At 33.4% G+C, this 461,373-nt stretch carries 403 protein-coding genes, 4 tRNA genes and 1 pseudogene (2 of these 408 only partly in view); 193 read left to right on the forward strand and 215 right to left on the reverse strand.

What is annotated here, in order from left to right; genetic code table 11:
• On the forward strand, positions 1–464 hold the 3' portion of the coding sequence (locus HGK31_RS01050) for a lycopene cyclase domain-containing protein (protein WP_104734746.1). The gene continues 217 nt to the left of window position 1, outside the view; 464 of the gene's 681 nt are visible here — the last part of the coding sequence; its start codon lies off the left edge, out of view; the stop codon is at positions 462–464.
• 48 nt (positions 465–512) lie between these two features.
• On the opposite strand, the gene clpX is transcribed toward HGK31_RS01050, so the two are convergent.
• From clpX to HGK31_RS01080, 6 genes are all read right to left on the reverse strand, one after another.
• A complete protein-coding gene (clpX, locus tag HGK31_RS01055; protein WP_104734747.1) occupies positions 513–1,745 on the reverse strand; it encodes an ATP-dependent Clp protease ATP-binding subunit ClpX in 1,233 nt (410 codons plus the stop codon).
• Between the two features lie 29 nt (positions 1,746–1,774).
• Positions 1,775–2,449, reverse strand: coding sequence for an ATP-dependent Clp endopeptidase proteolytic subunit ClpP (gene clpP, locus HGK31_RS01060; protein WP_104734748.1), 675 nt, complete (start codon positions 2,447–2,449; stop codon positions 1,775–1,777).
• A gap of 138 nt (positions 2,450–2,587) precedes the next feature.
• A complete protein-coding gene (tig, locus tag HGK31_RS01065; protein ID WP_191858137.1) occupies positions 2,588–3,916 on the reverse strand; it encodes a trigger factor in 1,329 nt (442 codons plus the stop codon).
• A gap of 76 nt (positions 3,917–3,992) precedes the next feature.
• Positions 3,993–4,343, reverse strand: coding sequence for a phage holin family protein (locus tag HGK31_RS01070; protein WP_104734750.1), 351 nt, complete (start codon positions 4,341–4,343; stop codon positions 3,993–3,995).
• Positions 4,344–4,382: 39 nt separating this feature from the next.
• Positions 4,383–5,147, reverse strand: coding sequence for an alpha/beta fold hydrolase (locus HGK31_RS01075; protein WP_191858138.1), 765 nt, complete (start codon positions 5,145–5,147; stop codon positions 4,383–4,385).
• Entirely contained in the window at positions 5,147–5,860 is a 714-nt protein-coding gene (locus HGK31_RS01080; RefSeq protein ID WP_191858139.1) for a pyridoxine 5'-phosphate synthase, read from the reverse strand. The genes HGK31_RS01075 and HGK31_RS01080 overlap by 1 nt, the downstream gene beginning before the upstream one ends.
• Before the next feature lie 92 nt (positions 5,861–5,952).
• Between HGK31_RS01080 and HGK31_RS01085 the strand changes: the two genes are divergently transcribed.
• The 8 genes from HGK31_RS01085 to murI all read left to right on the forward strand — a co-directional run bounded on the left by HGK31_RS01085 (position 5,953) and on the right by murI (position 14,206).
• Positions 5,953–6,612 (forward strand): CBS domain-containing protein, encoded by a 660-nt coding sequence (locus HGK31_RS01085; RefSeq protein WP_104734753.1) that lies wholly within the window; start codon positions 5,953–5,955, stop codon positions 6,610–6,612.
• Between the two features lies 1 nt (position 6,613).
• Positions 6,614–7,498, forward strand: a complete 885-nt coding sequence (locus tag HGK31_RS01090; protein ID WP_191858140.1) for an NAD kinase — start codon at positions 6,614–6,616, stop codon at positions 7,496–7,498.
• A gap of 99 nt (positions 7,499–7,597) precedes the next feature.
• Positions 7,598–8,290 (forward strand): type IX secretion system protein PorG, encoded by a 693-nt coding sequence (gene porG, locus HGK31_RS01095; protein WP_104734755.1) that lies wholly within the window; start codon positions 7,598–7,600, stop codon positions 8,288–8,290.
• A complete protein-coding gene (locus tag HGK31_RS01100; RefSeq protein ID WP_191858141.1) occupies positions 8,291–9,031 on the forward strand; it encodes an isoprenyl transferase in 741 nt (246 codons plus the stop codon). It abuts the gene before it with no gap.
• Positions 8,964–11,645 carry an outer membrane protein assembly factor BamA gene (gene bamA, locus HGK31_RS01105; protein WP_191858142.1) on the forward strand — a complete coding sequence of 894 codons (2,682 nt, stop codon included), beginning with the start codon at positions 8,964–8,966 and terminating at the stop codon, positions 11,643–11,645. Before HGK31_RS01100 ends, bamA begins: the two co-directional genes overlap by 68 nt.
• A gap of 160 nt (positions 11,646–11,805) precedes the next feature.
• A complete protein-coding gene (locus HGK31_RS01110) occupies positions 11,806–12,825 on the forward strand; it encodes an OmpH family outer membrane protein (protein ID WP_233450937.1) in 1,020 nt (339 codons plus the stop codon).
• A gap of 31 nt (positions 12,826–12,856) precedes the next feature.
• Entirely contained in the window at positions 12,857–13,366 is a 510-nt protein-coding gene (locus HGK31_RS01115; protein WP_191858143.1) for an OmpH family outer membrane protein, read from the forward strand.
• 60 nt (positions 13,367–13,426) lie between these two features.
• Complete coding sequence (gene murI / locus HGK31_RS01120; RefSeq protein WP_191858144.1) at positions 13,427–14,206, forward strand: glutamate racemase; 780 nt, start codon at positions 13,427–13,429, stop codon at positions 14,204–14,206.
• Here the strand turns inward: murI and HGK31_RS01125 are convergent.
• From HGK31_RS01125 to HGK31_RS01145, 5 genes are all read right to left on the reverse strand, one after another.
• The gene (locus HGK31_RS01125) at positions 14,203–14,700 is read right to left on the reverse strand and encodes a DUF6265 family protein (protein ID WP_191858145.1); all 498 of its coding nucleotides are present in this window, start codon (positions 14,698–14,700) and stop codon (positions 14,203–14,205) included. The two genes, murI and HGK31_RS01125, sit on opposite strands and share 4 nt — an antisense overlap.
• Positions 14,697–15,221, reverse strand: a complete 525-nt coding sequence (locus HGK31_RS01130; RefSeq protein ID WP_191858146.1) for a gamma carbonic anhydrase family protein — start codon at positions 15,219–15,221, stop codon at positions 14,697–14,699. The genes HGK31_RS01125 and HGK31_RS01130 overlap by 4 nt, the downstream gene beginning before the upstream one ends.
• 72 nt (positions 15,222–15,293) lie before the next feature.
• Complete coding sequence (locus tag HGK31_RS01135) at positions 15,294–16,028, reverse strand: LytR/AlgR family response regulator transcription factor (protein WP_191858147.1); 735 nt, start codon at positions 16,026–16,028, stop codon at positions 15,294–15,296.
• Between the two features lie 2 nt (positions 16,029–16,030).
• Positions 16,031–18,196, reverse strand: a complete 2,166-nt coding sequence (locus HGK31_RS01140) for a tetratricopeptide repeat protein (protein ID WP_191858148.1) — start codon at positions 18,194–18,196, stop codon at positions 16,031–16,033.
• Positions 18,197–18,422: 226 nt separating this feature from the next.
• A complete protein-coding gene (locus HGK31_RS01145; RefSeq protein WP_191858149.1) occupies positions 18,423–19,424 on the reverse strand; it encodes a PorP/SprF family type IX secretion system membrane protein in 1,002 nt (333 codons plus the stop codon).
• A gap of 246 nt (positions 19,425–19,670) precedes the next feature.
• On the opposite strand from HGK31_RS01145, the gene HGK31_RS01150 reads away from it, so the two are divergent.
• The 4 genes from HGK31_RS01150 (at position 19,671) to HGK31_RS01165 (ending at position 22,125) form a co-directional block, all read left to right on the forward strand.
• Positions 19,671–20,573: a NifU family protein gene (locus HGK31_RS01150; protein ID WP_191858150.1), complete on the forward strand. Its 903-nt coding sequence runs from the start codon at positions 19,671–19,673 to the stop codon at positions 20,571–20,573.
• A gap of 63 nt (positions 20,574–20,636) precedes the next feature.
• Positions 20,637–20,837, forward strand: a complete 201-nt coding sequence (locus tag HGK31_RS01155) for a dodecin family protein (protein WP_104734763.1) — start codon at positions 20,637–20,639, stop codon at positions 20,835–20,837.
• Between the two features lie 43 nt (positions 20,838–20,880).
• Entirely contained in the window at positions 20,881–21,252 is a 372-nt protein-coding gene (locus HGK31_RS01160) for a DUF1304 domain-containing protein (RefSeq protein ID WP_191858151.1), read from the forward strand.
• 51 nt (positions 21,253–21,303) lie between these two features.
• Positions 21,304–22,125: a mechanosensitive ion channel family protein gene (locus tag HGK31_RS01165; protein ID WP_104734765.1), complete on the forward strand. Its 822-nt coding sequence runs from the start codon at positions 21,304–21,306 to the stop codon at positions 22,123–22,125.
• Here the strand turns inward: HGK31_RS01165 and tsaB are convergent, their stop codons facing one another.
• The 27 genes from tsaB to HGK31_RS01300 form a co-directional block, all read right to left on the reverse strand.
• Positions 22,126–22,800 (reverse strand): tRNA (adenosine(37)-N6)-threonylcarbamoyltransferase complex dimerization subunit type 1 TsaB, encoded by a 675-nt coding sequence (gene tsaB / locus HGK31_RS01170; protein WP_191858152.1) that lies wholly within the window; start codon positions 22,798–22,800, stop codon positions 22,126–22,128.
• A gap of 4 nt (positions 22,801–22,804) precedes the next feature.
• Positions 22,805–24,190, reverse strand: a complete 1,386-nt coding sequence (locus HGK31_RS01175) for a TolC family protein (RefSeq protein ID WP_233450939.1) — start codon at positions 24,188–24,190, stop codon at positions 22,805–22,807.
• Complete coding sequence (locus HGK31_RS01180; RefSeq protein WP_104734768.1) at positions 24,183–25,292, reverse strand: efflux RND transporter periplasmic adaptor subunit; 1,110 nt, start codon at positions 25,290–25,292, stop codon at positions 24,183–24,185. The genes HGK31_RS01175 and HGK31_RS01180 overlap by 8 nt, the downstream gene beginning before the upstream one ends.
• A gap of 19 nt (positions 25,293–25,311) precedes the next feature.
• Complete coding sequence (locus tag HGK31_RS01185; RefSeq protein WP_104734769.1) at positions 25,312–26,556, reverse strand: ABC transporter permease; 1,245 nt, start codon at positions 26,554–26,556, stop codon at positions 25,312–25,314.
• 1 nt (position 26,557) lies between these two features.
• Positions 26,558–27,787, reverse strand: a complete 1,230-nt coding sequence (locus HGK31_RS01190) for an ABC transporter permease (RefSeq protein WP_104734770.1) — start codon at positions 27,785–27,787, stop codon at positions 26,558–26,560.
• Positions 27,780–28,481, reverse strand: coding sequence for an ABC transporter ATP-binding protein (locus tag HGK31_RS01195; RefSeq protein WP_104734771.1), 702 nt, complete (start codon positions 28,479–28,481; stop codon positions 27,780–27,782). Before HGK31_RS01195 ends, HGK31_RS01190 begins: the two co-directional genes overlap by 8 nt.
• 79 nt (positions 28,482–28,560) lie before the next feature.
• Entirely contained in the window at positions 28,561–28,788 is a 228-nt protein-coding gene (locus HGK31_RS01200) for a hypothetical protein (protein ID WP_191858154.1), read from the reverse strand.
• A 1-nt stretch (position 28,789) separates the two neighbouring features.
• Positions 28,790–29,314, reverse strand: coding sequence for a DUF420 domain-containing protein (locus tag HGK31_RS01205; RefSeq protein ID WP_104734773.1), 525 nt, complete (start codon positions 29,312–29,314; stop codon positions 28,790–28,792).
• The gene (locus HGK31_RS01210) at positions 29,314–30,060 is read right to left on the reverse strand and encodes an SCO family protein (RefSeq protein WP_191858155.1); all 747 of its coding nucleotides are present in this window, start codon (positions 30,058–30,060) and stop codon (positions 29,314–29,316) included. The genes HGK31_RS01205 and HGK31_RS01210 overlap by 1 nt, the downstream gene beginning before the upstream one ends.
• Positions 30,053–30,760, reverse strand: a complete 708-nt coding sequence (locus tag HGK31_RS01215) for a hypothetical protein (RefSeq protein ID WP_191858156.1) — start codon at positions 30,758–30,760, stop codon at positions 30,053–30,055. The genes HGK31_RS01210 and HGK31_RS01215 overlap by 8 nt, the downstream gene beginning before the upstream one ends.
• Positions 30,761–30,821: 61 nt before the next feature.
• A complete protein-coding gene (locus HGK31_RS01220; protein WP_104734776.1) occupies positions 30,822–31,202 on the reverse strand; it encodes a cytochrome C oxidase subunit IV family protein in 381 nt (126 codons plus the stop codon).
• Positions 31,203–31,223: 21 nt separating this feature from the next.
• Positions 31,224–32,204, reverse strand: coding sequence for a cytochrome c oxidase subunit 3 (locus tag HGK31_RS01225; protein ID WP_104734777.1), 981 nt, complete (start codon positions 32,202–32,204; stop codon positions 31,224–31,226).
• 137 nt (positions 32,205–32,341) lie between these two features.
• The gene (locus HGK31_RS01230; protein ID WP_191858157.1) at positions 32,342–32,923 is read right to left on the reverse strand and encodes a cytochrome c oxidase subunit 3; all 582 of its coding nucleotides are present in this window, start codon (positions 32,921–32,923) and stop codon (positions 32,342–32,344) included.
• Positions 32,924–32,925: 2 nt separating this feature from the next.
• On the reverse strand, positions 32,926–33,819 hold the full coding sequence (gene cyoE, locus HGK31_RS01235; protein WP_191858158.1) for a heme o synthase: 894 nt from the start codon (positions 33,817–33,819) through the stop codon (positions 32,926–32,928).
• 130 nt (positions 33,820–33,949) lie between these two features.
• On the reverse strand, positions 33,950–36,055 hold the full coding sequence (locus HGK31_RS01240) for a gliding motility protein RemB (RefSeq protein WP_191858159.1): 2,106 nt from the start codon (positions 36,053–36,055) through the stop codon (positions 33,950–33,952).
• A gap of 105 nt (positions 36,056–36,160) precedes the next feature.
• A complete protein-coding gene (locus HGK31_RS01245; RefSeq protein WP_191858160.1) occupies positions 36,161–36,955 on the reverse strand; it encodes an energy transducer TonB in 795 nt (264 codons plus the stop codon).
• Positions 36,956–37,071: 116 nt separating this feature from the next.
• Positions 37,072–37,791 carry an energy transducer TonB gene (locus HGK31_RS01250; RefSeq protein WP_191858161.1) on the reverse strand — a complete coding sequence of 240 codons (720 nt, stop codon included), beginning with the start codon at positions 37,789–37,791 and terminating at the stop codon, positions 37,072–37,074.
• Between the two features lie 58 nt (positions 37,792–37,849).
• Complete coding sequence (locus HGK31_RS14640) at positions 37,850–38,233, reverse strand: VanZ family protein (protein WP_191858162.1); 384 nt, start codon at positions 38,231–38,233, stop codon at positions 37,850–37,852.
• Positions 38,226–38,606 carry a glycine cleavage system protein GcvH gene (gcvH, locus tag HGK31_RS01260; protein ID WP_104734784.1) on the reverse strand — a complete coding sequence of 127 codons (381 nt, stop codon included), beginning with the start codon at positions 38,604–38,606 and terminating at the stop codon, positions 38,226–38,228. Before gcvH ends, HGK31_RS14640 begins: the two co-directional genes overlap by 8 nt.
• A gap of 58 nt (positions 38,607–38,664) precedes the next feature.
• Positions 38,665–45,858, reverse strand: coding sequence for a T9SS outer membrane translocon Sov/SprA (sov, locus tag HGK31_RS01265; RefSeq protein WP_191858163.1), 7,194 nt, complete (start codon positions 45,856–45,858; stop codon positions 38,665–38,667).
• A gap of 6 nt (positions 45,859–45,864) precedes the next feature.
• Entirely contained in the window at positions 45,865–46,446 is a 582-nt protein-coding gene (ruvA, locus tag HGK31_RS01270; protein WP_104734785.1) for a Holliday junction branch migration protein RuvA, read from the reverse strand.
• A 57-nt stretch (positions 46,447–46,503) separates the two neighbouring features.
• Complete coding sequence (locus tag HGK31_RS01275) at positions 46,504–48,807, reverse strand: NADP-dependent malic enzyme (protein ID WP_191858164.1); 2,304 nt, start codon at positions 48,805–48,807, stop codon at positions 46,504–46,506.
• A 120-nt stretch (positions 48,808–48,927) separates the two neighbouring features.
• Positions 48,928–49,824 carry a carbohydrate kinase family protein gene (locus tag HGK31_RS01280; RefSeq protein ID WP_191858165.1) on the reverse strand — a complete coding sequence of 299 codons (897 nt, stop codon included), beginning with the start codon at positions 49,822–49,824 and terminating at the stop codon, positions 48,928–48,930.
• A gap of 1 nt (position 49,825) precedes the next feature.
• Positions 49,826–50,908 (reverse strand): glycoside hydrolase family protein, encoded by a 1,083-nt coding sequence (locus HGK31_RS01285; RefSeq protein ID WP_191858166.1) that lies wholly within the window; start codon positions 50,906–50,908, stop codon positions 49,826–49,828.
• 33 nt (positions 50,909–50,941) lie between these two features.
• The gene (locus HGK31_RS01290; protein WP_233450942.1) at positions 50,942–52,405 is read right to left on the reverse strand and encodes an MFS transporter; all 1,464 of its coding nucleotides are present in this window, start codon (positions 52,403–52,405) and stop codon (positions 50,942–50,944) included.
• Positions 52,402–52,770, reverse strand: coding sequence for a glutaredoxin family protein (locus tag HGK31_RS01295; protein WP_191858167.1), 369 nt, complete (start codon positions 52,768–52,770; stop codon positions 52,402–52,404). Before HGK31_RS01295 ends, HGK31_RS01290 begins: the two co-directional genes overlap by 4 nt.
• A gap of 122 nt (positions 52,771–52,892) precedes the next feature.
• Positions 52,893–55,511, reverse strand: coding sequence for a TonB-dependent receptor (locus HGK31_RS01300; protein ID WP_191858168.1), 2,619 nt, complete (start codon positions 55,509–55,511; stop codon positions 52,893–52,895).
• A gap of 158 nt (positions 55,512–55,669) precedes the next feature.
• On the opposite strand from HGK31_RS01300, the gene HGK31_RS01305 reads away from it, so the two are divergent.
• Both HGK31_RS01305 and HGK31_RS01310 read left to right on the forward strand, forming a co-directional pair.
• Positions 55,670–56,695 carry a LacI family DNA-binding transcriptional regulator gene (locus HGK31_RS01305; RefSeq protein WP_191858169.1) on the forward strand — a complete coding sequence of 342 codons (1,026 nt, stop codon included), beginning with the start codon at positions 55,670–55,672 and terminating at the stop codon, positions 56,693–56,695.
• Between the two features lie 311 nt (positions 56,696–57,006).
• Positions 57,007–58,875 carry a BamA/TamA family outer membrane protein gene (locus HGK31_RS01310; protein WP_191858170.1) on the forward strand — a complete coding sequence of 623 codons (1,869 nt, stop codon included), beginning with the start codon at positions 57,007–57,009 and terminating at the stop codon, positions 58,873–58,875.
• A 1-nt stretch (position 58,876) separates the two neighbouring features.
• Here the strand turns inward: HGK31_RS01310 and queG are convergent, their stop codons facing one another.
• The 11 genes and pseudogenes from queG to HGK31_RS01365 all read right to left on the reverse strand — a co-directional run bounded on the left by queG (position 58,877) and on the right by HGK31_RS01365 (position 73,737).
• The gene (queG, locus tag HGK31_RS01315) at positions 58,877–59,809 is read right to left on the reverse strand and encodes a tRNA epoxyqueuosine(34) reductase QueG (RefSeq protein ID WP_191858171.1); all 933 of its coding nucleotides are present in this window, start codon (positions 59,807–59,809) and stop codon (positions 58,877–58,879) included.
• On the reverse strand, positions 59,806–61,149 hold the full coding sequence (locus tag HGK31_RS01320) for a cytochrome P450 (RefSeq protein ID WP_191858172.1): 1,344 nt from the start codon (positions 61,147–61,149) through the stop codon (positions 59,806–59,808). The genes queG and HGK31_RS01320 overlap by 4 nt, the downstream gene beginning before the upstream one ends.
• Positions 61,149–62,171, reverse strand: coding sequence for a Holliday junction branch migration DNA helicase RuvB (ruvB, locus tag HGK31_RS01325; protein ID WP_191858173.1), 1,023 nt, complete (start codon positions 62,169–62,171; stop codon positions 61,149–61,151). The genes HGK31_RS01320 and ruvB overlap by 1 nt, the downstream gene beginning before the upstream one ends.
• Before the next feature lie 68 nt (positions 62,172–62,239).
• Complete coding sequence (locus HGK31_RS01330) at positions 62,240–64,030, reverse strand: cytochrome c oxidase subunit I (RefSeq protein WP_104734791.1); 1,791 nt, start codon at positions 64,028–64,030, stop codon at positions 62,240–62,242.
• 33 nt (positions 64,031–64,063) lie between these two features.
• The gene (locus tag HGK31_RS01335) at positions 64,064–65,131 is read right to left on the reverse strand and encodes a cytochrome c oxidase subunit II (protein ID WP_104734792.1); all 1,068 of its coding nucleotides are present in this window, start codon (positions 65,129–65,131) and stop codon (positions 64,064–64,066) included.
• A 26-nt stretch (positions 65,132–65,157) separates the two neighbouring features.
• Positions 65,158–66,546 carry a quinol:cytochrome C oxidoreductase gene (locus HGK31_RS01340; RefSeq protein WP_191858174.1) on the reverse strand — a complete coding sequence of 463 codons (1,389 nt, stop codon included), beginning with the start codon at positions 66,544–66,546 and terminating at the stop codon, positions 65,158–65,160.
• Between the two features lie 24 nt (positions 66,547–66,570).
• Positions 66,571–67,038, reverse strand: coding sequence for a c-type cytochrome (locus HGK31_RS01345; protein WP_233451000.1), 468 nt, complete (start codon positions 67,036–67,038; stop codon positions 66,571–66,573).
• Between the two features lie 91 nt (positions 67,039–67,129).
• Entirely contained in the window at positions 67,130–67,666 is a 537-nt protein-coding gene (locus HGK31_RS01350) for a DUF3341 domain-containing protein (RefSeq protein WP_191858175.1), read from the reverse strand.
• Positions 67,667–67,705: 39 nt separating this feature from the next.
• Positions 67,706–69,127: pseudogene (gene nrfD, locus HGK31_RS01355) on the reverse strand (NrfD/PsrC family molybdoenzyme membrane anchor subunit); the annotation flags it as partial.
• Between the two features lie 32 nt (positions 69,128–69,159).
• Positions 69,160–72,372, reverse strand: coding sequence for a TAT-variant-translocated molybdopterin oxidoreductase (locus HGK31_RS01360; protein ID WP_191858177.1), 3,213 nt, complete (start codon positions 72,370–72,372; stop codon positions 69,160–69,162).
• 72 nt (positions 72,373–72,444) lie between these two features.
• Positions 72,445–73,737, reverse strand: coding sequence for a c-type cytochrome (locus tag HGK31_RS01365; protein ID WP_191858881.1), 1,293 nt, complete (start codon positions 73,735–73,737; stop codon positions 72,445–72,447).
• 214 nt (positions 73,738–73,951) lie between these two features.
• Here HGK31_RS01365 and HGK31_RS01370 point away from each other — a divergent pair, with 214 nt between their 5' ends.
• On the forward strand, positions 73,952–74,350 hold the full coding sequence (locus HGK31_RS01370; RefSeq protein WP_104734798.1) for an SPOR domain-containing protein: 399 nt from the start codon (positions 73,952–73,954) through the stop codon (positions 74,348–74,350).
• A gap of 49 nt (positions 74,351–74,399) precedes the next feature.
• Here the strand turns inward: HGK31_RS01370 and infB are convergent, their stop codons facing one another.
• From infB to rimP, 3 genes are read right to left on the reverse strand one after another with little or no spacing between them, the layout of a single operon-like run.
• Positions 74,400–77,123 carry a translation initiation factor IF-2 gene (gene infB, locus HGK31_RS01375; protein ID WP_191858178.1) on the reverse strand — a complete coding sequence of 908 codons (2,724 nt, stop codon included), beginning with the start codon at positions 77,121–77,123 and terminating at the stop codon, positions 74,400–74,402.
• A 32-nt stretch (positions 77,124–77,155) separates the two neighbouring features.
• Positions 77,156–78,388, reverse strand: coding sequence for a transcription termination factor NusA (gene nusA / locus HGK31_RS01380; protein WP_104734800.1), 1,233 nt, complete (start codon positions 78,386–78,388; stop codon positions 77,156–77,158).
• Between the two features lie 11 nt (positions 78,389–78,399).
• On the reverse strand, positions 78,400–78,861 hold the full coding sequence (rimP, locus tag HGK31_RS01385; RefSeq protein ID WP_191858179.1) for a ribosome assembly cofactor RimP: 462 nt from the start codon (positions 78,859–78,861) through the stop codon (positions 78,400–78,402).
• A 159-nt stretch (positions 78,862–79,020) separates the two neighbouring features.
• Here rimP and HGK31_RS01390 point away from each other — a divergent pair, with 159 nt between their 5' ends.
• On the forward strand, positions 79,021–79,845 hold the full coding sequence (locus HGK31_RS01390; RefSeq protein ID WP_191858180.1) for a universal stress protein: 825 nt from the start codon (positions 79,021–79,023) through the stop codon (positions 79,843–79,845).
• 62 nt (positions 79,846–79,907) lie between these two features.
• Here HGK31_RS01390 and HGK31_RS01395 read toward each other — a convergent pair.
• Positions 79,908–79,980 (reverse strand) — tRNA-Gln (locus HGK31_RS01395).
• Positions 79,981–80,132: 152 nt separating this feature from the next.
• On the opposite strand from HGK31_RS01395, the gene HGK31_RS01400 reads away from it, so the two are divergent.
• Together HGK31_RS01400 and HGK31_RS01405 are read left to right on the forward strand one after the other, a co-directional pair.
• Positions 80,133–83,480 carry a glycosyltransferase family 117 protein gene (locus tag HGK31_RS01400; RefSeq protein ID WP_191858181.1) on the forward strand — a complete coding sequence of 1,116 codons (3,348 nt, stop codon included), beginning with the start codon at positions 80,133–80,135 and terminating at the stop codon, positions 83,478–83,480.
• 10 nt (positions 83,481–83,490) lie between these two features.
• Positions 83,491–84,144, forward strand: coding sequence for a polysaccharide deacetylase family protein (locus tag HGK31_RS01405; protein ID WP_191858182.1), 654 nt, complete (start codon positions 83,491–83,493; stop codon positions 84,142–84,144).
• Here HGK31_RS01405 and HGK31_RS01410 read toward each other — a convergent pair.
• The 5 genes from HGK31_RS01410 to HGK31_RS01430 form a co-directional block, all read right to left on the reverse strand.
• On the reverse strand, positions 84,141–84,437 hold the full coding sequence (locus HGK31_RS01410) for a thioredoxin family protein (protein ID WP_103051734.1): 297 nt from the start codon (positions 84,435–84,437) through the stop codon (positions 84,141–84,143). The genes HGK31_RS01405 and HGK31_RS01410 overlap by 4 nt on opposite strands.
• Before the next feature lie 53 nt (positions 84,438–84,490).
• Positions 84,491–85,726, reverse strand: a complete 1,236-nt coding sequence (locus tag HGK31_RS01415) for a metallophosphoesterase (RefSeq protein WP_191858183.1) — start codon at positions 85,724–85,726, stop codon at positions 84,491–84,493.
• A gap of 65 nt (positions 85,727–85,791) precedes the next feature.
• The gene (locus tag HGK31_RS01420) at positions 85,792–88,269 is read right to left on the reverse strand and encodes a beta-mannosidase (RefSeq protein ID WP_191858184.1); all 2,478 of its coding nucleotides are present in this window, start codon (positions 88,267–88,269) and stop codon (positions 85,792–85,794) included.
• On the reverse strand, positions 88,266–88,964 hold the full coding sequence (locus HGK31_RS01425) for a copper homeostasis protein CutC (RefSeq protein WP_191858185.1): 699 nt from the start codon (positions 88,962–88,964) through the stop codon (positions 88,266–88,268). The genes HGK31_RS01420 and HGK31_RS01425 overlap by 4 nt, the downstream gene beginning before the upstream one ends.
• 82 nt (positions 88,965–89,046) lie before the next feature.
• Positions 89,047–91,326, reverse strand: coding sequence for a glycoside hydrolase family 20 protein (locus HGK31_RS01430; protein ID WP_191858186.1), 2,280 nt, complete (start codon positions 91,324–91,326; stop codon positions 89,047–89,049).
• Positions 91,327–91,368: 42 nt separating this feature from the next.
• On the opposite strand from HGK31_RS01430, the gene HGK31_RS01435 reads away from it, so the two are divergent.
• The 3 genes from HGK31_RS01435 (at position 91,369) to HGK31_RS01445 (ending at position 95,811) form a co-directional block, all read left to right on the forward strand.
• On the forward strand, positions 91,369–94,305 hold the full coding sequence (locus HGK31_RS01435) for a GH92 family glycosyl hydrolase (protein ID WP_191858187.1): 2,937 nt from the start codon (positions 91,369–91,371) through the stop codon (positions 94,303–94,305).
• Positions 94,306–94,387: 82 nt separating this feature from the next.
• Entirely contained in the window at positions 94,388–94,774 is a 387-nt protein-coding gene (locus tag HGK31_RS01440; protein ID WP_191858188.1) for a hypothetical protein, read from the forward strand.
• Positions 94,775–94,797: 23 nt separating this feature from the next.
• On the forward strand, positions 94,798–95,811 hold the full coding sequence (locus HGK31_RS01445) for an isoaspartyl peptidase/L-asparaginase family protein (protein ID WP_191858189.1): 1,014 nt from the start codon (positions 94,798–94,800) through the stop codon (positions 95,809–95,811).
• Here HGK31_RS01445 and HGK31_RS01450 read toward each other — a convergent pair.
• Positions 95,808–97,244, reverse strand: coding sequence for an aldehyde dehydrogenase family protein (locus tag HGK31_RS01450; RefSeq protein ID WP_317169711.1), 1,437 nt, complete (start codon positions 97,242–97,244; stop codon positions 95,808–95,810). The two genes, HGK31_RS01445 and HGK31_RS01450, sit on opposite strands and share 4 nt — an antisense overlap.
• The gene (gene cphA / locus HGK31_RS01455; RefSeq protein WP_191858190.1) at positions 97,225–99,864 is read right to left on the reverse strand and encodes a cyanophycin synthetase; all 2,640 of its coding nucleotides are present in this window, start codon (positions 99,862–99,864) and stop codon (positions 97,225–97,227) included. Before cphA ends, HGK31_RS01450 begins: the two co-directional genes overlap by 20 nt.
• A gap of 102 nt (positions 99,865–99,966) precedes the next feature.
• On the opposite strand from cphA, the gene HGK31_RS01460 reads away from it, so the two are divergent.
• Positions 99,967–100,827, forward strand: coding sequence for a cyanophycinase (locus HGK31_RS01460; protein ID WP_191858191.1), 861 nt, complete (start codon positions 99,967–99,969; stop codon positions 100,825–100,827).
• Here the strand turns inward: HGK31_RS01460 and HGK31_RS01465 are convergent.
• A complete protein-coding gene (locus HGK31_RS01465) occupies positions 100,824–101,756 on the reverse strand; it encodes an isoaspartyl peptidase/L-asparaginase family protein (RefSeq protein WP_191858192.1) in 933 nt (310 codons plus the stop codon). The genes HGK31_RS01460 and HGK31_RS01465 overlap by 4 nt on opposite strands.
• 100 nt (positions 101,757–101,856) lie before the next feature.
• On the opposite strand from HGK31_RS01465, the gene polA reads away from it, so the two are divergent.
• Together polA and HGK31_RS01475 are read left to right on the forward strand one after the other, a co-directional pair.
• Positions 101,857–104,724 (forward strand): DNA polymerase I, encoded by a 2,868-nt coding sequence (polA, locus tag HGK31_RS01470; RefSeq protein ID WP_191858193.1) that lies wholly within the window; start codon positions 101,857–101,859, stop codon positions 104,722–104,724.
• Positions 104,725–104,727: 3 nt separating this feature from the next.
• On the forward strand, positions 104,728–106,110 hold the full coding sequence (locus HGK31_RS01475; protein ID WP_191858194.1) for an alanine/glycine:cation symporter family protein: 1,383 nt from the start codon (positions 104,728–104,730) through the stop codon (positions 106,108–106,110).
• A gap of 15 nt (positions 106,111–106,125) precedes the next feature.
• Here HGK31_RS01475 and HGK31_RS01480 read toward each other — a convergent pair whose 3' ends face one another.
• Together HGK31_RS01480 and HGK31_RS01485 are read right to left on the reverse strand one after the other, a co-directional pair.
• Positions 106,126–108,291: a DUF3857 domain-containing protein gene (locus HGK31_RS01480; RefSeq protein ID WP_191858195.1), complete on the reverse strand. Its 2,166-nt coding sequence runs from the start codon at positions 108,289–108,291 to the stop codon at positions 106,126–106,128.
• A 3-nt stretch (positions 108,292–108,294) separates the two neighbouring features.
• Positions 108,295–110,217, reverse strand: coding sequence for a transglutaminase-like domain-containing protein (locus tag HGK31_RS01485; RefSeq protein ID WP_191858196.1), 1,923 nt, complete (start codon positions 110,215–110,217; stop codon positions 108,295–108,297).
• A gap of 196 nt (positions 110,218–110,413) precedes the next feature.
• Between HGK31_RS01485 and acs the strand changes: the two genes are divergently transcribed.
• The 4 genes from acs to HGK31_RS01505 all read left to right on the forward strand — a co-directional run bounded on the left by acs (position 110,414) and on the right by HGK31_RS01505 (position 116,577).
• The gene (acs, locus tag HGK31_RS01490) at positions 110,414–112,321 is read left to right on the forward strand and encodes an acetate--CoA ligase (RefSeq protein WP_191858197.1); all 1,908 of its coding nucleotides are present in this window, start codon (positions 110,414–110,416) and stop codon (positions 112,319–112,321) included.
• A 56-nt stretch (positions 112,322–112,377) separates the two neighbouring features.
• Entirely contained in the window at positions 112,378–114,102 is a 1,725-nt protein-coding gene (locus HGK31_RS01495) for a serine hydrolase (RefSeq protein WP_191858198.1), read from the forward strand.
• Positions 114,103–114,167: 65 nt separating this feature from the next.
• Positions 114,168–115,877: an FG-GAP-like repeat-containing protein gene (locus HGK31_RS01500; RefSeq protein ID WP_191858199.1), complete on the forward strand. Its 1,710-nt coding sequence runs from the start codon at positions 114,168–114,170 to the stop codon at positions 115,875–115,877.
• Between the two features lie 157 nt (positions 115,878–116,034).
• Positions 116,035–116,577 (forward strand): hypothetical protein, encoded by a 543-nt coding sequence (locus HGK31_RS01505; RefSeq protein ID WP_191858200.1) that lies wholly within the window; start codon positions 116,035–116,037, stop codon positions 116,575–116,577.
• 27 nt (positions 116,578–116,604) lie between these two features.
• On the opposite strand, the gene HGK31_RS01510 is transcribed toward HGK31_RS01505, so the two are convergent.
• Together HGK31_RS01510 and HGK31_RS01515 are read right to left on the reverse strand one after the other, a co-directional pair.
• A complete protein-coding gene (locus tag HGK31_RS01510; RefSeq protein WP_191858201.1) occupies positions 116,605–117,693 on the reverse strand; it encodes a ligand-binding sensor domain-containing protein in 1,089 nt (362 codons plus the stop codon).
• A gap of 223 nt (positions 117,694–117,916) precedes the next feature.
• Positions 117,917–118,477: a type 1 glutamine amidotransferase domain-containing protein gene (locus HGK31_RS01515; protein ID WP_191858202.1), complete on the reverse strand. Its 561-nt coding sequence runs from the start codon at positions 118,475–118,477 to the stop codon at positions 117,917–117,919.
• Between the two features lie 230 nt (positions 118,478–118,707).
• Between HGK31_RS01515 and HGK31_RS01520 the strand changes: the two genes are divergently transcribed.
• The 12 genes from HGK31_RS01520 (at position 118,708) to HGK31_RS01575 (ending at position 130,957) form a co-directional block, all read left to right on the forward strand.
• Positions 118,708–118,878 (forward strand): hypothetical protein, encoded by a 171-nt coding sequence (locus HGK31_RS01520; RefSeq protein WP_162919937.1) that lies wholly within the window; start codon positions 118,708–118,710, stop codon positions 118,876–118,878.
• 193 nt (positions 118,879–119,071) lie between these two features.
• Positions 119,072–119,527, forward strand: coding sequence for a 50S ribosomal protein L13 (gene rplM / locus HGK31_RS01525; RefSeq protein WP_104734816.1), 456 nt, complete (start codon positions 119,072–119,074; stop codon positions 119,525–119,527).
• Positions 119,527–119,913, forward strand: a complete 387-nt coding sequence (gene rpsI, locus HGK31_RS01530; protein ID WP_104734817.1) for a 30S ribosomal protein S9 — start codon at positions 119,527–119,529, stop codon at positions 119,911–119,913. Before rplM ends, rpsI begins: the two co-directional genes overlap by 1 nt.
• A gap of 192 nt (positions 119,914–120,105) precedes the next feature.
• Positions 120,106–120,882 (forward strand): 30S ribosomal protein S2, encoded by a 777-nt coding sequence (rpsB, locus tag HGK31_RS01535; protein ID WP_104734818.1) that lies wholly within the window; start codon positions 120,106–120,108, stop codon positions 120,880–120,882.
• A gap of 85 nt (positions 120,883–120,967) precedes the next feature.
• Positions 120,968–121,939, forward strand: a complete 972-nt coding sequence (gene tsf / locus HGK31_RS01540; RefSeq protein ID WP_104734819.1) for a translation elongation factor Ts — start codon at positions 120,968–120,970, stop codon at positions 121,937–121,939.
• Positions 121,940–122,066: 127 nt separating this feature from the next.
• Positions 122,067–122,774: a UMP kinase gene (pyrH, locus tag HGK31_RS01545; protein WP_104735812.1), complete on the forward strand. Its 708-nt coding sequence runs from the start codon at positions 122,067–122,069 to the stop codon at positions 122,772–122,774.
• A 49-nt stretch (positions 122,775–122,823) separates the two neighbouring features.
• Positions 122,824–123,381: a ribosome recycling factor gene (gene frr / locus HGK31_RS01550; RefSeq protein ID WP_104734822.1), complete on the forward strand. Its 558-nt coding sequence runs from the start codon at positions 122,824–122,826 to the stop codon at positions 123,379–123,381.
• A gap of 54 nt (positions 123,382–123,435) precedes the next feature.
• A complete protein-coding gene (locus HGK31_RS01555; RefSeq protein WP_223115294.1) occupies positions 123,436–124,719 on the forward strand; it encodes a hypothetical protein in 1,284 nt (427 codons plus the stop codon).
• Between the two features lie 58 nt (positions 124,720–124,777).
• Entirely contained in the window at positions 124,778–127,192 is a 2,415-nt protein-coding gene (locus tag HGK31_RS01560) for an efflux RND transporter permease subunit (protein ID WP_191858203.1), read from the forward strand.
• 171 nt (positions 127,193–127,363) lie between these two features.
• The gene (asnS, locus tag HGK31_RS01565; protein WP_191858204.1) at positions 127,364–128,800 is read left to right on the forward strand and encodes an asparagine--tRNA ligase; all 1,437 of its coding nucleotides are present in this window, start codon (positions 127,364–127,366) and stop codon (positions 128,798–128,800) included.
• Between the two features lie 91 nt (positions 128,801–128,891).
• Positions 128,892–130,352: an RNA polymerase factor sigma-54 gene (gene rpoN / locus HGK31_RS01570; protein ID WP_191858205.1), complete on the forward strand. Its 1,461-nt coding sequence runs from the start codon at positions 128,892–128,894 to the stop codon at positions 130,350–130,352.
• Complete coding sequence (locus tag HGK31_RS01575; protein WP_233450944.1) at positions 130,349–130,957, forward strand: hypothetical protein; 609 nt, start codon at positions 130,349–130,351, stop codon at positions 130,955–130,957. The genes rpoN and HGK31_RS01575 overlap by 4 nt, the downstream gene beginning before the upstream one ends.
• Here HGK31_RS01575 and HGK31_RS01580 read toward each other — a convergent pair.
• The 8 genes from HGK31_RS01580 to HGK31_RS01615 all read right to left on the reverse strand — a co-directional run bounded on the left by HGK31_RS01580 (position 130,952) and on the right by HGK31_RS01615 (position 136,160).
• Complete coding sequence (locus HGK31_RS01580; RefSeq protein WP_191858206.1) at positions 130,952–131,650, reverse strand: porin family protein; 699 nt, start codon at positions 131,648–131,650, stop codon at positions 130,952–130,954. The two genes, HGK31_RS01575 and HGK31_RS01580, sit on opposite strands and share 6 nt — an antisense overlap.
• Before the next feature lie 86 nt (positions 131,651–131,736).
• Positions 131,737–132,216 (reverse strand): ExbD/TolR family protein, encoded by a 480-nt coding sequence (locus tag HGK31_RS01585; protein ID WP_104734826.1) that lies wholly within the window; start codon positions 132,214–132,216, stop codon positions 131,737–131,739.
• Between the two features lie 16 nt (positions 132,217–132,232).
• Positions 132,233–132,868: an ExbD/TolR family protein gene (locus HGK31_RS01590; protein ID WP_104734827.1), complete on the reverse strand. Its 636-nt coding sequence runs from the start codon at positions 132,866–132,868 to the stop codon at positions 132,233–132,235.
• A 2-nt stretch (positions 132,869–132,870) separates the two neighbouring features.
• Positions 132,871–133,323 (reverse strand): hypothetical protein, encoded by a 453-nt coding sequence (locus HGK31_RS01595; protein ID WP_104734828.1) that lies wholly within the window; start codon positions 133,321–133,323, stop codon positions 132,871–132,873.
• A gap of 26 nt (positions 133,324–133,349) precedes the next feature.
• Positions 133,350–134,123 (reverse strand): MotA/TolQ/ExbB proton channel family protein, encoded by a 774-nt coding sequence (locus HGK31_RS01600; protein WP_104734829.1) that lies wholly within the window; start codon positions 134,121–134,123, stop codon positions 133,350–133,352.
• Between the two features lie 75 nt (positions 134,124–134,198).
• A tRNA-Ser gene (locus tag HGK31_RS01605) sits at positions 134,199–134,286 on the reverse strand.
• 71 nt (positions 134,287–134,357) lie between these two features.
• On the reverse strand, positions 134,358–135,389 hold the full coding sequence (locus tag HGK31_RS01610; RefSeq protein WP_191858207.1) for an asparaginase: 1,032 nt from the start codon (positions 135,387–135,389) through the stop codon (positions 134,358–134,360).
• A 3-nt stretch (positions 135,390–135,392) separates the two neighbouring features.
• Entirely contained in the window at positions 135,393–136,160 is a 768-nt protein-coding gene (locus HGK31_RS01615; protein WP_191858208.1) for a TatD family hydrolase, read from the reverse strand.
• Between the two features lie 54 nt (positions 136,161–136,214).
• Between HGK31_RS01615 and HGK31_RS01620 the strand changes: the two genes are divergently transcribed.
• On the forward strand, positions 136,215–136,655 hold the full coding sequence (locus HGK31_RS01620; protein ID WP_191858209.1) for a retropepsin-like aspartic protease: 441 nt from the start codon (positions 136,215–136,217) through the stop codon (positions 136,653–136,655).
• Between the two features lie 66 nt (positions 136,656–136,721).
• Entirely contained in the window at positions 136,722–137,354 is a 633-nt protein-coding gene (locus tag HGK31_RS01625) for a response regulator (RefSeq protein WP_104734832.1), read from the forward strand.
• Positions 137,355–138,051: 697 nt separating this feature from the next.
• On the opposite strand, the gene odhB is transcribed toward HGK31_RS01625, so the two are convergent.
• Together odhB and HGK31_RS01635 are read right to left on the reverse strand one after the other, a co-directional pair.
• Complete coding sequence (gene odhB / locus HGK31_RS01630; RefSeq protein WP_191858210.1) at positions 138,052–139,308, reverse strand: 2-oxoglutarate dehydrogenase complex dihydrolipoyllysine-residue succinyltransferase; 1,257 nt, start codon at positions 139,306–139,308, stop codon at positions 138,052–138,054.
• A 29-nt stretch (positions 139,309–139,337) separates the two neighbouring features.
• Positions 139,338–142,094, reverse strand: coding sequence for a 2-oxoglutarate dehydrogenase E1 component (locus tag HGK31_RS01635; protein ID WP_191858211.1), 2,757 nt, complete (start codon positions 142,092–142,094; stop codon positions 139,338–139,340).
• A 116-nt stretch (positions 142,095–142,210) separates the two neighbouring features.
• Here HGK31_RS01635 and HGK31_RS01640 point away from each other — a divergent pair, with 116 nt between their 5' ends.
• Positions 142,211–142,753, forward strand: coding sequence for an alpha-ketoglutarate decarboxylase (locus tag HGK31_RS01640; RefSeq protein ID WP_191858212.1), 543 nt, complete (start codon positions 142,211–142,213; stop codon positions 142,751–142,753).
• Here the strand turns inward: HGK31_RS01640 and HGK31_RS01645 are convergent.
• Together HGK31_RS01645 and HGK31_RS01650 are read right to left on the reverse strand one after the other, a co-directional pair.
• A complete protein-coding gene (locus HGK31_RS01645; protein WP_394368038.1) occupies positions 142,750–143,100 on the reverse strand; it encodes a hypothetical protein in 351 nt (116 codons plus the stop codon). The genes HGK31_RS01640 and HGK31_RS01645 overlap by 4 nt on opposite strands.
• Complete coding sequence (locus HGK31_RS01650; protein ID WP_191858885.1) at positions 143,097–144,071, reverse strand: polyprenyl synthetase family protein; 975 nt, start codon at positions 144,069–144,071, stop codon at positions 143,097–143,099. Before HGK31_RS01650 ends, HGK31_RS01645 begins: the two co-directional genes overlap by 4 nt.
• Before the next feature lie 125 nt (positions 144,072–144,196).
• On the opposite strand from HGK31_RS01650, the gene HGK31_RS01655 reads away from it, so the two are divergent.
• The 7 genes from HGK31_RS01655 to HGK31_RS01685 all read left to right on the forward strand — a co-directional run bounded on the left by HGK31_RS01655 (position 144,197) and on the right by HGK31_RS01685 (position 154,829).
• On the forward strand, positions 144,197–144,805 hold the full coding sequence (locus tag HGK31_RS01655; protein ID WP_191858214.1) for a TetR/AcrR family transcriptional regulator: 609 nt from the start codon (positions 144,197–144,199) through the stop codon (positions 144,803–144,805).
• A 13-nt stretch (positions 144,806–144,818) separates the two neighbouring features.
• A complete protein-coding gene (locus tag HGK31_RS01660) occupies positions 144,819–146,162 on the forward strand; it encodes a TolC family protein (protein WP_191858215.1) in 1,344 nt (447 codons plus the stop codon).
• Positions 146,163–146,180: 18 nt separating this feature from the next.
• The gene (locus tag HGK31_RS01665; protein ID WP_191858216.1) at positions 146,181–147,365 is read left to right on the forward strand and encodes an efflux RND transporter periplasmic adaptor subunit; all 1,185 of its coding nucleotides are present in this window, start codon (positions 146,181–146,183) and stop codon (positions 147,363–147,365) included.
• 29 nt (positions 147,366–147,394) lie between these two features.
• Positions 147,395–150,901: an efflux RND transporter permease subunit gene (locus HGK31_RS01670; protein ID WP_191858217.1), complete on the forward strand. Its 3,507-nt coding sequence runs from the start codon at positions 147,395–147,397 to the stop codon at positions 150,899–150,901.
• A gap of 98 nt (positions 150,902–150,999) precedes the next feature.
• Positions 151,000–152,754: an aspartate--tRNA ligase gene (gene aspS / locus HGK31_RS01675; protein WP_104734841.1), complete on the forward strand. Its 1,755-nt coding sequence runs from the start codon at positions 151,000–151,002 to the stop codon at positions 152,752–152,754.
• 60 nt (positions 152,755–152,814) lie between these two features.
• A complete protein-coding gene (locus HGK31_RS01680; RefSeq protein WP_104734842.1) occupies positions 152,815–154,593 on the forward strand; it encodes a chloride channel protein in 1,779 nt (592 codons plus the stop codon).
• A gap of 2 nt (positions 154,594–154,595) precedes the next feature.
• Positions 154,596–154,829: a hypothetical protein gene (locus HGK31_RS01685; RefSeq protein ID WP_104734843.1), complete on the forward strand. Its 234-nt coding sequence runs from the start codon at positions 154,596–154,598 to the stop codon at positions 154,827–154,829.
• Here HGK31_RS01685 and HGK31_RS01690 read toward each other — a convergent pair.
• Positions 154,826–155,275 carry a nucleoside deaminase gene (locus HGK31_RS01690; protein ID WP_191858218.1) on the reverse strand — a complete coding sequence of 150 codons (450 nt, stop codon included), beginning with the start codon at positions 155,273–155,275 and terminating at the stop codon, positions 154,826–154,828. The two genes, HGK31_RS01685 and HGK31_RS01690, sit on opposite strands and share 4 nt — an antisense overlap.
• Before the next feature lie 68 nt (positions 155,276–155,343).
• Complete coding sequence (locus HGK31_RS01695; protein WP_191858219.1) at positions 155,344–158,004, reverse strand: T9SS-dependent M36 family metallopeptidase; 2,661 nt, start codon at positions 158,002–158,004, stop codon at positions 155,344–155,346.
• A 142-nt stretch (positions 158,005–158,146) separates the two neighbouring features.
• Between HGK31_RS01695 and HGK31_RS01700 the strand changes: the two genes are divergently transcribed.
• On the forward strand, positions 158,147–159,907 hold the full coding sequence (locus tag HGK31_RS01700; protein WP_191858220.1) for a 1-deoxy-D-xylulose-5-phosphate synthase: 1,761 nt from the start codon (positions 158,147–158,149) through the stop codon (positions 159,905–159,907).
• Between the two features lie 5 nt (positions 159,908–159,912).
• On the opposite strand, the gene HGK31_RS14705 is transcribed toward HGK31_RS01700, so the two are convergent.
• Together HGK31_RS14705 and HGK31_RS01705 are read right to left on the reverse strand one after the other, a co-directional pair.
• Complete coding sequence (locus HGK31_RS14705; protein ID WP_262496518.1) at positions 159,913–160,038, reverse strand: hypothetical protein; 126 nt, start codon at positions 160,036–160,038, stop codon at positions 159,913–159,915.
• A 98-nt stretch (positions 160,039–160,136) separates the two neighbouring features.
• On the reverse strand, positions 160,137–161,483 hold the full coding sequence (locus HGK31_RS01705) for a deoxyguanosinetriphosphate triphosphohydrolase (RefSeq protein ID WP_191858886.1): 1,347 nt from the start codon (positions 161,481–161,483) through the stop codon (positions 160,137–160,139).
• A 183-nt stretch (positions 161,484–161,666) separates the two neighbouring features.
• Here HGK31_RS01705 and HGK31_RS01710 point away from each other — a divergent pair, with 183 nt between their 5' ends.
• Positions 161,667–164,477, forward strand: a complete 2,811-nt coding sequence (locus tag HGK31_RS01710; RefSeq protein WP_191858221.1) for a TonB-dependent receptor — start codon at positions 161,667–161,669, stop codon at positions 164,475–164,477.
• A 46-nt stretch (positions 164,478–164,523) separates the two neighbouring features.
• Complete coding sequence (locus HGK31_RS01715; protein ID WP_191858222.1) at positions 164,524–165,705, forward strand: multidrug transporter; 1,182 nt, start codon at positions 164,524–164,526, stop codon at positions 165,703–165,705.
• A gap of 75 nt (positions 165,706–165,780) precedes the next feature.
• Here HGK31_RS01715 and HGK31_RS01720 read toward each other — a convergent pair whose 3' ends face one another.
• Entirely contained in the window at positions 165,781–166,137 is a 357-nt protein-coding gene (locus HGK31_RS01720) for a toxin-antitoxin system YwqK family antitoxin (RefSeq protein ID WP_191858223.1), read from the reverse strand.
• Positions 166,138–166,522: 385 nt separating this feature from the next.
• On the opposite strand from HGK31_RS01720, the gene HGK31_RS01725 reads away from it, so the two are divergent.
• On the forward strand, positions 166,523–167,713 hold the full coding sequence (locus HGK31_RS01725) for a porin (RefSeq protein ID WP_191858224.1): 1,191 nt from the start codon (positions 166,523–166,525) through the stop codon (positions 167,711–167,713).
• Between the two features lie 74 nt (positions 167,714–167,787).
• On the forward strand, positions 167,788–170,091 hold the full coding sequence (locus tag HGK31_RS01730) for an inorganic phosphate transporter (RefSeq protein ID WP_191858225.1): 2,304 nt from the start codon (positions 167,788–167,790) through the stop codon (positions 170,089–170,091).
• A 79-nt stretch (positions 170,092–170,170) separates the two neighbouring features.
• Here HGK31_RS01730 and HGK31_RS01735 read toward each other — a convergent pair whose 3' ends face one another.
• Entirely contained in the window at positions 170,171–172,642 is a 2,472-nt protein-coding gene (locus HGK31_RS01735) for a ribonucleoside-diphosphate reductase subunit alpha (RefSeq protein ID WP_191858226.1), read from the reverse strand.
• A 178-nt stretch (positions 172,643–172,820) separates the two neighbouring features.
• Positions 172,821–173,801 (reverse strand): ribonucleotide-diphosphate reductase subunit beta, encoded by a 981-nt coding sequence (locus HGK31_RS01740; RefSeq protein ID WP_191858227.1) that lies wholly within the window; start codon positions 173,799–173,801, stop codon positions 172,821–172,823.
• Between the two features lie 593 nt (positions 173,802–174,394).
• On the opposite strand from HGK31_RS01740, the gene HGK31_RS01745 reads away from it, so the two are divergent.
• Together HGK31_RS01745 and HGK31_RS01750 are read left to right on the forward strand one after the other, a co-directional pair.
• The gene (locus HGK31_RS01745; protein WP_191858228.1) at positions 174,395–175,129 is read left to right on the forward strand and encodes a LytR/AlgR family response regulator transcription factor; all 735 of its coding nucleotides are present in this window, start codon (positions 174,395–174,397) and stop codon (positions 175,127–175,129) included.
• A 3-nt stretch (positions 175,130–175,132) separates the two neighbouring features.
• Positions 175,133–177,100 carry a tetratricopeptide repeat-containing sensor histidine kinase gene (locus tag HGK31_RS01750; protein WP_191858229.1) on the forward strand — a complete coding sequence of 656 codons (1,968 nt, stop codon included), beginning with the start codon at positions 175,133–175,135 and terminating at the stop codon, positions 177,098–177,100.
• 2 nt (positions 177,101–177,102) lie between these two features.
• Here the strand turns inward: HGK31_RS01750 and HGK31_RS01755 are convergent, their stop codons facing one another.
• Entirely contained in the window at positions 177,103–177,669 is a 567-nt protein-coding gene (locus HGK31_RS01755) for a DUF3109 family protein (protein ID WP_104734856.1), read from the reverse strand.
• A gap of 89 nt (positions 177,670–177,758) precedes the next feature.
• Here HGK31_RS01755 and HGK31_RS01760 point away from each other — a divergent pair, with 89 nt between their 5' ends.
• From HGK31_RS01760 to HGK31_RS01770, 3 genes are read left to right on the forward strand one after another with little or no spacing between them, the layout of a single operon-like run.
• Positions 177,759–178,340 (forward strand): MarC family protein, encoded by a 582-nt coding sequence (locus HGK31_RS01760; RefSeq protein WP_104734857.1) that lies wholly within the window; start codon positions 177,759–177,761, stop codon positions 178,338–178,340.
• 2 nt (positions 178,341–178,342) lie between these two features.
• Positions 178,343–178,546, forward strand: coding sequence for a hypothetical protein (locus HGK31_RS01765; protein WP_191858230.1), 204 nt, complete (start codon positions 178,343–178,345; stop codon positions 178,544–178,546).
• The gene (locus tag HGK31_RS01770) at positions 178,546–179,148 is read left to right on the forward strand and encodes an FAD-dependent oxidoreductase (RefSeq protein WP_191858887.1); all 603 of its coding nucleotides are present in this window, start codon (positions 178,546–178,548) and stop codon (positions 179,146–179,148) included. The genes HGK31_RS01765 and HGK31_RS01770 overlap by 1 nt, the downstream gene beginning before the upstream one ends.
• A 1-nt stretch (position 179,149) precedes the next feature.
• On the opposite strand, the gene HGK31_RS01775 is transcribed toward HGK31_RS01770, so the two are convergent.
• The 3 genes from HGK31_RS01775 to HGK31_RS01785 form a co-directional block, all read right to left on the reverse strand.
• Entirely contained in the window at positions 179,150–180,739 is a 1,590-nt protein-coding gene (locus HGK31_RS01775; protein WP_104734859.1) for a S41 family peptidase, read from the reverse strand.
• Positions 180,736–181,170, reverse strand: a complete 435-nt coding sequence (locus HGK31_RS01780; RefSeq protein ID WP_104734860.1) for a deoxycytidylate deaminase — start codon at positions 181,168–181,170, stop codon at positions 180,736–180,738. Before HGK31_RS01780 ends, HGK31_RS01775 begins: the two co-directional genes overlap by 4 nt.
• A gap of 96 nt (positions 181,171–181,266) precedes the next feature.
• Entirely contained in the window at positions 181,267–181,857 is a 591-nt protein-coding gene (locus HGK31_RS01785) for a HupE/UreJ family protein (protein WP_104734861.1), read from the reverse strand.
• A 70-nt stretch (positions 181,858–181,927) separates the two neighbouring features.
• Between HGK31_RS01785 and HGK31_RS01790 the strand changes: the two genes are divergently transcribed.
• Positions 181,928–182,503, forward strand: coding sequence for a hypothetical protein (locus HGK31_RS01790; RefSeq protein WP_191858231.1), 576 nt, complete (start codon positions 181,928–181,930; stop codon positions 182,501–182,503).
• 37 nt (positions 182,504–182,540) lie between these two features.
• Here HGK31_RS01790 and HGK31_RS01795 read toward each other — a convergent pair.
• Positions 182,541–182,622, reverse strand: a tRNA-Leu gene (locus tag HGK31_RS01795).
• 144 nt (positions 182,623–182,766) lie between these two features.
• Here HGK31_RS01795 and HGK31_RS01800 point away from each other — a divergent pair.
• The 3 genes from HGK31_RS01800 to pth all read left to right on the forward strand — a co-directional run bounded on the left by HGK31_RS01800 (position 182,767) and on the right by pth (position 185,105).
• A complete protein-coding gene (locus tag HGK31_RS01800) occupies positions 182,767–183,708 on the forward strand; it encodes a ribose-phosphate pyrophosphokinase (RefSeq protein WP_104734869.1) in 942 nt (313 codons plus the stop codon).
• Between the two features lie 23 nt (positions 183,709–183,731).
• Positions 183,732–184,394, forward strand: coding sequence for a 50S ribosomal protein L25/general stress protein Ctc (locus HGK31_RS01805; protein ID WP_104734870.1), 663 nt, complete (start codon positions 183,732–183,734; stop codon positions 184,392–184,394).
• Positions 184,395–184,469: 75 nt separating this feature from the next.
• Positions 184,470–185,105: an aminoacyl-tRNA hydrolase gene (gene pth / locus HGK31_RS01810; RefSeq protein ID WP_191858232.1), complete on the forward strand. Its 636-nt coding sequence runs from the start codon at positions 184,470–184,472 to the stop codon at positions 185,103–185,105.
• A gap of 50 nt (positions 185,106–185,155) precedes the next feature.
• Here the strand turns inward: pth and HGK31_RS01815 are convergent, their stop codons facing one another.
• Complete coding sequence (locus HGK31_RS01815) at positions 185,156–187,894, reverse strand: T9SS type A sorting domain-containing protein (protein ID WP_191858233.1); 2,739 nt, start codon at positions 187,892–187,894, stop codon at positions 185,156–185,158.
• A gap of 208 nt (positions 187,895–188,102) precedes the next feature.
• Here HGK31_RS01815 and HGK31_RS01820 point away from each other — a divergent pair, with 208 nt between their 5' ends.
• From HGK31_RS01820 to HGK31_RS01900, 18 genes are all read left to right on the forward strand, one after another.
• A complete protein-coding gene (locus HGK31_RS01820) occupies positions 188,103–190,016 on the forward strand; it encodes a M43 family zinc metalloprotease (protein WP_191858234.1) in 1,914 nt (637 codons plus the stop codon).
• A gap of 83 nt (positions 190,017–190,099) precedes the next feature.
• Positions 190,100–191,035 (forward strand): bifunctional riboflavin kinase/FAD synthetase, encoded by a 936-nt coding sequence (locus tag HGK31_RS01825; protein ID WP_191858235.1) that lies wholly within the window; start codon positions 190,100–190,102, stop codon positions 191,033–191,035.
• A complete protein-coding gene (locus tag HGK31_RS01830; protein WP_191858236.1) occupies positions 191,025–192,344 on the forward strand; it encodes an HTTM domain-containing protein in 1,320 nt (439 codons plus the stop codon). Before HGK31_RS01825 ends, HGK31_RS01830 begins: the two co-directional genes overlap by 11 nt.
• A gap of 45 nt (positions 192,345–192,389) precedes the next feature.
• The gene (gene serS, locus HGK31_RS01835) at positions 192,390–193,661 is read left to right on the forward strand and encodes a serine--tRNA ligase (protein WP_191858237.1); all 1,272 of its coding nucleotides are present in this window, start codon (positions 192,390–192,392) and stop codon (positions 193,659–193,661) included.
• 147 nt (positions 193,662–193,808) lie between these two features.
• Positions 193,809–193,937, forward strand: coding sequence for a hypothetical protein (locus HGK31_RS14710; RefSeq protein WP_262496519.1), 129 nt, complete (start codon positions 193,809–193,811; stop codon positions 193,935–193,937).
• Positions 193,938–194,113: 176 nt separating this feature from the next.
• Positions 194,114–195,883 carry a tetratricopeptide repeat protein gene (locus HGK31_RS01840; RefSeq protein ID WP_191858238.1) on the forward strand — a complete coding sequence of 590 codons (1,770 nt, stop codon included), beginning with the start codon at positions 194,114–194,116 and terminating at the stop codon, positions 195,881–195,883.
• Positions 195,884–196,018: 135 nt separating this feature from the next.
• On the forward strand, positions 196,019–196,348 hold the full coding sequence (locus tag HGK31_RS01845; RefSeq protein WP_104734878.1) for a DUF4286 family protein: 330 nt from the start codon (positions 196,019–196,021) through the stop codon (positions 196,346–196,348).
• Between the two features lie 2 nt (positions 196,349–196,350).
• Positions 196,351–197,121 (forward strand): 16S rRNA (adenine(1518)-N(6)/adenine(1519)-N(6))-dimethyltransferase RsmA, encoded by a 771-nt coding sequence (gene rsmA / locus HGK31_RS01850; protein ID WP_191858239.1) that lies wholly within the window; start codon positions 196,351–196,353, stop codon positions 197,119–197,121.
• Positions 197,122–197,147: 26 nt separating this feature from the next.
• Positions 197,148–198,497, forward strand: coding sequence for a magnesium transporter (gene mgtE, locus HGK31_RS01855; RefSeq protein ID WP_191858888.1), 1,350 nt, complete (start codon positions 197,148–197,150; stop codon positions 198,495–198,497).
• Positions 198,498–198,525: 28 nt separating this feature from the next.
• Entirely contained in the window at positions 198,526–198,891 is a 366-nt protein-coding gene (locus HGK31_RS01860) for a cupin domain-containing protein (RefSeq protein ID WP_191858240.1), read from the forward strand.
• A gap of 2 nt (positions 198,892–198,893) precedes the next feature.
• Positions 198,894–199,634, forward strand: a complete 741-nt coding sequence (locus HGK31_RS01865; protein ID WP_191858918.1) for a hypothetical protein — start codon at positions 198,894–198,896, stop codon at positions 199,632–199,634.
• A 1-nt stretch (position 199,635) separates the two neighbouring features.
• Complete coding sequence (locus HGK31_RS01870; protein WP_191858241.1) at positions 199,636–200,352, forward strand: DUF6090 family protein; 717 nt, start codon at positions 199,636–199,638, stop codon at positions 200,350–200,352.
• A 46-nt stretch (positions 200,353–200,398) separates the two neighbouring features.
• Entirely contained in the window at positions 200,399–201,343 is a 945-nt protein-coding gene (locus HGK31_RS01875) for a 2-hydroxyacid dehydrogenase (protein ID WP_191858242.1), read from the forward strand.
• A gap of 9 nt (positions 201,344–201,352) precedes the next feature.
• Positions 201,353–201,763 carry a response regulator transcription factor gene (locus HGK31_RS01880; protein ID WP_104734882.1) on the forward strand — a complete coding sequence of 137 codons (411 nt, stop codon included), beginning with the start codon at positions 201,353–201,355 and terminating at the stop codon, positions 201,761–201,763.
• Between the two features lie 106 nt (positions 201,764–201,869).
• Positions 201,870–202,241, forward strand: coding sequence for a VOC family protein (locus HGK31_RS01885; protein WP_191858243.1), 372 nt, complete (start codon positions 201,870–201,872; stop codon positions 202,239–202,241).
• Between the two features lie 20 nt (positions 202,242–202,261).
• Positions 202,262–202,771, forward strand: a complete 510-nt coding sequence (locus tag HGK31_RS01890; protein ID WP_191858244.1) for a DUF4199 domain-containing protein — start codon at positions 202,262–202,264, stop codon at positions 202,769–202,771.
• Between the two features lie 4 nt (positions 202,772–202,775).
• Positions 202,776–203,234 (forward strand): DUF1801 domain-containing protein, encoded by a 459-nt coding sequence (locus HGK31_RS01895; protein WP_191858245.1) that lies wholly within the window; start codon positions 202,776–202,778, stop codon positions 203,232–203,234.
• Positions 203,235–203,237: 3 nt separating this feature from the next.
• The gene (locus tag HGK31_RS01900) at positions 203,238–203,624 is read left to right on the forward strand and encodes a VOC family protein (protein ID WP_191858246.1); all 387 of its coding nucleotides are present in this window, start codon (positions 203,238–203,240) and stop codon (positions 203,622–203,624) included.
• 3 nt (positions 203,625–203,627) lie between these two features.
• On the opposite strand, the gene HGK31_RS01905 is transcribed toward HGK31_RS01900, so the two are convergent.
• Genes HGK31_RS01905 through HGK31_RS01920 form a run of 4 tightly spaced genes read right to left on the reverse strand, consistent with a single transcriptional unit; the run spans position 203,628 to position 208,233 of the window.
• Positions 203,628–204,659 carry a carboxypeptidase-like regulatory domain-containing protein gene (locus tag HGK31_RS01905; protein WP_191858247.1) on the reverse strand — a complete coding sequence of 344 codons (1,032 nt, stop codon included), beginning with the start codon at positions 204,657–204,659 and terminating at the stop codon, positions 203,628–203,630.
• Positions 204,649–206,478, reverse strand: coding sequence for a GNAT family N-acyltransferase (locus tag HGK31_RS01910; RefSeq protein WP_191858248.1), 1,830 nt, complete (start codon positions 206,476–206,478; stop codon positions 204,649–204,651). The genes HGK31_RS01905 and HGK31_RS01910 overlap by 11 nt, the downstream gene beginning before the upstream one ends.
• 23 nt (positions 206,479–206,501) lie before the next feature.
• Positions 206,502–207,752 carry an aspartate kinase gene (locus HGK31_RS01915; protein ID WP_191858249.1) on the reverse strand — a complete coding sequence of 417 codons (1,251 nt, stop codon included), beginning with the start codon at positions 207,750–207,752 and terminating at the stop codon, positions 206,502–206,504.
• A gap of 1 nt (position 207,753) precedes the next feature.
• On the reverse strand, positions 207,754–208,233 hold the full coding sequence (locus HGK31_RS01920) for a GNAT family N-acetyltransferase (protein WP_104734889.1): 480 nt from the start codon (positions 208,231–208,233) through the stop codon (positions 207,754–207,756).
• Between the two features lie 111 nt (positions 208,234–208,344).
• On the opposite strand from HGK31_RS01920, the gene fbp reads away from it, so the two are divergent.
• On the forward strand, positions 208,345–209,352 hold the full coding sequence (fbp, locus tag HGK31_RS01925) for a class 1 fructose-bisphosphatase (RefSeq protein WP_191858250.1): 1,008 nt from the start codon (positions 208,345–208,347) through the stop codon (positions 209,350–209,352).
• Positions 209,353–209,401: 49 nt separating this feature from the next.
• On the opposite strand, the gene HGK31_RS01930 is transcribed toward fbp, so the two are convergent.
• Entirely contained in the window at positions 209,402–209,833 is a 432-nt protein-coding gene (locus HGK31_RS01930; protein WP_104734891.1) for a fructose 1,6-bisphosphatase, read from the reverse strand.
• Positions 209,834–210,019: 186 nt separating this feature from the next.
• Here HGK31_RS01930 and mfd point away from each other — a divergent pair, with 186 nt between their 5' ends.
• Together mfd and HGK31_RS01940 are read left to right on the forward strand one after the other, a co-directional pair.
• Positions 210,020–213,370, forward strand: a complete 3,351-nt coding sequence (gene mfd / locus HGK31_RS01935; protein ID WP_191858251.1) for a transcription-repair coupling factor — start codon at positions 210,020–210,022, stop codon at positions 213,368–213,370.
• Between the two features lie 45 nt (positions 213,371–213,415).
• Entirely contained in the window at positions 213,416–214,720 is a 1,305-nt protein-coding gene (locus HGK31_RS01940; protein WP_191858252.1) for a TlpA family protein disulfide reductase, read from the forward strand.
• On the opposite strand, the gene HGK31_RS01945 is transcribed toward HGK31_RS01940, so the two are convergent.
• From HGK31_RS01945 to HGK31_RS01955, 3 genes are all read right to left on the reverse strand, one after another.
• Positions 214,717–215,076, reverse strand: coding sequence for a YraN family protein (locus tag HGK31_RS01945; protein WP_191858253.1), 360 nt, complete (start codon positions 215,074–215,076; stop codon positions 214,717–214,719). The genes HGK31_RS01940 and HGK31_RS01945 overlap by 4 nt on opposite strands.
• A 104-nt stretch (positions 215,077–215,180) precedes the next feature.
• Positions 215,181–215,795 carry a hypothetical protein gene (locus HGK31_RS01950; protein WP_191858254.1) on the reverse strand — a complete coding sequence of 205 codons (615 nt, stop codon included), beginning with the start codon at positions 215,793–215,795 and terminating at the stop codon, positions 215,181–215,183.
• A gap of 147 nt (positions 215,796–215,942) precedes the next feature.
• Positions 215,943–216,959 carry a S66 peptidase family protein gene (locus HGK31_RS01955; RefSeq protein ID WP_191858255.1) on the reverse strand — a complete coding sequence of 339 codons (1,017 nt, stop codon included), beginning with the start codon at positions 216,957–216,959 and terminating at the stop codon, positions 215,943–215,945.
• A 165-nt stretch (positions 216,960–217,124) separates the two neighbouring features.
• Here HGK31_RS01955 and metG point away from each other — a divergent pair, with 165 nt between their 5' ends.
• The 10 genes from metG (at position 217,125) to HGK31_RS02005 (ending at position 226,492) form a co-directional block, all read left to right on the forward strand.
• Positions 217,125–219,194: a methionine--tRNA ligase gene (gene metG, locus HGK31_RS01960; protein ID WP_191858256.1), complete on the forward strand. Its 2,070-nt coding sequence runs from the start codon at positions 217,125–217,127 to the stop codon at positions 219,192–219,194.
• A gap of 82 nt (positions 219,195–219,276) precedes the next feature.
• Complete coding sequence (locus HGK31_RS01965) at positions 219,277–219,747, forward strand: lipocalin family protein (protein WP_104734898.1); 471 nt, start codon at positions 219,277–219,279, stop codon at positions 219,745–219,747.
• 4 nt (positions 219,748–219,751) lie between these two features.
• Entirely contained in the window at positions 219,752–220,456 is a 705-nt protein-coding gene (locus HGK31_RS01970) for an OmpA family protein (protein ID WP_191858257.1), read from the forward strand.
• Between the two features lie 80 nt (positions 220,457–220,536).
• Entirely contained in the window at positions 220,537–222,663 is a 2,127-nt protein-coding gene (locus HGK31_RS01975; RefSeq protein ID WP_191858258.1) for a Tex family protein, read from the forward strand.
• 35 nt (positions 222,664–222,698) lie between these two features.
• Positions 222,699–223,535 carry a hypothetical protein gene (locus HGK31_RS01980; protein ID WP_104734901.1) on the forward strand — a complete coding sequence of 279 codons (837 nt, stop codon included), beginning with the start codon at positions 222,699–222,701 and terminating at the stop codon, positions 223,533–223,535.
• 54 nt (positions 223,536–223,589) lie between these two features.
• Positions 223,590–224,108: a ferritin gene (locus tag HGK31_RS01985; RefSeq protein ID WP_191858259.1), complete on the forward strand. Its 519-nt coding sequence runs from the start codon at positions 223,590–223,592 to the stop codon at positions 224,106–224,108.
• 73 nt (positions 224,109–224,181) lie between these two features.
• Positions 224,182–224,358, forward strand: a complete 177-nt coding sequence (locus HGK31_RS01990; RefSeq protein WP_162919940.1) for a hypothetical protein — start codon at positions 224,182–224,184, stop codon at positions 224,356–224,358.
• Between the two features lie 79 nt (positions 224,359–224,437).
• Entirely contained in the window at positions 224,438–225,685 is a 1,248-nt protein-coding gene (gene sqr / locus HGK31_RS01995; RefSeq protein ID WP_191858260.1) for a type III sulfide quinone reductase, selenoprotein subtype, read from the forward strand.
• Positions 225,686–225,698: 13 nt separating this feature from the next.
• Entirely contained in the window at positions 225,699–226,007 is a 309-nt protein-coding gene (locus HGK31_RS02000) for a TusE/DsrC/DsvC family sulfur relay protein (protein WP_191858261.1), read from the forward strand.
• An 11-nt stretch (positions 226,008–226,018) separates the two neighbouring features.
• The gene (locus HGK31_RS02005; protein ID WP_104734905.1) at positions 226,019–226,492 is read left to right on the forward strand and encodes a DsrE/DsrF/DrsH-like family protein; all 474 of its coding nucleotides are present in this window, start codon (positions 226,019–226,021) and stop codon (positions 226,490–226,492) included.
• A gap of 34 nt (positions 226,493–226,526) precedes the next feature.
• On the opposite strand, the gene HGK31_RS02010 is transcribed toward HGK31_RS02005, so the two are convergent.
• Positions 226,527–229,112, reverse strand: coding sequence for a phosphoenolpyruvate carboxylase (locus HGK31_RS02010; RefSeq protein WP_191858262.1), 2,586 nt, complete (start codon positions 229,110–229,112; stop codon positions 226,527–226,529).
• Positions 229,113–229,254: 142 nt separating this feature from the next.
• Entirely contained in the window at positions 229,255–229,587 is a 333-nt protein-coding gene (locus HGK31_RS02015) for a single-stranded DNA-binding protein (RefSeq protein WP_191858263.1), read from the reverse strand.
• A gap of 186 nt (positions 229,588–229,773) precedes the next feature.
• Here HGK31_RS02015 and HGK31_RS02020 point away from each other — a divergent pair, with 186 nt between their 5' ends.
• Together HGK31_RS02020 and HGK31_RS02025 are read left to right on the forward strand one after the other, a co-directional pair.
• Positions 229,774–230,919: a serine hydrolase domain-containing protein gene (locus HGK31_RS02020; protein WP_191858264.1), complete on the forward strand. Its 1,146-nt coding sequence runs from the start codon at positions 229,774–229,776 to the stop codon at positions 230,917–230,919.
• 7 nt (positions 230,920–230,926) lie between these two features.
• The gene (locus HGK31_RS02025; protein ID WP_104734909.1) at positions 230,927–231,277 is read left to right on the forward strand and encodes a hypothetical protein; all 351 of its coding nucleotides are present in this window, start codon (positions 230,927–230,929) and stop codon (positions 231,275–231,277) included.
• Here HGK31_RS02025 and HGK31_RS02030 read toward each other — a convergent pair whose 3' ends face one another.
• Entirely contained in the window at positions 231,278–231,745 is a 468-nt protein-coding gene (locus tag HGK31_RS02030) for a CBS domain-containing protein (RefSeq protein ID WP_104734910.1), read from the reverse strand. It abuts the gene before it with no gap.
• A gap of 123 nt (positions 231,746–231,868) precedes the next feature.
• Here HGK31_RS02030 and HGK31_RS02035 point away from each other — a divergent pair, with 123 nt between their 5' ends.
• Together HGK31_RS02035 and HGK31_RS02040 are read left to right on the forward strand one after the other, a co-directional pair.
• A complete protein-coding gene (locus HGK31_RS02035; RefSeq protein ID WP_191858265.1) occupies positions 231,869–234,169 on the forward strand; it encodes a M28 family peptidase in 2,301 nt (766 codons plus the stop codon).
• A 69-nt stretch (positions 234,170–234,238) separates the two neighbouring features.
• Positions 234,239–234,937: a tetratricopeptide repeat protein gene (locus tag HGK31_RS02040; RefSeq protein WP_191858266.1), complete on the forward strand. Its 699-nt coding sequence runs from the start codon at positions 234,239–234,241 to the stop codon at positions 234,935–234,937.
• Positions 234,938–234,988: 51 nt separating this feature from the next.
• Here HGK31_RS02040 and HGK31_RS02045 read toward each other — a convergent pair whose 3' ends face one another.
• The 3 genes from HGK31_RS02045 to HGK31_RS02055 all read right to left on the reverse strand — a co-directional run bounded on the left by HGK31_RS02045 (position 234,989) and on the right by HGK31_RS02055 (position 241,301).
• Positions 234,989–237,088, reverse strand: a complete 2,100-nt coding sequence (locus HGK31_RS02045) for a M13 family metallopeptidase (RefSeq protein WP_191858267.1) — start codon at positions 237,086–237,088, stop codon at positions 234,989–234,991.
• Positions 237,089–237,231: 143 nt separating this feature from the next.
• Positions 237,232–240,648, reverse strand: coding sequence for a T9SS type A sorting domain-containing protein (locus tag HGK31_RS02050; protein WP_191858268.1), 3,417 nt, complete (start codon positions 240,646–240,648; stop codon positions 237,232–237,234).
• Between the two features lie 140 nt (positions 240,649–240,788).
• Entirely contained in the window at positions 240,789–241,301 is a 513-nt protein-coding gene (locus HGK31_RS02055; RefSeq protein ID WP_191858269.1) for a hypothetical protein, read from the reverse strand.
• Between the two features lie 157 nt (positions 241,302–241,458).
• On the opposite strand from HGK31_RS02055, the gene HGK31_RS02060 reads away from it, so the two are divergent.
• Together HGK31_RS02060 and HGK31_RS02065 are read left to right on the forward strand one after the other, a co-directional pair.
• Positions 241,459–242,418 carry an NAD-dependent epimerase/dehydratase family protein gene (locus HGK31_RS02060; protein ID WP_191858270.1) on the forward strand — a complete coding sequence of 320 codons (960 nt, stop codon included), beginning with the start codon at positions 241,459–241,461 and terminating at the stop codon, positions 242,416–242,418.
• A 97-nt stretch (positions 242,419–242,515) separates the two neighbouring features.
• A complete protein-coding gene (locus tag HGK31_RS02065) occupies positions 242,516–243,115 on the forward strand; it encodes a hypothetical protein (RefSeq protein ID WP_191858271.1) in 600 nt (199 codons plus the stop codon).
• A 35-nt stretch (positions 243,116–243,150) separates the two neighbouring features.
• Here the strand turns inward: HGK31_RS02065 and HGK31_RS02070 are convergent, their stop codons facing one another.
• Positions 243,151–244,401: an NAD(P)/FAD-dependent oxidoreductase gene (locus HGK31_RS02070; protein WP_191858272.1), complete on the reverse strand. Its 1,251-nt coding sequence runs from the start codon at positions 244,399–244,401 to the stop codon at positions 243,151–243,153.
• 95 nt (positions 244,402–244,496) lie between these two features.
• Here HGK31_RS02070 and HGK31_RS02075 point away from each other — a divergent pair, with 95 nt between their 5' ends.
• The 38 genes from HGK31_RS02075 to HGK31_RS02260 all read left to right on the forward strand — a co-directional run bounded on the left by HGK31_RS02075 (position 244,497) and on the right by HGK31_RS02260 (position 280,172).
• Complete coding sequence (locus tag HGK31_RS02075) at positions 244,497–246,017, forward strand: HAL/PAL/TAL family ammonia-lyase (RefSeq protein ID WP_104734919.1); 1,521 nt, start codon at positions 244,497–244,499, stop codon at positions 246,015–246,017.
• Positions 246,018–246,037: 20 nt separating this feature from the next.
• Positions 246,038–247,165: a WG repeat-containing protein gene (locus HGK31_RS02080; RefSeq protein WP_191858273.1), complete on the forward strand. Its 1,128-nt coding sequence runs from the start codon at positions 246,038–246,040 to the stop codon at positions 247,163–247,165.
• A 24-nt stretch (positions 247,166–247,189) separates the two neighbouring features.
• On the forward strand, positions 247,190–247,921 hold the full coding sequence (gene fabG, locus HGK31_RS02085) for a 3-oxoacyl-ACP reductase FabG (protein WP_104734921.1): 732 nt from the start codon (positions 247,190–247,192) through the stop codon (positions 247,919–247,921).
• A gap of 10 nt (positions 247,922–247,931) precedes the next feature.
• Positions 247,932–249,146 carry a beta-ketoacyl-[acyl-carrier-protein] synthase family protein gene (locus HGK31_RS02090; protein ID WP_191858274.1) on the forward strand — a complete coding sequence of 405 codons (1,215 nt, stop codon included), beginning with the start codon at positions 247,932–247,934 and terminating at the stop codon, positions 249,144–249,146.
• Positions 249,147–249,156: 10 nt separating this feature from the next.
• Entirely contained in the window at positions 249,157–249,399 is a 243-nt protein-coding gene (locus HGK31_RS02095) for an acyl carrier protein (RefSeq protein WP_104734923.1), read from the forward strand.
• An 18-nt stretch (positions 249,400–249,417) separates the two neighbouring features.
• The gene (locus HGK31_RS02100; RefSeq protein WP_191858275.1) at positions 249,418–250,302 is read left to right on the forward strand and encodes an LpxL/LpxP family acyltransferase; all 885 of its coding nucleotides are present in this window, start codon (positions 249,418–249,420) and stop codon (positions 250,300–250,302) included.
• A complete protein-coding gene (locus HGK31_RS02105) occupies positions 250,303–251,223 on the forward strand; it encodes a dialkylrecorsinol condensing enzyme DarA (protein ID WP_191858276.1) in 921 nt (306 codons plus the stop codon). It abuts the gene before it with no gap.
• A 13-nt stretch (positions 251,224–251,236) separates the two neighbouring features.
• Entirely contained in the window at positions 251,237–252,370 is a 1,134-nt protein-coding gene (locus HGK31_RS02110) for a beta-ketoacyl-ACP synthase III (RefSeq protein ID WP_191858277.1), read from the forward strand.
• A 1-nt stretch (position 252,371) separates the two neighbouring features.
• Complete coding sequence (locus HGK31_RS02115; protein WP_104734927.1) at positions 252,372–252,806, forward strand: hypothetical protein; 435 nt, start codon at positions 252,372–252,374, stop codon at positions 252,804–252,806.
• Complete coding sequence (locus HGK31_RS02120; RefSeq protein WP_191858278.1) at positions 252,803–253,255, forward strand: ABC transporter permease; 453 nt, start codon at positions 252,803–252,805, stop codon at positions 253,253–253,255. The genes HGK31_RS02115 and HGK31_RS02120 overlap by 4 nt, the downstream gene beginning before the upstream one ends.
• A 9-nt stretch (positions 253,256–253,264) precedes the next feature.
• Positions 253,265–253,672 carry a hypothetical protein gene (locus HGK31_RS02125; RefSeq protein ID WP_104734929.1) on the forward strand — a complete coding sequence of 136 codons (408 nt, stop codon included), beginning with the start codon at positions 253,265–253,267 and terminating at the stop codon, positions 253,670–253,672.
• Positions 253,662–254,657 carry a BtrH N-terminal domain-containing protein gene (locus HGK31_RS02130; RefSeq protein WP_191858279.1) on the forward strand — a complete coding sequence of 332 codons (996 nt, stop codon included), beginning with the start codon at positions 253,662–253,664 and terminating at the stop codon, positions 254,655–254,657. The genes HGK31_RS02125 and HGK31_RS02130 overlap by 11 nt, the downstream gene beginning before the upstream one ends.
• A gap of 1 nt (position 254,658) precedes the next feature.
• The gene (locus HGK31_RS02135) at positions 254,659–255,402 is read left to right on the forward strand and encodes an ABC transporter ATP-binding protein (protein ID WP_104734931.1); all 744 of its coding nucleotides are present in this window, start codon (positions 254,659–254,661) and stop codon (positions 255,400–255,402) included.
• A complete protein-coding gene (locus tag HGK31_RS02140) occupies positions 255,395–256,660 on the forward strand; it encodes an ABC transporter permease (protein WP_191858280.1) in 1,266 nt (421 codons plus the stop codon). Before HGK31_RS02135 ends, HGK31_RS02140 begins: the two co-directional genes overlap by 8 nt.
• On the forward strand, positions 256,638–257,090 hold the full coding sequence (locus HGK31_RS02145) for an acyl-CoA thioesterase (RefSeq protein ID WP_104734933.1): 453 nt from the start codon (positions 256,638–256,640) through the stop codon (positions 257,088–257,090). The genes HGK31_RS02140 and HGK31_RS02145 overlap by 23 nt, the downstream gene beginning before the upstream one ends.
• On the forward strand, positions 257,083–258,228 hold the full coding sequence (locus HGK31_RS02150; protein WP_191858281.1) for a beta-ketoacyl-[acyl-carrier-protein] synthase family protein: 1,146 nt from the start codon (positions 257,083–257,085) through the stop codon (positions 258,226–258,228). Before HGK31_RS02145 ends, HGK31_RS02150 begins: the two co-directional genes overlap by 8 nt.
• A gap of 4 nt (positions 258,229–258,232) precedes the next feature.
• The gene (locus tag HGK31_RS02155) at positions 258,233–259,303 is read left to right on the forward strand and encodes a methyltransferase (protein ID WP_191858282.1); all 1,071 of its coding nucleotides are present in this window, start codon (positions 258,233–258,235) and stop codon (positions 259,301–259,303) included.
• On the forward strand, positions 259,296–259,919 hold the full coding sequence (locus HGK31_RS02160; RefSeq protein WP_191858283.1) for a 3-oxoacyl-ACP synthase: 624 nt from the start codon (positions 259,296–259,298) through the stop codon (positions 259,917–259,919). The genes HGK31_RS02155 and HGK31_RS02160 overlap by 8 nt, the downstream gene beginning before the upstream one ends.
• Position 259,920: 1 nt before the next feature.
• A complete protein-coding gene (locus HGK31_RS02165; RefSeq protein WP_104734937.1) occupies positions 259,921–260,178 on the forward strand; it encodes a phosphopantetheine-binding protein in 258 nt (85 codons plus the stop codon).
• Positions 260,179–260,187: 9 nt separating this feature from the next.
• Positions 260,188–261,390: a beta-ketoacyl-[acyl-carrier-protein] synthase family protein gene (locus HGK31_RS02170; RefSeq protein WP_191858284.1), complete on the forward strand. Its 1,203-nt coding sequence runs from the start codon at positions 260,188–260,190 to the stop codon at positions 261,388–261,390.
• 2 nt (positions 261,391–261,392) lie between these two features.
• Positions 261,393–262,457 (forward strand): beta-ketoacyl synthase N-terminal-like domain-containing protein, encoded by a 1,065-nt coding sequence (locus HGK31_RS02175; protein ID WP_191858285.1) that lies wholly within the window; start codon positions 261,393–261,395, stop codon positions 262,455–262,457.
• Complete coding sequence (locus HGK31_RS02180) at positions 262,451–263,227, forward strand: polysaccharide deacetylase family protein (protein WP_191858286.1); 777 nt, start codon at positions 262,451–262,453, stop codon at positions 263,225–263,227. Before HGK31_RS02175 ends, HGK31_RS02180 begins: the two co-directional genes overlap by 7 nt.
• Positions 263,228–263,282: 55 nt before the next feature.
• Positions 263,283–263,840, forward strand: coding sequence for an outer membrane lipoprotein carrier protein LolA (locus tag HGK31_RS02185; RefSeq protein WP_233450945.1), 558 nt, complete (start codon positions 263,283–263,285; stop codon positions 263,838–263,840).
• Positions 263,818–264,429, forward strand: a complete 612-nt coding sequence (locus HGK31_RS02190) for a hypothetical protein (protein WP_191858288.1) — start codon at positions 263,818–263,820, stop codon at positions 264,427–264,429. The genes HGK31_RS02185 and HGK31_RS02190 overlap by 23 nt, the downstream gene beginning before the upstream one ends.
• A 2-nt stretch (positions 264,430–264,431) precedes the next feature.
• Positions 264,432–264,989: an outer membrane beta-barrel protein gene (locus HGK31_RS02195; RefSeq protein WP_191858289.1), complete on the forward strand. Its 558-nt coding sequence runs from the start codon at positions 264,432–264,434 to the stop codon at positions 264,987–264,989.
• 7 nt (positions 264,990–264,996) lie between these two features.
• Entirely contained in the window at positions 264,997–265,635 is a 639-nt protein-coding gene (locus tag HGK31_RS02200; RefSeq protein WP_191858290.1) for a porin family protein, read from the forward strand.
• A complete protein-coding gene (locus HGK31_RS02205; RefSeq protein WP_104734944.1) occupies positions 265,635–266,003 on the forward strand; it encodes a hotdog family protein in 369 nt (122 codons plus the stop codon). Before HGK31_RS02200 ends, HGK31_RS02205 begins: the two co-directional genes overlap by 1 nt.
• 5 nt (positions 266,004–266,008) lie before the next feature.
• Entirely contained in the window at positions 266,009–266,503 is a 495-nt protein-coding gene (locus HGK31_RS02210) for a hypothetical protein (RefSeq protein WP_191858291.1), read from the forward strand.
• 5 nt (positions 266,504–266,508) lie between these two features.
• Positions 266,509–266,982 carry a hypothetical protein gene (locus HGK31_RS02215; RefSeq protein ID WP_191858292.1) on the forward strand — a complete coding sequence of 158 codons (474 nt, stop codon included), beginning with the start codon at positions 266,509–266,511 and terminating at the stop codon, positions 266,980–266,982.
• A 100-nt stretch (positions 266,983–267,082) separates the two neighbouring features.
• Entirely contained in the window at positions 267,083–268,279 is a 1,197-nt protein-coding gene (locus HGK31_RS02220) for a DUF2062 domain-containing protein (RefSeq protein WP_191858293.1), read from the forward strand.
• Positions 268,272–271,964, forward strand: coding sequence for a 1-acyl-sn-glycerol-3-phosphate acyltransferase (locus HGK31_RS02225; protein ID WP_191858294.1), 3,693 nt, complete (start codon positions 268,272–268,274; stop codon positions 271,962–271,964). The genes HGK31_RS02220 and HGK31_RS02225 overlap by 8 nt, the downstream gene beginning before the upstream one ends.
• On the forward strand, positions 271,965–273,524 hold the full coding sequence (locus HGK31_RS02230; RefSeq protein ID WP_191858295.1) for a phytoene desaturase family protein: 1,560 nt from the start codon (positions 271,965–271,967) through the stop codon (positions 273,522–273,524).
• Positions 273,511–274,383 (forward strand): cupin-like domain-containing protein, encoded by an 873-nt coding sequence (locus tag HGK31_RS02235; protein WP_191858296.1) that lies wholly within the window; start codon positions 273,511–273,513, stop codon positions 274,381–274,383. Before HGK31_RS02230 ends, HGK31_RS02235 begins: the two co-directional genes overlap by 14 nt.
• Before the next feature lie 4 nt (positions 274,384–274,387).
• Positions 274,388–276,058, forward strand: a complete 1,671-nt coding sequence (locus tag HGK31_RS02240; protein ID WP_191858297.1) for a C45 family autoproteolytic acyltransferase/hydolase — start codon at positions 274,388–274,390, stop codon at positions 276,056–276,058.
• Positions 276,055–277,350 (forward strand): phenylacetate--CoA ligase family protein, encoded by a 1,296-nt coding sequence (locus tag HGK31_RS02245; protein ID WP_191858298.1) that lies wholly within the window; start codon positions 276,055–276,057, stop codon positions 277,348–277,350. The genes HGK31_RS02240 and HGK31_RS02245 overlap by 4 nt, the downstream gene beginning before the upstream one ends.
• Positions 277,351–277,437: 87 nt before the next feature.
• Positions 277,438–278,367: an NHL repeat-containing protein gene (locus HGK31_RS02250; protein WP_191858299.1), complete on the forward strand. Its 930-nt coding sequence runs from the start codon at positions 277,438–277,440 to the stop codon at positions 278,365–278,367.
• Between the two features lie 163 nt (positions 278,368–278,530).
• The gene (locus HGK31_RS02255) at positions 278,531–279,646 is read left to right on the forward strand and encodes a DUF2914 domain-containing protein (protein ID WP_191858300.1); all 1,116 of its coding nucleotides are present in this window, start codon (positions 278,531–278,533) and stop codon (positions 279,644–279,646) included.
• Positions 279,647–279,677: 31 nt separating this feature from the next.
• Positions 279,678–280,172, forward strand: a complete 495-nt coding sequence (locus HGK31_RS02260) for a DinB family protein (protein WP_191858301.1) — start codon at positions 279,678–279,680, stop codon at positions 280,170–280,172.
• On the opposite strand, the gene HGK31_RS02265 is transcribed toward HGK31_RS02260, so the two are convergent.
• From HGK31_RS02265 to HGK31_RS02295, 7 genes are all read right to left on the reverse strand, one after another.
• Positions 280,173–280,712 (reverse strand): YceI family protein, encoded by a 540-nt coding sequence (locus HGK31_RS02265; RefSeq protein WP_191858302.1) that lies wholly within the window; start codon positions 280,710–280,712, stop codon positions 280,173–280,175.
• Between the two features lie 13 nt (positions 280,713–280,725).
• Positions 280,726–281,091, reverse strand: coding sequence for a hypothetical protein (locus HGK31_RS02270; RefSeq protein ID WP_104734957.1), 366 nt, complete (start codon positions 281,089–281,091; stop codon positions 280,726–280,728).
• Between the two features lie 9 nt (positions 281,092–281,100).
• A complete protein-coding gene (locus HGK31_RS02275) occupies positions 281,101–281,949 on the reverse strand; it encodes a DUF5777 family beta-barrel protein (RefSeq protein WP_223115297.1) in 849 nt (282 codons plus the stop codon).
• A gap of 33 nt (positions 281,950–281,982) precedes the next feature.
• Positions 281,983–282,576, reverse strand: coding sequence for a T9SS type A sorting domain-containing protein (locus tag HGK31_RS02280; protein WP_191858304.1), 594 nt, complete (start codon positions 282,574–282,576; stop codon positions 281,983–281,985).
• 15 nt (positions 282,577–282,591) lie between these two features.
• Entirely contained in the window at positions 282,592–282,972 is a 381-nt protein-coding gene (locus tag HGK31_RS02285; protein ID WP_191858305.1) for an OB-fold protein, read from the reverse strand.
• A gap of 106 nt (positions 282,973–283,078) precedes the next feature.
• Positions 283,079–283,552 (reverse strand): hypothetical protein, encoded by a 474-nt coding sequence (locus tag HGK31_RS02290; RefSeq protein ID WP_230401592.1) that lies wholly within the window; start codon positions 283,550–283,552, stop codon positions 283,079–283,081.
• A 36-nt stretch (positions 283,553–283,588) separates the two neighbouring features.
• Positions 283,589–284,659, reverse strand: coding sequence for a hypothetical protein (locus HGK31_RS02295; RefSeq protein ID WP_191858306.1), 1,071 nt, complete (start codon positions 284,657–284,659; stop codon positions 283,589–283,591).
• 96 nt (positions 284,660–284,755) lie between these two features.
• Here HGK31_RS02295 and HGK31_RS02300 point away from each other — a divergent pair, with 96 nt between their 5' ends.
• From HGK31_RS02300 to HGK31_RS02310, 3 genes are read left to right on the forward strand one after another with little or no spacing between them, the layout of a single operon-like run.
• The gene (locus HGK31_RS02300; RefSeq protein WP_191858307.1) at positions 284,756–285,280 is read left to right on the forward strand and encodes an RNA polymerase sigma factor; all 525 of its coding nucleotides are present in this window, start codon (positions 284,756–284,758) and stop codon (positions 285,278–285,280) included.
• Between the two features lie 49 nt (positions 285,281–285,329).
• Positions 285,330–286,241 carry a FecR family protein gene (locus tag HGK31_RS02305; RefSeq protein ID WP_191858308.1) on the forward strand — a complete coding sequence of 304 codons (912 nt, stop codon included), beginning with the start codon at positions 285,330–285,332 and terminating at the stop codon, positions 286,239–286,241.
• On the forward strand, positions 286,225–288,729 hold the full coding sequence (locus HGK31_RS02310; protein WP_191858309.1) for a TonB-dependent receptor: 2,505 nt from the start codon (positions 286,225–286,227) through the stop codon (positions 288,727–288,729). The genes HGK31_RS02305 and HGK31_RS02310 overlap by 17 nt, the downstream gene beginning before the upstream one ends.
• On the opposite strand, the gene HGK31_RS02315 is transcribed toward HGK31_RS02310, so the two are convergent.
• The 11 genes from HGK31_RS02315 to HGK31_RS02360 form a co-directional block, all read right to left on the reverse strand.
• Positions 288,719–289,729 (reverse strand): LacI family DNA-binding transcriptional regulator, encoded by a 1,011-nt coding sequence (locus HGK31_RS02315; protein WP_191858310.1) that lies wholly within the window; start codon positions 289,727–289,729, stop codon positions 288,719–288,721. The genes HGK31_RS02310 and HGK31_RS02315 overlap by 11 nt on opposite strands.
• Before the next feature lie 65 nt (positions 289,730–289,794).
• A complete protein-coding gene (locus HGK31_RS02320) occupies positions 289,795–291,417 on the reverse strand; it encodes a T9SS type A sorting domain-containing protein (protein ID WP_191858311.1) in 1,623 nt (540 codons plus the stop codon).
• Positions 291,418–291,740: 323 nt separating this feature from the next.
• Positions 291,741–292,655, reverse strand: a complete 915-nt coding sequence (locus HGK31_RS14650; protein ID WP_233450946.1) for a glycoside hydrolase family 17 protein — start codon at positions 292,653–292,655, stop codon at positions 291,741–291,743.
• A 15-nt stretch (positions 292,656–292,670) separates the two neighbouring features.
• A complete protein-coding gene (locus tag HGK31_RS14655; protein ID WP_233450947.1) occupies positions 292,671–294,236 on the reverse strand; it encodes an MFS transporter in 1,566 nt (521 codons plus the stop codon).
• 8 nt (positions 294,237–294,244) lie between these two features.
• On the reverse strand, positions 294,245–295,762 hold the full coding sequence (locus HGK31_RS02330) for a glycoside hydrolase family 30 protein (RefSeq protein WP_191858312.1): 1,518 nt from the start codon (positions 295,760–295,762) through the stop codon (positions 294,245–294,247).
• Between the two features lie 26 nt (positions 295,763–295,788).
• Positions 295,789–297,087, reverse strand: coding sequence for a glycosyl hydrolase family 17 protein (locus HGK31_RS02335; protein ID WP_191858313.1), 1,299 nt, complete (start codon positions 297,085–297,087; stop codon positions 295,789–295,791).
• A gap of 10 nt (positions 297,088–297,097) precedes the next feature.
• Positions 297,098–300,556 carry a hypothetical protein gene (locus tag HGK31_RS02340; RefSeq protein WP_191858889.1) on the reverse strand — a complete coding sequence of 1,153 codons (3,459 nt, stop codon included), beginning with the start codon at positions 300,554–300,556 and terminating at the stop codon, positions 297,098–297,100.
• 176 nt (positions 300,557–300,732) lie between these two features.
• The gene (locus HGK31_RS02345; protein ID WP_233450949.1) at positions 300,733–301,530 is read right to left on the reverse strand and encodes a glycoside hydrolase family 16 protein; all 798 of its coding nucleotides are present in this window, start codon (positions 301,528–301,530) and stop codon (positions 300,733–300,735) included.
• A 38-nt stretch (positions 301,531–301,568) separates the two neighbouring features.
• Entirely contained in the window at positions 301,569–303,518 is a 1,950-nt protein-coding gene (locus HGK31_RS02350; RefSeq protein WP_191858314.1) for an Ig-like domain-containing protein, read from the reverse strand.
• Between the two features lie 9 nt (positions 303,519–303,527).
• Entirely contained in the window at positions 303,528–306,674 is a 3,147-nt protein-coding gene (locus HGK31_RS02355) for a glycoside hydrolase family 2 TIM barrel-domain containing protein (protein ID WP_191858315.1), read from the reverse strand.
• Between the two features lie 293 nt (positions 306,675–306,967).
• Positions 306,968–309,775, reverse strand: coding sequence for a helix-turn-helix and ligand-binding sensor domain-containing protein (locus HGK31_RS02360; RefSeq protein WP_191858316.1), 2,808 nt, complete (start codon positions 309,773–309,775; stop codon positions 306,968–306,970).
• Between the two features lie 641 nt (positions 309,776–310,416).
• Here HGK31_RS02360 and HGK31_RS02365 point away from each other — a divergent pair.
• The 7 genes from HGK31_RS02365 (at position 310,417) to HGK31_RS02395 (ending at position 317,575) form a co-directional block, all read left to right on the forward strand.
• Complete coding sequence (locus tag HGK31_RS02365; RefSeq protein ID WP_191858317.1) at positions 310,417–312,222, forward strand: tetratricopeptide repeat protein; 1,806 nt, start codon at positions 310,417–310,419, stop codon at positions 312,220–312,222.
• Positions 312,223–312,306: 84 nt separating this feature from the next.
• Positions 312,307–312,471 carry a hypothetical protein gene (locus HGK31_RS02370; RefSeq protein ID WP_191858919.1) on the forward strand — a complete coding sequence of 55 codons (165 nt, stop codon included), beginning with the start codon at positions 312,307–312,309 and terminating at the stop codon, positions 312,469–312,471.
• On the forward strand, positions 312,468–313,946 hold the full coding sequence (locus tag HGK31_RS02375) for a serine hydrolase domain-containing protein (RefSeq protein ID WP_191858318.1): 1,479 nt from the start codon (positions 312,468–312,470) through the stop codon (positions 313,944–313,946). The genes HGK31_RS02370 and HGK31_RS02375 overlap by 4 nt, the downstream gene beginning before the upstream one ends.
• A gap of 288 nt (positions 313,947–314,234) precedes the next feature.
• Complete coding sequence (locus HGK31_RS02380) at positions 314,235–314,852, forward strand: hypothetical protein (protein ID WP_191858319.1); 618 nt, start codon at positions 314,235–314,237, stop codon at positions 314,850–314,852.
• A gap of 111 nt (positions 314,853–314,963) precedes the next feature.
• The gene (locus HGK31_RS02385; RefSeq protein ID WP_191858320.1) at positions 314,964–315,659 is read left to right on the forward strand and encodes a DUF6624 domain-containing protein; all 696 of its coding nucleotides are present in this window, start codon (positions 314,964–314,966) and stop codon (positions 315,657–315,659) included.
• A 69-nt stretch (positions 315,660–315,728) separates the two neighbouring features.
• On the forward strand, positions 315,729–316,691 hold the full coding sequence (locus HGK31_RS02390; RefSeq protein ID WP_191858321.1) for an NAD(P)-dependent alcohol dehydrogenase: 963 nt from the start codon (positions 315,729–315,731) through the stop codon (positions 316,689–316,691).
• Positions 316,692–316,717: 26 nt separating this feature from the next.
• The gene (locus HGK31_RS02395) at positions 316,718–317,575 is read left to right on the forward strand and encodes an alpha/beta fold hydrolase (RefSeq protein WP_191858322.1); all 858 of its coding nucleotides are present in this window, start codon (positions 316,718–316,720) and stop codon (positions 317,573–317,575) included.
• 98 nt (positions 317,576–317,673) lie between these two features.
• Here the strand turns inward: HGK31_RS02395 and HGK31_RS02400 are convergent.
• Together HGK31_RS02400 and rseP are read right to left on the reverse strand one after the other, a co-directional pair.
• Positions 317,674–317,747, reverse strand: a tRNA-Asn gene (locus HGK31_RS02400).
• An 82-nt stretch (positions 317,748–317,829) separates the two neighbouring features.
• Entirely contained in the window at positions 317,830–319,152 is a 1,323-nt protein-coding gene (gene rseP / locus HGK31_RS02405; RefSeq protein ID WP_191858323.1) for an RIP metalloprotease RseP, read from the reverse strand.
• A 167-nt stretch (positions 319,153–319,319) separates the two neighbouring features.
• Here rseP and HGK31_RS02410 point away from each other — a divergent pair, with 167 nt between their 5' ends.
• The 3 genes from HGK31_RS02410 to feoB all read left to right on the forward strand — a co-directional run bounded on the left by HGK31_RS02410 (position 319,320) and on the right by feoB (position 322,389).
• Positions 319,320–319,991 (forward strand): SCO family protein, encoded by a 672-nt coding sequence (locus tag HGK31_RS02410; protein WP_191858324.1) that lies wholly within the window; start codon positions 319,320–319,322, stop codon positions 319,989–319,991.
• 78 nt (positions 319,992–320,069) lie between these two features.
• Entirely contained in the window at positions 320,070–320,297 is a 228-nt protein-coding gene (locus HGK31_RS02415; protein WP_394338526.1) for a FeoA family protein, read from the forward strand.
• Positions 320,290–322,389 carry a ferrous iron transport protein B gene (gene feoB, locus HGK31_RS02420; RefSeq protein WP_191858325.1) on the forward strand — a complete coding sequence of 700 codons (2,100 nt, stop codon included), beginning with the start codon at positions 320,290–320,292 and terminating at the stop codon, positions 322,387–322,389. The genes HGK31_RS02415 and feoB overlap by 8 nt, the downstream gene beginning before the upstream one ends.
• A gap of 344 nt (positions 322,390–322,733) precedes the next feature.
• On the opposite strand, the gene HGK31_RS02425 is transcribed toward feoB, so the two are convergent.
• Positions 322,734–323,150, reverse strand: coding sequence for a hypothetical protein (locus tag HGK31_RS02425; protein ID WP_191858326.1), 417 nt, complete (start codon positions 323,148–323,150; stop codon positions 322,734–322,736).
• A 127-nt stretch (positions 323,151–323,277) separates the two neighbouring features.
• Here HGK31_RS02425 and HGK31_RS02430 point away from each other — a divergent pair, with 127 nt between their 5' ends.
• From HGK31_RS02430 to HGK31_RS02455, 6 genes are all read left to right on the forward strand, one after another.
• Positions 323,278–323,934 (forward strand): metal-dependent transcriptional regulator, encoded by a 657-nt coding sequence (locus HGK31_RS02430; protein ID WP_104734996.1) that lies wholly within the window; start codon positions 323,278–323,280, stop codon positions 323,932–323,934.
• Positions 323,921–324,733, forward strand: coding sequence for a transporter (locus HGK31_RS02435; RefSeq protein WP_233450950.1), 813 nt, complete (start codon positions 323,921–323,923; stop codon positions 324,731–324,733). Before HGK31_RS02430 ends, HGK31_RS02435 begins: the two co-directional genes overlap by 14 nt.
• The gene (locus HGK31_RS02440; RefSeq protein WP_191858328.1) at positions 324,733–325,644 is read left to right on the forward strand and encodes a metal ABC transporter solute-binding protein, Zn/Mn family; all 912 of its coding nucleotides are present in this window, start codon (positions 324,733–324,735) and stop codon (positions 325,642–325,644) included. The genes HGK31_RS02435 and HGK31_RS02440 overlap by 1 nt, the downstream gene beginning before the upstream one ends.
• The gene (locus HGK31_RS02445; protein WP_191858329.1) at positions 325,644–326,381 is read left to right on the forward strand and encodes a metal ABC transporter ATP-binding protein; all 738 of its coding nucleotides are present in this window, start codon (positions 325,644–325,646) and stop codon (positions 326,379–326,381) included. The genes HGK31_RS02440 and HGK31_RS02445 overlap by 1 nt, the downstream gene beginning before the upstream one ends.
• Before the next feature lie 81 nt (positions 326,382–326,462).
• Positions 326,463–327,590 carry a metal ABC transporter permease gene (locus HGK31_RS02450; protein WP_104735000.1) on the forward strand — a complete coding sequence of 376 codons (1,128 nt, stop codon included), beginning with the start codon at positions 326,463–326,465 and terminating at the stop codon, positions 327,588–327,590.
• Positions 327,583–328,743, forward strand: a complete 1,161-nt coding sequence (locus tag HGK31_RS02455; RefSeq protein WP_191858330.1) for a metal ABC transporter permease — start codon at positions 327,583–327,585, stop codon at positions 328,741–328,743. Before HGK31_RS02450 ends, HGK31_RS02455 begins: the two co-directional genes overlap by 8 nt.
• A gap of 1 nt (position 328,744) precedes the next feature.
• Here HGK31_RS02455 and HGK31_RS02460 read toward each other — a convergent pair whose 3' ends face one another.
• The 3 genes from HGK31_RS02460 to HGK31_RS02470 are packed head-to-tail and all read right to left on the reverse strand — an operon-like array spanning position 328,745 to position 330,299.
• The gene (locus HGK31_RS02460) at positions 328,745–329,167 is read right to left on the reverse strand and encodes a hypothetical protein (protein ID WP_191858331.1); all 423 of its coding nucleotides are present in this window, start codon (positions 329,165–329,167) and stop codon (positions 328,745–328,747) included.
• Positions 329,168–329,212: 45 nt separating this feature from the next.
• The gene (locus tag HGK31_RS02465) at positions 329,213–329,536 is read right to left on the reverse strand and encodes a TraR/DksA family transcriptional regulator (RefSeq protein WP_191858332.1); all 324 of its coding nucleotides are present in this window, start codon (positions 329,534–329,536) and stop codon (positions 329,213–329,215) included.
• Position 329,537: 1 nt separating this feature from the next.
• Positions 329,538–330,299, reverse strand: a complete 762-nt coding sequence (locus HGK31_RS02470; RefSeq protein ID WP_191858333.1) for a TerB family tellurite resistance protein — start codon at positions 330,297–330,299, stop codon at positions 329,538–329,540.
• A gap of 119 nt (positions 330,300–330,418) precedes the next feature.
• Here HGK31_RS02470 and HGK31_RS02475 point away from each other — a divergent pair, with 119 nt between their 5' ends.
• The 4 genes from HGK31_RS02475 to HGK31_RS02490 all read left to right on the forward strand — a co-directional run bounded on the left by HGK31_RS02475 (position 330,419) and on the right by HGK31_RS02490 (position 333,379).
• Entirely contained in the window at positions 330,419–330,829 is a 411-nt protein-coding gene (locus tag HGK31_RS02475; protein WP_191858334.1) for a BrxA/BrxB family bacilliredoxin, read from the forward strand.
• A 93-nt stretch (positions 330,830–330,922) separates the two neighbouring features.
• Positions 330,923–331,660, forward strand: coding sequence for a lysophospholipid acyltransferase family protein (locus HGK31_RS02480; protein ID WP_191858335.1), 738 nt, complete (start codon positions 330,923–330,925; stop codon positions 331,658–331,660).
• A gap of 11 nt (positions 331,661–331,671) precedes the next feature.
• Positions 331,672–332,655, forward strand: coding sequence for an acyl-ACP desaturase (locus tag HGK31_RS02485; protein ID WP_191858336.1), 984 nt, complete (start codon positions 331,672–331,674; stop codon positions 332,653–332,655).
• A gap of 67 nt (positions 332,656–332,722) precedes the next feature.
• Positions 332,723–333,379, forward strand: coding sequence for an HD domain-containing protein (locus tag HGK31_RS02490; protein WP_191858337.1), 657 nt, complete (start codon positions 332,723–332,725; stop codon positions 333,377–333,379).
• Positions 333,380–333,533: 154 nt separating this feature from the next.
• On the opposite strand, the gene HGK31_RS02495 is transcribed toward HGK31_RS02490, so the two are convergent.
• From HGK31_RS02495 to HGK31_RS02530, 8 genes are all read right to left on the reverse strand, one after another.
• Positions 333,534–334,607: a PA0069 family radical SAM protein gene (locus HGK31_RS02495; RefSeq protein WP_191858338.1), complete on the reverse strand. Its 1,074-nt coding sequence runs from the start codon at positions 334,605–334,607 to the stop codon at positions 333,534–333,536.
• Positions 334,608–334,822: 215 nt separating this feature from the next.
• On the reverse strand, positions 334,823–335,605 hold the full coding sequence (locus HGK31_RS02500) for an enoyl-CoA hydratase/isomerase family protein (RefSeq protein WP_191858339.1): 783 nt from the start codon (positions 335,603–335,605) through the stop codon (positions 334,823–334,825).
• 51 nt (positions 335,606–335,656) lie between these two features.
• The gene (locus HGK31_RS02505) at positions 335,657–337,114 is read right to left on the reverse strand and encodes a sensor histidine kinase (protein WP_191858340.1); all 1,458 of its coding nucleotides are present in this window, start codon (positions 337,112–337,114) and stop codon (positions 335,657–335,659) included.
• Positions 337,115–337,161: 47 nt separating this feature from the next.
• Positions 337,162–337,710 carry a CopD family protein gene (locus HGK31_RS02510; protein WP_191858341.1) on the reverse strand — a complete coding sequence of 183 codons (549 nt, stop codon included), beginning with the start codon at positions 337,708–337,710 and terminating at the stop codon, positions 337,162–337,164.
• Positions 337,710–340,811 carry a WD40/YVTN/BNR-like repeat-containing protein gene (locus HGK31_RS02515; protein ID WP_191858342.1) on the reverse strand — a complete coding sequence of 1,034 codons (3,102 nt, stop codon included), beginning with the start codon at positions 340,809–340,811 and terminating at the stop codon, positions 337,710–337,712. The genes HGK31_RS02510 and HGK31_RS02515 overlap by 1 nt, the downstream gene beginning before the upstream one ends.
• Before the next feature lie 50 nt (positions 340,812–340,861).
• A complete protein-coding gene (locus tag HGK31_RS02520) occupies positions 340,862–342,214 on the reverse strand; it encodes an MATE family efflux transporter (RefSeq protein ID WP_191858343.1) in 1,353 nt (450 codons plus the stop codon).
• Complete coding sequence (gene hemH, locus HGK31_RS02525; RefSeq protein WP_191858344.1) at positions 342,211–343,248, reverse strand: ferrochelatase; 1,038 nt, start codon at positions 343,246–343,248, stop codon at positions 342,211–342,213. Before hemH ends, HGK31_RS02520 begins: the two co-directional genes overlap by 4 nt.
• A 20-nt stretch (positions 343,249–343,268) precedes the next feature.
• Positions 343,269–344,165 (reverse strand): AraC family transcriptional regulator, encoded by an 897-nt coding sequence (locus HGK31_RS02530; protein ID WP_191858345.1) that lies wholly within the window; start codon positions 344,163–344,165, stop codon positions 343,269–343,271.
• 193 nt (positions 344,166–344,358) lie between these two features.
• Here HGK31_RS02530 and hemA point away from each other — a divergent pair, with 193 nt between their 5' ends.
• From hemA to HGK31_RS02570, 8 genes are read left to right on the forward strand one after another with little or no spacing between them, the layout of a single operon-like run.
• A complete protein-coding gene (hemA, locus tag HGK31_RS02535) occupies positions 344,359–345,621 on the forward strand; it encodes a glutamyl-tRNA reductase (RefSeq protein WP_191858346.1) in 1,263 nt (420 codons plus the stop codon).
• The gene (hemC, locus tag HGK31_RS02540) at positions 345,614–347,191 is read left to right on the forward strand and encodes a hydroxymethylbilane synthase (protein ID WP_191858347.1); all 1,578 of its coding nucleotides are present in this window, start codon (positions 345,614–345,616) and stop codon (positions 347,189–347,191) included. Before hemA ends, hemC begins: the two co-directional genes overlap by 8 nt.
• A 33-nt stretch (positions 347,192–347,224) precedes the next feature.
• Positions 347,225–348,250: a uroporphyrinogen decarboxylase gene (hemE, locus tag HGK31_RS02545; protein WP_191858348.1), complete on the forward strand. Its 1,026-nt coding sequence runs from the start codon at positions 347,225–347,227 to the stop codon at positions 348,248–348,250.
• A gap of 3 nt (positions 348,251–348,253) precedes the next feature.
• A complete protein-coding gene (hemF, locus tag HGK31_RS02550) occupies positions 348,254–349,156 on the forward strand; it encodes an oxygen-dependent coproporphyrinogen oxidase (protein ID WP_191858349.1) in 903 nt (300 codons plus the stop codon).
• Positions 349,147–350,157 carry a DUF4421 domain-containing protein gene (locus tag HGK31_RS02555; protein ID WP_191858350.1) on the forward strand — a complete coding sequence of 337 codons (1,011 nt, stop codon included), beginning with the start codon at positions 349,147–349,149 and terminating at the stop codon, positions 350,155–350,157. The genes hemF and HGK31_RS02555 overlap by 10 nt, the downstream gene beginning before the upstream one ends.
• Before the next feature lie 2 nt (positions 350,158–350,159).
• Positions 350,160–351,149 (forward strand): porphobilinogen synthase, encoded by a 990-nt coding sequence (gene hemB / locus HGK31_RS02560; RefSeq protein ID WP_191858351.1) that lies wholly within the window; start codon positions 350,160–350,162, stop codon positions 351,147–351,149.
• A 26-nt stretch (positions 351,150–351,175) separates the two neighbouring features.
• Entirely contained in the window at positions 351,176–352,261 is a 1,086-nt protein-coding gene (locus HGK31_RS02565; RefSeq protein ID WP_191858352.1) for a CNNM domain-containing protein, read from the forward strand.
• Complete coding sequence (locus tag HGK31_RS02570) at positions 352,261–352,734, forward strand: methylated-DNA--[protein]-cysteine S-methyltransferase (protein WP_191858353.1); 474 nt, start codon at positions 352,261–352,263, stop codon at positions 352,732–352,734. Before HGK31_RS02565 ends, HGK31_RS02570 begins: the two co-directional genes overlap by 1 nt.
• Here HGK31_RS02570 and HGK31_RS02575 read toward each other — a convergent pair.
• Positions 352,731–353,165, reverse strand: a complete 435-nt coding sequence (locus tag HGK31_RS02575) for a cupin domain-containing protein (RefSeq protein WP_191858354.1) — start codon at positions 353,163–353,165, stop codon at positions 352,731–352,733. The genes HGK31_RS02570 and HGK31_RS02575 overlap by 4 nt on opposite strands.
• Positions 353,166–353,246: 81 nt before the next feature.
• Here HGK31_RS02575 and HGK31_RS02580 point away from each other — a divergent pair, with 81 nt between their 5' ends.
• From HGK31_RS02580 to HGK31_RS02590, 3 genes are read left to right on the forward strand one after another with little or no spacing between them, the layout of a single operon-like run.
• The gene (locus HGK31_RS02580; protein ID WP_191858355.1) at positions 353,247–353,846 is read left to right on the forward strand and encodes a TetR/AcrR family transcriptional regulator; all 600 of its coding nucleotides are present in this window, start codon (positions 353,247–353,249) and stop codon (positions 353,844–353,846) included.
• A 37-nt stretch (positions 353,847–353,883) separates the two neighbouring features.
• Positions 353,884–355,044: a serine hydrolase domain-containing protein gene (locus tag HGK31_RS02585; RefSeq protein WP_191858356.1), complete on the forward strand. Its 1,161-nt coding sequence runs from the start codon at positions 353,884–353,886 to the stop codon at positions 355,042–355,044.
• Positions 355,045–355,049: 5 nt separating this feature from the next.
• Complete coding sequence (locus tag HGK31_RS02590) at positions 355,050–355,763, forward strand: 3'-5' exonuclease (RefSeq protein WP_191858357.1); 714 nt, start codon at positions 355,050–355,052, stop codon at positions 355,761–355,763.
• Positions 355,764–355,801: 38 nt separating this feature from the next.
• Here the strand turns inward: HGK31_RS02590 and HGK31_RS02595 are convergent, their stop codons facing one another.
• Positions 355,802–359,695: a M14 family zinc carboxypeptidase gene (locus tag HGK31_RS02595; protein WP_191858358.1), complete on the reverse strand. Its 3,894-nt coding sequence runs from the start codon at positions 359,693–359,695 to the stop codon at positions 355,802–355,804.
• A gap of 149 nt (positions 359,696–359,844) precedes the next feature.
• On the reverse strand, positions 359,845–364,608 hold the full coding sequence (locus tag HGK31_RS14660) for a reprolysin-like metallopeptidase (protein WP_233450951.1): 4,764 nt from the start codon (positions 364,606–364,608) through the stop codon (positions 359,845–359,847).
• 169 nt (positions 364,609–364,777) lie between these two features.
• Here HGK31_RS14660 and HGK31_RS02610 point away from each other — a divergent pair, with 169 nt between their 5' ends.
• The 3 genes from HGK31_RS02610 to HGK31_RS02620 all read left to right on the forward strand — a co-directional run bounded on the left by HGK31_RS02610 (position 364,778) and on the right by HGK31_RS02620 (position 368,146).
• The gene (locus HGK31_RS02610) at positions 364,778–366,463 is read left to right on the forward strand and encodes an ABC transporter ATP-binding protein (protein WP_191858359.1); all 1,686 of its coding nucleotides are present in this window, start codon (positions 364,778–364,780) and stop codon (positions 366,461–366,463) included.
• Between the two features lie 391 nt (positions 366,464–366,854).
• Positions 366,855–367,505 carry a peptidase associated/transthyretin-like domain-containing protein gene (locus HGK31_RS02615; RefSeq protein ID WP_191858360.1) on the forward strand — a complete coding sequence of 217 codons (651 nt, stop codon included), beginning with the start codon at positions 366,855–366,857 and terminating at the stop codon, positions 367,503–367,505.
• 2 nt (positions 367,506–367,507) lie between these two features.
• A complete protein-coding gene (locus tag HGK31_RS02620) occupies positions 367,508–368,146 on the forward strand; it encodes a TonB-dependent receptor (RefSeq protein WP_191858361.1) in 639 nt (212 codons plus the stop codon).
• A 4-nt stretch (positions 368,147–368,150) separates the two neighbouring features.
• Here HGK31_RS02620 and HGK31_RS02625 read toward each other — a convergent pair whose 3' ends face one another.
• The 8 genes from HGK31_RS02625 to trhO all read right to left on the reverse strand — a co-directional run bounded on the left by HGK31_RS02625 (position 368,151) and on the right by trhO (position 376,483).
• Positions 368,151–368,804 (reverse strand): CoA transferase subunit B, encoded by a 654-nt coding sequence (locus HGK31_RS02625; protein WP_191858362.1) that lies wholly within the window; start codon positions 368,802–368,804, stop codon positions 368,151–368,153.
• A gap of 55 nt (positions 368,805–368,859) precedes the next feature.
• Positions 368,860–369,561, reverse strand: a complete 702-nt coding sequence (locus HGK31_RS02630; RefSeq protein WP_191858363.1) for a CoA transferase subunit A — start codon at positions 369,559–369,561, stop codon at positions 368,860–368,862.
• Positions 369,562–369,639: 78 nt separating this feature from the next.
• Complete coding sequence (locus HGK31_RS02635; RefSeq protein ID WP_191858364.1) at positions 369,640–369,888, reverse strand: hypothetical protein; 249 nt, start codon at positions 369,886–369,888, stop codon at positions 369,640–369,642.
• A gap of 424 nt (positions 369,889–370,312) precedes the next feature.
• Positions 370,313–372,637: a penicillin-binding protein 1A gene (locus HGK31_RS02640; protein ID WP_191858365.1), complete on the reverse strand. Its 2,325-nt coding sequence runs from the start codon at positions 372,635–372,637 to the stop codon at positions 370,313–370,315.
• Between the two features lie 5 nt (positions 372,638–372,642).
• On the reverse strand, positions 372,643–373,134 hold the full coding sequence (locus tag HGK31_RS02645; RefSeq protein WP_104735039.1) for a gliding motility lipoprotein GldH: 492 nt from the start codon (positions 373,132–373,134) through the stop codon (positions 372,643–372,645).
• Positions 373,124–374,302, reverse strand: coding sequence for a PSP1 domain-containing protein (locus HGK31_RS02650; protein WP_104735040.1), 1,179 nt, complete (start codon positions 374,300–374,302; stop codon positions 373,124–373,126). Before HGK31_RS02650 ends, HGK31_RS02645 begins: the two co-directional genes overlap by 11 nt.
• Positions 374,303–374,407: 105 nt before the next feature.
• Positions 374,408–375,313, reverse strand: coding sequence for a radical SAM protein (locus HGK31_RS02655; protein ID WP_233450956.1), 906 nt, complete (start codon positions 375,311–375,313; stop codon positions 374,408–374,410).
• 99 nt (positions 375,314–375,412) lie between these two features.
• On the reverse strand, positions 375,413–376,483 hold the full coding sequence (trhO, locus tag HGK31_RS02660; RefSeq protein ID WP_191858367.1) for an oxygen-dependent tRNA uridine(34) hydroxylase TrhO: 1,071 nt from the start codon (positions 376,481–376,483) through the stop codon (positions 375,413–375,415).
• Positions 376,484–376,941: 458 nt separating this feature from the next.
• Here trhO and recA point away from each other — a divergent pair, with 458 nt between their 5' ends.
• The 4 genes from recA (at position 376,942) to HGK31_RS02680 (ending at position 380,852) form a co-directional block, all read left to right on the forward strand.
• Positions 376,942–377,946 carry a recombinase RecA gene (gene recA, locus HGK31_RS02665; protein ID WP_191858368.1) on the forward strand — a complete coding sequence of 335 codons (1,005 nt, stop codon included), beginning with the start codon at positions 376,942–376,944 and terminating at the stop codon, positions 377,944–377,946.
• 104 nt (positions 377,947–378,050) lie between these two features.
• Positions 378,051–378,458, forward strand: coding sequence for a hypothetical protein (locus HGK31_RS02670; protein WP_191858369.1), 408 nt, complete (start codon positions 378,051–378,053; stop codon positions 378,456–378,458).
• A gap of 28 nt (positions 378,459–378,486) precedes the next feature.
• On the forward strand, positions 378,487–379,029 hold the full coding sequence (locus HGK31_RS02675) for an RNA polymerase sigma factor (RefSeq protein WP_104735045.1): 543 nt from the start codon (positions 378,487–378,489) through the stop codon (positions 379,027–379,029).
• Positions 379,030–379,031: 2 nt separating this feature from the next.
• Complete coding sequence (locus HGK31_RS02680; RefSeq protein WP_191858370.1) at positions 379,032–380,852, forward strand: hypothetical protein; 1,821 nt, start codon at positions 379,032–379,034, stop codon at positions 380,850–380,852.
• A 91-nt stretch (positions 380,853–380,943) separates the two neighbouring features.
• On the opposite strand, the gene HGK31_RS02685 is transcribed toward HGK31_RS02680, so the two are convergent.
• Complete coding sequence (locus tag HGK31_RS02685; protein WP_191858371.1) at positions 380,944–381,681, reverse strand: lysophospholipid acyltransferase family protein; 738 nt, start codon at positions 381,679–381,681, stop codon at positions 380,944–380,946.
• 100 nt (positions 381,682–381,781) lie between these two features.
• On the opposite strand from HGK31_RS02685, the gene trpS reads away from it, so the two are divergent.
• A complete protein-coding gene (gene trpS / locus HGK31_RS02690; RefSeq protein WP_191858372.1) occupies positions 381,782–382,750 on the forward strand; it encodes a tryptophan--tRNA ligase in 969 nt (322 codons plus the stop codon).
• Here the strand turns inward: trpS and dprA are convergent.
• Entirely contained in the window at positions 382,747–383,850 is a 1,104-nt protein-coding gene (dprA, locus tag HGK31_RS02695; RefSeq protein WP_191858373.1) for a DNA-processing protein DprA, read from the reverse strand. The genes trpS and dprA overlap by 4 nt on opposite strands.
• Positions 383,851–383,954: 104 nt before the next feature.
• Between dprA and HGK31_RS02700 the strand changes: the two genes are divergently transcribed.
• The gene (locus tag HGK31_RS02700) at positions 383,955–384,893 is read left to right on the forward strand and encodes an HU domain-containing protein (protein WP_191858374.1); all 939 of its coding nucleotides are present in this window, start codon (positions 383,955–383,957) and stop codon (positions 384,891–384,893) included.
• A gap of 84 nt (positions 384,894–384,977) precedes the next feature.
• Positions 384,978–385,487, forward strand: coding sequence for an acyl-CoA thioesterase (locus HGK31_RS02705; RefSeq protein ID WP_191858375.1), 510 nt, complete (start codon positions 384,978–384,980; stop codon positions 385,485–385,487).
• A 29-nt stretch (positions 385,488–385,516) separates the two neighbouring features.
• On the opposite strand, the gene HGK31_RS02710 is transcribed toward HGK31_RS02705, so the two are convergent.
• The 24 genes from HGK31_RS02710 to HGK31_RS02825 all read right to left on the reverse strand — a co-directional run bounded on the left by HGK31_RS02710 (position 385,517) and on the right by HGK31_RS02825 (position 406,319).
• Complete coding sequence (locus HGK31_RS02710; RefSeq protein WP_233450957.1) at positions 385,517–386,698, reverse strand: murein hydrolase activator EnvC family protein; 1,182 nt, start codon at positions 386,696–386,698, stop codon at positions 385,517–385,519.
• A gap of 47 nt (positions 386,699–386,745) precedes the next feature.
• Positions 386,746–387,525, reverse strand: coding sequence for a DUF4292 domain-containing protein (locus HGK31_RS02715; RefSeq protein ID WP_104735052.1), 780 nt, complete (start codon positions 387,523–387,525; stop codon positions 386,746–386,748).
• Positions 387,526–387,527: 2 nt separating this feature from the next.
• The gene (locus tag HGK31_RS02720) at positions 387,528–388,889 is read right to left on the reverse strand and encodes a tetratricopeptide repeat protein (RefSeq protein ID WP_191858377.1); all 1,362 of its coding nucleotides are present in this window, start codon (positions 388,887–388,889) and stop codon (positions 387,528–387,530) included.
• 41 nt (positions 388,890–388,930) lie between these two features.
• Complete coding sequence (locus HGK31_RS02725) at positions 388,931–389,947, reverse strand: sugar phosphate nucleotidyltransferase (RefSeq protein ID WP_191858378.1); 1,017 nt, start codon at positions 389,945–389,947, stop codon at positions 388,931–388,933.
• 70 nt (positions 389,948–390,017) lie between these two features.
• Positions 390,018–390,332 carry a GIY-YIG nuclease family protein gene (locus HGK31_RS02730; protein ID WP_233450959.1) on the reverse strand — a complete coding sequence of 105 codons (315 nt, stop codon included), beginning with the start codon at positions 390,330–390,332 and terminating at the stop codon, positions 390,018–390,020.
• A 35-nt stretch (positions 390,333–390,367) separates the two neighbouring features.
• A complete protein-coding gene (gene dut, locus HGK31_RS02735) occupies positions 390,368–390,802 on the reverse strand; it encodes a dUTP diphosphatase (RefSeq protein ID WP_191858379.1) in 435 nt (144 codons plus the stop codon).
• Positions 390,780–391,550: a DUF6090 family protein gene (locus tag HGK31_RS02740; RefSeq protein ID WP_191858380.1), complete on the reverse strand. Its 771-nt coding sequence runs from the start codon at positions 391,548–391,550 to the stop codon at positions 390,780–390,782. The genes dut and HGK31_RS02740 overlap by 23 nt, the downstream gene beginning before the upstream one ends.
• Positions 391,551–391,553: 3 nt before the next feature.
• Positions 391,554–393,014: an oligosaccharide flippase family protein gene (locus tag HGK31_RS02745; protein ID WP_191858381.1), complete on the reverse strand. Its 1,461-nt coding sequence runs from the start codon at positions 393,012–393,014 to the stop codon at positions 391,554–391,556.
• Positions 393,015–393,071: 57 nt separating this feature from the next.
• Entirely contained in the window at positions 393,072–393,578 is a 507-nt protein-coding gene (locus tag HGK31_RS02750; protein WP_191858382.1) for a hypothetical protein, read from the reverse strand.
• Positions 393,579–393,757: 179 nt separating this feature from the next.
• A complete protein-coding gene (gene atpG / locus HGK31_RS02755; protein WP_104735059.1) occupies positions 393,758–394,618 on the reverse strand; it encodes an ATP synthase F1 subunit gamma in 861 nt (286 codons plus the stop codon).
• A 48-nt stretch (positions 394,619–394,666) separates the two neighbouring features.
• A complete protein-coding gene (gene atpA / locus HGK31_RS02760; protein ID WP_191858383.1) occupies positions 394,667–396,247 on the reverse strand; it encodes a F0F1 ATP synthase subunit alpha in 1,581 nt (526 codons plus the stop codon).
• Positions 396,248–396,312: 65 nt separating this feature from the next.
• The gene (locus HGK31_RS02765) at positions 396,313–396,816 is read right to left on the reverse strand and encodes a hypothetical protein (protein ID WP_191858384.1); all 504 of its coding nucleotides are present in this window, start codon (positions 396,814–396,816) and stop codon (positions 396,313–396,315) included.
• 1 nt (position 396,817) lies between these two features.
• Positions 396,818–397,354, reverse strand: a complete 537-nt coding sequence (gene atpH, locus HGK31_RS02770; RefSeq protein WP_191858385.1) for an ATP synthase F1 subunit delta — start codon at positions 397,352–397,354, stop codon at positions 396,818–396,820.
• A 6-nt stretch (positions 397,355–397,360) separates the two neighbouring features.
• Positions 397,361–397,861 carry a F0F1 ATP synthase subunit B gene (locus tag HGK31_RS02775; protein WP_191858386.1) on the reverse strand — a complete coding sequence of 167 codons (501 nt, stop codon included), beginning with the start codon at positions 397,859–397,861 and terminating at the stop codon, positions 397,361–397,363.
• Between the two features lie 84 nt (positions 397,862–397,945).
• A complete protein-coding gene (gene atpE, locus HGK31_RS02780; protein ID WP_104735064.1) occupies positions 397,946–398,140 on the reverse strand; it encodes an ATP synthase F0 subunit C in 195 nt (64 codons plus the stop codon).
• Positions 398,141–398,185: 45 nt separating this feature from the next.
• Positions 398,186–399,268 carry a F0F1 ATP synthase subunit A gene (gene atpB, locus HGK31_RS02785; RefSeq protein WP_191858387.1) on the reverse strand — a complete coding sequence of 361 codons (1,083 nt, stop codon included), beginning with the start codon at positions 399,266–399,268 and terminating at the stop codon, positions 398,186–398,188.
• A gap of 105 nt (positions 399,269–399,373) precedes the next feature.
• Entirely contained in the window at positions 399,374–399,760 is a 387-nt protein-coding gene (locus HGK31_RS02790) for a DUF6168 family protein (RefSeq protein ID WP_104735066.1), read from the reverse strand.
• Complete coding sequence (locus tag HGK31_RS14715) at positions 399,760–400,005, reverse strand: AtpZ/AtpI family protein (RefSeq protein WP_317169716.1); 246 nt, start codon at positions 400,003–400,005, stop codon at positions 399,760–399,762. The genes HGK31_RS02790 and HGK31_RS14715 overlap by 1 nt, the downstream gene beginning before the upstream one ends.
• The gene (locus tag HGK31_RS02800; RefSeq protein WP_104735067.1) at positions 399,950–400,384 is read right to left on the reverse strand and encodes a bactofilin family protein; all 435 of its coding nucleotides are present in this window, start codon (positions 400,382–400,384) and stop codon (positions 399,950–399,952) included. Before HGK31_RS02800 ends, HGK31_RS14715 begins: the two co-directional genes overlap by 56 nt.
• A 19-nt stretch (positions 400,385–400,403) precedes the next feature.
• On the reverse strand, positions 400,404–402,962 hold the full coding sequence (gene porW, locus HGK31_RS02805) for a type IX secretion system periplasmic lipoprotein PorW/SprE (RefSeq protein ID WP_191858388.1): 2,559 nt from the start codon (positions 402,960–402,962) through the stop codon (positions 400,404–400,406).
• Positions 402,963–403,064: 102 nt separating this feature from the next.
• Complete coding sequence (locus HGK31_RS02810) at positions 403,065–403,772, reverse strand: ABC transporter ATP-binding protein (protein ID WP_191858389.1); 708 nt, start codon at positions 403,770–403,772, stop codon at positions 403,065–403,067.
• 8 nt (positions 403,773–403,780) lie between these two features.
• Positions 403,781–405,253, reverse strand: coding sequence for a DUF5687 family protein (locus tag HGK31_RS02815; RefSeq protein WP_191858390.1), 1,473 nt, complete (start codon positions 405,251–405,253; stop codon positions 403,781–403,783).
• A gap of 45 nt (positions 405,254–405,298) precedes the next feature.
• Positions 405,299–405,982 carry a hypothetical protein gene (locus HGK31_RS02820; RefSeq protein ID WP_191858391.1) on the reverse strand — a complete coding sequence of 228 codons (684 nt, stop codon included), beginning with the start codon at positions 405,980–405,982 and terminating at the stop codon, positions 405,299–405,301.
• Position 405,983: 1 nt separating this feature from the next.
• A complete protein-coding gene (locus HGK31_RS02825; protein ID WP_104735071.1) occupies positions 405,984–406,319 on the reverse strand; it encodes a PadR family transcriptional regulator in 336 nt (111 codons plus the stop codon).
• 107 nt (positions 406,320–406,426) lie between these two features.
• Here HGK31_RS02825 and HGK31_RS02830 point away from each other — a divergent pair, with 107 nt between their 5' ends.
• On the forward strand, positions 406,427–407,485 hold the full coding sequence (locus tag HGK31_RS02830) for a ferredoxin--NADP reductase (RefSeq protein WP_191858392.1): 1,059 nt from the start codon (positions 406,427–406,429) through the stop codon (positions 407,483–407,485).
• A 49-nt stretch (positions 407,486–407,534) separates the two neighbouring features.
• On the opposite strand, the gene HGK31_RS02835 is transcribed toward HGK31_RS02830, so the two are convergent.
• Genes HGK31_RS02835 through HGK31_RS02845 form a run of 3 tightly spaced genes read right to left on the reverse strand, consistent with a single transcriptional unit; the run spans position 407,535 to position 409,788 of the window.
• Positions 407,535–408,089 carry a hypothetical protein gene (locus HGK31_RS02835; protein WP_191858393.1) on the reverse strand — a complete coding sequence of 185 codons (555 nt, stop codon included), beginning with the start codon at positions 408,087–408,089 and terminating at the stop codon, positions 407,535–407,537.
• A 31-nt stretch (positions 408,090–408,120) separates the two neighbouring features.
• Positions 408,121–409,143 (reverse strand): glycosyltransferase family 9 protein, encoded by a 1,023-nt coding sequence (locus HGK31_RS02840; RefSeq protein ID WP_233450961.1) that lies wholly within the window; start codon positions 409,141–409,143, stop codon positions 408,121–408,123.
• Between the two features lie 36 nt (positions 409,144–409,179).
• Complete coding sequence (locus tag HGK31_RS02845; RefSeq protein ID WP_191858394.1) at positions 409,180–409,788, reverse strand: DUF4254 domain-containing protein; 609 nt, start codon at positions 409,786–409,788, stop codon at positions 409,180–409,182.
• Between the two features lie 74 nt (positions 409,789–409,862).
• On the opposite strand from HGK31_RS02845, the gene upp reads away from it, so the two are divergent.
• Positions 409,863–410,522, forward strand: a complete 660-nt coding sequence (upp, locus tag HGK31_RS02850; RefSeq protein WP_191858395.1) for a uracil phosphoribosyltransferase — start codon at positions 409,863–409,865, stop codon at positions 410,520–410,522.
• On the opposite strand, the gene HGK31_RS02855 is transcribed toward upp, so the two are convergent.
• Entirely contained in the window at positions 410,511–411,434 is a 924-nt protein-coding gene (locus HGK31_RS02855; protein ID WP_191858396.1) for a DUF6427 family protein, read from the reverse strand. The genes upp and HGK31_RS02855 overlap by 12 nt on opposite strands.
• A gap of 165 nt (positions 411,435–411,599) precedes the next feature.
• Between HGK31_RS02855 and HGK31_RS02860 the strand changes: the two genes are divergently transcribed.
• On the forward strand, positions 411,600–411,827 hold the full coding sequence (locus tag HGK31_RS02860; protein ID WP_104735077.1) for a DUF6341 family protein: 228 nt from the start codon (positions 411,600–411,602) through the stop codon (positions 411,825–411,827).
• On the opposite strand, the gene purD is transcribed toward HGK31_RS02860, so the two are convergent.
• Positions 411,822–413,093 carry a phosphoribosylamine--glycine ligase gene (gene purD, locus HGK31_RS02865; protein ID WP_191858397.1) on the reverse strand — a complete coding sequence of 424 codons (1,272 nt, stop codon included), beginning with the start codon at positions 413,091–413,093 and terminating at the stop codon, positions 411,822–411,824. The two genes, HGK31_RS02860 and purD, sit on opposite strands and share 6 nt — an antisense overlap.
• 55 nt (positions 413,094–413,148) lie before the next feature.
• Between purD and HGK31_RS02870 the strand changes: the two genes are divergently transcribed.
• Complete coding sequence (locus HGK31_RS02870) at positions 413,149–414,483, forward strand: AMP-binding protein (RefSeq protein ID WP_191858398.1); 1,335 nt, start codon at positions 413,149–413,151, stop codon at positions 414,481–414,483.
• Between the two features lie 3 nt (positions 414,484–414,486).
• Positions 414,487–415,647, forward strand: coding sequence for a glycosyltransferase family 4 protein (locus HGK31_RS02875; RefSeq protein WP_191858399.1), 1,161 nt, complete (start codon positions 414,487–414,489; stop codon positions 415,645–415,647).
• Here the strand turns inward: HGK31_RS02875 and HGK31_RS02880 are convergent.
• The 28 genes from HGK31_RS02880 to HGK31_RS03015 all read right to left on the reverse strand — a co-directional run bounded on the left by HGK31_RS02880 (position 415,644) and on the right by HGK31_RS03015 (position 445,764).
• Positions 415,644–417,002 carry an undecaprenyl-phosphate glucose phosphotransferase gene (locus HGK31_RS02880; protein ID WP_191858400.1) on the reverse strand — a complete coding sequence of 453 codons (1,359 nt, stop codon included), beginning with the start codon at positions 417,000–417,002 and terminating at the stop codon, positions 415,644–415,646. The two genes, HGK31_RS02875 and HGK31_RS02880, sit on opposite strands and share 4 nt — an antisense overlap.
• Complete coding sequence (locus HGK31_RS02885; protein ID WP_191858401.1) at positions 417,003–417,989, reverse strand: UDP-glucuronic acid decarboxylase family protein; 987 nt, start codon at positions 417,987–417,989, stop codon at positions 417,003–417,005.
• 9 nt (positions 417,990–417,998) lie between these two features.
• Complete coding sequence (locus tag HGK31_RS02890) at positions 417,999–419,300, reverse strand: UDP-glucose dehydrogenase family protein (RefSeq protein ID WP_191858402.1); 1,302 nt, start codon at positions 419,298–419,300, stop codon at positions 417,999–418,001.
• Between the two features lie 2 nt (positions 419,301–419,302).
• Positions 419,303–420,421: a glycosyltransferase gene (locus HGK31_RS02895; protein WP_191858403.1), complete on the reverse strand. Its 1,119-nt coding sequence runs from the start codon at positions 420,419–420,421 to the stop codon at positions 419,303–419,305.
• Between the two features lie 137 nt (positions 420,422–420,558).
• A complete protein-coding gene (locus HGK31_RS02900) occupies positions 420,559–421,470 on the reverse strand; it encodes a sulfotransferase family protein (RefSeq protein WP_191858404.1) in 912 nt (303 codons plus the stop codon).
• A 20-nt stretch (positions 421,471–421,490) separates the two neighbouring features.
• Entirely contained in the window at positions 421,491–422,780 is a 1,290-nt protein-coding gene (locus tag HGK31_RS02905; RefSeq protein ID WP_191858405.1) for an O-antigen ligase family protein, read from the reverse strand.
• The gene (locus tag HGK31_RS02910) at positions 422,752–423,822 is read right to left on the reverse strand and encodes a hypothetical protein (RefSeq protein WP_191858406.1); all 1,071 of its coding nucleotides are present in this window, start codon (positions 423,820–423,822) and stop codon (positions 422,752–422,754) included. Before HGK31_RS02910 ends, HGK31_RS02905 begins: the two co-directional genes overlap by 29 nt.
• A gap of 152 nt (positions 423,823–423,974) precedes the next feature.
• Positions 423,975–425,261, reverse strand: coding sequence for an MATE family efflux transporter (locus HGK31_RS02915; protein ID WP_191858407.1), 1,287 nt, complete (start codon positions 425,259–425,261; stop codon positions 423,975–423,977).
• Between the two features lie 11 nt (positions 425,262–425,272).
• The gene (locus HGK31_RS02920; RefSeq protein WP_191858408.1) at positions 425,273–427,120 is read right to left on the reverse strand and encodes a CotH family protein; all 1,848 of its coding nucleotides are present in this window, start codon (positions 427,118–427,120) and stop codon (positions 425,273–425,275) included.
• Positions 427,121–427,126: 6 nt separating this feature from the next.
• On the reverse strand, positions 427,127–427,804 hold the full coding sequence (locus HGK31_RS02925; protein WP_191858409.1) for a DUF4956 domain-containing protein: 678 nt from the start codon (positions 427,802–427,804) through the stop codon (positions 427,127–427,129).
• Positions 427,805–427,824: 20 nt separating this feature from the next.
• On the reverse strand, positions 427,825–428,580 hold the full coding sequence (locus HGK31_RS02930) for a VTC domain-containing protein (protein WP_191858410.1): 756 nt from the start codon (positions 428,578–428,580) through the stop codon (positions 427,825–427,827).
• Between the two features lie 3 nt (positions 428,581–428,583).
• Positions 428,584–431,109, reverse strand: coding sequence for a hypothetical protein (locus HGK31_RS02935; RefSeq protein WP_191858411.1), 2,526 nt, complete (start codon positions 431,107–431,109; stop codon positions 428,584–428,586).
• Positions 431,110–431,136: 27 nt separating this feature from the next.
• Entirely contained in the window at positions 431,137–432,003 is an 867-nt protein-coding gene (locus tag HGK31_RS02940) for a metallophosphoesterase family protein (RefSeq protein ID WP_191858412.1), read from the reverse strand.
• Positions 432,000–432,599: an inorganic diphosphatase gene (locus HGK31_RS02945; RefSeq protein ID WP_191858413.1), complete on the reverse strand. Its 600-nt coding sequence runs from the start codon at positions 432,597–432,599 to the stop codon at positions 432,000–432,002. The genes HGK31_RS02940 and HGK31_RS02945 overlap by 4 nt, the downstream gene beginning before the upstream one ends.
• A gap of 25 nt (positions 432,600–432,624) precedes the next feature.
• Positions 432,625–433,155, reverse strand: coding sequence for a hypothetical protein (locus tag HGK31_RS02950; protein ID WP_191858414.1), 531 nt, complete (start codon positions 433,153–433,155; stop codon positions 432,625–432,627).
• Between the two features lie 17 nt (positions 433,156–433,172).
• Positions 433,173–434,426: a sulfate adenylyltransferase subunit CysN gene (cysN, locus tag HGK31_RS02955; protein WP_191858415.1), complete on the reverse strand. Its 1,254-nt coding sequence runs from the start codon at positions 434,424–434,426 to the stop codon at positions 433,173–433,175.
• 81 nt (positions 434,427–434,507) lie between these two features.
• Positions 434,508–435,413: a sulfate adenylyltransferase subunit CysD gene (gene cysD / locus HGK31_RS02960; protein WP_191858416.1), complete on the reverse strand. Its 906-nt coding sequence runs from the start codon at positions 435,411–435,413 to the stop codon at positions 434,508–434,510.
• On the reverse strand, positions 435,406–436,008 hold the full coding sequence (gene cysC, locus HGK31_RS02965) for an adenylyl-sulfate kinase (protein ID WP_191858417.1): 603 nt from the start codon (positions 436,006–436,008) through the stop codon (positions 435,406–435,408). The genes cysD and cysC overlap by 8 nt, the downstream gene beginning before the upstream one ends.
• A 5-nt stretch (positions 436,009–436,013) precedes the next feature.
• Positions 436,014–436,463, reverse strand: coding sequence for a DUF2061 domain-containing protein (locus tag HGK31_RS02970; protein ID WP_191858418.1), 450 nt, complete (start codon positions 436,461–436,463; stop codon positions 436,014–436,016).
• 6 nt (positions 436,464–436,469) lie between these two features.
• A complete protein-coding gene (gene cysQ / locus HGK31_RS02975) occupies positions 436,470–437,264 on the reverse strand; it encodes a 3'(2'),5'-bisphosphate nucleotidase CysQ (RefSeq protein WP_191858419.1) in 795 nt (264 codons plus the stop codon).
• Positions 437,257–438,114, reverse strand: coding sequence for a dTDP-4-dehydrorhamnose reductase (gene rfbD / locus HGK31_RS02980; protein ID WP_191858420.1), 858 nt, complete (start codon positions 438,112–438,114; stop codon positions 437,257–437,259). Before rfbD ends, cysQ begins: the two co-directional genes overlap by 8 nt.
• A gap of 32 nt (positions 438,115–438,146) precedes the next feature.
• On the reverse strand, positions 438,147–438,692 hold the full coding sequence (gene rfbC / locus HGK31_RS02985) for a dTDP-4-dehydrorhamnose 3,5-epimerase (RefSeq protein WP_191858421.1): 546 nt from the start codon (positions 438,690–438,692) through the stop codon (positions 438,147–438,149).
• Positions 438,689–439,555: a glucose-1-phosphate thymidylyltransferase RfbA gene (gene rfbA / locus HGK31_RS02990; protein WP_191858422.1), complete on the reverse strand. Its 867-nt coding sequence runs from the start codon at positions 439,553–439,555 to the stop codon at positions 438,689–438,691. The genes rfbC and rfbA overlap by 4 nt, the downstream gene beginning before the upstream one ends.
• On the reverse strand, positions 439,555–440,610 hold the full coding sequence (gene rfbB, locus HGK31_RS02995) for a dTDP-glucose 4,6-dehydratase (protein WP_191858423.1): 1,056 nt from the start codon (positions 440,608–440,610) through the stop codon (positions 439,555–439,557). The genes rfbA and rfbB overlap by 1 nt, the downstream gene beginning before the upstream one ends.
• Positions 440,600–441,664 carry a GumC domain-containing protein gene (locus tag HGK31_RS03000; RefSeq protein WP_191858424.1) on the reverse strand — a complete coding sequence of 355 codons (1,065 nt, stop codon included), beginning with the start codon at positions 441,662–441,664 and terminating at the stop codon, positions 440,600–440,602. The genes rfbB and HGK31_RS03000 overlap by 11 nt, the downstream gene beginning before the upstream one ends.
• An 8-nt stretch (positions 441,665–441,672) precedes the next feature.
• A complete protein-coding gene (locus HGK31_RS03005) occupies positions 441,673–443,364 on the reverse strand; it encodes a DUF6909 family protein (RefSeq protein WP_191858425.1) in 1,692 nt (563 codons plus the stop codon).
• 28 nt (positions 443,365–443,392) lie between these two features.
• Positions 443,393–444,895, reverse strand: a complete 1,503-nt coding sequence (locus HGK31_RS03010) for a GH3 family domain-containing protein (RefSeq protein ID WP_191858426.1) — start codon at positions 444,893–444,895, stop codon at positions 443,393–443,395.
• Positions 444,895–445,764 carry a M23 family metallopeptidase gene (locus HGK31_RS03015; protein WP_191858427.1) on the reverse strand — a complete coding sequence of 290 codons (870 nt, stop codon included), beginning with the start codon at positions 445,762–445,764 and terminating at the stop codon, positions 444,895–444,897. The genes HGK31_RS03010 and HGK31_RS03015 overlap by 1 nt, the downstream gene beginning before the upstream one ends.
• A 117-nt stretch (positions 445,765–445,881) precedes the next feature.
• On the opposite strand from HGK31_RS03015, the gene tatA reads away from it, so the two are divergent.
• A complete protein-coding gene (gene tatA / locus HGK31_RS03020) occupies positions 445,882–446,058 on the forward strand; it encodes a twin-arginine translocase TatA/TatE family subunit (protein ID WP_104735106.1) in 177 nt (58 codons plus the stop codon).
• Positions 446,059–446,128: 70 nt separating this feature from the next.
• Here tatA and HGK31_RS03025 read toward each other — a convergent pair whose 3' ends face one another.
• The 3 genes from HGK31_RS03025 to HGK31_RS03035 all read right to left on the reverse strand — a co-directional run bounded on the left by HGK31_RS03025 (position 446,129) and on the right by HGK31_RS03035 (position 449,996).
• Positions 446,129–447,106: a DUF4837 family protein gene (locus tag HGK31_RS03025; protein ID WP_191858428.1), complete on the reverse strand. Its 978-nt coding sequence runs from the start codon at positions 447,104–447,106 to the stop codon at positions 446,129–446,131.
• Between the two features lie 21 nt (positions 447,107–447,127).
• Entirely contained in the window at positions 447,128–448,708 is a 1,581-nt protein-coding gene (locus HGK31_RS03030) for a lytic transglycosylase domain-containing protein (RefSeq protein ID WP_191858429.1), read from the reverse strand.
• Between the two features lie 100 nt (positions 448,709–448,808).
• Positions 448,809–449,996, reverse strand: a complete 1,188-nt coding sequence (locus HGK31_RS03035; protein ID WP_191858430.1) for a phosphoglycerate kinase — start codon at positions 449,994–449,996, stop codon at positions 448,809–448,811.
• A gap of 75 nt (positions 449,997–450,071) precedes the next feature.
• Between HGK31_RS03035 and HGK31_RS03040 the strand changes: the two genes are divergently transcribed.
• Positions 450,072–451,226, forward strand: coding sequence for a DNA polymerase III subunit (locus tag HGK31_RS03040; RefSeq protein ID WP_191858431.1), 1,155 nt, complete (start codon positions 450,072–450,074; stop codon positions 451,224–451,226).
• A 36-nt stretch (positions 451,227–451,262) separates the two neighbouring features.
• Here the strand turns inward: HGK31_RS03040 and HGK31_RS03045 are convergent, their stop codons facing one another.
• The 5 genes from HGK31_RS03045 to HGK31_RS03065 form a co-directional block, all read right to left on the reverse strand.
• Entirely contained in the window at positions 451,263–451,778 is a 516-nt protein-coding gene (locus HGK31_RS03045) for an OmpH family outer membrane protein (RefSeq protein ID WP_191858432.1), read from the reverse strand.
• A gap of 232 nt (positions 451,779–452,010) precedes the next feature.
• Entirely contained in the window at positions 452,011–452,856 is an 846-nt protein-coding gene (locus tag HGK31_RS03050) for a class I SAM-dependent methyltransferase (RefSeq protein WP_191858433.1), read from the reverse strand.
• 25 nt (positions 452,857–452,881) lie between these two features.
• Complete coding sequence (gene mnmG, locus HGK31_RS03055; RefSeq protein WP_191858434.1) at positions 452,882–454,753, reverse strand: tRNA uridine-5-carboxymethylaminomethyl(34) synthesis enzyme MnmG; 1,872 nt, start codon at positions 454,751–454,753, stop codon at positions 452,882–452,884.
• Between the two features lie 122 nt (positions 454,754–454,875).
• Complete coding sequence (gene ybeY / locus HGK31_RS03060) at positions 454,876–455,295, reverse strand: rRNA maturation RNase YbeY (RefSeq protein ID WP_104735114.1); 420 nt, start codon at positions 455,293–455,295, stop codon at positions 454,876–454,878.
• Complete coding sequence (locus HGK31_RS03065; RefSeq protein ID WP_191858435.1) at positions 455,282–458,722, reverse strand: DUF4175 family protein; 3,441 nt, start codon at positions 458,720–458,722, stop codon at positions 455,282–455,284. Before HGK31_RS03065 ends, ybeY begins: the two co-directional genes overlap by 14 nt.
• 157 nt (positions 458,723–458,879) lie before the next feature.
• On the opposite strand from HGK31_RS03065, the gene HGK31_RS03070 reads away from it, so the two are divergent.
• Together HGK31_RS03070 and gltX are read left to right on the forward strand one after the other, a co-directional pair.
• The gene (locus HGK31_RS03070; protein WP_191858436.1) at positions 458,880–459,923 is read left to right on the forward strand and encodes an alkane 1-monooxygenase; all 1,044 of its coding nucleotides are present in this window, start codon (positions 458,880–458,882) and stop codon (positions 459,921–459,923) included.
• 50 nt (positions 459,924–459,973) lie between these two features.
• Positions 459,974–461,373, forward strand: the 5' portion of a protein-coding gene (gene gltX, locus HGK31_RS03075; protein ID WP_191858437.1) for a glutamate--tRNA ligase. The gene runs 121 nt beyond the window's last position; 1,400 of the gene's 1,521 nt are visible here — the first part of the coding sequence; it begins with the start codon at positions 459,974–459,976; its stop codon lies beyond the right edge, outside the window.

Below are 461,373 nucleotides of genomic sequence, written 5' to 3' on the forward strand. Positions count from 1 at the left end.
ATTTACCATTAGAAGAGGTCCTGTTTTTTATATGTATTCCCTATTGCTGTGTGTTTACCTATTTTACATTTCAATATTTATTTAAGAAAAATCTGTTTGACAAAACTTTTCCAATTATAAATTATAGCTTGATAATAGTATTATTTATTGCAGCTATATTAAATTATAATAAACTTTATACTTCAATAACTTTTTTTAGTACCAGTGCTTATTTAAGCTACTTGGCATTTAGAAAAATAAATTTATCTTATTACTATTTAAGCTATTTATGTATTCTACCTTTCTTCCTTTTGAGCAATGGTATTTTAACAGGTAGTTTTCTTGTTGATCCGATTGTTTGGTATAATGACACTGAAAATTTAGGTATCAGATTGTTCAACATCCCAATTGAAGATAGTATATATGGGTTACTCTTGATTTTTATGAATATTCAATTGTTTGATTATTTCAATTCCAAAGCATAAAAAAAACCACTTTTACAAGTGGCTTTCAATATCTTATTTTCTAATTTCTTATGAGACTGCTTTCAATTTCTTGAGGGTTGTCTTGGTAATCTTATCTTCAGCATACGCTTTAGTAACCTTCAGTTCTTTATCATCACTTCCTGGCATTTCAAACATGGCATCAGTTAAAATCTCTTCACATAAAGAACGTAATCCACGAGCACCCAATTTATACTCTATAGCTTTTTCAACAATAAAATCTAATGCACCATCAGTAATACTAAATTCAATATCATCCATTTCAAACAACTTTTTGTATTGTTTAATAATGGCATTTTTAGGTTCAGTTAGAATAGCTCTTAAGGTTTGTGCATCTAGAGGATCCATGTAGGTTAGTACAGGTAAACGACCAATAATTTCAGGTATTAATCCAAAATCCTTTAAATCTTTAGGAATAATGTACTGCAATAAATTATCTTGATCTACGCGTTCATCAGACATAGAAGCACTATAACCAACCGCTTGCATGTTTAAACGCTTCGATATTACTTTTTCAATTCCATCAAAAGCACCACCTGCTATGAATAAAATATTCTCCGTGTTAACCTCTATAAATTTTTGATCTGGATGCTTACGACCTCCTTTTGGCGGTACATTCACTGTTGTTCCTTCTAATAACTTTAATAAAGCTTGCTGAACACCTTCACCTGAAACATCTCTTGTTATGGAAGGATTATCACTCTTTCTAGCAATTTTATCAATCTCATCAATAAACACAATACCTTTTTCAGCTTTTTCTAAATTATAATCAGCGGCTTGTAATAATCGTGTTAAGATACTCTCTACATCTTCGCCTACATAACCAGCTTCAGTCAAAACCGTAGCATCAACAATGGCTAGTGGCACATTAAGCATTTTTGCAACTGTTTTTGCCATCAAGGTTTTTCCTGTTCCTGTTTGGCCAACCATTATGATATTACTTTTTTGAATTTCAATATCATCATCCGTTGGCGGTTGCAATAACCTTTTGTAGTGATTGTAAACTGCAACAGACATTACCTTTTTTGTAGCTTCTTGCCCTATAATGTATTCATCTAGAAAACTCTTTATTTTTTGAGGTTTACGCAACATTAATTCGGCAGACAAATCACTGTTATCGCTTTGCTTTGATTCTTCTAAAACAATACCATGAGCTTGCTCAATACACCTATCACAAATATGCGCATCTAATCCGGCAATCAATAAATTGGTTTCTGGCTTTTTACGACCACAAAATGAACATTCTAAATCTTCCTTTGCCATAAATCTAATTTCTGTGTTTTATGTAACGATTAACTACGCACTAATATTTCGTCAATCATGCCATATTCTTTCGCTTTATCAGCTTTCATCCAATAATCACGATCACTATCAGCATATACTTTGTCGTAATCCTGACCTGAATGCTTACTTATTATTTTATACAATTCTTCTTTTAAAATAAGGATTTCTCTTGCAGTAATTTCAATATCACTAGCTTGACCTTGAGCACCGCCAAGTGGTTGGTGTATCATAACACGCGAGTGCGTTAACCCACTACGCTTCCCTTTTTCCCCTGCACAGAGCAACACAGCTCCCATTGATGCTGCCATACCAGTACATATCGTTGCAACATCTGGCTTAATGAATTGCATGGTGTCATAAATACCTAACCCAGCATAAACGCTTCCGCCTGGTGAGTTTATATAAATTTGAATGTCCTTTGTCGAGTCTGTACTCTCTAAAAACAATAATTGAGCTTGAATAATATTAGCCACTTGATCGTTAATTCCTGTACCAAGAAAAATAATACGATCCATCATTAAACGTGAAAACACATCAAAAATAGCAATGTTCATTTGACGTTCTTCAATGATATTTGGAGTTAGATTTGTCGGGTACATACTGCTAATAATCTTATTATAATATGTGCTACTAATCCCTTGATCTTTTATTGCGAATTTTTCGAATTCTTTTGCGTAATCCATAGTTATTTTTAAATTTTTATGTAAAAAATTAGGCGCTGAATTTTTGTGTTTCAGCGCCTAAATATAAGGATTTATTCTTTAAAAGCTTGTTAAGGTTTACACAAGTCTAACCTTGCTTTTTATAGAATATATTGATTATTACTTATCACCATAAACCTCTTTAACAAAATCGTCATAAGTGATTTCTTTAGTTTTTATCTTGGCCTTTTCCTTGTAAAGTGCCAAAAGTCTTTGACTAATAATTTGTTCCGACATACGTCGTGCTTCTTCTTGATTAGATAACACACGTGCTGCAATATCTTCTAGTTCTTTATCTGAAGGATTCATTTGACCAAATTGTGCCATTTGAGCTTTAATCATGTTTTTTGCATGATCTTTAATGTCATCCATGGTTACCCTGATATCATTATCAGTAATTAATTTACCTTCAATTAACTGATAACGTAAACTCTTTTCAGATTTCTCATATTCTTCTTTTGCCTGCTCTTCAGTCAACTCATTTTCACCAGCTGTTTGCATCCATTTTTGTAAGAATGTAGTTGGTAAATCAAATTTGGTGTTTGCCACTAAATATTCAGTAACGTCGTTCAATAACTTCTGATCCGATTGTTGGGTAAATTGCTTTTCAGCATCTTCTTTAATCTTATCTTTTAATTCAGTTACTGATGTCACTTTACCTTTACCAAACAATTTATCAAATAATTCTTGGTCTAAATCGGCTAACTCACGCGTATTAATTTCGGTGATTTCAAAAGTTACTGGAATATCTAACCCGTGAACATCATCGTGTGACAACTTTAAAGCATGCATAAGTTCATGCTCATCAGCATAAAGACCTTTTGTTTTTAATTCAATGACATCACCTACTTTAGAACCAACAAATTTCTTTTCAGTGGTTTTACCTTTAAATTTATCTAAAGTTAATGTAACTGTATTTTCAATTTCGCGTTCTTCGTTCTTGTAAACTCCAGTTATTTCACTATCCTTTGAAACTTCAGTTTGAGAAATTAACTTCCCATATTGTTTTTGGATATTCTCAACTTGATCATTGATCATTTTATCACCAGCAACAATATTATAATGTGTGAATGCCTTTTTAGGCTCCAAATTCACCTCAAATTCAGGTGACAAACCTAATTCAAATTCAAATGACAATTTATCAGCATCCCAATCCAAATCGTCTTGAGGTTTTGGTAAAGGATTACCTAAAACGTCTAACTTTTCTTCAGTTAAATATTTGTTCAATGCATCCTGAAGTAATTTATTTACTTCATCAACCAATACAGCTTTTCCGTATTGCTTTTTAACCATTCCCATTGGCACATGTCCTTTTCTAAAACCAGGAATGTTAGCTGTTTTACGATAATCTGATAAGATTTTTTCAACTTTGTCGCTATAATCTTCTTTTGCAATATCTACTTTTACTACAGCATTTAAAGCATCAATGTTTTCTCTTGTAATATTCATTTTCTAACTATAAAAATTGGAGTGCAAAACTACTACTTTTTTTACACTCCAACAAAGTATTTTAACGTATTGTATTTCAGTCTGTTTTCTCGTCTCCCAAAACCGAATAAAATATAGATTGTAAGATGGTTAAAAGGATACTAAATAATAAAGCTGTCCAGAAACTACTCACCGTAAAACCACTTATTAAATTATCGGCTAGAAGTATAATACATGCGTTTATTACAAATAGAAATAGACCCAGTGTTAAAATGGTGGCAGGCAATGTAAACAATACTAATAATGGTTTTACAAAAATATTGAGCAGTCCTAAAACTGCCGCAACAATAATAGCTGTTGTGTAACCATCAACAGAAACACCAGATAGTAATTTTGACAACAAAACAACGGCCAAAGCCGTGAGCAATACCTTAAGAATAATTCTCATATTTTGAATTTTTTAATTTCTAAAAAGATACGAATTATTTTAATTCAGAAATGATACAACAGCATCATAAAAATCTTCAGGGTTTTCAGCATGTAACCAATGACCAGCATTTGCAATCGTTACAATTTTTGAATTTGTAAAATGGTTTTTAATAATTGTTTCGTCTTGGTGACCAATATACTCTGATTTATCACCTCGCAAAAACAAAGTATTTCCCTCAAATCTAGCGTGCATTGGCAGAGATTCACCTACTTCTGCTACATGTTCCTTTAGCACATCTAGGTTCATGCGTAATGCTAATTGACCTTTTTCTTTCCAATATAAATTTTTCAGCAAAAACTGTCTTGTTCCAAAGTCTGAAACGTATTGTGCTAATTGTTTATCGGCCTCACCTCTACTCTTCAATTCTGCAAAATCAAAACTACTCAACCCATTAAGAATCGTATCATGATGAATGGGATAATAACGTGGTGAAATATCTGCAACTAGTAGCTTGTTTACCATTTCAGGGTATTGAGTTGCAAACAACATAGCTGTTTTCCCTCCCATGCTATGCCCTAAAAGCACGATATCATCTAGATCATTAGTCTCTAAATAATGTTTTAAATCGTTTACCATATCTTCATAGCTAAAGTTATCATCATGAAAACTTCTACCATGATTGCGTTGGTCAACTAAATGTACCTCATAGCCTATTTCGCTAAATTGTTGTCCAAGGGTTTTCCAATTATCTCCCATTCCTAAAAAACCATGAAGTATGATAAATGGCTTGCCTTCTCCCAAAACATTGGCGTATAATTCCATTACTTTAACTTTCTTAAATACATTTGAATTACATTTTCTGCTCCTAAATACAAACTTTCAGCAATTAACGCATGACCAATAGATACTTCTAACAGATTAGGAATATTTTGCTTGAAGAATTCAATATTATCTAAAGATAAATCGTGACCAGCGTTTACGCCAATATCTAAACTATCAGCCAAAATAGCGCATTCAGTATAAGGTTGAATTGCTTGTTTATTACCTAAACTATACTGGTGCGCGAAGGCTTCGGTATAAAGCTCTATTCTATCAGTTCCCGTTTCTTTGGCGCCTTCAATTTGTTTTAAAACAGGATCAACAAATATTGAAGTTCTTATACCATTGCTTTTAAACTCCTGAATGGTCTCTTGTAGAAAACTTTTATTTGTAATAGTATCCCAGCCTGCATTACTTGTAATCGCATCAACAGCATCTGGCACCAATGTGACTTGTGTTGGCTTTATTTCTAAAACCATTTTCACAAATTTCTCAATTGGATTCCCTTCTATATTATATTCAGTATAAACTTCAGATTTCAAATCGAAAGCGTCTTGATATCGAATATGCCTCTCATCTGGTCTTGGATGAATAGTGACACCTTCAGCACCAAACCTTTGAACATCTTGAGCAAACCTAACAACATTTGGTTCGTTTCCTCCTCTGGAATTTCTTAATGTAGCTATCTTGTTTATGTTTACACTTAATTTTGTCATTATCTTATTTTTTGAAATACAAAAATACAAACTCATTAAGGCTTAATGTAGTATTTTTTAATTAATTTGCATGTTCATTAATTCATTCAAAAATGAATCTTTCAGATTACATTATTAACGACATAAAACCATTAAAAAACACTGATAAGGTTGGAGACATGCAAGGACTATTCAACCAGTTAACTTATTCACATATTCCAATAAAAAATGAATATGACGCGTATGTTGGCTGTATGTCAGAAACTGATGCTCATTGTTTTGATAATGACAAATCCATTAGCGAATATGCACATGCTATTGAGGGCTTTTTTGTAAGAGAAAACACCAATTGGTTAGATGTTTTAGAAGCTTTTGCAATGAATTCCACCAATATTATGCCTGTTTTGAGTCCGAAAAACATCTATTTAGGTTATTATGAACTAAACGATATTATTGGACTTTTTAATGAAACACCCTTTTTTGCTGAAGCTGGAGGTATTCTAATTGTTGAAAAAGGCTTGGTTGATTATTCCTTTAGTGAAGCATGTCAAATAGTAGAGTCAAATGATGGCAAACTTCTAGGTGCTTTTATTTCAAAAATTGAAAATGACATGGTACAAATCACTTTAAAAATAGGCAACACTGGGCTGAATGATATTATGCAAACCTTCAGACGGTATAGTTATAATGTGGTTTCTGGGCATGAAGAAGACAGCTATATACAAAGTCTTAAGGAACGATCAGAATATTTAAATAAATATTTAAACATGTAATATGAAAATAGCTGTTTTTGGTCAATCTTTTCAAAAAAGCAATGAAGAATCGCTTCATATTCTATTAGATTGTTTAAAAGACAAAAATATTACGGTTCATATTGAACGTCAGTTTTTTAATACAGCTAAAAATTTATTCAATAATCTTTTAGATTCAAATAATCACAACACATTTGATATACTAGATTCTAGTTTTGACTTACTCATAAGTATTGGCGGTGACGGTACAATCTTACGAGCCATTACTTTCGTGAAAGATTTAAATATCCCAATAATTGGAATAAACACGGGTCGCCTTGGGTTTTTAGCAACTATCCAAAATGAAGATATACCATCGGCTATTAGAGCTATTCTTGACAAAAAATATAAAATATCCGAGCGTAATCTCTTGACAATCTCAACCAATCCTGAATATGACGACTTCAAGATTCTTGATTTTGCTCTAAACGAAATTGCCGTCAGTCGTAAGAATACGACCTCTATGATTACCGTTGAAACGCGATTAAATGGCGAATATCTCACTTCCTACTGGAGTGACGGTTTAATAATATCAACACCTACAGGATCAACTGGGTATTCATTAAGTTGTGGTGGTCCAGTTATTACTCCTGACACCAATAGTTTTGTAATCACACCTATTGCACCACATAATTTAAGTGCTAGACCATTAGTCATTACAGACTCAACCGAGATTCAGTTGAAGGTTAGCGGTAGAGAAGATAATTTTCTGGTTTCATTAGACTCAAGAATTGCAACACTTTCAAACGATACAATTGTAACTATCAAAAAAGCACCCTTTAAAATTAAAATGGTTGAGTTGCTTGACGAAAGCTTTTTGGACACCCTTAGAAAAAAACTACTTTGGGGAGAAGACAAACGCAATTAAACAATAAAATCCTCTAAAAACAGTTTAAATCAAATACAATTTGAATCAAATTGTTATAGGCTAATCATATTTATTATATTTGCAAACTTTTGAACATTTATGAGGTATTTAACCGCAATAGTATTATTCTTTATCAGCAGCCAACTTTGTCAATCTCAAACACATGAAATTGGATTATTTGTTGGTGCCAGTAATTTTATTGGTGATGTTGGATCAACAAAATACATTGCTCCAAACAAACCAGCTTTTGGTGGTATCTATAAATGGAATAGGAGTCCACGTCACTCATTTAGGTTTTCTTTAATTTACAGCGAATTAGAGGGAAAGGATTCAAAATCTGATGACCCTAGGCGTGTACAACGTAATTACGAATTTACTAATCAAATTATCGAGGCATCTGTAGGATTGGAATTCACATTTTTTGATTTTGATTTACACACAGGTAAAAACGTGGCAACACCTTATTTGTACACAGGAGTTACGGTAGCTTATCATGATAATTATTATTTTAATTCACAAGGAAACTTAACTTCAGAAAATACATCTAGTTATGCCTATGGTATTCCAATGGTCGTTGGTTTTAAAATGAATATTTTTGATAGCATCATCATAGCTGCCGAGATTGGTGCACGCTATACTTTTTCTGATGAATTAGACGGTAGTGTACCAGACTCTAAAAACATACAAGACGTTTATAGTTTTGGCAATATAAACAACAATGATTGGTACATGTTTACTGGCATTACCTTAACTTATACTTTTGGAAAAAAACCTTGCTTTTGCATTTTTTAAATGAACTTAAAAGAATCCATTAATACTAAATCATTACCTAAACACATAGCTATCATAATGGATGGCAATGGTCGTTGGGCTAAACAAAAAGGTCTTTTAAGAACGGTTGGACATGAAAATGGCACGAAATCGGTAAGAGAAACGGTTGAAGCTTGTGCTGAATTAGGTATTGAAAATTTAACCCTATATGCTTTTTCAACCGAAAATTGGAACAGGCCTAAAATTGAGGTTCAAACGCTTATGAAGCTTCTAGTCTCTTCATTAAAAAAAGAAATCAAAACTTTAGAGGAAAATGACATCAAACTTACCGCTATTGGTTGCCTGAATGAACTTCCAAAAAAAGCTCACAGAGAATTACAAGAGGTCATTGAAAAAACAAAAGACAACAAGCGCATGTGTTTGACGCTAGCTTTAAGCTATGGGTCAAGAGAAGAAATATTAAATACCGTTAAAAAAATAAGTGCTAAAGTTAAAAATAATATAATTTCGCTAGAAAAAATTGATGAATCGGTTATAAATGAGCATCTTTACACGCGAAATTTACCAGACGTAGATTTATTGATACGCACCAGTGGTGAGCAACGAATTAGTAATTTTCTATTATGGCAAATAGCTTATGCTGAATTTTATTTTACACCTGTTCTTTGGCCAGATTTTACCAAGCAGTGTTTATATGAGGCCATTATTGAATATCAAAAAAGAGAAAGACGATTTGGGAAAACAAGTGAACAACTTAATTAAGCTAACTTCATTGAGAACATATATAGGTTTTATAATTACATTCACATTTTTACTAGCTAATTTCAGTGCACTAGCCCAAGATGGCTTAAATACTAGCACAGGTAAAATGTATACGTTAGGTGATATTTCTGTTTCAGGAAACACCCATTTTAGCCCTCAAACCATTGTAACGTATTCAGGATTAAGAAAAGGGCAAGAAATATTAATACCCGGTGATAAAATAAGTGAAGCCATAAAGAAATTATGGAAATCCAACTTATTTAGTGATATCAATATTTATTTAGTAAAAACTGAAGGAGAAACGGCATATCTTGAAATAAGGCTATTTGATTTACCTGAATTGAACGAACTCAAAATTAATGGTATTAAAAAAGGAAAGAAAGATGATTTGATTGAGGAAAACAATCTTCAAACAGGTGTTAAAGTAACTGAAAACCTTCTGACAACTACCAAAAATTATCTCACTCATAAATACCAAAAGGAAGGCTATTTAAACACTAAAGTTTACATAAACACTATTGAAATTAAGGATTCTACCAATAGACCTCAAGTAAATATGGTGCTGAATATTGATAAAGGCAAAAAAGTTAAGATTAGGGATATTGAATTTATTGGGAACACCGTTTTTAAGGAGTCTAAATTGAGAAAGGCTATGAAAAACACTAAACAAAAAAGTGTTTTGGGTCATCCATTTAAAAGATCTAAATATATTCAAGAAGATTATAAGGAAGATCTGGTTAGTTTAGTTGATAAGTATAAGGAAAACGGTTATCGTGATGCTCGCGTAATTTCAGATACTATTATTCACGAAGACAAGAAAAATATTACCTTGAAAATTGAAGTTGAAGAAGGTGAGCAGTATCGCTTTGGAAATATTGATTTTATTGGCAATACAGTATATTCTGACCAAACTTTGAGAAATGTATTACGTATTAACAAAGGTGATATATATAATGGTGTTGAATTAGAAAAACGTATTGCAGATAATTCAAGACCTGATGCTCAAGACATAACTAATCTCTATCAAAATTCAGGGTATCTTTTTTCAACTATCAACCCTGTAGAAGTTAATACCGAAGGCAATGTTATTGATATGGAAATCCGTATCACTGAAGGTAAACCTGTTTATTTTAACAATATTTCTATTACTGGAAATGATGTCACAAATGACAAAGTAATATATAGAGAATTACACACTCGTCCAGGTCAACTATACAGTAAAGAAAATGTAGTACGAACAGTTAGGGAGTTGAGTCAGCTTGGCTATTTTGATGCAGAACAAATAGGGACAAATTTTCAAAACCCGAACCCAAATGAGGGAACTATTGATTTAGAATATGCACTTGTTGAAACAGGTTCAAGCCAGATAGAATTACAAGGTGGCTATGGTGGTGGTGGTTTTATAGGAACACTTGGTTTGTCTTTTAATAATTTTTCATTAAAGAATATCTTTAATTTAGATTCATACAAACCTGTACCTAGAGGTGATGGTCAAAAACTATCATTACGATTACAAATAAGTCGTTTTTTCCGTACTTATAGCTTTTCATTTACTGAGCCATGGATGGGTGGGAAAAAACCAGTTCAGTTTTCAACGTCCATATCACATTCACAACAATTCTTATATGATCCTACTACAGGTAATGCTGACAAAGACAAACGCTTCAACATTACTGGCGTTACTGTTGGTTTGGCTAAAAGGTTAACTATTCCAGATGACTTTTTCACACTGTCACAGGCTATAAGTTTCCAACACTACAACCTAAAAAATTATAATACTGGATTATTTACTTTTGGTGATGGTTATTCAAACAACCTATCCTATACATTAGGCTTGAGTAGAAATAATACTTACAATGATCCTATTTTTCCAATGGGAGGATCCAATTTTAGTATTACAACTAAATTGTCATTGCCTTATTCTTTATTTAATGGTGTAGATTATGAAGAATTAGCAGAAGAAAGAGAAGATTTACAAGAAATACAAAACGACCCTAACAACTCTATTATAATAAGAAATCAGGCCGCAGAAGGTATTGCAGAAATTGACCAAGAGCGTTTTAAATGGTTAGAATTTTATAAAATAAAAATGAAGGGTGACTGGTACACTAGATTAGTTGATAAATTGATTTTTAAATCAACAGTTGAATTTGGTTTTCTAGGCGCTTATAACCAAGATAGAGGTGTAATTCCTTTTGAAAGATTCTTTTTAGGTGGTGATGGTCTTGGTAATTTTAGTTTAGATGGTAGAGAGGCAATTGCGCTACGTGGTTATCCAAACCAATCATTGCAGCCTGTTGACGAAAATGGATTAATAACCAATGATGGTGGCTCCATATACAATAAATTTTCAATGGAACTTCGTTATCCTATAAGCTTAAAACAGCAAGCAAAGATTTTTGTTCTTGGTTTTGTTGAAGGTGGTGTATCATATAATGACTTTAAAGATTATAATCCATTTGCATTGTATAGATCGTCTGGTGCTGGCTTACGAATATTCATGCCTGCTTTCGGATTATTGGGTATTGATTTTGGTTATGGTTTTGATCCATTACCTGGTCAATCTAAAGCAAATGGATGGGAAACACATTTTATAATTGGTCAGCAATTTTAATTTTGGCACGATATTTTCTATTGACAGTTTAGTTATTTAAAACTTGAATTAATTTTTTTAAAATTAAATTTCCTTAATTTTGGAAAGATAAATTCAGAATGATTAGAATAATAATAAAAGTCTGTCGTTTTAGAATTTATAAGCCAACAAATTATAAAATATGAAACAGATGAAATTAAAAGTTCTTTTTTTAGTGACAGCAATGTTCATGTTGAGCCTTTCTTCGTTTGCACAACGCGGTGTTAGAATAGGTTACATTGACACTGAATATATACTTGAAAATGTTCCTGAATATCAAGAAGCAACTTTACAATTGGAAAATAAAGTTCAAAAGTGGAAAAGCGAAATAGAAACACAGTTAAGTAGTATTGAACAAAAACGCAAAGATTTAAGTAACGAAAAAGCCCTTTTAACAAAAGAGCTTATTGAAGAACGTGAGGAAGATATCGCTTTTGAAGAAAAAGAAATATTGGATTATCAACAAAAACGATTTGGACCCAATGGTGATTTAATGATTCAAAAGAAACAATTAATCCAACCCATTCAAGACCAAATTTTTGCAGCCGTTCAAGATATAGCAGATAAGCAGAAATACGATTTTGTTTTTGACAAATCGGCTGATGTAGTCATGCTCTATTCAGCGAAACGTTTTGACTTTAGCGAACAGGTTATTAGAAGTATAACTAGAAGCGCCAAAAGAAAGCAAGCTGGTTCAAAAGCTGAACGTAAAGCAGCCGAAGAAGAAGATGTTGTGATTGAAGTCAATGAAGAACTAGAAGCTAAACAAGCCGCTGATGATGAACGTAAGCAAGCAGTTTTAGATGAGCGCGAAGCTAGAAAACAAGCAGCTCAAAAAAGAAGAGATAGTATTATTGAAGCACGTAATGCTGCTAGAGAGGCAAAATTAAGAGAACGAAACCAAGAAACGGTTGATGACATTCAGAGTGAAAGTGAAAATGTAAGTGATGGTGAAGCATCTGCAGATGAGGAAACAAAAACACCTGAACAAATAGCTGAAGAAAGAAGACAAGCTAAAATTGCTGATAGAGAACGTAGAAAACAAGAACTTGAAGCACGTAAACAACAAATTTTAGAAGAAAGACAACGAGCAAAGGAAGAAAGAGAAAATCAAAATAATAACACGCAAGAGACCGACGACGATGGCGGTGATGACAATTAATAATTTATAACACACATTAATACTTTTAAAAATGAAACAATTTAAAACCCTTTTATTTGCAGCAGCACTATTTATTGGAGCGACAAGTTTTACACAAGCTCAAAGTAAAGTTGCGCATATTAATACCCAAGATTTAATTCAAGCCATGCCAGAAATGGCTGCAGCACAAGCTGAAATGGAAAAACTTGGAAAAACTTACGAGGCTGATATCAAAGCCATGGCTACTGAATATCAAAATAAAATGAAGCAGTATGAGGCCGAAGCATCATCAAAAACAGATGAAGAAAACCAAAAACGTTTAGTTGAAGTTCAAACGATGCAACAAAACATACAACAGTATCAAGGTACTGCTCAACAACAAATGCAAGAAAAAGAATTGGCTTTATTAAAACCAATTACCGAAAAAGCTAAAGCTGCTATATTAAAAGTAGCTAGAGCTCAAGGATTTCAATATGTTTTAGACTCTACTCAAGGTGGTGGTGTTATCATGGCAGATGGTAAAAACCTATTGGACGACGTTAAAAAAGAAATGGGTATTTAATCTCAAAAAATAAAATTTGAAAAGCCACTTAATAGAGTGGCTTTTTTTATTTTTGATATTATGAGCAGTAAACCTATAGGCATATTCGACTCTGGTGTTGGAGGAACCTCCATTTGGAAAGAACTTAAAGCGCTTTTACCTTCAGAGAACACCATTTATCTAGCTGATAGTAAAAATGCTCCTTATGGTAACAAATCAAAAAAAGCTATACTCGACTTAAGTATTAAAAACACCGATTTCCTTATAGAAAAGGGTTGCAAAATTATTGTAGTTGCTTGTAATACAGCAACAACAAATGCCATAAAGGATTTACGAGAAAAATATGATGTCCCTTTTATAGGTATAGAACCAGCCATTAAACCTGCTGCACTTAAAACACAAACTAAAGCTATTGGTATTTTGGCTACAAAAGGCACCTTGACCAGCGAGTTATTTCATAAAACCACAGATTTATACAGTAATGGAATAAGAGTTGTTGAACAGGAAGGCGAAGGCATTGTTCCACTCATTGAATCAGGGAAAATCCATTCAGACGAAATGCACGCTTTATTACAGCTTTACATCAAACCCATGATAGAAGCCAATATTGATTACTTGGTTCTAGGATGTACACATTATCCATACCTGATACCTCAGCTACTCAACATACTACCCAGCAATGTAAATATTATTGATTCAGGTGAAGCTGTTGCTAAACAAACAAAAACTGTTCTTGGTCAGCACAATTTGTTGAACTCTAATGCCCAAAAGCCAAAGCATCTTTTTTATAGCAACTTGGAAACAGAAATATTGGCTTCATTAATTGGAAAGGATAAAGACATTCATTATTTAGACTTTTAATCTGATCTTTTAAATAGAAAATCCACCTTGCGCTTTTGTCCATTGACTGAACCTTCTATCCATGCATGAATAGAATCCTGGGTTGGATTTGAATAGGTAATACGCGTTGGGAAATCATGTTCTGAATTTTCAAAAGTGAAAATACCTTTTTTTGAATCACGCATTTTAAACGTTACGGGTTGATCATTATTCTGCTGATAGGCAATTACTGTGAAATACACATCGTCTCCGTTTTGTTTTAGCGTAACTTTTTCTGCAAAAACAGTATCTGTTCCAATTAAGGTAAAACTGTGGCCTAAAAGGGTACTATCGTTTTCTTGAGTCCAATTTTCAAATGATTGCTCGAGTTCAGTAACATTTTCCCAATTACCCTTAAGCCATTTTAACTGTTCTATTTTGGCATATTTACTAACTGCTATTTCAATTGATTTATCGTCTTTCTTACATGCTAAGATTAAGAGTAAAACAAATACTAATAATATTATATTTTTCATAGGTTATCTTCTTTAAACCAGCTAGAATACTTCACATAATTGTTAGCAATTCTATCTATTTCACCTGAAATTAAAGCTTCGCTCACATCTTTAACTTTTTTGGCTGGAACCCCAGCATATATACTTCCTGCTTTTACATGCGTGTTTTGTGTTACTACAGCTCCTGCAGCAATAATGCTATTGCTTTCCACAATGCAATCATCCATCACTATACTTCCCATACCTATTAAAACATTATCATGAATGGTACAACCATGTACTATGGCATTGTGCCCTATAGAAACATTGTTTCCTATGGTAGTTGGTGATTTTTGATAAGTAGCATGAATAACTGCTCCATCTTGAACGTTAACTTTATTACCCATCTTGATAAAATGCACATCACCTCTAACAACCGCATTAAACCAGATACTGCATGCGTTACCCATACTGACATCGCCAACAATGGTCGCATTTTCTGCTATATAACAATCGCTAGGTATTTCAGGGTTTTTTCCGTTTACAGATTTTATAATAGGCATATTGTTATTTCTTTAATTTGTAAATTTCTTAAAATAAAACAGCTAGAATTTTTTTAAATAATAAAATATAAGCTACTTAAAATACGATAATAAATCTGACTTTTTGGAAGCAGAAACCATAATTTGTTTACCATTGCTTAAAACAACGCTACCTCCTTTTCCTTTCACATACTTAACTACCTCATTGACATTAACTAAATACGATTTGTGAACGCGGGCAAAGCCACCATCATTCAAAGCTTCTTCAAAATACTTCAGGGTTTTACTTACTAATTTTTTTTTGTTATTGTTTAAGTAAATTTCAGTGTAGTTATCATCGGCCTTACAAAATAAAATATCTGCTGTATTAATAACTTCAAATCCATCTTGTTGCGGAATAGTAATTTTACCATTTACAGCATTCGTTTTAGGTACCAGTACTTCTTCATGCAGTGCATTTTCCTTTGTTTTTATTTCCGTGACATAATCTACTGCCTTAATTAACTCTTCAATTGAAATAGGCTTCATTAAGTAATACGAAGCATGCGCATTTAGTGCATCAATGGCGTAATGATTGTATGCTGTTACAAAAATAGTTTCAAAATCAATGTCACCTACTTTCTCTAACAAATCAAAGGCATTGCCAAATGGCATTTCAACATCCAGAAAAACTAAATCTAATTCATTGTTTCGAATGAGTATTATAGCTTCATCAATATTTTCAGCCTCACCCAACACATTCACATTTGGACAATACTTATTGAGATAATTCTTTAAAATATCTCGGCTAGTTTTTTCGTCTTCGACTATTATAGCGTTTAGTTTCATAATTAATCTTTTTTTAGTGTTACAACCACTTTGGTTCCGGCATCTTCAGCTTCTTGATAATTTGTAATAGATACATCAACCTTATCTTGATACATATCATTTAAAATGGCAACACGCTTTTTAATATTGCTCATTCCTTTTGAATTGTGTTTCTTTTGATTTTCAGTTTTTAAATATCTTGAGCGTTCACGACCTATACCGTCATCTGCAATAGTAATAGTGATTTCAGAATCATTCTTTTTTTGAATATCAATATACAAATACCCTTTTTCTGATTTATAACGCAACCCATGCCACACGGCATTTTCAATATAGGGTTGCAATAACATAGGCGGAATTTGGTAGGCAGAAATAGTTATTTCTGGATCAATAGTTATAGAATACTCAAATTTATCCTTAAACCTAAAATGCTCTAATTGCGTGTATAATTCCAATAATTCTATTTCCTTTTCAAGTGGAATAAAATCCTCTTCACTGTTTTCTAAAACTGTTCGCATTAAATAAGAAAAATCAGATAAATATTTATTGGCTGTTCGTTCATCACTACTTGCAATAAAACTGTTTACTGAATTTAAAGCATTAAATATAAAATGAGGGTTCATCTGACTTCTCAAGGATTTTAATGCTAGGAGATTGTTAGCCAAACGTTGCTGCTTGATATATTTATACATAAAGTATGCCGTTACGAGTAGTAATACCAATCCACCTATAAGCGAATATATCCATAATTGCTGTCGCTTATTTCGTTCAGAAGTTAATTGATATTTACTTTCAGACAGTTCTCTATCGGTTTCTAATCCTGTTATTCGGTTTTGTTTATTTGCAATCTCACGACTAAATCTTGCAGCCTGGATAATTTCCTGTTCTTTCTTCACATAAAGTGACTCTACCAATTCTGTATATTCCTTATAAGTTTCTAACGCCTTATTATAATCTCCTGAACTACTATATACTTCTGATAATTTCCTTTTGGCATCCTTTTCTACTACCAAATCATTTTTGGTTTTGGCTTCTTCAATACTCTTGTCCAAATAAGTTATGGCACTTTCATAATCCTTTTTTAAATAATAAGCATTACCAATTTTATAATTTTGTTTTTGAACAGTCAAAGGACTTTCATTGTCAATAACAGAATCTGATTCAATATTCTTGATGTTTTCTATCGCTTCTTTTCTTAACTGAATTTCGTCATTAAAGTTTCTTTTTGAGCTTTTAAAATCGGCAACTTTAACCTTCTCTTCTAAGGCTCGTTTTTCATTTTCTTTTGAAGCAAGATTTAATGAACTGTTAAAGTAATCTTCTGCCGATTCTAACTCACCTTTAGCTCCATAAGTTTGAGCTATTTTAGAATTTAAATCTGTTATTTTTGGTTTTATTGAATGGATTTTGGCAATTGAAAGACCTTCCTTATAATTGCTTAAAGCCTTTGTGAAATTTTTTATACTAAAGTGAGTATCACCTAAACCTTCATACAAAACTATTTGTTGCCAGTTAGACAAATCCTGTATATTGATTGCATTATAAACCTCTATACTTTCCTGATAATTCTTGTTATGCCAATAGGCCCTTCCCAATTTCAGCCTTACTTCATTGGCATTGACACTTTGTAAACTAATTTGGTAATTGGTAACAGCCAAATCATATTGTTTCCATTGCAGATATATATCACCTAGTACTTCATATACCTCGGCATTATTCCTTACTGATTTACTTTGAGCTAAAGCATCGGTTACAAACTGAATGCTTTTTTCAAAATCCGATTTTATATACAAAGATGCTGAATCAATCAGCGAATTAAATGCGGCTTCTTTCCGACGGGAATTGATAGGTTTGTTTGCACTATTTGGATTAGCCTGAACCTCAATTTTTATACGTTCCTGATTCTCGATGGTGTAATAAACCGTTTCAAAGTCTTTGTGCTTCACAACAAGTTCATCACCTTTTTTTACCTGAATTCTAAAATCACCTGCTAGATTGGTCGTCGTATATGCGCCACCGTTCACTTCTATATTCACGTTTGGTATAGGCTCCAATAGTTCGCTATCATAAACAGAACCTCTAACGGTAAACATAGAGTTATCATCAGATTTTTCAAATTGTTTTTCTTGTGCGCTAACCCAATTTGAAAATACCAATACAAATAATATGATGTTAAAAAATGATTTCATTTTTTCGAATTACATTATATAAACATACATACTTTAAATGGTATAACGAAATCACATATTGCCTTTCATAGGCTATTTTTTAAAGAAAAAGCTATGTTCACTCATTCAGAAGTGACAGTTGCTAATTGATTGATGCTGTAGGCTCATTTTTAGTTTATAAAAATGAATTTTGAACATAAAAAAACCTTTCCGTCTGGAAAGGCTATTTATTAATTCTATACTTATGTTAATTAACTGCAGGACAGTTACAGTGGTAACGTTCTTTTCTACAGTTAAAGTTAAATCCTAAAGTAATTTGATGAAAGCCACCATTATTAAAAACAATAGAGTTGGCTTGATAGGCATAAGTGTATGCAAACATGAATTGGTCAAAATTAATACCTACTAAAGGAGAAATTAATTGCAATTTCTGACTACTTACACTGCCATTGTCAAAATATTCAGCACCATCAAAACTTCTTCTGTAAGAAAGTCCAGCCCAAAGTTTTCCAAAATCCATTTCTTTATAAACTTTAGCATTAATGTCTATTGAAGACTCTTTGGTTGCGTCTCTATATTGGTACATTATTGATGGTTCGTAGCTCCACTCACTTCCAAATTTTCCAAATACATAACCAGCTGAAAGCATATAGCGTCTCAAATTACTGGTGATTTCCAGATCATTGTTTATACCTTCATTCTTAAGTATATTTTTAACCGTTGCATGTGCATAGAAGTTGTATAAGTGATATGAAAAACCGAAGTCAATATTAAAGTTTGTAGAACTCTGCTCAATACCTGAAATTAATCTATCTGGTAATTCGTTCAAGAACTCTGTTTCATCTAATTTATATTGAATAGCACCAACACTTAAACCAAACGATAACATGTTTAAGTCTATTTCATTTCTAGAAAATAGGATATGATGTGCATAAGTAATGTATCCACCTGTTTGGGAATGATAACCATTCTTATCAGTATAAAACATTGCTCCAATACCTGAATTCGATTCCCCTATTCTTCCATTGGCACTTATAGTCAACAACTTTGGTGCATTCTCGTGTCCAAACCATTGTTGACGACCAGTCATTCTGATTTTAGCACAATTTGCTGCTCCTGCCATTGATGGGTGAATTAGGTAATAATTATCGGTTAGATAATCTGTATATATTGGAAGCCCTTCTTGTGCGTTTACAAATTGTGTAAAAAAGGCAACAATTGCTATTAAATAAAACCTTTTAATTCTCATAGTATTTCTTTCAAGGTAGATTGGCATAAGATTATGGCATTTCCCTTATATAAACTCAATTTTTTAATTTAAATTATAAATTAAGGTACCAAATATATAAAATTACTTTTTATCCAAAGCATTAGAATAGTTAAAGCCTTTTAATATTCTGAAATTACAAAACGAGCTTTCATTAAAAAGTAACAAAACTCAAATATATGGATATCTCAAGTTATCTTTTAGTATTTTTGCAAAAAACAAAATAGCATGAACACATTTAAGGTTTCCATTAAAGAAACTTCAAACGATACTATCATTAAATTTGAGCTTAATAAGTTCATTACTAATCATCAAAGCTTTGAGTATAACAACATTGATGAGGCTCAGAAATCACCATTGGTACAACAGCTTTTTTACTTACCTTTTGTAAAGAAAGTATATGTGACTAGCCACTTTATAGCCATTGAACGCTATAATATTGTTGAATGGAAAGATGTACAGGAAGAAGTTGCTACCCAAATTGAGGACTACCTTAATTCTGGTGGTGTGGTTGTAGATGACTCCAACACTAGTAAAAAAGTTCCTATTACGGTATATGCTGAAAGCACCCCTAATCCTGCTGTGCTAAAGTTTGTAGCTAATAAAAAATTAGTTACTGCCACCTATGAATTCACCTCAATTGAAGAGGCTAAACATTCTCCTTTAGCAACAGAATTATTCCATTTCCCTTTTGTGAAAAGTATTTTTATTGAGGATAATTACGTTTCGGTTACAAAATATGATATCGCTGAATGGGAAACAGTTACTATGGAAGTGCGCGAGTTTATTAAAAGCTTTATTGAAAACGGAAAAACAGTGATTGACGAAAATGCGCCTGTAGCATTGCAGAATACGCCTGAACAATTAGACCAATCATTTGAAGCACTTGATGATACTTCTAAAGAAATAGTCAACATTATTGAAGAATATATTAAGCCTGCTGTAGCCAGTGATGGTGGAAATATAAAATTTGAATCTTATAGCCCTGATAAAAAGCTTGTAAAAGTTATATTGCAAGGAGCTTGTAGTGGTTGTCCTTCATCTACTTTTACTTTAAAAAATGGCATTGAAAATATGCTTAAAGAAATGCTAAACGGCAAAGTAGAAACTGTTGAAGCAATTAATGGATAAGTAGTAATTCTCAATATTTTTTTATATATTATAGCTATTGTTTAATTATAAAAAAATAAGAATATGGCAGTATTGAAAGTTATTGAAATTTTATCAAATTCAGATAAAAGTTGGGAAGATGCCACCAGAAAGGCTGTTAAAGAAGCATCGCAAACTATAAATAACATAAAATCAGTTTACGTTAAAGAGCAAAGTGCCATTGTTGATGGTGACAACGTAACTGAATTCAGGGTTAATCTGAAAATTACTTTTGAGGTTAAATAATTTTTAAAAATAGAGCACTCAAGTTGAGTGCTTTTTTTGTTCAATGGATGTTATAATCAATATACTAGTTGGCTTTGTAGCATTAGAACATTTCTATTTCATGTATCTGGAAATGTTTTTATGGTCTAAACCAAAAGGCATTAAAGCATTTGGCTTAAAGTCAAAAATCTTTGCAGAAGAGACTAAAGTTCTAGCAGCTAATCAAGGTTTATATAATGGATTTTTAGCTGCAGGGTTATTATATTCATTACTCATAGAAAACAATAACATGATGGCATTCCTTCTGGTTTGCATCATTATTGCTGGCATATACGGAGCCTATTCAACTCAAAAGCGAAAACTTTTTTATATTCAATCACTTCCAGCAATTATTACTTTGGTCTTAATTTATTTAAAATCACAAAATTATCTTTAAAGTATTTTCTCTTTATTAAATTTGTATCGCTATTAATTTAAACAAACAAACATGGAAAACTTCAATTTAGAAAAATGGACTGAAACTGGTATGGAATTCATTACCGTTTATGGTTTAAAAATCATTGGTGCCATAGTCATATGGATTATTGGTTCTTGGATTATCAAAAAAATAATTGGTGCGTCAAGAAAAATAATGACTAAAAGCAATTATGATGAGAGTCTTCAAAAGTTCTTACTCAACTTATTAACTTGGGGCCTGAAAATTTTACTGGTTATAACGCTTTTAGGTACACTAGGCGTGCCTACCACATCATTCGCGGCTGTTATTGCTGCTGCAGGTTTAGCCGTGGGTCTAGCACTACAGGGTTCATTGGGTAATTTTGCTGGTGGTGTGCTTCTTATGATTTTCAAACCAATAAAAATTGGTGATTTAATTGAAGCTCAAGGTGAAATTGGTGTTGTAAAAGAAATTGAAATTTTCACTACAAAACTCACGGGCTTATCAAACAAAGAAATCATAATTCCCAATGGTGCGCTCTCAAATGGAAATATTGTAAACTATACAACTGAAGGTACTCGTCGTGTAGATTTGGTCTTTGGAGTTGGTTATGATTCAGATATAAAGAAAACCAAAGAAGTGTTGATGAATGTTCTTACATCTCATCCAAAAGTACTTCAAGATCCAGCGCCAGCTGTAACTGTTATGGAACTAGCCGATAGCTCTATAAATTTTGCGACTAGGCCTTGGTGTAAAACGGAAGATTATTGGACCGTTTATTTTGACGTTACAGAACAAACCAAAGAAGCTCTTGATGCCGCAGGTATTGAAATACCTTATCCACATCAAGTTGAAATACATAAAGGAGAATAATTATTTTGATTTTGGCTTTAAAGCCACAAAATCTTTTAAATAATATGGTTCAAAATAGGCGACATCCTCGATGTCGCTTTTTTTATACTTATGGTAAGCCAATGCTCCCATTTCGTTGGCAGAAGGCAGTTTGTTTTCAATAAAAACAGCATTACTATGTGAAAGTATCGTTTTAGTTTTTGCAACAGCATTACCTATAAAATGTACTAACCCATTTTGTAGAAAAATCTCATAGGAATTTTCTATTAATATTTCTGCTTCAATATCCCTTACAGAATTATGCTTGACATCAAACACTTCAGCATATACTTCCATACGTCTAGCATCTAACATGGAAACTATAAATCCCTCTGAAGCCTCAACTTGATGAGCCAAAGATTCTAGTGTAGATACACTAATTAAGGGAATTCCAAGAGCATAACAGAGTCCTTTGGCAGCTGAAACACCTATGCGTAAACCTGTGTAAGAACCAGGCCCTTTACTAACGGCAATTGCATTGAGTTGCGATTTTTTAATAGCATTCTCAAGCAATAATTCTTCTATAAAAACATGCAATCGTTCGGCATGAGAATAGCCTTTGTTATAATCCTCTTTTAAAGCAAAAGTCTCTCCATCTTTTGAAAGAGAGACCGAACAATTGGTTGTTGCTGTTTCTATGCTTAATATTATTGACACCTAATTAATCTGTTAAAGGTTTTCCAAGATAGAAATCTAATACTTTAGTTGTAAAAACAAAATTATATTTAGCGTTAATAAGGTTGGCTTCTGCATTTACTAACCTATTTCTAACCTGTTCAAATTCAAAAGAGTTCATAACTCCCAAATTATAACTTTCTTGAGCATTTTTAAATGATTCACTTTGAGCATCTAATGACACCTGCGAAGCTTCAAATTGTTTAAATGCAGCTTTCGCATCAGCATATGCCTGCTCAATAGTTGATTGTAAATCTTGTTTGGCTTGATCTAATGAAAATTCTATTCTTTTTTTATTAATTTTAGCTCTACTTACATTAGCTTTAGTTTGCAACCTATTAAAAATAGGGACATCTAATCTAAATCCTAAATTATAACCCAAATTATTCTCTAACTGGACCCAAAAACCATTTGGAATTATTTCAAAATCAGTAGGATTTGATGGATCAGGAAATACGACTCTTAAATCTTCCTGTCCTTGAAAATGCTGGTAAGATGTTCCAAGCCCTGCACCAAAACTCAAATTAGGGTAGTACGCACTTTTTGCAATGTCAATTGCTAATTCCGAATTTTCAATATCTAGTTCAGCTTTACGAATCTCTGGTCTATTTTGAACAGCATAATCATAAATCTCAGTTGAACTCTTACGCTCCACTAACACTTCAGGGAGTCCCAATTCAATTCCTTCAACATCAAATCCTTCATATGGTATCTGCAACAATTGAGTTAAGCCTAATAATGCTAAATCTAAACTGTTCTCAACATTAGTTAATCGCTCTTTATCACTAGCCAATTGAGCCTCAACTTCATAGAGATCAGCTCTAGGTCTTACGCCTGAATCTACCAATTCAGATAATTGTTGAACTTGCTTTTCAGATATAAGAATTTGCTCTTCTGCAACTTTCAAGTTCTCTTTATTAAGCAATATGTTTAAATAAGAGTTTACAACGTTAACTGATATATTATCCTTTAAAATATCTAATTGCAACTGACTTGACTCAATACCAAGTTGAGCCTGTTTATAGATACTAGTATTTCTAAAGCCATTAAATAACGTCACGCCTGTATTCAACCCAAAGCTATTCCCTCTAGAATCTCTCGAAACTCTGTTTCCATCTTGACCAATAAATGATCCAAAATTCCAATTTTGAGATGCATTAGCATTTAAATTAGGCAAAAAATTACCTTTCGCAGTTATTAAATCCTGGTCTGCAGTTTCAGTATCAAGCTCTGTCTGTTTGATACTAATGTTATTCTCTAGTGCATAATTTATACACTCCTCCAAAGTCCATACTCTTTTTTCTTGCGCTATACTTACTATTGAAAATAAGCAAGCAAATATGAATATAACACTTACTTTTTTATTAATCATCTTCATTATCTTTTGATGCTTTATTCCAAACTTTAATTTTATCACCTTCGCTAATGCCTTCCTTTATTTCCACGTTTATTCCATCAGAAATTCCGAGTTCTACATATTTTTCTTCATAAGAACCATCTTCTTTCTGAACTTCTACATATGGCTTTTCAGAAATTCTATTGAATTGTAATAAGGATTCTTTAACGACTAAAATACTGTCCTTGCTTTCCAATTCAATTTCGGCATTTGCACTGTAACCTGCTCTAATTTTAGTTGATTGCTCAACTTGCACATCAGCCTTGATAGTAAATTGAACCGCTCCGTTTTCTTCAATACCTTTAGGAGCTACAAATGTTAATGTAGCCGGAAACTCCTTTTGGTTTATAGCTCCCAGTACTACAATAATTTCCTTACCTTCTTCTATTTTACCAACTTCGGCCTCATCAACTTTTCCTTCAAAAATCATTTTACTCATATCTGCAACAGAGGCGATAGTTGTACCCTCATTAAAGTTGTTACTCTCAATAACTTGATCACCTTCTCTAACTGGAATTTCTAAAATAGTTCCCGAAATTTGAGCTACAATATTCGTATTAGCAGCACTTCCACCTGACAATGAACCTTGTTTTATAATCTGAAAATCGTTTTGTGCTTGTCTTAATGATTCATTGGCTTGATTTAAAGACAACTCACTGTTTTCAAAATCTTGTTTTGATATGACTCCTTTTTCAAATAGTGCTTTGTTTCTATCATAAAGTGTTTTTGCATTATCATAGGACAATTTAGCGGTATTAATACGGCTGCGTGCACTTACTAAATTCTGCTCATTAGGAACCACACGAATTTTAGCTATAAGGTCTCCTTTTTTTACGATATCACCTTCTTCAACCATGATTTCGTCAACAATTCCAGAAATTTGAGGTTTTAATTCAATTTCTTCTTCTGGATTTAATTTACCAGTAGCGACTACCTTGGTATTTATAGACGTATAGAATGGTTCTTCTACTTTGAACTCTTCAATTTCTTTAGAGTTTGAGTCTTTGAAATATTTAATTACCCATACAAATAGTAATAACAATACTATTCCAACAATGATTTTTAAAGTTTTATTCATTTTATTATGATTGATTGTTTTATTCTTCTCTTAATGCTTCTATAGGTTTTATACTGGTTGCTTTAAAAGCTGGTATTAAACCAATTAATGTTCCTAATATGACTAATATGATTACTGCAATAAACACAACGGCAATAGATACCGATGCATTTACTATAGTTGCGTCATCCCCTTGACCAAAAGCTGAATCCAATGCAATTAAGATCCAACCGCCACTAATTATTCCAAAAAATCCCGCTATTAATGTTAAGGTTACGGCTTCAACAACTATTTGACGCTTTATTTCAAAAGGGGTTGCTCCCAATGCTCGCCTAACTCCTATTTCTTTTGTCCGCTCTTTTACCGTGATTAATAAAATATTTCCAATAGCAAAGACACCTGCAATAAGTGTTGCTATTCCAACAAACCATGTTAAAAACTGCATGCCAGTTAAAAAGCCTGTCATTTTTGCAAATTCACTTCCTAAATTAAAGCTACCAAACGCACGTTTATCTTGTGGATGTATTCTATTAAGGTTTTTAAGCATAAGCTTTGCATCTTCCTCAATTTGCTTAATATCGTATTCTGGCTTTCCAGTTATCATCATCCAGCCAATGCGATCGCCTTGATTATAAATTTGCTGAAATGTAGTAAATGGAATATGGATTTCAGTTCGTGGTCCCATATTCATGTTTGAGTCTTCAAACATCCCAACCACCATAAAATTCATGCCATTTATTTGAATGAATTCACCAATAGCTTCTTCATCTTTTTCGAATACTTGTTTATAAATACTTTCAGAAATTACGGCAACTTTGCGGTTTGTATCAATATCATTTTGATTAATAAAACGGCCATGCTGCAACTTCACTTTTTGAACCTTATCTAATAGCGGATAATCTCCATTGATTCCAAATGTGCCCGACAATTCTCTTCTTACTACTAATGCTTGATTTTGATTTCGCGGTATTACAAACTCAATTCCTTGAATATTTTCTTCAATTTTTTTGGCATCGGTAAGAGATAATCTCACTTGCTTACCTTCTTGAAAACCCTTGAATGGTTTACTCGTACTTTGACCCCAAATAAACACACTATTTGTTGCAAAACTTCCAAATAGTCTATTAAATGAATTTTCCAAACCACGTGCTGAACCTAATAATGCGATTAACAACAATATTCCCCACCAGACACCAACCATAGTTAATATGGAACGTAATTTGTTCTTGCTAAGACTGTCTGATACTTCTTGCCAAGTATCTCTTTCAAATAAAAATTTAAACATATTAATCGTCTCTTAATGCAACTATTGGTTTTATACGTGATGCTTTTTTAGCTGGTAAATATCCAGCTATTCCTCCTGCTAAAACTAGGGTAATCGTTGCTCCAATAATTAATGTTGTACTTACGCCAGGATCCTTAATGAAGTAAGTTTCCAACATAGGTTCTGCCAATTTTAATACACCAACACCCATAAGCAACCCAACATACCCAGCTATTGCCGTAATTAAAATAGATTCAATTAATATAATGGATACTATGGATCTTGGTGAAGCTCCTAATGCCTTTCGAATTCCGAGTTCTTTAGTTCTATCTTTTACGATGAATATCATAATATTACTGATTCCAACAATTCCTGCTATTAACGTTCCAAATCCAATAACTAAAATGATAATTCCTAAAGCAAATGTCATTTGACCAACAGCTTTAGTTCCTTCAGCCATGTTTCGAACTCTAATGGCTCGTTGATCATTATCTGCTACATCAAATCGTTCCTTTAGTTTTTTATTAATTAAATTCCCAAATGCAAGTGCTTGATCAAAATCCATTTCAGGATTATAGGTTAAGTTTATTTGATCAATATAATCGTTGTTTCCATAAATACGTTGAGCCGTTGAAACTGGCATATAAATGAGCCTTTCTTCATTATCACCACCATCATCAGTAAAAATGCCTACAATTTTAAACTGAATACCATTCATGTTTAAATATTTACCCAATGCAGTTGTTTTTAGAAATAAATCTTCTTCAACCAAACGACCAATTACCACTACTTTAGTTTCATTATCGATATCCAACTGGTTGATATATCGACCTTCTTTCATCATGGTTTTCTCTAAATATTGATGGTCTGGATGAACAGCTCGTACTGAATAATTATCTTTTTCGTTTCTAAATGAAGCGGTAACGTTTCTATATATACGTGATGTAATGTACTGAACATCATCACCAAAATCTTCCTTTAAATATTCATAATCTTCATTCTTAAACTGAATACGTCTTCCTGCCTGTAATCCTTTATGTGCTTTGGTAGTATTACCAGAATTAATAAATATGGAATTATTAGCATCATCAACAAAAGCTTCAGCAAATGTGTTTTGCAATCCGTTAGCCAAACCAAATAAGATAGCAAATAATAAAATAGCAAAAGCAACCGTAAAGCCAGATAATAAACTACGGGTCCTGTTTTTATTAATACTTTGAAATATTTCGCGCCAAAGGTCTATATCAAACATACTGCTCTGCTCTTACTTGATCTACTTTTACATCTTCCATAATGACACCATCTTTTAAACGTACAATACGTTTACACATATTAGCTATATCTTCTTCATGAGTTACAATTAAAAGTGTCTTACCTTCATCATTTAATTGCTGAAGAAAGGCCATAATATCATATGAAGTTTTAGTATCTAAAGCACCTGTAGGCTCATCAGCTAACAGTAATTTTGGGTTAGCAGCTAATGCTCTTGCAATGGCTACACGTTGTTTTTGACCACCGGATAATTCACTTGGATGGTGCTCTGCCCAATCACGAAGTCCTACCTTTTCTAAATGAAACAAAGACTTTTCTTGACGTTCTTTACGCTTTAAACCCTGGTAATACAGCGGTAAAGCCACATTTTCTTGAGCTGTTTTAAAATTGATAAGGTTAAAAGATTGGAAAATAAATCCTAAAAATTTATTCCTATAAATAGCTGCTTTCTTTTCGGTAAGGTTTTTAATTGGAACACCATCTAATATATACTCACCTTCATCAGCTTCGTCAAGCATACCTATGATATTTAACAAAGTAGATTTTCCAGATCCCGACGAACCCATAATGGCTACCATTTCGCCTTCTTTTACTGAAAGGTCTATTCCTTTTAAAACGTGCAAACTTCTATCGCCTATTGGATAAGACTTGTGTAGTTTATTGATGGTTAGCATAATTTACTTTTGTTTTTTTCTTGTAATTAATAGTTAGACTACTTAACCCTGAAAATGTTACAACAAAAGTAAATATTAATTAAGCCTTGCTTTTTTTTGCCTTGTTAAACTTTTTATAAATTAGGAAACCTATAGCTCCTACCAGGATGTATGGTATGGCCATAAGATATATAATACCATCATTAATTCCCTTGGCAGTTTCTTGACCTTCCTCACTTTCTAAAACTGCACGACACATAGCACATTGTGCTTCTACTGGAAGACTAGCCAAAACTAGTAAAAATAATATGATAAGTTGTTTTTTCACTTTAGTAGTAGGGTGAAATCATTATATAAACCACAACGCCTGAAATAGCTACAAACAACCACAAAGGAAATGTTATTCTAGCAATTTTTTTATGTCGTTCAAAATCATTAGTAATAGCTCTAACATAAGTAATTAAAACAAAAGGAATAATTATGATTGACATTAAAATGTGTGTAATTAATATGGCAAAATATAAATACTTCATAGCGCCTTCTCCACCATATTTTGTTGAATCACTGGTCATGTGATATAAGACATACATCACCAAAAAACATACAGAAAGAATAATAGCAAACTTCATTAAACGTTCATGAAGAAGGCGTTTCCCATTTGTTATTGCTAAAAACCCTAGCACTAAAACCAAAGCTGTTATAGCGTTTATTGTTGCATAAATTGGCGGTAAAAAAACTGGTAATTCTATATCCAACTTAACACCAAACAATGCCGCCACTACCAATGGTATTACTATGGATAAGATTACAATCCATTTATTATATTTTTTTGTATTTATTGTTGTGTTTGCCATTACTCTTTTAACAATTTTGCAATATCTTCTTTTAACATACTTATTTCTTCTTTCATGCCCTCATCATCAACTTTTTCAGCCTCACTAATAATACCTGAATAGAAAATTTTCGGGTTTCCAAAATCGTCTTTTCTGGATCGTATGTAGCCTTCTTTATCAATTAACGCAAAGTTCCCTGAATGTTCAAAACCAGCTTCAACGCTATCATCTTTTCCTACGTAAATATTGAAACCAACATTGGCTAACTCATAAATCTTATCTTCTTCACCTGTCATTAAGTTCCAATTTGGATTTGTAATTCCATATTTAATGGCATAGGCTTTTAAAACCTCTGGCGTATCAATTTCTGGAGTAATCGTGAATGAAGCGACACCAAAATTATCAAACTGGGTAAATTCATTTTGAATTTCAACCAAATTTCTATTCATCCTAGGGCATATTGTTGGACAAGTTGTAAAGAAAAATTCCACAACATATACTTTACCCAAATAATCTTGATTTGATATGGTATCTCCATCTTGATTCACAAAATTGAATTCGGGTACTTTTTTTGGTGAACCGTTAATTTCTAAATAAGCTAAATCACTTTTTGTAGCTCTTTCTTCTTCAGTTTTAATATTTAACCTATCATTTTCAACAGTGTTATTATACTTTAATCTATCAATAATTTTTGGAACAAAAATTATCCCAAAAACCAAGATGATAAATCCAACACCTACATAGGAATAGTTTGCTTTTTTACTCATCAGTATTGTTTAAATCATTGGCTCTTCTAGATGTTGAATCGAAATTTCCTTTTCTTTTTTGACGGTATTCCGTAAAAAGAACTCTCAAATCTTCAGCACTCATCTTGTTTTTTATGACAGCAACCTCAATACAGTCATAAGAATTCAAGCCATAAATTTCTTTCTTTTTTGCTTTCTCATTGTCAGATCTATCATCCAATCGTCCTCGTTGGTTTAAGTCGGTATCTATAATATACACATGGTCTGACGATAGGTTTTTATCTAATTCTTCACTAGATTTTAAACCTTTAAAAGTACTTAATATCTCATACTCATTGGCAGTAACAAAATGCCAAAAGCGTAAATCTTCATAGGTTGCTATCTCTCTGTACAGTTTTTCAGCCTCTTCTTTGGCGTCTTCAGTAACCAAAACAACTATTTGAAACTTTTTAAAGCCTTTAAATTTGTCATAAACCAATTCTTTTAAATTAGAACCAGCAATAACTTTGTCCAAGGGTTTATTACCAAAAAATGCCAATACGGTAATATGATCTTCTAAACCTATATTGTCTTCATTTACAGGAAGCTCAACAACCCCTTCTTTAACGATGTCAAGTGTATTATAATTTTCTTTTGAAAGCGATAGAATTAAAACAAACATGACGGGGAGAAAGAATAAAATTCCCAAAATCACATTTCGTTTTATTAGCTTTTTTTCCATAGTGCAAAAATAAAAAAAGGCGGTTTAAAAACCGCCTTTATATATTTATATTTCATTGTTATTAGAAATCTCTTTTTACAAATCCTGAAGAATAAACACCTTCAATATAACCACCTTCTTGCAATAAGATAAAAATCAAATAACAGATTAAGAAAACCGCAGTCCATACCACCATACGTCTTAATGCTTTAGTTTCGTCGCGCATGTGCATGAAATCCCAAGTGATGTAGTAAGCTTTAACAATAGTAAGGATTATAAATATCCAGTTTAATAATTTCATACCTAAAACTTTGGCCATTAAAGCTTCTGGTTTATAGATACCTAATACAACTTCAACAGCTGTAACAATTGTTAATAGAATCAATACTCCCCAAATTTTTTGGGTATTAGACTTAAATTTTATTAACCCTCTTAAAATTTCTAATTTGTGTGCGTGTGCCATTTTAATTTTTTTTATCTGAAATTAAACTAGGTAGAAGAATGTAAATACAAATACCCAAACTAAATCTACAAAGTGCCAATACAGACCAACTTTTTCAACCATTTCGTAACTTCTACGTTTTTCATACGTGCCTAATATCACATTGAAAAAGATAATAATATTAATTACAACTCCAGAAAATACGTGAAAACCGTGAAACCCAGTAATGAAGAAAAAGAAATCAGCAAACAATGGAGAACCATACTCGTTAACTTTAAGATTAGCACCTTCAACAACAGCTATACCGTTTTCTTTTACTTGTTTTAGAGATTCAGCTCTTGAAAGTACAGTTTTCTCACCGTGCTCATTAATCATTTGAGTTCTGACTAATACATTTTCATGAGATTCCAAACCATGCATCACTTCATCCATAGTATACGTTGGTAAAGTTCCCTCATCAACAAACCACAAACCATTCTTACGTTCGTGAGCCGTTCTATCTCTATGTCCAGCAACCACAAAATCACCTAAAGCGACACGTTTGCCTTCAGTATCTACAAATTGTAGAATGTTACCACCTTTTGTTTGGATAGCACCATAATCACCTTTAATAAAAGTAGCCCATTCCCAAGCTTGAGAACCAACGAATATTAAACCACCAATTATAGTTAAGAACATATACCAAGTTACTTTGGTCTTTTGCATTTTATGACCTGCATCTACAGCCAATACCATAGTTACCGATGACATAATAAGAACAAAGGTCATAAAAGCCACATATATCATTGGCAATTCCTGACCATGTAAGAAAGGTACGTGAGTAAAAACCTCATCGGCTATAGGCCATGATTCGATAAATTTAAATCTTGAAAACCCGTAGGCTGCTAAAAACCCTGAAAACGTCAAGGCATCCGATACGATAAAAAACCACATCATCATTTTACCGTAACTTGCTTTTAGAGGCTGATTTCCGCCTCCCCAAGTTTTACCTTCTGTTCCAGTATTTACAACTGTAGTACTCATATTTAAGGTTTAGTTTATAAAAGTTGCACAAAAATAATCATTTTATTTTTCTAAAGAAACATCCTGCTATAAATTATACTGACTCTAAACAAATATCAGCTAGGATGACACTTCAGACCATTAAAATGAACTATAATCTATTTGAAAAAATATAAAAAGAAAAAGAGATATACCCATAGTAAATCCACAAAGTGCCAAAAGGTTGCTGCCAGTTCAAAACCAAGCATATTTGTAGCATCATACTTTTGTTTAAAATGATTATAAATTACCACCATCAAGCAAATTAAACCAACAACTACATGCAAAATATGCATAATGGCTATTAAATACACATAAGACATAGTAACGTTACTTGTAGGACCAGTAAAATTATAACCTAAATTTATAATTTCTTGAAAGCCTCTAAACTGATTGTAAATAAAAAACAACCCCAAAATAAAGGTTGCAACCAACCATATGGATGTAGTTTGATGTTGACCACTTTGTAAACTGCGCTTTGCCAACAATAAGGTTAAACTACTAATAACAATAACAATGGTACTTATTACAAAGGCATCAGGTATTTTAAAATCTGTTAACCAATCGGGTCTAGAACTACTCACCACAAAAGCACTGGTCCAGCCAGCAAACGACATAATTAGGGAAATGATACCAAACCAGAGCATCATTTTTTTAGCCCTGTTATTTTTTTCTTCTTGAGTTCCTTGGGTTAAATCCATGGTTATCTTATAAATTTATCTAGTACGTAAACTATTTGTAAAAGTGTAATATATGATACGCTAGCTAACATGAGTTGTTTAGCCGCTTTTTCTGTCATTTTTTTATAAAGCTGTATGGCATAATAAACCATTCCCATTCCTAAAACAGCCACAATAATGGCTGATATTGGTGTTAAATACAGACGCCCTGTAAACCCAAATGCTGGAATTAAAGACACCAACAACGTCCAAATAGAGTACATTAATGTTTGAAGAGCTGTTGCTTTATCTTGTTTTCCTGTAGGCAGCATAAAAAACCCACCTTTTTTATAGTCTTCATACAAAAACCAGCCAATCGCCCAAAAATGTGGGAATTGCCAAAAAAACTGAATAGCAAATAAGGTTCCTGGCTCAATACCAAAATCATCGGTAGCTGCAACCCAGCCCAACATAAAAGGTATGGCACCTGGTATTGCTCCAACAAAAACAGACAACGGTGTTTTTGTCTTTAAAGGGGTATAAACACAGGTATATAAAAATATAGAAATAGCCCCAAACATGGCTGTTTGCGGATTAATAATGTATAAAATAACAATACCCAGTATGGTAAAAATTGTAGCGATGGTAAAAGCCACATTTACTGACATTCGTCCTGCAGCCACTGGCCTATTTTTGGTGCGATCCATTAAGGCATCTAAATCTCTTTCTATAATTTGGTTGAACGCATTGGAAGCGCCTACCATAAAATAACCACCAAATGCCAGTAAAATTAGTGTTTGAAAATTGACAACCTCTGCTCCTAACAAATAACCAGCCAAAGACGAAAACACCACACTTAATGCCAAGCGCATTTTGGTAATTTCTTTAAAATCTGAAATTATTGATGGTTTAACTGTTGACGTTATTGGCTTACTCAAAGTAAAGGATTGCTTTTTCGCTTATTTATTGCGGTGCAAAGATACTTTGAAAAGTTAAATTAGCAATTAAATAGCGTTAAAAACATCCCTGACAAATTAGTTCTAACTACTAGAATACAATAAAAGAATATTACAAATCAAAATACCAGTTAAACAAGTCGGTTCTTATCCCTAAATTAAACCAAACCGTGTTACTCTTTATAGCTGTATTGGTAACGGTATTGGGATTAAAGTCTCTAAACGTTACATCAGCAAATATTTTAAGATTGGTTGCTGGATTAATTAAATAACCTACTTGCAAATTGGTAAAAAACGTTGTTGTTTTATTGCCTTGACCTAACTCAATACCGTTGTCACTTGGTCTATCGTTATAATTGCGATATATATCACCACCGTAACTAAAATTGTCATCAACCGTATTGAAATCCAGACCACGTTCCCCAACTATCATTTTGGCATTGGCAAACCAACGCTTGTAATGATAACGACCAATAAGTACAAACTCGCTAAAATTTGCTCCCCATAAATGCGCCATGGATTGGTTGTTGTGTCCATAATTCAATACAATTGTATTATGTGAATAGGTATATGGTCTGACGCGGTTGTATTCAGCTTGCAACATTAAGTTTTTAACCTTAAACGCATTAAAATATTTCAGACCTAATTGATAACCATACTTATTTTTCCAACTTTTATTACCTCCTGTCATATCATCCAATGAAAATTCATCTAAAATGAATTGCCCATAACTGTAAATATTATTGGTAAATTTATATTTAGCTGATAATCCCATCACCGCATTTCCTGCATCCTGTCCGGTTTGGAACTCAATAGCGCGATAAAATATAATAGGATTTAAATAACTCACATCAAAACCACGATTATCAGATTTAGCCCAAATAACCGATTCAAACATACCAATGTTCAAACGTTTGGTAGCATTCCAACTCAAAAAATGGGTAGCCATGTACTTGCTTAAATAAGCACCTTCTGGATCAGTTGCTTCTGGTCTAGAATCTTTTAACCACATCCAAGTACTGGTGTATTTTATTTTCCAAAATTTAGTATTCAGTTTTAAAAATGGGTATGGACTTGCGACATCACTTGTAAATAAGGAGCGATACCCGTCACCAATAAAGTTTTTACTTTGCCCAAATTGTACATTAAAAAATTTGATAGGAGAATAGGACAAATAAGCTTCAGCTACAGGATAATCATAGGCATCTTTTTTAAATTCTTTAGCTATACCACGACCAGGAATAATGGCAATTTCATCAGCTGCCCTAATGGATTCAGCATATTGATTGAAATATTGTGGAAAACGACCTTGACTTTCAAATACTGAAGTATAAAACGTTAGCTTTTTACCCAAGCCACCTTGAAACATGATACCACGTGTATTATTAAAGGTGCTATTAAATTCTGCTTCGGTATCTTTCCCTACTTCAAAATCAAAAATAGGATCAACTGTAAACCAATAATCTTTTCCTTGAACTCTAACAAAGCGTTCATTCCATAATTTTCTGCCAGCAAATGATGATTTTTCTTTGGCTAATTTTTCTTGTTCGGCTTCAAAGTCATAATAGTTCGCTACGTCTTCATACATGTAGGGTTTTGATCCTGTATGACTATTAGTACCTACTAAATTGATATTCCTATCAAACTGCGCATAATAACTGTGGGTAAATGGGATATTTAATGTACTTGAAAACTCTCTATTTGAAAAGGGTTGCAGTCCTTTGTTTACACTATCATATTCCGATTTAGCAGCATTCTCGAGCTCCGCCAATTCTTCATCTTCGGATAAATCTTTTGTAGTCACAGATTGATCAACTAACGGAATTCTAATACCCATTGAATATTGCTTGAATGTGGCATTACCATTGTAAGTTGCTGGCTGTATTTTTGGAAAATCTTCAAACACACGTCTCGCTTCATCTTTCAACTCACTATACATGGCGTCAACATATATCACACGAAATTCTCCTTTGGCATCAACTTCAAATAGGATAACAACTTCGCCGTTATAATTATCTTCAGTTACCTTATCTGGGACTTTAAATTCATTGAAGATTTTAGTGTAGACCTGTTTATCAAAACATGCTTGAAGTGAATCGACTGAGGTGCTTTCACATTCAGGAAAAACAGGTGGTTTTTCAAAAAATAAATCGTCTTGAGAATACAGATTATATTGTATGGCACAAAGCACTATTACCAGAAATGGTTTCCAATTCATTGATACAATTTTTATGAAAGGAGAAAGATACTATTTTTTTAATAATGTCATAAAAAATACCGCTATCAAAACTTATTAATAGCGGTATGTTACAAAAAACTGTGTCTAATTTTGAATAGTAAATGAAATTGGTAAGGTATATAAAACATCAACTGTTTTATTACCATGTTGACCAGGTGTCATTCTCGGTAATTTATTGACTACTCTATTGGCTTCTTCTCCCAGCTTATTGTGAGTTGCTTGGGTTTGTAAAATCTCTACATGGCCTTGTTTATTGATTTTAAAATTAACATAAATTTTCTGTTTTCCTTTTAACCCCAATCTTGGACCTAAATCTGTATCAAATTTCTTTTGAATAAACTTTGATAGTTTATTGGACATACATTCACGTCTCTCTTGATTGGATGTTGCTTTTTCACAGCCAGGAAAAATAGGTGCTTTTTCAACCAAAACAATATTCATTGGTTCATCTGGCTTCTTTAAAACTTCAATTTTCTCCGACGTAATCGTTTTGTCAGTAGTAGGCAACTCCTCCTTAAAAATATCATCAGCTGTTTCTTTAACATCATCATTATTATCAGCTACTTCAATTTGATTAGAAAATTTAGTTGGTGTTTTAGGCGTTTTGATAATTTCTTTCACAGGCTCTTTGTAGATTTCATATTTATCCATAGAGAATTCTGATGGGACATCATCAACAAACGCCATGTCTGAAACTTTAGTTTCCGTTTTTAGGAATTTCATTTCTAAAAGGCCGTAAGCAAAAAGCAAACACAGAATTAAGCCAATTTGAAAGTAGAGCGTTGAGTTTTTTTGTAAATTTACCTCGTGCTTTTGCGATTTTCTCACGGTTTTCTCATTTTGCCGAATGAGTTCGTGGTTTTTCTTTGAAAAATTCATAATACTATAGTTTAAATTGTTAATATTATGATAAAATCACAATAAGCATACCAAAAAAGAAATCCCGTTACAAAATATGTAACGGGATTTTAATTTATTTTAAGAACTACTTAAATTTAATCTTGTACTTGGAACTTAATTGGTAAATAATATGGCACTCTTACAGCCTTACCACGTTGTTTACCAGGTTTCATTTTTGGTAGTAAACCTATCACGCGTCTAGCTTCTTTTTCCAAACTTGGATGCGGTGCTCTAACTTGTACATCAACAATATCACCTGTTTTATCTATCTTAAAGAAAACACGTATTTGCTGTATACCTGATAAGCCTAACTCTTGAGCTAACTCTGTATTGAATTTCTTTCTGATGAAATCATTCATCTTTTTATTCATACAGGCTTTTTTTGCATCATTATTACCACTTTCACAACCTGGAAATACAGGAACATTTTCAATGACTGCAAAAGGTACCTCAACATCTTCTTCAACTTCTTCAACTTCAACTTCTTCAACTTCGACAATTTCTTCTTCTTGACTAGTCTCTGTTGATTCAATAACCGTTTCCTCAACTTCTTCTTCATCTTCAACTACCTCAATAACTTCAGGAGCAGCTGGTGGTGGAGGAGGTGGTGGTGGCGTAGTAATCTGTTCAGTAATTGGAACTTCTTCATCAAGTTCTTCATCTAAATTCAATTGTCCAATATCAATATCTGATTTGTCATATGTTTTGTAGTTTATTGCATAATTAGTTAAAAACAACATTAATGCTAAACCAATAGCAAAAAACAGCGAACTGTTTCTACCAACATTTGATTCTGGATTTTTTTTAGGCTCCATAATTTTAATTTATTACTGTTTGCTAAAATAACCAATTTAATGGCAAATAAGCAAACGATTAATATTTTTTAACGTCAGTTTTTTTGACGAAGACTATTATCATACTCATAAACAATACACCTAGTATATTTGCTAGCATATCAGCCTCATCATAAAACCGTGAGATGGTCAGTACTTTTTGTAGTACCTCAACAATTGTACCAAATACTGCACAAGAGATGCCTACAAGCAGTAACGTTTTGATTTTTGAGAACTCAAATTGGTGCTTTATAGCATAATACCACAATAGAGTAAGTAAACCATATGCTGTAAAATGAAAGATTTTATCTCCATAAGAAGGCACAATAGAGTCTAAACCTCCAAAATCTACTGTTATTAAGCTAACAATTAGTAATGATACGGTATAGAAAACAGCAATTTGTACGCTTCTTTTTTTAAGCACCTACTAGCTCTTTGTATTCATCAGAAGACATAAGACCGTCCACTTGAGATACATCCGAACATTTAACCTTTATCATCCAACCATTGCCGTAAGGATCAGTATTTACTGTTTCAGGCTCATCTTCTAAAGCCTCATTAAACTCAATAATCTCACCAGCAACAGGTAGAAATAAATCAGATACTGTTTTGACAGCTTCAACGGTTCCAAAAACCTCATCAGCTTCCAAAGTTTCATCAACTGTTTCAACTTCAACGTAAACAATATCTCCTAATTCACTTTGTGCAAAATCAGTAATGCCAACCGTAGCTACATCACCTTCCAACTTTACCCATTCATGATCTTTAGTATACTTTAATTCGGATGGTATATTCATGGTAATTTAATTTTTTACAAATGTATTTATTCAGATTTTAAAATCAAACAATTAGTTTTTAATTACCAAAATTATATCTCAATGTAATTCCAGAACGGATTGTAGTTTGTGGAAAGGCCGTTGAAATGGCATATTCTGAAAATGCATAGTCAAAATAGAAAATACCTGTTAGGTTTTTACTGAATGCATAATCAGCTGAAAATTTGGCTGACCAAATAGTTTGTCCAGAGGTTATTTGATTATTGTCTAAATCAAGATATCTAATTATGGTTTTATTATCACGGACAGACACATCTGCTTTCATGTTTAAATCACTTACAATTATTCGTTTAGGCCCAGCAAGTTTAGATCTAATTCTAACATCCTTAATTCTATATCCCAATCCCACTATATATTCATTTCCTTGAATTTCAGTCATCAAATTATTATCAAAACTTAAGGATAATAATCGGTCTTTTTTCATTTCTGCTAAAATTTTAATGGAGTTTTTCATCTCCATATCAATACGGAATAGCGGTGTAAACATCTCCGATAAATTGATATTACTGTATATGGTTTCATTTTTAAAATTACCACTTTGATCAACTTCGGTTGGGTTATCAGGATCATAATCCAAATTTGAACGGAATTGATTAATGGTATAATTTGAACGGTATCCATGAATTATTGAAAAACGCTTAAACCTATCTTTAAACCATTTTAAATTCATAAGCCCTGTGTACTTGATATCCCAGTTAGGAATAGGTACATCTCTAAAAGCACTTAATGAGACTTTTCCAGCATCTTGACCCGAATAAGCTGATAAGAATGAGGGTAGTAATACTGCTTGACTGTTTTTACCAAATCCAACAGGGTATCCTTCTGCATCTACAGGGAATGAGGTAGTTCCGTAAAATTGTTCTGCCAACCTATTGGCCACCTGGATTCTATTATTTCTAAAATCATTAAAGGTTTGTGATTCCCTCTCATCACTTGCGCTAAAAGCAGTCTTAATTAAAAGTGTTGATATGTTGAAATTTCCGAAGGAGTTAGGTGTTAATGATTCATACTCCAATTCATCACCTAAATCATTCACACGATAATTTTCAGTATAATTTTCAGCATAAATTCTGTTCCCAACTAAATCTATTTTAAGGTCATTAAATGGCTCAACACTAGCTGTGTAATCAAATTGACGTGTTTTGTTTACGCGATACTGATCATTAAAATCTGGATAAAGCGTTAGCCATCCTCTTCTAGCTGCCATTTCTCTTACATCATTTTGACTACCAAAAGTGAATCCAGCAGTTGGCTTTAAGGTCCCAATAAAACCAGGCGTTTGTAAATATCCTGGAATGTATGTACCGTTGGTTTCGGCATAGTTAAAAGTCATTCTTTTAACGCTCGTTAAAATACCAATTCCTGTATTCAATAATTTAGTGCCACCACTATTGGAAACTTTTTTAGGTGGTTTTTTAGAATCATCACCATCTTTTGATGGTGGTGATGCCGTTTTACTATCTCTACTTATTGGTCTTGAAGTACCACTCCTCCTCACAGGCTTTTTCTTTAAACCTATATAGTTGTAGAATTTATTCATATTAAGCGTGGTGTTCAACGTATGCTGATTAGCATTTGAAATAGTATTACCTAAATCATACGTCTGACCATCTACTTCCAAATCACCAAATAGGTCTGATCCCTTCTGCCATTGAAACTCTCCACTATATGAGTAAGTTGCATCAATAAATGCAAAGGTTGGTATTTTATTAATAGGGATCTCATAATTAACGCCTAATTGTTGGTATTGCGTATTAGGGTCTCCAAAATCAAAGAATCCATCCCAAACATCTAATTCTGGATCTTGTTCTCCATTTAGGATATCATTTTTAAAGTAATTTCTAACAATATTCACATTGGATGCTGTAAAATTCAAACTCAACGAATTAGTTAAGTTGTAATTAATAGTATAACCAAAATCAAAGGTATAGTTTCTTCTGTATAACTCTTCAAGACCAATGTTACCACCCGTTAAATCGACTTCCCTAAATTTTTGTTTATTAAACTGCCTGTTGATATTTGTATTTACAACAAAACTTGCTGGAAGTGGATTAAAATTAAAATCTTTTAATAGTTTCCAATACTTTCCTGTGAACAGAGAATCATTTTTCTTGAATGGCTCAATAACCAATGGATTGAAATTATAGGCATAATTTACACCTGTTCTTACATTTTTATCAACTGAACTCTCTATTTCAAAGTCTCTATGTTCAACTTTATTGTATGAATAATTGAATGTGAAATTTTCAACATCATAGAATCGTGGCGTAGCTTCACCGGTCCTGATTTTACGAACACCAATAAAGTTTATACTCTTACGTTTGGTATAATTCTCGTTGACATTTAAAATAGAATCATTGTTACTATTGTTGTCCAATTGGGTTTGTAATTCAATGTCCCTATAAAATTCATCATACTTTGGTGTGATTTTTTCTTCACTAACTCCATAATTAAAAGGAATTTCAACTCCCCATTTTTCAGGAAGTAATTGTCCAATGTTCACATTGGTAACAACATCATATTGCACAACATCTTCAATACTTCTTTCTAAAGGTCCTTGTTCTATGGTTCCAAAGCCAGAAGTGCTTTGCCTACCAGTAGCACTTACGCTAGCAAAATCAGCTATATTAGAGTCCATACTCAATATTGCAGCCCAACCACCTTTGCTTTCCATATCAGATAAACGTAACTCATTAAACCAAAGCACACCACATTTATCTATATCAGATCGGTTTTTTACCCCTACCATCAATGTTCTTATATCTCCAAAATTTGGATTTCCTACAATTGCCACACGATGGTAAAAATCACCACTACCTAGTCCTGTTGGCAACGGATCGTACTCTAAAACCTCACCTGTTACTTCCTCACTTATTACATCGTAAAAAGTTGGATCTGGGCTACTAATATTTCCGGAAGCTATTGATTTTGCCTTAATCTCTTGAAGAACTTTTAACGGTAAATTTATTTGATTTTCTTCAGGCCATAAGGCTTCGCGAGACAATCCTCTAGACACTTTTAAAGGTACTTCAATCTGATAATAGTTTTGAGTCAAATCATTACCCATCCTAATAAAACCAACTAAATCATCATCATCTAAACCTGGAACATTACCTGGTTCAGCATGCATAAACATTCTAATGCGCTTATACTGTCGCATATCCACGTTGATATTTTTAAAAACAGCCCGACCATCATGTGATTCTAAATCACAAACATCTACCAATAACGATTGCTCATTTTGTCTAATAACAGTGTTATTATTAAACAACTCTTCTGGATCAACACCAGGAGGTGATTGGTAACTACCATCATTCTTCAAAGTACTAATCACACCTACAGAAAATTCCGTATTATCTAAAGAAGGGTCTCCTTCATCCTCGTCCAATGTTTGTGTATAACGTCTCCATTCGCTTCTCACTAAATCTAGTGTACCAAATCTCATAACCGTTTTTTCGGAGAATTCTTTAAGATACATACGTGCAAAACGAATAGACCTTAAATCTGTTATCCCTCCAATTGCATCAGAAAATTCGGTTACAGGAATTCTAAATTGATACCAAATTGGTGTAACCGTTTGTCCATTGGGAAGACTTCGTATTTGCGTATTTTTAATATCAACAATGTACGGGTTATCGATGTTTAAGGTAGAAGGTGTTAGTTCAACTTCATATTCAAAATAACTATCAATCGTGTTCATGGTATTATCACGATTAACGTCTTCTACATCAGGTTGGGCATTGGCTCCACGATCGGTATCAGAAAATGTGTCTGGTGAATTTCCTTGAACGCCGTTATATCGCTTATAACGATCAAATATGTCACCATCAGCATTTAAAAAATAGGTGTAATTATCATTTGCTGGATCGTTCAAAGATGAATATGTTGGGAACTTTATACGTTCATCAGCATCATCATAACCATCATAACCTACATCTTGATTCGTACGTTCTTCACCCGTTGTATCAAACGCATAAATTAGTGATTGGTTTTGCGGATAAACAGTTCCCCAAGAAGGTGATTCAGGTAGAACACCAATTACGTTACCATCAGCTGGTAGTCCATTTTCATATAGCTTACGTCCATCTTTTATAATATCTTCAGATATATTACCTAAATTAAATACTAATTTACCACCAGTGTTACCTGGGTTGTCTTGATAAGGATCTTGTAACCAGAATTCAATATACTCTACGTTTGCCTGCTCAAAATCTGTTGAAGTTAACTGCCTAGTTATACCTGCCCAGCTATCTTCAGGATTGGTTAAGGTATTTGTACTGATGTCAACATCTGTAGTTTGGAAATTATAAGGCCCTCTTTCTTCAGGATAAAACGCTAAATCTAAAGTATTTAATATGGTAGTCTGACCTTGTGCTATGTCTTGTTGCGGAAATAACTCATTGATAAAAACACGACTCGTGAACAAATCTGAAATATCATCATCGGATATGCCATCTGGTGCTCTGTTACTATAAAATATTGGATCAATAAAATACCAGTTTAATAATGCTCGGTTAAAACCTTGTTCAATACCATTTTGGTCATCATCATTGTTATTAATTCCTTTTGGTCTACTGGATAAGAACCAAGATTGCGGAGATTTTAAATCGATATTATTTTGGGTTCCTTCAAAATCATCTACATAGGATGTTGCTTCACCTTGAAAATCTGTTCCTTTAGGTGAGCCAGGTGCTAGATAAGCAAACTCGCCTCTTAATGACACATTTGAAGGAACATCTGTATCAATGTTTGGTAATTTATTAACCATTCGTGTCAGGAATGGGACTTCAGTCGAATAATTTCCGTTAAAGCCAAAAATATGGTTGTTAATAGGTTCTTGGGCATAATTGGCTTTTTGCGTAATTGGCCTCTCATTTAAATGCAACCAGGTACCACCAATAACAAAATTCTCATTGAATTTATGTTCAACATTTACGCCTGTAAAACGTTTTGTCTGTTGACCAAATACCGCATTATTCTCTGTTGAAACTTGAATTGGCGTGTTGGAAGCCTTTAATGCTTCATCTAAAATTTGAACTGTTCCTTGCTGATAATTAACTGTGTAGTCAATTCCCTCAACCAAGGTACGTCCACCTGCAGTTACAGTAACTGAACCTCTGGGCACATTAAATGCACCTATTGGAATTCCGTCTCCACCTGATGATTTATAGCGTCCTTTTAACTTAAATTTATTCTTATCGGCCTCTTCTAAAGCTGCTGTTTTGGTTTCTTTATATAAAATATCATAGACATACTTCGCTTGATTATCGTTATAGGTAGCCGTATTGTTGTAATCCTCTCCACCTAAAGACAGCGTGTTGAATAAATACTCACCAAAAGGCTCAACCTTTGTGAATACAATTTTTCCATTTTGAGGTAAAACGGTTATTCCTGGAACAAAATCAAAAAAACCATCACCATTGGTTTGCGGATCGTTGTTAAAGTTTAATCTATCAAAATTAAAAAGTCTTAATAGTGTTGTTTCCTGAATTGGTTCACCATTAAATGGTGGAAATGGCGTACCATCTACTGGAGTGATAAAATTTAACGGCGAAGCTTCGTTATAAAAAATGTTCAATTTAAAATCCTCTTGACTTAATTGGTAAGCTCCAGTGTCATAGATGTTTTTCATCATCAAATCCCAAATTGGTTGCTGAACATTTGTGACTGGACTTTTCAATAACTTTAAAACCAAACTGTTGTTTGTAACAGTCGTTATACTGCCAGAATTATCAACACCTGTTGGATCAACACCTCCGTTAGCAAATTCACCAACTTGAAAAACTTGACCACCAACTGTATATTGAAATGCAACAGCTATAACTTCATCATTTAATAATCGCTGATTTAATGAAATATAACCTAACTGCGTATTTACTGTATATTCCTGTCCTTCAATTAATTTTCTGGCATTCTCCAATTTAGCATAATCAGAGCCTTCATTTACTCTGTTTGATAAACTACCAAATCCTTGTTGTGCGGTGGCAATATCTCTAATCAAATCATTTAACACAGAACCAGACCCGATAGCTGTTGGATCATAATCGTTATTTCCGTTATCAGGAAATGCATTAGGCCCAGCATTTAAAAACCCTGGTGGTATAGGTTGTAAGTAAATATCATTGTCCACTGGATCTGGGTTTGACTCCCCTAAATCTTGAATTGCTACAACATTCCTTACATTTTCTGTTCTGTTTGTTCTATTGGTTACCCAAACCTCAATTCTTGTAATTTGAACATTGGTGTTTATAAAAGGGTAATTGGCTAATGCCTCATCATAATTATCTCTAAAGTAGTGTGCCAAAAAGAAGTGACGGTTTTCATCATAATCTCTAGCAAAAAAATCAAATTCTTCTAGTGTTCCTCCACCTTGCGCCACAACGGTTCTTCTGTCCGAACGTTGTTCAGAAAAAACACCTGTGATGGTAGTTCTACCAAATTGAAGCTGGGTTTTTACACCAAATAAACTTTGTGCACCCGTAATCAAGGAGCTATTGAGTGGCATACTCACATTACCTACTTCAATTTTTTGAATAATATCATCTTCTGTTGGTGTATATTCTAACTTTATAAGATTTTGAAAATCAAAAGTTGATTCGGTGTCATAGTTGGCTGTTACTTGTAAGCGTGTTCCAACTTTCCCTAATAAACTTAAACTAATACGTTGATCAAAATCAAAAGTAAAACTACTTCTATTCCTAGGAGAAAAAGCTGGATTATCCTGTTTGGTGTATAAAATACCCAAATCTATTTCCACAGAACCTTGTGGTATTATTTCAATAGTATTACTTCCAAATATGGTTTCAAAGAAACCGGAATTGATATAGAATTCTGGCAATAAATTTTTCTGTTCTTCTTCGGATCCTTCTTTCTTACCGTCGAATGCATCAATTTGCTGCTTATAATAGGATTGAATGTTTTCTTTTATAACAAGATCTTCATACTCTTCTCGTGTAAGGATAATAGGGTAATTAATATTAAAACTTCCAACCGTTTCTGTGTAGATATATCTATCTGTTATCGGATCATAGGTGTATTTAGATTCAATACTATTGGGATTGGGCATCTGCATATTTCCCAAATTAAACCCTGTGGCGGTTGAGTCCTGCTCTACAGGCTCTTGTGACCACGCCATCACTGAATACAAAAAAGCGACAGCAATAAAAATATAATATTTACTTGATGTGTATAAACTCGAGTTGGTAGTATTCAAAATCAATTATAAATTTTTAAGCGCTTGCTTTATAATAGTTTCAACGTTAGCATTTGGTTCCTGTGATAGAATTTTGTCTATCACACGTTCAGATTGTTTTTTTGAAAAGCCTAAAACTTCTAAAGCAGATAACGCTTCATCTTTATTTGTATTGCTTTCTAGGGCAGAATTTTCATCAATATCATAGACTTTCAAAATTTTATCTTTCAAATCCAAAATTACTCGTTGAGCGGTTTTGGCTCCAATTCCTTTTATAGATTGAATTAATGCTACATCTCCAACGGCTATTCCTTCCCTTATTTGTTTGGGTGTTAATGATGACAGCATCGTACGAGCTGTGCTAGCACCAATACCACTAACTGATATTAAAAGCCTGAATATTTCTCTTTCTGAAGTTGTTGTAAAACCAAACAACGTATGAGAATCTTCTTTCACCTGTAAATGCGTGAAAAGTTTTAAGTTTTCTTGATCTGGAATTTGCGAAAAGGTATGTAATGAGATGTTTAAATTATAGCCAACTCCACCACAGTCAATAACAACGTTCGTTGGTTTTTTCTCGACAAGTTTACCTTGAATATGTGAAATCATTAAATAGGAATCTATTAACTCTCAAATGTAATAAAATTATTTACAAAACAAAGTTGTTTAATGTCCTATTCCTGCTTTTAATTCAAGCTCTTTTTTTTCTTTTTGTTGTGCATCAATTACGGCAATGGCAGTCATATTTACAATTTCATCTACACTGGCATCCAACTGTAAAATGTGAATAGGTTTTCGCATACCCATCATTATAGGACCAATGGAATCTGCCTTATTTAATTCTTTGAGCAATTTGTAAGTGATATTGGCTGATTCTAAATTTGGAAAAATAAGTGTATTTACTTTTTTACCTGCTAATTTTGAAAAAGGAAAAATATCCTGTAACATTTCACTATTCAATGCGAAATCTGTTTGTAATTCCCCATCAACCAACAGATTTGGATGTCTTTTATGTAAGTAAGTTACAGCCTCACCAACTTTAGTAGCAGTTTGATTTTTAGACGATCCAAAATTAGAATATGATATCATCGCCATAACAGGTTCCATACCAAACATTTTTACCACACCTGCAGTCATCTGAGCTATTTTTGTTAGATCGCTTGCAGTTGGATTAATATTTATAGAAGTGTCACTCAAAAACATAGGACCACGTTGTGTCATCATCACATTGGTTGTTGCTACACGCGTTGATCCTGGCGCTAGTCCTATTAATTCTAACATGGGTTTTACCACAGATGGATAGCTTCTTGAATAACCAGAAATCATAGCATCTGCATCACCTTCATTAACCATCATAGCTGCGAAATAATTACGTTCACGCATAATTTTTTCTGCAGAATATAAGGTCACTCCTTTTCGCTTACGTTGTTCCCAATAAACTTTAGCATATTTATTTTTCCTTACTTCTTCTTCGTCAGATTTAGGATCTATTATTGGCACATCAGCATCAAATTCAATTTCTTCTTTTAGTTTTTCAATGGCGTCGCGTCTTCCAAGTAGAATTGGAAAAGCAATGCCTTCGTCATAAGCAATTTGTGCAGCCTTTAAAACATCCAACTGATCAGCTTCTGCAAATACTACGCGTTTAGGATTGGTTTTAGCACGGTTGAGTAGTAATCGCACTATTTTATTATCAGAACCTGATCGCTCTAGCAATTCATCCTCATATTTTTGCCAATCCGTTATGGGTTGTTGGGCAACACCACTTTCCATAGCAGCTTTGGCAACCGCTGGTGGAACTTGTGCAATTAAACGTGGGTCAAAAGGTTTAGGAATGATATAATCTCTACCAAATGTCAGACGTGTTTCGCCATAAGCAATATTCACTTGTTCAGGCACTGGGTCTTTCGCTAACTCTGCCAGCGCCATTACAGCCGCCATCTTCATTTCCTCATTAATTTTAGTGGCACGAACATCTAACGCACCTCTAAAAATAAAAGGGAAGCCAAGAACATTATTTACTTGGTTAGGATGATCACTTCTCCCAGTAGCCATAATAATATCATCGCGTGTATCTATCGCTAAATCATATGCGATTTCTGGATCAGGATTGGACATGGCGAAGACAATTGGGTTTGCAGCCATGGATTTAAGCATGTCTGGCGAAACAATATTTGAAGTAGATAAACCAATAAACACATCAGCGTCTTTCATGGCCTCATCTAAAGTGTCAATTTTTCTGTGAGTCGCAAACTCTGCTTTTTCTTTTGTTAGATTCTCTCTATCCTGTCTTATTACTCCTTTACTATCCAACATTACCATGTTTTCGCGAACAGCACCACACGCTTGATACAATCGTGAACATGATATAGCAGCAGCTCCGGCACCACTTATTACAATTCTTACATCTTCAATCTTTTTATTTGCCAACTCCAGGGCATTTAGTAACGCTGCAGCAGAAATTATTGCTGTACCATGTTGGTCATCATGCATAACAGGAATATCCAACTCTTCTTTTAAACGTCGTTCAATTTCGAATGCTTCAGGAGCTTTGATATCCTCAAGGTTTATGCCTCCAAATGTTGGTGCGATATTTTTAACCGTAGCTATAAATTCTTCAATGTTTTCAGTGTCAACTTCAATATCAAAAACATCAATATCTGCAAATATTTTAAACAGCAATCCCTTACCTTCCATAACAGGTTTAGAAGCTTCTGGACCAATATTACCTAATCCTAAAACTGCTGTTCCATTTGAAATTACTGCTACTAAATTTCCTTTGGTAGTATATTTATAAACGTTGTTTATATCCTTGGCTATTTCTAAACAAGGTTCAGCTACACCTGGTGAATAAGCTAGCGACAAATCTCGCTGACTCGCATATTTTTTAGTTGGAACTACTTTTATCTTTCCTGGTGTTGGCTTTGCATGATAAACCAAGGCCTCACGTCTTCTACTTTGCTTGCTCATAAAATTCAAAGTTTATAAGCCACAAAGGTAGTATATTTAACGGTGATAGGATAAAATATAGAGGTTCAAAATTGAATTTTTGAAACCAGAATTTAATATAATTATTTTTTAAATTTTAAACTATTCTGTTTTGGAACTTATAAATTTTTTTACGGATTCATTTGTAATAGATGGATTTGCTCCTTCACTTTGCGCTACCATTGCTCCAAGGGCACAGGCATGATCAATTGCTTTTTGAGGGGATTCATTCTTTTTGAGAGAATTAATTAGAGTTGCAAGGAATGAATCTCCTGAACCAACAGTATCAACCACGTTTACTTTATAGCCATTATTATAATAGAAGTTATCATTATAATATAGCACTGCTCCCTTTTCTCCAAGTGTCACACATATACTTGGTGTTTGAGTATGATTTGATAACCTTTTGATACTTTCTTCCATAGAAGTTGAATCTAAACCCAAATAACCAATGATTTCGGCAAGCTCTTCATCATTTAATTTAATAAAATCTGCCTTACTCATTAATTCATTCAGTAAATCTTGAGTATAATGTGGTGATCTTAAGTTAATATCAAAAACTTTAAAATTAGCATGTTCCAGAAGCCTTGTCAAAGTTAATCTAGACATATTACTACGTGCCGCTAGGCTTCCAAAAATAAATATATCTGAATTCGCAACTAAATCTTTACAATCTTTGTTATACTCAATGTAATCCCAAGCACTTGGGAACATAATTTCATAAGATGCGGAACCGGTTTCACCTAAACTAACTTTAACAATTCCTGTCCTCCAATCTGAAGCCAATTGTACATTAGAAAAATCTAGTTCATTTTCTTTGAAAATTTTTAGGAGATTTGCACCTAAAGTATCCTTGCCTACTTTACTTATCATAGACACGTCATTCCCAAACGATTTTAACCTAATTGCAACATTAAGAGGTGCTCCTCCAACCTTTTTATATGTTGAAAACACATCCCAAAGCACTTCGCCAAAACAGACTACTTTTAATTTTTTCATATTAATCAGTCTTTTTAGAAAACTCAACCCTAAAGGGGTCTAAATATATATAGAAAGTCTCTGGAAATGTCAATCTTAAATCTGGTTCTGCATTTTCAGTATATGGAGCAATACATAATAATCGGTTATTTTTAAAATCCTCTTTTAATACAGTCAAACCAAATAAATTCTCATTTTTTAGAATTTTAGAACCCAAAGAAACCCACGGACCCTCAACATTTTGAGATTTATATGCCCTAACTTCTTTTGATACTTCATTGGCAGGTTGACTTTCAAACAATCGGTTGCAGCTCGAAATTATGAGATAATACAAATCTTTATTTTTATCATATAAAATTTTAGGAACTTCCAATTGTGTAAAATCATCAGCATCTGGAACCAAAATTGGGGGATGTAATTTTTTTATTTTAAAGACATCATCATTTTCTGCTAGTATTGCTCTAGCTAAAGCTCCTCTTCTCGGATTTGTTTTTGCTCCCCAAAATAGATTTAACTCACCTTTTTTATCTGAAAATGTAAACGGATCCCTCCATGACATAATAGGCCCATTCTCTTCTCCCAAATCACTCCCCAAATTATCTATTCTATCTAAATAATATCCTTTATCAACAATTTCATCCCAATCTTTTGATGGAGAAGAAATGGTTTTTATAGTATTTTTTTGTACAGAATGACCATCATTTGATATCGCTAATGCAATGCTTTGATGATAATTTCTAATAGAATCAATATTTTCAATACCAGTAAAAGTCACAAGTTTTCTTCCATCTGAAAGCGGCATTACACTTCCGCTCCAAATAGTTTTAAAATTGAGTTTACTTACTTCATCTGTACTTAAAAAACAACCTTCATCCTTCCAAGAGTTGCCATTGTCTTTGGATGAAAAATGTCTAATATGAAACGGGTTATTGTTCCGTTCATATGGGTCTAACTCTGAACCATCAGATAAAAAACGTGGCACAGCTAAACAATACAAATGAAGAGTTTCATTCTCACAATAAGACCATGCATCCCATAAGTATAAATAAGGATGTTTAATTCCATTTATAAACAACGTTCCGTAGGCTTTTGGAATTCTATTCATTGAGACTATCATTTTAATAAAATGAATATTAAATTATTTCTGATTATCAAATTCTAAACTATCATTAGGCTTTCCTTTTAAACGAAGAGCCAATAAACCGGCTATAACAAATAAAAACCCTGCACATAAAATTGCATTAATGGCATCGTTCCCGAGTACATTCTTTACTATTGGTCCAAATGTTAAAGTTTGAATACCCATTGGAATGACAATCATCATGTTGACTATCCCCATGTAAACCCCCCTTCGTTTTTCAGGAATAACTTTTGACACCATAGCATATGGAATACCCATCATAGCTGCCCATCCAATACCTAATAAAATCATTGGTACTAATAAAGCATATTGGTTACTTATATAAGGCATGCTAATCATTGCTATACCAGTCAAAAATAAGCTCCCAACATAAACGAGCTTATTGCTAAATCTTAAAGCAATTGGAACCAGTATTAATGCAACTATCATGGTGACAAAATTATAGGTGCCATTCATTAATCCAGTTTGAGCTAACGCTTGTTCCGATAACAACTGTATGTTTTGAGCAAACTTTGTATCTGCAATGCTAATCTCCGATCCAGTTTTGCAAGCTTCAATTATAGAATCAAATCTTTTTGTATCCTCATTGCTAATTCCAAACATACTTGATCTTAACATTGGTGTGATAAATTGCCAATAAATAAATAATGCATACCATTGAAATAAGTAAATACCTGCTAATTTCTTCATTAGTTTAGGCATCTCTCCTATAGCCTGGTATATTTCAACAAATGGCTCAATTAATCGATGCAAAAAGGAAGCATTTTTATTACGTGCTTTAATATAATTTAACTCTTCCTCTGATGGTGGTATCTCTGGTGTTTTTAAAACCGACCATAAAATAGTTCCTATAGAGGCTATTGCTCCTAAAAAAAATGAATAATACACCCATTTGGGAATAGCTGTAATTATTTCTGTCTCATTACTGCAAAGTGAAGCACCTTCAATTGCTGGAACACTAAACCAGTCCTGAAATAAAAACAAAGAAAAATTTGCTAGTGTTATACCTGCACCAACAAATAAACTTTGCATTTGAAAACCATATGTTAACTGTTCATCTGGTAATTTATCTCCTACAAATGCCCTGTAAGGTTCCATGGCAGTATTATTGGCTGCATCCAAGACCCAAAGCAATCCAACTGCAAACCATAGTTCAGAACTAAAAGGGAACATAAACAAGCATAAACTAGCAACTATAGCTCCGATAAGAAAAAATGGTTTTCTTCTTCCAAAACGTGGTGACCATGTTTTATCAGATATAGCACCAATAATTGGTTGTATTAATAAACCTGTAACTGGACCTGCTAAATTAAGCAAAGGCAATTCTTCGTGATGCGCACCTAAAAAGGAAAAAATTGGATTTACAGCTGTTTGCTGTAAACCAAAACTGAATTGAATGCCAAAAAAACCAACATTCATATTCCATATTTGCCAAAAACTTAATTTAGGTTTCGTAATCATGACTTTTCCAATAATTTATTTAGAAACTCTTCAAACTTTTCATTATTTATAAATATACTACCTACTTTATCAACTACTGGAAGAGTCAAATTGGAAAGTGAAATATTAGCGGCTTTTAATTTGGCAATCATTTCCTTTTGTTTAGCAAGATTTAGATCAATATCATAATATTGAAATTCAATATTATTCTTTTTTAAAAATATTTTTGTTTCTAAACAATAATGGCAGGTATCACTTCCATAAATTATAAGTTTTTCAGAAACTACCAGATTATTTATATCATCTGTTTTAATTCCTTGGCTAAATGCTGAAAAATTATTCAATAGAGCAAGAATTACAGTAATAAAAAACACATTTTTTTTCATGAAACTAAATTTAATAAGAAAAGAGCCGGTATTTAATGTGTTAACACCAACTCCTTTCACACACTTAAAAAAGGTTATATCAATTTTAAAAACCAACCCATTTTAAATCCTAAAGACTAATTCTAAAATCTATATTGTAGTGCTAATGACATTGATCTACCGGGCAATGGTCTTGCTCTAACATAATTATCCTGACCTTCAGTAATACTACCTTCTTCAACTTCGGTAACACCAATTGAATCAAAAATATTGTTAGCTGATAGGTTAACAAATAAATCTTTCGTAATTCCTACGTTTACAAATCCATTTACTATCATAAAACCAGGCATTACCAATTCATTTGTATCTTGTGCATATGCCTTTGTTTGTCCAATAAAACTTAATCCTACAGCATTCTGTTTAGTTGTACCAAAATTATAAGATGGTATGATATTGTAAATTAAGTCTGGTTGTCTTCTTGGCGTATTTCCCTTATTGTCCCCAGAGTTTACTTCAGCATCAGTATACGTTATTGCACCTCTTAAATTAAAATTATTAAATCTATAATATCCTTCTAGTTCAACACCAATAGATTTATAATCATTCTCAATAATGCTATTTGAAGTAGCTTCAAAACCTCCTTCTTCTCTAGTTTTGGCATAGAATGCAGTTGCATAGATTGCACCGTTTGCAAAACCTCGCTTATATCCTAATTCTGCTTGATCTATAAAATCTAATGCATTAATTCTATCTCCATCAAGATAATCTAAACCTGAAAACAAAATTCTATCTGCCTTTGCTGATGCACCACTTGAGTATCTACCAAAAACAGATTGGTTATCCTGTATCTTGAAATTTAATCCTAACGAGTAAGAAACATAATCATAGTCATAATCAACAGCGGTTGGGTTAGCAGTATCAACAGCCGAAACATCTTGTTCTGGCACAGAAATAAAACCGTCGTTATTAATATCGAACTCCGTTTGAACTGTACCAGCAAATGAACCATCAACACGTCCTTTATCATATCTCACACTACCATCAATTGTAAATTTTTCACTAGCTTCTATTGTTACGTTTGCATATGGTGCAGAAACATTATATTGAGTGTCATAATTTCTTGTACAACAGTTACCCCAAAATGGTACTCCGTAAGCATATAATCCATTATCACTTAAAGGATTACTAGCTGAATCAAATACATTAATCAATCTAGCATTGTCATCATTTACCTCTTGTAGGTAAGAATTCCATAACCATGACATAGAAATATCTTGAATTGCCTTAAAATATCCTAATGTAACATCAACATTACCAAACGATTTAGACAATTTAAAATCATTCATAAAATTGTTAAAATTATTCAGTTCAACATCAAACATGTGAATTCTAGCCACTAAACTATTATCTGCCACTGATGTTCCATCAGTAAACGATAAAGTTGACCCTGTCCCAAAAGATTCAGCAATAGTTGATGCCGAAGCAACTTCTGCAGGAAATGGTGAAACAAATGCTCCTTTATTTGATGAATACCTTCCATTATTTCTAACTTTCCAGTTATTTCCTAAATCAAATGAAGCTTCAAAGCCAACCGAAGTAGAGATTGGATTCATTCCATCGGCAACATTTGATCGTCTCAATTGACCATCACCGCCTAAACCTACATTTTGCGTTAAATTAGATGTATGTAAAGATCCAGTTGTTGCATCAAAATTTGGAGCATCTCCCCAATCTGGATCACTATTAGTACCTGTCACCTTCATTGGCATTGGTAAATAAGCAACAGCTTTATCATTCAAATACTTACCATATACTCTAACATAACCATTCTTGAAATCTTTAGTGAAGTTCAGCTTAAATTGACCTCCATTATTAGCTGTAAAACCTGTTTCACGTACACCTTCACCAACTCTGTAAAATCCTCCCATATGGAAATACAAATCTTCTCCTATCCTTGATCCATAATCAAAATCTGTTCTGAAAGAATTATAATCTAAACCAAAGCTAGTTGCAATTGATCCTCCTTCTACTCTACCTGTTTTACTAATAATATTTATTATTCCTCCAGGTGCGTTGGATGATAATGTTGAAGCAGATCCACCTCTAATTGCTTCAATACGTGCAACATTAGCATCAAATCTTGTAAAGATATCTGACGTCGCAAACGCTATATCTCCATATAATAAAACGGGGAGACCATCTTCTTGCAATTGAACATATTTAGATCCCCCTGAAGAAATGGGCACACCACGAACCGCTATATTAGCATTACCTTCACCACCTGATGATTCTGATCGAATACCAGGTAATGTTCTAAAAATTTCTGCAGTTGTTCTCGGAGCAGATTCAACAATTGTTTTAGGCTTCATTGTTGTTATTGAAACACTTGATTCAATTTTTGACCTAGGATTTACAACTCCAGTTATAATAACCTCATCTAATGATTCAGTATCCTCATTCATCACAATATCTAGTGTGACATCACTACCAGTGACCTCAACATTACTATCTACACTAGCGTAGCCTAAAAAACTAGCTTGTATAATGTATGTACCATCTTCCACATTTTCAATGACAAAATTACCGTCTATGTCTGAAACTGCACCTTGCGTCGTTCCAGAGATAATTACATTTACACCAGGAAGCGTCTCTCCATTAGTATCGCTTACTGTTCCTGAAATATTAACTTGCCCCATTACAAATGATGTAGTTAATACCAAGATTCCTAAAAATAACTTTTTGAGCTTTGTTAGTTTTTTCATTTTGGTTTTTATTGAATTAGTGATTTTTCATTTATTTACCTACTAAATTATTAGTTAAGAGTATTAAATTATGATAAATTCACAACTAAAACGTTTTCGTTTTTACCGAAAACGTTTTCGATAAACTTTAATTAATTATATTTACTTTTTATTTAACTATGAAGCCAGCTACCTTAAAAGAAATAGCTACAACTCTGGGTTTATCTATTTCAACTGTTTCAAAAGCTCTTAAAGATTATCCTGATGTCAGTAAAAAAACTAAAAAACTAGTAAAAGAGTTAGCTGAAACTTTAAATTATCGACCTAATGCTTCTGCAGTCAATTTAAGGACAAAAGAATCCAAAACAATTGGACTTGTTATACCTGAAGTTGTTCATCATTTTTTTTCAAGTGTTATAAAGGGAATAATTAGTGAAGCAGAAGACAAAGGGTATCTGGTTATTATATTACAATCAAATGAATCATTTGAATTAGAAAAAAAACAAATTGAGTTATTGATTAACAAGCAAGTTGATGGAATCTTGATATCATTAGCTAATGGAACATATGATTTCTCACATTTAAAGGCTGTTATGAATCAAGGTATCACCTTAGTAATGTTTGACAAAATCGCTAAAATTGTAGACTGTTCAAAAGTAATTATTGATGATCAAATGGCTGCTTTTGATGCGACTCAACACCTCATTGATACTGGATGCAAAAGAATTGCTCATTTTAGAGGGCCCTTAACACCTCAAAATTCCATCGATAGATTTTTAGGTTATAAAAAAGCTTTACTACACAATCAAATTCCCTATGACCCATCGTTAGTTTATATATTGGATGCCATGAGTTTTGAAGAAGGCCAACATTTTACTAAAGAGCTATTAAAGGATCATGATGATATTGATGGAATATTTATAAATACTGATTTGGTTGCCATTGGATCAATCACTGAATTAAATAAAAGAAACATAAAAATACCTGAACAAATTTCAATAATTGGATTTAGCAATTGGTTTATGTCTTCTGTGATCTCTCCAACGCTTTCAACAGTCAATCAGCCTGGTCACTTAATGGGGAAAAAATCTTTCAAGTTACTTTACAAAGAAATAAAGAAAAGAAAAGAAGGCAAGAAAATTAAATTCAAAAATGTTGAATTAAAAACTGATATTATCTTAAGGGATTCAACAAAAAAAATATAATCTATTTTTATAAAACCTCAATTTTACGATGCGACACAGATAGTTTAGTTGTATCTAAACGCTTCTCAAAATTAATTCTCATGTATTGCATGTCTCTATTCCGATTATTATTCAACCATTTTTATAATCGTGCTGCTTCATATTTTAAAAATTCTACTTTGCTTGCTCATAAAAATATTATAATGAAAGCAAAGGCAATAAATAACTAACTTTACTAAATGGCCAAAATACTATGACTTGTAATAATAATAGTTAAATTTGGTTTTAACAATTAGTTACTTCATTCATATCAAATTACTCACAAGTAATCTATGAGTTTTATTAGAATTTTTTATGTGGTGGTGTTTTTTATAAGTGGGACACTCATCCATGCTCAAAACAAACCTGAAGAGAAAGATTCTACGAACATCTATAATAAAATTGAGGAGTTTTCGGAAAAAGGAAAGGTTACTAAAACGCTACATGGCTTTTTGTTCAGGTCTCAAAAAGAAAATGACAAACCTGTTACAGACCTGCCTAAACGTCCTAACCAAAAAAAATATAATAATAAGATTATCCGAAATATAAATATCATTACGTTTGACCCGTTTGGTAAAAAACTTTCTGACACAACACAAACAGTAGATAACTGGTTAGAACGTACTGGTAATTTCTTACATGTTAAAACAAAGGACTGGACAATTAAAAACTTGCTTTTATTTAAAGAAAATCAAGTATTGGACTCACTACTCTTGACTGAATCCGAGCGTTTAATCAGAACAAATAATTATGTCCGTGAAGCTTTGATTACTCCTGAATTGGTTTCTAATGATTCAGTAGATGTCACCGTAATGGTTTTAGATTCTTGGAGTTTAATACCAAATGCTTCAATTTCCACCTCAAAAAACACCTTGAAATTAAAAGAAAGAAATTTGCTGGGGTTTGGTCATAATTATAAAATAAATTACACAACTCGGTTTGAAGATGGTGAAAAGGCCTACGACATAGCCTATAATATTCCAAATTTTAAAAACACCTATATTAACACATCAATAAATTATTATCAAGATCTAGATAAAAATTATAGAAAGAGTATAGACATAAACAGACCTTTTTATTCACCATTAACCAAATGGGCTGGTGGTGTAACTTTTAGCGAACAATATTCCCAAATTTTCCTGCCAAATTCTATGGATAGTTTGTCCATACAAGATTTAAAATTCTATTCACAAGATGTTTGGTTAGGATATTCCTATAAAATATTTAAAGGATCTAGTGTAAAAGAACGTACAACCAATCTAGTAACTTCTTTAAGATATATTAATACAGACTACAAAGAAAGGCCAGATATAGCCTATGATAGTATACGCTATTTTTCAAGTGAATCTTTTCCCATTGCTAGTATAGGTCTATCATCTAGACAATATATTCAAGATGAATATCTTCTAAACTATGGTATTATTGAAGATGTGCCAGTAGGAACCATATATTCCCTTACGGGTGGATATGAATATAAAAACAAGAGATATAGAACTTATTTAGGTGCCCGAGTTTCAATGGGTAATTATACCAAATTGGGATATTTAAGTTTTAATTTAGAATATGGCACATACATAAGAGGAAAAACCAGAGAACAAACCACTTATGTTTTAGAAGGCTATTATTTTTCAGATTTGGTCTCTTTGGGAGATAAATGGAAATTAAGGCAGTTTATTAAACCTCAAATCATTATTGGCAGTAAGCGCTTGGGAACTGTGGCTGATAGAATTTCTTTAAATGAAAACAAATCTTTTCAAGGTTTGTATGCTAGTGCGTATGAACGTAATAATGCTAGTGGTTTACCAGATTTTGATTCCTCATTATACGGGACTGAAAAATTTGTTATATCGCTACAAACTCAAGTTTACTCTCCATGGAACCTACTTGGATTTCGGTTGAACCCTTATATCAATATTACTTCTGGACTTATTGGTGACGAAAACAATCGTTTTTATGAAAATAAACTTTACAATGCCTTCAGTCTTGGTTTTTTAATTAGAAACGATTATTTAGTATTTAATTCCTTTCAAATATCCTTTACATATTATCCAAGTATTCCAAATGAAGGCAGTAACATTTTTAAGACTAATACTTTGGAAACAGATGATTTAGGGTTTCCTAATTTTGAATTGGGGAAACCGCGTCCTGTGCTATTTAATTAAATCAAATATTGTTTTTAATAAAATTGATGTTTCGTTTCAATCCAGAATATTTGGTACGTTTAACTGGTGATTTTTTAAAGACTTTTTTAAAGGTATCCTCTGTAATTTCATCCCAATCTTTTTTGGTCATATCTAAAAGTTCTGGGTGCGGATTGAATAATGGTTCGCTATGTGATTTTGAAAAGCGGTTCCAAGGACATACATCTTGACACACATCACAACCAAACATCCAATTATCCATGTGACCTTTAAAGGCTGTTGGAATATTATCTTTTAATTCAATGGTTAAGTAAGAAATACATTTACTCCCATCTACCACATAGGGTTGTATAATGGCTTCTGTTGGACAAGCATCAATGCAAGCAGTACAAGTACCACAATGGTCAGTTACAGGCATATCATATTCTAGCTCTAAATCAACAATCAATTCCGCAATAAAATAAAAAGACCCTACTTGTTGGGTTAACAAATTACTGTGTTTACCAATCCAACCTAATCCAGATTTTGCTGCCCAAGCTTTGTCTAAAACTGGCGCAGAGTCTACAAATGCTCTTCCATGAACTTCACCTATTTCGTTTTGAACAAATTGCAACAGTGACTTTAATTTGTCCTTGATGACAAAATGATAATCTGTTCCATAAGCGTATTTGGACAACTTATAACTGTTTTCATTTTGTATTTCAGAAGGAAAGTAATTAAGTAATAGAGAAATCACACTTTTTGAACCTTCTACAAGTTTTGTTGGATCAAGGCGTTTATCAAAATGATTTTCCATGTATTGCATCTCACCATGCCTATTATTATTCAACCATTTTTCTAATCGTGGTGCTTCATCTTCTAAAAATTCTGCTTTGCTTATGCCACAGGACAAAAAACCGAGACGCTTGGCTTCCGTTTTAATTATATGACTATATGTAGATTTACTTTGATTCAACTTTTTAAAATTTCAAATTTTACAAAAGCATTTTTAGGTTTTAGGGTAATCAACGGATTAATTTCAATATTATCTTTTACAGGTTTAATTGAAAATTTTAACAATATCTCTGAAATGGTCAAAATCATTTCAAACATGGCAAAATTATTACCAATACATTTTCGTGGACCTGAACCAAAAGGAAAATACTGTGACGAATAATTTTTAGCGTTTTCAGGTGCGAAACGTTCTGGAACGAAACTATCTGGAAATTCCCACAAAGCTTTATGCCTGTGAATTTCATAGATGGAAAACAATAAATTATTTCCTTTATCAAAATGATATCCATTACATGAATCACTTTCAATATTGACCCTGTCTATAAAATAGGCAGGTGGATACAATCGTAAGGACTCTTCAACTACTTGCTTTGCTAATTGTGATTGTATGATAGCAGCCATGATATCATTATTGTTGTTTTTTAAAATTGACTGATATTGACTAAGTATATTCTCCTGCCATTCAGTATGTTGAGCCAATAATTGTATTGTAAAACTCAATGCATTAGCTGTTGTTTCATGTCCTGCAACAAATAGCACCAAAATCTCATCTATTAATTGGTTCATGCTCATTTCGGTACCATCTTCATACCGTGCTTCAAGGAGCATATCCAATAAATCATCAAATCTTGTTTGAGATTCTTTTCTTCTGATTATGATGTTTTTTAGAATATCCCTAGATTCATTTGAACGCTTTAGATGTCTATCAATAATACCAAAGGATTCAAAATACCATTTTAAATATGGTTGCCGAAGCTCTTTTACCAACATAAGTTGATTTTCTTCGGTTACATGTTGTAGGGTTTTGATTTCGGAATCTGATGCTGCATTACTAAACAAAGCTCTAACAACCACTTTAAATGCTAAATCACTGAAAAGTGGTAGAACATCCGTTTTGACATCAGTTTTAATTTCAACCAAAGATTCAACAATGGTTTGCTTAACAGTTGCCATCAGGCTTTCTAAATTAGATTTATGAAAGGCTGGTTGAATTAGTTTGCGTTGCTTACGCCAATAAGTCCCTTCAGAAGTTAGCAAACCATTACCTAAATATTTGGCAAGGTCTTCGGTTTGAATAGCTGACTTTTTATAGTTCTTCCAGTTTTTTTGTAAAACATATTCAGCTAAGACTGCATCTCTGGAAAAGATAGCATGTTTACCAAAACCTACATTTAGCTTAAAAATATCACCATAGCGCTCAAAGTTTTTGTGATGAAAAGGTAATGGATTGTTTAATATTTTAATGGCTTGCCTTAAAAAGGTAAAAGTTGAAACTTCTGGTATCTTTTTAATAGGTGTCATTAAAACAAGCCTCCTTGTGTAGGTCCTTTTATTTTCCCTAAATGTTTGTAAGCTTGTTCAGTCACTTCTCGTCCTCTAGGTGTTCGCATGATAAACCCTTGTTGAATAAGGAACGGCTCATAAACTTCTTCAATGGTTTCGGCACTTTCGCTTACTGCAGTGGCCAAGGTTGTAATACCTACTGGTCCACCTTTAAACTTATCGATAATGGTTGACAATATTTTATTGTCCATTTCATCCAATCCATGAGCATCTACATGAAGTGCTTCTAAAGCAAACTTTGAGATTTTAATATCAATATTACCATCACCTTTTATTTGGGCAAAATCACGAACACGACGTAATAATGCGTTTGCAATTCTTGGTGTACCACGACTACGACCTGCAATTTCAACAGCCGCTTCCATGGTGATTGGAACATTTAAGATGCTTGCACTTCGTTGAACGATTGTAGTTAACAACTCGGTGTTATAATATTGTAATCTACTTTGAATACCGAAACGTGCTCGCATAGGAGCCGTAAGTAATCCAGAACGTGTTGTGGCTCCAACTAGCGTGAATGGATTTAAATTGATTTGTACGGTTCTTGCATTAGGTCCTGACTCAATCATGATATCAATTTTATAGTCTTCCATTGCCGAATACAGATATTCTTCAACTATGGGACTCAATCGATGGATCTCATCAATAAAAAGCACATCACGATCTTCGAGGTTGGTTAACAAACCTGCCAAATCACCTGGCTTATCTAAAACAGGGCCTGAAGTTACTTTGATACCAACGTTCAATTCACTCGCAAGAATATGTGCCAAAGTAGTTTTACCTAATCCAGGAGGACCGTGAAACAAGGTATGATCCAACGCTTCTTCCCTTCCATTGGCTGCTTGAACAAAAATTTGAAGATTTTCCAACACCTGATCTTGACCAGTGAAGTCATCAAAGGATAAAGGTCTCAATTTTTTTTCTACATCCAGTTCTTCTGGTGAAAAGTGCTCGTTTGTTGGATCTAGGTTCTCGTTCATAGAACACAAATATAAACAAAAAGCCTTTCTAAATTAGAAAGGCTTTGTTTGTATTGTAAACTATTTGATTAGTGATGTAACTCTTCCTCGCCTTCTTTTAAAGGTACGTTTTGAGGAACAAAATCTACATCGTGACCTGGCTTATTATAATCATAAGACCAACGGTAAACATGAGGAATTTCACCTTCCCAGTTCCCATGGATATGCTTGATTGGTGCCGTCCACTCTAATGTAGTTGATCTCCAAGGATTCTGAACTGTTTTCTTACCAAAGAAAATACTACTAAAGAAATTATATAAATACACCAACTGAAATACACCTCCAACTAAAGCAAAGATGGTAATAATCACGTTCACATCAGCTAAATCATCAAACAATGGAAAGTTAGAGTTTGTATAATAACGTCTTGGTAAACCGGCCATTCCAATAAAGTGCATAGGGAAGAAAACGCCATAGGCACAAACAGCTGTTACCCAAAAATGGATATACCCTAGATTCTTATTAAGCATACGTCCAAACATTTTTGGGAACCAATGATATATTCCTGCAAACATACCGTATAATGCTGATATACCCATTACCAAGTGGAAGTGAGCCACTACAAAATAAGTATCATGTACATTAATATCTAAAGCACTATCACCTAAAATAATACCTGTTAGACCTCCTGTAATAAATGTTGAAACAAAACCAATTGAGAATAGCATAGCTGGGTTCATCTGGAGATTACCTTTCCATATGGTTGTTATCCAGTTAAAAGCTTTTACCGCTGATGGTATAGCAATTAATAAGGTTGTAAATGTAAATACTGAACCAAGGAATGGATTCATACCTGAAATAAACATGTGGTGACCCCAAACGATGGTTGATAAAAATGCAATTGCTAAAATTGACATAATCATCGCACGATATCCAAAAATTGGTTTTCTAGAACTAGAAGCCATAATTTCAGAAACTAATCCCATTGCAGGTAGGATTACAATATATACTTCAGGGTGTCCTAAAAACCAGAACAAATGTTCAAATAAAACTGGAGAACCTCCTTGATAATGTAATACTTCGCCTTGAATAAATATATCAGAAAGGAAAAACGATGTTCCAAAGCTTCTATCCATGATTAATAACAACGCAGCAGATAATAATACTGGAAACGATACCACACCTATAATGGCTGTCACGAAAAATGCCCAGATTGTTAAAGGTAGTCGTGTCATGGACATACCTTTTGTACGTAAGTTTATAACCGTAACAATATAGTTTAGCGATCCTAATAATGATGATGCAATGAAAATAGCCATTGACACTAGCCATAGCGTCATACCCATTCCAGATCCACCTTGAGCCATTGGTAATGCAGAGAGCGGAGGATAAATTGTCCAACCTGCAGCTGCTGGTCCAGCCTCAACGAAAAGCGAGATAACCATAACCACACTAGACAGGAAGAATAACCAATAAGATACCATGTTCAAGAATCCTGATGCCATATCACGTGCACCAATTTGTAACGGAATTAATAAGTTACTGAACGTTCCACTCAATCCAGCTGTTAGTACAAAGAATACCATAATGGTACCATGTATTGTTACTAAAGCCAAATAAATATCCGCATCCATAACACCATCTGGTGCCCATTTTCCTAATAATGCCTCAAATAATACATTTGGCTCTTCTGGCCATGCAATTTGCATTCGAAACATTAAAGACATTAATACACCTATAACACCCATAATAGTACCTGTAATAAGATACTGCTTGGCAATCATTTTATGATCCTGACTAAAAATATATTTAGTCACAAATGTTTCTTTATGATGATGTCCGTGATCGTCGTGTGCGTGAGTATCTGCGTGTGTTGACATAATCTTCTATATACTTTTTAAAACCGTTTTTTATTACTTAATTAAAGAATCTTTGAATTCTTTTTGTTCAGCTATCCAAGCGTCATATTCTTCTTGAGTCTCAACAATTATTTTCATTTGCATATTGTAATGCGATTTACCACAAATCTTATTACACAATAATAAATAATCAAATTCGTAACGTTCTAACGCTTCTTCGCCTTTAGCTACTAGCTCTTTACTTTTTTCAGTACGAATACGATTAATGTTTGCAACCTTATCAATCATTTGTTGCGTTTGTCTCATTTCGGCTGTAGTTACTGTAGGAGTAAAACCAAATTGAGTGATCATACCTGGTACACAGTTCATTTGAGCTCTAAAGTGAGGCATATACGCTGAATGCAAAACGTCTTGTGATCGCATTTTAAACAATACTGGTCTGCCAACAGGCAAATGTAACTCTGTTGTGATTACATCATCTTGTGCATTAGGGTCAGATTCATCCAATCCTAAAATGTTAGCATTATCAAGATTTATAAGACGTACATTAGCCTTACCTAGTGTATTGTCGTTACCTGCATAACGTGCCTTCCAGTTAAATTGTTGGGCATATAATTCAATAACTAGTGGATCATCATCTTCATTAACATTCATTATGGTATTCCATGTGAATAAACCGTAAATGATTAATCCTGCTAAAACAATTACTGGGATAATAGTCCAAATAGCTTCTAAAGTGTTATTGTCTGCAAAATACAAAGCTTTTTTGCCCTCTTCACCTCTATATTTGAAGGCAAAATAATGTAGTAAGTATTGTGTTATAGTTTGCACAATAAAAATTAGTATCATGGATATAACCATCAGGTTATCTAAACCTGGACCATGTTCAGATGCAGAATTGGACATTAATGGTAAATCACCCCATTTAACAAAACAGACAATTGTTATAGCATAAATGAAGATTAAGAAACCTATCATTAAGTAACCATTGATTCTGTTGTCATTATCATCTGCTACTTGACTATTTGATGCGCCTACTTGAGCTAAATCAAATATCTTTACCATTTGCCAAATTGCAATAGCGATAAAAAGTACTATTATAATTGATAAAAAAGCTGTCATTGTCTTTTCTCTACTTTAATTTAATATTAATAATGAAAGTGTTCACTTTCTTTAATAAATGGATTTCCTTTAGCCAATAATGGTGCTTTAGTTAATGCAGTAAACACAACGAACATAAACAAGCCGGCAAACAACATTATTGAACTTAATTCAGGAATACCAATATACCATCTATCACCAACAGTTGCAGGCATAATCATATTGAATACATCAATGTAGTGACCGCATAAAATAACGATACCAGCCATTACAACAAACCAAGGAATACGCTTATAATCACTGTTCATAAGCACTAATAATGGGAACACAAAGTTCATAACCACCATACCTAGGAATGGTAGTTTATAATCAGCAAAACGTGTTACAAAATAGGTAACCTCTTCTGGTATGTTTGAGTACCAAATAAGCATGAATTGTGAGAACCATAAATACGTCCAAAATATACTAATTGCAAACATGAATTTTGCTAAATCATGTAAGTGACTGTCATTTACAAATGGTAGCAAGTCTTTAGATTTTAAATACATGGTTATTAACGCTATTACAGTAATACCACTTACAAACATACTTGCAAAAACATACCATCCAAACAAGGTGCTAAACCAGTGTGGGTCAACACTCATAATCCAATCCCAAGACATCATAGATTCAGTGTAGATATAGAATACTAAAAATCCAGCTGCAATTCTAAATGACTTTTTGAAATTTCTGTTGTCATTGATATCAGCATTATCTTGAGCAATAGAAAATTTACGAGCAAAATGTCTGTATAAACTCCATCCTGCTATAAAGATTAGACCTCTGATTATAAACCATGGTAAATTTAAAAAACTTGATTTACCTTGTATTAACTTGTCATGTTCTACAACTTCTGGATCCATCCAGATAAAAATATTATAATGACCAATAACTCCAGAAGCTACTGCAATACCCAATACAATTAAAGCACCAGGCAATACATAAGCTGTTATACCTTCCATAACTCGAAACAATACAGGTGACCAACCCGCTTGAGAAGCAAATTGAATAGCATAGAAAGCTAGAACACCTAAAGCAATCATAAAGAAAAAGAATGCAGCAACATACAATGCAGACCAAGGTCTGTTTGCAATTTGGTGTTGCACATGCTCAACATGTTCCGCATGTTCATCAGCCGCATGATGTTCAACATCTGCTAATGCATCATGAGTATTGTCTTGGTGCGTATTATCAGAATGATCTGTATCTCCTGCAACTACATGAGCTTTAGTTTCTGCTTCATGCCCACCACCATGATGTGAAGCTTCTTCAGCTAGCATGGTTTCAACCTCTTCAAAAGATTTATGAGATGTCATGAAACCATACACAACACCCAACGCTCCAATTAGCATTAGTGCGATAGAAACGGTCTTTAATTTTTTTGAGAATGTGTACATATCTATATATAAACTTTATCTATCTTATTTTTCTAATTTAGCTTTAAGGTCCAAGACATATGCCGTTACTTGCCAACGTTCCTCTTCGTTAAGTTGGTTTGCATAAGAACCCATGGCATTTTTGCCATAATAAATAGTGTGGTAAATACTTCCTGCATTAATGGCTCTTCCTGCGTCGTCATAACTAGGAATACCTAGTATTTTTTCACGCTTTACTAAATTACCCTGACCGTCACCTTTGTTTCCGTGACAGATACCACAGTAAATATCATACAGTTCTTTACCTTTAGCCATATCAACTTGCGTAGAATCTAAAGGATTTGTCAAAGTTTCTTTGGCTAAATTGTACCCTTCAGTAGTATTCTCTATTTCAAAAGGCGTATAACCTCTTGGAATTGTTCCTTCAACAGGTAATTGTGCTTCCCATCCACTTCTAAAAGCGCCTGACTCGGCGTAAGTCTCATAAGGTACAGGTTCATACATGTTAGGCATGAATTGATAGTTAGGTCTTGTATCTTTTTTACAGGATACAACAACTACTAATACTAATGCTATAACTGATATTTTTATTAAGCCTTTCATATTAATGTGCTTCATCTTTATCAACTAAATTAACTTCAACAGCTCCAGTTTCTTTTAATAAAATTGCTAATTCTGCTTCATTACCATGAATAGCAATTTCCATCAAGAAGTGGTCATCCGTTGTTCTTGGATCTGGGTTTTCGGCTTTTTTAAATGGCCACATTCTACTTCTTAAATAAAATGTGATAACCATTAAATGCGCTGCAAAAAACACCGTTAACTCAAACATAATTGGAACAAAAGCAGGCATGTTCTCTATATAACTAAAACTTGGCTTACCACCGATGTTTTGTGGCCAGTCTTCGATCATAATGAAATTCATCATAACAATAGCGACTGTTAAACCAATACATCCATAAATAAATGAAGCAATAGCTATACGTGTTGGTTCCAAGCCCATAGCTTTGTCTAGTCCGTGAACTGGAAATGGTGTATATATTTCTTCAATGTGATATCTTTCTGACTTAACCTTTTTAACGGCTGACATCAATACATCATCATCAGTATAAATAGCGTGAATTACTTTTGAAGCTTCCATATGCTACTTTTAATTTTTTGATTCTTTATTATTCTCTCCAGATGTTCTTACATCTGAACCTGTTCCAACTAAACTATCGCCACGCTCTCTTATTTTCTTGTAACGCTCACCTGATGATTTCAAGATAGTTTTTACTTCTGCTTGTGCAATTACAGGGAAAGTTCTTGCATATAATAAAAACAATACAAAGAAGAAACCAATAGTTCCTATAAAAATTCCTATATCAACAAATGTTGGTGAGAACATTGTCCAAGATGATGGTAAATAATCTCTATGTAATGATGTAACGATAATTACAAAACGCTCGAACCACATTCCTATGTTCACCACAATTGAAATAAAGAATGAGAACATAATACTTGTACGTAATTTTTTAAACCACATAAACTGTGGCGAGAATACGTTGCAAGTCATCATAGCCCAATATGCCCACCAGTAAGGACCTGTTGCTCTATTTAAGAATGCATATTGCTCATATTCTACGCCAGAATACCATGCAATAAATAACTCTGTAATATAAGCTACACCTACTATAGAACCTGTAATCATGATTACAATGTTCATTAATTCAATATGTTGAACCGTAATATAATCTTCAAGGCTACATACTTTTCTCATAATAATAAGTAACGTATTTACCATGGCGAATCCAGAGAAAATCGCACCTGCAACAAAGTAAGGTGGGAAAATTGTAGTATGCCAACCTGGTATTACCGAAGTTGCGAAGTCAAACGATACAATGGTGTGTACCGAAAGTACTAGTGGTGTTGCTAAACCAGCAAGTACCAATGATACCTCTTCAAAACGTTGCCAATCTTTAGCACGACCAGACCATCCAAAACTTAATAATGAATAAATTTTCTTTTGGAAAGGTTTTACAGCTCTATCACGAATCATGGCAAAATCAGGTAATAAACCAGTCCACCAAAACACTAATGATACCGATAAATATGTAGAAATCGCAAATACATCCCAAAGTAATGGTGAGTTAAAGTTAACCCAAAGCGATCCAAATTGGTTTGGAATTGGTAATACCCAATACCCTAACCATGGACGACCCATGTGAATAATTGGGAATAAACCAGCTTGAACTACCGAGAAAATTGTCATCGCCTCTGCAGAACGGTTAATGGCCATCCTCCACTTTTGACGGAACAATAACAGTACCGCAGAAATAAGTGTACCTGCGTGACCAATACCAACCCACCAAACGAAGTTAGTAATATCCCAAGCCCAACCTACGGTTTTATTTAAACCCCAAGTTCCAATACCTGTTGAAATTGTATAAATAATACAGCCAATTCCCCAAAGGAATGCTACAAGACTTATAGAAAATACAATCCACCAAGATTTATTTGCTTTACCTTCAACAGGAGCTGCGACATCCACTGATACATCGTGGTATGATTTTTCGCCTGTAACTAAAGGTCTTCTAATAGGTGCTTCGTAATGAGACGCCATAATCTATTATAATTGTTTCTTAATTAATTTTTTTATGCTTCAGTTGTATTTCTCACTTTAGTATGATACTGAACGTTTGGTTTAGTACCTACACTTTCCAACAAGTGATACATACGGTCATCTTCTTTAAGTTTTGCAACTTTACTCTCTTTGTCGTTGATATCTCCAAATACCATGGCACCACTACTACAAGCTGCTGAACATGCTGTTTGGAACTCACCATCCTTAATTTCACGTCCATCACGTTTCGCATCAAGAATTGTCTTTTGTGTCATTTGAATACACATAGAACATTTTTCCATAACACCACGAGAACGAACTGTCACATCTGGATTTAAAACCATACGTCCTAAATCATCATTCATATGGTAATCAAACTCATCATTTTGAGCGTACAAGAACCAGTTGAAACGACGTACTTTATACGGACAGTTGTTTGCACAATAACGTGTACCTACACAACGGTTATATGCCATATGATTTTGCCCTTGACGTCCATGTGATGTTGCCGCAACTGGACAAACCGTTTCACATGGTGCATGATTACAATGTTGACACATTACAGGCTGGAAAGCAACTTGTGGGTTATCAGAAGGATTTTCCATTTCTCCTAAAGCAGTAGTCATGGCTAGCCCTTTTGTTTCGTCCTTTTTAGTATTATCACCATCAAAGGTTTCTTCAGATGAATAATATCTATCAATACGTAACCAGTGCATATCGCGACTACGACGTACTTCTTCCTTACCAACTACAGGCACATTGTTTTCAGCGTGACATGCAATTACACATGCACCACAACCTGTACAAGCGTTCAAGTCTATAGATAAGTTAAAATGGTGACCAATTGAACGATCAAATTCATCCCATAAATCAACATCTGGAGAAGTTACTGGAGTTTCTTTGTGATTTAACGAAACCACAGGAATAGCGTTCCAGTGTTCCTTATCCTTTGTATTGAAAATCTCTAGAGTTGTTTCTTTTATAATATCACCACGACCCATTAACGTATTATGCAACTGCACACAAGCAAACTCATGCATACCTGCAGCAGGCGAAACACTAACGCTTTGAACGTTATTAAAATCGTGATATAATGTATAGGCATTAACGCCTGTTTTCATTTCTTCTTTTAAACCTGCCGTACGTCCATATCCAAAAGATAAACCAACAGAACCTTTAGCTTGACCAGGTTGAATAAGTACAGGCACGTTTTTTAATGTTTTACCATTAACTGTAACATCAGCATAGCTACCATCTAAAGCTCCTGTTGCTACATGAATATTTTCAAGGCCTATTCTTTCAGCATCAGCTCTAGAAACGGTCAAATAGTTATCCCAAGATACTCTTGAAATTGGATCTGGAAATTCTTGTAACCATGGGTTATTGGCTTGTTGTCCATCTCCCATCCCAGTTTTAGAATATAACACCAATTCCATATCGCTAGGCGCAGTTGCACCAGCAAGAGAATTAGCAGCACTTCTTACAGAAACAGCTGAAGAAGCGGTATTTGATTCAGTTGAAACACTCGAATTATTATCTTCTTCTTTGTCCTTTATTCCAACACCTTCGGCTACGTCATCAATAATACCTCCGACCCAAGTTTTATCTTTTGTTGTCTCACCTTCTAAAACATCTAAATCGTCATATTCGGCTGTATTACTAACAAAGAAACCATCGTGAAGTGCTTTATTGAAAGAACCTCCTCTCAAAATATCTTCATTCCAGATTAATTTTATATAATCATGGTAAGATTTACTCGTATTATTAGTCCATTTCATTAAACCTTCTTGAAATTGTCTGGTATCAAACAATGGACGAATAGCAGGCTGCATTAAACTGTAATGACCTGATTTCATTTCAACATCACCCCAAGATTCTAAATAATGTGGCGCAGCAGCAATATATTGACATTTTGATGATGTTTCATCAGCTTTCATGGAGAAAGCAATTGATAATTCTGCTTTTTCTAATCCAGCAGCAAATTCATCAGCATTAGGCAATGTATATAATGGATTTACTCCACTCATAATAACTGCCCCAACCTTACCTGCATTCATATCAGTTATAAGTTGTGCTACTGCTTTGTCATTTCCTTGTCTCGTTTTTATTGAAGCTTCACTATTGAAAGCTGCACTATTTAAGTACTCATTAATTTCCAAAACAACTGCTTGTGCATTGACGTCTTGGATACCTGTAACAACAACAGCTTTCTTTCCTGCTTTTTTCAATTCAGATGCTGCCTTACTTACCGCTTGTGCAATATGTTCAGGCAAGTTAACTGAAACTGATTCTCCAACAACTTCACTATACAATTTAGCTAACGCCAATTTTTGTTGTGTTGGTGTCATAGGCACACGCTTGTCAGCATTGGCACCTGTTAAAGACATATTAGATTCAAACTGAATATGGCGAGACATTTTACCATGATCTGGCACTCTGTTTTTCGCATAACCCGAATCAAATCCGCCACCTTGCCAATCACCTAAAAAGTCAGCACCAACAGAAACAATAGTCATGGCCTTTGAAAAATCATAATCAGCTAGACCTCTTTTATTATATCGCTGTTGAAAAGCTTCTAAAGCAGCCGACTCGGATATAGCATCATAAATCACATGATTTACATTTCCGTATTCTTCTTTAAAATCAGCTATTAAATTTCTAGTTGATGGGCTTGCATAAGTTTGCGTTAGCAACACAATTTGTTTACCAGAAGCTTTTAGACTGTTTAATTTTTGAGTTGTTTGAGCATCAAAATCACTCCATGAAATAGGCTCGCCTTCTTTTAATGGACCTTGAACTCTTAAACTATCGTACAAACCTAAAACCGAAGCATTTACCCTAGCATTTGCACTACCGTTAGTAGCTGCCATGGTATTATTTTCAATTTTGATTGGACGACCTTCTCTTGTTTTAACTAAAACACTTGCAAAATCAAATCCGTCAGCTATAGTTGTAGCATAATAGTTGGCAACACCAGGAATAATCTCCTCTGGTTGCACTACATACGGAATTGACTTAATAACTGGCCCTTCGCAGGCAGCCAAAGAAGCTGCAGCTGTACTAAAACCAACATATTTTAAGAAATCACGACGTGTTGTTTTAGAGCTTTCCAAAGAGTCTTTGTTACCTAAAAACTCATCCGTAGGAATCTCTTGAACAAATTCGTTTTGTTTTAGCGTCTCAACAACAGAGCTATTCTCGTTTAGCTCTTCAACACTTTTCCAGTATTTCTTGTTTGATGACATATTTATTACTAGTTATTAGTTGTTAGTTAATGGTTGTTAGATTTCCCTTCCACCATAACTACTTTTTCTTTATTAATAATGACACTTACCACATTCCAAACCACCCATTTGAGCAGCTGTCAATTGGTCTACTCCATATTTTTTAGATAATTCAGCATGAATTTTATCGTAGTATGCGTTGTCTTTTACATTTACATTTGTCTCTCTATGACAGTTGATACACCATCCCATAGTAAGTGGTGCATGCTGATACATGATTTCCATTTCTTCAACAGGACCATGACAAGTTTGACATTCTATACCAGCAACAGAAACGTGCTGCGAGTGATTGAAATAAGCAAAATCAGGTAAATTGTGAATTCTCACCCATTTAACTGGTTGCGTTTCACCTGTATACTTTTGCTCGGCATCATCCCATCCAACAGCTGCATAAAGCTTTTTGATTTCACCGTCATAAAATTCTTTACTATACTCTTCTGTAGCCGTTTCAGGTGCTACTTCGTAAATAGATTTATGACAATTCATACAAACATTCAAAGAAGGAATTCCTGAATGTTTACTTACTCGCGCTGATGAGTGACAATATTTACAATCAATACCATTATCGCCAGCATGAATTTTGTGTGAATAATGGATAGGTTGAACCGGTTGGTAACCTTGATCAATACCAATCTGCATGAAATAGCCATAGGCAAAATAACCACTTGCTAATAATAGGAAAATGGCTGTTACCAAAACTAAAAACTGATTTTGAGCAAAAGCCTTCCATATTGGCGTACCTTTTGTTTCAGATACATCAACACCTTTAGCTTCAGCAAAACGGTTAAGTGTTTGTCTAACCAAAATAAGCGCCATAGCCAACAAAGCAAATAATACCGCTAATGCACCTAGTATTAATTGGTTTGAAATACCACCTTCTTGACTTCCACCACCTTCTTGTCCTCCTGTTACTTGCGCAACTACTGGTTCTGGAACATCTTCAGCTGTGTAAGCAAGAATATGACTAATATCTTCATCTGTTAATTGCGGCATAGCAGTCATTGCTGCTCCACCATACTCATCATAGATTTTATTGGCATAAGCATCTCCAGACTTTATAACAGCAGAACTGTTTCTAATCCATGCTGCTAACCATTCTCTATCCAATCCTTGCTCCTCTGAAAGTCTTTGCTCTACTTTTCGTAGCGCAGGTCCTGTCATCTTCTTGTCTAATTTATGACAAGCAGCACAGTTTGCATTAAATAAAGATTTCCCTTTTGCCGGATCGCCTTCTTGAGCAGAAAGTGAGGTAGAAAACGCTAATAAAATAATTAAACTTAAACGGAGAATGTTCTTGCCTAATTTTCGGTGATTCACCTGTTTCATATTATTGGTTGAATTAACTTCTAAACTTTGGTATGATTTTTTCATTTAATAAAAGAAAAAAATACAATAATAAAATCTCATGCAAAAGTAACATTTAAAGTCGATTTGAGAAATGTTACAGAAGTGTTAATTGGTAATTTAGAGAAATTCTAAATAATAAAATACCCGAAGTTTTAGTTATTATCATTTACATTTGCATTAAATACCATTGAAAATGAAATTATTGACAGATATATTCAAAATAACTCTAGTTTTTAGTTTGGCTTTATTGACCACTAATTCTTTTGCACAACAAGGTGGTGTTACCATCAACCAAGATCAAGATTTAGTTAAATTATTAGCTTTAAAAAAGGACATGAACCTTTACGATAATGATTCTGACCGCTATAAAATTCAAATATATTCCGGCAACCGTCAAGATGCGGAAAAGGCTAAATCAAAAATCAGATTAAAAATGCCTGAATTACTTGCTACTTTAGAATTTGAAACACCAAATTACAAAGTTTGGGTTGGAAATTATCGAAGCAGATTGGAGGCGGACAGAAGTTTAGTTAAAGTTCAAAAAGAATTTCAAAACGCTTTTGTTTTTAAGCCTAAAAAAGAGAGAGATTAAAACAAAAAAAGCGACCAATTGGTCGCTTTTTTTTATAATTCTATTAAACTTATTTTAGTTTTTTCTTAACCTCAACTTCTTGGAATGCTTCAATAATATCACCTTCTTTAATGTCGTTATAATTCTTAATTTGCATACCGCAATCGTAGCCTTTAGACACTTCTTTAACGTCGTCTTTAAAGCGTTTTAACGAAGCTAATTCTCCAGTGTAAACCACTACACCATCACGAATTAATCTTACACCAGAATTTCTGTATATTTTACCACTAGTTACCATACATCCAGCAATACTACCAATTTTAGAAACCTTAAAGATTTCTCTAATTTCAGCAGTACCTGTAATTTCTTCTTTTAACTCTGGAGACAACATACCTTCCATAGCGTCTTTAAGATCATTGATTGCATCATAAATAATTGAATACATTCTGATATCAATTTCTTCTTTATCTGCAATCTGACGCGCATTACCCATTGGCCTTACATTAAATCCAATAATCACTGCGTCTGAAGCTGAAGCTAATAACACATCACTCTCCGTAATTGGACCAACACCTTTATGAATGATATTGACCTGAATTTCTTCAGTTGATAATTTTTGGAACGAATCCGTCAAGGCTTCAACCGAACCATCAACATCACCTTTTAATATGATATTTAATTCTTGGAAATCGCCTAATGCAATACGACGGCCTATTTCATCTAATGTAATATGGCGCTGCGTTCTAACCGATTGTTCACGTTGCAATTGTGTACGTTTGGTTGCAATTTGTTTAGCTTCACGCTCATCTTCAAATACATTAAATTTATCACCTGCTTGAGGTGCTCCATCTAAACCAAGTATTGATACTGGTGTTGATGGTCCAGCAGCTATTACTTCATTACCACGCTCATCATGCATAGCTTTTACTTTACCGCTGTTTTTACCTGCCAATACATAATCACCAACTTTCAGCGTTCCAGCTTGAACCAAAATCGTTGAAACATAACCTCTTCCTTTATCTAAAAAGGCTTCAACTACGGTACCTTGAGCTGCTTTATCTGGATTTGCCTGAAGTTCTAATAACTCAGCTTCAAGCAATACTTTCTCTAGTAATTCTTTAACACCATCTCCCGTTTTTGCAGAAATATCGTGGGACTGGATTTTTCCACCCCAATCTTCAACCAAGAGATTCATATTTGCTAAACCTTCTTTAATCTTATCCGGATTTGCTGTAGGTCTATCTATTTTATTTATTGCAAAAACAATTGGGACACTTGCTGCTTGAGCATGTGAAATTGCTTCTTTAGTTTGCGGCATGATATCATCATCTGCAGCAATAACAATAATTGCTATATCAGTAACTTGAGCACCACGAGCACGCATGGCCGTAAAAGCTTCGTGACCTGGTGTATCAAGAAATGCTATTTTTTGACCGTTCTCAAGTTCCACACCATAGGCTCCTATGTGCTGTGTGATTCCACCTGACTCGCCAGCGATTACATTTTCTTCACGAATGTAATCTAGTAATGAGGTTTTACCATGATCTACGTGACCCATAACTGTAACTATTGGTGCACGAGGTTGTAAATCTTCTGGTTTATCCTCAACTTCTTCAAATGACTCTTCTATATCAGCCGTTACAAACTCAACTTCATAACCAAATTCTTCAGCTACGATTGTTAACGTTTCAGCATCTAATCGCTGATTCATCGTAACCATCATTCCTAATGACATACAAGCTGAAATAATTTCGGTAACAGAAACATTCATCATAGTTGCTACTTCACTAGCTGTTACAAATTCAGTAACCTTAAGCACCTTACTTTCAGCTGCTTCTGCTTGCAAATCCTTTTCAGTTTGTTCTCTATGCTGTTCACGTTTTTCACGACGATACTTTGCTCCTTTACCTTTGCTAGACTTACCTTGAAGTTTTTCTAGTGTTTCACGTACTTGTTTTTGTACTTCTTCTTCACTTGGCTCTTCTTTAACAACATTACGTCTTCCTTTGCCCTTACCCTTAAAGCGATCATTACCACCACCTCTATTGTTATTATTTCCAGCAGCTCCTGGTGCTCCAGCTTTGCTTATACGACGACGTTTTTTTCTGGTAGAACTTGAATCTTTTGAGTCAGATTTTTTGTCTTCTTTTTTCTTTTTTGGTTTGTTAAACTGCGTTAGATCAATTTTGTCACCAGCAATTTTTGGCCCAGAAAGTTTTTGGTATTGTGTTTCTACCTTTTCTTCTGGTGCATCTTCTGACGCTTCAACTTCTTTAGCTTTTTTAGGCGTGGCTTCTTTAGGCTTGCTAGCTACTTTTTCCTTTTTAGGCTCAACAGTTTTTGGAGATTCTTTTTCCGGCTTGACCTCCTCAACTTTAGCTTCTTCAACTTCTTTGGTTTTTGCAGGCTTCTTTTTGTCGGCCTCCAGATCAATCTTACCAACTTGTTTAGGTCCAGAAAGTGTTGATTTTGCTTTAACTACCTCTTGTTCTTTTTCTTTTTGCGCAGCTTCTCTTTTGGCTTTAGCTTGTTCTTTTTCCTCTAACTCACGCTCACGTTGAATCCTTAAAGCTTCTTTTTCCTTCTGTTTCGCCTCGCTTACTTCCTGTGACTTTGCTTTTTTGTTAGCATCCGTTTCAAATTCATCTTGCAGAAGGTTGTGTACCTCTTCAGATATTTTTGTAGTTGGACGCTTCTCTATTTCAATGCCTTTGGAGTCTAAATACTCCACAGCTCGATCTAGAGAGATGTTAAGTTCACGTAATACTTTATTTAATCTAATTGTTTCAGCCATAAATCGCCTTTAATATAACCTAAAAAATATATTTAATCTTCAAATTCTTCTTTAAGAATTCTGATGACGTCTAAAATTGTTTCTTCTTCTAAATCGGTACGCTTTACCAAATCATCTACTTCCTGCTCTAAAATACTTTTAGCCGTATCTAATCCAGCTTTACTGAATTCATCAATAATCCATGCATCAATTTCATCAGTGAACTCACGTAATTCAACATCTTCCTCTGCACCTTCTCTAAACACATCTATTTCATAACCTGTTAGCTGACCAGCCAAACGGATATTGTGACCACCGCGACCAATAGCTTTGCTCACCTCTTCTGGTTTTAAAATAGCTTCAGCTCGTTTGTTTTCCTCATCTATTTTAATTGACGTAACTCTTGCAGGACTTAATGCTCTAGTAATGAACAACTGTAAATTATTGGTGTAATTTATAACGTCAATATTTTCATTTCCAAGCTCACGGACAATACCATGAATTCTTGAACCTTTCATGCCTACACAAGCACCTACTGGATCTATTCTATCATCATAAGAATCTACAGCAACTTTTGCTTTTTCACCAGGAATTCTCACTACTTTTTTAACAGTAATCAATCCATCAAATACTTCAGGAATTTCCTGCTCAAACAGCTTCTCTAAAAATTCAGGTGCTGTTCTTGACATGATTATAGCTGGCTTATTGCCTTTTAGTTCAACGCTTTCAATAATACCACGTACATTATCTCCTTTTCTAAAGAAATCTGATGGAATTTGTTTTTCTTTAGGAAGAATGATTTCATTTCCTTCATCATCTAACAATATAACAGCTCTGTGACGTATGTGATGTACTTCTGCCGTATAAATATCACCTACTAAATCTTTAAATTGCTTATAGATATTAGTATTATCATGTTCATGGATTTTAGAAATCAAATTCTGTCTTAATGCCAAGATAGAACGACGACCTAAATCAATTAACTTTACTTCTTCTGATACATCTTCACCAACCTCAAAATCGGGCTCAATTTTTCTTGCTTCAGATAAAGATATCTCCTGATTAGGTTCTTCTACTTCGCCATCAGCAACAACCACACGGTTTCTCCAAATTTCTAAATCACCCTTATCTGGATTGATAATGATGTCAAAATTATCATCATCACCAAATTTCTTTTTTAGTGCATTTCTAAAAACATCTTCTAAAATCGCCATCAACGTAACACGATCTATTAATTTATCGTCCTTAAATTCTGAAAAAGACTCAATTAACGCAAGATTTTCCATATCTCTTTTAATTAAAATTTTATCATAACTTTTGCTTCTACTATATCTCCATAGGCTATTTCAGCCTGTTTTTGAACAGTCACTTTACCTTTGCCAACTGGTTTTGGTTCACGCGCCTTCCATTTCAAGGTAATACCATCATCATTAGCATTCTCTAGTGTACCTTCAACTTTACCATCGTTTGTCAAAACTTCAAGATTTCTACCAATATTTTTGACGTATTGTCTTTGATTTACTAATGGTGCCGCTGCTCCAGCTGAAGCAACTTCTAAAGAAAAATCCTGTTCTTCTCTATCCAAATTGTGCTCAATAGCTCTACTAACAAAAACGCAATCATCAACAGTAACACCACGGTCACCATCAATAATTACTTTTATACTATTGTCGTTAGAAATGGTAAAATCAATCAGAAACAAATCTTCCCGTTCACTTAAGCCATCGACCAATAATTTCTCTACAGTTTCTCTAAACATTTTTTGGTATAAAAAGAGGGGACTTTCCGTCCCCTCATTTATTCTTTTTTCTTTCAACGGTGCAAATATACAATAATTAAATTGAATTGCATAATGATAGGAATATCATTTTTTTTCTTAAATTTAGTGACTACTAAAACAATTCTGAAAATTTCATTTATGAAAAAAATACTCGTTCCAACTGATTTCTCAAAGCAAGCCGAAAACGCACTACAAGTTGCTGCTCAATTAGCCAAAAAACACGATAGCGAAATTTACCTTTTACATATGCTTGAACTACCGCTTCATCAGGTAGATGCTTTAAGCCAACATAGTGAATTACCTGAAGCCATGTTCTTTATGAAACTAGCTCATAAAAAGTTTGAGCAAACTATGAGCCAAGACTACCTAAAGGATGTTGTAGTTCATGAGACTGTAGATTTCAATCAAACTTTTACAGGCATAAAAAACACATGTATAGAGCATAATATCGACCTCATTATCATGGGCTCGCATGGAGCTAGTGGTTTTAAAGAAATGTTTATAGGTTCAAACACTGAAAAGGTTGTAAGAACTGCCGAAGTCCCTGTTTTAGTAATTAAAAATGAACATGAAGAATTCAAGATTGACAATTTTGTTTTTGCATCTGATTTTAAAAATGATAACAAAGAAACATATAAACAAGCAACCGAATTGGCTAAAGCTTTTGATGCCAAAATTCATTTACTTTTTGTAAACACGGCTAACAACTTTATTACCACAGCAACGGCAAAAGCTCGTATTTTAGATTTTATTGAAGGTTACGATTTTGAAAATTATTCAATTTCTATTTACAATGATGAATCTGTTGAGAAAGGCATCATGAATTTCTCCCATATCATTGGTGCAGATTTAATTGGTATTAGTACCCATGGCAGACAAGGCATTGCCCATTTCTTCAATGGTAGTATTAGTGAAGATTTGGTAAATCATGCGAAACGACCTGTGATAACTTTTAAAATATAACTATTCCAAACTAATCAAATAAAAAAATCCTAATCAAATGATTAGGATTTTTTACTTACTTGTTGGCCTACTAGGGCTCGAACCTAGACTCTTCTGGACCAAAACCAGACGTGTTGCCAGTTACACCATAGGCCATTGTGCAATTGAGGATGCAAATTTAAAACAAAGTTTTGTTTGCGCAAACATTTTTTAAATAAAATAACCTTTCAAAACTTAACGTTTCCTTAAAAGTATTTTTGATTTGATATTTATTGTTAAATTCGCCTAATCTTTCAAACTTCAATTACATGGCACATATCAGCTTTAGAAAATGGAACACTTTGTTATCTTGGTTTTCATTTTTAGTTGCTTTAATCACTTATAGTCTAACGGTAGAACCCACTGTAAGTTTTTGGGATGCTGGCGAATACATTTTAACCTCTTCAAAACTACAAGTTGGGCATCCACCTGGAGCACCTTTGTTCCAAATGTTCGGTGCATTTTTCTCAACTTTCACATTTGGCAATAATGAATTAATAGGCTATATGATGAATATGATGAGTGCCGTTTCAAGTGCATTCACGATTTTATTTATGTTTTGGACAATTTCATTATTGTTAAGAAAATTAATTGGAAATGAAGACACGCTATCAAAAACTAATAAGATTGCCATTTTAGGGAGTTCTTTAGTTGGGAGTTTGGCATTTGCTTTTACAGATTCTTTTTGGTTTAATGCTGTTGAAACAGAAGTGTACGCCATGGCAACCTTAATTATGTCTGTTTTATTCTATCTGGCATTGCGTTGGGAACGTGAAATGGATACACCACGAGGCAATCGTTGGTTGATATTAATTGCTTTTGTTATAGGTCTTTCATTTGGGGTGCATTTTATGGGATTATTAACCATTCCGGCGATTGGGCTTATTTATTATTTTAAAAATTATAAAGAAGTTACTATCAAAGGTTTTATTGTTGCCAATGTAGTTTCAGTTGCTATTCTTCTTTTTATCTTTAAATTATTAGCACCAAACATATTGAGGTACTTCAGTGCTATGGAAATTTTCTTCGTGAATTCTATTGGCTTACCTTTTAACTCGGGATCAATAATAGCAGGTATTCTTTTGGTTGCTTTAATTTATTTTGGTTTAAAATACACAAAAGATAAAGGCTATAAACACTTAAACACTGCTATTCTTTGCGTAACTTTTGTAGTGGTTGGATTCTCTTCTTGGATGATGTTACCAATTCGCGCCAATGCCAACGTGGTTATTAATGAAAATGACCCTTCGGATGCTCGCGAGCTTTTGGCATACTATAACTTGGAACAATATCCTGAAACCCATTTGTTTTATGGTCCACAATTTACAGATCAATATTCTGGTCTTGATGAAAACGAGCCTTATATAGATGACAAGCCGAATTATGAAAAGGATGAAAAAACAGGTAAATACGTTATTATAAATGACTGGGAAAAAGCCAGACAAAATTATAATGCCGATCATGCTTCTATATTACCAAGAATGTGGAGCGGTGAAAATGCAGAAAATTACATGATTTTTACAGGCTATTTAGATTTTAAATTAAAGCCTGAATACCAAATGGAAAACGAATTGCGTGCAGCAGTTTCAAATTTTAAAAATGATGTGGCCAATAGCATGGTTGATTATGAAGATTATCACGCATTTTTAAAACAGTTTAGCCAGTATATAGATGTTGAAAAACCATCTTTAGGCAGTAATGTTGCCTATATGTTGGAATACCAATTAGGTTATATGTATTGGCGTTATTTTATGTGGAATTTTGTTGGAAGACAAGATGATATTCAAGGAAAGTATGACAACCATGGAAACTGGATAAGTGGTATTGGCTTTATTGATGAATGGCATTTGGATTTATCTCAAAAAGATCTCCCAGGCGACGTAAAAAATAACAAAGCTAGAAACACCTACTTTTTCTTACCATTTATACTGGGTCTTATTGGGCTATTCTTTCTGTTCAATAAAGACAAAAAGCTGTTTTGGGTTATGCTAGTCTTCTTTCTGTTTACAGGTCTAGCCATACAAGTTTATACCAACGTTCGACCGTTTGAACCTCGTGAGCGGGATTATTCGGTAGTTGGTTCGTTTTATGTATTTGCGCTCTGGATTGGATTTGGAGTTTATGCGATAATTGATGGTTTGAAATCAAAATTCCAGTCAAAATTATTAGCACCAATAGTAGTCATTGTTTGTTTAATATTAGTACCTGGTGTTTTAGTTGCCAATAATTGGGATGATCATGATCGCTCTGGCAAATATACTGCCAATGCCATGGCAAAAAAATATCTGGATTCATGTGGTGAAAATGGTATTTTATTCTCAATTGGTGACAATGACACTTTTGCACTCTGGTACGCCCAAGAAATTGAAGGTTATAGAACAGATGTTCGTGTAGTTAATACCAGCTTATTTCAAACCGATTGGTATATAGACCAAATGAAGCGAAAAGCTTATGAAAGTGATCCCGTTCCATCATCCTTAACCCATGATCAATATCGTTATGGTACACGTGACTATATCATGAAAAAGCTTTTTATCTATGATTCTAAAGGACGTCCTCAAAGATTGTTGAATACGGACACTCTAATGATAGATGATTTTCTAAATTTTGTAACCAGTGACAATCCTAAAACAAAATTTAAGTACGTTTTACAACAGCAGGGTGAAGATCCAAGTTACTATCCTTCGCAGTTAGTTAATTCAAATTACTTCCCAGTTGAAAATATTCGTATTCCAGTTAACAAGAAAAATGCTATTGAATCTGGAATTGTAAAAGAAAAAGATTCTGCCGAAATAGTGGATTATATAGATATTAAAATAACTGATGGTGCACTCTATAAAAACAGGCTTTTAATGCTTGATATTGTTGCCAATAATAACTGGGAGCGACCTATTTACTTTACAGGTGGTGCCTTTGGAAATGATGACTATATTTGGATGAAAGACTACCTACAGTTAGATGGTATGGCTTATAAACTAGTTCCTATTAAAACACCTGTTGATAAAGCAAATCCGTTTGATATGGGACGTGTTGATAGTGACTTAATGTATGAAAAAGTTGTGAATTGGGATTGGGGAAATAGTGGAAATCCTGATATATACCATGATATTGAAACTAGGCGAAATTCCATTACCTATCGTGGCAATCTAGCTAGGTTAATTGAACAATTAATCAATGAAGAAAAGCTAGAAAAAGCTGAAGAAATAGCTGATATAGCTATGGAAAATATGCCAGTTGATTATTTTGGTTATTATACATTATTAGAACCTTATATTGGTGCTTATTATGAAACAGGTGCAACTGAAAAGGCTCAAAAGTTATTCAAGGAAGTTGCCAATAAATATCAAGAAAACTTAACCTATTACAGTAAGTTAGATGCTGAACAACAAAGAAGAGTTTTTGAAGAAATTTACACTGATATTGAACGCTATAAAAGTATTGTTGATGTGGTTATTGAATACGACGAAGATTTTGGCGCTCAAGAAGCCAAGACTTTTTCAAACTTTTTGAATTTATTCAAGCACTTTTATGAAGACGCACCAACAGAAGAAGAAATAACGCCATTGGATTTGGATTTAATCAATGAGGACAGTAGTGTCATTGAACCTGAAGAATAAATTAAAAACAATGGGAATCATCCCTGTTAAAACACCTTTGGTAATTAAAAAAATGCTCCCAGACTATATTTGGGAGCTTCAAGAAACGGATAAGGTGCTCTATCTAACTTTTGACGACGGCCCAACACCACAAATAACTAATTGGACACTTAAAACACTAAATAAGTATAACGCAAAAGCAACATTTTTTTGCATAGGTAATAACATAAAAAAGCATACTAATATCTTTCATAATATTCTTGATAATGGTCATGCTATAGGTAATCATTCTAACACTCATTTAAAAGGCTGGCTAATAAAAAAAACTGATTATATTTCTGATATTGAAGCTTGTCAAAATAGTATTGATACTGAACTAGAAAAACGAGAATATTGCGGTTCAAAATTGTTTAGACCACCTTATGGTCAAATAAAACCCAAACAAGGCAAAGCTCTCTTAGATCTTGACTATAAAATAATTATGTGGAATGTTTTGTCGTTTGATTGGGATAAAAATGTAAAACCTGAAACCTGTTTAAATAACGTGATAAGCAAAGCTCAATCCGGTAGCATCATAGTATTCCATGATAGCCTAAAAGCATCAAGAAACTTGATGTTTACACTTCCAAAAGTTTTGAAATATTTTAGTGAAAAAGGATATTCGTTTAAAGCTTTAAATGTCTAAACATACTCTTGAATAATGCCTATTAAGGTATTAGCATCTTGTTCGCCGCTATGGCGCCATTTCATTTCGCCATTTTTGTAGATAATTAATGTTGGTAAGCCTTTGACGCGCAATGCTTCAGCTAGTTCTTTATTTTTATCAACATCAATTTTAATGACTTTGGCTTTATCTCCAAGTGCAGCAGCAACGTCTCTCAAAACTGCGTGCATAGCGGTGGATTGCTCATTCCATTCTGTAAAAAAGTCTAACAGCACAGGAATATTTACATCTATAAGTTCCCCAAATTTTGACATACGTTAAAGTTTTTAGTCAAATCTTATATTACAAATATAATATTTTCAGTTGATTATACGTTATTCACACCTTTTTTAAGCTCGATAACCGTTATTTCGGGCCATATTCCAACACGTCCAGGAAAGGCATGATAACCAAAACCTCTATTCACATTTATAAATCTACCAAATTCATTATACAATCCAGCCCATTGTTTATAAACATATTGTGACGGACTCCATCTAAAAAATCCCGGTATTTCAATCCCCATTTGTAAACCATGAGTATGACCACTTAAAGTCAAATGATAATTAAAATCATCCTGTTTAACTCGGTATTCCCAATGCGATGGATCATGTGTCATTAATATTTTAAAATCTTCTTTATTAACTTGAGATGATGCTTTATCCAAATCACCCGCTTGATTAAATCCTTTTCCCCAATTCTCTACTCCAATTAAAGCTAATTTCTGACCATTTTTTTCTATATAGCGGTGTTCATCAAGCAATAAATCAAATCCTATTTTAGGATGAATATCTTTTACTGCTTGAAAATTTTTAAGTTTATCTTCTGGCTTTTCCCATTGTACATAATCACCATAGTCGTGATTACCTAAAATGGAATATTTTCCATAAGGTGCTTTTAACCGTTTAAAAACATCTATCCAATCATCCATTTCAGTTGCCATATTATTTACAATATCGCCTGTGAATAACATAAGATCGGATTGCTGTTCATTTATCAAGGCAACACCATATTCAATCTTTTCTTTGTTGGTAAAACTTCCTGAATGAATATCAGAAATTTGAGTAATTGTAAACCCGTCAAAAGCTTCAGGTAAATCTTCAAAAAACACCTGATATTTCAAAACTTTGTAGTTGTAACGACCTTGCCAAATTCCATATAAAAACGAGGCAAATGGAATGGCAGCAATACCTAATGCTATTTTTGAAATAAAAGCTCTTCTGCTGGTAAACATTTCAGTTTCTCCAGACGATGCAATTGAAAAAAGTTTTCTTATTACTCTGAAAACATCCTCCCCAAACATAATGAGTAGTAGCACCAACTTTGGAATTAGGAAAGTCAACAACAAACCTGCTGCTAACTGAAAACCAACCGTTTGACCAGCGCTTCTTGGTGTAGAAAAAATGGTGTAGAGAAAATTGGCATATATCGCAACAGAAACTAAAATCCAAGCCCACTTAATTAATCGGTTTCTTGTTAAAGTTTTAATGACTTGAAAAGCATATAACTCCACAAATAAAAATATTACTGTAAATATTATAATAGTTATTATCCAACGCGACATAAATCTCTTTTTCTTAAGGCTTTACAAATATACTGGCAATTAAAGCGAAGTATTTTAATACTCTGTTAATTTTTTATTCCGTTTAGAGTTTTCATTTTTAAAGATACTATGCTGCTTGCTTGTGTATAAAACTCAACGGTTTTAACTTCGTTTGGCAACAAATCAAAGTAGTTGTCGGAAAAATGGCCTTTGTCATTACAAAATAAGAATACATCTTTTTGAAGGGTTTCACTTGATAGTTCTATTTTAAAGCCATCTGCGCTTTTTGTGATTTTTTGTTGAATGGATTCAGGTTTGAGTTTTAGGTCTTTTGGTTTCGAAAAATAATGTAACCATATTTGATCTGTACTTTCAATCTTTAAGATAGTCGCCTCTTTATCAAAATTCAAAGCTGTCAAATCCAAGCTGAATATCTGCTTACTTCGATTAGATGGTACAATTTCCTTTATCTGCTTATGCATGATGCTTTTGCCGTCAAAATCCATCAGTCTAACTGTCAAATTAATTGAAATATTGTCCAAAGCGTCATTTACAGCAACTGTTTTCAGCATATCATTTTCTACTTCTGAAGAAATCAATACATTTTCAAAACTCCGTTTGGCTTTATAATGCAATGCTTTCCAGTTGCCAAAGAAATCAATACTGGACCAGGAAACCGCCGGCCAACAATCGTTCAATTGCCAAAATAGTGTTCCCATGTTATAAGGTTTTGCTCTGCGTTGTGCTTCAATGCCTTTGGTAATGCCGTAAGCTTGTAATAGTTGGCTTATATAAACATAATCTTCAGCATGAGTTGGTACTGGAAAATCACGTTCCATATAGTCGTTGATAATTTGAAACCCTCTAGCATGCTTTTGGTGATTTTTAAAGACTTGTGAACTAATATCTAAACTATCCTTTTTATTAATATAATTAATGACTTCATAACTCGGAAAGGATTGAAACCCAAACTCGCTCATAAATCGTGGCACATGTGTTTCTAAATGTTCAAACGGATAGCCGTCATGCCAAATCCACCAATCGTGCGCATCGCCTTCAAACTCATATTTTGGATTGCCTCTTCCATATTTTGGCGAGGATTCCCAATAATCAATGTTTGAATATTGTTTAACCGTATTAGGCAAAATAGAATCAAAAACCTTTAAATAATTTTCCCAAATTTCATTTTTTTCGACTTCACTTCTATCGGCTTGCCAACCCCAACGATGCCAACCTTCAGAGTTTTCATTATTGCCACACCATAACGCCATAGACGCATGATTTCTCAAGCGTTTCACATTATCAACAGCTTCTTGCTCTACATTTTCTAAAAACGCTTTATCGCCTGGATACATAGCACAGGCAAACATGAAATCTTGCCAAACGAGAATCCCTTTTTCATCGCATAAGTCATAGAACACATCATTTTCATAAATGCCGCCACCCCAAACACGAAGCATATTCATATTGGCCGAAACCACATCGTTTAAAAGCTTTTCATAATGATCATCTGTGACTTGATTTTGAAAACTGTTTTGTGGAATGTAATTGGCACCTTTTGCATAAACAGGAACATCATTGACCTTAAAGTAAAAGGATTCGCCAACACTATCTTTTTCAGTAACGAGCTCAATAGTTCGTAATCCTATTTTTTTAGATATACTATCCAAAACCGTTTCCCCATCTGTCACCACAACTTTAATATCGTACAAATAGGGTTCGCCCAAATTATGTGGCCACCAGCGTTTGGGGTTTTCGATTATTATAGGCAGAAGTACTTTCTTGCTATCATATTTTATTACTTCAGAAACTGAATAATTTAATGAATCATTCACATAAACTACGTAATCCAAATTTTTATCCGATTTAATATTTTCACTGACATCAATAGCTAAACCTGCTTTTTGCTCATCTAAAGTTAATTGCTTGACATAAAATTCTTCAATCTTAAAATCATCCCAAGCTTTAAGTTTAACAGGTCGCCAAATTCCGCTAGTATTGAGTTTTGGTCCCCAATCCCAACCGTATTGAAACTGTGCTTTACGGGTAAAAATACGATTGCCCTCTGGTAAGCTATAATTAAGTTTTGCTTTGGCTTGCGCTTCATATTTTGAGGTGTTTTCGAACAGAATGCGTAGTTCGTTTTCAGCTTTTAACAGCGGTTTGACATTCACTGCAAACTCACGAAATGCATTATTTGTTTTCAGAACTAAACTATCATTTAAAAACACCGAAGCATACGTATCCAAACCATCAAAATGGAGTTCGATATGTTTTCGCTTTAATGTTTTAGCATCAACTTGAAAGTTTGTTTTATACTCCCAATCGGTTTCAGAAACACCTTGTACTTCTGATTCATTATTAGCTATAAAAGGGTCTTCAATCAACCCATTCTCCATCAAATCAGAAAACACACTTCCCGGAACGTTTGCTGGCAACCACGTATCAGAATCCACTTGTTTAAATTGCCAACCATTATGTAATTCAATAGCTATAGGTGTTTCATGTTTTGATTGACAAGACAAACAAAGCACTAGAACGAAGATAAAAACGCTATGTCTCATTGAATCGATTTTAAAATATCTTGAATGTTTTTAACATCAGAAATTGTTTGAGGGGTATTTCCAAAAAAAACGGATGCATCATTATTTATAATTTTGGAAGCTGATGCATGAATTTCCTTAAAACCTGCCTTTTTGAACGCATTAGCATTTTGAGCATTTATGCCACTGCCAACTAAAATTTTGATTCTGCTTTCAGCTTGATGGTTTAATTCTTTCAATAGCTCAATACCTTCAATGGCTTTGGGTTGCTGACCGGAAGTTAGTACACGATCTATACCTAAATTTATTAATGCTTCTAATGCTTCTTTAGGATTTGGCACACAATCGAATGCGCGATGAAAGGTAAATTGCATAGGCTTTGACAAGGTTACAAGTTGTTGCGTTCTTTGGATATCAATAGAATTGTCTTCATTTAAAACACCAGACACAATGCCTTGAACACCCAAGTCCTTGCAAATTTGAATATCACGCTTTATAACTTCAAATTCTGCATCAGAATAACAAAAATGTCCACTACGAGGACGAATCAATACAAACACAGGAATTGATAAATCCTCAATAACCTGCTTTATCAAGCCGAAACTTGGTGTGACACCTCCAACTGACAATTCACTACAGAGTTCAATACGATGTGCTCCAGCTTCTTGAGCATTTACGGCAGATTGGTAGGAATTAGCACAGATTTCTAGTTTCATAATATTTCCCTCGAAAGAGGGAATCTCTTTAATTAATATTATAGTCTCTAAATAGATTCCTGCCTTCGCAGGAATGACAAACTCAATTCACAATTATTTCATCAATAAACGTCCAAGCTTTATTACCTGATCCTTGGTTTCCTTCTGGAATGATTCCGTAGCTTGGGATTTTAATATGAATGTACCTCGAAGTCTCCTGGGTTGGAACTGGAGCATTGATGTTTACTATTAAATCTTTCATGTTTTCTTCATTAACAATTACAATTAATACTGATTTATCCAAATTGATTTCTAATTCTCCTGGAGCATAAATCCATTGACCTTGTCCGTTATAAAACCGTGTTTCAATAGAGTTAATTTCCATTTCTTCACCTAAATCAATAGTTATCTCAACTTCATCACCCCAAAACCCTAACCATTCTTTATCTCCATATCGCGAATCGCTTCCAGAAATACCATTAATCAAACCTTGAGCGCCACTCCCTGAATAGACTTTGCTGGACTCTGGAGTTATGGTTATGGTTTTACCAACTGCTTTATGATAATTGAAAGTTTCAGTAAATATAGATCCCAATTGATTTTCTTCATTAAAAACAGCTGCTTTTATGACCATGTCCTTGTTGAAAGGTATAGGTTTTTCATATACTTGTGATTGTAAATTTGGCTGGGATTCATCGGTTGTATACCGAATGGTTTTATCCTTGGTAAGCGTTTTCAACGTATAAAATGACAATCCGTTTTCAGTAATCAATTCGCCTTCAACCTCATACAAATGATTGGCATAATTGACATCTAATGCATCTAAACGCTTGTTAAAGGTTTCAACACGAGATACAAAATTATCATAGTTTTTGTTTTCCGGTAAGCTCCAACCCACTTCACTCATCGCCAAAATTCTAGGAAATATCATATACTCTACGTGTTCAGCATTCGGGATATATTCCGTCCATAAATTACCTTGGACACCCAAAACATATTGAGCTTCATCGTGATTTAATTCCTTCGGGATTGGATTAAAGCTATACACCTTCTCTAAAGGCAAATAACCGCCAATAGCTAAAGGCTCATTAGGATTTGTAGATTGGTAATAATCAAAATAACAATGTGACGTTGGAGTCATAATCACATTATGGTGTTGTTTAGCTGCCTCAACAGCTCCTTTGGTGCCACGCCAGGACATGACCGTAGCATTTGGAGCCAAACCACCTTCCAGAATTTCGTCCCAACCAATGATTTGTCTGCCTTTAGAATTTAAATGTTTTTCAATACGTTGAATAAAATAGCTTTGTAATTCATGTTCGTCCTTTAAGCCTTCTTCTTTAATTCTTTTTTGACAAACTTGACAGTTTTTCCAATGTGTTTTTGGCGCTTCGTCACCACCTATATGAATGAATTTACTTGGGAATAATTCTACAACCTCATCTAAAACACCTTTCAAAAACGTGAAAGTATTCTCCTTTCCTGCACAGAAAATGTCATCAAAAACACCCCAAGTTTGTGCAACTTTTATGGAATCTCCACTACAACCCAATTCTGGATAAGCCGCAATAGCTGCTTGCGCATGCCCAGGCATTTCAATTTCTGGAATCACGGTTATGTGCTGTTTCAGTGCGTAAGCCACAACCTCTTTTATTTCTTCTTGAGTGTAGTATCCGCCATAACGCTTTCCATCATAAGTTGTTGGTTGATTTGAAAAATGACCTATCAAAGTTTGTTCGCGAAAAGCTGCTATTTCCTGTAGCTTTGGGTATTTTTTAATCTCTATGCGCCATCCTTGGTCATCGGTTAAATGCCAATGAAATGTATTCATTTTTAACATCGCCAACGCATCAATATATTTTTTTATGAAATCTACCGAAACCATATGTCTTGCCACATCTAAATGCATCCCACGATATTGAAAACGTGGTTCATCCTCAATGGTCATGCATTGAATCGCAACTTCTTCTTCCTTAAAAGAACCATTTTCAAAAGCCGACGGAAGCAACTGCCTTAAAGATTGCACAGCATAAAAAGCACCTTGATCTGTTTTCGCTTTGATTGTTATATTTTTTGGAAGAATCTCTAGCACATATGCTTCTTCCGTTAAAGTATCATCTTTTATAAATGATATTGTATTGTTCTCCGTTAGTTTAATTTGACTGCCATTTTCAATGTATGCTTTCAAAAAATTAGCTGATACTTTAAAGGCATCATCAAACTGAACGCCTGTCGCATTATTCAACAGAAAATATCCTTGAGTAACAGATTGGTTTTTTGGTGTTGGAATGATTTGTGGTTCAATAACATTGTGTGAATTTTGGCTACAACTACAAACCAGTATCACAAAAACAATAAAAACGGTGATTTTCTTGATAGGCATTTTAGTATATTAGAGGCTTTAAATTTAGCAATCCTATTTTAAATGAAACTCCCTATTCCTTTCTTTTTTGCTTTAGTAATCCTATTTACTGCCTGCAAGGAAAACAAAGACATTAAACCCACTAAAAAAGACAAATCGCTCATCTCTTATGTGAATCCGTTTATTGGTACTGGCGGTCACGGACACACCTATCCTGGAGCAACCATGCCGTTTGGCATGATGCAATTAAGTCCAGATACACGATTGGATGGTTGGGATGGCTGTTCGGGCTACCATTATTCTGATAGTTATATTTACGGGTTTTCGCATACCCATTTAAGCGGTACAGGTGTTTCTGATTATGGCGATATTTTGTTGATGCCTACCAATGAAATAAACTTCAACAATGGTGCTGATACTTCGACAAGCTCAGCACAAGCTCGAAAAGGCTATCGTGCTCATTTTAGCCATGATAATGAAGTGGCTGAACCAGGTTATTACAAAGTGCGTTTAGATTCTACCAATATTGACGTAGAATTAACCGTTTCAAAACGCAGTGGAATACATAAATACCAATTTCCAACTTCAGAAAATCAAATTGTGATTTTGGATTTAGAACATCGGGATGAATTGCTCGATTTTAAAATAGACCAAAAAGACAAGTATGTAATTACTGGTTATAGACACTCAAAAGCATGGGCTACAAATCAAAAGCTTTTCTATCATATTGAACTTTCACATATTGCTGTTAGTATCGATTATAATGGCAAAAATTCTATAGCAGCGATTAGAATAGGAAACCCAAAAAACGAACCCGTCTATATTAAAATAGGCATTTCAGCAGTTGATATTGAAGGAGCAAAAAAGAATTTAGAGGAAGAAATAGGTGATAAAACCTTTGATCAAGTTAAACAAGAGGCTCAAGACGCTTGGGAATCTCAATTAGAAAAAATAGTTATTGAAAGTGATAACAACGATTATAAAACCAACTTTTACACCTCATTGTATCACAGCATGCTTGCACCTAATTTGTACCAAGATGTTGACGGTCGCTATCGCGGCATGGATTTAAACATCCACCAAACAAACGATTTTGATTATTACACCGTATTCTCACTTTGGGATACCTATCGTGCGGCACATCCGCTTTACACCATAATTGAAGAAGACCGAACCAACGATTTCATCAATACGTTTTTAGCCAAATATGACGAAGGCGGTATCATGCCTATTTGGGATTTAAGTGCCAATTATACTGGCTGTATGATTGGGTATCACGCGGTTCCAGTAATTGCCGATGCGTATTTAAAAGGTATTCGTGATTATGATGCCGAAAAAGCTTTTGAAGCCATGAAACATTCGGCAACTCGTGATCATTTAGGCTTAAAGTCGTATAAAGAATTTGGTTTCATTCCAGTTGAAGAAGAAAGCGAATCTGTTTCAAAAACTTTGGAATATGCTTACGACGATTGGACTATTGCACAAATGGCAAAGGCCATGAACAAAACCGATGACTATAAAACCTATACCGAACGCGCCCAATATTATAAAAATGTATTTGACCCTGAAAGCCAATTCATGCGTGGTCGTTTTCGCAATACGTGGTTTGCACCTTTTGATCCTTATGAAGTCAATTTCAATTATACAGAAGCCAATTCTTGGCAATACAGTTATTATGTGCCACAGGATGTTTCTGGGTTTATAAATCTGTTAGGCGGAAAAGATAAATTGGAAGCCCATTTAGATAAATTATTCACTGCCGAAGCGGAAACTTCAGGACGTGACCAAGCTGATATTACAGGATTGATTGGTCAATATGCTCATGGCAACGAACCAAGTCATCACATGGCTTATCTCTATAATTTCGTAAATAAACCATTTAAAACCCAAGAAAAAGTCCATCAGATTTTAACCGAGTTGTATACGAACGAACCTGATGGTATTTCTGGCAATGAAGATTGCGGCCAAATGAGTGCTTGGTATGTGTTTTCATCAATTGGATTTTATCCTGTTACGCCTGCGAGCAATCTATACATTATTGGCACACCTTTGTTTGATAAAGTAACCATTAATCTAGAAAATGGTAAGCATTTTACTATTCAAGCTAAAAACCTTTCTAATGAGAACATTTATATTGAATCAGTCGTACTTAATGGAACACCATTAAACCATTCCTATATTTCTCACGAAGATATTATGAAAGGCGGCGATTTGGTTTTTAATATGAGTAGCCAACCTACAGAATGGGCAACCTTAGAAAGTCAAGAGCCGACGACACAAATTTCTGATAATTTGATTGTTCCTGTACCTTTTATTGCAAAAGGCGATGTGGCCTTCAAAGGTGAAACTCAAGTTGTTTTAGAAAATGTAGATAAAGATGCTCAAATTCTTTACAAATTAAATGATGCTGAATTTAAGGTTTATGAAAACGCATTCATTATTTCAGAACCATCAACCTTGGAAGTTTATTCTAAAAAAGGTGATGCAGAAAGTGCACGAATCACAACTAAATTCTATAAAATAGATCCTAACATCTCCATAAAATTAGAAACGGAATATGCTAACCAATATAATGGTGGTGGACAAAATGCTTTGATTGATGGTATTTATGGCACTCAAGATTTTAGAACAGGCACTTGGCAAGGGTATTTTGATGAAGATGTGATCGCAACTGTTGATTTAGGAAGTATAAAAGCTATTAATGAAATTTCTGTGAATTTCCTTCAAGATCAAAAATCTTGGATATTTCTACCAACACAAGTTGAAGTTTTAATATCTAATGATGGCAATGAATTCAAATCCATTTTCACAAAAAATTACGATGCTCCTGAACCTTTAGAAGGTTCACAAATTGAAACCCTAAATTCTAACTTGAAATCTAAAAAAGCAAGATTTATTAAAGTTATCGCCAAAAAATTAGGCAAACTCCCTGAATGGCATTTAGGCTATGAACATGATGGTAGAAGTTGGCTGTTTGTTGATGAAATTACAATTAAATAGATTTTAAAACCTTTAGTTTAAGTGATTATTCTAAATTTAAAATCCTTTTAGTTAATTTTATAAAAAATCAAAACACGTTGAAATGGGAATGATTCATTATTATAATATGGAGGATGGCGAACTTTTTGTGTTTGACGAATTTTTAATCTGTCAAATTGCAGAAGGAGTAAATGTAACCCCTGAACATTCCGAAATTTTAAATCAAGTTATAAAAAAACACTTTCAAGGAAAGGATTTGGTTTATATATCCAACCGTGTCAATTCGTATTCCGTTGATCCACTTACCTATGTAGAAACGGAACGTATTCCCAGCCTCGTAGCCATTGCCATGGTTCCTGATGATGATATTATGAAAAAAAATGCTGAATACGAACGTAATTTTTACGATAAACCATATGAAATATTCAATAATTTGAGTGAAGCAATTGAATGGTCTCACAGAATGATCAACGATCATGTATTAAATTAAATCCTATTATTTGTTTTAGTTCTATGAAAAGAAGAATCTTTATAAAAAATGCAGCGTTAACAGGAGCAGGAGTTGCTGTTGGAAGTTCCTTATTAAGTTGTGCTGATAGCGAAACCAAAGAAAACAAAGAATTAGAAATTGCGTCCACAACCAATTCAAAAGCATCTTTACCACTCGTTATCGCAACTTGGCATGTTATTGATGCCACAGCTAAAGCTATGGAAGTTTTAGAAGCTGATGGAACAGCACTTGATGCTGTTGAACAAGGTTGTCGGGTTGAAGAGGCCAACGAAAAAGGACAATCAGTAGGGAAAGGTGGACTGCCAGACCGTGAAGGTAATGTGACATTAGACGCTTGTATTATGGACAAGCATGGTAATTGTGGATCTGTAGTTTATTTACAAAATATAACCCATGCTGTTTCGGTAGCTCGCAAAGTCATGGAAGATACGCCTCACGTGATGCTAGCCGGAAAAGGCGCAGAACAATTTGCATTGGAGCAAGGCTTTAAAAAAGAAAATCTCTTGACTGAAGCTTCAAAAAAAGCATGGTCAGCGTGGAAAATAGAATCCGAATATAAACCCATAATTAACATAGAAAATCATGACACCATTGGTATGTTGGCCATTGACAAAAATGGTGATATTTCTGGTGCTTGTACCACTAGTGGATTAGCTTATAAAATGGCTGGTCGGGTTGGTGATTCTCCAATAATTGGTTCTGGGTTATTTGTGGATAACGAAATTGGTGGATGTGTTGCTACAGGCTTGGGCGAAGAAGTTGTAAAAACCGTTGGTAGCTTTTTAGTGGTAGAATTGATGCGTCAAGGTAAACCCCCTCAACAAGCTTGTGAAGAAGCTATAAGTAGGATTGTGAATAAACCCAATAGTGACTACAAAAACTTTCAGGTTGGCTACATTGCGGTTAATAAAAAAGGTGAAACAGGTAGTTATTCTATACATCAATGGTTTAGCATGACTAAATTTCAAGATGGCGTGAATGAACAAATTCAATCAGACTTTTTCAATAAAGCTTAAAACCATTTAATCGTTAAGTCAACTATTTTTTGTTTCCAATTAGTATAAGGTGGCTTCAACAAATCTACTGCACCTAAAGTATGTTGTTTTAGTAATGATCGCTGATTGGTAAATTCTAAAAACCCAAAATAACCATGTGATTTTCCAATACCACTATTGTTGGAGCCTCCAAAAGGTAAATTGTGATTTAAGTATTGTAATAAATTGTGATTAATGCAGGTACTTCCCGCACGTGTATTATTCAAAATAAAATTGATATTCGTTTTATTCTTACTGTAAATGTATAATGCCAGTGGCTTTTCTTTTGAATTGATATATTCTACAGCCTCTTCAAGGGTTTTATAAGTCTTTATTGGTAAAATCGGACCAAAAATCTCTTCTTGCATCAATTGGCTTTCATTATCTAAATCACTGATTAATGTTGGTTCAATATAATTGTCACTCTGATTGGTTTCTCCTCCTGATTCTATTGTTGAATTCCTGTTCTTTGAGTCCTCTAAACTGTCAATTAAACGTCTGAAATGCTTACTATTGACAATTCGACTATAAGCGTCAGAAGAATCTGGTTGTTCAGTAAAAAATGTGTCAATCTGTTTTTTAAAACTCATTATAAATTTTGATTTAATACCCTCGTCAATCAAAACATAATCAGGTGCTATACAGGTTTGACCTGCATTCATAAACTTACCAAAAATAATTTTACTGACTGCTTTTTCAATATTCGCTGAATCATCTATAATAGTTGGTGACTTGCCTCCCAATTCCAAAGTAACAGACGCTAAATGTTTGGATGCTGCTTTCATGACAATTTTACCTACTGCTGGAGAACCTGTGAAGAAAATATGATTAAATGGTAATTCCAATAAAGCTTGGGACGTTTCTACTTCACCTTCAACTAACGCTATTTCGTTTTCATCAAACAAATCAGATACTATTCTAGCCATCAAACTAGAAGTATTTTGTGTCATTTCAGAAGGCTTTAATATTACAGTATTACCACCCGCAATCGCTGAAATTAAGGGTCCAAATGTTAGATTAATGGGGTAGTTCCAAGGCGATATGATTAAACACACTCCTTTAGGTTCATTAATAATATATGAACTACTACCCAACATGGCTAGTGGAGTGCCCACCTGCTCCCTTTTCAACCAAGATTTTAACTGACTACAAACATACTTTATTTCATCAATTACAGGGTAAATTTCTGTTAAATCGACTTCAAGCTGTGGTTTTTTAAAATCTTTATAAAGCGCATCTCGTATATCTTGTTTATAGGTATGTTCTAGAGCATGTTTTAATTTTTTGAGCTTTTTTATGCGCGTTTTATAACTTGTTTTTCCAATGTTAAATTGGTTCGCTCTTTGTTTATCAAATAAAATCGCAAACTTATTTTCAGAATAGCTCATTAAATCATTAGGCCATAAATGGCTCACCTTTTAAATCTTGTTCCTTAAATTTCTTCACTAATTCTAAAGCGTCAGGAATAACATCACTACATAAAATAATTAAAGATCCTTTTTGCGCATTTTTTACTGCATGAGTAATTGCTTCCCTTTCCGAAGGAATAATCGTAGTCTTCTTATTAGGGTCTTTCATTTGAATGCCATCATTTAAAAGTTTAATGAGTTCTTCTTCCGTACGCCCTCGCAATCTTTTGTCTTGTCTTATTATAATTTCATCAAACATTTCTGCTGCAATGCTACCCACCTGATTAGTGTCCTCATCACGTCTATCACCAACACCTGCAATTATACCAACCTTAACAGTAGCTTCCAATTCATCAGTAAACTTTTTAAGAGCCATCATACCAGCCGGATTATGCGCATAATCTAAAAGGATGGTAAAGTCTTTAAATTCAAATAGGTTTAAGCGTCCAGGTGTTTGTGAAGCTGATGGTATAAACGTCTCCAAAGCGGCTTTCATGTCCTCAATACTAATGCCCTGAACATGAGCTCCCAATACTGCTGCTAAAACGTTTTGAATCATAAATTTCGCTTTACCACCGTAAGTCAATGGGATATGCTCCGCTTTCATAATACGCATTTTCCATTCACCTCTGCAAATGGTAACATAACCATTTTCATAAACTGCCGTAATACCGTTTAACCGCTGTAGCGCTTTTATTCTAGGATTGTTTTCGTCCATTGAAAATAAAGCAACATGACATTCTACAGAACGACGCATATCGTAAACCAAATCATCATCGGCATTTAAAATAGCATACCCACTTGGCAGCACTGTTTCTGGAATGACACCTTTTACTTTAGCTAATTGCTCTATGGTATGAATACCTTTTAAGCCTAAATGGTCTGCAGCCACATTGGTTACAATACCTACATCACATTTTTTAAATCCTAAACCAGCACGAAGTAATCCGCCTCTGGCACATTCCAATACCGCAAAATTAACGGTTGGGTCTTTTAGTACAAATTCAGCACTTGCTGGACCAGTACAATCACCTGTCATTAGTAAACGGTTTTGTATGTACACACCATCACTGGTTGTATAGCCAACACGATAGCCTTTCATTTTAGCTATATGAGCCATCAAACGTGAGGTTGTAGTCTTTCCATTGGTTCCCGTAATAGCCACGATAGGAATACGGCCAGTATCTCCTTTTTGCGGGAATAATTTATCAATAACAGGAGCCGCAACATTACGAGGTAAGCCTGAAGTTGGCGCCAAATGCATTCTAAATCCTGGACCTGCATTAACCTCTAAAACGGCTCCACCTGTTTCCGATAGCGGTTTTGAAATATCTGTTGTCATGATATCAATGCCACAAATATCCAAATCAATGATTTTAGAAATACGTTCAGCCATACTCACATTAGCAGGATGTACAATATCTGTAACATCTTCAGCAGTGCCTCCTGTACTTAAATTAGCTGTGTCTTTTAAAATTAAACGTTCCCCTTCTGCAATTACAGATTCTAAAGTATAGCCTGCATCTTTTATTATGGTTTTGGTCAATTCGTTAACTGTAATTTGAGTGAGCACATTTTCGTGTCCATAACCACGTCGTGGATCTTTATTGACCTCATCTATTAACTCTTGAACAGTAGATTTACCATTACCTATAACATGAGCAGGAGTACGCTTAGCGGCAGCTACCATTTTATTATTGATAACTAAAACTCTATAATCTTCGCCAGTTATAAATTTCTCAACGATTATAGCACCACTTCTGGAACTTTCCTTGGCTTGATGGAACGCTTCAAGTGCTTCATCATAATTTTGAATATTAACCGTTATACCACGACCGTGATTACCGTCAATTGGTTTTATCACTAAAGGAAAGCCAACATAATCACAAGCCTCTTCCAGACTGCGTTCACGTCTAATGATATCACCACGTGGCACTTCAACTTCGGCTTGTTCTAACAAATATTTTGTATCTTCTTTATCACAAGCCAATTCTACACCAATACTACTAGTTTCACTAGTTACTGTTGCTTGAATGCGTTTTTGATTGGCTCCATAACCCAATTGGCATAATGAATATTTATTCAATCGAATCCATGGAATACCACGTGCTTCAGCCTCTTCAACAATAGAACCTGTACTTGGACCCAACCGATCATTCTCACGTAATTCACGCATTTTTTGAATGTCATCTGCCATATCATAGTCTTCGCCTTCAATTAATGCCTCACAAATTCTAACAGCAGCTTTTGCCGCATAACGCCCAACAGACTCCTCCATATAAGCAAAAACCACACTATACACACCTTCTTCGCCATACCCACGTGTACGACCAAAACCAACGTCCATACCTGCCAAAGTTTGTATTTCTAAAGCAATATGCTCAATTATATGACCCATCCAGGTACCTTCTTCTACACGTTGAAAAAATCCTCCAGGCTCACCAACAGAGCACCTGTGCTCATACATAGTTGGAAACATGGCCTTTAATCGGTCATAAAAACCATCAATCTTATTAGACGGTCGTTCTTCCATCTCTTCAAGATCAAGAACCATTACTATTAATTTATGACGACGTACTGACCAATAATTTGGTCCTCTCATAGCATTTATTTCTCGTATAATCATGTGGTTTGGCTTTGTTAATTTTTTAGTGAAAGATTATAAATATATACATTTTTCTAATAAAAAATTAGTTTATTTTTGCTCAATAATTTTGAATGTGATTAGATGAAGTCAATAAAGGGTACACTTATTCCAATTGGAGGAAATGAAGACAAAGGATATAGTGATGATGATTATAACAAGGTTGATTATATTGAAGAAGGCATCTTATCTCATGTGGTACGTGAAGCTGGAGGCCTTAACGCTAATATAGTTGTTATACCTACTGCTTCTAGCATTCCCGTTGAAGTCGGTGAAAGTTATATCGAAGCTTTTAAAACACTTGGTTGCGAAAACGTAACTGTTTTAGATATTAGAAATCAAAAAGATGCTGAAAAGCCTGAAGCCATTTCATTAATAAAAGTAGCAAACTGCATTATGTTCTCTGGTGGCGATCAATCTAAAATAGCCAAAAAAATAGGTGGTACAACCATTCATAACATTCTACTAGATCGTTTTAAAAACGAAAAAGGGTTTGTTATTGCTGGAACTAGTGCTGGTGCCATGGCTATGGCAAAAGAAATGATTACTGGTGGAAGTGCTTCTGAAGCCTTTGTAAAAGGTGCAGTAAGAATGAGTAACGGACTTGGCTTAATTCCGCAATTAACTATAGATACGCATTTTATTCGAAGAGGTCGTTTTGGACGCTTGGCCGAAGCTGTTGCGAAGCATCCTAAATTGATTGGAATTGGATTAGCCGAAGACACAGGTTTAATTATAAAAAACAATGTTGTTCGTGTCATTGGCTCAGGCATGGTTATCGTTTTTGATCCAAGAAAGTTAAAACACAATAACGAAAAGATCTTGAAAGAGGGCACACCTATGTCTCTGACTAATTTAAAAACACATGTTTTGGCAAATGGTGACCGATTTAATATTAAGAAGAAAAAAGTTAAGGTCTTACCTGTAGCAGAACCTTTTATTTAATTTTTATAAATAGATACCGTTTCTATTCCAATTGAAGACTTTGAAGCACGATACATACCTTCCGTATTAAATGGCATAGCGATATTGCCTTGAGAATCGACAGCTATTAAGCCACCATCTCCTCTTATTTCAAGAATACGCTTATTAATGACTTCATTTGAAGCGTCTTTAAGTGACATGTTTTTATGTTCCATTAAACAAGACACATCATAAGCAACCACTCCACGAATAAAAAACTCACCACTACCTGTACAAGAAATAGCACAAGTTTTGTTATTCGCATAATTTCCTGCACCTATCATTGGTGAATCACCAACACGTCCCCATTTTTTATTGGTCATGCCTCCAGTAGATGTTGCAGCAGCAATATTTCCGTTTTGATCGCAAGCTACTGCTCCAACCGTTCCAAATTTCGAATCTTTTTTAGTTGAATGATCTAATTGAAAACTATCTGTATCTTTAATTTCTAACCATTGTTTATGGCGAAAATCATCATAAAAATAGTTAGCATCTTCAATATGGTAATTCAATCCTTCAGCAAAACGCATAGCACCTTCACCAGCTAAAAAAACATGTTCACTTTTTTCCATAACATCACGTGCCAAACTCACTGGGTTTTTAATACCTGTAATTAAACTAACAGCACCAGCATTCAATGTTTTACCATCCATAATACTGGCATCCATTTCATGGGTTTCTTCAGCAGTAAATACACTACCTTTTCCTGCATTAAAAAGATGAGAATCTTCTAAAGATTTAACGGCTACCTCTACAGCATCAACAGCTGTTCCGCCATTTTCCAATAAATAATAACCAGCATCTAATGCATCTTTTAATGCATCTTTATATTTCGCTTCTAATTCAGGAGTCATCATGCCTTTTACTAGAGTTCCTGCTCCACCATGTATGGCTATAGAAAATGTTTTCATTTATCTTTTTTTAGTGCTGTGAAATTACAAATTGCATTTCAATTGCCGCTCAATTACGCTTAACTTTTTGTAGCTTTGAGTTTCTTTCAAAAACTATCACATGTCTGAACAAAAACGTCTTTTTTTAGTCGATGCTTATGCTTTGATTTTTCGTGGCTATTATGCTTTTATTAAAAACCCAAGAATTAATTCTAAAGGTGAAGACACATCAGCCATAATGGGTTTTATGAATTCACTTTTAGATGTCATAAAACGGGAACGCCCTGACCATTTAGCTGTGTGTTTTGATAAAGGTGGCAGTGTTGACCGTGTTGAAATGTTTGAAGCTTACAAGGCTAATCGTGATGAAACACCTGAAGGCATTAGAACCGCAATACCACATATATGTAATATTTTGGAAGCCATGCATATTCCTATTATGGTTAAAGAAGGATACGAGGCTGATGATGTTATAGGAACCCTTTCACGACAAGCAGAAAAAGAAGGTTACAAAACCTATATGGTGACTCCTGATAAAGATTTTGCACAATTGGTTACTGAAAACATTTTTATGTACAGACCTGTTTTTGGTGGTGGTTATGAGACTTGGGGTATTCCTGAAGTCCAGAAAAAATTTGAAGTAACAGACCCCTTGCAAGTCATTGATTTTTTAGGGATGATGGGTGATTCCAGCGATAATATTCCTGGACTTCCTGGAGTTGGTGAGAAAACAGCTAAAAAATTTATAGCACAATTTGGTAGCATGGAGGGCCTTTTAGCCAATACTGACCAGCTTAAAGGTAAAATGAAGGAAAAAGTTGAAGCAAATGGGGAATTAGGCTTACTTTCAAAAAAACTAGCAACTATAATGTTAGATGTTCCAGTAACCTTCAATGCCAAAGATTTTGAATTAGACCATCCTGATATAGAAAAAGTAAAAACTATTTTTCAAGAATTAGAATTTAGAAGACTTACTGAGAATTTCTTAAAAACATTTGCTGCTGAAACAACCGAAACTACTACTTCGGATACTTCTGCTACGCTCAATGCAGACTCCAGCGAGAAGTCTGAAAAACCCAAACCAGAAAAAACATCGACAGCTGGCTCTGGTCAGTTTTCACTCTTTGGTAATGATGGAACTACAACAGAAACTAAAAGTATTTCCGATTATACTCGTAAAACTGTGGAAACGACGTCACATTTTTATCAAAGTGTCGCTTCAGGCATGGCAACTAAATTATTTGTTAAAAACCTACTGAATCAAGCTTCGGTGTGCTTTGACACCGAAACTACTGGATTAAATCCGTTAACTGCTGAATTAGTTGGTATAGCTTTTTCTTGGGAAGTTGGCAAAGGTTTTTATCTGCCTTTTCCAGAAGATAAAACCGAGGCACAAGAGCTTATAGAATTATTACGTCCGTTTTTTGAAAGTGAAAAAATTGAAAAAATTGGTCAGAATTTAAAATACGACATCAAGGTATTGGCCAAATATAATATTGAAGTAAAAGGCAAGCTCTTTGATACCATGTTGGCACATTATCTTATAAATCCAGATATGCGCCATAATATGGATGTCCTAGCTGAAACCTATTTAAATTATACGCCTATTTCCATTGAAACATTAATTGGAAAGAAAGGGAAAAACCAGCTATCTATGAGGGAAGTGCCTTTAGATAAACAAACTGAATATGCCGTTGAAGATGCTGATATTACACTTCAACTTAAAGAGCATTTTCAGAACGAATTAGGTGAAGCAAACACACAAAAATTATTTGATGAGATTGAGATTCCACTGTTACGTGTTTTGGCTTCAATGGAATTGGAAGGTATAAATCTTGACACCAATTTTTTAAACAGCTTGTCTGACCAACTCAACAAAGACATTGCAGATTTGGAACAAAAAATATATGCCGAAGCTGGTGAAGAATTTAATATTGCTTCTCCTAAACAATTAGGTATTGTTCTCTTTGAAAAAATGAAGTTGGTTGATAAACCCAAAAAAACCAAAACAGGACAGTATGCTACTTCTGAAGACATTTTGAGCTATCTGGCGAAAGATCATGACATCATAAAGAATATTTTAGAGTATCGTGGCTTATCAAAATTAAAAAGCACCTACGTTGATGCCTTACCGCTTCAAGTTGAGCCCTCAACAGGTCACGTACATACTGATTATATGCAAACTGTCGCAGCTACTGGACGATTGAGTAGCAACAATCCAAATTTACAGAATATTCCAATCCGTACCGAACGCGGTCGTCAAGTACGAAAAGCATTTATTCCAAGAAACGACGAGTACACGTTACTTGCTGCTGATTATTCACAAATAGAACTGCGTATTATTGCCGCCTTAAGTGAAGAAGAAACTATGATTGAAGCTTTTAAAAATGGTGAAGATATTCATGCTTCAACCGCTTCAAAAGTATTTAATGTACCATTATCTGAAGTCACACGTGAGCAACGTAGTAATGCCAAAACAGTAAATTTTGGTATTATTTATGGAGTTTCTGCTTTTGGCTTAAGTAATCAAACCGATTTATCGCGAAGTGAGTCTAAAGAACTCATTGATACCTATTATGAAACCTATCCAAAACTTAAAAGCTACATTGGTAAACAAGTTGATTTTGCTAGAGATAATGGTTATGTGCAAACGGTTTTAGGCAGACGACGATATTTAAAAGATATTAATTCTCGAAATGCTGTAGTTCGTGGTGCTGCAGAGCGAAACGCAGTTAATGCACCTATTCAAGGTAGTGCCGCCGATATTATTAAAATTGCCATGATTAATATCCACGAAAAATTGGAAGCTGGAGACTATAAAACCAAAATGCTTTTGCAGGTTCATGATGAATTGGTTTTTGATGTTTATAAACCTGAACTAGAAACCATGAAATTACTCATTAAAACCGAAATGGAAAATGCCTTTAAGTTGGAAGTACCTTTAGATGTTGATCTAGACATTGGTGATAATTGGTTGGAGGCGCATTAATTCATGGATACGCTTAACCAACTTATCGAGAATTTTGCGTCAGCAGTTTGGGGCTTACCACTGTTGGTGTTATTGGTTGGTGGCGGTCTTTACTTATTACTATTATCCAGGTTTTTACCTTTTCGGTATTTGGGTCACGCCATTCAGGTATTACGAGGTAAATATGATGATCCTAATGACCCAGGACAAATTTCACACTTTCAAGCCTTAACAACTGCTTTATCGGCAACTGTAGGCATGGGAAATATTGCTGGAGTAGCAGTTGCCATTGCTATTGGAGGACCAGGAGCTGTATTCTGGATGTGGATAAGTGCCGTAATTGGCATGTCAACAAAGTTTTTTACTGCAACGTTGGCTATTATGTATCGTGGAAAAGATAGTGCAGGTGAGATTCAAGGAGGACCCATGTATTTCATTATGGAAGGATTGGGAAAATCATGGAAGCCATTGGCGATCATGTTCAGTTTTTGTGGTTTGGTCGGTGCACTTCCCGTGTTTAATGTTAATCAACTAACACAAGCCATTAATGATATTTTATTGATCCCAAATGGTATTGAGGTTGGGTTTGGTTCTAATTTGATAATAGGCATTTTATTAGTAATTGTTACATCTATTGTGATTCTTGGTGGCTTAAACAGAATTAGTAAAACAGCAGCTAAACTGGTTCCTAGTATGGTATTACTGTATTTTATTTTGGTGCTTATTATTCTGGGCATTCACATAGATCAAGTACCTAAATATTTAAGCTTAATTTTTACAGATGCTTTCAGCGCCAGTTTTTATAAAGGAGATACCTTTTTAGGTGGTGTGGTTGGCGGACTTATTTTATTGGGAATTAGAAGAGGTGCTTTTTCAAATGAGGCAGGAATAGGTACCGCTCCAATGGCTCATGGTGCTGCAAAAACCAACGAACCTATAAGAGAAGGTTTAGTAGCGATGCTTGGTCCCGCTATAGATACACTTGTGGTGTGTACTATGACAGCTTTGGCTATTTTGGTCACTGGTGTTTGGCAATCATCAGATGCCAATGGCGTGAGTTTAACAGCAGCAGCATTTAGTAATACTATGCCATTAATGGGTAAATATTTACTACTAGTTTGTATTGCAGTTTTTAGCGTGTCATCGTTATTTTCGTATTCTTACTATGGAACAAAATGTATGTCTTTTTTGTTTGGTGCTGACAAAAAGCATTACTATAATTACATTTACATTGTAAGTATTATACTTGGAGCAACAACTTCTTTAAGCATGATGATTAATCTTATTGATGGTTTTTTTGCGCTTATGGCGATCCCTACCATGACAGCTACACTTATTATGGCACCAAGAGTAATAAAAGAAATAAAAGCTTATAAAAAGCGTGTTTTTGCCAATAAAATCCACTAAAAAAACATCAAGTCCTTAACTCTTTTTTAGAAGAATCTTTTCATTTGTAAATTGATGTGCTTCATCTAGGAAATTAATCATTAATTGCCAATCAGATTTTGAAACATAATTGTGCTTGTACTCTTTAGAAGTTTTAATTGTCAGGGTATTACCATCCAAACTTGCAGAACTCACAAATGAACCTGTTTTATTGTCAATTGATTTATTCAGTTTATCTAAACCAGCAATAGTATAACCTTCAGGAACAGTAAGATTAATACTGTATTGATAACTTCTTGGGTAGCCCATATAAATATTTTCATCGCGCTCCTTGTTTTCATCTAAAATATCTATTTGACCTCCTATAAACTTGCCAATTTCAATAATGTAATTAGGCCCTGCTTTCTTTATTAAGTCTCCTGTTGATATAAAAGCTTCAGTATAAGAGAGAGGATCTTCAAAGGTATATCGACCAGTTTCATTAATACTGTAAGTATAGTCTTCAATGTTTGTCAAATTATACTCTGTTTTGGCTGAATTCACAAAGGTCTCTTTTTGCTTTTCACGTAGTTTTTCAATGACAGCGTTTAATTCGTTTCTATATTTTTCTTGTTTTGATTTTCTAAGTAGTTTAATAAAAGATTCTGTTTCATATTTTTGATAATCTTCATCAACATAATCTTTAAAAATTAACCTATCAAATTGTTGGTCTTCTTTTTCATGCCCTGTATAACTAACGACACTTTTTACAGAAAACCCATTAAAATCATCTGTTAAGCTAATGGCTATATTTTTGTTTGTTTTGTTAACTTGGTAGTTGCTAACTGGAACAGCAGTACGCTCTATTTGATCATAATCCCATCTTTTTACGGGTGAAAGCAAATAAGCTTCAGCTCCTTCTAGCGTAGGGTCAAATGTGTTGACTGTTGTATGTGGACCAAAAGGTTTTACGTAAACTGGAGGGTTGGTTTGGGTTTTTATTAAAGTATTTAAGTTTTTATAGATTAATAAATCATCCAATGAACCATCATAGCGTTTTTTTCCTACCAGTAAATCACATTTTATTTTGTTGTCTTTTAGTATGGCTATGTAGTGCTTTAAAAAAGTATTGTCACTGTTAAACATGGTTGCATCATTACCATAAACACCAAAAGGATAATCTAAAATCCCAGCATCTTTTATAATATAAGCTTCAATAAAGCGTGTTAAATAATGATGCCTCATAAAATAATAAATGGCAATAGCCTTTTCAGAATCAGAAGCAAATTCTTTATTCTTTAAAAAACGTTCTTCATATTTTAAATCGCCATAAGGGTAAATATCATCATACTGATTCAAGACTTCTTCTTTAGAAACCGAAGTTTTTATTATTTCCTCCTTGTCAGATAAAAAGGCATCTGCGCGTTTTTCAAATTTACCCGACCTTGCAAAAAAGACTTGGAATTTATAACAGGGTAATTCTACTAAAGGAAAAAACCATCGCTCATTTTTATGCTTTTCTATGTCGCTTTCAGTAAGCTCATAACGTCTTAAGTTTTTCTTATCTGTTTCAATTTTTTTTAATTCTGGAGCACCATTAAACGATTTGAAATTTATGAAAAAGTCATTTTCTGTTTCAAAAAATAACTTATAATCCATAATTGGATATTCCTCACTTAATGTGCGTTCTACTGGATTAAACCCAAAGGCATATGTTGACTTAAAAGGTTCAATACTATAAGAATAATAGTCAATTATATCACCAACTTCTAAATTAGGGATTGCTACTTTAGTCTCCCCATCCACTTCAACAGCTTCTTTATTAATGTCAATAATGCTTTCGGAACCATCTGGCTTGATAACTTTTACTCCAATGATATTGTTGCCTCGTGTTCCCAAAGAGACGCCTTTAGAGACTCTGAAGCGTTTTTGGTAAGAAAATTCAGAAAATTCTTCTACTGCTGCTTTATCTAAAAGCTTGATACGTTTTCTTATGGACGATTTATAGTTAACTTTCTTACCAAACTTATGAAAATCGTAGTTTTCGTTTTTGTAGATAATTACAGCGGATTCGTTTTGCCATTTTTCAGGTACGTTAACGACTGTTTTATACGTGTCGTTTTCACCCCAAAAAAAATCTCTGGCTTCTTGCTCATCTTTAGATTGCGCTATGATGATTGTTGAGAAAAAGAGGGTAAGCAGGAGGGATAATCGTAATTTCATGCGTTAGGATTTAGTTAGTATGATTTGTTCGTTGTATAGTGCTTTTAAGTTTTTAATGAAAACATTCCATGTTTCAAAATCTGATGTTTTTACAATGGCATTTTTAATTTTAAAATCTTTCTTGTAAATGATACTGTTGCCTTGCTTGGTAAAGGTTACTGAAAGATCAAAATTTTCACTGGATGCATTGATGTTTTTTGGTAACTCGGAAACTGTATATCCTTCAGGTAAGTCCAATGTGGTTGTGGAGATAAGGTGTTTTTTATAATCTAGAATGTAGTCTGTTTTGCGTTCATCAAAATAGTAACCTGATAATTCCTTTTCAAAATCAAGGTCAATGTATGCTGTGCCATCAAAAGATGATATGGCGTTTTTAATGGTAATAAAATAATCCAGATTTACAGGAATTTCTCTATTGCTTAAATCAGAAGTTATTACATCTACCACGCCAATATTAGAATTTCCTTTATTCAAATACCAAACTAAAAAATCTTCTTTTTTATCTGTTTTTAGCTGATTTAAATATTGTAAAAGACTAGATCTACTTTCTCCTTCAAATTTTTTACTTACAGATCCAAAAATAACATCATCTACTATTTTTAATTTATAATCATAAGTTTCTATGTTCTCACTTGCATCTGAAACGGGAACAGTATTTAAAATATAACTGTCACCATTTTCAATTAATACTTGCTTCCCTTGAATACGGTCTGCAAACTCACCATATGCATTGAATTTTTCGGTGCCATCCAGATAAACAGGTTTATTGTCTTTCATTAAGGTACAAATCATATGATTATCTACTGACAGATTAGGTGTAGAATAATCATATGCAATTCGTTTGGTACCAATCCAAGTTAATCTTGCATCAAAGCCTGCTTCTAGAAGCATTTGCTTTGTAAGGTTTGCCATGCCCTTACAATCGCCATACCGTTTTTTGAATACATTTGAAGCTTCGTCTGGTTTAAAACCTGCAATACCATCTTCAAATGCTATATACCTTATATTATCTTGAACCCAATAGTATATATTCTTAATTTTTTCTTCGTCAGTTTTAGCATCTTTTGTAAGTTCTTCAACTTTAGCCTTAATTACCGTATTATTATTTTCAAGACTATTTACTAGTGATTTATACCAATTGTATAAATCTTGTGTTGACTCAAAAATTTTATATTGTTCTCCTCCATAGGAATATGATTTTGCTAGCACCAAAATATGAGGATATATATAGGATGGGCCTGGTGCACTTTCATCTTTATACATTCCTGCTACATTCTCTAATGTGTAAGAATAAATTTTTGAATTATTTTTGGTGTTTGGTTCAACGGTTTTTTTAATATCATAACCGTCAAAATTCATTTCCTTTAATTCCAAATCGAGCCAATCAGGGATCTCAACAATTATCTGCTTCTCAAGAGCAGGAAAATCATCATTAAAATATAAACTTGTAAAGTATTTTATGTCCTTATATTTCTTGACCGTTTCAGTTGCATACTTGTAGCCTTTAAGAGGAAAATCTAAATTAACATACTTTACACGCGCATCATTATGAAATAAATCTCTACTCTTTATAGCTTCATCATTGACTGGATAGTCAGCATCGCGATTGGTTTTATATTTAACAGTAAAAGATTCAATTTCAGATTCACCATCATAAAAACAATAGGCTTGAATGTCTGCACGTGAATCCAAATTAATTAAATTTTTATTGATTTTCTCGAACACCGTTACTTTTTGATCACTTTTATTGAAGTCAAAAGTAATGTGGTAGCTTTCTTTTTCTACCGCTACATTGTCCTCTTGAAAAGATTCCTTGATAGTATTGGCTTGTGCAATTTCATTTTGAGTAGGCTCTGTGTTTTTTTGTGCATTAAGTTGTAAAACTAGTAAAAAACTGAAGAGAAAGGTTAGTGAATATTTAAACATCAAAAAAGGATTATGTTGCTAATATAAAAATTTGAACTTTATAGTAAGGAAAATTTAAGAATCGATATGTTGTAAAAATATGAATTTTTGAAATTTTATGTGACTATTTGAAATTTCCTCATAACAAATCTTTAATTTTAAGCAGACAATGATTTATATCTTATGAGTTAAACAACTATTACATATTTACTACGGCATGAGTAACTATCACATAAAACATTTAGAAGAATATTTTCAAGTTTACCGTAAATCGGTTAGGGAACCAGAAAACTTTTGGGAAGAAGTTGCCGAAGAGCATTTCCTATGGCGAAAAAAGTGGGATAAGGTCTTAAGTTGGGATTTTTCAAAACCGGAAGTTACCTGGTTTGAAGGTGCCAAACTAAACATTACCGAAAATTGTTTAGACAGGCACTTGGCAACCCGAGGAGATAAAACTGCTATACTGTTTGAGCCCAACAACCCTGACGAGCCAGCGGAGTATATTACCTATCGCGACTTATACGAGCGCGTTAATCAATTTGCCAATGTGCTAAAGGATAAAGGCGTTACAAAAGGTGATAGGGTTTGTATCTATGTTCCCATGATTCCGGAATTGGCTATTGCGCTTTTGGCCTGTGCCAGAATTGGTGCCATTCATTCAGTGGTGTTTGCCGGGTTTTCGTCTAAAGCTTTGTCAACACGCATTAACGATTGCGATTGTAAAGTGGTTATCACTGCCGACGGCTCGTATCGTGGTGCCAAAACCATTGACTTAAAAGGTATTGTTGACGAAGCACTCGAAGATTGCCCTGATGTGGAAACCGTTTTGGTTGCCAAGCGTATACATTCCGATATCAACATGAAGGAAGGCCGTGATGAATGGTTACAACCGTTATTGGATAAGGCATCAAAAGAAGGTAAAGCCGAAGTCATGGATGCCGAAGATCCACTGTTCATTCTATATACTTCAGGCTCTACGGGAAAACCCAAAGGCATGGTGCATACTACGGCTGGTTATATGGTATATACCGCTTATACTTTTAAAAATGTGTTTCAATATCGGGAGCATGATGTGTATTGGTGTACAGCCGACATTGGTTGGATAACGGGTCACAGTTATATTGTGTATGGTCCCCTTGCCAATGGCGCCACAACCGTGATGTTTGAAGGTGTACCAAGCTACCCGGATTTTGGGCGTTTTTGGGAGATTGTTCAAAAACATAAAGTCAATCAGTTTTATACAGCGCCAACAGCCATTAGAGCCTTGGCAAAACAAGGAGCTGAATTAGTTGAAAAATACGATTTGTCTTCCCTTAAGGTTTTAGGTTCGGTTGGTGAACCTATTAACGAGGAAGCCTGGCATTGGTACAACGATGTGGTAGGCAAAAACAAAAGCCCTATTGTAGATACCTGGTGGCAAACCGAAACAGGAGGCATTATGATAACACCCATTCCGTTTGTAACCCCCACCAAGCCAACTTTTGCAACTTTACCTTTTATAGGTATTCAACCTGCGTTGATGGACGAATCGGGCACGGAGTTAAAAGGCAATCAGGTAGAAGGGCGCTTGTGTATAAAATATCCTTGGCCAAGTATGGCGCGAACCATTTGGGGTAATCACGAACGATATAGGGATACCTATTTTTCGGCATATGAAAATAAGTATTTTACTGGAGATGGTGCCCTGCGTGATGAAGTAGGCTACTACCGTATTACAGGCCGTGTGGATGATGTGATTATTGTATCCGGACATAATTTAGGTACTGCACCTATTGAAGACGCCATAAACGAACATCAGGCAGTAGCCGAGAGCGCCATTGTTGGTTTTCCGCACGATGTTAAGGGCAGCGCACTTTACGGATATGTTACACTAAAGGATTTTGGAGAAGCTAGAAATCAGGATAATCTTCGAAAAGAAATCAACCAATTAATTTCCGATAGGATAGGACCTATTGCCAAACTTGATAAAATTCAGTTTACCGAAGGACTGCCCAAAACACGTAGTGGTAAAATTATGCGGCGTATCTTGCGTAAGATAGCCGAGAACAACACCAGTGATTTGGGTGATATCAGTACCCTTTTGAATCCGGAGGTTGTACAAAGTATTATTGATAACAAGTTGTAATTGTAACAAGTCGTATGACTTGGCGTCTTATGGCTATAACGCTAACACACACCATCATGAAAAATCTATTTGTCAGTATCTGTCTTATTATGACCGTTTTTATCGGTCATGCACAAGAGACAACCATAACAACGGAAGTCAAAGAGAATATCCAAGCGCGTGTTGAGTCGGGTGAAAATGTGGGTATTTCAGTAGCTTTTGTAAATGGTGATAGAGTTGATTTCTACAATTATGGAACTACTGATTTAAAACAGAATGTTCAGGTAGATGAACATTCGGTATATGAAATAGGTTCTATTTCCAAAGTTTTCACCTGTATTATGCTGGCTGATGAAGTGTTGAAAGGCCGTATGAAACTATCGGATCCCATTGCAAACTATTTACCAAAGACGGTTACGGTTCCAATACGCAATGGCAGGGAAATTACGCTTTTGGATTTAGCAACCCATACTTCGGCATTGCCTAGAATGCCTGATAATTTCAACCCTAAAGATCCTAGAAATCCGTATGTAGATTATACACCGGAACTTATCTATGAATTCATGTCATCCTATGAATTAACCAGAGATATCGGTTCGGAATATGAATACTCCAATTATGCCATGGGCTTATTGGGACATATTCTGGAATTGCATACAGGCAAAAGTTACGAGGAATTGTTAATCGAAAAAATAGCCCATCCTTGTAACATGATTAGTACCCGATTGGTATTAACTGATAGTATGAAAAACCATTTGGCTAAACCTCATGCACAAGGTGTTGAGGTTTCCAATTGGGATTTAACAGGCTTGGCTGGTGCTGGTGGTATCCGTTCTACAACAGCGGATATGGTCAGATTTTTACAAGCCAATATGGGTGTATCGCACCCTGCTATTTTTGAAGCCATGCAATTAAGTCAGCAAGTAGCTTATGAAAATGAAGCCAACCAATTTAAAATAGGCCTGGGCTGGCACTATGCCCAAAATGGCGATGATACCATTATTTGGCACAATGGCGCGACAGCTGGTTATAAATCGTTTACAGGTTTTATAGAAGGCACCCAAAAAGGAGTCGTCGTATTAGGTAATGCAGATACGGATATTGGTCGAATTGGAATGAAATTGTTGGGTGACCCAAGACCATTAGAAGTGCCAAAACCTTCGATTGCCACAATCGTTAATAAAGAAATTGATGCCAATGGTATCGAGTCGGCTATAAAACTATACAAGCAATTGCAGGTAGAACAATCAGATGCCTATAAGTTTGATGAAAACCAATTGAATACTCTGGCCTATCAATATCTTGGTGAAGACAATAATAAGGTAGCACTAGAGCTTTTTAAGTTGAATGTGGCTTCGTTTCCTGATGCTTCCAATCCTTATGATTCTCTAGGAGAAGCTTATTTAAAAGTGGGAGATACTACACAGGCTATTACCAATTACAAGAAATCCTTGGAATTAAATCCTGCAAATGATAATGCCAAAAACGTACTAATTGAACTTGGTGTAGATAAATCAAAATTAACAAAGGATGTGGATGTATCTGAAGAAATGCTTGAAACCTATTGTGGTCAATATGAATTGCAGCCTGGTTTTATAATTACAGTAACACGAATCGAAAAGCAATTATTGGCCCAAGCTACAGGTCAACCACAGTTTGAATTGTTTGCATCAGACTACAACAAATTTTACTTAAAAGTTGTGGAGGCACAAGTTACATTTCATGCCAATGATAAAGGAAAGATAGATAGCTTAACCTTGCATCAAAATGGTCAGAATATGCCTGCAAAACGAATTGAGTAGTTTTTTAATTACCTAAAAGTAAACATAATTATTAGTATTTTTGTGATTAATTAAGAGTTATAAAAATGAATCGTGTTTACTACATACTTATTTCATCATTATTTATTGCACAAACTTTTGGTCAGGTAAGTTTTTCTGATCAAGCCAATGCATTAGGTTTAAATCTCACTTGTGGAACTACTTATTTAGGGAATGGCGTGACATTTTATGACTTTGATAATGATGGTTGGGATGACATCACTTTAAACACAGAATTTGGTGAAGAAATTCGTTTTTTCAAAAACATCAATGGCGTTTTCACTGAAATATTTCCTAATATCCCATATTTTGATTATCAAACAAAACAAGTAAACTGGGTTGATATTGATAATGATGGTGATAAAGATTTATTTGTCACCAGTGACTATGAAGGTAATAGATTGTTTGAGAACATAGGCGATCTTAACTTTCAAGATATAACAGTTGCAGCTGGAATTGATCCCGAAAACATGTTCTCATATGGTGCATCTTGGGGAGACTATAATAATGATGGGTATTTAGATGTGTTTATTTCAAATAGAACAGCGCTTCATAACAACATCCTTTACAGCAACGATGGTGATGGAACATTTACCGACGTTAGTTTAGAAGCTGGTATTTCTACTTCAGGTCATGGTTCCTTTTGCAGTGCATTTTTAGACATTAATAATGATGGGTATCAAGATATATACATATCAAATGATAGACCCTTAAACCCAAATATATTGTATAAAAATAATGGTGATGGCACTTTTACAGATATCAGCATTTCATCTGGAACCGACGTCACTATTGATGCTATGACTGTTACGGTTGGTGACTTTAATAATGATAGTTGGTTTGATATTTATATTACCAACGGACCTATAGGAAATGTTCTTTTTAAAAACAATGGAAATGAAACCTTTACAGATGTTGCAGTTTCTTCCGGGACAGTCTTTAATAGTGTAAGTTGGGGAGCATCGTTTTTTGATGCAGATAACGATATGGATCAAGACCTTTATGTTTGTGGTGAGTTTGATGCTACAGAAACCAATTTTTTAAAAGCTGCATTTTATTTAAATAATGATGATGAAACATTTACTCTAAACAATGAAAGTTTCCCAGGTGATGAAAGAGCAGCATATAGTTCTGCAGTGGGCGATTCAGACAATGATGGTTACCCTGAACTTATTGTAACAAATAGTTTTGATCAAGATTTGTTCTTTTGGAAAAACAATACGCCTCACACGAATAATTGGTTAAAACTTAAATTGGAGGGAACTGTTAGTAACAGAGATGGTATTGGATCAACGATTGAAATTTCAATAAATGGTGAAAAACAATATGCTTATACACATTGTGGTGAAGGTTATTTATCTCAAAATTCGGGTACTAAATTGTTTGGGCTTGGCACAAATACAGTAGTAGATTATGTTAAAGTTACTTGGTTAAGTGGCACAGTAGATGTATTAACAAATGTATCGGCTAATCAACAAATTGATTTAGTTGAGGGCAGTAATCCTGAATTGTCTGTTGAAGAAAGTAGTCTAGATAACTTCGTTATTTACCCAAATCCAGTTGGCAACAAATTATTTATTAGAACAACAATGACGGATTATGATATAAATATTTATGATGTTGTTGGTAAATTATATCTGTCATATAGCGATTTTAAATCAAATCAAATTGATGTTTCTTTATTGGATTCAGGAATGTATTTCATTCAATTCATTAATGGAAATCAAAAAATCACGAAAAAGTTTTCTAAACGTTAACGCCTTGAATATTTTTTTCTCATTCCTTCTAAAAACCTTAATGATTAAGTATTTGCATTTGTGTTAATGACACTTATTGATTGCGGTTTATTTTAATAAATTACAGAAAATTCTTTAAGCTGGTACAAATTTTGTTGTGCATTTAAAAACCCAGCCCGTGAAAAAATTATCCTGTATTTTAATGTTAGCAATGTTCATAGCATGCATTCCAACCCAAATAGCGCCAACAATTGAAACGGATAAAGTTCAACTCGCTAAAAAGTTCAAAAGAGACCTTCCAAAAAGCCATGCTTTCATTTTTGAAGACCCTAAAAAAGCAAATGAGTTCTATAATTTCATAAACATGAAATATAATCGTGAACATCAAGATGTAGAATACAATGTCCCTATAAAAATCAATGGCAACACCTATTTTTTATCATTCCATGAGCGGGAAAAAACAACAAAAACAATTAACCTAATTCCTGTTTTAGTTGATGCAAAAAGAGAATCAAATGGCAATTCAACCATTTTTGATAACTACCACACCTCAAGAGCTGGCTGTTGGTTTATTCTGTTAACTGTGTATGATAATGATTTCAATGATTGCTTAAACCCGAATTATCCTAATCAATCAGAAATTCTTGAGCATCTTCGAGAAATTAAAAAAGAATATTTAACAACTTATAACTATATGGAGTCTTATTTAGATAACAATTAAATAAAACATTTTCATTAGTAAACGACTTTAGTTCCAAGGTCCATTTTTGGTAATACTCGCAAATCTATTATTGTTAAACCGAAAAAGCCCTCCCCAACCGCCAAACCAAAAACGCTCTTTTGAGTCTTTTAACATAGATAATATACCGTTGGTTAGCAATCCTTCATCTTTATAATAATTTGCAAAGGTATCTCCATCATATTTGTAAATACCAAAATTTTCAATAGCTATCCAAATATTACCATCAGGGTCTTCATAAATATCACTAACCTCATGACCTTCTATATTATCTTTTGATGTGAAATTTTTTAAACCTTCTCCATTATAAACACTTAAACCGCCATACATGGTGCCAATCCAAATGTTCCCTTTACTATCTTCAATAATTTCACTTATGGTATTGTCAGATAAGCCTTCCCTTTTAGTTATGTGGATGAAACTTTCTCCATCATATTTGGTTATACCAAAACCATCAGTTCCAAACCATAAATCTCCCTTTCTGTCTTCCATAATACTGGTTATCCTATCATAGGAATAATAGGTAGTTGTATCTTGTATTTTAGCTTTAGGTGTATTAAAATCTTTGAATTCCTTGCCGTCAAATTGGCTTACACCACTATTTGTACCTATCCAAAAAGTATCATTTTGGTCTATAAGAATACTCCAAATTTCATTTTCCAAAAGACCATCATCTTGAGTATAGTTAACAAATGTTTCACCATCATATTTTGTTAAACCTTTATAGGTCCCAAACCAAACGTTTCCTTTTTTATCTTCAACAATAGCGGTTATTCTTCCTCCTCCTAATCCATCTGACTCATCAAAGTATTTAAGTGTTTTACCGTCAAAACACATCAAACCATACACGTTAGTGCCAAACCATAAATTACCTTTCGAATCTTCAAAAATCCTACGTAAATGCTGACACAGTTGACCTTCAATAAAAAACAAAGAATCTGTTTCATTAGTTTGTAAAAAGGGATTAAAGCTTGTAACGTTTTCAGCTTTTGTTTCAATTGTAGTTTCATTTGGGGTATCTATTTTTTTTTGTCCATTACAAGAAAAATTAAAAACACATAAAAGCCATAAAATTAATATCCAAACACAATATTTCATATGATCCGTTTATTCAAAAATAACATAGTATTCATGTATTCAATATTTATAAATGAAAAAAAAGTGTCAAAAGTTTGTAAAATCCCATTAGAACCAACATAAAAGATTATTCTAAAATCCACATGAGGTTCTAAATTATAGGAGGTATATTACTTATGTATGAACAACAATAAAAAAAGAGGTTTCTGATGAAACCTCTTTTTTTTCTTATCACGCTTATAAACTATGCCATCTGCATATCATGCTTACCTTCGTAAACCTCTTCAACTAATTTATCATTGAATGCTGGTAAATCTTTAGGTGAACGACTGGTAACCAATCCTTCATCTACAACAACTTCTTCATCTACCCAATTGGCACCTGCATTAACAATATCTGTCTTAATTGAGTTGTATGATGTAACTTTTCTTCCTTTTAAAACATCCGCTTCAGCCAACAACCATGGTGCATGACAAATTGCAGCTACAGGTTTTTTATTTTCAAAGAATGATTTTACAAAACTAATTGCTTTGTCGTTTCTTCTTAATAAATCTGGGTTTATAACACCACCAGGTAGCATTAAAGCGTTATAGTCACTTTGAGATACCTCATCCAATGTTTTGTCAACTTTATATGAGTTACTCCAGTTACCATCTGCCCATCCTTTTATTTCTCCAGATTCTAGAGACACAATGTGTACATCGGCTCCAGCTTCTTCTAATGCTTTTTTAGGTTCTTTTAATTCACTTTCTTCAAATCCATTGGTTGCTAAAATTGCAACGATCTTTCTATTTAAGTTTTCCATTTGTAAATATTTTTAATTTGTTAATAATTTCTTCACCAATTAATATAACTACGAAGACAAGCTAAACCAAATGCTTAAAGCAGTTTAACCCAATATTAACGGTTATTGTTAAAGATTCTTAAGAGTACATTTTTCAAATGTTGAATACGTTAAAAATCAATTCGTATAAGTCAATATTTGGAATTAAAATCTTATATATTATTTAACCGAATTTTAAAATCCATAAAGTCATGATAATTACAAAAATATTAGGTCTCACCAGCGCACTTACAAAAAGCAAAAAAGCCAAACTTGGTATTTTGGCGATTGAAATGGGGTTATTGATTTATGCTATTAGATCAAAAAAGTTGGAAAGGAAAGAGCAGGAATTAATAAATAAAACTAAAGATATAGTTTCGTAACTACTACAACATGCTTATTTACAACAACTTCATCTTTTCTCGAGGCAACTTTTAATGTCGGTCTTTACTTAATTGATTTACAATATTCTCTATTACAATAAATTCATCTACACTATTTGGTAATCAAATATATAATCGTAAATTTGCAAACTCTTTTTAAGAGAGGAATGTTTAATAAGAAAAAATAGAAAGTGTGGACACATTAAGCTACAAAACGATTTCAGCAAACAAAGCTACTGTAAATAAAGAGTGGGTTTTGGTTGATGCTGAAGGTCAGACATTAGGTCGTATGGCTTCTAAAGTTGCAAAACTTTTAAGAGGAAAGCATAAGCCTAACTTCACACCTCATGTTGATTGTGGTGATAACGTTATTGTTATCAATGCAGAAAAAATCAACTTAACTGGAAACAAATGGACAGATAAATCCTATATCCGTCACACAGGTTACCCAGGTGGTCAAAGAAGTTTAACTGCTAGCGAATTGTTTGGAAAAGATCCAGCAAGATTAGTAGAAAAATCAGTAAAAGGAATGTTACCTAAAAACAAATTAGGTGCCGATTTATTCCGTAACCTTAACGTTGTTGTTGGTTCAGAACATGCTCATGAAGCACAAAAACCAAAAACAATCAATTTAAACGAATTTAATTAATGGAAGTAATTCACAAAATTGGCCGTAGAAAGACGGCTGTTGCTCGTGTGTATGTTGCCAAAGGAAAAGGTAACATTACGGTGAACAAAAAAGACATGGCGGAATATTTTCCGACTGCAACTTTGCAGTATAAGGTAAATCAACCTTTAGCTATGACTAACAATGATGGCAGCTTTGATATTACAGTAAATGTATATGGAGGTGGCATTACAGGTCAAGCTGAAGCTATCCGTTTAGCATTATCTCGTGCTATGTGCGAACTTGATGCAGAAAACAGATTAATTTTAAAACCAGAAGGTTTATTAACTAGAGACCCAAGAATGGTTGAACGTAAGAAATTCGGTCAGAAGAAAGCTCGTAAGAAATTTCAATTCTCTAAACGTTAATTTTTCCAACTGGATTGGGAAATGCTCACAAGCTTTCTCAATCTGGTTAAAACAAAACACAATTTTTAACCTAGTTATTGTTGTCCATGACCAAATGGTCAGGATTTAGTTTAGCATCTAAATGATTAAGGCGATTTAAATTAAAGACCACTTAATCATTGCTAATTCAACAGAACGTAAACTATTACAAACATGGCAGTAGAAGTAAAAGAACTACTAGAAGCAGGTGTACACTTCGGACACCTTACACGTAAGTGGGATCCAAATATGGCTCCTTACGTATATATGGAACGTAACGGCATCCATATTATTAACCTTTACAAAACAGCAGCTAAAATGGAAGAAGCTGGGGCAGCATTAAGTAAAATTGCAGCTTCAGGTCGTAAAATTTTATTTGTTGCAACTAAAAAACAAGCAAAAGATATCGTTGCAGAGAAATCTGGCGCTATCAACATGCCTTACATTACTGAAAGATGGCCAGGTGGTATGTTAACTAACTTTGTTACTATTAGAAAAGCTGTTAAGAAAATGGCTGCAATTGATAGAATGAAGAAAGATGGGACATTTAATTCTTTATCTAAAAAAGAACGTTTACAAGTAGATCGTCAACGTGCTAAATTAGAAAAGAATTTAGGTTCTATTTCAGACATGACCCGTTTACCAGGTGCTTTATTTGTTGTTGACATTAAGCGCGAGCACATTGCGATTAAAGAAGCTCAAAAATTAAACATTCCAATCTTTGCTATGGTTGACACAAACTCTGATCCACGTCAGGTTGATTATGTTATTCCTGCAAATGATGATGCTTCTAAATCAATAGATAAAGTATTATCATACGTTACAGGTTCAATCGCTGAAGGTTTATCTGAACGTAAAGCTGAAAAAGATGGTGCTAAAACAGAAAAAAAGGCGCCTAAAGCAAAAGCTTCTGCTAAAAAAGCAGCAGTAGCAACAGAAGAGGAAGAATAAAATAAATAAACAAAACTATTAAAGTCGTTTAATACCTTTCTTCCAAAGAAATAACATTAAACGACTTTTTTAAATTAAAAAAATTATGGAAGCTATAAAAATAACAGCAGCAGAAGTAAATAAATTAAGACAAGCTACAGGTGCCGGAATGATGGACTGTAAAAAAGCTTTAGTTGAAGCTGAAGGTGATTTCGATAAAGCTATTGAAGTACTTCGTAAAAAAGGTCAAAAAGTAGCAGAGAAAAGAGCCGACAGAGATTCATCTGAAGGTGCTGCAATTGCTAAAATTAATGATGCTAACACTGCTGGTGTGGCTATCGTTTTAGGTTGTGAAACAGATTTCGTTGGTAAAAACGAAAACTTCGTAGCATTAGCAAACGAATTGGCTGAAGCTGCAATTAACTACAATTCTAAAGAAGAATTTTTAGCCGCAGATTTCGGCGGTATGACTGTTGCTGAAAAATTAACTGAACAAACTGGTGTTATTGGTGAAAAACTAGATATCACAGCTTTTGAAAAATTAGAAGCACCTTATGTTGGTTCTTACGTTCACATTAATAAAATTGCTGCTTTAGTAGGTTTATCAAGTGAAGTTGATAATGCTGAAACGCTTGTTAAAGATGTGGCTATGCAAGTAGCTTCAATGGGAGCAACTACATTATCATACAAAGATTTTGATCCTGCATACATTGCATCAGAAACTGAAGCTAGAATTGCAGTTATTGAAAAAGAAAATATTGAATTAGGTCGTTTAGGAAAAACACTTAAAAATGTACCAGAATATATTTCTATGGCACAGTTAACACCTGAAGTAATTGCAAAAGCTGAAGAAGCTGCAAAAGCGGAATTAAAAGCTGAAGGTAAGCCAGAACAAATCTGGGATCGCATTCTTCCTGGTAAAATGGAGCGTTACATTTCTGATAACACAACATTAGACCAAGAACAATGTCTATTAGACCAAAAGTTTATTAAAGACGAAAAGAAAACCGTTGCACAATATGTAGAATCTTATGGTGATGTTGAAATCACTGGATTTAAGCGTGTAACAGTAGGATAATATATTATCATATATTTTACAAAAGCCTCTCAAAATATTGAGGGGCTTTTTTATGTCAATCCAACAAAAAATTCTCAATCCAAAAACAAAAAAATTATGTAGTTTTGCTAAACGCTCAAAAACAACCATGAAATACAAAAGAATACTCTTAAAATTATCCGGTGAGGCTTTAATGGGTACGCGCCAATACGGTATAGACCCGGAACGTTTATCAGAATATGCTAATGATATCAAATCTATCATTAATGAAGGCGTAGAAGTAGCCATAGTAATTGGTGGTGGAAATATTTTTAGAGGTGTTGCTGGAGCAAGTAATGGCATGGATCGTGTTCAAGGTGATCACATGGGTATGTTGGCTACGGTTATCAATGGTTTGGCATTACAAAGTGCGCTTGAGAATGCTGGCGTACCAACCCGTTTACAAACAGCGATTAAAATTAATGAAGTCGCTGAACCGTTTATTCGTAGAAAAGCCATGCGGCATTTAGAAAAAGGACGTGTGGTTATTTTTGGTGGCGGCACGGGTAATCCTTATTTTACAACTGATTCAGCTGCTGTGTTACGCGCTATTGAGATTGAAGCCGATGTCATTTTAAAAGGTACACGTGTAGATGGTATTTACACATCCGACCCTGAAAAAGATGCCAACGCCATAAAATTTGACCATATTACTTTTGATGATGTTTTACGCAAAGGTTTAAAAGTTATGGATACAACGGCTTTTACATTAAGTCAGGAAAACGAGTTGCCAATAATCGTTTTTGATATGAATAAAAAAGGTAACTTGTTAAAGGTTGTTTCGGGTGAAAAAATTGGAACCAAAGTAAATTTATAATATTTGGCGTGTTTTTTGAATAGATCATTTTAAACTTAATTTTTTAGCGATGAACGAAGACATACAATTTATACTAGACACAGCAAAGGAAGCAATGGATGCTGCTATAAAGCATTTAGAAAAGCAATTAGTAAACATTCGTGCTGGCAAAGCAAGTCCTGCTATGTTAGGTAGCGTAATGGTAGATTACTATGGTTCTCAAACACCATTAAACCAAGTTGCCAACGTAAATACCCCAGATGGTAGAACCATTACAGTGCAGCCATGGGAAAAAGCGATGCTTCAAGAAATTGAGCGTGGCATTATGCATGCTAATTTAGGCTTTAATCCTATGAATAATGGTGATTCCATTATTATAAACGTTCCACCTTTGACTGAAGAACGTAGAACTAATTTAGCCAAGCAGGCAAAAGCAGAAGCAGAGGACGCCAAAGTAGGTGTCAGAAATGCTAGAAAAGATGCTAATAACGATATAAAAAAATTGGATGACGCTTCAGAGGATCTTCAAAAAAATGCTGAAATAGATGTCCAAAATATGACTGACAAGTATATTTCCAAGATTGATCAAATTTTTGAAAACAAGGAAAAGGAAATTATGACAGTTTAAAAACTTTAAAAGCGACACTTAAAGTCGCTTTTTTTAATCCTAATACCTTGCCTGTTGTTCATTTTAAAATATCTTTTATCTGTCGCTTTCATATGGCTTTTCTTTTTTACGGAAATCCAAGCGCAGTCTGTTGTAAAAGACACAACTGAAACACAGCAAGACTCCCTAAAAAAAAGAGACTTAATCAAACAATTGGGTAACGGATTTTTTCCAACCAAATACTTCGATATTGATTTAAGGTATCTTATAAAGTTTAATCAATATGAAGGATTAAGAACTGGTGTTGGTGGTGTAACTAATGATGCTTTTTCAGAAAAATATCGCATTAACGGTTATCTGGTTTATGGCTTTAGAGACCACCGATTTAAATATGGAATTGGTGGAGGCATCAGGTTAATTCCAAACACGAATACTTGGTTAAATTTCTCTTACATAGATGACTTGCAGGAAACTGGGAGTTCAAAATTTATTACTGACAAACGCTTTTTTCAATTTTTCGAACCAAGATTATTGAACATCGATTTATTTTATAAATACATTGCAAAAAACATCTCACTGGAACATCAAATCTCACCGCGTTTAGTTACTGAAACACAACTAGGTGTTAGTAATGTTAACCCAACATACAACTATATTTATGAGGTAGATGGTAAATCCTATTCAGAATTTAACTTAAGTACAGCAGTCATATCGCTACAATGGAGTCCATTTAGCCGTTATGAATTGGTTGACAAGAGGATAAAAGAAGTTAAGATTGGTTTCCCAAAATTCACGCTACAATACACTCAAAGTGTAAAAGGCGTCTTTGAAAGTGATTTTAATTTTGCTAAAATAGATTTTAGAACCATCTATGAGATTAATTATAAAAAAGATAATTTTTCTAGATTTATTTTGTCAGCTGGAATTGCAAGAGGTAATACTCCCCTCTCTCATTTATATCATGCTTATCCCAACAATATCAACAAGGAAACTATTTTGCAACGTTTTTCAGTGGCTGGTATTGACAGTTTTGAAACCATGTACTTTAATGAATTTTTCTCTGATAGATTTACAACCCTGCAATTCAGGCATTATTTCAGCCCCTTTAATATTGCTACCAGATTTAAGCCACAATTAGTGCTAATTTCTAGGTTTGCTATTGGAAACATGAGTAATATTAATAGGCATCAAGGAATTACTTTTGATACGCTTGACAAAGGCTATACCGAATCAGGTTTTGAGATTAATAAGCTTCTTTTCGGATTTGGTTTGAGTGGCACTTATAGATATGGTGCTTATCACTTACCTAAAACAGAAGATAATATTGCTATAAAATTCACATTTAACGTGACATTATAAGCTATTATTTAAGGTAATACATAGGAATTTTCTACCTTTGCAACTCGTTAATTAATGCATGTTTAAACTATTTACAAAAAGTTTTTGGGACGTTGTTGCCAGACTGATTTTACGTAATAAAATTGGTATTCTAGCAGGTATTTTGGTAGCCACTATTTTTTTTGCTTATCAGTGGGAAAACATGCGCTTTACTTATACAGAAGCCAATTTACTACCCGATGACCACGAAGTAAATATTGTTTACAAGGACTTTTTAGACATATTTGGTGAGGAAGGAAACCTTATTGTACTTGGTGTCAAAGATTCAACTCTTTTTACTGTTGAAAATTTAAATGCTTGGAACAATCTTTCGGATGCTTTTAAAAATTTTGACGAAGTTGAAACTGTTGTATCGCTAAAAGACCTACAAAAACTCGTCAAGAATGTTGATGAGGAGCGCTTTGATTTAGAACCTTTTATAAAAGATTCTATTACATCTGCTTCTGAATTAGAGATTCTTCAAGAGGATTTATTTGAAAAGTATCCTTTCTATGACAATTTCCTATTCAATAAGGAAACTAAAACCATTCGTACAGCTATTTACATGAAGAAGGATATTGTAAATACACCTGTTAGAAAGGATTTTGTATTCAATAGCCTAATTCCAAAAATCGCATCTTTTGAACAAGAAACAAGACTTGATGTTCGGGTTTCAGGAATGCCTTATGTTCGCACATTAAACGCTCAAAATATTGTTGATGAAATTGGCAAATTTATTGCAGCTGCACTTGGCGTTACTTCACTGATATTTTTCTTCTTTTTTAGATCATTCAGAGCCACTTTAATCTCCATGATTGTAGTTTGTTTAGGTGTTATGTGGACGTTTGGAATTCTTGGTCTGCTTAATTATGAAATTACGGTGCTTACGGCTTTAATTCCGCCATTGATAATTGTAATTGGTATTCCCAATTGTATTTTTCTTATCAATAAATACCAACATGAGGTCAAATTACATGGTAACAAAGTAAAATCATTACAACGTGTCATAACCAAAATCGGGAATGCAACTTTAATGACCAATGTAACAACAGCATCAGGTTTTGCCACTTTTATTTTAACTGAAAGCACCTTACTTAAGGAATTTGGTATTGTAGCTTCTTTAAGCATACTTGCCATTTTCATATTGTGTTTACTGATTATTCCTATAATCTATACCTTTTTACCTTTTCCAAAAGATCGTCATTTGGAACATTTAAACAAGCGATGGATAGGTGGTTTTGTCGATTGGATGGAACGTATGGTAAAGCAAAGGCGTATTACTATTTATATTACTTCAATCATACTTTTAATTTTAAGTATGATTGGTATGAACCAAATAAAAATTTCAGGTAGTTTAATTGAAGATATGTCAAAAACTTCTGAATTTTTTAGTGACATACGTTTTTTTGAAGAAGAGTTCAATGGCATTATGCCCATGGAAATTCTGGTTGATACCAAACGCAAAAAAGGAGTTATTAAACTAGCTACCTTAAAACGTATGAATGAGCTAGAAGAACTCATAATTGAAACACCTGAATTATCAAGACCTATTTCTATTGTTAGTCTTGTAAAGTATTCCAAACAAGCTTACACCAATGGTAATCCAAAATATTATCAGCTTCCAACTAGTCAAGAAAATCTGTTCATTTCATCTTACATAAAAAACTCATCATCAGATGTTAGTTTACTCAAAAATTTTGTAGATAGTACTGGTCAATATGCACGCATCACTACATTTATGAAAGATGTTGGAACGGATAAAATGGAACGTATAGAAGAAGACATTCAAAATAAAATTGACAAAGTCTTTCCTGCAGAGAAATACAACGTAACCATCACTGGAAAAGCCTTGGTTTTTCAAAAGGGAACAAAATACTTGGTTAAAAATTTAGCGATTTCGTTATCATTAGCCATAGTGCTTATTTCATTATTTATGGCATACATGTTTAGGTCATTTAGAATGATTGTTGTTTCCTTAATACCTAACCTATTACCTTTAGTAATAACAGCTGGTCTTATGGGATTTATAGGTGTTCCTATAAAACCATCTACCATTTTAGTGTTTAGTATTGCTTTTGGTATTTCAGTTGATGATACTATTCACTTTTTAGCAAAATACAGGCAAGAATTGCAAGCAAACCACTGGAAGATACGTAAATCTGTTTATGCTGCTCTTCGTGAAACAGGCGTCAGTATGTTTTACACATCCATCGTATTGTTCTTTGGGTTTTCAGTATTCACCATCTCCAGTTTTGGAGGCACTGTAGCATTGGGAGCTCTTGTTTCAGCAACCTTATTATTTGCTATGCTATCAAATTTACTGTTATTGCCTTCACTCCTATTATCACTTGAAAGAAGTATTGCCAACAAAGAAGTTTTAAAGGAACCTTCAATAAATATAATTCCAGAAGAAGACGATGATGAACCTAAAAATGATGCAACAAATACAGCCTAATATTTTAGATTTCTGAATTTGATTTTTGACACATGAAAAGGTTATCTTTGCATTCAAAATTTTTTATAGATGAAACCGACGTGACAAAATAATCTTTTGACATTCAACCCAATGATTATTTTGGTCATCAAAGATTACATGTGACCATTAAAAACAAATAAAAATTAACACATGAAAACGCATACCGTAGCAGAATTATTGAATAAGGATATTAATGCCTTACATGAAGTAGAAATAAAAGGATGGGTACGTACCTTCCGTGCCAACAGATTTATAGCCTTAAATGATGGCTCAACATTGAATAATATTCAATGTGTTGTTGATTTTGAAAATCTTGATGAATCGCTATTAAAACGCATTACTACAGGTGCTGCTGTCCATGTTTTTGGCGAATTGACTGAAAGCCAAGGGAAAGGTCAAAAAGTTGAAATTCAAGTTTCAAAGATTTCTGTTTTGGGGGATTCTGACCCTGAAACCTACCCAATTCAACCTAAAAAGCATTCGTTTGAATTTTTAAGAGAAAATGCTCATTTGCGTACACGAACGAACACGTTTAGTGCTGTTATGCGTTTGAGATCATCACTGTCATTTGCTATTCACAAGTATTTTAATGAAAATGGATTCTACTATATGCACACACCTATTATTACTGGTAGTGATGCTGAAGGAGCCGGAGAAATGTTTCGTGTGAGTGCTTTAGATGCTAAAAACCCGCCTTTAAATGAAGAAGGTGAAGTTGATTATAAAGAAGATTTTTTTGGCAAGGAAACAAACTTAACCGTTTCTGGTCAGTTAGAAGCTGAAACATATGCTATGTCACTTGGCAAAGTTTATACATTTGGCCCTACGTTTAGAGCTGAAAATTCTAATACATCACGTCATTTAGCAGAATTTTGGATGATAGAACCAGAAGTTGCCTTTATGGATTTGGATGGCAACATGGATTTGGCTGAAGATTTTATGAAGTATGTTTTAAAGTATGTTTTAGAACATAATTTTGAAGATTTAGAGTTTTTAAATAACCGCCTTTTGGATGAGGAAAAAACTAAACCTCAAGCTGAACGTTCTGATATGAACCTTATTGAAAAAATAAAGTTTGTAGTAGAAAATAACTTTAAGCGTGTAAGTTATACGGAAGCTATTGATATTCTCAAGAATAGCAAACCAAATAAGAAAAAGAAATTCAAGTATCTAATAAATGAATGGGGTGCCGATTTGCAAAGTGAGCACGAACGTTTTCTAGTAGAAAAACACTTTAAATGTCCCGTTATATTATTTGACTATCCAGCAAATATCAAAGCATTCTATATGCGATTAAACGAAGACGGAAAAACTGTACGTGCTATGGATATCTTATTCCCTGGTATTGGTGAAATGGTTGGTGGTTCACAACGTGAAGAGCGTTTAGATGTACTAAAAGATAAGATGAAAGCTTTAGATATTGATGAAAAAGAATTATGGTGGTATTTAGATTTAAGAAAATACGGAACCGCTGTACATTCAGGGTTTGGACTTGGGTTTGAACGATTAGTTATGTTTGCAACTGGAATGGGTAATATTCGTGATGTGATTCCTTACCCGCGAACACCTCAAAATGCCGAGTTTTAAAAAATAATTTAGATAATTATTGAAAACAATCTACGTTAAATAATAAATGTAGATTGTTTTTTTTATTTTTATAAAAACCCAAAATCAAAAAATGCTCAAACAGTATTTACAATTTAAATTATCGCAAAAATTATCGCCTCAACAAATCCAGTTGATGAAGCTAATACAACTGCCTACACAAGCTTTTGAACAACGATTAAAACAGGAATTAGAAGAAAATCCTGCGCTAGAAGGCGGTAAAGAATCTTCAGAGGATGATTTTGACGACACATTTGATAATAGTGCTGATGATTATGATGAAAGTGAATCTATTAATTCTGAAGATATTAATGTTGATGAGTATTTAAGTGATGATGAGATACCAGATTACCGAACACAAGCCAATAATTATAGTGCTGATGATGACGAAAAAAGTATGCCTTATGCTGCTGGCACATCGTTTACACAACATTTAATAAACCAGTTAAACACCTTCAGGTTGGATGACGAAGAACGTGATATTGCCGAATTTTTAGTTGGAAGCGTTGATGAGAGCGGTTATATTCGTCGTGATTTAAGTGACATTATGGATGATTTAGCATTCACTCAAAATGTTTATACTAATGAAGACAAGATAAAGTCCGTTTTAAAAATAGTCCACCAATTGGATCCTGCTGGTGTTGGGGCACGGAACTTACAGGAATGTTTAAGTATTCAATTACATAGAAAAGAAAAAACGGCTGACTCCGAATTAGCAATTAACATCATTGATAACGCCTTTGAACAGTTTACCAAAAAGCATTATAAAAAATTGTTGCAAAAATTTGACATCACTGAAGACCAATTAAAAGGTGCGATAGGTGTTATTGAACATTTAAACCCAAAACCCGGTGGCTCTTATGCTGGAAACAATAGAATTGTTGAACATGTTGTTCCTGATTTTGCTATTAAAATTGTTGATGGCGAATTAGAGCTAACACTAAATGGCCGAAATGCACCAGAGTTACATGTCTCGCGAGAATATAGCAATATGCTTAAAGGTTATAAGGATAGTAAGGACAAATCAAAATCTCAAAAAGATGCCGTTCAATTTATCAAGCAAAAACTAGATGCTGCCAAGTGGTTTATAGAAGCTATTAAACAACGTCAACAGACATTATTTGTCACTATGAGTGCTATTATGCACTACCAAAAGGAATATTTTTTAACAGGCGATGAGCGCAAACTACGCCCAATGATTTTAAAGGATATAGCTGATGAAATTGATATGGATGTATCTACGGTATCACGAGTTGCAAACAGTAAGTACGTGGACACACCTTATGGCACAAAACTCATTAAAGAGTTCTTTTCAGAATCCATGACCAATGACCAAGGTGAAGAAGTTTCAACTAGAGAAATCAAAAAAATTCTTGAAACAGTTATTGAAAATGAAAACAAGAAAAAACCAATGACTGATGAGGCTTTAGCCAAAATACTAAAAGAGAAAGGTTACCCCATTGCAAGACGTACAGTAGCAAAATACAGAGAGCAACTTGACATACCTGTGGCTCGATTACGCAAGAAAATATGATGAATGCTATTTTAAAAAGTATCTCATTTATTTTTCATCCTATATTGATGCCTATGTTAGGTGTCTTGTTTTATTTTTCTAAATCCCCTAGATATATTCCTATTGAAATTATTCAAGCAAAAATAATTTCACTTTTTATTCTAACTGTTTTGCTTCCTATTCTGTTATACTTTTTATTAAAAACCATGGGCAAAACCTCAACCATATATCTTGAGTCCACTCAAGAACGCATTACCCCATTGATACTTAATAGCATTATTATCTTGCTCATTTTGATGCGTGTTTTACCAAGTAGTGAAATTATTGAACTGTATTACTTTTTTATCGGAATTTTAATAACCACATTGAGCTGTTTGATTTTAGCTTTCTTAAAATTTAAGGCTAGTTTACACATGGCTGGAATAGCTGGAATTTTTATGTTTTATGTAGCTTTAAGTATCCATTTCAGTATAAATATAAATGGCACATTAGCATTAATGGCTATTTTGATTGGTGCCATAGCAACCTCCAGATTGCATATGAAAGCTCACAGCTACAAAGAACTTGTTGTAGGCTTTTTTATGGGTTTTATCCCACAGTTGATTCTGGTGAATTATTGGTTATAAAATATAGAATATGAGCCCTACTTTTATAGCGTTCATATCAACAGAAACATCATTTACAGAAATATTATCGAAAATTGGATTAAGACCATAATAAAAATAAATATTCCAAGTATTATATCCAGTACTTACCGTTAATCCATATTGAAAATCATTAAACGATTTTATATTCCCCTCTCTTATGGTTCCTAAATCACCTTTAAACTTTGAAGAGCTATATACTACATATCCAATATTTAATCCTGTATAAATTCGCCAAAATTTATAATCATCACTTGTAGAAGTTCGCCATCTTACTTGAAGTGGCATTTCAACCATGTACATTGTAAACTTGTTTTTGGTGTAGTCTATATCACTTTTGTCCAAAACTATGTAATCATAACCAGCACCATCTTCCTGTATAAGGAAATTATGGTTAAATGAGTTTGAAGATAAGCCCAACCCTAATCCTAAAGCCCAATTGCGCCTTTTATTTATAGGAAAATCCCTAATAAACCCTAAATGAAATCCGCTAGAAAAACCACTTTGTGAAACCATATCGGGTTTATTGCCTAGTAAATTATAAGTTACTGCTATATAAAATTGATCTTCTCTATACTTACTATCCGTCTCCTTTTTAATAGAATCCGTTTCTACTTGAGCGTAACAATTAGTATAGCCAATAAAAGCAATTATTACCAATAATATATTTTTCATATGGGTGTTTAAAACGTTGTTCAAAATAATAAAAAATGGCGTACAGATTTCTCTGTACGCCATAAATTATAAAATTAAGACTCTAATTATTTTAAATCTCTCAAGGCATCTCCCTTTCGAGTTTTATAATTTATTTTTAAAGCGTTTACCTTTCTTAATTCCTGTTTAATATCAGAAACAAGTCCCATGTTAGTTTCTTTATCAACACTCAAAACTGTAGTTAAGTAAGGTATTTCTTCTTCACGCTTACTGTCGCGTTCAGCAGCAATAAAAGCAGCAATTTCAGATACGTCAGCAAACTTATCATTTAGTTGCAGTCTGGCAACTGTACCCATATCCTTGTAAGAACTACTTGGTTTACCAGCATATATGTACATTAATAAGTTTCTTTTAGCAAGCTTTTCAACCTGATCTGCAGCTGGTAACGTGTTTTCTATTTTTAACGTGTTTTGACGCATTACCGTTGCTACCATAAAGAAGAATAACAACATAAATACAATATCAGGTAATGATGCTGTAGATATAGCTGGTAAATCGCCTCCTTTTTTCTTTTTAAATTTAGACATAAATTTTACTGTTTATCTAATTTGATTTTTTTGGTTCGGCTTCTGAAAACTTTTGCGGAATCAATAATTTAATTGCCTCAATCTTATCCTTTAAACTAGCTTTATCAGCTGCTGATGTTTTTGGATCAGAATACATTTTATCAGCTTCAACATAACTCATGTTTAGGGATGGGTAGGCCAATTCAAACTCTCTATTACGCAATTCATTATATGCCGCAATTATTTCATTCTGCACAGCAATATAAGTTTCATAGCTTGTTGCTCTATCATTTTGCAATGATATAATGGCTTTTTCAAAATTATCAGAAGATTGAGGGTTTTTCTTTCCTTTACATTTTGCACAGGCATCTTCACCCTTGCCACCTCCATTATCTAAAAAGGCTACTGCTTTTTTACGCAGATCTTTAAGTTTTATCAATTCCCCATCATTACCATTAGCTTTCAACAATAAATCGTTGTTACGGTTAACAGTTAACTGAAATATATTTCGTTCCTTAATAATTGGTGGTTCTGTTTCCTCTATTGGTGGTAACTTTCTGTTCAATCCTGAATCTATTTCGATTGTAGTTGTTACTAGAAAGAAAATCAATAGTAAGAAAGCAATGTCAGCCATTGAACCTGCATTAACTTCTGGTGCTGATCTTTTAGCCATAATTATTTATTTATTACTTTTTTCATTCCGGAAAGCAACATTGTAGCCGCTGCTGCCAATATTAGTATATAGAAGGCAACTAACCCAGCACCTACCATATGTGATTCACTTTCTGTAGCTTCTACGCCATTATAGAAATATTCATTTGTATCGCCACCTGAAACAGCATAAGCTATAACGAGAACAGCTGCAAAAATCCCTACACCTATAAGTGTGTTTTTTAAAGTTGCTGTATTAGTAAATAGATTTTTTAGCACAAAAATCAATACAAATACAATTGTAAGAGCCATGATTATATAGGCTACAATAGCCATAGGTTCAACAATTGCAGTATCACCACTCATTGCGGCAGCTTTAATAGCTTCATCGCCTTCATTGATTATCCTAACTAAAAAGATAATCCCTGCTAGCGCTAAAATAGCTGCTATTATTTTTAAAATTTTATGTAAACCCATAATTTTTGTATAGTTGTGATTAATTATTACTTCTTATTTCTAATCAATAAATCCATCAATGTGATAGATGCATCTTCCATATCATTAACAATACTGTCAATTTTAGCAATGATATAGTTATAGAAAATTTGAAGAATAATTGCAACGATTAGACCAAATACCGTTGTTAAAAGAGCTACTTTAATACCTCCTGCAACAAGTGATGGTTGCATATCACCAGCAGCTTCAATCTTATCAAAAGCTTGAATCATACCAATTACCGTACCCATGAACCCTAACATTGGTGCTAAAGCGATGAATAAAGAAATCCATGATACATTCTTTTCTAATTGTCCCATTTGAACACCACCATAAGCGATAACTGCTTTTTCAGCAGCCTCAATACCTTCATCTGTTCTATCTAAACCTTGATAGAATATAGAAGCTACAGGTCCTTTAGTATTTCTACAAACTTCTTTGGCTGCATCAACACCACCTGATTGTAATGCATCTTCAACATCTTGAGTCAATTTTTTTGTATTTGTTGTAGAAAGGTTTAAAAAGATAATTCTCTCAATAGCTATGGCTAAACCAAGAATTAAACATAATAATACAATTCCCATAAACCCTGGACCACCTTCAATAAAACGCTTTTTTAATTCTTGATGAAATCCTAATGTTTCTTCAGCAGCTTCTTCAGTAGCTTCTTCTTGGATTGTGTTAACAACTGCCGTTGCACTTGTAGCTGCATTTGTAGTTGCATTTACTGTTCCGATTGCCATAAAACACATAATGGCTAGGATAGAAAATAATCTTTTCATTGTTCTTGTTCTTAATTTTATTAGTTAAAGTGTTAAAGATATAAAAAAAATGTAATTAAAAAATTAAAATTACAGCAGAGAGGAAGGGATTCGAACCCTCGATACGCTTTTGGCGTATACACACTTTCCAGGCGTGCGCCTTCGACCACTCGGCCACCTCTCTGTAATTGTTTCTTATTACAGTGTGCCAAATAACAAAAAAACTAGCAAAAGGGAAAATTTTGAAAGTTAATTTTATGCCATTTCTCCTCTTAAAGAGGTTTCAAATACTGTTTTGAAGGTTTTATTAGAAATTTTCTCTCCAATCAAGTACATTAATTTGGTTATTGCGGCTTCAGTCGTGATATCTTTACCAGATATTACACCTAAATTTTTTAGTTGTGAACTGGTTTCATATTGTCCCATAGCAACACTCCCACCGGAACATTGCGTCACATTGATTACATGAATACCTTTTTTGAGAGTTTTGGAGATTAAATCTATAAACCAATCCTCTGTTGTGGCGTTTCCTGCTCCATAGGTTTCCAAAACAACACCTTTTAGATTAGGTGTTTCTAATATGCTTGTTAGAACTATTTCAGAGATTCCCGGGAATAATTTTATGAGCGCAATATTATTATCTAATGTTTTATGTACGACTAATTTCTTCCTTGCATTTGGCGCAAACAAAGCTTCTTTATTTATTTTGATATGAACACCTGATTCAGCTAAATGCGGATAATTTAATGATTCAAAAGCTTCAAAATGTTCAGCATTTATTTTTGTCGTACGGTTTCCTCGATATAATTTATATTCAAAATACAAACCCACTTCCCTTATTAACGGCTTATTACGCAACTGCAATGAAGCCATTTGTATGGAGGTAATTAAATTTTCTTTGGCATCTGTCCTAAGGTCACCAATAGGAAGTTGTGACCCAGTAAGTATGACTGGTTTTGCCAAATTTTCCAACATAAAACTCAAAGCAGATGCCGAATAACTCATGGTATCACTTCCATGTAAAACAACAAAGCCATCAAATTGGTCATAATGTTTTTCAATTATTTCTGCTATTTGAACCCAATATTTAGGATTCATATTTGAAGAATCAATAGGATTTTCAAAAGACACCGTTGAAATATTACAACTTAAAAGTTTAAGTTCTGGTATTTGCTTCAATAAATTATTAAAATCGAAAGACTTCAAGGCTCCAGTATTAGCATTTTTTATCATACCAATAGTTCCGCCAGTATAAATTAAAAGTATGTTTGGTTGCAACTTGTTCATTATTTATACTTTAAATATTTCATACGAGTTTTGAGTAGTAATTTCAGCAATTCTTTCTTTAGGTATATTATACAGTTCAGACAATTTATCTAACACTTTTACTATATAACTACTTTCATTACGTTTTCCTCTGTATGGTTTGGGAGCCAAATAAGGGGAATCGGTTTCCAAAACTATATTATTTAAATCTATTTCATTTATAAATTGGTCTATTTTGCCATTTTTAAAAGTAACTACACCTCCAATACCTAACTTCATGTTAAAGGAAATAGCTCTTTGAGCTTGTTCTTTTGTTCCGGTAAAGCAATGAAAAATTCCAAATAAATCATCTGACTTTTCAGATTCAAGAACTTCAAAAATCTCATCGAATGCTTCTCTGCAATGAATAACTATTGGTAATTTATACTTTTTAGCTAATTGAATTTGTCGTTTAAAAGCCTTCTTTTGAATTTCTAATGTGCTTTTATCCCAATACAGGTCAATGCCTATTTCACCAACTGCATAAAAAGGTCTCGTAGCTAGCATATCCTCAACATGGGCTAACTCCACAATATAATTCTCCTTTACTGATGTTGGATGCAAGCCCATCATTAAAAAAATATTTTCAGGATAATCTTTTTCCAACTGTAACATGGCAGAAGTATATTGTGAATCAATAGCTGGAATAAAAAACCGCGTAACACCTGCATTAATAGCTCTTTGAATCATGTCGTCTCTTTCTGAATCAAATGCTTCGCTATATAAATGAGTATGTGTATCCGTTATTATCATTTAGCAAAAATATATCTTTTTACATTATTACCTTTGCAATAAAACAGATAGTTTATGGAAAGCCTCAAAGAGTTTCTTACAGAAAAAGGGTATGCAAAAATTAAATTAAAGCTCACTAAAACAAATCATTTTGAAATAAAAGCCACCATTAATGGCGTCAAAGGATTGTTTATTTTAGACACAGGTGCTTCAAGTTCATGTGTTGGTTTTGATGCTATTGAAACTTTTAAACTAAAAGCAAAAGACTCTGAAGTAAAAGCGGCAGGTGCTGGTGCTACAGGTATGTTGACACAAATTTCGAAAAAGAACCATGTAAAAATTGGGAAATGGAAAAAAAATAAAATAGCATTGATTCTCTTTAATATGACTCATGTTAATACTGCGTTAATTGCACATAACGCTCAACCAGTTGACGGCATTATTGGAGCTGATATATTGAAAAAATCAAAAGCCATTATTGATTATGAAAAGAAATATTTATACTTAAAATTGTAGTACAAATCCTATGATTTAAGTATATTGTGAACTCTACTTTATTATTAGTTTAACTAAAAATATTCCATGAACACCTCCATAATAATCGCCGATGACCATCCTTTAATGTTAAGGGGTTTGAGCGATTTTTTAACTTCAAAAGGCTATAACATAATTGGTAGTGCTACCAATGGCAATGAAGCTTACAATTTAATTGTAAAACAAAAACCAGATTTAGCAATCTTGGATATTAGGATGCCTTTTAGAACTGGTTTGGAAGTTGCTGAAGAATGTTTTAAAAATAACCTCGAGACAAAAATTATTTTAATAACTTTTGATAAAGGAGAAGAACTTTATGATAAGGCAAAAGAATTAAACATTTACGGATACATTCTAAAAGAGTTTGCTATAGAAGAGATTGAAATGTGTATTAGCCATGTAATTGAAGGGCAGCCTTATTTTAGTGAAGAAATTGCTTCGTACCTAAAATCTTCTGTTCCATCTGCAAAACCTGGTGAGATACAAAAGTTAACCAAGTCTGAAGTTAAAATTTTAAAGCTCATATCAGAAAACAAAACGAGTCAGCAAATAGCTGAAATACTTGATATTTCATTTAGAACAGTTACAACTCACAGAAGCAATATTGTTCATAAACTCAATCTGGAAAATAGACCATCTTCATTATTTTTATGGGCTAGCAAAAATAAAAGCCTGCTATAAAAATACGTACAAGTACGTATTTTTTAATAGAGTCATATCCCTTATCTTTACAATGCTATTAATTGATTCTTAAAGGGAGAATTACAGAAGGCTTTTTTTGTTCATTCGGAAAAGCCTTCTTTTTTTGGAATTATTTAAGCAGAAAAAATACGTATAAGTACGTATTTTTTAATAGAAATATATCACTTACCTTTACAATGCTATTAATTGATTCTTATAGGGAGAATTATAGAAGGCTTTTTCGTTTATTCAAGAAAGCCTTCTTTTTTTTGGAAGTATTCAAGCAGAAAAAAATACGTATAAGTACGTATTTTTTACACCAATAATCCACCTTACCTTTACCGTGCTATTAATTAGTTCTTAGGGAGAATTATTTTGAAACTCTGTGTTAGTAAAATAACATGGAGTTTTTTTATTCAATTTCAAATGGAAATAAAAATACGTACAAGTACGTATTTTTTAAAAGAAGTTTACCTGCTATCTTTACTTAAATAAAAAAGTCCCCAAATCTATAAACCGTATTCTAATGGAAAATGACACTGGCACAAACAAATACTTTATTATTGGTATCATTTTATTAGTATCAATAGTTATTTCAATAAATATTCTTGTTATATTTTTTAGTTAGTTAATTTCATATCAAGAAAAAAGCGCAACCTTTAAAGGTTGCGCTTTTCAATTTAAGTAATTCATTTCTCTAAAGCTCCAATGCTTTCTTAATATTATTATCCATTAATAACTCTTCAGGATTTTCCAATGCTTCTTTCACAGCCACCAAAAATCCAACAGATTCCTTACCATCAATAATTCTATGATCATAAGAAAGAGCCACGAACATTATTGGCCTAATTTCAACTTTACCATCAACAGCTACTGGTCGTTCTACGATATTATGCATACCCAATATACCACTTTGAGGTGGATTTATAATAGGTGTTGACAACATACTTCCAAAAACACCACCGTTTGATATTGTAAAAGTTCCTCCAGTCATTTCATCTACAGTTATTTGGCCATCTCTAGCACGAATTGCCAGGCGTTTTACTTCAGCTTCAACTCCTCTAAATGATAAATTTTCTGCATTTCTTATAACTGGCACCATTAATCCTTTTGGTCCTGATACGGCTATTGAAATATCAACAAAATCATAACTAATCATTTCCTTTCCATCTATCATGGAATTAACAGCTGGGTACATTTTTAACGCACGTACAACTGCCAACGTAAAGAAAGACATAAAGCCTAGACCAACACCATGCTTCTCTTTAAAGGTTTCTTTGTATTCTTTTCGCAATTCAAAAATAGGTGACATATCTACCTCATTAAAGGTTGTCAACATGGCTGTTGTGTTTTTCGCTTCTACCAAACGTTCAGCTACTTTTCTACGCAACATAGACATTTTACTTCTAGACGATGATCTATTACCACCTGTTGGCGTTCCCATTGAGGGTGTTGCTTTAACGGCATCTTCTTTTGTTATACGACCATCTTTACCAGTTCCATTAACCTCACTTGCTTTCATATCTTTTTCAGCAAGAATCTTTTTTGCAGCTGGACTAGCTACACCTGATGCATAGGTGTCTTTTGCTGGATTAGCTGCTTTTGCTCCAGTATCTTTTGTTTCTTTTTGATCTTTTGCCAAGTCTTTCTCAACATCATCTTGATTTCCACCTTCATCGCCACCTTTATATGTAGTACTCGCATCTGCTGATGGTTCTGCACTAGTATCTATTAAACAAACAACTGCGCCTACAGCAACAGCGTCTCCTTCCTCTGCTTTCAGTGTTATTGTTCCACTTGCCTCTGCTGGTAACTCTAAAGTAGCTTTATCACTATCCACCTCTGCAATAGCTTGATCTTTTTCTACATAATCACCATCTTCTACTAACCAAGTTGCTATTTCTACTTCTGTGATAGACTCTCCCGGTGACGGAACTTTCATTTCTAAAATCATTGTGTTACCTATTTTAGTTTTTTATTTTTTTAATATTGATTGTTTTTAGATTTATCAAATACAAAATCTATAACTTCTTGATGACGTTTTTTTGATCGCACAGAACTTCCAGCTGCAGGAGCCCCATAAGGTCTTCGTGTTGCTGCTCTGAAAGATTTTGCTTCATCCAAATGCATCAACATGTGACTGTAGGCTCCCATGTTTCTTGGTTCTTCTTGTGCCCAAACCACATCGTCAGCGTTCTTATATTTTTTTAAAACTGCTTTTATATCGTCTGTTGGCAAAGGAAATAATTGCTCTATTCTTACCAATGCTACATCCTTACGTTCTAATTTTTCTCGTTCTTCCAATAAATCATAATAAAATTTACCTGTCACAAAAACCAAGGATTTAATCCTATCTGCTTTTGCACTAGCATCATCAATTAACATTTGAAAACTACCGTTAGCAAATTCATCAACGGTCGAGACGACAAGTGGATGACGCAACAAACTTTTTGGCGTGAAAACTATTAAAGGTTTTCTAAAGTTAGCTTTAACTTGCTTTCGCAATAAGTGATACATATTGGCTGGTGTTGTGCAATCTGCTACAAACATATTGTCTTTGGCGCACAGCTGTAAATAACGTTCCATACGAGCCGATGAGTGCTCTGCTCCTTGACCTTCATACCCATGTGGCAATAACATGACTAAACCATTTTGTAACTTCCATTTGTCTTCAGCTGCTGAAATGTATTGATCTAGCATGATTTGAGCACCATTACTAAAGTCTCCAAATTGAGCTTCCCAAATAGTTAATGTTTTAGGACTTGCCATAGCATAACCATAATCAAAACCTACCACTCCATATTCTGAAAGCAGTGAATTATAAATGAAAAATCTACCTTGACTATCACTTATTTGATTTAGCAAAACCACCTCTTCTTCACTATCTTCAACTTTAACTACTGCATGGCGATGAGAAAATGTCCCACGTTCAACATCTTGACCCGAAATACGGACATCATAACCTTCTTCTAAAAGGGTTCCATAAGCTAAATGTTCAGCCATAGCCCAATCCAATTTATCCTCATCGAACATGGTTTTTCTAGACTCAACCAGTCTGGAAATTTTACGGATGAATTTTTTATCGCTAGGTAAAGTTGAAATTACATCGGTGATTTTAGACAAGCCTTCCTTTGAATACGTTGTATCAACCGGCTTCATCATTTTGTCTTCCTCAACAGTAGTATAGTTCACCCATTCATTTTCCATAAATGGTGTGATAACTGTTTTGTCTTCTTTACGGGAATCTTCTAATTTCTCTTCTAATGACGCTTTATAATCTTCTTCTAACTTCTTCACAAAAGCATCATCAACAATACCTTCAGCCTTTAGCTTTTCAGCATAAATATCTCTTGGGTTTTTATGTTTCGCTATAGCTTTATAAAGTAAAGGTTGCGTAAAACGAGGTTCATCACCTTCATTATGACCATACTTTCTGTAACCCAATAAATCAATAAACACATCACGTTTAAATGTCATTCTAAAATCTAATGCGAATAACATAGCATGAACTACAGCTTCAGCATCATCAGCATTAACATGTAGAACAGGTGAAAGAGTAACTTTACCAACATCAGTACAATAAGTACTTGATCGAGCATCCAAATAATTAGTTGTAAAACCAATTTGGTTATTAACTACTATATGTATGGTTCCGTTGGTTTTATAGCCTTCCAATTGAGCCATTTGAACCACTTCATAAACTAACCCTTGTCCTGCAATAGCTGCATCACCATGTACCACAATTGGTAATACTTGAGATGGATTTTCAGGGTATTTATCATCTTGTTTTGCTCGAGTGATCCCTTCTACTACAGCTCCAACAGTTTCCAAATGCGAAGGGTTTGGTGCTATATTTAAATTTATTTTTTTTCCTGAATCTGTTGTACGATCACTTGTCCATCCCAAATGATATTTTACATCACCATCAAATACTTCCTGCTCATAATCTTTACCATCAAACTCGCTAAAAATATCTTTAGCTGATTTCCCAAAAATATTAGTAAGTGTACTTAAACGACCTCTATGAGCCATTCCCATGACAAATTCCTTAACATCATATTCTGAAGCTTTTTCAATAAGCGTATCCAATGCTGGAATTAGAGATTCCCCTCCTTCTAATGAAAATCGTTTTTGACCCACATATTTAGTATGCAAAAAAGTTTCAAACGAAACAGCTTCATTTAGTTTTTTAAGGATGTGTCTTTTTTCATCAGCAGAAAATTTTGGCTGATTATCATTTATGTTTAGCTTATTTTGAATCCACTGAATTTCTTCAGGTTTTCTAATATACATGTATTCAATTCCAATGGAGTCACAGTAAATATTTTCAAGGTGATTTACAATTTGCCTTAACGTTTGTGATCCAATTCCTAATATTTCGCCAGCACTAAAAACCGAATCCATATCAGCTTGAGACAGCCCGAAATTCTCAATTTCAAGTGTGGGAGCATATTTTCTTCTAGCTCTAACAGGATTTGTTTTGGTAAATAAATGCCCACGTGTTCTATATCCATCAATAAGTTTCACTACTTGAAACTCCTTTTGAACATGCTCTGGCACTTGGGTTGAAACACCTTCAACAATCTCGCCGTTCATTCCATAATTTTCACTCCCAAAATCGTAACCTTGAAAGAAAGCTCTCCAACTAGGCTCAATGGAATCTGGGTTTTCTAAATATTGTTCGTATAAATCAGCAAAATAGGCTGTATGTGCGGCGTTTAAAAAGGAATATTTATCCATAAATGACTTAAAACTGAATCTTGTCGATAAAATTTATACAAAAGTACAACTTTTAGTAAAATTAGATATGGTTTTATTATTTTTATAACATGATTATTGCTTCAAAAAAAATGAAAATGAAAAAAGATCACACTAGATTGCATAAGGTATTATTATTTCTACTTCTTTTATGCTGTTTTCAAACAACAGTTTTATCTCAAAATCAAAAAAGTGATTTTTGGAATCATGTAGCAATTGGTGGAGGTTTGGGCTTAAGTTTTGGTGACGGTTTTTTTAGTGGTACAATAGCTCCCAGCGCTATTTATAGGTTTAGCCCTCAAGTTGCTGCAGGATTGGGTTTGAATTACACTTATAACGAAAGTAAAAACTTTTACAGATCATCTATTATTGGGGGAAGCATTATTGGGCTTTTCAATCCCATAAGAGAAGTTCAATTGTCAGCAGAATTTGAACAATTAAATGTCAATAGAAATTATGATAAATCCACTCCCTTTATAGACGAAGATTATTGGTATCCTGCTTTATTTCTAGGTGCTGGATATAGTATTTTTAGCGAATCTGTATCAGCAACTATTGGTATTCGATTTGATGTACTATATGACAGGGATCAAAGTATTTATGCAAATTCTTGGGCTCCATTTATACGCTTCTATTTCTAATAATTATTGCGGTACCAAACCTTTTGCCATTCCCTTTGAAGAATTAAAAAAGTGATGTGCTCTGACAATTCAACCATGTCATGACTATCAAGTTGTTTAACTTTTTTTTCTGGAACGTCAATTATGTATAATAAATTTAAATATTCCATAAATTTTTCTTGAATCAATTTATAGATAGTTTCATGCAGAATCAACTTTAAACTGGTTGGCAAAACAGTTTCATCAAACTCCAACTGAATATTGGCCAGACCAAAATCTTTATTTAACTGATTTATAAGTTTACCATAAAGATTTAAGTCGTTTGCTTCCTGAATCAATTCATCATATGAAATGGGTAAATTCACTATACTTTACGATTCATTAATTCGCTCCCGAAATTTTTTAATATCTCTTTTTTATTATCAGAAACCTCTAAATTATCTAAAACATCCATAGCTTTTTTGGTATAATTAACAATGGCTTGTTTAGTGGCTTCATTAGCTCCCGAATCAATAAAAATTTGCTTTATGGAATTTATTTTATCCGTTTGATCTGAAGGACATAAGCTATATAAATGCACCAATTGTAATTTATCGTTTTCATTAGACAGCTCTAAGGCTTTTAGAAACAGATATGTTTTTTTGTTTTCAATAATATCTCCTCCAACTTGTTTCCCAAAAGTTTTTGGATCTCCAAAAGCATCCAAAAAATCATCTTGAAGCTGAAAAGCTATCCCCAAGTTTTTACCAAACTCATAAATACTATTCTGGTCTTCAACACTAGCTTGAGCAACGATTGCTCCCATTTTCATAGCAGCACCAACCAATACGGCCGTTTTATATTCTATCATTTTTAGGTACTCATGAATTTCAACATAATCTTGCGTTTCAAAATCCACATCATATTGTTGTCCTTCACAAACTTCCAAAGCGGTTTTACTAAATAATTGAGCTAATGCGTGGAATGTTTTAGTATCATAATTTTCAAACAACTGATAAGCCATAATAAGCATGGCATCACCTGATAATATTCCCGTATTAATATCCCATTTTTCGTGAACCGTCTCTTGACCTCTTCTTAACGGTGCGTCATCCATAATATCATCATGTATTAATGAGAAATTATGAAATACCTCGATACTTAAAGCAGCATCTAACGCTTTTTTATAATCGCAATCAAAGATTTCTGTTGTTAGAAGTGTTAAGACTGGTCTTAAACGCTTTCCTCCCAATTCTAAAATATAATTGATAGGCTTATATAACCTTTCAGGCTCTCGGTGTTTTATAAACTTCTGAAGATAGTCCACAAAAGCCTCTTGATAAAATGGAATATTCTGCATCATGCAAAAATAATGCAATTGTAGTCATAAACACAACTAGTTTATCCTAATGTTAAGAAATTATTAAAACTTGGGAAACTTTTATTGTTTTTAAAGTTTCCTTGCTTACTTTTGCATCCTGAATTATGAGAGAAAAGATTTTAACACACTCGGCAGAATTGTTTTTGACCTATGGTTTTAAAAGTGTAACCATGGATGATATTGCCAATAATTTGGGGATTTCAAAAAAAACGATTTATCAACATTTTGATAATAAGACCAAGCTGGTAGAAGCTACAACTTTGCACATGTTTGATGTTATATCGCATGGTATTGATTGTATTTGCGAGCTTAAAAAGAACCCTATTGAAGAACTTTACGATATAAAGAACTTTGTGATGGAGCATTTAAAAAATGAGAAATCATCACCTCAATATCAATTACAAAAGTATTACCCTAAAATTTTCTCAACATTAAAGTCTAAACAATTTGAAGTTATGCAAACATGTGTAACTGCAAATCTAGAGCGAGGTGTTAAAGACGGACTTTATAGAAACAATATACACATTGACTTTATAGCTAGATTATATTTTAATGGCATGGTATCGCTTAAGGATCAGGACTTATTCCCCTTAACACATTTTTCAATGAATGTATTGTTGGAAAATTATTTAGAATATCATTTACGTGGTATTTGTACAGATAAGGGTAACCAAATATTAAATAAAATTATCAATCAAACCAAAAATCAATAACTGTACTAAAACAATGAAATATACATTAATCATACTATTCAGTTTCTTTTTATCTAGGTTAAGCTTTGCTCAAGAAAGCAGCTATAGTTTTAGTTTATCTGGAGCCATAGATTTTGCTTTAGAAAACAATAGAAATGCTAAAAACGCTGTTCGTGATATTGAGATAGCCAAAAAAGAAAAATGGGAAACAACAGCTACAGGCTTACCACAAATAAATGGTAATATTGACTACCAAAACTGGATAAAACAACAAGTCTCCTTAATTCCTGGAGAAATTGCAGGTGGTGAGCCTGGCACTTTTGTCCCTGTTGTATTTGGCACACAGCAAAGCATGAATGTTGGCGCCACTTTAAATCAATTGCTTTTTGATGGCTCTTACCTAGTTGGCCTGCAAGCAGCAAAGGTTTATTTACTCATTTCAGAAAATTCAAAAATCAAAACAGACCTTGAAGTGCGTAATGCCGTAATCAATTCATATGGTAACATTTTGTTAGCTGAAGAAAGCTTAAAAATTGTAAACAATAACATTGCTGTTCTAGAAAAAAACCTTGAAGAAACGACTAAAATTTACGAGAACGGTCTTGAGGAAGAAGAAAGCGTAGAGCAACTTCAAATTACCTTATCCAATTTAAAAAACTATTTGAACAACAACATCCGCTTAAAAGATTTGGCTTATAAAATGTTCAACATTACGCTTGGTTTAGATGTTAATACAGATATTGTTTTGACCGATGACCTTGAAACACTCACACTTCAAAATATTTCGTTAGATATTTTAAGTGCTGACTCAAATGTTGAGAACACTATAGATTATAGAATTGCTGCCAATTACATGGAAACGCAAGAACTACTCTTAAAATTAGAAAAAAGCACCTTTTTACCACGACTGAATGCATTTGTATCTGCAGGCTACAATGGCTTTAATGATGAGTTCACTTTTACTAACAATAATCAACAATGGTATGGTCAGGCATTATTTGGTGTTGGTATGTCTATACCAATATTCAGTTCAGGAATGCGTAGTGCCGCAACACAGCGTGCAAAAATAAATGTTGAAAAAGCTAAAGAAGAACTTACTGAAACCGAACAGCAGTTACAATTTCAAATTGCCAATGCCAAAAGCGCCTATCAATTTGCCATTGATGAATACGCTAATAAGAAAGACAACCTAAATCTTGCTGAACGCATAGAATCAAAAAACGAAACTAAATTCTTTGAAGGCATTGCTTCTAGTTTTGATTTAAGACAAGCGCAGACACAATTATATACAGCCCAACAAGAGTATTTACAATCTATGCTTAATGTTATTGCAACAAAAGCAGAACTAGAAACCATTTTAAACACTGTTAATTATTAAGCTATTAATTAGACTATCATGAAAAATATATTATCAATCGCCATTCTAACTCTTATCATAACCTCCTGTGGTAGCGATAAGAAAAATTCACTCGAAAGTGTGATAAGCTCCAACAATCTTGAGCTCATGCGTAAAAAAAGAGCTGAAATAATTGAGCAACAACAAACAATAAACGACCAATTAACAACATTAGATCAGGCGATTTCAAAAGTAGATACCGTTAAAAAAATCCCACTGATAACTACATTTAAAACTAAAAACCAAGCCTTTAATCATTACTTTGAAATACAAGGAAATGTCACAACAAAAGATCTTTTGGTTATCACACCAGAATATAATGGCATCCTAACACGTATTTATGTTAAAGAAGGTGAAAAAGTAAAAAAAGGGCAAACCCTTGCCAAAATTGATGATGGTGGATTAAGCCAACAATTAGCCCAGTTGCAAATTCAAGCTGAATTAGCCAAAACAACCTATGAAAGACAAAAACGCCTTTGGGATCAAAATATAGGAAGTGAAATTCAGTTTTTACAGGCAAAATCCAATTATGAGGCACAAGCAAAAGCCGTTAATCAATTGGAGCAACAAATTGCTAAAACAGTTGTAAGAGCCCCTTTTTCAGGAACAATAGATGATGTTATCACAGAACAAGGTAGTGTCGTAGCTGCAGGACAATCGCAACTTTTTCGTTTGGTAAATCTTGATAACATGTACATTGAAACAGAGGTTCCTGAACGTTATATTGAAGACGTAACTAAAGGAAAACATGTTGTGGTTGAGTTTCCAGTATTAAATAAAACCATTGAAACAGAAATTCGTCAGGCAAGTGATTTCATTAATCCTGCCAATAGAACCTTTAAAGTTGAAGTTGCTATTCCTAATTCAGAAAAAAATATTAAACCAAACTTAACAGCAAGACTCAAAATAAACGATTATACGAGTAAAGACGCTATTTTAATCCCACAAAGTGTGATTTCTGAAAATGCTGAAGGCGAACAATATGTTTATACCGTAGCAGATAAGAACAGTGATAATGAAGGCATAGCAAAAAAAACCATTATTACAACTGGCAAAACGCAAGGCGATGTTATTGAGGTTCTTTCTGGAATAAAAGATAACACCGAAGTTATAAAGGAAGGTGCACGTAGTGTAAAAGACAGTCAAACCGTTAAGGTTATTGATTACAAGAAAGATGCGCAATAAACTAACTTATTAGCCAAAAGATTTAAAACATGACCGAAAGACAGAAAAAAGTCGATAAAGAATTTGGACTATCATCATGGGCCATTAATAATAAAACCACAATTTATGTCCTGATTTTAGTGTTCTTTTATTTAGGGTTATCAGCATTTTTTGAAATGCCAAGAGAAAATTTCCCAGAAGTAAACGAAACTAAAATATATGTTAGTACCATTTATCCTGGCAATACAGCCGAGGATATTGAAAAGCTTATTACAGATCCGTTAGAAGACGAGTTAAAAACCGTTAGTAATGTTGTTGAGATAACCTCTACGTCTCAAGAGGATTATTCTATGGTTGTTATAGAATTTGATGAAGGTATTTCAGTTGAAGATGCCAAGCTAAAAGTGAAAGATGAAGTAGAATCAAAAACCACTGGAGAAGATTGGCCAACTTTTAATGGTGCTAAAGTAGAACCTGATGTTTTTGATTTGAGTATGTCTGAAGAAATGCCCATACTCAATATAAATATTTCTGGAGATTACCCTGTTGAGAAACTCAAAGAATACGGTGAATATCTTCAAGATGAAATTGAAGATTTACTAGAAATTAAAGAAGTAGCCATTCGTGGTGCTCAAGAAAAAGAAGTTGAAGTAGCTGTTGATATTTACAAAATGATGGCTGCCCAAGTTTCTTTTGACGATGTTATAAATGCCATCAAAGGCGGTAATGTAACTATGTCTGCTGGAAATATAAAAGCAAGCGGGCAAAGAAGAACGATAAGAATTCTTGGAGAAATTGAAAACCCTGATGAACTAGAAAATTTTGTTGTAAAATCAGAACGAGACAATCCAATTTACCTTAAAGATATTGCAACGGTTAGTTTTCATGAAGAAGATAAAACCACGTTTGCTAGGGAATATGGTGAGCCTGTTGTTATGCTTGATGTAAAGAAGCGTGCTGGAAAAAACATGGTGGCTGCGGCTGAACAGATTCAAGAGATTGTAAAAATTGCTAAAACAGATGTTTTTCCTCCTGATCTAGAAGTAACAATTGCCAACGACCAATCATCCGTAACAATTGGCCAAGTTGATGACTTGGTTAACAACATTATTTTTGGTGTTATTCTGGTAGTAACGGTTTTAATGTTCTTTTTAGGTTTCAAAAATGCCATTTTCGTAGGATTTGCAATACCTATGTCTATGTTCATGTCACTCATGATTTTAAATATGTTTGGCATTACCCTAAATACGATGGTGTTGTTTGGATTAATTATGGGACTTGGTATGTTAGTTGACAACGGTATTGTTGTTGTAGAAAACGTTTATCGTTTAATGGACGAAGAAGGCATGAGTCGTATTGAAGCTGCTAAAAAAGGTATTGGCGAAATAGCTTTTCCAATTATCATTTCAACAGCAACAACAGTTGCAGCCTTTATCCCTCTTGGGTTATGGCCAGGAATTATGGGTGAATTTATGATGATTTTACCTCAAACATTATCTATTGTTTTAGGTTCTTCTCTTTTTGTTGCCATATTTTTTAATTCAGTGTTGGTGTCTCAATTCATGAAAATCGAAGATAAAAACATGCCTTTAAAACGAATTGTCACTCTCACTTCAGTTATGGCTTTACTAGGCTTACTGGTTTATTTCGTGGCAGGCGAATATAGAGCATTAGGAACACTTATGGTCTTTACGGCCATAATGTTATGGGTTTATCGCTTATTCTTACGAAAGTGGGCTAATAATTTTCAAACTAAAACATTAGTCAAGCTAGAGCGTTTTTACGAAAGAACGTTGCGCTGGGCACTATCAGGTTGGAAACCCTATGCGTTGAGTTTTGGTACGTTCTTATTATTAATAGTAGCTTTTATGGCTTTTGGCGCTTCCCTTTCTACACAACGTACCAAAGTAGAGTTTTTTCCAGATAATATCCCTAATCAAATCATAGTTTACATCGAATATCCTGAAGGAACTGCTATTGAAAAAACCAATGCCATCACAAAAGAAATTGAAAAACGTGTATATAACGTATTGGATGACTCACAGTATAAAGATGGTAATTACAATTTTATGGTTGAAAGCGCTGTTTCGCAAGTTGGTGAAGGTGCCGGAAATCCTCAAACAGATGGTGGTTCGGCAGCTGAAATGCCTCATAAAGCTAAAATAACAGCTTCCATGCGAGAGTTTAAATACCGCCAAGGTGAAGACAGTGAGGTTTTACGTCAAAAAGTTCAAAAAGCTTTAGTTGGCATTTATCCTGGCGTTTTGATTTCTGTTGAAAAAGATGCAGCTGGACCACCTGCTGGATCGCCTATTAATATTGAAATAGAAGGTAAAGATTACGATGAATTAATCAATACTGCTGAACAAATGCGCGAGTTTATTAATAGTAAAAATGTTGCAGGTGTTGATGAACTTAAAATAGATGTGAATAAAGACAAACCCGTTATGCGTGTTGTTGTTGACCGTGAAAAAGCGGGTGAATTAGGTATTAGTGCATCGCAGGTTGGACAACAACTTCGAAATTCTATTTTTGGTTCAAAAGCTGGTATTTACAAAGAAGATGGTGATGATTATGATATCTATGTGAGGTTTAATGAAGAAAATCGCTATAATAAAAGTGCCCTTTTTAATCAAAAAATAACCTTTAGAGATATGGCTTCAGGGCAAATCAAGGAAATTCCTGTTTCAGCTGTAGCTACCTACGAGAACACATCTGGTTTTAGTGCCATAAAACATAAAGACACTAAACGTGTCGTAACCGTTTATTCAGCTTTAGCTCCTGGTTATACAGATGCTGGTGCAGTAGTAAATCAAATACGAAACGAAATGAAAAGTTTTGAGGGTTTACCACAAAACATTAAAATAGATTATACTGGTCAAATTGAAGAACAAAATAAGCAAATGGCTTTTTTAATGGGAGCTTTCTTTACAGGTTTAGGCCTTATATTCTTTATTTTAATCTTCCAGTTTAACTCCATATCAAAACCTGCCATAATCATGTTAGCTATATTTTTGAGTTTAATAGGTGTTTTTGGCGGCATTGTCATAACAGGAAGTGCCTTCGTAATAATGATGACCATGGTTGGCATCATTTCTCTGGCTGGTGTTGTGGTTAACAATGGAGTTGTTTTATTGGATTATGCTCAATTATTGATTGATCGTAAAAAAGTAAAACTTAATTTAAGTGACAATGATTACTTGGAGACAGAAGATTTATTTGAATCTATCGTAAAAGCTGGAAAAGCACGTTTACGTCCTGTTTTACTTACAGCCATTACAACAATTTTAGGTTTAATACCATTGGCTGTTGGCTTTAACATTAACTTCTTTACGCTTTTCAAAGACTTTGACCCTAATATTTATATTGGTGGTGATAACGTGGTTTTTTGGGGTCCTTTAGCTTGGACCGTAATCTATGGACTATTTGTAGCGACATTTTTAACCCTTATCATAGTGCCAGTTTTATTTTTCTTAATAATGAAGCTTAAAATGTGGATTAGAAAAAAACGTATGGGATCTATACAACCTGAAAGCGAATCCTTATCCCTTGAATAAAGATTGATTAATAGCTAAATGAGCCCTAACAAATGTTAGGGCTTTTTTAATTTGATAATCATTTAACTTCATTAAATTTGCAACTCTAAATTTAGATTATGTATAGAAGTCATAATTGTGGTGAATTAAGAGCATCACATATCAACGAAGAAGTAACGTTAGCAGGTTGGGTACAAAAATCTCGTGACAAAGGATTTATTGTTTGGGTCGATTTACGTGATAGGTATGGTATTACTCAATTGGTTTTTGATGAAGAGCGTACGTCTAAAGATATGATGAAAAAAGCTCAAAATCTAGGTCGGGAATTTGTTATTCAAGTAAAAGGAACAGTCATTGAACGTGCCTCGAAAAACCCGAACATCCCAACGGGTGACATAGAATTATTGGTTTCAGAATTAAACATTTTAAACGAAGCTAAATTGCCACCGTTCACTATTGAAGACAAAACCGATGGCGGTGAAGACATCCGAATGAAATACCGCTATTTAGATATTCGACGTAATCCTGTTAAAAACAGTTTGATATTTAGACATAAAGTTACACAGGAAGTTAGAAATTATTTATCAAAACAAGGCTTTATTGAAGTTGAAACACCTTATTTAATAAAATCTACGCCTGAAGGTGCTCGCGATTTTGTAGTTCCAAGTAGAATGAATGAAGGTCAGTTTTATGCGCTACCACAATCACCTCAAACGTTTAAACAATTGCTAATGGTTGGTGGCATGGATAAGTATTTTCAAATTGTAAAGTGCTTTAGAGATGAAGATTTACGTGCAGATAGACAGCCTGAGTTTACACAGATAGATTGTGAAATGGCATTCATAGAGCAAGAGGATATTTTAAATGCTTTTGAAGGTTTAACAAGACATCTTCTTAAAGAAATAAATGGTGTTGATATTGAAAAGTTCCCTCGAATGCTCTATGACGATGCGATGCGATTGTATGGTAATGATAAACCAGATATCCGCTTTGGAATGGAATTTGGCGAGTTAAATCAAGTTGCACAACATAAAGATTTTAATGTATTCAATTCAGCTGAATTGGTTGTTGGAATTGCTGTTCCTGGTGGAAATTCTTATACTAGAAAAGAAATTGATAAGCTTATTGATTGGGTAAAACGTCCTCAAGTTGGTGCATTAGGCATGGTTTATTGCAGGTATAATGAGGATGGTTCATTCAAATCATCAGTTGATAAATTTTATGACCAAGATGATTTAGCTAAATGGGCAGAAGCTACTAAAGCGAAACCAGGCGATCTAATTTGTGTATTATCAGGTGAGACAAACAAAGTAAGAGCTCAATTAAGTGCTTTACGTATGGAATTAGCTGAACGTCTAGGCTTAAGAAAGCCTAACGAATTTGCACCACTTTGGGTTATGGATTTTCCATTATTAGAATGGGATGAAGAAACCGAGCGTTATCATGCCATGCATCACCCGTTCACTTCACCTAAACCCGGACAGATAGAACTATTAAAAACCAATCCAGGCGAAGTAAAAGCTAATGCATACGATTTAGTTTTAAATGGCAATGAAATTGGTGGTGGTTCTATAAGAATTCATGACAAAGAAACACAAGCTTTAATGTTTGATTATTTAGGATTTACCGAAGAAGAAGCTAAAGCACAATTTGGTTTTTTAATGGATGCTTTTCAATATGGAGCACCTCCTCATGGTGGTCTAGCATTTGGACTAGACCGACTAGTTGCCATTTTAGGTGGTCAAGAAACGATTCGAGATTTTATTGCATTTCCTAAAAATAATGCTGGGCGTGATGTCATGATTGATGCGCCTGCGCCTATTGACGAGGAGCAACTTCAAGAATTGAGTTTAAAATTGAATTTGAAATCATAAAAATTAAATCCTGCTAAATGCAGGATTTTTTAGTAGTTTTAATTTGTTCAATTAAAGTAAATGACCATTAGGCAATTTATAAAACGAGTTCATATCTGGAGGTATAAATATATATCTCAAAAGAATTTTGTTATTTTATTAAGTATGCTAATTGGTTTATTAGCAGGCCTCGTATCAGTAACTATAAAAAATATAACTTTTGGGATTGAATGGTTGCTGGAGAAAGTTGTTATTTGGTCTCAAAATAGCATCTATTTTATCCTACCAGTAATTGGTATCTGGCTGGTGTATTTGTTCATGAAATATATTGCTAAAAAACCTGTTGAGCATGCCATTCCCAGTATTCTGTTTTCACTTTCTAAAAAGAATGGGCTTATTAAACCTAGTAAAATTTATTTACCATTAATTACTGCACCGCTAACAGTTGGTTTTGGTGGTTCGGTGGGTTTGTTAGGACCAGCCATTGCATCTGCTTCTGCCATAAGCTCCAATATTGGTCAATTATTCCATATTGATCGAAAAACGCGTACGCTTCTTATTGGTTGTGCTGCTGCAGGAGCTATTGCCTCTATATTTAAGTCGCCAATTGCAGCTATTATTTTTGCCATTGAAGTTTTTAGCCTAGATCTTACATTTGCTTCGTTATTACCATTATTAATCGCTTCTGTTTCATCAGTATTAACTTCTTACTTTTTTCTAGGGGATGGTGTTTTATTTAATTATAACGTATCTGATAAATTCGCGTTAAAAGACACACTTTTTTATATTGTATTAGGGATAGGAACTGGAATTGCATCTATCTATTTTTCCAAAATTTACTTTGCTACTTATTCCTTTTTTAACCGCTTTAAAACTAATGGTCAAAAACTTATAGTTGGTGGTCTTGCCATAGGAGCCATGTTGTACTTTATTCCTCCATTATACGGTGAAGGTTTTGGTTTTATTAATGATCTATTAGATGGAAATCATCTTCATGCTTTAGGAAAAACCCCTTTTGATAAGTATCTCGATAATATTTGGGTGGTAATTGCCTTACTTATAGGCATTACCATATTCAAGGCTGTTGCCATGACAACCACTTTTGCGGCTGGTGGTTCAGGAGGTATTATTATACCAACAATGGTTATGGGAAGTGCGCTTGGTAATGTTGTTGCAAAAATCATCAATAATATAGGTCTGAACTTTCATGTATCGGAAAGTAATTTCACACTCATTGGTATGGCTGGACTTATATCCGGTGTTTTACATGCACCTTTAACAGCTATATTTTTAATTGCAGAAATTACAGGTGGTTATGAGTTATTCGTACCATTAATGATAACGGTTTCTATGTCATTCATCATTACTCGAAATACCATTGAACATACGATTTACACAAAAGAATTAGCCGAGAAAGGTGCATTACTGACGCATGATAAAGATCAAAGTGTATTAACTATAATGACTTTAGATAGTGTTATTGAACAAAATTTTATTGAATTACATCCTGACATGTCATTAGGTGACATGCTGCATAGAGGTGTTTCAAAATCAAACAGAAACTTATTTCCAGTAGTTGATGAGGAAAAACGGTTAGTTGGTATATTGCTTTTAGACGATATAAGAAATATTATGTTTGACCAATCACTATATAGTTCAACTTCAGTTGAAACTTTCATGCAAATACCACCTGGTTTTATTGATTATGACAAAGACAACATGAAAAAGGTCATGCAAAAATTTCAAGATTTGGGTGTATGGAATTTGCCAGTCATTAAAAATGGTAAGTATTTAGGGTTTGTTTCCAAATCAAAATTACTTACGGCCTACAGGCGTGAACTCATTAATTATACAACCTGATTATGAAGTATTTGATTTTTTTGTTATTTATTTTATCTGTTGGAGCGATTACTACAGGGCTTATTGCAGATTTAGAATATTCTGAAAAGTTAGTAGGATATGGTGTTGCTGGATTATTTTTTATAGTATTCCCATTATTTTCTTGGCATCGATGGAAAAACAAAGATGTTAAAGATTACTTACTGACTAAAGAAAATTTGGATAAAATGCGAGAAAGAGAAAAAAGAAATAATTAGTTCAGATTACGTTTCTCAATAAAAAAACGTTTCAACAGTATAGATGCTTCATCTGCCATAACCCCTCCTTCTATTTTTGTTTTAGGGTGTAGCTTGGTTTGCAATTTGATACATCCACGTTCTTCATCTCGAGCACCAAAAACAATCCTAGAAATTTGACTCCAATACAATGCACCAGCACACATTTGGCATGGCTCTAAAGTAACATAAAGTGTACAATCATGTAAATACTTTCCGCCTAAAAAATTGGCTGCAGCTGTGATGGCTTGCATCTCGGCATGAGCTGTGACATCATTTAATAATTCAGTTAAATTATGTCCTCTAGCAATAATTCTATCCTTAATAACAACAACTGCTCCAACTGGAATTTCACCTTTTTCAAAGGCTATTTGGGCTTCCTGTAATGCCTTCTTCATAAAATAATTGTCGTCAAATAAAACTTCCATAGTATTACAAAAATAAAAAAAGGCAACCATCATTGACGGTTGCCTTAAAATATTTTATTTTTTAAAGATTAATTTTTAATAATCTTACTGTTGGAGTTAATGAACTCGCCTTTAATATTTAGAACGTAAATTCCTGATTGGAATAAGTTCATGTTTATTTCAACTTCTCCAAACAAATCAACTTGTTTAGAGTAAACCTGTCTTCCATTGATATCGGTTAATGTCAAGACAACTTTACCAAAGTTTTTATTTGTTTTAATGAATACATTGTTATTTGTTGGATTAGGATAAATCAAGTAATCATTTTCATTAAATTCATCTACACTTAAGCTAGTACAGTTAGCTAAAGTTGGGAATGTATCTGGTGGAAGTGTAAAATCTTCAACTTGATCAGTTCGGCTAAAAGCAGCTCCTTGAGAAGCATTAAGACCTAACCCTCTTGCAGCAAAAACCTCCCAAATCATACATTGGTCTTCGCCTCCAGTAAGTGCCATGTCAGCAGCTAGAATAGCGTCTCTACCATCAACAAAACCTGGACTGCATGGTTGTAACTTCAAACCATCCATCACTACTTGCATAACTCTATTATTTCCGCCTGTGCCATTATAATAGTCTTCATCAAAACCATATTTTTGAACATAAGCGTAGGCTAAATCATATAATACTGTAGCCCAAATAAATCCGATACCGTGTGGTTGCGATACAGCAGCAGTATTGTTAGTATCAGCGTATGTAAATCCATTAACAGCAAAATTGGTACTGTATTTGGCATTTCTAATTCCAATTCCGTCTATAGATTGACCAGCTGAATATGTTACAATCCCTCGTCCTGTATCAAAATCTTCATCAGCTGTCATTGTTAACATTAGTGAGAACCAATCTGACCATCCTTCTCCCATTTGAGTAGGATTTGTAAGACAATTAGCAGCAGCGGCTCCACCAGTTAACCTATTAGAAATTCCATGCCCATACTCATGACCAACAATTCCGTTATCTAAACTACCATCTCTTTCATATGGACCTGCATCTTGCAACGAAGCATTAATAGTTTCACCGTTTTCCAAAGCGGCAATAATGGCTTCTCCATCAGCTTGATTGACACTAATGGCTGGAATTGATACATTTGCACCTACGGCTCCTCCTCCCATGGAAATAAATTCAGGATCGGCTACATTATTAACAATTATTACAGCAACAGCTCCAGCATTTTCAGCAGCTAATGTTTTAAAACCAAACTCACAAACACCTCTACGAATCACAGCTATTTTTCCAATTAATGAAGCTACATTAGTAATCGTGTTACAAGCATCATTAGGATCAGCAGATTGCATTCCTCCTATATTATTGTCTATTACTAAAGCTAAATCTGCCGTTATAGGCGTAGAAGTCAGCGTTCCTCCATATTGAGCAGGAAGACCAGGGTAATCTCCAGCCAAAGAGCCTGTATTTATTGAAAGTGGATCACCTGGAGGGCCTGATGCCGACCATAAAAACATGGTCATTCCTGGGTTTGAGCCATCAGCTGGTGTACCAAATGTCGCATTGTTTAATCCAGCACCATCTTGTCCATCAGCAAAGACAAAATCATTACCTAAACCTTGTCCTGAATAGTTGGTTTGTTGGAAATTTCCACTAGCTTCATCAAATCCATATTGATACCATACATCATGCATGATATTATTCATATAGAACAAGTTTGTGATTGAAACATCTTCATAAAGTGCAGGCGCTTGATCTATATTAAGTGGGAAATCAAAATTTAAAGAAGCTGTTCCGTCAGGTGAATAACCAACATTATTGTTGGCATCTCTATCTTCCATTGCCCATACATTATTACCTCTGGTAATCGTATGTTCCGCACCAACATTACCATCTGTATCATGCCATCCAAAAGGAGAAGCATTGGCATCAGCTGGTTCACTTAATAATGTTCTTCCTCCATGAATAGGGCTTTCGGTTGGAATGGCATAAACATTATATTGAGACCCATCCACAAGAAGTGAATTACTCTTGAACAAACTAAAATCTTTTGAACTATTTTGTTTGGAGTGCCCATGATTAATGTGGTTAGAATCACCAAAATTACATGTCAATATCCAATCAGTTTGATTTATGATTTCTCCATTTAATGCATTTACTCTGATGCTCCACCAATTCTTACCGTCATTTGTATGAATGCTTAAATCCCAGGATAAAACCAAATCACCTTCGAGTGTTTTAAAATAAACCAATTCAACTGGTATTTCTGTTTTAGAGACATTACCGTCAGTAAACAAATATTTATTTTGGTCTGCTTCTAACACCTCTAATCCTTCAATACTTCCTAAACTTAAAGAGGCAACAACACTCTCAATTGCTGCTTGAGCATTGATTAATGGACTGACAGTATTCACTCTACTGGCAATATCACTGATAAAATTATTGGCATAATAAAAAACAGAATTGTCTTTTATTGCGACACTAGAAATGGCGTTAAAAATATTAATGCCTTGGTAACGTTGATTAACATAAACATGTGTAATCTTCGTTTTTTTTGAATAAAATTCTTTACTAATTGATAAATCAGCAATGTCACTGCTTAATAAATTGTAATTTTCTTTTTCTTGGTCAAGGTACATTTGTATCTTAGAGCCATATTCTGATTCTGTTAGGCCATTTTGCGAAAACCCCTTATGGGCAAACAAAACTATTCCTAAAAAAAACAAAAACTTAAAGTAATTGTACTTCATTTTTTCAATTTTTTGTTATTCATATTTGATAATTTCACAAATATAAGGAAGAGTTCGTGATTTTATTGCATTAACTTAAAATAATTAAATTCATAATTGTTTTATACGCTATTTTAATAATTTTACACGTTATTACTCACCAATGATGAACAGCTTTTTAAATACCATTAATTCTCCTGATGATTTAAAAAAATTAACTCACGAGCAACTAAAAGCGCTTGCCAAGGAGTTACGTAAATTCATCATTGACATTGTAGCTGTAAAGGAAGGGCATTTAGGAGCAAGTTTAGGTGTGGTAGAATTAACTTTGGCAATTCATTACGTTTACAACACTCCTGATGATCTACTGATATGGGATGTTGGCCACCAAGCTTATGTGCATAAAATATTAACAGGTAGAAAAGAAAAGTTCCATACAAATAGGCAAATTCATGGTATAAGTGGTTTCCCTAAAAGAAGTGAAAGCGAATTTGATACCTTTGGAACAGGACACTCTTCAACCTCAATTTCAGCTATTTTGGGAATGGCGATTGCCTCTAAAATAAAAGGAGATTCAAGCAGGCATCATATTGCGGTTATTGGTGATGCTTCAATAGCCAGTGGAATGGCCTTTGAAGGGCTTAATCACGCTGGTGCAACTAACACCAATATTCTTGTTATTCTTAATGATAATGCAATAGGAATAGATCCAAGCGTTGGTGCTTTGAAAGAGTATTTAACCAATGTAAAAACAGGAAACCAAAAACAAGATAACATTTTTGAAGCTTTAAATTTTAATTACTCGGGACCAGTAGATGGTCATAATATCTCCAAACTTATTTCTGAATTAGAACGCCTAAAATCTATTAAAGGTCCAAAGTTTTTACATGTCACAACCACCAAGGGTAAAGGACTAAAACAAGCCGAAGAAAATCAAGTTACATATCACGCTCCAGGTAAATTCAACGCCATTACTGGCGATATTGTGCCAAAATCGGAAGTGATACAACCTCCAAAATTTCAAGATGTTTTTGGTATTACTTTAGTGGAACTTGCTAAATCAAACGAATCTATTATTGGAATTACGCCAGCTATGCCAACTGGTAGTTCTATGAAGCTCATGATTGATGAGTTTCCCAACAGGGCTTTTGATGTAGGTATAGCCGAACAGCATGCCGTTACACTTGCGGCAGGCATGGCCACACAAGGAATGATTCCTTTTTGTAATATTTACTCCACTTTTTTACAACGTGCATATGATCAAATCATTCATGATGTAGCACTACAAAACCTACCTGTAATATTCTTTTTAGATAGATCAGGATTGGTTGGAGAAGACGGTGCCACACATCATGGCGCTTTTGATATGGCATATTTGAGATGCATCCCTAACATAACCCTGTTTGCTCCTAGAAATGAAATTGAGCTCCGAAATATTATGTTTACTGCGCAACTTGGTCATTTTAAAGGTCCACTTGCTATAAGATATCCTAGAGGAAGAGGCGTCACATTAAATTGGAACTTACCGTTAAAAAAAATAAAAATAGGTAAAGGTGTTCAGTTAAAAAAAGGTAAAACAATTGCTGTTTTAAGTATTGGAACAATTTCTAACAATGTGGAGAAAGCTATAAGAAATATGGATATATCACATTATGACATGAGATTTGTAAAGCCTTTAGACACCAATTTACTTCATGATATTTTTGAAACTTATAAAACTTTAGTAACTGTTGAAGATGGTTGCGTTATTGGTGGGTTTGGTTCTGCTATTTCAGAATTTGCGACTAAAAATAATTACAAGAACATTATTAAGGTTTTAGGAATTCCTGATTATTTTATAGAACATGCTAGTGTGCAAGAACTTCAAGACGAAATTGGCTTAAGCCCTTCAAAAATAAGAACTTATTTAGAGAGTTTAACATAATAAATCTAATCCTCAACATAGTATTGCGCCTCAAATTCTGGAGCGTTATCATTAGATATTTCATTTAATGCCAATAAGCAAGCAAATGTTACAAAGAAAATAACAATGGCTCCAAGAATATTTTTTTTCATGACAGTATCTTTAAGATTCGAGAAGCTAAACTTATAATAAACATCGTTAAAATTCAAATTTATTCGATGTGTTGCGTTTTTAGGAAAGATTATTCTTACTAAATGTAAATTCCACGTATTTTTTTATAATCTAATATGGCACGACTGTCAGATAATGATGCGACGTAATTACAAACAGCTAATAATTGATCATACAGATTGTCTTCATCCTTAACAAATATTTTATTAGCTAGAGCTTTGAGTATAAGTTTATCATAGTTTGACAGTTTTCCTGAAAATTTATTTATTATAGCGCTAACATAAGTTTTCAATAATGTATTTATAACACGATAGCCCATAATCTCTTTATCTATAACTTCTTTTGATTGATATATCTTATTGATGCTTATTTTTATGATATCATTAATTTGGGCTTCATATTTACTTTTATCTAATAGTGCATAATTAAAGCTATCATTGAGTATTTTCTCTTCATTGGAAATAAAAACATCAACAGCTTCATTTATAAGAGTATTGATTGCCAAAGCTCTTAAATAGCTTATTCTATCTTTGGTTGTTTCTAATTGATTGTACTTTTTTGTTTGAATAGTATCCCTTACAAGATTTATCAAGTACTCCAACGCAAATTCTTCTTGAATCAAACCTAAATTGATACCATCTTCAAAATCAATAATCGTATAGCATATATCATCTGCGGCTTCAACTAAAAAAGCAAGTGGATGTCTAGAAAAACTTAAATCATTATTAGCACCTCTTTTTATTAATCCTAATTCATTTACGATATCAACAAACGCTTCCTTTTCACTTTGAAAAAAACCATATTTTTTGTCGGCAATGTGATTTGATGGTTTTATAGGCAAGGACTCTTTAGGATATTTCATAAAAGCACCAAGGGTGGCATAACTCAATCTCAATCCTCCTTCTCTACCTACTCTGCTTTCGGTTAAAATTTTTAAGCCGTTTGCATTTCCTTCAAAATCGCATAAATCTTGATATTCTTTTTCTGTTAATTGAGATTTAAAAACCTGTCCGTCTCCTGTTTTAAAGAATTCACCAATAGCTTTCTCACCTGAATGTCCAAAAGGTGGATTTCCAATATCATGAGCCAAAGCAGCAGCAGCAACAATAGCTCCAAAATCATTGGGTTGATACCCATGAATATTTTGTAAATGTGGATATTTCTCTATTAATTTTTTACCTGCTTTTCTTCCTAAAGTTCTCCCAACTACACTAACCTCTAAACTGTGAGTTAATCTCGTATGTACAAAGTCTGTTTTAGACAATGGAATAACTTGGGTTTTATCTTGAAGACTTCTAAATTCTGAAGAAAATATCACGCGATCATAATCTACTTCAAAACCTAACCGCGTTTCATCCTGTTCTTTTCTTAATCTTTTGTTAGTATCTCCATACCGCTTTAGAGAAAGTAATTGTTCCCAATTCATAGATAAATAATTGACTTGCAATATACATTTTTTCAATGTTAAGAAATCTTTTCTAAATGCAATTTTTTTATCCATTTGCATAACGTTTAGATAACAGTTTTATGATTTAGGTTTAATCTGTAATTAACCTTGACTTTACATTAGTAAGGTTTCTTTGCCGCAAGAAATTTTACAAAAAACTAAATGAAATATTTTCTTCTAACATTAACATTATTTACTACCCTTTTAGCGTATTCCCAAAATACGGGAACACTTGTAGGTAAACTTACAGATACAGAATATAATGACGAACCATTACCGTTTGCTAATATATTGATTAAAGGAACCACCAAAGGAACTACTTCTGATATGGATGGGTTGTATTCAATAGAAAATATTGAACCTGGTACTTATACTATTGTTTTTAGTTTTGTTGGTTACCAATCACAGGAAGTTGAAGCAACAATAATAGCTGGCAAGGTTACCGAAATAAATTTAGCTATGTCTGCAAGTGCAGCTTCTCTAGATGAAGTAGTAATAACTACAACAACAAAGCGTGAAAGTGAAGTAGCCTTATTATTAGATCAGAAAAAAGCGATTGAAATCAAACAAAGTATTGGCGCTGAAGAACTATCTAGAAAAGGGGTTAGCGATGCAGCTGGCGCAGTTGCAAAAATATCTGGTGTTTCAAAACAAGAAGGCTCTAGTAATGTTTATGTAAGAGGTCTTGGCGATCGATACCTAAATACAACTATGAATGGCCTGGCTTTACCTTCCAATGACGTCAATAAAAAGAACATTGACTTAAATTTATTCTCTTCTGATATTATTGAAAATGTATCAATAAGTAAGGCTTATTCAAGTAACTTTTATGGTGATTTTTCTGCAGGTAATGTAAATGTCACTTCAAAAAACTATAAAGGGAATGGTTATTTTGAAGCCTTTATTGGGAGTGGCTTTAATACCAATGCCATTGGAAAAGACTTCGTAAAAAGTGAAGGCACTGGCTATTTTGGCGACTATGCGAGATATAATCATAATCCATTCGCTGTAATTCTTTCACATGGAATTGATCCTGAATCTGTTGAGACACCACTTAATGTTTCTTTTGGAGCTTCAGGAGGTAAATCTTTCGATTTTAAAAATGGCTCACGTTTAAGCTTGTTTGCAACAGCATCATTTGAAAATGGTTATGAATATCGAGAAGGAACAAATCAAGATTATACGCTAGTTGAGAAAAAAGCCTACATAGATAGTGCTGAAGAATATGAATACGCTACCACAACAACCGCTATGGCTAATGTGAATTATCGTATTGATGACAAGAACAGTTTAAAGTACAATTCATTATACATTAACAGTTCTTCAGATGTTGTAGGTTATTTTGGTGTTGATGGAAAAGGTAGAAATAGGGATGGTATTGCTAGTACTGACGAAGGTTTTTATCAAATGAACGTTCAGTTTGATCAAACACAAATGTTTGTCAATCAGTTATTGGGTGAACATACTTCTGGCAAATTAAAATTAGATTGGGGATTTGGTTATAACAATGTATTCTCAAAACAACCAGATAGAAAACGTGTCAGTTTAGAAAACTATCAATTTGCTTTGGATAATGACCCAACAACTAATCCAATTTTTTACAATAATGTTGATTATGACAACCAACGCTATTTCCAAAATATTGAAGATGAAGAATACAATGGCATTGCAAATTTAGCATACGAAGTAAGTGAAAAACTTAAATTGAATTTAGGTTATAACGGCAGAAGTAAGACACGTGACTTTGACAATATTCGTTACGGTTATCGAATAGTTGATACCGATTATGCTGTAACAGATGTAAACAACTTCAACAATATATTCAATCTTGATAATTTAAATATAAATGAGAATAGTAACGGTATTTATGAAATAACTGTTATTAATAATATTCCTGGACAACCAAATACAAACAGACCAGGACTTCCTGAAAACACCTATAACGGTAAATTGGATATTTATGCTGGTTACGTAAATGCTGAAATAAAAGCTGGAGAAAAATGGCTGTTTGTACCTGGTGTGCGTCTAGAATCAGTTGAGCAGCGTATTGCCTATGATGTGATTAATTTAGGGAATAATGGAAAAAATGAAATTGGATTTTATGACAATTTCTTTCTGCCAAGCTTAAATATTAAATATGCTCTTAACGATGAGCAAAATGTTCGTTTTTCTGGAAGTCAAACCATATCAATTCCGGAATTTAAGGAAGTGGCACCATTTGTTTATGAAAATATTTCTACAAGAATTGGTGGTAACCCAGATTTATTAGACAAAGGCGTTTCTAAAATCTTAAATTTTGATTTAAAGTATGAGTGGTTTTTCAGTAAAAGTGAAATCTTTTCAGTTGGCCTTTTTACAAAAGAAATCAACGATCCTGTTAACTTAGTTGTAGTAGGTGATGCAACAGGAACACAACGCTATGTAAGAACAGGTGATAAAGCAACTGTCTATGGCGTAGAAGTGGAAGTAAGAAAAGATATCCTAAAAGATGAGAATGAGAATTCAACATTATCTGTTGGTTTTAATGCCACGTATATGGAAACTAATCAAGATCTATATGAGCAAATTGATGGCACATTCGATTTAAGTTTTGATAAGGATGAGGATAAATTGCAAGGAGCTTCACCACTTCTATTAAATGCTGATATTAGTTATTCACCAACATTCAATAATTATAAACCTGTTGCCAATTTAGTATTCTCTTATTTTTCTGATAGAATTGACGCACTTGGATCAGGACAGTTAGGAAACATTGTTGAGAAAAGTGTACCCACTTTAGATTTCATTTGGAAAAATACTATTAAAGACAATTTCGAAATCAATTTTAGCGTCAAAAACCTATTAAACCCTACCATTAAATATGTGAGAGAAGCCACATTAGGTGATGTTGTTGTTAATTCAGCAAATGGAACAGGTGTTTCAGATTACAAGCGTGGGATGAATTTAGGGCTACAACTAAAGTATAAATTTTAACACAACTATAAATAATAACATTAAGAATAATTAAACTCAAAAAAAAATGAAAAATAATTTAATTTTAGGATTAGCAGCAATAGCAATGCTTTTCTCATGTACATCAGATGATACTTCAGATATCATCATAAATGACAACAGCGTTACCAACAACAATGGTGGTGGTGGCACAACAGACCCACAAACTATCTTTTTATCTGGAACTTACACTGAAGACTTAACTTTAGATGCTAACAATACCTACAAAATTAATGGCTCTTTGATTATGGCTTCTGGAACTACCTTAACAATTCCTGCTTGTATGACTATTGAAGCTTTGTCTTCAGGTGCAGATGTTTATGTAGCCATATCTCAAGGTGCTAAAATAATTGCAAATGGTACTGCAGACTGTCCAATTGTATTTACTTCTGATGCGTCAAATCCAGCAGCTGGTGATTGGGGAGGACTTATCTTATTAGGTAGAGCTCCAATAAACTCCGTAACAGGATCGGCTACATCAACTTCTGAAATTGCAAGTTTACCTTATGGTGGCACAAATGAAGCTGATGATTCTGGAATTTTAAACTATGTGCGTGTTGAGTATTCTGGCGGTGCAGCGGATGGTCAATCTGAAAACAATGGAATTTCTTTTTATGGAGTAGGAAATGGCACAGTTGTAAATTACATTCAAACTTATGAAGGGAAAGATGATGGTGTTGAATTTTTTGGAGGTACCGTAAACGTTAATTATGTGTCTGTAGTTAACGCTCAAGATGATTCAATTGACTGGACAGAAGGTTATACAGGGACTATTACTAATGCTTATGTTAAGCATGGTGCTAGCCATGATAAAGGCATTGAAGCTGATGGTTACAACACCGATTTCAGTAATGCAGGTGGGTATTTTTCAAAACCAACTGTAAACAACTTAACCATTATAGGTAATGGTTCGGCTACTGGTAATGAAGCTATAAGATTAAGAGCTGGCACACAAGGTATTTTTACCAATGTCTATATTGAAGGTTTCGAAGAAGGCTTTGATTTAGATGGTGATGCTGGAGATAATCCAACAGGAGCAGGTGTGTTAAGTGACGATTTAATGGTTACTGATGCAACTTTTGTTGATGTTATTTTAAAGATGAAAAATGATACAGGTGAAACATTTACAGAAGCTGACTTTATTTCTGGTGATGGTAACGCAACCGCTACTGATTATGCAACCTGGGGAGCAAACTGGACCAATCAGTAAATAAAAATGTCGTTTTAACGCAAATAAAAAAAGCACCCTAGTTGGGTGCTTTTTTTATTTTCAATATGGTAAGTTTTAATCACGTTGTGCTAACGAGGATTTATTCGTCCATTCATTAACGCTTGCAATTGCATTATTACTATAATCTACTTCTTTTAAGGTTTCATTATTCCAATAAAACCACTTGCCGACTTTTTGCCCATTATCATAATTCGCAGAAACAATTTTTTTGCCCGCCGTATTAAAGCTGAACCACTCACCTTGTAGCTTACCATCTAAAGTATATGAACCTGTTTGGCTTACAACTCCATTGTCATGATAATAAGTCACATCAATTAAATTCGTGTCTTCGTTAAGCTTTAATTCTCTCTCTTGTTGCGCAAAAGAGACCACAGTTATTAAAAGAGCAAAAAACAATACCGTTTTCTTCATAATTATGGGTTTTTAAAAAATTATATCTCAAATATAGGGTTTTGTTAATATTAAAACAACATTCACATAACATTAATTTAACATTAAGCTTTTAATAAGCTGTTTTTAAGACTATTGAATATTTTTTTTAAAGCGTTTAAAGTTTAATAATTACTTAATATTTACATTACATTAAGGAGACTTTCTTTTTTAATCTTTGTTAAGTCTTAAGACACAAATAGTAATTTCATATAATCTATTAGTTTTTGTCGACTATATTATCATGAATTCTAATGGCTGCCTTTGGCCAAGGCAGCCTTTTTTTATGAGCTATTAATAACCTTTACATAACATTTATTTAACATTAGATTTGGTTATTTGCAGTGACAAAAACTAAAATTCTAAAATGAAATTAATAGCACCAGTATTTATACTGTTTATCTCCTTTCAAATAAATATTTATTCGCAAGAAATTGAATCTCCAAAATTTGGAAAAGGGCTTTTTAATCTTGTAGGCAAAGACAGTTCTTGGACTATGAAAATTGGAACTAGATTTCAATTTTTAGCTAGTAACCTGATGGCAGAGGGTCAGAATCCGGCAACCAATTTTTTAATTCGTAGAGCTCGTTTAAAGTTTGATGGTTTTGCTGTTTCACCAAAACTTAAATACAAAATTGAACTTGGTTTATCTAACAGAGACATGTCGGGAGTATCGCAGTTTACAGGTAATACACCAAGATATGTGATGGATGCTGTAATAAAGTATAACTTTTATGAAAATTTTGTGCTTTGGGTCGGACAAACTAAACTTCCTGGAAATAGAGAACGAGTAATTTCATCAGCCAATATGCAACAAGTTGACCGATCTATTCTTAACGCAAGATTTAATATTGATCGTGATATTGGATTCCAGTTAAGGCATCATTTTACACTTTTTAATGATTTTTTAATTAGAGAAATTTTTGCACTTTCACAAGGTGAAGGTAGAAATGTTGTAACAGGAAATCTCGGAGGACATCAATACACTGGTCGTATTGAATTGCTACCTTTTGGAAAATTTAAAGGTAAAGGCGATTACTTTGGCTCCGATTTGAAGCGAGAGCAGAAACCAAAATTGGCCATTGGTGTTACTTATGATCATAATAATGATGCTGTAAAAACAAGAAGCAATATGGGATCATGGATGGTAACTGATACGGGATTTCATGAGACCAATATCAATACACTTTTTATAGATTCCATGTTTAAATACAAAGGCTTTAGTTTAATGACAGAATATGCTGTTAGGGATGCCGATGATCCTATTGCTAGAAATTCTGATGGAACCGAAACTGGTGATGTTGTTCAAATTGGTGAGGGTATTAACATACAAGGCGGTTACTTGTTTAAAAATAACTGGGAGATATCAGGAAGATATTCTGGAGTAACATTGGATGAGAATATTACGGGGAAAAATCCAGAACAACAATATACTTTTGGTATCTCAAAATATATTGTTGGTCATAGCTTAAAAGTTCAAACAGACTTTAGTTTAATAGATTTTGAGAACCAGAGCGATCAGTACTTATATCGCTTACAGTTTGATATACATTTTTAATACAAAATGATAACAATTAGATAACATTTTTGTGAAAATCACTATTGATATTTGCAAATTATTTTAAATAAAATATGGATAATATATACTTATTAATGATTGTTGCCCTAGCGGTATTAGCTATTGCTGATTTGGTAGTTGGGGTGAGTAATGATGCTGTTAATTTTTTAAATTCAGCTATTGGCTCTAAAGCTATTTCCTTTAGAACTATTATGATTGTTGCCAGTATTGGTGTGGCCGTTGGTGCCATATTCTCTAGCGGTATGATGGAAGTTGCCCGGAAAGGTATTTTTAATCCTGGCGAATTTATGTTCAGTGAAATCATGATCATCTTTATGGCGGTTATGATAACTGACATTTTGCTTTTAGATTTCTTTAATACGGTTGGTATGCCAACTTCTACCACTGTTTCTATTGTTTTTGAATTATTAGGTGCAGCTGTTTGTATGGCCTTTATAAAAATAGGGCATGATAATGGTAGTTTTGGTGATGCTATAAACTATATAAATACTTCTAAAGCATCTCAAATTATTTTTGGCATACTCCTCTCTGTCATTGTTGCATTTACAGTTGGGGCTGTAATTCAATGGTTTTCCAGATTACTTTTGTCCTATAATTTTGAAAAGAAAGCTGCTTGGGTTGGGGCTGTTTTTGGAGGCGTTGCATTGACTGCTATAACTTATTTCATTTTTATGAAAGGGTTAAAAGGTACTTCTTATGCCAGTCAGTCTTTTGAAATACTAGGAGGCGAAACCATGAAAGACTTTCTTGAAACACAAGTCCTTTCTATTGTTGGCGTGAGTCTGGTTTTTTGGTCTTTACTATCATTGGTATTTATTTCAGTTTTAAAAACTAATATTTACAAACTAATTATTATAGTTGGAACCTTTGCATTAGCATTGGCGTTTGCAGGTAATGATTTGGTAAACTTTATTGGTGTTCCTATTGCAGCTTATAATGCATTTGAACAATGGTCAGCTTCAGGTTTGCCAGCAACTCAATTCCCTATGGATGTTCTAGCGGAAAAAGTACCAACCAATAACTGGTTGTTATTTGCTGCTGGTATGATTATGGTTGCGACATTATGGTTTTCTACTAAAGCTAAAAGTGTTGTAAAAACTTCTCTAGACCTTTCAAGCCAAGGCGATACTAAAGAACGTTTTCAGCCTAACTTTTTATCTCGTGGGTTTGTAAGATTTGCTATGTTGATGTCTCAAATGTCATCTTATATTCTTCCAGAATCATGGCAAGCTAAAATTGACAAACAATTTGAAACACCTGTAATTGCTTTAAAAAAATCTAAAACCTATGAATTACCAGCATTTGATTTGGTACGTGCTGCTGTAAACCTTATGGTTGCTGCTGTTTTAATTTCAGTTGCCACATCTTATAAATTACCACTCTCAACTACTTATGTAACCTTTATGGTTGCCATGGGTACTTCTTTAGCCGATAGAGCTTGGGGAGCTGAAAGTGCGGTATATCGTGTAGCTGGTGTTCTTAATGTTATTGGCGGTTGGTTCTTTACGGCTTTTATAGCATTTGTTTCAGCAGCCTTAATTGCTTTTTTATTGAATTGGAATGTAAATGTAATGGTTCCTGTTTTACTTTTACTGGCTACCATTTTATTAGTTAGAAATTATATTTCTCACAACAAGAAAGTAAAAGAAACTAAAGCTGAAGATAAGCTTCAAAAAGCAGAAAGCAGTTCTGTACAAGGCGTTATTCATGAAAGTGCTCAAAATATTGCCAACGTGGTTAAAAGAGGAAATAAAATATATACAAATGCCATCAATGGCCTTTCTAAACAAGATTTACCGCTTCTAAAGAAAAACAAAAAACAAGTTGAAAAGCTTTCTAATGAAATTGATGATTTAAGAGATAATATCTTCTATTTTATCAAGAATTTAGATGAGTCTAGTGTAGGAGCTAGTAACTTTTATATAAATATTTTAGGCTACTTACAAGATATGGCACAGTCACTAGAGTATATTTCTAAAGTGAGCCATAAACATATTAATAACAATCACAAAAAATTAAAATTCAATCAGATAAAAGAACTCAAACAAGTTGATGAATCACTTGAACAATTTTTTATTGATACCAAAGCAGCTTTTGATTCACGATCTTTTGAGCTAATAGGTGATATTCTTAAAAACAAAAAAGAAATATTTAGTCTAGTTAACGAAAAGATTCAAAAGCAAGTAGAACGCACCAGAACTGAAGAATCAAGTCCTAAAAACACGACATTGTATTTTAGCGTGTTATTGGAGACAAAAGATTTACTAACAGCAACTATGAATCTGCTTGAAGAATATCATAATTCCCATGATAGTTCTGTTGAGCCTGCTTCCATAGTAGAAGATACTGAAGAATAAGAAAACTACATTTATTACTTTCCACAAAAAAAAGCATCTCAAATGAGATGCTTTTTTTGTTATTAACACTTAATTAGATTTAAGAACCACACATCAAGCAATCATCTCCTTCGGCTTCTTTTGCTTGAGCAATTAATGCTTTCATTTCTTCAGCAGTCATAGGCTCTACTTCAGCAGCTTGTTTTTCGGCAAATTTAGCTGCTGTTTTTGCTGCCTTTTGCTTTTGTTGGGCAACAATAGTTTCCGAGACCTCAACGGTTTCGGCAACTGGTTCTTCTTTCTTTTTAGTATCTAATGTAAACTTAATGGCGTCAACGGCACTTTTAGTACGCAGGTAATACATACCTGTTTTTAAACCACTCTTCCATGCATAAAAATGCATAGACGTTAATTTGGCCATAGTAGCACCTTCCATAAATAAATTTAAGGATTGGGATTGATCAATAAAGTATCCTCTATGACGTGACATGTCGATAATATCTTTCATACTCAATTCCCAAACGGTCTTATATAATTCTTTTATGTCTTGTGGAATGATATCAATCCCTTGTATGGATCCATTGGCTCTCATAATATCTTGCTTTAAGCCTTCATCCCATAAACCAAGTTCAACCAAATCTTCTAATAAGTGTTTATTGACCACAATAAACTCACCAGATAATACACGACGTGTGTAAATATTTGATGTGTAAGGTTCAAAACACTCATTATTCCCAAGAATTTGTGAGGTTGAAGCTGTTGGCATTGGCGCTACTAATAACGAATTACGAACACCATGTTTTTTAACATCTTTACGCAATTTATCCCAATTCCAACGACCACTTAACTCTTCATCTTTAATACCCCAAAGGTTGTGCTGAAATTCACCCTTACTAATTGGTGAACCCTTGTATGTTTTATAAGGACCGTCTTCTTTTGCCTCTTCCATACTAGCTGTAACAGCAGCAAAATAAAGCGTTTCAAAAATTTCTTGGTTTAAAGCTTTGGCTTCATCACTTGTAAAAGGCATACGCAGTTTAATAAAGGTGTCTGCCAATCCTTGAACCCCTAATCCAATTGGTCTATGACGGAAGTTTGAATTTTCAGCTTCCTTAACTGGATAATAGTTTCTATCAATAACCTTGTTTAAGTTTTTGGTAACGCGTTTGGTAATACGGAACAACTCCTTATGGTCAAATTCGTCATTTTTAATAAACATTGGTAATGCAATGGATGCCAAATTGCAAACGGCTACTTCATCTGGAGAGGTATATTCTAAAATCTCGGTACATAAATTTGAAGAACGAATAGTTCCTAAATTCTGTTGGTTGGATTTGCGGTTGGCTGCATCCTTATAAAGCATATAAGGCGTACCTGTTTCAATTTGAGATTCTAATATTTTTTCCCAAAGTTCTCTTGCCTTTATGGTTTTGCGTCCTTTCCCTTCGGCTTCATATTTTAAATATAATTCCTCAAAGGCTTCGCTGTGTGTTTCATCAAGTCCAGGACACTCATTAGGACACATTAATGTCCAATCTCCATTTTCTTGAACACGTTTCATAAATAAGTCAGAAATCCACATTGCATAAAACAAATCACGTGCTCGCATTTCCTCTTTACCATGATTTTTCTTTAAATCTAAAAAGTCGAAAATATCAGCATGCCATGTTTCAATATAAATTGCAAAACTACCTTTACGTTTTCCGCCTCCTTGATCAACATATCTTGCAGTATCATTAAAAACCTTCAACATTGGAACAATTCCATTTGATGTACCGTTTGTTCCTGCAATATAACTTCCTGTAGCCCGAACATTATGGATAGCCAAACCTATTCCGCCAGCTGACTGTGAAATTTTTGCTGTTTGCTTTAGTGTATCATAAATACCGTCGATACTATCTTCTTTCATGGTTAACAGAAAACAAGATGACATTTGAGGTTTTGGTGTACCTGAATTAAATAATGTTGGTGTAGCGTGTGTAAAATACTTTTTTGACATTAACTCATAGGTTTCAATGGCAGCATCTAAATCATTTAAATGAATCCCTATTGAAACACGCATAAGCATGTGTTGCGGACGTTCCGCTATTTGTCCATTTATCTTTAATAAATAAGATCTTTCTAGCGTTTTAAACCCAAAATAATCATATCCAAAATCACGATTATAAATAATAGTTGAATCCAATTTTTCTTTGTTTTCATCTATCACTTTATAAACTTCGTCTGATAAAAGTGGTGCTTTTTTCCCTGTTCTTGGATTTACATACGTGTAAAGATCATGCATAACATCACTAAATGATTTTTTAGTGTTTTTATGTAAATTAGATACAGAGATACGCGCTGCCAAACGTGCATAATCTGGATGAGCCGTTGTTAATGTCGCTGCAATTTCAGCAGCTAAATTATCAAGCTCACTAGTGGTTACACCATCATACAAGCCTTCAATAACTCGCATAGCAACTTTTACTGGGTCCACAAGTTCATTTAATCCATAACACAGCTTTCTAACTCTTGCTGTGATTTTGTCAAACATCATTGGTTCCTTTCTACCGTCTCTTTTTACTACATACATATTTTTACACGTTTTTTAGTCTTTCCTGATACACCTTCAGAAAATGGGTTAATTAGTTGGTTTATTTGTTTCAATAATACTACTGAAACACGCTAGTTTTATAAATAAGGAAATAGAGACTTATGCGTGGATACACAAACGATTGCTATTAACTTATTTTAAGGGTTTTTTGTATTATCTAAAAATCAGCGTCAAAACTGAATTTATCTTTTTCTTCTTCTTTATTTAAAACACCTGCCTTTTGATATTCTGAAACGCGCTTCTCAAAGAAATTGGTTTTCCCTTGCAACGAAATCATATCCATAAAATCAAATGGATTGCCTGTATTATACTCTTTTTCACAACCAAGTTCATGTAATAATCTATCAGTAACAAACTCTAAATATTGTGACATTAATTTAGCATTCATCCCAATTAAACTTGCTGGAAGCGACTCGGTAATAAACTCACGCTCAATATCCAAAGCATCAATAAGAATTTCTCTTATACGCTCTTTAGGAACTTTATTAACCAAATGTTCGTTGTGAAGATGTACGGCAAAATCGCAATGAACACCTTCATCTCTGGAAATTAACTCATTTGAGAATGTTAATCCTGGCATTAAACCTCTTTTCTTTAACCAGAAGATTGAGCAAAATGCTCCAGAAAAGAAAATACCTTCAACAGCTGCAAATGCAATAAGACGCTCTGCAAAACTTGGTGATTCTATCCATTTTAATGCCCAATCTGCCTTCTTTTTGATAGCAGGGAAATTTTCAATAGCATTAAACAACTGATTCTTTTCTTTTTCATCTTTTACGTACGTATCAATCAATAAAGAATACGTCTCACTATGAATGTTCTCCATCATGATCTGGAAACCATAGAAGAATTTAGCTTCACTATACTGAACTTCATTAACAAAATTCTCGGCTAAATTTTCGTTTACTATACCATCACTTGCTGCAAAAAAGGCTAATATATGTTTAATAAAATAGCGCTCGTCATCATTTAATTTAGAAGACCAATCTGTCAAATCTTGATGTAAATCAATTTCTTCAGCGGTCCAAAAGCTGGCTTCAGATTTTTTATACCATTCCCAAATATCATGATGTTGAATAGGAAAAATCACAAATCTATCTTTGTTTTCTTGTAAAATTGGTTCTGTTGCCTGAGACATGTTACTAGTTTTTTTATTAAATTTTAATGAATATTTTGGTGTTATTTGGGACTAACAAAGATTGAAAAATGTGTTCGAAAATGAAAGGTTAAGTTATAAACATTGTCAACAAGTTTTTAACAAAAACTTAAGAACAACTAAACACATCAAAAACAAAAAAACATTTTTATATATTTGATTATCAGTTTATTACAATGTTTTTGTTAAGTAGGAAATTACACGTTAAAACAAGGAAACAATACGGCTAGACTGCGATACAACCCATTTGAAAAATGAGTTCTTTTACAAAAGAAAAAAGCAGTATCTCTACTGCTTTTTCTTCTAACTAACTAACTAATAAATTTAATGAAATTTAAATAAAAAAGCTAGACGAGTCTAGCTTTTCAAGATTAATAGCAATTACCCTTTAATAAATGTATAAACCTTTAAATAATTTAATAGCGACACTAATTTCTTACAAAAAAGCTTACCATACACTTCAAAATGTATGGTTGGTAATAAATACTGTATAAGTGGTTTATTGGAATAAAACCTATCTAAACTTAAAGTAAAATTTAATTTTTAAAATATTTAATATTCCTATATTTGGAACTATGATAAGAGCCGTAATTGTTGACGATGAACAAAAAGCTATTGATAGCCTGTCATGGGAATTGAAGAAATTTAATTCTGAAATAACTGTTATTAAAACTTTTAGTAAGCCTGAAGATGCTATCCAGTTTCTTAATTCCAACTCAACGGATTGTTTATTCCTTGATATTAACATGCCAACAATGGATGGGTTTCAGTTTTTAGATAAATTGGTTAACAGGGATTTTGCAATAGTAATTACCACTGCCTATAACGAATATGCGTTGAAAGCCTTGAAGCATGAAGCAATTGATTACTTATTAAAACCCATAGATTCAGATGATCTTAAGGAAACGATAACAAAGATTAAGAAACATAACACCAATAGCTTACCCATATCAAAAATTGAAGAGGTTCTTTTAAATTTCAATAAAAACTTCAATCAGAAAAAAATTACCATTAGTACAGATGGAAAGCTTATTTTTCTAGAAACTGACAACATTATATACATAGAATCTGACGGCAACTACAGCACGTTCGTTATGCAGGATCAACAAAAAATTGTAGTCACCAAAAAATTAAAGGAAGTAAATGCCATTTTACCTGAAAATTATTTTTTTAGAATCCATAATTCATACATAATTAATTTAAATAAGATTAAGGAGTTTATAAAAAATGATGGTTATGTTGTTATGCAAACAAACGATAAAATACCTGTTGCCAGACAACGTAAATCAGATTTTTTAGACAAAGTATAGAACATGAATTCCTTTAAACACATCTTATCATCAAAAAAATTCATTGGTTTTATCATTTTTTTTGTTTGTACTAGTAATATCTATGCTCAAGAACAAATTGCTGATTTCTACAAAAGAGTAGATAGTGTTATTGCGTTAAACATTAAAGACTTAACCTCTTTAGATTCTGTTTTTTTAACAACTAAAAAAGACACCATAAAAATGTCTTATCTAGTTCATAAAAGTGCTAAAACAGATTATTTAGAAGGTGAATGTTATGCTTTAAATGCTCTAGGGACTTCTTTTAGAAATATATCTCATTATGATGAAGCTATTTCAATGCATGAAAGAGCTTTAAGAATTTCAAGAGAAATTGAAAACCTCGAAATGGAAGTATTGAGTTTAAACATGCTTGGAGTTGTATATAGGCGTATGGATGCCATTAGGTCAGCACTAGACTACCATAAGGACGCATTGGATTTAGCTGAAGCTGAAGCATCTCCTTCTTTAGAGATTGAACGTAGCATTGCGGTTTCACAGAATAGCATGGGCAACATTTATCTAGCTTTGAAACAATATGATTTGGCGCTGGAACAATTCCACAAATCGTTAAAAATTGAAACCAGATTGAACAATCAACTTGGTTTAGCCATAAACAACCACAACATTGGTTATGCAAAAGAGAAAAAAGGGTTACTTAATGAAGCCCTCGAACACTATCAATTGTCTTTGCGCTATAATAATGAAATTGACTCTGATATTGGACGTGTCATATGCTACAATAGTATTGGCAAAATATACATCTTACAGGATGATTATCAAACAGCTTTACCAATCATAAATCAAGCTCTCGAAAAAGCAATTGAAGTAAATGACCAATATTACATTGCGACGTCTTATCTTAATTTAAGTCTCATACAATTAAGAAAAAATCAATATGATGTTTCAAAGGAAAATCTTAATAAAGCCTTATCAATTGCCAAAAATTATAATTTAAAATCTTCAGAAATTGAAGCGTACAACTATCTTTCAGAACTTCACGAAAAAACAGGTGATGTAAGTACAGCGCTATCATATTATAAAGATTATATTAAGTTGGAAGAAACTTTAACAAGTGAACGTAATCTGCAATATGTAAACGACTTGATAATAAAATATGAAAGCGAAAAAAAGAACAACCAAATTAAGGAATTGGCTAGTGAGAATGAAATAGTAAAACTCAAATTGGCACAGAACAAAAAAACTTTATTATTAAGCCTTTTGGGTGGTTTTTTAATTGTGATTATTCTATTTGTTTTACATAGACAAAGACAACTTCGCAATGAAAAGCGTATTGTAACTTTAGAACAAGAGATGTTACGAAACCAAATGAATCCCCATTTTATTTTTAATTCTCTTAACTCCATTAAACTTTACATAATAAACAATGAAAAGGAAAATGCTGTTTATTATTTAAACAAATTCTCTAAACTCATTAGGAAAATATTGGTCGCTTCAACTGAAAAAGAAATCTCTTTGGAAGGTGAACTAGAAACCATGGCATTGTATATGAACATTGAAAACATAAGGTTTTCAAACGGCATAAATTACCATGTAAATATTGATCCCAATGTGAATACATCAACCGTCAAAGTGCCTTCTCTTATTTTACAGCCTTTTTTGGAAAATGCCATTTGGCATGGGTTGTCAACTAAATCAGATAATAAAGAAATTACTATTGATATTAAAAAAGCAAACCATAGCCATATTACAATATCAATTACAGATAACGGTATTGGCAGAAAGGCTTCACAAAAAATTAAAAATGAAAAAAAACTAAAAAGGCAGTCTGTTGGAATTGAGATAACAAAAGCACGATTGGAGAATTTCTCTAAAAACTTTAATGATGACTACGCTTTAGACATTATTGATTTGTTTGAGGCTGGAACACCAACTGGCACAAAGGTAGTTTTAAGTATTCCAATCAAACAATCTAGTTTGAAAATTGCATGAAATCATCTGTAATCTGCTGCAACCTTCTCCAATTCAGCATACCAATCTTCACCAAATTTTCTTATGAGCGCATCCTTTACAAATTTATAGACAGGCACTTGGAGTTCTTTACCTAACGAACAAGCATCATCACAGATTTGCCATTTTTCATAATTCACTGCTGAAAATTCAGAATATTCCTTAATACGGATTGGGTATAGATGGCATGACAAAGGCTTTTTCCACTTTATTTCACCTTGATTATAAGCCTCTTCAATAGCGCATAAAGCGGTTTTATTTTCATCAAAAATCACATAGGCACAATCTGCTCCATCAATCAAAGGTGTTTCAAAATCACCATTTTCTGTAGTTATAAAAACCCCTTGTTGTTCAATGGCTTTTATACCTTCTTTTCGCAAAAATGGCTTAACATTAGGATATATCTCTTGCAAGATATTGGTCTCGCTTTTTTCCAATGGTGCTCCAGCATCACCATCAATGCAACAAGCTCCTTTGCAAGCCGAAAGATTACAAACAAAATCTTTTTGGATTATATCCTCTGAAATAATGGTTTTTCCTAGTTGAAACATGGTGCAAAAATAACTAAAGTTTATATTTAATTGCTATTGAATATCAGAGATAATAGACTACTTTTGCCGAAAATTTAAAAACTCCCGTAATGGCACTAGATATAAAAGAGATTTTCACAGCGTTCATGGTGCTTTTCGCTGTTATTGATATTATAGGAAATATTCCAATTATTATAGATTTACGCAAAAAAGCTGGGCATATTCAAAGTGAAAAAGCTTCGATTATTGCAGGTATTATTTTGATATTGTTTTTATTTGTTGGAAAGAACATTCTCTCACTTATAGGGATTGGTGTTAACAGTTTTGCTGTAGCTGGTGCTTTTATCTTATTCTTTATTGCTTTGGAAATGATTCTAGGAATAACGCTTTATAAGGAAGATGAAAGCTCTGCAATGACCGCATCGGTATTCCCATTAGCATTTCCACTAATTGCTGGGCCTGGAAGTTTAACAACTTTATTATCTTTACGTGCAGAGTTTCGTGTTGAAAATATTATTGTTGCCGTTATATTGAATGTTGTAATCATTTATATTGTTCTTAAAACATCAGCACGCATTGAAAGACTCATAGGACAGAACGGTATCAATATTATCAGAAAAATCTTTGGTGTGATATTACTGGCAATAGCCGTTAAACTTTTTGCTCATAACTTTAAAGAACTAATTGCATAACTATGAAACTAATTTCTGCTATACTATCAATTATTGCTGTTGCACTTATTATTTACAACACGATGATGGTTGATTTGAACAATCCGTTTGAAGGCGACAGTTTAATTGCACTAATAACCATTTTTGCAGCATTATGCGCCATTATATTGCTTCAAATATTGATGGTTTCAAAAAAGATTGAAGCGAAATCTAAAAGTAGAAAATGATTTATGATGCACTTATAATTGGTGGTGGTGCCGCAGGTCTATCGTGTGCACTAGTCCTTGGGTCTGCAGGTCAAAAGGATTTTACTAAAGACAAAATTACAGGTATTATTACGCACCAAAAAGCGTCACATTTACAATCCGCTCTTTTTAATAATGTTTTAGGTTTAAATCCTGGGACTACTGGCAAATCCATATTGGAAAATGGCAAAAACCAATTAGCTGAACTGTATCCACGTATTGAACAGATTGACAATGAAAAAGTCACAGCTGTTATGTCTAAAAATGATTATTTCATCATTACAACCAACAAAGCTATTTACCAAACCAAAATTGCAGTAATTGCTGTAGGATATACCAATTTATTTAATATTCACGGGTTGGAATCCTACATAAAACCGCATCCACGAGCAAAAGCTGAAAAAAATAGAATTTGGTTAGAAAATACAGACCATTTAGTTAGAAAAGGATTATATGTCGCAGGCACGTTGGCAGGATGGCGCAGTCAGTTTGCCATAGCTTGTGGTAGTGGGTCTCATGTAGCGACCGATATTTTAACTCTTTGGAATAATGGTGAGCACACCAAAGTTCATGATAAACTATAATTTAGTTTTCTTGGTCTAATTTAATGACCTCATCAATCATAATATCATTTTGATTGATGACTTCTTCAAAGGCACCATTACCAAATAATTGAGAAGCTAACGTAGCTTTTATATATTGTTTCACCTCTTCATTGTAGGCTACAAACGTGATATTAGCTTTTGTTTTGGCATTCAAATAATCTTGAAAAGCCATAACCATATCATCACTTACATTGTAAAATTCAATGAATTCATCGCGAGAAATATTCTTGTAAAAGCTCCTGTCTTTTTCTAATTCCTCAAAAACAAAATTACTTATAAAACCCCTACGTCTTAAAAACGTTAACGTTTCATTCTGCATACTTAAATCCAATGGCACGAAAATATCAGGTATAATACCACCTCCACCATATACTACTTTCCCTTTTGGTGTCGTGAATTTTAAAGAGTCTGCGACTTCTATTTTTTCGGGATCAAGAAACTCACCTCTATTTAATCTCTCAAAATAATCATCATAATAATCCTTATTCCCATTTTCATAGGAACGTTGAATAGATCTGCCAGTTGGTGTATAATACCTTGAAACGGTTAATCGAACAGCACTACCATCTCCCAACTCCATCTCGCGCTGTACCAATCCTTTGCCATAAGAGCGGCGACCCACTATTGTCCCTTTGTCATTATCTTGCAATGCTCCTGCAACTATTTCACTAGCTGAAGCTGAATTTTCATCAATCATTACATAGACTTTAGCATTTTCAAAATCACCTTTTTTAGTAGCGTAGCTTTTCTCAATATTACCACGCTTATTTTTTGTGAAGAGTATTAATTTGTCATCTTCTAAAAATTCATCAACTATTTGCTCGGCTATCCCTAGAAAACCGCCAGGATTTCCTCTCAAATCAATTGCTAGGTCTTGAACACCTTGTTTTTTTAGCTTTTTAAGTTCTTTAGAAAATTCTTTATACGTAGATTCAGCAAATCTATTTATCTTAATATACCCTAATGTTTCGGTCAACATATAAGCGGCATCAACACTCTGAATTGGGATATTATCTCGTTTCACATTAAACTTTAGGACTTTAGGCTCACCTTTTCTGACAACTCCTAACTCAACTTTTGAGTTTATTGGACCTTTTAATTTATTTACAATTTCAGAATTGCTCAAATCCTTTCCAAAAATAGAGTCTCCATTAGCCGTTATAATACGATCTCCGCCTTTTATTCCTGCTTTGTCACTAGGACTACCTTCAATAGATCGAATAACAGTTATGGTGTCTTTATAAGTATAAAAGCTAATACCAATACCTACAAAATCGCCTTTCATGTTTTCAGATACGCGCTGCATATCTTCCTTGGGAATATAAACAGAATGTGGATCTAGATTTTCTAGAATACCATTAACAGTTACATCAACAATACTATCTGTATTAACATCATCAACATACTCATAGTCAATAAAATCTATTAGTCTGTTTAGTTTGTCTTTTTTACTATTGGAAGAAAACAGTCTATCAGAATTGTCAGAAAAATTCAATTTTCCACCAATAAAGATACCAGCAGCGATGCCGATACCTAATAACAATGGAAGATATTTTTTTTGAATTTTCATGACGACTGTAAATCTTCAATTAATTTTAAATCTATTCCTGCCTTTTTTAAAAACCGTAATCCAGAATCATCCTTGTAAGCTTCACTGTAAACAACTCTAATAATACCAGCCTGATGAATAAGCTTGCTACACTCCTTACAAGGTGATAGTGTTATATATAAAGTAGCTCCTCTTGATGATTGTGTGGAAGCAGCAACTTTTAAAATTGCATTCGCTTCTGCATGCAATACATACCATTTGGTATAACCCTCGTCATCTTCACAATAGTTTTCAAAACCTGTTGGTGTTCCATTATACCCATCAGATATTATCATTCTATCTTTTACAATTATCGCGCCAACTTGCTTTCGTTTACAATAAGAGAGTTTCCCCCATTCTTTTGCCATTCTTAAATACGCTTTATCGTATTTAAGCTGTTTCTGTTCTTTCATACATTTGAATGCTTATAACGAATATAATGGGTTCGTATTTTAATTACAACCCGAAGATTGAAGTTTTATGAAAACTTTAGGTTATGAAGACTCTTATTAAGACAGAAAATCACTGCCTAAAATCATAGGGATAACTAGACCAACAACTATAGCTGAAATCACCATAATCCAATCGCGTTTCGAAAAACGAAAGACTGTTTGCATGATATATCCTAAAAAAAGAACAATAAATACTATAATCACTTGGGCTATTTCAATACCTAATGCAAACTCCAATAGGGTTACTAGTTTATTATCTGCTCTGCCAACCAAAATTTGAAATTCTCGGGCAAAACCTAAACCATGCACTAAACCAAAAAATAAAGTTGAAAAAAATAAGACACCAACTCGCTCTTTTTGAGCCCCTTTACCAGCAGTAAACACATTAAAAAGTGCTACTACCATAATGGTAATAGGTATTAAAAACTCAACCAATTGGCCATTGACACTAACCACGTTATAGGCAGCCAAGACTAAAGACAATGTATGTCCCAAGGTAAATAATGACACTAATAGTAATACGCGTTTCCAGTCTTTAAATAAATATGGAACGGTTAATACAATAAGAAATAACACATGATCATAAGCATTTATATCAAGTACATGATTAATGCCATATTCAACATTAAACCAAAAATCTTCAAGCATTGTTTATGTAGTTTTAAGGGTGCGTTCAAATATACAATTTAAAACGAAAAGTTTGTGAATTTTGTATGTTATGGATATCTTGTTCACTAATTTTAATCATCATTATCTTATGATTAATAGTGCTAAAAAATTTCTTGTATTATTCTTTATGCTAATAGGTTTCTTTGGCTTTGCACAAGAAAATTCAGATGAAATTCATCATCATTCCATTTCAATTCTATTAGGCCACACCACTATTTTTCAAGGTTTTGAAAACGGCGAAAGAAAAACAGAATCAGAACCTTCTTGGGCTATAAATTATAATTATATGTTCAACGACAAATGGGCTTTAGGCTTACATAACGACATTATAATTGAAAATTTTGTGGTTGAAAAGACTTCAGGCGATGAAATCCTTGAACGAAATACACCTATTACTTCACTAATAGTTGGAACCTATAAAATATTTGATGGTTTTGGTGTTGAGCTTGGTGGTGGATTAGAATTTGATAAAAACGAAAGTTTTGGAGTGGCAAGAATTGGCGCTGAATATGGAATAGAGATTACTAAACACAACCTAGAAGTTCTCATATCCCTTGATTACGACATCGTTATAGACGCATATGATGGACTCAATATTGGGATAGGGATTGCTAAACTGTTTTAAATAAAAAAAGGCTTTACCCAATAAGTAAAGCCTTTTGTACTCAAGGTGGGAATCGAACCCACACTCCCGAAAGAACTGGATTTTGAATCCAGCGCGTCTACCAATTCCGCCACTTGAGCATTTAGGACTGCAAAATTATAAAATAAAATAGTATAAGCAATTAAAAATAGTAGCTTTTATGCTTTTGCAGTTGAAATAAATTCCTAAATTTGCACCTCGTTTAACAAAACCGATTTAATTCGTTATTAAACAACTAATTAACAATGCCTGATATAGCAACTGAAGCCAAGATTTTTACATGCTCTCAAAGCAAAGTATTAGCCGAGAAAATTGCTAACGCTTTTGGTATTAGTATGGGTAATGTTATTACTTCAACTTACAGTGATGGCGAATTTCAACCATCATATGAAGAATCTATTCGTGGTGCTCGCGTATTTATTATTGGCTCTACACATCCTGGACCTGAAAATCTGATGGAAATGTTATTGATGATTGATGCTGCAAAACGTGCATCTGCGAGACACATCACTGCTGTATTACCCTATTTTGGTTGGGCTAGACAAGATAGAAAAGATAAGCCAAGAGTTCCAATTGCAGCTAAACTTGTTGCTAAAATGCTTGAAGCCGCAGGAGCTACTCGTATAATTACTATGGATTTACATGCTGATCAAATTCAAGGATTTTTTGAAAAACCAGTTGATCACTTATTTGCATCAACTATCTTCTTACCTTACTTAAGAAGTTTGAATTTAGATAACTTAACAATTGCTTCACCAGACATGGGTGGATCCAAAAGAGCTTATGCATATTCTAAGGCTTTAGAAAGTGATGTAGTCATTTGTTATAAGCAAAGAGCCAAAGCCAATGTTATTTCGCATATGGAATTAATTGGCGATGTTACTGGTAAGAATGTTGTTTTAGCTGATGATATGGTTGATACGGCAGGCACCTTAACCAAAGCAGCTGATTTAATGATGGAACGTGGTGCGTTAAGTGTAAGAGCAATTTGTACGCATCCAATTTTATCCGGCAATGCTTATGAACGTTTAGAAAACTCAAAATTAGAGGAATTAATTGTCACAGATTCTATTCCCTTAAAACAAGAAAGCAGCAAAATACGCGTATTAAGCTGTGCCGAACTTTTTGCCGAAGTTATGCAGAATGTGCATTACAACAAGTCAATTAGTTCGAAATTTATAATGTAATTTAATAATTAATATAAATAAAAATGAAGTCAATTACAATCAACGGATCTCAAAGAGAAAGCGTGGGCAAAAAGTCAACAAAAGCCTTACGTAATGCTGGACAGGTACCTTGCGTTTTATACGGAGGTGATAAGCCAGTGCATTTCTCTGCTGATGAAATCGCATTTTCAAAACTGGTTTATACGCCTAACGCGCATACAGTTGTGATTACTATGGATAATGGCGAAAGCTACAATGCCATCATGCAGGATATTCAATTTCATCCTGTAACAGATAGAATTCTACATATAGATTTCTACCAACTACACGAAGGAAAACCTATTACTATGGAAGTTCCTGTACACTTTGTTGGTAACTCTAAAGGTGTAAAAGCAGGTGGTGTTTTACGTAAAAACTCTCGTAGATTACGTGTTAAAGCTTTACCTAAAAATTTACCAGATTTTATTGAGGTAGATATTACGCCTTTAAAGCTTGGAAACAAATTATATGTAACGGCATTAGAAAATGATCTTTATAAAATCATGCACTCTGAAAACACAGTAGTTTGTCAAATTAAACGTGCAAGAGCTGCTATGGTTCTTGAAGTTGAAGATGAAGATGAAGAACTTGAAGAAGGAGCAGAAGGAACTGAAGCTACAGCTGAAGGAGCAGAAGCACCTGCAGAAGCTTCTGAAGCTCAAGAATAAATTTCAATTACATGAAATCATAAAAAGCATTCTGATTATTCAGAGTGCTTTTTTATTTTTACATAAATTCTATTTATGTTTCGTTTCATTTATAATTTATTGAAAAGAAAAGAAGCTGATCAATTTGATCAAGAAAATGATGTTATGAAAAAGTTTTTAATTGTAGGATTAGGTAATATTGGAGAAAAATACGCTCATACCAGACACAATATCGGATTTAAGATATTGGATTTTCTGGCTGAAAAAGAAGATTTAAAGTTTGAAGCTCAAAAATTAGGCGATATTACTACGTACAAATTTAAAGGAAGAACTTTTATTCTTTTGAAACCAAGCACCTATATGAATTTGAGTGGCAAAGCTGTTTTATATTGGCTTACCAAAGAAAAAATTCCTTTGGAAAACCTACTGATTATTACTGATGATTTAAACCTACCTTTTGGTAGCATACGATTAAAAACTAAAGGTAGTGATGGTGGTCACAATGGTTTGAAAGATATTCAAGATAAACTACAGACTACAAAATACAACCGATTCCGGTTTGGAATTAGTGATGAGTTTAGTAAGGGCCGACAAGTAGATTATGTTTTAGGTGAATGGAATGACGACGAAAAATCCAAACTACCAGAACGCCTAGAAAAATCTGTTGAACTTATAAAATCTTTTGGAACAGCAGGAGTAAATATCACTATGAATACATTTAACGGAAAATAAAAAAGGAAACCATATGATTTCCTTTTTTATTTTAGATTGATTGCTAAAAATTACTCTACTAAAATCTTTTTAATAGTTTGTTTGTCACCGTCGTTCACTTTTACAAGATATACTCCTGATTGAGCATTATTTAAATCAATAACCTTATTAAAGTTTGCGTTATTGTTAAATAACTTATTATAAACCGAACGACCTCTTATATCATAGACTTCAACAATAATATTACTATTTGAACGCGAATTCAATTTAATTGTAAAAGATCCATTATTAGGATTAGGGAAAATAGCAAATTCTTCAAAACTATTATCATCTATTGATAATGAAGGTATGGTACAAACTTCTAATGTCCATTCACTTAATTGTCCACCATCCTGATTAAATGCATCAACGATATTTAATGTCCAATCTCCTTGAGCATCTTCTCCATTAAAAGCAGATAAAGACTCTGTAGGGACAAAAGTTGCACCGTTGATTGGAGGACAAGGTATTGCACTAGGCGTTACAGCATCATCAAATCCAAAATTAAAGTTATCTAAATCGTCACAGATATCACCTACCAATTCTACTTCAGTGCCTGAAGGACTAATTAAGGTGAAAGTTAAATCACTAACCCAGGTATGTAAACCTGTTATATTTGTAACATTTACATCAATTACTTCACCACTATCAGGTATGTTAATAATAGAATTATATTCTAATCCCGCACCTGTTGGAGAAATGGCAACAGGTGTATCGTTGGTGGTTGTAGTACAATTAGGACAACCATCTCCTGAAACTACTGTTATATAATCTTCAATTAATAGAGTATCTGTCCCTTCAGAATTTGTTACTTCTAATGTCACATCAAAAGTACCAATCGCGTTATAAGTTACTGTTGGGTTTTGGTCATTAGAAACAGCCGGAGAACCACCTTCAAATGTCCAAGTCCATGATGTACCTGCTGGTTGCGTTAAATCTGTAAACATAACTGTGTTTTGGGAATCCAAACAAATTACAGTATTATCTGCTCCTATACCAGCAACTGGTGGTCCATGCAACAAAGCAATAGTGTAACCACAATCTGATAAGCTACTGTATATAATATCTAACTCACTTACATCATAATTAAGATTAACAGCTGCTTGGTAAACAGCATTGGCAGCATCATTTTGGCTTGAACCACCATTGGTCATTCCTAAACCTTCATAGAAAATTTTATCCATCTGTTGTTGGCCAATTTGATCCCAAACACCCATTAAACAAGTAGCCCAAATTTGACCGTTGGCGTGAATGGAACCTGTGAGACCTCCTGGATAAGTAGCCCCATAATCGGTTGTGCGACCAGGCCAACATGGGTTGTGTCCATCCCAGTTAAAGACATAATTCCATGCTGGATCCGTATCAGACCAATAACCATTCGCAATACTAATTCCTCTATTATAGGACTGCGCTACATAATCTCCACAGCCCTCACTTAATCCATCTACTTGAGATAATCCGCCGCTGGTTACCCAATCATGCAAACCATGACCCAATTCATGATGAATAACGTCAGAATCTTCAGCATCATCTACACAACCTTCTCCAAAAGAAAGTCTTCCAGCTCCTCCAGTGTAATAGGAATTGTCCGCTCCACCAGCACCATGAGGATCATACTGAACACCTCCTGAATATTGATATGGCATAACATCACAACCTAAAGTATTATTTATATAATTCATCATATAATCAATATGATAATAAGTGTTTACTGGTTCAAAACCTTGATCTTGTCTATTAAAAATAAAATCAGGTGAATTTTGTGTAAATAAACCTGTGTTAGGCGTATCAAAGTCAATAATTTCAGCACGAGGTCCTACCAATGAATAAGTACTTCCATTTTGAGTAATATCATTCAAGGTTACACTAAAACGAGCGGCATCTAAAGATGCGTTTGTAGCATCATTTCCATCGACATACTGACCTCCATAAGCAACCGTGTTAGATGTTAATGGGTCTGGGTCAAACACCATTCCTGTGCCATTAACTCGTCTTCTGTAATTTCTGTTTTCGTTATGCTCACAATTTTCTGAACAGTTTTTATCGTGTTCAGTGTAATAACAGTTTTTATCAACTACCTTAAAAATTTCACCAGTCGAAGCATCAATAAAAACATGCCACTCTCCTAGTGGTTCAGTTGCTGAAATAACAACTTCATGAGCTAATTTTGTGATTTTCGAATTTTTATAAACAACCAAATGGCTATCTCTAAAACTAATACTACTGTGTACATTTAGATAACTATTTGCAATTGTAAAAGCATCATTTTCAGATATACTTGGATGGATATTTCTTAAATTCACATGGTTTTGGTAACTATTCATCACATAAACCACTTTGTTTTCAGGGGAAATTGTAATAGTAACTTCATTATTATTTACTGGGTAATTACCAAAATATTGTCGGTATCTAACTACAGAACCTACATCAGTGGTTCTTGTGGCATGGTGACGTAAATTAGAAATCTCATTGGTAGGAATACCAAGTTTTTTTGATTCCTGTTGCAAATAATACATAGCCATAGATTCAGGCGAACCTTGTGGCACTTCAAAATTAAGACCATATAATGCCACTGGTAAACCTGTTGTAACATTATAGCGGCCAGATTTTCTAATTTCAGTTTCAATTAGTTCATCTGCCTCCAAATTTATCTCAATGGCTCTTTGAGGCATTTCCTTTTGAGCAATTGTAATTTGGGTAACTAGAATAAAAATGCCAAAGAATAAAAGTTGTCTTTTGCATATTGCATAACGAGTAGTAATTTTTTGCATTTAATTAAATGTATTAAGTTAATTCTTAAGGTGATACTGAACAAAAATGAGGATATATTTTTTTATTCAATAATTTTTTTGCCAAAAACTTAAAAATATTCAATATAATTAAAGGATTTTATCAAAAAATCTGAAATCTAACTTAAAAAACTCTTTTTCTTTTGTAATTTAGGCGCTCAATTTTCCTTGAAACTTAATTAATTACATTATGAAAAAAACTACATTGCTTAAATTACTATTCATATTTTTCTGTATGCCTAGTTTTTTAATTGCTCAACAAAAAACCTCTCAAGAATCCACAAAATGCTTCACTGACCAATATAATGCAGCATTGCTTGAGAATTACCCAAATATGATGGGTAGTGAAACTTTTAAACAAAGATTAGATTCAAAAATTCAAGAATTAAGTAATTCACCTCAAAGAAGAGTTGTGATTGAGATTCCATTAGTTGTCCATGTACTTCACAACGGTGAACCTCTTGGTACAGGAGCTAATATTTCAGATGCCCAAGTTATTTCACAAGTAACGGTTATGAATGAAGACTTTCGAATGATGATGGGAACACCAGGTGAAAGTACTGCTGGTGGAGTAGATGTTGAAGTTGAATTTGTTATGGCACAGCGTACACCCGATGGTTGCCCAACTAATGGTATTAACCGTGTTAATATTTGTCAAGATGGCACAAATAGCGATGATGTTAATTTTTGGAAAACACAGACATTTTGGGATGCTAGCAAGTATATGAACATGTGGTCTTCTAAATATGTTGGCGATTTAGGTGGTATTTTAGGTTTTGCTCAATTCCCTGGAGGCCCAGCCAATACAGATGGCGTAAGTGCAGGCCATACTTTTTTCGGAAGTTCAGACTATGACGACGGAAGCTTTCAATTAAGCCCACCATATGATAAAGGTCGCACCATGACTCATGAAGTTGGTCATTATCTAGGTTTATTACACACTTTCCAAGGTGGATGTAACGGTGGAGACCAAGTAGCTGATACACCTGCTGTAGATTCTCCAAATTTTGGATGCCCAACTGGTCATGTTTCTTGTAGCACCATTGACATGATTGAAAATTATATGGATTATACTGATGATGCTTGTATGAATACATTTACACAAGGTCAAAAAGATAGAGTTCAGGGCGTACTGGCAACATTTGCTAATCGTTCTACATTGGCAACTTCTGACGGTGCTGATCCATTACCTCCAGTTGCTAATGACGCTCAAGTAAGTATTGAATGTTTATCTAATGTTCCCTGCACAGCTGACATAAATGCTAATATAAAAATTGAAAACTGGGGTACGGCTACTTTAACATCAGCTACTATAAGCTATGATGTTGATGGTAATAACGCTATGAATTACAATTGGTCTGGTTCATTAGGTTACGGTGAATACGATGTCGTTTCACTACCTACAATTACTGCAAGTGGCGGAAATCAAACGCTTAATGTATCAGTTACAAATAGTAATGGTGGTGCTGATGGTAGAGCCTGTAATAATGTTGACTCTAAAGATTTCTCTTCATCTGCATCATATGGCACTGCTGAAATAAGATTTAATTTGATTCCAGATGATTATGGTTCTGAAACTACGTGGGAATTTAAAGATGAAAGTAATAATGTATTATATTCAGGTGGCCCTTACACTGACGACGACTCAACTCCGGTTAATGAGGTTTTCACCTTGAGTAATACTGGCTGCTATACATTTACGATTAATGATGATTTTGGAGATGGTATTTGTTGTGAATGGGGCATTGGATCCTATGAATTAAGGACAGATGATGACACTGTTATTTATAGTGGTGGCGAATTTACCTCTTCAGAAGATGTTTCAATAAACGTGGCGTCTTTAAGTGTTGATGAGTTTTCATTGGTCAATACTATAAGTATTTACCCTAACCCAACTAGAAACGTGTTGAACATATCTGTTAGTAATAATGATTTACCAGACTCCTACAGCATTTATAACATGTTGGGACAAACAGTTACGTCAAAACAAATATCATCAAATGCTGATTTAAGCATTAATTCTTCTGAATTAAGCAACGGCATGTATTTTGTTAAAATAATTAAAAGCGATTCAGAAATTACCTTACCTTTTATTAAGGAGTAGTATAACTGAATTTCTAAATAAAAAAAGAGGATTGAACAAATGTATCAATCCTCTTTTTTATTTTTGTATAAATACGTTTCACTTTGAAAATTAATCATTCCCTAAAAAATTCTTTCAAAACCAAAACTGTTGTTACCATTGGCACCTTTGATGGTGTACATGTTGGACATAAGAAAATAGTAAAAAGGCTCATAGAAACAGCTAAAAACAATGATTTAGAATCTGTTATTCTTACTTTTTTTCCGCATCCAAGAATGGTTTTGCAAAAAGATGCGAATATAAAATTGTTAAATACACTGAAGGAAAAACAAGCAATATTAGAAAATTTGGGGCTGGATCATTTTATAGTTGAAAAATTTACACCTGAGTTTTCAAGATTAACGGCAGAAGAATTTGTAAAACAATTACTAGTAGAACAATTAAACACTCAAAAAGTCATTATTGGATATGACCACCATTTTGGTAGAAACCGTTCAGCAAATATTGATGATTTAAGAAACTTTGGGAAAAATTATCATTTTGATGTTGAGGAAATTTCTGCTCAAGATGTAAACGACGTTTCTGTTAGTTCAACTAAAATTCGAAAGGCATTGATAAATGGTGACATAAAAACAGCAAATTTATTTTTGGGTTATCCTTATATGCTCACAGGAAAAGTGATTGAAGGCAAAGGGCTTGGTAAGCAAATAACATTCCCTACCGCGAATTTAAAAATAGAAGAAGACTACAAACTTATTCCAAAACAAGGTGTTTACGTTGTAAAAGGTTACTACAAAAATGAGGTTTTGTATGGTATGATGAATATTGGGACAAATCCTACCATTGAAAAAAACAACGCACAATCTATTGAAATACATTTTTTCAACTTTAATAAGTCCATTTACAATGAAGAAATTCAAGTAGATTTATTACACAGAATACGTGATGAGCGAAAATTTGATTCCATAGATCAATTAAAAAATCAGTTAATCATCGACAAAAAGACAGCCGAAAGCTACCTTAAATCCAATGAACATTAACAGTTTTCTTTTCAAACAAATTGATAATAGTCCTCTAATTGTTTTTAGAATAATTTTTGGTCTTTTATGCTTTTTGGAATCTGTTGGTGCCATTTTTACTGGTTGGGTAAAACGAACCTTAATAGACCCTGAATTTACGTTTACATTTATAGGTTTTGAATGGTTACAACCATTACCTGGTTATGGTATGTATGCATACTATATATTGATGGGAATTTTTGGACTCTTTATAATGTTGGGGTATAAGTACCGTTTTAGCACAATTATGTTTACCATCATGTGGCTCATAACCTATTTGATGCAAAAATCTTCTTACAACAACCATTATTATCTACTTATACTTTTAAGTGCTATAATGGCGATTTTACCTGCACATAAATATGCTTCGATTGACGTAAAAAACAACCCTAATTTAAAAATGATTTCCATGCCCAATTGGTGCAGAGTGATTATTATTTTACAAATGTTTATTGTTTATACCTACGGATCTGTTGCCAAGATTTATCCTGACTGGTTGGATTTAACTGTTATGGAGATATTGATGAAAGGCAAACAACATTATTACATTGTAGGCGATCTATTACAGCAACATTGGGTTCATTATTTTTTGGCATATGGTGGTATATTGTATGATGGCTTAATTATTCCATTACTGTTATACAAACCAACTCGAAAAGCTGCCTTTTTTGCTTCAATTTTTTTCCATTTATTTAATTCCATCGTTTTTCAAGTCGGTATTTTTCCCTACCTATCGTTAGCATTTACGTTGTTCTTTTTTGATTCAAAAACTATCAATAGACTTTTTTTAAAGAGAAAGCCTTATTACGAAGGCTCCGAAATAAGCATTCCAAGCAACAGAAACATTCTATTAAGTGTGTTTTCAGTTTATTTTGTTATTCAAATTTTTCTTCCCCTTCGTCATCATGTTATAGAAGATAATGTTTTGTGGACTGAAGAAGCGCATCGTATGTCATGGCGCATGATGTTACGATCAAAATATGGTTACGCAACCTATTATGTTGTAGATAACAAAACTAATAAAACCACAACAGTTAATTTAAATGATTATCTGACTAAAAAACAACAACGTCCAGCTAGTACCAAACCAGATTTTATTTGGCAATTTTCTCAACGTTTAAAAAAAGAATATGCGTCAAAAGGACAAGATATTTCGGTATTTGTTGACTGCAAAATAAGCGTTAATGGACGTCCATTTTCACCATTAATTGATAAGGAAGTAGATTTAGCTGCGATAGATTGGGACACTTTCAAACACAGCTCTTGGATTTTACCCTCAAAACTAGATTAAATCTCTAGGCAATTCCTTAAATTTGTGCCTTAATTTTTTAAGTATATGTTACAAGTATCTTTTATTAGAGAGCACAGGGATTTGGTTGTTGAGCGTTTAGCTAAAAGAAATTTGGATGCTACGCAAATGGTTGACGAAGCAATTCAATTAGATGAAGAACGGAGAGCTATCCAAACAGAATTAGACAATACCCTTGCTGAATCAAATAGCCTTTCCAAAGAGATAGGAATGCTTTTTAAGAGTGGTGACGTTGATAAAGCCAATGCTCTAAAAACTAAAACTACCGATTTAAAAGAGTCTTCTAAAAGTTTATCTGAACAATTAGCTACAACCTCCAATGCCCTAAATGAGCTTCTATATAAGATTCCTAATATCCCACATGAGTCTGTTCCTAATGGAACTTCAGACGAAGACAATGAAGAAATTTTTAAAGAAGGAGCTATCCCAAAACTGCATGATAACGCATTACCTCATTGGGAATTGGCAAAAAAATACGATATCATTGATTTTGAATTGGGAAACAAAATAGCTGGTGCAGGATTCCCCGTTTATAAAAATAAAGGCGCGCGTTTACAACGTGCTTTAATAGCTTACTTTTTAGACAAAAACACCGAAGCAGGCTATACTGAATATCAATTACCTCATTTGGTAAACGAAGCATCTGGTTTTGGTACTGGTCAATTACCTGATAAAGAAGGCCAAATGTATCATGTAACTGAAGATAATTTATATTTAATTCCAACCGCAGAAGTACCAGGTACAAATATCTTTAGAGATGTCATTTTAGATCAAAGCGAATTACCAGTTACTATTACTGGCTATACACCATGTTTTCGTCGTGAAGCTGGTAGCTATGGCGCACATGTTCGTGGTTTAAACCGTTTACACCAATTCGATAAAGTTGAAATAATAAGAGTTGAGCATCCAGATAATTCTTATAATGCTTTTAATGGTATGATTGAGCATGTAAAAACCATTCTAAACGAGCTTAAATTACCATATAGAATCTTAAAGCTTTGCGGTGGTGATGTAACATTTGCTTCTGCGTTAACTTACGACTTTGAGGTGTTTTCTACAGCTCAAGATCGTTGGTTAGAAATATCATCTGTTTCAAATTTTGAAACGTTTCAAGCGAATAGATTAAAGTTACGTTTCAAAAATAATGAAGGGAAAAAAGAATTGGCTCATACTCTCAATGGAAGTTCTTTAGCATTACCAAGAGTATTGGCTGGAATTTTGGAAAATTACCAAACCGAAAAAGGCATTAAAATACCAGATGTATTAATTCCTTACACTGGATTTTCAATTATTGATTAATTTGTAGTCTTTTTCTGTCTATTTTAGCAGTTTAAGAACATAAAAATCGTTAAAAAGCAAAAATCACATGCTGTTTAACGATTTTTTTTTGTTTTTCAAAAAATAATTTCGATGTTTACAGTCCCAAAACTAAAAAACCTACTTATCATGAAAAATCTTAAACGCATTTTTCTACTATTGGCTTTAGCATTCATAGCGAGTAAAGTTTTATTTTCAGATATTGATATATCTCAAGAAAACAACTCAATAGTTATCGCTACCATAGCTTCTAAATAACATCACGATATAAAAATTGCCCCAATCGAGTAATTGAATCATGTTACAAACTAACAATGATTAATAGCACATTTATTTTGGTTGGTAAATGCCTGAAAAACCTTCAGGCATTTTTTTTATAAAAACATTCACAATAACTAGAGTTCACTTTTGTTATATTTACAAAAAGTACGTGTATGAGATTGCTGTTTATAATAAGTTTCTTTATAACTACTAGCCTGTTTTCACAAGAAGATTTGCTAGCTAAAGAATATTTTAAAAACGGTGAGTTTGAAAAAGCATTGGCAACGTATCAAGCCTTATACAATAAAACTCCAAACAACAACACTTATTTTATTGCTCTTATTAAATCACACCAACAGCTTGAACAGTATGATGAGGCAGAAAGTTTGTTACAGAAACAAATTTCAAGAATTACCTATCCTGCTTTATATGTTGAATTAGGGTATAATTTTCAATTAAAAAATAATTTAGAACAAGCAAATGTCAATTATGACAAAGCCATTTCATTTGTAGATACTAACCCAAATTACGCTTTCTCTGTTGGCAAATATTTTGAAGACCGTTCACTATTAGAACGTGCGGTCACTACCTACGAAAAAGCTATGGAACTCAAGGCTGATTTAAATTTCAATTCACAACTAGCCAGAATTTACGGTGAACAAGGTAATATTGAAAAAATGTTTGAAAGCTACTTAAATTTCATGGAGTTTAATGACACCTATGTTAATAGAATCAAACAAGCTTTTAATCAATTTATATCGGAGGATAGTGAAAATGAGAACAATCTCATTCTGAAAAAAATATTACTCAAAAAAATTCAACAAAAACCAGACCTGCTATGGAATGAGTTGTTAAGCTGGCTTTTTATACAACAAAAGGACTATAAAAAAGCTTTCACACAAGAAAAGGCTATTTTCAACAGAAAGCCTGAAAGTTTAGACCGAATAAATGAACTCGCCTTTATTGCTGAAAATGATCAGGAATATGAGATTGCAAAAACAATTTTTACTTATATCACTGAAACAGCACAAGACCCAGAAATCCAAATTGAAGCTTATAATAATTTACTTCAGATTGAAGTTGAAACCAATGAGGATACCAATACCATTGATAAAAGTTACCAAGAACTTTTTGAAACCTATGGAAGATCTTTAAGAACATTGTCTCTACAAATTTCATACGCTCATTTTTTGGCATTCTACAAACATGAGACTGCAAATGCATCTAAATTACTAAAGAAATGTTTGGATTTACCTTTAACAGACTTACAAGAAGGTAAAGTAAAACTAGAACTTGCAGACATATTGGTTTTTGAAGAAAAATTTAATGAAGCATTAATTTATTACTCTCAAATTCAACGAAATTTAAAGAACAGTACCATTTCACAAGAAGCGCGATTTAAGGTGGCGCGAACTAGTTATTTTAAAGGTGATTTTAATTGGGCTGAATCACAACTTAAAGTTTTAAAATCATCAACTTCTCAATTAATAGCCAACGACGCACTAGACCTTATGCTTTTAATTACTGATAACAAGTTTGAAGATTCAACCCAGACAGCTTTAAAGCTTTATGCCAAAGCCGATTTGTTAGCTTTTCAAAACAGAACTGATGAAGCCATTACTATTCTAGACAAAGTTTTAATAGAACATAAAGGAAAAACCATTGAAGATCAAGCATTGTACAAGCAGGCGAAACTTTTTGAAGAGAAAAAAGAATTTGAAAAGGCTGAAGCCAATTATTTAAATATCATTACTAATTACAAAGAAGATCTTTTGGCTGATGATGCGTACTTTGCCTTGGCAGAACTTTACGAAAAACAACTACAGCAGCCTGAAAAAGCCAAAGAATATTATGAACAAGTTCTGTTTAATTATGAGGACAGTATTTACTTTGTTGAAGCACGAAAAAAATACCGTATGCTTCGTGGCGATGCTATAAATTAATAAAAAGATCATACTTTTCAATGCATCACATATTCGCTTAAATTAAATTCTTGTTATAAAAAAGAGATAAAATACTTTGATTATGGCATATAACTCTTGTACTTTGTCTTGTTATTATTTCCAAAAAATGAGATTATGATTATTTATAACGTTACCATAAATATTGATGATAGTGTTCACAACGAATGGTTAGAATGGATGAAATCTGAACATATACCGCAAGTACTTGCTACGGGTAAATTTAAAGAAGCGCGATTAACAAAGGTTTTAGTTGAAGAAGAACAAGGCGGTGTAACTTATTCTATTCAATTTAGAGCTTTGTCACGCCAAGCACTAGACGATTATTATAATAATGATGCAGAAGCTTTAAGAAATGAAAGCTCAAAAAAGTTTGCTGATAAAATGTTAGCCTTTAGAACTGAATTGGAAATAATTGACGAATACACCGTAAATTTTAAGGAATAAACATGTCAGTAAAAGCAAAAAAACATTTAGGTCAGCACTTTTTAAAAGACGAAAATATTGCTCGCAAAATAGCAGATACTTTGTCTTATAAAAATTACAATCACGTATTGGAGATTGGCCCAGGAATGGGTGTGCTCACCAAATATTTGCTTGAAAAAGACATTACAACTCACGTTATTGAAATCGATACTGAATCAGTTGATTATTTAAAGGCTAACTATCTTAATCTTGCTGATAGGATCATTGAACAAGACTTTTTAAAATATAATTTAAAAGATATATTTAACGATGAACCTTTTGCAATCATCGGAAATTTCCCTTACAACATTTCGTCGCAAATTGTATTTAAACTATTAGAAATACGTCAGCAAGTTCCCGAGTTTTCAGGTATGTTTCAAAAGGAAGTTGCTATGCGTATATGCTCAAAAGAGGGCAGTAAAGCTTATGGTATTCTATCTGTTTTAACTCAAGCTTTTTACAATGCCAACTATCTATTTACAGTTCCTCCTTCAGTGTTTAATCCACCTCCAAAAGTAGATTCTGGTGTGTTGCTGCTCAAACGTAAAGACAACTACACATTACCTTGTGACGAAAAACTATTCTTCAAAGTTGTAAAAACCGGTTTTCAGCAGCGACGCAAGACGCTTCGCAATAGTTTAAAAACACTCAATTTATCTGATAATTTAAAAGCAAATGTTATATTTGACAAAAGACCAGAACAATTAAGTGTTTTAGAGTTTATAGAGCTCACATTGCTTATTGAAAACGATTAAATCCTTTGGTAGAAGAAAACGAAAACATACAATTTCAATTGACTGATGAACTCATTGAAAAGGTTGAAACCCTTATCGAACAACAAGACGATAAAGAGTTAAAAACCCTTTTTAAAGAGTTCCATTACGCTGATATTGCCGAAATTCTTGATGAACTCAATCAAGAGGAAGCAGTTTATGTTATTAAGCTATTAGATTCCGAAACCACTTCGGATGTCTTAATGGAATTAGATGAGGACATTAGAGAAAAGGTTTTAAAAAATCTTTCAGCCAAAGAGATTGCTGAAGAAATTGAAGAGCTAGATACCGATGATGCGGCGGACATGATTTCGGAACTTCCCGAAGAACGTCAGGAAGAAGTTATTTCAAATATTGAAGATGCTGAACACAAAGCCGAAATTGAAGAGCTTTTAGCTTATGATGAAGATACGGCTGGTGGCCTCATGGCTAAAGAATTGGTAAAAGTCTATGAAACCTGGACTGTTGCTGGTTGTATGCGTCGCATTCGTGGCCAAGCCAAAGATGTTACACGTGTGCATTCCATTTACGTGGTTGATAAAGAAGACAAACTTATTGGAAGATTATCATTAAAAGATCTCATTACTGCAAAAAGCGACCAAAAAATTGCTGAAATATCTAACTCCAATGTTGACTATGTTTATGTTGATGAAGATGTGGAGGACGTTGCCAAAATCATGCAAAAATACGATTTGGAAGCCATTCCTGTTTTAGATAAAAACAACACGCTTGTTGGACGTATTACTATTGATGATATTGTTGATGTCATTCGTGAAGAAGCTGATAAGGATTACCAGTTAGCAGCAGGTATCTCTCAAGATGTTGAAGCAGATGATAGTATTCTTGAACTCACCAAAGCGCGACTACCTTGGCTTATTTTAGGTCTGTTTGGTGGTTTAGGAAGTGTGTTTATTATGAAAGACTATGAGCATATCATGTCTACTGTCCCTTCCTTGTTTTTTTACACACCTTTAATAGCTGCTATGGCTGGAAATGTTGGTGTACAATCGAGTGCTATTATTGTTCAAGGTTTAGCAAATGACAATGTAAAAGGTAGTCTACTGAAGCGTTTACTAAAGGAAGTTGGCTTAAGTCTTATTAACGGCTTTGCTTTAGCTTTACTGGTTATACTCTTTGGGTTTATAATTGGTCAAGACACAACTGAAAGCATTGCTATAGCAGTTTCAATGATGTCTGTTATTGTTGTGGCAGCACTTGTTGGGACATTCGTTCCTATTATTCTAGATAAACGCGGAATTGACCCAGCAATAGCGACAGGTCCATTTATTACAACTAGTAATGATATTTTAGGTATTTATTTATTTTTTGTTTTAGCAGGATTGATTATTGGGTTCTAAATACCGATCGCTTTTGTACCTTTATACTATGAAAGCTATAAATATTCAAGATAAATTTTCGAAATTTTCGAAAAACTGGCATCCACATCAGATAGCAGTAGTAGATGATATGCAGGTTATTTTAGCCAAATTAAAAGGTGAATTTGTTTGGCATAAACACGACAATGAAGATGAGCTATTTCAAGTTATAAAAGGAACCCTTTACATGCAATTCCGAGACAGAACTGAAACCGTTAATGAAGGCGAATTAATAGTTGTTCCAAAAGGTGTTGAACATTATCCCATGACCAAAAACGATGAGGAAGTACATGTACTTCTTTTTGAAAAATTAAGTACCGCACATACTGGTCAAGTTAAACACGAGAAAACTCAAACGTATTACCCAAAAATATAATAATGTTTAAATTCTTTCGAATAGTACGATATAACCTTATGAATGAAAATAAAACTGGGAAATACTTTAAATACGCCATTGGTGAAATTACACTCGTGGTTATAGGAATCTTGATTGCGCTTCAGATTAATAATTGGAATGATAATAGAATAGCACAAATTTCAAAAACGCAATATTGCAAACAATTATTGGAAGAATTAGAATTAGACGCTAAAGGAATAAACTCTCAAATTGATAAGTTGAGCAGTGCTATAAAAGCTTATAACGCTTATGACGTTATCTACGAATCTTCAAATATACCATTGGATACTATTTATAGTAATATGAAAAAACTTCCTTCAATTTATGATCAAACATCATTCAATACAAAGACAATTGACGTATTAAAATCTACAGGAGATATAAAGCTTTTACCTAATGAAATTCAAACACTTTTAGTAACTCTTGAAACTCTACAAGGACTTTACTATAAATATAATGATGCTAATTATGGTATATATTTAAGTTCGGTTAATGAAACATATCTTATGAACGTCTTATCTATTGAACGTAAATTAACAAATCAAGATTCTCTTGCTAAAGCATTAGATTTTAAGAACAAATTACCAGAGCAATTAGCTAAGCAACATTTAGCATTTAACTCAAAACATTTCGCGGATATAAATGCATCAAGAAGCCTAAATACTATTTTAAAAACCGTTAATGAATTGACTATTCTTGTTGAGAAAGAATTAGAAAATTAGAATGATAAAATTTTTTAGACATATACGTCATTCTTTAATAAACCAAAATAAAATTGGTAAATACTTTAAATATGCTATTGGTGAAATATTACTTGTAGTGATTGGAATTTTGATTGCTTTGCAGATTAATAACTGGAATGATGAAAGAAAAAATAGAGCCTACGAAAGAAAAATCTTAACACTCATCAATGAAAATTTAAAAAACGACTCTATTAATCTATCAATTGAATTAAATAAATCGAGAGAATCTAACCAATTAACAAATCGATTATTACAACAAGTTAATTCAGGAAAATATAGCGACAGTTTAAATAATTGGTTGGGCAAAATAATTTCTTTTGAACGTTTTAAATCGCAATCTAGTGCCTTTGAAGTTTTAAAATCAAAAGGTATCGATATTATTTCAGATACAGAGTTGCAATTAGAATTAATAAGTTATTATGACGAAAGCGTAAATAATGTTTATGTAGCTCATAAGGATGTTGAAGAATCTTTTAAAAAGGATTGGGAACCAATAATTCAAAAAGAATTTTCAGATTATAAATGGCGTGAATATGCTATTCCGAATGATTCGAAAGCGTTATTTAAGAAAAAGCCAATCGTTAATTATTTAAGGTTTTATAAAGAGAATAGATCTAGTGGTGAAATCTATTCGGAAATTGCATTAGATAAAATATCAAAAATCAGAAAACTATCTAAAAAATATGTTACGGATTAATACTTCATGAAATTATGCTTTTATCTTTCAAAAATTGGACGTTATTATGAAAATCCTCCACCTCGACACGAATCATCCATTATTAATCAATCAACTTAATGATTTAGGCTTCACTAATCATGAAGATTATTCGTCATCAAAAGAAGAAGTTGAATCAAAAATTCATGAATACGATGGTATCGTTATTCGTAGTCGATTTACTATTGATAAACAATTTTTGAATGCTGCTAAAAATCTCAAGTTTATAGGACGTGTTGGTGCAGGATTAGAAAATATTGATTGTGACTATGCAGAAGAAAAAGGTGTTTATCTTATTTCAGCACCTAAAGGCAATCGAAATGCTGTTGGCGAACATGCATTAGGTATGTTACTGTCACTTTTTAATAAGCTCAACAAAGCCGATAAAGAAGTGCGCGAAGGAAAATGGCTTCGTGAAGACAATCGTGGTGTAGAATTAGATGGGAAAATAGTAGGTATTATTGGATATGGCAATATGGGAAAAGCCTTTGCAAAAAAGCTTCGTGGGTTTGATATTGATGTTATTTGTTATGATATAAAAGATGGCGTTGGTGATGAATATGCTAAACAAGTTACTTTAAAAGAATTTCAAGAACGTGTTGATGTAGTTAGTTTACACACACCACAAACAGCCTTAACACTGAACATGATTAATAAGGCATTTATCAATGCCTTTGCAAAACCGTTTTGGTTTATCAATACAGCTCGTGGGAAAAGTGTGGTAACAAATGATTTGGCAAAAGCTTTACAATCAGGTAAAATTCTTGGTGCTGGTTTAGATGTTTTAGAATATGAAAAAGCATCCTTTGAAAATTTATTTAAAAAAAGTGATGAAGACATGCCATTAGCATTTCGATTTTTAATCGAAGCAAATAATGTAATCCTCTCGCCTCACGTTGCAGGATGGACTGCAGAAAGTAAAGAAAAGCTAGCACAGACAATAGTCGATAAAATTAAAGCCAAATTTTGCTAACTTTCTAACATGAAAAAAACAATTCTTGTTTTTGGCTTACTCATTTTAGCACTACTTGTATTATTTCAATTAAGTAAATTTTCTGTTGTTTCTGGAGATATGAATATTGAAAGCACAATTGCAATTGTAGCTGTTATATTCTTTTTTGTTGGTGTTTATATTCACAAAAAAAGCTTGCCAAAAGAGCAGTTGGAATCCAATGAAATAGACACTTCCAAAATTCAGCAACTAGATATAACTAATAGAGAGTATGAGGTTTTAAAATTTATATCTGAAGGCTTATCGAACAAAGAGATTGGTGAAAAATTATTTGTGTCTGAAAGTACCATAAAAACACATGTGTCTAATCTATTGGTAAAATTGAATGCCAAACGACGAACGGAAGCTGTAAAAATTGCCAAACAACTTCAAATTATTTAATTTCTTTACTTTTAGGACTAAAGTATGAGTCATTTGGTACTTTAGTATGAGCCTTTTTTTCTACTGTTATGCTACTTTTGACAAACAACATTAAATAACTTTAATTATGAAATTAGGAGCTTTTTCTATGAGCTTAAGTGTAAAAGACTTATCAGCTTCAAAATTGTTTTATGAGAAATTAGGTTTTCAAGTTTTTGCTGGAGACATGGACAAGAATTATCTCATTATGAAAAATGGCAATGCTTTAATAGGCTTATTTCAAGGCATGTTTGAAAATAACATTTTAACCTTTAATCCAGGTTGGGATGAGAATGCAAACACGCTTGAAAGCTTTACAAATGTTCGTGATATTCAAGCGCATTTAAAAAAACAAGATATCTCATTTCACACCGAAGTAAAAGAAAACACTTCTGGTCCTGGAAGTTTTGTAATTTCAGATCCAGATGGAAACACCATTTTAGTAGATCAACACATTTAATAAAACTAACTTAAAATATTATGAAAAACACAGTTATTAAGTACGGACTTTACGCATTATTAAGTGGCTTTATCTTATTCGGATTACCTTTCTTGTTTGGTATGGGAGTCGATTTTGATTATGGTGAACTGATTGGTTATACATCAATGATACTATCTCTATTATTTGTTTATTTTGGCATAAAACATTATCGTGACAAGGTTAATGAAGGGAAAGTTTCTTTAGGAAAAGCTATTAAAATCGGCATGCTGATAGCTTTGTTTTCTGCTGTTGGTGTTGCGCTATTTGATTACATCTATACAACGCAAATTAACCCTGATTTTGCTAATGAATATCTAGATTATTCTATAAAAAAAATGGAAACCACTTTATCTCCTGAAGAATTAAAGATTAAAAGTGCAGAGCTCAAACAACAAATGGAAGATTATGGAAGCCCAACTTTTATGGCTATCATGATGTTTGCCTCTGTTGTAATCCTAGGATTTGTTATATCTTTAATTTCTGGATTAATTTTACAACGTAAAAACTAATATTATGCAATATGAAGCTACTTCTCCTGAAGATTACATAAGTCAAGTACCTGAAGACCGTCAGGAAGCCTTAAAAACATTACGTAAAACTATAAAAGACAATCTGCCAAAAGGATTTGAAGAAGGTATGCAATACAAAATGATTGGTTATTATGTGCCACATTCAGTGTATCCAGATGGTTACCATTGTGACCCAAAAACACCATTACCATTTATGAGCTTTGCTTCTCAAAAAAACTCGGTAAACTTATACCATAGTGGTATTTATGCCAAAAAAGAATTGCATGATTGGTTTGTAAATGAATACCCAAAGCACTGTAAACGTAAACTGGATATGGGTAAAAGCTGTATTCGTTTTAAAAAAATAGAAGAAATTCCTTTTGAACTCATTGGTGAATTGACTAGAAAAATGACTTGTGACGAATGGATAGACATTTATGAAACAGCTTTAAAAAAGAAATAAAAAATGAAAAAACGCGTAACTGGAATTGGTGGGTTATTTTTTAAAACTAAAGACCCAAATGCTACAAAAAATTGGTATAAAAAACATCTAGGTTTTAATACCGATGATTATGGCTGTACATTTTGGTGGCAAGATAAAGATGGTAACGATTGCTCAACACAATGGAGCCCATTTCCTGAAGACACAAAATATTATGAGCCTTCTAAAAAAGATTTCATGTTTAATTACCGTGTCGAAAATTTAAAGGAATTATTAGGCACTTTAAAAGAAGAAGGTGTTACAGTTATTGGAGATATTCAAGAGTATGACTATGGAAAATTTGGTTACATTATGGATAATGATGGTAATAAAATAGAACTCTGGGAGCCAGTTGATAGTGCTTTTAAATAAAAATCATTCAAGAGGGATGTAGTCAAGAGGCAAGGCATCTCCCATTCTCATATATCCCATAAAGCCAGAAAATGATAGAGCATTTATTGGAAAATAATTTCCATAATTATTTAAATAAAAATAAGTGTCGGTAGGTTCTACAGAAGAAATCGTGTTTTCGCCTTTCTTCCCTGAACTATAACCGATATACATAGGTTTGAAAAATCTTACTTTTTTTATTGTCGGATTTTCAGTTGGATACATGCTGATAAAGTTCATTGGCTTCACTTCTTCATTATTATAGTACAATTTATATCCTTCAGTCCTTAAACTATCTACTAATAGTGCTCTCATAAAATGCAAGACTGATCCTTTATAAGCATCGTCTCTTCTGTTCAAAATTTTACTTCGAGTGCTTTCTTTTTCATCTTTAAAAAATGCTGTTCCAGAATAATAAAACGCATGTGGATACAATCTTTCTTTTTCGTGCATTTCAAAAATATCACACTTTATTTTGAATTCCTGTAAATCATAATTTATTAAATACTCTAACTTTTTATTTCTAATTATAATAGGCTTATCTGAATATGCTATCAACGTGCTATCCGCTCTGTTTAACTTAAAAACAAGATCGTTCTCATTTAATATGTCACAAGATTTAGCATTTTTAGACGTTCCAATAAAAAAATTTCTAAATAAATCTAACTTATCACTTCTTGGCACCTTATCCTTAGCATATAATAAAACTTCATTTAAAGTGCTCACTTCCTCTTTTAAACTAATTTTTAAGGGTTTTCCGGATTTATAGTCTTTTATTTGTTGCTTTTCATATCCTAAAAAAGAAACAACCAAAGCCGTGTTTATTGAAGTTTTATAGCTTAAAGAGAATTCCCCTTGAGCGTTTGAGGTGGTACCAATTGTAGTATTATCAAAATAAATAGAAGCACCTTCAATTGGTTGTTGAGAATGACTATCAATGACTACTCCAGAAATTTCTTGAGCATATTGATTAGAGACACAAAAAAGAATTAAAAAAAACCTAAAACTAATCCTCATTTTGTTCAGAGATTTTTCGCTCTAATTCGGCTTGAAATTCTTCCATGACTGGTTTTACAGTACTTTCTGGAAGATCTGCTATTTTAATATACATCAAACCATCAACCGAATTATTGAACAAGGGGTCCACATTAAAAGCCACTAGTTTAGCGTTTTGTTTGATATATTTTTTGAGTAAAACAGGTAATCTTAATGCTCCTGGTTCTACCTCATCAATAATTTTATCAAACTTATTCAAATCGGCTTCAGCTTCATCAAAAACAAAATCTTTATCAGCATCTTTGAGCTTCACTTTAAAAGCTTTTTTTGGATGTACATATTGTGCCACATATGGGTCATAATAATGAGACATCATGAACTCAATCATTAATGATTTTGAGAAGTTTGAAAATTGATTGCTAATACTCACACCTCCAATCAAGTACTTGTGTTCTGGGTGACGTAATGTTGTATGTACAATGCCCTTCCAAAGTAAAAATAAAGGCATAGGTTTTTGTTGATAATCTTTAATGATAAATGCGCGACCCATTTCAATAGATTGACTCATCATTTTATACAATTCTGGTTCAAATCGGAATAAATCCTGAAGGTAAAAACCATCAATTCCATATCGTGAAAATATTTCAGAACCCAAGCCCATTCTATAGGCTCCAGCAATCAAATTATTATCTTCATCCCAAAGAAACATGTGGTAATAATACGTATCAAAAGCATCTAAATCTATAGCTTCATTGGTGCCCTCTCCCACCTCTCTAAACGTAATCTCTCGGAGTCGCCCTATCTCTTGTAAGATGTTTGGTATTTCTTTTGCAGGTGCCAAAAACACCTCGTAATTTTTACTTTGTAATAATCTAAAGTCATTGGCTCTTAACGCTTCAACTTCCTTGAACATTAATTCTTTATCAACTTGACCAACAATACGTTTCGGTGGTTTTGGAAGTTTTAAAGTTGAAGGAAAGTTACCTAACAACTTATCTTTTTCATCAAATGAATTAGAAAGCATATACGTTTTCTTTCTTAAAAATTCAGAAAACTCCTCTAACGTAGCGTGCTCCTTTTGATCATTAACCGAAATTGGCCTACCTATCCTGACTTTGATGATTCGGCGTTTTTGAGTTAATAGTTCAGATGGTAATTTTGCTGTTCTGAAAGTGTCACTTATTTTAGATAACTTATAAAACAACTTACTGTTTTTTGCATGAAAATAAATAGGAACAACAGGCACTTCAGCTTTATGAACCAATTTCATGGCTGCCTCTTCCCATGGTCTATCCACAACTAATTTCCCGTCTTTATAAGTAGAAACTTCACCTGCTGGAAAAACACCTAATGGGTGCCCATTTCTTAAATGCATAATGGCATTTTTGAAACCTGAAATACTAGATTTAATATCCTTTCTGTCTTCAAAAGGATTAACAGGCATAATGTAAGGCTTAAGCGGTTCAATTCTATGCAATAAAAAATTGGCAATGATTTTAAAGTCCTTACGTTGTTCTAGCATTAATTTTAGAAGTAAAATCCCATCTATGCCTCCTAATGGATGATTAGACACCGTAATATAAGCACCATCCTTTGGTAAACGCTTTAAGTCTTCTTCGGGTATTTCAAATTTTATTTGGAATTCATCTAAAATGGCATCTAGAAATTCAAGTTCTGTTAAATGCTTGTTACGATTATAAATAGCATTAAGCGTAGAAATTTTTAAAACTTTCATTAAAATCCAACCAACAAATGTTCCTACAAAGCCATATTTATCTAACTGTATGGCAGTTGCAACTTCTTTTGCAGTTACTAGTCCTTTTTTTGGTTGATTTGTCATATTTACAAATGTAGTTATTTTGTTTATTTAGTAACCATTTGCATTGTTTCTTGTGTTAACTGCTTTAGTAATACAATTTTACCTTTCTCTAATTGGTCTATAGCTGCATTATCATAATGCCTAATGGTATATAAAGACACGTTTTCATAACAAGTTACCTTAAACTTTGCCTTTAAATGTTGTAATAACTTTTCTAAATTCTTGTAACCATTATCAAAACAAACTGAAAAACTTATCGCTGAATTTTGAATGACATCAACTTTCATTTTATACAGATGCAACAGGTTAAAAATTTCACTGATGTTTTCTTCCACGATATAAGAAAAGTCTAATGAAGACAGTGAGATTAACACTTGATCTTTTTTAAGTATAAAACATGGGATTTCAGGTTCTAATCCTTGGCCTTTAGCAACAGCTGTTCCCGGATTTTTAGGGTTCAGAAATGACTTTACATACAACGGAATCTCCTTTCGCTGCAACGGTTGTAATGTTTTTGGGTGAATAACAGATGCGCCATAAAAAGCTAATTCTATCGCTTCACGATAGGATATTTTATGAAGTAATTGGGCATTCTCAAAATACCGTGGATCAGCGTTTAAAACGCCTGGCACATCTTTCCAAATAGTAACGCTGTCTGCATTTAAACAGTACGCAAAAATAGCTGCTGTATAATCACTTCCTTCTCTACCTAACGTAGTGGTAAAGTTATTGGAATCACTTCCTAAAAATCCTTGAGTGATGTTTAAATTATTTTGCTTAAAGTTTTTTGATATGAGGCTTTGTGTCTTTTCCCAATCAACGTTGGCTCTACGGTAATAATTATCTGTTTTAATAAACTCTCTTACATCTATCCAAGCATTTTTTAAACCCATTTCATTTAAATAAGCACTTACAATTGTTGTTGAAACCAATTCACCAAATCCTATGGTTTGATCATAAACATAGTTGTAATCTGGCGATTTATTACGATCAAAAAATGCCGTTAATTCATCAAATAATGTTGATATTGCTTTAAAGATATTGTGATTTTCATTTTCAAATAAATCCAGTAAAATAGCATTATGGAATTTTCTAACATCCTGAATGGAACTCCTTAAGGCTGCTTTATTATTAAAATAATTATCAATAACCTGTTCAATAGCATTGGTTGTTTTTCCCATTGCTGATATGACAATTAACGTTTTTGAATGACCTGTCTCATTCAAGACACTTAATAAATTCCTTACACCTTCAGCATCTTTTACTGATGCTCCTCCAAATTTAAATATGCGCATATTATATTTTTGATAAATAAGATTTTATACCTTTTTCATTTAAATGAACAACATCCCAATCTCGTTTAACATCTGCTCCTTTCTCCTCGTAAAATTTTATAGCTGGTTCATTCCAGTCCAATACTTCCCAACTTATACGTTTTACCCCTAAATCTTGTCCATACCTTACAACTTCATCCAACAGCAAAGTCCCTAATCCTTTGCCTCTCATGCGCTCACTAACAATCAAATCCTCAAGGTGCAAAATATTCCCTTTCCAAGTAGAATATCTTGTGTAAACAAGAGCCATACCTTCAATATGGCCATCAAATTCAGCAACAAAACATTGAAATTTAGGATTTTCACCAAATCCATCTCGCTCAAGATCTGAAACAGAAATAGCTACTGCATGAGGTTCCTTCTCAAAAATAGCTAACTCTTTTATGAGGTCAAGAATTCTAGACATATCGCTTTTATTGGCTTTTCTTACCTTAATATCCATTTGAAGATTTTACCTCAAAGATAGCTTTTTATCTTATAATTAAATTTCCGAAAACGTTGTAGTTTATTAAAAAATCCGATATTTGTACAAACAACAACTTACTGGATATTCATGTCTCAAAAAAATCAAACTTTAGGTGAATTTATCATTGAAAATCAATCATCATTTAAATACACCTCAGGAGAACTTTCTCGTTTAATAAATTCCATTCGTTTAGCTGCAAAAGTTGTTAATCATGAGGTCAATAAAGCAGGTCTTGTTGATATTATTGGAGCAGTAGGAGATACAAACATTCAAGGCGAAGACCAACAAAAACTGGATGTTTATGCGAATGACAAATTTATCCAAACCCTTACAAATAGAAATATTGTTTGTGGAATTGCTAGTGAAGAGGAAGATGATTTTATTTCAATTAATAGTCAGGATGAAAACAATAACAATAAATATGTTGTTTTAATTGACCCATTAGATGGTTCATCAAACATTGATGTGAATGTATCTGTTGGAACCATTTTTTCAGTTTACAGGCGCGTTACACCAGTTGGAACACCTGTAACTATTGAGGATTTTTTACAACAAGGAAATCAGCAAGTGGCAGCAGGTTATGTGGTTTATGGAACTTCAACCATGTTGGTTTACACAACGGGAGCTGGTGTAAATGGGTTTACATTGAATCCAGCCATAGGAACCTTTTATCTGTCGCATCCGGATATGGAATTCCCTGAAAATGGTAAAATCTATTCCGTGAATGAAGGGAATTATATACATTTCCCTCAAGGGATAAAAAACTATATCAAATATTGCCAAATGGAAGAAGGAGACAGACCTTATACATCAAGATATATTGGTTCTTTAGTGTCTGACTTTCATAGGAATATGATAAAAGGTGGTATTTACTTGTATCCTAAAAGTTCGAAAAATTCAAATGGGAAATTACGCTTGCTATATGAATGTAATCCCATGGCGTTTTTGGCAGAACAAGCTAAAGGTAAAGCCAGTGATGGATTTAATAGAATAATGGATATTCAGCCTACAGAACTTCACCAACGTGTACCTTTTATTTGTGGTAGCAGAAACATGGTTGAGAAGGCAGAAGAATTTATGCGATTGGCAGAATAAAAAAATGCGAACCAATAGGCTCGCATTTAAATTATAATATACAGAATTTTTACCTGTTCATATTTCTAATTTCCTCAATAAAAGTATCTAGATCAACACCGTTGGCTACTAAAGTTAAAGCCTTATCAACTACATATTTTACGTTTTCTGGTGAAAAACCTAACCCAATACCTATTTTACGCAACACCAATTCCTCATGATCACCTTGAATATGATCCACATGAACCATGCGTGCCAAATCAAAAAGTCTTTCTAATCGTCTATCATATGATGTTGGTGGGTTGATAGGATGTGATTGATAATCCTTTAGAATCTCTTTGTAAGTGGTTTCACTGATATCTAAATTTCTAGCCAAACGATCTAAAAACGCTTTCTCCTCATCAGTGATAATTCCGTCATCCATGGCAACTCTAACTATTGCTGCAAAATGGTCTTCATTGCGCTTTTTAAATCCGCTATCAAATAAATCTAAAATTGACATATATTCTTGTTTTATAAAGTGGTGCAAACTTACATATTTTTTCTTTTTTCTGATAAGAAAAAAGACCTAAAATAAGTTCACTCATCCCTTTTAAAATATAGTCCGTAAGAGTAAATATAATTTTAATAATAGTTTTAATCAATAATCTCTTAAACAAAATTTTATATTTGCACAAAATAACTTGTCTTGAGTAAATCTACCCTCTCGCAAACATATAAACAGGCTTTGCAATCGCAAAATCTGCAAAATGCTATTGCCCAAACTCAAAATAGAACACACATAAAAGGCCTTGTTGGGTCATCTGTTTCATTTGTTTTTACTGAACTTTTTAAGGAGGCTGACAAACCATTTTTACTCATATTCAATGACAAGGAAGAAGCCGCTTTTTACCTGAATGACTTCGAAAGGTTGTTAAACGATAAAGATGTTCTGTTTTACCCTGGAAGTTATAGGCGTCCTTACCAAATAGAAGAGACTGATAACGCCAATGTATTATTGCGTGCTGAAGTATTAAACCGTATTAACTCTAGAAAAAAACCAGCTATAATAATTACATATCCTGATGCGCTTTTCGAAAAAGTAGTAACCAGGCGTGAATTAGAAAAAAACACATTAAAGATTTCAGTAAATGATAATCTATCCATTGACTTTGTAAACGAAGTATTGTTTGAATATAAATTTAAACGTGTTGACTTTGTTACAGAACCCGGAGAATTTTCAGTTCGTGGTGGTATTGTAGATGTGTTCTCATTTTCACATGACGAACCCTATCGTATTGAATTTTTTGGCGACGAAGTTGATAGTATCAGAACCTTTGATGTAGAAACACAACTCTCAACCGATCAAATTAAGAAAATTAGCATTATTCCAAATGTGGCTAATAAATTTTTAGAAGAAAGCAGGCAAAGCTTTTTGAAATACATCGCGCAAAAAACTGTGATTTTTACTAAAAATGCGCAATTAGTTTTTGATAGGATTGATGATTTTTATGGAAAAGCGGAAGAGGCCTTTAAAACACTTTCAACTGAAATAAAACATGCCGAACCTGAAGAGTTATTTTGTAATTCAACATTATTAAAAAAACAGCTTTTAGATTTTAATTTAGTTGAATTTGGGACTTCAGCTGTCATGTTGAACACAGTTGAAACATCACAAACAATAACTTTTAACACAACACCACAGCCAACCTTTAATAAGCAATTCAATTTATTGATTGATAATTTGAATGCCAATCATGAAAAAGGCTACACCAATTATATAGCTTGTGTAAGCGAACAACAAGCAAAACGTTTTCATGATATTTTTAATGATGTAGATCAAGAGGTTCATTATCAAACCATCGTGCTTTCATTATTTCAAGGCTTTATTGATCATGATAATAAAATAATCTGCTATACAGACCATCAAATTTTTGAACGCTATCATAAATTCCATCTAAAAAACGGTTATGCAAAAAAACAAGCTATAACCTTACGAGAATTGACCAATTTAGAAATAGGCGATTATGTAACGCATATTGATCATGGTATTGGAAAATTTGGCGGACTTCAAAAAATTGATGTTGAAGGCAAAAAACAAGAAGCTATTAAATTGGTGTATGGTGAACGCGATGTCTTGTATTTAAGCATTCACTCGCTTCATAAAATTACTAAGTTTAATGGCAAAGACGGTAAACCTCCAAAAGTTTACAAATTGGGCAGCAAAGCTTGGAAAACACTTAAACAAAAAACCAAATCTCGTGTAAAAGAAATTGCCTTTAATCTTATAAAAGTTTATGCCAAACGTAAGCTAGAAAAAGGCTTTCAGTATAATCCTGATAGTTATATGCAGCACGAATTAGAGGCATCATTTTTATACGAAGACACGCCAGATCAAACAACTGCAACTGCTGACATTAAAGCTGATATGGAAAGTGACAGACCAATGGACAGATTGGTCTGTGGCGATGTTGGTTTTGGAAAAACCGAAGTTGCAATCCGAGCAGCATTTAAGGCAGTTGATAATGGCAAGCAGGTGGCGGTTCTTGTACCAACAACTATTCTTGCCTATCAGCATTCTAGAACCTTTAAGGAACGACTCAAAGATTTTCCTGTAACCGTTGATTATCTCAACCGGTTTAGAACAGCCAAGGAAAAACGTGAAACGCTTGAAAATCTCGAAAAAGGAGCTATTGATATTATTATTGGAACCCATCAATTAGTAAATAAAAATGTTAAGTTTAAAGATTTAGGATTATTGATTGTTGATGAGGAACAGAAATTTGGTGTTGCAGTCAAGGAAAAGTTAAAAACATTAAAAGAAAACGTTGATGTCTTGACATTAACAGCTACTCCAATACCAAGAACATTACAGTTCAGTTTAATGGCGGCACGTGATTTATCAGTTATTACCACACCTCCACCTAATCGTTATCCAATAGAAAGCCATGTTATTCGTTTTAGCGAGGAAACCATTCGTGATGCCATTACTTATGAAATTCAACGTGGTGGACAAATTTTCTTTATTCATAACCGGATTGAAAACATCAAAGAAGTTGCAGGCATGATTCAACGTTTAGTTCCAGATGCCAAAATAGGGATTGGTCACGGACAAATGGAAGGCAAAAAGTTAGAGCAATTGATGCTCGCCTTTATGAATGGTGAGTTTGATGTTTTAGTGAGTACTACCATTGTTGAAAGCGGATTGGATGTACCCAATGCCAATACCATTTTCATAAATAACGCAAATAATTTTGGATTGAGTGACTTACACCAAATGCGTGGTCGTGTTGGTAGAAGCAATAAAAAAGCCTTTTGTTATTTCATTACACCTGAATATTCCGCTATGACCAATGATGCCAGAAAACGAATTACTGCGTTAGAACAGTTTACCGAATTGGGTAGTGGTTTCAACATTGCCATGAAAGATTTGGAAATTAGAGGAGCTGGTGATTTATTGGGTGGTGAACAGAGTGGATTTATTAATGATATTGGCTTTGATACCTACCAAAAAATACTCAATGAAGCCATAGAAGAACTCAAAGAAAATGAATTCAAAGATTTGTATAAAGATGATGGTAAACCAAAGGAATATGTAAAAGATATTACTATTGACAGTGATTTTGAATTATTATTCCCAGATGACTATATCAATAATATAACCGAACGCTTAAACCTTTACACGCAACTTAATAATATAAAAACTGAAGAAGAGCTTCAGAAATTTGAAACAGAATTGATTGACCGATTTGGGGAATTGCCAACACAAGTTGTCGATTTATTAAACAGTGTACGAATTAAATGGATTGCTACTAAAATGGGATTAGAAAAAGTAGTGATGAAAAAAAATAAGCTCATTGGCTACTTTATTAACGACCAAAAGAGTGCTTTTTATCAAAGTCCGCAGTTTACCAAGGTTCTTCAATTTGTACAATCACATCCTCATGCCTGTAAAATGAAAGAAAAGCAAACCAGGAATGGACTTCGGTTACTGTTAACTTTTGAAAATATTTCCACAGTTCAGAAAGCTTTAACGGCCTTAAAACCGATTATGGATTAGTTTTTGTTATATGGGTTTAACGTCTAAAATGAAATAAACAGCATTATGAAAAAATGGCTTTTAATAATTTCGATTCTTCCACAGTTTCTATTATCGCAACATAGCATTAGAGGTAACTTTTCGCCAGCTGAAGAGTTTACTTATGCCTTTCTGTATAAAAACACACCTTCGGGAGCTGATTATATTGATCGTGCTAAATTAAAAGCTGATGGATCCTTTACTATTGAAATGGCACCTGAAGCAACATCAGGAATTTATAAAATAGTGTATGCCACTCCTCCTGAAGACAATAATTTTAATTTTTTCTACGACGGGAAAGAGGATGTTGTTCTTAATTTTGATTTGGAAATGGGCTTATCATTTATAAGTTCAAACGACAATATACTTTGGGATAGGTACCTATCCGATATCAGTAATATTAATGGACAAATTAGCGAGTTTTATGCTTCTGAAAATACCAAAGAGCAAGTCATTAAATCTATTTTTAAAAATTTAGATGAAACCCAAAGGTCTTATGAAGAAACAGCTAAGAACTCTCAAGTTTTGGCATTTATAAAAAGTAACAGAACCTATATTCCTACTGAATACGAAGACATCAATACTTACTCAAAAAACTTAAAAAACCACTATTTTGATCATATTGATTTTAATAATGAACTCTTACAAAGTTCCGAGTTTTTAACTGAACGTGTGTTAGCCTTTATTTATGCCATGCCAGCTACCGCCAACGCTTACAAAAGCGCTGTTGATGAAGTGGTTCTTGCCATTGGAGACAATAGCAATGTACAAATGAACCTTTTAGAGGCTATTTGGGCAAGTATGCTTAATAGCGAACAAGATATTGTAGCCAATTATATAAGTGATACTTATTTATTAGAATTGGCTAAGCAAAACAATAATGAATTACTAATAGAAGTTTTAGAGGAATACAAAAATACGGCTATTGGCAACAAAGCAGTAGATTTTGAATTCACTTATCTAGATAATGATAAACCCAATGAAACAAGTTTATACGAATTGGATAAATCTGATAAGTATTTACTTATTTTTTGGAGTAGTACCTGCAGTCATTGTTTAGAAGAATTACCAAAAGTTAAAAGCATAATGGATGAACATCCAGAAATTACAGTAATTGCTTATGCTCTTGAAGATAGTGTTAGAAATTGGAACAAAACTATTACTAATTACCCAGATTTTTTAAACACTTATGATTTAGGTAAATGGGAAAGCCCAGTAGTTAAAAGTTATGCTGTTCAAGCGACACCTAGCTTTTTTATATTAGATAAAGACAAAAACATTCTGGCAAAACCAGAACATTTTGATGATTTAAAAGCTTTTTTAGAAAATTAAAAGTGATAAAATGCGTTTTCTAAATGCTCAATACTATAATCCTTTTCTTTTTTAGTAATAGCTATAATATCAAAACGTACCTCAACATCTAAATTATTTACGGTAACATATTCATCAACAGCTTTAACCAGATTTTTAATTTGTTTGGGTTTAACAAAATCTTGTGGATCTCCAAAATCAACAGTCGATCTAGCCTTTACTTCAATTATGGCCAATATATCTTGTTGCCTCGCAATGATATCAACTTCGGCTTTATCAAATCGGTAATTTCTGGCAATTATATTGTATCCTTTTCCTAAAAGGAAATCAACAGCCATTTGCTCACCTTTTTTACCGAGTTCATTGTGTTGTGCCATATTCACTTCCCAAGAAATTGGGTGTCTAAATTTTATAATTATAAATAAACGAAAAAAGGCACATTTTACAATGTACCTTTTATCTAAAGTTTAATTAAAACCTATTAGGTTGGTCCATTATCACCATCATTGTCATCATTATCCTCATCATCATCATTTGATGTACAACTTGACAAATCAAATTCTGAATACATAGCCCAGCTATTTCCGGAAAATTCTGAGCCTTCAGCCCAAGCTGTTTCTCCTCCTGTTGGTCCTTCAACTTCTGCATGAGCAGCAAAACAATAATTATCACCAACTTCTGTAATTGGTATGATGTAAACTACTTCATTATCCGTTTCAGAAAAAGGTTCTGTGAACTCGAACTGACCAATTTGCGGATTTCCAGAGCCTGTTGTAGGTACCCAATCGTTTTCACAAAGCCCTATGCTTAAATGTGTTGTTCCAATAGTCCAGTCTGAATTTACAGTAAATGTTACAATGAGATTATCTCCATCAACATCAATTGTTACTGAACCTGCCGTATGGTGCTGTCCTGCAATTAAATGAGTATATACACAATGTTCACCATTGTCTGTGTCTGGGCTATCATCTTGTTGTTCAAGTTCTGTTTGCTTATTCTTTCTTTTTTCAGAGAGTTCATCTCCTAATTGTTCGTTTGAACAACCAACAATTAAGCATAAGAAAAATACAGCCATAAGGGTAGTAAGTTTTTTCATGATTTGTAGATTTTGGGTTAAGTGATTGAAAGGTAATAAGGTTTGCCGATAATAACACAAAAAAATCGCTGAACTGCGCAAAAAAATAAATTTTTAGCGTATTTTCTTACGCTACTCGATGAACGACATTAAATTTAGAGATGCATCTTATTTTTGAAATATAACTGAAGACTGTTCTTTACTAACGTTCATTTCAATTGTTCGTCCTAAAATCATAGCACGATTATCTTTTTCATGGCCAGCTGGCATATTAAAGCAAATAGGGAAATCATAATCTGATAGGGCATCTAGTATAAGTTGCTCTACAGAGCTTCCCCAAAGCGTCGTGTTTTTTCGAAGCTTACTCATATCACCTACTAAAAGACCCTTACAATTATCAAAATATCCAGCACGTTTTAAACTTTGCAGCATACGATCAATGTGGTATTTATACTCCCCTATTTCTTCAATAAACAATATTTTTTCTGAAGTATCAATACTGGTTTTTGAACCTAACATAGTATGCAGCATGGTTAAGTTTCCGCCTACTAAAGGAGCTGAAACTTTGCCTATTCTGTTATATTGCGAACCTTTTAAATTATATTGTAATGGCTCTCCAAAAATCGCTTTTCTAAAGGTCTCTACCGATTCAGAAATATCATTCAAATCATCAGTTAAACTCGTGCACATTAACGCATGAATACTTTCAAACCCTTCATTATTAAATTGATTGTGCAACGCGGTAATATCACTATAGCCAATTAACCATTTCGGATGTTTTCTAAACTTGGTGTAGTCTAACTTATCTAAAATTCTAACCGTTCCATATCCACCTCTAGCACACCAAATAGCACTAACTTTAGGATCATCCATGGCTTTCTGAAAATCCTCGCATCGTTGAGCATCTGTTCCCGCAAAATGATTATCCTGACTAAAAACGTGATCACCAACAACAGCATGTAACCCCCAACTTTTCAGCAATTCAACAGCCTGTTGTACCTCTTTTTGTCTGTTCTTTAAAATACCTGATGGCGCAACAATAGCTACTGTATCGCCAGGCTTTAAATATGGTGGTTGTATCAAAGTTTTCGATTTTAAATTTTTGGCATCATCCAATTGCTGTCGTTCCTTTTCTCCAAAAAAAAGAAGACAACACAGGCTAAATAACAAGGTGATTTTTGACATATTGTAAATGTACATTTTTTTTCAGAAACGCTCTTAAATTACGTACTTTTGTGGCTTCAAAACCATTTTGAAAACAGTTATGACATCTATTTGTCCCCTCGAGCGCAGTCGAGAGGTTTTTTGCTAAAGGTCTCGACTGCGCTCGACCAGACATGAAAATAGACAATGAATAATACACGACGATATACCATCACAGCTGCATTACCGTATACCAACGGACCCATTCATATTGGTCATTTGGCTGGTGTTTATGTGCCTGCAGATATTTATGCACGTTACCAAAGACTCATCGGGAACGATGTCGCTTTCATTTGTGGTAGTGATGAGCATGGCGTGCCTATTACCATAAAAGCCAAAAAAGAAGGTGTATCACCACAAGATATTGTAGATAAATACCATGCTATTATAAAAAAATCGTTTGTGGATTTTGGAATCACTTTTGACAATTACTCACGTACATCTGCAAAAATTCATCATGATACGGCTCAAGAATTTTTTAAAACACTTTATGATAATGGTGAGTTTATAGAAGAAGTTACCGAGCAATTATATGATGAAGAAGCTAATCAGTTTTTAGCTGATAGATTTGTAATTGGTACGTGTCCAAAATGTGGCAACGAAGAAGCCTATGGCGATCAATGTGAAAACTGTGGGAGTAGTTTAAATGCTACAGATTTAATCAATCCTAAATCTGCTATTACAGGTAATGTTCCAACTTTAAAACAAACCAAACATTGGTTTTTGCCACTAGACAAGCATGAAGCTTTTCTTAAAGAATGGATTTTAAAAGGTCATAAAAAAGATTGGAAACCCAATGTTTACGGACAAGTAAAATCATGGATTGATGATGGATTACGCCCTCGTGCTGTAACACGCGATTTAGATTGGGGAATTCCAGTTCCAGTTGAAGGCGCAGATGGTAAAGTATTATATGTTTGGTTTGATGCGCCTATTGGTTACATTTCTGCAACCAAAGAGTGGGCGGAACGTGAAGGAAAAGATTGGGAACCCTATTGGAAAGACGAAAACACAAAACTTGTGCACTTTATTGGGAAAGATAATATTGTGTTTCACTGCATTATTTTTCCAAGTATGTTAAAGGCAGAAGGTAGCTATATTCTTCCAGATAATGTACCTGCAAATGAATTTCTAAATTTAGAAGGTAACAAGCTGTCTACTTCTAAAAACTGGGCCGTTTGGTTGCCAGACTATCTAGAAGATTTTCCAAATCAACAAGATGTCTTACGTTATGCCTTAACAGCCAATGCTCCTGAATCTAAAGACAATGATTTTACTTGGGCAGATTTTCAAGCACGAAATAATAACGAGTTAGTTGCTATTTTTGGGAATTTTATTAATCGTGTTGTGGTATTGACCAATAAATATTACGGTGGTGTTATTCCGGAACCTTCTGAATTTACTTCTGGAGATGAAGAAACTTTAGCAGCGGCAAAAGCTTATCCAGCAGTGATTGCAAGCTCTATTGAACGCTACAGATTTAGAGAAGCTTCGCAAGAATTAATGAATTTGGCACGTTTAGGCAACAAATATTTAGCCGATGAAGAGCCTTGGAAAGTGATCAAAGAAGATGAAGCACGTACTAAAACCATTATGTATGTTGCCTTGCAAATTGCATCGGCTCTGGCTACGTTAAGTGAACCGTTTTTGCCTTTCACTTCTGCAAAATTAAAAACTATCCTTTGTCATTCTGAACTTGATTCAGAATCTACTTGGTCTGATATTTCCTCAAAAAATATTTTAATCCCATCAGGTCATCAAATAGGTAAAGCTGAATTATTGTTTTCAAAAATTGAAGACAAAACTATTCAGGAACAATTAGATAAATTAGAAGCAAGTAAGCTAGCTAACGAAGTAGCCAAAAAAACAGTTGAACCACAAAAGGACACCATTACTTTTGAAGATTTCACTAAATTGGATATTCGCGTTGGCACCATTCTAGAAGCCGAAAAAATGCCAAAAACCAAAAAGCTTTTAGTCTTGAAAGTTGATACAGGAATTGACGTACGCACCATAGTTTCTGGTATTGCCGAAAGCTTTACTCCTGAAGAAGTTGTTGGTAAAAAAGTAACGGTTTTGGTCAATTTAGCACCAAGAGCTTTGCGTGGTGTAGAAAGTCAAGGAATGATTTTAATGACTGAAACTCCTGAAGGTAAATTGGTATTTGTCAATCCAGATTCTAAAACAGATACTACTAACGGGTTACAGATCTCTTAAACTATATGCATCATCATTTTAACGTATTGAATTAATTATCCAATTGCCTATTCTCTAGTTTTGAATTATAAAATTTAGAACTATGAGAAAACTAATGATTTTAATATTGACTGTAACTTTATTTTCTTGCGGTAGTTCAAAAACCGTTAGAGATTCAAAAAAAGTTATAAAAGGTGAATGGGTTTTAAACTCCATTAATTACAGTGAAGCTGGAACATTTAATGTAACCTTACTTGATGATGCTTCAAAAAAATGTTTTGAATACAGTACATGGCGTTTTATACCTAATAATAATACTGGAATTTATACCATTAACGATTCGTCTTGTGAACAAGGAGACCGTTATTTTGTTTTTACCATTCAAGAAGTAAATGAGCAAACAGGCTTATATGATTTTCTTCTAAAACCTACAAATGAAAAAGGTAAATCTGAAACAAATAAAGGGTTTCGCATGCGACTATCCGCAATTTCAGAAACGTCTATGCAATGGCAACAAACCGTATATGTAGAAGGAGATCCTTTTACAATAACAATGAATTTTAATAAACTTTAATAATATGGGAATGACAATAAATAAATTAAAAGTAATAATACTTTCAAGTATATTTTTAATCAGTTTTACTAATTGTAAATCGGTTCAAAATGCCAATAACAAACAAAAAGGTGCTGTTATTGGTGCTGCAGGTGGTGCCGTTTTAGGCGCCATAATTGGTAATAATGCTGGCAAAGGCGGAAATGGTGAACTTGGTGCTGTGATAGGCGGAGTTGTTGGTGGTGCAGCTGGTGTTATTATAGGGAATCAAATGGATAAACAAGCGCAAAAAATTGAAGAAGAAATCCCTGGCGCACAAGTAGAGCGTGTAGACGATGCTATTGTTGTTACGTTTGATGAAAATAGTGGTGTTTATTTCGCAACAGATAAATACAACATTAATTCAGCTTCACAAGAGACTTTAAACAAACTTATTGGTGTATTTAAAGAGTATCCTGACACTAACATTTTGGTTGTTGGTCATACAGATAGTGTAGGTTCTGAAGATTACAATATGACCTTATCCAAAAACAGAGCCAATGCTGTGACTGACTATCTTTCAGGAAACGGGATAAGTAGAGGTCGTCTTAACACTAATTGGTTTGGTGAGACGCAACCTATGCATGACAACAGTACAGCTGCAGGAAGAGCTAAAAACAGACGTGTGAATGTGGCCATATTACCAAATGATGACATGATTGAAGATGCCCAACAACAGGCTGGAAATTAAAATCTAAAAATATTTTTTTATTTGGCGTTGACATAGTAATCTTGTCAACGCCTTTTTTATTTTCAAATTTCGATATTAACATGTCAACTATTCTACGATACATCATATCAAATACTAAATTACCTGAATTATCAGTAAAAAATACTATCTCATTACTTAATGATGCTTGTACCACTCCCTTTATTGCGCGATATAGAAAAGAAGCCACCGGAAATTTAGATGAAGTTCAAATTGGTGATATTGTAAAATACAAGGAACTATTTGAAGCTTTAGCAAAGCGTAAAATAGCTATTTTAAAAGCCATTGACGAGCAAGATGCTTTAACTCCTGAATTGAAACAGAAAATTGAAACGGTTCAAGATATTACTGCTTTAGAAGATTTATACTTACCATTTAAAAAAAGCAGAAAAACCAAAGCTGAAAAAGCCAGACAAAACGGATTAGAACCATTGGCAAAAATTATCATGGCTCAAAATGCCCATGATATTGAATCTATAGCTTATAAATACGTAAAAGGAGATACAAAATCGGTTGAAGATGCTCTTGAAGGTGCGCGACATATTATTGCTGAATGGATTAATGAACGTACAGATATTAGAAACAACATACGCTATCAATTGGAACGCTTTGCAAACATTTCAACGAAAGTTATTGCCAAAAAAGAATCAGAAGATGACGCCCAAAAATTTCGTGATTATTTTGATTGGAGTGAGTCTTTAAGTCGGATTCCTTCACATCGCTTGTTAGCCATTTTACGTGCCGAAAACGAGGGATTTATTCGGGTGAAAATTGAAATTGATGATGATCGTGCTTTAGATAAAATAGCACAACGTATTATAAAACCTGATAATGCGTGTTCAGAGCAAATTGAGATGGCTATAAAGGATGCTTACAAGCGATTGTTGTTGCCATCATTGAGTAATGAAGCGTTACAAAATGCCAAAGGAAAAGCCGATGAAGCTGCGATAACTGTTTTTGCTAAAAATTTAAAGCAATTATTACTTGGTTCGCCTTTAGGTGAAAGGCGTATTTTGGCTATTGATCCTGGATTTAGAACTGGTTGTAAAGTAGCTTGTTTAGATGAACATGGTAATTTAAAATACAACGAAACCATCTATCCGCACCCACCAAAAAACGATAGTATTGGAGCCATGAAAAAGATTTCATCGTTGTCTGATGCCTATAAAATTGAAGCTATTGCCATAGGAAATGGAACAGCATCTCGTGAAACCGAAAGCCTAATTAGAAAAATCCGATTTAAAAACGATGTTCAAGTATTTGTAGTGAGTGAAGCTGGAGCATCAATTTATTCAGCCTCAAAAATTGCACGTGAAGAATTTCCCAATTATGATGTGACAGTAAGAGGTGCAGTTTCCATTGGCAGACGCTTACAAGACCCTTTAGCCGAATTGGTGAAAATCGATGCTAAATCTATTGGTGTGGGTCAATATCAACACGATGTAGATCAGAATAAACTGAAAAACGAATTGGATCGTGTAGTAGAAAGTTGTGTAAATGCTGTTGGTGTAAATTTAAATACGGCTAGTAAATCGTTATTAAGCTATGTTTCAGGAATTGGTGAAAAATTGGCAGAGGCCATAGTTAAATATCGTGAAACTCATGGCGCATTCTACTCCAGAAATGACTTAAAACGTGTTCCACGTTTGGGTGATAAAGCTTTTGAACAAAGCGCAGGTTTTTTGCGCATTAAGAATTCTAATAATCCGTTAGATGATTCTGCTGTACATCCTGAACGATATGAACTTGTTGAAAAAATGGCTTCAGATATCAATTTAGAAGTCTCAAAATTAATAGGGAATAAAAATTGTCTTAAAAAGATCAATTTGAAGGAGTATTGTACAAATACAGTTGGTTTGCCAACACTTCATGATATTGTACAAGAACTAGAAAAGCCCGGTTTAGATATTAGAGAACAAGCCAAAGTATTCACATTTAATCAAAATATAAAAACCATCAACGATGTGCAAGAAGGTCAATTACTTCCTGGCATTGTCAATAACGTAACTAATTTTGGTGCCTTTGTAGATATTGGTATTAAAGAAAGTGGTTTAATTCATATTTCAAACTTATCTGATGGTTTTGTAAGCGATGTTAATGAGCATATTAGTTTACATCAGCAAATTATTGTAAAAGTATTAGAGGTAGATATTCCACGTAAGCGTATTCAATTAAAACTGCACATTTAGTTTCTTAATAATTTATTATTTTTAAAGAAAAAATCATGAAAACTATCTTCTCTTTATTTTGCGTTACTTTTTTAACAATCACTTCTTTTGCCCAGAACTACGATATTATTTTAAAAACAAATGGGGAAGAAATGGAAGGTCATATTAACAGTATTGATGACAGAACTATAGATTTTAACTATAAAAATGAAACACTCCATTATAAAGTTGACAAGATTGATATTGCTAAAATTACTTTTGCTTCTGGACGCGTAGAGTTTTTTAATGCTAAAAATTCTGACGGAAACAAGGCAGATTTAGAAAACCATCACAATAAAGTTGCCATTTTACCTTTTGCCTATATAAAGGACGAACGTGATGGCTCAAAATCGGTTTCAAATAGAATTCAAGAAGAAACTTATTCCTTATTTAAAAATCATAATGCTGATTTAGAATATCAAGATCCTAAAACCACCAATGCTTTATTAATAAAAGCTGGTGTGACCAATAACAATATAGCCGGCTATACAATGGGCGAAATTTGTCACATTCTCAATGTAGAATATGTGATTCAAGGTACGGTTTCAGTCCAAAAAACGAGTAAAAACACCTACGGTGGAACTGCTTCAACAACCAAAAATTCTGGAAATGCTCATGTAGATAAAAATGGTCATTTAATTGGAGATATCTATGGTAGTGGTAAAAGTAAAACCTATCAAGCTCATACCTCATCAACTATCCAGAATTATGGAACTTCCATGGTCATGAATATTTATAATGATCGTGGTGACAATTTATTTAGTCAAGAACATGAATCATTTTGGAATACGGAAGATGCCTATAAAATAACCTTAAAATATCTTGCCAAAAGAACACCTTTTTACAAAAAATAATTTTAAAATCAGTCTAACAGATAGTTTACTTAACTTTACATAAAATACAAGTATATGTTATCAAAAAAAATAGAAAAAGCTTTAAACGACCAAATTAGAATTGAGGCAGAGTCTTCTCAAATTTATCTAGCTATGGCATGTTGGGCCGAAGTTAAAGGACTAGAAGGTGTTGCTGGTTTTATGTATTCACAATCTGATGAAGAGCGTACTCACATGCTTAAATTGGTTAGATATGTAAATGAACGTGGTGGACATGCACATGTTTCGGCATTAAAAGCACCAAATGTGACCTTTAAATCGTTTAAAGAAATGTTTGAAAAATTGTTTGAACATGAAGTTTTTGTGTCTGAAAGTATTAATGAATTGGTTCATATTTCCTTACAGGAAAAGGATTACTCTACACATAACTTCCTACAATGGTATGTTGCCGAACAAATCGAAGAAGAAGCTATGGCTCGCACCATTCTGGATAAAATAAATATGATAGGAAACGATAAAGGTGGTTTGTATTTATTTGATCGTGATATTCAACAATTAACCATTAGTACAGCAGCTTCAGAAGGCGCTGAATGAAATTAACATTTAATCTTATTTAGATTTAATAAAAATAATTATTTTTGCCATATATTCTTCAATTGAGTCAAGTTTGGGCAAAAAGAAAAAAGAAAAAAAACAACAGAAAGAAGCTTTAAAAACCTTACATAAAGCTGGAGTAATCAATGCAAATAAGGTAAAAAGCAAGTGTTGTAAAAAATATAAAAAAGGCGAAAACAAGCGTTGTGGCAAATGCCCATGCTTTGATTTGCTTAAAAAAGTTGCCTAATTACTGCCTCCCGTTACATGATTTAAATCATATTTAATACCATTTATGGATTGTAATTTTACATTTTAAATGTAAGATTATGAAAAATTTAGTCATTTTAGGTGCGGGTACTTCAGGGACGATGATGTCTAACCATCTAATTTCTAAACTACCAAAAGATGAATGGACTATAACCATTGTTGATCAGTATAAAACCCACTACTATCAGCCAGGATTTCTGTTTTTACCTTTTGACATTTACACCTCAAAACAGGTTAAAAAAAATGGTAAAAAGTTTATTCCTAAACAGGTTAACTATATCCTGGAAAAAATTGATCTCATTAGACCAGAAGAGAATAAAATCAATCTTGAAAGTGGAACCACATTAGATTATGATATATTAATTATCGCTACTGGAACTAAAATTGCACCAGACGAAATTGAAGGGATGAATGGTCCGGAATGGTATAAGAGTATTTTTGATTTTTATACATATGAAGGTGCCAAAGCTTTAAGAAACAAATTAAGAGAATGGGAAGGTGGTAAATTAGTTGTTCACATAACTGAAATGCCTATAAAATGTCCTGTGGCTCCTTTAGAATTTGCCTTTCTAGCAGATTCCTATTTTAAAAACAAAGGTATACGAGATAAAGTCGAAATCACTTATGTAACACCATTGGGAGGTGCATTTACAAAACCTAAAGCTACAGAAGCATTGCACTACTTATTGGAAGAAAAAAACATAAAAGAAGTCACTGATTTTAATATTGAGCGTGTTGATTATGAAAATCATAAAATAATAGACTATGCAGATGTTGAAGTAGATTATGATTTATTAGTAACCGTTCCAACTAATATGGGAGATGCTTTAATTGAACGTTCTGGTATGGGTGACGATTTAAATTTTGTACCTACACATAAAGCAACTTTACAAACTAAAGATTATGAAAATGTATTTGCAATTGGTGATGCCACCAATTTACCGGCATCAAAAGCAGGTTCTGTTGCACATTTCGAAGCAGAAATTCTAACAGATAATATATTAAGATACATAAAAGGTGAGCCCTTAAAAGAAGAATTTGATGGTCATGCCAATTGCTTTGTCGAAACTGGAAATGGCAAAGCTTTGTTGATTGATTTTAATTACACACATGAGCCTGTTGAAGGTACATTTCCCATTCCTGGAGTTGGTCCTTTAAAACTTCTTAAGGAAAGTAGAACCAATCATATGGGTAAAATGGCTTTTAGATGGATTTATTGGAACATGCTTATAAAGGGTATTCATATTCCATTTGTATCGGCTACAATGAATGAAAAAGGAAAAAAATTTGATAAAGTAACTAACTAAATATTTAGAAATTATGATAAAAGTTATAGCAAACAAGGAAATTGAAGTTAACGACGAAGGGTATTTAGTGGATTTCAAGCAATGGGATCGCGAGGTTTGCGAATGTATAGCCGGTGAATGTAACGTTGTTTTAACCGAAAAACACTATGAAGTAATTGAATATCTTCAGGAAAAGCATAAAAAAGAAGAACCACTTTCTATTAGAGGCATTAAAAAAAGTGGTGTGATTAACATAAAGGAATTCTATAATCTATTCCCTGGTGGTCCACTGAAGATCTCTACCAAAATTGCTGGTATACCTAAACCAAAAAGTTGTATATAATATAAAAAACTATGAGTACAAAAGTTAAAAAAATGCTCTTCATTCTATCTAAAGCAACCATAGAAAATGCGTATGCTGCCTTTGTAATGGCTAATGGTGCTAGAATGGAAGGTATAGAATCGGAAATATTTTTTACGTTTTTCGGGCTTGAAGCCATTCAAAAGAAAAAGCTTGAACACCTTAAGGTAGCGACTGTTGGTAATCCTGGAATGCATATTCCAACTATGATAGGTGGTCTACCTGGCATGGAGGCTTTAGCGACAAAAATGATGAAAAAAGAAATGGAAAAATTAGATATGCCGCCTATTGACGAATTTTTGGAAATACTAACTGATTCAGGCTGTAAACTCTGGGCTTGTAAATTGGCTGTAGATATGTTTCACCTAACTAGAGAGGATTTAATTGACGATTTAGATGGCATTCTCACTATTGGTGATTTCTACAGTCGCGCAGACCAAGAAGGTTGTCAGCTACTGTTTATATAAAACAAAAATGCGTTAGAAAATTCTAACGCATTTTTTAAGCCGAATTCCTACTGGCATTAATATTTCCGAATAGTGATCGGGTCACTAATTTTTCAAATATCTCAATTTGTTCTTTGTCTTCAGGCTTTGCTTTTTGAAGTTCCTGAATTTTCTTTAACGCATATTGTTGAATAGTTAACAATGGTAATACAATGGACTCACGAACATCAATTGAAGCCTTTCCTGCAGGTTCTTCTTCCATAAGTTCTTTGTAACCTGTCAGTTTTAATATTAATCGTTTTGATGTTTTATATTCATTATAAATAATTTTCCAAAACTCTCCAAATTCAGGATCATCTGCCATGTATTTTGTTAAATCAAAAAATGATTTTGACAAGGACATCATACTATTTTCTATCAACGTTTTAAAAAAACTAGAACTGTTATATAACTTTTTCACCTTTTCAAATTCACCAACATCCTCATAATGTTTTAAGGCCGTCCCAACGCCATAAAAACCAGGAACATTTTGTTTTAACTGACTCCAACTACCAACAAACGGGATAGCTCTTAAATCTGAAAATACGAGTTCAGAAGATTTACCTCTTTTAGATGGGCGACTACCAATATTCGTTTTGGCATAATATTTTAAAGTACTCATACGCTCTAAATAAGGCAAAAACATGGGGTGTTTTTTAAAATCTGAATAGGTCTTGTAACTTCTTCCTGCCAGATCATTAATTATTTCCCTATTTTCAGTTGACATAGCCAAATTATTTTCATTCAAACGGTTGTAAATTCCTGAACTAATTAATTGCTCTAAGTTATATTGTGAAGAATCCAAGGTTCCAAAATTCGAACTAATGGTTTGTCCCTGAATGGTTAGCTGCACCTCCTTATCTTCAATAGTAGGACCCAAAGATGCATAGAACTGGTGTGTTTTTCCGCCTCCTCTTGCTGGTGGTCCTCCGCGACCATCAAAGAAAATAACGGTAACATCATATTTTCGAGACACTTCCGTGAGTCGTTCTTTTGCTTTAAAAATTCCCCAATTCGCCATAAGATAACCACCATCTTTCGTGCCGTCAGAAAAACCGAGCATAATCGTTTGTTTATTACCCCGTTTTTTTAAATGCGCCGCATAATTTGGATTTGTATAAAGCTCTTCCATAACTTGAGGTGCATTTTCCAAATCTTCAATTGTTTCAAATAATGGTCCAATATCCACAGTTAAATCATCATGAAAGGCGACCAATTTAAGCATAGCAAACAACTGAATGACATTAAGGGTCGTTTGATTATTACTAATAATATACCTGTTGGCTGCTCGTTCGCCATTATTGTCCTGAATGGTTTTTATGGCTTTTATCGTTTCTAAAGTTTTTAAAACATCTTCGTCTTGAAAAAGGTCTAAATCCACCTTGCCTTTAATTTTTGACAATACATCTACCTGCTCTTTTGCCGATAGCTCATGATAGTTCTTTGGAAACACAGAGCTACCACTGGAAATAACCACATCCACCATCGAATTAAAAACAGCATCGTGGGCACGACTGTCTTGTCTGATATCCAAAGCCGCAAAATGAAATCCGAATAAATGTACTTTGTTTATCAAACTAGAGACATCTGAAACAAATAATGATTGGTGCTTGTCTATTAACTCCGCTTTTATGTTTTGTAACTCTTCCTTGAATTCCGAAAGCGTTAATGTACCATCCATATGAGAGCCAAAACTTTTGGCATATAGTTTTTGTTCCAACTGGGCAATTCTATTATCGATCCCCTCAAAGGTTAAACGTCTCTTTAATTTACGGATATCTCGATAATAGTTCTTTAAAATGGTTTGCTTTAATCGCATAGCAACCTTTAACGTGATATCTGGTGTGACAAATGGATTACCATCACGGTCACCTCCAGGCCAAAATCCAATATTAATGATATCGTTTTCAATATCCTCATCATCAAAAATATTTTGTTGGATGTAATCAAAAATGCTTCCAAAGGAATTATAAAACACATTCTCCAAATACCAAATCAAACTAACAGCTTCATCATAAGGTGTTGGTTTTTTATGTTTAAAAAAAGGTGTTTTTCCCAACTGTGCCAATAGATCGTTTATTTTTAAAAGGTCATTGGTTTTTATGGCTTCATCCAAATCAGTTATGATACCCAAAACAGCTCCAGGATAAAATTGAGTCGGGTGAGCTGTTAATACAATACGAACCTTAAAAGCCTCAAGATAAGTTCTTAAGTCTTCCATTTTCCCTTCAGAAGCAGCGGTTTCCTTTAAGCTACGTAAGGTTCCAATACCGTCCATGTTGTTGACTATAGGGAAAGCGGCGTCTTCAATTGCATCAAACAATACCACTTGGCGTTCTATGTACTGAATAAATCGAAACAATAAATTAATCTGACTTTCTTCAGAACGTCTAGCTTGGTATTTTTTAAAAAACGTTTCAACTATGGTCGTTGGATTATCACCTTGTTTAAACCCCAATTCACAGGTTTCATGAAACAACGGTAAAAGTGCACCTGTTTTAGTGATTGAATCAAACGGTAATGTCATAAATATACTGTTGTAAATCTGAAATTTAGACAGAACATTTTGTTTAAACCGTACTAATTTTGGTGAAGTTGACATGACCTTGTTTTTCATAAAAATACTAAAGGAATTTCAAAAATGAATGGCTATTCATAATAATTGCGAATAATTCAACCATAACCTATTTTAAATAAAAAAAGAGCCTTAATAAAGCTCTTTTTTTCGGAATGTTGTAGATACTTTATTTTCCCAGCATCAACAATTCGTTGCAAATTATCTCTGTCATGTAGCGTTTGTTACCATCTTTATCTTCCCAAGAACGGTTGGTCAGTTTTCCTTCAATAGCAATTTCCTGACCCTTGGTTACATAGTTCTCAACTACTTTTACCAAGCCACCTTTTACAACAATGTTGTGCCAATAAGCACGTTCTACTTTTAAGCCTTTTTTATCTTTATAGCTATCATCTGTAGCTAATGCAAATTTGGCCATTTTGTTACCATCTTCAAAATTGATTATTTCAGGATCTTGTCCTAATCTTCCAATCAACTGTACTTTGTTTCTTAATGCGTTCATAATTTTAATTTTTAATGTTAAACAGTTAATACTATCGAGTTCTTATGTTTCGACATGGCAAAGATGCAACAGCTTGCAAATAGCAGTCGGTAGTTACCTATTTAAATTCGTTTGTAAATGTTTGTTGTCGTTTGTAATCGAATAATTGTATTATATTTAAGGGAATTTTTACGCATAAATTAAGTCATGAAAAAACAATTCCTAACCGTAACCCTACTATTTTGTATAACAATCGGTTATACACAAATCACTGAAAAGGTAACCCTAAACGATTCTATTATTGCGTATTTAAAAAAGACTATTCAAGACAAGCAATTGCCAGGAATAAACTTTTCAATAATTGACAATAGAGGAAAAATTAAAAACTATTCTGAAGGGTTTTCAGATATTGAAGAACAGATTCCACTAACTATTGAGCATTCGTTTTTTTCGGGCAGTATAGGTAAAACCTATGCCGCCACGTTAGTGTTTAAGTTGGTAGAATCTGGTAATATTGACCTTAAAAAGTCTTATATGGATTATTTTCCTGACACGGAATGGCTGACCAATCTTCCTAATATTGATGACATTACAGTAGAAATGTTATTACAACATTCTTCTGGGTTACCACGTTACGTATTAAAACCCGAAATATGGAATCAACTTCATGAAAATCCTGACAAGATTTGGTCCTATGAAGAAAGATTATCGGTTATTTTCGAAGACGAACCTGTTCATGAAGCAGGTAAAGGCTGGGCATATTCAGATACCAACTATATTCTCTTGGGCATGCTCATTGAAAAAGTAACCGGACAGAATTATTACGATTTAGTCCGAACTCAAATTCTAAAACCTCAGCATCTCACTCACACCTATCCTTCGTTGCAACGAAAAATTACGAATTTAGCTGTTGGCTATTCACGTATGCCTCCAGCGTTTCATGTCCCTAATAAGACTGTTGATGGCAAACTATATTTTATGAATCCACAGGTTGAATGGACTGGAGGTGGTATGGCATCTACAACTGAAGACTTGGCCAGATGGGCCAAGCTCTATTATGAAGGTGCTCTTTTAAATAAGTCAAGCTTAAATTATATCACGACACCAAATCCAAATGGGACTCGTGTTGAAGGCTCTAGCTCGTATGGTATGGGTAGTTTTATTTATGAAACAGCACATGGTGAAGCTTATGGCCATACAGGTTTTATGCCTGGTTTTAATTCCATTTTTATTTATTATCCAAAATATGGCATTGCAGCTGCCATGCAGATTAATTGTGATTATGCAGTTGGTGTTTTAAATCTAAACGACTTTATGGATGATTTAATTTCCATTTCACAAATTAGTAAATAGACAAACTATGCAAAAACAATGTCCAGAATGTGGTGATAAAATAGTAGGCAGAATTGATAAAAAATTCTGTAGTGATGCTTGCCGTAATTCGTACAACAACCGGATAAATAAGGATAGCAAAAACCTAATTAGAAATACCAATAACCGCCTGCGAAAAAACTACCGGATATTAGAAGAGCTAAATCCTGATAAGAAGACCAGAACTTCTAGGGCTAAACTAATAGAAAAAGGCTTTGACTTTAATTACTTCACCAGTATTTACACGACCAAAGTGGGTACGGTATATTACTTTGTTTACGACCAAGGTTATCTACCCTTGGAAAATGATTATTATGCTTTGGTTAAACGTGAGGATTAATTATTTCCAGTTTTGTCCTTTAAATTTTATAGCTGCCTTAAGGATATCTTTTTGACTTATTTGACCAACCAACTTACCATCTTCAACGATTGGGAAACGTCTTATTTTTGAGTCCAGAAACTTCTTAGCAGCATCAAATACATTCATATTTCCGTCAATAGTTTCAACATTTTTAATCATGCGTTTCTCTACCGTATCTTGCTCCATCGGCATATTATAGTAGCGGCTATCACTTATTTGTTTTAAACAATCTCCTTCTGAAATGATCCCAACTAATTCATTTCTCTCGTTGACTACAGGTCCTCCAGATATCTTATTGTTTATTAAAGATTCGATAACTTCTTCAACAGATTGTTCTGGTTTAAAAGTAATTAAATCTCGTGTCATGTAATCACTAACCTTTAAAGATTCATTTTCTATAGTATTTTGTTGTTGCTTCCTAGCGCCTTGAAAACTTTTTATACCCATGATTTTGACTTTTTATTTTACTAAATATAAATAATTTAAATCTGTAATCCTAAAGCCTTAACGCAACTTTACATTTAGCTTGAAAATTGTTTACTTTTATTGAAAAATAAATGATCTGCATTCATGTTTAAAAAAATCACAGCGTTATTACTTATTCTTATTGTTACTTATTGGAGTTTTCATGTTTTATTACCTAGTAGTATTTCAAATATCGATACTCCCAACGAAAATTTCTCAACTGAACGTGCGCTCATTCCTCTAAAAGAAATTTCAAAAGTGCCGCATTATTTAGGAAATAATGAACACACCAGCGTTCGTAATTATATAATTGAACAACTGCAGAAATTAGGTCTAGAAACTGAAATTCAAGAAGGCTACTCCATGAGTAAATGGGGAAATCTGTCAAAGCCCAAAAACATCTTGGCTAGAATAAAGGGTAATGATTCAGAAAAAGCTTTGTTACTCTTAACCCATTATGATAGCAATCCGCATTCATCATTGGGAGCTAGTGACGCAGGCTCTGGAGTTGTTACAATTCTTGAAGGATTAAGAGCATTTTTATACACTAATAAAACACCTAAAAATGATATTATTATTCTCATTTCTGATGGTGAAGAACTAGGTTTAAATGGCGCTGATATTTTTGTGAATCAACATCCCTGGGCAAATGACGTTGGTTTGGTTTTAAATTTTGAAGCTCGTGGTAGTGGTGGTCCAAGCTACATGCTCATAGAAACCAATCAAGGCAATGCCAATTTAATGAAGCACTTTGTTGAGGCCAATCCAGAATATCCAGTAGCTAACTCGTTAGCATACAGTATTTATAAAATGCTTCCAAATGATACAGATTTGACACGTTTTCGTGAAGATGCTGATATTGATGGTTTTAATTTTGCTTTTATTGACGATCACTTTGATTATCATACGGCTCTAGACACCTACTCACGATTAGATAGAAATACACTTGAGCATCAAGGTTCATATCTCATGCCCTTACTCACGTATTTTGCTGATGCCAATTTAAACAACATTAAAAGCAAAGAAGATTACATATACTTCAATGTGCCTTTATTTAAAACTGTTATCTATCCGTTTTCTTGGATACTACCCATGCTACTTTTGGCGCTAATACTATTTATTTATCTCATATTTTATGGTTTTAAAAAAGGTTCCCTTTCTAGCGGTCATGTTGTGAAAAGCTTTGTTGCTTTTTTTACAACACTTATTTTTAGTGCTATTATAGGATTTGGCTTATGGAAGTTATTATGTGTGATTTATCCTCAATACAATGAGATGTTACATGGTTTTACTTACAATGGACATACTTACATTGCTGCTTTTACCTGTATGACCTTAAGTATTTGCTTTTTTGTTTACCACAAAGCTTATAACACTAAAAACACGGCTAGTTTATTGGTTGCTCCCTTGACTATTTGGTTATTAATTTGTGGTTTAATCGCTTTTAAATTAAAAGGAGCTAGTTTTTTTATCATTCCTCTTTATTTTGGACTAATTGGTTTGTGGATAATAATTCGGCAAGAACGACCCAATACCATTTTATTGGCATTTTTAACCTTTCCAGTTTTGGTCATTATGGCTCCTTTGGTCAAAATGTTTCCTGTTGGACTAGGACTAAAAATTCTATTTGTTTCTTGTATTTTTGTTGTACTTATTTTTGGATTATTGCTTCAAGTATTTGGCTTTTTCAAACATAAAAACCGTTTATCAATACTGTTTTTGTTTTTGACAGGTTGGTTTTTAATTTCTGCACATAATAAATCATCATTTAGCAAAGAAACTCCTAAACCTAACAGTCTATTGTATGTTTTAGATGCTGATAAAAATACAGCTCTTTGGGCTACTTATGATAAGGTGTTAGACGACTGGACAAAAACCTACCTAACAGAGCATCCTGAACCAGCTTCTGAATTACAAAAAAATACCATTGGAAGTAAATATCAAACTGGGTTTTCATTTACCAAAGCCGCTCCAATAAAACCTATACCGCTTCCTAAAATTGAAATTACTCATGATTCTATTATTGATGGCTACAGACAAATTGCTGTTTGCTTCGCTTCCAATAGAAATGCAGAACGCATTGAGGTGTTTGCAGATTCAACTTCAATATTCAAGAAAGCTATGATTAATGGCGTTTCTGCAAAAGAAATAGATGCGACAAAAACGGTTTTTAATAACAGGTTTAATAATAGACTTTTTAGCTATTATGTAACTGACAATGAGCCATTGGATATGGTTTTTACACTTCCAAAAAACCAAACCACTCACTTACAGTTTTATGAGGCGACCTATGATTTAATTGAAAACGAGCTATTAGATGTTTCCAAACGTAATGAGAATATGATTCCCAAACCTTTTGTGCTCAATGACGCTATAGTTGTTAAAACAGTTTTGACAATTAAATAATTAGCATTGTTTTAAGAGTTTGATTAGCTATTTTTTATAGCTTTGGGCGATTAATAAAAATTTCATTTTATGAAACGTGTAATACTAATTTGTCTTTGTGTTCTGGGCGTAAATTCCTTTGCACAAACTAATCAAGATTTAATAAAACATTACGAAGCTTATTACAAGCAAATGAAAAACCAAGGTGATGTTCAAGGTGTAATAAGTGGTTTAACACATCTCAATGTTTTGGCTCCAACTCAAGCCAGACAAGATACACTTGCCATGATTTATATGAGTGAAGGCAAGTATATTCAAGCTTTAAACACCATTGGTATTGACCATAAAGTTGATGATTCAGATATTGCTGTTGAAGTAAAAGCGGTATCCTTAAAATCAATAAACGAGTATGAACGATCCATTGTTCATTTTGAAGAATTGTATAAAAGAAATCCCGAGGTCTCTGTAGCTTATGAATTGGCAGAAGTGTATTTACAAACCCAAAAACTGGATCAAGCAACAAAATATACAGAGTTTGGCTTGGCTAATTCAAAAGACAACATGGGTAAAACCTTTTACGAAACACAACAACCGTATCAGGTTCCAGTTAAAGCTGCGTTTATGTACTTGAAAGCATTGATAAAATTCAATGAAAATAAAACGGAAAACATTGATGCTGCTGTCGCTATTTTAGATGAGGCTTTAAAATTGGCTCCTAATTTTAATTTAGCGCAATTGAGTAAAAATGCTTTATTACAACAAAAGCCTCAACCTGAAAAAAAGAATTAAAAAAAGGGCAGTTTAAAACTGCCCTTTTTAGTTCGTAATTATTTAGTTGCCTTACCAGATTCTCACACGATCTTCTGGAGCAATATACATACTATCACCTGCTTTAATATTAAAGGCCTCATAAAACGCATCAACATTTAATAGTGGTTGAACGGCACGGTTCATACCTGGTGAATGCGGATCAGTTTTAATTCTAGTTTTTAATGCATCATCACGCATTTTAATACGCCATACAGTTGCCCAACTCATAAAAAAGCGTTGTTCGGGCGTAAAACCGTCAATATTTTCAGGTCTGCCGTTTTTTTCGAAACTCATTTGTAAGGCATCATAAGCTGCTAAAACACCACCTAAATCACCAATATTTTCACCTAAAGTGAATTTACCATTTATGTTTACATCTGGTAATACTTCAATGGCACTATATTGCTCGGCAAGGGCAGCACCTAGAGCTTCAAATTGTTCTAAATCTTCATCTGTCCACCAATTATTTAGATTCCCATCTTTATCATAACGTGCACCAGAATCATCAAAACTATGTGATATTTCATGACCAATTACTGCTCCTATTCCACCGTAATTTACAGCATCATCAGCCTTATAATTATAAAATGGTGGTTGTAATATGGCTGCTGGGAAAACAATCTCATTATAAGCAGGATTAAAATAAGCATTCACTATTTGTGGTGCCATGTACCATTCAGACTTATCAACTGGTTTACCTAACTTGTCTAAATCCTTTTTGAAATTCCACTTATTGGCATTCAATGAATTCTGTAAATAAGAACCTCCTTCTTCAACACTTTTTATTTCTAAATCAGCATAGTCCTTCCATTTATCAGGATAAGCAATTTTAATTTTGGTAGCTCTTAATTTCTCGATGGCTTTTTGTTTTGTTTCCGCACTCATCCAGTCCAGTTTATTAATTCTGTTTTCAAAAGCTAAAATCACATTTTTAATCATGTTTTCAGCTTTCGTTTTAGCTTCAGGTGGAAACATTTTGTCAACATATAATTTTCCTAAAGCTTCGCCAATAGTTCCATTTAAAGCTCCTAAAGCACGTTCATCCCTTGGTCTTTGTTTTTTAGCACCATTTAATTCTTTGCCATAAAATTCCCAATTGGCTTCTTCTAATTCGGTGCTTAATGTTCCTGCGGCATTTCGCAATGTTTTCCACTCTAAATAAGCCTTCCAATTGGCAACATTACCATCTGCCAATACTTCCTGCAATCTGTTGTAATACCCTAAATCTCCAATAATCACAGTATCTATTTGTTTAACACCTATACCTTCTAAAAACTTTTTCCAGTTTACTGCTGGCACCATCTCTTGTACTTGGCTAATAGATCTAGGATTATATCTTTTTCTAGCATCTCTTCTATCTACTTTATCCATTTTGGCTTCGGCTAAGCGGGTTTCAAAAGCTAAAACTTGCTTGGCCTTTTCATTAGCTACCGCTTCAGTATCACCAAGGTATTGAAGCATTCTTGTCATGTGTGCTACATACTTTTCGCGCTTTTCCTTTGAATCTTCATCATCTTTAACATAATAATCCCTATCTGGTAATCCTGTACTACCACCTCCTAAATAACCTACATTTCGGTTACTATCTTTAGGGTCTGAACCGACGCCAAAACCATATAATCCGCCACCACCAATTGGCTCCATATCAATCATAAAGTTTTGTAGATCATCAAGATTCTGAATAGCATCAATCTTTGCCAAGTAGGGCTTAATTGGCTCTATGCCTTGCTCATTTCTACCAACCGTATCCATAATGGTTTGATAAAAATGAACTGCTTTTTCTTGGTCAGATCCTGGTAAAATTTGAATTTTCTCTATGTCTTTATTATCAGACATAGCCGATTCCAAAATGCTCAATGCATCAGCATCGGTTTTTTTTCGTAGTTCAGAAAAACTTCCCCAAGTTGATCGGTCATCTGGTATTTCATTGGTATCTAACCAGCTTCCGTTTACATAACGAAAGAAGTCATCATTAGGTTTTACAGAAGTATCCATAAAATCAAGATTAATCCCAGGAACAACATCTTCTTTTACAAGAGCTGTTTCTTCATTTGGTTCCTTTTTACATGCTACTAAACCAACGAAGGCTACAGCACTTAAAAGGGATAATTTTTTAAAGTTAGTATTCATTTGTTTGTGTTTATTTTAATGCTACAATTTACTACTATTTGAACCTTGAATTTTAGTCATTAACATAGATTAACAAAATATTAATAAAAAAAATCCGCTTGAATTGAAAACCCAAGCGGACGTATGCTTTAAAATGATGTTTTTTAATCGGTTAAGATCAACTTTTTGGTTACCGTTGCCTCTGCCGTCTTTAATTGAAGAAAATAGACTCCAGATGCATATGTACTCAAATTTAATGGATAGACTCCAGAAGTAACATCTACATTTTGTTGGCTAACTATAAGCTTACCTGAAATATCGTAAACATCAAAACTAAATGCGTTAGTATTGACAACTTTAATGTTGAACACATTACTAGATGGGTTTGGATATATTGAAAAAGCATTGGTATCAAACTCTTGAGTACTCAAAGTTCCTCTCACTACAAAATCATCAACAATGGCTCCTTCAAAATTAACGGCAGCATCTGAATGGAAAACAATTCTGAAAGCTATATTAGTTTCTGTATCAAAAGCTGATAAATCATAAGTGTACTCTTGCATTAAAGGACTTGTTCCTGTCCATTGAGCACCTGGACAATTATAACAAGTATTGTTTTGCCCAGCAGTTGTGTTACTGTTATACCAATTAGGATCACTTGTTGAACCAAGAACATCCCAATTTTCACCAGAATCAGTAGTGTACTCTACATAAACAATATCCCAATCACGTTCTAATTGATAGGCCATAAAAAATGATAGTTCTGGGCTTGATAAATTGGTTAAATCATAACAAGGCGAAACTAAATGACTTTTAACACCATCGGCGTGATTTCCTGATAAATTTGTTGCATAAACCTGCGTTCCTGAATTAGTGGTATTTAAAACTGTGCCAGTAGGCACTCCTTTTTCCCAATATTGAGAATTAGAACCTTCATCAATTACCAGCATATCATCTGTTCCGTTTTCAAAGGTATAAACCTCATTTATTAGGCCAAAATCATTTGCATAAATTCTAAAAACCTGTGAATCATTATTTACCTGATAGGCATCATTCAAAATCGTGGTATTTATTCTAAAATCATGACTACCACTTTCTAGAGAGAAACTAGGAATATCAATTGTAGCTGTCTCACCAGTACTCAAAAATCCAATCCAATCAAAACTGCTACTAACGTTGTCAACAAAGTAAGTAACAGTAACACTATTTATAATATTAACGCCATTATTCTCAATTACAACTTGTGCAGAAATTTCGGTATCGCATTCAATTGTAGAATCCACACCAATTACCTCAACTAATTTTACATCATCACTGGCCAATAAGGTAGGTAAACCTGACTGCCATATACCTCTACCATAAGTTGAAGCCGTTATAATATTGTCAAAAACATTGATTTCTATATCAGTAACTGAAACGTTAGGTAAATTGTTGTTAAACAATTCCCAAGTTAAGGTTGAATCATCATAACGATATACCCCTAAACTAGTGCCTAAATACAAAGGATTTTCTTCATGTAAACCTTGATGCTTTATCACATTTTTTGTTACGCCTGGCAACCCACTTGAAATATTAGAAAAATTAATTCCGCCATCAATAGACTTGTAAACACTACTTGAGGTCGTAACATAAACTATTGAATTGTCCGTATTGTTTACCTCAATTGAGGTAATATTGGAAGGGAAAGTTTCAACAGATGTAAAATTAATACCATTATTGGTACTTTTCCTTAAGGTAGCATTGGTAGATACATAGATATTATTTGGATTAATTTCATCTATTTCCAATCTGTCAATATTAGTTCCAAAACTTGATGAAACAGCAGTCCAACTAGAACCAGTAAGCTTGTATAAACTTGAATAACCAGCAAACAACTCACTGTTTTTGCTCATAGCTAATGGTGTTACCCAATTTCCTTGCTCACCAGAAGGACCTCCTACTTGACCATTTAAACTGGCTCCTGCTGCTGAAGAAATATTTAAACTTCCTCCAAATTGAACAAAACCATAAAATAAATCTGAATTATTTGGATCTATAGCAGTATCCATTCCATCAGCACCATAATAGTTTTGCCATTGATTATTACTAAAAGCATGACCACCATTATCCTGTAATCCTCCAACCATTTTTGAAGATGTCTGTTTTGAAACAGCAACCTTATAAAACTGACTTATTTGCATGCCTGCTGTTAGGTCAGTAAAGTTAATACCAGAGTTAGAAGATTTGTAAAAACCACCATCTGTACCAGCATATAATTCACCATTGTAAAAACGTAAGAAATGAATATCTGCATGAGTATAAGCATCTGAAAATGGTGCATTCCAATAATTTAATTTTTGGAATGTTTGACCACTGTTACTAGTTCTCCAAATATTTAACACACCTACATAAACTTCATCCTCATCAATATCAGAGACACTCATTGCCATATCGTACCAAGATTGTGTACTTTCGAATATATTCCCAACAGATCCTTCATTAGCCACTAAAGAAAAATCATCACCTTGATTCGTCGATTTATAAAGTCCTTGAAAGCTATTCGAATTAGTAGCTGATAGTAAGTAAACAACATTAGGATTGTCTGGAGTAACATCAATAACAATACGTGAGGATCCAACTGGCAAACCATGCCCTAAAATAATATCAAAGTTCTCACCTCCATCAGTGGATTTAAAAAAGTTACTTGATGAAACGGCATAAATGATATTTGGATTACTTGGGTTAATTTTAATATCTCTTATGTTAAGTCCTCTAGTCCCATTGGATGCATTACTTAAATTGGTATTTCTCCAATTTATACCAGCATCTGTTGTCTTGTAAACACCATTGTTAGTAGCTACCCATAAAACATTAGAATTGGTTGGGTGTATATAAATGTCGTTCATAGAGTTTGGCGTATTACCTGGATTTAAATCAGTTGTTGTCCAAGTATCACCTCCATTAATAGATTTCATGACACCAACACTGTAAGAGTCATTAGCATCATCATCACCGGTGGCAATATAAATAATATCTGAATTATTATAGTCAATCGCTATTCCTGAAACTCCAATTTGTGGTAAATTGTCAGTTGTAGTAGTCCAATTAGAACCAGCATCCGTTGACTTCCAAAGCCCTCCAGCAGGTGCTCCAACATAATATGTGTTTGGGTTATTAGGATCAACAATAACAGCATTTACCCTTCCTTGTCCAGATGACCATGAACCTGTATTTGTGTGGGTAAAAGGTCCTACTGGTATCCAATTACTTTCATCTACACGTCTTCGATTTTGCTCTGAATTGTTTACTGTCTCCCAGGTTTCCCATAATTCTTGCGAAGTTGGTAACGTTCCATCTTCTTTTACAAAATTTTGCCAATAATTTTTCCATCTCATAAACGGCTTAAAGCCACTCCCTTTTACATTTGGATCTCTTGTTTCCCAATAAGAATCAAAAGCATCAACAATTTCTTGAAATGTAACAGGGTTTGTATTTCGTCTTTGTTCAACATTCAATTCCTTCATCCAAGGAGCTTCTTGGTTAAATTGAGCGTGTGTAAAAGAGAATGCAAGAATAAAAAGTACTGGTAATATCTTTTTCATTTGAATTGTTTTTTGGGGAAATAAGTCAGAAAAAAGAAGATTGCTATTAACCTAAATACTTAAAAATGACTGATTTCACAGTGAAATTTGGTAGCCAAAAATAATATAAAAAATCTATAATTAATAGGTTTTAAAAAAAATTAGTTGGGCTTTTGAATATTTTGAGACTCTTTTTCAATTTTTTTATTCATTTGAAGGTTGAAATTTGAAAAGGCTATCAAAAATTCCTCAACGGCACCTAGTACAAGTTCCTTTTTGGGATTTGATTGGTTAATAAAATTTTCGAGTTTAAAAATTTTGGTTTCCAATGCAACTACACGCGAGAATATCTGTGGCGTATTCATACTCTCCGGGATAGTTGACTTTAGTTCTTCGCAAAGCGCATTTACAATTTCGCTATTCCCTTTAAAAAATGAAAGATTAGCAGCTTTAACATCCTCAACAATACGGTCTAGTTCACTATATTTTTCCCAACCACTTATTTGCTTCTTTACTTTTATGTCTGGCAAAAATTCAATGTATTTTAAGTTTCCAATATCTGCCTGGCTTACTAACGTTTGAGAATTCTGTTCAATGTTAACCTCAACATCTTGTTTGTTTGAATCTTGACAGGATATAAGACAAATAAAAAATAAAAAACTTACGAATTTCATGACTTAACTTTACTATAAAAGACAAATATATTGTATTAATTTTCTTTAAAATCGAAATTAAAACATATCCTTTGATTAAAGTTCTTATTTTAAGTAAAATTTATGATGCCTTTGTTTTTTCTTGTTAAATTTGATGACTTTTTTAAACTTTATTTAGATGAATCCAAAAATATTAATCATTGGAGCTTGTGGACAAATAGGATCTGAATTAACTCAAAAATTAAGAGCTATTCATGGTGCTGATAATGTTATTGCTAGCGACATAAATTATGGAAATTTAGATGTTGTTAATTCAGGATTATTTGAGATCCTAGATGCTCAAGACTACTCCAGTATGAAGATATGCGTTGAAAAATATAACATTGATACTATTTATCTGATGGCAGCCATGTTGAGTGCAACGGGTGAAAAATACCCTATGAAGGCTTGGGATTTAAATATGGATTCACTTTTTAATGTTTTAAATCTTGCCAAAAATAAAATCATCAACAAAATATTTTGGCCTTCTAGCATTGCCGTTTTTGGACCGACAACTCCAAAAGAAAATACACCGCAATATACTGTTATGGAGCCAACCACTGTTTATGGAATTACTAAACAAGTTGGTGAAAGGTGGTGTGAATACTACCACAATAAATATAATGTTGATGTCCGAAGCATTCGATATCCGGGAATAATAAGCTGGAAAACCTTACCAGGTGGTGGCACAACTGATTATGCCGTTGATATTTACCATAAAGCATTGACTGACAATCATTATGATTGTTTTTTATCTGAACATACTGAACTTCCAATGATGTTTATGGATGATGCCATAGAAGCGACTGTTAAAATAATGCAAGCTCCTCTCGATTCTATAAAAATTAGATCTTCATATAATTTGGCTGCTATTAGTTTTACACCTGAACATGTTGTGAAATCAATAAAATCACATTTGAAAGATTTCACAGTTTCCTATGAGCCCGATTTTAGGCAAGAAATAGCCGATTCTTGGCCAAAAAGTATTGATGATAGTCATGCTCGTAAAGACTGGAATTGGAGTCATCATCACGATTTGGAAGCTATTACTAATGAAATGCTTACCAATCTAAAAAGTCTAGCCAATCAAAATTCCTAAAAGCTTATTTAGCTTAAATTACAAAATACGCAACTTATCGTATGTTGCCATAAACAAAGTTTTTCTATTTTAGCCTTAAAATCAATAAACTAACATCATGAAAAACTTATTTTTTATTGCAGCATTGTTATTCTCAACAACGCTATTGGCTCAAAAGGCAAAAGTAACCAAAGGTGATTGGGAGAATCTTAAAGGAATCACTGAATACAATGTTGTCTTTGACTATTCTAACCTCTCAATACCTAAATACGATTCTGAAGAAGAGTTTTTAGAGGATAAAATGGCTAAACGTGACGAGAAAGAGCCAGGAACCGGTAAAAAATTCAAAGAATCTTGGTTTAGTGATAGAGAGGAATATTATGAACCACGATTCATTGAAACATTTAATGATAGATACAAAGATGGTGCCGTAAAAGTTGAAAAAGATTCAGGTGCTGAATATACCATGAAAGTTCATACTACTATGATTTATCCTGGATACAATATTGGGCTTGTAAGGCATAACTCGAAACTCGAAGTAACTTTAAGCGTCTATAAAACTGGAGAGCCAGAAAATGTTATTTTCTCTGCAGATTACACTAAAATTGAAGGTCAAGGAAACGGTGGATACGATTTTAATTCTGGTCAACGTATTGCTGATGCTTATATTATTTTTGCTAGGGCTCTAACAAAGCACATGTATAAAAACAATAAGTAACATACTTAATCAAAATCATAAATAAAAAGCGAGTCTTAAACAGACTCGCTTTGTTCTTTTTCCATATTTATTAAATGAGCCATGGTTTTGACGACTCTGTTGTGCTTCTTAACAAATGGATTGGTTTGATCCCAAACATAACCAGCTAAAACCGCACAAATTTGTCTTTTTACATCTGGGTTTTCAGGTCTGTGAAAAAATAAAGTTTGTAAATTACCAGTGTACCACTCTTTTACATAAGTAGCAAATACATCAACACCTGATTTAATATAGTCCTCATAATCTGCTTTCCAATCAATAGATTCACCTTGAAGTTCTTTGGCAATAAGCTTGGAAGCTTGAAGTGCTGATTCTGTAGCAAATGTTACTCCAGAAGAAAAAACTGGATCCAAAAATTCGGCACTATTGCCTGTTAACACGAAACCATTACCATAGAATTTTTTTACAGCTTTCGAATAGTTTTTAATACTTTTCGGCTCAAATAATAATGGCGCATCTTTAAAGCGTTCATAATAATAATCTGAATGCTTAAGCATATTCATTAAACGTTCGGATGTATTTCCTTCAAACGAATCTATAAATTCATTTTTTCCCACAAATCCCAAACTCGTATTCCCATTAGAAAACGGAATGACCCAAAACCAGGTATCTTTATCCAACACATCAAAAGTAATGAGCGTGCCTTCTGTTCCTTCTGGCCTATTAACATCATTAACATGGCCAAAAATAGAAGAATGCTCTGGAATCGAAGAAGGTTTATCTAAATCCAATAGACGTGGCAATACACGTCCGTAACCACTGGAATCTACAATATATTTGGCATGCACGTTATAACTAGTACCCATTTCATCCTTCACTACTGTTTTTGACGAGCCCTCATCATTAAATTCAACTTCTACAACTTCATGTTCAAAAGCAATGTCAACTCCCCAACTCAACAACTCATTAACTAAAGCCGAATCAAAGTCAGCTCTGGGAACTTGCCAAGTCCAATCCCATCCGTCCGTATGCTTTTTACTAAAATCAAAATTACAGACAATATCGCCTCTTAAAAACCTGGCTCCTGACTTTACTTCAAAATTTTCAGCTTTCAAACAATCTAAAAGGCCTACCTCTTCAAAATGGTCCATACATCTTGGCAATAAACTTTCGCCAATCACAAACCTTGGAAATTTACTCTTTTCAACAACTTTTACCTTAAGTCCTTGTTTGTGTAAATATGCCGCTGCAACTGACCCTGATGGGCCTGCTCCAATGATTAAAACATCTGTGTTTATATCCTGCATTTGTATTGTAGTATAAATTGATTAATTATTATAAATTTGCACACCAACTAAACTGATTCATTTTCAGTTGTTCAAATATAATACTAAAAGCATACATGTTAAAATTTAACGGCAAATTAGGGATTGATGATTTTTATAAAGTCATTTTTGAAAATCAGCCCATTCAAATTGAAGATGACGTAAAGCAACGCGTAAAAAATAGTTTTAACTTTCTAAAAGAGTTTTCAGAAAACAAAGTCATATATGGTGTTAACACAGGCTTCGGCCCTATGGCTCAATATAAAATTAAAGATTCTGAACGTATCCAATTACAATACAACTTAATAAGAAGCCATGCCTCCGGAACAGGACAGCCTATTGCTCCTATTTATGTCAAGGCTGCCATGCTGGCTAGGCTTAACACGCTTTCGCTAGGCCATTCTGGAGTCCATATTTCAGTCATTGAACTCATGACTGAATTAATTAACAGAGATATTACACCGCTCATTTATGAACATGGTGGTGTTGGTGCCAGTGGTGACTTGGTTCAGTTAGCTCATTTGGCATTAGTTCTTATTGGTGAAGGTGAGGTTTTTTATAAAGGTGATCGATTAGATACTAAATCTGTTTTTGAAAAAGAAAACTTAAAACCAATATCTGTTGAATTGCGTGAGGGTCTTGCATTAATGAATGGCACATCAGTCATGACAGGCATTGGCATTGTTAATACCATAAAAACAAGAAGACTTTTAGATTGGATGACATCCTGTTCGGCAGCCATCAATGAAATAGTGAAGGCTTATGACGATCACTTGTCTTATGAGTTAAACCAATCAAAAAAACATATCGGTCAACGCAAAATTGCTGAATCTATGCGCGAGCATCTTAAGGACAGTGGACTTACCAGAAAGCGTGAACACCATTTATATAGTAAGAATGAAGATGTTTCCGTTTTTAAGGAAAAAGTTCAAGAATACTACTCTTTAAGATGTGTGCCTCAAATTTTAGGACCTGTTTTAGACACTCTTAATTCGGTTGAAACCATATTAATCGAAGAAGTAAATTCAGCAAATGATAATCCCATTGTTGATGTTGAAAAGGAACACGTTTATCATGGTGGTAATTTCCATGGCGATTACGTTTCACTTGAAATGGATAAGTTAAAAACAGTTGTAACAAAGCTTAGTATGCTTTCAGAACGTCAATTAAATTACTTATTGAATGCCCGATTAAATGATATGCTACCACCATTTGTAAATCTTGGTAAATTAGGTTTAAACTTTGGAATGCAAGGTGTTCAATTTACGGCAACTTCAACAACCGCAGAAAATCAAATGCTATCAAATCCAATGTACGTTCACAGTATTCCAAACAATAATGACAATCAAGATATTGTTAGTATGGGAACCAATGCTGCTTTGATATCTAAAAAAGTTATTGAAAATGCTTTTGAAGTAGTAGGCATTGAAATGATTACTATTGTCCAAGCTATTGAGTATCTTAAAGTTCAAGACCAAGTTTCATCAAAAACAAGGAAAATGTATGATGAAATTAGAAATTTAGTTCCTATCTTTACTGATGATGTTGCCATGTATCCTTATGTAAATAAGGTAAAAGACTACATATTGAATCACTAAATTTTAAAAAGCTATTAATCATGAAAACAAAATATCTGCTGCTATTTTTTTTAGTATCGGTTTTAACAAGCTCTGCTCAAGAATTGGCACTTGCCAAGCAAGATGGTAAGTTTGGTTATATTACTAAAAAAGGCGAATGGAAAATTAAACCGAGTTTTAAAGTAGCCAAAAGCTTCTCTGGTGATTTGGCTGAAGCTATGAACGACAAAAAACAATGGGGTTTTATAAACCGAGAAGGTGATTGGGTTATTGAACCTACTTTTGACAAAACTAAAGAATTCAATTCTGGTATAGCGGTTGTTCTTAAAGACAAAAATTGGATTTATATTAATACTAAAGGTGAACAAGTGCTTACCAATATTTCATCAGATAAAATTTACGATTTTAATGATGGGTTTGCATTAGTGCGTGAAGGTGATTATGTAGGTTTTATCAACACAGAAGGCAAGACCGTGATTGCACCAAAATTCCAAAAAGCTTTCAATTTTGAAAACGGTTACGCCAAGGTATTAGAAAATGATAAATGGGGTTTGAGTGATAAAACTGGTAACTACTATGTGAAAACTGAATATGATGGTATTAGTAACGTTTACAACGGACAAGTAGTAGCCAATAAAGGAGAGACTTATGGTCTAATTATAAATGGTACATTTAAAGAAGTTCCAGGTGCTCAAAAAATTTGGGACTTTTCAATCAATGGTGAGAATACTTATGCCAAAAAGGATGATAAAATAGGATTTATTGATAACAAAGGTAATTGGATTGTTCAACCAACCTATGACAAAGTACGTGCCTTTGTAAATGGAATGGCGCCTGTTATGAAAGATAAAAAATGGGGCTACATCAATACTTCTGGTGAAGTTGTTATTCCGTTAGAGTACCGCGACGCTGAAATTTTCAGTGAAGATGGATTGGCTCCAGTTAAAATTGATAAACTTTGGGGTTTTATAAATACTAAAGGGGAAATGGTTATTGAGGACAATTATGATATTACCGCAGGCGGATTCTCCATTTTTCAAAAAAATAACCAAAAAGGGTTCTATGATGGATTGGCTCGAGTAAAAGACAAAAAATCTTGGGTTTATATCAATACGAAAGGAGAGGTTCTTAACAATATTTCTTTTGAAAATTTAGAGCTTTTCAAATAACAAAATCAAAAACATTAAATCTACATGAAATGTGCCCTAGTAACAGGTGGGTCTAGAGGAATTGGAAAAGCTATATGTATTCAATTAGCAAAAGATTCTGACTACCACATATTAATAAATTATAATAGTAATGAAGAAGCCGCATTAGAAACTTTAAAAAGTATTGAAGCCGAAGGCAATTCAGGTGAAATTATTCAATTTAATGTATCTAACGCTGATTCTGTAAATAATGCTTTAAACACCTGGCAGGAAAATAACAAAGAATCTATTGTTGAAGTTATTGTAAACAATGCAGGAATAACCAAAGATGGCTTGTTTATGTGGATGCCAAAAGAAGATTGGGATAGCGTTATTAATACCTCGTTAAACGGATTTTATAACGTAACCAATAACTTAATTCAAAAGTTATTACGTAACCGTTATGGTCGCATTATCAATATTGCTTCAGTTTCTGGTGTAAAGGGCACGGCTGGACAAACCAATTATTCTGCTGCCAAAGGTGCTTTAGTGGCTGCAACCAAAGCATTGGCTCAAGAGGTAGCTAAACGAAAAATCACTGTAAATGCTATAGCGCCAGGTTTCATAAAATCTGATATGACATCAGAATTGGATGAATCTGAATTAAAAAATTTAATCCCAGTTAACAGATTTGGAGAACCTGAAGAAGTAGCTCATGCTGTTTCATTTTTAGCTTCAAAAAAAGCGTCTTATATTACTGGAGAGGTTTTAAATATTAATGGAGGGATTTACTCATAATCAATTTTAAATGAATCGTGTTGTCATTACTGGAATGGGAATTTATTCTTGTATAGGTAAAAACCTAGAAGAAGTTAAAAACTCATTATATGAAGGAAAATCAGGTATCAAAATAGACGAAGAGCGTATTCCGTTTGGATATCGCTCTCCTTTAACTGGTATGGTGGAAAGACCAAACTTAAAAAATGACTTATCAAGACGACAGCGAGTTAGTTTAGGTGAAGAGGGTGAATATGCTTTTGTAGCAACTCTTGAAGCACTAAAAAACGCAAAAATTGATCAAGATTATATTGATGCTAATGAAGTTGGTATTATATACGGTAACGACAGTACAGCACAATCTGTAATTGAATCTATCGATACTATTAGAGAGAAAAAAGATACAACATTAGTAGGTTCGGGTGCTATTTTTAAAGGGATGAATTCAACAGTAACTATGAATTTGTCAACTATTTTTAAACTAACAGGTGTAAACTTTACAATAAGTGCAGCATGCGCGAGTGGCTCACACGCTATCGGCATGGCGTATCAACTTATAAAAAGTGGATTACAAGAGTGTGTTATCTGTGGTGGCGCACAAGAAATCAATAAACTAGCTATGGGAAGTTTTGACGGCTTGGGTGTGTTTTCCTCAAATTTGGAACATCCCGAACAAGCTTCAAAACCTTTTGACATCTCACGTGACGGATTGGTGCCTAGTGGTGGTGGTGCAACTTTAATTTTGGAATCCTACGACTCTGCTATAAAAAGAGGCGCTCATATTCTGGGTGAAATTATTGGTTATGGTTTTTCTTCAAATGGGGAACACATTTCTACTCCAAACGTAGAAGGTCCTTCAAAAGCAATGCTTAAAGCCATTAAGCAAGCGAACATTAACCCTTCAGATATTGCTTATGTTAATGCACACGCTACATCAACACCGGTTGGAGATGCTAATGAAGCTAAAGCTATAGTCAATGTTTTTGGTGAAAACGGACCTTACGTAAGTTCAACAAAATCTATGACTGGCCATGAATGTTGGATGGCTGGTGCCAGTGAAGTTATTTATTCTATGCTCATGATGCAACATGACTTCATTGCCCCAAATATAAACCTTACACAGCCAGACGAAGCAGCTTCGAAATTAAATTTAGTTAGTAAAACAATAGATAAAAAATTTGATGTATTTTTGTCCAATTCTTTTGGATTTGGGGGAACAAATTCAGCATTAATAATTAAAAAATAAAAGAGAGGTGATGGATAAAGAAGTTATTATTGAAAAAATAAACGACTTTCTTATTGATGAATTTGAAGTTGAACCAGATGACATCGCACCAGAGGCTAATTTAAAAGACACGCTTGAACTTGATAGCTTGGACTTTGTTGATCTTGTAGTTGCTGTAGAATCTAACTTTGGTGTAAAACTGGTAGGGGAAGATTTTGTAAATGTTAAAACACTTCAAGATTTCTACAATCTTATTGAAAATAAATTAAGCTAAAAACACGCATATCTATGTATGGCTGCTGAATGGCAAGGAAAATCTAGAGGCACGGTTCTAGGATACAAAATATTTGTATTTTTCATGAAGAACTTTGGACTAGGAGCAGCTTATTTTATATTATATTTTGTTGCTACCTATTTTTGCTTTTTTGCACGTGATAGCTCCAAAGCTATTTACTATTATTTCAAAGAGCGTTTGCAATATTCTAAAGAAAAGAGTCTATGGAGTATCTTCAAAAGCTATTATGTATTTGGTCAAACTATAATTGACAAAGTTGCTATTTCTTCAGGGTTAAGAGATAAATTCACATATGAATTTGATGGTATTCATTTAATTGAAGAAACACTAAAACAAAAAAAAGGTGGCGTTCTTATCAGCGCTCATGTTGGAAATTTTGAAATTGCAGAATTCTTTTTTGGCGAATTGGAAGGAAAAACATCCATTAGCTTATTAACGACCGATGTGGAGCATACTGCAATAAAAGAATACATTGAAAGTGTCACCAATAAATCTCATATAAATCTGATTCTAATTAAAGAAGATTTATCACACATTTTTGAAATTAATGCAGCTTTAGCACGTAATGAAATTGTATGTATTACTGGTGATCGCTATGTAAAAGGTTCAAAATATTTAACACAATCACTTTTGGGTAAAGATGCAAAATTTCCTGCTGGTCCCTTTTTATTAGCATCTAGGTTAAATGTACCTGTATTATTTGTGTATGTCATGAAGGAAACTTCGAGCCATTACCACTTATATGCTAGAAAATCACAAGCCAAGCAAAGAGATTCACAAATGTTATTAAAAGAATACGCAGAAAGTGTATCTTGGATGCTAGAAAAATATCCGCTTCAGTGGTTTAATTATTTTGATTTTTGGAATTCTAAAAATACTTAAATGCAATCCGTATTAGTTATACATTATTCCCAGTCTGGTCAGCTTACCGAGATTGTAAATAATATTTCGGCTTCAATAAAAGGTGATAATATTGAGACAACCCATGTATCAATCAATATGAAAGAGCCTTTTCCATTTCCTTGGAATAAAAAAGAATTTTATGGTGCTTTTCCTGACACCTTTAACCAAATACCTCATGAGGTAGAAGTTTTACCCGAGCATATTATAAATAAAAAGTACGATTTAATTATATTTGGATATAGTATCTGGTATTTAACTCCCTCACTCCCAACCACTTCATTTTTACATACAGAACAAGCCAAAAAATTGTTTAACAATACACCTGTTATAACTGTAATTGGCTGTAGAAACATGTGGATTATGGCACAGGAAAAAATGAAGAAAAAACTAAAATCTATGAATGCTCATTTAGTTGGTAATATAGTTTTGGCAGACAGGCATATAAATCATATTAGTGTCATCACTATTGCTCAATGGATGTTCTCTGGAAAAAAAGAACGTTTTTTGGGAATATTTCCAAAGCCAGGTGTATCTCAAAAGGACATAGATGAAGCAACTAAATTTGGCCCTATTATCTTAAATCATCTACAAAAAAATGATTTTACTGGATTGCAAAACAATCTTTTAGAAAAAAATGCTGTCAAAATAAAACCTTTTTTGATTACAGTAGATAAACGTGCCAATGTCATATTCTCAAAATGGGCCCAATTTATTCAATCTAAAGGTGATAAAAATGCACCAAAAAGACAATTTTGGGTTAAAATCTTTAATTATTACCTATTATTTGTCATTTGGTTTATTGCACCTATAGTTTTTATCTTATTTTTGTTGACTTATTTACCTTTGTACGGTAAAATTAAAAGAGATAAAGTATATTACGCATCTGTTGCATTAAAATAGGAGGCACCGAAAAATGAACGAAGTTTATATAACAAGAGTATCAAAGTTTTTACCAAATCGTCCAATCAGTAATGATGAAATGGAAGATAAGCTTGGGACTATTAATGGTAAGACGTCTAAAGGACGTCGAATAGTTTTACGAAATAATCAGATAAAAACAAGGTACTATGCAATTGATGATAACGGAAATATTACCCACAACAATGCGCAGCTTACAAAAGAAGCTATAGTAGGTTTATGTGATGATACGTTTAAAGCAGAAGATATAGAATTGCTATCTTGTGGAACATCCAGCCCAGACCAAATATTACCATCGCATGCAGCTATGGTTCATGGTTTTTTAAAGAATGGTAATGTTGAAATTAATTCGCCTTCTGGAGCATGTTGTTCTGGAATGAATGCCTTAAAATTTGCCTATCTATCAGTCAAATCTGGAGGAACAAAAAACGCAGTTGCCACTGGGTCCGAGCGTACCTCAACATGGATGAAATCTGATACTTTTGAAGAAGAAATTAAATATCTTGAAACTTTAGAAGACAACCCTATTCTAGCTTTTAATAAAGATTTTTTAAGGTGGATGCTATCAGATGGTGCTGGCGCTTTTCTTTTAGAAAATGAACCAAAAGGAGATCAACCCTTAAAAATAGAGTGGATGGAAGGCTACTCATATGCTCATGAAATTGAAGCATGCATGTACGCTGGTGGCGACAAATTGGAAGATGGTTTTTTAAAACCTTGGAGTGAATATCCATCTGATCAGTGGAGTAAAAAGTCACTTTTTGCCATGAAACAAGATGTCAAACTGCTTGGCGAAAATATTTTAGTTAAAGGTGTAGACAGCTTAAAAAAGGCTCTTTCAAAACATGATTTAAGCCCAACTGATATTGACTATTATTTGCCACACATATCTTCCCATTTCTTTAAAGAAAAGTTATACCAAGAAATGATTGCTCAAGGTGTTGAAATTCCTTGGGAAAATTGGTTCATGAACTTGAGCAAAGTTGGTAACGTGGGTGCTGGTTCAATCTACATTATGTTAGAAGAATTGACTCATTCAGGAAAATTGAAAAAAGGTGATAAAATTTTACTGTCGGTCCCTGAAAGTGCTCGTTTTGCTTATTCAATTGCCCTTTTAACAGTGTGTTAAAATGAAAGCTAATCAATTCCCTGTTCAAAACATAACAAATTTAATTCCTCAAAAGATTCCGTTTGTAATGGTTGATTCGCTTTTGAACTTTAACAGTGAAAAAATCACCTCTTCATTTAAAATTTTAGATGATAATCTTTTTGTTGAAAACAATTTGTTTCTTGAACCCGGACTTGTTGAAAATATGGCACAGACCGTTGCCTTGCATACGGGATATGATTATTTTTTAAAAGGTGAAAAGGCACCAACGGGATACATTGGCTCCATTAAAACCATCATCATTAATAAGCTCCCAAAAGTAGATGATGTCATTAGAACAGAAGCCAACATTCTTCATGAATTTATGGGTGTTACAATGGTCTCTGTTTCAGTATTTAATGCTAAAAATGAAGAAATTGCTTCAGGTGAAATGAAAACGGTAATTGCAAACACATGAATTGCCAAGATATAGATATCACCAAATTCTTGCCACATCGCGAACCTTTCTTAATGGTTGATCATGTGCTATCTATAGATGATGAACATGTTTCAACAGCATTTACCATCAAAGACGAATGTATTTTTAATGATAAAGGTTTTTTTAACGAAGCTGGAATGACGGAAAATGCTGCTCAAACTTGCTCTTCAATTGTAGGGAAAAGTTATTTTGATGATGAGGACACAAATGGCCTGGGAACAAAGTTAATTGGTTTTATAAGCGCAATTAAATCCTTAAAAATACTATCATGTCCTAAAGTTGGCTCCACAATTAAAACCCACGCAAAAATTATTTCAAAACTCGAAACTGAACATTACAAAATGTGCTCCATTCAATGTTCAATTACATTAGCCCAAGAAGAATTGTTATCTTGTGAAATGAATTTATTCATACGAGAATTAAATTAATTTTTGAAGATGAAAAAAGATGAAGTCCCTCAAGACAAAAGCAATCTCGAATCAGCTAATTTCAAAGAGCTTTGCTATGCTGTTGACGAAAACGGCGAATACACAACCGTTAATAGTTCAGGCTGGGATCCTAAAACTATAGCTTTAGACAATGCCATTCAAGAAATAAATGCACGGGTGGAAGATGCTAAAAAAAGAGTGTTAGATAATCAAACAAGTCCCATAGAGTATTACATGGAGTTGCATAAAATGGATGTTAATATTCTAGCAAGTTATGTAAGGATTTGGAAATGGCGTGTAAAACGGCACTTTAAGCCACATGTTTTCAAAAAACTATCTGATAAAACACTTCAAAAATATGCTGATGTTTTTGAAATCAGTATTGAACAACTAAAAAACATAGAATATGGAGATTAAATTTACCCACCATCAATCTGCACATTGCGAAAATGGTGTGGTTTCAAATTTAATGAAACATAACGGATTCAATGTCAGCGAACCTATGGTTTTTGGCATTGGTTCTGGCTTGTTGTTTTGCTACATTCCTTTATTAATGGTCAACCATGCTCCTGCAATTACTTATAGAGCTATGCCTGGCTTTATTTTCAAGCGTTTTGCTAAACGTGTTGGAATTAAGATAAAACGTGAGAAGTTTAAGGATCCAAAAAAAGCAAAAGCCCGATTAGATGAAAATTTAAAGAACAACAACCCAGTTGGCCTTCAGGTCGGTGTTTATAACTTGGTTTACTTCCCTGATGAATATCGCTTTCATTTCAATGCGCACAATTTAGTGGTTTATGGAAAGGAAAATGACACCTATCTAATTAGCGACCCGGTTATGGAAACGGTTACCACATTAACCGAAAAGCAATTGGAAAAAGTACGTTTTGCTAAAGGTGCTTTTGCCCCAAAAGGTCACATATACTATCCAACAGATTTTCCTAATGAACTGAAGCTTGAATCGGCAATTAAAAAAGGCATCAAGCAAACGTGTAGAGAAATGTTGGCTCCAATGCCTATTGTTGGCGTTAAAGGAATTAGAACAATAGCAAAACTAATAAGAAAATGGCCTAAAAAGAAAGGTATAAAAGTTGCCAATCATTATTTAGGACAAATTGTGAGAATGCAGGAGGAAATTGGAACTGGCGGTGGTGGATTTCGTTACATATTTGCAGCATTTCTGCAAGAATCTAGCAAAGTTTTAAATAATGAAAGACTAGCCGAATTGTCAAAAGAAATGACCCAAATTGGCGATTTATGGCGTGATTTTGCTGTTGATGCATCCAGAATTTATAAAAATAGAGGAACGAAGGTTGATGGTTATAATGATATAGCCTCGCAATTGGAAACTATTGCAGATAAAGAAGAAGTTTTCTTTAAAAAACTTAAGAAAGCCATTTAACATGATTAAAATTGAACAGATATCTAAAAAGTATAAGGGTTCTGAAAATTTTTCAGTTTCCAATTTGGATTTGTTCATTGATGAAAAAGAAATCTTTGGACTTCTGGGTCCCAATGGCGCAGGAAAAACAACACTCATTTCCATACTTTGCTCTTTGATTAAACCTACTTCAGGGTCTTTTTCAATAAATAATCTAACCTATCATAAAAACAAGAACCAATTAAAACAATTAATTGGTATTGTCCCTCAAGAATATGCGCTTTACCCTACATTATCCGCTTTTGAAAATTTAAAATACTTTGGAAGCATGTATGGTTTAAAAGGTAAACATCTTGATTCTAAAATAAATTCATCTCTTGAGCATTTGGGTTTACTACCTTTTGCTAATAAAGCAATTGAGACTTTTTCCGGCGGTATGAAACGTCGTGTCAATCTTATTGCAAGTATTTTACATGACCCTAAAGTACTTTTCTTGGATGAGCCAACAGTAGGTGTAGATGTACAATCTAAAAATGTTATAATTGGATTTCTTCAAGACTTAAATAAAAAAGGGACAACAATTATTTACACATCGCATCATCTCAATGAGGCTGAATTGTTTTGTACACGTGTGGCTATAATAGATCACGGCAAACTAATTATAAAAGGAAAACCAAGTGACCTTATTGATAGCCATGAAGGAGCTAATAATTTAGAAGATGTATTCTTGACTATAACCGGTAAAGCCTTAAGAGATCATGCATAAACTGTGGGCTTCAACATATAAAGAAATATTGTTACTTACCAGAGATATTGGTGGCATAGCTATTTTGTTTATCATGCCGCTCGTACTAATTGTTACTATAACGCTTATTCAGGATAGTGCTTTCAAAACAGTTTCTGATGCTAAAATCCCCATTCTACTTGTTGATAATGACAATGGGGAAATTTCGAAGACAGTAAAAACAGGATTGACTGATTCAAATGCATTTGAGATTATTACTAAAGACGATGAAAACGAAGCCAAAGAATTAGTTTTTTCTGGGAAATACCAATTAGCCATTATAATACCCGAAAACCTTTCAACTGATTTAGAAAAAAAAATTAATCAAAACGTTGAAGGCATCATTGCCAAATTTGGGCTTGAAGAAGAAGGTGAGCACAAATTAATTGATATTCCAGCTAAAGAAGTAAAGCTCTATTTTGATCCAGCTACTCAAATGACCTTTAAATCTTCTGTGAAAAATGGCATTGATAAAATGATTTCTAAAATTGAAACACAATCCATATATAAAGCGTTTCAAGATCAAATAACCGATGACCCTTCAGAAGTTATTTTTGAAACTGATAATTTTATTACTTATACAGAAATTTTACCAAAAGAAGGCAATAAAGACTTAATTCCCAATTCAGTTCAGCACAATGTACCTGCTTGGACCTTATTTGCGATCTTTTTTATCATTGTTCCACTATCTATCAATATAGTAAAAGAAAAAAGTCAGGGAACTTTTGTTAGGTTAAGAACAAACCCTGTATCCTATGCTACTGTTTTAGGAGGAAAAACAGCTGTTTATTTAATTGTTTGTCTCATACAGTTTATTCTTATGTTATTGGTTGGCGTCTATTTATTTCCTGCCATTGGGCTACCAACATTAAATGTTTCAGGTCGTTTACCACTATTGTTTATTGTTGCCATATTTGCTGGATTGGCGGCTATTGGATTAGGTTTACTATTGGGCACAATTGCCAAAACACAAGAACAATCGGCTCCATTTGGAGCTACGTTTGTGGTTATATTAGCAGCAATGGGAGGTGTTTGGGTTCCAGTTTTTGTCATGCCAAAAATCATGCAAACCTTATCAAATATTTCTCCAATGAATTGGGGTCTAAATGCTTTTTACGATGTATTTTTACGAAATGGTTCGTTATTGGATTTAATCCCAGAGTTGTCATTACTACTCGCATTTTTCTTAATAACAACACTAATTGCCATATTTTACAATGAAAAGAAAAACGCAGTCTAGGCAAAAGGAAATAACACACACTAGTGAAGTTCGGGTTCGTTTTGTAGAAACAGACCCTCTCGGCATTGTATGGCATGGTAATTACATTCAATATTTTGAAGATGGTCGGGAAGCATTTGGAAGGCATCACGGCATATCATATTTAGACCAAAAGGAATTTGGCTTTGCAACGCCTATTGTAAAATCAAGTACAGATCATAAATTACCTTTACGATATGGCGATATGGCGACTATCAAAACAATTTATGTAGATAGTCCTGCTGCAAAAATGGTATTTAGATACGAGGTTTATAACCAAAATAAAGAATTAGTTTGTACAGGTGAAACCGTTCAGGTATTTGTGGATAATATTGGTGATGGTGATTTAGCATTAACTGCACCAGATTTTTTTATGGACTGGAAAAAACGTGTTGGATTATTAGATGACTGATATTCTAATCTCACATAACAATATCATATCATCATTAGGTTTTACTAGTGAATCTGTTGTAAAAAATATTCACAACGAAATTTCTGGCTTACAATTTATTGATGATCAAGCCATATTACCAGAACCTTTTTACACCTCATTAGTTCCAACCGATAAGCTTCAATTAGCATTCAATAAATTAAACCCAAAAAAAGACTATACACGTTTAGAGCAAATGATGATAACGTCATTAGATAAAGTAATCATGTCATCTAAAATTGATTTAAATAATCGTGTTGGTCTTATTATTTCAACAACAAAAGGAAATATTGATGCTTTAGATAATGACAATCCATTTCCAAAAGAAAGGGCTTATTTGAGTGAACTTGGAAAACAAGTAAAAGATTTTTTTGGTTTTAAAAATGACGCTATAGTTGTTTCAAATGCCTGTGTTTCCGGTATTTTGGCAGTAGCTATCGCAAAACGTTACATTGAGCAAGGTGTTTATGACCATGTTTTTATTACCAGTGGCGATGTCATTACAGAATTTATTTTGTCTGGTTTTAACTCCTTTCAAGCTTTAAGCAATCAGCCTTGCAAGCCTTATGATAAGAATAGGTCAGGCATCAATATTGGAGAAGTAGCAGCCAGTGTATTAGTGACTAATGAAAGCCGAAATTTGCCTGCTGAAACCGTAAAGATTCTAGGTGAAGGATCGTGTAATGATGCCAATCATATTTCAGGTCCTTCTAGAACAGGAGAAGGATTATTGAGAAGTATGGCATCAGCATTTGAGCAATCAGGTGTTTTACCAAATGAAATAGACTATATTTCAGCACATGGTACCGCTACTTTATTTAATGACGAAATGGAAGCTATTGCTTTCAACCGCATGCAATTAGAACAAGTACCTCTTAATAGTCTTAAAGGCTATTTTGGGCATAGTCTAGGTGCTTCTGGATTGGTGGAAACCATAGTTGGCATGCATTCAATTAAAAATAACACACTATATAAATCATTAGGATTTGAAACACTTGGTGTTACGAAGCCTATCAATGTTATAAAACAAACAACAGTAAAAAAATTACGAACGTTTTTAAAAACTGCCTCTGGATTCGGAGGCTGTAATACGGCCGTGATTTTTCAAATTAATAATTAAATATATGTCAACACAAAACATTAAAGCGATAGATGCTTTGGAGGAAGCTCATAGAATGGCTTTTGCTCCTTTCATATTTCAAACAGTTGTATCGTTAAGAAAACTTGGCATATTTGACCTTATTTTTGAAAAGAGAAAAAAAGGTGGTATCACGAAAGAGGCTATTGCTGAAACACTACAATTAAGCGCTTATGGTGTTGGTGTATTACTAGAAATGGCTGAATCGTCCAATATGGTTACTCAAGATGAAAATGGACAATTTAAACTAACCACAATTGGTTATTTTTTAGCTTATAATGAAACTGTTAGTGTCAATATTAATTTTGCACATGACGTATGCTATAAAGGCATGTATCATTTAGACGAAGCGATAAAAACTGGAAAACCTGAAGGTTTAAAAGAATTAGGTAATTGGAAGACAATTTATGAGGGTCTTTCACAGTTAACACCTATTCAACAAAAATCTTGGTTTGAATTTGATCACCATTATTCTGATGATATATTTGCTGAAGCTCTAAAAATTGTCTTCAAAAAAGAACGAAAAACTGTGTTTGATATTGGTGCAAATACGGGTAAATTTACGATTCAGTGTTGTAAACACGACCCTTCTGTTAATATGACAATGGTAGATCTTCCTGGTCAATTAAATGTGGCATTAAAAAATGTTGAGCAAGAAGGATTTCAAAACCGTGTTAAAGGTCATCAAATAGATTGGTTATCAGAAAACCCAAAACTTCCTAATGGTGCTGACACCTTTTGGTTATGTCAATTTTTAGATTGCTTTTCTAAAGATGAAATACTAAAAGTACTTCAAACCTGTGTAGATGTTATGGACGAAAATGCTGAACTAATTATTGTTGAAACTTATACTGATAGACAACGATTTGACAATGCAAAATTTATTTTGGAAGCCACATCATTATATTTTACAGCTTTGGCAAATGGAAATTCTAAAATGTATAAAGCAACCGAATTTATTGAAATAGCGGAAAAAGCAGGTTTAAAGCTTAATGAAGATATTGCTTTAGGTGAATACCACACTATGCTAGCATTTTCTAAAAAACCTAATGAGTAATACAGATTATTACATAAAATCCTATTGTAGCATAAAGAATCAGCGTGTTTCTTTAAATGGTTCAATACTATTTAAAGATGAATCTAAATCCTATATAGATTTTATAAAAGCCACTTATAAAAATCAAAATGTCAAATATCCAAAGTTTTTTAAAATGGATAATTTGAGTAAACTAGCATTTTTAGCTGCTGATGTCCTTTTAAAAAATGAAGAATTAAACACAGAGTCAGAAAATAATATTGCTATTGTATTTTCAAATAGCGCATCTAGTTTAGATACTGATAGAAAACATCAAGAATCCATTCAAAATAAAGAAAGTTACTATCCAAGTCCAGCTGTTTTTGTGTACACTTTACCTAATATCTGTATTGGAGAGATAAGTATAAAATATAAGCTGTATTCTGAAAATAGTTTTTTTATCTTTGACAACTTTAATGCAGACCATTTATTCACCTATTCAAATAGTTTGTTATCAAGTAATAAAGCAGACGCCATTCTGTGTGGATGGGTAGAATTTGATAAGGAGGATAATTATGAAGCATTTTTATATTTAGTGTCTGATAAAGGCAATATAAAGCATACAAAACAAAACATAACAACATTATATAACACATAATATGGACGCTTTAAAACAAGAATTAAAAGAAAATATTATTGAGCAATTAAACTTGGAAGATATGTCGCCAGATGATATTGCCAATGACGATATGCTATTTGGTGACGGACTAGGTTTAGACTCCATTGATGCACTTGAACTTATTGTTATGCTTGATAAAAGCTACGGTATCAAATTAACCGACCCAAAAGAAGGTCGCGCTATTTTTGAATCAATAAACACAATGGCTGCTTATATTACAGAACATAGAACTAAATAATAAACACTTTTGAGTAAAGGCATTGCCATAACCGGAATGGGTATTATTTCTGCCATTGGAAACAATGTTGCAGAAAACTACCATGCGCTATTAAATGGCAATAAAGGCATTACACGTGTTGCCAAAATAAAAACCAACCATGTCAATGAAATTATGGTAGGTGAAATTGCCTCTACAAATAATGAGTTTGAGCAGCAACTTAATCTAAATTCTGATAATAATTATTCTAGAACTGCTTTTCTGGGTGCTGTTGCTGCCAAAGAAGCTGTTAAACATGCTGGAATAACCAATATCAATACCTATAAAACAGGATTGATATCAGCAACTAGTGTTGGTGGTATGGATATGACCGAACGCTATTTTTATGATTATCTTACAAACAAGACCACTCAAAAGTATATTGAAGGACATCATGCTGGTGATTCAACTCAAAAAATAGCTGAGCAATTAGGTATTGAAAAAAGTTTGGTTACAACTATCAGTACGGCATGTTCTTCAGCAGCAAATGCTATAATGCTTGGCGCCAGACTTATCAAATCTGGTGAATTAGATCGTGTTATTGTAGGTGGCTCTGATTGTTTATCTAAATTCACTATAAATGGTTTTAAAACCTTAATGATTTTATCGGATACTTATAACACGCCATTTGACGAAAACCGTAAAGGCTTAAATCTAGGTGAAGCTGCTGCATTTTTAGTGTTAGAATCTGATGCTGTAGTAAAATCCGAAAACAAAACCGTTTTAGCCTATGTAAAAGGCTATGGTAACGCTAATGATGCATATCATCAAACCGCATCATCAGATAATGGAGATGGTGCAACTATAGCCATGGAAAAAGCTTTAAAGGTTGCTAACTTGACACCAAATGATATTGATTATATCAATGCACATGGTACAGCTACTGGAAATAATGATTTATCAGAAGGTCGTGCTATCATTCGTGTTTTTGGAGAAAATGTTCCCGATTTCAGTTCTACAAAAGCCTACACTGGGCATACATTAGCTGCTGCTGGTGGTATTGAAGCAGTGTATTCGGTTTTGGCACTTCAAAACAATGTGATTTATCCCAATCTGAATTTTGAAACCCAGATGAAGGAATTTGACATCACACCACAGCTAGAGCTAAAGGAAAAACCTCTTAAAACAGTCATGTCCAATTCATTTGGATTTGGAGGTAATTGTTCAACTGTTATATTTTCGAAAGAGCCGTAAAAATGAAACAAGTTTATATAAATAGCGTTGGTTCTATTTCTGCTCAAAAAACATTTGATAATGATTCTTTTTTAGAAGATGTTGTTGGTTATGAAGACAATGTTATTTCTGTCATAGACCCTAATTATAAAGACTACATCCCTCCTGCTGCTGCTAGACGTATGGCAAAAGGGATTAAAATGGGTGTTGTGGCATCAAAAATCGCTTTACAAGATGCTGGGTTAGAAAATGTGGACGCAATCATAACCGGAACTGGAATGGGTTGTGTTCGTGATTCAGAGAAATTTGTAAGTGCTATAATTGATAATGACGAACAATATCTCACACCAACATCATTTATCCAATCAACCCACAATACCGTTGGTGGACAAATAGCTTTAGAATTGCAGTGTAAAGGCTATAATTTCACATATGTTCATGCAAGTAATTCCTTTGAATCTACTCTGTTAGATGCCAAACTCCAATTAGAAAATGATGAGGAAAAAAATATTCTAATTGGTGGTGTTGATGAGCTTGGGGACCACACAGTTGCTATTCACAAACTCATAAACCACATAAAACCAGAAGCCGTTAAAAGTTCTAACCTTTTAGATTCTGGTACTGAAGGTGCTGTATTTGGTGAAGGTGCTAATTTCTTTGTTTTATCAAATGAAAAAAAGGCATCTTCATATGCAAACATTATTGGTGTAAAACTTTACAATACATTGCCTAAAGCAGAAGTCTCTCAAACTGCTTTAGACTTTTTAGCCGAAAATAATCTAGATGTAAAAGATATTGATATCCTCATTCTTGGTAATAATGGTGATATTAAATTTGACGATTTTTATACAGATTTACAATCAAAAACATTCCATAACAACCAGCAAGTTTATTACAAACATTTATGTGGTGAATTCAACACAGCATCTTCTTTCGGGTTTTGGCTTGCTTCAAAGATTTTAAAAACCCAAACAATACCTGATGTTGTAAAATTAAATAAGGTTGAAAATTCATCTTACAAAACTATATTGCTATACAATCAGTATCGTGGAGAAAATCATAGTTTCACGTTGCTAAAACAATGCTAAATTTTAGGTCAGTAAATATAGTAACTGGCATTATTTTATTAATTCTCCTTGGTTTTTATCTATTCTTCAATATAACTCTATGGTGCGTTATTTTAGCATGTATTATTTGGTTACTTATAACCATGTTGGGTTCAGGTTTAATTCACTGGAACTATCATTTAAAAGCTTTAAATTATAATGCAAATATCAAAACCAATCATGTTGCAATTACTTTTGATGATGGCCCAAATTCAAATTTCACACCAAAAGTTTTATCATTATTAGAAAAGCACCATGCAAAAGCAACATTTTTCTGTGTTGGGAAGCATATAGAATCACATCCAGATATTTTTAAAACTATTATTGACCACGGTCACACAGTTGGAAATCATACTTATTCACATGCTAACACTTTTGGTTTTTTTAGTACTAATAAAGTGATGGCCGAATTGCAAAAAACCAATAATATTGTCAAAAACATTTCGGGTTTACATTTAAACCTATATCGTCCAGCCTTTGGTGTAACAAACCCGCGAATTAAACAAGCTGTAAAAAAACTAAACCTCACAACAATAGGTTGGAACAAAAGGTCTCTGGATACAACCAAATTGAATGAAGAACAGGTTTTAAAACGTATTACCACCAACATAAAAAAAGGAGATGTTATTTTGCTTCATGATACAAGTGAAAAAACAATCCGTGTTTTGGAACGGTTATTGTTATTTTTGCAAGAGAAAAATTTACAGTCTGTTACTGTAAACGATTTATTTAATGTACAAGCCTATGCGTAGTCTAATTTGTATCGTCATTTTTTTTATTTCGGTAAATTCATTTGCTCAAACACCCATGAATAATCAGGAAGCCATAGCCTTAAAATCATTGGTTAAGAATAGAGCGGCTACTACCAAAACCATTTTAAGTGATTTCACACAATCCAAACATCTTGATTTTTTAGACAATGATATTGTGACCAAAGGTAAGCTTGCCTTCAAATCACCAAACTTAATAAAATGGAGTTACACTGACCCTTTTAAATATTCAGTAGTATTTAAAAATGAGACCTTGTATATAAATGATGAAGGCAATAAAAGCAACGTTGATATAGGTTCAAGTAAGATGTTTAAGCAACTTAACAAGCTCATTATAAATAGTGTAAAGGGTGACATGTTTGATGACAATGCATTCTCTATCACCTATTTTAAAATTGATGGTTTAAGTTTAGTTCAGTTTACTTCAAAAGATGAAAAACTGTCTAAATACATCAGTGCATTTCATATTACTTTCAATAAAAAAGGTGACGTTGAACAAGTTAAAATGATAGAACCCTCGGGAGATTTTACCAAAATAGATTTTGTAAATAGAGTACTAAATAACCCATTAAATGACACGCTATTTACTAATTAGTATTGGTTTATTCGTTTTTGGTTGCGGATCCTTTCCTAAAAATCAAGGCTTTACTAAAACTATTTCATCAGAAAGTATTATAGAGAATAATTACTTTTCTAATAAAAACACGGATTATGTCTATAAAGCCCAAATTATAGTTTATGATCAGCATTTCGGAGGGCTCTTAATAGTTAAGAAAATTCAAGAAAATACACATCGCGTTGTGTTTACAACTGAAATGGGAACTAAATTATTTGATTTTTCATTCTTAGAAAATGATTTTAAGGTAAACTATATTGTTGATGACTTTGATAAAGGTTTATTAATTAAGATTCTTAAACAAGATTTTAAAACATTAATTACCGAAACCTTAAATTATGATAACCAATATAAAATTGGTTCCCAAAGTATCTTTGAAACTTCATTATATAATAAAAAGCACTTTTACTTTTTTAATAATGATTCGCTTGTTAAAATTAATCGCACAAAAGGTGCAAAAGAAAAAGTTAGCTTTCAATTTTCAAATATTAGTGATAGTATTGCAGAAAATATTACGATAAAACATTACAATTTAAAACTTAAAATAACTCTTAAATCAATTAACTAATAATGAAAAAGTTTATATTACTTTTAGTATTCCTTGTAACAGTTTCCACAACATTTTCTCAAGTAACCTTTAAGCCAGGGGTAAGAGGTGGCTTAAATTTAGCAACAATTTCAAATATTGATGATGGTTCTAAAATAGCATTTTATGGTGGCCTTTTTGGTGAATTACGCCTCGGTAAATTATATGCTCTACAACCTGAAATCACATATTCTCAACAAGGTTCTGAAAATATTGATTTAGACTATTTAGCCATTAGATTTACTAACAAGTTTTACTTTTTCAATGAAGACATGCCACTGTTTATATTAATATCTCCAGGGTTTGATGTTAATCTTGATGGTGATACGCAATCATATAGTTCAGCAACTGGAGCTGGAGTTACTTTTGAAACAGACTTAAGCATATCAGGAGGTGTTGGTTACGATTTTCCATTTGGTTTATTTGCAGAAGTACGCTATAAACAAGGAATTATTGATGCTTTAAACACTTCAAATCCTGATGGTCGATTGAATTCTGTAATTCAAGTAGGAGTTGGTTATAAATTTGATTTTAGTAAATAATAGAAACATGAAAAAACTCATTCTCTTTTTTGCTATTGTTATGGTGACAACAGCAACATTTGCACAAGTGAAAGTAAGACCAGGTTTTAGAGCTGGACTAAACGCATCAAAAATCACCCATATAGAAAACGTAAATAGAAAAGTTGGCATCAATGCATCAATGTTTGTAAATGTCCATTTATCGCGTTTCTATGAATTACAGCCTGAATTGACCTATTCCAATCAAGGGTGGACACGTGACAGATTTAGTTATATAGATCCTTATAATGATGTTACTTACAATGTCAATAATGAAGACGTTAGTTCACATTATATTGGTATAGCTCTTACTAATAAGTTTTTTGTACATCCAAAAATAGGGTTACATGTGTTACTTGGTCCAGGAATGGAATTTAACGTTTCAGACAATCTGCCCTATGATAGCCTAACACCAATTGATTTGACGCTTTTTGGGGGTATTGGTTATGAATTCCCTTTTGGACTTGGTTTAGAAGCGAGATATAAACAAGGCCTTATTGATGTTAGAGATGGCTATTATGATGACTATTACTACAATAACGGTTATTATGAAGGTAGTTATTACAACGGTAAAAATAAGTTGAACTCTGTTTTTCAATTTAGTGTTTATTATAAATTTGCTTGGTAATGCTTTTAAAAGATTTCTATAAAGTAACTAATTTGGCTGTTGCAGATGGTTCTGCAACAGCTCATATTACCATAAATAAAAATCATGACGTTTTTAAAGGTCATTTTCCAGGAAACCCAGTTACACCTGGTGTTTGTATGATGCAAATCATTAAGGAGTTAACAGAGCAAGTTGTCAATGAGCAATTATTTATGCAGTCATCAAACAATGTTAAGTTTATGGCAATCATAAATCCTGAAGTGAATCCAGATTTGGTCTTAACGCTTGATATTTCAGAAGACGATGATGGCAACTTTAAAGTAAAAAACGTCACCAAGTTTGATGAGACTGTTGCGCTAAAATTATCAACTACTTTTAGAAAAAGATAAGAATAATGAAGATTCTTTTAACGTTTGCGACATTCTTGATTTTGAGTTTTCAAACTTTGAATTTAGCCTCGGTACGTGAGAGTTATAAAGTAGCTGCCCAAGATAAATCACAATTAGATTCTTTTTTCAATATGATGGAACCCATTACAAAAAGTAATGATGTTGCTCTTGTTGCCTACAAAGGTGCCGCTTTGGCATTGCGAGCCAAATACGCAAAAACCATAAAGGAAAAGAAGGATGGTTTTATAAGTGGTGTTGACTACATTGAATATGCCATTGAAAAAGAACCCAATGCCATTGAGCCTCGCTTTGTGCGATTAGGTATTCAAGAAAATGCGCCTAAAATTTTAAAATACCGAGACAATATTGAAGAAGACAAAGCTTTTTTACTCAAGCAGTTTCAACATATTTCTTCAAAAAATCTAAAGACTCATATAAAAGACTATATTTTACAGTCTAAATTATTTTCAGATACAGAAAAAGCAACTATTAAAGAGTAATGAATATGAAGTGTTATTTAATTGTGTTTTTTCTTTTTCACTCTTTTTCTTTTTCTCAAATCAATGAAAATATATCCCTTCCAAATGATTCAGTAAACTCAATTACCTCAATCAAGTTAAGCGTTAAGAAAAACATCGATTCTTTTGCATATGATGAAGATTCTAACAAGAGGCGTTACAAAGTTAAATTTGAAGGTGATTATATGCGATTGCTAATAATGAAAGCTGATGGTTCAAAGCCAATAAATAAAGGATTATTGTATGATTTTTCTAATGTTTATAAATTTGATGGTATTTCATTTAGACGTAAAGATATTGCTTACATAAACATTTATTTAGATTTTTTAGATAAAGAGAATTACCCTAAAAGAAAGAAATGGGTAAAAATCAAATTAATAATGAAAGTTTTTGGTCATGAAAATGCAAAAATAATTATGGCGTCACTTAAAGATTATAACGAAGCTCTAAAAAATAAGTGAGTTACATAAAATGTATTACCATTTTTTGCGCGAAATTACCTTTAGGATGATGAAAAAAAGCAGTAATTTTGAATATGTAATTTGAAATGATTGCAACTGCGTGCAAAACAACCTAATCCAACAAAAAATTATTGATTTAAATGTATGTGTTTTAATTCCCACATACAATAATGAGCGTACATTAAAACGTGTACTTGATGGTGTGTTATTAATTACCAAAAACGTTATTGTAGTAAATGATGGTTCAACTGATTCTACTTCTAAAACGCTAAAATCCTATCAAGAAATTGAACAAATACACTTCCCTAAAAACAAGGGAAAAGGTGTTGCCTTGCGAAAAGGCTTTAAAAAAGCCATTGCACTAGGTTATGAATATGCCATTACTATCGACTCTGATGGACAACATTTTCCTGCTGACATTCCAAATTTTATAAATGCCTTGGAGGTTTCCAATGATAAAAATCTTTTACTCATTGGTTCACGAAATATGAATCAAGAGGGCGTACCTGGCAAGAGTAGTTTTGGTAACAAATTTTCAAACTTTTGGTTTTGGTTTGAAACGGGTATTAAACTTCAAGACACCCAGTCTGGTTTCAGACTATATCCATTAAACGTCATAAAAAACATGACATTTTACACCACCAAATTTGAGTTTGAAATTGAAGTCATCGTCAAATCTGCTTGGCGTGGTGTAACTGTTCAAAATATTCCCATCCAAGTATTGTATGATGAAAATGAACGGGTTTCACATTTTAGACCATTCAAAGATTTTACAAGAATTAGTATCTTAAATACATGGCTGGTAATTGTCACGTTGTTTTATATCAAACCACGAGACGTATTTAGAAAATTAAAACGCAAAGGCATTAAACGTTTTTTTGTTGAAGATTTTCTCGGTAGTGGCGATTCAGCAAGAAAAAAAGGCTTATCCATTGCATTAGGTGTCTTTATTGGACTTTCACCATTTTGGGGATTTCATACAGTTATCGTAATATTTTTAGCTATTTTTTTTAGGCTAAACAAAGCAATTGCTTTTGCTTTTTCCAATGTAAGCTTACCACCTTTTATTCCTTTTATATTATATGCTAGTTTTGAATTTGGCCAATATATCATGAATGTTGATTATGGTTATACTAAAGAGGAAATTATTGAAAACTTTGAGGTTTTAACTCATATAAAAGCTTATATTATTGGTAGTTTTTCACTGGCAATCATTTCCGCAACTGTTCTAGGTATTTGTGGTTATGTGTTCTTCTTAATTTTTGATAAAAGGAAAGTTGTTTTAAATAATGGGTGATTTTTTTTATCACATATATCAATTTATTCGTGCCAAAAAAATCATTGGTATTATTGCTTTTTCAATCACTGTTACCGGATTAATTTGGTTTGCTTCGCAGATAAGCTTTGAAGAAGACATTACCAAACTCATTCCTACCAATGACAAAAATTCTGATGCACAACGCGTACTGCAAACAGTCAATTTTGCTGACAAAATAATTGTAAACATAAAAAGAGATGACAAAATACCTGTTGATGCGTTAACAGATTATGCATCTCAATTCATTGATAGCTTAAACAAAACAAGCACTCCGTATTTTACGAAAATTCAAGGAAAGGTTGAAGATGAAGCTGTTTTAAATACTTTGAATTTTGTTTACAATAACCTACCGCTATTTCTTAATGAAGATGACTACAAGTTAATTTCCAACAAACTTCACAAGGATAGTATAATAAAAATTACCAATAACAACTACAAAACACTCATATCCCCTTCAGGATTTGTAACCAAAGAAACCATTTTAAAAGACCCTTTGGGACTGTCCGTTATAGCCTTAAAAAAACTTCAGCAGTTAACTTTTGGCGACTCATTTTCATTACATAATGGTTTTTTGTTAAGTCAAGACAAGAAACACATTTTACTATTTATAACACCAACTCATAAGTCTAGTGAAACTGCGGAAAATGCAGTTTTTGCTGAACAATTATACCAAATACAAGATCAATTAAATTCAAAGTTCATCAATCAAGTTTCAGGTGAGTATTTTGGAGGCGCTTTGATTGCTGTTGCTAATGCCAAGCAAATAAAAAGTGATATTCAGCTAACGGTTTCCATAGCAATGAGTATCCTATTGATTATTCTTATTGTTTTTTACAGAAAGATCACCTTGCCACTTATTTTGTTTATTCCAACAATTTTTGGTGGATTATTGGCTGTCGCCTTACTTTATTTAATACGAATCAAAATATCTGCCATTTCATTGGGAATAGGTTCCGTATTATTGGGAGTTACATTGGATTACTCCTTGCATGTACTTACACACATAAGAAACAACAATAATATTAAGGTTTTATATCAGGAAATCACGAAACCTATTTTAATGAGCAGCTTAACTACTGCCCTGGCCTTTTTATGCTTATTATTCTTAAATTCTCAAGCCTTACAGGATTTAGGCATTTTTGCTGCTATTAGTGTTATTGGATCCTCTTTTTTTGCACTTATTTTTATTCCTCAAGTTTACAAATCCAAGCCATTACTTATTCATAAAAAAACTTTTATTGATAAAATTGCAGGCATTGAACTACATAAAAAGAAATGGCTAATTGGTTCATTAATTCTACTTTTCTGCATTAGTTTTTTCACTTACAACAAGGTTGGTTTCAATAATGATTTGTCTAAACTTAATTATGAACCGCCAGAAATCATGGCTGCTCAAAAACGATTAGATGCTTTAACCAATATTGCTTCTAAATCTGTTTATTTAGCTTCATATTCTGAAAACGAACAAGAGGCCATACAAGCAAACGACAGTGTTTTCTTAAAACTTTCTCAATTAAAAACCTCAAACGACATAATTGACTTTAGTTCTATTGGTGCCATTATACAATCTAAAAAAGAACAACGGAAGCACCTTGATATCTGGGATAAGTACTGGACTAAAGAACGCATTGACACGCTTCAAAACAATCTTATTGAAAGTGGTAAAACACTTGGTTTTAAACCCACTACTTTTCATGCCTTTTATGAACATTTAAAGTCACCTTTTAATCCACTTACTGTTACGGATTTTAAAAAGCTTGATGTCATAAATATTGAAGATTACATAAGTACTAAAGAAAATTTTACAACAGTTACCTCACTAGTAAAAGTAACTGATGAACAGTCCGAAACGCTCATATCAATGTTTGAGAAAACACCTCAAACACTGATAATTGATCGTAAGCAAATGAATGAAACATTTTTGGGCAGTCTTAAAAATGATTTTAATCGTTTGGTTGGTTATTCATTGATTGTGGTTTTACTCATTTTATTGTTGTTCTACAGAAGTCTTTCATTGATGTTGGTTACAGCAGTTCCAATAGCATTGACCTGGCTATTAACTATTGGCATTATGGGCTTTGTTGGTATTGAATTTAATATCTTCAATATCATTATTTCAACGTTTATTTTTGGTCTAGGCATTGATTACAGCATTTTTATAACCAATGGTCTTTTAAAAGGCTATCAAACAGGTGAGCAAATTATTTTCACCAACAAAACTTCTATTATTCTTTCTGTAATCACTACCATTCTGGGTGTGGGTGTCCTAATTTTCGCTAAACATCCTGCCCTTTATACCATTTCATTGGTTTCTATAATTGGCATCATATCAGCAATGTTGATGGCTTTTACCATACAGCCTTTACTATTCAAATTGTTTATTGGAAGTAAAACCAAGCGACCAATTTCATTGCGTTTATTAATACATTCATGTTTGTCTTTTGGATATTACGGTATTGGTGGATTCATCTTATCTATGTTGAGTTTAATCCTCATTCCAATAATACCTTTAAGTAAAAAACTGAAAATGAAATGGTTTCATAAAACTATTTCTGGCTTTATGAAATCGGTCTTGTATTCCAATCCCTTTGTTTCAAAAAAGATTATAAACCTCAATAACGAAACTTTCAAAAAGCAATGTATTATTATTGCCAATCATACCTCCTTTTTAGATATTTTGGCAATTGGCATGTTGCATCCAAAAATTATTTTTTTAGTCAATGACTGGGTTTATAAATCTCCTGTTTTTGGGAAGGCTGTTCAATTAGCTGGGTTTTATCCTGTTTCAAGTGGTATTGAAAACGGTTTAGATCATTTACAGAAAAAGGTAGAACAAGGCTATTCACTTATGGCGTTTCCTGAAGGCACACGGTCTAATACCAACAAAATTCGTCGCTTTCATAAAGGTGCCTTTTACCTAGCACAGCAATTAAATATTGACATCGTGCCAGTATTAATACATGGTAATTCTGAAGTTCTCCCAAAAGGCAGCTTCATCATCAAAGATGGTAGTATTACATTAAAAATATTAGACCGAATTTCAGTAAATGACACGTCCTTTGGAACTACATATAAAGAACGTACTAAACAAATAAGCAACTATTTTAAATCTGAATTTAATGCTTTAAGACAAGAAATTGAAAGTGATACATACTTTCATCCAATAGTTTTGGAAGATTTTAGATATAAAGGTCATGAGCTATATAAAAAGGTAAAACTAGACCTTAAAAATCAAGCTTCAGTTTATAAAAATATCACAGATTATGTTGCTAAAAATGAAACAATAATTCACGTATCAAAGGATTATGGCCAATTAGATTTTCTTTTATCTTTAGATAGTTCAGATCGAAAAATAATCACATATATTGAAGACGATTTAGTTAGTGAGATTGTAGGCAATAGTTATATAAGTAATACACATTACAAAATAACTATTACTAAAACTCTTGAGGAGCTTTCAAACTTTAGCGGAAATACCCTTATTCTTAATTCTTCTAGACCTATAGAAAATGTATTAGATTTATTTTTGTCTGATTCAATTTTGAATGTTATTTTGTTACATGAAAGTCAAAATTATTATTCGCAAATTTTTAAAACAAAATCATTTAAGGTAGTAACAACAAACAAGCGTTTTACTATATTAAAAAGAAAAAATAAAGAATAGATGAAGGCGCACTATGATGTTGTAATAGTTGGAAGCGGATTAGGCGGATTGGTGTCAGCGATTATCCTGGCTAAAGAAGGCTATAGCGTTTGCGTTTTAGAGAAAAACCAACAATTTGGTGGCAATTTACAAACCTTTGTTAGAAATAAAACCATTTTTGACACTGGTGTACATTACATTGGTGGTTTGAGTGAAGGCCAAAATTTATACCAATATTTCAAATATCTTGATATTCTAAAAGGCTTAAACTTAAAAAAACTTGATGAAAATGGTTTTGATATCATCACTTTTGAAGGTGATGATAAAGAGTACAAACATGCTCAAGGCTATGATAATTTTGAGCGGGTTCTGATTGAGGAATTTCCTGATGAAGCCAAAGCTATCAAAACCTATTGTGCCAAACTACAAGAAACCTGTAACAAGTTCCCTCTTTACTCTTTGAAAAAAGGTAAGCCCTATTATGATGATGCCGAAATTTTTCAACTCCAAGCAAAATCTTATATTGATTCTTTAACGGATAATGAAAAATTACGCGCTGTTTTAGCAGGCTCCAATTATTTATATGCAGGTGATAGCGAACGTACACCTTTTTATGTGCACGCGCTCTCGGTAAATTCTTATATTGAAAGTGCCTATCGCTGTATAAATGGCGGTAGCCAAATAACCAAATTGCTCATCAAAAAGCTTAAGGAGCATGGTGGTGAAACTTACAAACGACATGAAGTTATACGTTTTGGCTATGACTATGATAGTAAGAAACTAACTTCAGCAATTTGCGCAAACGGTAAAGAAATTCATGGAGATATATTCATTTCCAATATAGAACCTAAACTTACTCTGAAGTTTGTAGGTAAAGACAAGTTTAAAAAATCATATACCAATAGAGTTGATCAAATTGAAAGCACAATTGCAGCCTTTAGTCTGTATCTAGTTTTAAAGCCTGGCACTTTCAAATATCAGAATAAAAATTTCTATCATTTTAAATATCCAGATCGTATTTGGGATGCACAAGATTACACCCAAGACACTTGGCCGGAAGGGTATATGATGTCTATGGGTATAAAAAAAGATATGGAAGAATATGGCGATAACATTACTGTAATGACCTACATGCGTTATGAAGAAATGGCTCCATGGATAGACACATTTAATACAGCAGCAAATAAAAATGAACGTGGGCAAACCTATGAAGATTTTAAAGCTGAAAAAGCTGAAAAACTTATTGATGAACTAGAGAAAAAATTTCCAAATATCAGAGATTGCATTCAAGAGATTTACACATCAACACCTTTATCTTACAGAGATTATATAGCATCCAATAATGGATCTATGTATGGTTATGTAAAGGACGTAAATAGACCCATGCAATCATTTATTTCCCCAAAAACCAAAATACCTAATCTCATGTTTACAGGTCAAAGTATTAATATGCATGGTATTTTGGGAGTAACAATAAGCGCTATAATTACCTGCTCTGAAATAGTTGGAAAAGATTATTTACTGGATAAAATATTAGAAGCCAATACTGAAGAAAAAGTTATGTACGATGGGAACGATTAAAACAAAACCCATAAAGCGTATTAAAGAAATCTCAAAAGCAGATTTCATTAAGTATTATTATAAACCTCAAATTCCTGTTTTAATAGAAGGTTTAACCACTGATTGGCCTGCCTATAAAAAATGGAATATTGAATACATTCAAAGTTTAGCTGGAGATCAAGTAGTTCCACTATACAATAATGAACCCACTAAAGGAAAACAAAAATCGGCTGAACCTACTACCGAAATGAAGCTCTATGATTATTTAGAACTCATAAAATCCAAACCAACAGATTTACGCATCTTCTTTTATGATTTGATGAAAAACATGCCAATTCTAGCCAACGATTTTAGTTATCCAGATATAGGGCTTAAATTCTTTAAACGATTACCGGTCATGTTCTTTGGAAGTAAAGGCTCGACAGTATTGCCGCATTATGATATGGACTTGGCTGATTTAGTGCATTTCCATTTTCATGGCAATAAAAGAGTGGTGCTTTTTCCTCCTAGTCAGACCAAATACCTCTACAAAGTTCCCTATGCAGTACACAATGTAGAAGACATTGATTTAGATAATCCAGATTTTAATAAATATCCAGCCTTAAAACATCTTGAAGGGATGGAAATAGAAATGAAACATGGTGATGCCCTTTTTATGCCTAGTGGTTATTGGCATTATATTACATATTTAAATGGCGGATTTTCCATGACACTTCGAGCATTCTCTAAAAAGCCTCAAGTACTCATGAGAATGTTGTACAATGTGTTTTTTATGAGACATTTTGAAAACAAAATGCGTAAATGGAAAGGTCAAAAATGGATTGATTATAAAGATAAAAAAGCCATTAAAAAAACCAATAAATGCGTACATAAGCAATAAGAATATGGCATTTCAAAAATATATTCTGGGGCTTTTACTAGTAGCTGTTGTAACATCATGTGGGATTTCAAAATCATTGGAAGACACTCCAGATGTAAGCGCCTATAACCAAACTAAACCTGAACGTATTGCAACATCGGATTCCACCTATTATACAAAACAAGCTTATTTAGCAGCCAATAAGTATGGACAATGGGAGCTATTTGCTGAAGGAGATCCTTATCAAATTGGATTGCAATCAGGAGCTCTTACACAAGAGCTATTTGAAGAACAAGAACGTGCCTTTTTGGGTAAGGTTGGTGAAATTGTCCCTTCAAAATTCAAGCAATATTTACTTCGAAAAATTTTAGCATGGTACAACCGAAAAATGTATTTACATGTACCTGAAGAATATAAAGCAGAGATTTTGGGCTTATCAAAATATGCAGGTGATGATTATGACTATGTTGCTGACGACTACTTGCGAATGCTTTACCTGCACAGCGCACATGATATTGGACATGCGCTTCAAGATTTAGCTTTAGTTGGTTGCTCCTCCTTTGCGGCTTGGGGTGAAAAAACCGAAGATGGTAGCTTGATAATTGGACGAAATTTTGATTTTTATGCTGGCGATGCCTTTGCCAAAAACAAAATAATCGCTTTTATTAAGCCAACCAATGGTTATAAATTCATGTCGGTTACCTGGCCAGGTATGATAGGTGTTGTTTCAGGAATGAATGAAAAAGGCTTAACCATAACGATTAATGCTGGAAAATCGGATGTACCTTGGTCGGCAAAAACGCCTATTTCCATACTTACGCGTGAGATTCTACAATATGCATCAACAATTGATGAAGCCATTGAGATTGCTAAAAGAAGACAGGTTTTTGTGTCCGAATCTATATTGGTTGGTAGTGCCATAGATAACAAAGCTATAACCATTGAAGTATCACCAGAGAATTTTGGTGTGTATCAGGTTGAAAACACAAACCAGTTAATTTGTTCCAATCATTTTCAAAGTGATGCCTATGCCAACGATGAAAACAACATAAAGCACATAGCCGAAAGTCACTCGCAATACCGATACGAGCGTATGGAAGAGCTGTTGAACGAAACCCAAAAACTCACTCCTCTAGCGGCTGTAGATATTTTACGAAATACTAAAGGTTTGGAGGATAAATCCATTGGTTTTGGTAATGAAAAAGCATTAAATCAGCTACTGGCACATCATGCGATTGTGTTCAAACCACAAGAACAAGTGGTTTGGGTTTCTGCCAATCCTTATCAATTGGGTGCTTTTGTAGCCTATGACCTGAATACCGTTTTTCAGGAAGCTCCAAAAAATAAATCGGGTATATCTCTCCATAATGAAACCTTGACGATTGAAGTGGATCCTTTTCTTTATACAGACACCTATCAAAACTATGAACGTAATCGTGTGTTAAGTCGTGAAATTTCTAAAGCCATTTCGAACAACGAACACGTAAAACCTAAAACTTTAAAGGAATTTCAGAAAACCAATCCTGACTATTGGGAGGTATATTACATCATTGGAAAATACAATTACGAAAAAAAATATTACAGAGCTGCTTTAAATGCTTTTGAACGAGCAAAAACTAAAGAAATTACGACTGTACCAGATCGTGAGGAAATAGATTTATATATTAAAAAAATTAAAAGACGATTGAACGAATGATTCCAGATATAGAACTAGCGTCTAAAGAAACCATAAAAAAATTTCAAGAAGACAAATTGCAAGATTTATTAGGTTACCTGAACAATAAATCTAATTATTATAAGCGTCTTTTTAAATCTCATGAAATTGACATTTCTAAAATTAAAACTTTAGAAGATTTAGTTCAAATTCCTGTAACAACCAAAGATGATTTACAGCGCCATAATGACGATTTCCTTTGTGTATCTAAAGAAACCATTATTGATTATGTAACAACTTCTGGAACATTGGGTGATCCTGTGATTTTTGCTCTTACCGATAACGATTTAAATCGATTAGCTTACAACGAAGCCATATCCTTTGCCTGTTCCGGTGTTACAAAAACAGATGTGATGCAGTTAATGACAACCATAGATAGACGTTTTATGGCAGGTCTTGCCTATTTTTTGGGAGCCAGAGAATTGGGTGCTGGTATCATTCGTGTTGGAGCAGGAATCCCAGAATTACAATGGGATTCTATATTAAAATTTAAACCAACCTATTTGATTGCAGTCCCTTCTTTTTTATTGAAACTTATTGAATATGCTAAAAATCATGGTATTGATGTTAACCAATCAGGTGTTAAAGGTGCTATTTGTATTGGCGAACCATTAAGAAACCAAGATTTTACATTAAATACCCTATCAAAAAAAATTACTGAAAGCTGGAATATTGCATTGTATTCAACCTATGCTTCAACCGAAATGAATACGGCCTTCAACGAGTGTGAAGCGCAACAAGGTGGTCATCATCACCCAGAACTAATAATAGCTGAAATTTTGGATGATGATAATAACCCAGTTACCAATGGCGAAATAGGCGAATTGACCATAACTACTTTAGGTGTGGAAGGTATGCCATTGTTACGTTTTAAAACAGGCGATATGGTAACAGCACATACCGAAGCCTGCACATGCGGCCGAAACACCATGCGTTTGGGTCCTGTGGTTGGGCGCAAAAAGCAAATGATAAAATATAAGGGTACAACCTTATATCCGCCTGCCATGAACAATATTTTGAATGACTTTTCTGAAGTTCAAGGCTATGTCATTGAAATCTCAAAAAACACGATTGGCACTGATGAAATTTGCATAAAAATAGCCTCAAAAAATCCTAATGATAAGCTATTATCCAATATCAAAGACCACTTTAGGGCCAAGTTACGGGTTTCTCCTACTATTGAGTTTCATGATAAGGAAACCATCCAAAAATTGCAGTTTCCTGTTATGAGCCGAAAACCTATTTTGTTGATTGATAAACGTAAACTGGATTAATTAATCTAATAAAAACTCTCTGTTATAGTGATGTTAAATCCATAAAAACTACAGATTAAATTTGTAATTTGAATGCAAATTTAAGTTATGAAACGATTTAAACTTTTAATCATTCTTTTATTTTTTGGAGTAATTTTTAAAGCTGAAGCACATCCTTCATGGGGAATTGTTGTTGATGATAATGGTTGTATTTATTTTGCAGATGTCATGCATAATGGTGATGGAACGCTTTGGCGAATTGACCCAAACTCAAATGAATTGGAAGCTATATTTACCAATTTTCACGCACATCAAATCTATTTAAAAAACAACGAGATTGTAGCAGCCATTGCCAAATGGCGTTCTGGAGAAATTGAAGGTGAAGGTCATAATTATCTATTTAAGTATGAGCAAAACATTAAGAAATTAGACACCCTATTATTCACGGATGACTGGGATGAATTTCACGGTCAGGTATTTGCCGCTTCTAATGATTTAAAAAATGTTTATTTTGCTTTTAATAAACAAATTCACTTAAAATCTTTAAATGGTAAAACGGCAACGCTATTACCAAGAAAATTCGACAGAATTAGCACGTTGACAACTGACTCAAATAACAACCTTTGGATTACAGATTCAAAATATAAAAACGGTACATTATTTAAATGGTCAAGTGCCGATGGACTCATCGAGATTGCCAATAACTTAATACCTCAAGAGCCTAAAAATCCCATTTTTGATGAACCACACCATCAAATGTTTTATGGTATTTCGTTTGACAAGTCAGGCAACCCGCTTGTTACTGAAAATGCCAATCGCTCAATTCAATCAATTAACGATAATGGTGATGTAAAATCTGTATACTCATCTGAATTACATTGGAGCCCGAATGGCGTATATTATAAAAATGGCCATTACTATATTATGGAAACTGGTTATAATAAAAAACACTTGGGTCCTAGAATTATTATTACGGACATAAACTTCAAACCTATACGAATACTAGATATTGATTTTGCTCAAAAACGTTTGAGATAAGTATATTAATTTAACAAAACGAAGCTAAAAAAACTTTGTATATAGATTGTAATGTGTTTTCAAAAACCATTTAGTTTGTCACTGAAAAATTTGTTCAGCACGAAATCACTTTGGCTGATAGTTTAAATCATACTTTGTAGTATCTTTTTAGAAATTTTTTAAAATGAAACGGACTTTAGTCAAATTTAGAAATAGTAGGTTTCGCCAATTTTTAAAAAGGCATGAAAAGTATGCGCCCATTATATTTTTTATTGGAGGTTTTATTTTTGATTCCCTTACTTTAGGAAGAATTGATAGACTTTACGACTTAATTGTTCTTTCTTCTCATATGACTCTTTTAAGCATCATGCTTTATATCTATAATTTAGCTGATGATAATAAATGGGAGAACACCTTTCTAGAACGCTATCAAATTTACTTTCCTTTAGCCATTCAATTCTTTTTTGGTGGTCTGTCAAGTGCTTTTGTAATTTATTTTTCCAGAAGTGTATCACTTTCTAAAACGGCTATTTTCTTTATCCTGTTGGTCATACTATTACTAACAAATGAGTTACTAAAAAAACGAATTTCAAATAAATACTTACAATTCGGGATATATTCTTTCATAAGTTTTACTTTCTTCTCCTTTATGGTTCCCGTTTTTTACAAAGAGGTTAGTAAAGAGGTTTTTATAATCTCTGGATTAATAAGTTTAATCGTGACTGTGATTTTAATAACTATCATATATAAAAGCAGTCCTAGTACACGTGCAGAAATAAACCTAAAAAAAGTAATGAGTCTTGTTTTTGGTATTTACTTTACATTAAACTTGTTCTATTTTTTTAAACTTATTCCTCCAGTCCCTTTAGCACTAAATGAAGGCATCGTAGCACATAATATTAAAATTGAGAATGGTAATTATTACATTACTTATGAAGCTGATGATTGGTTTATATTTTGGCGTGACCACAAGTTAGAATACATTCATGATAATGGTTCGAAAGTTTATATATTTTCATCTTTATTTGCTCCTACAGATTTAAAGGAATCTGTTTTTCATAGATGGAAGTGGTTTGATCCTGAAACAAATTCTTGGAATAAGGTCGAGGATATTGGGTTTGAAATTTTTGGAGGAAGAGATGATGGTTTTAGAGGATATACCTTCAAACAGAATGTGAAAGAGGGTCTATGGAAAGTAGAAGTTATTACTGATGAAGAATTAGTTATTGGTGTTATTGATTTTGAAATAATTACTGATTCAAATCTAAAACCAAAACGTTTAAAAACTCGAAAATATTAACATGGTAATATCCTAACTAAAACGTTTAATTATGGAAAGTGCACAGAAATTAGCCAGCCGGTTCAGAGAAGTTATTTTAAATGGCACTTGGATAGCCAATACTAATTACCAAGACCAACTATCCAATATCACATGGCAACAAGCCATAACAAAAGTTAGCTCATTGAATACAATTGCGCTTTTGGCTTTTCACATAAACTATTATATAGCAGGTGTGATGAATGTATTTAAAGGCGGTAACCTTGAAATTCACGATAAATACAGTTTTGATATGCCAGAGATAACTTCAGAAAACGAATGGAATAAACTACTCAAAACCATGATGCAAAATGCCGAAGCCTTTGCAAAATATGTTGAAGAAATGAGCGAAGAACAATTAGATAATACCTTTGTTGATCCAAAATATGGTAGTTATCGTCGGAACATTGAAGCCTTAATCGAACATAGCTATTATCATTTAGGACAGGTATCGTTAATTAGAAAAATGATTGAGAGTAAAAATAAAGGAAATACTATTTCTGCCTAATCACTTCTTAAACAATTCAAATTCAAAAGTTACGGCAACTTCATTAGACAGTTTATTGCTAACAATTTTTGGGATTTCAATTTTAAAATCTGATGCGAGTACGTTAAAGCTTCCAGTAAGCTTCAAAACATTTTCAATTTCCGATAAAGTTACTTTAATGTCCTTTAAAGATTTAGAAACACCGTGAAACGTTAATGTTCCATCAATAGTAAACGTATTATTCAACTCTTTTGTTGAGAAATTATTAAAAGCCCCTTTAAATGTTGCTTTGGGATAGGTGTTTGACTCGGCATAATTTTCATTAAAATGCTCTTCCATTAAAGCGTTTTTAAACCGGAACCCTTTTACCATAATCAACGCAGCAAATTCACCGTTTTCGGTATTTAAAATAGCTGTTGTTGATGTATTTGTTGCTTTAACCTCCTCAAAAGATGGCACCGAGGCTTCAAAAGTTACACTCCCTGTTTTGGTCATATACTTACTTTGAGCCTGAACAAGCATTCCAAAGCACAATAAAATGATAGATGCAATTTTTTTCATAATAAATATTTTGTTATTCTTCTTGAAGACCTTCTGCTTCCCATAATATAACCGTATCGATTAAGTTTTGTGGTAACCTAGGTCCTCCAAAAGGCATTAGAAACCCTAAATTATCTGATGATATCCTAGCTATTAGATCTCTATTCTGAACGGCATCCCTAACATTTTCATAAGTTATTAATGACATAGGTGCTCCATTCACTGGTGGATTGGAATGACAATCAATACAATTGTTATCTATAATACTTTTTACATGACCTATGTAAGTTATTGTGTCATCAGGTATAGGTGTGTTTTCAATTAAATCATCTTCACTTACAGAAGTGCATCCATAAAAAACTAAAATTCCAAAAGTTATTATTACAAGTTTTGCTTTCATGATTTTCAATTAAAATACGCGACTTAAATTAAATCCAAAATAAATATCTCCTTCGCTCCAATCACCTGTTGACTGACCCAAAAATGTATTGGTATTCATAGGTTGTGCATTGGTAAAATGCATTTGAAACACATGACCTCCAGTTTCTAAATCTATTCCTATGGACAGCGGATTTCTAAATGGTGAATCAGAGGCTCTATTTAAGTGCCAACCATAATCGGCATTTAGAGACCAACGCTTACCTAACTTATACCGACCACCAAAACCTAGTGCGAACTGGGAATTATCTTGATCGTTAATCATCACATAGTTGTCATGAAAAAAAGTTGGTGCAAATTCCAGAGATAATTTTTCAGACATTTTTCTTGAAATCAACATTTGAACAGTATATCCCAACCGGTGTTTAAACTCCAGCTTGGGTAGATTATCCTCATCCAAAGCTGTGTTGATTAAAATGGAATTAAAGCCAACTAATGTAAACGGGAAACCATTATCCTCTTGCCTCAACAGGCGATATTTTAAGGACCCTTCATAAATTTTCTGATAGGAGCTCCTAGAAACTCCAATATTAAAACCATCAGAAATACCATATATAAAATTCAACCTAGTAACGGCATCATCCAATCCAAAAAACGTGTCAAATCCATTTTTTACACTTCCAAACCTGTGTGCTACAACTAATGTAAACTCCTTTTTTGCAACCAATTTTGTTGATTCAAAATTTACGATTTTAAGTCCTTTAAAAGCAGCGGAAGTATAGGAATGAGAAACAGAATCAGTATCTATTTCATCAAGTAGATCTTCTTGAGCAAATAAGCTCATTGGCAATAAAATTATTATGACCCATAATGTTTTCATAATGATATTGATATTGAATTTGACACGCATTATCTACTGAATAATTAATCTTTTGGTAATTATGTTTTTGTCAAGTTCAAATCTGATTAAGTACATCCCAGATTTAATACTTGAAACATCTACTTCAATCATACTTTCTCTGTTTTCTATGGTGTTAGTCAGCACAGTTTTTCCTGTTAAGTCAATTATATACAAGTTTCCGTTTGTATAGTTTTGAGGTAAAGCGATTTTTAAATTGGCGTGTACAGGATTTGGAGTTAGTCTAACTGATACCTCTTCAAATTCATCGATACTTAACCCTTCTTGAACAGTAATAACACCTGACATGTTATTTGCTCCATGAATCCCGCAGAAATAAGGATTTACCCCTTCAACAGTAAAAGTATATGAATAGGTCTGTCCTAAACCTGTTAAGATTGGGCTGCTAAATGTTTCTGTACTACCTGTATTACTCTCAACAGTATGAGGCACTTCGTCTGTCCATGTCCATCTTACAGTATCTCCAATATCAATAGTTAAATCGGCTTCAGGACTTTCAAATCCTCTTTCCCAGATTAAATCGTGCGTTGTTTGAGCATGTAATCCAATGGTCATTGAGATTGCAAGCATTAGTAATTTTGTTTTCATAATTTATGGTTTTAATTAATTAATAATATGGCATTGGTCTAGTTTAATTTCTTCCAATAAATCATCATAGCCCAAAAACCTTCCCTTTATTGTGATGTTATTTGATTCTTTTAATTTAGGATTTAGTCTTTCTTCAAATTGACAAAACACGACATTGTCTATTACAACACTGTGAACATCAACATGTGAGATATATCCGAATACCGTAATTGTTTTATCTAAATATTTGGATTCAGAATCATCTGAATTAATCTGAAACTCTTCAATAAGGTTTTGGGAAGACACCTTATAAATTGATTTTTCAGTCTGAATATCTCTGTGATCTTGATATAAATAATTATATCCAAAAACCCCTAAAAGAATAAGTATTGATATTATAATGCTCCATTTGCGCATACATAGTATGTTTTAAAAACTGCCCCAACTAATTTCCAAATTGGAGCAGTTGCTATTAATCAATAATTTGGGAGCAAATAAAGTAGGCTTTACTGTTTATTATTTGTTAGTTTCGTTCAAATGTAAGTGTGTCTATGCCACCATTTCCGCCACTGACATCTCTCAACCTAATTACATCTTGTGAGTGTGAGACAATATCCCAATCATCATTTAGGTCTTCAAACTTATTACTGTCAGAGACATTAAAAAACATATTGAAATCTATATCGTCATCACTACTACCACTACTATCTGTAATAGACCAAGTTCCATTTATAGTATTATTATCATTAGATGCTATAACAGTTCCATTGGACTGAAACGTAAAATTATAGCCGATAAAATCATTAGTTTCATCTTGACCAGAATCAATAAAACTAGTTACACGCCAAATACCAGACTCCGCTTGTTCAATGACTTGTTGTATTTCACCTCTGTTGTCATCGTGAGAGCCGTCATCGTCATCGTGATGTGAACATGTTGATGACAAAAGTGACAGACTGCACATCATAATAAATCCGTATAAAATTGTTGTTTTCATAATTCGTTGTTTTTTAATTGATTAATGTTTCTTTTTTTAATTACAACTACTTTCATAGCGCAACCTATCATCGTCACCTACACGTAAATCAACCTTTGTCTCACCTGTTACACTTTCTATTTCATGGAGCCTCCAATTGTTATTACAAAGCGGTAGCGTAGGAATATCAATGACTACCGTAATATCATTTCCTGTTCCGTTGGTTGACCAAGTTCCACTGTAATTATTGGTATTATAAACCGAAGTTACGCTACCATCACTGAAGAAATTAAAAGTGTAACCATTGTAAACATCATCATAGTCCGTACCGTTTCTCTCCAATTTATCAACAAACCAATTGGTGCAATTAATTAATATATCTTCTAATTGGTTTGGCGTGCAATTGTTACAATCATCATCATTATAATCATAATCATCATCTTCATCACAACTATCAGAAAAGTTATTAATGGTTGTTTCTAACTCGTTTAAATTATTGATTGTAATTTGAGTTCCATCAAATACTATAACGGTTATAGGGAATGAAACAACTACAATATCATTACTATCAATATTTTCAATAAAATTATACAGTGCGTTGTCATTTTGAATGGAAATGGTTTCAATCAATTCATTGTTTGTGTTGAAAATGGACATACCAATTGGGTATTGAAAATCCAAACATTCAATGTCATCATCTACTTCATTCTCACCATTACAATTAGCAGCATTTTGATTTAATTCCGAATAATTATTGATTATTACTTCTGAAAAATCAGGCAAAACTATGGTTATGGGATAATTAAATTGTAAGTAATCAGTATCGTCATCCAATGAGTCAAAAATTGATTCAACCTGATTTAAATCAGCTTCATCATTTATTTCAACTTGAATACCATTTGCGACTACAGTTACTGGTAATTGAACCGTAAAGCAATTGGCATAGTCCAAAATATTATCTATTGAACCATCGTTGGATGCTGTTCGCTTCATAAGGTCAGCAATGTTAGAAGCAGGTTCTAAAGTATCTTCAGGTGGAGACTCAATAAGTTCCATTTCTTCTTTTCTGCAGCTTACAAATAATACTGCTATTGATAAAAGTGCTATGAGGTAGGTTTTAATTGACATATTTAGTTGTTTCATTTGTACATATAACAACCTAGTTTTAAAAACTCCTGAAAAAAGTTTAAAAAATTATATACATTTAAAAAAATTATTGACTAAATGGCCAAGGAATTACATGAGGATATATGCAATGAAGTCATTTTTGAAAGGATTTACAACACGTATTCCAAAGACTTAAATAACTTCCTGTATTATAAATACGGTGCCGAATTAAATCCATCTGACAAAGCTCAAGATGCGTTTATTAAGCTTTGGGACAACTGTAAAAAGGTGACCTTTAGTAAGGCCAAGTCATTCTTATTTACTGTTGCTAACAACCTTATGCTTAATGATATTAAACATCAGAAAGTTGTTTTAAAATACCAAAAATTACAGACAAATGCATCTTCTAATGAGACACCGGAATTTATATTGGAACAAGAGCAATACCTTGAACGCTATAAAAAAGTACTAGAAAGTTTAAAAGAAGAACAGCGTGTGGCCTTTTTGTTAAATAAAGTTGAAGGTAAAAAACATAGCGAAATAGCAGAGATTTTAGGTGTTACTCAAAAAGTAGTAGAGTATAGAATTTATAGTGCTTTCAAGATATTAAAAGCAGAATTGGAAAATTTTTCAATAAAATAATCAGGAGAATAACAGCATTAGTTGTTATATAATAAATGTATTACATTTTATGGACAAAGAATACTTATTAAAAAAATGGTTAAATAATGATTTGACCCCAGAGGAACGTAAGGTCTTTCTGGAGCAGGATGATTATGAATCAAATAAAGCCATTATTGATAGCGCTTCAGCATTTAAAGCCTCTCAATTTAATACAACTGCTGATTTTGAGGACTTTAAAAAACAATATCATGAGTCTAAAGAAAAGGTAAAACCTTTAAACTGGAAATCGCCAGTATTAAAAATCGCCAGTATTATAGTTGTAGCCTTAACACTTTACACGGCTTTTTATTTTAATAATACTACCGAAGTAAAAACAGTAGCTAGTGAAAAAACCACTTTTGAATTACCGGATGCTTCGCAGGTAACACTCAATAGTGTATCTGAAATTTCATTTAGTAAACGCTCTTGGAACTCTAAAAGAGCCGTAAATTTAAATGGCGAAGCTTATTTTAAAGTTTCAAAAGGCAATACGTTTGATGTGATTACATCACGAGGAACTGTGACAGTAGTTGGAACCGAATTTAATGTAAAACAACGCCAGAATTTCTTTTATGTTGAGTGCTATGAAGGTATTGTCAGTGTCAAATCAGATACTATTACCCGAATGTTACGCGCTGGTGATTCCTTTAAAATTTATAATGGAGCCTTTTCAGAAAACCATTCTAATTTAATTGCACCTAAATGGATTAATAATTCGAGCTCCTTCCATGCTATTGCCCTTAAGGATGTGCTTTCAGAATTGGAGCGTCAGTATAACATAGAAGTAACACACAAAGGAGTTGATACAAACAGTCTATTTACAGGTGGTTTTACACATTCCAATTTAGAACAAGCTCTTATTTCTATCACACAACCTATGAATTTAAACTATGAATTGAATTCATCAAATCGTGTTGTTCTTTATGAAAATAAGCACTAAACTATTAGTTACATGTTTAATATTTTGGCTATTCAAGCCCTTTCAAGTCAAAGCCCAAGTTCAGGGAAATGATATTTTACTTCACGATGCTATAATTATCATTGAAAAAGAATATGATGTTCAGTTTAACTATGCCGAAGAAACTATAGCAGGCGTTTATGTAGCATCACCAAATTTAGAATTAGACATTGAATCCGTTTTAATCAACCTTCAGAACCAAACAGCTTTAACCTTTTCAAGATTAGATGACCATTTTATTCTAATTAAATCCAAAGTTCAAAACACCTTTTGTGGTTATGTAAAAAGTTTTTATGATGACATACCTATCCCATTGGCAACCATTCAAAATGGCTCCAATGGTGCTGTCGCTGATGCCGATGGTTATTTTGAATTAAACCTAATGGAGAATAACAAAACTATTGAAGTTCGTGCTCTAGGATACAGAACAGTTCAGTTAGATTTAAAACTCATGAATGCTAATGATTGTATGATTATTAGACTAAACGCTGAACTTCAAACACTCTCGGAAGTGTATATATCGAACTACATAACCAAGGGTATTAATAAATTAAATGATGGTTCATTTAATATTAATATTGAGGATTTTGAAATACTCCCAGGTTTAATTGATGCTGATGTTTTGAGATCAGTTCAAGCATTTCCAGGTATTATGAGTGTATCGGAAACTGTTTCAAATATTAACATAAGAGGTGGTTCTCACGATCAAAATTTAATACTCTGGGACAATATAAAAATGTATCAATCTGGTCATTTTTTCGGGCTTATATCTATGTATAATCCACAAATAACTCAAACTGTTTCATTATTTAAAAATGGAACTAGCACGCAATTTTCTGATGGTGTTTCTGGTACTATAGCCATGTATACTGAAAATAAGTTAAACAAAACATTCAAGGGTAACTTTGGTGTAAATTTGATAGATGCAAACGCCTTTGTGGATATTCCTTTAGGAAACAAATCTTCTTTACAATTGGCAGCCCGAAAATCAATAAGTGACTTCACAAAAACGCCTACTTACGAACAGTTCTTTAAACGCATCTCCCAAAACAACGAACTTCAAAGCGAAGTAACTTCTGACAAGCAATTTGATTTTTACGATGCCTCATTACGATGGATCTATCAAATAAGCCCAAAAGATGAATTAAAACTTAATTTTATCAATGTTTCTAACAATTTAGTTTTTAATGAAAATGCTTTGGTAAACAATATTGAAACATCACGTGAAAGTAATATTTCACAAAAAAGTATTGCAGCCGGTTTAAACTATAAACGCTTGTGGAGCTCGCAATTTAACACCACGCTTCAGGTGTATGAAACAGATTACAAATTGGAGGCTGTGAACTCAAACATAAATGAATCACAACGCTTTCTACAAAAAAATCAAGTTTCAGAAAGTAGTATCAAATTATTGGCCGAAAAGGTATTTAACCAAAATTTAAACGGCTTGTTTGGATATCATTTTGTTGAAACAAAAATCACCAATTTAGATGATGTTGATGTTCCAAGATATAAGTTTTTAATTTCAGAAGTTTTAAGAGAGCACAGCGTTTTTTCTGAATTTACATTTAGAACAAAAAACAAAAAAACCCATGTTGATTTAGGCTTACGCTACAATTATATTGATAAATTTCAAGAACACATTTTAGAACCAAGATTGAGTATAACGCATCAGTTGTCAAATAGAATTTCGGTTGAAGCTTTGGGAGAATTTAAACATCAAAACACTTCACAGGTTATAAATTTCCAAAATGACTTCTTAGGTGTTGAAAAAAGGCGCTGGCAATTAACCGATAATGACTCCATTCCCATAATAAAGAGCAAACAATTTTCTCTTGGTATAAACTATGAACATCAAGAATTCCTAATAAGTGCTGAAACCTATTACAAAAAAGTTGATGGCATCACATCACAGAGTCAGGGATTTCAAAATGATTTTGAATTCATTAAAACTTCTGGGAGCTATGATGTTTTGGGGTTGGATTTACTTATTAAAAAACAACTTAATGATTTCAATCTTTGGGTAAGTTATACTTATATGGACAATAATTATACTTTTAAAACACTTAACGATGGAGCATTCCCTAGCAATTTTGATATTTCTCACACATTAACATTTGGATCTGGATTTACTACTAATAAATTCAAACTGGCTGCAGGAATCAATTGGCATACTGGAAAACCTATTACAGAACCAATAGCTAATGAGACTATTATAAATGGTTCTATAAACTATGATTCAGTTAACAGTTCTAATTTAGAGGATTATTTTCGTGCAGATTTATCAGCTATTTATTATTTGAATTTAGGCCATAAACTAAAAGGTGAGATAGGTGCTTCTATCTGGAATGTATTTGGAAATGAGAATACTATTAACAGTTTTTATAGACTCAACAATTCTCAACTTATAAGAGTCAATGAACTCTCATTAGGCTTTGCTCCAAATGTTTCGGCAAGGATTATTTTTTAAGCGTAGTTTCCCTCAAGAGTAATTCAGTGTCAATACGCTTTATTTTGTTCGTAGGTGTTTTGCCATCAATTATATCAATGATCATTTCTACCGCACAAGAACCAATTTGAATGGGATGTTGAGCAATTGTAGAGAGTTTTGGATTGGTAAATGGTAACACATTATTGTCTGAAAACCCAATAATGGAAATATCATGCGGAACATGCTTATCAAGTTTTAAGGCTTTTTGAAGTGCAATAACACCAGATGTATTATCAATGGAGATAACACCATCAATTTCATTGTCATTAGAAAGCAGATTTTCAACTTGTTCTTCAATATTGTCTTCTTCACTAAATGATAAAATTAATGGCGCATTCTTGCTTTTAGAAAATTCTTTTAGGGCATTTTGATAACCTCTTATTCTCAATTTTCCTACACTTAACTCTGAAATATTGCTTAAAAGGACTATTCTTTTCCTGCCTTCTTCTATCAAAAGCTTGGTTGCATTAAAAGCTGAATCATAATCGTTGATTATAACTTTCATACAATTAACATCATTAAGAACACGATCAAACATGACCAAAGGGATTTTATTCTGTACCAAACTTTCAAAATGGTCAATACTGTTTTCATTTTGAGTTTCTTCAGCTACTGAAACAATAAATCCGTCAACACTTCCATTGGATAGAATGCCCAGACTTGTAGTTTCTTTTTCTAAAGATTCGTTTGAAAGACAAGTTATAATATTATAGCCTTTTTTTGAAGCTTCCTTTTCAATACTAAAAAGAACTTTAGCAAAAAAATGATTCAATATGTTTGGGATTATTACTCCGATGGTCTTGGTGCTACTTCGTTTTAGGTTTATTGCAACCCGATTAGGTTTATAGTTATATAATTTAGCTAATGATTTTACCCTTTCAATAGTATCATGTCCTATCTCATCACTACCGTTTAATGCTTTTGAGACGGTAGAAACAGAGACGTTTAATTCTTGAGCTAATTGCTTTAATGTAACCATAATTTCAAAAAAAGGGTGCGCTAAAAAACGCACCCAAATTACCTAACTATTTATAAAAATACGAATTACTGTTTAATTAGTTTTACACTTTTAGACCCTTCAGAGGTGTTTATTGTTGCAAAGTAAAGTCCTGCTGGTAAACTTGAACCATCTATGGAGGCTTCAAAAGCATTTGGATTCAAATTGATTGCTTGTCTACCTTGAATATCAAAAATCTGAATAGAATTAATGGTTTGGTCATTAGTTTTTACGTTCCATATATTTTGAGATGGATTAGGATATACATTAAAATCAGAATTCAAATTAACATCAGTTCTAGAAAGAGTTCCTCCACTAAAATATATATTACTAACATAGACTAGTTCAGAACCTAATGTACTGCCTGCTTCAGCTGGAAAGATTTGTATTAAAGCTAAATCACCAAAGTTTGATATATCAGCACCCGTAAATTCATCTGGTAATCCAGATCCTGCACCAGCTAAACCTATATCAAATGATTGCCATGTGCCTGGTTGTGTTTCATCTACAGTTATTCTAAACTCCATATTTAAGCCCGTATTTTGTGGTAACAATACAACTCTAAAGTTATCTCCAGCATCAAGATTTTCGCAATAAAAATCAATATGGAAAATCCCTGCCGCAGTTATATCCACAAATGGTTCATTACCAAAATAATTAACTTGTCCACCGTTTCCACCTTGGAATGAAAGAGCGTCATCAGCTCCACTACTATCCAAATCATAAAATGCCGTTGTTGATCCAAAAGCCTCAAAGAATGGTATCCCACGGTCTGAATAAGCCGGATTGTTTGTAAGGATTGAAACCACATTAGTTTCTGTTGGCACTGGTGCTGCTGGCGGCAAAGCGGCTGCTTCTGTAAAATTTACAGTGTACAATCTAGTGGTTGTTCCATCTGGTGCAGTAACATCTAAAGTAGCTGTTCCGGGCACACCACCGGCTTGAGTTACATCAACATTGGACGACCCGTTGCCTGCTTGTGTAGCTACACCTGCCACTGTTGGTGGTACTGTTGTGCCATTAGGCAATTCTACATCGTAAGTTGTATTTGATGGAGAGAAACCTGCTATTGTTGTACCATCTAAAGTTAAATCTGACAGACTTGCGTCAATACTTGGATCGAAAGATTGAAAAATATCGTCAAAATACCATATACCACCATTACCTGCTCCTACGGTAGTACAACCTCCACCTTCACAACTAATATCATAGTTTGGCTGAATCACAAACACAGCGTACTGCTCTGTGCCATTAGTTTGACTATCAAAATCTATAGTTACATCCGTCCAAACACCAGCATTAGGAATTACAGTATCTACATTAAAGGCTGGGGCTCCGTTGATACTGTTTTGTAGACGAAACCTCACTGTTTGACCAGCAATTGGTGCCCAAACCTTAAAAGTAAACTCGGTTCCAAGTGACAAATCAACTAATGCAAGACCAGGTGTTTCAAAACCAAAGCCTGAAAACCATTGTGCTGTATCCGGCTTATTTACTTCCAAAACTCTTGCGGAAGGGTTATTACCTGCGTCAGGATTTACCACGTTGCCAAATCCAACACCATCAAATGCAAACTGTGGTACTTGTGCCGGGTTTTCAAAATCATAATTTACTTGACCGAATGTTACGGCCGAACATATAAGGAAAATTAAAAAAGTAATTTTTTTCATAGTTTAATATTTTAAGGATTTATGAATTATTTAAAGATTTATGGTTAATTTTTTATTATTCTCAAATATAACCCACATTTATTGAGTAATCCGAATTTAACACCGCTACAAAAAACATACAGTTCAAAAAAAATAACCCAATATTTAAAATCAATCTACAATTAAGACATAATAGGGTTTTCAAGATGCTGATGATTACCCGAGGTATAGTAATATTTTCAATATGTATAGGTCATGTTGTGGTAACAATGTTAAATGTTGAGTTGCTTTTTTGTAAGGCTTTAACCTTTTTTAGCATTTAATGCGTAATCAACCCAAAAAAACTAAAACTTTAAATTTTCGTTTTTATCCCAAAGCCCCCAATAAGCGCCAACATCTCCTTCATCACCCGTTTTCCATGATTCATCAAATGATGAAAAGTAAAATATTGGAATGTCATTTTCTTTTGTCCAGTTGATGGCATCAATAAAATATTTCATGGCAGCCTCTTTTCCAGCAATTGCAGTTTTTAGATTCCCTCCTTCACTAGGCCAACCTGTTTCAGTTACAATAATAGGTTTGCCTTGAGCTGCATCTACAACCTGACCATACATGGCTTGCATATGACCAAGCGCATATTCAATAGGGCATCCTTCCCAATAGGGGTATAAATTGGCTAAAATGACATCAGTTTGTTCAACTAATTCTGGATGACGAGAAAACTCATAATAGGCATCTACATAACCTACAGGAATATCTAAACCAGATAATGCTTCTTTAACCTGTTTAATGTATTCTAGTAATTCCTCCAGAGACATGTCATTACGATAAAGCACCTCGTTACCAACAGCAGCAACATCCACATAACCTGCTTTAGCAAGAGCAATCAATCCCTCAATTTCTTTTTCATTATCATCTTTATCATCTCCCAGCCATGCACCAACTAATGTTTTCAAACCGTGTTTTTTAGCTGCAACAGGCACATGCTCATTGCCTTCTACACAAGAAAATGAACGAATGGCTTCAACATACGGTTTTAAAATTTGCACACGACGTTCAACTTGTTCAAAACTAATATCATCGCCAGGTTCTTGACCATCTTCATACATGCTAAAACATATACCATGAAATCCATCTTTAATAGTTTTGCGCCATAGTTTTGTTAACGTTTCAAGAGATAATTTTGAAGCATCAATACCAACTGTATTAATTTGGCTGTACCCTTTAAACTTATAATATGATTCTTTTCTGTAAGACATTTTTAATAATAATTTTTATAATTCACCTCGCCTATCAACAAGTTCAGCCTTAATCTCTTTTGCTCTTTTTTCATTTAAACTATAGTTCCACATAACCCACATAGCTAATGCAGCTGTAGTAGCTGGAACGATAATATCAGCTATTCGTAATGATGTCATTGTTTCAATAGTCTGATTTGTAATATTTTGATCGAACCCGACAATTTTCAGGATTACTCCGCTCAAAATAATTGCGATTGCTTGACCTAATTTAACCATCCACCAATAAATTGCTCCAAAAGTACCCTCTTTACGAGGCATTCCATTTTCTAACTCATCTAAATCACATACATCTGCAGTCATACTCATCATAAGCGTAAACAGTCCTCCCATTCCAAAAGCAAAAAATGGAATTGGTAAAAATATTAACCATGGAATACCATTACTCGCATCAATACTAAACCATGACATACCAACACTATCTAAAAATGGATTAATAGTCTCAAATATTGAAGCCACTCCATTTGTCATGGATTGACCAATAGACGTTTCATTAAATTTATTATTCAGTTCAATATCAAAACCCCACCATTTTAAAACATAACCAAATATTGATAAAGCTGTTGAAATTAAAAATGCCTTTCTCTTTCCCCATTTAGTCGCCATTCTAGAAATTATAGGAATTACCACAAATGCGGTTAAAATGGCGTTAAGTGTGTTAAACCATGCTGGCCATGTTCCTGCCATTTCCCAGCTTCCACTATTCATATAAAAAACAATTATAAATACTGAAAACGCCGCTACTAGCTGAAACCCATTGAATACTAAAAATGTGGCGCCACAGAGCTTCATAAATGGTTTGTTTTTAGATACCTGTTTAATACCTCTAAACAGTTCTTTCATATTTGAAGCTAGAGTCTTAAAATTGATGACTTGTCTGTTTTCCATATTTGCAGAATCTATTCCTCTACAGAAGAAGGCGGGTAAAATCCCAAAAACAATACAGACTGCACCAACAATCACAGCCATAGTTCTAACACCTTGAGCGGGATTATCAAAAGTATTTACATCTGGAATTATTACATATAACCATGGTACAATCATCCATGCAATCTGACCCATGCTATTTGCTAAACTCATAAGTCTAGTTCGTTCATTATAATCAGAAGTCATTTCATATCCCAAGCCAACCAATGGTGTCGCAAACATGGTGTTTCCAACTAAAAACAGAATCTGAAGAATCATTACATACCAAAAATTAAAGGTTTGTGATGCGTTTTCGTCAAGTTGCCACATTAAAATAAACAGAATTCCACTTATAATGGCTCCTGTAAAGATATAAGGTCTTCTTCTACCAAATCGAGATTTGGTATTATCTGAAATGAAGCCCATTATTGGGTCTGTTAAGGCGTCAAATATCCTAGGCAGTCCGCCTAAAAGTCCAGCCCAAACCGGATCCATGCCGAATGCAGTTAAAATAAACACCTGCAAGTAAACACCTAAAACACCTGGTAAAAGATTGAGCACAAAATGACCTGCACCAAATGCGGCTTTTTGACCCATTGGGACTTTATTTCTAGCTACTGTTTTAATACTTGACATAAACTGTATTATTTAGTTAGTGATTTATTTATAGGAACTACAATAGTTTGAATGGCTTGGGGATTAATATTTATTATAATTGATCTATCATCTACTTTCAATTCAAAACTCTTTCCATCATTACCTTCATTAAAAATGACGACTGCTATATTTCCGCTTGGATTTTTAGCGGCTGTAACCAATAATGATTCGTCGGTATTTGCAATTCCAATCACCTTAGCTTCTGGCCTGATATACTTGCTAAAATGTGCCATCACATAATAAAGTGGTGTAAAATAAACCTCATCTGCATCAGGATCAACAATAACAGGTGCTACACACCAGTTTTCAAACCAATTTGGACCTCCTTGTTTGTCTAAAACCATATTCCAATCTACCCATCCGTCAACCCAATTATTGAGACATCCAATAATATCTCTGGCATAACGATTTACAGGTGCATATTTTGGGTGCAAATATTTTTCATCTTCTGCTGCCCAATCCCAGCCCCAATCAGTGGCTTCCTTTTTCCAATACCACGCGTCATCCTGCCATTTTGGAACTTCAGAATCTACACATCCTTCCGTTTCAATTAAAAATTTGTTTGGTGCTTTTTGATGCGCATATTGAAGTGCTTCGGGGAATACTTCATAGGTGCTTTCATACCAATGTATTGCCGTACCATCAAAATATTTTGAAGATTCTTCAGTTGCGTACATCACATCTACCCATTCTTTTAGACCTGCTCGATTCTGATCATAACCAAGTATAACTTTATCACCATAACCATCCGCTTCTAATTTTGGACCTAAATGATACTGCACAAAATCAGTCATTTCCTGTGGTGTAAAATGCATACTCTCCCAATTATTTCCATTACCATGTGGTTCATTTTCAACAGTAAAACCCCAAATAGGTATCCCTTCAGCCTCATAGGAATCAATATATTTTGAAAAAAACAATGCCCATGTATCATAATATTTTGGCAATAACTTACCGCCTACCCAATGGTTATTGTCTTTCATCCAAGGCGCAGCAGTCCATGGCGAAGCAAATATTTTAAAGCCTTCTTCAGAAATGGTCATGGCATCTTTTATCATTGGAATTAAGTCGTCTTTGTCCTCCTCAATAGTAAAATGGTCAAGCTCCATATCGTCTTCAACTGGTGTATATGAATATTGATTAAGCGAAAAATCACAAGAATTCATATGGGTACGTGTTAAAGAATAGTTAGCCCCTTCTCTGCTGAAATAAGCTTTTAAAATCTTATCTCTATTCTCTTTACTTAATCGATTGAGTAAATAGGCTGAAGATTCTGTAAATGCGCCTCCAAAACCAGTAATAGTTTGAAATTCTTTTTCTGGTTTCAACACAATAGTTGCAGTCGTATCTAAAGGCTCAAATTGTGTGCGTTTTGTTAGTTTATTACCACTAGCAGATGTTTCAAAAACCTCAACTTCAAGCGATTTTTTATCTTGCTCTTTTTCTTCACACGCCATAATAAATCCCAAAAAAATAAAACAAACTACCAAACTTATTGCCTTCATATATTTTAATTATTAACTGACTCATTTCATCTGTGAGACATGATTTCTTCAGCTGTTGGTGGTACAAAAACATCAACCATGAGTGATTTATATTCTCCATTATAGGTTTTTGATATGGCATTACCATTTCGTGTGAGACCATCAAAAACACCTTTATCTACTAAATCCCAAATTGGATATTTTGCTTGACCATCTACTGTGAATAAACCAAAATGGTTTTCAGACCCCTTTGGGTTATGGGCATCTTTCCATTTTTCGTTAAAAGCCTCAAAGTAAAAGCAGGAAATATTGCTATTGTTTGTCCATTCTCTAATTTGCTTGTAATAGAGCCCTTGTTTGTACTCGTCTGTTGCTTTTGAGCCATTTGGTCCATAATGACCATTAGATACACTTGCCCAACCTGTTTCTCCTATGTGAATTGGTTTATTTACTCCAAGGCTTTTAACATAGTTTGAAACACTATCATACTGTTTTTTAGAAAAATCAATAGCACGTTTCATAGCTGCGTTAATTTTTTCAATGCCAGGCAAGTCTGTTTCGTTTTCAGGAACTACCCAAAATTCCGGATTATAGTGTGTATTGTGATAGGGATATGTGTGCATGGAAATATAATCAACCACCTTAATTAATTGTTCTAAATCCTCATTGTGGTATAACGTATCTCCTCCTCCCCAAGATGCAAAATCGTCTGAACTAGTTATCCATAAATCTTTTGAAAGCTTACCACTACGCTTCAAATCTTGTAAATGGTTAACCCATTTTAAAATAACATTAGGTTGAACATAATAACTTGTAGCCCATTTTACCATTGCCTCATTACCTACAGCCAATACTTTTACAATGTCTGGATATTTGTTTGCCAAAGCCACTGCTCGCCCAATTTCTCCTGCGTTGTTAGGACTTTCAACATCATGATTAGGTGCTTGGTCTGTCCATGCATTTAAGCAATCTATCCAAGCGCCTAGCATAACATACATTTCAAATTCTGATTCTTCAGCTTTCAGCTCACTGATTGCGCGTAATAAATTTGGTGCATGATCTAGTTGTACGTTATATGTACGTAAAACTTTAATACCCATAGCTGATAAAATTTTCATATCATTTTTCAGCTGCTGAATAGTAGGTTGACTATCCCTAGTTACTTCTCTATAACCACCATAGGATATTGCTAGATATTCCGGATTACCCAAAATATCTTTAGCCGTAACATTTTTTTCTTTTTTCACAGGTAATATGTTGCCTTTATTTTTTTTATCAGAATCATTACATGAAAACAATACTATTCCAAAACAGAAATAAATAATATGTAATGAAATTCTTGTCATTTTTTTCGTTTTACTCTTTAAGTGAAACTAAAATTCTATTAATTTCTCCTTCTCTTTTAAAAACTTTTTTGCTTGTTTTTAAATCTATTTGTAGTGAATCAAATTCCGTTATTTTACCGTCATTGAAAATTACTTGTATACCATTTTTGGCTCCCAAATTATAAATGACAGGGATTTGACAATATGTAAAACAGACCGATTTCGCTTCAATATTCAGAGTTTCTATTTCTTTATTGATTGTTGTGTAAACAAAGTCCTTTGATTCTTTTAAAAACTCCTCATGTCTTAATAATCTTGGATTGAAAACCATGCGTCCATTCTCAACAAACACACCTAATTCTCCGAACCTACAAAGAATATCTTCTTTTACTTGACCAGTCATACCTGGTTGTTGGGCACCTTTACCTGAAGGAGTATGTGAATAAGGGTCTGTTGGAAAGGCACCATATAGCTCTGGAGATTTATGAACCCCAATCCCTTCATTAATTTCATAATAATGATCTAGTAATCCACCAATTATAACATCGTTTTCATCGTTTTTAAGTGCTTCTAAAGTTGTTTCTTGAACAGCGAGCAACAACTTAGATACCATATGCCAGTAAATTGACCCTAAACCTTCATAACCAAAGAAGGTTCCTGAACGACCTGTAAAGGCCTTATGGTTAAACATATTCTCATAAGTTTCTAGCAGCAATTTTTTATCAGCATTTGCAAGCGCTTGATATTTGCTTTCTAGACCATCTAAAGCTTCTTTTAAACTGTTAGCATTATTAAATGTTCCATTAAAATGATAATTCCCTAAAACATCTTTTTGAATTATTTGCTTATTACCATCCTCTAGAAGCCGTTGTAATAACATCGAATTAGCTACGGCTTCTTTTGGCACTTTATTCTTCACAACAAACTTATTAAGTTCTTTATCTGGATATAATAAATAACTATACTGGTCTGGTCTGAAAAGCGCACTAGATTTCAATGCGTTTAAAACTTCAAGTGATTCTTTTCCTGAAATGTATCCTGAACTTAAAACTGCAACTTGACCCTCTAACATCTCTGGTAAATATGAAATTGAAACTTCAGAATCATTTTTTACAGTCATTAAATTGTAGGCATGATACAATTTATCATCTCGTTGATTAGCTTCAATGGAATGCTCTAAATATGCCCTAGATATTGATAAAAACTGTGTGAGATCACTTTTAAAAATGCCTCTTTTATTACTTGAAAAGCCGTTTTCATAAATTTTCTCCCTGAAAATACTTCCTGCTGTTCCGAGTCTATCCAATATTGATTTTCTATCCTTATCGTTTATTCTAGCATTTAATACACTTTTAAAATCTACAAAAGTGTTTAATACCTTTTCAAAAAATTCAGCTAATTCTTCCGAAATTTCAAAGGTTTCTAATTCATAATATTCAACAATATTTTCAAAAAATTTCAAGAATCGTCTTAAATAATAAAGTGTTACCATGGAAACACCATTGCCAACTAATGCATTATTGGCATCATTCCATTCTGGTCTTTGTGTATTAAGCCAAATACCACCTTCGGGAATAAAATTTGATAACTTAGCTAGAACTGTAGCCAACAATTTTTCCATAAGATTTACCTTATAGATAAAATAATTTTCATCTCTTAAAAGCGCACCGTCTACACCCAGTTCTTGACGTTTTTGATGAATTCTAGCGTCAAGTTTATCATCAAAATCGATAGTGTCTTTTGGGTTTTTCAATAAATCAGCATACGGCTTTATTTTATAAGGCACATTAGCATAAACAAAAACTTCTTGGTTAAAATAACTTGATAACCTGTTGGGATAGTGACCTTCAATTATTTCTAAGAATTTCAATAAATAAATAATTTGATGATCTCCCCAATAGCCAATATAAGACCAAGGGTCGTCTGGTTCTATAGTTTCCCAATCAAAACCATCTTTTGTGACACGATAGGGATTATAACCATCAAATGTTGTAGCATTCAAAAATTTATGAATCATACTTTCAATAAATTCTGGATATGAATGCGCTAAAGCTTCCCAATTCTGAAAAATATCGCGCCAATTTCCTTCGTAATCTAAAATTTTAGACCCGTCAACCTCACTCCTTGTGTTTATTGAAAATTGATTCCATGGTCGACTTGGGTCACCATGTCTTCGGCTAAATTTTAATGGTAAATATTCGAAGCAAAGACGTTTAAAGTTTTTGTCTTCATCTTTCTCTGCAATGTTTTTAATATATTCTAAACTGAATGCATCTGGCAAGTTATTAAGCAAACTGTTTTTCTTCTTAAAGACTTTTTTGTTTGCTTTACCAATATATTTTATGAAATCGCTTTTTTCTATTTGATAGTTATCATCAAAAATTCCTCCACGCATTATATTAAACAAGGTGTTTGAAAAATGACGTGTATTTCGTAATTTATTTCTACTTAATTGCATAGCATCTGAAGCACCTGCTAATTCTAACAAATGTTTTGTGCCCAATTCAATATTATCCTGAACTTGCTCTTGTAAATTTGAATCATTTTTTATTTTTTCAGAAATAGATACAATATCGCTTATATTTTGGTTCACATTCGCAATAAACATCCAGCTCTGATTTTCATTTGTTGAAAGAGATACATTTGACTCAATAAAATAAGCACCTTTTTCAGCCTTTATATCTGATTCTTGTTTAAGAGATTCTCCCCTTCTAAACTTGTCAAGTTGTAATGAAGACAATAGATATTTTGGGTTTTTTACACCTAAAGACCATATAATATTAGATTTTAATGCTTCACTAGGTTCTGCTTTATCAACAATAATAGCACTTAAAGCAAATATTCCAATGCCGGTGTTTTCTTCAAGTTCACTGCGTTTATAGGCATCTACTAAATTACTGTAATCGTTTTGTAAATCAGATCCAACACCATATGGAACAATATTTTGTAAACCATCTAAAAAAGTAACATTGACACTAGAATTTGAATTGTTTTGTAGTGTCGATTTCTTTACAAATCCAAATAAATTACTTGAATTCCATGAATAACGAAATGTCAATTCTAATTCTTCATTCAATTCTTCAAAAACAACTTTGTTCCCATATTGACTTTTGTAAAGATTTCTTTTAACATTATAGATTCCATGATACCTGTTTGAAAATGGTTCCCATAAAAACGTTTTATTGTTTTTAAGAACTCTCATTATTGTTTTACTACCAGTAATTTCAGCAGATTCTGTTATCTTATCATCTGTATAATAAGGAAACAATGCGTTATTTGCATCTTTCCTGCCCGCAGTTAAGCCTCCGTTACTTGATATAAACATCCAGTGATTAGAATTACTAACAAGACTCATGAAAAATGGTCTCATTTCATCACTATTTGAAATCTTATAATATACCTCGCCTTCAAAATTTGTTAATTCACCAGTAATATCTTCCTCTTTAAATGAAGCCTGACTATTGCCTATATAAATTTTGTTGGGATTCATACTTGTGTTTCTTTCTTCAAAATTTTGATTATTGGTTAAAATTTTTGTCGTCATAGTAGTCTTTTAAACCTACTGATTACTGTTTGTAGGTTAGATTGATCATTATAAAATTTGGGTGTGCTTTAAAAGGTCAAGAAGCTAGCCCAACCTTTAATTAAATATGTTCACAGGGTTTTTTATTGATAAACACGGACGTAATCCACATACATCGTCTGCGGGAAAACAGTATTATCATTTGGAGGTCCTCCATAATTACCACCTACAGCGACATTCATAATTATATAAAAGGGTTGGTTATCAAAAATCCAAGGACCAGGAACATCTTCTGGAGTTATCTGATTATACAACACATCATCTACATAAAAATTTATATAGCCTTCACCCCATTCAATACCAAAGACATGGAAACCTGTATCAAATCTATCATTTACTAGGTCATAAGCTTTAGATATAGATTCTCCAGCTGAATATCCTGGACCATGAACCGTTCCGTTTATAATAGTTGGTTCACTACCTCTATTTTCCATAATATCAATTTCGCCGCATGCAGGCCATTGAACCACATCAGAATTTGAACCCAGCATCCAAAAGGCTGGCCACATACCTTGCCCCCAAGGTAACTGAATACGCGCTTCAAAACGTCCGTATTTTTTTTCAAACAAATCTTTAGTTTGAATTCTGGCAGATGTAAAGCCTGAACCTTCGTAAGATTCTTCCCGAGCAGTAATCATCAACATACCATCTTGAATATTTATATTTTCAGGTCTATCGGTGTAATACTGTAATTCATTGTTTCCCCAACCAGGTATCCCTTGTTCCGAGCCATTTCCTATATCATAATTCCACTTACTTGTTTCTAGAGGTCCATCTGTATTAAACTCGTCTTGCCAAACCAATTGATTTAAAGTCGTAACCGTTTGAGTTTCGTCTGTAGAACACCCCAATGCGAATGCTATTGCACATAGGATACTCATATATTTTGATTTTTTCATCATGCTATGATTTCTTTTTATTAGTCAATTACTTTCAAATCGTCATAATAGTAAGTGCTACCATCTCCAGCTAAACCTGGTACAAATTCAAAAAACACCACTATTCGAACATAATTTACTGAAGGGTTGTACAAACCGCTAAAGTCCCATTCCAACTCTTCCCATTCGTCTAATGTAGTTGTTGATGCATCTAATTCAATTCCTGCAGTATTGTTTTGATCTTCCAACCGAACACGAATTGGAATACCACTTTTTGGTGACAATACTTTCATTCTAAACTTTTGTGACGTTGTAAAGTCTATAGGTGAGTCTAAATTCAAAAACGTACCAGCAAAAAATTGAGCTCCGGCTGTTTTTATGGATCTCATTGCAAACGATGTTGGATTAATTCCATTTGTCATTGGGTTGGCTTCTATTGATGAATCTGCTCCTTCAAATCCGACAAAATCATAAACCAAACTGGTAGACTGGAAACCAACTGGTAAAGCCACTTCAGTTGCCATTGAATCATCAACAGGTGGTGTTGGATCAACTACTTCTTTATAATAATAAATGTTGTCAACATAAATGTTTGATATGGTAGGTACATTAGCACTATTATTAGATATAAAGAAAATTAATCCCAACTCTGCCCTGCTGGCCAAGCCTGTGAACTCCCCCAACGGAATATCGTAACTTCCCCAACCATTAGAGACCAAATCAGAAGCTGGAATCACTACCGAGCCTGAAGTTTCATTTGCGGTTTGTACACCATTTATTAATTGAACTCGCAACTGGTCTCCTGGATCCAGAGCCTCGTTTACGTTAATATCAACATGCATATGCGTCATTTCTGTGGCATTAACTGGTGCAACATTTAAGAATGTTCCAATTCCTACAAAATTCAAATCGGTATAGTTAATTACCTCATCTCCATTAATATCTATTGGAGGCGCACCACCTTGAGTAGTTTGTCCATCACCGTTGAAAAATCCGTTGTAATAGTCTACTGGAACATTGTTATAGGCATCACTAAATATTGAAATTACATTTGCCGGATCTTCATCTGGGACAGGCGCAGAATCAAAATCCCCTAATGAAACAATCGTTAATGAACCTGTCGCATCTACACCATCAAGTGAAGCCGTAATAACTGCAGTTCCTGATCCAACTATCGAAACAAGCCCCATGTCGTCAACTGTTGCTACTCCGGGATTAGAAGAAGTAAAACTGAAATAAGCTGGAGCAGCTTCTACAGTTTGATCTTGTCCATTTCCTAAATTAAATGTTTGTGTCAAACCTGTTAGGGGTCTATTTGCCCCAATAAATGTTTCTGATACTATATCTTGACCGTCTAATATTGCAGGTCTTGGTTGAGCTATATTGCCAAGTTTTTCAAATCGAATCTCATCAAACCAAATAGTATAACCTAGTCCACCCGTACCTTGTGTTCCAGCAGCATAACGCAGCATACCTCTTTCTTCAACCAATTTAGATGGATCTGGAATTGGAACAATATATTTATTCCAACCAGTACCAATACTAACATTAGTAATAGTTGCTTGATATTTATTTTCTATAAAGTCCTCTCCAAATCCTACTCCATCTAGAATAACACCCTGTGAACCACGAGCCCAAAATGTTAAAGCATCGTAACCTGTTAAATCTCGTCCTGGACCATCAATTCTCAATATAGCACCTGCATAATTTCCTTCTGGATCATCTGCATTTGGCACACTCAAACGAATTGATGCATTACCTTTATAAGTTTCAACACCATCAAATGCCGCTGCATCTGGTTTTGAACCTAAATATGGGAAATAGAAATTACTTCCTAAACCTACAGGTGCATCAGTAAAAATATCTCCTTCTGTAGAGAATCCAGCTAAAACAGCATCATCGGATAAATCTCGTTCACAACCTGCTAAAACTAATAATACAAAGGTTAAAAGCAGTGTGTTTTGAAAATAATTGTATTTTATATTTTTCATAATCTTATATTATTTGCCTACGTTAATGTGAATATAGGTCCTGATTTCCCATTCATTACCTTCAGGAAAACCAACTGGGCTTAAAACAGGTAAAGTTGAAAAGCCTTCAACAGCTGCAGGAGCATATCTATTTGAATATTGATCAAGAGTACGATACGTGCCTCTAATACCTATTTGGGTATTTGGTAAAATAAACCAATCCGGTTTACCTAAAGTTGTCGATAAGTCTAACATAACCTGAACAGGAAACGTTAAGTTGAAATCACGATGATAGTCATAAGGTCCCCAATCATTGAACTTTGATGAGTAAACTAATTTCAATTTTTTATAGATTACCCTAATATCACCACCATAACGTTCAATCAATCGTGGGTCGCTACCATTTGCTTGAGCGTTTCCGAAATATAAATTAGCAATGATTCCAAAATCTGAATGAATTTTGGATACGATTCTGGTATTAGATTCCCATAAATCCTCTGCAGGTGCGGCACCTGGAAAAGCGAATGTCGTTCTTCCATCAGGTAAAATACCTATCGCTGCATCTTGAGACGTAGGTAGATGACGGTAAACAAAACCTGTACTAAAGGCAAATTTGGCATCTTCTTGCCTGTCATTGTCCCATTGGTACATCCAAGTTCCAGGGGTTGGATCATAAGTCAACAATAGCTCACCACCAACAGTTTCTCTATTTGCTCTTACGGCAAATGGATCATCTTGAATGTTTCTTAATCGTCCCGGTGCTCCAACATCACCTGGCATTGGGTCAACTAAAGGTTTTTGCCAAAGAAAATTAGGGGCTACTTGCAAATCACCGAGAGCATAAGTAAATCCAGTTAAGAAGTTGGTTTGGTTGCCACTACCTGTGTCTTTAAGTCTCCAACCTGTAAATGTTTGGGTTGCATCTGCACCTCCATTAGCAACCAATCCCATAACAGCCCCTTGGGCATACCAATTAAATCGTCCTTTAGAAAAAGTAATTTTTGCTTTTCCTCCCCAATTATCACTTCCTTTTATCTCATCTTCATAAACGGTATAGTTTCCTGGTTCACCTTCTGCTATTTGAAACTTTCTACCATTTAATGGTTGTCCACCCCAAATACCACCTAATTCGATACCTACATCTCCAAATTCTCTCTTTATATAAAGCGTAGCAGTTCTTGTTTGTGGTAACGGAACTGCAATAGAAGACACAGCAGCATTAGCGTCATCAATATCGCTTCTGTATATTGCTGCTAAATCAAATTTACCTACAGTCCGTTCATATTTTAATAAGATTGCTGGGTTAGCACCCCACCATAATTGAGGGCCAAAAGCCGCCTTAAAACCTGAAAACGAACGCTTCCCATCAACTTCAAATCCTGAAATCTCTCCATTGTATATATCTAAATTGGGACCATAATTTGCCTCTGGATATAATCCAAAGAAATCCCCTTCATATTGCCAATGATAATGACCTGTTCTGTAGAAACCTCTTAAATCAAAATCTTTGGCATTCCATTCATATTCAGCGCTGTATACTTTGACTCTTTCGATATCTGAAAGTTGAAGTTCTCCTTCGGCTGTGTTAACAGCACGAGTTCTTGCTCTATTTTCATAAAAGATTTCATCGATGGGATTTTCAGCTACGTTTCCAACAATATTGACATTCACATTAGCCCTCATATTGGCAGTTGGATTGGCTTCCACCCCAACATAAAAAGACTGCATATGATCAAAACCTAATTCATCAGGGAAAACCAAGTCATCTTCATTTGGCTCATCGGGTGTGGTAATGAGACTTCCTCCAGTACTGAAAGTTGTGAATTCCGCTCTTAGTTGACTAATTCCTAATTTTTGTGAACTTTGTGATTCTAGTGCTGCCTTATCACCTCTTGCTTTTAAAACAGCATCCATTATTTGAATGTTCTTAAAATAATCGTTCAAGAATTCTGATGTCATTCCTTCGTCATAAGGATTTAATCTATGCGCTTCCTTGAGTGTGTAATAGGCCGCTCGTGGATAAAGGTCGTAGAGACCTCTTTCATTAGTAGGTCCTTTAGCACAAATTCCAAACCACTCTTCATTCATATTATTTTCACCTGGTGCCAAATCGTGAGGGTACCCACCATTAGCCCAAGACGCGTTGCTATCATGAACATCGGCATTTACTCTGTCATCAAACCCATATTTCCACCATCCATCACTAAACTGAAAGGTAAAACCACCTATTGAAATACCCGACTTTCCCAGTCCTGCAGCATTTTCGTAAATCTCTTTCCAATTACCAAGCATATAATATGCTTGCATTTTTTGATCTTCTTTCTTTTCAATTTCATTGAAGGCATCGGCACCAAACTCCGTAAACAACAAAGGCATGTCTAATTTTTCTTTGACAACATCAAACATGTCTGTAAAAGAAACACCTCGATAGGTGTTCGTTCCATAAATATCAACATCTTTACACTCTTCGGCCACAATATCAATAAACAAAACATCTCCATTACAAATGGCAACGGGGTGTGATTCATCTACAGCTTTCATGCGTTTTGCCGCTTCATTCATTAATCGATACATAGGTCTTCCCCTGGTTTCACCTATATACTCTTTTTCCTTTTCGTCATCAGGAAAATCTTCAGTTTCTGCACCCTGCCAAAAAAGACCATAGTTGTTTTCGTTTCCTAAAAGGTACATTAACAATCCTGGTGTGTGTTTGTATTCATTGACCAAATCATCAACTTCAGTTAACAAATGTTCTTGTGTTTTCGGGTCGTCATATATAGTAACAGGAGTCCAAACACCATCAAGGGTTAAGCCATAACGACCAAAGGAATGGTTGAGCATGGTATAAATACCATATTTTTCATATATGTAAGAAATCCACCTTGCAGGTACTCCTGTATATTGTCTTATTACATTGACTCCCATATTTTTCAACAAGGACATTTCGGTGTCAAGGCCCTCTTTAATAATATCATCTGGATTTTCCCAAAATCTGGCATCTACCGTATTTTTTCCAATTGGAATATAATCCCAGTTCATGCCATTGACTATAAAGTCTTTACCGTTTACCATTAAACGCATACCGGAAGCATCTTTTTTTACGTTGACCATGTTTTGTTGCGAAAAGCTAAAACAGGTGAAAAAGAAAAGAATTATTCCTGCTAGATTGTTTTTCATAGTTTCAAATTTTAGTTAGGCTAGTGGTTTGGATCGAAGATGAACTGTTTTTTTCATTATTCATATGACCACAATGGTAAATGTAATGCTTGAAACTGTGAATTTGACAATTTTAACCCCAACAAAAAATATACATCGTAAAAAAAAGCTTGATATTTTGAGAAATCATCATTGTTTATGCCTAAACACCGCAAATAGCGCAGGAAAAACCTAGAGTGATTTTTACGGTCTTATGGTTTTCTTTCACCAATGTTGTGGTAATGTATAGTATAAATAACGGCCTGTTGTGTGTTTTATAATTGTAAAATATAGTCTGTTAAGCTTGTTTCATGCTCTAATTCCATTTTTTTACGCAAACGATATCGTTTCACCTCGACACTTCTGGTAGATATATTTAGTAATGGAGCAATTTCTTTTGATGATAGATTCAGCCTTAAATAAGCACACAAACGCAAATCATTATGTGTTAATGCTGGGTGTTTAGATTTTACTTTTTTTAAGAAATCTTTATCGGCATTATTAAAGGCTTCTTCGAATAATTCCCAATCGTTTGTATTGTTCAGATTTTTATCAATTATTTTGATAATTGGATTTAGATTGTTGTTTTGATTTTTCTTATTTAGCTCTTCTTTGATATTATTTAAAAACTCGTTCTTTTTTATTAAACTCATAGTAGATATTGCTAATTCTCGATTTTTATTTTCAATATCCTGATTGAGCTTTTCATTTTTAAACGTCATGAGCTGTTGTTTGTTTTCGAGTTCCTTTAGCTCAATATCTTTTTGAGTTCGAATTAAGAGTTTTTTTCGTTGTTTTCTGTAATAAGTTCTATAGATAAGATGAACTATTAATAGCAAAATTAAACCACTAATTATGTAAATTGAAATAAACAAATCAGTCAAATACCAGGGTTTAGCTATCGTGAATTTATAACTCGCTTCATTTTTAGTCTCTATTTGACCTATTTTACCCTTAACTCTAAACGTATAATCTCCAGAAGGTAAATTTTCATAAAATTGTGACGTGTTGGTTGTCCAATCACTCCAATCCGTATTGTATCCTTCTAATAAATATTGAAATCGCTTTTCTGAATATCTATAATATTCTGGGATACTAAATTTGAAAAAAATATTATTAGTCTTATTATGAAATTCAGCTTGTTCATCCAGAATGATTTTTTTTAGTTCGGAGTCTAATTTTCCTGCCTGGACTTCATTTATGGATATCTGATAAGAATCATTGTTATCAATCTTTGAGAAATCAGCTATCATATAGCCATTTGATGTTCCTATTAAGTATTCTTGGTTCAACAAATGGGTTATGTTCTCATACCCATTCATACTATTTGTTTGCTGTTTTGCTAGGGAAATTCTAAATAATTCCGGCTTATTACCGAACGTTTCAAAATCAAAATATGACAAATTATATTTTGAAAAATTCCATAGTTTTCCGGTATTATCTGGTATCAATTTACCTGAAACATAACTACCATCATTATAAAAGTCTGACAAAACGCTATCTTGTACAAACTCACTTTTATTAGCATTAAACCTAAACACTCCTTTTTGATTGGCATAATAAACCATGCCCTTATATTTTGTTAAACTTGAATTAAGCCCTTTCTCCAAATGCGACTCCTTTTCAACATTGATTGCTTTTGACCATGAGCTGTCCAATTTAATTTTGAATACACCTTTATATTCATGACTAACAAAAACGGTATTATCATTAATTAGCTCTAAATATCGTGATGAGATATCAAAACCAATAATTTTATTTCTCAAAACCCATTGAGACTCGTTTTTTTCTAAAACATTGAGCCCATCATAATTTCCTTGCAAAATTAAATTTGCCTCATCATTTAATGGCTTAAAATCCCATGTTCCTTGAGTGCCTGGAATCATATAAGCCTCATCAATATTCCTAATTACAAAAGCTCCTGAATCGTGCCCACAAAACAATTCGTCATTGATTTCTGTTAAACTCCAAACCTGACCATTCGTGTTTGATATTAACTCATAATCATCATCACTGTCAAGTTTTTTGTAAAATAACCCTTGATTTGTTCCAATATATATATGGTTCTTAAAAACTATTGAAGCATAAACAGCACCCAATTTTCCTGAATAATCATAGTAAATTCTGTAAGGTGAATTACTTTTAATGAAATTAAGACCATTATCTAGTCCTAACCATAAATTTTCATCCACATCCTCTTCTATCGTGAGCACAGTATTGTTTTGTAATCCTTTTGATTGATTGATGTGATACTTAAATTCACCTTTATAATTCAATGCAACCAACCCATTTGATATTGTCCCGAGTAAAATTGTTTGATCTTCTAGCATTTTAGCAGAATAAATTGTCATGTTCTTCAATTCATCATCATAGGCTATATTCCATTTTGCTATTCCGGCATTGCTATAATTATAGAATCCTTTTCGAGAAGTTAGAATTAAGTAATTATTTTCAAATCTGAACATATTGACAACTCTTGAATTAACAATTTCAGTATTGTCAATTACTAAATTGGCAACTCCATTTTCAATTTTAAAAATACCCTTATCAAAGACTTGAAAAAACACTTCGTTTTCAATGACGTACATTTTGACAATTGTAGATTCTGGTTCAATAATATTAAAGGTATCATTAATGGAGTCGTAAATATAAATTCTGTCGAGTGATTGAAAAATAACCCAATGTTTTATGCTAGCTATTTTCCAAAATTCTTCGTCTTCAATAATCTCATCAATCTTACTAGATAATGAGAAATAATTGAGCGTTCCAAAATTATCTTTTATCCAATAACCAAACTCCATGTAGCAACCTGTGTAAATCCTTTCCCCAACCACATTAACCGATCTCATAAGTGTTTTGTTTGGAGTTGTATAAACGTTCCAATCAGAGCCATTATATTCTAGCAAACCCCTATTATTTGCTATATAGACATATTTGTTGTCTGCCTGGGATATATCCCAATTTTGGTTATCTGCATCATAATTTTTGGGTCCGTAACTTTCAATTGGAGGTAATTCCTGACTAAAAATATGACCATACAATAAAAAACCAATTACAGATAATAACAAAGTATTTAATTTCATATAACCATCTTTTTGCTTAAGTAGTGTACAATATACGAAGAATGTATGGTTATAGACAAAACAAAAAAACACCTATACAATGAGATTTTTAGTAGTAAGACACACTATTTTACCCTTTGAATTCGATTTATAACTATGATTTACTAATAAAATAAAGCTAGTTGCAACACAGCTATAGTTAATTACTTCTGACTTTCCTTTCGGATAGTCCTCGTAAATTTACTAACTTTGGTTTACGGCGGAAAATCATAGCTGATTTTCACGCAACGAAAATATGGCCTAGACTGTGAGCTGCAATTTATAAAGGAATAAAGGAAGTTTCAAACCCAATAAAAATAATAAATGTTGATACAAGATTGAACCAGAAAATAGATTTCCTCAATTCAATTGGATTATCGAATACAGTTAATCAATATGAAATGGAAATGAATATATAATATGTCAATGTTCGTATTCGCATCACACTTTATCCAATGCAGCCTTTAGCTGTAGTTCTAATTAGCAAATTGATGATTTTAATAACCATGAGACTCAATAATAGCATTAAAGGTTTTTTTGTAGCTTTATTAACTTAATTTAATAGCTATTTAAAAAGAAGTCATTAAAATTGCTGTTTGCTTTTTCGACTCAAATTATCTTTCATGCCACTATCTTTAAACCAGACTAAAACTAGTATAGCAGTATTACCATTTGTCAACATGAGTAATAGTGAAAACAACGAATACTTTTGTGACGGTCTGACTGAAGAGGTAATTAATGCCTTGGCAAAAATTAAAGATTTATCAGTTACCTCAAGAACGTCTTCATTTTATTTCAAAAATAAACCAGTAACAACGCAAGAGGTCAAGGAAAAACTTGATGTGGCGACTTTTATTGAAGGTAGTGTAAGACTATCAGGGTCTAAAATGCGAATAACGGTCCAGATGATAGATACAGAGGAAGATTTCCATTTTTGGTCTGAAACATTTGATAGAAACCTAAATGATATTTTTGCCGTTCAAGATGAAATAAGTATGTTCATTGCTGAACGCTTACGCGAACATATTGGCCATATTGAGATTCAAGATAAACTAGTAGAGCCTATTGATGTTCCTGTAGATATTTATAGAGAATACCTAAAAGGGCGATATTACATCATGAAGTTGGATTATAAAAACTCTATAAAGGGTATCAATATTCTTCAAAATCTCATAAAAAAAGCACCCAATTTTTCGAATCCCTATCTAGATATTAATCTAGCCTATGTTAATTTGGGAACCATGGGATTGTTACCTGCATTTGAAGCCTACGAGAAGGCCCAGCCTTATTTGTTAAAGGCATTGGAGTTAGACCCAAACTCATCACGGTCTCAATTAAATTTAGCTTGGATAGAATGCTGGCAGAACTGGAATCTTAAGAAAGCTTACGAACATACCCATAAGGCATTGGAGATTCAACAGGCAGACGATATTTACTTAACTATTTCTAACTTTTTAACGGTTGAGGGTAAGTTAGATGCGGCACGTAATTATCTTGACAAAGCATTACAGTTAGACCCTTATGCCGCTATCAACCATCATTATAAGGGGTTTTTATATTACTTACAAGAAGATTACAATACAGCCATACCTTTCTTAAAAAAGGCATTGGAGCTAGACCCAAAGTTACCATTTCCACCAATTTATATAGGGCTTTGTTTATTACTATCAGGCAAACCACATGAAGCTTTAGCATATTTCGGTTCGCTTAAAGGCGTTTCTGTAAAAGACCTCACTAAATTAGGAGGTGAAACCATGTGTTATGCAAAGCTCAATGAAATGGAAAAATGTAATGATGGATTAAAGGAACTAGAAACTTATTTAACAACAGCACTAGTAGATAAGGCTTTTACATTTTTGATATTAGTTAATGCCTTGTTAGGTAATTATGAAAAAGTAGTTGATTTAATTACTCAAGCATACCATAAACGGTTGCCATTAATTTTATTATTAAATCCATCACCAATTCTTAAGCCTTTAAAAAATCATAAAGGATTTAAAGACATCATGCTGAAAGCCATTCCAGATAATGTCAACTACAAACAAAATAAAAAGTACAAACAGGCATTACTGGATACCAACGAAATTGAAAAGTATAGTAAAGAACTAGATCAGATTATGGTAGATTACAAATTGTATCTAAATCCCGATCTGGCATTAAAGGATCTGGCATCCTATCTGGAGCTTCCGGCAAATTATGTGTCTCAATTGTTAAACATGGGCTTTCAGAAAAACTTTTCAGAATATGTGAATTCTTATAGGGTAAAAGAATTTAAAGAACGTGTTCTTTTAGATGAAAATAAAAGCTTAACTATTATGGCTGTTGCTTACGATAGTGGTTTTAATTCTAAAACAGTGTTTAATACCTTCTTTAAAAAAATAGAAGGGATAACACCCAATGCATATCTAAAAAGTACACAAAAAGATTAGTTCTGATTTTTAAAGTAGAACTTTTCATATTTAAAGCTGTTATAATTTTGCTATAATATAATTAAGAACAGCACAATGGAAAAAATGAAAATTAAAAAAACAATAAAAGGAGTAAAATTAGGAATAGGGATCATACTAGGTACTATTATAGGGTATGCAACCTCAAATATGCAATTGTGGTTTGTACTAGGCATAGCAATTGGTGCGGCAATAGAATATGGTTCAAATAACAAGCAATCATCAAAATGAAATCATCTATTAAAATAGTAATTTTTGCATTTATCACGCTTTCAACGTTAAGCACTCATTCTCAAACCACCAATAAAGAGCTCTTCAACAGAGTTGACTCGTATTTGGAGTCAAGTGAAAACAATGGCTTTTCTGGTGTTGTTTTAGTTGCTAAAAAAGGTGAAGTTATTTTTTCTAAAGGCTATGGATGGGCAGACAGGGAAAATAAAATTCCCAACTCACCAGCAACCGTTTTTAATATTGGCTCTGTAACCAAACAATTTACAGCATCCGCTATTTTAAAATTGGCAGAGCAAGGAAAAATAAAAACATCCGATAAAATCAGTTCATATTTTGTTCAGACACCAAGTGATAAAAAGGATATAACCATTCATCAATTACTAACACATACATCTGGAATTTCTAATAGAACAGGTGGTTTTAGATATCATGAAGCAAGCAAAGAACAGTTTTTAAAAGAGTTTTTTGAGTCAGAATTACAATCCCAACCTGGCACAACCTACCAATATGCTAATGCCAACTATATTATGCTAACTGCTATATTAGAGCTAGTTTCAGGGCATACTTATAATGCTTTTCTACAGGAAAACCTATTTGGCCCTGCCCAAATGACAAGTACTGGATATAAACGCATTAATTTTAGTACAGAACGACTGGCACATGGCTATTACTATAATAGAGATGATGAAAAATGGACAGATTGGGGAACAAGCCAACAGTACTTACCTTACAATGACAATCATTGGTATAGTATAGGTAAAGGCGACATTCACTCTACTATTGAAGATTTATACAAATGGCATGTTGCTTTAAAAAACAACGTTGTTTTAGAACCTAAAACAAGAAAAACTCAAGAAACTGCGTATGTAGCTGAAAATGATAACATGACATCGTATTATGGATATGGTTGGGCTATATCTAAAAGTGATAGAGACACCAAAATCGTTGCTCATAATGGTAGTAATGGTTTGTACTTCGCAGACTTCGTTCGATTTATAGACGACGATGTTGTGGTCTTATACATCACAAATGCGTTTTTAGGACCTGAATCAGAAAACGTGGCTAGAGAAATTGGTAAGATGGTTTTTAATACCAATTATACACCAGCACCAATTCCCAGAAATATTTATGAATTGATTCATGAATTTATGAGAACCAATCCATCATCCGATGCCAAAAAACTACCTGATTATTTAAGTAGTGAACTTAAAACTAAATTTAACGACCATAATGTTTTAAATAGGTTAGGTTACAGCAGGTTGAAAAAAGAAGACCAGCCTGATTGGGCATTAGCATTGTTTAAACTCAATGTGAAATTATTTCCTGAAGATGGTAATTTATGGGATTCATTAGGTGAAGCTTACTTAAAATATAACCAAAAAGAACAAGCCATTGCCAGTTATACAAAAGCCGTTGAATTAGGTAGTGAAGGCTCAAAGGAAACATTACAAGAATTATTGAAAGAAGACGAATAATACATTTGACATGGTAAACGTAAAGGATTAAATTAAAGAATTACAATCCTGTTATTCACCAAAAATAATACACAAAAGAAAATTCAGAAATTAGCCTAAATAGTAAGTTTTACCTATTTAGAAACAACATTGATTGATTTTATAACAGAAATAATATAAGACGTTATTGATAATCAACAATTCATCATTCAAAATCAACAGTTGGGTTATTTCACTTCATAATCGTCCAGCTTTTGCAGGAAATTTGCACCTCAATTAAAAAAATCATTAATCAAAAATCAAACAATTATGACATCAATTAAAATCAAAACAATCAAAAAACAAATTTTATTAAAAATGGCTTGTGTAGCCTTGGCATTATCATCTAGTATATCATACGCACAAAACACAAATTCAGAAACAACAACACAAAGAAATGGTTTTATTGTAGAATTTGTAGTAGGTGGAGGTATTATCAGTGTAGAAGATAGTGCAGGTATTCAAACGTTCGACACATCTCAAGGAACGTTCGTTTTTCCAGATTTAAAATTTGGCTACATGTTAAACGAAAACCTTGCTATTACAGCCTCTTTACCAGGAAACATATATGAATTTCAAGATAATGACAGGAACTTTGGTGGTTTTATACCATCTGTACAATATTGGGTAAAAGATCGCTGGTGGATTCATGGAGGAATTGGTTTAGCCATAGATTCACCAGCACTATACGATATAAAAGACGATGTAAATGACGATTGGAACTTCGGTTGCGCTGTTATGGCAAGTACCGGTTATGAAATTTACAAAAAGAAAAATTTCGCGCTTAATTTTCAATCTAAAGTAGTTCTTGGTCGTGCGTCTTTGGATGGAGATATGCATAGAGATGCATTACTATTTAATATTGGATTAGGATTTAGCTGGTTATAAGTTGTAATGTAAACATCATAAATCACCATCCAATTCAGAATCTGTTATTGGACTACCTATGAATTCTATTTATTTTAGGTCACCATATTAGAAGATTAAAAAAAATTAAAAATGAAATATATTTTATTATTCTGTTTAGTGTTGCTGTTTAATTGCTCAAATAAGACCAATTCAAAAGATATATCGACAACTATTGAAATTAATGAAAGTCTTATTCAAATACTTGATACAATTTGGACAACTGAACAAACCCCAATTAGATTAAGAGACTCATTAATGGCTATATACGGTGTAGATTCAGAGTTGGTTAAAGAGCAACAAGCTATTATTGAAAGAAACCACACCATTAATGAGAAAAAAGTGAAAGAAATTCTAGATAATTATGGATGGCCAACTAAAGAAATTGCAGGAGAGCAAGGGAATTGGACCATATGTAATGTCATTCAACATGCAGATAATAAAGTTAGAATAAAGTACCTTCCCATGATGAGGCAAGCTGTAAAAGATAAAAAACTAGAGCCTCGATTTTTGGTAAGAGCTGAAGATAGAATTGCTACAGAAAGAGGGGATTTACAAATCTATGGTGGACAGATGAAATACTACCCAGAAACCAAAAGTTTTAATCTTTGGCCAGTTTACGATCCTGAAAACATAGATAAAAGAAGAACTGAAATTGGGCTCGATTCAATCGCTGTATTCCTCAAGAATAGATTTGATTTTGAATGGAATCTTGAAGAACAAATTAAGCGAACCGAAGAATTTAAATTGAAAAAGCAGGTAGAGCCTAACAATCAGTCAACCAATTAAGTTCCAATTTCCAAATACGAACTGCTATCTCCCAAACAAGTTGCAACTTTGTTGTAAATAATTAAAAGTATGAAAGCAGCAATTTATACAAAATACGGTTCGCCAGAAGTTATTCAGATAATTGATGTCGAAATTCCATTACCAAAACCAAATGAGGTTTTAGTAAAAATTAAGGCATCATCAGCAACAAGAGCAGATACCATGATGCGCCAAGGTAAACCTAAATTTGGCAGATTGTTTTTAGGTTTATTTAAACCAAAAAATACGGCTTTAGGAACTGGCTTTTCAGGAGTTGTGGAGGCTATAGGTTCACAAATCACAAAATTTAAAGTAGGTGATGAAGTTTTTGGAGAAAAACTATTTAGCAATGGTTGTAATGCAGACTATTTGTGTATTTCAGAAGATATGGTTATTGAGCTAAAACCAGATACGATATCTCATTATCAAGCAGCACCAATATGTGATGGTTTTTTAACTTCCTACAACTTTCTAAAGGATATTGCAGACTTACAACCAGGTCAACATATTTTAATAAATGGTGCATCTGGGAGCCTAGGTTCGGCAGCAGTTCAATTAGCTAGATTAATGAGCGCAAAAGTTACAGCGGTTTGTAGTACAAGAAATATTGATTTTGTAAAATCTATAGGAGCCGATGAAGTAATAGACTACACAAAAATATCTCTAACTAATATAAACGAAAAGTATAATGTAATTTATGATTCGGTTGGAGCTCTATCGTATAAAGTCTCTAAAAAACTATTAAGTTCAAATGGTATTTTTATGACACCAGTATTAAGTGGTCAAATACTTTGTCAAAGGTTATTAAACCCAAAGAAAGTAAAATTTGCAGCTACTGGTATTAAAAAGACTGAAGAATTAAAACGATTATTTTTAGACTTGGCGGGCTTTTTTAAACAAGGTAAACTACATACAAATATTGATAAAAGCTACAAGCTTCCAGATATCGCGGAAGCACATCACTATCTTGAAACTGGTCGTAAAGTGGGTAATATAGTTATTGTCAATCAATAAATCATCAATCAAAAAACAAACTGTATATGTTTTTTAAAACACAAGAAGGAAAAGAAACCATTCTAAAGCTGTACAATCAAAAATTAGAACAACTTCAGTTAGCCTATTCAGAGCAACAAATAGACACACGTTTTGGTAAAACCAATATCATAGTGTCTGGTGATAAACAAAACCCACCGTTGCTGCTCATTCATGGTACAGGAGGTTGTGCACCACTCATATTGGAATCGCTTTCCAACCTTACTACAAAATACTGTGTTTATGCGGTAGATGTTTTGGCACAGCCCAATAAAAGTGCAGAAACCCGATTAGATATGAAGTCATTAGATTATGGTAAATGGCTCACCGCAATCATCATTAAGTTACGACTTAAAGCTGTGACATTGGTTGGGTTTTCATTTGGCGGACTCATTAGCCTAAAGACACTGGAGTTTAACCAAACACCCATCAAGCAGGTGTTTTTAATTGCACCTGTTTATATCGTTAATGGCAATCCACTGCTGGGCTTGCTAAAAATGTTCATCCCATTAAAAAAGTTTATAAAAACCAACAGCCCAAAGTATATTAAACGGGTTATGGATGCCTTGTTTTCAGAGTATGACACCTTTGCACTTCAGTTTATGTCGGCAACCTTTCAGCATTGTCATATGGACTTTTCGCCTTTACCTTTACTATCAAAAAAAGCAGCTCAAAATATCCAGACACCCATTACTATTTTTGCTGCTGAAAAGGACTTGATGTTTCCAGGTAAAAAGATGATTAAACGTTCCAAACACCTGTTTTCGTCTTTAGAAGAAATTAAACTTTTAGAGGGTTCAAAACATGTTCCGAGTTACAAGGATTTTGAAATAATTGAAAATAGTATTTTAGATAATTCTAATTAATACTTTTAACTCTTATATAAGAAATAAAACTTGCAATTTGTTTAACCTGCATAAAAACAAAAGCCTCTACATTTCTGTAAAGGCTTTTTGTTGTTAAGCTCCCCCTCTTGGGCTCGAACCAAGGACCCTTTGATTAACAGTCAAATGCTCTAACCAACTGAGCTAAGGAGGAGTGTTATTCGCTTTTGCGAGCGCAAATATAAATTATTTATTATTTACTACAAATATATTAATTAAAAAATCTACTTAAAATTTTAATCAAAAATAGCTTTGTAGATATCGTTACCGTTAGCAAACAAAACTAAAGCGATTAGTAATATAAATCCAATGAGCTGTGCATATTCCAAAAACTTGTCACCTGGTTTTCTCCCAGAAATCATTTCATATAGTAAAAACATAACATGACCTCCATCCAATGCTGGTATAGGTAAAAGGTTTAAAACACCTAGCATAATGGATAAAAAGGCAGTAATAGCCCAAAATGCTTTCCAGTTCCAAGACGGTGGAAACATATTTCCAATAGCGGCAAATCCACCCACTTGGGAGGCTCCCTTTTTGGTGAAAATGTATTTAAATTGAGCTAAATAATCTTTTATAGTCCAGTAACCTAAAGAAGTCCCTTTTACAATTGCTTCGCCAAAAGAATAATCTTTGTGATTGGAAACAATTTTCTCAGTTTCGATAGTTACTATGCCAATTGTAGCATCTTCACTTGGTTTTACATTTAAATTTACAATCTCATTATTTCTTTCAACACCAATATTAAGCGTATTATTTCCGTTTCGTTTTATACCATATTTAAAATCAGAAAAATAGTTTACAGCCTCTCCATTTAAACTGACTATTTTATCAGTTAGTAATAAACCGGCTTTATCTGCAGGAGAATCAGGGACTATTGAATCTAATTTAAAGGGCATTCTTGGAGACATAGCTGGCAAATCACCTGCTTCGAATAATTGTGTTCCAATATCTTCTGGAACTGTCAATTCAGCTATTTCACCTGATACTCTCTCAACTTTAATGGTATTAATATCTCTAAATAGTAAATATGAATTGATATCAGTTACTTCGCTAAATGGTTTTCCATCTACAGATACAATTTTATCCCCTTGTTCAAAACCGTATTCCTCCATTGTAGGGGCTACACCAAATCCATAAGTGATATCATCTTTTTTAGAGTAATCTGTTCCCCAAACAAACAATATCATCATGTATATTAAAAACCCAAGAATGAAATTTACGATAACACCACCTAACATAATAATTAAACGTTGCCAAGCAGGTTTTGTTCTAAACTCCCATGGCTGTGGTGGTTGTGCCATTTGCTCTTTATCCATACTTTCATCAATCATTCCGGCTATTTTTACATAACCTCCTAATGGTAACCAACCAATACCATAAACAGTTTCACCAATTTTCTTTTTAAACAATGAAAATTTAATATCAAAGAATAGGTAGAACTTCTCTACACGTGTTTTAAATAGCTTTGCAGGAATGAAATGTCCTAATTCATGAAGGACTATGAGGATAGACAAGCTTAAAAATAATTGCGCTGCCTTAATCAATATAACGGTCATAAAATCTGTTTTCTTTTAAATAACGCACAAAAGTAGTGTTTTTTACTTCAACATTAAAAATTGAATCATTCCACATTTGTATTTAACAAATAATTATAATCTCAAATTGTTTAATTGCTTATGAAATCCATGTATTTTTGCAAAAACAATGCCGAAACTACCACATTATGCTTTCGTTTTTTAAAGACTATAAATATTTTGGAATCGTATTCATGATTCTATCAGTGATTATAGTTGCTATTATTTTCAATATTCTTAATGTTGAAAAACCATTACCTATTTATCAACCTGCTATGGTTAATTCAGAATTGGTTGATTCTTCTTTGGTTGATGTCAGAAAATATCATAAAATAGCCGATTTCAGTTTAACAAATCAAAATGGAGAAATTATAACCCAAAACAATTATAAGAATAAGATTTATGTGGCCGATTTCTTTTTTACTACCTGCCAAACCATTTGTCCTATTATGACAGATCACATGTATGTCATTCAAAAAGAATTGAAAAACGATCAGGATGTCATGCTACTTTCTCATACGGTAACACCAGAAATAGATTCGGTTGCACAATTAAAAAAATATGCATTAAAAAAAGGGGTCAATGATTCAAAATGGAATTTAGTCACTGGTGATAAAAAACAAATTTACGATTTAGCACGTAAAAGTTATTTGGCTGTAAAAGATCAAGGTAATGGTGATGCCTATGACATGATTCATACTGAAAACTTTATGCTCATTGATAAAAAACGTCAAATTAGAGGATTTTATGATGGCACAAATCCTGACGAAATTAACCGATTAATTGAGGATATTAAAACACTTAAAAAAGAATATCAATAGTTTTCTAGCTTCAATTTTTTTACCCTAATATTTTGCTTTATTTTTGCTTCTTTAAAATCAATCTAAATAAGCTTGAGTATTACGTTAGCAGAAATAAAACGAGGTGAAAAAGGCATTATTGCTGATGTTTCATCAATTCACATCCCACTTAAACTGCTGGAAATGGGATGCTTACCTGGAAATTCTGTTGAACTTGTTCAGGTTGCTCCTTTTGCTGATCCTATGTATCTGAATATTAATGGTAGCCATCTAGCCATTAGAAAAGAAACAGCTATTCACATTTTAATTGAAATTTCCAATGAGTAAACAAATAAATGTTGCACTTATTGGTAATCCAAATACTGGAAAAACTTCAGTATTTAATGCCTTAACAGGTTTGAATCAAAAGGTTGGTAATTATCCTGGTATTACTGTAGAAAAGAAGGAAGGGATTTGTAAACTACCACGTGGCGTAAAAGCGCATATAATTGATTTACCTGGCACCTATAGTTTAAACGCCTCATCACTTGATGAAAATGTAGTTATTGAGTTACTTCTCAACAAAAATGATAAGGACTTTCCTGATGTTGCAGTTGTAGTAAGTGATGTTGAAAACCTTAAACGCAATCTCCTTTTATTTACTCAAATTAAAGACCTTCAAATTCCTACAATTCTAGTCATTAACATGGCTGATAGGATGACTTATAAAGGAATTTCATTGAATATTCCCTATTTAGAAGAACAGCTTGAGACAAAGATAGCCTTAATAAGTACGAGAAAAAATCAAGGAATATCAGATCTCAAAGATTTAATTACCAATTACAAAGAGCTTTCAACAAAACCGTGTTTAAATGCTTCTGAAATTGATATGGATTACTTTGATAATCTACGCAAAGCTTTTCCTAATCAACTTTTATATAAGCTTTGGTTAGTTATCACTCAAGATGTAAATTTTGGAAAAACGGATAGAAATGAAATTGATGCTGTTGCTGATTTCAAAACAAAATCTAAAGCCGATTTAAAACGCCTTCAGCAAAAGGAGACTATTAAACGTTATCAGTTTATTAATGACACCCTTAAAAAAGGCCAAAAAATCGATTTAAGTACGGCAAAAGACTTACGCATCAAATTCGATAGAGTTTTGACTCATAAAGTTTGGGGATACCTCATTTTTGGAATTATTTTATTAACCATTTTTCAAGCCATTTATGATTGGTCTAGTGTTCCAATGGATTTTATTGACAGCTTATTTGCTTCATTTAGCGAATGGACTAAAAACACCATGCCAGAAGGTGCTTTTACCAATTTAATTGCAGAAGGTATTATTCCGGGATTGGGTGGTATTGTTATATTCATTCCTCAAATAGCCTTTTTATTCCTCTTTATTTCAGTTTTAGAAGAAAGTGGCTATATGAGTCGTGTGGTATTTTTAATGGATCGTATCATGCGTCGTTTCGGTTTAAGTGGGAAAAGCGTTGTACCTCTTATTTCTGGTACTGCTTGCGCCATACCTGCAATTATGGCAACACGTAATATTGAAAGTTGGAAAGAGCGCTTAATAACTATTCTTGTAACGCCTTTTACAACGTGCTCGGCTAGACTACCCGTTTATCTAATTATAATAGCATTGGTAATTCCGGAAGGAAGGATTCTTGGATTAAGTTATCAAGCATTAACACTTATGCTTTTATACTTAATAGGTTTTGGTGCTGCTGTAGGTTCAGCGTATATATTAAATAAAATACTTAAGATAAAAAGTAAGACATTTTTCGTGGTTGAAATGCCCAACTACAAATTACCATTATTTAAAAATGTTGCTTTAACTGTTCTTGAAAAAACCAAATCGTTTGTTTTTGGTGCTGGAAAAATTATTTTGGCTATCTCTATTATATTATGGTTTTTGGCATCTTATGGTCCTGGTAATGATTTTAATAATGCTGAAGCTATAGTAACTGAACAATATGCCTCACAAAACATACCAGATGAAGATTTACAACAACATATCGCATCATATAAATTGGAGCATTCCTTTATCGGCATTACAGGAAGAGCCATTGAACCCGTAATTAGACCTTTGGGTTATGACTGGAAAATTGGTATTGCTATTGTAAGTTCATTTGCAGCTCGTGAAGTTTTTGTCGGCACACTAGCCACAATTTATAGTGTAGGAAGTGATGAAGAAGAGACCATAAAAAATAGAATGGCTGGTGAAGTAAATCCTATTCTTGGAGGACCACTATTCAATTTCGCCTCTGGAATTTCATTGTTGTTATTTTATGCATTTGCAATGCAATGCATGAGTACACTTGCAATCGTCAAACGTGAAACAAATAGTTGGAAATGGCCTATGTTGCAATTAATAATCATGAGTAGTTTTGCTTATCTTGTTGCTTTAATCGCCTATCAACTATTAAAATAGTTTTATTTATGAACACCGTTATTCAGAATATACTTGCTTTTACTACACTCATAATTGCTTTGACTTTTCTGATCTCTCGATTTATTTGGAAACCTAAAAAAAAGGCTGGGAAGAATTGCTCTGATAACAATTGCGGTTGTCACTAAACAGTATTTAACTTGTTTTATATTAATTACTTAAGATACATTACAGTAACAATAAGGTTAAATATTTAGCTTAAAAAGCTGAAAATCATAGCTCATTTTAACTAAACAGCAATTACTTTATTTTATTTTTCTTATTTAAAACCCTACATATCAGTTTTTTAAATTCTAATAATAAACTATAACTTGAAGTTGACAAAACTAGTCTTCAACAACAATTTGCAAAATATAATTCGCTTTTTTAATCTCTTTTCCAAATTCAGGATATGGAGTTAAATTAAAACCTTTTATTATTTTTTCACCAGAAATTATTAATTGTGATAAATTTCTAGTTAAGTAAGTAGTTGGTGTAATTTCGATAATTTTCTCCTCAATAAATTGAGCATCTTTATAAATAGCCACTAATACTTTAGCCTCTCCTGCTCTAACACAAGTAACATTTTTAGGGCACCTAGAATCATTTAGAACATCAACAAATTTGACAATATGGCTATTATACTCGTATTGATTGCCCAACAATAGTTTGGTCACAATAATAGGCGGTTCAGCTTTGGTGCTATCTTGGCCATGAACTGAAAATATACTACAAAAAATAACTAAATAAACAAATTGTTTCATATCACATAATTTGTTAGTCTTCATCTGAAATTATGCCAAATTAAGAATTCTTTTGCTCAATAAACTAATTTAACTATATTTGAATAATTTTTTAAGCTAACTTAAATTTTATTTAAAGCAAACGTTAATGTCAGTAGCAGTCGAGAATTTCATTAAAGCCATATATAAAAATGATAAGCAGGAGAATGATACCTCAACTGGTAATATCGCAAAAAAATTAGGTATATCCAATGCAGCTGTAACAGATATGGCTAAAAAATTAGCCAGTAGAGACCTTCTTTTTTACGAAAAGTATCAATCACTAGAACTCACAGAGAAAGGGTCTAAAATGGCTTTAAATGTAGTTAGAAAGCATCGTTTGTGGGAGGCTTTGCTTTACAAGTTGTTTGATATGTCTTTACATGAAATTCATAGGGAAGCAGAATTACTAGAGCATCAAACGTCAGATTTCTTGGCAAATAAAATCAGTTCTTATCTAGGAAATCCGAAATTCGATCCACATGGCGATCCTATCCCAAATGAACATGGCGACATAACAACAGATGATAATTCAATACCTCTTTCTAAAACCCAAGCAGGGAAATCATATATTATTTCGAGATTAATGAGTGACGATAAGGAGTTTTTTGATTTCTGCGCTCTACATGGCTTAAAATATGGAAATCGCATTATGGTCACTAATCAATTTCAAAACAACAAAATGACTCAAATTTCAATAAATTATAATACCATTCTATTAAATGAAGACTTTACCAACATTATCTACGTCAATGAAATCAACTAACACAAAAATTTATATTTTCATTGGTCTGTTGTTATGTTCCTTTTCGGCTTCATTGGCTCAAGAAAAGGAGTCAATCGGCGCTTTGGAAACAGATAGACCAGATGCTACTGAAGCGTCAAGCACAGTACCACAAGGCTATCTGCAAGTTGAAACAGGTGGTTTTTATCAAACTTTTGAAAAAAATCAAATTAAAACTGAAAACTTCACCTACAATACAACGCTGGTTAGATATGGGTTATCTGATAATTTTGAATTGCGTTTAGGATGGAATTTACAAGAAGATGTCACACACATAAACGGTCAGAAATTAGACAATGTTTTAAGTGGCTTTAGTCCATTGTTGCTAGGAATGAAAGTTTATATAACGGAAGAAAAAGGTTGGATCCCAGAAATTAGTTTAATAGGACATGTTTTTTTACCATTTACCGCAAGTACTGATTATAGACCAGAAACAACTGGTGTAGATTTTCGATTTTCACTAGCACATACCTTAAGTGAAAAATCTAGTTTAGGCTATAATCTTGGTATGGCTTGGGGAAATGATTCACCTGAAGCAAGTTATATCTATACTATTGCCTATGGATATAGCATTTCCGAAAAGTTTGGTGCTTATGTAGAATTATATGGTGATTTACCTGAAGATAGTCAAGCTAACCATTTATGGGATGCTGGATTAACATATTTAGTTTCTAACGATTTGCAATTAGATATGTCTTTTGGAACAAGTATTACAGAAGGTCAAGATTTATTATTAAGTGCAGGTTTGAGTTTTAGATTACCAATAAACAACAATCAATAATGAAAAGAATTACAATCATAACCATTCTATTTTTTGGAATCTTTAGCTGTAAAACGGATTCTAAAAAAACCGACAAACTCAATGTTGTCACCACAACTACAATGATAACTGATTTAGTTAAAAATATTGGAGGCGACCTTATTAATATTGAAGGTTTAATGGGAAGTGGTGTTGACCCTCATTTATACAAAGCTAGCGAAGGTGATGTAACTAAATTAGCTAATGCTGATATTATTTTCTACAACGGATTACACCTTGAAGGAAAACTAGTAGAAGTATTCGAGAAAATGGGAACTCAAAATATAAAAACTGTTGCTGTTTCTGATGCCATTGATAAAAACACTTTGATTGGTTCCGAATATTTTGCTTCTAATTACGATCCGCATATTTGGTTTGACATCACTTATTGGGAACAAGTCACACAATTTGTAGTCAACAAATTATCGGAAGCTGTGCCTTCAGAGAAAGATACTTTTAAAGCTAATGGTGACAACTATTTAAGTCAATTAAATAATTTAAAAACTGAAATTAATGCAACCATTAACTCTTTACCAAAAGAGAAACGCATATTGGTTACAGCTCATGATGCTTTTAACTATTTCGGAAAAGCCTTTGAATTTGAAGTTGTTGGGTTACAAGGTCTTTCAACAGCAACCGAAGCTGGAGTTCAAGACGTACAAAAATTAGCAGCTTTTATTATTGACAAAAAAGTGAACGCTATATTTGTGGAAAGTTCGGTGCCTAAACGCACTATAGAAGCCTTGCAAGCAGCAGTAAAATCGAAAGGACATGATGTTACCATTGGTGGTACATTATATTCTGATGCTTTGGGTAATGCTGGAACAGTTGAAGGTACTTATATTGGGATGTTTAAATATAATGTGAATACCATTGTTAATGCTTTGAAATAATGAGTAATAAAATAGCAGTACAAGTAGATGATTTAACAGTAGCCTATAATTACAAACCGGTACTTTGGGATATTGATTTAGAAATACCCGAAGGCGTTTTAATGGCTATTGTTGGTCCAAATGGCGCAGGAAAATCAACACTTATAAAGTCTATTTTAGGCATTCTAAAACCAATTGCTGGAAGTGTAAGCATTTATGGCAAATCGTATGACAAACAACGCTCTCTAGTTGCTTATGTACCACAAAAAGGTAGTGTGGATTGGGATTTCCCAACAACTGCTCTAGATGTTGTTATGATGGGAACATACGGAAGTTTGGGTTGGATAAAACGCCCTGGCCAAAAGCAAAAAAAAGCGGCACTCGAAGCTTTAGAACAAGTTGGAATGCTACCTTTTAAAAACAGACAAATCAGTCAACTTTCTGGCGGACAACAGCAACGTATTTTTTTAGCACGTGCTTTGGTTCAAGATGCATCCATTTATTTTATGGATGAACCATTTCAAGGTGTTGATGCTACTACCGAAATAGCTATCATTAATATTCTTAAAGCATTAAGAAAGGCGAATAAAACTGTAATTGTGGTGCATCATGATTTGCAAACGGTTCCTGAATACTTTGATTGGGTAACTTTTTTAAATGTAAAAAAGATTGCAACAGGTCCGGTTAAGGATATTTTTAATGATGATAACCTTACTAAAACCTATGGCATCAATTATAAAGTAAGTATTCATAAATAAAATTCCTGCGAAGGCAGGAATCTCAAAGCTATAAACCAAAAATAAGCATAATAGATTCCGCATCTAGTGCGGAATAACAAAATGGACTTGCTAGAATACATAGAACTCGTAATTAACGATTACACACTGCGCACCATTACACTTGGCACAGCTATTCTTGGTGCTGTTACTGGCATGCTTGGTAGTTTTGCCGTGTTACGCAAGCAAAGTTTATTGGGTGATGCTATTTCGCATGCAGCATTACCAGGCATTGCTATTGCGTTTTTACTTACTGGCGCCAAAGAAAGTAATACACTGCTTTTAGGTGCTTTGGTCAGTGGTTTGATAGGTACATTTTGGATTCGAGGTATTATAACAAAAACACATTTAAAATCAGATACAGCTTTAGGATTGATTCTATCTTTATTTTTTGGATTTGGAATGTTACTATTGACCTTCATTCAAAAACAACCAAACGCCAATCAAGCTGGTTTAGATAAATACTTATTTGGTCAAGCCGCTACTTTAGTTGAAAGTGATGTTTGGCTTATGGCAATTGTAACCGGATTATGTTTGTTCGTTTTACTCTTGTTTTGGAAAGAATTCAAAATTCTACTTTTTGATAAAGATTATGCTAAAACACTAGGTTTTAATACCAAAACTATTGACATACTAATAACTTCATTCATTGTACTAGCTATTGTTTTAGGCTTGCAAACCGTTGGTGTTGTTTTAATGAGCGCTATGCTTTTGGCTCCTGCTGCTGCTGCAAGACAGTGGACAAACAATTTAAGTGTCATGGTGTTTTTAGCAGCCTTTTTTGGGGCGTTTTCAGGTGTTTTTGGAACAGCAATAAGCGCCACTCAAAACAATCTATCCACTGGTCCTGTAATTGTAATTGTAGCTTCAGTTTTTGTCATGTTTTCGTTTATTTTTTCGCCCAATCGTGGTTTGTTGTTCAGACAAATTCGATTTATAAAAAATCGTCGTGATTTAGAATTACATAAAACCCTATCCTTTATGTTTAATATTGCTAAAACGCACGAGAATATTTCGCATCCACATACGATTAAGATTTTGAATAACTTTCAAGGCTACACAAAAGGAACACTAAAAAAATTAGTAGATAAAAACTATGTAACACTTAACGGAAATATGTGGAGTTTAACTCAAGAAGGGTTTGAAACAGCATCTAACTTATATAACCAACAATTTAAAAAAGATGAGTAGCGCACAACTTGAAATACAGCTTATTGCTAGTTTGGTTGCCATTGCGTGTGCTATACCTGGAACGTTTTTGGTGTTGCGTAAAATGGCCATGATTAGTGATGCTATTAGTCATTCTATATTACCTGGAATTGTTATTGGATTCTTCATTACACAAGACCTCAACTCGCCACTATTAATTGTTTTAGCAGCTTTGACAGGTGTAATTACTGTGGTATTAGTTGAGCAAATTCAAAAAACAGGATTGGTAAAAGAAGATACAGCTATAGGATTAGTCTTTCCTGCTTTATTCAGTATAGGTGTAATTATGATTGCTAAAAACGCTAATGATGTTCATTTAGATGTTGATGCTGTTCTTTTAGGTGAATTGGCTTTTGCGCCTTTTGACCGATTGCTAATTTCAGGTATTGATGTTGGTCCAAAATCTTTATGGATTATTGGTACTATTCTACTAATAACTGTTGGATTATTATTCGCCTTTTTTAAAGAACTGAAATTAAGCACCTTTGATGCTGGACTGGCAGCTTCATTAGGTTTCTCACCTGTGGCTATTCATTATGGTTTAATGACGGTTTCATCTATTACAACTGTTGGTGCTTTTGATGCTGTTGGTGCCATTTTAGTGGTCGCGCTAATGATTGCTCCAGCAGCTAGCGCTTATTTATTGACAACAGACTTGAAAAAAATGCTCTTTTTGTCAATTCTTTTTGGGGTGTTTAGCGCTATTTCTGGATATTGGGTTGCACATTGGCTCGATGCTTCAATTGCAGGCTCCATAACAACCATGTTAGGACTATTGTTTTTAGTTGTTTATTTATTTGCGCCTAGCAAGGGTTTGATAGCTGTTATGTACCGCGAAAAGCAACAAAAAATTGAAGTGTCGCTGCTTACCTTCTTGCTTCATTTAAAAAATCATAATGAAGAAAACGAACGACATGTCAATCATTTGAGAGAACATATTAATTGGCAAAAAATCCGTGCTAAAACTGTTGTTGATTTAGCATTAAAAAACAATATGATTACCATTGACAACCAAATTGTTTCCTTAACTGAAAAAGGTGATGATTTTACATCTCAAGCCATTGATTATATTATTACCAATGAAGATGCTCAAATTGAAGATATGAAAGACGACTTCTTTTTGTTTAGGGGTTAATTTATTCCTTTATCAATTTCCGTTTCACTATCCAAAAAACATCAGATTTGTAAAACTGTATTGAAGTTGGTATCACTCTATTAGATTTATCTCTAGGTGATTTGATTATAAATCTCGCTTCAGAATTATTAAAATTTAAGGTGTGAGTTTTAGTAATATCAGATTCGTTGACATAGAAATAAACAATATTATTTTCAAACATCCATTTTCCTTTACCATATTTGTCCCTTTCTGGAGGAATACCTCCATTATGTCTATCATATTCATGAAAGGTAAACGTTTCATCAGCATGTAAAGTTAATGTATCAACAATTACCGCATTACTAGATTCGAGTTTCAAAATGTATGTTCCCGCAATAGTTGTGGTTTGAGTAAAAGCAGAAAAACTAGATAAAAAGATTATTAAAGAAAATAGAAATTTCATAATAGTTGGTTTTTGTTTTCACCTATAAATCAACAATTATGCCGTTTATCTCGCACAATTCACGCACAAAAAACTTTCTGGGCGAATAAGAATTCTGCCTACTGGAATTGGGTTTTGACATTTTAAACACATGCCAAAATCGTCATCATCAACTTTTGATAAGGCGCGTTTTAAATTGGTGAGTTTAGTTTCGGCTTGACGCAATGAAGCTTCATTGACACTACGATTATTAATAGCATCCATTCTACTCACGCGACCAATGGCATTGTTAGGGGAAATGGGTTTGGTTAACGCTTTATAATCCGAGATTGCCTTTTCAGTTTTTGCTATTTCTTGAATAATAGTTTCTTTTATGACGCTCTTATCCATATTAAAACCTTTTTTCTTTTTGCAATTGTTCGTAAGCCTGCTGCACCTGTCTAAACTTTTCTTCAGCACCTTCACGATGTTCTTTACCTAAATGAATAACTCTATCCGGATGATACTTTTTTGCCATTTTCCGATAAGCTGCTTTTATTTCTGATACCGTAGCGTCTTTTGAAATTTCCAATATTTTATAGGCATTATCACTACTATTATAGAACATTGCTTTAATACTTTCGTAATCGCGTGAGCTAATACCTAAATAATTTGATATGGTATAAATTTGTTTAACCTCTTCTTCCGTGACATGTCCATCCGCTTTAGCTATTCCGAATAAAAAATGAAGCAGTTGTAATCGTGATGGATGATCCATCATTTGCCTGATTTGTAAACAAACCTGTCGTACAGGAATTTGCTGTTTATTGATGTTTTTAAACAACTTAAAAGCATGGTTTGCTCGTTCCTTGCCATACATATGCAAGAATTGCTGCCTGACAAAATCAAGCTCACGTTGATCTTGTTTACCATCTGCTTTAATAACAATAGAGGACAAAATCAACAAGCTCACTTCAAAATCACCTGACCGTGTTTGTGGACGAGACATACGTGACCTATATGTTCTACCTTGTTGACCTTGCTTATAAAATGGTTCGGCATCTTTATCTGAAAACGCATCCATAATACCACCTAAAGCCATGCCAATTATGGCACCAATTGGTCCACCAAACGACCATCCTAAAGCTGCTCCAATCCACTTTGAAAAACTCATGTACCTATCAATTTTATTTATGAGTAAATATACTATTTGTTAGTAGATGACGCATGGCATTTGTTACACAATTGGTATATTTGCATCATTGAAATATTAATCTTAAATAATTAAAATATATGTATCCAGCGGAATTAGTAAAACCAATGCGTGAAGATTTAACTAATGTTGGTTTTCAAGAATTACAAACAGCAGAAGCTGTTGAATCTGCATTGGCTAAAGAAGGAACTACGCTTATAGTTGTAAACTCTGTTTGTGGTTGTGCTGCAGCCAACGCAAGACCAGGAGCTAGAATGAGCTTACAAAACAGTAAAAAGCCAGACCATATAGTTACCGTTTTTGCTGGTGTTGACAAAGAAGCTGTAGATAAAGCGCGTGAACACATGGTACCATTTCCACCAAGTTCGCCTTGTATGGCATTGTTTAAAGATGGTGAGTTAGTTCATATGTTAGAACGTCATCATATTGAAGGTCGTCCTGCTGAATTAATTGCTGAAAATTTAGTAGATGCTTATAATGAACATTGTTAAAACATTTCAACTTTAAAAATAAAACCACGATTTTATCGTGGTTTTTTTGTGCTTTAATCTTATTAGTTAATTTTGTTTTTCAAACCCTAATACATGCGAAAACTACTTGCATATCCACTCACTGCTCTCTATGCATTTTTTTTTCTACTAACCCTTGTAGTGTTTCACCCAATTCAATGGTTTTGCTTTAACGTGTTGGGTTATAAAGCCCACAAAATAACTGTCGATTGGTTACAATTTTTCTTAATGCGCTGTCTAAATTTATTAGGAACTCGGATTACATTTACAAACAAATTTGATATTCCAATCAATCAGCCTGTAATCATTGTTGCCAATCATCAAAGCATGTATGATATCTCACCCATAATGTGGTATATGCGTAAGTATCATCCTAAATTTATTAGTAAAAAAGAACTAGGAAGAGGCATACCAAGTGTATCTTACAATTTAAGGCATGGCGGCTCTGTTCTCATTGACAGAAAAAACCCTAGACAGTCCTTACCTGCGATTATGAAATTTGGGGAATACATTGAAAAAAACAAAAGAGCTGCTGTTATTTTTCCAGAAGGCACACGAAGTAAAACAGGTAAACCCAAACCATTTCAAACTAAAGGGTTAGAAATACTTTTTAAAAAAATACCATCCGCTATTATAGTACCAATAACTGTAAATAATTCTTGGAAAATGTTACGCTATGGAAAATTCCCAATGGGAATTGGAAATCATTTAAAATTTCAAGTCCATGAGCCTATTAAATTGGCTACCTTTGTAGATAAGCAAGAATTAATCAAACAGATTGAAACTACGATTACTTCGAGTATTAATTATTAAAATTATCAATTATGTCTTTAAAAAATGTCCGATTGGAAGTTATGCAGTTTCTGGAAAAAGACGTTGACTCCTTAATAGAAAAATATTTAATTCCTGTTGAAAGTATTTGGCAACCTACAGACTTTTTACCAAACTCTGAAAAAGATGGATTTTTAGATGACGTAAAAGAAATACGTGAACTCTCTAAAGAACTTCCTTACGATTTCTGGGTGGTTTTAGTTGGTGATATGATTACTGAAGAAGCTCTACCCACATATGAATCTTGGCTTATGGATGTGGAAGGTGTTGACCAAGTTGGTCGCAATTCTTGGGGAAAATGGGTTCGTCATTGGACAGCAGAAGAAAACCGACATGGTGATGTGCTCAATAAATACTTGTACTTATCTGGTCGTGTAAATATGAAAGAAATTGAAAAAACCACCCAATATCTTATTGCAGATGGTTTTGATATTGGTACCGACCGTGACCCGTACAAAAACTTTTTGTACACAAGTTTTCAGGAATTGGCTACTTATATTTCTCATAACCGCGTAGCTAAATTAGCTAAAGATAAAGGAAACAAGCAACTGGCAAAAATGTGTAAAATCATTTCTGGGGACGAAATGCGACACCATCATGCTTATTGTGAATTTGTTGAGCGTATTTTTAAAGTAGATCCAAGCCAGATGATGTTGGCATTTCAACATATGATGAAATTAAAAATCACCATGCCAGCACATTTTTTAAGAGAATCTGGTGAAAGAATAAGCACAGCATTTGAAGAGTTTTCTAACACCGCACAACGTATTGGTGTTTATACATCGCATGATTATGTAGATATTTTGCAGAAATTGATTCAACGTTGGGAAATAGATAAAATTACCAACCTAACTGATGATGCCGAGAAAGCCAGAGATTACCTCATGAAGTTACCTTCTAGATTAACACGACTTTCTGAACGCATGAAGATCCCTGAAAACTCTTATCAGTTTAAATGGGTAGAACCTGCAATTTAAAACGAAATATTACTTATTTAAATAAAATTCCTTTCAAAAGCATGAAGGGAATTTTTAATTTTATAGCATGAGTAACTCACTTATTATTTTAAATACAATTGATTTTGTAAAAAAAGAACTAAAAGATGCCGAAGGCGGACACGATTGGTTTCATATTGAACGTGTTTATAAAAATGCGCTAAACATTGGCAGACATGAATCTGTTGATTTGGAAGTTGTCCAATTGGGTGCTTTGTTGCATGATATTGCCGATAGTAAATTTCATGATGGTGATGAAACCATTGGTCCCAAAAAAGCACGAGAATTTTTGTTTCAACAAAATGTATCATCAGAAGTTATTGAACATGTTGTAAAAATCATTGCTAATATGTCTTTTAGTAAATCTCTAGACAAAAATATTATCTTTACTTCTCCTGAATTAGAAGTTGTTCAAGATGCAGATCGTCTAGATGCAGTTGGAGCTATTGGGATTGCGAGAGCATTTAATTATGGTGGATTTAAAGATCGAGCAATTTACGATCCAGAAATAACACCTAACCTTAACTTAAGTAAAGCAGAATATAAAAACTCTACTGCGCCAACCATTAATCACTTTTATGAAAAGTTACTCCTTTTAAGAGATAAAATGAATACCAAAACAGGAAAGCGTTTAGCAGAAAATCGACACAAATTCATGATGCAGTATCTCGAGCAATTTTATTCAGAATGGGAAGGTGAGAAATAATTCCTTTTGCCATTAAAAAAGAACTCGTCAATTCGAGTGAATTTTACGATTGAAAAATTGCAAAATTAATATCGAGAATAGAGTTGTTTGATTATAAAAAGTCGCGATACTCGAACTGACGGTTTAAACATTTATATCAAAAATCTGTTACCAATTAAAACAATTTTAACTGTCCATCCTTATAACTTTCATGAAGCGATGTATTTAATTTTGGCAAAGCTTTATCTTTAAAGTATTTATGTCTAGCTAATTTTATCAAATCGTTAATCTGTTTTGCTATGTGTCCCTCACCTCGCATACGTTTACCATATCGCGAATCGTTAAGTGTGCCACCATGGCAATTTTCTATTTGATGCAATACTTTGTCTGCTCTATCAGGCAATGCTTTTTTAATCCATTCGGTGAAAATTTCGCCAATGGCACCATTCAATCGTACAATAGTATGCGCAATGGATAATGCTCCAGCTTCAGAAACTGCTTTAGCTAAAGGCAAAACTTCATGACTATTAATTGATGGTATTATAGGTGCCAACATAACGTTTACTGGAATACCATTTTCTGATAAGGTTTTCACCGTTTCTAGTCGTTTTTTTATAGTTGTTGTTCGTGGTTCTAAAATGCGCCTAGTATCTTCAGACAAGGAAGTAATGGATATATTAACTCCGACTAAATTATCTTTTGCTAGAGCTTTTAAAATATCTAAATCGCGAAGTATGAGTGCATTTTTAGTGATAATACCTACAGGATGTTTATACTTTAAAAATACTTTTAAACATTGCCTTGTGATTTGAAACTGCTTTTCAGCAGGTTGATAACAATCAGTATTCCCAGACATAACAATTGGGTAAGCATGCCATGATTTCTTTTTAAGTAAGGCTTCCAATAATTTTGGGGCCTCCTTTTTTACCAATATTCTACGTTCAAAATCTAATCCAGCACTATAGCCCCAATATTCGTGACTGTTTCTAGCATAACAATATACACAGCCATGTTCGCAACCTTGATACATATTCATGGAGTAGCCCATACCTACATCCGGACTGGTAACTTTATTGACTATGGTTTTTGGAAAAACAGGTAAATAAAGCGTTTTGTTTTTATCAGTTTCCTCTCCTTCTTTAGCACAATATTCCAGGAAGTCATCTCGCTGTTCGTGACTTAATTCAAAAAAACGGTTGGATATATTGTGCTGGGCACCACGCCCTTTTATAATAGACTTGGGATTCATAGTAGTAAAAAATTAAAGCGATTGTAAGAAACCTGACTCTTTAAAATTAACTAATATTTTAGTCTAAAAGTGTTAAAGGCTTTTTGGGTTATTAACAAACTTGACTTTATGAATTAAAAAGACGAACTTCGTTAACTCTTGATATAAAAGAACCTGTATTAAGCTTGTCGAAATGTTAAAACGAATTCATATCATTAAGTTAACGAAACCTAAATTTATTCCCCAGGAAAATCGGCCTTACGCTTTTCTAAAAATGCAGTAGTCCCTTCTCTAAAATCAGCCGTACCAAAGCAATTACCAAACTCTGAAATTTCAACGTCAAAACCATTAATACCATCTTGATAATTAGCATTAACCGCTTTTATGGCACCTTTAATAGCAACAGAAGAATTACGCATAATTTTGCCTGCAATTTTTTCGGCAAGAGGTATCAATTCTTCTTGTGAGGTTACATGATTGACTAATCCGTATTCCAAAGCCTGATTGGCTTCAATCATACCAGCAGTCATAACCATTTCCATAGCACGACCTTTACCTACCAATTGCGGCAAGCGCTGGGTGCCGCCATAACCTGGAATAACACCCAGTGATACTTCAGGTAAGCCCATTTTAGCATTCAAACTAGCCAACCTAAAATGGCAAGCCATCGCTAATTCTAGTCCGCCACCTAGTGCAAATCCGTTAACAGCCGCAATTACTGGCGTGCCTAAATTCTCAACAAAATCAAATAATAATTCTTGTCCTTTTGCCGCTAGTTTGCCACCATTTTCAACATCGAAATCGGCAAATTCAGAAATATCTGCTCCTGCAACGAAAGCTTTTTCACCACTTCCCGTTACTATAATAACTTTTGTTTCTTTGTACGAATCAGCAGCATAAAAAGCATCATGCAGTTCTTGTATGGTTGCTTTATTAAGTGCGTTAAGTTTACTTGGACGATTAATTGTTATGTATGTAATTCCGTTTTCAGTTTTTGATAAGATGTTTTCGTATGCCATTTTGGTGTGATGTTAAAGACTCTTCGACAAGCTCAGAGCGACAATAATTTATTATTCTTTTGGAAAAGAAACCTTAAAAACAGTTCCTAAACCTTCTTGAGATGTAAAGGTAATATTTCCATTATAAGTTTCCACAATATTTTTTACCATAGCTAAACCTAATCCCATTCCGCTTGATTTAGTGGTGAACTTAGGCTCAAAAACTTTAGATTTGTTTTCTTCTGAAATGCCTTTACCATTATCTGAAACAATAATATTAACTACTTTGTCGCTACTGGTTACCTCAACAATAATTTCAGGTGTTCTTGTACTATTTTCAGGTATAGCTTGAATACCATTTTTTACTAAATTGGTTACAACACGAATAAGTTGTGTGCGATCAAATTTAGCAACGATTTCATCTTCACTAGCTTTAAAAACAATGTAATCTTCATTAAAAATATCTAAAGCCAACTTGACAATTTTTACCACGTTTAAAGTTTCATTTTGTTGAGCTGGCATTTTAGCGAAATTTGAAAAAGCCGAAGCAATAGAGCTCATGGTATCTATTTGCTGGATAAGGGTTTTACTGAACTCATCTACTTTGTGATTGATTTCTGGGTCTTCAGGATTGAACTTACGTTGAAAACTTTGAACACTTAAGCGCATAGGCGTTAACGGATTTTTAATTTCGTGAGCTACCTGTTTTGCCATTTCTCGCCAAGCTTGCTCACGCTCGCTAGTTGCTAATTTTACCGCACTTTCTTCAAGCTCATCTATCATGCTATTGTATGATTGAACAAGTGTAGCAATCTCTTCACTGGTTTTATCTATATCAATCTTTTTATTCCGCTTTTCTAGTCGTGTTTCATTCATTTTATCACTAATGGTTTTTAGTGATTTTGTAATGTATTTAGACAAGAAATAAGCCAAGACAATAGCAATCAGTAGCATGATGATATAGGCGTAACCTAATCGTTCTAAAAATTCATTTAGTTCTTTATTGAGAAAATCATCATTTTCCAAATAGTGTAAATGAAGTATGGCTAAAGGTTTAAATTTTTGATCCGTTATTACTGAATAAGACGATAAATAGCCTTCTCCGTTTTCAATGGTGTTGTTTATATACCGTTTTTCTAATGTGTTTGATAAGGTGTTTAATATATCAGCATCTAAACACTTCGGAATGGAATCGGCTGCAAAACTGGCTTTGGACGATTTAAGTAAACTACCTTCTAGATCATAAAGATTGATTTCCATATTATGGATGGTAGCAATCTCATAAATTTCATCTTTAAAGATAAGTGGTACGTTCTCTTTGATTACTGGATAGGTTGTTTCCTTTATCGTGTACTCAACACTAGCTTTTATATTTTCTTCCTTACGATTTAAGCGGTCTTGATGGTAATCATGAGCTTCTTCGTTGTATTGATAAATGGTAACTCCAGCAATTAATATGGACGCCAATAGAACCAGGAGTATCATGGCTAGGAATATGCGAAGTCTTAAAGAAAGTTTAGCTAATTTCATTTATTATGTAAAGTCCACTAAATATAACAATAATCAAGCCAAATGGTTTAGGCATTAGGGTTTTTACTGCGAATGTTTTTATAGATTTTGAACCCTAGCATAATTAGCAAGCCCAAAACAAAAATTCCTATAACTCCAAAAATCCAGTTGAAAGCACTTTTTAAAATAACCAAAAATACAACTGCAAACAGAATAAAGGTGGCGCCTTCATTCCAAAGCCTCATGAAGTTAGATGTTTTGCGAACATCATCGCGCTGTAATTGTTTGTAAAACAGATGTGTTTTTAAATGGTAAATAATCAATAAAACCACAAATCCCAACTTAACATGCATCCAAGGCTGTTGTAACCACGACGGCATTAAAACCAATAACCAAATAGCAAATACGGTTGCCAAAATAGCCGATGGCCAAGTGATAATATTCCATAAACGCTTGGCCATAAGCTTTAATTGATTCCCTAAAATTTCTTTGTCAGGCGATGGTTTATGAAAGGCTTCTATTTGATATACAAATAGCCTAGGAATATAAAACAAGCCTGCAAACCATGTAATAACAAAAATGAGGTGTAAGGATTTAATATAATTGTAATACTCCATTAATCTTCAAGAAATAAATAGTTTAATTCTAAATTGTTAAACGCTTTATTAAACGCTTTTATTTCTTCTGAAACCAATACATTAAAAGCTTGTAATTGTTTGTCAATTTTTGCTGTTAATTCATTTTTTACAGCAATATCTTGATCTGTTGGTCCAAAATCCCCCATGCCAACCAAGGCATTTAAATGGCCCAATTTGTTAGTTAAACGAATTGGGAAATTCAATGGATCTTGACCACTTTGATTTTTGGTTTGATATAAAGCTTTTTCAATTTCTGAAAACTGTTCACGAAGTGTTTTTGACTTTTTAATTAAATCTGAAACACGCTCATCATCTTTGTATTGTGATTCAAAGGCTGATAATTGCTTATCAATTTTACGAATCTTTTTTATGGTTTTGTGCGCTTCATCCATAGTTTTGTTTATGTCTGTAATGAAATCAAATTGTGCTTTTATATCTTCTAACGAGCTTTCAGATCTGGGGTCTGCCAGAATTGTGAATGGTTGAGACATCTCAACTGCGCTCGATGTGACATTGTTTCTTACATTAAGACTCACTTTATATTCTCCAGGTACAGCTTGCGGACCACTCAAACTCGCCCACCATAAAATCATCCCATCTAATTTTTCGGCTCCATCATATGTCATATTCCAGTTAAACTGATTCATACCTTTTTTAACTTCTAACTTGTCTTCCTTTTTGTTTTTTGTACTGAAAGTTTTAATGGTATCACCTTTCTGGTCGAAATAGGTTAAACTCACCTCATCATCTTCCTTATAATCTTTCAAATTAAAATACGTCATAACACCCTTTGGATGATTGGTTCCGGCTGTTTTACTACCAGATCGTCCTGCGCCATCCATGCGATAGGTGTCTTTTGGTTTAAAAAGCATATCCTCATTTGTATTGGAATTATACAGTTGATGGAGAACCGTTAAATCATCAATAATCCAAAGACTTCTGCCTTGTGTGGCCACAATTAAATTATTATCCTTAATGGCTAAATCGGTTATAGGAACAACAGGTAAATTTAACTGAAACGGCTGCCAGTTTTTACCATCGTTAAACGAGATATACATGCCTGTTTCGGTTCCTGCATACAATAACCCTTTTTGCTTTGGGTCTTCACGTAAAACTCTTGTAAAATGTTCTGGATTTATACCATTAGTGATTTTTGTCCACGACTTTCCGTAGTCGGTAGTTTTGTATAGATATGGTTGAAAATCTCCAGTTTTATATTTAGTTCCTGCTACATAGCAAGTCCCTTCATCAAAAGCACTTGGCTCAATACTATTAATCATCATCCATTCAGGCATGCTTTTAGGAGTAATGTTTTCCCAAGTTTCGCCTCCATTTTTGGTAATATGAATAAGACCATCATCACTACCAACCCAGAGTAGGCCTTCTTTTAAAGGCGATTCTTGAGCTGCAAAAATGGTACAATAATATTCCACTCCTGTGTTGTCTTGAGTGATTGGTCCTCCAGACGATTTCATTTTTTCAGGATCACTTTTGGTTAAATCTGGGCTAATTATTTTCCAAGATTGGCCTTCGTTTTCCGTAACATGAACGTATTGAGAAAAGGTATATAATCTATCAGAATTATGTTTTGAAAAAATAATAGGGAAATTCCATTGAAAGCGATATTTCATGCCTTCAGCACCATAACCCATAGGATTATCTGGCCAAACGTTAATGGCTCTAACGGTTCCTTTTTTATGATTTACACGAGTTAGAAATCCGCCATAACTTCCACCATATACAATATCATTATCATCAGGATCAATGGCGATATGAGCCGATTCCCCTCCTGCTGTGCTTTCCCAATCGTCTTCGGTTATAGACCAGCCATCTGTTCGATGTGGAATTCTTACCGTAGAATTATCTTGTTGTGCCGCATAAATACGATAAGGAAAATGATTGTCTGTAGTAACACGATAAAACTGTGAGGTTGGCTGATTGTGATAGGTACTCCAAGTTTCGCCTCCATCATATGTTACTTGTGCACCACCATCATCACCAATTATCATGCGGTTTGGGTTTTCTGGAGCAATCCATAAATCATGATGATCGCCATGTGGTGCATTATAGGTGTCGAACGATTTTCCGCCATCGGTACTTTTATGATAACGTACATTTAAAACGTAAATCACATCTACATCTTTTGTATCGGCATAAACTCTGGTATAATACCAAGCACGTTGTCTTAATTTACGCTCACTATTCACTTGATTCCATGTTTCACCACCATCATCACTTCGGTATAATCCGCCTTTATCCTTGTTTTCAACCATAGCCCAAACACGCTGATTATTAACTGGAGATACAGTTACACCTATAATACCGAGTGTATCCGTTGGAAAACCTTTATTCAAAGAAATCTCTTTCCAAGTTTCACCTTTATCAGTACTTTTCCAAAGGGCAGAACCTTCGCCTCCAGAACTTAAACTATACGGTGTACGTTGTACGCGCCATGTTGAAGCATATAAAATTCTAGGGTTTGTAGGGTCCACCAATAGGTCAACTACTCCTGCATGCTCATTTACAAATAGTGTTTTTCGCCATGTTTTTCCACCATCTTCACTTTTATAAACACCACGTTCAGAAGTCGGTTTATAGATGTTTCCTAAAACAGCTGCATAAACCACATTATGGTTGGTTTGATCTATTGCGATTCGAGGAATATGTCTTGATTTTTCTAGTCCAGACTGTTCCCATGTTTTTCCAGCATCAACACTTTTCCATATACCGTATCCTGAAGATACGTTGCCACGAACTGTTTTTTCTCCTCCTCCAGCATACAACACATTTGGATCGCTTTTAGAAACTGAAATAGCGCCTATGCTTCCACCAAAAAAGCCATCTGATATGTTTTCCCATGTGCGACCACCATCTGTCGTTTTCCATATTCCACCACCTGTTGCCCCAAAATAAAACAAGTTGGGTTTATTGGGGACACCTGTTACAGCTGCACTTCTTCCACCACGAAAAGGACCGAGTAAACGATATTCTAAAGCATCGTATTTTGACTCTTCAAAAGTTTGTGCTGCAATATTAAAAGGTAATAACAATATGCATATAAGAAATAATAACTGTCGCATAATTTTTTTGGTTTTGGTTAATGATGACTAAAAATAAGGATTATTAAGAACTATTCTTTTTCAATTTTTAGATTTCGTTTTATTTCTCTATTTAAAAAGTAAGCTGTAACAATAGTTGCTAAAACATCAGCGATTGGGAATGACATCCACACACCCAATTCGCCATAAAATATTGGCAAAATGAAAATGAGTGGAATAAAGAAAAATCCTTGTCGTGTTAATGTGAGCAGAAGTGCAGGTGTTGCTTTACCAACTGCTTGAAAATAAGCCGCACCAATGAGTTGCAATGCAATAATTGGTGTAGCCGCAAATACCCAACGCATAGCACTTGGGGTTTCTGCAATTACATCTGTATTTGATGTAAATAATTTTGTAATCCCTTCAGGGAATATCATCAATAAAATAAAAACCAGTGTGGCTAAAGCTATTGCATACTTTATAGCTGTATTGATGCTTTCTCGAACGCGGCCGTATTGTTGCGCACCAAAATTATAGCCAGCAATAGGTAAAAACCCTTGTGTAATACCATAAACTGGAAATAATGCAAACATGAGCATACGCCCAACTATGGCATATGCTGTTACTGATGTTTCGCCACCTAACTCAAATAGAATATTATTCATAAATAGGTAGGTAATACTAACTACGGCTTGTCTGGCCAAGGTTACAAAACCAAGTGAGCCAATTTCTTTAATAATAGGAAGATTCAATCCAAAGTGATGCCATTTTATTTTTAACTCTGAATTTTCCGAAAGGAAGAACCATAAAATAAAGGCAAAGCATAACAAATACGATCCAGTAGTTGCCCAAGCTGCTCCAACCATTCCGTAGTCTAAAACATTTATAAATAAATAATCTAAAAGCAGGTTACCAACAGATGGAATCATCATTGCGTACATGGCGAACTTTGGTTTGCCTTCTGCTCTGATAACCGTATTACCCATCATGCATAAAGCTAGAAATGGTACACCATATAATACAATTGTATAATAAATTTTAGCTGGTTCAAAAATATTGCCTTTTCCTCCAAAAGCAGGTATGATATCATCCACATAATATAACCCAAAAGCTATCATCGTAACCGTTAACAAGAGTGTTAAGGTTAATTGATTGCCAAATGTTTTTAAGGCTTTGTTAGAATTATTAGCTCCTAATGCTCGCGATATAATTGAGGAACCTCCAATACCAATACTCATACCTAACGCAGCAATAAAAAAGGAAACTGGTAACACCACATTAATAGCCGCAATGGCAGTTGAACCGATCCAATTTCCGACGAATATGGTGTCAACTAAAATATTTAGCGACATCACCAATATTCCAATAGAAGCTGGTACGGCCTGTTTGATAAGTAATTTACCTATGGGCTGTGTTCCTAAATCAACTGATGTAGATTTTTTCATTCAGATAACACCGTTTCAGCAATAGCCCATTCGTTTATCCAATCAGCTATAACACGAACCCAAGCGTCATCATCATTTAAACATGGTACGGTTGTAAACTCATTCCCACCTATTTCATGAAATATTTCTTGTCCTTCCATGGCAATTTCTTCCAAAGTTTCCAGGCAATCACTAACAAAGGCTGGTGTTACAATTGCCATGTTTTTTATTCCGTCTTTTCCTAGTCGTTCAATTGTACGATCAGTATAAGGTTGTAACCATGGGTCAAAACCTAAACGCGATTGAAAACTTGTTGAATAGGTTCCATCCTCAAGATTTAATTTTTCAGCCACTAATCGGGTTACCTCGAAACATTGATGCCTATAACAAAAATCATGAGCACTTGATGGTGTTTTACAACAGCTTCCATCTATCTTGCAATGTGATTTGGTAATATCACTTTTTCGAATATGTCGCTCTGGAACACCATGATAGGAAAACAATAGGTGATCAAAATCTTTTCCTTCTAAATGACGTTTTATAGAATTTGAAAGCACCTCAATATATTCAGGTCTATTATAAAAAGCTGGTAAATCTGAAATTTTAATATCAGGAAAATGCTGCTTTCTTACCTCTTCGGCTAAAACCAAGATTGTTTCGGTTGTTGCCATAGCGAATTGTGGATATAATGGAATTAGAAAAACCTCATCAACGCCTTTATCTACCAATTCTTGCAAGCCATTCTTTATCGTCATACTGCCATAGCGCATAGCCAAAGCAACTGGAAAGTCAACTTTGTTCTGAACCTTATCTTTTAAACGTTCAGATAACACAATTAATGGCGACCCTTCCTCCCACCAAATTTTCTGATAAGCTGCTGCTGAAGCTTTGGGTCTTGTGTTTAAAATGATTCCTTTAACTAACAGATTTCTTGCCCAGAGTGGCACGTCAATAACGCGTTCATCCATTAAGAATTCGCCTAAATATCTTTTAACATCTTTAGGATTGGGACTATCTGGCGAACCTAGATTTACTAATAATATTCCTTTTTTCATATCAATTTTAAGTCTTGAATTTAACTCAAAGACATTACATATTTTTTTGGTGTTGTTCCGTATTTCTTTTTAAATGCCGCAATAAAATGGCTTGCTGTACTATAACCCACGCGTAACCCTACTTCATTAACATTATGCTCGCCTGATTCCAATAACTTTCTGGCTACTTCCATCTTGTAATCGAATAAAAAACTAAAAACCGAATCGCCATAAATTTCCTTAAACCCTTCTTTTAATTTTTTCAAGCTCAACTGAATTTCATCTGCCAGTTCTTGAAGAGTTGGTGGTTCAGCCATTCTAGAAATAATTATATCTTTTGCTTTACGGATTTTAATAACGTTGGTTTCATCGGCTAAAAACGGACATTGCTCAATATTGGCATCTTCACTTCTATTAAAATATAGGCTTAACAACTCGTAAGCTTTCCCTTTAAAATAAAGATTCTTGATAGACTGATTTAAATTATAATTCACCAATTGATTGAGAACGATTGCCATAGACGGTGTGATGTTTCCATCTTTGTAATATTTTTTATGGCGATTGTCTTCACTTAAAAACGTAATATAGTCTGCTTCTTGAGAAAAAAGCCGATGAAACTTTTTTATGGAAATTAAAATGGATACCAACCAAGAATTTGGGTTTACATCCATGTGTATTGGTAAATCACGCTCCGGATTATATAATAACAAGGATGTTTCCTCTTGAATATTTAGCGTATATGTTCCATTGTTGAACTGAAAAGCACTAGAGCCCTTGACACAAAAATGAAATTGAATATAACTGCTATCTATCTCACGTTCAACTGTTTTAACTTCATTTGAATTGTTTTGAAACGTTAAAACGATGAAGCCATCGTCTATAGAAGACTCTTCAAAAGTTCCTTTAGCGATACTTTTTAGTTGATTATTTTCTTGCATGTTAAATTGCTTATTTAGAATAATTCTAAACTATATTGTTTTAAAGCATTGTTATTACTGCAAAAATATGACATTTATCATATTAAGTTGTTAATAAAGTTTAAAAAACTACCAGCGACACTAAAAGTTCTTTCGGCGTTATTTTTATACATATATCCATTCTATTTTTGCGTAGTAATATCCAAATCAGGTAATGGAGCATTTCAATATTTCTAAAGGCAGTACATTTTACGCCATTGGTTTAAGTTATAAAAAAGCCGATGCAGAAGTTCGTGGTCATTTTAGTTTAGACAATAATGCTAAATCCAAATTGCTTGAACAAGCTAAAGATGAAGGGGTTGAAAGCCTAATTGTTACTTCAACGTGCAATAGAACTGAAATTTATGGGTTTGCACAGCATCCTTTTCAACTTATAAAATTACTTTGTGACAATACAATTGGTACAGTTGAAGAATTTCAGAAAGTAGCTTTCGTTTACAAGAACGGTGAAGCCATTTCGCATTTATTTCGTGTAGGTTCTGGGTTAGATAGTCAGATTCTGGGTGACTTCGAAATTATTGGTCAACTAAAACAATCGGCAATTGCGTCAAAAAAATTAGGCTTATTAAACGCCTTTCTTGAACGCCTTATTAATGCCGTCATTCAAGCGAGTAAACGTATTAAAACCGAAACAAATATTTCTACTGGAGCCACATCTGTGTCTTTTGCTTCTGTTCAATATATCTTAAACACCGTAAAAGATATTTCTACTAAAAATATTTTATTATTTGGGACAGGCAAAATAGGCAGAAATACCTGTGAAAATTTAATTAAACATACCAAGAATCCTCATATTACTCTTATAAATCGCACGAAAACCAAAGCAGAAGCCATTGCCGGAAAATTTAATTTAACGGTTAAAGACTATGCCAATTTACAAGAAGAAATAAATGCAAGCGATATTTTAATTGTTGCAACAGGAGCACAACATCCAACCGTTGATAAACAAATTATTCAAAATAATAAGGAGTTATTGATATTGGATTTATCAATACCAAAAAACGTAAATGAAAATGTAACCGATTTACAAGCCGTAAATCTTATTCATTTAGATTATCTGTCACAAATTACTGACGATACCTTAGAAAAACGCAAACAAGATATTCCGCTGGCAGAAAATATCATAAATGAAGTAGAGTCAGAATTTAATGCTTGGTTAGAAACGCGTAAATTTGCACCTACTATTAAAGCGTTAAAAAATAAGCTTCAAGATTTTAAAATTGCGGAACTCGAATCACAACGTAAAAAATTATCTGACTTTAACGAGGAACAAGCTGAAATTATTAGTAATAATATCATCCAAAAAATAACCAATCATTTTGCTCACCATTTAAAAGATGATGCTATTTCTACAAACGATAGTTTAGAGCTTATTAAAAAAGTGTTTCAATTAGAAGAAACTACCCATCATGTCTAAAACAATCCGAATAGGCACTCGCGATAGCGAGCTAGCCTTATACCAAGCCAATATTGTTAAAAGTTTACTAGAACAATTAGGACATAAAACAGAACTCGTTCCTGTAAAATCAACAGGAGATATTGTTTTGAACAAGCCACTTTACGAATTGGGCATTACAGGCATATTTACAAAAACACTGGATATTGCCATGCTAAATCATGATATTGATATTGCCGTGCATTCTCTAAAAGATGTGCCAACCGTTTTACCCAATGGTATTGTTCAAGCTGCGGTATTAAAACGTGGTAATGTTAGAGACACACTTGTTTTTAAAGATAATGAAGAATTTCTTGGTGCTAAAGATGCTGTTGTTGCAACAGGCAGTTTACGCAGACGTGCACAATGGCTTAATAGATATCCTACACATAAAGTTGAAAATTTAAGAGGTAATGTTAATTCTAGATTACAAAAATTAGAAGATAACGAACACTGGAATGCTGCAATTTTTGCTGCTGCTGGAATTGGTCGTATTGGGTTAAGACCAGAAAATGCTATTAACTTAAATTGGATGATTCCTGCGCCAGCTCAAGGTGCCATAATGATAACTGCGCTAGAAGAAGATGAAGAAACACGAGCAATTTGTGCAGAATTAAATCACGAAGAAACGGAGATTTGTACAAGTATTGAACGTAAGTTTTTAAATAAATTAGAAGGTGGTTGCACCGCTCCAATAGGTGCTTTAGCATTTATTAAAGATGAAGAAATAACTTTTGAAGGTGTGCTATTAAGTACTGATGGTAGTAAAAAAATTGAAGTTAAACGCACCGAAAAACTCGGACATCATCACGATTTGGCTAATTTCTGTGCCAACTATATTATTGAGCGTGGCGGAAAGCGATTAATGGATACCATTAAACGTTCTTCGGTTGGAACCAAAGTGTATTCTACCAAATCACTTACCGAAGATCAGTTACAATTATTTAATGAAAATATAGGTGTTGAAAGTTCTGATTTTGTGAAAATTAGCTTAAACAGAATCAAACCTTTAGTAGTTAGAAAGCCCATTCAAAACGTTATTATAACAAGCAAAAATGCTGTGGAAGCTTTATTACATAATTTTTCGGCAGTTGAATTACAATTTCAAAATATTTACTGTGTAGGCAGACGCACCAAAAGGCTTGTTGAAAAACGCATAGGACCTGTTAAACATGCAGAAAAAAATGCTCAAAAATTAGCTGAATATTTAGTTGAGTATATTGAAGGAACTGAAGTAACCTATTTCTGTAGCGACATCCGTTTGGATGCTTTACCTTCTATTTTAGAAGAAAACAATATTTCCGTAAACGAGATTGAGGCTTACCAAACTAAACTTGATGCGGTAAAAATTCCTGATTCTACTGAAGGTGTTATGTTTTACAGCCCATCTACTGTACAAAGCTACAGACAAGAAAACAATGCCGAATTAATAGCTTTTTGTATTGGTGAAACAACAGCAAAAGAAGCAAAAAAACACTTCAAAGATATTAGGATAGCAAAAGTTCCAACTGTTGAAAGTGTTATAGAATTAGTTAACGAACATTATATTTAAAAGATTCCTGCCTTCGCGGGATTGACTGAGAAAATGATAAAAAACGATTTATTTTTAAGAGCTTTAAAAGGAGAAACAGTAAATAGGCCTCCTGTTTGGATGATGCGTCAAGCTGGTCGTTATCTCCCAGAGTTTATGGAAATTAAAGCCAAATACGATTTCTTCACGCGCTGTCAAACACCAGAGTTGGCTAGTGAAATAACCGTTCAACCTATACGAAGATATGGTATGGATGCTGCTATTCTGTTTAGTGACATATTAGTCATTCCACAAGCTATGAATATTGAGGTTCAAATGAAACCTAATTTTGGTCCGTATTTACCCAATCCAGTTCGTACTCAAAAAGATGTCGATAATGTCATTGTTCCAGATGTTACTGTTGCATTAGATTATGTATATCAAGCCATAAAGGCTACAAAAGAAAAATTGAACAACGAAATTCCATTAATTGGATTTGCGGGTTCACCTTGGACTATTTTATGCTACTGCGTCCAAGGTCAAGGCAGTAAAAACTTCGATAAAGCCAAGGAGTTTTGCTTTACCAATCCAATTGCAGCACATCAATTACTTCAAAAAATAACGGATACAACTATAGCCTATTTAAAAGAAAAAGTTAAAGCTGGTTGTAATGCTGTACAAGTATTTGATTCTTGGGGAGGCATGTTATCACCTGTTGATTATCAAGAATTTTCTTGGCAGTATATTCAACAAATAATTAATGCTTTAAAAGATGATGCGCCTGTTATCGCTTTTGGAAAAGGGTGTTGGTTTGCTTTGAATGAAATGGCTAAATCTGGAGCTTCTGCATTGGGAGTTGATTGGACGTGTTCTGCTAGAAATGCACGCTATTTAACTGGAGGGAACATTACACTTCAAGGTAATTTTGATCCCACACGATTATTTTCTCCACCATCTGAAATCAAGAAAATGGTTACCCAAATGATTAATGATTTTGGAAAGGACAAATACATTGTAAACTTGGGTCATGGTATTCTACCTAATATTCCGTTAGACCATGCCAAAGCCTTTATTGATGCTGTAAAAGAATATAAGAGTTAAACTTTGAAAGATAAATTCTATCAATACATAAAAGACTTACAAGATACTATCACTTCTAAATTAGAAGAAGTTGATGGTAAAGCAAAATTTCAAGAAGACATTTGGAAACGCCCTGAAGGAGGTGGTGGACGGACTCGTGTTATTGAAAAGGGCAACGTGTTTGAAAAGGGTGGTGTTAATATCTCTGCTGTCCATGGCGAACTACCTGAAACCATGCGTAAGCATTTTGGTGTTACTGAAGCAAACTTTTTTGCCTGTGGTTTGAGTCTGGTTTTGCATCCAAAAAATCCATTTGTACCGACTGTTCATGCCAATTGGCGTTACTTTGAAATGTATGATAAAAATGGTGATGTCGTTGACCAATGGTTTGGAGGCGGACAAGACTTAACGCCTTATTATTTGTTTGAAGAAGATGCCAAGCACTTCCACCAAGTTTGTAAAATGGCTTGTGATAAGCATAATCCTGAATTCTACCCAAAATATAAAGCCAGATGTGATGAGTATTTTTACAATACTCACAGAAATGAGGCACGAGGTATAGGAGGTTTATTTTTTGATTACTGTAAAATCACAGATACTATGTCAATGGAAAAATGGTTTAACTTTGTAACAGAGGTTGGTGATAGTTTTTTAGAAGCTTATGTTCCTATAGTAGAAAAACGAAAGGATTTGCCATTCACTCAAATGCAGAGAGATTGGCAGGAAATTCGTCGTGGTCGCTATGTTGAATTTAATTTAGTCCACGACAAAGGCACCTTATTTGGTTTAAAAACCAACGGTCGCATTGAAAGTATTTTAATGAGCTTGCCTCCACACGTGCAATGGGTTTACGACCATAAACCAACATTGGGAAGTGAGGAAGAAAAACTTCTTGATGTTTTAAAACATCCTAAATCATGGGTCTAAAAAATAGTTTGCTCTGTTTACTGTTAGTTGCCATACCCTTATTGTGCTTTTCTCAAGAAACCGAAGAAGATATTATATACAAAGAAGAAACCGAATACAAGGTCTCTTATCCCAATAGAATTACAGCTCGGGCTTACTATGTAAACACATCTAATTCACTTCAACTTAACGATCGAAACTCCGATGCCTTTTTTAATCTTGAGCCCAATAAACAAAATCGCATTGGGGCCTCTGTATCGTTTCGAGGCATATCAGCCTCCTATTCTTTTGCACCTGATTTTTTGGCTGAAAACAAGGACAATACAGATTCAAAGCTTTTTAATCTTAACTTCAGAACATTTTTTGGAAAGCATTTTATGCAAACCTTTGACCTTTTTAACGAAAAAGGATTCTATTTAAGCGATGATAATTTTTCTGTCTATTTGCCAAAAACTAGAAACTTCAAAATAGGTGGTGCGACTTCATATATATGGAATGAGAATTTTTCATTTCGGGCAATAACTTCTCAAGACGAAAAGCAGCTTAAAAGTACCGGTAGTTTTATTCCAAGAATTATATATTACTACTCCAAATTCAATTTTAGAACGGATTTAGTAAACCCTCCTATTGATGAGGATTACAAGTCTTTCGACATTGCTTTTGCGCCTTCCTACTATTACAATCTTGTTCCAACAAAAAACATCTTACTTTCAGCAGGAGTATCGGCTGGAATCGGATTGAATTATTCAAAATATGATGGTGAAGATTCATTAACAACGCTATTGACCGAATTAAATTTTAGAGCTTCGGCAACCTATGATATCGATAACTTATATTTAGGTACTCATTACAGCTACCTTATATTAAACCACGATGCTGACAGATCAACCCGAGTAAATGATAATATTCCTTACTTTCAAATATTTATAGGGTATCGCTTTAAAGCACCTAAATCTCTGGTTGCGTTTGCAGATAACATGCAAAATAAATTGAATAACGAACTTGAAAAAATAAAAAAATAAACATGTACCCAATAAGAAGAAATAGACGTTTAAGAACTAATGAAGCAATTAGAAGTTTAGTTCGTGAAACCATAATTACACCAAATGATTTTTTAGTACCATTGTTTGTGGTTGAAGGTAAAGGCGTAAAAGAAGAAATCGCTTCTATGCCAAATTACTTTCGCTACAGTCTAGATTTATTGGAAAAAGAAGTACACGAACTCTGGAAAATGGGTCTGAAATCGGTGTTATTATTTGTGAAAGTTCCGGACAATCTAAAAGACAACCAAGGGAAAGAGGCCTTAAACCCAGATGGTCTTATGCAACGAGCTATAAAAACGGTCAAAAATGCATGTCCTGATATGCTGGTTATGACTGACGTCGCTTTGGATCCTTACTCGGTTTATGGTCATGACGGTATTATTGAAAACGGTATGATTGCTAATGATGTCACTGTTGATTTTTTAGCCGAAATGAGTGTGTCTCATGCTCAAGCTGGCGCGAATTTTGTGGCGCCTAGTGATATGATGGATGGTCGTATTTTGACCATTCGTGAAGCCTTGGAGGATGAGGGATTTACTGATACAGGAATTATGAGCTATTCAGCAAAATATGCATCTGCATTTTACGGGCCATTTCGTGATGCTTTAGATTCAGCACCTGTTGATATGGTTAATATTCCGAAGGATAAAAAAACCTATCAAATGGATCCAGCAAACCGATTTGAAGCCATTCGGGAAACCGAAATGGATATCGATGAAGGAGCAGATATCGTTATGGTTAAACCAGGTTTATGTTATTTAGACATTGTTCGTGAAATTAAAAACGAAGTTGATGTACCTGTGGCTGTTTATCAAGTGTCTGGCGAGTATGCTATGCTAAAGGCTGCAGCTGAAAAAGGTTGGTTAGACCATGATGCCGTAATGATGGAACAAGTAACAGCAATTAAACGCGCTGGGGCAGACATAATAGCTTCTTATTTTGCCAAGGATATTGTAAAATTGATTTCGTAAATTAGCCTCAAACTAATTACTATTTAATGGGTACATTAATTCTTTGGGCAACCGTTTCTATTTTCTTTTCTTTTTTATGTTCCATTCTTGAAGCCGTTTTGTTAAGTGTCACGCCAACATTTATCAATGTTAAAAAGCAAGAAGGTAAAGAGTACGCTGAAACTTTAGAGAACCTTAAGAAGGATGTAGATCAACCACTTATTGCAATACTCACACTTAATACTATTGCACATACTTTAGGAGCTATGATGGTTGGTATTGAAGCTGAAAAATTGCCTTATAAGGTTGAAATATTTGGAATAAATACTGTTGGAATTGTGTCAGCAATTATGACCTTACTTATATTAATTGCTTCTGAAATAATTCCAAAAACTATTGGAGCAACCTATTGGAAACAATTAGCCAATTTCACTTCAAAAGCGTTGACTGTTTTAATATTTCCATTAAAATGGACAGGTATTTTATGGTTGTTACGTCTGACTACAAAACTTATTGGCGGTAGTGCTCACGGTAGTGTGTTAAGTCGTGAAGGCTTTATGGTTATGACTGATATGGCTCATGAAGAGGGTGTTTTTCAAGAGAGTGAAAGCAAGGTTATAAAAAACCTTTTGACATTTAAAGATGTTCAGGCAAAAGATGTCATGACGCCTAGAACAGTTATGAAAACGGAAAATGAAAATATAACTGTTGAAGAATTTTTTAATAAAAATCTGAATCTCCGTTTTTCTAGAATACCTATTTATGTGGATACGGAAGATAATATAAAAGGTTTGGTTTTAAAGGATGATGTTTTTAAGGAAATGGCACTCGACAATAACAAAAAAAAGTTGTCAGAATTAAAGCGAAACATCATTATTGTTAGTCGCGATTTATCCATTCCTATTCTATTTGAAAAACTTGTTGAAAGCCGTAATCACATGGCATTAGTTGTAGATGAATATGGTTCAGTAAGTGGTTTGGTCACTATGGAAGATGTTATTGAAACCTTACTCGGACTTGAAATTATGGACGAAAGTGATAACGTTTCTGACCTACAATTACAAGCAAGAAAAAACTGGGAAGCTCGTGCTAAAAAACTGGGTATTCTAAATAACCCTGAAACTGAAGAGTAATGGAATCCTGTATGATTAACACACCTTTAGGTTTTACAAAAATTGTTGGTGATGAAAATGGTATTGAATCAGTGACTGTTTTAAATTCAAATGAAACACTTTCTGATATTATTCCAGATGTCCTTGAAGATTGTGTATATCAACTTAACGAGTATTTTAAGGGTGAACGAAATAAATTCGATTTAAATTTAAATCCGCAAGGGACAGAATTTCAAAAAAGGGTTTGGGATGAATTGTTGGAAATTCCTTTTGGCAAAACCCTATCCTATCTTGACCTTTCTAAAAAACTAGGCGATGTAAAGGCCATAAGAGCTGTTGCCAATGCCAATGGTAAAAATCCGTTATGGATTATTGTGCCTTGCCATCGCGTAATAGGTAGTGATGGAAGCTTAACTGGATATGCAGGTGGATTGCACAGAAAGCAATGGCTTTTAGAACATGAAAGCCCTTATAAACAGCAAAGCTTGTTTTAAAGCTTAAGAATCATATCAAAGTCTGCTGCTTTTTCAATAACAGTTTTAATTTTTTCTTCAGTTATGGAATTTTTTTGGGCATTCGCATCATTAACAGGGACACCAACAAACTCAAAAAATCCTCGGAATCCTTTTGGGCTGTGAACATTAATCCATTTACACGCTGAATCACTATTATTTGTGAATGTATGAATCGTTTTTGGAGGTAAATCAACCAATTCACCAGTCTTAACTGTTTTAATCTGACCATTTATCATAAACTCCATCTCACCTTCAGTAATTAAGAAGGTTTCAGAAAATTCATTATGCAAATGAGGTGGTGGTCCCTGCGTATGAGGTGGTGTCTCTCCTATTGCAAAATCATAATCGCCAGTAGTCATATAGTTAGTAACCTTATGTCCTAGCACCCAAAAAGTTTCAGTCGCTTTCATTTCATGAGATTTTTGTCTCACAAATGTATTTTCTTTTTTTGAGTTTACAAAATTTTATGAGATATTTGTCTCATGAAAAACATGTCACTAACAACGGGACGTCAATCTCAAAAGAGAAAAACACGACAAAAACTCCTGGAAACGGCTCAAGGACTTCTATCAAAAGGGTTGTCGTTTACCCTCGAAGATGTTGCTCAACATTCCAACACGTCGAGAGCTACCGTTTATAGATATTTTTCAAATATTGACATTCTGTGTTCAGAAGCTGGAATAGATATTCACACAAAAGCTCCAGAAACACTCGTTCACGAAAGCAAGCATTTATCGGTTATAGATCAAATATTATTTATACAAGATTATTATAATCAACTAGCCATAGATAATGAACCCGCTTTTAGAAAATATTTAAGTGTTTACTTGAAAGAAGATTTTTCAGCATCAGAAAAATCCCTTCGAGGTGCCAGAAGAACAGCCGCATTAGAGTTGGCATTAGAACCTTATAAAAATCAACTTGGTGAGGACTTTCAAAATATCATTACTTCAGCAACTGTTCTAATGGGAATAGAGCCCATGATTACTGCTAAAGATGTTTGTAAACTAAAAAGTAAACCAGCCAAACAATCTCTAGCTTGGGCTTTAAAATCGTTACTAGAAAATTTTGACCTTAAAAATTTAAAATAAATTCATTTTAGTATATTTAATCTACTAAAACTACCAAATGAAATTTTTAAAAAACCTCCTTAAATGGGTTGTTATCGTTTTCGGTCTGCTCATTATTACACTCTACTTAACCGATACTGATTATCTGTTAAAAGCTGTTAGAACAATTTATCTTAAAGGTTACACAACAGCCTATCTTGAAGATTACAAGCATTTTGATAATGCTGTTGTTGAAAATGACATGCCACAGCCCTGGCCAAATCACAAAGATTATAATTCAGTTGAAGCAACTGAAACCTTGAAAAACATAAATGCCCAAAATGGCACCATTGCCTATGTAATTATCAAGAATGATAGTATTTGGTTTGAAAACTATTATGACGGATTTGATGAAAATTCAAAATCCAATTCTTTCTCTATGGCAAAAAGTTATGTGTCGGCCATGCTAGGAAAAGCTATTATGGATGGCTACATAAAAAATCTAGACCAACCGGTTTGCGATTTTATTCCAGAATTTTGTGAAGGAAAAGATGACAAAGCCGCAAAGCTTACAGTTGGTGATTTATCGTCCATGGCTTCAGGAACTAATTGGGATGAACGATATTATTCGCCATTTTCAATCACTACACGTGCTTATTTTGATGATGATTTAGATAAAGTAATGTTAGGGTTAGATGTAGTTCGTGAACCTGGAACGAGTTATAAATATGCCAGTGGTGACACACAAATGTTGGCAATGGTATTGGAACGCGCAACAGGTAAAAAGCTTTATGATTATTTAACCGAAAGTTTCTGGAAGCCCTTAAATTCAGAAAATGCCACACTTTGGCAAGTAGATAGTGAAGATCACGATATGGTAAAAGCATACTGCTGTATTGCTAGTAATGCTAAAGATTTTGCAAGAATGGGTAAACTCTATAAGGATTATGGTAAGTGGAATGGTCAGCAACTTTTAGATTCTTCATTTATCGCAAAATCCATCAAGCCTCGATTTACCGAAAGCCCAGAATATGGTTATGGTTGGTGGCTGAAGAAAATGGATGGCAAATCGTTTTTTATGATGCGTGGTCATTTAGGGCAATATGTTATTGTAGAGCCAAATGAAAACGTCATAATTGTAAGACTAGGTCATGCCAAAGGACCTGGTGATGCCATTGCTACTTTTACACCAGATATTACAACCTATATTGAAGAAGCATATCATATGCTTGAAAAATAATTATTATGATTTCTAAACTAAATCTCGAAAACATACTTTTTCTGGATATTGAAACTGTTCCTGAAACACAGCATTTCTCTGATTTAGACGAAACCAAACAAGCCCTTTGGGAAGCCAAATCGCAATACCAGCGCAAAGACGATTTCACAGCTGAAGAGTTTTACGATCGTGCAGGAATTTGGGCTGAATTTGGGAAAATAATCTGTATTTCGGTTGGTTATTTTAAAATGCAAGGTGATGTAAGAACCTTTCGTGTTACCTCATTTTATGGTGATGAAATAAAAATATTGAAAGACTTTAAAAATTTATTGATAACACATTTCAGCCAAAACAAGCACCTATTATGTGCACATAATGGTAAAGAATTTGACTTTCCTTATATAGCGAGGCGTATGATAATCCATAATATTGAGTTGCCATATAAACTTAATTTATTTGGGAAAAAGCCATGGGAAGTTCCACACCTTGATACGCTGGAACTTTGGAAGTTTGGCGACTATAAAACTTATACATCTTTAAAGTTACTCACAAATGTTCTTGGAATACCCTCTCCAAAGGACGACATAGATGGCAGTGAAGTTTACAAGGTATATTATGAAGAAAATAATATAGACCGTATTATCACCTATTGCGAAAAAGACACTATTGCAGTAGCTCAAATTTTCTTGCGATTACGAGGAGACGAACTCCTTCATGATAATGAAATTATAAGCGTATAAAAAAAAGTCCAGATTTAAAATCTGGACTTTTAAGTAAACTATTGCTTTATAAATCGCTTGACACTGACTTTTCCATTAAGTGTTATTTCAATGAAATACATCCCTGATTTTAAATTGGAAACATCAATATCACCCTCTGAAACACCTTTTGATAAATACTGCCCAGACACACTTCTTAGCTGATAACTAAATGGTTTGCTTTCCACCATTTTAATATTCAAAACATTTCCTTTTACTGGATTAGGATAAATCATAATTGGAGAATCACCTCTTTCGTTGACCTCAACAGCGCTACTCGTCATTCTAGCTGCTGAATTAACTCTTCCAGTAATAGTAACCTGATCTACATAAATCTGCTCATTCTTTTTAGAGGCATTACATTGAAATCTAAAACTACTATTAGAAACAAAATTATATTGAGAAGATGTTATAACTACTGTTGCATTATTAAACGCATTATTGTTGTAACCAGAACCGACTGTAAAGCTTTCAACCGTATTCCAAGATGAACCATCATAAAATCTGAACAATAAGCTTTCTCCATTATCTAAACCATTTATATAAAAATATAAATCTACTTCTACTTGAGAAAAAGGTGTTATATCAATATTAGAGAGTGTCATTGAGGATGAAACTCCTGAATTATCACGTAATCTTATTGAATAACTTTCCTCATAGGAATAGCTTGTTGAAACTCTAGAACAATCATTACCACCTTCTATCCAGCCATCTAAACCTGTTTCAAAATACCCTTGATTTAAAACCACATCGCTTGGTGGACATGTTGGACAAGAGGAACCTCCACAATCAACTCCCGTTTCGTCACCATTTTGAATACCATCATTACAGGTAGGTGCTGCTAAAGTTGTTTCATTTACTGCATTACTAGCAGACGAACTATTCCCTGCTGCGTCCCTAGCTATAACATAAAATGAATAGGTAGTGTTTTCACTTAATCCAGTAACCTCATAGGAAGTTCCTGCAACATTATCAATAAAACTCCCGTCTTGATAAATATCATACCCTATCACATTTACATTATCGGTTGATGCATTCCAAGATAAATCTGTTGTGGTTTCTGTAGTGTTTGAAGCCGATAAACTGCTGGGCGTACTTGGAACTTCTGTATCTACAAAATCATCTGTAGTTACATTAACGGTATTGCTTTCCAAAGAATTATTGCCTGCTGCATCTCTTGCAACCACATAAAACACATAGCTTGTACTAGAGCTTAAACCAGAAACGGAATAACTTAACCCTAAAACACTAGCAATAACAGATCCCTCTTGATAAATATCATAACCAGTCACACCAATATTATCTGCCGCAGCATTCCAAGTTAAGTCTGTACTATTGTATGTAGTATTGGACGCTATTAAATTTGCTGGTGCTGTTGGTGCTTGCGTATCAGGAGGATCAAGGGTTATTATATTTTCAACATTACTAGATCCCGATAAATTACTAGCTGCATCACGAGCGACAACATTAAATGAATAACTGGTACTGGTACTCAACCCAGAAACTTGATACGATGTATTTGAAACATTTGCTATCAGATTTCCATCTTGATAAACATCATAACCAATCACACCAATATTATCGGTCGCAGCATTCCAAGTTAAGTCTGTGGTGGTTTGGGTCGTATTTGTAGCCGTTAAGTTTGCCGGAACACTAGGCGGTGTTACATCTGGACCAGAGAGCGTTCCCAATATAATAACCTGATCTATATAAACCTGATCATTTTTCCTTTGAGCATCACACTGAATTCTAAATTGAGCGTTAGCTGCTAAATTGTATTGTGATTGATTTAATGTGAATGAGGCGGAAAAGAATGAATTGTTACTAAAGTCGACTCCAGATACATAAGTATCTAAAGTTGTCCATGATGAACCATTGTAATATCGCAACCAAAAATCTTTCCCATTTTCCATGCCATTGGCATAATAATAGAAACTAATAGTTACCTCATCATAAGAACTTAAATTAAAATTCTGTGAAGTCATAGCTGAAGATGTCCCAGAATTATCACGTAACCTTACGGAATAACTTCCTTCATAAGAATATGACGTTGCTGTTCTAGAGCAATCATTGCCGCCTTCTACCCAATCGTCCATTCCAGTTTCAAAATAACTAGCACTTAATGTTACATTATTGGTAGTTGTAAAATAAATAGAACTGCTGTAAGGTGACGAGCTAGAGTCGCAATTACTTCTTACCTGAACTTCATATTGAGTAGCTGTATTTAATCCAGATAGATTTACTGAATTATTATTGGTGTTTACAGTTACCCAAGCAGAAGCTCCAACAGCTCTATATCTGCAATCATAATTTGAGCTACTAGTGTTATCCCAACTCACGGTTGCAGAAGAAGCTTGTACATTGGTAACATTTAATCCTGATGGTGCTGTTGAAGCTAAAGGGTTTAGCAGTATATCACTTAACGTAATCGTTTGATAATTAGAAATACTTTGATTGCTTAATGTAAAAGATTGATAGCAATCAGCTTCAAATAAAATATCATAGGTCCCTGCGATGGTTGGTCGGTAAAAGTCTCCATAAGGTAATTCGGTTACTGTGTGAGAATTTACTGCATCATGACCAACTAAAGTAATTTTTGCTTCAATGGGATTATTTGTTGTAGCATCTCTTACAGCACCTCTAAAACCATAAGTACCTTGTTCTAAATAATCAATCAATGCTTCTCTGTTATAGTTCCAATGGTCTTCTAATTGAGAGGCAGGTATTGTTTTTGTGTTGGAAAGTTCAATGGTAGTTTCCTTACATTGGTGGTAGTAATTCATGTAATCCTGACGACCACCTTCAACACGATACCAATCTGCGCCATTTGTTACGCCTGGAAACATATAGTTGGTATATGTGGCATCCATGTATCCATTTGGACTGTTGATTTGACAATTCTCGGCATATTCTTTACTGATTAAGAAAAACCAAGCGTCATCGGGATGTCTTGTATAGGTATTATCCCAAGGGTAATTAACCACTTCGGTTCCTCCATGAAAATTAGCTGATATCACAAAATGATATGTGTCTGCAAGATTCATAAAGTGTTGGGTCTCCAATTCGTAATTTGAATTTCCGTCTGGATGTGCACCTGCAACATTGTCTGGGTAATTTCTGTTTAAATCCCATCCATTATCATTGGCGCGGCGTGCATTTGCAACTGATGTATTGGTTGGATCGCCGTAGTAAGTGCCATCTGGATTAGCACTTGGATTAATCCATATTTCAGTTGTATCTAATAAATTTTTTACTCTTAAATGATCTGGATGACCTGAATCGTTATAAGCTATCAACAAATAATTGATTAATTCCAACATCATAGGATAACCTGCAATCTCATCACCATGCATAGATGAGGTGTATAGCATTCTTGGTTCTTTTTCATTTGCTGAAACATTTGCTGAAAGTTTTGCAAATAACAATCTTTTGTTTCCACCACCAACACCTTCAGTTGTTCCTCCTATATCAACAATTTCACATAATGAAGGATAAGTTGTGGTAAAATCTTGCATTTGCTGCGCATAATCAGCATAAGTTGGATAGGCTGTTAATGGAAACGACAAAGTTGAAGCCATTCTTTGGCTACTTGAAGCGTTTAATTGATTAGACATCAATTGCGGTCCAATTACATTATCGGCTTCTTCAACAAAGTATTCAAGATTACTTTGTTGAAAATTTCTGAATTGTCGGGTATTTGCCCAAGCATATACGGTTTTGGTTCTTGGGTCATAATTCAAAATTGATAATTGTGTAGTCCAATTATCGATTTCTGAAACATCTTGAACTTGAAAACTAAAGTTCACTTCTCCTTTTTGGCTTAAATATTCTTCGGCTTTTATTCTAGAATTACTCTGCGAAAACACAAAAGAAATACTGCATAAAAAAATAACAAGGGTTAATTTTGCTTTCATAATTTGGTTGGATTTATTCAATAAAATTAATGTTTTATGTTGTCTATTTTGTATCACCCCGTATGATTTATAAACAAGTTATAAAGTATTATATAAAAAAAAAGTCCAGATTAATAATCTGGACTTTTATAAAAAACAAAAAGACTTAACTATTGCTTAATGAATTTTTTAGTGATAACTTCTTCACCTTCATTTACTTTAATAAAGTAAACACCTGCTTCTAAAGCGCTCACATCAACAATTGAAATGGAATTTCCTTTTGAAACTGTTTGACCTAATATATTAACAATTGAGTAAGATGCATCTTGGTTTCCAGGTAACTTTACATTTAGTACATTTCCATACACAGGATTTGGATAAACAAGAATTTCTTGATCTCCAAAAGCATCTTCGGTCTCCATAGTTTTTATGGCTATCAAGTGATTGATATCACCTCTACCTGAATTAGTACCAGTAATGGTTACTTGATCAATATAAATTTGATCATTGTTTCCAGAAGCATCACATTGGAATCTAAATCCTGCATTTGAAACAAAAGTATATTGTGCAGGCGTTAAGGTAACTGTGGCATTATAGAAAGTTCCATTACTAATACCCGAACCACTTACATAAGTCGCCACAGTTGTCCATGTTGAGCCATTGTAATAACGCACCCAAAAATCTTCACCATTTTCCATACTGTTCACATAAAAATAGAAATCTATTACAACTTGAGAGAATGGAGATATATCAATATTTGAAAGTGTCATGGCCGAAGCTGTACCAGAATTATCTCTAATTCTTATTGAGTAACTACCTTCATAAGAATTTGAGCCTGAATATCTAGCACAATCACTACCACCATCAGCCCAGCCATCCCAGCCGGTTTCGAAGTACCCTTCATTTAAAACAACATCTGAAACTTGGCATGGTACACAAGACGAACCTCCACAATCAACTCCAGTTTCATCACCATTTTGAATACCATCATTACATGTTGGTGCTGCTAGTGTCGTAACAATTGTAGTATTACTTGCTGGTGAACTATTACTAGCTGCATCATTGGCAATTACATAAAAAGTATAGCTTATACTTTCAGAGAGTCCCGTAACTTGATATGTTGTTCCTGTTACATTTGCAATAAAACTTCCATCTTGATACACATCATAATCAGTTACGCCAACATTATCTGTTGCTCCAGACCATGACAAATCAGTTGTAGTTTCTGTTGTGTTTGAAGCTGAAAGTGTAGCCGCTGTTGGCGCTTGTGTATCTGGTGCAGGCGGACCAGCTACCGAAACGTTATCTATTGCAATGTCAGCTTGCCAAGTACTTCCAATAAATCTATTGAATCGTAATTGAATACCTTTTCCAACATATGCATTTAAGCTTACATCAACATCCAACCAAGTATTACCTTGGTTTCCGGTTTGAGTCCAAATACTTGTCCAATTAGCCCCATCATCATCACTTATTTCTAAATCAATTGAGCCCATATCTGAAGCTCCATACATATGATAAGAAAAGCTAAAAGTCGCTTCGGTCATTCCGCTTAAATTAAAACATGGCGAATTTAATATCGCTCTTACACTTGGGTAATTTGGACTTGATGCTTCAACATACACATAATATGTTCCGTCAGCAGCACTTGAAGGTCCAGTATTTGAAGAAGGTGTTCCATTAGCATCAACTGTCCAATCAATATCATCAGCGGAGGATTGTGTCCATGCACCCAACGTATTTTCAAAACTTTCGCTGTAAGGGAAAGAATTGATTCCTCCTGAACAACCATTGGATGGTTCAGAAACATTTACTGTTCTAATTACCTCATCGGCTGCATTTCCAGACGAATCACTTACGTTATATGTTATTACATAAGTTCCCGCAGTATTTGCATCTACTGTATCTCCTCCAACAACAATGTTGGCTGAAATATCACCATCTAAATTATCGGTTGCCGTTGCACCTAATTCAGAATAAGAATCGCCAACTGTTAAGTTAACTGTTGAAAAACCGTTTAGGCTAATTACTGGAGCTGTTGTGTCGGGATTTACATTAACTGTACGTGATACCTCAACAGCATTATTACCAGCTGTATCACTAACATTATAAGTAACCACATAAATCCCAACGGTATTTGAATCTACAGTGTCACCACCAATTACAATATTTGCTGAAATATCTCCATCAACATTGTCTGTAGCTGTGGCACCAAGTTCGGTATACGTTTCACCCAATTCCAAATCAATTGTTGAAGCGCCATTCAATGTTATTACTGGTGGTGCTGTGTCTGGACCGCTTCCTTCTATTATTACGGTATAATCTTCAACTTCGCCATATTGGAAAGTTTCGCACGATGTCGGAACTCCGTTATACTTCATTGAGACACGCATTCTTGTTACATTTTCAACGGCATTAGATGGAATAGTAAAACTACCATTTACAGGCGTTGTTTGAGTAGCAGATTGCGACCAAACTTGTTCGCTTGCATCATCAAAATCACCATCTCGGTTATAATCAATCCACACCGCATAGCCTTCAGAATAAACTGTTCCAGTCCATGTAGGAGTTATAGTAATTATATATTGTGTATCTTTGGTTAGCGTTGTTGAAATACTTGTGAAATCTGTGTAAAACTGTCCACCAGATGAATTATCTATAGTATTTAATTGCACTCTTCCTATATATTCATCATTAATATTTGTACTTGCTGAATTACAATAATTTAATTGAACATCAGTAGTCGTGAAATTAATTATACTACTGTAAGCCGAAGTCGAAGTATCTGGACATGCGCTGCGCACTTGTGCTTCATATTGTGTTAGTGGACTTAATCCGGATACTTGAGTTGAAACACCTGTTACGTTAACAGTAGTCCATGATGAAGAACCTACTTCACGATATTGTAAATCGTAAGTTGCACCAGCAACAGCATCCCAAGTTAATGTTGCTGCACTATCAGTTATTCCAGAAGCATTTAATCCAGTTGGTACAATAGCATTACAAACTACTTGTCCTGCAATTGTAAAGTTTGAATTAGATATATCAAAGAAAATATTGTTAGACCCTCTTACCATAATTCTATTTTGAGTTCCTTGATTATTAGGAACTAGAATCTCTTGAGAACCATCATTTAGTACACCTGCCGCTAAAGCAATTGGGTAGGTATCTCCTCCATCTGTAGATAGGAAAATATCAACATTTGCTGTATTCACACCATTGCCTGTTGTACCTGCAACGTCCCACGTTACTGTTTGTGTAGAACCTGCATTCCATGTCACATTTGAATTAGGTGAATTCACTACAAATGGTCCGGCCGTACCATTTACAGTTACTACCATATCATCACTATTATTGGTTCCTCCTCCTGCAACATTATCTCTGACCGTTAACCTAAAATTCAATGTTCTAGCAACATTTGGTACTGCTTCCCATTGCCAAGACGTTGCTCCTGATTTAATAGTTGATAATCTTGGAAAATATCGTTTATTATCAGTAGTTGGTTCATATGCTCTAAAAGCTACACCTGAAGTTGCTGTGGTACTTGGATAAGTTGTCGATGCATTATTTTCATCCATCTGCTCCCAAGAATAAGATAATACATCTCCTGAATCAGCATCTGAAGCAGAGCCTTCTAAAACAAAGGCCGTTCCTTTTGGAATAGTATAATTCGCTCCAGCACTTACAGTAGGAACATTATTTCCAGTATTAGTATTTGTTTGACAACTAGTGGATTTTATATAATCTGTTACTTGCTCAATTGAAACGGCATGAAAATTTGGATGCACATTGTTTTGAACATCTGTTGCACCAGTAATTCCCGCATAACTCATAATAGTGGAACCACTTCCGGGTTCAACCTGCACATTTGTTCCTTCATTTCCATTAAAAGTCCATGTATGATTAGCACCAAATTGGTGTCCCATTTCATGAGCTACATAATCAACATCAAAAAAATCACCATCCGGAACACTCGCAGAGGTCCAGCCACTGCCCTTTTGCCCATTAACGCAAACGCAACCTATACAACCTGCATTACCATTATTTTGGAGATTAGCAAATAAGTGTCCTATGTCATAATTTGATTCTCCAATTACTGAGGTTAAGGTATTTTGTAAAGCGGAATTATAACCACTAGTAGTATTCCCATATGGGTCAGAAGATGTACTAGTGTAAATTACATCATCGGTATTAGCTATAAGCACCATAGTCACATTAAAATCAACTTCAAAAATTCCATTTACACGTGTCATGGTATTATTGATGGCTGCCAAGGCCTGTGCTTTGGTTCCACCATGATATTGTGTGTATTCACCTGTAGCAGACACAGCCAATCTATATGTTCTCAAAATACTGTCATCAGCATTACGCATCATTGATGATTCTGTTATTTGCTGATTTAAACTTTCCGAAATTTCACATTCAAACTGATCCTGAATATTTATACGTTCAGCACGTGTGAAGACAGCATATAATTCTCCATCTTCAGAAATAGATTCAATAAAAGTTGCTGGACCATTAGCAGATAATCGCATACTTTGGAAGCCCAAAGACGACATACTAAATCTTATAACAGCAGACGGATCATCAATTCCTTGACCAGCATAGGAGCGTATATCTGGGTATCTCACTTGTAAATCAGGATGAAGATTGGAAGCTTCAATTATTCTGAAACGCTCCATAACGCCTTGTGAATTTGGAAAAGACAAAATAACATTGGATTGCCTTGAGAATTCGTTTCGTTTTGGTGAATGGTTTAAGGCTTGTTTCAAACCATTAACATCCAAACTAAACGTTTGATTTTTAGGCAAAGCTTGTTTGCTTTCCTTAATTGAAGTCGAAGTTTTTACGGCTTCTTTTTTCCAAAAAGATTTGTTTTGGGAAAAAACAAATCCTGTACTCATTAAAAGAATGAATAGTAGTGTTTTTTTCATGATTGTTTAATATTTTGGTAATTTTATTGAATTATTAATCGTGAAAATATCAATTATTTATTAATATGAAAATTTTTAAAAACCATTTTCGTTAAAAAACAATTAAAAAAAAATAAGTACGGGAAAACCGTAAAATAAAATGTGAAAATAGCTACATTTACTTATGCAAATGGCATCTGTACTCAACGTAAAAAATTTATCTATTTCTTTTTTAAACAATGAAAATGAGAAAGAAATCATTCACAATATTTCGTACACTTTAAATCAAAATGAGATACTTGGAATTGTTGGCGAGTCAGGTTCTGGAAAATCTGTTTCTACATTGGCTATTTTAGGATTGCTTCCAAAAAATATTTCTAAAATTAAGAATGGTGAGATAAACTTTAAAGGTGAAGACTTAACCAAACTATCTCCAAAAGCATTTCAATCAATTAGAGGAAATGATATTGCTATGATTTTTCAAGAGCCTATGAGTTCATTAAACCCATCCATGAGATGCGGAGAACAAGTTCAAGAAATACTTTTGCAACATACATCGCTTTCTAAACAAGAAATTAAAGTTGAAACACTTCAATTATTTGAAAAAGTAAAATTGCCAGATCCTAAACGTGTTTTTAAAGCATATCCGCATGAAATTTCTGGCGGACAAAAGCAACGGGTTATGATTGCTATGGCTATTGCTTGTAAACCTAAAATACTAATTGCAGATGAGCCTACTACTGCTTTAGATGTAACTGTTCAAAAAGAAATAATATTGCTGCTAAAACAACTTCAGCAGGAAGAACAAATGAGCATTTTATTTATATCTCATGATTTGGCATTAATTTCTGAAATATCAGATCGCGTTATAGTTATGTATCAAGGTGAAATAGTTGAGCAAGGTTCTGTTTCTGATATTTTTAAAACTCCAAAACACACATACACCAAAGCGCTTATAAATTCCAGGCCACCTTTAAATGTTAGATACAAACGTTTAGCAACGATAAAAGATTTTATGGCTGATTCGGTTGATAAAACTATTGTTACTAAAACGCAACGTGATACAAATCATAAAAAACTATATTCAAAGCCACCATTATTGGAAGTAATTAATCTTGAAAAAGAATACGTTTCTAAATCTGGATGGTTTTCGAAACCTGAAAGTTTTAAAGCTGTCAATAATGTGAGTTTTAAACTCTATGAAGGTGAAACCTTAGGTCTAGTTGGTGAATCTGGATGTGGTAAATCTACTTTATCAAATGCTATACTATTATTGGACAAAGCAACTAATGGTAAAATACTTTATAAAGGAAATAACATTACCAATTTATCAAAACGAGCAACTCAAGAATTGAGAAAAGATATTCAGATTATATTTCAAGATCCTTTTGCTTCCTTGAATCCGCGTATTCCTGTTGGGAAAGCTATTATGGAACCTATGAAAGTACACAACATTGGAAAAACCAATGCCGAACGCGAAACTTTGGTTTATGAATTGTTAGAAAAAGTTGGGTTAGATGCTACTTTCTTTTCCAGATATCCACATGAATTTTCTGGTGGTCAACGACAACGTATTGGCATTGCTAGAGCTATAGCTTTACAACCTAAATTGATAATTTGTGACGAATCGGTTTCGGCATTAGATATTTCAGTACAAGCTCAAGTTTTAAATCTCTTAAACGAATTAAAAGAAAACTATGGCTTTACTTATATTTTTATTTCACACGATTTAGCTGTGGTAAAATATATGTCTGATAATTTAATAGTAATGAATGCTGGTAAAATCGAAGAAATGAATGATGCCGATACTATTTACGAGCATCCGGAAAAAGACTATACTAAAAAACTTATTCATGCTATTCCAAAAGGATTATAGCATGAATAACTTTTTAGTAAGATACATTAAACTTTTAATGAATCGAGTGGTTTGTTTTACTTTCACATACAAACCATTTTCATAAGTAGGTTGTTCTGGTAGATTTGATGCAAAATTCATAAAGTAGGTTTTGGTAGATTTGAGTTTCTTTCTTTCACAAGGATTATAATAGATTTGGGGAAAATTATAATCCAAGTTTCTAAAAGAAGTTGGTTAATCTGTTCATTAAATTTGGGATTGCTAATATGTAACTTATTTTGAATAAATCTGCTAAAATGCATTATTTTTCGATGAAATACATATTTTTTTAACATTTGACATGTTTTAAAGTCTTTTTTCTTACAATTTTTGTTTCCAAGTTTCTTTTTGATACATTTAAAAAAAAATTGTTATGAGAAAATTAATATTATTTTTCATAGTGGGATTGCTATGTAGTTGTCAAATACAATATGATGTATCTACACGATATGTATTTGAAGGTCAAGTTTTGGATCGAGATGGGAATCCAATAGAAAATCATTCTATTGAAGCATGGGTGTATAATTCTTATGATTCTGATTTAATTGGTTTTACAGAAACAAATTCTGATGGGTATTATGAGTTAGTAATTCCAAAACCAAAAAATGAAAGGGATTTTGAAATAAAGATAAAAGGAAATGCTGTTTACTTTCAAAAGGCTTATGTAAACATTTATGAATCTGATTTATCCGACCACAAAATAACTATTGGGAAAACTACTCTATTTGCTCATGATGACATTTCAAATTTAGAAATCACACTCAATCAAATAAATCCTGAAAATAATATTTCTGCCATTGAATTAACAGGATTAATTGCTGAACAGATAATTTGGGTAAACCCTCCAGAAGAAGAACCTTATACACCTTACTATTATGAGTTTTACGCTAAAAAAGTTGCTAAAAATCAGACTTTAAATTTATACTATGAAGTACGAAATGGTAACACAGGCCAAACCAATTCTTTTAATGAATTGATTGATGTAAGCTCAAATGATATTACAGAATACACTATAAATTATTAGTTATGAAAAAGATAGTACTTTTTGTTTTAATAGTATTGCCATATATTCTCTTTGCTCAAGAAGAAGACACCAAAATAGAAAACAATGAAATAAAAAATTCAGAAGGCTTTTCATTTAAGCCTCAATTTTATTTCTACGCAAACCACCACATAAACCACGGCAATAACTTTCTGTCCGATGGACACGATGCAAGTTTTGTTGGACTTGGATTACAATTAAATTTGCTGAAATTTCAAAAATTTAAATTTGGACTTGGGTGGGAGTATCATAATTATGATGTTATAAACCCTGGAACAATAGGAAATATTGATAATACTTTTCATACTTCTATCTTTGGAAGATTTCAATACCAATGGGATTTATCAAATCGCTGGTCTTTAGAACCATATGTTGGCATTGGTGCTACAAAAATTCAGCAAAAATATGATGATTCAGATAGCGATAGTTTTTATGGAATGAATTTATATGTGGGATTCAATATCATTTTTAAGCTAATTGACCACATCTCATTCTTTACAGGCTTTAATTATAATAACATTCGTTTTAATGTGAATACTAATAAAAACTGGGAAGATTATTTTAATAAAATCAATCAGACCCAAATACAACTAGGTATAATTGTTTCAATAGGTAAAAACTAGAGCCTTAAATAGCCATTTCAGGAATATCTCCAGTAACAATCAATGTCCCTTCAGTTGCTTTTTGAATAGCTTCAACTGAAACTCCTGGTGCACGTTCTAACAATTTAAACCCATTGTCTGTAACTTCAAGTACAGCTAAATTGGTTACTATTTTTTTTACACAACCAACACCTGTTAGTGGTAAGGAACAACGTTTTAAAAGCTTTGATTCTCCTGCTTTGTTAGTATGCATCATAGCAACTATTATATTTTCGGCACTGGCAACTAAATCCATCGCACCTCCCATTCCTTTTACCATGCGCCCTGGAATTTTCCAGTTGGCAATATCTCCATTTTCAGCAACTTCCATAGCGCCTAAAATAGTTAAGTCCACGTGTTGACCTCTAATCATAGAAAAGCTCATAGCGGAATCAAAAAAACTCGCTCCTGGTAAAGTTGTAATGGTTTGTTTTCCTGCGTTAATAATATCTGCATCTTCTTCGCCTTCAAATGGAAATGGTCCCATACCTAATACGCCATTTTCGCTTTGAAATTCTACTTCTATATCGTCTCGAACATAATTAGCTACCAACGTTGGAATACCGATACCCAAATTAACATAGTAACCATCTTGTACTTCTTTTGCTATACGTTTAGCTATTCCGTTTTTATCTAACATATCTTAATGTGTCATTTTTAAATAGGTTTCGACTGCGCTCAACCAGACAATTTAATTATTCTCTTTTTCTAACTGTACGTTGCTCTATTCGTTTCTCATATTTTTCACCCTGAAAAATACGTTGCACAAAAATGCCTGGAATATGAATGTGATTAGGATTTAATTCGCCTACTGGTACTAATTCTTCAACTTCTGCAACAGTTATTTTAGCAGCACCGCACATATTAGGATTAAAATTTCTGGCTGTACCTTTAAAAATAAGGTTTCCAGCTGCATCACCTTTCCATGCTTTTACAAAAGCAAAATCAGCTTTAAATGCATGCTCTAAAACATACATTTTACCATCAAATTCTCTGGTTTCCTTACCTTCCGCCACTTCAGTACCGTAACCTGCTGGTGTGTAAACGGCAGGAAATCCTGCTTGTGCAGCACGACAACGTTCTGCTAACGTACCTTGCGGAATTAGTTCAACATCCAACACACCACTTAGCATTTGACGCTCAAACTCATCGTTTTCACCAACATATGATGATACCATTTTTTTTATCTGACGCTGATGCAATAATAAGCCTAATCCAAAGTCATCTACTCCTGCATTATTTGAAATACATGTTAAGCCTTTTACACCAGACTTTACCAATGCTGCAATGGCATTTTCAGGGATTCCACTTAAACCAAAACCACCAAACATACAGGTCATGTTATCAGCTATACCTTTAATAGCCTCATCTACTCCTGCAACTTGTTTATTAATCATTTTTAATCTGTTTTTGCAGTGGAAAAATACGAAATAAAAAAGCCATTCGGAAGTGAATGGCTTTTGAATTTAACAGAACTAATCTGAATAGTTAATTCCTGAATCCATACAATTATTAAACACAGCTTGAAAAAACAAATATTCTTCATAATCGGAAAGATTATTTGTCATACCATACAAAGTTGCAGCAGCATCAGCAAATTTCCAACAATCAATTTCTTTCTTCACTTCTACTCTAACAATTTCAGGTTTGTTATTTGCATAAAAACTAGTTACAATTAATAATACAGATGCAAAAGCAATTAATCCTTTTTTTATATTTTTCATTGAATACATAATTTTGAACCTATAGGAATTTTATACTACAGGTTGATTAAACAAAATGTGGCTTTAATAAAAGCCTTCTTCTGAAGTTTTACTGAAGTTTTGTGTTTGAAGTTTTATGCTATTAATCAGTTTTCTTAAGGGAATAAAAACTGACGCCAGTTATGATCTCGATCGTGTTTCCAATAACAACTCAAGGTCTTCAAAACTTAAAGCTGTTACTTTCAACAACTCAAACTTAAAAAAAAAAAAAACTGTTCACACAAGGATTTTACTCAATTTTGTGCCGTTTATCGAAAAGCTGCAAAAAGCGTTACGGTTTTCCCGTAAAATGCAATACTGATAAGGGATTCAAGGGGGAAAATTTTGAAATTATATTTTAAAATATAAAGTTTTTGAGCATTTCGAGAGCCTCAATGTCCAAAAATTAAAAATCCAATTCATCAGGAACTTCTTCGTCTGGAAGTGTATCATTTTCCTCTTGGGAATAGGCTTCACAATTTACTTCAATGGTCAACTCTTGTGGCCTTTCAAAGTTTTCATTAGATACATCAAGTGTTTCATCTTCATAGCATGCTTTCATATACAGTGCCCAAATAGGCAATGCCATGGCTGCACCTTGACCATACGTGATTTTAGAAAAGTGAGCAGCTCTATCTTCAGCACCTACCCAAACACCGGTAACTAAATTAGGCACCATACCCATAAACCAACCATCACTTTGATTTTGTGTAGTTCCTGTTTTCCCAGCAATTGGGTTTTTAAATTCATATGGATAGCCTGTCACAATCTCACGATAATCTGCTCTGTAAGCATCTGCACCTTTAGTTCTTAATCTTACACCTGATCCAGCTTCGGTAACACCTTCCATAAGTTTAACGGTTACATAAGCTGTTTCTTCACTGATAACATCACGAGACTCTGGCGTGAACTGATATAAAATAGTGCCATTTTTATCTTCAATATGGGTTACCATAACGGGTTTGGTATAAACTCCTTTATTAGCAAAGGTAGCATAAGCCGCTACCATTTCATAAACGTTCAAATCTGCTGTTCCTAGTGCAATTGAGGGCACAGCTGGAATATTGGATTCTACACCCAGTTTTTCAACTAAATCAATTACTGGCTGTGGTCCAACTTTGTCAATCAAGCGAGCGGTGATGGTATTAACTGAATTGGCTAATGCCGCTTTTAAAGTTAATTCGCCACCATAAACACCATCAGAATTTTTGGGGCTCCAAGGTTCTAAAGTACCGTGTCGTCCAGCCTCAATAGTGATTTGTGAGCGTGGCATTTTGTAACAAGGTGATAAATGCAATTGATCAATAGCGGTTGCGTACACAAATGGCTTGAAAGTTGAGCCTACCTGACGCTTACCTTGATTCACATGGTCGTACTGAAAGTGTTTATAATTCATACCACCAACCCATGCTTTTACATGACCTGTTTGCGGATCCATAGACATCATACCTGGATGTAAAAAGGATTTATAATAACGCATGGAATCTATAGGTTTCATAATGGTATCTATCTCACCTTTCCATGAAAAAACGGTCATGTTGGTTGGCTTATCAAAAGAAGCAATTATTTCCTTTTCGCTTTTACCTTCAGTTTTCATGACTCGCCAACGTTCCGACTGACGCATACCACGTTTCATTAAGGCATCTATTTCACTTTGATCTAGTTCCAGAAATGGCGCAGTAGGGTTTCGTTTAGGTGTGTTTTGATGGTCAAATTCCGCTTGTAATCTAGGCATATGTTGTTGCACAGCATTTTCAGCATACTGTTGCATACGTGAATCGATTGTAGTAAAAACTTTTAAGCCATCGCCATACAAATTATACTTTTCGCCATCAGGTTTTGGGTTATTCTTAATCCAATCTTTCATAAACCCATCTAAATACGCTCTAAAATAGGTTGCTATTCCATCGCGATGAGATTGCGGTGTATAGCGTAAATCCAATTCAGTTGCTTGAAGCGAATCTCTGGTCTTTTCTGAAATATAATCATACTTCTCCATTTGAGATAGCACTACATTTCGTCGATTTCTTGTACCAACTGGATTACGATGCTCTCTTGGGTTATACAATGATGAATTTTTAAACATGCCAACCAACATAGCTGATTCCTTAATATCCAGTTCATCTGGTTCTTTATCAAAATAGATGCTAGCTGCTGAACGAATACCATCGGCATTATTACCAAAGTCATAGATGTTAAAATACATCGCTATGATTTCTTCCTTGGTATATTGACGTTCTAGACGAGTGGCTATAACCCATTCCTTTATTTTTTGAGTGTACTTGTCTAAATTTTTGGATCTAACACCAACAAACAATTGTCTTGCCAACTGTTGCGAAATGGTACTAGCACCTCCTCTTTTACCCAAAAAGAAAAATGCTCGAAGTGTCCCTCTAGCGTCAATTCCAGAATGTTCATAATAGCGAGCATCTTCTGTAGCGATTAAAGCATCAACCAAGTGCTTTGGAAGCTCATCATAACTTACAGGTGTACGGTTATCATTAAAATAAAATTTACCAAGTGTTTTGCCGTCAGACGAAATTATTTCAGTAGCTAAATTGGTTTTTGGGTTTTCTAATTGCGTATAGTCTGGCATTTCACCCAAAGCTCCCCAAGAAGCAAGCATAAAAACTAATGCAACCAAAAAAATGCCTGACAAAAATAATATCCAAAACCAACGTACATAGCTCTGAAAATCTTGAGTTTGTTTTGTTTGTTTCTTTTTTGCCATATGCTTTAATTTGTATTTGGGTCTTCTATTCTAAATCCAATTTCTGTAATTCCTTCTAAATTTTCTACGCCTTTTACTTTGCCATTTTCACGCATGGCATGTTGAATGTTAATAGTATATTCTCCGGTTTCATTAAAAACTACGCTTTCTTTATACCACAATTTATTTTCCTTAACGTCGGTAAAACCTGTTCCTAACAGCTCACCATTTGGTTTTGCCATACGATACTGCAAGGTGTCTTTAATTATTTTTCCATGTGGAAAATTCATTTCAACTATTAAGTACAAATTACTAAACTTATAATCGTTGGTGTTTCTTAAGTTTACAAACAAGTTGTAGGGTTTTATTGAGTCTGGTGGTTTAATTTTAAACGTTACTACTGAATCCTTATGCCATTCATTTGGTAAAGATTTATAAACATCATAAACTCTATTAGAGTCACATGAAGTGAAAATTAATCCACAAAACACAAGGATTACAAACAAATTACTTCGCATTGTTTTTCTTGCTTTGAGGTTTACGACGTCTTTTATTTTTATTACCCTTATTATTTTTACGTTTATTTCGGTGTTTTGGACTATCAAACCGTGTTAAACTATCTTGACCAACAACGTTTTCATATTCAGTTTTAGTATCTACGATTAGTTCAGCTGCATATTCTTCAAGGCTTGCAGGCTTTTTTCTATTCTTATTTAATTCTATAATTTCATTTGCTTGGTCTGTAGTTATCAAATGCCAATTCATCCATTCGCCTTCATAAGCATACCACATATGTCCTTTAAAAATATCCGTTTTCTGACATACAGCAGTTCCTTTTTCAGTGTAAAGCTTGATTTCTGTTTTAGGAAAACTCTTAAGCGCATCGAGGTAAGTATCCAACTCATAGTTCAAGCAACATTTTAACTTTCCACATTGACCAGCAAGCTTTAGCGGATTTAATGACAGTTGTTGATATCTGGCTGCGGATGTACTCACAGAACGAAAATCAGTTAACCAAGTGGAACAACACAATTCACGCCCGCAAGACCCAATACCTCCTAGTCTAGAGGCTTCTTGACGAAACCCTACTTGACGCATTTCAATTCTGGTTTTAAACTCTTTTGCGAATAATTTTATAAGTTCCCTGAAATCCACACGTTCTTCAGCCGTGTAATAAAAGGTTGCTTTACTAGCATCACCTTGGTATTCAATATCTGAAATTTTCATTTGAAGTTTCAAATCAATAGCAAATTGTCTTGCCTTGACCTTCATAGATTCTTCTTTATCACGAGCTTCAGACCAAATATCAATGTCTTTTTGGGTTGCTTTTCTGTAGATTTTAAACGTTTCAGGATCGTTTTCAGATATTTTCTTGCGTTTCATTTGAACACGAACCAATTCTCCTGTAAGGGTAACCATACCTACATCGTGACCGTACTCTGCTTGGGTAGCAACAACATCACCAATACTTAATGTTAGGTTTTCGGTATTCTTATAATAATGTTTTCTACCATTCTTAAATCGAACCTCAACCCAATTAAATGGTTCTACTCCGTCAGGTAATGACATGTTGGCTAACCAATCAAAAACTGTTAATTTGTTACAACTGTCGGTTCCACAAGTGCCATTATTCTTGCATCCTTTAGGCTGACCATCTTTTCCTGTTGAACATGTTCCACAAGCCATAAATTAAAGATATATATAGATTCTGAACGTAAATTCAGAAGAGGATTAATACTAAAAATAAAACGTAAAGATAAGATTATTATAATGACTTTAAAAAGCTATTATTTAATTGAATTCTATTTCATAATTCAATCGGTTAGATAAAGACTTGAGCTCGTGTTTAGACTTAAAGGCATTCTGAAATAGCGTATTACTCCAACCTATTTTTTTAGAGAAAGTATTAAAACTTTCATTTTTCCAATCGAAACCATCTTTCCAAAATTTTTGTGGTGAAACGTAACAAAATGTATAATCAAAAATTAAACTGGATTGATTGGTTTCGTCTTTTCTTGGAATCTCGTCTGAAGCCAACAACATAATATTGTTTGCTTTACAGCTTGCTTTTATACTTTTTATTATTTCCGGGTAATCACCACGAATAGTTTCTAAATCAAAATCATTATACTCGGTATTACCAATTTTTTGAATTGGTCTGATTTGAAGAATATCAAAACTATTCCCATCAAAATGCTTGAAAAAATCTTTCAATTCATAGAAATTATCTTTGTTGAACGTGTAATTGATACGGACTTTAAAATCGTATTTAGATTTTAGTTTAGCAAAGGCCTTAAATGCATTGTGAAATTTTTCGTAATTCGCTTTTTTCATGAAGCTTTCGTAACTTTCTTTGGTCACACCATGTAACGAAATAGTAAATTCATTTAAACCTGCTTTTAGCAGTTTTTCAATTTTTTCTTCATCCAACAGATTTGCGTTGGTTGTAATCGAGATATAAGGCACGTTGTACGTTTTTCCCAATTCAACGACTTTCACCAAGTCTTTATATAACGTGGGCTCTGTACCACAACCAATTTGAAGTTTTAAAGCACGTTTAAAAATGGTTTTAGCCGCTTGATTAAGCTCGTCTTCTTTAAATTGTCCTTTTAAAGTTTTTACATAATCATCATCTGTAAAATAACACATCTTGCAACGCAAATTACATGCCATCACAGGGTCGAAATTTACAGCCAAATATCGTTGATTGAACTTATGCAGTAGAAAAAGCCCCAGAAATTTAATTCTGTGGCTTTTAATTTTTCTATTTAACTTTAAAAGTTTATAAATATTCATTTAGCCTTTTTTATTCAGGACGTCAAAAATATTTCGCAAATCCTTTTTAAATGGCAAATGGTCAGCACGACCTTTCTTGAAAATATCATTGCTGTTACCTTGTCCTTTACGTAAGGCTTTTTGTTCTTCGTAAGGTAATTGAATAATTTCCTGACATTGTGTTGAACAGCAATTCTCCATTTTTGTTTTACAGTCTTCACATTGAATGAACAACAAGTGGCAAGCCTCATTAGCACAATTGGTATGTAAATCTGCTGGCTTTCCACATTGATGACATTGCGCTATAACATCATCTGTAATACGTTCTGAACGTCTTTCGTCAAACACAAAATTTTTACCAATAAACTTATTTTCTAGTCCTTTTTCTTCAACTTGACGTGTGTAATTTATAATACCTCCTTCTAACTGAAATACCTGTTTAAATCCTTTGTGCTTATAATACGCACTGGCTTTTTCACAACGAATACCACCAGTACAATACATCACTAATTTTTTATCTTCTTTATGATCTCTTAAATCTTCTTCAATAATATCTAAAGATTCTCTAAACGTATCTACATCTGGTGTTACTGCATTTTTAAAATGGCCTATTTCACTTTCGTAGTGGTTGCGCATATCTACTAAAACCACATTAGGATCTTCAATTAACTCATTAAATTGTTCTGCTTCAACATGAGTACCCTTATTGGTCACATCAAACGTATCATCATTTAATCCGTCTGCCACAATTTTGTTACGCACTTTCACCTTTAATTTTAAAAAGGCAAAATTATCGTGCTCAATGGCAATATTTAAGCGTACATTTTCTAAAAACGAAATAGTATCTAGATGTGTCTTAAATTCATTAAAATTTTCAGCAGGAACTGAAAGCTGTGCGTTTATGCCTTCGGTGGCGATGTAAATTCTACCTAAAACATCCAATTGATCCCATGCCAGGAACATATGATTTCTAAAAAGTTCAGGATTTTTGATTTTTGCGTATTTATAGAAAGAGATTGTTAAGCGGTCTTTTCCCGCTTCTTCAATTAACGCTGCTCTTTCTTTAGCGCTTAAGTTATTGTACAGTTGCATGCTATACTAATGATTAAGGTTAAAGATTTATTTTGAGGCAAAAGTACATATTTTAAAACTATTTTTCATTTTCATGTTTAACCATAAAAAAAGCGTCCTGTTTTGCAGGACGCTTTTAGTAGACTAACTCGTTATTAATATTTTTTCATTCTTCTAAATCAAAAAATACAATAAGAGCTAACCTCCATCGGCTTTACAGCTGCTGTTTATAAATACAACAACTGAAACGCCTAATACGTTGTTAATTAAAGTTTTCTTAATAAATTTCATCTGTACAATTTTTAAATTCTTAAAAAGGACAAACAAAATTAATCGCATAAAATACGATTGATTTCATAGCAAAAGTTCCCCACTTTATATAGTAGATGCAAAAAGTGTAAAAAGGTTGCGTCAGAATATTGAAAAAATTAAAACTTATCGTAATTTAGCTGACCTATCAAAACATAAAAATACGAGAAATGAGCAGTGAAAAAGACGCAAAATTAAAAGCTTTAAAGCTTACTTTAGATAAACTAGATAAAGCCTATGGTAAAGGTACGGTCATGAAAATGAGTGACCAAGCTGTAGTTGATGTTGATGCCATTCCTTCAGGTTCTTTGGGTCTGGATATTGCACTTGGAGTTGGTGGTTACCCAAGAGGAAGAGTTATTGAAATTTATGGTCCGGAATCATCAGGTAAAACAACATTAACGCTACACGCCATTGCTGAAGCGCAAAAAGCTGGTGGTATTGCAGCTTTTATTGATGCAGAACATGCCTTTGATAGATTTTATGCCGAAAAATTAGGTGTTGATATTGATAACCTTATCATTTCACAACCAGATAATGGCGAACAAGCATTAGAAATTGCTGATAACTTAATACGATCAGGAGCTATTGATATAGTTGTAATAGATTCTGTTGCTGCACTAACTCCCAAAAGCGAAATAGAAGGCGAAATGGGTGATTCTAAAATGGGATTACATGCCAGATTAATGTCTCAAGCCTTAAGAAAATTAACAGCCTCTATAAGCAAAACCAATTGTACTGTTATATTCATAAATCAATTGCGTGAAAAAATTGGCGTCATGTTTGGCAATCCTGAAACAACAACTGGTGGTAATGCCCTTAAATTTTACGCATCTGTCCGTTTAGATATTAGACGTTCTACCCAAATAAAAGAAACAGATGGTAACGTGGCTGGAAATAAAACACGTGTTAAAGTTGTAAAAAATAAAGTAGCACCTCCTTTCAAAACTGCTGAATTTGATATTATGTATGGAGAAGGTGTTTCTAAAGTAGGTGAAATTTTAGATATTGCTGTCGATCTTGAAATTGTTAAAAAAAGTGGATCATGGTTTAGCTATGACGAAACAAAATTAGGACAAGGTCGAGATGCCGTAAAAGCCCTAATAAAGGACAATCCAGAGCTTATGGATGAGCTTGAAACTAAAATTCGGGAGGCCTTAAAAAACTCGAAATAAAAAAAATCCCGAAAATTTCGGGATTTTTTTTGCTTTTAGACGCAACCTTTTTACACTTTCTGCATCTACAGAGTAAACATGTATATAAAACTTTGAATGTAATCATGAAAAAATTAACTGTTTGTTTGTTATTTATACTGGCATTATCATGTAGTACAGATGATGGATTGGATCCAGTTTCTTTTGTAATTTTACCTGTAGAAAATGCAGTAGTCCCTACAGAGTTTGAACGTAATGAAACCTATGATATTTATCTGGAGTATTTACGACCTACTTCTTGTCACGGTTTTAACGACATTTATTTTACAAGTGAATCAAACGAAAGAACGGTTGCGGTAATTGCCACATATTTTCAAGGGAATAATAATTGCACTGAAATAGATGCTCTAACTGAAGCCTCTTTTAGATTTAAAGCCACCACAGAAGATTTATATATTTTCAAATTTTGGCAAGGTAAAGATGAAAACGGTGAAGATCAATATATGATTGTTGAAGTGCCTGTTGTAGATTAAATAATTGTTTAATTAATATACATGTCATGTGAGTTTAAAACAACTCATCATAAATTGTAGTAAAAATGATACTAAAGCACAAAGTGAACTATATCAACTCTTTTCGAGTAAATTGTTTTCGGTTTGCTTAAAGTATTCAAGAAACTATGTTGAAGCAGAAGATAATCTGCAAGACGCTTTTTTGACCATTTTTGAAAAAATAGGTCAATATAATAATAAAGGTTCTTTTGAAGGTTGGTTAAAACGGATTACTATTAACACTGCATTGCAGCGTTATAGAGGTCAAGGTGTTTTTGAAATAGTTAATGAAGAATTAATAGAAGATGACGAATTAGACATTGAAGATGATGAATTGACTGTTGAATTTCTATTAGGAATTATTCAAGAACTTCCAGATAGATATAGATTGGTTTTCAATTTATACGCACTTGACGGTTATTCTCATAATGAAATAGCCGAATTGTTATCAATTACCTCAGGTACCTCTAAATCTAATTTGGCAAGAGCTCGAAGGTTATTAGTTGAAAAAATAGAAGCATATAAAGCGAGTTTAAATTCGCAATCATTATAACAATGAGTGATAAAAAACATATAGACAGAATTTTTCAAGAGAAACTCAAGGATTTTGAGGTGTCTCCAAATCCTGAACTTTGGGGGAAAATTCAGAATGAATTAAATCTTGAAAAAGAAGAACCAAAAAAAGTAATTCCTATTTGGATGCGTATAGCAAGTATTGCTGCGCTTTTGGCCATATTAATTACTATTGGAAGTTTTGTGTTTGATGGTGGGTCCAATAACCTAACTCCCGATTCAAATACTGTTGATACTAATGCGGATAGTAATAATCCTATTATTGATGAATTGGATAATAATCCGTTAAATAATAATACTGAAAACAAAGTCGCCAATGATGATCAGATTAATGAACCTAACAACGCATCATTAGAAAATACAAGTGAACAAGGTAGTTCTCATGTTGTTTTATCCGAAACTGAGAATAAGCCAAAGTCACAAAGCGAAATGGTTTCTTCACCATCAAACTTTAGTTCAAATAATAATGATATTGCTGAATCAAATAAGTCTGAAAAAGAACCGTCTGATTATAACAATATCGAAAAACAAAACTTATCTAATTCCAAATCATCAAGGTTAAACAAAGATAATTTCACTAATAGTATTGAATCTAGTGTTGCTCAAACTGATACATCAAATTCGGATAAGCTAGATGATAATTCAAACGGAATGGATAACAAAAATGATTCTTCAAGCAAAGAATCTTCAAACAAAAAGTCCAAATTATCCAATTCGCTTATTAACACTGAAAGCCAAGCAACTCAAGTTACTGATAATTTGAATAATAATGCCTCCAAATCTACCGATAAACCATTACATAAAAATAATGTTTCTTCAAACACAAGTGTAGCTAATTCAACAGTTTCACCATCTAATTCCAATGCTGAAATAGACAAACAAGCGGTTGATAATGCACTAGGTATTGAAAAAACTCAAGAAGCTGTCGCACTCAATGCTATGAAAGGCGACACACCTCATAATGAAAAAGAAAAAGAGGTAAATCAAAAAGTTGGTGATTCGCTTGCAACTAGCGAATCGCCTTCTATTGAGGAAGAAATTGCTCAAGCAGAAAACATTAATGAAAAAGAAGAAGAAGAAGAAAAACTAGTAAACAGGTGGCAAGTTGCAGCTAGTGTTGCCCCTGTTTACTATAATTCGCTTGGTAATGGATCGCATATTGATGATCAATTTGTTTCCAATTCAAAAAGTGGTGAGGTAAACATGAGTTATGGTGTAAATGTTAGCTATGCCTTAAGTAAAAAACTTTCTGTGAGATCTGGAGTAAATTCTCTTAACTTAAGTTATGATACAGACAATGTTATTTTATATGAAACACCTAGTGGGAATAATGGCACGCCTATAAACCCTTTAAGGAACATCAATTTAGCACCTCAGAGTCAATCCCTAAATGCGTTTAGCGCTGATAATCTTGGTGTTCAACAAATTAATGACGTATTATATAATGCTGCCATTAGCCAACGCTTAAGCTACTATGAAGTACCTGTAGAACTAGAATACAAATTAGTTAATAATCGTTTTGGATTGAATGTTATTGGTGGTGTAAGTACTTTCTTTTTAGATGGTAATGAAGTCTATTCTGAATTTGAAGAATATAACACATACATAGGTGAAGCCAATAATATAAATAATGTAAGTTTCAGTACCAATTTAGGTATTGGTATTAATTATAAATTCACAGAATCGTTTAAGTTTAATTTTGAGCCAACCTTTAAATATCAATTAAACGGTTTTGAAAATACATCTGGTAACTTTAGACCTTATATCATAGGAGTATATACAGGGTTTAGTTACAAATTTTAGTTTTTTAGTTGGTTAGATTGGTTGTTTTTTCAACATCTTTGAAAAAGCAATGATGAACGAAAAACTGCTCTGTGCCAAGAGCAGTTTTTTTTTATTTTGTTCGATTCTGTAATGTTTCAAGTATGACAGATCGCGCCTTCTGGTTTAAGTCTTTAGTATTCTCAATTTTTAAACCTTCTGTGTTAATGAATTTATGTCCTTTTACTCGCATTAAACCCGGACTTCCACTAAAGAAGGTATAACTAAAACGCTTTTTGTTATCAAGGAAAACAAATGGTACAATAGGTATTTGATGATTTATTGCTAATCTAAATGCACCGTCTTTAAAATCATCAAGTATTACAGATTCATCAGGCACACCACCTTCAGGAAAAATACAAATACTTAAGCCTTGTTTAAGTCTTCTTTGTGCTCTTAAAAAAACAGCCTTTCTACTTTTTTCAGAACTTCTATCAACTAATATACATGTACGTTTATAAAAAAATCCAAATAGCGGAATTTTTGCTAACTCCTTTTTCCCTACAAACACGAAAGGATTTTTTGAAGCCACCAACATAAGCATGATATCTGCCATTGAGGTATGATTAGCAATATACATATAGCTGGCATTCCTTTCAGGTTTTTGATCAAGGTCAATTTTAACTCTAAAACCCATACCTATTAGTATAAAATAAGCCCAAACCCTTGCAATTTTGAAAAAAAACGGATACCAAGATTCTTTTAAAATGGAGATAAGTAGTACTGGTAATAGAAGCACTATTGGTATTGCAACCAAAATATAAAACCAAATACGATATAAAATCCAAAATAGATACTTGAATATAATCATAGGTTTCAAAACTACTTAAATAAATTGAGCTATTATACTAAAAAAATTACCTTTGCTTTTAGTTTAATTAAAAAGATTCCCGTTTAAGTGGGAAATGAATATGGCTAGAATTTTAACAGGAATACAAAGTACAGGTACACCACATTTAGGAAATATTTTAGGTGCCATAATGCCAGCTATTGAAATGGCAAATAATCCTAAAAACGACTCATTTCTATTTATCGCTAATTTACACACACTTACACAAATAAAGAATGCTGAAGAGTTAAGGCACAACACTTACTCTGTAGCAGCAACATGGTTGGCTTTTGGATTGGATATTGAAAAAACGGTGTTTTACAGACAAAGTGATATTCCTCAAGTAACTGAATTATCATGGTATTTAAGCTGCTTTTTTCCTTACCAGCGATTAACATTAGCTCATGGTTTTAAGGATAAAGCTGATAGATTGGAAGACGTCAATGCTGGATTGTTTACGTATCCCATGCTTATGGCTGCAGATATTTTATTGTACGATGCCAATATTATTCCTGTTGGTAAAGACCAATTGCAACATATTGAAATGACTCGGGATGTGGCCTCACGTTTTCACGCGAAAATGGGTGAAACTTTTGTGTTGCCTGAAGGTAAAATACAAGAAAACACCATGCTTATTCCGGGAACCGATGGCGAGAAAATGAGCAAAAGCCGTGGAAATATTATTAACATTTTTCTAGATGATAAAAAGCTGCGTAAGCAAATTATGTCAATAAAAACCGACAGCACACCATTGGAAGATCCTAAAGATTGGAAAACCTGTAACTGTTTTGCATTGTACAGTATTCTAGCTTCTGATGATGCGGTTTCTCAAATGAAAACTAATTACGAAGCTGGTGGTTATGGTTATGGCCATGCCAAACAAGCGCTTTTTGAGTCGATTGTTGATAAATTTGCAGAACCACGTAAACGATACAATCATTACATGGCTAATATTAATGAAATTGATGACGCCTTAAAAGTTGGAGCAGAAAAGGCCAAACTTGTGGCAAATGATGTATTAAACCGTGTTCGGGAAAAGGCTGGGTATTAAATAACCTCAAACAGTTTTCCGGGTAAGGGTCTTACAACACCTTTCAATTCCATGTTTAATAAAATGCCGGCTACTTTAAAAATGGGCATTTTGCAGTCTAAGGCAATTAAATCCAATTGTTGCTTTTCTTCTGCTTTAAGATAATTATAAATAACTTGTTCTTCTTCAGTTAGGTCTACAAAAAGTTGTTTTTGAATGGTTGGTTTTTCTTTAGATTCCAATTCCCAATTTAACATATACGGAATATCCAATGGGTTAGATAAAAGATATGCTTTTTGAAATTTGATTAAATTGTTACAGCCCGTACTTTGCGTATCAGTTACACGACCAGGAACTGCAAATACATCACGATTATAGGAATTTGCAATATCTGCTGTTACCAAACTACCGCCTTTTTCAGCTGATTCTATAACTATGGTAGCTTCACTTAAACCTGCTATAATGCGATTTCGTTTTAAAAAATTATTCCTATCAAAAGCATCACTACTCCAGAAATCGGTAAAAAACCCACCATGTTTTTCAATGTCAGCAACATATTTTTTATGAATTTTAGGATATACTTGATTCAGTCCATGAGCCAAACACCCAATAGTTTGCAAATTATGTTTCAATGCTGCTTTCTGCGCCGTAATATCAGTCCCATAAGCAAAACCAGAAACTATTACTGGATTAAAAACTGCTAGTTCTTCAACTAGTTTGTTGCAAAAATCTACACCACTACTGGTTATTTTTCGGGTTCCAACGATGCTAATAACACGCTGATTTTTCAGATTAATATTTCCGGATTGAAACATCAAAATAGGGCTATCAATACAATGCCTTAATCTTTCAGGATAATCGGTGTCTGCAAAATATAAACAAGTAATCTGATTTTCCTGAATGAATTGCAATTCGGTTTCAGCAGCTGTAAAGTGTTCTTTATTAAATAAATCGCCTATTACAACACTGCCAATACCATCAATTTTTAAAAGGTTTTGTCTTTTTTCTTTAAAAATAGCTTCAGCTGAACCGCAATGATTAATCAGTTTTTTAGCCGTAATATCACCAATATTAGGCACATGTTGCAAGGCTAAAATGGGTAATAACTGATTTTCTGTCATGATATGTAATTGATTTCTAAACTACAAGAAAAGAAATTTTGAGATGTTAATAAATACTGAAGTGCAGTTTTTGTTCGCTTTCAATTTTTTTTAACTTTGTTTTTATGCAATTAGAACCTTACATCAGCGATTTATTATACCGTTATGAATGTGTGACTATTCCTGAATTCGGCTCATTTTTAACGCGTCGAGTTTCTGCTACCATTCACGAATCGACTCATGCCTTTTATCCACCAAAAAAAATGCTGTCATTTAACGAGCAAATTCAAAAAAATGACGGCTTGCTAGCACACTATATTGCAGATGTTGAGAAGATTCCTTTTGAAGAAGCTTCAAAGCGTATTCAAAAGCGGGTTAAGTATTTGAAATCATATTTAATTGAAGGTGAAACTATAGATTTTCATAATATTGGAAGTTTGTCGCTAAACACTGAAGGCAAAATTTTATTTGAACCTTCATATCATCTAAATTATTTAACAGATGCCTTCGGGTTATCGCAATTTGCTTCAAAAGACATTACACGAGAAGTTTACAAAGAAGCGGTTGAAGCTATTGAAAAAGTTATTCCAATTACCGTTACACCTGAAAAACGCAAAGCACGTCCTTATTTAAAATATGCTGCTGTTGCTCTTATAGCTCTAACAGTTGGTGGTTTGGGTGCCTCAAAATATTATGTAGATAACATTAATGCACATAATCAATTAGCACAAGAACAAGCAAGTGAGCAATTAGAAAGCAAGATTCAAGAAGCTACTTTTGTTATAGATAATCCATTACCTGCTGTTACACTCAATGTCACAAAACAATCTGGCAATTATCACATTATTGCTGGTGCTTTTAGAGTTGAAGAGAATAGTGACAAAAAAGTATCTCAATTAAAAGAACAAGGGTTTAAAGCGCGTAAAATAGGAGTTAATAAATATGGTCTGCACGAAGTTGTATATGCTAGTTATGAAGATCGTTTGGAAGCTTTAACAGCTTTACGAAACATCAAGCGCACACACAATTCAGATGCTTGGCTTTTGGTTAAGGAGTTAGACTAACTCATTATTAGTATTATTATAACATAAAAGCTATAATCTTACGCTTTTTTCATCTTACCTTTGCACTCATTAAATTTATTGATAATGACAGCAAAAACACCTGAACAGACTAAAACCATCATGACCGACTTGGTTTTGCCAAGTGAGACGAACCCATTAAATAATTTATTTGGTGGTGAATTATTGGCTAGAATGGATCGTTGTGCCAGTATTGCCGCCAGACGTCATAGTCGTCGTATTGTGGTAACCGCATCTGTAAACCATGTGGCTTTTAATCGTTCTGTACCATTGGGAAGTGTGGTGACCGTTGAAGCCAAAGTATCGCGTGCTTTTAAAACATCTATGGAAGTGTTTTTGGATGTCTGGATTGAAGACCGAGAATCTGGACAACGCACCAAAGCCAATGAAGCCATTTATACCTTTGTAGCTGTTGATGAAACAGGTCGTCCTGTTGAAGTTCCAGAAATTACGCCTGAAACCGACTTGGAAAAGGAACGTTTTGCGGCTGCTTTAAGACGTAAACAATTAAGTTTGGTTTTAGCTGGTAAAATGAAACCTAATGAAGCTACAGAGTTGAAGGCTTTGTTCGAGTAGTTTTTTGAAACTCCTACTTCACAAAAATTCTACATTTGATAAATCCATTCTGCTGGATTAACTGTTTTGGTTTCTTTGAAAATGGAGAAGTTTAAAATAGTCTCTCCATTGGAAGGGTTTGTAAATACTTGTCCTATAACTTCTTTTGTAGAAACTTTATCCCCTTTTTTTACGTAGATTTTTGCCATATTGGAATAAGCTGTTATGTAGTTACCATGTTGAATTAAAACTGTTGGGTTTCCGTTTTTAGAAGTTATTATTCGCATAACTTCACCATTAAAAATAGCGCGAACATCAGCGTTTTTTTCTGTAGCAATACGTACACCATTACTCTGAATGGTAACTGTTTTAACCACTGGATGCGGTTGTTTACCATAACGCAATTTTACAACACCTTTTTCAACTGGCCATAATAACTTTCCCTTGTTAGAAACAAAATCTTTAGCCAATGCTTTAGCTTCAGGAGTTAGAGCAAAACTAGTTGATGTACTTGTTGTATTACCAGCTTTTTTATTAGATGCTGCTATAGCTTCGCGAATAATCTTTTCAATTTCACGATCAATTTTATCTGCTTCACGTTGTTTGGCACGAATTTGAGCCGTATAATTATTCAAATTTTTATTAATTGCAGCCATGAGTTCCCGTTGCTGGCTCAACTCTTTTTCAAGTTCCTTTTGAGCCACACGATTTTCATCTATTAGCTTTTGTTTATCTGCTTTTTGTCTTAATAAATCCTGATTGGTTTCTTGAAGTTCAGCCGTTTTAGTTTTTATAGCTTCACCCTGTTCTTTTTGATAATTAGTGTATTGATTTAAATACTGAATACGTTTATAAGCCTGTTTAAAATTGGTGGAGGACAACAAAAACATGACACGGCTTTGCTCGCTTTTACTTTTATAAGAAGTGACTATCATTTTGGCATAATTCTCTTTGAGAGTTGCCAGTTCATCTCTTAATTCAGTAATTTTATTTTGATTATCATTAATTTCGCGTGTCAATAAATTAGCTTGCTGGTTTGTTACCAAGATTAAATTTTTTCGCACGCTTACACGATAATTTAAATCCTCTATTAAGGTAGTTTGCGATTTCTTTTTATTCTTGTCTTTGAATAATAAGTCATTTATTTGTTTAATTTCATTGCGCAACTCATTGCGCCTTTGTTCCAATTCCTGCTGTTTTTTGCTTTGTGAAAAGCATAGGCTTACTGTCATTAAAAACAGTGTAAAAAGCAGCGTTATTTTGGTTGAAGGTCGCATAGTTAGTTCAGGCTTATTTTATCAAACCCAGAGGGTATTTTGAAAGGATAACGTAAATCTTCATTTAAATTTATAGACTTAAAAGCCATCTCAATAATGGTTTCTTCACCATCTTCCAAAACTAAAATTTTTAAGTTTTCTGGCAAACTTTGCTTATCTACTTCTTGATAATTTAGGTAGTCAATTTCTAAAAATCGCGATGTATCACCTGTTTGTGCCAATTGCTGTGAATCTATTTTAAAATGTGACGGATTTATAATATAAAATAATTCAAAGAGTCTTAATTGTTCTTTTGGTTGAAATAAATAAGCATTGTTATGAATGGACATATTATAAGTTGACTTATCTAATTCAAACAAAGCATCACCCAATAATAAATTTTGAACTTTTTTAAAATCTAATTCAGTACCTAGTAAATCACTTAAGTAGCTAAAATCGCCATCAAAATAGGTGTTGTCCAGTTTATTATAAAAGCTTACTTTTTCAGGAGTGATTTTGGCACGAATGAGGTTCAAAGCTGAATTAAGCCAAATTACTTGGTCTTTTTGAATTCTCATGGTAATTGTATGTGATTGTGACTTATTCTCTTGAGTATAGACAACTTTTACCTTGGATTGAAGTGTCTTGAAATTAGCAGATTTTTTAGCATTGGCTTTTATCACTTCTTTTGAGGACAAGCCTAAATTGCTTTGTCCGTCTGTAATAGTTTTAGCAGATTTACAACCTGAAACAAGTACTAAAAGCACTCCAAACACAGCAATTATATTAAGTCTTATGTTCATTGTCAATTTGAGGATTCTAATTGTTTAGCTTTATCACTAAACGTTTTTGCCTTTACAGTATTGTTTAAAAGTGTATAAGCCACACTCATTTGCTGATAAAAATCGGCTTCCATTTGGTCGTCTTCAATAATATAATCCAATCCTGTTTCCAATGATTCTAGAGCTTCATTAGGTTTTTTTAATTCATTAAGCGCCACACCATTTATTAGGTAAAAAACAGGTTGCGATGGAAATTTTGTAAGGGTTTCCCGACTCACGGATTCGGCTTCTTCAAAATTTTTCAAATCTAATTGCAACAACAAAATATTTCTTAAAATTCCAAAATTGTCACTATCAAGTTTTAGAGCTTTTTGATAATAATTAAGTGCTTTATCCTTCTCGCCTTTTTTTAAAAAATATTGAGCAACTTCCAAGTAAGACGTCCCATTATTATCTTCAGTAATAATAGAGGTTGTTTCAACAAGGTCATTTTCATATTCTGGGTTAGCTGCAACAAACTTTACAAAATCTGCCAATACCATCATTTTTGCATCAGGCTTTATTCTGGAACTTTGTAAAACAATTTTCATGGATTCTATAGCTTTATCAGCATCTTCATTGTCTAGATAAAACTTGTATAAAGCCAAATGTACCAATTGTGAGTTGGGTTTTATTTCCAATAACTTTTTTGCAGTCTCAAAAGCTTTTTCTTTTTCACCATTTTCACTGTACCTGTAAATCAAAGCCAAGTAATTAGACTCTTCATCAGGATTGTCTTCAACACGCTCCTCAAGGTTTTCTATTTGTTCCTTTTTTCTGCCTGTTGCTGCATAAATTTGATTTCTTATGATATCTCTAGTCATTGATAAGCCTAGTTCGGCATCCATCTCATCTAAAACTTTTAACGCTTCATCATAGTTCTTCGTCTTAACATATAAAGTTGCAAGATCTTCCTTATAATCAGGGTGATACTTTACTAACTGTTTTACTGTTTTTATAGCCTTGTCATAATCATCTTGCTGCGCATAAACATCATAAAGTTCGTCCAGGTACCATTCATTATCAGGCTCCATTTTAACCGCTTTTTTTAATGCGTCTTCTGCCTCACCAAAGTTTTTTAGTTTGTTATAATTTTTACCTAGTTCATAATAAAAAACGGATTGTGAATCGTCAATATCAATGCATTTTAGAAGAGCGGTAACCGCACGATCATAATTTTCAATGCCTTTTTGTTTAAGTGCCTCAAAGAAATATTCTTGTTTGTTATCTTCAACTTCGCCTAAATCGTCATCAGGGGTTTTATTATAATCTATTTGGGCAAAATTAGTTTGGGGAACTAAAAATAGTCCAAAAAGAAAGAAAAAAATGTAGGTTTTATGTTTCATATATGAGGTTCTTACCTGTAATCAGAACAACAGTTCAAAATTTATTCCAAAACGGAATAGTCACCAATACTGATTTTTGAAAAATCGCCATCAAATATAGCATGGTTACCAATCATAGCTTCATCTAAATTAGCGTTTTTAATTGTTGTATGGGTTTGAATTAAGCTATTTTTAACGGTTGAAGACTCGATAGTACTATTATCACCAATTGACACAAAGGGTCCAATTGTTGAATCTTTTAAAATAACATTCTTACCAATATAACACGGTTGCACAATTTTGGAGTTTTCAATTTTTAAACAAGGTGCTATAAGCTGTTCACCATCATCCTGTAAAAACCCAAGCATCTTAGCATTGGTTTCAACTGTAACCGTTTTATTTCCACAATCCATCCATTCATCAACTTGGCCAGTTTTAAAAATCTTTCCTTTAGCCATCATACCTTTTATACCATCATTTATTTGGTACTCACCTCCATTTACAATATTATTATCTAAAACATGTTGTAATTCCTCTTTTAAAACGGAAACATCTTTAAAGTAGTATATACCAATAACCGCCAAGTCACTAACAAAGAATTTAGGCTTTTCAACTAGCTCAACAATTTCGTTTTTATCATTAAGCTTTACGACACCATAGGCTTCTGGTTGGTCTACTTTTTTTACCCAAATTACAGAATCTGCTTCTTGGTCTAAATTGAAATCAGCTCTAATCAACGTATCAGCATATGCAATTACAGCTGGTCCAGACAACGAATCCTTGGCGCACATTATAGCGTGTCCAGTGCCTAAAGGTTTGTCTTGCCTGTAAATAGATGGTTTTGCACCTAACGATTCGGCTAAAGCCTTTAAACTACTTACAACGTCATCGCCAAAAAAAGCAAGATCACCTAATACAAATGCAATCTCATCAATTGGCTGATTAATAACTTTAGCTATGTCTTTTACCAATCTATGAACAATGGGTTCGCCTGCTACTGGAATTAATGGTTTTGGAACTGTTAAACTATGAGGTCTTAATCGTGAACCTCGTCCTGCCATTGGTACTATTATTTTCATTATTTTATGCCTGCGAAAGCAGGTATCTTTTTAATTAAACTTTATTCCTATAAAAATAGAAATCTCTTTATTACTTTCTTAATGTATTAAAATTCAGATTCCAATTAGTACTTAAATCTGACCAATTTGGATTCATTTCTTCTATTAGTTCTATCTTCCAATCTCTTTTCCATTTTTTGAATTGTTTTTCTCTCTTTATTGCATCAAATCCTTCTTCAAACTCTTCAAAATAAACCAATTTATTACAATTATATCTAGAGGTGAATGCTTTGGGGTAAACTTTCAATTTATGCTCTTTTACTCGCTCCTCAATATTATCTGTTACTCCAATATACAAAACCCCTTTTGGTTTGTTTGCCATAATATAGACCTGCCAAAGTTTCATTTTTACTTATAACTAGATTCCTGCCTCCGCAGGAATTATTTTACACCAGTACTGCCAAACCCACCTTCTCCTCTAGCTGTTTCACTTAAGTTTTCTACCTCTTCCCATTCAGTACGTTCATGTTTGGCTATTACTAATTGAGCTATGCGTTCTCCATTATCTATGGTAAAGTCTTCATTTGATAAATTTACCAAAATGACACCAACTTCACCTCGATAATCAGCGTCAATAGTGCCTGGCGCATTAAGTACTGTAATGCCTTTTTTAGCGGCTAAACCACTTCTTGGTCTTACTTGTGCTTCAATACCTACTGGTAATTCTATAAATAAACCTGTGCCTACTATACTTCGTTCCAGTGGTTTTAAAACTCGTGGCTCTGAAATACTCGCGCGTAAGTCCATTCCTGCCGAAGCAATAGTTTCATAATGTGGTAACGCGTGATTAGATTTATTGATTATTTTTATTTTCATTTTTTTCGATTTCTGATTCTAATAAATTGATGATAGATAATATTTTTTTTCTTAAAACTGGACCTTCTATAAAAATGCCCCTCATATAGCCGTATACATATACCAATAAGTTTTCATATTTATCTGACTCTATTACTTGAAGCAGGTTTTGTTTAAACTCTAAACGTTCATCTATTGAACTTTCTTTGGTATTGTATGAAATATTAAAATTAATTTTAGAGCGCTCTATTTGAAAGGGGTAAAGATTATTTTGGGTAAACCCCATAGTATTTGTTTCTTCTTCTTTATAATCATTTAACAAATCCTGAATTCTAGCGATTTTTATTTTTAAAGAGTCATTAGAAATCAACTCAATCTTTCCTGAATTAATAACTGAATTATAAATACCTTGAAATGGATCAAAGGTATAATTATTATTAATGATTTGATTCAAACTTCTCAAACTATCTAAAGATAGTTCTCTTGGGTTAGAAGTCATCATTGTTTCAATAGCTTCTTTTCGCTTTAAGTGAAATCTATAGGCACTATCAAAATTTGTGAGATTTTCATTGAACTCTTTATGAAGGCTTTTAAGCACTTTTAATTCTTCTCTTTTTAATTGCCGATTATTGTTCCAGTTATTGACTTGAAGCGCCAATAGAATACCAATCATCACTAAAATAATTTCGCCAATGGCATACTTTAAATAACGCCCTGTTTGATTGTCATTTACAAGTTGCTTGCGCATTTTATTGAAGAATTTTATCATGTATTAACGCTTTAAAAATTGCTTTATAATCGTTTTTTCAGAATAACTAACAATTCCCAAAAATACAATTAAGAGGCTAATACCTATGACATTATAGTCTCTAAATTGATAAAAACTTATAAACGAAAACATAACTGACACAAACAAATACAATGCTATTTTCTTGATATTATAAGGTATTGGGTAATATTTTCTCCCATAGTAGTATGATAATACCATCATAACTGCATAAGCAGCTAAAGTTGCAATTGCAGAGGCTTTATAACTGAATGCTTTTATAAATAAAATATTAATTGCTAATGTGATTATAGCGCCTATAGCCGAAATATAAGCACCGAATTTTGTTCTGTCAGTTATTTTGTACCAAACCGATAAGTTATGATAAATGCCTAAACAGAAATTGGCTAAAAGTATAATAGGCACAACCCACATAGCTTCCCAGTAATCTTCACTTCTAACTATAAATGGTTTTATGAAATCCGCAAAAACAACAACGGTCAGGAATATCACTGAACCAACTGCAACAAAAAACTCTAATATTCTGGCGTAGTTTTTTTGTGGGTTTTCTGAATTAGCATGACTGAAAAAGAAAGGCTCAATTCCTAATCTATAAGCTGTTGCAAACAGTGTCATAAACAGTGCTAGTTTATAGCAAGCAGAATACATACCTATTTGCGTTTCGGCAATATTCTCTGGTAATAATTCTTTTAACAAAATCCTATCAAATGTTTCATTGATGGAAAAAGCCACGCCTGCAATGAGCACGGGATAAGCATAACGCATCATATGTTTCCACAACTGTTTATCAAAAGTGAACTTTACTTTAACATAAAAGGATGCCATTAACAACAGGGTTAATGCACTTGCTATTAAGTTAGCTATGAAAATATAGCTGATTTCAAAATTAGGCTTATAGATTGTTTCGAAAATATTATCATCTGTTGCTAAATCTTTTAACGCTAATAGGAAAAATAAATTAAGCCCCAAATTTACTGCAACATTCAAGATTTTAATTACAGCATAGCGCATAGGTTTCTGCGTAGCACGTAACCATGCAAAAGGAATAATGACCAATGCATCTAGTAGAAGAATCCAAATTACAAGATTGATATATTTAACGTTAATATCAATGAATTCAGCTATCTGACTTTGAAATAGTAACGCTAATATAAAGAAACCGAAAGAAGAAATAACCAAAGAAATAGTAGATGTACCTACAACGCTGTCTTTATTTTGTTCTTTGTTATAATATCGAAAAAAGGCTGTTTCCATACCATAAGCCAAAACCACATTAAACAAGACAAACCAAGAAAAAATAACATTAACCTGACCATATTCTGCCACAGAAGATAAAACGCCTTTGGTAGTGTAAAGTGGCACTAATAGAAAGCTTAACATTCGTGGCAATACTGTTGCTAAACCATAAATGACTGTTTGTTTAAAAAGAGTTTTTAATGCCGCCAAAAGTTCGTGTTTATTCTGCTAAAAATACGTTTTTAGTAAACGCTAACCAAAGATTAGTTATTCTTCGTTAGGAGGTCTTCTTGGGTAGTATTCAGCCTGCTTTTCTATAATACTATCAAGCTTTAAATATTTTATTTTATCTTTTTCATAATAGCTAATCACACATTCATTGGATTCTAGTTGATGAGGAAAAATATTTCCATATTCATCTAGCAATTCACCACTCATTTTTATGTCTGATTTTTGATTTAAAGCTGATTTAAAACTGGCTATATATCCTATTTTTGCTGGTGTGAGTTTTGCTTTTAATCCTCGAAAATAAGCACTGTCAAAAACAACATGTTTTTTATTTTCTTTTACAATCATATATAAATGATATCCTGATCCACCACCTTGAACACCTGCAATCCATTTTTGAAAAAACACATCCCCTAGAACAAAGGATGGTTTTGTTTCAAACTCAACAAATCCTTGATTATTATTTGTTTTAGAGCTTGAACATTGTGTAAGACTTGTGGTGAAAAAAAACAAGCTCAATGCATACGGTATTAACTTGAATTTCATTTGTTTTAATTTCTTAAGATTAATAAATATACAATTTCAAAATTAATACCATAAAAAAAGCCTTACTCGTAAGTAAGGCTTAATAATATTATTATAAATGCTCAATCAAGTTCAGCATGACAATTAATTGTTTAACGCTTCCGATTGGATTGGAACATTTGACTTCGCTTTCGCTTCGCCTAATTGTTCAATGCTTCCGCACCACCAACAATTTCAAGGATTTCGTTAGTAATCGCTGCTTGACGTGCTTTGTTATAAGTCAGTTTTAATTGATCTCTTAATTCAGTAGCATTATCAGTTGCTTTATGCATTGCTGTCATACGTGCTCCATGTTCGCTAGCAAACGAATCTCTAATACCTTTAAACAACTGCGTTTTTAAAGATTTTGGAATTAATTGCTCAACGATTTCAAGTTTTGATGGCTCAAAAATATAATCAAGATTTGTATTTACTTCACCTTCAACAGGAACAATTGGCAAAAATTGTTCTCTAGTAACAATTTGTGTCGCAGCATTCTTGAATCGGTTGTAAACTATCTCAATTCTATCATACTCACCTTCAACAAATTTATCCATCAACATTTGAGCAATTTCTGCTACATTATCGAATGTTAAATCATCAAAAATTTCACTTTTATTAGCAATAACCTTCTTTGACTTCTTCAATGCATCATTAGCTTTTTTACCAATTACTAAATAAGACACATTCTTATTAGCATAGGTTTCTGAAGTCAACTTTGTTACTTCCTTTATAATATTGGAATTAAATGCTCCAGCCAATCCTCTGTTAGATGTTATAGCTACGATAAGTACATTCTTTACTTCACGTTGCTCGGAGAATTTACTTCCAGAATCTGCATCTAAAGTTGCACTTAAGCTTTGTAAAAGTTCAGTTAACTTATCTGCATAAGGACGCATAGCAGTAATAGCATCTTGAGCCTTCTTTAATTTTGCAGCAGATACCATTTTCATGGCACTGGTAATCTGCATGGTAGAAGACACCGATGATATTCTGTTACGTATTTCTTTTAAATTTGCCATCTGTTCTTTTTGAGATCCTGAAACTAGTTCAGGATGACATTAAACTTATTAAGCTCTAAACTTTCCTGATAAATCTTTTGCTACAGCTATTAACGTATCTGTAACCTCATCAGTTAATTTACCTGATTTTAAAGTATCTAAAATACCTCTATGTTTTGCGTTTAAGAATTCAATGAAATCTCTTTCAAATTCTTTTACCTTTTCAACTGGCACATCTCTTAATAAGTTTTTAGAACCTGCATAAATGATTGCAATTTGGTCTTCAACTGTATAAGGATCATTTTGTGCTTGCTTTAAGATTTCAACGTTACGTTTACCTTTTTCAATTACATTTAATGTAGCTGCATCTAAATCTGAACCAAACTTCGCAAACGCTTCTAATTCACGGAACTGCGCTTGGTCTAATTTTAATGTACCTGCTACTTTTTTCATAGACTTAATCTGTGCGTTACCACCAACACGTGATACTGAAATACCTACGTTAATCGCTGGACGAACACCAGAGTTAAATAAATCACCATCCAAGAAAATTTGTCCATCGGTAATCGAAATTACGTTTGTTGGAATATAAGCTGATACGTCACCTGCTTGTGTTTCAATAATTGGTAAGGCTGTTAATGAACCTCCACCTTTTACCATTGGCTTTAGGCTGTCTGGTAAATCGTTCATTTCTTTAGCAATATTATCGTCATTAATTACCTTTGCTGAACGCTCTAATAAACGTGAGTGTAAGTAGAAAACGTCTCCAGGATACGCCTCACGTCCTGGTGGACGACGTAATAATAACGATACCTCACGGTAAGCTACCGCTTGTTTAGATAAATCATCATAAATAATTAAAGCCGGACGACCAGTATCTCTAAAATACTCACCAATTGCAGCACCTGCCATTGGAGCATATACTTGCATTGGAGCTGGATCTGATGCGTTTGCTGCAACAATAGTTGTATAGGCTAATGCACCTTTTTCTTCTAGTGTTTTAGCAATGTTTGCAACCGTAGATGCTTTTTGACCTACAGCAACATATATACAATATACAGGCTCACCTGCATCGTAAAACTCTTTTTGATTAATAATGGTGTCAATACAAACAGTTGTCTTACCTGTTTGACGGTCACCAATTACCAACTCACGTTGACCACGACCAACCGGAATCATGGCGTCAATAGACTTAATACCTGTTTGTAATGGTTCAGTTACTGGCTCACGATAAATTACACCAGGCGCTTTACGCTCTAATGGCATTTCAAAAGTTTCACCTGTTATTGGACCTTTACCATCAATTGGCGTTCCTAATGTATCTACTACACGACCAACAATACCCTCACCTACGTTAATAGATGCAATACGGTTAGTACGTTTTACAGTCGAACCTTCCATTACTTCTTTAGAGTGTCCTAGTAATACGATACCAACATTATCTTCTTCTAGGTTAAGAACAATTCCTTCTAAACCGCCGTCGAATTCTACTAACTCACCATATTGTGCATTAGATAATCCGTAAGCACGTACAATTCCGTCACCTACGGTTAACACTGTTCCTACTTCGTCTAGAGAAGCTCCTGCTTCAAAACCCGAAAGTTGTTGCTTTAAGATTGCTGATATTTCAGCTGGTTTTACTTCTGCCATCTTTGTTTATTTAGATTTTAGATGCTATACATTAGGCTTTTAATGCCTAACAATTAAGCTTTAATTTAATTTCCTATTTTAATATTTACTCCTGAACCATTATTAGAACTCTCGTTGATAATGATTGTTGTATTATTTAATCTATCAGAAAAAGCCGTTCCGTATTTCTCAATTAATCGATTAACCTTTTCATCATTTAAAGATCCGTCATTATTAACTACATTGGCTTTATATAAATCTGAAATTATACCTTTATACGTTTTTCCCTTGATTTCATACTTTAGGTCTTTTCCTAAAAAACTCACTTCTGTAAAAACAAGATTCCCATCAGGGTTTGATTGGGTTCTTGGTTCTTCTCCAGGGATTTTGACTAGCTTTATAAAAATAATTTCACTTTCGTTAGAATTATAAAGCGAACAAACACCATCAAACATACCACACTCTTGATATGTTAACCACTGTTCTCCATCAACTAAAACATTACCTTTCTTTAGCTTCACTTTTTGAGCGGACACATTAAATGAAACCGCCAAAATCAATACTGTAAGTAACGTTTTAATTAATCTCATTTTAGTTTAGAGAAAATTCTCTTTTTAACTTGTTTAAATTATTTTGAATACTCGCATTGTATTCAACGTCACCAATACGTAAAATGAAACCGCCTAAAATATCTTCATCAATTACATTTTTTACTGTAACCGCCTTATTGGTTAAGTCTTTAATTTTGGCCAACACTTTCATTTCAATATCATTAGTCATTGGAATAGCTGTAGTTACTACAGCACTTTCTTGACCAATTTGAATATTGTATAGCTTTGAATATTGAGTAGCTACTTGCTCAACTAGTTCCATGCGCTTGTTTTCTAAAAGCACATTGAAAAGTTCCTTTGTAATTGTGTTTGAGTTTGGAAAAGCTTGTAAAAGAATAGTTTTCTTTACTTCAGCTTTTACTACTTCATTTTTTAAAGCTTCGCCTAATTCTTTATTATCTGAAATGGCATTTGCAATAGCTTGCATATCGCCATTAACAGCATCAGCAGACTGTTTATCAGTTGCTAAACTTAATACCGCTTTCGCGTATCGTATTGCTGCTCTTGTTCCTGCCATTATACTTTAGTTTAAAGTTGCTTCACCTAACATAGACTCAACAAGTTTCATTTGTTTGTCTTTATTAGATAATTCTTCGCGAACCACTTTTTCTGCAATTTCAATTGATAAGCTAGCTACTTGCGTTTTTAATTCAGCAATGGCAGCTTTCTTTTCAGTTTCTATAGATGCTTGTGCAGCAGCAACTAATTTATTTGCTTCTTCTTTAGCATCAGTTTTTGCGTCTTCAATCATTTTAGCTTTCATTTCACGTGCTTCTTTTAACATGGCCTCACGTTCTAATCTAGCTTCTTTTAATAGCTTTTCGTTATCCGCTTGAAGGTTTTGCATATCTAATTTTGCTTTTTCAGCAGAATCTAATGCTTCTCTAATACCTTCTTCTCTACTATTAACTGAATCCAATATTGGCTTCCAAGCAAATTTTCTTAATAGAAAGATAAGTGCTATAAATAACACTGCTTGCCAAAAAAACAACCCTAATGAAAAGTCTTCAAATAATTTTTCCATAATATATTATCTCTAAAATATTTCAGTTTAATTTTTTAAAAGAACAGTTATAACCAACCGTTACAACTGTTCTTTAGTTTTGATTTAGTTTACTGCGAATAAAGCAGCAAACCCAATACCTTCAATTAAAGCGGCTGCAATAAGCATCGCTGTTTGAATTTTACCTGTAGCTTCAGGTTGACGTGCAATTGCTTCCATTGCAGAACCACCGATTCTTCCGATACCGATACCTGCTCCAATTACTACTAAACCTGCTCCTACGATTGCTGGAATTTCCATAAAATATATAATTAAAAATTAAACATTCAATTTAATAATCACTATCTAGTGATCGTCATGCTCTTCAACAGCCATACCGAAGTATAATGCTGAAAGCACTGTAAATATATACGCCTGTAATGCTGCTACTAATAATTCTAGTATTGCTAATACAAACGCCAACATAAATGATAATCCGCTTCCTAACCAATTTTGGAATAAAAATACCATTCCTATAATACTCATTAATACTACGTGACCTGCTGTAATGTTAGCATACAAACGAATCATTAAGGCGAAAGGCTTAATAATTGTTCCTAACAATTCAATAGGTGCTAAAATAATTTTCATTGGCACTGGCACGCCTGGCATCCAGAAAATATGCTTCCAATAATTTTTATTACCAGAAAATGTAGTGATTAAGTAAGTGATTAAAGCTAAACATAATGTAACTGCAATGTTGTTAGTTACATTCATACCAATTGGTGTTAAGCCAAATAAATTTACTATCCACACAAAAAAGAACACCGTTAATAAATAACTCATGTACCTTTTATAGTGCTTTTCTCCAATATTTGGTCTAGCTATTTCATCTCTAACATACAGTACAATTGGCTCCAAGAAACGACCAGTTCCTTTTGGCAAACCACCATTTTTCTTGTAAGATTTTGCCATACGGCTAAACATAAAGAACATAATAGCAAATACCATCATAATCATCAATACGTTTTTAGTAATCGAAAAATCTAAAGGCTTTTCATTTGTTGCGTGATGTTCTTCGTCATATTTAATAGTTCCTTCGGCATCTGTTTTGTAAATTTTACTGTGGTAAACTTTGTAGTAGTTACCATCCACTTCTGCTACAGACTCACCATGATGAAATTTAGATGATGAAAACACCTTCAATCCGCCATCCCAAAGAATTACCGGTAATGGAAAACCAAAATGCTTTTCCTCGCCAGAATCTGACGTCCAAGAAAATAAATTAAAATCGTAAGAGTCTTTTAAGTGATGCTGAATGTAAGCTTTTACTTCAGACTTTCTATCGCTACCAGAATCGGAATGACCGTGTTCTTCTTGACCATAAGTAACAAATGATACTAAAAGTAGTAATAGGGTAATTGTTTTTACAGTTATTTTTCTTCGCATATCAAGCTTTCTAATAGTGGCTTAAAAATCGCTGCAAAGGTAGGTTTTTATCTCAAAAACAAAAACTATTTTTTATTTTATTTTACGGGTTGATTTTTAAGGGTTTTAACCCAACTTATTTAACCATTTTGAAAGGCTTGTAGTTTCAATAATAAGGCAAACAACATAGGGAACAAAAAATGCAGCAAATTCCATTTTTGTTATGGTATTATCAGCCTTATAAAAAGGATAAAAAACAATGAAGAATACTATAAATTTCAGAAAGCTTCCAAACATAAATATAAATCCTAACTGACTTTGATATTTATGCTTCAATAAAAGCATTGCTAGGTAAATAATAATAGCTAAAACAAAATTTACAATATATGCTGAAATAATTCGGTTATCAAACAAAGGTAAATCAATGAAGAGGAGTACTGATAAATGTATGGCAAAAACTACCAACATTAATAAAGCTAAAATTCCAGAAAATTTTAGAATGTTTTGCGTCATTAATATTTGATTCTATTAACTTGTTTTAAAACCACGTAAAAAGAAATTGCTACGCCAAGTAAGGTTAAAATAATTGTGTAGAGTTTTTCGCCTTGATTGTACTCGCCATCCAACCATTTACCCAGTAGTGCAAACAAATAGATTGTAACACCCATTTGAATAGCGATTCCGGAAAGAATGGCTACGTTTTTAAGCTGTTCTTTCGGACCCTTCTCTTTTTTCTGGTGTTGTTGTTTGTCTTTCACCTTTGTTGAATTCTTTAACAGCGCCTTTCATTGTACAATTGACATTGAATGTTGCCCCTGGCTCTACGGCCAATTTACCTAAAACCACTTCGCCTTCAATATGAGCTGTTGATTTTAATGTTAAGGTTCCTGAAAGAGTAAGTTTTCCAGAAAATTTACCTTCAAAATAAGCATCGGTTCCCACCAATGTTCCTTTAACAAAACCTGATTTCCCAACAACTATTTTGCCTGGTGAGCGCAAGTTTCCTTCAACATTGCCATCAATCCTAAAGTCGCCATCACTAACTAAATCACCTATCACTTTAGTTCCTTGTGCAATTATGTTTTGATTAGATGTACTTTCGTTTGTTGGTCTATCTTTTTTATTTTCTGAAAACATAACTTATATATTTAATTAGTTATTCAATGTTTAAATAGGCATCCATATTTTTGTGAACCTGAATGATTTTGTAATTGGTTGATGAAGCCGCAAAATGTTGGTGAACAATATTGTCCTTTTTCTTTTCGGTAAGAGCATCGGCATATCCCAAAGCTCCTTCTTTACTTGTTAATCCATGAACAACAACAAATGTTGTGGTTGGGTCGTATAAATCAACTGACAAGGACAAGTCAAAAACATTTACTTTATCTATTTCTTTTTGAAGTTTTTCAGTGAAATCTGTAACAGTTTCTTCCGATGGATTATCAAAATAATACACCAGTTTATAGTTCTTTTCCTCTGGGTTGTCTACAAAATCTTTAGTGCCTAGTTTAGGCAAAAGTTCATCAGTAATAGTTTGCGCTTGTGCTCCTTCGGGTGTGTTAGCATAATTATAAGCAATATAGGCAATGGCTTTACTATACTCTTCAAAGCCCAATAGACGCCCTTTTGCATTAGCTTTTAAAAGCTCAAATTTTGGCACTATTTTTTCGCCTTCAAATACAGATATATACTTGTTGCTTTCGTCTATTACGTATTGGTAATTTTGATTTTTAAGCTCTCGATATAGTCTGTTGTAAACATTCTCTGGACTACTATCATCTTCAGCAAGCGCAGACTCCGGATTGAGTAAAATAGCTGCATAACGCGAATCTGGATAATTGTTTATGATGTCGTTTTTCACACCTTCAGATTGGGTATTATATCCTTGTAGTTCATAAATTTTATACAAGTTATATTTTGAAGGCAGGATTAGTTTCTCATCTGGGCTTGAACCTAACAAGGTTTGAAACTTGTCTTTAGACAAATCGTACTCCTTGAATTTTTCTTTATAAATAAGTCCTAATTGATAGTAAGCTAAATTTCTTTCGGCTTTAATGCTGTCAATTTTTACTGGGTCCGTTGGTATTTGATCCATATAATATTGCGGGTCAAATAGTTCGCTATCTGTTTCTACTTGAGCCAAATCAGTGACTTCATTTTTTGAAGATGATTTTATCTCACTTCCCCATCGCCAATTGTCCTCTAACTCTCTATCACCCCAAATTTTCTTAAACTCATTTTTACCATATGCAATTGTTGATGTGTTGTAAAAATAAAAAGTTGGTACGCCTCCAGGTGTTGGACCTCCAATATTTTTACCAACAGACTTAACACCTGCAGGATTACTTGAATTTACCGTAACAAGACCTTGATTACGTTCAGCTATTTCCTGTTTTTCTTTTTCTTCTTGAGCTGCCAGTTTTAAAGATTCTGTATATTCTAAAAAGTACGCATTTCTATCGGCTTCAGACATGTTAGTTAAAATCAAAATACTATCATTACGAAATGCCATGTCTTCATAAAGAATCACATCGTCCAGATTATCACGTTTACGTTTAATGATTCTGTATGGTTTGCTATTTTCCCTCATATTGAGCATGGTACTATCGTAATAAGCTCCGGCAATTTTGTATTCGGTATAATCAAAAAAGATGTCTCCTAAATTTTCATAGTTTTTAGAAACCAATATCTTATCAGTAGGGTTTGTCCTTAAAGATTTATTATAAAACTCTACTGCGAGAGAATCTGATGCGTTTTTTAGATGATACTCTGCAATTTGATAATATATCTTACTTAAAAAGGGTCTGTTTTCTCTATTTGCTTCAAGCTCATACAATAATTCAATCAAAGCTTCTTTATCCTCATTAGTGAAATCAAAATTTCTTGCTTTACCTACATAAGCTGCAATTAAATAAGCCCTTGGCGTTTTTCGGTTTAATTCTATAACCTTGTCAAAAGCTAAATTGGCACTGTCTTTTTGGTTGAGCCTGTTATATAGTTGCCCTTGTATAAATCTGTAACGACCTCTTTCATCATGACTTTTGGTGGCTTTAGCTGCAATTTTCAATTGCCAAACAGCACTATCAAGTGATTTGGTATTAATGTATGCTTGAGCAAGCATAGATGTCGCATCTGCCAAGTCTTGACCTTCCAACTCTTCTTGGTACATTAAGGTTTTAAGATTCTTGATAGCCAATTCATCGTTCTCGAGGCGAATATTTGTTTTTTCTCGCCAAATTCGAGCGTGATTAATATTATCACTAGCTGGATATTTGTAAAGAATGTAATTAAAAGCTTGTAAAGCGGGTACAAAACGTTGGTCAAAATATCTGGCTTTACCCAAAAGCAGATAAGCTTCATCAATTTGAGGGTTCTTCTCCTTACCCTTGATATTCATTCCGTGTTTCTGAATAGCCTTAATCGCTTTTTCTTCAGCTCGTTCAAAATTCTCATTTTTAGATTGACCAGGAAGTAATATCTCTTCAGAAATCTGCATGCGTTCTATTGGAAGTATTTCCCAATAATTATCATCATAAGATTCGTTTACTGTTTTCCTACCCTCTTCTAAAGCTAGATAACCATTGTAAAGCGTATTGTATTCAGCAGTAACGGCATGATAGTTTCGGCTCAAGAAACTATCCTTTTTTCTAGAACAACCAGAAAAAACGATCGCAATAACCAAAAAAGTGACTATTATTTTAAAAGATGCTTTCAACGTTGGTTTGTTTATTCTTATTAACTATAAACGCCTGCTATTATTATGCAGAAACGTAAAAATAAACATCTTTTTTGATTAACCTATAAAATTGAAAGACTTTTAGACCGCTTCAGAACCAGAGAAATGTGCCTCTAATTCCTTCAAAGTTTCGGTACTGGTTTTTAGATCTTTAACTATTTCTCCTTTTTCTAAAACTACGATTCTTTCACAAACATCTGTTACATGCAGTAAATCATGACTCGATATTAACACCGTTATCCCCTTGGTTTCGGCTAAATCTTTTATAATGGCTTTAAGCCTGATTTGAGTAGTAGGATCAAGGTTTGCAAACGGCTCATCAAGAATAATTACTTCAGGGTTTCCAATAAGAGCTGCCACAATTCCAGCTTTCTTTTGATTTCCTTTACTTAAATCACGTAAATATTTTTTCTGGTTTAAAATTTCACCATGAAAGAAATCTTCAAATTGCGCTATTAACGCATCAACATCTGATTTGTTTTGACCTCGCAATTCGCCAATAAAGTAGAAATATTCTTCAGCTGTGAGATAGCCAATTAGGAAAGTTTCGTCAATAAAAGCTGACGTAAAAGGCTTCCAGTTTTCGCTTTCGTCTACCTGAATATCATTGTTTTTAATAAACCCTGTCGTAGGCTGAATTAAATCTAAAAGCAGACTAAAATAGGTGGTTTTACCAGCTCCATTGTTACCAACCAAGCCAAAACTTTGACCTTTAGGTATTTCAAGACTATCAATGTTTAAAACAAGATTGTCATTATATTTTTTTGAAAGATTGGTTGTGATTATCATACGTGATATTAGTTTTTTTGTTTGTAGGCTGCTAAAGTTTTATACTTTTCAGTTTTATATATTTTTTCGATTATTTCGAAAACTTTATTCTTAAACATAAATCCAATTAAGCCAAATACCGCTACTAATAAAAACCCTAAAACTTCTCCATGAAGAAAATGTCCTAGAGCATAAATAACCATTGGTAATAACAATTTTGGTATTGTAAGTAGAAGGGTTTTAACATTGAAAGCTTTTTTATCGCCAAAGGCTTTCTTGTTGGACGTCAAATCTATTGGTGTTTTTATGTAAGCACCTCCCCAAAGCACAATATGTGAATTAACACCTATATTATAAATAGCGCCTACAACAACAGCTGCATAGGCTTGCCAGCCAAAGTAAAGGTAAAAGGATGCTAAAAGCGTGGTGACAATAGTAGCAATGACCATGAGAAACCATTTTGATTCCAAATATTCCCTATAACGAATATTTTGACTCATCATCAACGGATAATATGAACTATCCCAACTAGGCACAAATTGCCCGAAACTAAAAAGAAATCCACCTGATACAAATATTCCTGCAAAAACCCTCCAAAATGGGCCATCATATGCTTCAATGGAACCTGTAAAAAACAACAATCCATAAAAAATGAACAACACGCTCATGAGAACCGTTGTTTTTGATCGTTTGTTTCTTCTAATCAGTTTAATATCATTTTTAAGAAAGGTTGAAACACTACCAAAGCGATCTAACCAGGTCATATTATCAGTTTGAGCGATGTCAACTTTTTTTGCTAATCCTGCATCTAAATAGAAGTTTTTTCTAAAGTAATTAAATGCCATTTTGTATAATATAAAAGCCAGAATTATACTTGTAATTGCCAAATAAGGCATGTCATAAAAAGCTTGAAATACAGGAGCTGTATAGACAGTTACATCAAATAAGTCATAATAAATTGATGCACCTAATACAATTATAATCCCAACAACAGTATAGAAAATTACGTCTTTATTATTGACAAAAATATTTATAAAATTATTGCAGTATATAAGACCTAAAATAGCTACATGCCATCCTAAAACATTTATAAAAGGATGTCCCTTAAACAACATAACAATTGAAAACGGTATAAAAAAGAAAGCATGAATTATATTGAAAAATGAGAGTATGGTTTTATTAATTCCAAAAGACACGACCTGATTTTTTGTAAGCGGTAAATATAATAAGGGCTTAATGTTTAAAATGGGCATTTTTTGTAAAAAATAACGCATTACCAAATCGGCTAAAAGGTAGAATATTAAAAACCTATTGATTACTCCTAAAGGATTTGGACTTATCTTTTTTTCGATTAAGAAATAAGCCCAAACGCCTAAAGCTAGAAAATATAATATTCCGAATAAAGCACCTAAAAGCATCAGGATTTTTAAAGCTAGATTTACTTTGAATGAAGCTGAACGTGTAAAAGACTTCCACTCTAATCTAATAAACTGTTTTATCATGGTTTGGTAGTTATGTAAACATTAGTATACAAATAAGCGCATTTGTTACAAGCTATATTCTGGATAGGTCTCTAATAGATGAATTTCGGCGTTTTTTGGTATCACAACTGTGCTAACATAGGTGTAAATTATTATCAATGTAAAAACCAAAGCACAAATAAAAGGTTTATAACCTTCTAACCCATCAACGGTGTACATAAAATGAAATACTTGAGGTGCAAAAAACAGGCCTCCAGCCGATGCGTTTCTATAAATAATATCTTCTAAAAGCCACAATTTTTCTTTGGTTTTTTGCTTCTTCTTTATTTTACGATTCATAGAAAATGCTTTGTACATTAAGAAGATACACAACAATAAAAACGCAGTAACAAAAATCAATGAACTAACTTCAAATGAAAAAATGGTATAAAAAATAAGACACATAGAGATGGTTGCCATAATCTGCGGCAATCTAAACCAGTCTTTAGTATAGTGCCATAGCAGTTTCGCATATTTTTTATTCATGGCTTTTGCGCGTTGTTCTACGACTTCCATAAATCCAAATACTCCAAATTTTTTAAAAGCTTTATCACGTGCTTGCTCAAAACTTAAACTTGGATCATCTTCTAAAATCGCTTCAATATCGTTTGCCATATGATCCACCAATTCGGTTTGTAAATCATAATACTCAACGAAGTGTTTTCTGGTAAAAGCATATAAGTTTTTAATTTGTTCTTCCGAAAGCGTCATACTAATAACTTAATTTAGGATTTAACAAAGCTTGAAGCGTGGCAAGGTACTGCTCCAATTCTTCAAGTTTACTTACGGTTTCTTTTGTGCCTTTTTCTGTAAGTTTATAGTATTTGCGTAGCCTATTATCTACTTTGGCAACCTCAACATCTAATAAACCTTCAGATTCTAGTTTATGCAACGACGGATACAAAGCGCCTTCAGTAATCTGCAATTCACCTTTTGTTAATGCCTTTACTTTTTGTGTGATTTCGTACCCATACATTTTGTTGTGTTCACTTAAAAGCTTTAAAATAATGGTAGTTAAACTTCCTTTGTATAGTTTGGAATTTGCCATATTCAAATATATACATAAAATTCTTATGCATGCAAATCCTTATATTATTTTTTGCTATTTAGCTGTCTAGAAATCAAAGGTTCGTTATTTTTGTCAAAAATTTATTTATGTCACATTTTCATACACTTATCATAAAAGAACTTAAACGCGAAACCGACAAAGCTGTAACTATTAGTTTTGATGTTCCAGAACATTTAAAAGACCTATATGTATTTAAAGCTGGACAATATATCACGCTTAAAACAAGTCTTAATGGTAATGAGGTTCGTAGAGATTACTCCTTGTGTGTAGCTCCAAAAAGTGGTGAATTGAAAGTTGCCGTTAAGGAAGTTGTAGATGGTACGTTTTCATCTTATGCAAATAATAACTTAAAAGCTGGTGACACATTAGAAGTAGGAACACCAACAGGACGTTTTATTTTTGAGCCAAACGATAAGAAAACCAAAAACATTGCGCTTTTTGCTGCTGGAAGTGGCATTACACCTATTTTAAGTATTATTAAATGTGCATTAGAGGAAGAAATACACAGTAAAGTTATTTTAGTTTACGGAAACAAATCGACTCAAGAAACTATGTTTTTAAATGAATTGCTTGAGTTACAACATGCCTATAAAGACCGTTTCTCAATACAATTTATTTTTAGTCAAGCCGATGAACCTGATGCCATGTTTGGCCGTATAGAAAAAAGTACGGTTAATTTTGTGATGAAAAATAAGTATAAGCATATTGATGTTGATGCTTACTATTTGTGCGGTCCAGAAGCCATGATTCACACTGTAAAAGATGTTTTAACTGAACACGACGCACCAAGTGACCGTATTCATTATGAGCTATTTAAAGCTGCAAAACCTGCAGATGTTTCAAATGACACTGCTGTACCAGAAGGTAGAACTCACATTACTGTAATTGTTGATGATGAAGAAAGTACTTTTGAAATGTCGCAAAAACAAACCGTTTTAGAAGCTGCTTTAGATGAAGATTTAGATGCACCATATTCGTGCCAAGGTGGTATTTGTAGCAGTTGTTTGGCTCGTGTAAAAGAAGGTGAAGCTACTATGAGGCAAAACAATATTTTAACAGATAACGAAGTAGCAGAAGGGTTGATTTTGACGTGTCAAGCACATCCTACCACACCAACGATTGTTGTGGATTATGATGATATCTAGAAAAAAGACGCTAGAGGTTAGACCGCTTTGCTTTTAGAGGGTAGATGCTTCAATCTGAATAACAGTTTGTTTTTGGATAATCTTGCACATCAATATAGATAGATTTCCTTTTTTCATAAATTGAAATATTGTCTTTGCAAATAAAATAATGCATCTCTTTTTTGAAATCACCTGTATTTATTATTGGTAAATAGTCGGGAATCTTATAATGTGAAGAATCAATAGCGTTATATTTATTCATAAAATCAATTATTTCTTTAGTTATTTTTGCTTCAGGCTCATGCCATAAGAAAAGGTTGTTGTCGATTTCAATGTATTTATTAGGAAAGTAACCTGTTGGATATCCTCCAATGGAATCTGTTAGTTTTAATAATGATTTTTCATTTTTATAAAACTTAAAACAATATAATTCTTCTGCTTCATCGCAGCTATAAACTATGTAAAACTTATTTGAAACTAACTTATTTGTATTAGAAAAATATTTTATTGCATTTATTCTTGCATCATCTTTAGTTCCTGTTTTCTTGATGCTTTCAAGATAAGATGATTGGCATGAAACAAGTATTAGAACAAGTATCAATCCTCTAAAATATTGGGGTTTCATAATTTATATCTAAATAAAATTAGATTCCTGCCTACGCAGGAATGACAGATTTCACCTTATTTACTATCGTTTCAACAGAAATACTTCCAGCGGCATCTTTATAACCTTCAGGAAATTTATTACCATAAATAGAGGTTGGAATTTTTAGGTATTGATTTCTGTCTGCCAGCAAACAATAATCATCTGGTTGCTTAAATGGTGCAAAGCCAGCATAAGGATGGGTGACTCCCCAAATTGTTATAACTTTAATTCCAAACATAGCGGCTAAATGCGCATTACCAGAATCCATAGACAGCATAACATGTAAATTAGAAATAACATCCAGTTCCTCATCAAGGCTTAATTTTCCAGCTAGGTTAATAATACCTTTATCTTCAGATTCAAAATAGTTTAAAATTTGTATCTCTCTACTTCCTCCTCCAAACAAGAGCACTTGGTAATCTTCTGAAAGCTTTTCAATTACCCGTTCCATGTGTTCTAAAGGATACATTTTACTGTCGTGAGCAGCAAAAGGTGCAATACCTATTCGCTTTTTGTTTGGTTTTCCAATAAGCTTTAAACAGCTGTCATTTAGTGTTGTAGGTTTTGGAAATGTTGGGTTACTCAAATCTATAGGATAACCCAATGTATTAAAAACATCAGCGTAGCGTTGATGTGTGGTTTTCAATTGCTTGAAATCTTTGCCTTTTATTAATCGCTTTTTTTCTTTTCGGCCTTTGTTAATTGTAGCCACTTTGCGAATACCCAACATAGGTTTTAAAACCTTGCTGCGTAGAACTTTGTGTAAATCGGCCACAGCATCGCATTTTAGTGGTCTAATTTCTCTAGACAGTTTATAAAGTCCTTTTAAGCCTTTATGTTGGTCTTTTACATGGGCAGGATAAACCGTTACATTTTTTAAATCACGAAAAAGGGGTTTAAAAAAATCCCGAGTTAAAACAGTTAGTTTAACATCGGGATATTGTCTTGTAAAGGCTCGTAAAACAGGGACTGTCATAGCTACATCACCCATGGCAGAGAGACGAATGACTAGGATGTGTTTTGGTTTTGACATCTTAATTAAGATGAGATTCCTGCTTTTGCAGGAATTTTATTTTTGAGAACGCAGAACTGGATTCAATTCATCGTCGTTGTACATTTTCATTTGCTTGTAAACCTTCATATACTTATCGCCTTTTTCGATATCAGCTAATAAGGTATCAATAGCAGTTGATAAATCTACACGTTGCTCTAACAATACATTTAATTTTATCTGACAACCATCACGATGTGCTTCAGAAGCATCTGTACGTGTAGCTTCTTCATTCATATGATAAATTTTAAGCGCTAAAATCGATAATCTATCAATTCCCCAAGCTGGACTTTCAGTATTAATTGTGGCATCTGCTTTTGGCGTGACATCTTTATATTTTTCTAAAAAATAACTATCAATGTACTCAACCATATCAGTTCTATCTTGGTTTGAAGCATCAATTTGACGTTTCAATTTTAAAGCCGCAACAGGATCTATTTGTGGATCGCGAATAATATCTTCATAATGCCATTGAACCGTATCTATCCAACATTTTCTGTATAATAAATGCTCAATTAAATTAGCGTCTTTATCATACGGATTTGTAAAAGGTTGGTCAACGGTATTAACAACGTGATAGGTTTTAATAACCTCTTGAAATAGTTTATTCGCTTTTTCTGTAAACATGATACTAGATTTTAAAAGGCAAATATAAACCTATTTATTAACTTTACGATTCAACTTAAACTACAAAAGCGGCCATGCAGATTCATAATCTATCGAAAAAAAAATCTATTCTTAACACGTTTATTGCTGAAATGCGCGATGTGGATATACAAAAAGACGCTATGCGCTTTAGACGCAACATTGAACGTACAGGTGAAATTTTAGGTTATGAGTTAAGTCAATCGCTCCATTTTGCAAGCACTACAGTGAAAACACCTTTAGGAAATGCTGAAACGTCTTTGATTTCTGATGACATTGTATTATGCTCTATTTTGCGTGCTGGTGTACCACTGCACAATGGTCTATTGAATTACTTTGACACTTCTGAAAATGCTTTTATTTCGGCATACAGACATCATAAACATAATCCTGAAAGCTTTGAAATAATTGTAGAATATTTGGCTTGTCCAACACTTGAAGGCAAAACCTTAATATTAGCTGACCCCATGTTGGCTACTGGACAATCTATGGTTGCCACATTTGAAGCCCTTAAACCATTTGGAACACCAAAATCTGTGCATTTAGTGAGTGTAATAGGTGCGCAACAAGGTGTTGATTTTGTGTCTAAACACTTTGATTCTGAAACCCATTTGTGGATTGCAACTGTAGATGAAAAACTTAATGACAAAGGTTATATTATTCCAGGACTTGGTGATGCTGGTGATTTAGCATTTGGTGAAAAATTACAACAATAAGGTAATTGCTGGAGCTATTATTAATATCCAAATAAGGACTTCTTTGAACCATTTTTCTTTTATTAATTCCATGTAATTTGCTACTATAATTGACAATGGTGCAATTAAAAAAAGAAATAAAGCTTCTGATTTGTCATTCGCAAAAACAACAATTGCTAAAGCTACAAGAGCTGTAATAAGTATTAGTATGTATGATGCTTTGTAGTTTTTTGATTTTGACTTTAGGTTCCTTAAATAAAAAATTAATGACCATAAAAAGTATGTGAAAAATATAGTAGCAGCTACAATAACATGTTTTGAATTTAAAGCACTAAAATCTAAACTTACTTTAGGAATGTAATATTCCAAAGGCATAACAGGTAAATTAAATAATATTATAACAGATAGACCTATGATAAGTACTGATAATATCCCTAAAAAAGGTATAATCCAGTTCTTGATATCAGAAATTTTGAAAATGAACAATGCAGCAAAAATTATGATATAAAATGAAGATGCCCAAAAACATAAAAAAGATGCCAAAGTAATCCAAAATGCAGCATCAAATATCTTTTTCTTTTGTTGTTTTTTAGACCGCAAACTTATAATTCGTCTCAATGCAAACAAGACAAATAAGTTGGCAATAATAATTTTTGGCTCCAAAAAAGATTGAGGTATTAAAATAACAAACAAACTGTAAAGGAGTAAATGATAACTGTTTTTTTTAGTCAGGTTATTTCTTCCAGTAAGAAAATCAAAAATAAACAGTGAAAAAAAACACAATGCAAATAATGATGCTTGCTTTAAGACATAGACTAAATCAACTTCACTTTTGGTTCCAACTAACACAGTCATTAAAAATGCAGAAAATAAAACCAGTGTAATAATCACAAAATGGATAGGTTTGGTTTTACTAAAAAAATTTGCAATCATGGGTTAGATAGATGCTTTGAATATTGATTAATGAAAGTGTAAATTAAGTTATTTACTAATATTTGTGTTGAATGGTAAAATATAAATTGAAAAATATGTAATTTTGTGCTATAAATATATTGATAATACTTTGCACGCTCAACTTGAGCTTTAAAATTTTATAAAATGAAAGATTTCTTTTACGCTATTCAAGATTTATTTGTAGATGTTTTATTTGCGCCTTTTGATGCATTAAGAGCATTAGAACTGGATAACTGGTTTGCTGCAAATATTATGTCTTGGATATTTATGCTAATTGGCTTCGTTGCTTTTGTTTATTGGATGATTCAATTAAAGTCGTTTAACGACAATAACGAGGAAGATAAAAGCATTACATCTCACTCTTATCTATAAATCAAAACCAATATCTTTACGATAATACATCTTATCAAAATGTAATTTTTCTATGTTTTGGTAAGATTTTTTTATGGCTTCGTCATAAGTTTTGCCATAGCTAGTAATTGCCATTACACGACCTCCAGATGTTACTATTTTATCATCTTTAATAATTGCTCCAGCATGAAATGGTATAGCGTCTTGAATGTTATTTAATCCTGTTATTTCCTTTCCTTTTTCATAGGCTTCAGGATAACCACCAGACACCATCATTATAGTAGTTGCAGCACGTTCATCTATTTCAATGTCAATTTCATTTAAAGTTTGATTTGAAATGGCTTGGAAAATTTCGACTAAATCGTTTTTTAATCTTGGTAAAACCACTTCTGTTTCAGGGTCTCCCATACGCACATTGTACTCAATTACCTTTGGATCATCACCAACTTTTATCAAGCCAATAAATACAAAACCCTTGTAAGGTAAATTATCTTTTTGAAGTCCACTAATAGTTGGTTTGACAATTCGTTCTTCAATTTTGTTTAAGAAACTAGGTGTGGCAAAAGGAACTGGCGAAACTGCTCCCATGCCGCCAGTATTCAATCCCGTATCACCTTCACCAATACGTTTATAATCTTTGGCTGTGGGTAAAATTTTATAATTTTTGCCATCAGTTAAAACAAAACAGCTTAACTCTATACCATCTAAAAACTCCTCTATAACAACTTTAGAACTTGCGTTTCCAAACTTGGCATCAACCAACATGCTTTTAAGTTCTGCTTTGGCTTCATCTAAATCGTTGAGAATTAACACCCCTTTACCAGCTGCTAAACCATCTGCTTTTAAAACATAAGGCGGATTTAATGTCTCTAGAAAGTCATAACCCTCATCAACATTACTCGCATTAAAACTTTGGTAAGCTGCAGTAGGTATATTATGACGCATCATGAATTCTTTGGCAAACTGCTTACTACCTTCCAATTCGGCCGCTGCTTTTTGAGGCCCAATTACAGGAATGTGCTTTAATGATTCACTAGCTAAAAAGAAATCGTGAATACCTTGCACAAGTGGATCTTCAGGGCCAACAACTACCATATTGATATCATGTGACAGAACAGCTTTTTTGATTGCTTCAAAATCTGTAACTTTTATATCTAGATTCGTAGCTATTTGATTTGTTCCAGAATTTCCTGGAGCAACAAATAAATTGTTACACAAAGGGCTCTGTATTATTTTCCAAGCAAACGTATGCTCTCTTCCTCCTGATCCAAGGATTAAAATATTCATGTTGATGTTGTTTACCGCAAAAATAATTGCTTTTACGGTTAAAAAATAATTAGTTTTGAAAAAAGATTTAATGTCCTTTTATAAATCCTTCCTAAATGCAATTATACTACCTATTGGTAATACATTAATTGGTGGACATTATTTAAAAAATATTAATGCTTGGCGAAAATTTGATTCACTATCTGAAAAGAATTTACATGAGTTACAAAAGCAGCGATTGGATGAAATCTTAGATTATGCTAAAAAGCATGTACCCTATTACATAGATAAGAATGTTTCAAGTATAGATACCTTCCCGATTTTAACCAAATCTATTTTACGAGAAAAAACTAATGAGTTAGTATCTAACGAATATGATATTGATGATCTAGATATGCATCATAGTAGTGGTAGTTCAGGAATTCAATCTTATACTTACATGACCAAAAATCACACATTCTATCTTCGTGCATTGCAAACTCACTGGTGGAATTGGAGTGGTTATGAAATAGGAGACAATTTGTTACAATTTGGTATTTCACAAAAACGTACAGCGCTTAAACGTTTAAAAGATGTTTTTTACAAATGCACATATGTGAAAGCTTTTGGTTTGTCAGAAAATGAACTTGAAGAAACGCTATTAAAAATTTCAAGAAAAAAACGTGTTTTTATTGCTGGATATCCTTCAGTTGTTAATCAATTGGCAAAAGCTGCTATTGCTAAAGACATAAAAACCGATATTGCAGGAATTATTTGTTTTGGTGACAAACTATTTGACCATTATAAAAAAAGAATGCTAAATGCTTTTGGTGAAACTTGTGAAATAGTTGACACTTATGGTTGTGCTGAAGGATTATTAATGGCTTGTAAACATGATCTGGATTATTACTATATTATGTCGCCTCATGTATATTTGGAAATTGTTGATGATTTAGGTAAGCCTGTTTCTGATGGAAAAATGGGTCATGTTCTAGTCACTTGTTTAACTAACAAGGCCATGCCATTAATTCGTTACAAACTTGGGGATTTGGCTATTAAACTCCCTGAAGAAGAATTTCCCAAAAACAGAGCTTTCAACTATCCATTAATACAGAAAGTAATTGGAAGAGAGACTGATGTTATTAAAACAACCCAAGGGATTACACTTAACGTACATAGTTTCACTGGTGTTATGGAATATTACCAAGAAATCAAACAGTATAAAGTTATTCAGAATGAATTAGAACGTATTCGAATAGAGTATATTAAAGATGAAAATAGATTATTTAAAGAATCTATTTTAGTGGAAATTAAAAACAAGTTAAATACATTAACAAAAAACTGTTTGGACATACAGTTTCAAGAAGTAAAAAAAATCAAGTCATTAAAATCTGGTAAACCGCAAATTATTGAATCTAACTTGAAGAGGTAATAAATGAAAGAGGTATTAATTATCACAAACTATTTCCCACCTGAAACTGGTGCAGCATCTAATAGAATATTTCATTTAGCTTCTGGTTTACAAAAAAGTGGTTTTAATGTTTCGGTGTTGACGCCTTTACCCAATTATCCCACTGGACGCGTTTTTAAAGAGTATAAAGGAAAACTTCGTGTTTCTTGTAGTGAAAACAATATAGAAATCCATAGACTTTGGATATTTGCTAGTAATTCAAAAAACAAAATACTGCGTTTAATAGCTATGCTGTCTTACAGTTTTAGTTTGATTTGGTATTTTCTTTGGCATAAAATACCTAATAAAGTTATAGTGCAATCACCTCCATTAATAGTTGCCTTTACCTGCATGCTTTTTTTAAAATCCAAAAAGCGAAAATTAATCCTAAATGTTAGTGATTTATGGCCACTTGCAGGTTTTGAACTAGGTGTTTTTAAAAAGAATCTAGGATATAAAATTTTAGAAAAAATAGAATATCATAATTACAAAAAAGCAGATTTAGTATTAGGGCAGAGTCAAGAAATTTTAAATCATGTTTTAAAAATTTATCCAAAAAAAGCGGTTTTTTTATATAGAAATTATCCCGATATAAAAATTCAAAATCTTAGGCTTAACACTCGTTCTGATAATAAACTTAAAATGGTGTATGCTGGTTTATTGGGAATAGCTCAAGGTGTTTTTAAGTTATGCCAAGAACTTGATTACAAAAACATGGAATTTCATATTTATGGAGCTGGTGCAGAAAAAGAGAAAATTGAGGCTTTTGTATCTAATAATAATCTTCCCATTTTTTATCACGGTGAAGTGACAAGAGAGCAGCTTCATGTTGAACTTTTAAAATATGACCTAGCAATAATTCCATTACTCAACAGAATTTACGGCTCTGTTCCCTCAAAAATATTTGAATATGCCAAATTGGGCTTGCCTATGCTGTATTTTGGTGGAGGTGAAGGCGAGGATATTGTTAAAAAATATGGTTTAGGTTGGGTAGCAGAATCTGGTGATTATGAAGAGCTCAAAAAAGTTCTCTCTATCATAAAAACACAAAATATTCCACCTCCTTTAAGTAACCATATCAAGAACACTGCATTAGAAAATTTTAATTTTGACATTCAACTAAAAAGCCTAAAGAACATTATTTAATAAGCTTTTTCCTCTCCTTTGATTGTGTTGATAAAGGTTTTAGTAATTATTTTCAAGTCTAATAATAAGGACCAATTTTCAATATAAAAAATATCATATTTTACGCGTCCTATAATATCCTTATCAGTTTCTACCTCACCTCTAAAACCACTTATTTGAGCTAATCCTGTAATCCCAGGTTTCACAAAATGTCTTACCATAAATTTGTCAATTTTTTTGGCATACATATTTGTATGGCTAACCATGTGTGGTCTTGGTCCAACAACAGACATGTCTCCAAACAAAACATTGTAAAATTGTGGCAACTCATCTATACTAGTTTTCCTGATAAACTTTCCAATTTTTGTTACCCGAAGATCTCCTCTTGTTGCCTGATGAAGATGTGCATCTTTGTTTGGTGTCATAGAGCGGAACTTATAACAATCAAACTCCTTGTAATTAAAACCATTTCTTGTCTGTTTAAAAAAAACTGGCCCTCTAGATTCTAATTTAATAAGAATGGCTATGATTGGTGTCAACCAAGAAAGTAGAAAAATAATAACCATCGATGAAAATAAAATATCAAATGTTCGTTTAAAAAACTGATTTGCAGCATCTTCAAGAGGTATATCTCTCAATGATAAAATAGGGATATAATCGTAATATTCGTATTTAAGTTTTTTAGAATAAATATCTTTATTGTCAGGAACGAACTTTAATATCTTAAGATTATTATCTGAAAAATCAATCACTTTATGTAACTGTGAATTGGATAATTCAGATATTGAACAGTAGATTTCATCAATCATCTCATCCTTTAAAAATCTAAAACAAGCGTCTAGATCAAAATTTTCACGATCTCTTACATTGAAAGTTTTTTTGTGTTTATAACCATATTCGGGATTACTATTAAAAAAATTTTCCAGAGATAACGTTTGCTTATTCTTTCCTAAAATTGCTGTAACGCGGTAATTTCCACCAAATGCAGTTCTATACTTCTGCAGCAAGTAGTAGGTGGCAAATTTAAATATTGTGATTAATGCAAAAGCTGACAGTACATATTTAATAATGGTCTTATGATCTATATTCAATTCATGGTAGAATCCGGAAAAGGCAAAAATTATCAACAAAAACAATATCATTTGCCTTATTATCAATGAAAGAATTGTTATTTCCCTTGTATATCTATAAACCTCATAAAATTTTGAAAATAATGACAGTATTATCCAGGATAGACTAATTATTGAAAAGTATATGTAAGGATTGATAGATTCAAAAAAATAAAAAATAGCCAAGAAGTTAATAATACCCAAATCCAATAAATAGGTTATTGGCCTTAAGTATATTGAATACCTTCCGTGTCTAATTGTGCTCATTTACTTCTTTATATGCTTTGAAAAATCTTTGTGTTCGCTTTTTCTAAGTTCTTCTTCTGATAAACTTTTGAAATAGTTAAACGTTTTAGTCATCCCTTCCTCACGGTCAACTTTTGGTGTCCAGTTTAATAGTTTTTTGGCTAAAGAAATATCAGGCTGCCTTTGTAATGGGTCATCTTTAGGTAAATCTTTATATATTACCTTTTGAGCGGTACCAGTGAGTTTAATTATTTCATTGGCAAAGTCCTTGATAGTTATCTCATTAGGATTACCTATGTTTACAGGATAAGAATAATCACTAAACATTAGTCTGAAAATGCCTTCTACTTGATCATCAACGTAGCAAAAGGATCTAGTTTGAGACCCATCACCAAAAATAGTCAAATCCTCACCTCGTAATGCCTGACCCATAAAGGCTGGAATAACACGTCCATCATTCAGACGCATTCTAGGACCATACGTATTAAATATTCTGACAATTCTAGTTTCTAGACCGTGAAACCTATGATATGCCATAGTAATGGACTCCTGGAAACGCTTGGCTTCATCATATACACCTCTTGGACCAATTGTGTTTACATTACCATAATAGTTTTCGTCTTGCGGATGTACTAATGGGTCACCATAAACTTCAGAGGTTGAAGCTATTAATATTCGAGCTTTTTTAGCTTTAGCCAAACCTAATAGATTGTGAGTCCCCAAGGAGCCTACTTTCAATGTTTGTATTGGAATCTTTAGGTAGTCTATTGGGCTCGCTGGTGAAGCAAAGTGAAGTATGTAATCTAATTCGCCATCTATTACTATATGGTTTGTGACGTCATGATCTATAAAATTGAAATTTGAATGGTCAAATAAATGATTGATGTTTTTTTTATCTCCAGTAATAAAATTATCCATCCCTATTACATAGAATCCTTCATCTAAAAATCTATCACATAAATGTGACCCTAAAAATCCTGCTGCACCTGTAATTAAAACTCTTTTCATACTAAAACATTATGGTCTTCCTATTGAAAAATAATCAATATTTTGCTCGACTAATTCTTTTGAATCATATAAATTTCTTCCATCAAAAATAACGGGTTGATTTAAATTACTCTTTATTTTCTGAAAACTTGGTGTTCTAAAAATGCTCCATTCAGTACAAATTATCAAAGCGTCTGCACCTTCAGTTGCATCATACATATCAGAAGCAAATGCTATTTTATCACCTAACTTTCGCTTTACATTTGGCATTGCTTCTGGATCATAAGCTATTACATTTGCTCCAGCATTAAGCAATTCATTAATTGTATAAAGCGCAGGCGCCTCTCTAATGTCATCAGTTTCGGGTTTGAAAGCTAATCCCCAAACAGCAAATGTTTTCCCTTTTAAACCATCATTAAAATACTTTTTTATTCTAGGTACTAGAATGGTTTTCTGTTTTTGGTTAACATCTATTACCGCATCAAGTATTTTAAAATCATAATTAGAATCCTTTCCTGATTTGTGTAAAGCTTTTACATCTTTAGGGAAGCATGAGCCACCATAACCAATTCCAGGAAATAAAAATCGCTTACCAATTCGAGAATCAGTTCCCATTCCAATTCTAACTTTATCCACATCAGCCCCAACTCTGTCACAAAAATTTGCTATTTCATTCATGAATGTGATTTTTGTAGCCAAAAATGCATTGGCAGCATATTTAGTCAATTCAGCAGATTTTTCATCCATGACTATAATTGGGTTTCCAGACCTAACAAAGGGTTTATAGAGTGTTTGCATTGTTTTGATGGCTTTCTCTGAAGAAGCTCCAATAACAATCCTTTCAGGTTTTAAGAAATCATCCACAGCAAAACCTTCACGTAAAAATTCTGGGTTAGACACAACATCAAATTCCACCTTACTGTTTTCAGAAATAGCAGCTTTTACTTTATCAGATGTTCCAACTGGTACAGTGCTTTTATCCACAATAACCTTATAATCAGTCATTAAAAGACCTATGTCTTTGGCAACACCAAGAATATACTTTAAATCAGCTGATCCATCTTCATCTTCAGGAGTTGGTAATGCTAAAAAAATTACATCTCCATGATTTAAGCCCTCTTCCAATGAAATGGAAAATTTAAGTCTTTCTGCTTTAATATTTCTGTCAAATAAGACATCTAAATGTGGTTCATAAATCGGGACTTCGCCTCGTTGCATTTTCTCCACTTTTTGGGCATCAATATCAACACATAGAACTTCATTACCGGTTTCGGCTAAACAAGTTCCTGTAACCAATCCCACATAACCTGTGCCTATTACTGAAATTTTCATATTTAATTATTTAAGTATATTGATTCTAAAATTTTTATATTTTGCTCCATGTTGAACTTTTCATCAAAGAACTTTTGAGAATTTTCACCCATACTTTCCCTTAAATCATCATCATTTATTAATTTTAAGACCGCTTGGGAAATTTGGTCTTTGTTTGCATTATCAATCAAAAAACCATTAAAATTATTTTTTACTAAATCTTTATTTCCATCAACATTTGTGGCTACTATAGCCTTTCCCATTGCCAAACTCTCTATTACTGAATAGGGCAAACCTTCATATCGTGATGTTGTCAAATATAAAGTAGAATAATGAATTATATTGAATATATCCTTTCTATCTATCCATCCCAAAATAGTAATGTTATTTTCTATATCTAATTCTTTTATCTTTTTTTTGATATACTCCAAATTGGGAGAATAAAGTCCAGCTCCCAACAAAACTAAATGAATATCTGGTTTGGATTTCTTGATTTCAAAAATAACATCAACCATTAATTCAATGTTTTTTTGAAACGATGGTCTTCCTACTGAACATATATATTCTGAAGGCCAAGTTTTTTCTATTGAAAGTGGAGGTACTTGTTTAATTGGGTAAACTGAATTATTGAATAACTTCGCTTTGCTTTTTTTGTATCCTATATCTTTTAATCCTCTATCCAATTCTGATTGAGAGGTTGCCACTAAAATAGAATTAATGTGTTTAAATCCCCTTTCAATTGTTAAAAACAACCGCTTTTTAAGTTTTGACTGTGTGCTTAAATAAGAGTAAGCGTGAGGCGTATGTAACACATTTACCTTATAAAAAATTGAAGCTAATCTTGCAATAATTCCTCCTTTGGCACTATGTGAATGAATAACGTCTGGTCTTTCCTTTCTTAATATTTTCACCAATAAATATACTGAATTCAAATCTTTGAATAGGTTTATCTCACGGTCTATGGGTATTTGATATTCCTTTATTTGGTTGTTTTGTGAGTCAAAATATGCTGTACGACTATCTGTTTTGCCATGAACAATTACTGTCTCAAAAGTATCTGGGTTTAAGTTTTTTGTTATTAATCGTAAATAAACATCAACTCCGCCAACAGCATGTAAAACGTGTAATACTTTTCTTTTCATTTATAAAAAAGTTCCAAAACACAAAAGAAAGAAAAATTGCATTAAAACCCTCACTATTATAGGTAATTAAATGCGTTTTATTAAAATTCAACAAGTAATAAAATGAAAATAGTATAGCAAGAATTACAAATTATTTATTAGTATTTTTTGACCCAGTGTGCTAAATCCTCATCCAATAATTCTTCAAGTTTTTTATAGTCTTCCAGAAAACAAGCGTTCAAGTCTGCTTTTAATTGAGATGAAATTTCGATTTTTTCAAGATTATTTTTTTGAATAGTACTTTTAATTCTAATTGCAAGGTCCTTTCCCACTAATCTCGCCAAAGATCTTCTTAAAATTGTATCTCTGCTAATAAGTGAATTAATAATTTTATTTTTCGGTTTTCCGGAAATATTAAGCCTCAAGTCTTTATCAATTGGAATTCTTGAAATGCTTAAGAAGTCAGTTATTTCATTTATTGTTTCTTGTGGGCTGCTAACTAAATCTTCAAAAAAACAGATTTTTACATTTGAAAAACTGTCTATATAACTTTTTACTTGGTCATGGTAAAACCCACATTGTTTATATCCCCAGATAAATTCATACCCTTTTTCCAATCTACTGTTTTCAATTTCCAGTGCTTCTTCAAAAGTTAAATTTTCCCTGTCATCTCTCACTAAATGTGAATATGCAGATATAGCTCTGTCAACTGGGTGTCTTAAAAGAATAATAATTTTAGGGTCCCCAAGATGCTTTTTTATATCAGGAATAACCTTATCGTGGTAATATAAATTATCAACACTCGCTTCTCCTATACACTTAAACTTTTGGCTCTTGTCAAATAATTTAAAATAGTCCTTAAGTGTTTTAGTTGCTTTTTTTTGCGTAAATGCCACATCACCCGGTCCCGTGTATTTAGCATAGTTATATGAAAAGTGTTTTGGCTCTTTTGGCGTTGCCATAAAAACTTCATCATGTCTTTCTAAATAATAGCTTACGGTAGTTGTTCCAGATTTGGCCGCACCAACTATCAAAAAATTAGGTATATTATTTTTTAAGTCTTTCTGCATATTAAACAAGTTATTGTTTATCAAATCTCCAATTGTTGTTTAGAATCATGATTCAAATAACAGTTGGCAAATATACTGAACCAAAATCCACTAAATACAATACCACTATAAGAAATTAAAAAATCGTCAGTAATATTTGAGACGAAAAAAAGAACACAAAAAATTATTGGGATAGGATGCCTCAATTGTATTCCCAAAAAACCCATACTCAAGATATAAATAAAAACTACTAATAATCCCAATATTCCAAATTTTAATAAAAAATCAAGAAATTGATTATGAACTGGGAACTTGTATTTATAAAGGAATTTTTGATCGCTTTTTTTGTAATAATTATTTAACGCTGTTTTAGAGTCGGAAGCTCCAAAACCAATCCAAGCACTCTCTTTGGATAATTCGTACGCGGATTGCCATATGGTGAGCCTAGTAACCAACGAATTAAAAATTTTCTTTTCTGGGTTCTCAAATTCATCTAGCCGTCCGACCATATCCATATTTGAAAATGTCACATTTGTGAATTTTTTTACAGTGAACGGAAATGCTTGAGTAAACAAAAAAGCACCAACGATAATTATTGCAGCATATAGAATCAATCTCTTTACTGTTAGATGTATAAATGTGCTGTTCTTAACAAAATATATAAATATTATACAAAAGCCAACTAAACTCATTATTATAGAAACCCTTGTATTGACATAAAGCACAACCCCAAAAGATATGAAAAAAGTGACTAAATGAAATGCCTTTTTAAGGCCTTTGTCTTTATTTGATTTAAGCAACAAGTATAAACTAACTATCGAAACAAATGCCATGTGTAAATTTAATGCAGGAGCGTGAGCCCCAAAACTATTAGCAAAATTGTAACCCATTTCCCAGAGATGTTTGCCGCTTAAATACTTTAAAAAATTATCATTGAATAAAACTATATATCTAAAAAACAAAACAACTAAAATCAGAGCCGTTCCTTTAGAATAGTAGCTGAATAATTGATCAAGATTAATCCTGCGTTTCTGTCCAATAATAACTACCGAAAAGACTAACAGACTAAAATATTTTTCTGTAGCCTTAAAGCCATATAACAAAGAATCATTATTAAAAATAAAAAGTAGGTTTAATAATAAAGGAGAAGTAATAATAAGTATAAAGTAAAGTTTCTTCTTGTTAAAGTTTAGCTTGTTAATATAAAGGATATTGAATATGGCAAAAAACAATATCAATACTGTATTAACCTTTCTGAATATAAGAGTTATTGCGATAAGTGAAATTAACGCATTGTTGATATCATGATAATTTCTTTCTAAAATCTTCATAATACAATAAATAATAAATTAAAGGAAGGATTCCAATTTTATGTCTAACAGCTGAACCTAGATCAGGCTCAAAAACTCCTTGAACAACAAAATATGAAAACAACATATAAAATAACCATAGTTCATAATTCTCATTTCTTCCTTCTTTCATGCTCCTCTTGTATCTAAAAAAAAGAATGATGATTAAAAATGTTTGCCAAATGATAAATGCTAATATTTGAGGTGAGCGAAAGTGTTTTAAGCCGTTGAAAGGTAAATTGACCGAAAAAAAGCCGTAAACAATTCCAAAAGATTCTCCATACCAAGTGTCAGGATCCAAAGGAGGTCTAATCATTGAATTTGCGTTCTTCGAATCTTTTTCAATACGTCTTTCATTAAAAGCATGCCTGGAGTCTTCAGAAATGAATCTACCTTTAACAATACCATAAGAAAGTGAAAAACCAATAACTATAATTATTGCCGAAACAATCGTTGTTACGCGCTTTATCTTAAAATTTATTAAGCTTACTAAATACATTGATATTGCTAATAAAACAACAAGAGCAAAATATTGTCTGAAAAAATACGCAAAGAAAAATAATAGTGTAAAACTAATCAGTAAAACTGTTTTAAGTTTTCTTTTTCTGTTTTTGTACATCAATACAATCCATGTGATATAAATAAATGTAATAAACTCTTTTGAAGGTACAGAAATAAAAACTGCAATTAAGATTATAGCAAGATAAACTAAAAGGTTTTTTAGCGTAACAACATGAAAGTTTTTAGGAATACCTATTTTATACAAACAATAAATTAAAATAGGGTACTGTATTAGTGCTACTATTGGGAATGAAAGCGATCCCAGACCTGTATGCTTATAAAACCACATAGAGAATGGATAGCTGCCTACTAGGCCAATCTCATTATACTTGTCAAGAATAATTATATAAGCATCAATAAAAAAGCTTTCAGGTAAAAAATAGCTAGAAAAAACAGCTATCAATAATCCAATAGCAGCTATTATAAAAAATGTTGAATTTGCTTTTTTAAGTCTTAAAATCATTTAACAAAATCTATTTCAAACTAAATAGATTATTTAATAAATATACCTAGTTATAGAGAGCTTTTACTAATAACGAAAAATTACGGGAGTTATTAAAAATCATTACGAAAATACATTTTATAAATTAATTTCTATTGAAGATAGCGCATGATTTATTTAAATGTTTTATAATTTACAAATAGTAATATTTTATCGTTTTTGTAAACATATATAACTCCTGATAAATTCCAAAGAATCAATGAAAAGGCTGTACTAATTGCAGCGCCAACCATACCATATTTCGGTATCAGAATTAAGTTTAGAACAATATTGGCTAAAGCTGATACAATCAAAAAGTACAACAATATCTTCTGCCTCCCAGTCATATTTAAGTATAGAGCTACAGAACCAGATAGCGAATTAATAATTTGTCCTGAAAGTAAAATGAGTAATGCGTGTTTGGATTTGTAATAATTAGGTCCAAAAAAACCTAGAATATATTCATGAAAGAGAATCATTACCACAATCAATGGTATCGTTGCAATGAAGTTTAATTTTATGGCCTTTTTTATTAAATTATTTAATCTTTCTAAATCATTCTGAAACCAAAATTTTGAAATATCTGGCGCTATTACTGAATTTATGGCTTGTAACATCACACCAACGATTAAAGTCAGTTTAACACTTACGCCATAATAAGCAACTAGTTCGATATTTTTAAAATATTCCAACATGATGATATCAAAGCTTTGCATAAGCAGTAAAGAGATAAAGCTTAATGACATAGGGAAAGAAATCTTAATAATTTCTTTGGTGCTAAATGCTAATTTAGAAGCGTTTAATTGCGACTTGGTAAGATTCAAAATATAACCTGTAGTAATAATTGAAATTAATGAAAATGTAATAATAAATGCATCAAGTATAAAATATTCAGGAAGATTGAAGAGCATAACGGTAATTATCCAAATTAATATCAATCCGTACCTAAATACATTTCTAAAAAGTTCCGAAGAGAATAATTTTCTTAAAGCCCTAATCACTTGTATATTTAGCATTGATAGCGATAAGAAAAATAATGCTATAAAAATTTTATCAAACAAATACACGCTCTCGGTATCAAAAAATGAGACTTCAAGAACCCTAGCAAAAAAAATATATATTCCTAAAAAAAAGATAAAAGATAGAATGAGTATTTTCAACTTTTTAAAATAAAGTGCCTTTATTTTATCCTGATTCTTTTCTGCTTCCAACTTTCCAGAAAACTGTATAAAGGATTCATTCATGCCTAACAAGCAAATTGAACTCAACAGTATTAGTACAGAATTGATATAATTAAACTGTCCAACAGTTTTATCAAGAAAGAAATTAGTGATTAAAAGTAAGGTTGCAAATTGAAAAATAATTCCTATGATTCTTAAAAGAAGGACGCTAAAACTCTTTTTATAAAAGGTTTTTTTCATAAAAGTGTTTTTCAATTTTCGCCAAGTACAGTTAATGAATCATCCATTTGTTTTATTTGAATACTTGAAACATCAATTAAGATAGCATTTATATTTCTAGATGGTCTTTCCCATTGGGAAACCCAACTATTTTGAGAGGCAGGCCCAATAAGTAAATCTATGTTATGAGTATTTGCTATTGTCTCGATTTTTAATTCAGCCCAACCATTATTTAATAATTTAATTTCGGCTTTTTCTGAAGAAAAACCATGGGCAGATCTGATGCCTTTTAACTTGCCGCTTCTCAAATTAAAAACAGCATCTGTACGGCTTGGATAACTCCCTTGAATTCTTAATCCAAAGAAATCTCCTTTACCATCTGGTTTAACTCTAACAGTGACTTCAACTCTTTTGGTGCTTTTTAACTTGATATCTTTAATGGCAACATAAGCATTGTTTATGGTATCTTTTCTCTCTACTTTATAAATAGATTTATTAGATGATAAAGACTTTAAATCAATATCTTTTTTTCTCCATAAATTTATTTTTGGTAATTCAAGATTAATCCTATTTGATGTATTTATTGAGTCAATGTTTAGGGTAATATCAGATAAATTAAAGCGCTCTTTTAAACTTATTAGTTCTTGTTTTAAAACAGCCTGATTAGATCTTAAATGATTTATATTTAAAAGATTCCATTTAAACTCTTTTTTTAAAACAGAGTTATAGTTTGCAAGTTCATTTTTATATTTATTTAAAAGATTATCGAGGTAGTTTGGTTTATATACCTTATTTATAGCATAAGCTAATTCTTTTAAATAAACAGTGTCTTTAGATTTATCTAAAAACGGAACATGCTTGTATTCGTCCAATAATTGACCTGAATTACCGTCAAAAGCAATGGGTTCTAGTTTGCTCGTTATTGGGTTGTAATAGTATCGTACATTAATAAGAGGTAGTCCATGAGTTGCCCCAAACAAATTTAAAATGGCATTTTGCATTGCCAACTCTTTAATATCAAAAACTTCATCAAGTGTTTTGTTACCTCTATATGAATCCAACAAAAGTGCTTTACCTGTTTTAAAATAGTTTCGCATACTTTGGTTTTCAAGAACTTTACCTTCACCAAATACAGAAATAGGATAATCAACCTTATAATCCATGAATTCTTTCCATTCAATACCAGAAAGATTACCAGTTCTTTTTGAAATTTTTACATTATTCCAAAATGGATCTTCAGAGAATTTCAAAATAATACTTTCCTTACGTTTGTTACTTTCGATGGTTCTTTTATCAAACGATTCTTCAATAGCATAAATACCAACATCTTTTGAAATATAATTAGAACTGTTATCTAATTTAACATGAATTGCACTCTCTAAAAAATCATAACGCAGCCCTATTAAATCTTCATCTTTAATGGCTCTATGGTATAGCCATTCATTAATAAATCCTCGAGTTCCTGGTCTATGAATTGAGAATTTACGCATTCCCATTATGGTTTGGTCGTCCTTTAATTTCACTCTAAAAGACCATTTGTCACCCCTTAAGTGATCTATCCAATCACCTTTAAGTCTTACTTCGGCTCTGTATTCTTTAAAGTTATAGGTAACTGTAGCTGGAACATAATCAGAATCACTAGTCTCTAGAATCCCAAGTTCTAATGCTTTATTTTTTTTCTTTTTTAGTTTTTGGTAGCTTTTTTCATTAAACGTGAGCTGTAAAAAATTTAATGTGGTTTTTTGCTCAATATTTTCAGGTGCTGAAATATATTTTGATGATTTTTTGCTAAAATTCTTCAATGAGGTTAAGAGGACTATTAAAATTAATAATCCTCCTAAAAGGTAATAGTTGTTGCTATTTGAAGTTTTTAGCTTCATAAGAATTTAATAGTTTTCTATAAAACTGAATTGAATATCTCCTAAAGTCTTTAAATCATTTTTAGCATTTATTATATCATTAAAGTCAGTAAACTCTACACTCAATGATAATTCTGTTGTGTTATTTACTTCGTCTAATCGTCTTAAGCTTAATTGGGAACTGTGCTTTTTAAGTATATCCAGTATTTGGTTCTCATCTAGGGCTTTATCAGATGTATTTGATAGCGTAATGATTAAGTTTTGCTGAACAGTTCTCTTAACTGAATTATAATTTTGAATTACAATATAGAATATGATAATTACAGCTCCAATGAGTGTAACAATACGCTGATTGGCTCCCATTCCCAATCCTAGTGCTATGGCAACAAAAAAGTAAACTAGTTCTTCAGGCTCTTTAATAGCCGTTCTAAACCTAACAATAGATAATGCTCCTACAAGACCTAGTGATAATGCTAGAGATGATTTTACTATTGATATGACCAACATAACCGTGACCGCTATCAGAACGAAGGTTTGTGTTAGTTTTTTTCTGTTAGATAATGAATTTCCATATTTAGAATACACCAATCCTATGATGTAAGATAAAATGATGGTAATAAAAATATTAATTAAAAAATCAATTAGTGATGATTCTCCGGATCCAAATTGATTTGCAATGTCGGTTAAAAAAGATTGTTCTTGCATTGTATAATAATGTTAGTTGCTTATTGTGGAAAATGTTTAATCGTGTTTACGCCGTTTACGTATTTTGAGTTTTTGTTTAATCTAAAGGGAAATTGTGTTGATATCGCATTAGCTTTTTGGTCATCATCTAATCCATACTTTAATTCAATAATCTTGTTTTCGTCGTACTTTGGCGCTAAATTAAAATTATTAAATCGTTTATCAATTCTATGATACAATAAATTAAAATCCAAAGTGGTTCTATACTTATTATCTGCAGATAAATAGTATTTCCTTGAATAAGAATTAAGCAGTGTTGGAACAACCATTTTCACTGATTCCAAAATTGGTTCTGGTAAATTAGATTTTCTAAATATACCTTGTATGTATTGATTAGTAAACTTATTGTCTAAATCAAATGACTCAAGTTTATAAGACCACTTATCTCCAACAATTCCTTTTTTAATTTTAATTTCTAAAACAGGTTTTTGAATATTCCCAAAGGTATCTCCATACCATCGAATTCTAATTTTTTTTCGATTAGAAACGCCAAGTACATTATCAAAATAGTCATTGTAACCCGCAGTATCAAAGTAGATGTTATTAACCTGACGCAAGTGGAAAACTTCTCTAAAAAGAGCTTTGTTTTGTTTTATATACTGTTCTATTGTTTTAAGAGAAAAGTTATCTGGTACTGTAAATTTTCGTTCATAACGAAAGTTATGTTTTTTATCAATTGCAGAAAAATTGCTATCTCCAAGAAACTCTTTCAATTTATTTACAAACACATTTTCCATAGGTTATTGGCTATTTCTGGTTTCTGCACTACTTCTACCAAACTCCACACCGTACATTCTGTCCTTAACATTCTCTGTTGATTCTATTTTTTGCCCATCAACTATTAATGATGATGTGTTTTCAATAAGATATTTTGTTTCAACATCGGTCATCTTAACTATATTAACAGTAATATTTGATGGTCCAAACTCTGGTTTCTTTTGAAAAGCAGTAAAAGCTAATTTGGTTTTATAAATTTTCAAGTTTTCAATTTTGACTATAGATAAATCTTTACCTGCAACCGCTATTTCGCTTTGTGAAACTTCAACATTTATAATGGTCATTCTACTGTCTTCGCCTGCGCTTAGGCCTTTGTCTCCAGCATTGGTTATATAAACATTGTCAACAATTAAGTCTGACCCTGAAACATCAATTGCATCATTACCCAAATTATCAAAGCGACAATTCTTTATTGTTCCATTGACAAAATCACCATCAAATGCATCTGATTGCGTTTCAGAAATACTACTATTAGTCATTATGAATTTTGCTCTCACAACATTTAGCGCATCTTCACATTTATTACCTTTTATTGAAATATGATTTAACTTAACTGGCGATTCATAAAATGTAACTGCTCCTGTAACACTCCAGTTTTGATGAATCGGGTTTCTTAAATTATTAAACTCAACATAATTTAAAATCGATTGTTTTTGATCACTTAAAATTAGTAACCCTTGGCCTTTATTATCCGTGGATTCAAAAACTATAGGATTATCAGCAGTACCTTGAAAATTTAATGGTGAGTGAGATATTATTTTTCCGCCTTCTAAAATATCGATAACTGTTCCTTTTTCAATTTTAAAAATGTGATCACTAGGAATAACCAAGGGTTCACTAATGGTTACGTTTTTATTTTTAAAGGAGATGGTGTCGTTAGAAACCACAATATCACTATGATTATTAATATATTTTGGGTTTCTAAATAAATCGTCTTCTATAGTTTCTCTTTCAGTATAAGGTAATATTGTTGATGTTAAAGAGTTGTTTAAACCAAGTATTGTATATGAAATATTTAAATCAAAAATATGTTTGTGTAAAATAAATCCTGTTTGTTTATTTTTTTTGCTTACAAATAGATTTTGAAAACTTTGAGGTAAATCAATACGTATTGTATCATGATTTCCGCTTAATAATAATTGCTTAGGGTTTAGTTCAGTTATCAATTTATTTTCATAATTCAACCCATTAATCTGAATTGGATAGTGGCTTATGTTAGAAACCAGTAGTTCTATTTTTTTGTTATCGATTGATACTAATTCTGGTTTTATTGATTTGTTTATATAAAGATTACTGTTAATGCCTCTTTGGTTTATTTTTAAAATATCAAAATCAAAAATAACCTTTGGATAATAACTATTTATCAAAACAAGCTCTTTTTCAAAGGTTTCAATATCATTTAATAAACTATTGAAAATGTCTTGGTTTGAAAGTTCCTCTAGGGTTTTAATATATAGTTCTTGAAATTTTAGGTCATTTATTAATGGTTTCTCTAAATAATCAATAGTCTTTCCTAAGTGACTTGAACTAACAAAAAACGGTTCAAGTAAGTTTGTGTCTTTATTATAAATCAAATAAAAAGTGTCATCAATTTTATTGGCATATACCGTAAATAAAGCCATATAGTTTGCTAACTTATCTATTGCAATAAATTTATCTAAACTAATTTTAGAAGCAGCAAAATCATTACAAAGCTTGATAGCCAACTTACTTTGTTCGCCTTTAAAATCTATAAAATCTAAAAGGCTTTTATGGTCATTAATAGCTTGGAAAAAAGCATTAGTATTTTTGATTAGGCCAATTGTTGCACCACTATTTTTAGAATAATTTGTCACATTTTCTCTTGTAGAAAACAAAGAATCATTTTCCACATAATAAAATGTTGGTAAATATTGAATGTCATACGCATTTAAATGATTCTGAAATAAACTAGTGTATGGATTAGGAACACTTTTAATCGGTTTCGCGCTTTGATTGATTAATTGGGGAGCAACTGCTTTAAGTGAGTTACTAATTGTGTCAAACCATTTTTCTTGAAACTTATTATAGGTTTTCTTCTTTATTGAAGCTGTATTAAAGTTAATAAAAGGCAAAGCCTTTCTAAAAACACAATAAGATTTTTGATTATAATTATAAATAACCCCAGAGTTGTTTATTGAAAGATTAATTATACTCGCTTTAGGGTCAATACTGTGTAATTGTATGTCAAAATCAGACTCTAAATCTTGGCGCTGTGTAGAAGCTTTAGCAACTATCAATTCTCTGCTGCCATATTTTTCAATAATTGCTGAAAAAAAAGTAGAGTCATTTTTCCTGTTTTCAAATAAGACGTTACCGTAATCTAGTGGCGCTTTGGGGTAGTAAGGATTAAAATCGCTAGTTATTGCTTCAGAATCATTACTTTTATAAAACAATAGGCTCAATACGAGAAGAATTAAAGGAATTCCCAGTATAAATCTTAAGTTAGTATTTGTAATCCAATTAAGCATTTGTTTTTATTTAAATCCTCGATTGCTTTAATCAATCGAGATTGTATAATCTTCTAATTTTCCTAATGAATTTATGTCATTTCCGTTCAAGTGAATTAACCTGAAGCTTACTATGCCTTCTTTGGAAACATCTACAATAACAAAGTTATCACGAACGCCTCCTCCCATTCCAGATGATATATAGGTAATATTATCTGTATTTTGGTAAGAATATTCAATTATATGATTTTTTTTCTTTCGTTCTTTAGAAAATGCACCAACATCGCCTGCAAACAAATATACAGGCTTTTCTAATTCTCTTAAAATGGGTTCAATCACTGACCAATAATTTGGAGTTTCAGCTTTGTTTTGCAACGAATTAGGTCTAGGTATTGGGGATTTGTCTTTTGACCACCAAATTACCTGATGACAAAAAATAAATATGTTTTTCACATTTTTCCCCTCAATTCTTAATCTGTTTTTTAAAAAAACCAATTGTTCATTTGATATATTCCATTTATCAATATTTGGATCTAAAATCACAAATAGATTATCATTTAAAACAAAGCTTTTGTATGATTTTCCAAAGTCAGCTTCAAACTTATCCAATGGTCCATCGTGATTACCTCTTGCAACATAAATAGGCATATTGAATTTAGAAATATCAGCTTTGGCTTGTTGCCACTTGTTCGGTTTCCAAACAACATCACCCAGCAAAACACCAAACTCCATATTGTTCTGGCTGTTTATAAGCGGTATTTTATTAGTAAATGGCTTGTATAAACCATTATTACCTCCTTTTTTCAAAGGATCTCCATAAGTGTGTCCTGCAATAAAAAAAGAAAAGTCTTTTTGCTCTGTTTCTTTACACGAAACCATTGAAATTAACAATAAGAAGAAAAAATAACGTTTCATATTTTTAGGTTATTATTAATCTCTTTTAAAGCCTCTTGTTCATTCCCCCATCCATGAATTTGAGTCTCGTCATTTTTGTTGTAGTTTAAGAACCACATCTCAATGATTTGTTGTATTTCGGGATAATACTCCTTTAAGTCTTTATAGCTGTTAGCATTAATAATTTGTTGGTCTATGTTTTTGGGAATAGCGATAATTTTGTAATCTAACTCTCCGTCATCAATCAGTTTTAAAACAGATATAGGAATTATTTCCATCACGGAGCCTGTTTTTACACTTTCAGATAATACTAATACATCTATAGCGTCTCCATCACCTCCTTTATTGGGGTCTGAAAATGTAGCTGGAATAAAGCCATAATTTCCCAGATAGGGTAAAAAATTTATAATTCTATCCTGCCCATTTTCTTTATCTATTTTGAAGGTATTTTCTTCCTTATGAAACTCATATTTTTTATTTGTTCCAGCTGGAATTTCTATTACAGCATTTAAAACACCATCATTTGAAAAAGTTGGTAGATTATAATAGTTTACTTTTTCAGTACATGATATAATTGTAAAGATAAAAATTAATAAAATGCTGCTTTTAACTAACATAAATAACAATTAAGAGAAAATTAAACTATTCTCGTAACTTTTTGATAAATGATTTCTTTAGGGTCATGTAAGGTACATGCTTACCATTAATTTTTTTTGTAACTAGTTTATTTGAACTTTTTTCAAAAGAAATAAATTTGTTAAACTTAAAATACTTGTCAATTTCATTACCAGAAATGTGTAGATTATTATCAGCAAATGAAATATCAATAGATTTTATTTCAACTTCCTTAACTTCTTTACCACCTAAACTAATTTGAAGAACATTTGAAATATTATTTGCTCCAAATTTCGCAACTATTTTTCCATAATCAGTTGTAGGAATAGTTTTTTCAAGAATATGAATGTTTTTTTTTTGAAATTCATCAATAAAAATATTATTTAATATGAATTTGAATGTATCTGGTTTGTTAGTGTTAAAAGTCATAATTACCACTAACTCATTGGGTTTATTTAAAGCTAAACTGTCGTTGCTGGTTTCTCCTTCTATTTGCTCTTTTTTATTGTTGTTACATGAAACTAATATTAATAAAAACAAAAAAGATTTTTTTAACATGTAATTTTAATTTTCAATTAAACAATCATCCCGGCAGCAACCGTTTCATTGGTTGCGTCATCAACAAGTATAATACTTCCTGTTGTTCTGTTTTCTCTGTAAGAATCAACCATTAGCGGTTTTGTAGTACGAATTTTAACTTTAGATATATCATTCATGCCTAAGTCTTTATCATGCATATTACGCTCAAGTGTATTAATATCATACTTGTAAATAACTTCTTTTATCATGGCCTTTTGCTCGTTGGAAGTATGCTTGATAGTGTATTTAGCTCTTGGCTTGGCGGCATCATTGTGTAACCAACAAAGCATGACTTCCAAGTCTTGTGACGCTTCAGGTTTGTTATTTGATCTAACAATCATATCACCACGACTAATATCTATATCGTCCTCTAATGTGATTGCAACTGACATTGGGGCAAAGGCTTCATCATGTTCGCCTTCCAGAGTGTCAATAGATTTAATTTTTGAAGTAAAACCAGAAGGCATAACCGTCACCTCATCGCCTTTTCTTAATACACCACTAGCAACTCGTCCTGCATACCCTCTATAGTCAATAAAACCATCACGCTGTGGTCTTAAAACAGTTTGAACAGGAAAACGTGCATCTACTTTGTTAATATCACTGCTAATGTGCATGGTTTCAAGTGTGTGTAATAATGGTGCTCCTTGATACCAATCCATGTTTTTTGAGCGATTAACCACATTATCTCCTAATAAGGCGCTAATGGGTATAAAACGAACATCTTTAACCAACATTTTAGAAGAAAATTCTTCAAATTGCTCAATGACTTTGTTGTACGCTTCTTCAGAATAATCAACCAAATCCATTTTATTTATACATACTATAACGTGTGGGATTTGAAGCAATGAAGCAATAAAAGAATGCCTCCTTGTTTGTTCAATAACGCCATGTCTAGCATCTACCAAAATAATAGCTGCATTGGCTGTTGAGGCTCCAGTAACCATATTTCTAGTATATTGAATATGACCTGGAGTGTCGGCAATTATAAACTTCCTTTTTGGGGTTGTAAAATAACGATAAGCCACATCAATGGTGATACCTTGCTCCCTTTCGTCTCTTAATCCGTCAGTAAATAGAGCTAAATCAACTCCGTTGTGTCCTTTCTTTTTACTCGTGTTTTCAATAGCTTGTAATTGGTCTTCAAAAATAGATTTTGAATCGTAAAGTAAACGGCCAATTAATGTGCTCTTCCCATCGTCAACACTTCCTGCTGTTGTAAACCGTAATAATTGATTGTTATCTAACATGCTACTTTTTATATGAGATACTGAACTATCTTTCAATGCTTCAATGTAGAATTCAGTATGACAATTGATTTATAAATTTGATTAAAAATATCCTTGACGCTTACGGTCTTCCATAGCGGACTCTGAACGTTTGTCATCACTTCTGTTTCCACGCTCAGTTTGGCGCATACCAGAGACTTCATCGGCAATTTTTTCTAAAGTATCAGCGTCTGACTCTATTCCACCTGTAATGGTAATATCACCTAAAGTTCTAAAACGAATTTTTTTAGTTACAATTTCCTCATGGTCTTCTAAAACCAGAAACTCTGAATTTGGAATCCATGAGTCTTGACGCCAAACCACTTCGCGTTCATGAGCAAAATACAAAGATGGAATAGCTATATTTTCACGTTTTATATAATTCCAAACATCCATTTCAGTCCAATTACTTATTGGAAACGCTCTAAAATGCTCGCCTTCAAAGTGTTTCCCGTTAAAGATGTTCCATAATTCTGGACGCTGGTTTTTTGGATCCCACTGCCCAAAATCGTCTCTATGTGAAAAAAAGCGTTCTTTCGCCCTTGCTTTTTCTTCATCTCGTCTTCCGCCTCCTATGGCGCAATCTATTTTATTGGTCTCAATGGCATCTAAAAGCGTTGTGATTTGTAAAGCATTTCTAGTAGCATTTTTACCACGTTCTTCAGCTACCCGTCCTTCATCTATTGATTCTTGCACAGAGCCAACTATTAACTGAACACCCAATTCTTTAATGATGTCATCTCTAAATTGAATGGTTTCAGGGAAATTATGTCCTGTATCCACATGCATAAGTGGAAAAGGAATCTTTGCTGGATAAAATGCTTTTTTAGCTAAATGTGTCACAAGAATAGAATCCTTGCCTCCTGAAAACAAGATGACAGGGTTTTCAAATTGAGCCCATACTTCGCGCAAAACAAAAATAGCTTCGCTTTCTAACTCGTCTAGATAATTTAAATAATACTTACTCATTTTTGAGTTGTAATTTTGGTCTTATATAATCTAATATCTGTTTCACTGCTGTTTCAACAGATACTTCTTCAGTATTTATCTCAATATCAGGATTTTCAGGTGCCTCATAAGGAGCTGATATTCCTGTCATGTTTTTTATTTCACCAGCACGAGCTTTTTTATAAAGTCCTTTTACATCGCGTCGTTCACATTCTTCTAAACTGGTGTTCACATAAATCTCAACAAAGTTAACATCTTTAACGACACTTTTAATGTTCTCACGGTCTTTTTTATATGGCGAAACAAAGGCCGCAAGGGTTACAATTCCTGCATCAACAAGTAAGTTGGCTACTTCTGCAATTCTTCTTATGTTTTCAGTCCTATCTTCCGGAGAAAATGTTAAATCGCTATTTATACCTTTCCTAATATTGTCACCATCTAATGAATACGTATTTATGCCTAAACGAAATAACTCTTGTTCTACGACATTTGCTATTGTGGATTTTCCTGATCCTGAAAGACCTGTAAACCACAAAAGAAAAGAATTGTGCTTTTTTAATTTTTGTCTATCTTCCTTTGAAATTTGATAATCGTGAGGAACAATATTTTTGTTCATTAATTTTAGTTTTTCTTAAAGAAATTTCGAATTTTTCCAAGCGGTAATTTCAACCACATACGTTCGTGTAAATAATACAGTGCAAATTTCGTAAATAATTCGGTAATAGCTATATATAATGCAATTTCATCATAGGCGTTTAATATTGCTCCAGAAATAAAGAATGTCATAGTTGTAGCCACTATACGCCAAGATATTGTTTTGTAAAGTGTTTTTCTTGATGTTACAACACCATCACGTTGTACAAATTGCCATAATCGTTCATGAAAGTAATAAATAATAAATTTGATTAGAAATTCAGCAGCACCAATTTTTATGGCATGATCTATACTACAATTACCAGTAAGACAGGTTACCAAAAGAACCACCAGAATAGTATCTGAAGTTGCAACTATTCGCCAAGAAATACCTTTTAAAAGGCTTCTAGCATGAGATTCTTGTTTGTATTTCGTCATACTATATTATTTGGATACAAGAAACCAAGGGTTTAACAAATTTTCTTTGTTATATAATAATGGTTGATTGGTTTCATGAGAAATTACTTGAACGCCAACCGCATTACAAATGGCCTGACCTGCAGCTGTGTCCCACTCCATAGTTGGTGCATACCTTGGGTAAACATCTGCTTGACCTTCAGCAACCAAACAAAACTTTAAGGAGCTTCCTTTTGATACAATTTCTACAGATTTCCCTGATTGTTTTAAATTCTCTACAAAATCCAAAGTCTCCTGACTCATATGTGAACGGCTTCCAACAACATGAACTTCGTTTGAATCTGTACGTTTAGGTTTTAGAATTTCAGAATTTTTGACAACCTCATCAATTAATGCATCATGCGATTCTAGCTGTGCCTTGTGAGCTAAATTGTTTGATACATCAGCAAAATAAAGAACTTTTATAGCCGGAACATAAATTACTCCTAAAATTGGTAGGCCATTTTTGACATAAGCAATGTTTACTGTAAATTCACCATTTCTTTTTATAAATTCTTTGGTGCCATCAACTGGATCTACAACCCAGCAATCTGTCCACTTACTTCTCACATTATAATCCGTTTGTTTGTTTTCTTCACTGATAATCGGTATGTCTGTGTCAAATAAATAAGAATTAATAATATCATTAGCTTTTTTATCAGCTTCAGTTAAAGGTGATTTATCATCCTTTAATTCCACATTAAAAGCAGTGTCATACACCTCCATAATGACCTTTCCTGCTTTTAAAGAGGCTTCTATCGCGATTGCTAAATTTTTATTCATATAGTTTGGTAATAGCTTTTTTTAAACTTGTTTTCCAGTTTGGTATTTCTAATTTATAGGCTTCTTCAATTTTGTCACAATTTAAAACACTGTATTGAGGCCGTTTGGCTGCCGTTCTATATTCTTCTGAATCTATTGGTTTAACTTGAGTATTACCTCCTGTTAGTTGAAAAATTTCTTTGGCAAACCCATACCAGGTAGTTTGACCTTTATTACTATAATTATAAAGACCATAATTTTCCGAATCATCTTCAATTATTTTAAGAATTACTTCAGCTAAATCACCTGCATAAGTAGGTGAACCATTTTGATCGTTGACTACTTTTAATTCATTATTGTTTTTAGACAAACGTAACATGGTTCTTAAAAAGTTCTTACCATATTCAGAATAAAGCCAGCTTGTCCTTATGATATAATATTCTTTAAGTGCTTTCTCAATTTCTAGTTCTCCTTGTAGTTTTGAAAGCCCATAAGTATTAATAGGGTTAGTAATACTGCTTTCTAAATAAGGTGTTTTACTAGCACCATCAAAAACAAAATCTGTTGAAATATGGATAAGTTTTGTATTATTTTCTTTACAAATATTTGCTAAATTTTTGGAGCCTTCTTCATTAATTAAAAAAGCTATTTCTGGTTCAGATTCGGCTAAATCGACTTTGGTATAAGCGGCACAATTAATGCACCAGTCTATTTTGTTCTTGTCAAATATACTTTTGATGCTTTTATAATTGGTAACATCTACTTGAGGTTGATTTGTGAAAATGAAATGGTATTGAGAGTGCTTTTTTACTATATCTAAAATAGACTTCCCTAGCTGACCTCGTGATCCAGTAACTAAAACTGTTTTCATCTGATTTGTTTAGATTTTGAATCGAATACTCCTTAAAATTCAGCATTTTCCAATTTTGGTAAAGCTAAATCTTTTTCTGAAATAATGAGGTCTTTATGAGGTAATTGCCAGTTTATATTCAATTTTTTATCATTGAATAAGATACCTCTTTCAGCAGGCTTATTATAATAATTATCACATTTATATGAAAAAATAGCTGTATCACTTAGCACAATAAATCCGTGTGCAAAACCCCTAGGTATAAACATTTGCCTTTTGTTTTCACTTGACAACTCTGTTGCTAAATATTTTCCACAGGTTGAAGAATTCTCTCTTAAATCTACCACGACATCCAAAATTCTTCCGCTAATAACTCGTACTAATTTTGCTTGAGCAAATTCCCCGATTTGATAGTGAAGACCTCTTAATACACCTTTAGTGGAAAATGATTCATTATCTTGAACAAATTTCACATCAAGATTGGTTAATTTGTTAAATTTATCTTGATTAAAACTTTCAAAAAAATAGCCTCTTGAATCACAAAAGACATCGGGTTCAAAAATTAAACAGCCTTCTAATTTTGTTTTGATTACTTTCATTCTCTATCTAGCAAACCTAATAGATTATTACCATAACCACTTTTTAACAAGGGTTTGGCTAATTCTTTAAATGCATCACGATTTATAAAACCCATTTCAAAAGCTGCGGCTTCAATTGAACCAATTTTTAACCCTTGTCTTTCTTCAATCACCTCTATGAACTGTGAGGCTTGCATTAGAGATTGAAATGTTCCAGTATCCAACCAAGCGGTTCCGCGATCTAGAATACTTACACTTAATTTCCCTTGACTTAAATAGGCCTTGTTTATATCTGTTATTTCCAATTCTCCTCTATGACTTGGTTTGATGTTTTTGGCTATATCAATTACTGAATTATCGTAGAAATAAATACCGGGAACAGCATAATTTGACTTTGGGTTTTCTGGCTTCTCTTCTATTGAAATGGCTTGACCCTCTTTATCAAACTCAACTACACCATAACGTTCAGGGTCATGTACACGATAAGCATAAATAATGCCTCCGTCCGGATCATTGTTACTTTGTAATAATTTTGCCAGACCTGTTCCGTAAAAAATATTATCTCCCAGAATCAAAGCTACTTTATCAGCACCTATAAAATCGGCTCCAATTAGGAATGCTTCAGCCAATCCATTAGGCTTTTCTTGAGTTGCGTAACTAAAGTTGCATCCATATTTTTGACCATCTCCCAACAAATCTTCAAATAATGGTAAATCTTTTGGGGTAGAAATTATCAGTATTTCTTTAATTCCAGCATACAAAAGAGTTGAAAGCGGATAATAAATCATTGGTTTATCATAAATAGGCATGAGTTGCTTACTTATTGATAGTGTTAATGGATGAAGCCTAGTTCCTGATCCTCCTGCTAAAATTATTCCTTTCATTATTTGTATTGCTTTTCGTAATATGTTTGATAAGCACCTGATGTTACATTCTCTAGCCAGTCCTTATTGTTTAAATACCAGTCTATTGTTTTAGACAGCCCTTCTTCAAAAGTGACGGAAGGCTTCCAACCGAGTTCTTGGCTTATTTTAGAAGCATCAATTGCATAACGTAAATCATGACCTGGTCTATCTTTAACAAAAGTTATGAGTTTTTCAGATGTCCCTTTAGGTTTACTTAATTTTACATCCATTTGTTGGCATAACAATTTTACTAAATCAATATTTTTCCATTCATTAAATCCTCCAATATTGTAAGTTGCTGTATTCTTGCCTTTATGAAAAACTAAATCAATTGCTTCTGCATGATCCTTAACGTAGAGCCAATCTCTTGTATAATTGCCGTCGCCGTAAACAGGAAGCATTTTGTTTTCCAATATGTTATTAATAAATAAAGGTATTAGTTTTTCAGGAAACTGATTCTCACCATAATTATTAGAGCAATTTGAAATTATATAAGGTAATTTATATGTTTCACCATAAGCTCTTACAAAATGATCAGAACTAGCTTTTGAAGCCGAATATGGTGAATTAGGATCGTATGGTGTCGTTTCAGAAAATAATCCTGTATCACCTAAAGTCCCATAAACTTCATCGGTACTAATATGATAAAAACGCTTTCCGTTAAAATCTCCCTCCCAAATTTTTTTGAATGCATTCAAAAGCACCATGGTACCCATAACATTGGTTTTTACAAATGCTAATGGATCAGAAATGGATCGATCTACATGCGATTCAGCAGCTAGATGAATAACCCCTTCAAACCTATATAAATCAAAAAGTTTATTGATTTCAGGTTCATTGGTGATATCGGCCTTTAAAAAAGAATAATTTGAGCTTTTTTCAACATCTTGTAGGTTTTCAAGGTTGCCTGCATAAGTTAGCAAATCTAAATTGAAAATGTGATAATCAGGATATTTGTTTACAAATAAACGCACCACATGAGAACCAATAAAACCTGCGCCACCTGTAATTAAAATTGATTTTTTATGCTTCATATTGAACTACGTATCTAACTAGTTTTTTGGTTAGGTAAATACCACATAAAATGAAAAATATTAAAACAGGAAATACCAAAAGATAATTTGTGTACCATTTAGATGTTTTCTTTCCAACTTTTTGGAAACTTGAAATAACCTCAAAAAACACATCTTCATTTACTTTTCGTTCTTCCAAGCTTTTTAATTGATTTCTTAATTCAATTTCTTTGTTCAGTAACTCATATTCCTTGGTGTTTGATTTATCACTGCTTAATGTAAATCCACCATCACCTAAACTAATTTCTGACTTTTTAGCTTGAGATTCATCCGCTAGAACTTTGATATATACCTGTTGTAAGGAATCAACTTGGTTTAACTGATCCAATATGTTTTTCTTTTGAATCCCAATAAGAGAGTCACTTTTCTGTTTTTTCTTTAACGAATAAAGATTTGTAAATGAGTTCTCCAACCCTGTATTCAATTTTGGAAAAATATCTTTTTGTAATGAAGTAACAGTAATGGAAAAGAAGTCTCCATAATATTCACTTCTATTATCAATAAATTCTTGCAACGTAATTTCATCTTTCACAGCCACAGAATCTAATGACTTAAGAAATTTGTTATACTCTTTTACTTGATCATTTTCTGTTTCGGGTCCTCGATCAATTTCAAAGCTAACTATACTGTTCAAAACATCTTCATTAACTTCAAATATTTCTGAAAGTGTTGTATAGTCTTCTTCGGCTACTAATGAATTATAGTAATTAATATTATCAACTAGTTGATACTTTGAATCGTAATATGTTTTTACCAACATAGTTGACTCATAGGTGTTTGGTTTGAGCTTTTGTAAACCATAACCTAAAAGACCTGCTACAATCAAGCTAATGACAATAATCTTGAAGTTTACAACAATCGCTTTTAGCCCATAAATAAAAACTGAAAAAATTGCTTTAAATATAGAACCAATGAAATTTATAAATCTATTGAATACATCACCTATAAGTCTAAATAATTGCCCTAAATCTACTTCGTCATTTGTGTTTTGAGGCTGTTGTGGTTGACTGCTCATATCTACTGTTAGTTATTAAATATTTGTTGTAATATTTTTCTTGTTATTAAATAGGTTGGTTTTACACCTGAAGTTCCCAATCCTCCTGAAGCCAAAGTACTACCTGTCTCTAAAGGGTTGTCACTGGCGTAGTAAGCGTAGCGTACTTTAACGTCTGGATTAATAGTTTTTCTTATTTTTGAAGCGGCTTGTATAGCTTTTTGATAATGCGCTCCTTCCATTTCCAAACCAATAACATTCCATGTAGAATTGAAAAAGAATTTTAAAATGTCTTTATTCTGTAAAGATGTTCCAAGCACAGTTATCATGGCGCCTTCAAAAACATTTACGTTGTCTCCTTCTAAATCGGACTTACTTAACTCGTTTGTAAAAGGGTAATTATCAGCAGTTCCTTCAAAAATATGCGCAGAAGGAATCATAATATCTCCTTTTCCACCTTCCAAAATTCCAGCTTTTCCCATTATTGAGATTGATGACACATTAAGGTGTACGTTTTTCTCGTCACTTTTTATTGGTTTAAGGAGTTCATCAATAGTTTCGTAAGCTTGTTCGCCAAAAGCGTAGTCCATAACCAAAATTACAGGTTTGTCAGAATTATCATTTAATTTATTAACACCTAAATCCAAAGTTGAAACATCTATTTTGTTTGTGTCAAAAATTTGAACATCAATATTCGTTCCCGATGTATCAGGAATATAAATCATTCCATTCTGCAACGCCTCTTTACTCACTTTATTGCGTAGTGATTCATTTTCTTTTTTGCTTAAGTCCTCATAAACCCCAAAAACACCTTTTTTGTTTTGTAATGTTTTTAATGCTCTATTTGAAAACAGCGTATTCATAACACTATGCATGTTGGCACTTATAATATGAATAGGTTTGTTTATTAACTCATTCTTTAGAAGGATATTCTTAATATTGTCTGCCCAAATTTCCCCATGTATGTGGTGTCCTAATCTTTCTCTTAAAACCGGACTAAAAGTTACTGTACGCTTGTTGTTATTTACAACTTCTTCTATGGCTAATTTTCCTAACCAATAGACTATATGCAGAAGTCTTTCTGGTTGATCCTTGGTGCTAAATTGGTTGTAAACTTGACTCAATTCGTTAAATGTTCTGCCAAGTATGTTAGCAGTATGAGTTATGGCTATTTCACGTTCATTTTGAGAGAGTTTGTTTTTAGATAAAACGGCTTTTTCAAGTTTAATCCAATCTCTTGTTGTATTTCCGTTTTCATCTATAATAACTCGCTTACTTATTTTATGTGATTCAATAAACATAAACGTTAGATGTGTAAGAATATCATAAATTTCTGAACGCCCTCTAGTGATCTCAATGTTCATTTGCTCGTCATCAATGCGGTAACAGTTTCGGCGTCTTTTAGGCGGAATAATAGCTTTAAAATGTGAATTGGCGTAACCTTCATCACTAGTAAGGTTTATAAATGTGCATTCTTCAATACCTTGAGGTAGTCTATCAATAACATACAAAAGTCCTTCTAATTCTGCTTTATCATCAGCAATAGAACCATAAATTTCTGGCCGTAACAATAATAATGCCTCACGTAGAGTTTCTCCAGAAACACCCATTGGTTTGTAAAACCCTCTGTTAAATAAGTGCCGCATGGTAATGTACATTCTTTCAATAGCATTTGAGCTTTCTTGAGCTCTCGTTCTAGCATGATGTTTTTTATTACTCATAGAAAAAATTTAGTGCCCAAATATACTATTATTTAGTCAATCCTAATTGTTCCAATCTATCGACTATTTTTCTGTCATTTGACAAGCGCGGTAGTTTGTTTTGACCGCCTAATTTTCCAATAGATTTCATATAGTCCTGAAAACCATTTTTTTGGACTTTAGTTATTTTTAATGGCCTTAAAACTTGCCCTGAAATTAAATCATTATAATAGCTATTCTGTTCTTGAAGTGATTGGTCTATTTTTAATTCTAAAGCATTAATATCTATTGAATGATCTTCAAATTCTATAAACCATTCATGATATGGTAATCCAGCGTCAGGATTTATCTGTGGTGCTACGGTAAATTCTGTTATTTGGATTCCCAACCCCTCAACACCTTCTTTTAGTGCTTGTTCAACTTCTTTTCCAATAACATGCTCTCCAAATGCAGATATAAAATGTTTGATTCTACCTGATACAATAATCCGAAATGGTTTTATGGATATAAACTCCACCGTGTCTCCAAGATTATATGCCCACAAACCTGCGTTTGTTGAAACAATCATAACGTAATTTACACCAACTTCAACATCTTTTAAGGTTATACGTTTAGGGTTTTCATCAAAAAAATTGTCCGCTTTTATAAATTCATAGAAAATTCCTGAATCTAATTGTAACAGCATACCTTTTTCGTTTTGCTTATCCTGAAATGCAAAAAAACCCTCACTAGCTGGATATAATTCTATGCTGTCAACCTTTCTTCCAATTAAATTTTCAAATTTTGAACGATAGGGCTCGTAATTAACACCCCCAAAAATAAATAGGCTGAAATTCTTAAAAACATCACCCACCTTTTTTCCTGTTCGTTCTTGTATTTTTTTAAAATACATCTGAACCCATGAAGGAATTCCTGAAATTACCGTCATGTTTTCAGGTAAAGTTTCGGTTACAATCGCGTTTACTTTTTCCTCCCAATCCTCAATACAATTAGTCTCCCAAGATGGCATTCTGTTTTTTTGGAGGTATTTTGGTACATAATGAGCAACTATTCCAGACAATCGACCGAGTTGAATATCATTTTTCTTATTCAAAACTGGACTCCCTTGTAAAAAAATCATCTTACCATTGACAAACGTACTATTCCCTGTTTCGGCTATATACATCAATATAGCATTTCTAGCAGCCTTAATGTGATAAGGCATACTTTCTGAAGTTAAAGGAATATATTTTGAACCAGAGGTTGTTCCAGCTGTTTTGGCAAAATATAATGGTTTACCTTTCCATAATATGTTTTCACGACCTTCTACAACTAGATCTATATAATTTCTCAACATTTCATAATCTCTAACCGGAACGTGTTTAACAAAATCATCATGACTCTGAATATTGTCAAAACTATGATCTTTCCCGAATTTGGTCTGTTTGGCTTCGCTTATGAGTTTAGAGAAAACTTTTTCTTGAGTCTCTATTGGGTTGTTTGCCCATCTATTTATTTTTCTTGCAACAATTTTGGCAAATGGTTTTGCTAATGCAGATTTAATTGAAAACATTAATTAAAGTCTATAAAATTTGTTGGATTAATTGGGTAACCATCACTCCACAATTCAAAATGTAAGTGTGGTCCTGTTGTTAATTCGCCTGTATTTCCAGTTGTCGCAATCACTTCACCTGCCAATACTAAATCACCTTGAGATTTAGTTATAAATGCATTGTGTTTATAAACCGAAATTAACCCTTGTGAATGCTCTAAAATAATAACATATCCGGCTTCAGTAGTCCATTCGGCAAAAATAACTGTGCCATCAGCTGTTGCTTTTACAGGTGTATCTTTTTCAGTTACAATGTCAACAGCGTAATGTCTTTCTTTAGCATTATAGTCTTGAGATATAGTACCTTTCACAGGCGGGAACAGTATAAAACTCGAATTGAGTTTGGCTGATTCAAACAAATTGTATTTATCTTCTTTTTTTACTTTATCGCGAAGTATAGAGTCCTCCTTAATAGGTGTTAGATTGATGTTCTTTGCTTCGGTTTTTGTCGCTTCTATTATAGAATCCCTATTAAAATCTACAGTACTAACCTCACCATATAATACCTTTTTAATACTTGAGAAATATTGTTCGTTAATGGCTATCACTTGCTGTAAAGAGTCCGTTTTATAATTTAATTCTGTAGCTCTCTTTTTTAGTTCGGTTGAAGAATAACCTGGTATATATTCTCTTAAAGGCGTAAAGGCTATTAGAATAGTTGTAGCTACAATGAGAAAAATAGATAGCAGTGATATTAAAACAAATACGTTTAGCCTTGTAAGCTTGAAAGATATTCTTTCTTCAAAAGTATCTTCATTTAAAATCACTAAACGGTACTTGTTTAGTAATTTTTTAGCGAATCTTCTCTGCTTTTTATTTTTATTGCTCATACGTATCGCTAAATTAAATAAAATAATATCATACCTAGACAACTAAATACTAAAGTTAGAGATTAAACGAGTATATTAAAGTATAATTATTAACTTTGTAGCTTAAATAACAAAGCGATGATTTCATTAAGTATATTTTTAGCACCAGGACCATGGCAAATTATATTGATTGTAGTGGTTGTATTGCTTTTATTTGGCGGAAAAAAAATACCTGAATTAATGCGTGGTTTAGGAAGTGGTATCAAGGAATTTAAAGACGCTAGTAAAGAAGAAGATAAAGATAAAAAAGAGTAAATTCTTTTTTAATAAAGCAAAAACCCAACTAAATTAGTTGGGTTTTTTTGTATTTAATTTTGTTGAATCGTTATTCAAACTTGATAGATTTTATAATTGATTCCAATTCGAACATATAATCACGTTTTTCAACAGATGGCGCAAAAGCAAAACCTTCTACTACAAGTTGTCTGTTATTTGCTTCATCATTGATAACATAATTTACAAAAGGACCAGACATAAAAGCATTTTTCACATCCCAAAGACCTTTAGTTTCATATGCGGTTTTATCATCTATTGTGGTTTTTGTTAAGAAAGGAGAATAAGCCATTTCTGTTACCATAAAGGAACCGTCTGTTGGTCCTGGAATATGAATTTGACCTATTGAATCACGCATTTTGATAATTTGATTTACCAAACTATCATTCTCTTTAATAGTGCCATAAGGCAGTTCATAAAGCATGATATTAGTTGTTCCTGTTGTAATATCTTTTCGTATCCAATAGAAATTATCCGTTTCTTTCGCAATCCTATATGCCGATGGAAACTCAATACTTATTCCTAAATTCTCTTTAATATTATTATTCTTATGCAGAGATAATTTGGTACGACGTTGTCGCTCTTTAATTTCTTCATTTTTTAATGACATAATCATACGATCTGCATTTTCTTGTATTTGATCAATAATTTCTTGATTGGAATTCCCAGAGACAATAACTAATTTTTGTGGTTTGGCAAAAGCGTCTTTAGCAATTTTGACTTGAGCTTCATTTCCTTTTTCAATTTTTAATACTATTCTATTTTTAGTAGCAAACCCAGAAAAAACTGAAGGTGGAATTTGACTTAACTTAAATAATGGTTCATCCTGATTAAGACCATGTACTGGAGCAGCAAAAACATCTCTTACGGCCTCTCCCACTGATCCTTCCCATAGGTCATTATCAATGACTACTGACAAATTGTTTATGTTTCCAGATGATTTTGAAAGTATTTTTTGGTTTGAGTTTTTACCATCTTGACATGAAAAAATTACTGTGATAGCTACAAAAGCAGTTAGAATTTTACGCATATTTAAATTGTTTTGATGAAACTAACTTTTTGAAATCTTAAGTTTCATTCCTGGTTTTAATTTGTTACCACTAATATCGTTCCAATCTCGAATATTTTGTACAGAAACTCCTGGAAATTTTTGAGAAATGCTCCAAAGCGAATCACCACTTTTAACGGTATAAGTGCTTGATGACCCACTTGAGCTTGATTTTGAAGTGCTTGAACTTGCTACTTGACTTGTTGCCACTGGTTTTCTGGGATAAATAGTTAATCGCTGGCCTATTCTTAAATTATTACTTCGTAATCCATTCCATTGTTTTATTTGACTCACCCTTACACCATATTTTCGAGCAATTTTACCTAAATAATCACCAGAGCGAACACGATAGCGCACCTTACTATCACTATCAAAAAATTGTGGAAGTGGTTTTTCTCTAGCATCAAATTCAGCTTGAGCAGCTGCATATATGGCTTGTTCGTTATTTACAAAAACTCCAATTGCCGAACGAGGTAAACGTAAAGCGTAATTTTCTCCTTTTATATATGGAATGATGTCTAGTTTATAAGAAGGGTTTAAAAACTGTAACTCTTCCATTTTAACACCTGTAGCTTCTGAAACTTGATCAAGTGTAATCATTTGTTTAACAACAATAGTATCTGTTTCAATATGATGAAACGCTGGTTTTTCGGAAATTAAGCCGTGTTCTTTCGCGTATTCCATAATATACATGGTTGCTAGAAATGCTGGGACATATCCTGCTGTTTCACGTGGAAGATTATGACGAATATTCCAGTAATTCTGATAACCACCTGAACGTCTAATGGCTTTAGATACATTTCCTGGTCCGGAATTATAGGCGGCCAATGCCAAATCCCAATCGCCAAAAATAGTATATAGTGATGATAAATATTTGGCTGCTGCTTCGGTTGACTTTATGGGATCTGAACGTTCATCTACATAACTGCTTACATTTAACCCATAATATTTACCCGTTGCAAACATAAACTGCCATAGACCAGTTGCGCCAACTCTAGATTTTGCCCTAGGTTTTAAAGCAGATTCAACTATAGCAAGATACTTTACCTCCAATGGCACATCATAGTTGTCTAGTTCTCGCTCAAACATTGGAAAGTAAAAATGACTCAAGCCAATTAGTCTTTCAAAATATTGTCTTCTATTTTTTAAGAACGATTTTATAACACTTTCTAAAGATGGATTGTATTCAACATTAAACGGTGTTTTGGCATTCAACAATGCCAAGCGTGCTTTTAGAGTGTCTGTAGGTAATTCCGGATAATAAACCTCCTTGTAATCTAATTCTGAAATGGTGTTGTAAATCGTATCAAATAAATCGTTACTATATAATTCGTCTAGCCACTTTTGATCTAATTCTGCTGCAAAATCATTGTCTTCCAAAGACTTTATAACTGTAGAATCTGGTGTAATTTGAATTTGTTTTTTGTAGAATTCCTTACCGTCTATAATGGTATCTAATTCATATTGCTCACTTGCAACCAATTTTTCTTGTGGAATTCTTGAAGTATTTGGAATAGTATCTTGTGCTGACAAACTATATGTCAGGAAGAAAATTAAAAAGTAGCATATTGTAGGTTGTTGCATTGTTGCTTATTTATATCATCTTAACGCTTATATTCTATTTTTCTTATGAACTATCTTGGTCATGCAACGATAGCATTGAGGCTCAACGAAATATACTAAATTATTCTAAAATAGCAGCTATTCCCGGTAAAGTCTTCCCTTCTAAACTTTCTAGCATGGCACCTCCACCTGTACTTACGTAACTTACTTTATCTTCAAAATCAAACTGTTTGACTGCCGCAACCGAATCACCTCCACCTACAAGTGAAAAAGCACCATCTTCAGTAGCTTCAGCTATAGCATAACCTAGAGCAATAGTTCCTTTGGCAAAATTTGCCATTTCAAAAACGCCTAAAGGTCCATTCCATAAAATAGTTTTAGAACTTTTTATCACATCGGCAAATAAAGCTTCAGTTTTAGGGCCAACATCAAGTCCCATCCAGCCATCCGGAATTTTATTAACCTCACAGGTATTGGTATGAGCATCATTACTGAAAGCATCAGCTATAATAGCATCAACGGGTAAATGAATTTCAACGTTTTTCTCTTTTGCTTTTCTTAAAATGGTATTTGCTAATTCTAACTTGTCATCTTCAACCAAAGAATTTCCTATTGCACCTCCTTGAGCTTTAACAAAAGTAAAAGTCATGCCACCACCTATTATTAAATGGTCTATTTTATCTAGAATATTATCTATAATTGTAATTTTTGATGACACCTTTGCACCTCCCAACACTGCACAAACAGGTTTTTCACCTGTTTCCATTACTTTTTTAATGCTTTCAATTTCTTGTTGTAATAGGTAACCAAAACATTTTTTATCTGAAAAAAATTGAGCAACAACCGTTGTTGAGGCATGTGCTCTGTGCGCTGTACCAAAAGCGTCATTAACATAAATGTCCCCTAATTCCGAAAGTTGTTTAGCAAAGGCTTCATCACCTTTTGTTTCTTCTTCATGAAAACGTAAATTTTCTAACAATAATATTTCTCCTGGTTGAAGGTTTTTAGCAGCTTCTTGTGCTTCAGGACCAACACAATCTTCAGTAAACTTAATTTCAACACCCAAAATATCTTCGGCCTTATCAACAATATGTTTTAAGGAATACTTATCTTCTTTTCCTTTTGGTCTACCTAAATGAGACATTAAAATACAACTGCCTCCGTCTTCCAGTATTTTTATAATAGTTGGTTTGGCAGATTTAATTCGGGTAGCATCGGTTACCTGATAGTCTTCATTTAAAGGCACATTAAAATCTACACGAATAAGTGCTTTTTTGTTTTCAAAATTAAAGTCATTTAGGGTTTTCATGATGTAATTAATTAGATTGACAAATATAATTTTTTCAATTCAGAAAAACAGTAGCAAATCTGTTATCTTTACCGCATGTTATTTAGTGAGATTTTAGGTCAAGAACATATAAAAGCGCACCTAACACAAAGTGTTGATAATGGTCGCATAGCTCATGCGCAACTGTTTGTGGGACCTGAAGGTTGTGGTACGCTTCCAATGGCTATTGCTTATGCGCAGTATTTACTTTGCAATAACACGAGGAATGAAAATACTAGCGGAAATGAATCCTGTAATTTAAAGTTTAAAAATTTATCGCATCCCGATTTACATTTTGCTTTTCCAGTTGCCACCAATGGTATTATAAAAAGCCATCCTGTTTCAAGTAATTTTATAGCAGAATGGCGCGAATTAATTGATGAGCAGCCTTATGGTAATTTATTTGATTGGTATAAAAAAATTGGTATTGAAAAAAAGCAAGGTCAAATTGGTGTTGATGAAGCTCAAGATATAGTAAAGGCTTTATCATTAAAATCTTATGAAGGTGGCTACAAGGTGATGATTATCTGGATGGCTGAAAAGCTGAACACTCAAGCAGCTAATAAGTTGTTGAAATTGATTGAAGAACCACCTAACAAAACTATTTTTATTCTTATTGCAGAAGATGAAGAGCAAATAATTAATACCATCAGATCGCGTTGTCAGGTTTTACATTTCCCGCCTCTATCTGAAGAAATAATCAAACAAGGCCTTATTAAAAAATACGCCATTCCCGAAGATGTTGCTGGTAAAATTGCACATGAAGCCAACGGAAACTTCAACAAGGCTTGTGATTTAGTCTATCATGATTCTGAAGACACACAGTTTGAAGACTGGTTTATATACTGGATTCGTAGTGCATTTCAGGCTAAAGGCAACAAAAGCGCTATTCATAACCTTATATCTTGGAGTGAAGATATTGCCAAAACTGGTAGAGAAACTCAAAAACAGTTCCTTCAGTTTTGTCTAACCTTTTTTAGACAAGCACTTTTAATGAACTATAATACCAATGAATTGGTCTACATGGAGCCAAAATCTGAAGGATTTAAACTAGAGAATTTTGCTCCTTTTGTACACGGCAACAACATTCTAGAAATATCAGAAGAGCTTCAGAATGCCATTTATCATATAGAGCGTAATGGAAACTCAAAGATTATTCTAACTGATTTGTCAATAAAACTTACACGTTTACTACATAAAAAAGCCAGCTAATAAGCTGGCTAAAATTTTATATAAATAACAGGAAAATTAGTCTTTTTTATAACTCTCGTTAAGAGTTTTCAAAATAGTTTCTGAAATATTATTTTCCTCTTTACCATACATAACACCTGATGCTGCATCACTAGTGCCTAAAATGTAAGTGTAATTATTCTCTTTCCCGTGTTTTTTTACAAAGGTTTTAACTTTTGATATTAGCGAATCTATTTCCGTCTGGCTATCCTTTGAAATTTGTTGCTCCTCCATTTGAAACTGCTGCTGCAACATTTGTTGTTTTTGCATCAATGCATTGTATTCTGATTGGGCATCACTTTCTGTCATAGATTGGGATTTTAATTGAAATGCTTGGTAATCTAACTGTAAAGCTTTGCCTATACTATCCCTTTTTTTATTGTAAGCCTCAATTTTAGATTTGTACTTAGATTCAATATCTTTCTTTTCTTGGTATTCGTTAATCACATAACTATTATCTATATATGCGATTTTTTCTTGCTTACAAGAAACAACCATTACTAAGGTTAATATTCCAAAAATTATTTTTTTCATGATTCTATATTTTTAAGATGCGCAAATGTAAAAAAGTAATTACGATTTAAAATTTTTATTGCCAAAATTGTTAGTATAAGCAAAATTGATATTGAGGTTGTTTTAAAATAAATGAAATTTATTATTGTAAGGCCGATTAAAGCCGCTCTGAAGTCATTTAAAAATTAGTCAATAGGATTTTATGGTAAGGAATTCAAAAATTGATTCTAAAGCTTTAAAATCAATAAATAGGTTATTTTAGTATATAAATATGCGATGAGTATTCATTTGTTGACTTTCCTTTGATGTTTGATTGTAATCCTATCCAAAATGCTTTAAACGGATTCATAAATCCTGTTTTATACTTTTCTGATAATAGGCTCACATAAAATGAATCAAATATCATGGGTTTGGTTTCTACTAATTTTAGATTTTCTTTTTTAAGTAATCTAGAAATAGCTGTTTTAGAAAAATGCCATAAATGTCTTGGTACATCATAAGCCGCCCAAAACGATTTGTAATATTGAGCATCATAACTTTTAAAATTTGGAACGGCTATAATCAATGTTCCATTTGGTTTTAAAAGCTTTTTAAAAGTAGATAGATGTTTTTCAATATTTGGTAAATGTTCCAACACATGCCATAATGTAATAACATCAAATTGATTTTCTTTCAATTCAAACAACTGTTTCGAATCTAACACATTATTATCAGTTTTTGAATTAGCAATAATTCTTGCTTTTTCATTTGGTTCAATCCCTGTAACCTGCCAGCCATTTTTTTTTGAAGCCTGTAAAAAATCGCCTGTACCACAACCTACATCCAAAAGTACTTTTCCTGATTTTGAATAGTTATTAATAAGTTTCACTTTACGCTTTAAAGTAAATTCACGGACAATATGGTAAATAAACTCCATGACATTCCGCTTGGAATCGGTATGTGAAATGTAATCTTCTGTTTTGTAATATTTACCTAAATGTTCCTCTGGTGGTTGTGGATGTGTTTCAAGTATATCCAATTCCTCGTTATAAAGTAGCTGAAATTTTTCTCCAGAAACTGAATGGTCTATAACTTCTAGATATATGTTTTTTAATTTCATTTGTAGAATTGTTCCACGTGAAACATTAGCGTCCCATATACACTAAAAGCACTGAAACATCGCTAGGTGACACACCACTTATACGTGATGCTTGTGATATGGTTACCGGTTGAATTTTATTTAATTTTTCACGCGCCTCCATACTCATGGATTTAAGTTTAGAGTAATCAAAATCTTTTGGGATCTTAATATTCTCAAGCCTAGAAAGTTTGTCCGCATTGTTTTTTTCTTTCTCGATATAACCTGAATACTTAACTTGGATTTCTGCTTGCTCAATCACCTCATCGTCTAAATTATTGTCTACAATATAATCATTAACCGATTCAACTTTTCGCATATCATCTATGGTAATATTAGGTCTAGCGAAAATTTTAAACATTTTATCTGACTGCTTCATCAAAGAGGAATCATTAGCGTCTAAAATGGGATTAATCTCTTCCGGTTTAACACTAGTATCTCTAAAAAACTGGACAAAATTATCAGAAGCTTTTTGTTTTTCTTCCATACGTTTTAAGCGTTTTTCTGAAGCTAAACCAATCTTATAACCTTTTGGTGTTAGTCTAAAATCAGCGTTATCTTGACGCAACAAGGTTCTGTATTCTGCACGTGACGTAAACATACGATACGGTTCTTCTGTACCTTTAGTAATTAAATCATCTATTAGTACACCAATATATGCTTCGCTTCGTGATAAAGTAAACGCTTCCTTTTCTTGTACTTTTAGACTAGCGTTTATGCCAGCCATTAAGCCTTGGGAGGCAGCTTCTTCATAACCAGTTGTGCCATTAATTTGACCAGCAAAATACAAACCATCAATTAGTTTGGTTTCTAAAGTATGCTGTAATTGCGTAGGTGGAAAATAATCATATTCTATCGCGTATCCTGGTCTAAAGAATTTTACATTTTCAAAACCAGCGACAGAACGCAGCGCTTTAAACTGAACATCTTCTGGCAAAGAAGTTGAAAAGCCATTCACATAAACCTCTACAGTATTCCAGCCTTCAGGTTCTACAAATAATTGATGTCTGTCTTTATCAGCAAATCGATTTATTTTGTCTTCAATTGACGGACAATAACGCGGTCCTAAACTTTTAATTCTACCATTAAACATTGGTGAACGTTCAAATCCTTCACGCAATAAATCATGCACTTCGGGACTTGTATAAGTCATGTGACATGAACGTTGTTCAATAAGTGGTTTTGTGATATCTAAAAAAGAAAACTTTTGCGGCACGTCATCACCTGGTTGTTCAACCATTTTAGAATAATCTAATGATCGGCCGTCAACTCTTGGCGGTGTTCCTGTTTTCATTCTGCCCGAATCAAATCCCAAATCAACCAATTGTTCTGTTATTCCAGTTGCTGCTCTTTCTCCGGCTCTACCTCCACCAAAATTTTTATCACCAATGTGAATTAAACCATTTAAAAAAGTTCCGTTGGTAAGTACAACTGTTTTTGCTTTAACTGTAATTCCAAGTGATGTCTTTACACCTACAACTTTATGATTTTCGATTATTAGGCCCGAAACCATTTCCTGATAGAAGTCTAAATTAGGGGTGTTTTCTAATAGCATTCTCCAATCTTCAGCAAAACGCATGCGGTCACTTTGTACACGAGGACTCCACATAGCAGGTCCTTTAGACTTATTAAGCATTTTAAATTGAATAGCTGATGTGTCACTTACAATACCACTATAACCACCTAGCGCATCTATCTCTCTAACTATTTGCCCTTTTGCAATTCCTCCCATAGCTGGGTTGCAAGACATTTGAGCGATGTTTTGCAAATTCATAGTAATCAACAATGTTTTACTGCCCATGTTTGCAGCAGCAGCAGCAGCTTCACTACCAGCATGTCCAGCTCCAACCACTATAACATCATAAACCTCATTAAACATAACATTTGTATTTCATTACCATAATTAAATTGTTCCACGTGAAACAATTTGCTTAATACTTCAAAATCACCTTAAACATTTATACTTACATCATAATTTTGAGTCTGCAAATATACGACGAATTAGTGAATTCGCGATAGCACTTTTAAATAGTGATTTTCCTTGCTCCGCATTACAGTCGCTTCATCTGTTGTTTTATCTTTATAACCACAATAGTGTAATACACCATGTACCATAACACGATGTAATTCATTTTTGAATAATTCGTTAAAGTCTTTTGCGTTATCCTTTACACGTTCAACAGAAATATAAATATCCCCCTGTAATATTTTTCCTACCGAATAATCAAAACTAATGATATCTGTTAACGTATCATGATTTAAGAATTCTATATTAATTTTATGAAGATAATCATCGTCACAAAAAATATAGTTAATATCTTCATATTTGAATCCTTCGGCTTCAATAACAGCAATAATCCAATTAGATAATTGTTCTTCATTATCTAATTTAAAATTATTCTCGTAATTAAAACTTATCATCGCTTTGCTTAAAGTATTCTTGAACTTTCTTTTTGTAAACAGGTTGCAAAGGTAAGGTCTGTCTGTTTAATATTTCAGTAGTGTTGAAATATTCTTTGGCTTTTGGTATCTGGTTGTTGGTGTTGTTTCTAAAATCTTCCTGATTGGTTTTAGACTGTCGTTTAGTATCCTGTCCTTGTTGGAAGGTTGCGTTTTCTAGCTTCAATAATTGATGCTGTAAATTCATCATTTTTTGAAGTGTTTGATTAGTGAAACCTTTATTTAACAAATCCAACTCTACCTCCTCCATTTGCTTCAGCAAAGCTTTACCAACTCCTGTACTTCCTTCTTTTGCCAATTTATCTTCAAGCGCTTGTCTAATTTGTTGTTGCCGTTGATAGATTTTAAACAACTCGCCATTGAGTTCTTCAGAGCCATTACTTTCACCGTTACCTTGTTTTTCTCCGTTTTCCCCTTGATTACTATCCTGTCCATTGGGTGACTCTTGGCCTTGTTGACCTTCTTTTTCACCCTCTTTTCCTTCTTTACCCTCATCTCCTTCCTTGGGTTTTCCTTCTTGGCTTTTATTCATGCCTTCCTGCATTTGCTTATTAAGCTCTTCTTGGCTCATAATGATGTCTGGTAAACCTTGTTCAGGTTTTCCGCCACTACCAGTACCACTAGCCTGCATCTGCATTTGCATACTATTCAAAATATCACTTAAAAAGTCAGCTAAATTATTGGCAGCTGTTATAGTATACTGCTGATTTGCAACACCTTGATACAGACGATTTTCTGAAAATTGATCCAAGGATTTATCAATATTGAAGAAGACTTCTGATATTTCTTTATTTATTCGTTCTGATATTTTTGGTTGTCGTAATGATAATGCAAAAAGACTATCATCAACATGAGAGAAATGTTCCTTAAGACTGTTTTGCTTCACCAAATAACTGGCGTATTTATTATGATTGACTTCAATGCTTTTGAACTGATTCATTAAATTCTCTTGATCAAACGAAAAGAGCACCAAATTATCTAATATTTGACGAAGCATCTCCATGTCTTCTTGCATTTGTTCTGCACCTCCCATCTGCATAGCCATTTGCATTTGCTCACTCATTTGCTTCATTTTTTGTGCAGCTTGTTTTTGCTTCTTCTTGGCCTTTTCTTGATTTTGATTAGGGTCTTGCTCTTGGCTCTCGCCTTTCTCTTCGTTTTTTTCTTGTTCGTCTTGTTGTTCTTGCTGCTCAAGTTGTTCTTTAGCTTCTTTCTGGTCTTCCTTTATGGCTTCCTCCTGTTTTTTGTCCTGCGGAAGCTCCATAGGCTGTTTTAATTCTTTGTTCTCTTTCTGTAACTCATCTAATTCTTTTTGAAAGTCTTCAAATTTTTTATTAAGCTCATCTTGAGATTCTACGTTGTTTTTGTCTTTTTCCTTTTCAGATAACTTTTCTTGTTCTTCAGCTAATTTATCTAATTCTTGCTGTAGCTTTTCAAGTTTTTTAGAAACATAATAGCGTTTAGTTAATTCTAACAACTGCTCCAAGCTGCGTTTTTGGTTCTTATTTTGTTTTGCTAATTTCTCAAGCTTATCTGTTAACTCCTCTTTGTTTATTTTCTCTTGAAGTTTCTCTAGTTCTTCAAGAAGTTTTTCATCCTCTTTAAGTTGCTGCTCGTTTTCTTCTAACCGTTCTTTTAAGTCTTCTTTAAACTGGTCTTCATTGTCATTTTCCTTTTGAAACTCCTCTAGATTTTCTTTGAGTTTTTTGTTGAAATTCTGCATCATTTCTTCTTGCTGTTTTTGTCTTTGCAAGAAGTTTTCTAGTTTCTTTTTATCATTAAAATTGAGTTCAGATTTTTCTTTTTGGGTTTTAGAAAACTCTTCAAGTTGTTTTTCGCGTTCTTCAATTTTTTCCAAGGACTTATTCAAATCGTCAATGGTTTCGTTTTGTTGCTCTAATTGCTTCTGCTCCTCTTCATCTTTGGTGAGTTTTCTGTAGTAATAAACACTACTTTTTGTGCTTTTGTAATTACTTAAAGCATCGTTGTCAAAGACTTGAAAATAGAGCTCATAACCCTCGCCATCAACTAAATCCAGATTGTTTGGAAAAGCTGAAATAAACTCACTAATGTTAGATTTAGCAATTGGAATATCTACTTTTTTGATTTGTTTAATTTCGCTTATAGGATAATATACTAGTTGAAGTTTTCGTAGTCCATAATCATCGCTTGCCTGTCCAAAAAAGTACATGCTTTGCTGATCAATACTATCAATTTCCATTTTAACATTCAATTCTGGATAATCATCCTTAATAACATCAATACTAAAAGATAACTTTTCATAATCCTTTAGAAGTTCATTACTTGTGCTTATGGCATAATCAAAATTATTAAACACGGTTTTTGTGCTCCTAAATTTTCCAGAATTTTCTAGATTGAAAACAGTCGTGTCCTGACTGTAAAGAACAACTTGATTTGTTGCTTTGGTATTTAGCTTCCATGTAATTTTTGTGCCTTGAGGAACCGTTGCATTCCCAGTACCATTTAGTGTTTCTTGAGCCTTATTTATATAATTTGGATAATCCAAAACCATTTCAAAACCTAAAATAGTCGGTACTTCAGATACTGAAAGTGTATAGGTTTTAGAAGTAACCTCATTTGCTGTAAGTTGAAAATCGATATTGTTTTTGGGTCTAGTAAATATAAACTCAAACTCTCCTATTCCTTTTTGCTGTAAAAAATACGTCTCGTTGTTAAAGCTGATTTTAGCATTTTCGGGAATAGTGGTTCCAGCCGTTCTAACTTTAAGGGTAAAATCATGATTCTCTGTTGTGGTTAAATTTTCATTAACTACAAAAAATTGGAAAGGTGCTGGTGGCTCATAAGCTGTTTTATAATTAACCACGCGTTCATAACTATCACTAAACCAGTTAAACTTGCCAGAAACATACGATAGTAGTATGATAACAATTGGAATTAGTGCATATTTTACATATTTCAGATTTTGCTTAAAATTTATAGCAAATTTAAAGGGAATAGGCTGTAGTTCAGTAGATTTCTGATTGATACTCGCTAGCAACAATTCTGATTCTGCTTTGTTTTGATTTAATTGTAAAACATTCAGCAACTTGTCATTGACTTCAGGAAAATGTGTTCCAATAATTTTTGATGCTTCGGTATAATCAATCCCCTTTTTGAGTTTGAATAATTGCGCTAGTGGAAAAAGAATAAACTTAACAAACAACGCTGATTCAACCACAACAAACAACCAAAATAAAACTGTTCTAGATGTAGGGTCTAACCAAAATAAATATTCAACAAGCAGCGTAAATAGCAGATACAACAATCCTATTGCGAAAAACAAGATACTACCTCTAATAAGTTCATTAACGTAATACCGTTTAATGAAACCTTCTAGTTTATTGATTATGTTGTTGAAACTTGCCATTATTATAATTAACTTACTAATCTACAATTTTATTTTAATGTATTATTCGCTAATTTTATAAGGTTGTGTTAATTTCGAGGAATTAATACTCAAATCTATTAAAACACCATTAAAGAAAAAACAGATTTCCCCATAGTACAAATAAAACAGAGTTTCAATGAAAGACTTAAAATATTTAGCAGCACTTACGATTCCTTTAACAGCTGTGGTTGGATTGTACTTAAAAGGTGCTTGGTGTTTTTTAACACCTGTGTATTCATTTGTGATAATTCCGTTATTAGAAATGTTGCTTCCTGAAGATAATACCAATTATTCTGAACCTGAATTAGAAAATAGAAAGGTAAACAAGATTTTTGATTGGATGCTGTATTTTAATCTGCCCATTGTTTATGGATTAGTAGTTTGGGCGCTCATAATAGTTACGTCTGTTCCGCTAGAAACATTTGAGATTATAGGATTGACATTGAGTTTAGGAATGGTGTTAGGCACAAATGGTATTAATGTAGCTCATGAACTAGGCCACAGACAAACCACAAACGAACGCTTTATTGGTAAGGCTTTACTCCTACCAGCATTGTATATGCATTTTTACATTGAACACAATCATGGTCACCATTTGCATGCAGCTACGAAAGAAGATCCAGCTACTGCACATTACAATCAAAATGTCTATTCGTTTTGGTTTACCTCAACTATTAGACAATACTTAAGTGCATGGCGCATTCAAATGAAATTACTAAAAAACAGCAAGCAATCATTTTTCTCTGTAAAAAATGATATGTTTTGGTTTCTCGTAATTCAACTTGTCTATTTGTTAGCTGTGTTTTCCGTGTTTGGAAGAACTGGATTATTATTTGCTATTGCTGCTGGTGTTACTGGATTTATACTTCTTGAAACCGTAAATTACATTGAACACTATGGGTTGCTACGTTCAAAAACAGCTTCGGGACGCTACGAACGTGTAAAAGAAAACCATTCCTGGAATTCCAACCATCTTGTTGGCAGAATTGTGCTTTATGAACTTACTCGACATAGTGATCACCATTACAAGTCTTCAAAAAAATATCAACTTTTGGAATGCCATGAGGAGAGTCCGCAAATGCCTTTTGGTTACCCAACATCCATGGTTTTGGCATTAATTCCGCCTTTGTGGTTTAAAATTATGAATAAGCGTGTACCAACTCACATGATTTCGGCATAAAATTGCTTAAAAACTAATTAAGGTTTTATCTTTGCGCAAAATTTATTTGCATGAGTCAAACTGTTCGCGTACGTTTTGCACCAAGTCCAACAGGTCCATTACATATTGGCGGTGTTCGTACAGCACTATTTAATTATTTGTTTGCTAAAAAGCAGAATGGCACTTTCGTGCTTCGCATTGAAGATACCGATCAAAATCGATATGTCGAAGGTGCTGAAGATTACATTATTGAATCCTTAAATTGGTGTAATATTCCCTTTGATGAAGGCCCTGGAAAAGAAGGTGATTTTGGTCCTTACAGACAAAGTGAGCGCAAACATTTATATAAACAATATGCAGACGAATTAATTGCAAAAGGTAAAGCTTATTACGCTTTTGACACTGCTGAAGAATTGGATTCGCACAGAAAAGATCATGAAGCCAACGGAAAAACCTTTATCTACAATTGGCATAATCGTGAAAAAGGCAGATTGGTAAACTCCTTGGTACTTTCTGAAGAAGAAACCCAAGCCAAACTAGATGCTGGTGAGGATTATGTTATTCGATTTTTATCTCCTCAAGATGAAACCCTTCATCTTAAAGATATTATTCGTGGTGACATTAAAATAGATACCAATATTCTTGATGATAAGGTATTGTTTAAAAGTGATGGTATGCCAACATATCATTTGGCAAATATTGTTGACGACCACTTAATGGAAATCACTCATGTTATTCGTGGTGAAGAATGGTTGCCTTCATTGGCATTACATTATCAACTATATCAAGCCTTTGGTTGGGAAGCGCCTGAATTTGCGCATTTACCACTAATTTTAAAACCAACTGGAAAAGGAAAATTAAGTAAGCGTGATGGAGATAAACTAGGCTTTCCAGTTTTTCCATTGGCATACAAAGACCATAAAACCGAAACCATTTCAAGAGGTTATAGAGAGGATGGATATTTCCCTGAAGCTGTAGTAAACTTTTTAGCGCTATTGGGCTGGAATCCTGGTACAGAACAAGAGATTTTTAGTCTTGAAGAACTGATAAACGCTTTTGATTTAAACAAAGTAAATAAATCTGGAGCGCGATTTGACCCAGACAAAACCAAATGGTTTAACCATCATTACATGCAAGAGCAGCGGGATGACGAACTGGCTACTGATTTTAAAACCATACAGCCTGAATTAGAAGATATAGATGTAAATTACGTGTCCATGGTTGTTGCTCTAATCAAAGAGCGTGCTAATTTTGTATCTGATTTTTGGGAGTTGAGTCACTTCTTTTTTGAAACACCAACCGATTTAGACGAAAAAGCCGTTAAAAAGGCCTGGAAAGAAGATTCAGCCGAAATTATGACTAAAGTTATTAGCTTAATTGATACCATTTCAGATTATTCAGTTGAGAATTTACAAACGGAAATAAAAGGCTGGATTACTAAAAACGAAATTGGTTTTGGTAAAGTTATGAT

The organism is Hanstruepera ponticola (assembly GCF_012931685.1).
Lineage (GTDB): Bacteria > Bacteroidota > Bacteroidia > Flavobacteriales > Flavobacteriaceae > Hanstruepera > Hanstruepera ponticola.

Excerpts from the sequence above, each read along its gene's own strand:
- clpX (WP_104734747.1), bottom strand. The coding sequence starts at position 1,745 with ATGGCAAAGGAAGATTTAGAATGTTCATTTTGTGGTCGTAAAAAGCCA.
- clpP (WP_104734748.1), bottom strand. The coding sequence starts at position 2,449 with ATGGATTACGCAAAAGAATTCGAAAAATTCGCAATAAAAGATCAAGGG.
- tig (WP_191858137.1), bottom strand. The coding sequence starts at position 3,916 with ATGAATATTACAAGAGAAAACATTGATGCTTTAAATGCTGTAGTAAAA.
- HGK31_RS01070 (WP_104734750.1), bottom strand. The coding sequence starts at position 4,343 with ATGAGAATTATTCTTAAGGTATTGCTCACGGCTTTGGCCGTTGTTTTG.
- HGK31_RS01075 (WP_191858138.1), bottom strand. The coding sequence starts at position 5,147 with ATGGAATTATACGCCAATGTTTTGGGAGAAGGCAAGCCATTTATCATA.
- HGK31_RS01080 (WP_191858139.1), bottom strand. The coding sequence starts at position 5,860 with ATGACAAAATTAAGTGTAAACATAAACAAGATAGCTACATTAAGAAAT.
- HGK31_RS01085 (WP_104734753.1), top strand. The coding sequence starts at position 5,953 with ATGAATCTTTCAGATTACATTATTAACGACATAAAACCATTAAAAAAC.
- HGK31_RS01090 (WP_191858140.1), top strand. The coding sequence starts at position 6,614 with ATGAAAATAGCTGTTTTTGGTCAATCTTTTCAAAAAAGCAATGAAGAA.
- porG (WP_104734755.1), top strand. The coding sequence starts at position 7,598 with ATGAGGTATTTAACCGCAATAGTATTATTCTTTATCAGCAGCCAACTT.
- HGK31_RS01100 (WP_191858141.1), top strand. The coding sequence starts at position 8,291 with ATGAACTTAAAAGAATCCATTAATACTAAATCATTACCTAAACACATA.
- bamA (WP_191858142.1), top strand. The coding sequence starts at position 8,964 with ATGAGGCCATTATTGAATATCAAAAAAGAGAAAGACGATTTGGGAAAA.
- HGK31_RS01110 (WP_233450937.1), top strand. The coding sequence starts at position 11,806 with ATGAAACAGATGAAATTAAAAGTTCTTTTTTTAGTGACAGCAATGTTC.
- HGK31_RS01115 (WP_191858143.1), top strand. The coding sequence starts at position 12,857 with ATGAAACAATTTAAAACCCTTTTATTTGCAGCAGCACTATTTATTGGA.
- murI (WP_191858144.1), top strand. The coding sequence starts at position 13,427 with ATGAGCAGTAAACCTATAGGCATATTCGACTCTGGTGTTGGAGGAACC.
- HGK31_RS01125 (WP_191858145.1), bottom strand. The coding sequence starts at position 14,700 with ATGAAAAATATAATATTATTAGTATTTGTTTTACTCTTAATCTTAGCA.
- HGK31_RS01130 (WP_191858146.1), bottom strand. The coding sequence starts at position 15,221 with ATGCCTATTATAAAATCTGTAAACGGAAAAAACCCTGAAATACCTAGC.
- HGK31_RS01135 (WP_191858147.1), bottom strand. The coding sequence starts at position 16,028 with ATGAAACTAAACGCTATAATAGTCGAAGACGAAAAAACTAGCCGAGAT.
- HGK31_RS01140 (WP_191858148.1), bottom strand. The coding sequence starts at position 18,196 with ATGAAATCATTTTTTAACATCATATTATTTGTATTGGTATTTTCAAAT.
- HGK31_RS01145 (WP_191858149.1), bottom strand. The coding sequence starts at position 19,424 with ATGAGAATTAAAAGGTTTTATTTAATAGCAATTGTTGCCTTTTTTACA.
- HGK31_RS01150 (WP_191858150.1), top strand. The coding sequence starts at position 19,671 with ATGAACACATTTAAGGTTTCCATTAAAGAAACTTCAAACGATACTATC.
- HGK31_RS01155 (WP_104734763.1), top strand. The coding sequence starts at position 20,637 with ATGGCAGTATTGAAAGTTATTGAAATTTTATCAAATTCAGATAAAAGT.
- HGK31_RS01160 (WP_191858151.1), top strand. The coding sequence starts at position 20,881 with ATGGATGTTATAATCAATATACTAGTTGGCTTTGTAGCATTAGAACAT.
- HGK31_RS01165 (WP_104734765.1), top strand. The coding sequence starts at position 21,304 with ATGGAAAACTTCAATTTAGAAAAATGGACTGAAACTGGTATGGAATTC.
- HGK31_RS01175 (WP_233450939.1), bottom strand. The coding sequence starts at position 24,190 with ATGATTAATAAAAAAGTAAGTGTTATATTCATATTTGCTTGCTTATTT.
- HGK31_RS01180 (WP_104734768.1), bottom strand. The coding sequence starts at position 25,292 with ATGAATAAAACTTTAAAAATCATTGTTGGAATAGTATTGTTATTACTA.
- HGK31_RS01185 (WP_104734769.1), bottom strand. The coding sequence starts at position 26,556 with ATGTTTAAATTTTTATTTGAAAGAGATACTTGGCAAGAAGTATCAGAC.
- HGK31_RS01190 (WP_104734770.1), bottom strand. The coding sequence starts at position 27,787 with ATGTTTGATATAGACCTTTGGCGCGAAATATTTCAAAGTATTAATAAA.
- HGK31_RS01195 (WP_104734771.1), bottom strand. The coding sequence starts at position 28,481 with ATGCTAACCATCAATAAACTACACAAGTCTTATCCAATAGGCGATAGA.
- HGK31_RS01205 (WP_104734773.1), bottom strand. The coding sequence starts at position 29,314 with ATGGCAAACACAACAATAAATACAAAAAAATATAATAAATGGATTGTA.
- HGK31_RS01210 (WP_191858155.1), bottom strand. The coding sequence starts at position 30,060 with ATGAGTAAAAAAGCAAACTATTCCTATGTAGGTGTTGGATTTATCATC.
- HGK31_RS01215 (WP_191858156.1), bottom strand. The coding sequence starts at position 30,760 with ATGGAAAAAAAGCTAATAAAACGAAATGTGATTTTGGGAATTTTATTC.
- HGK31_RS01220 (WP_104734776.1), bottom strand. The coding sequence starts at position 31,202 with ATGGCACACGCACACAAATTAGAAATTTTAAGAGGGTTAATAAAATTT.
- HGK31_RS01225 (WP_104734777.1), bottom strand. The coding sequence starts at position 32,204 with ATGAGTACTACAGTTGTAAATACTGGAACAGAAGGTAAAACTTGGGGA.
- HGK31_RS01230 (WP_191858157.1), bottom strand. The coding sequence starts at position 32,923 with ATGGATTTAACCCAAGGAACTCAAGAAGAAAAAAATAACAGGGCTAAA.
- HGK31_RS01240 (WP_191858159.1), bottom strand. The coding sequence starts at position 36,055 with ATGAATTGGAAACCATTTCTGGTAATAGTGCTTTGTGCCATACAATAT.
- HGK31_RS01245 (WP_191858160.1), bottom strand. The coding sequence starts at position 36,955 with ATGAATTTTTCAAAGAAAAACCACGAACTCATTCGGCAAAATGAGAAA.
- HGK31_RS01250 (WP_191858161.1), bottom strand. The coding sequence starts at position 37,791 with ATGGAGCCTAAAAAAAATCCAGAATCAAATGTTGGTAGAAACAGTTCG.
- gcvH (WP_104734784.1), bottom strand. The coding sequence starts at position 38,606 with ATGAATATACCATCCGAATTAAAGTATACTAAAGATCATGAATGGGTA.
- ruvA (WP_104734785.1), bottom strand. The coding sequence starts at position 46,446 with ATGATTTCACATATTCAAGGTAAACTTGTCGAGAAAAAACCAACGAAC.
- HGK31_RS01275 (WP_191858164.1), bottom strand. The coding sequence starts at position 48,807 with ATGAGCAAGCAAAGTAGAAGACGTGAGGCCTTGGTTTATCATGCAAAG.
- HGK31_RS01280 (WP_191858165.1), bottom strand. The coding sequence starts at position 49,824 with ATGAAAAAATTAAAAGTAGTCTGTTTTGGCGAAGTGCTTTGGGATGTG.
- HGK31_RS01285 (WP_191858166.1), bottom strand. The coding sequence starts at position 50,908 with ATGAATAGAATTCCAAAAGCCTACGGAACGTTGTTTATAAATGGAATT.
- HGK31_RS01290 (WP_233450942.1), bottom strand. The coding sequence starts at position 52,405 with ATGATTACGAAACCTAAATTAAGTTTTTGGCAAATATGGAATATGAAT.
- HGK31_RS01295 (WP_191858167.1), bottom strand. The coding sequence starts at position 52,770 with ATGAAAAAAAATGTGTTTTTTATTACTGTAATTCTTGCTCTATTGAAT.
- HGK31_RS01300 (WP_191858168.1), bottom strand. The coding sequence starts at position 55,511 with ATGAAAAAACTAACAAAGCTCAAAAAGTTATTTTTAGGAATCTTGGTA.
- HGK31_RS01305 (WP_191858169.1), top strand. The coding sequence starts at position 55,670 with ATGAAGCCAGCTACCTTAAAAGAAATAGCTACAACTCTGGGTTTATCT.
- HGK31_RS01310 (WP_191858170.1), top strand. The coding sequence starts at position 57,007 with ATGAGTTTTATTAGAATTTTTTATGTGGTGGTGTTTTTTATAAGTGGG.
- HGK31_RS01320 (WP_191858172.1), bottom strand. The coding sequence starts at position 61,149 with ATGACACCTATTAAAAAGATACCAGAAGTTTCAACTTTTACCTTTTTA.
- ruvB (WP_191858173.1), bottom strand. The coding sequence starts at position 62,171 with ATGAACGAGAACCTAGATCCAACAAACGAGCACTTTTCACCAGAAGAA.
- HGK31_RS01330 (WP_104734791.1), bottom strand. The coding sequence starts at position 64,030 with ATGTCAACACACGCAGATACTCACGCACACGACGATCACGGACATCAT.
- HGK31_RS01335 (WP_104734792.1), bottom strand. The coding sequence starts at position 65,131 with ATGACAGCTTTTTTATCAATTATAATAGTACTTTTTATCGCTATTGCA.
- HGK31_RS01340 (WP_191858174.1), bottom strand. The coding sequence starts at position 66,546 with ATGTACACATTCTCAAAAAAATTAAAGACCGTTTCTATCGCACTAATG.
- HGK31_RS01345 (WP_233451000.1), bottom strand. The coding sequence starts at position 67,038 with ATGCCTAACATGTATGAACCTGTACCTTATGAGACTTACGCCGAGTCA.
- HGK31_RS01350 (WP_191858175.1), bottom strand. The coding sequence starts at position 67,666 with ATGGAAGCTTCAAAAGTAATTCACGCTATTTATACTGATGATGATGTA.
- HGK31_RS01360 (WP_191858177.1), bottom strand. The coding sequence starts at position 72,372 with ATGTCATCAAACAAGAAATACTGGAAAAGTGTTGAAGAGCTAAACGAG.
- HGK31_RS01365 (WP_191858881.1), bottom strand. The coding sequence starts at position 73,737 with ATGAAACAGGTGAATCACCGAAAATTAGGCAAGAACATTCTCCGTTTA.
- HGK31_RS01370 (WP_104734798.1), top strand. The coding sequence starts at position 73,952 with ATGAAATTATTGACAGATATATTCAAAATAACTCTAGTTTTTAGTTTG.
- infB (WP_191858178.1), bottom strand. The coding sequence starts at position 77,123 with ATGGCTGAAACAATTAGATTAAATAAAGTATTACGTGAACTTAACATC.
- nusA (WP_104734800.1), bottom strand. The coding sequence starts at position 78,388 with ATGGAAAATCTTGCGTTAATTGAGTCTTTTTCAGAATTTAAGGACGAT.
- rimP (WP_191858179.1), bottom strand. The coding sequence starts at position 78,861 with ATGTTTAGAGAAACTGTAGAGAAATTATTGGTCGATGGCTTAAGTGAA.
- HGK31_RS01390 (WP_191858180.1), top strand. The coding sequence starts at position 79,021 with ATGAAAAAAATACTCGTTCCAACTGATTTCTCAAAGCAAGCCGAAAAC.
- HGK31_RS01400 (WP_191858181.1), top strand. The coding sequence starts at position 80,133 with ATGGCACATATCAGCTTTAGAAAATGGAACACTTTGTTATCTTGGTTT.
- HGK31_RS01405 (WP_191858182.1), top strand. The coding sequence starts at position 83,491 with ATGGGAATCATCCCTGTTAAAACACCTTTGGTAATTAAAAAAATGCTC.
- HGK31_RS01410 (WP_103051734.1), bottom strand. The coding sequence starts at position 84,437 with ATGTCAAAATTTGGGGAACTTATAGATGTAAATATTCCTGTGCTGTTA.
- HGK31_RS01415 (WP_191858183.1), bottom strand. The coding sequence starts at position 85,726 with ATGTCGCGTTGGATAATAACTATTATAATATTTACAGTAATATTTTTA.
- HGK31_RS01420 (WP_191858184.1), bottom strand. The coding sequence starts at position 88,269 with ATGAGACATAGCGTTTTTATCTTCGTTCTAGTGCTTTGTTTGTCTTGT.
- HGK31_RS01425 (WP_191858185.1), bottom strand. The coding sequence starts at position 88,964 with ATGAAACTAGAAATCTGTGCTAATTCCTACCAATCTGCCGTAAATGCT.
- HGK31_RS01430 (WP_191858186.1), bottom strand. The coding sequence starts at position 91,326 with ATGCCTATCAAGAAAATCACCGTTTTTATTGTTTTTGTGATACTGGTT.
- HGK31_RS01435 (WP_191858187.1), top strand. The coding sequence starts at position 91,369 with ATGAAACTCCCTATTCCTTTCTTTTTTGCTTTAGTAATCCTATTTACT.
- HGK31_RS01440 (WP_191858188.1), top strand. The coding sequence starts at position 94,388 with ATGGGAATGATTCATTATTATAATATGGAGGATGGCGAACTTTTTGTG.
- HGK31_RS01445 (WP_191858189.1), top strand. The coding sequence starts at position 94,798 with ATGAAAAGAAGAATCTTTATAAAAAATGCAGCGTTAACAGGAGCAGGA.
- cphA (WP_191858190.1), bottom strand. The coding sequence starts at position 99,864 with ATGATTATACGAGAAATAAATGCTATGAGAGGACCAAATTATTGGTCA.
- HGK31_RS01460 (WP_191858191.1), top strand. The coding sequence starts at position 99,967 with ATGAAGTCAATAAAGGGTACACTTATTCCAATTGGAGGAAATGAAGAC.
- HGK31_RS01465 (WP_191858192.1), bottom strand. The coding sequence starts at position 101,756 with ATGAAAACATTTTCTATAGCCATACATGGTGGAGCAGGAACTCTAGTA.
- polA (WP_191858193.1), top strand. The coding sequence starts at position 101,857 with ATGTCTGAACAAAAACGTCTTTTTTTAGTCGATGCTTATGCTTTGATT.
- HGK31_RS01475 (WP_191858194.1), top strand. The coding sequence starts at position 104,728 with ATGGATACGCTTAACCAACTTATCGAGAATTTTGCGTCAGCAGTTTGG.
- HGK31_RS01480 (WP_191858195.1), bottom strand. The coding sequence starts at position 108,291 with ATGAAATTACGATTATCCCTCCTGCTTACCCTCTTTTTCTCAACAATC.
- HGK31_RS01485 (WP_191858196.1), bottom strand. The coding sequence starts at position 110,217 with ATGTTTAAATATTCACTAACCTTTCTCTTCAGTTTTTTACTAGTTTTA.
- acs (WP_191858197.1), top strand. The coding sequence starts at position 110,414 with ATGAGTAACTATCACATAAAACATTTAGAAGAATATTTTCAAGTTTAC.
- HGK31_RS01495 (WP_191858198.1), top strand. The coding sequence starts at position 112,378 with ATGAAAAATCTATTTGTCAGTATCTGTCTTATTATGACCGTTTTTATC.
- HGK31_RS01500 (WP_191858199.1), top strand. The coding sequence starts at position 114,168 with ATGAATCGTGTTTACTACATACTTATTTCATCATTATTTATTGCACAA.
- HGK31_RS01510 (WP_191858201.1), bottom strand. The coding sequence starts at position 117,693 with ATGAAATATTGTGTTTGGATATTAATTTTATGGCTTTTATGTGTTTTT.
- HGK31_RS01515 (WP_191858202.1), bottom strand. The coding sequence starts at position 118,477 with ATGGAAAACTTAAATAGAAAGATCGTTGCAATTTTAGCAACCAATGGA.
- HGK31_RS01520 (WP_162919937.1), top strand. The coding sequence starts at position 118,708 with ATGATAATTACAAAAATATTAGGTCTCACCAGCGCACTTACAAAAAGC.
- rpsI (WP_104734817.1), top strand. The coding sequence starts at position 119,527 with ATGGAAGTAATTCACAAAATTGGCCGTAGAAAGACGGCTGTTGCTCGT.
- rpsB (WP_104734818.1), top strand. The coding sequence starts at position 120,106 with ATGGCAGTAGAAGTAAAAGAACTACTAGAAGCAGGTGTACACTTCGGA.
- tsf (WP_104734819.1), top strand. The coding sequence starts at position 120,968 with ATGGAAGCTATAAAAATAACAGCAGCAGAAGTAAATAAATTAAGACAA.
- pyrH (WP_104735812.1), top strand. The coding sequence starts at position 122,067 with ATGAAATACAAAAGAATACTCTTAAAATTATCCGGTGAGGCTTTAATG.
- frr (WP_104734822.1), top strand. The coding sequence starts at position 122,824 with ATGAACGAAGACATACAATTTATACTAGACACAGCAAAGGAAGCAATG.
- HGK31_RS01560 (WP_191858203.1), top strand. The coding sequence starts at position 124,778 with ATGTTTAAACTATTTACAAAAAGTTTTTGGGACGTTGTTGCCAGACTG.
- asnS (WP_191858204.1), top strand. The coding sequence starts at position 127,364 with ATGAAAACGCATACCGTAGCAGAATTATTGAATAAGGATATTAATGCC.
- rpoN (WP_191858205.1), top strand. The coding sequence starts at position 128,892 with ATGCTCAAACAGTATTTACAATTTAAATTATCGCAAAAATTATCGCCT.
- HGK31_RS01575 (WP_233450944.1), top strand. The coding sequence starts at position 130,349 with ATGATGAATGCTATTTTAAAAAGTATCTCATTTATTTTTCATCCTATA.
- HGK31_RS01580 (WP_191858206.1), bottom strand. The coding sequence starts at position 131,650 with ATGAAAAATATATTATTGGTAATAATTGCTTTTATTGGCTATACTAAT.
- HGK31_RS01585 (WP_104734826.1), bottom strand. The coding sequence starts at position 132,216 with ATGTCTAAATTTAAAAAGAAAAAAGGAGGCGATTTACCAGCTATATCT.
- HGK31_RS01590 (WP_104734827.1), bottom strand. The coding sequence starts at position 132,868 with ATGGCTAAAAGATCAGCACCAGAAGTTAATGCAGGTTCAATGGCTGAC.
- HGK31_RS01595 (WP_104734828.1), bottom strand. The coding sequence starts at position 133,323 with ATGGGTTTACATAAAATTTTAAAAATAATAGCAGCTATTTTAGCGCTA.
- HGK31_RS01600 (WP_104734829.1), bottom strand. The coding sequence starts at position 134,123 with ATGAAAAGATTATTTTCTATCCTAGCCATTATGTGTTTTATGGCAATC.
- HGK31_RS01610 (WP_191858207.1), bottom strand. The coding sequence starts at position 135,389 with ATGAACAAGTTGCAACCAAACATACTTTTAATTTATACTGGCGGAACT.
- HGK31_RS01615 (WP_191858208.1), bottom strand. The coding sequence starts at position 136,160 with ATGATAATAACGGATACACATACTCATTTATATAGCGAAGCATTTGAT.
- HGK31_RS01620 (WP_191858209.1), top strand. The coding sequence starts at position 136,215 with ATGGAAAGCCTCAAAGAGTTTCTTACAGAAAAAGGGTATGCAAAAATT.
- HGK31_RS01625 (WP_104734832.1), top strand. The coding sequence starts at position 136,722 with ATGAACACCTCCATAATAATCGCCGATGACCATCCTTTAATGTTAAGG.
- odhB (WP_191858210.1), bottom strand. The coding sequence starts at position 139,308 with ATGATTTTAGAAATGAAAGTTCCGTCACCGGGAGAGTCTATCACAGAA.
- HGK31_RS01635 (WP_191858211.1), bottom strand. The coding sequence starts at position 142,094 with ATGGATAAATATTCCTTTTTAAACGCCGCACATACAGCCTATTTTGCT.
- HGK31_RS01640 (WP_191858212.1), top strand. The coding sequence starts at position 142,211 with ATGAAAAAAGATCACACTAGATTGCATAAGGTATTATTATTTCTACTT.
- HGK31_RS01650 (WP_191858885.1), bottom strand. The coding sequence starts at position 144,071 with ATGCAGAATATTCCATTTTATCAAGAGGCTTTTGTGGACTATCTTCAG.
- HGK31_RS01655 (WP_191858214.1), top strand. The coding sequence starts at position 144,197 with ATGAGAGAAAAGATTTTAACACACTCGGCAGAATTGTTTTTGACCTAT.
- HGK31_RS01660 (WP_191858215.1), top strand. The coding sequence starts at position 144,819 with ATGAAATATACATTAATCATACTATTCAGTTTCTTTTTATCTAGGTTA.
- HGK31_RS01665 (WP_191858216.1), top strand. The coding sequence starts at position 146,181 with ATGAAAAATATATTATCAATCGCCATTCTAACTCTTATCATAACCTCC.
- HGK31_RS01670 (WP_191858217.1), top strand. The coding sequence starts at position 147,395 with ATGACCGAAAGACAGAAAAAAGTCGATAAAGAATTTGGACTATCATCA.
- aspS (WP_104734841.1), top strand. The coding sequence starts at position 151,000 with ATGTATAGAAGTCATAATTGTGGTGAATTAAGAGCATCACATATCAAC.
- HGK31_RS01680 (WP_104734842.1), top strand. The coding sequence starts at position 152,815 with ATGACCATTAGGCAATTTATAAAACGAGTTCATATCTGGAGGTATAAA.
- HGK31_RS01685 (WP_104734843.1), top strand. The coding sequence starts at position 154,596 with ATGAAGTATTTGATTTTTTTGTTATTTATTTTATCTGTTGGAGCGATT.
- HGK31_RS01690 (WP_191858218.1), bottom strand. The coding sequence starts at position 155,275 with ATGGAAGTTTTATTTGACGACAATTATTTTATGAAGAAGGCATTACAG.
- HGK31_RS01695 (WP_191858219.1), bottom strand. The coding sequence starts at position 158,004 with ATGAAGTACAATTACTTTAAGTTTTTGTTTTTTTTAGGAATAGTTTTG.
- HGK31_RS01700 (WP_191858220.1), top strand. The coding sequence starts at position 158,147 with ATGATGAACAGCTTTTTAAATACCATTAATTCTCCTGATGATTTAAAA.
- HGK31_RS14705 (WP_262496518.1), bottom strand. The coding sequence starts at position 160,038 with ATGAAAAAAAATATTCTTGGAGCCATTGTTATTTTCTTTGTAACATTT.
- HGK31_RS01705 (WP_191858886.1), bottom strand. The coding sequence starts at position 161,483 with ATGAATTGGGAACAATTACTTTCTCTAAAGCGGTATGGAGATACTAAC.
- HGK31_RS01710 (WP_191858221.1), top strand. The coding sequence starts at position 161,667 with ATGAAATATTTTCTTCTAACATTAACATTATTTACTACCCTTTTAGCG.
- HGK31_RS01715 (WP_191858222.1), top strand. The coding sequence starts at position 164,524 with ATGAAAAATAATTTAATTTTAGGATTAGCAGCAATAGCAATGCTTTTC.
- HGK31_RS01720 (WP_191858223.1), bottom strand. The coding sequence starts at position 166,137 with ATGAAGAAAACGGTATTGTTTTTTGCTCTTTTAATAACTGTGGTCTCT.
- HGK31_RS01725 (WP_191858224.1), top strand. The coding sequence starts at position 166,523 with ATGAAATTAATAGCACCAGTATTTATACTGTTTATCTCCTTTCAAATA.
- HGK31_RS01730 (WP_191858225.1), top strand. The coding sequence starts at position 167,788 with ATGGATAATATATACTTATTAATGATTGTTGCCCTAGCGGTATTAGCT.
- HGK31_RS01735 (WP_191858226.1), bottom strand. The coding sequence starts at position 172,642 with ATGTATGTAGTAAAAAGAGACGGTAGAAAGGAACCAATGATGTTTGAC.
- HGK31_RS01740 (WP_191858227.1), bottom strand. The coding sequence starts at position 173,801 with ATGTCTCAGGCAACAGAACCAATTTTACAAGAAAACAAAGATAGATTT.
- HGK31_RS01745 (WP_191858228.1), top strand. The coding sequence starts at position 174,395 with ATGATAAGAGCCGTAATTGTTGACGATGAACAAAAAGCTATTGATAGC.
- HGK31_RS01750 (WP_191858229.1), top strand. The coding sequence starts at position 175,133 with ATGAATTCCTTTAAACACATCTTATCATCAAAAAAATTCATTGGTTTT.
- HGK31_RS01755 (WP_104734856.1), bottom strand. The coding sequence starts at position 177,669 with ATGTTTCAACTAGGAAAAACCATTATTTCAGAGGATATAATCCAAAAA.
- HGK31_RS01760 (WP_104734857.1), top strand. The coding sequence starts at position 177,759 with ATGGCACTAGATATAAAAGAGATTTTCACAGCGTTCATGGTGCTTTTC.
- HGK31_RS01765 (WP_191858230.1), top strand. The coding sequence starts at position 178,343 with ATGAAACTAATTTCTGCTATACTATCAATTATTGCTGTTGCACTTATT.
- HGK31_RS01775 (WP_104734859.1), bottom strand. The coding sequence starts at position 180,739 with ATGAAAATTCAAAAAAAATATCTTCCATTGTTATTAGGTATCGGCATC.
- HGK31_RS01780 (WP_104734860.1), bottom strand. The coding sequence starts at position 181,170 with ATGAAAGAACAGAAACAGCTTAAATACGATAAAGCGTATTTAAGAATG.
- HGK31_RS01785 (WP_104734861.1), bottom strand. The coding sequence starts at position 181,857 with ATGCTTGAAGATTTTTGGTTTAATGTTGAATATGGCATTAATCATGTA.
- HGK31_RS01790 (WP_191858231.1), top strand. The coding sequence starts at position 181,928 with ATGGATATCTTGTTCACTAATTTTAATCATCATTATCTTATGATTAAT.
- HGK31_RS01800 (WP_104734869.1), top strand. The coding sequence starts at position 182,767 with ATGCCTGATATAGCAACTGAAGCCAAGATTTTTACATGCTCTCAAAGC.
- HGK31_RS01805 (WP_104734870.1), top strand. The coding sequence starts at position 183,732 with ATGAAGTCAATTACAATCAACGGATCTCAAAGAGAAAGCGTGGGCAAA.
- pth (WP_191858232.1), top strand. The coding sequence starts at position 184,470 with ATGTTTCGTTTCATTTATAATTTATTGAAAAGAAAAGAAGCTGATCAA.
- HGK31_RS01815 (WP_191858233.1), bottom strand. The coding sequence starts at position 187,894 with ATGCAAAAAATTACTACTCGTTATGCAATATGCAAAAGACAACTTTTA.
- HGK31_RS01820 (WP_191858234.1), top strand. The coding sequence starts at position 188,103 with ATGAAAAAAACTACATTGCTTAAATTACTATTCATATTTTTCTGTATG.
- HGK31_RS01830 (WP_191858236.1), top strand. The coding sequence starts at position 191,025 with ATGAACATTAACAGTTTTCTTTTCAAACAAATTGATAATAGTCCTCTA.
- serS (WP_191858237.1), top strand. The coding sequence starts at position 192,390 with ATGTTACAAGTATCTTTTATTAGAGAGCACAGGGATTTGGTTGTTGAG.
- HGK31_RS14710 (WP_262496519.1), top strand. The coding sequence starts at position 193,809 with ATGAAAAATCTTAAACGCATTTTTCTACTATTGGCTTTAGCATTCATA.
- HGK31_RS01840 (WP_191858238.1), top strand. The coding sequence starts at position 194,114 with ATGAGATTGCTGTTTATAATAAGTTTCTTTATAACTACTAGCCTGTTT.
- HGK31_RS01845 (WP_104734878.1), top strand. The coding sequence starts at position 196,019 with ATGATTATTTATAACGTTACCATAAATATTGATGATAGTGTTCACAAC.
- rsmA (WP_191858239.1), top strand. The coding sequence starts at position 196,351 with ATGTCAGTAAAAGCAAAAAAACATTTAGGTCAGCACTTTTTAAAAGAC.
- HGK31_RS01860 (WP_191858240.1), top strand. The coding sequence starts at position 198,526 with ATGAAAGCTATAAATATTCAAGATAAATTTTCGAAATTTTCGAAAAAC.
- HGK31_RS01865 (WP_191858918.1), top strand. The coding sequence starts at position 198,894 with ATGTTTAAATTCTTTCGAATAGTACGATATAACCTTATGAATGAAAAT.
- HGK31_RS01870 (WP_191858241.1), top strand. The coding sequence starts at position 199,636 with ATGATAAAATTTTTTAGACATATACGTCATTCTTTAATAAACCAAAAT.
- HGK31_RS01875 (WP_191858242.1), top strand. The coding sequence starts at position 200,399 with ATGAAAATCCTCCACCTCGACACGAATCATCCATTATTAATCAATCAA.
- HGK31_RS01880 (WP_104734882.1), top strand. The coding sequence starts at position 201,353 with ATGAAAAAAACAATTCTTGTTTTTGGCTTACTCATTTTAGCACTACTT.
- HGK31_RS01885 (WP_191858243.1), top strand. The coding sequence starts at position 201,870 with ATGAAATTAGGAGCTTTTTCTATGAGCTTAAGTGTAAAAGACTTATCA.
- HGK31_RS01890 (WP_191858244.1), top strand. The coding sequence starts at position 202,262 with ATGAAAAACACAGTTATTAAGTACGGACTTTACGCATTATTAAGTGGC.
- HGK31_RS01895 (WP_191858245.1), top strand. The coding sequence starts at position 202,776 with ATGCAATATGAAGCTACTTCTCCTGAAGATTACATAAGTCAAGTACCT.
- HGK31_RS01900 (WP_191858246.1), top strand. The coding sequence starts at position 203,238 with ATGAAAAAACGCGTAACTGGAATTGGTGGGTTATTTTTTAAAACTAAA.
- HGK31_RS01905 (WP_191858247.1), bottom strand. The coding sequence starts at position 204,659 with ATGAGGATTAGTTTTAGGTTTTTTTTAATTCTTTTTTGTGTCTCTAAT.
- HGK31_RS01910 (WP_191858248.1), bottom strand. The coding sequence starts at position 206,478 with ATGACAAATCAACCAAAAAAAGGACTAGTAACTGCAAAAGAAGTTGCA.
- HGK31_RS01915 (WP_191858249.1), bottom strand. The coding sequence starts at position 207,752 with ATGCGCATATTTAAATTTGGAGGAGCATCAGTAAAAGATGCTGAAGGT.
- HGK31_RS01920 (WP_104734889.1), bottom strand. The coding sequence starts at position 208,233 with ATGGATATTAAGGTAAGAAAAGCCAATAAAAGCGATATGTCTAGAATT.
- fbp (WP_191858250.1), top strand. The coding sequence starts at position 208,345 with ATGTCTCAAAAAAATCAAACTTTAGGTGAATTTATCATTGAAAATCAA.
- HGK31_RS01930 (WP_104734891.1), bottom strand. The coding sequence starts at position 209,833 with ATGTCAATTTTAGATTTATTTGATAGCGGATTTAAAAAGCGCAATGAA.
- HGK31_RS01940 (WP_191858252.1), top strand. The coding sequence starts at position 213,416 with ATGAAAAAATGGCTTTTAATAATTTCGATTCTTCCACAGTTTCTATTA.
- HGK31_RS01945 (WP_191858253.1), bottom strand. The coding sequence starts at position 215,076 with ATGGCACAACACAATGAACTCGGTAAAAAAGGTGAGCAAATGGCTGTT.
- HGK31_RS01950 (WP_191858254.1), bottom strand. The coding sequence starts at position 215,795 with ATGAAAAAACTTACTACCCTTATGGCTGTATTTTTCTTATGCTTAATT.
- HGK31_RS01955 (WP_191858255.1), bottom strand. The coding sequence starts at position 216,959 with ATGTCAAAAATCACCTTGTTATTTAGCCTGTGTTGTCTTCTTTTTTTT.
- metG (WP_191858256.1), top strand. The coding sequence starts at position 217,125 with ATGAATAATACACGACGATATACCATCACAGCTGCATTACCGTATACC.
- HGK31_RS01965 (WP_104734898.1), top strand. The coding sequence starts at position 219,277 with ATGAGAAAACTAATGATTTTAATATTGACTGTAACTTTATTTTCTTGC.
- HGK31_RS01970 (WP_191858257.1), top strand. The coding sequence starts at position 219,752 with ATGGGAATGACAATAAATAAATTAAAAGTAATAATACTTTCAAGTATA.
- HGK31_RS01975 (WP_191858258.1), top strand. The coding sequence starts at position 220,537 with ATGTCAACTATTCTACGATACATCATATCAAATACTAAATTACCTGAA.
- HGK31_RS01980 (WP_104734901.1), top strand. The coding sequence starts at position 222,699 with ATGAAAACTATCTTCTCTTTATTTTGCGTTACTTTTTTAACAATCACT.
- HGK31_RS01985 (WP_191858259.1), top strand. The coding sequence starts at position 223,590 with ATGTTATCAAAAAAAATAGAAAAAGCTTTAAACGACCAAATTAGAATT.
- sqr (WP_191858260.1), top strand. The coding sequence starts at position 224,438 with ATGAAAAATTTAGTCATTTTAGGTGCGGGTACTTCAGGGACGATGATG.
- HGK31_RS02000 (WP_191858261.1), top strand. The coding sequence starts at position 225,699 with ATGATAAAAGTTATAGCAAACAAGGAAATTGAAGTTAACGACGAAGGG.
- HGK31_RS02005 (WP_104734905.1), top strand. The coding sequence starts at position 226,019 with ATGAGTACAAAAGTTAAAAAAATGCTCTTCATTCTATCTAAAGCAACC.
- HGK31_RS02010 (WP_191858262.1), bottom strand. The coding sequence starts at position 229,112 with ATGTCAACTTCACCAAAATTAGTACGGTTTAAACAAAATGTTCTGTCT.
- HGK31_RS02015 (WP_191858263.1), bottom strand. The coding sequence starts at position 229,587 with ATGAACGCATTAAGAAACAAAGTACAGTTGATTGGAAGATTAGGACAA.
- HGK31_RS02020 (WP_191858264.1), top strand. The coding sequence starts at position 229,774 with ATGAAAAAACAATTCCTAACCGTAACCCTACTATTTTGTATAACAATC.
- HGK31_RS02025 (WP_104734909.1), top strand. The coding sequence starts at position 230,927 with ATGCAAAAACAATGTCCAGAATGTGGTGATAAAATAGTAGGCAGAATT.
- HGK31_RS02030 (WP_104734910.1), bottom strand. The coding sequence starts at position 231,745 with ATGGGTATAAAAAGTTTTCAAGGCGCTAGGAAGCAACAACAAAATACT.
- HGK31_RS02035 (WP_191858265.1), top strand. The coding sequence starts at position 231,869 with ATGTTTAAAAAAATCACAGCGTTATTACTTATTCTTATTGTTACTTAT.
- HGK31_RS02040 (WP_191858266.1), top strand. The coding sequence starts at position 234,239 with ATGAAACGTGTAATACTAATTTGTCTTTGTGTTCTGGGCGTAAATTCC.
- HGK31_RS02045 (WP_191858267.1), bottom strand. The coding sequence starts at position 237,088 with ATGAATACTAACTTTAAAAAATTATCCCTTTTAAGTGCTGTAGCCTTC.
- HGK31_RS02050 (WP_191858268.1), bottom strand. The coding sequence starts at position 240,648 with ATGAAAAAGATATTACCAGTACTTTTTATTCTTGCATTCTCTTTTACA.
- HGK31_RS02055 (WP_191858269.1), bottom strand. The coding sequence starts at position 241,301 with ATGAAATTCGTAAGTTTTTTATTTTTTATTTGTCTTATATCCTGTCAA.
- HGK31_RS02060 (WP_191858270.1), top strand. The coding sequence starts at position 241,459 with ATGAATCCAAAAATATTAATCATTGGAGCTTGTGGACAAATAGGATCT.
- HGK31_RS02065 (WP_191858271.1), top strand. The coding sequence starts at position 242,516 with ATGAAAAACTTATTTTTTATTGCAGCATTGTTATTCTCAACAACGCTA.
- HGK31_RS02070 (WP_191858272.1), bottom strand. The coding sequence starts at position 244,401 with ATGCAGGATATAAACACAGATGTTTTAATCATTGGAGCAGGCCCATCA.
- HGK31_RS02075 (WP_104734919.1), top strand. The coding sequence starts at position 244,497 with ATGTTAAAATTTAACGGCAAATTAGGGATTGATGATTTTTATAAAGTC.
- HGK31_RS02080 (WP_191858273.1), top strand. The coding sequence starts at position 246,038 with ATGAAAACAAAATATCTGCTGCTATTTTTTTTAGTATCGGTTTTAACA.
- fabG (WP_104734921.1), top strand. The coding sequence starts at position 247,190 with ATGAAATGTGCCCTAGTAACAGGTGGGTCTAGAGGAATTGGAAAAGCT.
- HGK31_RS02090 (WP_191858274.1), top strand. The coding sequence starts at position 247,932 with ATGAATCGTGTTGTCATTACTGGAATGGGAATTTATTCTTGTATAGGT.
- HGK31_RS02095 (WP_104734923.1), top strand. The coding sequence starts at position 249,157 with ATGGATAAAGAAGTTATTATTGAAAAAATAAACGACTTTCTTATTGAT.
- HGK31_RS02100 (WP_191858275.1), top strand. The coding sequence starts at position 249,418 with ATGGCTGCTGAATGGCAAGGAAAATCTAGAGGCACGGTTCTAGGATAC.
- HGK31_RS02105 (WP_191858276.1), top strand. The coding sequence starts at position 250,303 with ATGCAATCCGTATTAGTTATACATTATTCCCAGTCTGGTCAGCTTACC.
- HGK31_RS02110 (WP_191858277.1), top strand. The coding sequence starts at position 251,237 with ATGAACGAAGTTTATATAACAAGAGTATCAAAGTTTTTACCAAATCGT.
- HGK31_RS02115 (WP_104734927.1), top strand. The coding sequence starts at position 252,372 with ATGAAAGCTAATCAATTCCCTGTTCAAAACATAACAAATTTAATTCCT.
- HGK31_RS02120 (WP_191858278.1), top strand. The coding sequence starts at position 252,803 with ATGAATTGCCAAGATATAGATATCACCAAATTCTTGCCACATCGCGAA.
- HGK31_RS02125 (WP_104734929.1), top strand. The coding sequence starts at position 253,265 with ATGAAAAAAGATGAAGTCCCTCAAGACAAAAGCAATCTCGAATCAGCT.
- HGK31_RS02130 (WP_191858279.1), top strand. The coding sequence starts at position 253,662 with ATGGAGATTAAATTTACCCACCATCAATCTGCACATTGCGAAAATGGT.
- HGK31_RS02135 (WP_104734931.1), top strand. The coding sequence starts at position 254,659 with ATGATTAAAATTGAACAGATATCTAAAAAGTATAAGGGTTCTGAAAAT.
- HGK31_RS02140 (WP_191858280.1), top strand. The coding sequence starts at position 255,395 with ATGCATAAACTGTGGGCTTCAACATATAAAGAAATATTGTTACTTACC.
- HGK31_RS02145 (WP_104734933.1), top strand. The coding sequence starts at position 256,638 with ATGAAAAGAAAAACGCAGTCTAGGCAAAAGGAAATAACACACACTAGT.
- HGK31_RS02150 (WP_191858281.1), top strand. The coding sequence starts at position 257,083 with ATGACTGATATTCTAATCTCACATAACAATATCATATCATCATTAGGT.
- HGK31_RS02155 (WP_191858282.1), top strand. The coding sequence starts at position 258,233 with ATGTCAACACAAAACATTAAAGCGATAGATGCTTTGGAGGAAGCTCAT.
- HGK31_RS02160 (WP_191858283.1), top strand. The coding sequence starts at position 259,296 with ATGAGTAATACAGATTATTACATAAAATCCTATTGTAGCATAAAGAAT.
- HGK31_RS02165 (WP_104734937.1), top strand. The coding sequence starts at position 259,921 with ATGGACGCTTTAAAACAAGAATTAAAAGAAAATATTATTGAGCAATTA.
- HGK31_RS02175 (WP_191858285.1), top strand. The coding sequence starts at position 261,393 with ATGAAACAAGTTTATATAAATAGCGTTGGTTCTATTTCTGCTCAAAAA.
- HGK31_RS02180 (WP_191858286.1), top strand. The coding sequence starts at position 262,451 with ATGCTAAATTTTAGGTCAGTAAATATAGTAACTGGCATTATTTTATTA.
- HGK31_RS02185 (WP_233450945.1), top strand. The coding sequence starts at position 263,283 with ATGAATAATCAGGAAGCCATAGCCTTAAAATCATTGGTTAAGAATAGA.
- HGK31_RS02190 (WP_191858288.1), top strand. The coding sequence starts at position 263,818 with ATGACACGCTATTTACTAATTAGTATTGGTTTATTCGTTTTTGGTTGC.
- HGK31_RS02195 (WP_191858289.1), top strand. The coding sequence starts at position 264,432 with ATGAAAAAGTTTATATTACTTTTAGTATTCCTTGTAACAGTTTCCACA.
- HGK31_RS02200 (WP_191858290.1), top strand. The coding sequence starts at position 264,997 with ATGAAAAAACTCATTCTCTTTTTTGCTATTGTTATGGTGACAACAGCA.
- HGK31_RS02205 (WP_104734944.1), top strand. The coding sequence starts at position 265,635 with ATGCTTTTAAAAGATTTCTATAAAGTAACTAATTTGGCTGTTGCAGAT.
- HGK31_RS02210 (WP_191858291.1), top strand. The coding sequence starts at position 266,009 with ATGAAGATTCTTTTAACGTTTGCGACATTCTTGATTTTGAGTTTTCAA.
- HGK31_RS02215 (WP_191858292.1), top strand. The coding sequence starts at position 266,509 with ATGAAGTGTTATTTAATTGTGTTTTTTCTTTTTCACTCTTTTTCTTTT.
- HGK31_RS02225 (WP_191858294.1), top strand. The coding sequence starts at position 268,272 with ATGGGTGATTTTTTTTATCACATATATCAATTTATTCGTGCCAAAAAA.
- HGK31_RS02230 (WP_191858295.1), top strand. The coding sequence starts at position 271,965 with ATGAAGGCGCACTATGATGTTGTAATAGTTGGAAGCGGATTAGGCGGA.
- HGK31_RS02235 (WP_191858296.1), top strand. The coding sequence starts at position 273,511 with ATGGGAACGATTAAAACAAAACCCATAAAGCGTATTAAAGAAATCTCA.
- HGK31_RS02240 (WP_191858297.1), top strand. The coding sequence starts at position 274,388 with ATGGCATTTCAAAAATATATTCTGGGGCTTTTACTAGTAGCTGTTGTA.
- HGK31_RS02245 (WP_191858298.1), top strand. The coding sequence starts at position 276,055 with ATGATTCCAGATATAGAACTAGCGTCTAAAGAAACCATAAAAAAATTT.
- HGK31_RS02250 (WP_191858299.1), top strand. The coding sequence starts at position 277,438 with ATGAAACGATTTAAACTTTTAATCATTCTTTTATTTTTTGGAGTAATT.
- HGK31_RS02255 (WP_191858300.1), top strand. The coding sequence starts at position 278,531 with ATGAAACGGACTTTAGTCAAATTTAGAAATAGTAGGTTTCGCCAATTT.
- HGK31_RS02260 (WP_191858301.1), top strand. The coding sequence starts at position 279,678 with ATGGAAAGTGCACAGAAATTAGCCAGCCGGTTCAGAGAAGTTATTTTA.
- HGK31_RS02265 (WP_191858302.1), bottom strand. The coding sequence starts at position 280,712 with ATGAAAAAAATTGCATCTATCATTTTATTGTGCTTTGGAATGCTTGTT.
- HGK31_RS02270 (WP_104734957.1), bottom strand. The coding sequence starts at position 281,091 with ATGAAAGCAAAACTTGTAATAATAACTTTTGGAATTTTAGTTTTTTAT.
- HGK31_RS02275 (WP_223115297.1), bottom strand. The coding sequence starts at position 281,949 with ATGAAAACATTATGGGTCATAATAATTTTATTGCCAATGAGCTTATTT.
- HGK31_RS02280 (WP_191858304.1), bottom strand. The coding sequence starts at position 282,576 with ATGAAAACAAAATTACTAATGCTTGCAATCTCAATGACCATTGGATTA.
- HGK31_RS02285 (WP_191858305.1), bottom strand. The coding sequence starts at position 282,972 with ATGCGCAAATGGAGCATTATAATATCAATACTTATTCTTTTAGGGGTT.
- HGK31_RS02290 (WP_230401592.1), bottom strand. The coding sequence starts at position 283,552 with ATGAAAACAACAATTTTATACGGATTTATTATGATGTGCAGTCTGTCA.
- HGK31_RS02295 (WP_191858306.1), bottom strand. The coding sequence starts at position 284,659 with ATGTCAATTAAAACCTACCTCATAGCACTTTTATCAATAGCAGTATTA.
- HGK31_RS02300 (WP_191858307.1), top strand. The coding sequence starts at position 284,756 with ATGGCCAAGGAATTACATGAGGATATATGCAATGAAGTCATTTTTGAA.
- HGK31_RS02305 (WP_191858308.1), top strand. The coding sequence starts at position 285,330 with ATGGACAAAGAATACTTATTAAAAAAATGGTTAAATAATGATTTGACC.
- HGK31_RS02310 (WP_191858309.1), top strand. The coding sequence starts at position 286,225 with ATGAAAATAAGCACTAAACTATTAGTTACATGTTTAATATTTTGGCTA.
- HGK31_RS02315 (WP_191858310.1), bottom strand. The coding sequence starts at position 289,729 with ATGGTTACATTAAAGCAATTAGCTCAAGAATTAAACGTCTCTGTTTCT.
- HGK31_RS02320 (WP_191858311.1), bottom strand. The coding sequence starts at position 291,417 with ATGAAAAAAATTACTTTTTTAATTTTCCTTATATGTTCGGCCGTAACA.
- HGK31_RS14650 (WP_233450946.1), bottom strand. The coding sequence starts at position 292,655 with ATGTCTTACAGAAAAGAATCATATTATAAGTTTAAAGGGTACAGCCAA.
- HGK31_RS14655 (WP_233450947.1), bottom strand. The coding sequence starts at position 294,236 with ATGTCAAGTATTAAAACAGTAGCTAGAAATAAAGTCCCAATGGGTCAA.
- HGK31_RS02330 (WP_191858312.1), bottom strand. The coding sequence starts at position 295,762 with ATGAAGGCAATAAGTTTGGTAGTTTGTTTTATTTTTTTGGGATTTATT.
- HGK31_RS02335 (WP_191858313.1), bottom strand. The coding sequence starts at position 297,087 with ATGACAAGAATTTCATTACATATTATTTATTTCTGTTTTGGAATAGTA.
- HGK31_RS02340 (WP_191858889.1), bottom strand. The coding sequence starts at position 300,556 with ATGAATCCCAACAAAATTTATATAGGCAATAGTCAGGCTTCATTTAAA.
- HGK31_RS02345 (WP_233450949.1), bottom strand. The coding sequence starts at position 301,530 with ATGAGTATCCTATGTGCAATAGCATTCGCATTGGGGTGTTCTACAGAC.
- HGK31_RS02350 (WP_191858314.1), bottom strand. The coding sequence starts at position 303,518 with ATGAAAAATATAAAATACAATTATTTTCAAAACACACTGCTTTTAACC.
- HGK31_RS02355 (WP_191858315.1), bottom strand. The coding sequence starts at position 306,674 with ATGAAAAACAATCTAGCAGGAATAATTCTTTTCTTTTTCACCTGTTTT.
- HGK31_RS02360 (WP_191858316.1), bottom strand. The coding sequence starts at position 309,775 with ATGAAATTAAATACTTTGTTATTATCTGTAATTGGTTTTTTATTGTAT.
- HGK31_RS02365 (WP_191858317.1), top strand. The coding sequence starts at position 310,417 with ATGCCACTATCTTTAAACCAGACTAAAACTAGTATAGCAGTATTACCA.
- HGK31_RS02370 (WP_191858919.1), top strand. The coding sequence starts at position 312,307 with ATGAAAATTAAAAAAACAATAAAAGGAGTAAAATTAGGAATAGGGATC.
- HGK31_RS02375 (WP_191858318.1), top strand. The coding sequence starts at position 312,468 with ATGAAATCATCTATTAAAATAGTAATTTTTGCATTTATCACGCTTTCA.
- HGK31_RS02380 (WP_191858319.1), top strand. The coding sequence starts at position 314,235 with ATGACATCAATTAAAATCAAAACAATCAAAAAACAAATTTTATTAAAA.
- HGK31_RS02385 (WP_191858320.1), top strand. The coding sequence starts at position 314,964 with ATGAAATATATTTTATTATTCTGTTTAGTGTTGCTGTTTAATTGCTCA.
- HGK31_RS02390 (WP_191858321.1), top strand. The coding sequence starts at position 315,729 with ATGAAAGCAGCAATTTATACAAAATACGGTTCGCCAGAAGTTATTCAG.
- HGK31_RS02395 (WP_191858322.1), top strand. The coding sequence starts at position 316,718 with ATGTTTTTTAAAACACAAGAAGGAAAAGAAACCATTCTAAAGCTGTAC.
- rseP (WP_191858323.1), bottom strand. The coding sequence starts at position 319,152 with ATGACCGTTATATTGATTAAGGCAGCGCAATTATTTTTAAGCTTGTCT.
- HGK31_RS02410 (WP_191858324.1), top strand. The coding sequence starts at position 319,320 with ATGCTTTCGTTTTTTAAAGACTATAAATATTTTGGAATCGTATTCATG.
- feoB (WP_191858325.1), top strand. The coding sequence starts at position 320,290 with ATGAGTAAACAAATAAATGTTGCACTTATTGGTAATCCAAATACTGGA.
- HGK31_RS02425 (WP_191858326.1), bottom strand. The coding sequence starts at position 323,150 with ATGAAACAATTTGTTTATTTAGTTATTTTTTGTAGTATATTTTCAGTT.
- HGK31_RS02430 (WP_104734996.1), top strand. The coding sequence starts at position 323,278 with ATGTCAGTAGCAGTCGAGAATTTCATTAAAGCCATATATAAAAATGAT.
- HGK31_RS02435 (WP_233450950.1), top strand. The coding sequence starts at position 323,921 with ATGAAATCAACTAACACAAAAATTTATATTTTCATTGGTCTGTTGTTA.
- HGK31_RS02440 (WP_191858328.1), top strand. The coding sequence starts at position 324,733 with ATGAAAAGAATTACAATCATAACCATTCTATTTTTTGGAATCTTTAGC.
- HGK31_RS02445 (WP_191858329.1), top strand. The coding sequence starts at position 325,644 with ATGAGTAATAAAATAGCAGTACAAGTAGATGATTTAACAGTAGCCTAT.
- HGK31_RS02450 (WP_104735000.1), top strand. The coding sequence starts at position 326,463 with ATGGACTTGCTAGAATACATAGAACTCGTAATTAACGATTACACACTG.
- HGK31_RS02455 (WP_191858330.1), top strand. The coding sequence starts at position 327,583 with ATGAGTAGCGCACAACTTGAAATACAGCTTATTGCTAGTTTGGTTGCC.
- HGK31_RS02460 (WP_191858331.1), bottom strand. The coding sequence starts at position 329,167 with ATGAAATTTCTATTTTCTTTAATAATCTTTTTATCTAGTTTTTCTGCT.
- HGK31_RS02465 (WP_191858332.1), bottom strand. The coding sequence starts at position 329,536 with ATGGATAAGAGCGTCATAAAAGAAACTATTATTCAAGAAATAGCAAAA.
- HGK31_RS02470 (WP_191858333.1), bottom strand. The coding sequence starts at position 330,299 with ATGAGTTTTTCAAAGTGGATTGGAGCAGCTTTAGGATGGTCGTTTGGT.
- HGK31_RS02475 (WP_191858334.1), top strand. The coding sequence starts at position 330,419 with ATGTATCCAGCGGAATTAGTAAAACCAATGCGTGAAGATTTAACTAAT.
- HGK31_RS02480 (WP_191858335.1), top strand. The coding sequence starts at position 330,923 with ATGCGAAAACTACTTGCATATCCACTCACTGCTCTCTATGCATTTTTT.
- HGK31_RS02485 (WP_191858336.1), top strand. The coding sequence starts at position 331,672 with ATGTCTTTAAAAAATGTCCGATTGGAAGTTATGCAGTTTCTGGAAAAA.
- HGK31_RS02490 (WP_191858337.1), top strand. The coding sequence starts at position 332,723 with ATGAGTAACTCACTTATTATTTTAAATACAATTGATTTTGTAAAAAAA.
- HGK31_RS02495 (WP_191858338.1), bottom strand. The coding sequence starts at position 334,607 with ATGAATCCCAAGTCTATTATAAAAGGGCGTGGTGCCCAGCACAATATA.
- HGK31_RS02500 (WP_191858339.1), bottom strand. The coding sequence starts at position 335,605 with ATGGCATACGAAAACATCTTATCAAAAACTGAAAACGGAATTACATAC.
- HGK31_RS02505 (WP_191858340.1), bottom strand. The coding sequence starts at position 337,114 with ATGAAATTAGCTAAACTTTCTTTAAGACTTCGCATATTCCTAGCCATG.
- HGK31_RS02510 (WP_191858341.1), bottom strand. The coding sequence starts at position 337,710 with ATGGAGTATTACAATTATATTAAATCCTTACACCTCATTTTTGTTATT.
- HGK31_RS02515 (WP_191858342.1), bottom strand. The coding sequence starts at position 340,811 with ATGCGACAGTTATTATTTCTTATATGCATATTGTTATTACCTTTTAAT.
- HGK31_RS02520 (WP_191858343.1), bottom strand. The coding sequence starts at position 342,214 with ATGAAAAAATCTACATCAGTTGATTTAGGAACACAGCCCATAGGTAAA.
- hemH (WP_191858344.1), bottom strand. The coding sequence starts at position 343,248 with ATGAAAAAAGGAATATTATTAGTAAATCTAGGTTCGCCAGATAGTCCC.
- HGK31_RS02530 (WP_191858345.1), bottom strand. The coding sequence starts at position 344,165 with ATGCAAGAAAATAATCAACTAAAAAGTATCGCTAAAGGAACTTTTGAA.
- hemA (WP_191858346.1), top strand. The coding sequence starts at position 344,359 with ATGGAGCATTTCAATATTTCTAAAGGCAGTACATTTTACGCCATTGGT.
- hemC (WP_191858347.1), top strand. The coding sequence starts at position 345,614 with ATGTCTAAAACAATCCGAATAGGCACTCGCGATAGCGAGCTAGCCTTA.
- hemE (WP_191858348.1), top strand. The coding sequence starts at position 347,225 with ATGATAAAAAACGATTTATTTTTAAGAGCTTTAAAAGGAGAAACAGTA.
- HGK31_RS02555 (WP_191858350.1), top strand. The coding sequence starts at position 349,147 with ATGGGTCTAAAAAATAGTTTGCTCTGTTTACTGTTAGTTGCCATACCC.
- hemB (WP_191858351.1), top strand. The coding sequence starts at position 350,160 with ATGTACCCAATAAGAAGAAATAGACGTTTAAGAACTAATGAAGCAATT.
- HGK31_RS02565 (WP_191858352.1), top strand. The coding sequence starts at position 351,176 with ATGGGTACATTAATTCTTTGGGCAACCGTTTCTATTTTCTTTTCTTTT.
- HGK31_RS02570 (WP_191858353.1), top strand. The coding sequence starts at position 352,261 with ATGGAATCCTGTATGATTAACACACCTTTAGGTTTTACAAAAATTGTT.
- HGK31_RS02575 (WP_191858354.1), bottom strand. The coding sequence starts at position 353,165 with ATGAAAGCGACTGAAACTTTTTGGGTGCTAGGACATAAGGTTACTAAC.
- HGK31_RS02580 (WP_191858355.1), top strand. The coding sequence starts at position 353,247 with ATGTCACTAACAACGGGACGTCAATCTCAAAAGAGAAAAACACGACAA.
- HGK31_RS02585 (WP_191858356.1), top strand. The coding sequence starts at position 353,884 with ATGAAATTTTTAAAAAACCTCCTTAAATGGGTTGTTATCGTTTTCGGT.
- HGK31_RS02590 (WP_191858357.1), top strand. The coding sequence starts at position 355,050 with ATGATTTCTAAACTAAATCTCGAAAACATACTTTTTCTGGATATTGAA.
- HGK31_RS02595 (WP_191858358.1), bottom strand. The coding sequence starts at position 359,695 with ATGAAAGCAAAATTAACCCTTGTTATTTTTTTATGCAGTATTTCTTTT.
- HGK31_RS14660 (WP_233450951.1), bottom strand. The coding sequence starts at position 364,608 with ATGAAAAAAACACTACTATTCATTCTTTTAATGAGTACAGGATTTGTT.
- HGK31_RS02610 (WP_191858359.1), top strand. The coding sequence starts at position 364,778 with ATGGCATCTGTACTCAACGTAAAAAATTTATCTATTTCTTTTTTAAAC.
- HGK31_RS02615 (WP_191858360.1), top strand. The coding sequence starts at position 366,855 with ATGAGAAAATTAATATTATTTTTCATAGTGGGATTGCTATGTAGTTGT.
- HGK31_RS02620 (WP_191858361.1), top strand. The coding sequence starts at position 367,508 with ATGAAAAAGATAGTACTTTTTGTTTTAATAGTATTGCCATATATTCTC.
- HGK31_RS02625 (WP_191858362.1), bottom strand. The coding sequence starts at position 368,804 with ATGTTAGATAAAAACGGAATAGCTAAACGTATAGCAAAAGAAGTACAA.
- HGK31_RS02630 (WP_191858363.1), bottom strand. The coding sequence starts at position 369,561 with ATGATTAATAAACAAGTTGCAGGAGTAGATGAGGCTATTAAAGGTATA.
- HGK31_RS02635 (WP_191858364.1), bottom strand. The coding sequence starts at position 369,888 with ATGAAAAATATAAAAAAAGGATTAATTGCTTTTGCATCTGTATTATTA.
- HGK31_RS02640 (WP_191858365.1), bottom strand. The coding sequence starts at position 372,637 with ATGGCAAAAAAGAAACAAACAAAACAAACTCAAGATTTTCAGAGCTAT.
- HGK31_RS02645 (WP_104735039.1), bottom strand. The coding sequence starts at position 373,134 with ATGCGAAGTAATTTGTTTGTAATCCTTGTGTTTTGTGGATTAATTTTC.
- HGK31_RS02650 (WP_104735040.1), bottom strand. The coding sequence starts at position 374,302 with ATGGCTTGTGGAACATGTTCAACAGGAAAAGATGGTCAGCCTAAAGGA.
- trhO (WP_191858367.1), bottom strand. The coding sequence starts at position 376,483 with ATGCAACTGTACAATAACTTAAGCGCTAAAGAAAGAGCAGCGTTAATT.
- recA (WP_191858368.1), top strand. The coding sequence starts at position 376,942 with ATGAGCAGTGAAAAAGACGCAAAATTAAAAGCTTTAAAGCTTACTTTA.
- HGK31_RS02670 (WP_191858369.1), top strand. The coding sequence starts at position 378,051 with ATGAAAAAATTAACTGTTTGTTTGTTATTTATACTGGCATTATCATGT.
- HGK31_RS02680 (WP_191858370.1), top strand. The coding sequence starts at position 379,032 with ATGAGTGATAAAAAACATATAGACAGAATTTTTCAAGAGAAACTCAAG.
- HGK31_RS02685 (WP_191858371.1), bottom strand. The coding sequence starts at position 381,681 with ATGATTATATTCAAGTATCTATTTTGGATTTTATATCGTATTTGGTTT.
- trpS (WP_191858372.1), top strand. The coding sequence starts at position 381,782 with ATGGCTAGAATTTTAACAGGAATACAAAGTACAGGTACACCACATTTA.
- dprA (WP_191858373.1), bottom strand. The coding sequence starts at position 383,850 with ATGACAGAAAATCAGTTATTACCCATTTTAGCCTTGCAACATGTGCCT.
- HGK31_RS02700 (WP_191858374.1), top strand. The coding sequence starts at position 383,955 with ATGCAATTAGAACCTTACATCAGCGATTTATTATACCGTTATGAATGT.
- HGK31_RS02705 (WP_191858375.1), top strand. The coding sequence starts at position 384,978 with ATGACAGCAAAAACACCTGAACAGACTAAAACCATCATGACCGACTTG.
- HGK31_RS02710 (WP_233450957.1), bottom strand. The coding sequence starts at position 386,698 with ATGACAGTAAGCCTATGCTTTTCACAAAGCAAAAAACAGCAGGAATTG.
- HGK31_RS02715 (WP_104735052.1), bottom strand. The coding sequence starts at position 387,525 with ATGAACATAAGACTTAATATAATTGCTGTGTTTGGAGTGCTTTTAGTA.
- HGK31_RS02720 (WP_191858377.1), bottom strand. The coding sequence starts at position 388,889 with ATGAAACATAAAACCTACATTTTTTTCTTTCTTTTTGGACTATTTTTA.
- HGK31_RS02725 (WP_191858378.1), bottom strand. The coding sequence starts at position 389,947 with ATGAAAATAATAGTACCAATGGCAGGACGAGGTTCACGATTAAGACCT.
- HGK31_RS02730 (WP_233450959.1), bottom strand. The coding sequence starts at position 390,332 with ATGAAACTTTGGCAGGTCTATATTATGGCAAACAAACCAAAAGGGGTT.
- dut (WP_191858379.1), bottom strand. The coding sequence starts at position 390,802 with ATGAAAATAAAAATAATCAATAAATCTAATCACGCGTTACCACATTAT.
- HGK31_RS02740 (WP_191858380.1), bottom strand. The coding sequence starts at position 391,550 with ATGATAAAATTCTTCAATAAAATGCGCAAGCAACTTGTAAATGACAAT.
- HGK31_RS02750 (WP_191858382.1), bottom strand. The coding sequence starts at position 393,578 with ATGAAATTCAAGTTAATACCGTATGCATTGAGCTTGTTTTTTTTCACC.
- atpG (WP_104735059.1), bottom strand. The coding sequence starts at position 394,618 with ATGGCAAATTTAAAAGAAATACGTAACAGAATATCATCGGTGTCTTCT.
- atpA (WP_191858383.1), bottom strand. The coding sequence starts at position 396,247 with ATGGCAGAAGTAAAACCAGCTGAAATATCAGCAATCTTAAAGCAACAA.
- HGK31_RS02765 (WP_191858384.1), bottom strand. The coding sequence starts at position 396,816 with ATGAGATTAATTAAAACGTTACTTACAGTATTGATTTTGGCGGTTTCA.
- atpH (WP_191858385.1), bottom strand. The coding sequence starts at position 397,354 with ATGGCAGGAACAAGAGCAGCAATACGATACGCGAAAGCGGTATTAAGT.
- HGK31_RS02775 (WP_191858386.1), bottom strand. The coding sequence starts at position 397,861 with ATGGAAAAATTATTTGAAGACTTTTCATTAGGGTTGTTTTTTTGGCAA.
- atpE (WP_104735064.1), bottom strand. The coding sequence starts at position 398,140 with ATGGAAATTCCAGCAATCGTAGGAGCAGGTTTAGTAGTAATTGGAGCA.
- atpB (WP_191858387.1), bottom strand. The coding sequence starts at position 399,268 with ATGCGAAGAAAAATAACTGTAAAAACAATTACCCTATTACTACTTTTA.
- HGK31_RS02790 (WP_104735066.1), bottom strand. The coding sequence starts at position 399,760 with ATGACGCAAAACATTCTAAAATTTTCTGGAATTTTAGCTTTATTAATG.
- HGK31_RS02800 (WP_104735067.1), bottom strand. The coding sequence starts at position 400,384 with ATGTTTTCAGAAAATAAAAAAGATAGACCAACAAACGAAAGTACATCT.
- HGK31_RS02810 (WP_191858389.1), bottom strand. The coding sequence starts at position 403,772 with ATGATAATCACAACCAATCTTTCAAAAAAATATAATGACAATCTTGTT.
- HGK31_RS02815 (WP_191858390.1), bottom strand. The coding sequence starts at position 405,253 with ATGATAAAACAGTTTATTAGATTAGAGTGGAAGTCTTTTACACGTTCA.
- HGK31_RS02820 (WP_191858391.1), bottom strand. The coding sequence starts at position 405,982 with ATGACGCTTTCGGAAGAACAAATTAAAAACTTATATGCTTTTACCAGA.
- HGK31_RS02825 (WP_104735071.1), bottom strand. The coding sequence starts at position 406,319 with ATGGCAAATTCCAAACTATACAAAGGAAGTTTAACTACCATTATTTTA.
- HGK31_RS02830 (WP_191858392.1), top strand. The coding sequence starts at position 406,427 with ATGTCACATTTTCATACACTTATCATAAAAGAACTTAAACGCGAAACC.
- HGK31_RS02835 (WP_191858393.1), bottom strand. The coding sequence starts at position 408,089 with ATGAAACCCCAATATTTTAGAGGATTGATACTTGTTCTAATACTTGTT.
- HGK31_RS02840 (WP_233450961.1), bottom strand. The coding sequence starts at position 409,143 with ATGTCAAAACCAAAACACATCCTAGTCATTCGTCTCTCTGCCATGGGT.
- HGK31_RS02845 (WP_191858394.1), bottom strand. The coding sequence starts at position 409,788 with ATGTTTACAGAAAAAGCGAATAAACTATTTCAAGAGGTTATTAAAACC.
- upp (WP_191858395.1), top strand. The coding sequence starts at position 409,863 with ATGCAGATTCATAATCTATCGAAAAAAAAATCTATTCTTAACACGTTT.
- HGK31_RS02855 (WP_191858396.1), bottom strand. The coding sequence starts at position 411,434 with ATGATTGCAAATTTTTTTAGTAAAACCAAACCTATCCATTTTGTGATT.
- HGK31_RS02860 (WP_104735077.1), top strand. The coding sequence starts at position 411,600 with ATGAAAGATTTCTTTTACGCTATTCAAGATTTATTTGTAGATGTTTTA.
- purD (WP_191858397.1), bottom strand. The coding sequence starts at position 413,093 with ATGAATATTTTAATCCTTGGATCAGGAGGAAGAGAGCATACGTTTGCT.
- HGK31_RS02875 (WP_191858399.1), top strand. The coding sequence starts at position 414,487 with ATGAAAGAGGTATTAATTATCACAAACTATTTCCCACCTGAAACTGGT.
- HGK31_RS02880 (WP_191858400.1), bottom strand. The coding sequence starts at position 417,002 with ATGAGCACAATTAGACACGGAAGGTATTCAATATACTTAAGGCCAATA.
- HGK31_RS02885 (WP_191858401.1), bottom strand. The coding sequence starts at position 417,989 with ATGAAAAGAGTTTTAATTACAGGTGCAGCAGGATTTTTAGGGTCACAT.
- HGK31_RS02890 (WP_191858402.1), bottom strand. The coding sequence starts at position 419,300 with ATGAAAATTTCAGTAATAGGCACAGGTTATGTGGGATTGGTTACAGGA.
- HGK31_RS02895 (WP_191858403.1), bottom strand. The coding sequence starts at position 420,421 with ATGAAAAGAAAAGTATTACACGTTTTACATGCTGTTGGCGGAGTTGAT.
- HGK31_RS02900 (WP_191858404.1), bottom strand. The coding sequence starts at position 421,470 with ATGCAGAAAGACTTAAAAAATAATATACCTAATTTTTTGATAGTTGGT.
- HGK31_RS02905 (WP_191858405.1), bottom strand. The coding sequence starts at position 422,780 with ATGAAGATTTTAGAAAGAAATTATCATGATATCAACAATGCGTTAATT.
- HGK31_RS02910 (WP_191858406.1), bottom strand. The coding sequence starts at position 423,822 with ATGATTTTAAGACTTAAAAAAGCAAATTCAACATTTTTTATAATAGCT.
- HGK31_RS02915 (WP_191858407.1), bottom strand. The coding sequence starts at position 425,261 with ATGAAAAAAACCTTTTATAAAAAGAGTTTTAGCGTCCTTCTTTTAAGA.
- HGK31_RS02920 (WP_191858408.1), bottom strand. The coding sequence starts at position 427,120 with ATGAAGCTAAAAACTTCAAATAGCAACAACTATTACCTTTTAGGAGGA.
- HGK31_RS02925 (WP_191858409.1), bottom strand. The coding sequence starts at position 427,804 with ATGCAAGAACAATCTTTTTTAACCGACATTGCAAATCAATTTGGATCC.
- HGK31_RS02930 (WP_191858410.1), bottom strand. The coding sequence starts at position 428,580 with ATGGAAAATGTGTTTGTAAATAAATTGAAAGAGTTTCTTGGAGATAGC.
- HGK31_RS02935 (WP_191858411.1), bottom strand. The coding sequence starts at position 431,109 with ATGCTTAATTGGATTACAAATACTAACTTAAGATTTATACTGGGAATT.
- HGK31_RS02940 (WP_191858412.1), bottom strand. The coding sequence starts at position 432,003 with ATGAAACGTTATTTTTTCTTCTTATTGTTAATTTCAATGGTTTCGTGT.
- HGK31_RS02945 (WP_191858413.1), bottom strand. The coding sequence starts at position 432,599 with ATGTTAGTTAAAAGCAGCATTTTATTAATTTTTATCTTTACAATTATA.
- HGK31_RS02950 (WP_191858414.1), bottom strand. The coding sequence starts at position 433,155 with ATGTTAAAAAAATCTTTTTTGTTTTTATTAATATTAGTTTCATGTAAC.
- cysN (WP_191858415.1), bottom strand. The coding sequence starts at position 434,426 with ATGTTAGATAACAATCAATTATTACGGTTTACAACAGCAGGAAGTGTT.
- cysD (WP_191858416.1), bottom strand. The coding sequence starts at position 435,413 with ATGAGTAAGTATTATTTAAATTATCTAGACGAGTTAGAAAGCGAAGCT.
- cysC (WP_191858417.1), bottom strand. The coding sequence starts at position 436,008 with ATGAACAAAAATATTGTTCCTCACGATTATCAAATTTCAAAGGAAGAT.
- HGK31_RS02970 (WP_191858418.1), bottom strand. The coding sequence starts at position 436,463 with ATGACGAAATACAAACAAGAATCTCATGCTAGAAGCCTTTTAAAAGGT.
- cysQ (WP_191858419.1), bottom strand. The coding sequence starts at position 437,264 with ATGAATAAAAATTTAGCAATCGCGATAGAAGCCTCTTTAAAAGCAGGA.
- rfbD (WP_191858420.1), bottom strand. The coding sequence starts at position 438,114 with ATGAAAACAGTTTTAGTTACTGGATCACGAGGTCAGCTAGGGAAGTCT.
- rfbC (WP_191858421.1), bottom strand. The coding sequence starts at position 438,692 with ATGAAAGTAATCAAAACAAAATTAGAAGGCTGTTTAATTTTTGAACCC.
- rfbA (WP_191858422.1), bottom strand. The coding sequence starts at position 439,555 with ATGAAAGGAATAATTTTAGCAGGAGGATCAGGAACTAGGCTTCATCCA.
- rfbB (WP_191858423.1), bottom strand. The coding sequence starts at position 440,610 with ATGAAGCATAAAAAATCAATTTTAATTACAGGTGGCGCAGGTTTTATT.
- HGK31_RS03000 (WP_191858424.1), bottom strand. The coding sequence starts at position 441,664 with ATGAGCAGTCAACCACAACAGCCTCAAAACACAAATGACGAAGTAGAT.
- HGK31_RS03005 (WP_191858425.1), bottom strand. The coding sequence starts at position 443,364 with ATGAGTAATAAAAAACATCATGCTAGAACGAGAGCTCAAGAAAGCTCA.
- HGK31_RS03010 (WP_191858426.1), bottom strand. The coding sequence starts at position 444,895 with ATGTTTTCAATTAAATCTGCATTAGCAAAACCATTTGCCAAAATTGTT.
- HGK31_RS03015 (WP_191858427.1), bottom strand. The coding sequence starts at position 445,764 with ATGAGCAATAAAAATAAAAAGCAGAGAAGATTCGCTAAAAAATTACTA.
- tatA (WP_104735106.1), top strand. The coding sequence starts at position 445,882 with ATGATTTCATTAAGTATATTTTTAGCACCAGGACCATGGCAAATTATA.
- HGK31_RS03025 (WP_191858428.1), bottom strand. The coding sequence starts at position 447,106 with ATGCGTAAAATTCTAACTGCTTTTGTAGCTATCACAGTAATTTTTTCA.
- HGK31_RS03030 (WP_191858429.1), bottom strand. The coding sequence starts at position 448,708 with ATGCAACAACCTACAATATGCTACTTTTTAATTTTCTTCCTGACATAT.
- HGK31_RS03035 (WP_191858430.1), bottom strand. The coding sequence starts at position 449,996 with ATGAAAACCCTAAATGACTTTAATTTTGAAAACAAAAAAGCACTTATT.
- HGK31_RS03040 (WP_191858431.1), top strand. The coding sequence starts at position 450,072 with ATGTTATTTAGTGAGATTTTAGGTCAAGAACATATAAAAGCGCACCTA.
- HGK31_RS03045 (WP_191858432.1), bottom strand. The coding sequence starts at position 451,778 with ATGAAAAAAATAATTTTTGGAATATTAACCTTAGTAATGGTTGTTTCT.
- HGK31_RS03050 (WP_191858433.1), bottom strand. The coding sequence starts at position 452,856 with ATGAAATTAAAAAACATATATCTAGAAGTTATAGACCATTCAGTTTCT.
- mnmG (WP_191858434.1), bottom strand. The coding sequence starts at position 454,753 with ATGTTTAATGAGGTTTATGATGTTATAGTGGTTGGAGCTGGACATGCT.
- ybeY (WP_104735114.1), bottom strand. The coding sequence starts at position 455,295 with ATGATAAGTTTTAATTACGAGAATAATTTTAAATTAGATAATGAAGAA.
- HGK31_RS03065 (WP_191858435.1), bottom strand. The coding sequence starts at position 458,722 with ATGGCAAGTTTCAACAACATAATCAATAAACTAGAAGGTTTCATTAAA.
- HGK31_RS03070 (WP_191858436.1), top strand. The coding sequence starts at position 458,880 with ATGAAAGACTTAAAATATTTAGCAGCACTTACGATTCCTTTAACAGCT.